Source organism: Ornithinimicrobium sp. F0845 (genome assembly GCF_023015765.1).
Classification (GTDB): domain Bacteria; phylum Actinomycetota; class Actinomycetes; order Actinomycetales; family Dermatophilaceae; genus Ornithinicoccus.
In genome coordinates, this window is record NZ_JALKAL010000002.1 from 1 (window position 1) to 454,543 (window position 454,543).

The window sequence follows — 454,543 nt, forward strand, 5'->3', positions numbered from 1 at the left end:
GCCGGGAAGGTTCCCGGCGGTGGGCGGACCGGCACCGGGCAGCACCTGTCGGCCGGGACCATCCGCCGGCTGGCCTGCGACGCGCAGATCATCCCGATCGTCCTCGGCGGGCCCTCCGAGGCCCTGGACGTGGGCGCCACCCGGCGATTGTTCACCCCCGCGCAACGCAAGGCCGTCCTGCTACGAGACAAGGGATGCTCCTTCCCAGGGTGCTCCGCTCCCGCGGGGTGGACCGACATCCACCACGTCATCCACTGGATCTTCGGCGGCGCGACAGACCTGTCCAACGCCGCCGCACTCTGCCGGAGACACCACGTCATCGTCCACCGCTACGGCTACACCGCCACCGTCACCCCCACCCAGGTGATCTGGCACGCACCCACCGACCCCACCACACCCCTGGACGACACCTAACCACCACGCCCCCGACCCCGCCACCACCACACGGCAGCGGGGTCACAGGCACGTGCGGGTCTATGGCTCCTGACTCCCGGCCGGGTGGGGCGTTCAGCGCAGGTGGTCGACAGCATTCAGCGTCATGACCTGCCGGTTGTGGACGAAGTCGTCCTCACGCAGGTGGGTGATGCCACCGCTGGTGGAGCGCCTCTTCAGTCCGGGCTGGTATCCCCTCCTCAGCCCGTCACTCCAGGATGGTGTCGGGCGGGCACTGCGGTCCGTCGAGGTGACGATCCCCCTCGAGCGGCAGCAAGGCGGACGCTCGTGCCCTCCCGAGATTCCACTCGAGCCAGTCGGTGTCCCGCTCCTCCTCGGTCACCGGCACGAGCACACACCCGGCAAGGCCGTCGACGATCGCGGGAGTCGCATCGGGACCCAGTGACGCCAGATAGTCCAGGTCGATCTTGCCGGTCTCGTAGTAGCGCTCGATGTTGCGCTGTGCCACCCAGCCCTCGGGGTTCGCGATGCCGAGCACGAGCAGGAAGACCGCGCCGGAGGCCAGGGCCGCCCGTGGCAGCCACGTGCCGGAGAGCCGGATGCCCGCGACCATCACCAGCACGACGAGCAGGCCGAGCCAGAGCTCGAAGGCGTCGACGAGCACCCGGAGGACGGTGTAGCCGTAGGCCTCCTGATAGAGGGACATCCGGTAGAGCGCCGAGCCGACCACGACGAGCGTCAGCAGACAGAGCGTGCCCAGCAGGAGCCGCAGCACCCGCCGCTGACCAGGGGCCTCGCGCGGCGCCTTACGTACGGCGACGGCGATGGTCACGAGGGTGAGCAGGGTCGCGACGACCAGCTGGCCGAAGCCCTGGTGGACGTACTCGGCATACGTCAGGCCGGTGGTCTGCTGCAGGTACTCGTGTCCGCCCCACATCGCCGTCGCCTGGGCGATCAGGAATGCGGCGAAGACCGCGATGACCACCCCGACCGGCACCTGCCATTCCCATGCGCGGGCGACCGGCCGCGCCTGCCCGAGCGAGACCATCTCGACGCGCGGGGGGTTGAGTGCCAGGTAGCACGCCGCCAGCACGATGCCACCGACCACGAACCAGGTGAAAGCGCGCAGGACCAGGGTGTCGGCGATCCGGATGTCGGGCAGTATGTCGCTCACCCAGGTCCCGAAGAGCGCGTCACCCGAGGCGAAGAGCCCGACGAAGACGACGAGCAGCACCAGCGAGAGGGCCGTGGTCCTGAGCACCGGCCACAGCACGGTGTGGCGGCTCGTCGCGGTGAGCGTGCGCCCGAGGAGCGGCAGGCCGCGCAGTCCGCTCAGCACCCAAGACGCGCCGCCGGCGATCATGGCCAGCGGACGACGGGCGTCGGTGAGCGCCGTGGCGACCAGCACACCGGCCGCCATCACCGCCAGCACGGCCACCCATTCGGCGGCGCGCAGCACGACCAGTGCGCCGAGGCAGAAGCACAGCACGGCGCAGACGATCGTCCACGTCCGCGAGCGGTGGACCGACAGCCGGAGGACCAGTGCACCAGCGGCCACGAGCACGAGGAAAGTCCCGAGGCCGAACATGCGGTCGGGCAGGATCAGCGCCCCGAGCAGGCCGATGGCGAGTGAGCCGAACAGCGCAGCGGGAGCCGTGCGCAGGGTGGCCCTCTCCGGCCAGAAGCTCCCGAACATCGAGGCGATCACCGACGTCGTCGACGCGTCCACCGTGGTGGTGGTCGACCCGGGTTGCGTCGTTAAACGAGACTCGGTGGCAGCCACGTCACGCGTGGACGGCGGTGGGGTGGCGGTGGACACGGAGGCCTCCTGAGGAGTGGTGTGGATGGTCGTGTGCGGCTGGGGGTCCGTCGGCAGGACGACCCGGATGCGGGCGCCAACCGAACCCTCCGGGCCACGGATCTCACGCTCAGCGGTCGGGACAGCGGTGATCGTGCCGCCGTGGAGCTCGCACACCCAGCGGGCGATGGCCAGGCCGAGTCCGGTGCCACCGCCGGTGGAGTCACCCGTGCCGAACCGGGCGAACAGCGACTCGGCGCGGTCCGGCGGGATGCCCGGACCCTGGTCGGCCACCTCCAGGGACCACCTACCCTCATCGAGCAGGGCGGCAGCGTGCACCCTGATGACTCCGTCGACCGGGCTGTGGCGGGAGGCGTTGTCGAGCAGGTTGGCCACTACCTGGTGCAGGCGCGCCTCGTCGGCCCGGACCTCCAGCTCCGGTGGCACCACCGAGATCTCGTAGCGGACCGGACGTCCACCGACCTCGGACTCCTCAACGGCGCGGCGCAGGAGGTCGGCCACGGTGACCTCCTCCAGCTGGAGGGGCACCGCTCCCCCGTCGACCCGGCTGACATCCAGCAGGTCCTCGACCAGACCGCTGAGGCGCTCGGACTGGGTGAGCGCGGCCTGCAGGGTCGCGTCGTCCGGGGTCACGACCCCGTCGACGAGGTTCTCGAGCAGGGCGCGCTGGCCGGCCAGCGGCGTGCGCAGCTCGTGCGAGACGGTCGCCACGAGCTGGCGCCGCTGCTGGTCGGCAGTGGCGAGGTCCTGCGCCATGGTGTTGAAGGCGCGACCCAGCTGGCCGACCTCGTCGGCCGACGTGGCGGTGACGCGGGCGCGGTAGTCGCCGCGCGCCATACTGCCGGCGGCGGTGGTCATCTCGCGCAGCGGGGCGGTCATGCCACGAGCCAGCCACTGGGTGACGCCCAGCGCTGCGGCGACGGTGACCGGCAGGGTCAGCCACGCGGGCACCCCGGACCTGTTTCCCACCTGGAGCACAAGGGCAGCAGCGAGGATGCTCAGGGCGACCAGCAGCCCGATCTTGACCTTGATGGAGCCCACCGGGTCGAGCGGGCGATCCGCCGCGAGTGAGTTGCGGTCAGTAGACGGCAAAGTGCTGTCTGTCGCGAGGGAGTTGCGGTCCGGCCGCGGGACCTGATCAGCGTCTGCCATCCCTCATGCCTCCAGCGCGTAGCCGACGCCATGCACCGTGCGGACCCGCTCGGCACCGATCTTGGCGCGCAGCGACTTGACGTGGCTGTCCAGGGTGCGGGTGCCGCGGGCGTCGGCCCAGCCCCACACCCCAGACATGAGGTCCTCACGCGTCTGCACGGCGCCGGGCTCGACGGCGAGCGCCGCCAGCAGGTCGAACTCCAGCGGCGTCAGGTGCACCTCGTCGGCGCCGATCCGCACCCGACGCGCACCGCGGTCCAGGTGCAGGTCGCCGACCGTCAACAGCGCCTCCGGAGTGTTCGCGAGCTCGGCGGCTCGCTCCACCCGGCGCAGCAGTGCCTGCACGCGGGCCACCACCTCACGCATCCGGAACGGCTTGGTGACGTAGTCGTCCGCGCCGACCCCCAGGCCGACCAGGACGTCGGTCTCCTCGACCCGCGCGGTCAGCATCATGACCGGGACTGGCCGCTCCGCCTGGATCCGGCGGCAGACCTCCAGCCCGTCATAGCCGGGGAGCATGACGTCGAGCAGCACCAGGTCCGGGCGGTGCTCGGTGAAGGCCGCGACAGCCCCGGGCCCATCGAAGGCACGGACGACCGCGAAGCCCTCGGCCACCAGGCGGTCCGAGAGCGCCTGGTTGATCGTCGGGTCGTCCTCGACGACGAGCAACGTGTGCTTCGAAGCGGGAGGGTCGAGCCGCTCCCGCGCGGACGTGTCGGTCATGGGATCGAGCCTAGGATCTGGGACCTGTCGCCAGGGGGTGCGACCTGTGAGGGACTTGTGAAGATTCCACCGGGCCACCTCATCCGGGCAGGGCGTCAGCCGCCGTCGGTGACGGTGCCCTCTGCCCGCGCCACGGCCTCGCGCTGCGCCTGGTTGAGATCCTGCGACTGCAGCCACCCGTCGGGCAGCGCCACGACGCGCGAGGACCCGGCCCGGCCCCGCTGGCCCTCGGCGGCGTCACCGGGCCACGGCATACTGCCGTCGAGCCCACCGATCAGGTCGTCCAGCGCAGCCAGGGAGTCGACCAGGGCCAGCTTGTTGCGGAAGGCGCCCCCGACCGGGAAGCCCTTGAAGTACCAGGCGATGTGCTTGCGGATGTCGCGGCAGCCCTTGCCCTCGTCCTGGTGGAAGTCGACGAGATACTCAGCGTGCCGGCGCAGGGTGGCACCGACCTCGCCGAGGGTCGGGGTGATCCGCAGGTCGGATCCCGCGAAGGCTGCTGCCAGGTCGGCGAACAGCCACGGTCGCCCGAGGCACCCGCGACCGACGACGACACCGTCGCAGCCGGTCTCCTCGACCATCCGGAGAGCGTCCTCCGCCGACCAGATGTCGCCATTGCCCAGCACCGGGACGGAGGTGACCGTGCGCTTGAGCTCGGCGATCCGGGACCAGTCGGCCTGGCCGGAGTAGGCCTGGCTCGCGGTGCGGGCGTGCAGCGCGACGGCCGCGGCACCCTCGCCCTCGGCGATCCTCCCGGCCTCGAGATAGGTGATGTGGTCCGCGTCGATCCCGACCCGCATCTTCACGGTGACGGGCACGTCATACGGCGCGGCGGCGCGCACCGCGGCGGAGACGACCCCACGGAACAGCTCGGTCTTCCACGGCAGGGCCGCACCGCCGCCCTTGCGCGTGACCTTGGGGACCGGGCAGCCGAAGTTGAGGTCGATGTGGTCGGTGCGGTCCTCGGAGACCAGCATGTCGACGGCGCGGCCGACGGTGGCCGGATCCACGCCGTAGAGCTGGATGGAGCGCGGCGCCTCCTCCGGGTCGTGCTCGATGAGCTTCATCGAGACCGGGGTCCGCTCCACGAGGGCCCGGGAGGTGATCATCTCGCTGACGTAGAGGGAGGTCGCCCCGCTGGCCGGCTGGCCCGCGGCGCCTGCCTCGCGGCAGAGCCGACGGAACGCCCGGTTGGTGATCCCGGCCATCGGCGCCAGGACCACCGGCGAGTCGATGGTGTGGCGCCCGATCTGCAGGGGCGGCAGCACGCGCCGCCCCGGCTCGGGGGCAGCGGTCTCGGGCAGCGTCGTGGTCGAGGTGGCACTCATGTCGGCACTGATTCTCCCACCGATGCCGTGGCTGACCTGAATCCGCGCGGCAACGCCCCGGCGCCGGGAGGGCACCGGGGCGTCTCGCGTGGGTCGGGTCAGGCGGTCTGGCGCTCGTGCCGGCCCTCGCCGATCTCCTCAACCAGCTTGGCGTTGAAAGCCGGCAGATCGTCCGGGGTCCGGCTGCTGACCAGGCCCTGGTCGACCACGACCTCCTCGTCCACCCACTCGGCACCGGCGTTGCGCAGGTCCGTCTTCAGACTGGGGTATGACGTGAGCGTGCGTCCGCGGACCACGTCCGCGTCGGTGAGGATCCAGCCGCCGTGGCAGATCACACCGACCGGCTTGCCGGCCTCGAAGAACGCCCTCGTGAAGGCGACCGCATCGTCGTCCATCCGCAGCTTGTCGCCGTTGACGACTCCGCCCGGAAGCATGAGGGCGTCGAACTGGCCAGCGTCGGCGTCCGCCACCTGCTGGTCGACGCTCGCCTCGTGTCCCTTCTTGCCGGTCAACGCGCCGGACTCGGGCGACACCAGGACGGCCTCGGCGCCCGCCTGCGTCACCGCGTCCCACGGCGAGGTCAACTCACTGTCCTCGAAGCCGTTCGTGAGCAGGAACGCGACCTTCTTGCCGTCGAGCGCAGCCATGATCTCTCCTTCTGGTTCGGGGTTGCTGGGTCACCTCCCACCATAGGTCGGATGTGCCGGACGAGCACTCCCAATGCCAACGTCTCGTCGCGCGGAGGGTGGACCGAACGGGGGCGGCGGCCAAGTCTTTCGCGATAGCGTCACCCAGACTGTCACCCACGTCGGGTTACACTGGACGGCATGTCGACCCAGGTCTCTCTTCGACTCAACGACGAGCTCGTCGCGCGTATCGACGAGCTCGTCCGGTCAGGCGCTGCCCGCAGCCGGGCCGAGATCGTCGAGTCCGCGCTCGAGCGAGAGCTCCGCCGCCGTCTCTATGAACGTGATGCCGAGATCTATCGCACCAGCGACTCCGATCCCGACCTGGATGCGCTCAACGCATGGATGCAGACCCGTCGCAGCTTCCCCGGCCTCGGCTGATGCGACCGATCCACGCGGTGCGACTCGACAAGGTCCGGCCAGCGCTCGTCCTCACCCGGGCCGAGGTGCGTCAGGCGCGGACGTCAGTCACCATCGCCGCGATCACCTCCGCGCGCCGGGGCCTCTCGGTCGAGCTCCCTGTCGGCCCTGCCAACGGTCTGGACCACGAGTCCGTCGTCAACCTCGACACGATCTACACGATTTCGGTCGACGATCTCGGCCCACAGATCGGCTCCCTACGCGAGGATCAGGAGCCCGCACTGGCCGCTGCCGTCTTCCATGCCTTCGGTCTGGAATGGTGACCCTGCACCCCCAGCCCCGTCGGCAGAGCCGTCCTACGTCCGCACCCTCACGTCGGCGCGCTCGGGCGTCCGGTCGGCCCCGAACAGCACACGCTCCTGGGCGGCCCACCGGTCCCAGTGCGGGGCGAAGGTTTCCCCGTCGCGCTCGATGCCCCGCTGGTGACGCACCTGCTCGTCGGCGTCGACCCAGACCCGCAGCGCGGCATACTCCCCCGCGCGCCCCACGCTGCTGCCGCACCCCTCGAGCACCAGCAGGTCGGTCGCCGGGAGCGTGGCGGTCCTCCCCCAGTCCCCGCGGGACCAGTCCCAGACCCGGTATGTCGTGTGCTCGCCTCGGCTCAGCGGCTCCAGCACCTGGTCGGTCACCAGGTCGACCGCGGCGGCGAGGCCGTCCCACCCGGGGCAGAAGTCGTCCATGTGCAGGACCGGGCAGCTCAGGTCGTGCGCGACGGCCTCGGCGAGCGTCGTCTTCCCCGACCCGCTGGGTCCGTCGATGGCGACGACCGTCGTGGAGCCCCCGGTGCTCGCGCTCCGAGCGGCGGCCACGATGCGGCCGACCGCGTCCTCGTCCACCGGGGCGTCGTCGACGACCGGGCCCTCCCGGTGCCGGTCCTGCAGGTCGAGGGCGACCCCGACCAGGCTCGCGCAGGGCAGGGTCGCCAGGTCGGCGAGGGGCACCCAGCGGACATCGTCGGTCGAACCGTCCGTCTCGGGACGCAGGTCACCGTCCGCGACCTCGGCGGAGTAGACCAGCTGCACCAGCATCATCGGCCGGTCCGTGTCCCTGGCCCGGTCTGGCGTCGCGATCATCGTCGTGCCGGTGCCGAGAAACCCGGTAAGACGCACGGCGTACCCGCTCTCCTCCGCCACCTCGCGGACCGCAGCCTGCTCGCACGTCTCGTGCGGTTCAAGTCCCCCGCCGGGGAGCATCCAGCACGGCCGGATGTGCCGCCCGTCGGCGCGGGTGTAGCCACCCCAGTGCACCAGCAGGACGTGTTCGTCCCGCTCGATCCACGCATAGCAGCCGACCCTCGTGTCGAAGTCCACCGACCAACCGTAGGTGAGAGCGAGCGACTGTGTCAGGCGACCCCCGCGTGCCACAACACGGTCGTGCGACCCCTGCCTGCGAGCTCGGTCAGCGCAACTGGTTGCCCAGGAGCTGCTCGAAGGGCGTCAGGGAGTCCTCCGAGATGCGGTCGACCTTGCCCACCTCGTCGACCGCGGGGGCGGTGAAGCCGGGGACCGACCCGGAGGTCGACACCAGCAGTGCACCCAACTCGCTAGCCGCCCGGGCGATGCGGCGATCCAGGCCGTCCTCGCCGTCGCGGCCGCCGTTGGAACCGAAGTCCTCGGTCGCCGCGAAGACGCCGGTGGGCACCACGACGGCGCGCAAGTAGGTGAACAGCGGCCGCAGGGCGTGGTCCAGCACCAGCGAGTGGCGCGGGGTGCCCGCGGTCGCCGCGATCAATACCGGCTTGCCGGTCAGCACATCCGGGTCAAGCAGGTCGATGAAGGACTTGAACAGACCGGAGTAGGAAGTAGTGAAGACCGGGGTGACCGCGACCACGGCGTCGGCGGACGAGACGGCGCTGAGCGCCTGCCGCAGGGCCGACGGTGGCATGCCGGAGACCAGATGGTCGGCGATCTCCCGGGCCAGGCCGCGCAGCTCGACGACCTCCACCTCGAGACTCTCGCCCCGGGCGGTGACCTCTCGCTGCACGGCACCGCTGATGCGGTCGGCGAGGATGCGGGTGGAGGACGGCACACTCAGTCCGGCCGAGATGACGACGAGCTTGCGAGCCATCAGTTGCTCCCTGCCTCGACGCGGCCGCGCGGGCCCATCGCGGCGTTGGCGTGGTCGTCGCCGGCCTCGATGAGGCTGGTGTGGGTGGGCGGGTCGGACGGGACGTCAGCCGGGCGACGGGCCTCGAACTCCTTGCGGAGCACCGGCACGACCTCGGACCCGAGGATCTCGATCTGCTCCAGCACCGTCTCCACCGGCAGGCCGGCGTGGTCCATGAGGAACATCTGGCGCTGGTAGTCGCCGACCGCGTCGGCGAAGCCGAGGGTGCGCTCGATGACCTGCTGGGGGCTGCCCACGGTCAGCGGCGTGGCCCGGGTGAACTCCTCCAGGCTCGGTCCGTGACCGTAGACGGGCGCGACGTCGAAGTAGGGGCGGAACTGCTTCACGGCCTCCTGGCTGTTCTTGGCCATGAACACCTGGCCGCCGAGGCCGACGATCGCCTGGTCGGCGCGGCCGTGGCCGTAGTGCTCGTAGCGGCGGCGGTAGAGGTCCACCATCCGTGCCGTGTGGTCCATCGTCCAGAAGATGTTGTTGTGGAAGAAGCCGTCGCCGTAGTAGGCGGCCTGCTCGGCGATCTCCGGGGACCGGATCGAGCCGTGCCAGACGAACGGCGGGACGCCGTCCAGCGGACGCGGCGTGGAGGTGAAGCCCTGCAGCGGGGTGCGGAACTTGCCCTCCCAGTCCACGACGTCCTCGCGCCACAGGCGGCGCAGCAGGTGGTAGTTCTCCACCGCGAGCGCGATGCCGTTGCGAATGTCCTGCCCGAACCAGGGGTAGACCGGGCCGGTATTGCCGCGGCCCATCATCAGGTCGACGCGGCCACCGGACAGGTGCTGCAGCATCGCGTAGTCCTCGGCGATCTTCACCGGGTCGTTGGTGGTGATCAGCGTGGTCGCGGTCGAGAGCTGCAGGGTCGTGGTCTGCGCGGCGATGTAGCCCAGGAAGGTCGTCGGCGAGGAGGCGAAGAACGGCGGGTTGTGGTGCTCGCCGGTCGCGAAGACGTCGAGCCCGACCTCCTCGGTCTTGAGCGCGATCCTGACCAGGTCCTGGATCCGCTGCCCCTCGGTGGGGGCGCGGCCCGTCGTCGGGTCGGTCGTGATGTCACTGACGCTGAAGATCCCGAACTGCATGACTGCGTTCCTTCCGCTGAACCGACCCTGTGCCGGCGAATTGATTGAATGCTCAACCTTCATAACGGAGGGCGGCCTCGATCCATTCCCCGGTCCTGGCACGGTCCTGCGCTCGGGCGCAACCTGCTCGTGGCGTTCATGCCGGGCCAGCCGCGCGCCTGGTCGCACGCCGGCCCGGGCTCCTCGTCAGTCGATCTTCAGCTCGCCCATCTCGTCCCAGCCGTCACCCTCGACCTGCCGCGAGACGATCTTGGGCGTCGCTGTGAGGTACTGCGGGAAGTCCCGCTGCATCTGGGCGAAGTGCTCGGACTGCACGTGCGGGCCGGCGCCGTCGTCGTCGAAGGCCTCGACGAGGACGTACTCGTTGGGGTCCTTGAGGCTGCGCGACCACTCGAACCACTTGTTGCCAGGCTCGGCCTCGGTCGCCTCGGTGTAGGCACGGACGAGCTCCGGCCACTGCTCGGCAAACTCCGGCTTGACGGGGAACTTGACGACGATGAAGTACATGACGGTCCTCTCGGTCGGGAATCGGTCCTGCCACCATCCAAGCCGCCCCTGCACCGCGGTGCGCGCGCGGTCCGGCGCTAGGATTCGCCATGACCACCTCACTGGCGATCTCGACCGCCACGCGCGACGACCTGGATACCATGGTCGAGTGGGCGGCGGCGGAGGGCTGGAACCCTGGCCTGGACGACGCCGGCGCCTTCTTCGCCGCCGACCCGGAGGGCTTCCTGGTCGGGCGCATCGACGGTGAACCCATCGGCTGCATCTCCGTCGTCGGCTACCCGCCCGCCTTCGGCTTCCTGGGGTTCTACATCGTCACCCCCCAGCACCGTGGCCAGGGGCACGGCCTGGCGCTCTGGCGGGCCGGCATGGAGCGCCTGCGCGGGCGGATCGTCGGCCTCGACGGGGTGGTCGACCAGCAGCCCAACTACCGCAGGTCCGGCTTCGTCCTGGCGCACCGCAACATCCGGTTCGGCGGTGCGGTGCGCGTCCCCGCGCCGCAGGACGGCCGACTGCGAGATCTCACCGCGGAGCTCGTCGAGGCCGTGCTGCAGTATGACGCGGGGTTCTTCCCCGCGGACCGCTCCTCCTTCGTGCGTGGCTGGCTGACGCCGGAACGGCGTCGTGCGCTCGTGCTCGTGGAGGACGGAGAGGTCCGGGGCTACGGCGTCGTGCGGACCTGCCGTCAGGGCGCGAAGATCGGGCCCCTGTTCGCCGACACCGACGAGGGAGCCGACCTGCTCTTCCGCTCCCTGGCGGCCCGGGCACCGGGCGAGGTCTTCCTGGACTGCCCCGAACCCAACGCTGCCGCGACGAACCTCGCCACGACATACTGCCTCTCACCCGTCTTCGAGACGGCCCGGATGTATCGCGGGCCGGCCCCGGAGCTTCCGCTGTCGCGCACCTACGGCATCACGACCTTCGAGCTCGGCTGACCGGAGCCGCCCAGTTCGCCCGGCCGTTCCTGAGCCGTCGCCCCGGCCCTGGGCTCAGCAGCCCACCAGTCGCTGCGCCAGGTAGCCCTCGACCTTGTCCAGGGAGACCCGCTCCTGGCTCATCGAGTCCCGCTCCCGGACGGTCACCGCGTCGTCCTCCAGTGTGTCGAAGTCGACGGTGAGGCAGAACGGGGTGCCGATCTCGTCCTGGCGGCGGTAGCGGCGGCCGATCGCTCCGGCGTCGTCGAAGTCGACCATCCAGTTCCTGCGCAGCTGGGCGGCCAGGTCCCGGGCCTTCGGCGTCAGGTCGGCGTTGCGGGACAGCGGCAGCACCGCCGCCTTGATCGGGGACAGGCGCGGGTCCAGGCGCAGCACGGTGCGCTTGTCCACGCCCCCCTTGGTGTTGGGCGCCTCGTCCTCGGAGTAGGCGTCGACCAGGAAGGTCATCAGCGAGCGGCCCAGGCCGGCCGCCGGCTCGATGACGTAGGGGGTGTAGCGCTCGCCCGTGGTCTGGTCGAAGTAGGTCAGGTCCGCCCCCGAGTGCTCGCTGTGGGTCTTGAGGTCGAAGTCGGTGCGGTTGGCGATGCCCTCCAGCTCGCCCCACTCGGAGCCGGCGAAGTTGAAGCGGTACTCGATGTCGACGGTGCGCTCGGAGTAGTGCGAGAGCTTCTCCTGCGGGTGCTCGTAGTGCCGCAGGTTGTCCCGCTTGATGCCGAGGTCGACATACCAGTTGGTGCGCTCGTCGATCCAGTACTGGTGCCACTCCCTGGCGGTGGAGGGCTCGACGAAGAACTCCATCTCCATCTGCTCGAACTCGCGGGTGCGGAAGATGAAGTTGCCCGGGGTGATCTCGTTGCGGAAGCTCTTGCCCGTCTGAGCGATGCCGAACGGCGGCTTCTTGCGGGCGGCGCCCATCACGTTGGCGAAGTTGATGAAGATGCCCTGGGCCGTCTCCGGGCGGAGGTAGTGCAGGCCGGTCTCGTCCTCGATGACGCCCAGGTAGGTCTTGAGCATCATGTTGAACTCGCGCGGCGTGGTCCAGGCACCCTTGGTGCCACAGTTGGGGCAGTTGACGTCAGCCAGGTCGACGTCGTCGGGGTTGACCTCCTGACCCTTCTTCGCCGCCTTGTCGGCCACGGCCTCCTGCAGGTGGTCGGCACGGAAGCGCTTGTGGCAGGACTGGCACTCGGTGAGCGGGTCGGAGAACGCCCCGACGTGGCCGGAGGCCACCCAGGTCTGGGTGGGCAGGATCACCGAGGAGTCCAGGCCCACCACGTCGTCACGGGTCTGCACGACCGAGCGCCACCACTGCCGCTTGATGTTGTCCTTCAGCGCCACGCCGAGCGGCCCGTAGTCCCAGGCCGACCGGGTGCCGCCATAGATCTCGCCGCACGGGAAGACGAACCCGCGGCGCTTGCAGAGACTGACGACGGTATCGACGGTAGAGGTGGGTGCCATGGCGCCGAGTTTAGGCGGTCCGCCGGTTAGGCTCGGACCGTGTCCAACCCGATCCACTCCGCCGACCCCCACTACCACTCGACCGGCGCCCGCGCGGCGATCGAGCGAGCGAGCCTGCCGACGCTCCGCCAGCTGGCCAAGCTCCCCACCTGGCTGCCCATGCTCGTCATGGCCGCGCTCATCCTCGTGGGGGCCTTCCTCGGTGGCGTCGTAGGGGCGGTCCTGGTCGGCGTCGCACTGCTCGCCCTGCTCTGGCTGCTCTACCTGAGCTGGCCCCACCTGACCCCGTCGCTGCGGATGATGCGCATCGCGGTCCTGGTGCTGCTGCTCGCGATCGTCGTGACCCAGTTCGTCTCGCCCTGACCAATTTTCGTAGCGGTTTTGCGGTCCGTGAGCAATTTTCGTAGTGGTTTTGCCGCTGGACTGCGCGGTTCTGTCGCTGGACTGCGGGCAGACTTGACAATGATTCTCATCGCAAGTGAGAATCATTGTCATGACCCGACCGACCCTCGCCGTGAGCGGCGCGCTGGCGACCGCACTGTTGCTGACCGCGTGCGGCAGCGACGGCGCGAGCGCAGGAGACGACGGTCGCCTGTCCGTGGTGACCGGCTTCTACCCCCTGGAGTATGCCGCGGAGCGCGTCGTCGGTGATGTCCCGGGCGTGACGGTCGAGACGCTGACCTCGCCGGGCACTGACGCCCACGACCTCGAGCTGAGCCCGCGGCAGGTCGGCGCGGTCCAGGACGCCGACCTGGTGATCTTCTCCGCGGGCATGCAGGCGGCGGTTGACGCCGCCGTCGCCGAGCAGGCACCGGACCGCAGTCTCGACGTGACGTCGGTCGTGGCGCTGGCGGAGACAGGCGACGACCACGAGGACCACGGGGACCACGACCACGAGGATCACGACGGGCACGACCACGAGGGGCACGACCACGAGGGCCACGACCACGACGGGCACGACCACGGCCCGCTGGACCCACACTTCTGGCTGGACCCCGAGCGCTACGCCGCCGCCGGCGCCGCCATCGCCGAGGAGCTGGCCGCCATCGACCCGGTCAACGCGGAGGACTACCTCGCCAACGCCGAGGCCTTCAGCCAGGACCTGGACGAGCTCGACGCCGAGTTCCGCGAGGGTCTCGCATCCTGCGAGCACGACACCATGGTGACCACCCACGAGGCGTTCGGCTACCTGGCCGACCGCTACGGCCTGCACCAGGTCGGCATCACCGGCATCACTCCCGAGGCCGAGGCCTCGCCGGCCCGGATGGCCGAGATCACCCGCGAGGTCGAGGCTCTCGCCGTCCCCGCGATCTACGCCCAGAGCACCCTCGGCGGCGACCTCGCGGAGGTCATCGGCCGCGAGACCGGCACGCAGGTCCTCGTCCTCGACCCGATCGAGGGACTGACGGACGCGTCGGCCGGCAACGACTACTTTCAGGTGATGCGCGCCAATCTCGAGGCCCTGCGACAGGGCCAGGTGTGCTCGTGACCGGCCCGGCAGCGGCCAGCGCCGCCCACCCAGCGGCCGTGCGGCTCGACCACGCCTCCTTCGGTTACGCCGGCCGTCCGTTCACCGAGGGCGTCACGCTGACCATCGCCCCCGGCGAGGTGGTGGCCCTGCTCGGCCCCAACGGCTCCGGCAAGTCCACCCTGGTGCGCGGCCTGCTCGGGCTGAACGACCACGTGGCCGGCCGGGTCGAGGTGCTCGGCACTCCCCTGGCGAGCCTCGCCGACCGCAGCCGGCTCGGCTACGTGCCCCAGCGGCATACTCTCTCGGCCTCGGTGCGCTCCACGGTGCGCGAGGTGATCGCCACCGGTCAGCTGGCCGGACGCCCCTGGTGGCGGCGGTCCACGGCCGCGGACCGCGCGACGGTCGTGAGGGCCGCGGAGACGGTCGGGCTGGCCGACCGGCTCGACGCCGACGTCGCCACGCTCTCCGGGGGGCAGCAGCGGCGCGTGCTCATCGCCCGCGCCCTGGCCGCCCGCCCCGAGGTCCTGATCATGGACGAGCCGACGGCCGGGGTCGACGCCGCCAACCAGGACGTCCTCGCCGCCGTGCTGCGCCGGCTCGCCGGGATGGGCGTCACCATGCTGGTGGTCACCCACGAGCTGGCGGCGCTGCGGGGCATCGTGGACCGGATCATCGAGATGGATGCCGGGCACGTCGCCTTCGACGGCACCCCGAGGCAGTATGCCGAGCACCGAGCCGCCATCTCGCGCGCCGCTGACGCGGGGCACGGTGACCATCACGGCTATGACCACCACGGCTACGACCACGAGGACGGGTCCGAGGGGGGCCTGCTCAGCGGAGCCGGTCCGATGGACGGACCTGTGGAGGAGGCGACGCCCTGATGCTGGAGATCCTCACCTACGACTTCATGCGTTATGCCCTGCTGGCCGCGCTGCTGGTGGGTGCCGTGGCACCCCTGGTCGGCATCTTCCTCGTGCAACGCCGACTGTCCCTCATCGGGGACGGTCTCGGGCACGTGGCGCTGGCCGGCGTGGCCGTCGGCCTCCTGATGGACGGGCAGCCGATCGTCACCGCACTGATCGCGGCCGTCCTCGCCGGGGTCGCTGTCGAGGTGATCCGGGCGCGCGGCCGCACCAGCGGTGACATCGCCCTGGCCGTCATGTTCTACGGCGGCATCGCGGCCGGTGTGGTCATCATCAACCGGGTCGACGGCAGCCAGAGCTCCAACCTCACCGGGTATCTGTTCGGTGCCATCACCACCACCTCGCCCGGCGACCTGGTCGTCTTCGCCGTGCTGTCCCTGGTGATCGTCGCGGTCACGGTCGTGCTGCGCCAGCGGCTGTTCCTCGCGGCGGGAGACGAGGAGTATGCCCGGGCCAGCGGCCTGCCCGTCATGGCCCTCAACATCACCCTGTCGGTGCTCACCGCCGTGACCGTCGTGGTGTCCATGCGGGTGGTCGGCCTGCTGCTGATCAGCGCCCTGATGATCGTGCCCAACGCCGCGGCCCAGCAGGTGGCCCGCAGCTTCCGCTCGGCAACGCTGTGGGCGGTGCTGTTCGGCGTGCTGTCCTCGGTCGGCGGCGTGATCACCTCCTTCTACGCCGACACCGCCGCCGGCGGCACGATCGTGCTCCTGGCGATCGCCCTCTTCCTGGTCGTCGCTGCCGTCGGTGCCCTGATCGCCGCACTCACCGCACGCAGGCACCGCATCGCCGAGCGGCACCCGCACGAGCACGGACCGGACTGCGGTCACGAGGCCGTGCCGCACGGTGACCACGTCGACTACCTCCACGGCGGCCACCGGCACGCCCCGCACGGAGCCCACTACGACGAGCACGCCGACCCCACGACATACTCTGGGAGCAGTGATCCCGCTGACCAGGAGCAGGTGACTCGATGACCTCCCCGACCCGGCGCCGCCCGACCCGGCAGCAGGCGGCGGTGACCGCCGCCCTGGCGGACGGCCAGGACTTCAGCTCAGCCCAGGAGCTGCACGCCCGGCTCCGCGCCGCCGGGGAGACGGTCGGGCTCGCGACGGTCTACCGCACCCTGACCGGCATGGCCGAGTCCGGCGAGGTCGACGTGCTGCGCACCGACGACGGTGAGGCCGTCTACCGGATGTGCAGCACCGGTCACCACCACCACCTGGTCTGCCGCGAGTGTGGCCGGGCCGTGGAGATCGAGGGTCCTTCCGCCGTCGAGCGGTGGACCGACCAGGTGGCCGAGAAGCACGGCTTCACGCAGGTCTCGCACACCCTGGAGATCTTCGGCACCTGCGCCGACTGCGCACGAGGCTGACCGCCGACATTACGTTTCAGTAACGAGTCCTCGCACCACCCTCACAGAGGCTGCTCGGAGCACTACATTCAGCACACCTCGGCCGACCCCTGCGGCCGGTGCCGTCAAGGGAGCAACGATGCTCGGAGTGCACAACCTCGAGGTGGTCTACGAGGACGTGATGCTCGCTGTTCGGGGTGCCAGCCTGTCCGTGGGACGCGACCGCATCGTGGCTCTCCTGGGCGCCAACGGCGCCGGCAAGACCAGCCTGCTGCGTGCCATGACCGGGTTGCTCGACGTGCACCGGGGCAAGATCACCCGGGGCGAGGTCACGGTCGAGGGTCGCCCGCTCGACACCGGCAGCGCCTCCTCGGTGGTCCGTGCCGGCGTCGGCCAGGTGATGGAGGGGCGCCGGGTCTTCGTCGAGTTCACGGTCGAGGAGAACCTCCGGGTCGGTGGGCACACGGCCGGGGCCAGGGGTATGCAGGAGAAGTTCGACCGGATCTACGGCATGTTCCCGGTGCTCGCCGACCGCCGGAACACGATGGCCGGCTACCTGTCCGGCGGCGAGCAGCAGATGCTGGCCATCGGGCGAGCCATGATGTCCGACCCGGACTACCTGCTCCTGGACGAGCCCAGTCTCGGACTGGCCCCCAAGATGGTCGAGCGGATCCGCGACCTCATCGTTGAGATCAACCAGTCCGGCACGGGCATCCTGCTCATCGAGCAGAACGCCGCCATGGCCCTGTCCATCGCCCACCACGGCTACGTCATGGAGAACGGGATCACCGTGATGGATGCCCCGGCCGAGAAGCTGCGGGCGGACGAGGACATCCAGGAGTTCTACCTCGGCATCGGGGCCGAGAGCACCTCGCTGCGCGACGTGAAGCACTACAAGCGCCGCAAGAGGTGGCTGTCGTGAGCGCTCCCCTCCTGCGTGCCGAAGGCGTCAGCCTCCGGTTCGGCGGCAACGTCGCGCTTGACGACGTCAGCTTCGAGGTCCGCCCCGGCGAGCTGTTCGCCATCATCGGCCCGAACGGCGCCGGCAAGACCTCGACCTTCAACTGCATCTCCGGTGTCTACCGCCCCCAGGCCGGCGAGATCACCTTCCGGGAGGAGTCCGTGCTCGGACAGCGTCCCGACCGGATCGCCTCCCGCGGCATCGCCCGCACCTTCCAGAACATCGAGCTGTTCGACAACCTGACCGTGCTGGAGAACCTGCTGCTGGGTCGGCACCACGTGATGAGGGCACCCTGGTGGAAGGCGATGGCCTGGCTGCCGGGCACCAGCCGGGAGGAGTATGCCGCGCGCCTGGAGATCGAGTACCTCATCGAGTTCCTCGACCTCACTGCTGTCCGCCGCCACCCCGTCGGGATCCTCCCCTACGGCATCAAGAAGCGGATCGAGCTCGGCCGGGCCCTGGCGATGCAGCCGGAGCTGCTGCTGCTCGACGAGCCGGTGGCGGGCATGAACGCCGAGGAGACCGAGGACATGGCCCGGTTCATCCTCGACATCCGCAGCGAGCTCGGGCTGGCGATGATCATGGTCGAGCACGACATGCGGCTGGTGATGGATCTCGCCGACCGGGTGATGGTGATCGACTTCGGGCGGCGCATCGCCCTCGGCACGCCGCAGGAGGTCCAGCGCGACCCGGCCGTCATCGCGGCCTACCTCGGTGGTGCCACCGACGACGTCCTGGAGTCGGTCCGGGAGGAGCTGTCGTGACCGAGGTCCAGCACCTGAGCCGGCAGCTGCGCGCCGCGGCGGCCGAGTCCCCGGACGCGGTCGCGCTCCGGGAGAAGCGCTACGGGCTCTGGCGGGACATCACCTGGGCTGACTACCTGCACAACACCGAGGCCATCGCCTTCGGGCTGGCGGCCCTGGGGGTCGGCGTCGGGGACCGCGTGGCCATCCAGTCCGAGAACCGGCCGGAGTGGCTGTATGCCGACCTGGCCGCCACCATGCTGCGTGCCGTGAGCGTCGGCTTCTACCCCACCAACCCGGTCGCCGAGATCCGCTACCTGCTCAGCGACTCCGGCGCCCGCGTCCTCGTCTCCGAGGACCAGGAGCAGGTCGACAAGGCGCTGGAGCTGATCGACGAGGTCGACACCCTCGAGTGGGTCGTCTATGTCGACGGCCGCGGCCTTGCCGACTACTCCCACGAGCGGCTGCTCTCCATCGACCAGCTCATCGAGAAGGGGCAGGCGCTGCGCGACCAGGACCCGGACGTGCTGACCCGGATCGACGGGGACCGCACCCCGGAGGACCTCGTCACGGTCATCTACACCTCGGGGACGACCGGCCCGCCGAAGGGGGCCATGCTCAACGCCCGCAACGTGGACTTCGGTGCCGCGACCTTCGCCCGGGCGCCCGGCATGTTCGGTGACCAGGGCCTGCGGCAGAGCGACGTGCTGGTCTCCTACCTGCCGCTCTCGCACGTCGTGGAGCGTGCGATCAGCACGTGGGGCGGGGTGCGCAACCGCAGCCTGGTCCACTTCGCCGAGTCGATCGACACGGTCGTCAGCGACCTGGCGGAGGTGCAACCCACGGTGCTCTTCGCCGTCCCGCGCATCTGGGAGAAGATCCAGGCGACGGTGTCCATCAAGATGGCCAACGCCTCCTGGGCCAAGCGCCAGGTCTTCGCCGTCGGCAACGCGCTCGGCACCCGGGCGGCCCGGCAGCAGCTGGCGGACGGACGCCCCAACGTGTTCTCCAGGGTCCTCTTCTTCCTCTCCTGGGTCCTCGTGCACCGCAAGGTGCGCCGGCACCTGGGCCTGGCCAAGGTGCGCCACGCGCTCTCGGGGGCCGCCCCCATCTCGCCGCAGGTGCTGGAGTTCTTCCTCAGCATGGGCGTGCTCATCCACGAGGCCTACGGCATGACCGAGAACACGGCCGTCGCGACCTGCAGCTATCCGGGCCGGGTGCGCTTCGGCACGGTGGGCCAGGCCCAGCCCGACATCGAGCTCGTGCTGGCCGAGGGCACCCACGAGGTGCTGACCCGGCACCCGGGCACCTTCGTGGGCTACTGGGGCAAGCCTGAGGCGACCGCGGAGGTCGTGGACGCCGACGGCTGGCTGCACACCGGCGACGTCGGCGAGTGGGTGGACGGGGACTACCTCAAGATCGTGGACCGCATCAAGGACATCATCATCACCGCCGGAGGCAAGAACATCTCCCCCAGCGAGCTCGAGAACGCGATGAAGGCCTCCCCCTACATCCGCGAGGCGGTCGTCATCGGGGACCAGCGCCCCTACCTCACCGCACTCATCGGGATCGAGTACGACACGGTGGCCGACTGGGCCTCGCGCGAGCGCATCGAGTACACCACCTACAAGGACCTCGCCACCCGGCCCGAGACCGTCGACCTGATCTCCGGGGTGATCCGCCAGGTCAACACCCAGGTCGCCAGGGTCGAGTCGGTGCGCAAGTTCCGCATGCTCCACAAGGAGCTGGACCACGAGGACGGCGAGCTGACCGCGACCCAGAAGCTGAAGCGCACGGCCTTCGCAGCGACCGTCCCCCACCTGGTCGACGACATGTACGCCAACGCCACCGAGCACGCCGGCGCCGACCTGGGCAGGAGCGGCTGATGGGCAACCTGGTCACCGCGGTGCTGGCGGGTCTGGGCGACGGCGCCGTCTACGCACTCATCGCGGTCAGCTTCGTGATCATCTTCCGGGCGACGGGCGTCCTCAACTTCGCCCAGCCGGGTCTACTCATCCTGGGCACCTTCTTCACCTCGGTGCTGGCCGTGGACCAGGGTCTCCCGTTCTGGGTCGCGGTCGCGCTGGCGATGCTGATCGTCGCGGTCATCTCGATGGGGATCGAGCGGGTGGCCATCCGACCGATGATCGGTCGACCGGTGTTCTCCACCGCGCTGGTCACCGTCGGCCTGTTCATCATGTTGTTGATCCTGGCCTTCCGGCTGTTCGCCGCCCGCGCCCGCACCATCAACGACCCCTGGCAGCTCGACCAGTGGTGCCTGGTCCAGGGCGAGGGGTCGTGCACCGTCGCCTTCTACCAGCACCACGCGGGCAAGATCGTCGTCGTGGCCGTGGTCCTGGCGGTGCTCGGGCTCTGGCTCAGCAGGTCCCGCACGGGCCTGGCGATGCGGGCCACCTCCCTCGACCAGGAGGCCGCCCTGGCGCAGGGCATCAACGTCGGGCGGATGTTCTCGCTGGCCTGGGGCATCGGCGGGGCACTGGCGGCGCTCGCCGGCATCCTCCTGGCCGCCAACGGCTCGGTCGTGCAGGCAAACGACGCGCTCTTCGCGCTGGTGGCCCTGCCCGCCCTAATCCTCGGCGGGATCGACTCGCTCCGCGGTGCGCTGGTCGGCGGGCTGGTGATGGGCATCGTCTCCGCCCTCGCGCGGACCTACCAACCGGTCCACGCCCCCTGGCTCGGCCCCAACTTCGAGAACGTCGCGCCCTACCTGGTGATGATCCTGGTGCTCCTGATCCGGCCCTACGGCCTGTTCGGCACCAAGGAGGTGCAGCGAGTATGACGACCAGCACCCCAGAGCGCGAGACCCCCGGCACGCCAGAGCGCGAGACGCCCGGCACGCCGGCCCGCGAGACGACCGACTCGGCCACCTCCCGGCTGACGGGCCAGTCCCGGTCGCTGCTGGCCGGTCCGGACCGCGGCAGGGTCAATCGCAACGCCCTTCGTGGGCGTCCCCGGCTCTACACCAGCTATGCCGGGGACTCCGCGCTGCTGAACACCCCGGCGAAGCGGTGGTGGACGCTCGCCGTCATACTCCTCGCCCTGGTCCTGCCGTTCTGGCTCACCCGCGACCTGAGCCACCTGCTCTCGGTGGCGATGGTGATGGCCATCGCGGGGATCGGGCTCAACCTGCTGACCGGCTACGCCGGGCAGATCTCCCTGGGCCACCCGTTCTTCATGGCCCTCGGCGCCTACACCGGAGCCGTGGTGGCCGGTGAGCCGGGCTCCATCGTCATCGGCTGGGAGCTCGACCTCGGGATCGCCCTCGTCCTCGCAGCAGTGGTCCCCGGCCTGGTCGGCCTCGTCGTGGCGCCGCTGGCCACCCGGGTGCGCGGGCTCTACCTCGCCGTGCTCACGCTCGGTCTCCTCATGCTCGGGGAGCAGGTCTTCAAGCAGTGGGCGAGCGTCACGGGTGGGTCGGGGGTGGGCCGTGCCGGTGCGCTCCCGGTCCTCTTCGGCAACGACCTCGAGCAGACGTATGCCGTGGGGCCGCTGCTCATCGAGCCGCACGTCTCCCTGTACCTGCTCTGCCTCGTCCTGCTCGTCGCGCTGGCCGTCGCCGCCCGCAACCTGGCCCGCAGCCGCACCGGACGGGCGTTCGCGGCGGTCCGCGACCGCGACATCGCCGCGGAGATCATGGGCGTCAACCTGCTGCGGACCAAGACCCTGGCGTTCGTGCTCTCCAGCGCCTACGCCGGCGTCGCGGGCTGCCTCTACGCCATCCTGATCGGGCGGGTGGCACCAGAGCAGTGGAACATCCTGTTCGCCATCAACCTCCTGGCGATCGTGGTCATCGGCGGCGTGGCCACGATCAGCGGCACCCTCATCGGCGCGGCCTTCGTCGTGCTGCTGCCGCGGCTGCTGGAGTGGCTCGCGCCGTGGCTGCCGTTCGTGTCCACCGGCAGCGGTGGCCTGATCACGATCTTCCAGCTCGAGTCGATCCTGTTCGGAGCACTCATCGTGCTCTTCCTCATCCTGGAGCCGCGGGGCCTGTTCGGCCTGTGGCACCGGATCCGCACGTACTTCACAACCTGGCCCTTCAGCTATTGATCCGCCCAACCCCGCACAAAGGAGTGCTCAACATGTCCCAGCGCACCACCCCACGACGGTTGCTCGCCGCAGTCGCGGCGACCGGCCTGATCCTCAGCGCCTGCACAGCGGTCGAGGAGGACCCCGAAACCACCGAGGAGGAGGCCCCGGCCCCCGAGGAGTCCGACGAGACGGACGCCCCCGCGGGCGAGGAGGCCGACGACACCGAGGCCCCGGAGGCCGGCGGCGAGGTCCAGATCGGTGACGGTGTCACCGAGGAGGCCTGCCCGGAGGCGGTCAACCCCGACAACGGCTGCATCTACCTCGGTGTCCTCTCCGACCTCACCGAGGGTCCCTTCGCGGCGTTGGCGGTGCCGATCACCGACGCACAGCGGGCCTACTGGGCCCAGGTCAACGAGGCCGGTGGCATCGCCGGCTTCGACGTGGACATCGACACCTACACCCGCGACACCAAGTACCAGCCGGCCGAGCACGCCGCGGCCTACCAGCAGATCGAGCCCAACATCCTGGCGATCGCCCAGAGCCTGGGCACGGTCAACACCGAGTCGGTGCTGGACGACATGGACGCCAACGACATCGTCGCGGTGCCCGCGTCCTGGTGGTCCGGTTACGCCTTCTCCGCGAACGACCACGGTCTGATCATGGAGACCGGCTACTCCTACTGCATCGAGGCGATGGTGGGCCTGGACTGGTTCAGCGAGAACCACGGCGAGGTCTCCTCGGTCGCCGCCGTCGGGTACCCCGGTGACTACGGTGGCGACTCCGCCGCCGGGGCCCAGCTGTGGGCCGAGGCCAACGGCGTGGACGACGTCACCGTCATCCCGACCGGTCCGAACCAGGTGACCGGTGGGCAGGACGCCGTCGTGTCCGCCGTCATGGCGGCCGAGCCGGACGTCGTGCTGCTGGCCGTCGGACCGGCCGAGAACGCCGAGATCGTCGGCAAGCTGGCCGGCGGCGGGTTCACCGGGCGTTTCCTGGGCTCGCTGCCCACCTGGAACCCGGCCCTGCTGGACAGCGCCGCCGCACCGGCCCTGGTCGGCCTCTACAACCACCTCGCGCCGACCGAGCAGTGGGACGGCACCAGTGCCGGCACCGAGGCGATGAAGGCCTCGCTGAACGGTGAGCTGCCCCCCAACGGCGGTTACATCATCGGTTGGGTCATGAGCTACCCGATGCACGCCCTGCTGGAGAAGGCCGCCGAGGGTGGCGACCTGACCAGGGCGGGGCTGCGGGCCGCGATGGACGGGCTGGAGGTTGACTTCGACGGCATGGCTGAGGCGATCACTTACGGCGGTGAGGGCGCGGACGTGGCGGTCAGCGGTCTGATCGTGGGCACGCCCAACGCCGAGGCTCCGCTCGGCATCGAGACGAGCAACGAGTTCTTCCACGGGCCGACCTTCGACCAGGTGGACTACGCGCAGGCCTGCTCCGCCAGCAGCTGAGGCAGCGCACCCCCGTTACCTCGACACGGGACGCCCGTCACGGTCACCGGCCGTGGCGGGCGTCCGCGTGTGACGGTGCGGCCCTGGGTGCGCCGGGTCAGTGACTGGGTGCGCCGGGTGTGCGGATGTGCCGGGATGGTCAGGCTTGGGCGTCGACGGCACCGCCGTAGCGCCGGTCGCGGGAGGCGTAGGTCTCGATGGCCTGCCACAGGTGCCGCCGGTCGTAGTCGGGCCACAACGTGTCCTGGAAGACCATCTCGGCATAGGCGCTCTGCCAGAGCAGGAAGTTGGAGGTGCGCTGCTCCCCCGAGCTGCGCACGAACAGGTCCACGTCGGGCACCTCCGGGTGGTAGAGGTAGCGCCCGATGGTCCGCTCGTCGATCCCCCGCGGGGACAGCCGCCCGTCACGCACGTCCTCCCCGATGCGCCGCACCGCGTCGGCGATCTCGGCGCGACCGCCGTAGTTGACGCAGAAGTTCAGCGTGATGACGTCGTTGTCGCGGGTGCGCTCCTGGGCGTGCTGCAGCTCGGAGATCACCGACTTCCACAACCTGGGTGTGCGGCCCGACCAGACCACCCGCACCCCCCAGCTGTCCAGCTCGTCGCGGCGTCGGTGGATCACGTCGCGGTTGAAGCCCATCAGGAAGCGCACCTCGTCGGGGCTGCGGCGCCAGTTCTCCGTCGAGAAGGCGTAGGCCGAGATGCACTTCACACCGATCTCTATCCCACCGGCGATGACGTCGAGCAGGCTCGCCTCCCCCGCCTCATGCCCCTGCGTCCGCTTCAGACCACGCTGGTTGGCCCACCGGCCGTTGCCGTCCATGACCAGCGCCACGTGCCGTGGGACGAGCTCAGGCAGTATGACGGGCGGCCGGGCGCCGCTGGGATGCGGAAAGGGGGCGACGGGCTGGCGACGCCGCGCCATCAGACCCGCTCCACCAGGCGCAGCGAGCGCACGCCACGCTCCAGGTGCCAGTGCACGTGTGCCGAGGCCAGCTTGCTGGCCTCCATGCGGTGGCGGGGCTCGCTGCCGTCGGCGACCTCCCAGTCGCCGGTGAGCAGCGCCGCCATCAGCTCCAGGGTCTGTGGCGCCGGCGCGGCGGACCCGGGCGGACGGCATACTGGACAGACGGCCCCGCCGGTGGCGACGTCGAAGGCCCGGTGCGGGCCCTCCGCGCCGCAGCGGGCACAGTCGTGGAAGCTGGCCGCCCAGCCGGCGATGGCCATGGCGCGCAGCAGGTAGGAGTCCAGCACCAGCCCCGGCTCGTGCACGCCGCCGGCCAAGGAGCTCAGTGCCCCGGCGAGCAGCACGAACTGCTGGACCGCGGGCTCCCCCTCCTCGGTCAGGCGGTCGCAGGTCTCGAGCATCGCGTTGGCCGCCGTCCACGACCCGTAGTCGCGGGCGATCGGCTCGCCGTAGGAGGCCAGCGACTCGGCCTGGGTGATGGTGTCCAGGTTGCGGCCCTCGTAGCACTGCAGGTCCACCACCATGCCCGGCTCGAGCCGCGCGCCGAACTTGGACTTGGTGCGGCGCACCCCCTTGGCGACCGCCCGGATCTTGCCGCGCCCGCGACTGAGCAGCGTGACGATGCGATCAGCCTCGCCCAGCTTGTGGGTGCGCAGGACGATCGCGGCGTCCCGATAGAGCGGCATGCCCCCAGTCTCCCACCCGCCACCGACGAACACCCCCACCGACCGCGCCGTGTTGCGCGCCACCCCACCGAGCACGCCGTGTCGCCGCGTCTTCGAGCGCCCTGGTGTTCCTCGGGCTGGCTACAGTCGGCCCGAGGAACCGGGAGGCGCCCGAAGACGTCGGGCGGGCGGAAGCCTTGCGATAGTGCAACACCTGTTCTACTCTCGAACACATGTCCGTCGCACTCCAAGGTTCCCTCCTCGACCAGATCGACGAGATCGGCCTCCGTACGTTGCGGGGCGCCGTCCAGCGCACCGAGCTCAGCGACGGCGCCTGGCTCGACGTCCGACCCGGGTGGGTGACTGGCTCCGACGAGCTCTTCACCCGGTTGGCGCTCGGCGGCTCGGCCGGGGTCGAGTGGCGCGGCGAACGGCGCGTGATGTGGGAGCAGGAGGTCAACACCCCTCGGCTACTCCGGTTCTATGCCGAGGACGAGCAGCTGCCGGATCCGGTGCTCACGCGGGCTCGCGAGGACCTCAGCGCCTACTACCGCCCCGAGCTGGGTGAGCCGTTCCGCACCGCCGGGATGTGTCTCTACCGCGACGGCCGCGACAGCGTCGCCTGGCACGGCGACCGGTTTGGCCGGGGGAGCACGCAGGACACGATGGTCGCGATCGTCTCGATCGGGGCACCCCGTGCGCTCCTGCTGCGCCCCAACGGTGGCGGCGCCGGGCGCACGGTCCGGAGGGTGATCGGCCACGGCGACCTGCTCGTGATGGGCGGGTCGTGCCAGCGCACCTGGGAGCACGCCGTGCCCAAGACAGCCAAGCCTGTCGGCCCGCGGATCAGCATCCAGTTCCGGCCCCGTGGCGTGCGTTGAGGGCACACCACCGCGGACGGTGTGCGACGGCCATCGAGCCAGCGGGCAGACCGATCGGCCATCAGCCGGGCCTCTCACTACGAGGCAAAATACCGGACGATTCAGACGGCGCGCGGACTCCGGGCACGCACCGTGGAGGCGCGCGGGCAGATCAGGCGTGCGTCAGGTCTGCAGCAGGGCGCGCACCTCAGCGGCAGACTCGGCCCGGAGTGCCCGGGCGGCCAGGTCCTGCAGGTCGACCAGGCGTGCTCGTCGCAGGACGTCCTTGACGGCAGGCACCGCCGCCGCTGCGGCGCTGAGCTCGGAGACACCGAGCCCCACGAGCAGCAGTGCGAGGTCGGGGTCGCTGGCCGCGTCGCCGCAGAGACAGACCTGGACCCCGTCGGCCACGCCGGTGACCGTGTCGTGGATCAGCTGCAGCACCGCGGGGTCGGCCGCATCGGCCAGGTCTCCCAGCGCAGGATTGCCCCGCTCGGCGGCCAGGGTGTACTGCACCAGGTCGTTGCTGCCCACGCTCACGAAGTCCAGCAGGGTCGTCAGGGCCTCCGGCCGCAGGGCCGCCGCCGGCACCTCGATCATGATGCCGACCTCGAGGCCGTCGGGCCGTCCGTCCGGCAGGCGGCCGGCAGCCTCATCCAGCCGGGCCAACGCCCAGTCCACCTCATCGACCGTGGCCACCATCGGGAACATCACCCGCACCGGCTGCTCGCGCGCCACGCGGCAGATCGCCTCCAGCTGGTCAACCAGCGGCCGGGGGTCGTCGCGGAAGGCCCGCAGACCCCGGACTCCGAGGAAGGGGTTGGCCTCAGGCTCCTGCGGGTGGAACGGCAGCGGCTTGTCACCGCCGACGTCCCAGGTCCGGATCGTGATCGTGCCACCGGCCAGTTGCTCGGCGATGCGCTCGAAGGCGGCCACCTGCTCCGCGACGGTCGGTGCGGTGGACCGGTCTCCGAAGAGTGCCTCGGTGCGGACCAACCCGGACCCGTCCGCGCCCGAGCGGGCCGCGAGGCTCGCATCGGCCACGCTGGCGACGTTGGCCTTGACCAGCACGTGGTGCCCGTCGAGGGTGATCGCTGGCTCTCCGGCCGCAGCCATCATCCGGTCCCGGGCCTCGGCCCGTTCGGCGAGGAGGGCCTCGAACTCAGAGCGCACACCAGGGTCCGGGTCGACCACGAGCCGCCCCGATCTCACGTCGAGGGCGACCAGGGTCCCCTCCTTCACGTCCCGCGCCGGCGCGGCACCGGTGAGCACCGGCAGGCCGCGTGCCCGGGCGAGCAGCACCCCGTGCGCCGTGGCAGCACCTCCCAGCGTGATGACACCGAGCGTCTCGCTCGGGTCGAGGAGCACCGCGGTGGCCGGGTCGAGCTCCCGCACGACGAGCACACCCGGCCCGTGCGCCCCGTCAGCCTCCGCCCCGCCGAGGGCTCGTAGCAGCCGCTCCCCCACGCTGGTGACGTCCTCACCCCGCGCCCGCTGATAGCTGTCGGCCAGCCCCTCGAACTGGGCCCGCAGCTCGGTGGTCCTCGTCAGGACTGCCTGTGGAGCGGCCTGACCAGCGAGTATGCCGTCACGCACCGGGTTCTGGAAGGCCGGGTCCTCAAGGATGGCCAGGTGGGCGTCGAAGACGCCCGCCTCGCCGGGCCCGAGTCGGGCCGTCGCCCGGTCAATGAGATCGGCCAGCTCGCCCCGGGAGCGGGTGACCGCCTCGTCCAGCGCCCGGAGCTCGGCCTCCACATCCCCGGCCCGGTAGTCCACCAGGGAAGCGGTGGCGTCCCCCCGGACCACGGGGCCCATGGCGGCTTCCAGCCCGAAGGTGGGTCCCTTCTCTGGCGGCCTGGAGATCTCACGGCTCCCAGATCGCGGCCCGGCCCCGGAGGTGGTCGCGCCGGAGGTGGCCGTGCCCGAGGTGGTCGCGCCGGAGGTGGCCGCTCCCGGCTGGGCCACGGCCAGTGCTGGGTCCGCCAGGTCTCCGAAGCCCGTGCCGGCGAGAGCACTCAGCTCCTGCAACAGGTCGGCCGCAGTTGCGCCCGCGGCGGTGACCTCGATCGTGTGCCCCTCCCGCGCGTCCAGGGTGGCCAGTCCCGTGAGGCTCCGTCCGTCGACCGGCCCCGACCCGGTGTCCAGGTTGCACACGCGCACCTCCACACCGTGGTGGGCGCCGACCGTCCGCACGAACCGCGCGGCCGGTCGTGCGTGCAGCCCGTGCGGTGCGGTCACCGCCAGCTCCACCACATGCTCGTCGTGGGTTCGCTCGCCGCCCACCGACTCTGGTCGTGGTTCCGCAGGAGCGCCGTCAGCGCCTTCCTCAGGGCCGCCCTTCCCAGTGCCCCCGTCGCCATGACCCAGGTGCTGGGTCTTGGCGGTCAGGCCTTGCTCGGCCTCGGCTGCGGCGCTCCCCAGGTCCGCCCCGGCACCGGCCGCGACCGCTGCCCCCACCAGACCCTCGACCAGGGGGGCGCTGGACAGCCGCACCCGTCCGGCCAGCTCGGGGTCGAGGAACTCCAGGGCCATCTCGGCAGACAGCACCGCGCTCCCCAGGTCGAGCAGTACGAGCACCCCGTCGCCGCTGTCCGCCTCGCTGATCGCCTCGGAGACAGCCGCGGCGTCCGTGCCGAAGGTCTTATCGTCCAGCCCGGCTGCCACCTTGATGACCGGTCGGTTCTCGGGGTCGGTCATCTCCGAGGCCAGGGCCACCGCGGCATCCGCCAGGGCACTGCTGTGGCTCACCACGACGATGCCGATCATGACCAGACCTCCTCAACGCACCGGGGTGCGAACCACGACGACACTGGGTGGGAGACCTGAACGTCAGGCGAGGGTGCGGGCGGCGGACTCGAGCAGCAACGTCGAGCTCGTCGCGCCCGGGTCGATGTGCCCACGGCTGCGCTCACCCAGATAGCTCGCGCGTCCCTTACGGGCGACCAGTCCCTCGGTCTCGTCCCGACCCTTGGCGGCGGCCTCGGCGGCCGCCGCGAGCGCACCCGCCAGGTCGGAGCCGGAACCGGCGGCTGTGTCGAACGCCTCCAGCGCAGGCGCCCACGCGTCATACATCGTCTTGTCGCCGACCTCGGCCTTGCCGCGGGCGAGGATGCCCTCGACCCCGGCCCGCAGCCCCTTCCCGACCTCCTCGACGCCGGCGTCCTCCACCTCGGCGAAGGCCCCAGCCATCCGCAGGAAGAAGGTGCCGTAGAGCGGGCCACTGGCCCCGCCGACGTTGCTCACCAGGATCATCCCGACCTTCTTGAGGTAGGTGTCGATCCCGGTGAACTCCTCGGCCCCGGCCAGCTCGGCCGCTCGGGTCATGCCGCGCCTCATGTTGCTGCCGTGGTCCGCGTCGCCGATCGCACGGTCGAGGTCGGTCAGGTAGTCGGCCTGCTCGGTGACCGTCGCGGCGTAGTCCGCGATCCACGAGGTGAAGGCCTGCAGGTTCGCCACCCTCACACCCCCCAGCGCAGGCCCGGGGTGTTCACGGGGGCGTCCCACAGCCCCACGAGGTCGTCGTCCGCCTTGAGCACGGTCACCGAGCAGCCGGCCATCTCCAGACTGGTGATGTAGTTGCCGACCAGACACCGGGCCACGGTGACGCCGGACTTCTCCAGGATCGCGGCGACCTCGGCATACATCAGGTAGAGCTCGATGAGTGGGGTGCCGCCCATCCCGTTCATCATGACGATCGCGCCGGCGTCGCCGGTGAAGTCCAGGTCTGCCAGGATCGGCTCCACGAGCATCGCGGCGACGTCCTTGGCCGGCGCCAGGGGCAGCCGTTGCCGGCCGGGCTCGCCGTGGATGCCGATGCCGACCTCCATCTCGTCCTCGGCGAGGTCGAAGGTCGGCTTGCCCGCAGCGGGCACCGTGCAGGAGGTCAGCGCCATGCCCATCGACCGGCCGTTGCCGTTGACCTTGTGGGCCAGCTCGGCGCACTCGGCGAGCGAGCGGCCCTCCTCGGCGGCCGCACCGACGATCTTCTCCAGGAGCACGGTCGTCCCGACCCCGCGTCGACCCGCGGTGTAGAGGGAGTCCTGGACGGCGACGTCGTCGTCGACCACCACGGACTGCACCTCGGTGCCCGCCTCGGCGGCCGCCATCTCCGCGGCCATCTCGAAGTTCATCACGTCGCCGGTGTAGTTCTTCACGATGTGGAGCACGCCTGCGCCGCCGTCGACCTCCTTGGTCGCAGCCATCATCTGGTCCGGCACGGGCGAGGTGAAGACCTCACCGGCGCAGGCCGCGTCGAGCATGCCGAGACCGACGAGGCCACCGTGCATGGGTTCGTGCCCGGACCCGCCACCGGAGATCAGCCCGACCTTGCCCTGCCTGATCGGGTCCTTGCGGTAGACGACCTTGTGCTCGAGGTCCACCCGGAGCCGGTCGGGGTGGGCTGCGGCCATTCCACGAAGCGCCTCGACGACGACGTCGGCGGGGTCGTTGATGAGTTTCTTCATGCGCACAGCCAACCACCGAACGCGCTGGCCCACCAGAGGAAACGCCCGTGAACTACTCCGACATGCCGGCGGTCAGCGGTGTCAGGGTGTAGCTCACCTGGTCGCCGTCCACCTCGGTGGCCTCGATCCTGAAGCGGTCGATCGCCTCGGCCTCGCCGGTGATGACCACCTCGCAGATCAGGATCGCGCCCACCTCGGGCGGCAGCCCGCCCGGGCAGTCGACCGACTCCAGCTCAAAGCCCTGGATCTCGGCCTGCTCCGCGATGCTGTCCTCGATGTCACCGGCAGAGACCTCCCGGCTGCACCCGCTGGCCAGCAGCACGACCGCCCCCAGGCTCGCCAGGACCATGCCCTTCCTGACCGTGCCCATCGCACACTCCCCTCCGTCGGTGTCCCTGTGTAGGAGCCAGGATAGCCGTGCGCGGGGTTCAGAAGCCGAGCCGCTGCAGCTGCTTGGGGTCCCGCTGCCAGTCCTTGGCGACCTTGACGTGCAGGTCCAGGAAGACCTTGTGGCCGATGATCCGCTCGATGCCGACCCGCGCCTGGGCGCCGACCTCGCGCAGCCGCGACCCGCCCCTGCCGATGATGATCGCCTTCTGGCTGGGCCGTTCGACGAAGATGTGCACCCGCACGTCGGTCAGCGGTCGGTCGATCGGCCGCTCCGCACGGGGCACGACCTCGTCGACGACGACCGCGAGGGAGTGCGGCAGCTCGTCACGCACTCCCTCGAGCGCGGCCTCGCGCACGAGCTCGGCGATCATGACGACCGTCGGCTCGTCGGTCAGGACGTCGTCGGGGTACAGCTTCGGGGAGGCCGGCAGGTAGGAGGCCAGCACCTCGGCGACCTCCTCGACCTGGTCGCCCCGGGCGGCCGAGCACGGCACGATCGCGTCCCAGGTGCCGAGCTGGTCGATCGCGATGAGGTGCTCGGCGAGCCGCTGCTTGTCGACCGTGTCCGACTTGGTCGCGAGCGCGACGACCGGCACCCGCTTGGCTCGCTGCAGGTCGGCCAGGTCGCGGGCGATGAAGGCGTCGCCCGGCCCCGGTCGCTGGTCGGACGGCAGGCAGAAGCCGATGACGTCGACGTCCAGCAGCGTCTCGCGCACCAGGTCGTTGAGGCGTTGTCCGAGCAGCGTGCGGGGCCGGTGCAGCCCGGGGGTGTCCACGAGGATCAGCTGGTAGTCCTCGGTCGTGCGGATCCCCCGGATGGCGTGGCGGGTGGTCTGCGGCCTGCTGGAGGTGATGGCGACCTTGGAGCCCACGAGGGCGTTGGTCAGGGTCGACTTGCCGGCGTTGGGGCGGCCGACGACACAGGCAAACCCCGCCCGGTATGCCGAGGGGCCGGTCGGTTGGACCACCTCACCTGAGCCGGGGTCGGGCTGGGCGCCTGCGGGCTGGGTCTGGCTCACTCGTCACCCTCCGGCTCTGCCTCGGTGCCCGGTGCGACGGGCTGCGCACCGGCGTCTTCGTCCTCGACCTCACTGACCAGGACCGTGGCCACCCGCCGTCGCCGGCCGGCCATGCGCTCGGCGGTCAGACGCAGCCCGGCCACCTCGGTCGAGGACCCGACGATCGGGACCATACCGATCGTGGCGGCCAGCAGGCCACCGACGGAGTCGACGTCCTCGGTCTCGATCTCGGTGCCGAACATCTCGGCCAGGTCGTCGACGGGCATGGTGGCGGGCACCCGCACGGTGCCGTCCTCCAGCGTCTCGATCTCGACGACGTCGCGGTCGTACTCGTCGGTGATCTCACCGACGATCTCCTCCACGATGTCCTCGATGGTGATCAACCCGGCGGTCCCGCCGTACTCGTCGATGACGATCGCGATGTGGTTGCGGTCCCGCTGCATATCGCGCAGCAGCCCGTCGACGGACTTGGACTCGGGGACCCGCTGGACCGCACGCATGAGCTCGGTGACCGGCTCCTGGCTGTTGTCCGCGTTGGCGTTGACGGCCCGGGCGACGTCCTTGAAGTAGAGGATGCCCAGGACGTCGTCGGTGCCCTCGCCGATCACCGGGACCCGACTGAAGCCGGAGCGCAGGAAGAGCGACATCGCCTGGCGCAGCACCTTGTCCTGCCGGATGGAGACCATGTCGGGTCGCGGGACCATGACCTCGCGTGCGACGGTGTCGCCCAGCTCGAAGATGGAGTGGATCATCTCCCGCTCCCCGGCCTCGATGACCGCGCTCTCCCCCGCGAGGTCGAGCAGGTCGCGCAGCTCGGACTCGCTGGCGAACGGCCCCTCGGCATACCCCCGCCCCGGGGTGACGGCGTTGCCGAAGAGGACGAGGAGCTGCGCCAGGGGCCCGAGCAGGATGCGCAGCACCCGGATGATCGGGGCCGCCATCAGCGCGACCTTCTCCACGTGCTGCCGCCCGAGGGTCCGCGGCGACACCCCGACGACGACGAAGGTGATGACGGTCATGATGCCGACGGCGATGAGCGCGGTGCGCCAGTGGCTGTCCGTCTGGGTGTCCACCGCCACGGTCACCACGACGGCGGCCACCGCCTCGGCCAGGGCCTTGGTGAAAGCCGCGACGGCCAGGTAGGGCGCCGGCCCGGAGACGATCCGCAACAGCGCGTCGGAGCCGCGCAGACCCTCCTCCTGCAACTGCTCGGCACGGTGCCGCGACACCCGCAGCAGTGCGGTCTCGCTCGCCGACAGGAGGAAGGCGACAAGGGTCGCCACGATGGCGACGATGATCAGGGTGGTCACGGTTCCCTCGTGCTCAGTGCTCGCCCCGGGCGTCCGGCGCCGCGGTGGTCGTGCGGCCCCGCTGGGCCAGGTAGGTCAGCAGCAGGGTGCGCTGCAGGTCGAACATCTCCCGCTCCTCGGCCGGCTCGGCGTGGTCGAAGCCGAGCAGGTGCAGGATCCCGTGTGTGGTCAGCAGCAGGATCTCGTCCTCGACGCTGTGCCCCGCGCCGGCCGCCTGCTTGCGGGCGACCGACGGGCACAGCACGACATCACCGAGCACGCCCTCGGGGGTCTCGGAGTCCGACCCCGGCCGCAGCTCGTCCATCGGGAAGCTCATGACGTCCGTCGGCCCCGGCAGGTCCATCCACTGGACGTGCAGGGCCGCCATCGCCTCCTCGTCGACCAGGGTGATGGCCAGCTCGGTGCGCGGGTGCACCCGCAGCTGGTCGAGCACGTGCCGCGCCAGGTCGTGCAGCTCCTGCTCGGCGACGGGCGAGGGCACCTCCCCGGACTCGTTGAGGACCTCGATGCTCACTGCTCACCAGCCGGAGTATGTCGGGTGGTCGCCTCGTCCGTGTCGTCCCGTCCGCGCCCGCCGAGCCGGTCGTGGGGCGTGTTGCGGTCGTGGGAGCCGGGCCGGTCACGGCGGCGGCGCGACTCGTCGTGCTTGCCGTAGGCCTCGACGATCGAGCTGACCAGCCGGTGCCGCACGACGTCGGCGGAGGTCAGCGTCGCGAAGTAGATGTCTTCCACGCCTGCCAGGATGTCCCGCACCACCCGAAGCCCCGAGCTGGTGCCGGTGGGCAGATCCACCTGGGTGACGTCGCCGGTGACCACCATCTTGGAGCCGAAACCGAGCCGGGTGAGGAACATCTTCATCTGCTCGGCCGAGGTGTTCTGCGCCTCGTCCAAGATGATGAACGCGTCGTTCAAGGTGTTGTGCGTGACCAGGAAGTCGTCAGTGACGTAGAGCGAGTCGTCGGCGGCGACCCGGATGCACACCGTCTCCTGAATGCCCACCGGTTCGATCCGATCGACGAAGCGCATCGGCCGCCCGCCGGTTCTGGCCTCATAGGTCTCGCGCTTGTGCGCCAGTCGGAACGGGGGTACCCCGGGAGGTAGGCGGATGTCGACCACGAACGCGTCGTGGCGATAGGGCACGGGCCTACCCTTGGCGCGCCCGGGTTGGCGCCCCTCCGCTGGACGGGTCCGGCAGTATGCCGTCCCCCCGAGTGAGCGCACGAGGAACACCACGTCATCGCGAAGGCGGGGCGAGACCGTCGCGTAGTGCACGCGACACGTGCGACCTGCTTGCGTGACCGGTCCTCCATCGGTGTCCAGGAGCCCCTGGAGGACGGCAAGTCGCACCGCGAAGGAGTTCACGAGGTACTCCTCAGGTACGAACTTCGTCTGGGACCGCGTGCCAGCAAGGCCGAGGTCGCGCAGCACCTCGGTGACGGGATTGGCGACGATCACGCCTCCGCGCCCACGCCCGGCACGGTTGAGCACATAGTCGCACCCGCCCTTGTGGCGCACCTCGATCCCGTCGATGACGTCCTCCAGCGCCTCAGCCAACTCTGGGGTCGTCGTGCTGAAGGTTGGCGTCGTCGTGGCCGTGATGCACGCGTCCCCAAGGAGGAGGCCGAGTGCGTAGGGGTCCAGCGGCACCGGCCGCGGAGTCAGCTCGGGGGGACTCATCATCGGCAGCTCAAAGCGCCGGCCGTAAACAGCTCGCAGGCGACCGTCCATGTCGCTGGTCTGCACCACGCGGGTGCGGCCGCGCCGCTTGTCGGACGCGGTCTCCACCCGCCAGAGGTGCTCACCGCACGCGAGGGTCGAGGCACCGTCCTGGGTCGAGACACGGTAGACCTCGCGCGGTCCCTGCGGGTAGACCCCCAGCACCGGGGTCGGGCCTCCGTCGGAGCCGATCACCAGGTCCCCGACCCGCAGGGATCCGATATCCCGGAACCCGTCCGGAGTGAGCACCTGCGCGTCGAGGGGCTGGGCCCGACCCCGCATGTAGGCCAACGGCGCGACCTCGACGGTGCCGGAGGCCATGAGGCGCGGGATCGAGTCGGGGTCGACCATGTCGTGCAGGGCGTCGTAGAGCGGGCGCAGGTAGGGGTCGATCTTGTCGTTGAGGGTGCCGGGCAGGAAGCCGAGCCGCTCCCCGGCCTCGACGGCTGGCCGGGTCAGGATGATGCGGTTGACCTGCTTGGCCTGCAGCGCGGCGACCGCCTTGGCCATCGCCAGGTAGGTCTTGCCGGTGCCCGCCGGGCCGATGCCGAAGACGATGGTGTGCTTGTCGATCGCATCGACGTAGTGCTTCTGGTGCAGCGTCTTGGGGCGGATCGTGCGACCGCGGTTGCTGATGATGTTCATCGTCAGCACGTCGGCCGGACGCTCCGCGGACGCGCTGCGCAGCATGCCGATGGAGCGCTCGACAGCATCGCGGTTGAGCGGTTGGCCCGCGGCGACGATCACCACGAGCTCGTCGATGAGGCGCTCGATGATCGCCACGTCCCCCGACGGTCCGGCGAGCCGGAACTCGTTGCCGCGCACCATGACGTCCACGTGCGGGAAGGAGCGCTCGACGGTCCGCAGCAGCTCGTCACGCGGCCCCAGCAGGGCGGCCATCGAGGTCTCGGGCGGGATCACCACCGTGTGCATCGGCGCGCGCGCTGCCCCCTCGCGCCCGGTGGTCTCGGTCAGGTCGGTGTCCTGGGGTTCCTCGGAGGACCCCGGATGGTCAGGCTCTGTCATCAGGTGGACGAGTCTAGCCGCGCCCGGCCGCGACCGGCCCGAGGTTTTGCCCACCCAGCACGTGGACGTGCACGTGGAAGACCTCTTGTCCGGCATCCGGCCCCACGTTGCTCACTACCCGGTAGCCGCTCTCGTCGATGCCCTCGAGGCGGGCGACCTCCCCGGCCGCCGTGAACAGCTCGGCCACGCTGTCCGCGTCCTCCGCGGACATCTGGGCCAGCGTGTCCTGGTGTGCCTTGGGGATCACCAGCACGTGCACGTTCGCTCGCGGGGTGATGTCCCGGAACGCCAGGACCGTGTCGGTCTCGTGGACCGTGTCGTTGGGGATCTCCCCCGCCACGATCTTGCAGAAGAGGCAGTCGCTCGCAGTCGCCATGAGGATCACGTTAGCGGCCTCTCACCGAGCCGCGCAGGCCCGACCCTCCTATCCTGGTGGTGTGGCATGGCTCCACGTCGTCATCGACGTCCCGGCACGGCTACACGCGCCGGGTGCCCGGTTCTGGTCCGCCGCCCTCGGCTGGTCTCCCGGTCCGCCCTGGGACGGGCACCCGGAGCTGAGCAGTCTGCAACCCTCCCGCGGCGACTCCTACGTCCACCTGCAGCAGATCCACGGTGCACCACGCATCCACGTCGACGTCGCGTCGAAGGATCCTGAGGCCACTGTCACCGCCGCCGTGGCCGCGGGGTCAGAGGTCCGCAACAGGTCGCAGACCTGGGTGTTCCTGTTCTCCCCCGGTGGTCTGCCTTTCTGCGTCGTCACCTCGCGTCCTCGTCGTGCCCCCGAGCCGACCACCTGGCCGGACGGACACCGCTCCCGCCTGGTCCAGGTGTGCATCGACTCGCCTGTCGCCAGGCACGAGGACGAGGTCGCCTTCTGGCGGGGTCTGCTGGGCGGTCGCTGGGTCCCTTCCTCCAGCCAGGAGTTTGCCGGGAAGTGGCACGATGACGCGGGCTCCCCGCTGCAGCTGCTCTTCCAGCGCCTGGACGAACCCGACGGGCCGGTGCGCGCGCACCTGGACCTCGGGACCGACGGGCAGCCCGAGGAGGTCCGGCGTCTCGTGGAGTTGGGCGCTGTCGACCTCGGCGCTGGCCACGGTGGCTGGCACGTGCTCCGGGATCCGGTCGGCCTGGAGTTCTGCGTCACCACGAACGCACCGGACCAGAGCCACCACCGCCATCTGGACTGACGACTGATCCATCTCGGGCGGACGCGACCCGACCCGGCAAGGCCACCGTCATCCGACCCGACCCGGCATGGCCACCGTCATCCGGCCGGACCGCGGCTCAGGCCGGACGGGACCGGGCCGACGTGGCCACCGCCGCCGTGCCCGCCAGCACCGAGGCCACGGCCACGGCGAGGAACGCACTCTGCTGCGACCCGGCATACAGGGCGGTGAAGACGGCGCCGACGGCGGCGAGCGCCACCGCCGAGGCGAGCGCCTCGCTGACCTGCAGGGAGGATGAGTTGCGACCCAGCACCTCGGGCGGGGACAGCCGCATGGTCAGCAGGGACGTGGTGGGGTAGGCCACGCCGACACCCGTCTGGGTGATGCCCCAGATCACCAGCACCGTCCAGCCGGGCCACGCGAGGGCGATCGCGGCGCACAGCAGACCGGTGCCCACCAGGATGATGCAGCAGCCGATGACCATCACGCGCACCCGATCGACCGTGTCACGGAGGCGACCCTGCAGCCACGAGCCGCCGGCCCAGGTCACGGCGCCGACGGCCAGGGCGGCCCCCGCCTCGGCGGGGCTGTAGCCGTGCAGGTCCTGCAGCAGGAGCGGCAGGTAGGCCTCGCTGGCCATGAACGACGCGCCGATCGCCCCACGGGCCGAGATCACCGACGGCAGCCCCCGGCCGAGGGTGAACGTGCCCGGTGGCAGCAGGCGCCAGGCGGCGACGGCCAGGGCGATGGCGAACGGCACGCCGATAAGGACGTCGCGGGCCGAGATCTGCTCGCCACCGAGGTTCAGCACCCCGACGCTCAGCGCAGCGACGACGGCCCACAGGATGGTCGCCACCCCGAGGTAGGGCGCGTCCTCACTGGGCTCGGTGCGGCCGAGTGCCGGCAGGAGCACCGCCATACTGACCAGGACGAGCGGGATGACGCTGAGGAACACCCAGCGCCAGCCCGCGTGCTCGACGAGGAAGCCGGTGAGCACCGGGCCCACGAGTCCGGGCACCACCCACGCGGCGGCGAGCAGCGAGAACATCCGGGGGCGGAGCTGGTCGGGGATGCCCTGGGCGATGACGACATAGATCGCGACGATGGCCATGCCGCTGCCGAGCCCCTGCAGACCCCGGGCCGCGACGAACAGCTCCATGGTGGTGCTGAGGCCTGCGCCGAGGAGACCCACGGCGAAGATCGTGGCCCCCGCGACCAGGACCGTTCGTGGCCCGGACCGGTCCGACCACCAGCCGCCGAGGATCATCCCGATGACGCTGGCCGCGATGGTCGCGCCGAAGGCGAGGGCATAGAGCCCCAGCCCGTCCAGGGCCCGGGCGACCGTGGGCATGGCGGTGCCGACGGCGATGTACTCGACCGCGAACAGCGAGATCAGGGCCGTCGTGCCGATGGAGACCGGACGGTGCTCCGGGGAGAGCAGCGTCGGTCCGGGCAGTTCGGTGGGAGCGGCGCTCAGGCCCATCGGGACCGGCCGCTGAGCAGGGCGATCGCGGCCGCTCCGGCGGTCGAGGTGCGCAGCACGGTGCCGCCCAGCCGGACGGTGCGGGCGCCGGCCTCCACGAACGCCTCGGTCTCCTCGGGGCTGATGCCGCCCTCCGGACCCACGATCAGGAGCACCTCACCGGTCTCGGGCAGGTCGACGGAGGCCAGTGGCTCGGTGGCCTCCTCGTGCAGCACGAGGGCCAAGTCCGCAGCGCGCACCCGCTCGACCACAGCGGCCCGGCCTGCGAGCTCAGCCACGGCGGGCACCCGTGCCCGGCGGGCCTGTTTGGTGGCGGCCTGCACGGTGCGCTCCCACTTGGCGTGGCCCTTGGCGGCACGCTCACCCCGCCACACCACGACGCTACGAGCAGCCGCCCACGGGACGACCTCGTCCACGCCGAGCTCCGTGCCGACCTCGATGGCCAGCAGGTCGCGGTCGCCCTTGGCCAGGGCCTGCACGAGGGTGAACCGGGGCTCCGGCTGCGGCTCGTCGGTGACCTGCTCGATCGTCACGTCCAGTGCACCGCGGCCCACCGAGCTGACCCTGCCCCTGGCCGTCCGGCCGGAGCCGTCCGCGACCATCAGCTCTTCGCCCGTGCCGAGCCGCGTGACGGTCGCGGCGTGGCGACCCTCTGGTCCGTCGAGGCGCACCTGGTCGCCGGTCGACACGGCGGCCAGGGTTCCGGCCGCGACGAAGAACAGCGGCGCGCTCACCTCGGTGAGAAGGCTTCCTTGAGCTTGCCGAACAGACCGGAGTTGGCCGGGGCCATCCGACCCTCCGGGCGCGACTCGCCACGAGACTCCGCGAACTGCGCCAGCAGCTCGCGCTGGCTCTCGTCGAGCTTGGTCGGCACCCGCACGTCCAGGTGGACGATCAGGTCGCCTCGCCCCGTGCCGCGCAGGTGCGTGACCCCCTGGCCCGCCAGGGTGATGGTGTCCTGTGGCTGGCTCCCCGGCCGCAGGTCGACCTCGGTGGGACCGTCGAAGGTCTCGACGGTGAGCGTCGCGCCGAGCGCGGCGGCGGTCATCGGCACCTGGACCGAGCAGTGCAGGTCGTCGCCGCGTCGCCGGAACGTCTCGTGGGGTCGCACCGCGATCTCGACGTAGAGGTCGCCGGGCGCTCCGCCACCCGGGCCGACCTCGCCCTCGCCGGAGAGCTGGATGCGGGTGCCGGAGTCGACACCACCGGGCACCTTGAGGGTCAGGTCGCGACGGGCGCGCACCCGACCCTCGCCGGCGCAGTCGACGCACGGCTGCTCGATCAGCTCGCCGTAGCCGCGGCACTCGGGGCACGGACGGGTCGTCATGACCTGGCCGAGGAAGGAGCGCTGCACGGACTGGATCTCGCCGCGGCCCGTGCAGGTGGGGCAGGTGCGCGTGCCGGTGCCCGGCTGGCTGCCCGACCCCGAGCACGTCGCGCAGCGGGTGGCGGTGTCGATGACCACCGTCTCCTGGCCCCCGAAGACCGCCGTGCGCAGATCGATGTCCAGGCGCACGAGCGCGTCCTGCCCCCGCTGGGTGCGTGACCGGGGTCCCCGGCCACCACCTGCGGCGGCGCCCCCGAAGAAGGCATCCATGATGTCGGTGAAGCTGAAACCCTGGCCGAAGCTCTGGGTCGCCCCGGCATACGGGTCCTGGCCGCGGTCATAGGCCGCGCGCTTGGTCGGGTCGGAGAGGACGTCGTAGGCCTGGCTCACCTTCTTGAACTGCGCCTCGGCCTCCGGGCCCGGGTTCACGTCAGGGTGCAGCTTGCGGGCCTGCTTGTGATAGGCCCGCTTGATGTCCTGCGGGGTCGCCTCACGGGACACACCCAGGTCACCGTAGTAGTCGTTCACTCAAAACCTCTCTAGCTGTCCAGGATCTCGGACACGTAGTGCGCGACCGCCCGCACCGACGCCATCGTCGTCGGGTAGTCCATCCGCGTCGGGCCGATCACGCCCATGCCGCCGGCACTGCCGTAGGTCGTGGCGACCACCGACGTGGAACGGAGACCCTCGTAGGGGTTCTCCGCACCGATGCTCACGGCCACGGAGTCCTCATCGAGGAAACCGCTCATGCTGGACATCAACTTCAACAGCACCACATGTTCTTCCAGTGCCTCCAGCACGGGCCCGATGGAGCGGGGGAAGTCGGTGACCACACGCGCGAGGTTGGCCGTCCCGGCCAGGACCACGCGCTCCTCAGTCTGCGCCAGGAGGGCGTCCCCGAGCGAATCGACCACGGCCGCCGCGACAGCCTGGTTGTCGGGCGTCATCCGGTCCATCGCGCTGTGGAGGAGCGCGGGCACGTCGGGCAGCGGCTGACCGGTGGCCTCGGCGTTGAGCATCGCGCGCACGTCCTGGAGCACCTGCTCCCCCGCCTGGTCCGTCATGTCGCGGCCAACGTCGACCACCCGCTGCTCGACGCGACCGGTGTTGACGATGAGCACGACCATCACGCGGCTGCCGCCCACGGACACCAGCTCGATGTGGCGGACCGTGGACCTGGTCAGGGAGGGGTACTGCATGACCGCGACCTGGTTGGTCAGCGAGGCCAGCAGCCGGACGGAGCGGCCGACGACGTCGTCCAGGTCGACGGCGCCGGCGAGGAACTCCTCGATCGCCCGGCGCTCGGCCCTGGTCATCGGCTTCATCGTGGCAAGACGATCGACGAACACCCGGTAGCCGGCATCGGTCGGCACCCGGCCCGCGCTGGTGTGGGGCGCGGCGATCAGTCCCTCCTCCTCGAGCTGGGACATGTCGTTGCGCACCGTCGCGGCGGACACTCCGAGCTGGTGCCGCTCGAGGAGCGCCTTGGAACCGACCGGCTCGGAGGTGCGGACATAGTCCTGGACGATCGCGCGCAGCACGTGGAGCCGTCGCTCGTCACCGCTCATGCCCGTCACTCTCCTTCACCGGCGTGGCACTCTCTGCACTCTGGCACTCTGCTGGGTCGAGTGCCAGTCTACGTCGTGTCGCCAGCACTTCGCCTGGGCAGGATCGTGCAGGCCCCGGGCGCACGCGGTGTCGCGAGCGGTGTGAACCTCAACTCCGCACGCGGTGTCGCGAAGCGGTGTGAGGTTCGCGACACGCCGCCTCCGGAGTTGGGTCCGGAGGCGGTGGTGCCGCTACAAATGATGTGGTTGCCCCTGCCTGGTATGAGCCTGCAGGGACCCCGGCTTGTGGAGAGCCGTCACAGATGAGGTGTGGGCCCCTCGCAAAGTATGAGTTTGCGAGGGGCCCACGGTGTGTCCGGCATGATGCTCCGAACGACCAGACAAGGAGTCGATGGCTCGCGCCACTGCATCACCAGTGGTGGTCACCGGGACGAACCCGGATCGCGAATCCACGACGAAGCCTTGCGGTCAGCTCCTCGTTTCCGAGGTGCGTAGGACAGTTCTAGCCCGGTTCGGTGACGAACACAAGGGGTCCGGGCAAAAAACTTCGGAAACTTCACCCGCCCCCGGCGTGTCGCGCCACGCACTGCCAAGAAGTGTGCCTCGAAGCTCCCCGCCCAGGGCCGACTCCCGCCGGGTCGGCGGGTCTCCCCGACCGTGACGGCACTCTTTCCTACCCTTGCCCGGTGAGCGACCGATACGGCACCGACGTCCTGTCCGGCGACTGGCGCGCCCCGCGCGGGGGGCGGGCCGTCCCGACCGAGGCCGAGACCGGCCTCGTGGTCGAGGACGTGCAGACGGGCTACGTCGGGGCGGTCACCGCCGTGGAGAAGGCCGGCGGGATGCAGGTCGTGCACCTGGAGGACCGGCACGGTCGACGCAGGGGATTCCCGCTCGGCCCGGGCTTCCTGGTCGACGGGCGCCCCGTCATACTGACTCCTCCGACTGCCGCAGCGCGGCAGGCACTGGCGCAGGCGCGCGCAGCAGCGTCCCGGACCGCCAGCGGCTCGCGCGCGGTCGCCGACGCACCGGCCAGGGTGGCGGCCGGGTCCCGGATCTTCGTGGAGGGCCGGCACGATGCCGAGCTGGTCGAGAAGATCTGGGGTGCTGACCTGCGGGTCGAGGGCGTGGTCGTCGAGCTGCTCGAGGGCGTGGACGACCTCTCTGCCGTAATCCGGGACTTCGCACCGTCGAAGGATCGTCGCATGGGCGTGCTCGTCGACCACCTGGTCCCCGGGACCAAGGAGGATCGGATCGTCCGCGCCGCCGAGCGGCTGCCCCAGTCGCGGTGGGTGCGGATCCTCGGCCACCCCTACGTCGATGTGTGGCAGTCCGTGCGCCCGGCCCGGCTGGGTCTGGCCGCCTGGCCGGTCATCGAGCGGGGGCGCCCGTGGAAGCAGTCAGTGCTGGCCGAGCTCGGCTGGGCCCATCGCACCCAGGCCGATGTTGCGAGAGGATGGAAACAGATCCTGGGTTCCGTGCGTTCCTACAGTGATCTCGAACCCTCGCTGCTGGCCAGCGTGGAGGAGCTGATCGACTTCGTCACCGTCCCCCAGGAGGACTGAAATGACCGACAACCCACAGTGGCAGCCGGGTCAGCCCCCACCGCCCCCGCCGGGCGAGTCCGGGCAGCAGCACCCCGGCCAGCAGTATGGCGGCCAGCCGGTTCAGTCCGCCGGTTCCACGCCGCAGGGTGGCTGGCAGGGACAGCCGCAGGACGGCTGGCAGAGCCAGCAGGCCTACCAGAGCCAGCAGGCGTACCAGAGCCAGCAGCCTGACGGTGACGAGCGCACCTGGATGGTCCTGGCGCACCTGTCGGCGCCGATCGCGCTCATCCTGAGCGCGGGCTGGCTCTCGATGGTCGGACCACTCATTGTGTGGTTGCTGAAGAAGGACACCAGCCCACGGGTCCGCCAGGCCGCCGCGGGCGCCTTCAACTTCAACATCTCCTTTTGGCTGATGGCCGTCGTCGGCTGGATCTGCTTCTTCACCATCATCCTGATCCCGGTCGCGATCATCCTCTGGATCATCGTCTTCATCGTGGCCGCCTACTCCCACCTACGGGGCGCCTGGCTGGCCTCCAAGGGCGAGGTCTACAACTACCCGTTCCAGGTCCGCGTCCTGAGCTGACCGCCTGGGACCAGGCATCGGCCCGCCGACCCCGTGTCGGCGGGCCGTCGCCGTCAGGTCTCGAGCAACCGATGGACGACGGTGTCGGCGAGCAGCCGCCCGCGCACGGTCAGCACCGCCCTGCCGCCCAGCGCCCCGCGACCGTCGATCAGACCATCGGCGATCAACCCGGCGACGGCGGCGCGCCCACGACCGTGCACCAGGGACAGGTCGAGCCCCTCGACCAGCCGGATCCCGAGCAGGACCTCCTCGTCGTGGCGCTGCTCGGCGGTGAGCACCTCGCGGCCCGCCCCCGGTGAGACACCCGAGGCGACGCGTTCGGCATACGGCGCGGGGTGTTTGACGTTCCACCACCGCACCCCGCCCACATGGCTGTGCGCGCCGGGCCCGATCCCCCACCAGTCGGCGCCGCGCCAGTAGTTCTCGTTGTGCCGGCAGCGGCCCTCGACCTCGCGGGACCAGTTGCTGATCTCGTACCAGCCGTAGCCCGCCCCACCCAGCACCCGCTCGGCCAGCTCGTATTTTTCGGCCTCGTCGTCGTCATCCGGCATCTGCACGCTGCCGCGCCGCACCTGCGCCGCGAGCTTGGTCCCGTCCTCCACGACGAGTGCGTAGGCGGAGACGTGGTCCGGCTCCAGGTCCAGAACGGCCTCCAGGCTGGCGCGCCAGTCCTCGAGCGACTCCCCCGGGGTGCCGTAGATCAGGTCGAGGCTCACCTGCAGCCCCGCGGCCTTCACCGCCTCCACCGCCGTCCGGATGTTGGCCGGGTCGTGGGTGCGCTCCAGGGTCGCCAGCACGTGCGGCACGACCGACTGCATGCCCAGGCTGACGCGCGTGAAACCGCCCGCCGCGAGACGGGCCGCGACCCCTGGCGTGATGGTGTCCGGGTTGGCCTCGGTCGTCACCTCGGCCCCGTCGACCAGCCCGAACTGCCCCCGTATGCCGTCCAGCACCCGGACCAGGTCCTGCGGGGGGAGCATGGTCGGCGTGCCGCCGCCGACGAACACGGTCTGCACCTTCGGAGCCCGTTCTCCCAGCACCTGTCGCGCGAGGCGGATCTCGGCGAGCGCGGCATCGGCGAAGGTGTCGACCGTCGCACCGTGCCCGCCCAGCTCCGGCACCGTGTAGGTGTTGAAGTCGCAGTAGCCGCACCGCACCCGGCAGAACGGCACGTGGACATATATCCCCAGCGGCTGCTCCCCCAGGCCGGCAAGTGCCTCCTCGGGCAGCCGGCCGTCCGCGGGCACGGGCTGACCCACGGGCTGTGCAGACGGCATACTCCCAGTGTCTCAGGCCCGGCCCGCTCGACCATGCTCGTGCCTCATCTCGCCAGCGGGCCCCCCGCCAGTGGCGCTATCAACCGGACAGGGCGTAACCCGCGAGCGCGAGCGCGGCGACGACCCAGGCCAGCGCACTCCACGTCGTCCACCGACGGGCCCGCACCTGGTCGCGGCGTGCGACGAAGGACAGCGCGAAGGCCCCGACCACCGAGGTCGGCACCAGCATCATCGACCCGAAGATCAACGTGTAGCCGTGCGGATCGATCCGTGCCTCGCCGAAGAGCGACCCCAGCACGGAGACGGCCAGGAACAGGGAGAGCGCTCCGGCAACCGTGGCCACCAGGATCGCCACCACCTGCCCGACCGTAGACACCGCCCCGCGCGCTTGCGTTCTACCTGTCATGAAGCCCTCCCTCTGATCAGCGAGGCGGGGTGCCTCATCGAGCACCACGTCCTTTCCCCAACAATAGTTTTGCGAACCTCCCTGCTTCTATGGTTCACTAGTCTAGTAATGAACCAGTGAGGAGCCCGTATGTTCGAGGGTCGAGACCCGATCTACCACCAGATCGCCGAGGCGATCCGTGGTGAGGTCCTCTCCGGCGCGCTCGAGGAGGAGGACCAGGTCATGTCCACGACGCAGTACGCCACGACGTACCGGATCAACCCGGCGACAGCCGCAAAAGCATTTGCGCAGCTCGTCGATGAGGGGGTTCTCTACAAGAGGCGGGGCGTGGGGATGTTCGTCGCCCCCGGAGCCGCCGAGCGCCTCCGCGCCGAGCGCCGCCAGGCCTTCTTCGCCGAGTGGCTCGACCCGGTGATCCGCGAGGCACGACTCCTCGGTCTCAGCATCACAGACCTCACCGACTACCTGACCACGCACGCCGACAGCACACCGGCGGCGACCACCGACACGGAGGAGGGACGATGACCGGCTACGCGGTCCACACCGAGGCCCTCGGCCTCAGCTACGGCCGGACCCCGGCGCTCACCGCCATCACGCTGGACCTTGCTCCCGGACGGATCCACGGACTCCTGGGCCGCAACGGCGCAGGCAAGACCACGCTGATGTCCGTGCTCGCGTCGCTGCGACGAGCCAGCGAGGGCACGGTGCGGGTCGACGGGCAGGACCCGTTCGAGAACGAGCCGGTGATGGAGAACGTCTGCCTGATCCGGGAGAGCGGCGACCTGCTCACGGACGAGAAGCTCACCACCAACCTGAACTTCCTCGAGGGCGCTCGCCCGCGCTTCGACCGGGCCTATGCCGAGTCGCTGATGGAGGACTTCCGCCTCAACCCGAGGAAGAAGCCCCAGGCGCTCTCCCGCGGTCAGTCGTCGGCCTTCGGCGCGATCGTGGGACTGGCCAGCCGGGCACCGCTGACGATGTTCGACGAGGTCCACCTGGGCATGGACGCTCCCTCACGACAGCGCTTCTACGACGAGCTGCTCAGGGAGTTCGCCGAGCACCCGCGCACGATCGTGCTCTCCAGCCACCTGATCAGCGAGATCGAGCACATGCTCGAGACCGTGACCATCCTGCACGAGGGCCGTCTGCTGCTCTCCGGCGAGGCCGACGACCTGCACTCCCGCGGCGCGACCCTCACCGGACCGACCGCGGTGGTCGACCGGCACGTCGCAGGCCTGCAGGTGGTGGGCACCCGCGACCTCGGGCCGACCCGCCAGGCCACGGTCTTCGGCGAGCTCGACGAGAGCGCCCTGGCAGCAGCCACGAGCGAGGGACTGCAGGTGGGCGCCGTGCCCCTGCAGGACCTGTTCATCCACCTGACCGACACGCAGACCGAGGAGGTCTCATGACCACCGTCACAGCTGCTCCCGCCACCCGCAGGAGCACCCGGCAGTGGACGAGTGCGCTCAGCTACCTGCTGTCCGGCTACGTCTACATGCTGACGCTCTGGTTCTGGGCGATCGCGCTGCCCGTCGTCGCGTTGATCATGTTCATCGTCGGCCAGAACGTGGACCAGGTGACCACCTCGGGCGTGGCCTTCACCCACCACGGCGCACTCTGGTTCCCGTTCAGCATCGCGATCATCCTCTCGGTCACCTACCTGCCGATCCACGTGGCCAACGGCATGACGCGCAGCTCGTTCACCAAGGCCGCCCTCGCGGTCAACTTCATCGTCGGTCTCCTCAACGCGGCCATCGCAACCGCTGCCCTGCTGGTGGAGCGCGAGATCTATGACGCGCTCGGCTGGGTGCACGGCGGCAACGACGGGTCCGGCATCCCGGTCTTCAACGGTGGGGTGCTGACCTACGCGTTGGGCCTGGCGATCCTGTTCCTGGCGGGCCAGGTCAGCGGTTCGCTCATCGGGATCAGCTACTACCGCCTCGGTGGTTGGAAGGGCACCTTCCTCCTCCCGCTGGGCCTGCTCCCCCTGGCCGCGGTCGGGCTCCTGGGGCTGGGTCAGGGCGTCCAGTGGAACCCGTGGAGCTGGACGGCCGACATCGCCCCCTGGGGCACGGTCGCCGCCGTCCTCACCCTCATCGCAGCGGGCGTGGCCTTCCACGTCCTCGTCCGCGACATCCCTATCGACAGCAAGGACTGATCATGAGCACCACACCCACCGCCAGTATGCCGTCAGTCACCGACTCCTCCCCCGCCACAGAACCGGTGGTCCGGGTGAGCGGCCTGCGCAAGACCTACGGCGACAAGGTCGCCGTCCAGGACGTCTCCTTCGAGGTGCGCCCCGGCGAGATCCTGGGCGTCCTCGGCCAGAACGGCGCCGGCAAGACCACCACGGTCGAGGCCGTCGCCGGCCTGCGGACGGCCGCTGCCGGCACCGTCTCGGTGCTGGGGCTCGACCCGCAGCGCGACCCCGCCCCCGTCCGTGAGGTCCTGGGCGTGCAGCTCCAGGAGTCCCGCCTGCCGGGCAAGCTGCGCGTCGAGGAGGCCCTGCGCCTCTACGCCTCGTTCTACGCCGACCCCCGGGACCCCGACGAGCTGATCACCCTCCTGGGCCTCCAGGAGAAGCGGCACACGGCCTACGACAAGCTCTCCGGTGGCCAGAAGCAACGTCTGTCGATCGCGCTGGCCCTGGTCGGCAATCCCCGGGTCGCGATCCTGGACGAGCTGACCACCGGGCTGGACCCGCAGGCCCGCCGGGAGACCTGGGACCTGATCGAGGCGGTCCGTGACAGCGGCGTCACGATCCTGCTGGTCACCCACTTCATGGACGAGGCCGAGAGGCTCTGCGACCGGGTGATCATCATCGACCAGGGAAGGATCGTCGCGGAGGGCACGCCGGCCGAGCTGGCCCGTCAGGGCCGCACGGGGGTGACCTTCCAGGTGAGCCTGGGCGACGCACTGGAGGATGTCGAGGTCCTCCGCCGCCTGCCGAGCGTCACGAGCGTGACCAGCACCGACGCCACCACCACGATCACGCCCGCGCAGCGCCGGACCGACTCGGGCACCCTGCTCGAGATCACCGGCGGCCCGACTGTGCTGCCCGACGTCATCATCGCGCTGCACTCCCAGGGCATCGTGCCCGACGAGGTGCAGACCATCAGCCCCAGCCTGGAGGACGCTTTCGTCGCCCTCGTGGGCCACCCGTCCGAGGAGGACCCGACATGACCACCGCCACCCTGACCCCACCACGAAGCCGCACCGGGACCCGCGGCCTCTCGGCACTCATCGGCGCCGAGGCCAAGCTCTTCCTGCGCGACCCCGGCAACCTGTTCTTCGTCGTGTTCTTCCCGACCGTCCTGCTCATCGGCATGGGCTACGCCATTCCCGGGATGCGCGAGCCGATCACCGACCTGCCCGAGCCCTGGCTCGGCCTGCGGGCGATCGACCTCTTCGCGCCCCTGATGCTCTGCGTGGCGGCCGCGACCGGAGGCCTGACCACCGTGGCGGCCTACCTGGCCGGCTACCGCGAGACCGGGGTTCTGCGCCGCATGGCCACGACCCCGATGCGACCACAGGGCGTCCTGTTCGCGCAGATTCTCGTGCAATTCGCCGGGGTCGCGGTCGGTGGCGCGCTCGCCCTGCTCATCGCCTCTGTCGTCTTCGGGACTCCCATGCCGCAGAACTCGCTGTTGGCCCTGGTGGTCTTCCTGCTGGCGGTCGCCGCGATGTTCAGCATCGGCGTGCTCATCGGTGGCCTGGCCCCCAAGGGCTCGACCGCCTCCGGCATCGGGATGCTGATCTACTTCCCGATGCTCTTCGTGGCCGGGCTGTGGACTCCCGGCCCGCTGATGCCGGACGCGGTCGAGAAGGTCGCCACCTACACCCCGCTCGGCGCCGCCTCGCAGGCGATGAACGACGCCTGGTTCGGACTCGGTATGCCGTGGCTCCAGCTGGTCGTCATGGCCGTCTGGGCCGTGGTGATGTTCGTCCTGGCGGCCCGCACGTTCACCTGGGAGACCTGACCCCACCCTGCACGTTTCGTCAAACCTGCGATGCGCCCACCCCGCACGTTTCGTCAAACCTGCGATGCGCTTGGCGTTCCGACGGTCCTGCCTCAGGGCCCACGCATCGCAGGTTGGGCGAAACGACGGGACTGAAGTCTCGAGCTGAACTGCCGGCCGAGCGCACGGGTGCCGGCTCCCAGAGCGCACGGGGTGGGACGGGTCCTACAGCAGGCCCCGTGCGCGCGCCAGGGCCCGCGCACGGGGTGGGGACGGGTCCTACAACAAGCCCCGTGCGCGCGCCAGGGCCGCGGCCTCGGTGCGGCCGGTCGCGCCGAGCTTGGCCAGGATGTTGCTCACGTGGACGCTGACGGTCTTGGTGCTGATGAACAGCTGCTTGCCGATCTGCCCGTTGGTCCGGCCCTGGGCTACCAGAGTGAGCACCTCCCGCTCGCGGGGCGTCAGGTCCGGCTCGCCGGCGACGGTCTCGGCGGGGGCGGCCGCGGACGGGTCGAGCTGCGAGAGCTCGGCCAGCAGCGGCAGGGCACCCAGATCCGTGGCTGTGCCGCGGGCGAGGGCGACCATCTCGTGGGCGGCCGCGGTGTCGCGCTGCGCACGCAGGACCGCCGCCAACCGAGCCCGTGAGCGGGCAATCTCGAACTCGTGGCCCAGAACGACGAAGGAGTCGATCGCCCGCTCCCACGCCGCCCGCAGCTCCCCTTCGTCAGGGGCGTCGATCCCGGTGAGCCAGCGCAGCCGGAGGAGCTCGGCCTGCACCCGGTGGTGCCAGGCCTGTCCCTCCGGACCCATCGGGCGCTGGGCATCCGCGCGCGAGGCCACCGTCTCGTCGGCGTCCGCACGGATCCGGTCGGCCCGCGCCACCAGTGCCTCCCGATCAGCCTGGGGCACCGAGGCGATGTTGGTGCCCATCTGCCCCAGCAGCAGGCCGGCCAGTCGCACCTGGCCGAAGAAGCGCGGCACGTTCCAGAGCGCACTGACGATGGACACGACCTCGTCGTAGACCTCGGCCGCGCGGTCCAGCTGGCCATCGTCACCATAGGCGTCGATCCCCGCACCGGCGGCCATGATGGCCACGAACCCCTCCTCAGACCACGAGGTGCGGGAGTGCTCGACGAGGTTGATGGTCGCCGGGTCCCCCCGGCCCGCAGCGACCATCAACCGCAGGGCGGCGAGCACCAGGCGGTGGGCCGGTGGCACCGTCTGCCCCTTGGTGCTGGCGGTGCGCTCGGCGCCCACCCAGTCGCCCAGCATGTAGGCCGTGATGCCGGCCAGCACCCGGGCGTCGAACCCGTAGGGCGCCCAGGCACGGCTTGTGCTCCGGGCCAGCGCGGTGGCCTCCTCGTAGGCGGCTCGGGCTGCGGTGACGTTGCCGACCTCCAGCTGCGCACCGCCGAGCTGGTGCAGCCCCCGCAGCAGCGCCGCGGGCTCGCCGCCCTCGCGGGCCTGCGCCACGATCTCGGTGAGCGCCTCGACCGAGGCCTCCGGGTCGCCGAGGAACTCCTGCAACCTGGCCAGGGTGGTCGCCGCGTCTACGGCGGTGCCCGGCAGGTTGAGCTCGTCGGCCAGGTCGAGGGCAGCCTGCGCGAACCGGACCGCGTCCGCGAACCGGTCCTTGCCGATGTGCGATCGTGCGTGCTGGGCCAACGCCGTGGCCCGGATCGCCCGGGTCTCGGGCCCGACGAGGTCGAGAGCCTCGGTGGTGGCGGCCACCGCGGTCTCAGGATCCTCCTCGCTCATCATCGCCGCGCGCGCGAAGCCGAGCAGCAGGGCGACGCGGTCGTCCCCACCGGCGGGTGCGTCAGCCCGTGCCAGGGCGGAGCGCAGGAGCGCCGTAGAGCGCTCGGTGTGACCCGACTCCAGCAGGGCCTCGCCGGTGCGCACGGTCAGGTGCACCCGGTCGACGTCGACCTGTGCGGCGACGGCCGGGTCCTCAAGCAGCTGCAGCGCCAGCTCGTAGTGCTCAGCCGCCTCGTCCGGCCCACCGACCTGCATCGCGTCGTCCCCCGCCTCGATGCTGGCGGTGACGGCGGTCGCCAGGTCGTGCGCCGCCCGGGCATGACGAGCCAGCTCGGCCGAGGAGCCGAGACCGTTGCCCGACCTGAGGGCAGCCACGTAGGCCCGGTGCAGGCGGCTGCGCTCCCCCGGCAGGAGGTCGTCATAGACGGCCTCGGCCAGCAGGGCGTGCCGGAATGCGTAGTGCGACCCGTCCGGCACCAGGACGTTCGCCTCGACCGCGGCCCGCAGTGCGGCGTCAAGCTCGCTGTCGGTCTGGTCGACGACGGCGGCCAGCAGGTCGTGGCCGACCCGGCGGCCGGCGACCGCTGCCGCTCGCACCATCGTCTGGGCCGCGTCGTCGAGCCGGTCGAGCCGCAGCAGCAGGAGATCGGCCAGATCGGCCGGCAAGGTTTCACGGTCCAGCTCGCTGGCGTCGAGCAGTTCCTCGGCGAAGAAGGCGTTGCCCTCGGCGCGTCGCACGATCTCACGCACCCGCTCCTCGGGCAGGTCCGTGCCCGTGGTCAGCGCCTCGTGCACGGACCTCACCAACCGGCGCACGTCGGCATCAGCGAGCGCATCCAGGTGGAGGCGCTCCACCCCCGGGATGCGTCCCCACTCGGTGACGGCACCGCGCAGCGGGTGTCGCCGGTGCAGGTCATCGCTGCGATAGGACACGACCACGCTCACCGGACTGCGGAACCCACGTCCGAACAGGAAGGAGATCATGTCGCGGGTCGAGCGGTCCGCCCAGTGCGCGTCCTCGACGACCACGAGTAGCGGAGCGTCGTCCCCGAGCTCCTCCAGCGTGCCGTGGACCGCCTCGAAGAGCTCTCCGCGCGCCATCCCCTCGTCCGGCTCGTCCCCGACCGGGCCCATGCCGCGCCCGGCCAGCCCTGGACCGCCCCCGACCGGCACCGCACCCCCGGCCGACCCCGCGCCGCCCCCGGCGGCCGAGCCGCCCCGTTCCCCCGGCATACTGCCGCTGCGCATGCGCCGGCCCGGCTGCAACCGGTTGATGGCCGGTCGTGACTCGGCCAGCACCGCGGAGCGCTCCGGGGCCGCGCTGGCCAGGCGCCCGAAGAGCTCGGTGAACGGCAGGTAGGGCAGGGAGCTGTCGCCGAAGTCCAGGCAGTGCCCCACGAGGACCGTCCACCCCGCCCGCTCCGCCCGCGCCCCCAGCTCGGAGAGCAGTCGCGTCTTGCCGACCCCGGCGTCCCCGCCGAGCACGACAGCAGCCGACACCGGGTCGCTCCCGATGCCGGCTGCCGCCGTCAGGTGGTCGATCTCGCGCGCTCGTCCGACGAGCGGGGTCTGCGTACGTGGGGTGGACACGTCCTCCATCATCGCTGGCCCCGGGGGTCAGCGCGCGATCGCCACGCGTGTGCTGCCCGGCGTGGTGGGCCGGACGACCTTGTGGCGCGGCCGCGCGGGCCGGCCCCAGGCACGCCGCAGCTCCTCGCGGCGGTACTCGATCTCGCTGCTCAGGTAGGGCGAGTGGGTGGTAAACATGGTGTTGCTCCGATCTGGTCAGGGGTCCAGGTGAACCCGATGTATCCAGAGTCGGTTGCTGAGGTAGGCCAGCACATCGGAGGAACTCCGTATCTCCACCGGCGCCACTACCTCAGACGGGGTGTTCGTGCAGGTCCCGGCTACCTCAGAGGGCCCTCAGAGGCGCCGATAGGCCAGATCGGTGATGCTCCGCCCGACGGCGGCCCCCTTGCGCTCGAACCGGGTGACCGGTCGCAGCGGTGCGCGCTCGGTGGAGACCAGCTCAAAGCCCTCGTGAGCGTCGAGCACCTTCCGCATGTGGGTGGCGTAGCCGTCGATGTCGGTCGCCAGCCGCCACAGCCCGCCGACCCGGAGCACGCGGCGCACCGTGTCGGCGAACTCGGGGCCGACGATCCGGCGGTGCTGCTGCTTGCGCTTGGGCCACGGGTCCGGGAAGTAGGTCCAGACCTCCTCGACCGAGCCCGGCATCAGCATGGTGGCCAGCGCGACCTCGGCGTCCGCCTCGACGAACCGGACGTTGGGCAGCGGATCCTCGATCATCCGGGACAGGCACTGGCCGATCCCGGGGCGCCACACCTCCAGCGCCAGGAAGTCGGTGTCCGGCCGTGCCCTCGCCCCCGCGATCAGCGCGTCGCCGGACCCGGGGCCGACCTCGACGACCAGCGGCGCCACCCGCCCGAAGGCGACGGCGGGGTCCAGGCAGTATGCCGGGGCAACAGTCGTCGAACCCCCCTCCCGGGGGACGTCGATCACGTAGCGCGGGGCGAGCTGGTCGTAGGCCTGCTGGTGCCGCGGGGGCATCCGCCCGCCGCGGCGGGTGAACGACCGGGTCCGGGACAGGTAGCCGGCGGGGGCGCCGCCCTCGGGTCCAGACGCCTCCCGGTCCGACCCGTCGGTCACTGCGCTCACTTCTTGGCCTTCTCGCCGGCACCGCCGTCCTGGGACAGGGCGGCGATGAACGCCTCCTGGGGCACCTCCACCGAGCCGACCATCTTCATCCGCTTCTTGCCCTCCTTCTGCTTCTCCAGCAGCTTGCGCTTGCGGCTGATGTCACCGCCGTAGCACTTGGCGAGCACGTCCTTGCGGATGGCGCGGATGTTCTCGCGCGCGATGATGCGGGCACCGATCGCGGCCTGGATCGGCACCTCGAACTGCTGGCGCGGGATCAGCTCCTTGAGCTTGCCGGCCATCATCACGCCGTAGGCGTAGGCCTTGTCGCGGTGCACGATCGCGCTGAACGCGTCGACCGCGTCGCCCTGCAGGAGGATGTCGACCTTGACCAGGTCGGCCTCCTGCTCGCCGTCGGGCTCGTAGTCCAGGGACGCGTAGCCCTTGGTGCGGGACTTCAGGGCGTCGAAGAAGTCGAAGACGATCTCGGCCAGGGGGAGGGTGTAGCGCATCTCGACGCGCTCCGGTGACAGGTAGTCCATCCCGCGCAGCGTGCCGCGCCGGCTCTGGCAGAGCTCCATGATGCTGCCGATGTACTCGCTGGGTGCCAGGATCGTGGCCCGCACGACCGGCTCGGTGATGGTGGCCACCTTGCCGCCGGGGAACTCGCTGGGGTTGGTCACCTCGATCTGCTTGCCGTCCTCCATGGTCACCTCGTAGACCACGTTGGGCAGGGTGGAGATGAGGTCCAGGTCGTTCTCCCGCTCCAGCCGCTCCCGGACGATCTCCAGGTGCAGCATCCCCAGGAAGCCGACCCGGAAACCGAAACCCAGGGCCGCCGAGGTCTCCGGCTCGTATACCAGCGCCGCATCGTTGAGCTTCAGCTTGTCCAGGGCGTCGCGCAGGATCGGATAGTCCGAGCCGTCGATCGGGTAGAGCCCCGAGAAGACCATCGGCTTCGGGTCCTTGTAGCCGCCCAGTGGCTCGGTCGCCGGCTTGACCGCGTTGGTGACGGTGTCACCCACGCGGGACTGGCGCACGTCCTTCACCCCGGTGATCAGGTAGCCCACTTCCCCGACCCCCAGGCCCTTGGAGGGCGCCGGCTCCGGAGAGCTGACGCCGATCTCGAGCAGCTCGTGGGCCGCCCGCGTCGACATCATCGAGATCTTCTCGCGCGGGGTGAGATTGCCGTCGACGACCCGGACGTAGGTCACCACGCCGCGGTAGGTGTCATAGACCGAGTCGAAGATCATCGCCCGAGCGGGGGCGTCGGCGTCCCCGACCGGCGGAGGCAGTTGCCGCACGATGGTGTCGAGCAGCTCGGTGACGCCCATGCCCGTCTTGCCCGACACCCGCAGGACGTCCTCGGGCTCGCACCCGATCAGCCCGGCCAGCTCCTCGGCATACTTCTCCGGCTGGGCCGCCGGCAGGTCGATCTTGTTGAGCACCGGGATGATCGTCAGGTCGTTCTCCATGGCCAGGTAGAGGTTGGCCAGGGTCTGCGCCTCGATGCCCTGCGCGGCGTCGACCAGCAGGACCGCGCCCTCGCACGCGGCCAGCGAGCGGCTCACCTCGTAGGTGAAGTCGACGTGGCCCGGGGTGTCGATCATGTTGAGGATGTGCGCCGTCTCGCGACCGTGCTCGTCGGTCACCGCCCAGGGCAGCCGCACGGCCTGGGACTTGATGGTGATGCCGCGCTCGCGCTCGATGTCCATCCGGTCGAGGTACTGCGCGCGCATCAGGCGCTGCTCGACGACGCCGGTCTCCTGGAGCATCCGGTCGGCCAGGGTCGACTTGCCGTGGTCGATGTGCGCGATGATGCAGAAGTTGCGGATCAGCTCCGGCGGCGTCGCATGAGGCTGCGGCGCGGAGTGGGCGATCGGTGACACGCTGGGAGAACCTCGGGGTCGTCGGGACAGTTGTCCTAGTCTCCCACGCTCGGGCACAGACCTTGGACTCCCGCAGGGCTGGCGGGCCTCCCGCGTGGTGTGGGACCTTCGTGGTCATGGGCGCGGCGTTGGAGTTGTGTCGGCGGTTCTACGGCGAGGTGGTGCGTGCACGGGTCGACGTGCCGCACAGTGCCGGTCTGCTGGGGCGGGGCTCGGAGGTGCTCGGTTATGACGACGCGATGTCCGCAGACCACAACTGTGAGGCGCGCGTGCTGGTGTTCGTGCCGCCGGGTGTGACGCTCGAGCCGGTCGTTCCAGACCGGTTCGAGGGACGGCCGACCCTGGTCGAGGTGCACACCATCGCGGAGTTCTTCGGCTCGCGGCTCGGGTTCGACCCTGAGGCGGAGCTCACGGTCGCGGACTGGCTCACCTTCCCGGAGGCCGGACTGCTGATGATGACCGCGGGCGACGTCTTCCACGACGACCTCGGACTGGTGGACGTCCGCGCGAGGTTGGCGTACTACCCCGACGACGTCTGGCGCTACCTGATGATCGCGGCCTGGTGGCGCGTGCACCCGGAGATGAACCTCGCCGGGCGGGCCGGCTACGTCGGGGACGAACTCGGCTCGTCGGTGATCGGCGCGCAGCTGGTGCAGGACCTGATGCAGCTGTGCTTCCTGATCGAGCGACGGTATGCGCCCTACTCCAAGTGGCTCGGGACGGCGTTCCACCAGCTGCCCTGCGGGCCGGCCCTGACCCCGTTGTTCGAGGAGGTCCTGGCCGCGTCGACCTGGCAGCAGCGCGAGGTGAAGCTGATCGAGGCCTACCGTGCCGTGGGAGAGCTGCACAACCAGCGGCGGATCACGGCGCACGTCGAGCTCGAGGTGGAGCAGCTGTGGGGCCGTCCGTTCCGGGTCCTCTGGGGAGACTTCCCCGGGGCGCTCGCCGCGACGATCCAGGACCCCGAGGTCCGGCGGATCGTGGACCGCTGGCCGGTCGGCGGGGTCGACCGGGTCCGCGACGTGCTGCATCGTGCGTCCGACCGGCGACTCCTGGTGCAGCTGCTTGACCTCCGGCTGGGCAAGGACGCCGCGAACTAGGGTGGGCGCATGCCGTCGATGCAGCGCTTCCTGGAGTCCGTGCTCAAGACCCTCCGCTCGGCCACCAGGACCGCGCAGCGGCGCACCACCGGGCGGACGCAGCAGTCGTCGCGGACAGGTGGGGATCGCTATGCCGGCGACTTCGAGGGGACTCCGCGGATCAGCTACGAGCCCGTGCAGGACGACCTGCCCGACCCGGGTGAGATCGTGTGGGCGTGGGTGCCCTACGAGGAGGACCACTCCCAGGGCAAGGACCGACCGGTCCTGGTGATCGGACGTGACGGCGACCTGCTGCTCGCGCTGCAGCTCAGCAGCCAGGACCACGACAAGGACGCCGCGGACGAGGCGCGGTGGGGGCGCTACTGGGTGGACGTCGGGGCGGGCGCGTGGGACCGGGAGCGGCGCCCCAGCGAGGCGCGCGTCGACCGCATCCTGCGGATCGACCCGGCGGCGGTGCGCCGCATCGGCGCCGTGCTGGACCGCGAGCGCTTCGATGAGGTGGCCGCGGGCGTGCGCCAGCACACCTGAGGCACACGACTGCGGGAGGTGAGTGGACTGGTCCTGAACCGGCGCACCAGCCTTGTCCCGGGTCTTGGCTCGGCCATCGTGTGCATGCTCTGGTTGCCGGCATGCACGGCCGTTTCATCCCCCGGCGATGCCGCGCCGACGGTTGCTGCGGAGTCAGTCGGCGCGACGGCCGCCGCTCAGGACACGGTCGTCTGGCAGGACGAACTGGATCGTCTGGCGGACCGCCTGGGTTTGGATCGTGCCTATCCCGTATCCGTGGTCCGAGAGGTCACTCCGGCCGAGAGTCGGGAGGCGCTGCTGGCGTGCCTCGGCGAGCGTGGCTGGGTTGCGGACGCAACCGGGGGCATATCGATCGCCCCTGGTCAGGAGGACTCGTATGCGACCGCGACCTACGAGTGCACAGCGGCCTATCCGGTCCAGGAGCGCTATCTCCGACCGTTGGCGCCGCAGGCCTGGGTCCTGATCTACGACCACTTCACCAGTGTGGCGGTTCCATGTCTTGAGGACGAGGGGCTGCCGGTCCCCGGGCTGCCCAGCCGTGAGGTCTTTCTCGCCGACCCAGAGACTCACTGGGCCGAGGCTGCCCCGCAGCGAGCCAACCTGAACGCTGCCATCGCTGCCACCGGCGACGATCCCGACGAGTTCCTCGCACGGGTCTGCCCGCTCACTCCTCCGGCAGAGTCGCTGTACCCAGAAGTGCCGGAGCCTGACTGACTGCCGTCCGCGGCTCCAGCTGCTCCTGGCACCAATCCGGCAGCAGCTCCTGCCGTCTCACGCCGAGCGCGCCGTCCGTCGCAGCCGGTCGACCCTGCCGGTCCAGTAGCCGACCCACACACTGCCGGCCAACCCGAGCACGCCGGCGACCAGGCAGGCCGCGGCAAGAGGCACGACGACAAGTAGTCCCGCCAGCCCCACGGGTCCACCCGTGACCCCGAGATCACCGGCGAAGCGCCACGCGCCGAGGAACTGGGCACGACCCAGCCGCGGCGAGGCGTCCGCCCCGAGCGTCATCACGATCCCCGCGCCGAGCCCGTTGCCCAGCGCCATCAGCAGGGCGACAGCAGTCACCCCGACGATGCCACCGGTGAGCGGCAGCAGCAGGGTCCCGAGCGCGACGGCCAGCACCACGGGCACCGCCACGAACTGCCGGCCACGATGATCCATCAACCATCCGGCCGGATAGAAGAGCACCATGTCCAGGGCCGCTGCGATGCCAAAGACCAAGGACGTCTCGGCCGGTGTCATGTGCACGTGCTCGGCCCACAACGGCAGCAGGGTGGTGCGCACGGCCCGGGAGGCTGAGATGACCACGACCACGCTGCCGAGGGTGACCAGCACCCGACGGTGCTCCTTCATCACCGACCACACCGACAGGTGGCCGCTGGCCGCTTGCTCGTGCCGGCTCGCAGCACCCGGGTCCGGCATCACCAGAGCGATGCCGGCCGCGACCACGGCGGCGAGCGCGGCCAGCCAGAAGACCCCGCGAATCCCCCACTGGTGCACGGCGAGAGCGCCGAGCAGCGGTCCGATGAACAGTCCCACCCGGTGCGATCCTCCAAGCATCGACAGCGCCCGCGCCCGGTAGTAGTCGGGCACCACCTCGATCATGAACTGCTGCCTGGCCAGCAGGAAGACGGTAAACATCATGCCGCTGGCCAGGACCGCGACACTCAGCCAGAGCACCGAACCGGACAGTCCGGCACCCACCATGGCGACGGCGTCCAGCAGGCCCGCCCCCACGAGCGCCCAGCGCTCACCGACCCGCGCGACCAGGGCACCGGCGGGCAGCGAGGCGATCAGCTGGCCGATCCCCAGCAGCGCCACCACGAACGCGGCGGTCCCCAGGTCCGCACCGAGCTCCCGGGCGCGCAGCGCAAGCATCGGCAGCACGGCGCCGTGCCCGATCGCGCTGACCACCGTCGGCCCGTAGGCCGTCAGGGCCACCTCGCGCAGCCGGAACTCGGGGGTGCTCACCGCCGCATCCTGTCACCCGTCTGTCACGATGAGGGCATGGCCACGGACAGGGAGACCCTCGAGCGCTGGGCGGACTTCGGTGGAGTATGGCGGGTGCTCGCCGCGGACGACCACGTCGCCACGGTCTCGATGTGCCGGTGCGACGGTGGCGAGGAGGTCCAACGGCTCACCACCCAGGACCCCGAACTGGTGGCCTGGCTCACCGAGCACCTCTCGTCGGAGCCCCCTGGCACCGCGCGGGCGTAACCGCTGGCCAACTCTCAGCGGTGGCGGTGCACCTCACGTTCTGTCCCCCGTCCGCGTCTACGGTGTGATGAGCATGCAGCAGCCCTTCGAGCACACCGTCACCGAGCACGGCCCCACGGTCCTGCGGGTCGTCCGGGCGGTCCTCGGGCCCGGCCCAGACGCCGACGACGCGTGGTCCGAGACGTTCCTGGCGGCGCTGCGTGCGTGGCCGGACCTGCCCGCCGACACCAACGTGCAGGCCTGGCTGGTCCGCGTCGCGCACCGCAAGGCGATCGACGTCACCCGTGGGGCGCGCCGCAGGGCGCAACCCACCGACATACTGCCCGAGCGACCGGCGACGACGGGGCTCCCCGAGACGTCCGCGCCGGACCTGTGGGCCGCGGTCGCGGCCCTTCCCGAGCGGCAGCGGCTGTCGCTCGCCTACCACTACCTCGGCGGGCTGCGGCACACCGAGACGGCGGAGCTGATCGGCGGCTCCCCCGAGGCGGTCAGACGGGCCGCCGCCGACGGCATCCGCGCACTGCGCCGCACCTACACCCCGGAAGGAGCACCCCGATGAACGACACCCCCGAGAACAACGTCCCCACGGACCGTGTCGGCACGGACGCCGTCGGCACCAAGAGCGTCGCCACGGACAGTGTTGGCATGGACAGTGGGGGCAGGGACGATGCGCTGCTTGAGCGGCTGGCACCGGCGACCGACGTGGCGGGCCTGCACCGCCTCCTCGAGCTGCGTGCGGAGCAGGACGGCCTGCTGGATGTCAGCTATCGCACCGTCGACTCCCCCGTCGGCGCGCTGCTGCTGGCGACAACGCCTGTCGGACTGGTCCGGGTGGCCTTCGACCGCGAGGGTTTCGACGCGGTGCTGGAGGCGCTGGCGACCCGTCTCGGGCCGCGCGTGCTCCGGGCGCCGGCGAAGCTGGACGAGGCGGCGCGACAGCTGGAGGAGTACTTCGCCGGCACCCGCACGGCCTTCGACCTGCCGCTGGACCGCGCGCTGAGCACCGGGTTCCGTGGGCAGGTGCACGTCTATCTCCCGCAGATCAGCTACGGCCACACCGCGTCGTACGGCGAGGTCGCCGCAGCCGTCGGCAGTCCTCGAGCCGTGCGGGCGGTCGGTTCGGCCTGCGCGACCAACCCGCTCCCGGTCGTGGTGCCGTGCCACCGGGTGCTGCGCAGCGACGGCTCCCTGGGTGGCTATCTCGGTGGCGCACAGGCGAAGAACGCGCTGCTCGCCCTGGAGCACGCGGCGTGACCGGGCACTGTCGGTGGCGGCTGCCACAATCGCGGGCATGATGACCACCGACTCCCCCGTGGTGCTGGGTGAGGACGGTCTGGCGCGCCCGCCGTGGGCCGCCGCCGACCCCCTGCTCCGGGACTACTACGACACCGAGTGGGGTCTGCCGATCCGGGACGAGCGGGGACTGTTCGAGCGGCTGAGCCTGGAGGCCTTCCAGTCCGGGCTGTCGTGGGCGACCATCCTGCGCAAGCGGCCGGCCTTCCGGGCGGCCTTCGACAACTTCGACCCCGACGTGGTGGCGGCCTACGGCGAGTCCGACGTCCAGCGGCTCATGGGTGATGCGGGGATCGTGCGCAACCTGGCCAAGATCCGCGCCACCATCACCAACGCGGCCGCCACCGTGCGGCTGCGTGAGCAGGGCGGCCTCGCGGAGTTCATCTGGTCCTTCCAGCCGGACCGCACGCCCGAGCCGCGCACCCCTGACGAGATCCCCACGACCTCCCCGGAGTCACTCGCGCTGGCCAAGGCACTGCGCCGGGAGGGCTTCGCCTTCGTCGGGCCCACCACGATGTTCGCGCTCATGGAGGCGGTCGGCATCGTGGACACCCACCTGGTCGGTTCTCACCGACGAGGCACCTCCGGCGTCTGGGCGTCCTGAGGCCGGCAGCGCGGCCAGGCGTCGGTGCGAGCAACACGCCGTCGGTGCGAGGTCCATGACGTCACACCGGTGCGGATTGGCTCGCACCGATCACGGATACTGCTGCAGCGGCAGCTCGCGCACCTAGTGCTTCTCGCCGGGCAGGGCGCTGGCCTGCTTGATCCAGGAGGTCAGCTGCTCCTCGTCGACCGGGTCGTCCTCGTGCAGATCCAGGTGACGCTGTTCCGGGTGCTTGGAGGCCTCGGGTGGCTCCGGGTCCAGTGACGTGCCCCGGAAGAAGGTGACCTTCACATACTTCGTGAAGCAGCGGAAGGTCAGGAACCAGCTGTCCGGGCCGTCGCCGTAGAACGGCTGGTTCCACTTCACCGCCTTGTGCACGTCGGGGACGGTGTCGACGATGAGTCGGTCCAGGCGCTCACCCAGCCCCCGCTTCCACCCGGGCATCGCGGCGATGTAGGCCTGCACGGGTTCGTCCCCGTCGCCCTTGGGGATCTGCGGGTTGCCTCCCGACAGCAGCTTCGGCTCGGTCGTTCGTGACTTCTTCGTGTTCGTCGTGTTCATGCCATACCTCCTCCAATGGCACCTTCGAGCATGTCACCGACCGCCGTGCGGTGCGACCAGGACGGGTGGGGCAACGATCAGGATCCGAGAAGCGTGATCACGTGGCCGAATCTAGGCTCAAGGCCATGGCTTCCATCGAATTCCTGACTATCGAGGCGGACGACCCGACGGCCGCCCAGCCCCTCTACACCGCCCTCGGCCTCGATCAGCACGTGCAGCTACGTGCGACAACCGAGCCGACCAGCGGCTTCCGGGGCTGGACCCTCTCGCTCGTCGCGGCCCAGCCGGCGAACGTCAACGCCCTGATGGTCTCCGCGACCGACGCCGGAGCCACCGTCCTCAAGCCGGCGACGAAGTCGCTGTGGGGTTATGGCGGCGCGCTCCGGGCCGCTGACGGGACCATCGTGACGCTGGCGTCCTCGTCCAAGAAGGACACCGGCCCCGCGACCCTGGAGTTCGACGAGGTCGTGCTGCAGCTGGGCGTCACGGACGTGGCGGCGACGAAGGCGTTCTACGTCGAGCATGGGCTGGAGGTGGGCAAGAGCTTCGGGCGCAAGTATGTCGAGTTCGCGATGTCCGGCCCCATCGCGTTGTCCCTCACCAAGCGTGGCGCCCTCGCCAAGGTCGCCGGCGTCGACCCGGACGGCACAGGCTCGCACCGGCTGGCCGTCGCCAGCGACGTGGGGCCGTTCACCGACCCCGACGGCATCGTCTGGGGGAGGCCTGACCGAGCCTCCGACGCAGGCTGACGCGGCGCGAGGTGTGGCCGGGCGGAGGGTAACCCGGCGCAGGTTGTGGCCGGGCACGACGAAGGCCCGGGTCGTCTGACCCGGGCCCTCGGTCCTGCTCGGTGGAGCTGAGGGGACTCGAACCCCTGACCCCCTCCATGCCATGGAGGTGCGCTACCAGCTGCGCCACAGCCCCTTGCGGAACCCCAGAAGTTTACCCATATCGCCCCCCGTTCCACCAAATCCGTCGGGCCGTTGCCGGTGCTCCCTGGACCGGGCTCAGCGGTCGCTGGTCGAGACCACCGAGTCGGTCACGCCGACGTTCCAGGTGAGCATCCGCCAGCCGGTCCGGTGCTCGGCCAGCTCCGCCCAGTGGCAGTTGCGCAGCCCGCCCATCGACAGCCAGGCCTGGTGCTGCGGCAGACCGATCAGGGCCGCGACCAGGGCCCGACCAGCCACGCCGTGGGTGGTCACCACGAGGGCGCCGTCGTCCGGCAGTGCCTCCAGCGCGTCCTGGGCACCAGCCATCACTCGCTCGGCCACGTGGGCCACGGACTCGCCGTGGTCGCCGCGCACGATGTCCTCGCCCCGGGACAGGGCGTCCACGGCCTCGGGGTACCGCTCGGCGACGTCGCCCTGGCTCATCCCCTGCCAGGTGCCGACGTGGATCTCCCGGAAGCGCACGTCATACTCCACGGGCAGTCCGGTCACCCCACCCAGCGCCGCCGCGGTGTGCGAGGCCCGGCGCAGGTCGCTGGAGACGATGCGGGTCGGGCCGAGGGCGGCGAGCGCGGTGGCCGCCGCCCTGGCCTGCTCGACCCCTCGGGACGACAGGTCGGTGTCGAGCTGGCCCTGCCAGATCCCGCTGGCGTTGTGCTCGGTCTCCCCGTGCCGCCAGACGACCAGGCGCCGCACCGGATCAGGCCTCGGGCAGGGTGACGACCGGGCAGTCCTTCCACAACCGCTCGAGGTCGTAGAACTCGCGCTCCTCGGTGTGCATGACGTGGACGACGATGTCACCGAAGTCCATCAGCACCCACCGGCCCTCGCGCTGCCCCTCCCTGCGCACCGTCTTGGCGCCCAGCTCCAGGAGGCGTTCCTCGATCGCGTCCACGATCGCGGCGACCTGGCGCTCGCCCGGGGCGGAGGCGATCACGAAGATGTCCGTGAGGGCCAACTGATCGCTGACGTCGAGGCCGATCACCTCCTCGGCCAGCTTGTCCTGCGCGGCGTGGGCCGCGGCACGTGCGAGATCCAGGGCGCGTTGTGTCGCGGCCACTCACTGCTCCTTGTAGAGGTGGTACTTGCCGATGTACTGCACGACGCCGTCGGGCACCAGGTACCAGACCGGCTCACCCTGCTCGGTGCGCTGGCGGCAGTCGGTCGAGCTGATCGCCATCGCGGGCACGTTGAGCAAGGTCACCCGGTCCACCGGCAGCCCGTCGTCGCTGAGCTCGTGCCCGGGCCGGGTGACGCCCACGAAGTGCGCCAACTCGAACATCTTGTCCGCGTCCTTCCAGGACAGGATCTCGGCCAGGGCGTCAGCGCCGGTGATGAAGAAGAGGTCGTCCTCGGGCCGTAGTGCCCGCAGGTCCCGGAGGGTGTCGTAGGTGTAGGTCGGACCCTGCCGGTCGATGTCGACGCGGGAGACGGTGAAGCGCGGGTTGGAGGCGGTCGCGATGACCGTCATGAGGTAGCGGTGCTCGGCCGGGCTGACCCTGCGGTCGTCCTTGCGATAGGGCTGCCCGGTCGGCACGAAGACGACCTCGTCGAGGTCGAGGAGGGCGGCCGCCTCGCTGGCGGCGACCAGGTGGCCGTGGTGGATGGGGTCGAACGTGCCACCCATCACGCCCAGACGCATCAGTGGTGGCTGCCGGGGCGCCCGTCAGGGGCGCCGGTGTCGAGGTCGTTGTGGTGGTGCTCGACCGGGTCGAGCGCGAGGCTGTTGCGGAAGGACCACAGGATCCCGAGGAGAGCCAGCGCGATCCCCAACGTGATCACGCCGTACCAGAACGGGTCGAACGGCAGTTCCTTACCGTGGTGACCGGACTCGACGGCCTGGAGCAGCACATGCGTCATGGGGTCAGACTACCGTGCCGCCTAGAGTTACCCCATGCACCCGGAGCTGACCGTTGTCATCCCCATGTATGACGAGGAGCAGGTCCTCCCCCTCCTCGTGTCCCGCCTGCGGCCGGTGCTCGAAGGTCTCCACACGTCATACGAGGTCATCGCCGTCGACGACGGCTCCCGGGACCAGACCCCCGTGCTGCTCCAGCGCTATCGCCGGGACTGGGACGAGCTGCGGGTGGTGCGGCTGCGGGCGAACGCCGGGCACCAGGCAGCCATCTCCGCCGGGCTCATGGCGGCCCGCGGGAGCTGGGTGGTCACCCTCGACGCCGACCTGCAGGACCCGCCGGAGGTGATCGCCGAGATGATGTCGGTGGCCCGGGAGGGCGACGTCGACGTCGTCTACGGGGTGCGCACCGACCGGCGCAGCGACTCGGTCTTCAAGCGTCTGACAGCCCGGCTGTTCTACTCCGGCATGCGTGCGGCGGGGGCCAAGGACCTGCCGGACAACGCCGGCGACTACCGCCTGATGTCGCGCGCCACCGTGGATGCCGTCAACGCCCTCCCCGAGCACCACCGGGTGCTGCGCCTCGTGATCCCCTCCCTCGGGTTCCCTTCCGCCAGCTTGGGATACACCCGCGAGGTGCGGGCCGCGGGTCGCTCGAAGTACCCCATCGCCAAGATGCTGAGGTTGTCCGTCGACAGCCTCACGGGCTTCTCCCTCACCCCCCTGCGGCTGGCCACCTGGTTCGGCCTCGGGGGCTTCCTGGCGGCCGTCGGGTTGCTGCTCTACGCACTGGTGGCCAAGATCACCGGCCTGACCGTCGCCGGTTGGACCTCCACCGTGGTCATCGTCGCCGCGGTGGGGGCGGTGCAGCTGCTCTGCCTGGGGATCATGGGCGAGTATGTCGGGCGGATCTACACGACGCTGCAGCGGCGCCCCACCTACTACGTGGCCTACGACTCCCTCACCGGCGCCGACGCGCCGTCACGAACAGGGACACACCCGGGGCGCGACTGACCGGCAGGTGCCGCTCCAGCCGGACGACCGAGGTCAGGGCGGCGTTGGTCAGCGGGTGCGGCCTGGTCAGGTCGCTGCCCTGGGAGCGCCGGCGGTGCCAGGCCACGGCTGGCCGCAGCAGCACCATCCACGAGCGTGCCTCCAGGACCTCCAGTCCCGCACCCTGCAGCAGCGCCATGAAGTCAGCGGCCGCGTAGCGGCGCTGGTGGCCCACCGCGACGTCGTGCTCTGACCACAGACGCTGGTCGACCGGGACCGCGGCGACCAGGATGCCTCCCGGACGCAGCACCCGGTGGATCTCGGCGGCAGCACCCTCGTCGTCGGGCAGGTGCTCCAGGACGTCGAGGGCCGTGATCAGGTCAAGGCTCTGGTCGTGCACGGGGAGACTCTGGGCATCGGCGCGGACCACCTGCAGGCCACGCTCCCGGGCGACCTCGGCACCCTCCGCCGTGAACTCCAGCGCCAGCACGTCCCAGCCGAGGGACTGCAGGACCCGGGTGTTCCCGCCGCCCGCGGCACCGATGTCCAGCGCCTGCCCCGGCGCCAGGTCGCGGACCCGCTGGCGCAGCAGGTGCCGACGCTCGCGATACCACCAGTGGTCGTCCTCGAGCGTCACCAGCTTGCGGATCTCGGTTCCCTCCATGCGCGCATCCTGCCAGGACGGGCGCACCCCGAACGAAGCCGACCCCTCGATCGTGAGCTCACGTGGTGCGCGACCAGTCCGTGCCGAACCGCGCCACGTAGTGCCACACCAGCTTGAGCAGCTGAGGAGGATGACGCCCCTGCCTGCGCGCCGCACCCAGCACCGCGGGGTCGAGCCAGCCGTCCGACGCGAGCCGGGCGGCCAGGCTCACGACCTGCGCGTCACGGAAGTCGGGGTGGTCGGCGATGGTGTCGACGTGGACCCGGAAACCCGGATGCCACTCCACGGGCACCCCGAGACGATGGGCCGCCCCCTCGGTGGCACTCCCCCGGTAGGCCGGGTCGAGGACCAGCGCCTCGACGTCGGAGTCGAGGTCGAGACCGCCGTGGACGTGCGCCTCGACATAGTCGTCGAGCAACCCGCCCTCGGCGCGCTCCGCAGCGTCGTCCCGCTCGACCGCCTCGAAGGCAGCCACCAGGGGCCAGAGCCCGAAACGCCGGGCCGTGGCGACCGCCGTCGGCTCGAAGACCGAGTCCGGGAAGCAGAACGTCGCGCGGTCGAGCACCGCCTCCGTCAGCCGCAGGTGCGCCGAGCCGAACCGCGGTGCCCCGCCCACGACCCGCCGTCGGTGGTTCAGCGCGCCGTACCGCGGCCGTGCGCTGACCGACGCCTCGTCATACTGCCCACGAAAGAGCCGGTGCTCCCACCGCCACCGATCGCCACCAGGTTGCGCGGTGAGCCCGCCGTTGCTGGTGCCGGTCTCGAACTGCGTGCGGTAGGTACGGTCCTGCGCCAGGTGCTCCAGGACCGTCCGTCCAGCAGCGATCGAGTCCGGGTGGAAGTGGACGTCGATGCGCAACGTCCGGTCGAGCGGTGGCCCCGAGACCCCTTCCTCGACCAGGTCGACGGCGCGCGGACGGTTCACCCGCCCACCGTAGAGCCCGCCGGGTCAGCCGCGGCGGGACCCGTGCTTGGCCTCGTGCTGCCGGTCCAGCTCGGAGAGCTCCTCCAGCGCGGCGGTCACCGTCGTGACATCACCGGACTCCAGCCGGTCGACGAGCTGGGAGATCCGCTGCGGGGAGATGCCCGCCCGCGCCGCGGCCCGCAGGTTGGCTCGGCTGTCCAGGTCCATGGCCAGCACGGCGTCGGCCTCGGCCTGCACCCGGGCGGTGAGGCTGGGGCGAGCCCCAGTCGGCACGGCCGCGGTGGACGCGGTGCCACTGCCCGGCCAGAACACCTCGGCATAGCCGATGTTCCCGGCCCGGTTCGGGTGGAAGGACTCCACGATCGGCCAGCTGAGCCCGTTGACCCACTCCACGTCATCGCAGACGGCATGGTTATCGAAGGCGGCCCGCGGGTCCACGAAGGTGTGTCCGGCACCAGTCGTCTTCTGCTGCACCAGCCTGTCCAACTCGTGCGTGGCCGCGTTGAGCCGGGACATCTCCGAGCCGCTGAAGAAGGTGAGGAGGTTGCAGTCCTCCCCGTTGAACAGCAGCGGGTAGCCGCCGATGCGCACGTCCGCATTGGGCGCGCCCGCGTCGATGGCCCCCAGCACCGCGTCATACCGCGCCGGCAGCTGGTTGCGCAGCACGGACAGCCCGCCGTTGATGGCCCCGGTGCAGTTGGACAGCCACCCCGGCAGGGCGCACTCGGTGATGACGTCGGCGAACCCGAGGTCGTTGCCGCCGATCGTCATGGTGACGAGGTCGGTCTCCGGGCTGAGGGTGCCCACCTGGTGGTTGAGCACGTCGGCGGTCGTGGCCCCGCTGCACGCCTGGTAGTCCAGGTCCAGCCCCTGTGCCCCCGCGATGAGTGCCGGGTAGCCGTAGGGCGAGCGGTAGCAGTCGTCGGTCGAGGCACGCGTGCCGGTGCCGGCCGAGAAGGAGTCCCCCAGCGCGACGTATGTCGTGTCGTCGGCCTGGGCGGACAGCCCGCCGGCCTGCGCGGGGAGGGTGGTCAGGGCCAGGGCGAGACCCCCGGAGGCGGCGACGAGAGCGGTGCGGGAGGTGCGGCGTGGTGTGTTCACCCTCGTGAGCATGGCGGGGCCGTGGCGCAGATCACAACCGGTGGGTAACAAAGTTGGGCCGTCCCCGATCAACTCTTTACCCGGAGCAGACTTTGGCCGGGCGACGCGATGCAGGACGGTGGCCCCCGAGGCGGACATGCGGTTTCGGGCACGACGGAGCCGCCCACGAGGTGCTCACCAACAGTGCTCACCAACAACTGCGGCTCCCTGCGCCCTCGAATGGGTGCGCCGGACCTCCTCAGCCGGTGAAGGGCACCGCCTGGCGCGCGCTCTCGCCCACGCTGCTGGCGGCCTCACGGACGCTGCGGCCGGCGTTCTTGGCGACGGCCTTCGTGCCCGACAGGAACGACTGGGTCGCCAGTGTGAGACCGGCGCCGACCAGCCAGACGTCCTTGGCGAGCGAGGTGCCGTCCTGCGTGGGGCGGATCCCGTCCTCACGCGTCATGCCCGGCGTCCGCAGATACATCCCGACGAGGCCGGCGCCGAAGCCGGCCAGGGCCGTCCCGGCAACGGCCGACGGCACCATCGGGGCGAGCAGTGCGCCACCGAGCGCGATCTCGCCGTAGGCCAGCAGCGCGGTGAAGCTCTTGGGGTCCAGGTCGCTGAGGAAGGGATACGCACCCGATGCCATCCCGTGCAGACCCTCGGCGGTCTGCTCGTCGGCGCCGAGCTTGCTCAGGCCGGAGTTGAGGATGTAGGCACCGGTCACGGCGCGGAGGGGCAGATGTGTGGGGTGCATGCCTTGATCATGCGTCCGTGACTGCCGGACTGCCACCCGAGGACACCCCCGGGCGTGGTCAGCGGGTCTGACCGTCACCCTCCACGACCCACTTGGTGGTGGTCAGTTCCGGCAGGGCCATCGGGCCGCGGGCGTGCAGCTTCTGGGTGGAGATGCCGATCTCGGCGCCGAAGCCGAACTCCCCGCCGTCGGTGAACCGGGTCGAGGCGTTGACCATGACCGCGGCCGCGTCGACCTCGTTGACCCAGCGCCGGGCCGCCGCCCGGTCCTCGGTGACGATGGCCTCGGTGTGACCGGAGGTGTACTGCTGGACGTGGGCCAGGGCACCGTCCAGGTCGTCGACCACGGCCACGCTCATCTCCAGGGCGAGGAACTCGGTGGCGAAGTGCTCCTGCGTGACCGTGTCGTGCGCGACCCCGGCCGCCTCGGCATACTGCCCCGCCCGCTCGTCGGTGTGCAGCACCACGCCGGCCCCGGCCAGCTCGGCCAGCGCCTTGGGCAGGAAGTCGGCGGCGACGTCCTGGTGGACCAGGAGCGACTCCGCGGCGTTGCACACGCTCGGCCGGTGGGTCTTGGAGTTGATGGTGATCGCCAGCGCCGTGCCCAGCTCGGCGCCCGCGTCGACATAGACGTGGCAGTTGCCGACCCCGGTCTCGATGACGGGGACCGTCGACTCGGTGACCACGGTCTGGATGAGGCTCGCACCGCCCCGCGGGATGACGAGGTCGACCAGCCCGCGGGCGGTCATCAGGGCGCGCCCGGCGTCTCGTCCGCCCTCGCTGAGCAGGTTGATCGCGTCGGCCGGGAGCCCCTGTGCCACCAGGGCGTCACGCAGGATGCCGACCAGCGTCTCGTTGGTGCGACCTGCCGCGGAGCCTCCCCGCAGGATGACGGCGTTGCCGGACTTCAACCCGAGGCCAGCAGCGTCCACCGTGACATTGGGACGGGCCTCGTAGATCATCCCGACCACGCCCATCGGCACCCGCACCTGCCGGATGGTGAGACCGTTGGCCAGCGTGGATCCGCGGACCACCTCGCCGACCGGGTCGGGCAGCGCGGCCACGTCCCGCAACGCCTGGGCCACGGCCCGGACCCGCTCGGGCGTGAGCGTCAGCCGGTCCAGGAGGCCCTCGGCCATCCCTCCGGCGCGCTCCCGGTCCAGGTCCTCCTGGTTGGCGGCCACCACCTGCGGCGCGGCCGCCTCCAGCGCCTCGGCCAGCGCGGTGAGAGCGGCGTCCTTCTGGGCGCGGGTCAGCAGCGCGAGCTCGCGCGAGGCGACCCGGGCGCGGCGGGCGATGTCGTGGACGTAGTCCACGACCTGGGTGTCGATGGCGGTCATGCTGCTCTCCTACCATTCCTGGGGAAGTTTTGTTCGGCCTGCGCTCAACGTTGGGGAGATTTGGTACGTCCCTACAGGACGACCAGATCGTCGCGACGGATCACGGTGCGGGGGGCCGGAGCCGACCCTCCTCGACTCCGGGCACTGGCCGTGGCGGCGTCGAGCCGACGGCCGACGACCCGGGCGAGCTCGGTCGAGTCGTAGCCCACGAGGCCACGGGCGACCACCTTGCCCTCGGGGTCGCACAGGTCGACCGTGTCCCCGGTGCGGAAGATCCCCTCCACGCTGGTGACGCCCACCGGCAGCAGCGACGTCTGTCGTTGGACGACGGCCTCGACCGCACCGGCGTCGAGCACCAGGCGACCGTTGACGTTGCTGGCGTGGGCCAGCCACCGGCTGCGCGCCCGGCGCTTGCGGCCCGTCGGGGTGAAGACCGTGCCGACGTCCTCCCCGGCGAGGGCCTGACCGACCTGCTCGGCCGAGGTGAGGAGCACCGTGATGCCCTCGGCCGTCGCCAGCTGGGCAGCGGCGACCTTCGTGACCATTCCTCCGGTGCCGACCGCCGAGCCGGTGGCCGAGATGTCCACCCCGGCGATCTGGTCCATCGAGGAGACCACCGGGATCCGGGACGTGCCCGGCTGACGGGGGTGCCCGTCATACAGCGCGTCGATGTCGGTGAGCAGGATCAGGGCGTCGGCGTCGACCAGGTGCGCCACCAGGGCTGCGAGCCGGTCGTTGTCGCCGAACCGGATCTCGTCGGTCGCGACCGTGTCGTTCTCGTTGATCAGCGGGACGATCTCGAGCTCGAGGAGCTTCTCCAGCGTGCGGCTGGCGTTGACGTAGTGCGAGCGCCGGTGCATGTCGTCGGCGGTCAGCAGGACCTGCCCGGTGTGCAGGCCGTGCAGCTGGAAGGCGTTGGTGTAGGCCGCGACGAGACCGCCCTGACCCGCGCTGGCAGCGGCCTGCTGGGTGGCCAGGTCCTTGGGCCGCCGGGTGAGCCCGAGCGGTGTCATGCCGGCGGCGATGGCGCCGGAGGAGACGAGGAGCACCTGGTCGCCCGCGAGCCAGCGCTTGGCGATGACTCCGGTCAGCGCCTGCAGGCGGTAGAAGTCGACGCCGCCCTGGGGCGCGGTGATGGACGACGAGCCGATCTTGACCACGATGCGCCGCGCACTCCTGATCGCGAGGCGGGACTCATCCATGACGGCATACTAATCCATCACACTGCATGTTCATGCAATCCCCTGGTCAGCGGCCGCCTACCGGCCGGGTCGACCCTGGTCAGGCCCACCGACCGGCCGGGACGGACCAACTATTCGTCGTCCGGGTCGGTCCAGACCCCGGCGCGCCGGTCGTCCTCGAGCTCTGCACGAGCTGCCGCGGCCGCGTCCATCTTGCCGTGGAAGGCCTCCCGCTTCTCGCTGCGCGTCGGGCGGGACCGGTCCTCCAGCCGGATGTCGGTGCCGCGCTGGCCGAGCAGCTCGGCACCGGCGGAGATGGTCGGCTGCCAGTCGAAGACGACGGCGTCGTCCTCCGGACCGATGAGGACCGTGGACCCGGCGACGGCGCCGGCCTTGAGTAGCTCGTCCTCGACCCCGAGCCGGTTGAGCCGCTCGGCGAGGTAGCCGACCGCCTCATCATTGCTGAAGTCGGTCTGCCGCACCCAGCGCGTGGGGCGGTCCCCGATGACCCGGAAGACCTCACCCTCGGGGGTGTTCTCGCGACGCACGAGGAACTCGCTGTCGTCGATCGCCTTGGGGCGCACCACGACCCGGGTCGGCTCGATGACGATCTGCCCCGAGCGGGCCTTGCTGACAGCCGCGGCCAGGGCGTAGGTCAGCTCCTTGAGCCCGGTGTGCGCCACGGCGGAGATGATGTGCACGTCCAGGCCGCGGGCCTCCAGGTCGGGCTTAACCATCTCGGCGAGCTCACGCGCCTCGGGGACGTCCGCCTTGTTGAGCACGACGATCCGGACGCGGTCGGCCAACGGGATGCCACCGAGGGAGGCGTCGGGGACGTACTCGGCCAGCTCGCGCTCGATGACGTCGAGGTCGGTCAGCGGGTCACGCCCCGGCTCGAGCGTCGCGCAGTCGATGACGTGCACCAGCACGTGGCAGCGCTCGACGTGCCGCAGGAAGCGTAGGCCCAGGCCCTTCCCCTCGGACGCGCCGGGGATCAGGCCCGGCACGTCAGCGACGGTGAACCGCTCTCCCCCGGCCGTCACCACGCCCAGGTTGGGGACCAGCGTCGTGAAGGGATAGTCGGCGATCTTGGGGCGCGCCGCGGACAGCACGGACACCAGGCTGGACTTGCCCGCCGACGGGAAGCCGATGAGGGCGACGTCGGCCAGCGTCTTCAGCTCCAGGACGACCTCCCGGCTCCCACCCGGCTCGCCCAGCAGCGCGAAGCCCGGCGCCTTGCGCCGTTTGCTCGCCAGCGCCTTGTTGCCGAGGCCGCCGCGCCCGCCCCGCGCCGCGACATACTCGGCACCAGCGCCGACCAGGTCGGCCAGCACCTCACCGTCGCGCGTGCTCACGACGGTCCCGTCGGGCACCGGGAGGATCAGGTCGGAGCCCTGGGCCCCGTTGCGCTCATCACCCTCGCCCGGCTTGCCGTTCGTCGCCTTCCGGTAGGGGCCGTGGTGGTACTCCAGCAACGTGGTGACCTGCGGGTCGACGCGCAGGATGATGTCGCCGCCGCGTCCCCCGTTGCCGCCGTCCGGCCCGCCCAACGGCTTGAACTTCTCGCGATGGACCGACGCCACGCCGTGCCCGCCGTTGCCGGCCTGCAGCTGCAGGACGACGCGATCGACGAAGGTAGCCATGCTTGATCCTCTCAGGTCCGGATGATCGGCCCAGGTGGCCGGAGTCCGGATAAGACAGAACGCCGGTGGTTGCCCTCAGGCAACGCACCGGCGTCCGGAGTATGTCGTGTGCTCGCCTCAGGCGGGCAGGTCGGCGGTCTGCTCCGCGGCGACGATGTTGACCACGCGACGGCCACCCTTGGCGCCGAACTCGACGGTGCCGGGGGTCAGCGCGAACAGCGTGTCGTCCTTGCCGCGGCCGACGCCCACGCCCGGGTGGAAGTGGGTGCCGCGCTGGCGGACGATGATCTCGCCGGCGCCGACGACCTGGCCGCCGAAGCGCTTGACGCCGAGGAACTGTGCGTTGGAGTCACGACCGTTGCGGGTCGAGGACGCACCCTTCTTGTGTGCCATGGCTGCTGCCTACCTTCTGCTTCTGTCTCGGTCCGGGCTCAGGCGTCGATCGCGGTGATCTTGACCTGGGTCAGCGGCTGGCGGTGGCCCTGTCGCTTCTTGTAGCCGGTCTTGTTCTTGTACTTCTGGATGACGATCTTGGGACCCTTGGCGGCCTTGACCACCTCAGCGGTCACCTTGACCTTGGCCAGGGCGTCACCATCGGTGGTCACCGTGGTGCCGTCGACAACCATCAGCGGAGTGAGCTCGACGGCATCGCCGGCCTCGCCGCTCACCTTGTCGATGATGAGGACGTCGCCGACGGAGACCTTCTCCTGGCGGCCGCCAGCGCGGACGATCGCGTACACGTTCAACTCACTTCCTGCAGATCTTGGCTGGGTCGGACCATTCCGGACCCGGGAGCGGGGTGACGCACCCCGATGGCGCCGACGCGGCGCACCGAGGAGTTAGCGTACCTCGTTCCCGGCCCCGGAGACAAACTCGCGGAGCCGGTCACCGGCTCTCGGGGCCGGACGGTGCGACCGCGGTCGGTTCGCTGCCCGTCGCGCCGCCGGGAGGACCTGCCGGGGCCACGACACGGCCGCGCCGACGACGCGGGCGGGCAGCCGGCAGCGGCTCCGCCACGACCGGCGGCGTCGAGGGCTCCGCCGCCCCGTCCTCGCCCGTCACAGCTTGGACCGGCTTCGTCACGGCTGGGTCCGGAGTCACAGCGACGTCCGGGGTCTCAGTGGCCTCCGTGGTGACAGGGGCGCCCGGGGTGGCAGCGACGTCTGTGGTCGCAGCGACGTCCGGGGTCGCACCGGACTCGGCGGCGGGCGCCTCCGGTGTCGTCCCCGAGGTGTCTGGGACCTCGTCCGTCGACGCGGTCTGCGCGGCGCCGGCGATCGCCGCAGCGTGCGCCGCCGCCGCGATCTGCGCGGGCGTCGGCCCGCCGGGCGCCGGCGTCGGCCGGGTCTGCGTCGGGGTGTCGCCGCCGGAGCCACCAGAACGTCCCCGGCCCCGGCGTCCACCCGAGCCGGAGCGGCCGTGGTCGTGCCCGTTGCCGTCGGACTTCTCGATCGGCTCGGCGTGGACCACGATGCCGCGACCGCTGCAGTGGACGCAGGGCTCGGAGAAGACCTCGATGAGGCCGGCCCCGACCCGCTTGCGCGTCATCTGCACCAGCCCGAGCGAGGTGACCTCGGCCACCTGGTGCTTGGTGCGGTCGCGACCCAGGCACTCCAGGAGTCGCCGGACCACCAGGTCACGGTTGCCCTCCAGCACCATGTCGATGAAGTCGATCACGATGATCCCGCCGATGTCGCGCAGGCGGAGCTGGCGGACGATCTCCTCGGCGGCCTCGATGTTGTTCTTGGTGACCGTCTCCTCCAGGTTGCCGCCGGAGCCGACGAACTTGCCGGTGTTGACGTCCACGACCGTCATGGCCTCGGTCCGGTCGATGACCAGGGACCCGCCGGAGGGGAGCCACACCTTGCGGTCCATCGCCTTGGCGAGCGCCTCGGTGACCCGGTAGTGGGTGAACACGTCCTGCGTCCCGGTCCACTTCTCGAGCCGGTCGGCCAGGTCCGGGGCGACCCCGTCGATGTAGTCGCTGACCTCGCTCCAGGCGCGCTCGCCGGAGACCACGACCTTGGCGAAGTCCTCGTTGAAGACGTCGCGGATCACCCGCACCGTCATGTCCGGCTCACCGTGCAGCAGGGCGGGGGCGTTGGCGCTCTTCTGCTTGCCCTCGATCCGCTGCCACATCCCCGTCAGCCGCTCGACATCGGCACGCAGCTCGGCCTCGCTGGCCCCCTCGGCGGCGGTGCGCACGATGACGCCGGCCCCCTCGGGGACGACCTCCTTGAGGATCTTCTTCAGCCGGGTGCGCTCGGTGTCGGGGAGCTTGCGGGAGATGCCGGTCATCGAGTTGCCCGGCACGAGCACCAGGTAGCGCCCGGGCAGGGAGACCTGGGACGTCAACCGGGCACCCTTGTGCCCGATGGGGTCCTTGGTGACCTGCACCAGGACGGAGTCGCCGGACTTCAGCGCGTTCTCGATGCGCTTGGGGGAGTTGCCGTCCAGCCCCGCCGCGTCCCAGTTGACCTCACCGGCGTACAGGACCGCGTTGCGGCCCTTGCCGATGTCGACGAACGCCGCCTCCATGCTGGGCAGCACGTTCTGGACACGGCCGAGATAGACATTGCCGACCATGGTCGTCTGGGTCTCGCGGGAGACGTAGTGCTCGACCAGGACGCCGTCCTCCAGGACGCCGATCTGGGTGCGGTCCTCCAGCCCGCGCACGACCATGGTGCGCTCGACGCTCTCCCGGCGGGCCAGGAACTCGGCCTCGGTGATGATCGTGCGCCGGCGCCCGGCCTCCCGGCCCTCGCGGCGCCGCTGGCGCTTGGCCTCGAGCCGGGTCGACCCGCGCACGCCGGTGACCTCCTCGCGGGCGCGCCGGGACTCACGTGCCTCGCCGTCCTCGCCCCGACGGTTGCTGCGGCGGCGCCGACGCACCGTGCCTCCCGTGCCGTCGCCGTCGCCGTCGTCCCCGGAGGTGCCGGGCTCGCCGGCGTCGTCCGGGCCGCGCTCGGCCGGGCTGCTCTCGTCGCTGGTGTCGCCGGCGTCTGCCCCGCGACCGCGGCGGCCCTTCCCCCCGCGCCGACGGCGGCGACGGCCCTGCCCGTCACCGTCATCCTCACCCGAGGCATCCTCACCCGAGGCGTCGGGGCCACCCTGGCGGGCGTCGTCCTTGACCCGGTCCTCCGAGCCCTCCCCCTGCCGGGCCCGCGCCGGTCCTCCGTCAGGACCCGACCCGCTGCGACCGGACCGCCGTCCACGCTGGCCACGCCCCGACTGGTCGGTGCTGTCCTGCTCGCCGGTCTCCTGATCGCCGGCCCCGTGTGCCGCGTTCTCCCCCTCGGCGTCGCCGGTCCGACCGGCACCCCTCTGCGACCCGCCGGCCCGCTCCGCGCCTGCCTCGTCGGACCCGGTCCTGCCGCGCCGGGCCGGGCGGGCCGGCACCGCGCTGAGGTCGGGCGCCTGGAAGATGAGACCGAACGGCGATGCCGCCTGGGGCGCAGCCTCCTCGGTCTCTTCCGCGTCATCCGTGGGGGCGTTGCTCTCGCTGGTGGGGTCCTGGGCACCGGTCGTCGTGTCAGCCGTGGCGGTCGCCGCGTCCTCCTGCGCAGCGGTCTGCTCGGTCTCGGTGCTGTCGGGGTCCACGTCGCCGGTGGACGACGAGGTGCTCCTGGCGGACTTGGCGGGCACGGACTTCTTGGTCGCGGACTTCTTGGCGGTCGTCTTCTTCGCGGTCGCCTTCTTGGCCGTGGTCTTCTTGGCGGTCGTCTTCCTGGCCGCCGGCTTCACGGGAGCCTCATCACCCTCCCCCGCGGTCGGAGAGGTCTCGTCGGCCTGCTCGTCGACCTGCTCGGCGGACTTCTTCGGCGTGCGCTTGGTGGGGGTCCTCTTCGCGGCCTTCGGCGGCGGCCCGGCGGGCACGCTCTCCTCGGCGTGGGAGAACAGCATCCCGTAGGCGGTCGCGCCGCCGGCGTTGTCGCCTGTTCCTGTGTTGTCGCCTGTTGCGGTCTCCGAGGGTGCGTCGGAGTTCGGGTCCATGGTGGCCATGGTGTCCTCTCGTGGCTCGCGAGGAGTCCACACCGAACCCTGAGGTCCACTCCCGCGAGGCGCGGGTTGCGTCGTCGGGCCGGCAGGCTGCCGGCCGGACGGAAGTCGTCCTGGTTACGCCGGGCGGCTCGCGCACTTCGCGCGTCACCGTGGCGGCGCCGTCCAGACCCGTGCACGGCCCTGGTCTCTTGCCCTGGTCGTGCACTCGCGTGCCGGCTCCGTGAGCCGCACAGCGGAAGTCTGTCGGGTTGGGCGGCTGGTGTGGCCGGTCGCACAACCACGGCCACTATCTCACAGGTGGGGCCCAACTCGGCCCATCCGGCTCGCCTACAGCAGCGGGTCGAGCACCGTGTGGCCCTCACCCAGCAGTCCCTGGGCCAGCCGGGCACTGGCGGGGCGGGGCAGGTCCTCGCCGCTGACCTCGCGCAGGGCCTCCCACAGCTCGGCCGGGCGCACCGTGGGGGTCGTATGCCGGACGGTCAGCAGGAGGACGGCCGCCGGTGCCGCGGTCGCTGTGCCGGCGAGGGGGCGGTCAGTCACCTCGGCCGCCAGGACCGGCTCGCGGACGTCGATGGCGCGGGGACCCTGCTTCATCATCCGGGTGACTTCGACGGTCGTCGTCCCGAGGAACGCGCTCACTGCGCGCTGCAGGTCGTTGACGGCCACGCCAGCGAAGACCAGCTGCCAGCGGCTGGCCACGAGCCGGTCGGCCAGTGCGCCCCCCGCCGCCTCGACAACGCGGACGATCTCCAGTCCGTCCGGCAGCGCCGCGCCCAGCGAGGAGGCGAGCTGCGGGGGGTCCACGCGGCGGGTCACCGACAGCTCGACATACTCCGCCTCCGAGGCGACACCCGTCGGGGCAGCGTTGGCATAGCTGATCTTCGGGTGCGGGTGGAACCCCGCGGAGTAGGCCATCGGGACCTGCGCCAGCCGGAGTGCCCGCTCGAGCGCGCGCTGGAAGTCGCGGCTGGAGGTGAACCGCATCCGGCCACGCTTGGCGTACTGGACGCGCAGCTTCTGCACTGGTGGGTCGGGAGTCGGTCCCTCCGGGACGCGCCGTGCTGACATGGCAGGCAGACTAACCAGAGTCCCCGCGCGGCCAGGTGTGGCGAACTCCATAGGGGAACATCTTGGGCACCTGGGGCGCATAGTCGTACAGTCGGCCGCAACACTATGTTGCTGCAGGCCGCACTCAACGAGGCGTTGCGACCGTTCCGCGACTGACCCCACCCACACGGAGGCCCCTCAGTGCGTGTCCACAACTTCGCCGCCGGTCCCGCCGCGCTGCCGCTCGAGGTGCTAGAGCGCGCGCAGGCCGAGCTCACCGACTTCAACGGTCTCGGAATGTCCGTCATGGAGATCAGCCACCGCAGCAAGGACTTCGTGCGTGTGGCGTCCGAGTCCGAGGCACTGCTGCGGGACCTCCTGGGTGTGCCGGACGGCTACACCGTGCTCTTCCTGCAGGGCGGGGCGACGGGCCAGTTCGCTGCCATCCCGCTCAACCTCACCGCCCCCGGCGCGCGGGTCGACTACGTCAACACCGGCTCCTGGTCCAAGAAGGCACTCACCGAGGCACGAAAGTATGCCGAGGTGACCGTCATCGCCGACGAGGCTGACTCCAACTACTCGACGGTGCCGGCGGAGGGGACGCTGCAGGTCAGTGACGGGGCGGCCTACCTGCACTACACCGCCAACGAGACCATCGGTGGTGTCGAGTTCGGCTACGTGCCGGAGGTCGACGTGCCCTTGGTCGCGGACTTCTCCTCCACGATCATGTCGCGCCCGATCGACGTCTCCCGGTTCGGCCTCATCTACGCCGGTGCCCAGAAGAACCTGGGACCCTCCGGCCTCACCGTGGTCATCGTCCGCGACGACCTGGTCGGCCACGCCCGGCCGGAGACCCCCTCGGTGCTCGACTACGCCGCCATGGCCGGTGCGGACTCGATGCTCAACACGCCGCCGACCTTCGGGTGGTATCTCCTGGGCCTGAACCTCGAGTGGATCCGCGACAACGGCGGGCTGCCCGGGATGGCCGAGCGCAACGAGCGCAAGGCCAGCACCCTCTACGGCGCGATCGACGGCTCGGACTTCTACTCCAACCCGGTCGACCCCGCCGCGCGTTCCTGGATGAACGTGCCGTTCCTGCTGGCCGACCCTGCCCTGGAGCAGGAGTTCCTGACCCAGGCAGAGGCCGCCCACCTGACCAACCTGACCGGACACCGCTCGGTCGGCGGCATGCGGGCCAGCATCTACAACGCCACCTCCCAGGAGTCGGTCCAGGCCCTGGTTGACTTCCTCAAGGAGTTCGAGCGCACCCATGGCTGAGACCTTCCGCATCCAGACCCTCAACGCGATCTCGCCGCTGGGGCTGCAGCGCCTGGACCGCGAGCGGTTCGACATCGGCACCGAGTTCACCGACCCGCGCGCGATCCTGCTGCGCTCGGCCGACCTGCACTCCTACGAGGTTCCTCCGAGCCTCTACGCGGTGGCGCGCGCGGGCGCTGGCACGAACAACATCCCGGTCGACGCGCTGGCGGCCCGGGGCATCCCGGTCTTCAACACCCCCGGCGCCAACGCCAACGCCGTCAAGGAGCTGGTGATCGCCGGGCTCCTGCTGGCCGCCCGCAACCTCTATCACGCGGCCGACTACACCAAGGACCTCGTGGCTGAGCACCAGCTCTCCGGCAAGGAGCTGGACAAGCAGGTTGAGGCGGGCAAGAAGCAGTTTGCCGGCTTCGAGCTGCCCGGTCGCACCCTGGGTGTGATCGGGCTCGGCGCCATCGGCGTCCTGGTCGCCAACGCCGCGCAGGCCATGGGCATGAGGGTCCTGGGCTACGACCCGGCTATCACGATCGAGCGGGCCTGGCAGCTCTCGCCCTCGGTCGAGCAGGTCACCAGCGTCGAGGAGCTGTTCGCCCGGTCCGACTTCATCACCCTCCACGTGCCGCTGATCGACGGCACCCGCGGCCTGGTCAACGCGGCGCGCATCGCCTCCATGCCGCAGGGTTCGGTCGTCCTGAACTTCGCGCGCGGCGGTGTCGTGGACGAGGACGCCGTGATCGCGGCGCTGGACTCGGGCCACCTGCACGCCTACGTCAACGACTTCCCGACTGAGGCGGGTGCGGTGCACCCGAAGGTGATCACCCTGCCCCACCTGGGCGCCTCCACCTCCGAGGCCGAGGACAACTGCGCCGTCATGGCGGTCGACCAGCTCTCCGACTTCCTGCTCCACGGCAACATCCGCAACTCGGTCAACTTCCCCGAGGTCGTGATGGCACGCTCCCCCGGCACCACCCGGCTCGGCATCTTCAACGAGAACAAGCCGAACATGATCGGACAGATCACCGGCGTCCTCGGCGACGCCGGCCTCAACGTCACCGAGTTCACCAACAAGGCCCGCGGCGACTACGCCTACACCCTGGTGGACGTCGAGGGCGACGTGGCTCCAGAGCTCAAGGAGCAGATCCTGGCGATCGACGGCATTGTCCGAGCTCGCAGGATCGAAGGCTGACAACCGGGCCCCGTCATGGCCCGGAGCGCCAATGGACGAGGACATTGAGCTCACCCCGTGGGTGACTGTCGGCGCGATAGCCTTGCCCCCATGACATTCCCCAGCGGCGAGGGTTGAGTCCCGCCTGAGCACAGCAGCATCCCGAGGCGCCACCGTGCCTTCGAGCGTCGGGTGCTGTTGTATCGCGCGTCGCGCGAGGCGATCCCGCTCTTCGCGCTCTACGCGCTGCTGTTCGCCGACCACGGCCTGACCACCTCCCAGATCGGCACGCTCCTGGCGGCCTGGTCGGTCAGCGCCTTCCTCCTGGAGGTTCCCTCCGGGGCGTGGGCGGACCTCATCGACCGGCGGCTGCTGCTGATCGCCTCCGGGCTGGTGTATGTCGTGGCGTTCGCCACGTGGTTGCTGTGGCCGTCGTACTGGGGATTTCTCGCCGGCTTTGTCCTGTGGTCACTCTCCGAGGCACTGCGGTCCGGGACCTACGAGGCCTACCTGTTCGACGAGCTGACGGCTGCCGGGCGGGCGGACCGGTACGGCCCGGTGAAGGCCCGTGCCGAGAGCCTCACGGTGATCGTGATGGCTGCAGCCATCGGGGTGGCCGGACCGCTGCACTCCCTGGGCGGCTACCCCCTGGTGGGCTGGGTGTCCGTCGGCGTCGCGCTGCTGCACACCCTCCTGGCGGTCGCCCTGCCGCGGGTCACACCGGTCGCCGACATCGAGGAGACGCCGGACCCCGAACCGGCCTCGATCGGTGCCTGGGCCACCACTGTCCGGGCCGGCGTGCGTGAGGCGGCCCGCAGCGGGGCCATCCGCAAGGTGCTGATGGCTTACGGCACCGTCGTCGCGCTCGTCGGGCTCGACGAGTTCTTCTCGCTGATCCTGGTCGAGGGTGGGACGTCCGTGGGCCTGATCGCCTGGATCCTGGCCGGCGTCACGCTGCTCGAGGCCGCGGCGACCTGGGCCGGCGCCGCTGTGGCACGGCTGGCCGGCATCCCCCACGCAGCGATCGTGGCCGGCGGGGGGCTGCTCCTGGCGGTCGGCGCATGGCTCACCGGGCCATGGTCCTACCTCGCGATCGCCGTGGGCTACGCCCTGGCCACGGCGTCCTACGTCAGCGGCGACATCCGGCTGCAGCACACCATCGCCGGCACCGCACGAGCCACCATCACCTCGGTCGCCGGGGTGGTCGCCGAGGTCGGCTTCCTGGTCACCCTCGGCCTCATCAGCCTGGCCACACTGCGCTTCGACCTGGCTCCGGTGGCGGCCGCCGTCGCGCTCATCCTCACCGTCCCTGCCACGGTGGCGGCCCACCGGGCACCTGCCGCCCGCAGCGTCCCTCGATGAGCGGCACCGGCTGGTCATCCAGACGCGGGAGAGTCCGCTGACCGGTCAGACCACCGTCAGCGGCAACAGCTTCTTGCCGGTCGGGCCGACCTGGATCTGGGTGTTCATCTGCGGGCAGACCCCGCAGTCGAAGCACGGGGTCCACCGGCAGTCGTCGACCTCACGGCCGTCAAGAGCGTCCTGCCAGTCGTCCCACAGCCACTCCTTATCGAGCCCGGAGTCGATGTGGTCCCAGGGCAGCACCTCGGTCTCACCACGCTCCCGGGTGGTGAACCAGGGGACATCCAGCCCGTGCGCCGCCAGCGCCGACTCCCCCGCGGCCATCCAGCGCTCGTAGGAGAAGTGCTCGCTCCAGCCGTCGAAGCGGCCACCGTCGCGCCATACCTGCTCGATGACCGCCCCGACCCGCCGGTCGCCGCGGGAGAGCAGTCCCTCGACGATGCCCGGCTGACCGTCGTGATAGCGAAAGCCGATGGCCGAGCCGTAGCGGCGGTCCGCCCGGATCGCCTCGCGCAGCTTGGCCAGCCGGGCGTCGGTCTCCTCGGCGCCGAGCTGGGCGGCCCACTGGAACGGTGTGTGCGGCTTGGGCACGAAGCCGCCGATCGAGACGGTGCAGCGGATGTCCTTGCGGCCACTGACCCGGCGCCCGGTGTCGATGACCTTCTTGGCCAGCTCGGCGATCTCGAGCACGTCCTCGTCGGTCTCGGTCGGCAGCCCGCACATGAAGTAGAGCTTCACCTGGCGCCACCCGGCGCCGTAGGCCGCGGCGACGGTGCGGATGAGGTCCTCCTCGCTGACCATCTTGTTGATCACCCTGCGCATCCGCTCGCTGCCACCCTCCGGGGCGAAGGTGAGGCCGGAGCGCCGGCCGTTGCGGGTCAGCTCGTTGGCCAGCTCGATGTTGAAGGCGTCGACCCGGGTCGACGGCAGCGACAGCGAGGTGTTGGTGCCCTCGTAGCGGTCGGCCAGCCCCTTGGCCACGTCGGCGATCTCGCTGTGGTCGGCCGAGGAGAGCGAGAGCAGACCCACCTCCTCGTAGCCGGTCGAGGCCAGTCCCTGCTGCACCATCGCACCGATCCCCTCGATGGAGCGCTCCCGCACCGGGCGGGTGATCATGCCGGCCTGGCAGAAGCGGCAGCCGCGGGTGCAGCCGCGGAAGATCTCCACGCTCATCCGCTCGTGCACCGACTCGGTCACGGGGACCAGCGGCGTCTTCGGGTAGGGCCAGGAGTCCAGGTCCATCACGGTGTGCTTGGAGACCCGCCACGGGATGCCCGGCCGGTTCGGCACCACCCGCTGGATCCGTCCGTCCGGGAGGTAGTCCACGTCGTAGAACGCCGGGACGTAGACCCCACCGGTCCGCGCCAGGCGCAGGAGCAGCTCCTCCCTGCCGCCCGGGCTGCCCTCGGACTTCCAGCCACCGATGAGCGCGGTCGCCGCCAGCACCGCCTCCTCGCCGTCGCCGACGATGGCGGCGTCCAGGAAGTCCGCGATCGGCTCGGGGTTGAACGCCGCGTGCCCGCCGGCGATCACGATCGGGTGCTCGTTGGTGCGGTCCGCGGCGTGCAGCGGGATGCCCGCCAGGTCCAGCGCCGTGAGCATGTTGGTGTAGCCCAGCTCGGTGGAGAAGGAGAGCCCGAGGACATCGAAGTCACCGACCGCCCGGTGACCGTCCACGGTGAACTGCGGGACCCCCTCGGCGCGCATCAGCTGCTCCAGGTCGGGCCACACCGAGTAGGTGCGCTCGGCCAGCGCCGCCGGCTGCTCGTTGAGGACCTCGTAGAGGATCATGACGCCCTGGTTGGGCAGGCCGATCTCGTAGGCGTCGGGATACATCAGCGCCCACCGGACGGTGAGCTCCTGGCCCTCCGGCCCGAACCCGGCCACGTGCCAGTCCTTGACCTGGGAGTTCAGCTCTCCCCCGACATACTGCACCGGCTTGCCGACCTGCTCGAGCAGCGGCTCGAGCGCCGGGAAGATGCTGTCGCCGCGCGGGTGCCCAGAGCGGGACACGCGGGTGTGGTCGGTGGCAGTCATGACCCCAGAGTATGCCGGGTGGCCCGGTCAACCGGTCGGCTCGTCAGGGCGTGGGTCGCCAGCCGGCCGCGGCGGCCGACTGCTGCGCGGCCCGGAACCGGTGCCCGCCCGTGGCGTGGTCGTGCAGCTGCATCGCCGCGGCCGCCACCTCCTGGAAGGACGGGATGTCCGACGGGCGGGCGTAGGTCAGGTCGTTGGTGGCCCAGCTGAACATCCGGTCCATCAGCGGCGCCTTGCCCTGCGGGAGCCTGGCGCTCGCCTCCGGGCGCAGGTCGAAGCGCAGGATCTCCGAGCGACCCAGGCCGGCCCCGCGGGTGAGCACGCTGAGGTCCTGCACGTCCGTCCACGGCACCCACAGGTGCTGGCCCTTGTGCAGCACGCGGAACTGCTGCCGCTGCAGCACCAGCGCAGGCTCGGCCTGCAGGTAGGTGCCGCGCTGCCACACGATGCTGAGCCCACCGAGGACGACGACCAGCACCGCGCCGATCGCCGCACCGATGCGGTAGCCCGGGTCCTCGGCCGCCACCGCGACCACGAGGCAGACGACGGCCACCAGACCGAGCGCCACCCCCGTGAACAGGAACCGGCGCTGATAGCGGGCGGTGTCCGGCCGGGTGACGATCTCGTCGGGCAGGGCGAGGGCAGGGTGCGGCGCAGCAGGCGGTGAAGGATTCCCCATGCCGCCCATTATCCACGGTTTCGGCCCCGGCAGGTCCTACGCTGCGTCCATGACCCTCGCCCGGGCGTGGCACCTGCTGACCCTGCTCACCGTGTCCGCTGCCCTCATCCTGCAGACCGTCCTGGTGATCAACGGGTCAGCGGTCCTCGACGAGACGGCCGTGGCTCCCCTCGGCACCCGCCTGTTCCAGATGTTCTGCTACTTCACCATCCAGTCCAACCTGCTGGTCCTGGTGATGGCGGCAGGACTGGTGGCCGATCCGCACCGCGACGGGCCGGTATGGCGGGTGGTCCAGACCGATGCCGTGCTCGGCATCACCCTCACCGGTGTGGTCCACTTCGTGCTGCTCCGGCCGCTGCTGGAGCTCACCGGGTGGTCGGCCGTCGCCGACACCCTGCTGCACCTCGTCGTGCCGGCGCTGGTCGTCCTCGGGTGGGTGCTGTTCGGGCCCCGCCGGCGGGTCGACGGGCGCACGGCCCGGTGGTCGCTGGCCTGGCCGATCGCCTGGCTGGTGGTCACGCTCGCGCTGGGCGAGCTCCGGGACTGGTATCCGTATCCCTTCCTGGACGTGGCCGAGCACGGCTACGCCCAGGTGCTGCTGACCAGCCTCGGCGTGACCGTGCTCTTCCTGGTGCTGGTCACCGCCCTGCGGCTGGCCGAACGGACCCTGCCCACCGCGCCCAGATCGAGGGAGCGGTCGGCCTAGAGCGCGTCGGGGCAGACCGGGTCAGTCGGTGTAGAGCGCGTCCAGCTGGTCGGAGTACTTCTTGGTGACGACCCGCCGCTTGAGCTTCATGCTGGGCGTGAGGTCTCCCTCCTCGATGGTCAGGTCGTGGTCGAGGATCACGAACTGCTTGACCTGCTCCCACCGGTTGAGCTGCACATTGAGCTCGTCGATGTAGCCCTGGACCATCTCCCGGCAGGCCGGGGAGCTGACGATCTCGGCATACTCCTTGCCGCCCAGGCCGTTCTGCTCGGCCCAGCCCGCGATGGCGTCGGGGTCGAGGGTGACCAGGGCGGAGACGAACTTGCGCCCGTCTCCCTCGATGACCAGCTGGCTGGCGTAGGGACAGATGCCCTTGAACATCGACTCGATCGCCGAGGGGGCGACATACTTGCCACCTGAGGTCTTGAAGAGGTCCTTCTTGCGGTCGGTGATGCTCAGGAAGCCGCGGTCGTCGATCTCGCCGATGTCTCCGGTGTGGAACCACCCGTCGGCCCCGAGGGCCTCCGCGGTGGCCTCCTCGTTCTGGTGGTAGCCGCTGGTCACACCCGGTCCGCGCACGAGGATCTCGCCGTCCTCGGCGATCCTGGCCTCGGTGCCGGGCAGCGCCCAGCCGACGCTGCCGAACTTGTAGCCGCCCGCGTGCGGGCGGTTGACGAAGGACGCCGCACTGGTCTCGGTCAGGCCGTAGCCCTCGATGATCCGCAGCCCGACCGCGTCGAACCACTCGGCGACGTCGCGGTTGAGCGCTGCGGAGCCGGAGATGAAGAAGCGCACCCGCCCCCCGAAGCGGGCCTGCACCTTCTTGAGCACCAGCTTGTCCGCCAGTCCGTGCTGCACCGCCAGGAGACCGGTGGGCTCCTTGCCCTGCTGGCGCAGCTCGCTGACCTTGCGGCCGACCCCGGTGGCCCAGTGGAAGAGCTTCTCCTTGATGCCGCCCTCCTCGGCCATCATCATGGTGATCCGGCCGTAGGCCTTCTCGAAGATGCGCGGCGCTGCTCCCATGAAGGTCGGCTGGACGATGGCGACGTTCTCGACGATCTTGTCGACGCGGCCGTCGACGGCCGTGGGGAAGCCGATCTGCAGGGGCAGCACCAGCAGCACCTTGCCGAAGACGTGTGCCAGCGGGAGCCAGAGGTACTGCAGGTCTGCCCCGGACAGGATGTTGACCGAGTCCACCGCCGCGGCCTCGTAGGTCCAGGCCGAGTGCGGCAGCCGGACCCCCTTGGGCCGGCCGGTGGTGCCGGAGGTGTAGATGATCGTGGCGAGGTGCTCGGGGGTGAGCTGGTCGATGCGCTCATCGACCACGCCGGGCTCGTTGGCCAGTCGCGCCTGGCCGCGCTCCTCCAGGTCGGACAGCGTGATCACCCAGTCGCCGTCGCCCTCCCCGTCGATCACCACGACGTGGCTGACCTCGGGGATCTCCGAACGGTGCGCCGCGAGCTTGGCGACCTGGGAGGCATCCTCGGCGATGACGACCTTGCTGCCCGAGTCGGCGACGATGTAGGCGACGTCACCGGAGAGCGTCGTCGGGTAGATCGTCGTCGTCGCGGCGCCCGCCGACATCACGGCGAGGTCGGACAGGACCCACTCCAGCCGCGTGGACGCACACAGCGCGACCCGCTCCTCGGGCCCCACCCCGAGGTCGACCAGACCGGCCGCCAGGGCGTTGGCGCGGGCGGCCGTCTCTGCCCAGGTGAGCGACTCCCAGGACTCGCCGACCGGGTAGCGGAAGGCCTCATCGGTCGGGGACGTGGCCACCCGTTCGCGGAACATGTGGCCGACACTCGTGGCCGGGTTGTCGATGGTGGCCTGGTCGAATTGTTCTTCACGGGCAGACAGCGCCATTACTCGTCCTTCGTTGGGCGGGTGTTGGGCCTGATCTTCTCAGGTCGGGGGGCGCTTTGGTAGTGCGACCCCGCAGATTCCCCAGAATGTTACCTGCCGGTACTCCAGGATGTTCCGGGCGTGGGTGCGCGGTCCGGCCGTTGGCAGGCCGCGACGAGTCCGATGGCCAGCCAGCAGGCAAACATCGAGGACCCGCCGTAGGACACGAAGGGCAGCGGCAGACCGGTCACCGGCATCAGACCGAGGTTCATGCCGACGTTCTCGAAGGTCTGGAAGAGCAGCCACCCGGCGACCCCCACCGCGACGAGCCGCGCGAACGGGTCGTCCGTGCGGACCGCCACCCAGAGCGCGCGGACGACCAGGAAGACCAGCAGTCCCACGATGCCCAGGGCACCGATGAGCCCGAGCTCCTCCCCCGCGATCGAGAAGACGAAGTCGGTGTGCTGGAAGGGGATGAACCCGCCCTGCGTCTGCGGCCCCTGCCCGAGCCCGGCACCGTCCCACCCCCCGGAGCCGATGGCCAGTCGGGCCTGCCGGGTCTGGTAGCCGATGCCCTGCGGGTCCCGGGACGGATCGACGAACGCGAGCAACCGGTCGAGCTGGTAGTCGTCCAGGAGCGGCACCCGGATGGCGGCGACGATCGCTGCGGCCGCGGCGACCACGGCCGCGACGGTCCACCGCACGGCGGCACCGGAGGCGGCGACCACACCCACCGTCATCGCCCCGAGCACCAGTGCGGTCCCCAGATCCGGCTGGAGCAGGATCAACCCGATCGGTATGCCGGCCAGCACCCAGGCGGTGAGCACCTCTCGCCAGGTGGGTGGACGGGTGGTCTCACGCCCCTCAGCGAGGATCATCGCCAGACCGATGCACAGGGCGATCTTGGACAGCTCGGCCGGCTGCAGGGAGAACCCTCCGGGCAGGTGGATCCACGACCGGGATCCGTTGACGGTGACCCCGAGCGGGCTGAGCACCAGCAGCAGACCCACCAGTCCGGCCAGGTAGACCCAGGGGGCGGCCGCCCGGACCCACCGCACGTCCAGTCGCAGCAGGAGCACCGCCATCGTCACGCCGATCCCGGTGTTGATGAGGTGGCGCACGGCCAGGGCCGGCCCCACCTGGTCGTGGGTGCCCGACCAGATGAGCAGCGCGCCGATCAGGCTCAGCCCGAGCGCCGCGACATACAGCCCCCAGTCGATGCGCAGCCAGGCCACCGGTCAGCCGAACAGGAGGGACCGGCTGACGTCGACGTCCTGACCGATCTGGGTGAGCATCTCCTCGATGGAGTCGAAGCGGACGTTGCCGCGCAGGTGCTGCACGAAGTCGACGCCGACCTGCTCGTGGTAGAGGTCGAGGTCCAGGCGGTCGAGCACGTGCGCCTCGACGACCCGGACCGGGACGTCGTCGAAGGTCGGGTTGGTCCCCACCGAGATCGCGGCGGGCAACCTGCGCTCCGGGTCCCCGTCCGGCAGATCCAGTCGCTCCAGCCAGCCGGCATAGACGCCGTCCGCGGGCACGAGGCCGGTCATGTCCGGCCCCAGGTTGGCGGTCGGGAAGCCGAGCTCGCGGCCGCGGTGGTGCCCGTGCACGACTTCGCCGCTGACCCGGTGGGGCCGTCCCAGGATGTCTGCCGCCTCCGCGACCCTCCCCTCCGCCAGGAGGAGACGCAGGTGGGTCGAGGACCACGTGCGGGCGCCCGCGGCCGTCTCCCCCACGGGAGCGAGCTCGACCACCGCGAAACCGTGACGCTGGCCCAGCTCGCGCATGGTGTCGATGTTGCCGGAGTTGTTGACGCCGAAGCGCGAGTCCGAGCCGAGCACGACCCCGCAGGCACCCAGCGACTCGACGAACACCTCCCGCACGAACTCCTCCGGCGTCATCGCCGCCAGCTCGCGGGTGAACTCCAGGACCAGGACCCCGTCCAGCCCGGTGCCGGCCATCAGCTCGATCCGGTGCCCCAGGCCGGCCAGCTGCACCGGGGCGCGCTCCGGGTGCAGCACCGCCAGCGGCGGGGGGTCGAAGGTGACGGCGATCGCCGACGCCCGGCGGTCCCGTGCTGTGCGGACCACGGCGTCCAGCAGGGCGCGGTGCCCGCGGTGCACCCCGTCGAAGTTGCCGAGGGTCACCACGCTGGGACCGAATCCGGACGGGATCTCCTCCAGGGCGTTCCAGCGCAGCACGGGGACCACTCTAGGGTGCCGGGAAGACGACATGGCTGCGCGCCACCTCCCCGGTCTCGTCGAGCATCGCCACCAACCGGCCGTCCGGTCCGATCGCCGCCACGGGGTCCGGTCGTCCGGACACCGCGGCGGGAAGGCGCTTACCGTGGCCGAGGTCCGTGGCCTCCTGCGCGCTGAGGTGTCGCACCGGGAAGGTGGCGGCGGCCGCCTCGGCGAGCGGGACAAGGTGCGCGGCCGCGCCGTCGGCCTCCAACTGCTCCAGCGTGGTGGCCGACGCCAGGTCCACGTCGCCCACCCGGGTGCGGCGCAGCGCCGTCAGGTGCCCGCCCACCCCCAGCTCGGCGCCCAGGTCCCGGGCGAGCGCGCGCACATACGTGCCGGAGCTGACCTCCACGACGACGTCCAGGTCGACGTGGGGCAGGACGCCGTTCCCGCCCGCGGGGCCGGACCCACCGGTCGCAGCGTCACCGCCGGCGGACCAGCGGGCCTCCAGCACGTCGAAGCGCCTCACGGTGACGGGGCGGGCGGCGAGCTCGACATCTTCGCCCGCCCGGACCCTGGCGTAGGAGCGCTTGCCGCCGACCTTGATCGCACTGACCGCGCTGGGCACCTGCTGGATGACTCCGGTCAGCCCGGAGACCGCCTCCGCGATCTGCTCCCGGGTCAGCGTCGAGACGTCGCGGGTGTCGGTGACCTCGCCCTCGGCGTCGTCGGTGACGGTGCTGACCCCGAGCCGGATCGTGGCGGAGTAGGCCTTGTCGGCCCCGACGAGGAAGGTCAGCAGCTTGGTGGCCCGGTTCACGCCGAGCACCAGCACGCCGGTGGCCATCGGGTCCAGCGTGCCGGCGTGCCCGACGCGTCGGGTCGCGCACAGCCGGCGGCAACGGCCGACCACGTCATGGCTGGTCCATCCGGCGGGCTTGTCGATCACGAGCAACCCGTCGCCCACCGGCTCGAGGCCGGTCTGCTGCGGCCGCGGTGGCTGCGGCTCAGTCCCGCCCGTCGGCATACTCACCCGTCGGGTCGTCGTCGTCCGGCTCGTCACCCAACGGAGCCGCCTCCCGCGGCTTGCGGTAGGGGTCCGCCTCGCCGGCGTAGCCCCCCGCAGCCCGGCCGGCCGCGAGCTCCGCGTCCCGTTCGTGGACCTGTCGGAAGATGTCCTCGAGGTGGGCGGCGTCCTCCGGGAGGGCATCCGGGACGAACTCCAGGGTCGGTGTGAGCCGGATACCCAGTCCCCTGCCCATGTGCGAGCGCAGGCGCCCGCGGTAGGTCTGCAGCACCTCGGCGGCGTCGGCGCGCTCCTGGTCACCGCCCAGGACCGTGTAGAAGACCGTGGCCTGCTGCAGGTCGCCGGTGACCCGGACGTCGGTGATCGTGACGAACCCCAGCCTGGGGTCCTTGACCAGCGTGTCGAGCCCCTGCGCCATCAGGACCTTGATGCGCTCGGCGACCTTGCGCGCGCGTGCGGGATCAGCCATGTCTCCTCCTCGGTCGGTGCGACACGCCAGTCTAGGTCGCCCGCGGCGGCCCCGATGACAGCGCGCTCGTCCAGCACCGGGTCGAGCACAGACCGCACCCCCCGAAACCTTCCCGACAGGCCGAGGGGCCGGCCCCACCCGCAGGTGGAGCCGGCCCCTCGACATACTGCCGGTCAGCTGCGCGGGATCTCGCGCATCTCGTAGGTGGTGATGAGGTCGTCCACCTGGACGTCGTTGAACGAGCCCAGGCTGATGCCGCACTCGAAGCCCTCACGGACCTCGGTGACGTCATCCTTGAAGCGCCGCAGGCCGGCGATCTCCAGACCCTCGGTGATGACCACGCCGTCGCGGGTGATCCGCGCCTTGGCGCCGCGGCGGATCTCTCCGCTGCGGACCAGGGAACCTGCCACGTTGCCGAACTTGGAGGAGCGGAAGATCTCGCGGATCTCCGCGGTACCGGTCTCGATCTCCTCGTACTCCGGCTTGAGCATGCCCTTCAGGGCGTTCTCAATGTCCTCGATGGCCTGGTAGATCACGCCGTAGTAGCGGATCTCCACGCCCTCGCGCTCGGCGACCTCGGCGTTCTGACCCTCGGCCCGGACGTTGTAGCCCAGGATGATGGCATCCGAGGCAGCCGCCAGGTTGATGTTGTTGAGAGTGATCGCGCCGACGCCCCGGTCGATGATCCGCAGGTCGACCTCGTCGCCGACATCGATCTGCAGGAGGGCGTCCTCCAGCGCCTCGACGGAACCGGACACGTCGCCCTTGAGGATCAGGTTGAGCGTGTCGACCTTGCCCGCCGCGAGGGCCTCGTTGAGGTCCTCCAGGCTGATCCGCTTGCGCGCCTTGGCCAGCGAAGCCTGCCGGTCGGCCGCCTCGCGCTTCTCGGCGATCTGCCGGGCGGTGCGGTCGTCGGGGGCCACCACGAAGGTGTCACCCGCCCGCGGGACCGACGCCAGGCCGAGCACCTGCACCGGACGCGACGGCGTCGCCGCCTCCACGTTGTTGCCGTGCTCGTCGAGCATGGCCCGCACGCGGCCGTGCGAGGACCCTGCGACGATCGCGTCACCGACCTTCAGCGTGCCCTGCTGCACCAGCACGGTGGCCACCGGGCCGCGGCCACGGTCGAGGTTGGCCTCGATCGCCACGCCGCGGGCGTCCTTGTCGGGGTTGGCCCGCAGGTCGAGGGCGGCGTCCGCCGTGAGCAGCACCGCCTCGAGCAGCGCGTCGATGTTCTGGTTGTTGCGTGCCGACACGTCGACGAACATCGTCTCGCCGCCGTACTCCTCGGCGATCAGGTTGTACTCGGTCAGCTGCTGCCGCACCTTGGCCGGGTTGGCACCGTCGACGTCGATCTTGTTGACCGCGACCACCACCGGCACGTCCGCCGCCTGGGCGTGGTTGAGCGCCTCGATGGTCTGGGGCATCACGCCGTCGTCGGCCGCGACCACGAGGATCGCGATGTCCGTCGACTTGGCACCACGGGCACGCATGGCGGTGAACGCCTCGTGACCCGGGGTGTCGATAAAGGTGATCGGACGGTCATCGCCCTCGTGGTCGGTGTGCACCTGGTAGGCACCGATGTGCTGGGTGATGCCACCGGTCTCGCTGGCGCCGACGTCGGCCTGACGGATGGCGTCGAGCAGCCGCGTCTTGCCGTGGTCGACGTGTCCCATGACGGTCACGACCGGCGGGCGGGGCAGCAGGTCCTCGTCGCTCTCGGCCTCGGCCTCGGCCTCCAGGTCGAGCCCGAAGGACTCGAACAGGGCCTTCTCCTCCTCCTCGGGGGAGACGACACGGATGTCGTAGCCCAGCTCGGACCCGAGCACCCCGAAGGTGTCCTCGTCCAGGGACTGGGTCGCCGTGGCCATCTCACCGAGGTGGAACAGCACGGTCACCAGCGATGCCGGGTCGACGTTGATCTTGTCGGCGAAGTCGGTGAGGGAGGCCCCCCGACGCACGGTGATGGTCTGGCCGTTGCCGCGCGGGATGCTGACGCCACCGATGGTGGGTGCCTGCATCTGCTCGAACTCGGCGCGCTTGGCCCTCTTGGACTTGCGTCCGCGAACCTTTCCACCGCCACGACCGAAGGCACCCTGGGTGCCGCCGCGGCCACGGGGACCGCCGCCGGGGCGACCGCCGGGACCACCGCGGAAACCTCCCGGACCGCCGCCGGGACCGCCACCGGGGCCACCACCGGGAGCGCCGGGACGACCACGGCCACCGGGGCCGCGCGCGGGGCGCTCACCCGGACGGGGCACGGCGGCCCGGTCCGGCATCATGCCCGGGTTGGGGCGGGGACCGCCGGGACGGGGACCACCCGGGCGCGGTCCACCGGCGCCGGCCTGGCCGCCGCGGGTCCCACCGGGACGCGGCATGCCCTGCGACGACGCGAACGGGTTGTTGCCCGGACGGGGCGTGCCCGTCCGCTCACCGCCACGGTCAGGCCGGGGGCGTTCCCGGCCCATGCCCTGGGACGGCGCGAACGGGTTGTTGCCGGGTCGCGGCCCGGGCTTGCCGCCCGGACGCGGGCCGGCGCCACCCTCGCGACCGCCGGTCGCCGGACGCTCCGGACCCGGACGCGGGCCGGGGCGGGCAGCGGGGCTCGCCTTCGCCGCCGGGGCGGCGGGGTCCGCGGTGCCGGGGGTCGGCTTCTCGGCCGGGGTAGCCGCCTGGTCGGCGGTCGTCTCAGCCGTCTCGGCGGCCGCCGCGGGGGCCGCCTCAGCAGCGGGCTCCTCGGTCGGCTTCGCCGGGCCGGGCTTCGCACCGGGCTTGGCGGCCGGCTTGGGAGCCGCGGTCTTGGCCGCCGCAGTCTTGCTGGCGGTCTTCTTGGCCGCAGCCGTCTTAGTGCCCTTGGGGGCGTCGTCGGTGGCCGCAGCGGTCTTCGCCGCGGCCGGGGGGTTCTCTCGAATCTTGCGGACCACGGGAGGCTCGATGGTCGACGATGCCGACCGGACGAACTCTCCCTGCTCCTTCAGGTGGGCGAGAAGCTCCTTGCTCTCGACCCCGAGCTCCTTTGCGAGCTCATAGACCCGAACCTTAGCCACAGTTCTCCTTCGTTGGGCGTCTCGGTCCGAGCCTTGTGCGGCGCGCGACCGGGACTATTGCTGGTGGGTGCTCATTGCTGAGTACTCATCGGGTGCTCATCAGCGTCAAACCCGCTTCCGGTTCCTCGATGACAGGGCCTCGCGGCCCCGCCTGGTGGCGGACGGACCCGGTGGTCCGCCCGTCTGGCGCCCGACCCGTCGTGGATCGGACGGTCCCGTTGTGCCGGGTCAGTCGTCCTGGCCCAGCAACGCCTCCAACGCCGTCGTGTCCGGTCGGCCGGCCCTCCTCAGGGCCCGCCCGAACGCGCCGCGCGTCGTGGCAGCCGTCACGCACTCCGGTGCGGGGTGCACGTAGGCACCTCGTCCCGGTCGGCGTCGCCGTGGGTCCGGGACCACGCTCCATCCCGGCACGGGATCGGTGTGGTCGCTGGCGACGACGCGCAACAGTGCAGTCTGCTCCGCCCTGCGCCGACAGCCCAGGCAGGTGCGCACCGGAGTGCGTCCCGACTGACCGCCGGACGGCGGAACAACCTGCACCACTCTACAGGGTCAGGCGCTGGGGGCCGCGCCCGACGGGGCCGCACCAGGGGCCTGACCGTCCGCGGTGTCGGGGCGGATGTCGATGCGCCAGCCGGTCAGCTTGTGAGCGAGCCGGGCGTTCTGGCCCTCGCGGCCGATGGCGAGGGACAGCTGGTAGTCCGGCACGACCACGCGCGCCTGACGAGCCCGGTCGTCGACGATCGTGACGGACTGCACCCGGGAGGGCGACAGCGCCGAGGCCACGAACTCCGCCGGGTCGTCGCTGTAGTCGACGATGTCGATCTTCTCGCCCTGCAGCTCGGTCATCACGGCGCGCACCCGCTGCCCCATCGGACCGATGCAGGCGCCCTTGGCATTGACGCCCGGCACCGTGGCGTGCACGGCGATCTTGGTGCGGTGACCGGCCTCCCGGGCCAGCGCCTCGATCCGGACCGTGCCGTCGGCGATCTCGGGCACCTCGAGGGCGAAGAGCCGACGCACCAGGTTGGGGTGGGTCCGCGACAGGGTGATCTGCGGGCCCCGCGGACCGCGCCTGACGCTGACCACGAAGCAGCGCAGCCGCTGCCCGTGCTCGTAGGTCTCGCCGGGGACCTGCTCGGACGTCGGCAGCTCGCCCTCGACCGTGCCGAAGTCGACCAGCACGTGCCGGGGGTCGTTGGACTGCTGGATGACCCCCGAGACGATGTCGCCCTCGCGCGCCCGGAAGTCACCCAGGATCGCGTCGTCCTCCAGCTCGCGCATCCGCTGCACGATCACCTGGCGGGCGGTGGCCGCCGCCACCCGCCCGAAGCCCTCCGGAGTGTCGACGAACTCTGGGCCTGGCTCGCCGCGCAGCCCGGTCTCCTCGTCCACCGGGCCGGCCTCGCGCGCCCAGACCGTCACGTGACCGGTCTTGCGGTCCAGCTCGACCCGGGCGTTGGGAAAGTGTCCCTCGACCCTCTCGTAAGCCATCAGCAGCGCCTGCTCGATGGCCTGCACGATGGTCTCGAACGGGATCTCGCGCTCCCGCTCCAGCTGCCGCAGCACGGCGATGTCGATGTCCATCAGTCGTCCTTCCCACCCGGTCGGGTGAACTCCACCTGCACCGTGGCCGCGGCGACGCGGTCGTAGGGCAGCAGATCGTCGGGAGCATCGGCCAGCCGTATGCCGTCCGGACCGGCCTCCAGGAGGCGCGCCTCGGTCTGCGCCCCGACCGACGGCTCGCCCTCCCGCGGTCCAGCGTCCCCGGGGGCCGTGTCTCTCAGTCGCAGGCGCAGCAGCCGCCCGACGTTGCGCCGGAACTGGGCGGGCGTGGTCAGCGGGTGGTCGACCCCGAGCGAGCTGACCTCCAGGGTGTAGGGGGCGTTGCCCATCGGCTCGGTGTCGTCCATCGCCGCACCCACGGCGCGACTGGCCTCCGCCACCTCGTCCAGGCTGAGCGGCTCCACCGGGCTGGTCAGGTCATCGGTGAGCAGGTCCGAGACGTCGCGCGCGACGCCGACACGGACCAGCCGCCGTTTGCCCGCCGGGTGAACGGCGACGTCCTCCACCACGACACCAGTGCCCACGAGTGCGGCGGCAGCCACCTCGCGGACCTGCTCGGCCTGTCCCATCCCGGGCGCCTCCCTCTTCTGATGTCGCGATCCTGCTCTGATCGTGCCGGTTTCGAGCCGGAACGACCACTCTAGCCGTTCCGGTGTGTCAGGATCGCCGTCATGGCCGCTGCGATCTCCCGTCGTTCCGCGCTGGCCGTCATGGGGGTGGGGCTCGGCGCCGTGCTCGTCGCCTGCGACGGGGCACCGGCGCCTGAGGACAACAGCACCGCGACACCCGGGCCCAACCTGCCCCCAGAGGCCACGCCGACCCCCTCGCAGGCGGCCGACTCGGGCGTGCTCCTGCTGGCACTGGCCCGGGCCCAGCACCTCGCGGCCAGCAGCAGGGCCATCACGGGAGCCGACGGGTGGCGGCGCAGTGCCCACCAGCAGATTCAGACCTCCCTCGACGAGCAGGTCCGGGTCCTGGAGGAGGTGCTGCGCGCAGGTGGCGTGCCGGTGCCCACCCTGAGCCCGACGACCGAGCCCGGGGGCACCACCACGACAGGCCCCACGGACGGCGACCTCACGACCGCCTCCCCGGCTCCGTCCGGCGACTCGGTCGGCGCGACAGGCTCGGACACCGCCGGCGACGGTGCCGCCACGAGCTCGGCGCCGGGCGATGCTGTCCAGAGCACGGGGGACGCGGCCGAGAACACGGCCGATGCGGCTGCGGCCCGGGCCGTCGCCCAGCTGCGTGACCTGGCCCAGGACTGCCTCCAGGACGTCAGCACAGAGGCGCTGACGGGACTGACCGAGGTCTCTGCCGCGAACCTGCCGATGCTCATCGCCATCGCAGGTCAGCGCGGCGCCACAGCCCGGATTCTCGGCGCGGACCTGGTGTGGGAGCCGCTGACGGGCCCCAGCGATGCCGCGGCCGCCGAGCTGCTGGACGCGTACCGCCCCGCGGTCTACGGCTTCGAGGTGCTGGCCGCACGGTCCCACGGGGACGAGCGGACGGCATACGAGCGGGTCCTGTCCCCGCTCCGACAGGTGACCCGGCAGCTCACCCAGCTCGCAGGGGAGGCCGCACCGCCGGCTCCGCTGGGCTACGGGCTGCCCGAGGCGCTCGACGGGCAGGCCTCGCGGGAGCGTCTGGCCGGCTCACTCATGGCGGCCCTGCCCCCGACGATCATGGCCCCGACGAAGGGCTTCGTCGGCGATGTGGCCGCCGTGACCGGGTCGGTGCACCTGCTGGCGGAGGCTGTGCGTCTCGGTCGTCCGTGGAACCCGATGACCGGCTTCCCCGGCATGCAGGTCCCCGGTGACTGAGGCCGGCGCAGCAGCCCTGCCCCGGGCCGTCACCGACCTGGTCCCGCAGGGTCTGCTCGACCACCTGTTCCGACACGTCCCGGCCCCGGGGCACGTCACCGGCCCGGAGTGGGTGACGACGGTCCCCCGGCTGGTGCGCGAGCTGTGCGACGCCTGGGCGTTGGTGGTGACAGGACCGGCCAGCCACGGCTATGCCGCTCTCGTCCTGCCGGTCGACGGGCCGGAGGGGCCGGCGGTGCTCAAGGTCGCCTGGCCGCACCCCGAGGCTCGGGACGAGCACCGGACGCTCGGGGTCTGGGGTGGGCACGGAGCGGTCCGGTTGCTGGCCGCGGACCCGGCCCGCTGGGCCGTGCTACTGGAACGGCTCGACCCGCGGGACCTGAACGGGCCCCCGGTCGGGGTCCTGGAGTCGTGCGAGGAGATCGGGCGGTTGGCCAGGCTCCTGGACCGCCCGGCGCCGCCGTGGACGAGCCTGCGTGCCAGCGACCACCTGGCCACGCTGGTCGCGGACGTCGACGCCGTGCGCGCGGGTGAGCACGCCGGTGCCCTCCCGCGACGGCTGCTGGAACGTGGCCGGGCGCTGGCCCAGGACCTGGCGGCCGAGCCCGGGGTCGACGCCCGACTGGTGCACGGCGACCTGCACCAGGAGAACGTCCTGTGGCGGCCCGACCCGGGCGAGTGGGTGGCTATCGATCCGCAGGCCATTGCGGCCGACCTGGCCTGGGTGGTCGCCCCGGCCCTGTGGAACCGGTGGCCCGAGGCCGTCGCGGCGCACGACACGAGGCTGCACCTGAACCTGCGCCTGGAGGTCCTCTGTGAGGCGGCGGGGCTCGATCCCGACCGTGCCCGGGCGTTCGCCGAGGTGCGGATGCTCCGCAACGCGATCTGGGACGTCCAGGAGCAGCCGGCCGACCTGGAGACCTCCCTGACCCGGCTCGTGACGATCATCAAGGCCCTGCAGCCGGCGTGAACACACCACCACCCCCCGTTGTGGGCCCGGGTGGGGTTACCTCGTCTCTGCCATGGTCGAGTAGCGCGCCCGGGCGAAGGAGTACAGCCCGTAGGTGGCCAGCCCCGCGGCGACGAGCAGCAGGAGGACCACCCCGAACGGTTGGTCCCGCAGGGTCTTCAGCGCCGCGTCCATCCCGGTCTGCTGGTCCGGGTCGGCCTGCAGCGCGGCGAGCCCGATCAGGAGACCCACGATCCCCAGCGCCGCGCCCTTGGCGACGTAGCCGGTCGTCCCGAGGATGGTGACCGCCCGGGTGACCTCACGGCCCCCGGTGCCCTGGAGGTCCTCGAGGAACTTCCGGGTGAGTCCCTTGTAGACGTGGTAGGCCCCCACGCCCAGCACGACCAGACCGAGCACCCCGACCAGGACCCGACCGGCCGGTGCCGTCATCAGCGTCGAGGTGGCCTCGGTCGAGGACTCCCCGCTGTCGGCTCCCTGTCCGGTGACCACACGGAAGGCGGTCCAGCCCAGTGCCCCGTAGACCACGGCCTTGCCCACGGCCTTGCCGCGGCCGAGCAGCTGGTCTTTCGCTGACTCGTGTCGGGGCAGCAGGGCCTCGACGAGGTGCCACACGGCCAGCGCCGCGAAGGCCCCCGCGATCCCCCAGAGCAGCACCCCGCCCACGGGAGTTCCCTTGAGCTGCTGCAGCGCACCGGTCTCGTCGGCCTCCCCCGAGCCGCCCAGCGCCACCTGGCCCGCGATCCAGGCGATCAGCAGGTGCACCAGGCCACTTCCGGCATACCCGATGCGGGCGAGGAGCTCCAGGGAGTCGCTGCGTCGGGCCCGCGCGGCCACGTGCTGGACATCGTCGGTCACCCCTCGATCCCACCAGATACGGGACCTCCCGGCGAACCGGGAGCCCCCCGCGTCAGTGAGATGGCGGAGACATCGACTGCCGCGTTGCATATTTGCAACATTCCCTTAAATTGGTCGCATGGACCTCGCAGAGCGCGTCTCGACCCTGCGTCGGGTGAATGCGCTGAGTGCCCGTCAACTCGCGGCGCTGGTCGACGTCGCCCCGACGACCGTCACTCGGATCGAGGGCGGCCAGGTCAGCCCGTCCTTTGATCTGGCACAGGAGATCCTGGCCGTCCTGGGTGAACCGATCGGGTTCACCGGGGCAGCGGATGTCAGCGCGATTGCCGCTGCGCGACTGGCAGTCCACCCTGCGCTCGACATTGCGATGACGCCTGGCGCGGAGGTCTGGCAGCAGCGGTGGGCGCGCATCGGACTGATCGACGCGCGGAGTCAGGTGGTGGCAGGTAAGGACGCCGACCTGCTGTTCCGGGCCGGCAGGGTTGCCCGTCTCACCCGACGTCCGGGTGCCGTCGAGTTCAAGGCAGGTCCGACGGCGTATGACGTCGCAGACGCACTCAGCAAGGCAAGCATCGACTACGCGGTGACCGGTGACACCGGCGTCAACCTCTACCGATCCAGCGCAGGTGAGGCATGGCCAGTCCTCTATGTCGAAGATGCCGAGCGAGCGGCTCAGGTCGCGGGCCTCATCCGCAAGGAACCCGGCTCGTTCGGAATGCGGGTCACGCTGATCCCGTTTGACGGCGTCAGCGAGGTAGGGCGGACGAGCATCAAAGGTGTTGCTGTGGCTGCCCGGGATCAGGTCGTCATCGATGCCTACGGCGGCATCGACCGCATGGCCGAGCAAGCCGACATCCTGGTGGGGCGGCGAGTCACATGACGGAGTTCGCCCCACCACGCACCGAGATCGAGCGGAGCCGCCGGGCCATCGTCAACGTGGTCGATGTGTTGGCGGCCCACGCCGAGTCGCTGACGTTGGTCGGCGCTCACGCCGTCTTGTTGCGGACGATGGATCTCGACGTGCCGAGGATGCCGACTGGCGACGGCGACCTCGGTGTCACGCCCGGCTTGGTCGGCGATCTGCCGAGCATCGAGACACTGCTCGCCGATGCCGGCTACGAGCACCGCACCACGGCACGACCGGGGTTGTGGGGGCGCGAGCCATTCGACGAGGTCGACGGCACGCGGTCGTACCGGGAGAAGATCGACCTCCTGGCACCACACGGGCTCTCGGGAACGGAGAGTCGCACCAAGCGGAGTGTTCCCGCGTTGCAGGCAGCGCACGGCAAGCTCGCTGTCGGCAACGCCCTTGGTCTAGAGCTCGCTGCCTTCAACCGATCAGTGCTGACAGTCACCGACTTCGCCGACCCACGCCTATCGACGGAGGTCTTCGTAGCCGAGATCCCCGCGTTGATCCTTGCGAAGGGGTCTAAGGTCGGGGAGCGGTCCCGACGTTCGCCAGAGTGCCGAGTGGACGGCTGGCGTCCTTCGGGATCCGGTGAGCGTGGAACGCGCCAGGGTGGCCTTCGACACCTTCGTCGACCCCGCCGAGATCGACCGCGTCTTCGACCTCTGGCGTGACGTGCTGTCCTGGGCTTCCGGTGAGTTTTCGAGGTGGCACCCGAGTCCCTCCTAGGGTGGACGAGTGGGGAGTCGCCGCCTGACCCCCCGAAACATGCCTCGTGGATTACTTGGGTCCCAACGACGCACGTGCTTGTGAGGAGTCAGAGAAATGGCCAACGGTCTCACCAATGCGACAAGCCCGTACCTGCTCCAACACGCGGAGAACCCGGTCGACTGGTGGGAGTGGGGCGACGAGGCGTTCGCGGAGGCACGCGCGACGAACCGGCCGGTGTTCCTGTCGGTCGGCTATGCGGCCTGCCACTGGTGCCACGTCATGGCGCACGAGTCGTTCGAGGACCGGGGTGTGGCCGACGTGCTCAACGCGGGATTCGTCCCGGTGAAGGTGGACCGTGAGGAGCGGCCCGACGTCGACGCCGTCTACATGGACGCCACGGTGGCGATGACGGGTCAGGGCGGGTGGCCGATGACCTGCCTGCTGACGCCCGAGGGAGACCCGTTCTGGTGCGGGACCTACCTCCCGCGGCCACAGCTGCTCCAGCTGCTGCAGGCCATCAGCACCGCCTGGGGCGATCGGGAGGCCGAGGTGCGGGCGAGCGGCGCGGCGGTCGTGGATGCGCTGACCCGGGCCCAGTCCGCGCCCGGAGGGTCGCTCCCGCTCGACACCGACCTACTCGGTGACGCCGTCGCCTCCCTGACCCGGTCCTTCGACCAGGAGCACGGCGGTTTCGGCACGGCGCCGAAGTTCCCACCGAGCATGGTCCTGGAGTTCCTGCTGCGACACCACGCACGCACGGGCAGCACGTCCGCCTGGCGCATGTTGAAGGAGACCGCGGTGGCCATGGCCAGAGGCGGCCTCTACGACCAGCTCGGGGGCGGGTTCGCACGGTATGCCGTGGATCGCGCCTGGGTGGTCCCCCACTTCGAGAAGATGCTCTACGACAACGCCCAGCTCCTGCGGGTCTATGCCCACGTATGGCAGGCGGCGGGCCAGCGCGCGTCCGCCGGCCACGACGGGGACACCGGCGAGGCCACGGCTCTGCGCGCCCTCGCCGAGCGCGTCGTGCGCGAGACCGCGCAGTTCCTGCTGACGGACCTGCGGACGACCGAGGGCGGCTTCGCCTCCTCCCTCGACGCCGACACCGACGGCGTCGAGGGCGCGACCTATGTCTGGACGCCCGAGCAACTGGTCGAGGTGCTGGGCCCGGATGACGGCGCACGGGCGGCCGACCTGCTCGCGGTGACGCCCGGGGGCACCTTCGAGCACGGCACGTCCACCCTGCAGCTGCTGAGCGACCCGGACGATCCGCAGTGGTGGGCCGGTGCCCGCAGCCACCTGCGGGCGGCACGGGCCGCGCGACCGCAACCGGACCTGGACGACAAGGTGGTCACGGCGTGGAACGGGCTGGCGATCGCGGCCCTGGCCGAGGCGGGCTGGCTGCTGGAGGAGCCGGACTGGGTCCGGGCGGCGACGCACGCCGCGACCCTCGTCGTCGGTACCCACCTCGTCGACGGGCGGCTGAGGCGCAGCTCGCGGGCCGGACGGGTCGGCTCCGCCGAGGCGGTCGCCGAGGACCACGGCGACCTCATCGAGGGGCTCGTCGTGCTGCACGCCGTCACCGCGGACCCCCAGTGGCTGCACGTCGCCGGCACCCTGCTCGACGACGCGGTCGCCCGGTTCGGCGACGACGCGACCCCGGCACCGGGTGAGGCCCTCGTCATCCACGACACGGCCTCCAACGCCGAGCGGCTGGTGCTGCGACCGCGGGCCCGCGGGGACAACGCCGAGCCGTGCGGCCAGTCGGCCATCGCGAGTGCGCTCCTGTCCTACGGCGCCGCGGCCGGCTCGGGCCGGCATCTGGAGCTCGGACGCCAGGCACTGGCTCCGATGGGCACCATCGCCGCCCGGGACCCGCGCTTCGCCGGGTGGGCGCTCGCTGCGGCCGAGGCCGCGACGGCCGGTCCGCTCCAGGTCGCGATCAGCGACGGCACGGGCCAGGAGGAGCTGCAGGCGGTCGCCCGCGAGGCAGCCCCCGCGGGCTCCCTCGTCGTCGCCGGTCGCGCCGGTCAGGTGCCGCTGCTGGAGGACCGGCCGGACGTGGACGGCCTCGCCGCCGCCTACGTCTGTCGAGGCACGGTCTGCGACCTTCCCGTGACGACCGCGGCGGCCCTGCGCGAGGCGCTGCGCCCCTGAGCCTGGACCGAGCCGCCGGTCGCGGCCGGGCCGGTGCGCCCAGACCGGCCGCGCTGGCACGGTAGACGCGACCACTCGCCATACAGTGAACCCATGCGTTCCCGTGCCCGCACCCCGCTTACCCGTGCCGTGGCGGCCTCCGCGGTCGTCCCGCTCCTGCTACTCACCGCGTGCGGCGGCGACGAGCCGGGGCTGACCCCGCCACCGGCCACCACCGCGAAGGCGACCCCCGACGCTGGCCAGGACGACGCCGCCGCCGGGACCAGCACCGGCGGCAACCCGGTGCAGGACGGGTTCAACTCAGCGGGCGGCGGCACGGATGCTGCCAGCGAAACCACGACCGAGCCGGAGGGGCCCAAGGAGATCACCATCGGCGCGGCCGGCGACCTCCTCCTGCACGCGCCGGTGATCCGCAACGCCGAGGCCAACGCGGGCGGTGAGGGCTACGACTTCACGCCGATGTTCAGCGACGTCACCGAGCTGCTCAGCGACAACGATCTCACCATCTGCCACATGGAGACCCCGGTGTCGGCGGACAACACCAACCTGACGGTGCCGCGGGTGCTCATCTTCAACAGCCCCCACGAGATCGTCGACGCCGTCGTGGACGCGGGCTTCGACGGGTGCGACTTCGCCTCCAACCACACCTGGGACCAGGGCCTCGACGGCCTGGCCGAGACCCGGCAGGTGATCGAGGACGCCGGGCTGCAGTATGCCGGGCCGGTCGCCGAGGAGGGCGAGGCGGGGCACTACGCGACCTACGAGGTCGACGACGTCACGGTCGCGCAGCTCGGCTACACCTACACGATCTACAACTCCGGCCAGCCGACCACGGACATACCGCCGGAGGCCCCGTGGCTAGGTGACTACCTGTGGCCGGTGATCGGCGCCGAGGGCATCATCGCCGACGCCGAGGCGGCCAGGGCCGAGGGCGCCGACTTCGTGGTGGTGAGCATGCACTGGGGCAACGAGTACTGGACCGACCCCACCGACCAGCAGCGCGAGCTCGCCGCCGAGCTGCTGGAGTCCGACGCGGTCGACCTGATCCTCGGCACACACGTCCACGTCATCCAGCCCTGCGAGAAGATCAACGACAAGTACGTCATCTACGGGCTCGGCAACTTCCTGTCCAACCAGTCACCGGACACCACCCGGGGCGGACTGCGCAAGGAGACCCAGGAGGGCATGATCGCCCGCTTCCACCTCGTGAAGGACCCGGACGGCACGGTGACCTCGCAGATGGAGTTCCAGCCCACCCGGGTGCAGATCGACAACCACGTGATCCGCCTGGCGACGCCCGAACAGAACGCCGAGACCTATGACCGGGTCGTCGAGACCATGGACCGGCTCGGGGAGAACGCCTGCGACGCCGAGCCGATGAGCTGACGGCCGAGGGTGCTGGCTCAGCCCTCCCTCAGCGCGTGGATCAGCCGGCGAACTGTGCCCAGGTGTCGTAACCGATCTTCACGATGAAGACCACCAACAGGATGACGAACACGGTCCGGACGAAGCCACTCCCCCGCGCCACTGCCGTGCGCGCGCCGAGGTAACCGCCCAGCATGTTGCACACCCCCATCAGCAGCCCGACCTTCCACATCACGGCGCCCATCGGGATGAAGACGCACAGCGCCGCCAGGTTGGTGGCCCAGTTGGCGATCTTGGCCTTGGCGCTGGCCTGCAGGAAGCCGTAGCCGAGCAGACCGACCATCGCGAAGACGAAGAAGGAGCCGGTCCCCGGGCCCAGCGCCCCGTCATACGTCCCGATGCCCAGACCGATGAGGGCGGCGACCACGTGGTGGGTGCGGCCGGAGAAGCGCAGCTGGGACAACTGCCCCATGCTCGGCTTGGCCAGGGTGTAGGCACCGACGGCGACCAGCACCACCAGGATGATCGGGTTGAACGCCTCCTTGGGGATCCGGCTGCCGATGAACGCCCCGCCGAGGGATCCCAGGAACGCGAAGCCAGCCAGCGGCAGGGCGGTGGACAGGTCGGGGCGCACCCGGCGCAGGTAGGTCAACGAGCTGGTCGTGGTGCCACAGATGGAGCCGAGCTTGTTGGTGGCCAGGATCTGCACGGGGCTGGCGCCAGGGAAGCCGAGCAGCAGCGCCGGCAGCTGGATCAGACCGCCGCCCCCGACCACCGCGTCGATCCAGCCGGCGGTGAGTCCGGCGAGGGCCATGAGCACCAGGACCCAGACGCTGGGGTCATCCACCGCCGTGCCGGTTCCACCCGTGGACGATCCCGGCGACCTCGGCCAGGGAGTGCGCGACCGCGTCCGGCTGTGCGTCGACCTCGACCCGTTGCGCGAGCGGGATGTCGCTGTGCGGCACCAGCACGGCCCGCATCCCGACCTGCTGGGGCCCGTGCACGTCCTCGAAGAGCCGGTCCCCGACGTAGACGCAGTCGGCCGGGTCGGTGTCGACGGCCACCGCCGCGGCCCGGAACGCCTCGGGGTGCGGCTTGGTCCACGGGATCTCGCTGCTGTAGACGTCGCCGTCGATCAGCGGGAGCACCCCGTCGCGGTCGAAGATCGCCCGGTGGTGCTCCCTCGACCAGATCGTGTTGGAGAGCACACCGACCCGGATCCCCTGCTGGCGCAGCGACTCCCACAACGGTCGCACGTGCGGGTCGGTGAGCGTGTGCGGCTCCCAGAACCGGTCATAGGCGCTGCGCGCCCGGGAGTATGCCGGGTGCCCGGCCCCGTAGCCCAGTTCCTCGAGCAGGTCCTCGACGCGGGCGCTGAGGTGGTCGGCGCGGGCCCGCTGCCAGGCCCGCTCCTCAGCGTCCAGGATGCGCTCGGACAACTCGGCCGCCTCCTGCTCCGAGGCGGTCACCTCGGCCGCGAAGGCGAGCCACTGGGCGGCGTAGTCGAACTGGTGCCAGGGCGTCAGGGTCCCGCCCCAGTCGAAGATGACCGCACGGACGGGCATCAGCACGGCTCCATCAGCACTGCTCCATCAGCACGGCTCCATCAGCCCGCGGCGCCCGGACGCACCTCGGCGACGATCTCGCGGGCCGCGTCGGCGACGGCGACGTCGCGACGCTCGCCGGTGCGCCGGTCCTTGACCTCGACGGTGCCCTGCTCCAGGCCCTTGCCGACCACCACGATCGTCGGCACGCCGATCAGCTCGGCGTCCTTGAACTTCACGCCCGGGGACACCTTGACCCGGTCGTCGTAGAGCACGGTCAGGCCCTGGGCCTCGAGCTCGGCGACCAGACCCTCGGCGTGGTCGAACACCGCCTGGTCCTTGCCGGTGGCGACCAGGTGGACGTCGGCCGGGCTGAGCTCGCGGGGCCAGCACAGGCCGATCTCATCCAGCGTGCCCTCGGCCACCGCCGCCACGGCGCGGCTGACGCCGATGCCGTAGGAGCCCATCGTCACCGTGGCGAGCTTGCCGGACTCGTCGAGGACCTGCAGACCCAGCGCCTCGGCATACAGGCGTCCCAGCTGGAAGATGTGCCCCATCTCGATGCCGCGGGCCAGGGTCAGCGTGCCGTTGCCGTCCGGGCTGGGGTCGCCCTCGCGGATGTCGGCCGCGTGGATCACGCCGTCGGCGGTGAAGTCGCGCCCGTGCACCAGGTTGAACACGTGCTTGCCGTGCTCGTCGGCACCGGTCACCCAGGCCGTGCCCTCCCCGATGGAGGCGTCGAGCAGGTAGCGAATGCCGGAGGGCTTGTCCGTGCCCAGGACGCCGGGGCCGATGTAGCCCTTGGCCAGCGCCGGGAACGCGGCGAAGTCCTTGTCCTCGAACGGGCCGGGCTCGGCGGGCGAGACCTGCGCCTCGAGCCGCTTGGCGTCGACCTCGCGGTCTCCGGGCACACCGACGGCCAGCGGCTCGCGGGTGCCGTCGGGGTGGGTGAGCATGACCAGCACGTTCTTGAGGGTGTCGGCGGCGGTCCACTCCCGGCCGTCCTCGCGCGGGTGGTTGGCGTTGGCCGAGGCGACCAGCGTCTCGATGGTGGGCGTGTCCGGGGTGTCGTGGACCCGGGCCGCGGGCACCCCGGACGCGTCCACGGGGGCCGGGGTGGGCACCTGCACCGCCTCGACGTTCGCGGCATACTCCCCCGTCGTGCTGCGCACGAACGTGTCCTCGCCGTGCGGGCTGACCGCGAGGAACTCCTCGCTGGCCGACCCACCCATCGCGCCGGAGTCGGCGTAGACGATGACGTAGTCGAAGCCGAGCCGGTCGAAGATCCTGACATAGGCCTCGCGGTGCCGCTGGTAGGCCGCCTCCAGCCCCTCGTCGTGCACGTCGAAGGAGTAGGAGTCCTTCATGATGAACTCGCGGCCGCGCAGCAGCCCCGCGCGCGGACGCGCCTCGTCGCGGTACTTGGTCTGGATCTGGTAGAGGCTGACCGGCAGATCCTTGTAGGAGGAGAACAGGTCCTTGACCGTGAGGGTGAACATCTCCTCGTGGGTCGGCCCGAGCAGCATGTCGTTGCCCTTGCGGTCCTGCAGCCGGAAGATGTTGGGACCGTACTCCTCCCACCGGTTGGTGGCCTGGTAGGGCTCCTTGGGCAGCAGCGCGGGGAAGCTCAGCTCCTGGGCGCCCATGGCGTCCATCTCCTCGCGGATGACCGCCTCGACCTTGCGCAGCACGCGCAGCCCCAGCGGCAGCCAGGAGTAGATCCCCGGGGCCGCACGACGGATGTAGCCCGCGCGGACCAGCAGCTTGTGGCCCGGCAGCTCAGCGTCCGCCGGGTCCTCGCGCAGGGTCCGCAGGAACAGGGTCGACATCCGCAGTGCCACGTGGGCTCCTTCATCTCGGGGAGGCCGACCGCCGGCTCGGGCGGTCGGGGTCACCGACCGAGGATATCTCCACCGGGCGCGTGGTCCTGCGCCCCCAGACCGACAGGGGCCGCCGGATCCTGCGTCCCGCAGGCTGACCGAGCCCAGCGCGCGGCGGCGGGTAGCCTCCGAGCGTGACCGTGACTCGACCTTCCCGGCCCGGACGGCTGCGCCGCTATCCCCGGCGCCGCCACGTCGTCGGCGACCTGCGCTACTGGCGCAACGTGCGCCTGCCCGGGCTCGACCGCCGCAGCGACATCTACGTGTGGCTCCCGCCCGGTTACCGGCGTGGCAGGGAGCGCTACCCGGTCGTCTACCTGCACGACGGTGGCAACCTCTTCGATGCCCGCACCTCCTTCGCGGGAGCGACCTGGCGGGCGGACGAGGCGTTCACCTGGCTGCACTCCCAGGGTGTCGACGCCATCGCCGTGGGGGTGCCGTGCTCGCCGGACCGCCGCATCGAGGAGTACACGCCCTACCTCGGTCAGGAGGTCCTCGCCGCACAGCCCGATCTCGGTGCGGCGGACGCTGACTCCTACGTCACCTTCCTCACCGACCACCTCAAACCGTGGGTCGACGCCACCGTGCGCACCCGCCCGGAGCGCGAGCACACGTTGACCGCTGGCTCCTCGATGGGCGGCGTCGTCAGCATGCACGCCTGGGTCCGCCGCCCCGACGTCTTCGGCGGGATCGGTGCCTTCTCGACCGCATTCTGGGTGCCTGGCGAGCAGCACCTGCTCGAGGTCGAGCAGGCGATCGCCGCGCCGCACCCGCCCACCAGGTTCTATCTGGACGTCGGCGGGCGGGAGACCCCGGACGACCCGACGCGGCAGCTCGCCTACCGCCACGACACAGAACGTGTCGTGGCGGCGCTGCAGGCCGCCGACGTCCCGGTGCGCTACACCTACGACTCGGCGGCCTACCACTTCGAGACCGCCTGGGCCGCACGACTGCCGGGCGCCCTGCGGTGGCTCCTGCAGGAGTATGCCGTGCGCCCGCCGGGGGCGGGATAGGTCCGGTCCGCGCAGGTCCGGCAGGGATCAGACGCCCAGGTAGGCCTGCACCACGCGCTCGTCGGCGAGCAGGTCGGCGGCGGGACCCTCGTGGGCGATCTCGCCGCTGGCCAGCACGTATCCGTGGTCTGCGGCCCGTAGGGCGCGGCGCGCGTTCTGCTCGATCAGGACGACCGTGGTGCCCGACGCGCGGATCTCCTCGATGACGCCGAAGACCTCGTCGACGATCTTGGGCGCCAGCCCCATGGACGGCTCGTCCAGCAGGATCAGCCGCGGACGCGCCACGAGGGCGCGACCGATGGCCAGCATCTGCTGCTCACCGCCGGACAGCGCCCCCGCCGGCAGGTCACGTCGCTCGGCGAGCACCGGGAACCGCTCGTAGACCTCCGTGATGGCCGCCGAGTCGTTGGTGTGCCAGCCGCCCAGCTGGAGGTTCTCGTGGATGGTCAGTGTGCCCAGGACCTGACGCCCCTCCGGGACCTGCACCAGGCCCTCACCGACCAGGCTGTGCGCCGGGGTCCTGGTGATGTCGCGACCCTCGAAGGTGATCGTGCCGGACCTGGGCCGCACGATGCCGGAGATGGCGTTGATGATGGAGGACTTGCCCGCGCCGTTGGCCCCGACCAGGGTGACCAGCGAGCCCTGGAGCACCTCGAAGGACACACCGCGCACCGCCTCGACCCGACCGTAGGTGACGACCAGGTCCTCGACCCGCAGGATCGGCTCCGCCGCAGGAGCGGTTGTCGCGTGGGTCTCGGTCATGATGCGTCCTCCGACTCGGAGCTGCCGAGATAGGCCTCGACCACAGCGGGGTTGTTGGCGATCTCCTCGGGCGTGCCGGTGGCGATGACCTCACCGAAGTTGAGCACCACGATGCGGCTGCAGGTCTTCATGACCATGCCGACGTTGTGCTCGATCAGCAGGATGGTCAGACCGTCCTGCGCCAGCGACCCGATGAGGTCGGAGAGGGCGTCGGCCTCGACGTGGTTCATGCCCGCCGCCGGCTCGTCCAGGATCAGCAGTGAGGGGTCCGAGGCCAGGGCCCGGGCGATCTCCAGGCGGCGCTGATCGCCGTAGGACAGCGCGGATGCCTTCACGCCCTCCTTGTCCGCGAGGCCGACCCGGTTGAGGCAGTGAGCGGCGTGGACCGCCAGCCGCCGCTCGTCGCGCCGTGCTGACGGCAGCCACAGCATCCGGCGCAGGAAGGTCGGCTTGCTCACCAGGTGCCCGCCGACCATGACGTTCTCCAGCGCCGAGAGCCGGGCAAAGAGCTTGGAGTGCTGGAAGGTGCGGCTCACGCCCGCAGCGGCGACCTTGTGCACCGCGACCCCGCCGGGGTCAAGACCCAGCACCTCGGCGGTGCCGGAGGTGGGCTTCGTCATGCCGCTGATCATGTTGACCAGGGTGGTCTTGCCCGCCCCGTTCGGTCCGATGAGACCGATGATCTCGCCGCCGGTGATATGCAGGTCGATGTCCCGGTTGGCGTGGACGCCGCCGTAGTCCTTGCCCAGGCCCTGCAGCTTGACCACGGTCTGTCCGTCGGTGGGATGGACCCGCTGGGAGAGTCTGCTCTCGACCTCGGCCCGCTCGTCGGCGCTGCCGGTGACCAGCCGGGCCGCACGGCGAGGCAGGAGACTGGCCAGGCCACCGGGCAGGAACAGGATCACCAGGAGCAGCAGCAGGCTGGCCAGGAACGGCCGGATCCAGCCGGCCTCGATCCCGATCGCGCGCTGCACCTCGGGCACCATCGTCAGGAAGACACTGCCCAGCAGCGGGCCGACGAAGGCGGTGGAGCCGCCGACCACGGCGGTGACCAGTCCGTCGATCGCCTGCGCGAAGCCGAAGTCCTCCGGGGCGATCAGCCGGACGTAGAAGGCCCACAGCACGCCGTAGAGACCGGCGATGGCGCCGGCCGCGATGAAGGCGGAGAGGCGGTGGTTGCCCACGTCGATGCCCATCGCCCGGGCGGCCAGCTCGTCCTCGCGGATGGCCTCGAGCGCGCGGCCGTAGCGCGTGGGGCCCTGCCGCCAGAACCAGTAGGCGACCAGCGCCAAGACGACCCAGGCCATCCACGGCTCCAGGATCTTGGGCACCGACATGCCCTGGGCACCACCGGTCCACTCCATGTTGATGATCAGGATGCGGACCGCCTCGGCGAAGGCCAGCGTGGCGATCGCCAGGAAGACGCCACGCAGCCGCATCGTCGGCAGCCCCAGGATGAGCGCGGCGGCGGCGCCCACCGCCATGCCGATGACGATGGCGATCAGCAGGGCGGGGAGGTCACCGACATCGCCCGGGTCGGGCGCCAGGCTGGCCGCGGTGAAGGCCGCCAGGGAGGCGAAGCCGGCCTGGCCCAGACTCAGCTGGCCCGCGACGAGGACGGCGTAGAAGGAGTAGGCGAAGATCGCGGTCAGCGCGATGAAGACGAAGGTCGACTCGGTGAACACTCAGACCTCACGCACCTTGCGAGCACCGAACAGACCCTGCGGACGCACCAGCAGGATCAGGAACAACAAGCCGAAGGCGACCATGTCGCGCCAGCTCGACCCGACATACTGCACCGCGAAGACCTCGGCGAGCCCGAGCAGGAGGCCACCCACGAGGGCACCGGGCAGCGAGCCCATGCCCCCCACGATGATGACCGCCAGGCCCTTGAGCTCGATCGCCGTGCCCATCCCGAGCTGGGCGCTGTTGACGTTCATCGCGAACAACGCTCCGGCGACCGCACCCAGGGCGGAGGAGATCGCGAAGGTCGTCATGGTCACCCGGTCGACGTTGATGCCGAGCACCCGCGCCGCCGTCGGGTTCTCGGCGATGGCACGCATCCCGCGTCCGAGCCTGGACCGTGCGACGAGCAGGCTGAGCCCGACCATGAGCAGCACTGAGATCACCAGGATGGCGACCTGCAGGAGCGTCACATGGGCGCCGAACACCGTGAACGTCGTGCTCGGGAAGGAGTCCACCGGGAAGCGCCGGGTGTTCGGCCCGTAGCGCCACTGCAGCAGCGCGATGAACATCCCGGCCAGCGCTATCGATGAGATCAACCCCGCGAAGTGGGCGTCGGGTCTGTCCTTCAGTGGTCGGAACGCGACGCGTTCGATGATCACACCGAGGAGACTGCCGACCACGAACACGATCGGCAGGGTGAGCCAGATCGACAGACCGGCGACCTCCACGAGCTCGATCCCGACGAAGGCGGACACGGCGAAGACCGCCGGGTGGGCCAGGTTCAGCCGGTCCAGCACTCCGAAGACCAGCGTGAAGCCGATCGCGAAGAGTGCGTAGATGGACCCGGTGAACAGTCCGTTGAGCAGTTGTTGCATGTCCGCCTCCGTCAGGGGTCAGGGCGTGGGAGCGCGATCAGTCGTCAGCGGCAACGCCTCAGGGCAGGACGGTGAAGCTGCCGCCCTCGACGACCTGGACGACCGCGTCGTGCTCGGCGTCCCGGTCCGCGTTGATGCTGATCGAGCCCAGCACGGTCGGCATGTCGGAGATGCCACCCAGGCCCTCCTTGATCGCGTCGCGCTCCGCGGAGCAGCCGCTGCGCACCGCCGCGTCGATGATGTGCAGGGCGGCGTAGGCCTGTGCGGCGAACTGGTCGGGCTGGCTGCCGAACTTCTCCTCGTAGTCCGCCAGGAACGCGGTGTTCTCGGCGTTGTCGGAGGCGGAGTTCCAGGCGGCACCGACCACGACGCCCTCGGCGGCCTCGCCCGCGTCGGCCATCAGCTGCGGGTTGTTGAAGCCGTTGCCGCCGATGATCGGCACCTCGATGCCGAGCTCGCGGGCCTGGGTGACCAGCGGGATGGCCGCCTCGATGAGACCGGAGACGAAGATGGCGTCCGGGTTGGCGTTCTTGGCCTCGGTCAGCAGCGCCCGGAAGTCCGTGTCGGACTTGGAGAAGGTCAGCGTGTCCGCGACGGTCACGTCGGACTCCTCGAGCGAGGAGGCCATGACCTCATAGCCCGACTCGGTGAAGGCGTCGTCGTTGGAGTACATGACGATGACACTCTGCAGGTCGTAGGTCTCGATGGCCTTGGCCACGGTCTGCGGGATGACCTGTGCCTCGGTCAGGCTGTTGCGGAAGATGTAGTCACCCTGCTCGGTGATGCCGGCGGCGGTGTTGGAGATCGCCAGCACCGGCACGCTCCCCTCCTGGGCGATGGGCTGGGCCTGGAACGCGGTGTTGGACAGCGTGGGGCCGATGATGATGCTGGTGCCGTCGTCGACGAAGCCCTCGAACACGCTGATCGCCTGACGGGGGTCGGTCTGGTCGTCCTCGATGGTCAGGGTGTAGGTGACGCCCTCCTTCTCGTTCAGGTCCTCGGCCGCGAGCTCCAGACCGTTCTTCTGCGACTCCCCGTAGGACGCCGCGGCGCCGGTGAGGGACAGCGCGGCACCGACGGCCACCTCGCCGTCGATGACGCAGTCGTCGCCGGTGCCCTCGCCGGCCAGGGCGCCGTCGGTCTCGCCGCCGCCGTCGTCGGATCCGCACGCGGTGAGCGCGAGGGCCAGCACGCCGGCCGCCGCGGTGAGCTTGAACAGGTTGGTGCGCATAGAACTTCCTCCAGGTTGAACGTCAGGGACTAGGGGTGGTGCGGGGACGTGGCGGCGCCGGCCGGGTGCAGCACGGCGTGGCCGGGGGTGAGTTGGTCGAGTGAGGTGACGCCGAGCAGCCGCATGGTTCGGTGGACCTGGGAGATGAGTATGTCGAGCGCCCGGGTGACGCCTGCCTCTCCCCCGGCCATCAGGCCGTAGAGGTAGGCGCGGCCGACCATCACGGCATCGGCACCGTTGGCGACGGCGGCCACGATGTCGCCGCCGTGCATGACGCCGGTGTCCAGGAGCACCGGGACCCGGCCCGCTGCCGCCCTGACGACCTCCGGCAGGACCTCCAGGGGCGTGACCGAGCGGTCCAGCTGACGGCCACCGTGGTTGGAGACCACCAGCCCGTCGGCTCCCAGGTCGATGAACTCCCGGGCGTCCTCGACGTTCTGGATGCCCTTGAGCACGATGGCCCCGGACCAGTTCTCCCGCAGCCACACCAGGTCGTTGGTGTTGAGGGTCGGGTCGAACATCCGGTTGACCAGCTGCTCGACGGTGCCGCCGGACTCACGCAGCGAGGCGAACTCCAGCGGCTCGGTGGTCAGCAGGTTCGCCCACCAGCGTGGGTGCAGTGCCATGTCGGCCAGCGTCCTGGGCGTCAGCTGCGGTGGGATGGTCATTCCGTTGCGGACGTCGCGGAGCCGCTGCCCCGCGATGGCGGTGTCCACCGTCAGCACGAGCGTGCCGAAGCCGGCCGCCTGAGCCCGGGCCATGAGCTCCAGCGAGGCGTCCCGGTCCTGCCAGAGATAGAGCTGGAACCAGCGCTGCAGGTCCGGCACCTCGGCCGCGAGGTCCTCGACCGAGACCGTGCCCATCGTGGACAGGGTGTAGGGCACCCCTGCGCGCGCGGCGGCCCGACCCACCGCACGCTCCCCCTCGTGCTGCATCATCCGGGTGAAGCCGGTGGGGGCCAGGACCAGCGGGATCGGGCTGGTCACGTCGAGGATCCGGACCGCACTCTCCACACGCGAGACGTCGCGCAGCACCCGGGGCCGGAACTCGACCCGGCCGAAGGCCGCGCGTGCCCGGGTCAGGCTCAGCTCGCTCTCGGCAGCTCCGTCGACGTAGTCGAAGGCCGAGCGCGGGGTCCGACGTCGACCGATCTGACGCAGGTCCTCGATCGTGGTGGCCCGTTCCACCGCGCGGCGGGTGCGATGCAGCGTGGGTCGCTCGACCTTGACGAGCGGACGCAACTCCTCGACCCTGGGGAGTCGACGGTGAACCCGTGCCATCGTGGGGCGGCCCTGCGCTTCCTGTGTGGCTGCATATCCATGCAGGCCTCTGAATAAGTCTTTGGGATCTTAGCCCTCGACGTCGGGCGATCCGAAGCGACCTGGCGGACTGTGGCCAGATCGTGACACGCACCGGCCCTGCGGCGCCTCACAGCCTCACCCACACCGCCAAGCGGCAGTTCGGCACCCGGGCACCGACGACGGCGTCGAGGGCGACCGAGGCGCTCAGAGCAGGACGGTCGCGAAGGTCCCCGTCTGCACGAAGCCCACGTGACGGTAGGTGGCGAGGGCCGGGGCGTTGAAGTCGTTGACGTAGAGCGTGGCCGTGGGCGCGATGTGTGCCAGGACATGCTCGACGACCGCGGCCATCGCGGGCACCGCCAACCCCCGTCCGCGCCACCGCGGGCTGACCCACACCCCCTGGATCTGCGCGACGTCGAGGGCAACGCTGCCCACATCGGCCTTGAAGATGACCTCCCCGCCCTCGATCCGCACCAGTGAGCGCCCGGAACGGACGAGAGACCCGACGGACAACCGGTAGGCACGATCCGATCCGCGGTACGGCGGGTAGCCGATCTCCTCGGTGAACATCGCCGCCGCCGCGGGGACGACCAGGTCGAGCTCCTCGACGGTGGCCGGCCGGACGGTGGGGTCACAGGGGATCCCTAGCTGGCTGGGCGGGGTGCGGGTCGTCATCACCGGCTGGTTGCGGCGGACCTCCCGAGCCGGCCCCCACGGCGAGGCCAGCAGGTCCCAGAGCGGGAGCACCTGGTCGACGGGCCCGAACAGGGAGGAGGCCCAGGCACGTCGCTTGACCACCTTGGCGGCGAGCGGCTCCACCATGTCGTCGTCCACCTCGACCGGCACGACGTTGGCCGAGGTCCAGCACAGGCCGGCCCGACCCCCGCGCTCGAACCCCAGGACCGAGTTGCGGCCGCCAGCCATGCCGCCCTCGAGGATCCGCGCCGCGACGAAGACGTTGGAGACCGGGTCGCGTCCGCAGATCTCCAGGGCCCGGGGCGCGTCGGAGAGCCCCAGCCCCCGAACCGGTGCCGGCATGCGCAGCATCCACCCAGCCTACCGACTCCTCGTGCGGCACCGTCGTGGCTGCCCGGTTGCGGAGCTCCGTCTGGGGGCGCGAAGATCAGAGCACGACCGTCACCGCTACGTCAGGAGACCCCGTGCAGCCACGCCCGTTGACCCCGCAGACCAGGCAGGCCGCGCTGGACGCGCTCGCCGACAGTGGCCGCGACGGCGGCGCCGAGATCGACGTCCTGGTGATCGGCGGTGGCGTGACGGGGGCAGGCACGGCCCTGGATGCCGCCACCCGCGGGTTGTCCACCGTGGTCGTGGAGGCCCAGGACTGGGCCTCGGGGACCTCCTCCCGGTCGACCAAGCTGGTCCACGGCGGGCTGCGCTACCTGCAGATGCTGGACTTCAAACTGGTCCACGAGGCCCTGACCGAACGGGGCCTGCTGCTGAGCAAGATCGCCCCGCACCTGGTCAAACCGATGTCCTTCCTGATCCCGCTGGAGCACCGGGTCTGGCAGCGTGCCTACTACGGCGCCGGGGTCACCCTGTATGACGTGCTGGCCAACCTGATGCCGGGGCGCCGGGCCCTGCCGATCCACCAGCACACCACGCGCAAGGGTCTGCACCAGCAGTTCCCGGACCTCAAGCACGAGACCGCGATCGGCGCGGTCAAGTACTGGGACGCCACGGTGGACGATGCCCGCCTGGTGGCCACCCTGATCCGCACCGCCACGACCTACGGTGCCCACGCGGCCAGTCGCACGCAGGTCGTCAAGCTCACCAAGGACGACCGGGGACGGGTGAACGGGGCCGTGCTGCGCGACCTGGAGACCGGCACCGAGATCACCGCCCGGGCCACGCACGTCATCAACGCCACCGGGGTGTGGACCGAGGACACCGAAATGCTCGCCGACACCAGCGGGGGTCTGCGGGTGCTGGCGTCCAAGGGCATCCACCTGACCATCCCCCGGGAGCGGATCAAGGGCACCTCCGGCCTGTTCCTGCAGACCGAGAAGTCCGTGCTGTTCTTCATCCCCTGGTCGCGCTACTGGATCCTCGGCACGACCGACACGCCGTGGCAGCTGGACCCCCAGCACCCGGTCCCCACCAGCCAGGACATCGACTACGTGCTGGACCACGCCAACGAGGTGCTCACCACCAAGCTCACCCGGGAGGACGTGATCGGGGCCTACGCCGGACTGCGCCCCCTGCTGCAGCCGGGCACCAAGGAGGGCACCGACTCGGCGAAGGTCAGCCGGGAGCACACCGTGGCCAGCCCCGTGCCGGGCCTGACGATCGTCGCCGGAGGCAAGCTCACGACATACCGGGTGATGGCCAAGGACGCAGTGGACTTCGCCCTCGGCGGCCAGGCCGTCGAGACCCCGAGCATCACCCACGAGATACCTCTGGTCGGTGCGGTCGGCGAGCAGGCGGTGCGCCGGCAGGCGGCGCACTGGCGGCAGGAGTTCGGGTGGACCGAGCAGATGGTCGACCACCTGCTGCACCGCTACGGCTCCTTGCTGACCGAGCTGGTCGAGATGATCCGCGAGGACGAGTCGCTCGGTCGTCCGCTGGAGGGTGCGCCGGCCTACCTGCGCGCCGAGATCGCCTATGCCGCCAGCCACGAGGGGGCGCTGCACCTGGAGGACATCATGTACCTCCGCACCCGGCTCAACTACGAGGTCGCCGACCGTGGCCTGGCAGCTGCCGAGGAGATCGCCGAGGTGGCTGGTGGGGTGCTCGGCTGGGACGACCAGCGACGCGAGCGGGAGCTGGCCTCCTACCGCGCCCAGGCCGCGGCCGAGGAGGCGGCGGCGCTGGCCCCGGACGACGAGTCGGCCGAGGCTGCCCGGGACCGCGCGCCCGACATCACCCCGATGATCCCGTTGGGGACGGCCGAGAACTGAATCGACCAGTGTGCCTGCACCGCGACGTGACCGAGGTCTGGCACTCTTTGCACGCATAGTTCCTACACACAGAATGGAGAGCCCCGAATGGGTGACATCTTCCTGTACGAGATCATGGGCACCGGCCTGCTCACCCTGCTTGGTTGCGGTGTGGTCGCCAACGTCGTGCTGCCCAAGACCAAGGGCAACAACGGCGGCTGGCTGCTCATCAACTTCGGCTGGGGCCTGGCGGTCTTCGCCGGTGTCTACGCCGCCTACAAGACCGGCGCCCACCTCAACCCCGCCGTCACCTTCGGCATCATGGCCAGTGGTGCGGAGTTCTACGACGGCGCCAACGCCGCCATCCCGGTGAACTTCGCCAACACGGTCGGATACCTGGCGGCCGAGATGATCGGTGCCTTCCTCGGTGCGGTCATCATGTGGGTCGCCTACAAGCAGCACTTCGACCAGGACGCCGAGCCGGCCACCAAGCTGGCGGTCTTCTCGACCGGGGCCGAGATCCGCAACCCGATGTGGAACACCCTGACCGAGATCGTCGGCACCTTCGTGCTGGTCTTCGTCATCCTCATGTTCGGCGCCACCCCGTCAGGCCTGGGCCCGTTGGCAGTGGCCCTCCTGGTGGTTGGTATCGGTAACAGCCTCGGTGGCCCCACCGGGTATGCCATCAACCCGGCCCGTGACCTCGGCCCCCGCATCGCGCACGCCGTCCTGCCCATCAGGGGCAAGGGCGGCAGCGACTGGGGTTACTCCTGGATCCCGGTCGTCGGCCCGATCATCGGAGGCGTGATCGCCGGCCTGGTCTACATGGGCCTCTACGCCTGACCCCTCCCGCAGTATGCCGGGTGCCCGCCACCCACGGCGCGCACCCGGCATACTGCCCCGCCACCTCACAACCCATCCCGTCCACAACGAAGTGAAGGAGTTCAGCAATGGCTGACTACGTACTCGCGATCGACCAGGGCACGACGAGCACCCGGGCGATCGTGTTCACCAAGTCCGGTGAGATCCACTCGGTGGGTCAGAAGGAGCACGAGCAGATCTTCCCGAAGGCGGGGTGGGTCGAGCACAACCCCACGGAGATCTGGGACAACACCCGCGAGGTGATCGGTCAGGCGATGGGCAAGTCGAACCTGGCCAACAGCGACCTGGCCGCCATCGGCATCACCAACCAGCGCGAGACGGCGGTGGTGTGGGACAAGAACACGGGCGAGCCGGTCTACAACGCGATCGTGTGGCAGGACACCCGCACCGACAAGATCGTCGCCGAGCTCGGCGGCGAGGAGGGCGCGGACAAGTACAAGTCGATCTGCGGCCTGCCGCTGGCGACCTACTTCTCCGGCCCCAAGATCAAGTGGATCCTGGACAACGTCCAGGGTGCCCGCGAGAAGGCCGAGGCCGGTGACCTGATCTTCGGCAACACCGACACCTGGACCCTGTGGAACCTCACCGGTGGCCCCGAGGGCGGGGTGCACGTCACCGACGTCACCAACGCCTCGCGCACCATGCTGATGGACCTGAAGACCCTCGCCTGGGACGAGGGCATCGCCGCTGACATGGGCATCCCGATGTCCATGCTGCCGGAGATCCGGTCCTCCTCGGAGGTCTACGGCGAGAGCACCAAGCTCGGGGTGCCGATCGCCGGCATCCTCGGCGACCAGCAGGCCGCGACCTTCGGGCAGGCCTGCTTTGAGAAGGGCATGTCCAAGAACACCTACGGCACGGGCAACTTCATGCTGCTCAACACCGGCACCGAGATCGTCCCCTCGGAGAACGGCCTGCTGACCACCGTCTGTTACAAGATCGGCGAGCAGGACGCGGTCTACGCCCTGGAGGGCTCGATCGCCGTCACCGGCTCCCTGGTGCAGTGGCTGCGCGACAACCTGGGGCTGATCAAGGACGCCCCGGAGGTCGAGACGCTGGCCAAGAAGGTCGACGACAACGGTGGCTGCTACATCGTGCCGGCCTTCTCCGGCCTGTTCGCCCCGTACTGGAAGGACGACGCCCGCGGCGCCATCGTGGGTCTGACCCGCTATGTCAACAAGAACCACATCGCGCGGGCGTCCTTGGAGGCCACGGCCTTCCAGACCCGCGAGGTGCTGGACGCCATGAACGCCGACTCCGGTGTGGACCTGTCCGAGCTCCGTGTGGACGGCGGCATGATCGCCAACGAGACCCTCATGCAGTTCCAGGCCGACATCCTCGGCGTCGACGTCGTGCGCCCGAAGGTTGCGGAGACCACCGCGCTCGGTGCCGCCTACGCCGCCGGCATCGCGGTCGGCTTCTGGTCCGGCGAGCAGGACGTCATCGACAACTGGGCCGAGGGTGCCCGCTGGAGCCCGAAGATGGCTGACGCGGAGCGCGATCGCCTCTACCGCCAGTGGAAGAAGGCCGTCACCAAGACCTTCGACTGGGTCGACGAGGACGCGGAGGCTGCCGAGGATGCCGTCGAGGAGGCGCAGGGCTAACCCATTTTCCGAGTGGTCTTGCACGTCCCTCCCGCATTTTCCGAGTGGTCTTGCACGTCCCCAACCATCCGAGTGGTCTTGCAGGCCCTCCACCAGTAGTAGGGAGGACCCGCCAGACCTAAGCCGACGAGAGGGAGATTCGGTCCGCACCGAGCGGCCGGGTCTCCCTCTCGTCGTGAGGAGGGGCCCGCACCCTCCCGCACCAGCCAGCCACGCGCCGCCGGCCACGTCCCCGCACGCCCGCCTCACGGCATACTGCCGGGGAGGGAGAACCTCAGGTCACGGCAGGTCGAGCCACTGGGGGTCCTCGGGATCGGGGTCGATGAGGACCGGGCGCTGCAGGTCAGCGTTGTCCAGGATCCACGTCGGTGGGTGCAGCCGCGCCTGCTGCAGATAGAGCCGCTGCCCACCGACGTACCGGGCATTCACCGGGTCGGCCGGGTCGTCGTGGCCCGCCAGGTGCGCCGAGCGCGCATTGCCCCGCGGCACGGAGACCGACAACGGGACCAACAGCATCAGCGTCGCATCCCAGACCGCCGCCAGCTCCGGCCTGCGCAGGAAGATGCCGTCGACGAGCAGCACCGCGTCCTCGGCCAGCTCGACCGGGTCCGGATACACGGCCTCGTCCGCCTCCGCGTCGTGCACCGCCGGCACGATCTCGCGGCCCGCCCGGAACGGCCGGACCACCCCCGCGAGGAAGGCCTCGTAGTCGAAGGAGTCCCGATAGAACGTCTCGGGTCCACTCCCCCGCGCATGTCGGAGTGCCCGAGGGTGGTGGAACCCGTCGATCGATACGCGGTGCACCTCACGGCCAGCAACGTGCGGCGCGAGAGCCACCAGCTCGCTGGCCAGCCGGGTCTTGCCCGCCCCGTCCACCCCGTCGATCGCGATGAGTGCCCGCTCACCGGGCCGGATCGCGAGCATCATCGCCAGCAGGTCGACCAGGACGAGCTGGCGCACGGGCAGGAATCCGGCAGTCACCCGAGCAGTATGCCGGGGCGCCGGCTCATCCTGGTCCCGTCACCACGCGTTCGGTCCCCCAGAACAGCGCAACTCGACGCGTCCGGTCGGAGGTTTGGGCTCTGCTCCGCACGTCCGGTCGGGGGGTTGGGCGCAACTCCGCACGCTCGGTTGGGGGTTTGGGCGCAGCTCCGCGCGTCCGGTCGGTGGGGGGCTCGTCAGCCGACGGTCACCGACGGTGTGCCGCCGGCCTGTCCATCCACGGGCTCGCCCATCTCCTCGGCGATCCGCATGGCCTCCTCGATGAGGGTCTCGACGATCTGGCTCTCGGGGACGGTCTTGATGACCTCGCCCTTGACGAAGATCTGGCCCTTGCCGTTGCCGGAGGCGACGCCGAGGTCCGCCTCACGGGCCTCACCCGGTCCGTTGACGACGCAGCCCATGACGGCGACGCGGAGCGGGACCTCCAGGCCCTCCAGCCCGGCGGTCACCTCGTCGGCCAGGGTGTAGACGTCGACCTGCGCGCGGCCGCACGACGGGCAGGAGACGATCTCCAGCTTCCGGGGCCGCAGGTTGAGGCTCTGCAGGATCTGGTTGCCGACCTTGACCTCCTCCACCGGGGGCGCCGACAGGGAGACCCGGATGGTGTCCCCGATGCCCTGGGAGAGCAGCGCACCGAAGGCCGTGGCGGACTTGATGGTGCCCTGGAAGGCCGGGCCCGCCTCGGTCACGCCGAGGTGCAGCGGCCAGTCGCCCCGCTCGGAGAGCAGCTCGTAGGCACGCACCATCACGACCGGGTCGTTGTGCTTGACGGAGATCTTGAAGTCGTGGAAGTCGTGCTCCTCGAACAGCGAGGCCTCCCAGACCGCGGACTCCACGAGCGCCTCGGGGGTGGCCTTGCCGTACTTCTCCATCACCCGCTTGTCCAGGGACCCCGCGTTGACACCGATCCGGATCGAGACGCCCGCGTCCTTGGCCGCCCTGGCGATCTCCTTGACCTGGTCGTCGAACTTGCGGATGTTGCCCGGGTTGACCCGCACGGCGGCGCACCCCGCGTCGATGGCGGCGAAGACGTACTTCGGCTGGAAGTGGATGTCGGCGATCACCGGGATCTGCGACTTGCGCGCGATGGCAGGTAGCGCCTCCGCGTCGTCCTGGCTCGGGCAGGCGACCCGCACGATGTCGCACCCGGTCGCGGTCAGCTCGGCGATCTGCTGCAGGGTCGAGTTGATGTCGGTCGTCGGTGTCGTCGTCATGGACTGCACCGAGATCGGCGCGTCACCGCCCACCTCGACCTTGCCGACCCGGATCTTGCGGGTCGGGCGTCGGGGGGCCAGGACCGGTGGGGGTGCGGCGGGCATGCCGAGGGCGATCGGGGTGCCTGTCATGTGTTCAGTATCTCCTTGGTCAAGCCGGACAGCATCATCCGGCGAGCCGGACGGGGTTGACGAGGTCGGCGTAGACGAGCAGCAGGGTCATGCCGATCAGGGCGACCGCGACGGTGTAGGCCACCGGCAGCGCCTTGGCGATGTCGACGGGGTGGGGCTCGGGCAGACCGCGCAGGCGCGCCCAGGTCTTCTTGACACCCTCCCACAGGGCCCCAGCGATGTGACCGCCGTCCAACGGCAGCAGCGGCACCATGTTGAAGACGAACAGGGCGATGTTCAGCGAGGCGAGCAGCGAGAGCAACATCACCGCCTTGCCCTCGACCGAGTCGGTCAGCACACCCAGCGACCCGTCGGTCACCTCACCGGCGACGCGGCCCACCCCGACCACGGACATGGGGCTCTCCACGTCCCGCTCCTGGTCGCCGAAGGCGGCGTTGTAGACGCCGACCAGCTTCTCCGGGAGCTTGAGGAAGATCCGGGCGGTGTCGACGACGGCACCACCGACGAAGGCGGGGGCCTCGGTGATCGGCTGCGCGACATACTCGACGGAGCCGCTGGCCCCGAAGAACCGGCGTGGCTCCAGGACCGGCTCCCCGGCGGCGTCCAGCTGCACGCTGCCGTCCGCGTTGAACACCGGCCGGTCCCGCTCCACCAGCGTCGCGGACAGCGGGACCTCCTGCCCGTCGCGGACGACCGTGAACTGGGCCTGCTCGGGCGAGTTCTGGATCTGGTAGGTCGCTTCGCTCCAGGTGGCGACGGGCACCCCGTTGACCTCGGTGATGACGTCCCCGACCTGCAGGCCGGCTGCCACGGCAGGGGAGGCCGGCTCGCCCGTGCAGTCGGTGACCGTCACGTCGGTGGGCGCGCACTCGCTGACCGCGGAGATCTTGGCCGTGCCGGTGGGCAGGCCCGCGATGACGAGTATGCCGGTGAGCAGCACCGCGGCGATCACCAGGTTCATCAGGGGGCCGCCGAACATGACGACGATGCGCTTCCACACCGGCAGCTTGTAGAAGACGCGGTTCTCGTCGCCGGGGCCGATCTCCTCCATCGACTCGGCACGCGCCTGGTCGGCCATCTGGCTGAACCGGCCCGTCGAGGAGGCGCGGAGCTTGCCCTCGTCCTGGGGACGCGGGGGGAACATGCCGATCATCCGGACGTAGCCGCCCAGGGGGATTGCCTTCAGGCCGTACTCGGTCTCCCCGCGGCGCCGGGACCAGACGGTGGGTCCGAAGCCGACCATGTACTGGGTCACCTTGACGCCGAACTTCTTGGCGGGCACGAGGTGGCCGATCTCGTGCAGCGCGATGGACAGAGCGACGCCCAGAGCCATCAGCAGCACCCCGAGCAGGTACATCATGGCTGGCTCACTTCCTCAGGCAACTGGTCGATCATCTCGCGCGCACGCGCTCTGGCCCACTGGTCGGCGGCCAACACGTCATCAACCGACAACACCGGGGATTCGTTCCCCTGGGCTCCTGATTCTACCGCCGCTCGACCCCTGGAACTGTCTCCGGCGCCGGAGTCGGCACCGTGCTGCGGCCCCTCCCCCGCCTCGTGGGCGCGCACCACGCGTGCCACCGTGTCCACGATGTCGAGGAACCCGATGGTGCCGTCGTGGAAGGCATCGACGCAGATCTCATTGGCCGCGTTGTAGACGGCGGGGTGGGTGCCGCCGGCCTCACCGACCGCACGGGCCAGACGCACCGCCGGGAACGCCTCATCGTCCAGCGGGTGGAACTCCCAGGTGCTGGTCGTGCTCCAGTCGCAGGGGGCGTCCACGTCGGCCAACCGGTCCGGCCAGGAGAGCCCCAGCGCGATGGGGACCAGCATCCGAGGGGGCCCGGCCTGGGCGATCGTGGAGCCGTCGTGGAACTCCACCATCGAGTGGATCTGCTGCTGCGGGTGGACCACGACCTCGATGCCCTCGAAGGGTATGCCGAAGAGCAGGTGAGCCTCGATAACCTCCAGTCCCTTGTTGACCAGGGTGGCCGAGTTGGTGGTCACGACCCTGCCCATGGCGAAGTTGGGGTGCTTGAGCGCCTGGGCGGGAGTGACCTCAGCCAGTTCTGCCCGCTGGCGGCCGCGAAACGGACCGCCGCTGGCCGTGAGCACCAGGCGTCGGACCTCCTCGGACCTCCCGGAGCGCAGGCACTGGGCGATCGCGCTGTGCTCGGAGTCGACAGGGACGATCTGCCCGGGTGCGGCCGCCGCGGTGACCACCGGCCCTCCGACGATGAGCGACTCCTTGTTGGCCAGCGCGAGGGTGCTGCCCGCGGCCAGCGCGGCGAGCGTGGGGCGCAGGCCGATGCTCCCGGTGATGCCGTTGAGCACCACGTCGGCACCGTTCCCGGCGACCTCCACGGCGGCCCCGGGGCCGGTGAGGATCTCCGGGACGCGCCCGCCGGGACCGACCAGGTCGACGATCGTCGACCGGAGTGTGTCCGCCACCTCGTCGCGGGCGATCGCCACCTGCTCGACCCCCAGCGCCACGGCCTGCCGGGCCAGCTGGGTCGGGTCGGTCCCCCCGGCGCTGATCGCGCGGACCGTGAACGCCCCCGGGTTGGCCAGGACGACCTGCTCGGCCTGGGTGCCGATCGAGCCGGTGGATCCGAGCAGGGTCAGGGTGCGGGGCGGGCTCACGCCCCCATTGTGGCCCGTCAGCCGCGGTCGATCTCACCCTGCCCCGCGTGCCGCCGGCCGCTGTAGACGCCACGGAGCCGGAAGCGCATGCCCGGTTCCTGCAGCTCTTCGATCGCGTGCGCCGCCCACCCGGCGGTGCGGGCGCAGGCGAACAGCACCGGCCCGGCGTGGCGCGGCACCCGGTGGGCCCGGACCAGTAGCGCGAGGGCGAGGTCGACGTTGAGCACCCACCCACGGCGCACGAGGAGCTCCTCCTCGACCAGTCGGAGCGCCGCCAGCTCCTGCGGTGGGACGTCCTCCCCGAGACGGTCCAGCAGCAACTGGGCCCGCGGGTCCTGGTCGGTGTAGACCAGGTGGCCGAAGCCCGGCGGGGGTTGCTCGCCCGCCAGGGCCACGTCGAGGGTCTCCTGCGGAGCGTGCACCGCCCGCTCCAGCCAGTCGACCGCACGCACCGGTGCCACCATGTGCTGCGGGCTGTCGGCGGCGGCCAGCCCGGCGAGCAGGGCGCTGTAGGCATCGGCCCCGGACGACACAGCCACCCGGACGGCGGTCGTCGACACCGCCAGGTCATGGTCGGCGAGCACCACGAGCACGGCATCCAGGAGTCCGGCCGGGCAGGGCTGCAGCGCCGTCGCGAGGGTGGCCGCCAGGGTAGGTGCGGCCTCCGGCGCGATCCGAGCACCGGGCAGCGTGAGCGCCATCAGCCAGGCCGAGCGGCGGCCGGCGTGCGCCACTGCGGACGGGCTCCGGTCGTGCCGGCCGACATCCGTCGCCGCACCGACCAGGACCGCGTGCTTGAACCTGTCGAGGGGGGCCGTCCCCACCGGGAGAGCGCCGACGAGACCCCGCAGCGCGTCCTGCTCCTCTGCGGTCGGGACCCCGTCACTACCAGCCTGGCCCGTGAGCAGCACCCGGACCTGCTCGAACGAGGCCGTCTCCGCCAGATCCAGCACGTCGTGACCCCGGTAGGCCAGGCCACCGGCGGACACCTCGGTGATCGTGGTGCGGACGTCGTCGCTCACCGTGGGCCTGCGCCGCCGCCCGGAGCGGCCGGAGCCGACCAGTGACTGGACGTCCTCGAGACGGAACAGGCTCCCGGTCCCGGCCTCTCGCCGGACCGGCGCGAGTACGCCGCGGCTGACGTAGGCATACACCGTCTGGATCTTGACGCCCAGGTAGTCCGCCACCGCAGCGGTGGTCAGTTCACCGGTCATCGCTCCCTACCTTGACGGAATCAACGTTGACACGCTGATCAATCCTAGGTCACGCTCGCAGCATGATCCAGACCCAGCAGACCATCGCCCCCGCGGGCCTGAAGGGCGTCGTGGTAGCAGACACCCGCACAGGCGACGTGCGCGGCCAGGAAGGCTTCTACCACTTCAGGGAGTACTCGGCCATCGAGCTCGCGCGCACCCGCACCTTCGAGGACGTCACCCACCTGATGCTGGAGGGCACCCTCCCCTCGCCGGAGCAGTCCGCAGCGCTGCAGCAGGACCTGGCTCGCGCCTCGGTGCTGCCGGACGAGCTCGTCGACGTCCTGCCCACCATCGCCCGCTCCGGTGCGGACCGGGCGGCCCTGACCCGCCTGCGCACCGCCATCTCCCACTTGGGGGCGCTGGAGGGGTTCGGCCCCGTCTACGCCGCCTCCCGCGCACAGGTGCGCGGCGACGTCGTGCGGCTGGTCGGGGCGCTGCCCGTCATCCAGGCGGCGTTGCACCGCCTCCGCTCCGGTGCCGACCCGGTGCCGGGCCGTCCGGAGCTGGGCGCGGCCGGGAACTGGCTGTGGATGGTGACCGGACGCGAGCCGGCACCCGAGCACCGGGCCGCTCTCGCGACATACCTCACCTCGACCATCGATCACGGGTTCAGCGCCTCGACCTTCGCGGCACGCGTGGTCACCTCTGCCGGCTCGGACGTCGCGTCCGCGTGCTGCGCCGCGATCGGCACCTTTGCCGGGCCGCTGCACGGCGGTGCCCCGGACCGGGCGCTGGACTCACTGGACGAGATCGGGTCGGCTGACCGGGCACGCGAGTGGGTCCGGGAGAAGGTCGCGCGCAGCGAGCGGATCATGGGGTTCGGCCACGCGGTCTACCGCACGATGGACCCGCGGGCAGCCATGCTGCGCGAGATCGCCCAGGATCTCGGCGGGCCGCTCGTCGACCTCGCCGTCCTGGTCGAGCAGGAGGTGATCGCCGCCCTGGCCGAGCTCAAGCCGGGCCGGGAACTGCACACCAACGTGGAGTACTACGCGGGCGTGGTCATGGAGCAGTGCGGTGTGCCGCGGGAGATGTTCACCCCGACCTTCGCCACCGCCCGGGTGGTCGGCTGGGGTGCCCACATCCTGGAGCAGTCGGGCGAGACCAGGATCTTCCGGCCGGCGGCCCGTTACGTCGGCCCTCCCGCCCCGGCGCCGCTGCCCTGAGGTGTCCATGGGCGGCCCGGCTCCCCCGCCAGGGCCCGCGCGAGCAGCTCGCTGATGGCCCGGTCGGGGTCGATCGGGTGGTAGGTGCGCGAGTCCTCCGACCAGAATGTGCCGCTCGGCCCCAGGGCGAGCATCAGCTGGACCGGATCCTGTTCCGAGGGCCCGCCGAACCAGGCACGGAGGAGAGCGACCTCGACGAGCACCGTGGGGTGCCCCAACTCGGCGAGCAGCCCGAGGACCGAGCCGCCCCCGAGCCCGTCAGCCGCAGCCTGGTCGCTCAGGGTGCGCACCCCGCCAGATCCCGCCACCGCGTCCTTCGGCCGGATGAAGTCGGCCACCGCCTCGGCGTAGCGGTCCGGAAAGACGGTCAGCAGGCCGTGCATCCCGTCCGGGGTCACGTCCTCGATCACCGCCACCTCGGCGTGCAGGTGCAGGTAGCGGACCGCGAGGGTTGACTCAGGCGGGCGGCCCGGCTGCTGCTCGGACTCCAGGGGTCCCAGGACGCGCTGGAGAACCACGACCACGGGCGCGAGAGCCCGCAGGCTGAGCGAGAGGCCCAGCGGCTCGGTGGCGTCCCAGGGGATGCCCTCACCGTCCTGGTCCACACCGGCCGACCCAGGACCGTGCGACCCCGGACCGGACGGCACGACGGGAGACCGCTGTCCGGAGTCGCCAGGAGTGATCAGCCCCCGGGCCATCAGGGTGCGGGTCGCCACCGTGCGCACCAGCTCCGCAGCGCCCTGGTCGGTCGGCACCTCGATACGGGAGGGCACGGCGCCGAGCTCGCCGTCGGTCAGGACGAGCAGTTCCTCCTCGGTCAGGACGAGCAGGGGCCGCAGCGGTGGCACCTCCGGATCGTGCTGGTGGTGGCCGGCGGCGCCTGGACCGCCCGCACGGTCGAGCTTGGTCGCCCCCTCGTCGTCGCTCACCGGAAGAGCCTGATCAGACGGGGCAGGACGATGCCCGCACCGACGACGCCGAGGGAGGGGGGCGGGATGGCGGGCAGCCGCGGACCCGCCTCGATGGGCGCCTGGACCAGCGGCATGAAGTGACCCCAGGGCGGCAGGTAGCGGGAGAGCTCCTCCAGCCGGGGCAGGTCCGAGAGCAGGTCGCGCGCGTTCGGCAGCAACGGGTACATCGGTCCCAGCGGCCCGAGCGGAAAGGCCTCGGTGGGCTGCAGGACCTTCCGTGCGACACGGATGATCTCGTGGCGACGCTCATAGACCTCCAGGCCGACCCGTGTCAGCAGCAGGCGGTGGTCGTAGAACGCGTAGCCGCCCTTCACGAGGTAGTACGCCCCGACAGTGACCGCCCCGATGCCGGCAACGACCGGGTGCGGGAGCACCATGGCCACGCTCCCCGGGATCGCCAACGCGGCGGTGACCCGCAGGGTGAAGCCGCGCCACCCCTCGTACCCACCGCCGTCGCGCACGTCGGGCCACGCGTCATGAATCACGACGAGGGGAACCACGAAACGGTAGGGCAGGCGCGTGAGCAGGAAGAAGATGGGAGTCTTGCGCACCACGGTCAGCAGCTTGGCGAGACGGGCCTCCAGGGCGAACCGGGCGAACGGGTCCAGGTCCCTGGCCAGTCTGACCGAGGCCAGCAGGACCCGGGTCCCGACAACGACCAGTCCACCGCCACGCCACACCGGAGCCACCTCGGAACCGGCACCGATCAGGTCTCCCAGCTCGTCCACCCCGACACCGAGCCAGGAGTCACGCAGCACCCGGTCCACGATGCGCCGGCCCTGCTCGAGACGCTCCTCGGCCCAGGCGATCGCGTCGTCGGCACGGCGGATCACACTCTCCAGAGCCATGATCCGCGCGCGGATCGCCGCCACCTCCCCGGGGTCGGTCACCACGTTGAGCAGCCCGATCTGGCGGAGCCGCTCGGCCGTGGCCTCGGCACGTTCGCGTTGTGCCGCGTGGACGATCGCGCGCTCCCGGTCCGCCTGCCCCGCGAGAGTGTCCAGCGCGGCCGCCGAGTCCCCCACGGGACCGCAGCGGTCGCGGACGGCCGCCACCACCCGCTGGGTGGCCATGCGGTGGCCCAGCGCCGCTGCCCCCTGCCAGGTGGTGGCGGTGACCGTGTCAGCGGTGACCAGCCGCGTCGCGAGCTCGCCCATCTCCTCCCGCGCGACCTGCAGCCTGCGCGCCGCGACCCGCAGGTCCTCGGGACGGGTCGCCAGGGCGGTCACGGGTGCACCACCGGGATGAACCGGCCACGGGCGGAGAACTCGACCAGGTCATACAGCAACGCAGCCTGCTCGGTGGCGCGGGACAGGGCCGCCCCCGCCTCGGCATACTGCTCCAAACCACCCGACCACATCCGCGCCGCCGCGGCTCCGCTGGACTCGAGCGCGGCGGAGCCTGCTGCGCTCCCCGCCAGGTGCAGCGCCCCACCGACCTGGTGCGCGAGGTGCCGCAGCTCCTCCGCGGTGGACCGGAACGTCGTGGCCGCGGTGTCAAGCGCCCGCGGGTCGACCTCGAACGTGCTCATCGCCCTCCCCTTGTCGTTGCCGTGCGGCACACGGTAGGTCGGAGGGCGTGCTCCGCGCCGGAGTTGTCCACAACCCCTCTGCGCGGCGCGCGGAGGTTACTCGGTCTGGCTCGTCTCCGGCCAGGTCGAGATGGCGCTCATGGGGGCCGTCACATCACGGCTGTGCGGGCCGAAGTTCACGGCATACGGCCGGCCGCGGGCGAAGTCGAGGTGCAGACGGCCCTCGGCCTCGTCATACAGCCGGCCCAGGAGCCGGTCATACTCTCGGGTGAATCCCTCCGAGCCTCCGGGCAGCGGCGTGATCTCGCCGAGCATCACCCCGTCGGGCACCTGATAGAGGTCGGCCCGCACGAACGGGACGGGCACCGCGGCGGAGAGCACCCGCGCCACATCGACCATGTGCGCCAGGTCCTTGGGCACCGCGATGTCCGGATCGTACTGGTGCTTCTGACGGACCTGCCCGAGGTCGGCGCCCTCGGCGTCCAGGAAGCGGAAGGACAGCGAGCTGATCTTTGCGTGCTCGGTGACCCGGCGGAGCATGACGAGAGCGACCTCGCCGTAGAAGGCGTAGATCTTGATGTCGTCGGGCAGGACCGCACCGGTGCCCGGCAGCACCTCCTCGACGAAGAAGGGGGCGCGCACGTTCGCGGTCGTCGCGTAGTGCTCGACGATCTCCTCGGAGGAGATCTCCCGCTCTGAGTCCAGGAACGCGAAGGTGTCGCCCTGCCGGCGCAGCGGCAGGACGCCCTTGCTGTTGTAGCCCCGGTTGCTCTTGATCACGAACCGCTCGGGCAGGTCCTCCCACGGGACGTCTGCGACGCTGGCCCACGAGCCGATGACCCTGGGGGTGGCCACGCCGTAGCTACGGGCCAACTCATAGTTGTGCAGCTTCTCGAGAAGCCGCCGGCGCGGGATCTCGGCCTGCCGGTCGGCGGGTGCTGTGAACCGGCCGACCCTGGCCTGCTCCATGATCCGCACGTGCCAGGACGGTTCCTTCGGTGAGTACTTCGGCGCGGGCTGACCGGGGCGCTGGGCGACGGCCTCACGGAGCTCGCGCGCCTCCTCCTCAAGGCGTCCCACCTCGCTGCGCAACGCCTGATTACGGTCGCGCAACTCCAACAGCCGGGCGTCCCTCCAGGCGATCGGGGGCAGGCGTCGCACGCTCGCGCGCAGTCCCATGTCTCTCCTCCATCGTGCCTCGCGGACCATCTCCCGATCCGCAGGTGGCTGGCCTGATGATCCTAAGGTGCCCGCGAGGGGATTCGAGCGCTTCCGCTCAGCGCGCCGCCCCGAAACCGGCGGTATCGATGGGCGCGCTCAGGTCACGGCTGTGCGGGCCGAAGACCATCGCGTGTGGCCGGCCACGCGCGAAGTCGAGGTTGAGCCGGGACTCGGCCTCGTCATACAACCTGCCCAGCAGACGGTCGTGCTCGACCGTGTAGGTCTCCGACGAACCCGGCAGGAAGGTCAGCTCGCCGAGCACCATGCCGTCCGGGACCTGATACAGGTCCACCCGGAGACACGGCACGGGCACCGCCGTGGAGAGCACCCGCGACACCTCGACCATCTGTCCAAGGTCCCGCGGCACCTCGATGCCTGGGTCGTGCCGGAGTCTCTCCTTGACCTGACCACGGTCCGTGCCTTCGGCGTCCAGGAACCGGTAGGAGAAGGAGGCTAGGTCAGCGTGCTTGGCGACCCGCCGGACCATCACGTCGGCCACCTCGCCGTAGAAGGCGAAGATCTTGATGTCGTCGGGCAGCACCGCGCCGGTGCCGGGGAGCAGCTCCTCCACGAAATAGGGACCGGTCACGTGCCGGGCCTGCCGGAAGCGGCTGACGATCTCGTCGACGCTGAGCTCGTCCTCGGAGTCGATCAGCCGGAACCGGTCCCCGTGCCGGCGCAGCGGCAGCACGCCGGTGCCGCTGTAGCCGCGGTCGCTCTTGACCACGAAGCTCTCGGGCAGCTCCTGCCAGGCCACCTCCTCGATCCGCGGCCAGGATCCGATCACCCGCGGGGTGGGGACGCCGTAGCTGCGGGCGAGCTCGTAGTTGTGCAGCTTCTCCTCCAGCCGGAACCGGGGATACTCCCGCTCGGTGTCCCTCCGGGCGGTGTAGCGCCCGACGCGGGTCTGCTCCGCGACACGCGTGTGCCAGGACGGCTCCCTCGGCGTGTACTTGGGATCGCGCAGTATGGCCTGCGCCCGGTCGCGCTCCCCGACCACCGTGGCAAGCTGGAGCTGGGCGCGCTTCAGCTCCAGGGCGAGGTCCCGACTGTCGCGCGACGCGCCATCCTGGAGCTCACGCAGCTGGCTGCGAAGGCTCCGCTCGCTCTGGCGCAGCTCCGCGAGACGGGCGTCCCGCCAGGCGATGGGCGGCAGTCGTCGGAACTGTCGGCGCAGCCCCATGTCCCTCCTCGGGTCGTTCGTCCCCACGCCCGGAGCGGGGCCGGGTCGGCTGACTGGCGAGCGTAACAAGTCCGGCGCAGCAGTCTCCCCCGGGCTAGGGTCGGAGCCATGCCCGAGTCTGCCGAGCACCGCAGCCGTGAGCACGACCGCGATCGGGAGGTGTCCTACTCCCGGCCGATGCGGACACCGATGCCGGGCCTCATCCATGAGATCGGGGACCTCGAGACGCTGGAGACCCTTCTCGAGGCCGGCGCGTCGCTGCAGGGCTCACGGTTGCAGGGTCTGGACCTGACGCAGGTCGAGGACGATCTGCTGGCCCGCGACGATCTGACCGGTCTCGTGGTCCTGGGCGGCGTGCTGACCCCTGCGCTCGACCGTCACTTGCGCACCGGGGGTGCCGTCATCTTCCCGGCCGATCCCGCAGCACCCGTGCGGCCCTATCGGGGCACGCTCTACACCGCGGCCGAGCTGTACGACGGGTTGGCCGAGCACGGCTACGAGCAGACCACGGACGCACGCGCCTATGCCTGGCTGCAGGACTCGACGATCCGCCACGACGCCTACGTCACGGTGCTCCGCGCGATCCACGACGACGCGATGACCGATGCCCTCGTGGACGCGGTCTCCGAGCGCCGGGTGGTCGGGGTGATGGGTGGGCACGCGCTGGCCCGCGGGACGGTGCCGTTCGCCGAGGCGGCGCACCTCGGCTTCGTCCTGGCGGAGGCCGGGTATGTCGTGGCGACCGGGGGTGGGCCAGGAGCCATGGAAGCCGCGAACCTGGGCGCGTGGTGCCGTGAGGAGGCTCAGCTCGCGCCTGCCCTGGCATCCCTCGGCACGGTGCCGCACTTTGCCGACGGGATCGGGCCGTGGGCCCAGGCCGCGATGGACGTGGTGATGCAGGCCCACGGGACGCTGCCGGCGCCCCGCCCGCTGCGGAGTCTGGGCATCCCGACCTGGCACTACGGCCACGAGCCGCCGAACGCCTTCGGCGACCTGATCGCCAAGTTCTTCAGCAACGCGCTCCGCGAGGACCTGCTGCTGCACCACAGCACCGAGGGACTGGTGGTGCTGCCGGGCGCGGCAGGGACCGTGCAGGAGGTCTTCCAGATGGCGACGCGGCAGTACTACGAGGTGGACGGCCGAGTGCCTCCCGTCGTGCTGGTCGGTCGGGAGCACTGGACCGACCATCTGCCGGTCTTCCCCCTGCTCCGGGCCCTGGCCGAGGGTCGCACCATGGCCGAGCGGGTGCACCTCGTCGACACCGTGGACGAGGCGGCGGCGGTGCTCCTCGGCTGACCGCCATTGCGCACCCGGGTGGGCGCGGAGCGCAACGCCGTCCTCGGCGGGGTGTGGAAGCGCAGCCGCCGCGCGCTCGGTCGACGCGGGCCGGGTCAGACGGTCGCGGCGAGCTGCCCGCACGCCCCGTCGATCTCGGAGCCCCGGGTGTCCCGGACCGTCGTCGGGATCCCGTGGGCGAGCAGCCGCTCGACGAACTGCTGCTCCACGCCGGGGCGTGAGGCCGTCCACTTCGAGCCGGGCGTCGGGTTGAGCGGGATCGGGTTGACGTGCACCCACCCGCGGCCCCTGGCGTTGAGCTTCTCCCCCAGCAGGTCCGCACGCCAGGCGTGGTCGTTGATGTCCCGGATCAGTGCGTACTCGATGCTGACCCGGCGGCCGGTCGTCTGGTAGTAGCGGAAGGCTGCGTCGAGCGCCTCGTCCACCTTCCAGCGGGTGTTGATCGGGACCAGCTCGTCACGCAGCTCGTCATCGGGCGCGTGCAACGACAGCGCCAGGGTGACCGGGATGCCCTCCCGGGCCAGCTTGTCGATCGCGGGCACCAGGCCGACGGTCGACATCGTGACGCCGCGCGCTGACATGCCCAGCCCCTCGGGCGAGGGGTCCACCAGCCGACGGATCGCGTCGACAGCCTTGCGGTAGTTGGCCAGCGCCTCGCCCATGCCCATGAAGACGACGTTGCTGACCCGCAGGGCCTCCTGGGTGGACCCGGCTCCGTCGTTGCCCCCCGCCAGGTCCCCGTGACGCAGGTAACGCGCCGCCGCCACCACCTGCTCGACGATCTCGGCCGTCGACAGGTTGCGCGTCAGCCCGGCCTGGCCGGTCGCGCAGAACGGGCAGTTCATCCCGCACCCGGCCTGGCTCGAGATGCACATCGTCACCCGACCGGGGTACCGCATCAGCACCGACTCGACCATCGCACCATCGTGCAGCCGGTGGACCTGCTTGACCGTCGCCCCGTCGTCGGTCGTCAGGGTGCGGACCGGCGTGAACAGCGTCGGCAGCACACTCGTGACGAACTCGGCGCGTCCCTCGGCGGGCAGGTCGGTCATCTGCTCCGGGTCGGCGACCAGGCGCTCGAAGTAGTGCCGGGAGAGCTGGTCGGCCCGGAACGGCTTGTGCCCGAGCTCGGCGAGCCAGGCACGCCGGCCGGCCATGTCGAGGTCGGCCAGGTGCGTCGGCGCCTTGCCGCGCCGCGGGGCGCTGAAGGTCAGCGTGCCAGGTGCCGGACGGGTGCTGGGCGTGGGCAGTTCGGTGGTCATCGCCCCCCAGTCTCCCAGCCCGGGCGCCGAAAGCCCACTTCGTGACGGTCAGGTCCGCCGGGCCAGCGGCACCAGCGTGAGCGAGACCAGGCCGAGTATGCCGTAGACCGCGGCGGCGTAGACGGCGCGGTCGGCCGGTGCCGCCATGATCCAGGCGAGGGCGGAGGCGGTGAGCGTCCCGGCCAGCGCGGTGGCGATCACCTCGGCCATCACGAGGGCCTGGGCCGCCTGGCTGGTGCCGATCCCGTCGGGCACCACCGGGGTGTCCAGTCCGCGGTTGAGGGTGTCCACGTAGCACAGCCCCATACCAACACCGCTGAGCGTCCACCCGGCGACGAGCAACGTCCAGGCCCCTGGGACACCGGGGAGGACGGCCGCCGCCATCAGGGCGGTGCCGCCGGCCAGCACCAGCGCGCCCAGCGTCACCCGGTTGACGTACCCGCCGGTGGTGCGGGCGGGCCACCGCCCGCAGATCATCCCGAGCACGGCCCAGCCGACCCCGCCGGCACCGAGCAGGACGGCCAGGGAGCCGGCGTCTCGGCCCAGCAGGTCGTGGGCGGTGATTGCCACGACGGCGTGGGCCCCGAAGTAGGCACCGCACAGCACCCCGATGAGCAGGATCAGCCGGCGCCGACCTCGCGCCAGGGTTAGGGTGCCCGTGGGCAGGATCCGGGTGGCCGCGGCCAGGACCACGACCACTCCCACGCCGGCCACCAGATTGCGCCCCCAGGTGGTCCCCGCGAGGGAGACCGCCGTGATCCCGGCGGCCAGCAGCGCCGCGGGCACCAGGGCCAGCCGCTCCCGGTCCCCCTGCTCGGCGCGATCCATCTCACGCAGCCGCAGGATGACCACGGCCCGCGCTGCCAGGAAGAGTGGCAGGTAGGCGACCAGCGCCCACCGCCAGCCGATCACGGCACTGGCCCACCCGGCATACACCGGCCCGACCAGGGAGGCGACCAGCCAGACGAGCGCGTAGCCCGCCAGGGTCATCCGTCGCCACGCCGGGGGCAGTGCGGTCGCCAGGGCCGACAGCGAGACGGTCATTAGGGCACCCGCGGCCAGTGCCGCCAGCACCCGCCCCGCGAGGAAGATCGTGAAGTCGGGAGCCACGGCGCTGATGGCACCCCCGAGCACGACGACGGGGGTGAGCCAGGCCAGCATCCGGGCTGCGGGCCAGCGCGACAACAGGGCGGCACCCAGCGGCATGGTCAGGAACATCGCGGCCTGGGTCACGGCCACCAGCAGTCCGTAGCCCTCCCGGGCGTCCAGGTCCTGCGCCATCAGCGGGGTGATCGTCGCCGTCAGGTAGGACTGGCAGGCCGCCACCAGCTCGACGAGCAGCAGTGCCACGGCCAGGACCGCGGCGGAGCGCTCGTGCGTGGACCGCGCTGTCGTCGTCGGCACGGGTACTGTCATGCCGCAATGCTAGCAAACTACTCGTGCGCAGTCGCTCGTCCCGCCCTCACCGAAACCCCTCGGGCTAGGCCACGGGGACGAGCACCCCCAGCAGCAGCCAGAGCAGCGGTGCGGTGATGAGCAAGGAGTCGAGCCGGTCCATCACGCCACCGTGGCCGGGCAGCAGGTTGCCCATGTCCTTGATGCCCAGGTCGCGCTTGATCGTGGACTCGGCGAGGTCGCCGACCGTGGCGAAGACCGCCACCGGGAGCCCGAGCAGGGCCCCGGCCCACCAGTGCCCACCGAGCAGCAGCGGGACGCTGATCGCGCCGGCCACCACGCTGAACAGGACCGATCCCCCAAACCCCTCCCACGACTTCTTCGGGCTGATCGAGGGCGCCATGGGGTGCTTGCCCTTCAGCACACCCATCGCGTAGCCGCCGGTGTCACTCATCGTGGTCACCAGGGCGAAGACGATGATCCGCTGACCACCGTCGGGCGCGGCGATCATCAGGGCGGCGAACGCAGCCAGCAGCGGGACGTAGGTGACGATCAGAACGCCGCCCGCGATGTCGCGGATCGCTCGCTCCGGCCCCTCGACCGCCCGCCACAGCAGGATCGCCAGGCAGACCAGGCCGTAGCCGAGGATCAGCATCGAGCTGCCATAGGCGTAGGCGACGGGCACGAGCGCGGCGCCGGCGATCACCGGCACCACGGGGACGTTGAATCGCCCGGCCCGCAGCGCGGTGACCATCTCCAGGGAGGCCAGCACGATGGCGACGGTCACCAGCGCGACGAACGACGGAGCCCACAGGAGCGCGGTCGCGATGACTGCACCGCCCAGGACCACCCCCACGCCGATGGCCGCGGGGAGGTTGCGGCCGGCCCGCGACGGCTTCTTTGCCGGGGGCGGCGCACCGGATCGCTGCAGCGCCCGGTAGGCGCGGCGCGACGAGGCCTCCATGTCCCTCCTCGGGGTGCGGGGTCTCGCTCAGACCTCCAGTAGCTCGGCTTCCTTGAGCTTCAGCGCCTCATCGATCTGGTCGACGAACTTCTTGGTGAGCCCCTCGATCTCCTTCTCGGACCGGGTGCCCTCGTCCTCGCCGATGTCGCCGTCCTTGACCGCCCTGGCGACGGTGTCCATGGTCGCCCGGCGGATGTTGCGCACGGAGACCTTGGCGTCCTCACCCTTGGTCCGGGCGAGCTTGATGTACTCCCGCCGCCGCTCCTCGGTGAGCTGCGGCATGACGATCCGGATCGCGTTGCCGTCGTTGCTGGGGTTGAGGCCCAGGTCGCCCTCCCGCAGGACCTTCTCGATGCTGGTCATCGCGCCCTTGTCGAACGGGGTGATCAGCACGGTGCGGGCGTCCTGGATGTGGAAGGACGCGAGCTGCTGCATCGGCGTCGGTGCGCCGTAGTAGTCGACGTTCAGCTTGCTGAACATGCTCGGGTGCGCCCGGCCGGTCCGGATCGAGGCCAGGTCGTCGCGGGCAACCTCGAGGGCCTTGCCCATCTTGTCCTCGGCCTCCATGACGGCCATCTCGATCATCTCGGACATCTGCGTGGTGCTCCTTCGTCGTGCGCCGGGGGGCGCGTGGCTGATCTCGTCTGGGCGGTCGGCGCCGTCAGCCGGCGGTGACCAGTGTTCCGATCTTCTCACCACGCAGGGCACGGGTGATGCTGTCCTCGCCGCCCATGCCGAAAACGAGCATGTCGAGGCCGTTCTCCATGCAGAGGCTGAAGGCTGCCGCATCCACGACCTTGAGGTTGCTGGTCAGCGCCTGGCTGTAGGTCAGTGTGTCGAGCTTGACCGCGTCAGGATCGGTGCGCGGGTCCGCGGTGTAGACGCCGTCCACACCGTGCTTGCTCATGAGCACCACGTCGCAGTGGATCTCCAGCGCCCGCTGCGCCGAGACGGTGTCCGTGGAGAAGTACGGCATCCCCGCGCCGGCGCCGAAGATCACCACGCGGCCCTTCTCCATGTGACGGATGGCGCGGCGCGGGATGTAGGGCTCGGCGACCTGGCCCATCGCGATCGCCGTCTGCACGCGGGTCGGCACGCCCTCCTTCTCCAGGAAGTCCTGCAGAGCCAGGCAGTTCATCACGGTGCCGAGCATGCCCATGTAGTCGGCGCGCGCCCGGTCCATGCCCCGCTGCTGCAGCTGGGCACCGCGGAAGAAGTTGCCACCACCGATGACGCAGGCGATCTGCACGCCCTCGCGGGCAGCGCGGGCGATCTGGTGGGCGATCCCCCGGACGACGTCGGGGTCGAGGCCGACGCTGCCCCCGCCGAACGCCTCGCCGGACAGCTTGAGCAGCACGCGTCGAGCCGGATCGGCCCCCTCGGGCGCGGTCACCGCCAGCGGCTCGGGGTCGGTCGACGGGAGCACTTCGTGGGTGGTGGTCAGGCTGTCTGGCACGAAGCCTCCTGCAGTTCCGGCGATGTCTGCGGTCGCTCGATCCTGCCACATCCGGGCGGGCACGGCCCATTCCGCCGCATCGACCGGCATCCGTGACAGGTGACCTCTGGACAGCAGTATGCCGTGAGGCCGGCTCCCGGAAGGGGAACCGGCCTCACGGCATACGAACCGCAGGGTGTGCTCAGACGCCGACCTTGAAGCGGGCGAAGGAGGTGACCTCCGCACCGCCCTCCGTGGCGACCTGCGCGACGGACTTCTTGGGGTCCTTGGCGAACGGCTGGTCCAGCAGCACGTTCTCCTTGAAGTAGCCGTTGACGCGACCCTCGACGATCTTGGGCAGCGCCTGCTCCGGCTTGCCCTCCTCCCGAGCGGTCTCCTCGGCGATGCGGCGCTCGTTGGCGACGGTCTCCTCGGCGACGTCCTCACGGGTCAGCACGGTCGGGCTGAAGGCCGCGACGTGCATCGCGATGTCGCGGGCGACCTGGGCGTCGCCGCCCTCGGTGGCCACCAGGACACCGATCTGCGCGGGCAGGTCGGGGCTGGTCTTGTGCAGGTAGGACACGACCTGGGCGCCCTCGAGACGGGCGACACGACGGATCTCGATCTTCTCGCCGATGGTGGCGTTGGCCTCGTCCAGGACGGCCTGGACGGTCTGGCCGTCCAGGTCGCTGGCCAGCAGCGCCTCGGCGTCGGCCGCGCCGGTGGCGACGGCCTGGGCCAGCACCCGCTCGGCCAGCTCGCCGAACTTCTCGCCCTTGGCGACGAAGTCGGTCTCGCAGTTGATCTCGACCAGGGTGCCGACGTTGCCGTCGACGTGAGCGGCGACCAAGCCGTTGGAGGCCGACCGGCCCTCACGCTTGGTGACGCCCTTCAGGCCCTTGACCCGCAGGATCTCGGTCGCCTTGGTGGTGTCGCCCTCGGCCTCGTCCAGGGCCTTCTTGACGTCCATCATGCCGGCGCCCGTCGCCTCGCGCAGGGCCTTGATGTCAGCGGCGGTGTAGTTCGCCATGGATCGGGTTCGCTCCTTCGTCAGGGAACTTCGGTGGATGTTCTGGGTATGCCGGGTGCTCAGGCCTGCTCGGCCGGCGCGGCCTGGTCCTCGGTCGACTCGGCGGCCGGAGTCTCGGCGGGGGTCTCGGTGACAGCCTCGGCCGGAGCCTCGGCGGGGGCCGCAGCCGGAGCCTCGGTCGCAGCCTCGGCGGGCGCCTCGGTCGCAGCCGCTGCCGGTGCCTCGGTCGCCTCGGTGCCGGCGAGGAGCTCGCGCTCCCACTCGGCCATCGGCTCAGCCTCGCCAGCGCCCTCCTCGGAGGAGCCGCCACCGGCACGGGCCATCAGGCCGTCGGCGACGGCGTCGGCGACCACGCGGGTCAGCAGGGTGACCGAGCGGATGGCGTCGTCGTTGCCCGGGACCTTGTAGTCGACCTCATCCGGGTCGCAGTTCGTGTCCAGGATCGCGATGACCGGGACGCCGAGCTTGCGCGCCTCGGTGACGGCCAGGTGCTCCTTCTTGGTGTCGACGACCCAGACCGCGGAGGGGACCTTGCCCATGTCGCGGATGCCGCCGAGCGCGCGCTCGAGCTTCTCGTGCTCGCGGCGCATCATCAGGAGCTCCTTCTTCGTGTGACCGGAACCGGCCACGTTGTCGAAGTCGATCTCCTCAAGCTCCTTGAGGCGGCTCAGCCGCTTGGAGACGGTCTGGAAGTTGGTGAGCATGCCGCCCAGCCAGCGGTGGTTCACGTAGGGCATGCCGACGCGGGTGGCCTGCTCGGCGATGGCCTCCTGGGCCTGCTTCTTGGTGCCGACGAACAGGATGGTGCCGCCGTGCGCGACGGTCTGCTTGACGAAGTCGTAGGCCTCGTTGAGGTAGGTCAGCGACTGCTGCAGGTCGATGATGTAGATGCCGTTGCGCTCGGTCATGATGAAGCGCTTCATCTTGGGGTTCCAACGACGGGTCTGGTGCCCGAAGTGGACGCCGCTCTCCAGGAGCTGGCGCATGGTGACGACGGCCATGCCGTGGTCTCGCTTTCTTCTAGGGTGCAGTTAGGTCCTGGCACGGGCGACGACCTCCACCCGGCCCCCGTTGAGGGGACGGGACCGCGGAGGTGCGTCCCGGCATACCTGGCCGTCGACCGAGAGGTCGGGGTGGTCCGCCGGTGGGCTCGTGCGCGAATTCGCGCGGCGCACCCGGCTCCGGGCACACCACACGTGCTGACCATCTTACGGCTACCGTGCAGGACATGCGAAATCCACTCGTCACGCGGATGACCGGCTTCGGGACCACCATCTTCGCCGAGATGACGCAGGCCGCCCTGCGCTATGACGCGGTGAACCTGGGGCAGGGCTTCCCGGACACCGACGGGCCGCAGGAACTGCTCGACATCGCGCGGGAGGCGATCGACTCCGGGCTCAACCAGTATCCGCCCGCCATCGGCCTGCCCGTGCTGCGCGGGGCGGTGGCGGAGCACCAGCGGCGGTTCTACGGGATGGACGTCGACCCCGACACCGAGGTGCTGGTCACCGTAGGTGCGACCGAGGCGATCGCGGCGGCGATCCTGGCGCTGGTCGAGCCGGGTGAGGAGGTGGTGACCTTCGAGCCGTTCTACGACTCGTATGCAGCCTCGATCGCGCTGGCCGGCGGGGTCCGCCGCACGGTGCCGCTGCACTTCCCGGACCTGGCGGTCGACGAGGCCGCTCTCCGCGCCGCGTTCGGGCCAAGGACCCGGGCGGTCCTGCTCAACACGCCGCACAACCCGACCGGCAAGGTGTTCACCCGGGCTGAGCTGGAGCTGGTGGCCGAGCTGGCCCAGGAGCACGACGCGGTGGTCGTCTCCGACGAGGTCTACGAGCACCTCACCTTCGACGGCACCGCGCACATCCCGATCGCCACGCTGCCGGGCATGGCCGAGCGGACCCTGACGATCAGCTCCGGCGGCAAGACGTTCTCACTGACCGGCTGGAAGGTGGGCTGGGTCCACGGCCCGGCCGAGCTGGTGGGCGCCGTGCGCGCGGTGAAGCAGTTCCTGACCTTCGTCGGCTCCGGTCCGTTCCAGCCGGCGATCGCCCACGGGTTGGGTCTGCCCGAGGAGTTCTTCACCGGGTTCGCGGCCGAGATGCAGGGCAAACGGGACATCCTGGTCGAGGCGCTGACCGGTGCGGGACTGCCGGTGATGCCCTGTCAGGGCACCTACTTCGTCATCGCGGACGCCGCTCCCCTGGGCGTCACCGACGCCGTCGAGTTCTGCCGTCGGATGCCGGAGGAGGTGGGTGTCGTGGGGGTGCCGGTCTCGGCCTTCTGTGACGACGTCGAGCCGGTGGCATCGCTCGTGCGCTTCGCCTTCTGCAAGCAGGAGGACGTGCTGCGCGAAGGGGCGCGGCGCCTCGCCGGCCTGCGCACACGATGACGAGATGGACGCGGTGACCGTCCTGGGGATCCCCGTGGCCTGCGACGACATCGAGCGCTGGCTGGGCTTCTATGCACCCGGGCGGCAGTCCTTCCGCACAAGAGGCCTGCCGGCTTCGGTTGTCGACTCGCTCCCGGACACCAGCTCCGAGTCCGTGACCGACGAGTTGAGGGACACCTTCTTCATGTATGGCGCAGGCCCCTGGGCATGGCTCTCCGAGGACGAGTTCGCCGAGCTCGAACCTGACGCCCGGGCGGCCCTGGTCACAGAGCGACGTGACCGCGTCCGTCCCAAGCCCGCCCCTGCCTGGCCCACGGACCCGATGATCGTCCCCAAGCTGGTCCGGTGGGTCGAAGCAGGCACCAGACCCAGCCTCCACGAGCTCGCGCGCGAGCAGCTGGGGCGTGCCTCGAGAGGGTCGCTGCCACGGGCTGGCGAGCTGGCCGGCAGGTTCCCCTCCGGGTCCGGCCCCAACTGCTTCGGCACCGTCATGGCGGCCGCGGGCGAGCCGGTGGAGAAGGACTGGGTTCAGCTCGACCAGTTTCAGCTCTGGCTCGACGCCCACACCACCCCCGCTGCGTCCCGCGACGATCCGCGGGACGCGGGCCAGGTCCTGGTGTGGCGCCATGACGGGGAGCTGGCTCACGCGGCTGTCACGATCGGTGAGGGGTGGGTTCTGCAGAAAGCATCCCAGTCCTGGTCGAGCCCGGTCGGGGTGTGGCTCACGGAAGAGGTCATCAACCAGTGGCGGACCCCCGGGGTGCGGCTGTCACGTCACAGGCTCGCGTGACACACCACGGCTGCGTCCCGCGAGCTCGACTGGTGGCCGTGCCGGAGGGGACCCTGGTCCGGTGCTCAGGTCAGGCGCGGGGGTGCGCCTGCCGGTAGGCGGCGCGCAGCCGGTCGACGGACACATGCGTGTAGATCTGAGTGGTGGCCAGGCTGGAGTGACCAAGGAGTTCCTGCACGGTCCGCAAGTCGGCGCCGCCCTCGAGCAGGTGGGTGGCCGCGCTGTGCCGGAGCCCGTGCGGACCGAGGTCCGCGGCGGCAGGCAGGTGCGACAGGAGATCATGGACGACCGTGCGCACCTGTCGTTGGTCGACGCGCTTGCCGCGACGCCCGAGGAAGAGTGCCGGCCCCGACTCGGCGGTCGCCAGGAGCGGTCTCCCCTGTCCCAACCACACCTCGAGTGACTCGGCCGCCGGGGCGCCGAACGGCACGGTGCGCTCCTTGGCGCCCTTGCCGAGCACCCTGGCGACCCGACCCGCCAGGTCCACGTCGTCAACGTCCAGCCCGGTGAGCTCACCCACCCGCATGCCGCTGGCGTAGAGCAGTTCGAGGATGGCCCGGTTGCGGAGGTGGATCGGGTCGGCGTCGTCGGCCCCCACCGCGGCGATATCCATCAGCTGGTCGGCCTCGGCCTGCTTGAGCACTCCGGGCAGGGAACGGCCTTTGCGCGGGGCACCCAGCCGCAGTGCGGGGTCAGTCTCGATCCTGCCCGTGCGTTTGGCCCACCGCAGGAAGGTCCGGGCGGCAGCCGATCGTCGGGCGATGGTCGAGGGCGCCGCTCCTGCAGCGGCCTGCTCTCCCAGCCAGGCACGCAGGTCGGCCAGCGTGATGTCCGCCAGGCTCGAGACCCCGGCGCCCGCGAGCGCATCGGCCATCGCGGTGATGTCGCCCACGTAGGCCCGGACCGTGTGCTCAGACCGGTTGCGCTCGGCCGCGAGGTGACGCCGGAACGACTCGAGCACGTCACCGGGCACGACCTGCGCCCGACTGGGCACGGCTCCCTCCGCGTGCTCGGCTGGCTGCTCCACCCCACTACGGTGCCACGCCACCGACGCCCACTCGGGGCGGCGCGCTGATCCGGGGCTCGGTTGAGGTAGGCGCGCTGATCACCGGGTTCGGCGGGGCCGCCTCTGAACCGGGGCTCGGGGCAAGACCCTGATCACCGGGGTTCGAGACACGCCGCCGGATGCCCAGTTCGCAGCGCAGCTATTCACTCCCCGTGCGGGAGGAGAGTGAGCTGCCACGACAGGAGGAACAACAACGGGTCGAGATAGTCCTCACCGCGCACCGCGCCCAGGTGCAGGCAGGCCCGGATCAGGCAGTGGCTGCCCCAGACGCCCAACAGGCCGAGTTGGTCACCGGCACGCACCTGCTCGCCCTCGTCGACCCGGTCGGTCACCGGTTGGTAGGTGCTCCGGACCCCGTCCGGGTGGGTGACCGAGACGATGCCCACCCCGGCGATGCTGCCGCTGTAGGTCACGGTGCCGTCGGCCACGGCGAGGACCGGCGAGTAGGTCTGCCCGACCAGGTCGATCCCGCGGTGTCCCGGGAGCCACCGCTCCTCGGGAGGATCGAAGGGCCGCACCACCTCAGGGCGTCCAGGGAGTGGCCACTGCCAACGCGCGCGGGGCTGAGGCTGCGCCGTCACGGTCGAGACTCCCTCCGCCAGTACAGACGCGACGGCAGTAAGGACCGCAGCGTCGTCGTCACGCTCGTCCTTCAGGGGCGCGCCCTCGCGGCTATCGGTGCGCAGCGACGGGGACCCAACCGGGACGGATGTCACCGGCCTCTGCCCGACCAGGTCGGATGTCACCGGCCTCTGCCCGACCAGGCCGGGTGCGACGATCGCGTGTCCGGCCTGGCCCGGAGTGACCATCACCTGCCCGCCCAGACCGGTCAGGGTCGTGAGCAGGGCGAGTAGACCAGCGCAGACCGCGCGCATCAGACCCTCCCCCAGCCGTCGAGCCGCAGCTCGGCCAGGCCCCGCCCCTGGAGCTCTCCCAGGGCGCCGAGCACCTCGGCAGCGGCCAACCCCGCCTGGACGGTGATCTCCTCGACCGTCTTGGAGCGGAACGGCGCGAGGGTCGACCACACGCGCAGCGGCAGGTCGTCCAGCTGGTCCTGCACCCGCTCCGGCCCGCGTTTGGCGGGGGCCAGGTCATCTCCTCCGATGTCGCCCAGCAGGTCGACCACCTCGGCGGCATCCGTCACGAGGACGGCACCCTCCTCCCGGACAGCCCGGTGACACCCGGCAGAGACCATCGAGGTCACCGGTCCGGGGACGACCGCCACCGGCCGGCCGATCGCCGCCGCCGCTCGGAGCGTGTTCAGGGAGCCAGAGCGCAGGCCCGCCTCGACGACCACCGTGCCCGTCGCGAGCGCGGCGATGATCCGGTTGCGGGCCAGGAACCGCGGCCGGGTCGGCGCCGACCCTGGCGGCACCTCGGTCAGCACACCGCCCGCGCGCGACACGGCAGCGATCAGGTCGGCGTGGGCGGCGGGATAGACCCGGTCCACGCCGCACGCGAGCACCGCGACGGTCGGCGCCTCGACCGAGAGCGCCCCGCGGTGGGCGGCCGCGTCGATCCCGAACGCTGCCCCGGAGACCACGGTGAACCCGCGGGCCCCGGTGCCGGCTCCGATCTCCGCGGCGACGTGGTTGCCGTAGGCCGTGCTCGTCCGCGCCCCCACGACAGCGACGCTGCGAGACGGCACCGCGGCAAGATCGACAGGTCCGCGCACCCACAGACACCACGGGGGGACCGCCAGGTCGTCCAACGCGGTCGGCCACTCGGGATCGCCGGGCAGGAGCTGGCGGGCCCCCAGGCGCTCGCAGATCTCCCGGTCGCGGTCGAGGTGCAGATCCTTCAGGCGGGCCGTGAAGCGGTCGACGACCTTGCCGTTCGGTGCGGTGCCGCCGCGCGCCGCGATGTGGAAGGCGTCGTGGAACCCGAACCGCTCGATGAGGGCGACCGCCACCGAGTCGGCGGGCTCGGAGAGCCGTGCCCAGGCCAGCCGTGCGCTGGCTTCGTCGGTGACTCCGTAGTTCATGCCGACACCTCCGAACTGGTGCGCAGCGCCAGGGCCCGCCACAGGTGCTGGGCGCCAGGCCGCTCGGCCCCGGCCAGATCGGCGAGGGTCCAGGCCACGCGCACACACCGGTCGTATCCGCGCAGGGTCAGCTCTCCGCGGTCCATCGCGGTCTCCAGCGGGGCGGTGACCTGCCTCGGCAGGCGCCACGCATCGCTGCGCAGGAGGCTGCCGGGCACCTCCGCGTTGACCACCCACGGTGTCCCCGACCACCGCGAGCGCTGACGCTCGCGGGCCGCCCGCACCCGCTCGGCCACCTCCACGGTCGGCTCGCCGGGCGGTCCGGCCAGGGCGCTGCGGTTGACGGGGAACAGGCTCACCCGCACGTCGATCCGGTCCAGCAGCGGGCCGCTCAGCTTGCCGAAGTAGGTGCGGCGGGCCAACGGCGTGCACTCGCACCGCTCACCCTTGCCGATCCCTTGCCCGCACGGGCACGGGTTGGCGGCGGCGACCAGCTGGAAGCGCGCGGGCAACCTGGTCTGCCGGTCGGCGCGGGCGATGACGACCTCACCGCTCTCCAACGGCTGTCGCAGCCCGTCGAGGACGTCTCGTCGAAACTCTGGGGTCTCGTCCAGGAAGAGCACGCCGCGGTGGGCGCGCGAGACCGCGCCCGGACGAACCCTGGTGCTGCCGCCGCCGATGACGGCGGCCATGGACGCTCCGTGGTGCGGCGCCACGAACGGGGCACGGTCCACCAGTGACCGGGTGTCATCGAGCGCTCCCAGGACGGAGTGCACCGCGGTGACCTCGAGCGCCTCGGTGCGCTCCAGGGGCGGCAGCAGGCCGGGGAGCCGCTCGGCGAGCATCGTCTTCCCGGCGCCTGGCGCACCCACCATGAGCATGTGGTGACGCCCGGCCGCCGCGACCTCCAGCGCCGCCCGTGCCTCCGGTTGTCCCACCACATCCTGCAGGTCCGGCACCGGGTCCCCGGGCGGGACGGGCTCGGGCAGGGTCAGGGCGGCGGGTGCGGCACCCCGGTGGACGGCCAGGTGAAGCTCGATGAGCTCACGCAGGGAGGCCACCCCGTAGACCCGGATGCCGGGCACCAGAGACGCCTCCTCCGCGTTGGCCCGTGGCACGATCACGGTGCCCATCCCCGCGGCGGCAGCGGCAGCCACCATCGGCAGCACGCCCGTGACCGGCCGCACGGCCCCGTCCAGCCCCAGCTCCCCGATGTGCACCACCGACTCCGCGACACGAGGGGGCAGCACCTTCGTCACGACCAGCTGGGCGACGGCAATGCCGACGTCGAACCCGCTGCCCGTCTTGGGCAGCCACGCCGGGGTCAGATTGATCGTCCACCGCCGCTGCGGGATGGTCAGCCCGCAGTCCTCCACAGCAGCCCGGATCCGGTTGGGAGCCCGGGAGCAGGCGGCGTCAGGCAGACCGCTCATCGTCATCGCCGGCAGTCCCTGCGCCATGTGCGCCTCGACCTGCACCAGGTGCCCCTCGACCCCGCTCAGCGCCACCGCGTAGGTGGACCCCAGCCCCATCAGGCCACGCCCTGCAGGTGCTCGATCTGCGCCGGACCACTGGCCGGGCGCAGCACCCCGATCACATCGACGCGCAGGTCCGGAGAGCGCAGCGCGTGCTCCCGCAGCCAGCTGACCGCGAGCTGGCGCAGCCTGGCGGCCTTGACCGGCGTGACCGCCTCCACCGGTGACCCGAAGGCCGTGCTGCGCCGCGTCTTCACCTCGCAGAAGACCAGGCAGGCCCCGTCCCGGGCCACGATGTCGAGCTCACCCTGATCACACCGCCAGTTGCGGTCCAGGACCTCGTAGCCGAGCCCGGTGAGGTACTCGCAGGCCAGCCGTTCGCCATACTCCCCGATCGCACTCGCGACCCGGTGGGACATCCCCATCTCCACCACCTCCGCGACCCACCATCGGGGTCAGCGGCCGTGACCGGGCAGCGCTCGTCAGGACCTGTGGGTGACGAGGTACCCCCGGGGGGTAGCTGTGGACCGCGGCAAGGTCAGTCTCGGTCGAGCTTGGTCAGGTCGAGGTCGCTCTTGGCCAGCTCCTCGACATTGACATCCTTGAAGGTGATGACCCGCACCTTCTTGACAAAGCGCGCCGGTCGGTAGACGTCCCACACCCAGGCGTCGTTCATCGTCACCTCGAACCAGGTCTCCCCGCCCCCGGTGCGCACCTGGACGTCCACCTCGTTGGCCAGGTAGAAGCGCCGCTCGGTCTCCACGACGTGGCTGAACAGGCTCACCACGTCGCGGTACTCGCGGTAGAGCTGCAGCTCCATGTCGGTCTCGTACTTCTCGAGGTCCTCGGCGCTCATGCTCGGTTCATCTCCCTCGCCTCGGGCGGGATGATGTCATCCCGCAGGGTGTTGCCGGTGATGTTCCAGCTCCGGCGGTGGTGGACGCACGGGCCCAGGGTGCGCAGGGCCTCCTGGTGCTCGGGCGCCGCATAGCCCTTGTTCAGCTCCCACGAGTATGCCGGGTGCTCGGGGGCGAGCTGGATCATGTGGGCGTCGCGGGTCACCTTGGCCAGGACGCTGGCCGCCGCCACGGACGAGCAGGTCATGTCGGCCTTGATCAGGGTGCGGACCGGGACCTGCGGCGGCGCGGACGGGTCGACCAGGGCCAGGAGCCCCTCCCGCGCGGGGTCGGAGAGCCAGTCGTGGTTGCCGTCGAGGACGACCAGGTCGGGCAGGACCGCGACCTGGGCCAGGGCACGCTGCCCCGCCAGTCGCAGCGCCGCCATGATGCCGATCGCGTCGATCTCCTCCGGCCAGGCGTGGCCGACCCCCCACCCCAGGGCCCACCGCTGGATCCGGGGCACGAGCCTTTCGCGCGCCTGCTGGGTGAGCAGCTTGGAGTCCTTGACGCCCTGCGGGGCCGTGCGGCAGGTCTCGTCGATCGCGACGACTCCGACCGACACCGGACCGGCCAGGGCGCCGCGCCCCACCTCGTCCATCCCGATCAGGACCCGGTGCCCCTCGCGGAACAGCGATCGCTCCAGCCGCAGGCTCGGTCGGGTGCTCCGCGGCGGTGTCCGCCGAGGACTCCCGGTCCGCGCAGCCGGGGTCACGGCGACTCCTCGTCGGGCACCGACCCGAAGACGTCGCCTGGGTTGGTGAACACCTCGAAGCGGTCCAGCGGCCACACCAGGGCGAACGCCTGGCCCACGACCCGGTCCGCCGGGATGGAGCCGGCCGTGCCCGAGCCGTCGTCGTGGGCGCGGGAGTCGCGGGAGTAGGACCGGTGGTCGCCCATCATCCAGTAGTGGTCCTCCGGCACGACGATGTCGAAGTTCTCCAGGCTCGGCTCGTCGCCGGCGTACAGGTAGGTCTCCTCCAGCGGCTCCCCGTTGACCGTGATGCGCATGTTGTCATCGCAGCACACCACGTGGTCCCCGCCCACCCCGATGACGCGCTTGATCAGGTGGTTGCTCTCTCCCTCGGGCGCCACGCCGACGAACTTGGCGACGCTCAGCAGCGTCTCCATGACCGGCCCACGGTCGCTCTCCGGCCCGTGCGGCAGCCAGCCGCCCGGGTCCTCGAAGACGATGATGTCGCCGCGCTCCACGGACATCGGGCCGGCCTGGATCTTGCTGACCAGCACCCGGTCGCCGTAGACGAGGGTCGACTCCATCGACCCGGACGGGATCCAGAACGCCTGCACGAGGAAGGTCTTGATCAGGAAGGAGATCACCAGGGCGGTGACACCGATGAGCAGCACCTCGCGGACGAAGTGCACCACGGGGTGCCGCTGCTTGGCGGACCTGCGCGCACGCACGGCCGTGGCCCCGGCTGGCTGCCCGGTCGCCTGCTCGCGCGCGGCCTGGCGGGCGGCGGTGCGCTCGCCGACCGACTCCTCGTCCACCGGGCTGCCCGGATCGGTCGGGGTGTCCCCCACGCGGTCCCAGTCGGGTCGCGGGTCTTGCGTCACAGGTGTTCCTTCTCTGCCGGGTGGGTCCTGCCGCTGGTGAGCGCAGTGCGGGCTCTCGCTCGCACCCTAGTACGCGGGGCTGGGCGCTCTGGTTCCCACACGCGGCGGGTGACCGGCACAGGCCCAGGTGAGTTCCGTCATACGAAAGCCGCCCCGGGCCGATGGGCTCGGGGCGGCTGCGGAGAGTATGCCGGGACGCGCCTCAGGCGGTCGGGGTCGTCTCGCGCTTCTCGCGGATCTTGGCGGCCTTGCCGCGCAGGTCGCGCAGGTAGTAGAGCTTGGCGCGACGGACGTCACCGCGGGTGACGACCTCGACCTTCTCGACGTTCGGGGAGTGCACCGGGAAGGTGCGCTCGACGCCGACGCCGAAGCTGATCTTGCGGACGGTGTAGGTCTCGCCGATGCCACCACCGTGGCGGCGGATGACCACGCCCTGGAAGATCTGGACACGGCTGCGCGTGCCCTCGATGACCTTCACGTGGACCTTGATGGTGTCGCCGGCGCGGAAGTCGGGGATGTCGTCGCGCAGGCTGCCTGCGTCCAGGTCGTCGAGCTTGTGCATGGTGCGTCGCTTTCTCGTCGGTGCCACAGGTCACCCACGGCGGTGTGCCGTCCTGGGTGGACGGTCGTGGTCAAGGGGTGTGTCTGCCCGTCCTGACCGCACTCTTCCCCCTGTGGCAGGGGCGCGGTGTCGCCGTCCGGGCGGACGCAGGGATCAAGTTTGCCACACCGGGACCCTCTCGAGCCAATCGACGGGGACGCGCGGGGAGACCCGGCCCCACGGCATACGAACCGTCAGTCGGAGAGCAGGTCCGGGCGACGCGCCGCGGTGCGCTGGAGGCGCTGCTCGTGACGCCACTCGGCAATCGCCCCGTGGTTGCCGGACAGCAGGATCTCGGGCACCTCGCGGCCGCGCCAGGTGGCTGGCTTGGTGTAGACGGGATACTCCAGCAGGCCGTCCTCGTGGGACTCCTCGACGAGTGACTGCTCGTTGCCGATCACGCCGGGGATGAGCCGGGCGATCGCCTCGACCATGGCCAGGACCGCGACCTCTCCCCCGTTGAGGACGTAGTCGCCGAGCGAGATCACCGAGACCGGCATCCGCGCGGCGGCCTCCTCGTAGACCCGCTCGTCGATCCCCTCATAGCGTCCGCAGGCGAAGGCCAGCCACGGCTCGGTGGCCAGGTCGCGGGCGGTCTGCTGGGTGAACGGGATGCCACCGGGGCCGGGGATGATCAGGTGCGGCACCTGGCCCTCAGCGCCGTTGCCGACCAACTCGTCGAGCGCCTCGCCCCACGGCTCGGGCTTCATCACCATGCCTGCGCCGCCGCCGTAGGGCGTGTCGTCCACGGTGCGGTGCCGGTCGTGGGCGTGCTCGCGCAGGTCGTGCACGTGCAGGTCGATCAGGCCGTCGCGCCGGGCCTTGCCGATGAGCGAGAGGTCCAGCGGCGCCAGGTAGTCCGGGAAGATCGTGATGACGTCCAGGCGCATGTCAGTCCCCCAGCTCCAGCAGGCCGGCCGGTGGGTCGATGGTGACTCTGCCGGTCTCGTCGTCGACCTCGGGCACGATCTCCTCCACGAAGGGCACGAGCAGTTCGCGTCCGTCGGCGCGGCGCACCTCGAGCAGGTCCTGGACCTCGCGAGTATGCAGTGCGCTCACCTCGCCCACGACGGTCCCGTCGGTGAGCACGACCGTGAGCCCGAGCAGGTCCTCCTCGCGCCAGGCATCGTCCTCCTCGGCCTCCTCCTCGTCGGCGAGCAGCAGCCTGGTGTTGCGCAGTGCCTCGGCCGCGGTGCGGTCGGTGATGCCCTCGAAGCCCAGCAGGTAGACCTGCTGGTGCACCCGCACCGTGCGCAGCGTCAACGGCCCGCGGTCGGGCTCGGTCGCGAACTCGGTGCCGACGGCAAAGCGCTCGTCCGGCGCGTCGGTGTGGACCTGGACGGTGACCTCACCGCGCAGGCCGTGCGGCTTGCCGATGCGGGCGACGACGAACATGCGGGCTCCTGTCCTGACGGTGTCACTCGATGGGGCTGGCCCGGCGGACCAACGGGTGAGAAACGAGACGGGAGGGGCATGACGGGCTGGTGCCGCGTCATACCCCTCCCGGGTCGTGCGTGGTCGGGCTCAGCGAGCCCGGTCGGTGTCGACGATGTCGACGCGGACCTTGTCGCCACCGGCCAGGGCACCCATGACGGTGCGCAGCGCGCTGGCGGTCCGGCCGCGGCGGCCGATCACCCGGCCGAGGTCCTCGGGGTGGACGCGCACCTCGAGGACCTCGCCGTGGCGGAGGTTCTTGGTGCGCACGGTCACGTCGCCGTCGTGGTCGACGATCCCCTTGACGAGGTGCTCCAGGGCCTCTTCGAGCATCCGGCTCAGCCCTCAGCCTTCTCGGCGTCGGCGGTCTCGGTGTCGGCGACGTCGGTGGCCTCAGCGACCTCGGTCGAGGGGCTCTCGGCGCCCTCGGCCTCGGCGGCGTTGCCGGCAGCGGGCGCCTCGGCGTCCGCGACAGCCTCGGCCGGGGACTCGGCGGCGACCTCAGCCTCGGCGGCGTCGGCTGCCTTCTCCTGGGCCTTCTTCTCGGCCTTGGCCTCGTCACTCTTGGAGGCGTCGGCCTTCTCCGCCTTGGCATCGGCCTTGGCGTCGGCCTTCTCCGCCTTGGCATCGGCCTTGGCGTCGGACTTCTTGGACCGCGCCGGCGTGTCGGCCGTGCTGGCCTCCTTGCCGTCGGCGGCGGCGAGCGCGGCCTCGTAGAGCGACTTCTTGTCCGGACGCGGCTCGGCGACCTTGAGGGTGCCCTCGGCGCCCTCCTCGCCCTTGAACTTCTGCCAGTCGCCGGTGACCTTCAACAGCGCGGCGACCTGCTCGGTCGGCTGGGCGCCGACGGACAGCCAGTACTGGGCACGATCGGAGTTGATCTCGATGACCGACGGCTCCTCGGAGGGCACGTAGCGACCGATCTCCTCGATCGCACGACCATCGCGCTTCTTGCGGCCGTCCATGACGACGACGCGGTAGAACGGTGCACGGATCTTGCCCATGCGCTTCAAGCGAATCTTGACAGCCACGAGTGGGGTGTCTCCTCATTCTTGGTCAGGGTGAGCAGCCGCTGGCCCACGTGGGGAAACACGCGCGGGGCGGACGCTCGGGAACACGCTGGAGTCGGAGAGAGGGGCCGACCCGCAGACGGGTACCGGCCTATTGTGCCAGATCCCGCGCCCCCCGACGAACCACGGCTACTCCACCCCAGCCACGCCCCACCTCCCACGCCGCACCCCCGCCACACGCCAGCCCCGCACCCCAGCCACGCCTGCCCCCGCACCATCACCACGCCCCCGCACCATCGCCACGATCGGTGCGAGCAACTCGCCGTTGGTGCGAGCCCTATGACATCGCATCGACGGCGAGTCGCTCGCATCAGTCGGAACGGCTCTTGAAATTCGGCCCAGGTGCGACCCCGACTGCAGGCTTCAGGCAGCCGCGAGCGCGAAGCCCTGCATGACCTTGGCGTGCACGAGCACTGGCTTGGCCAGGTCGGCCCAGGTGATCCGCACGACCGAGTAGCCCAACGCCCGGAGCGCATCCTCTCGCGCCTTCTCGCGGATCAGGTCCGACCGCTCGGCATACTTGGCGAGGCCGTCGAACTCCACGACGGTGTGCTGATCCTTGAAGAGGAAGTCGACGCGCCCCACGAACTCTCCGTCAGCATTGCGAATCTCTGCTTGTGGCACTGGTTCTGGGAGGCCAAGCAGGCTGAAGACCCACCGGGCCCGTGACTCACCCGCAGACTCGGACCGCCCATCGGCGAAGTCCTTGACGACGCGCACGGTCAGCGCGCCGCGGCCATAGCCACCCGCCGTTGCGGCATCGATCAGTTCATCATCGGTCGCGCCGGCTCGTAGGCACGCGTCGACGCTCACCACTCCTGACTCGACACCGCACAGCGCCGCGACCTGGAACGCCGCTCGCATCGGCGCAACTACACGGATGCCATCCACCGATTGCACCCACCTCGACGAGATCGCTGCGTGCGAGCAGACGAGGGCGTCAGAGCTGCTCCGCCGTCCGTCAGTGCGCACGAGGTGCACGCGGTCGTCAACACCGAAGAAGGGGATGCCATGGAGTGCAAGTGCGCTGTGGTGACTCAGCGCGACTGTGCTCTCGGGGGCACCAAGGGGGCCGTGCATGAGGCCTCGGGCGCGCAGGAGGTGGCGATCCCAGGAGGCCGCGTTCTGCCAGCGCTCCGCATCGATCAGCACACCTCGAGGGAGCCGCAGCACCTCCTCGCGGTTGATCGCAGCCTTCAGCGCCTGACGGGTCACCCCTGCGTGGTCGAGCTGCCGCACGTTGGCCACCCCGTCCTGGCGGTCCAGGAGTGCTTTGAGTGATGGTTCCATGGGCGCACTCTGCCGGGTGAGCCTGGGGTGGCGCAGGAGTTATCCACAGTGATGTTCGACTCCACAGTGATGTTCGACTCCACAGTGCCGTTCGACTCGACGGTGCCGTGCGACTCCACGGTGGCGATCGCGACGGTGGCGATCGTGTCGGGGTCGTGCTGCATGGCGGTCACATCGGTGGCCGGTGCCGCCGGGCGGGAGGTACCCGGACCGGCGTCCGCAGGATCCGTCGGTGCGAGCGACTCGCCGTCGGTGCGAGCCCCCTGACGTCACATCGACGGCGATTCGCTCGCACCGACCTGCGACGGCTCCCGGGAAGGTAGCGCTCGGCGGTGTCGGGCCGCACACTGCATTCACTGAGCGTGAGGCCGCGGCCCCCAATTCAGTGAGCGTGGTGGTGGCGGCCCTGGGACTCGTGCGCGTGGCCACGCAGGATGACACGGTGTGGGTCGGCCATCGTCCGCAGGTCATCACGGGGATCGTCGCGATAGACGACCAGGTCGGCCGACTCGCCCTCGGCGATGCCCGGACGGCCCAGCCACTCCCGCGCGGCCCAGGTCGCCGCACCGATCGCCTCGGGATTGCTCATCCCGGTCTTCGTGAGCGCCTCAACCTCGCGCGCCACGAGCCCGTGGGGCAGTTGACCGCCTGCGTCCGTGCCGACGTAGACCGGCACACCCGCCTCGTGGGCCTTGGCCACCGTGTCATAGCGCCGCTCGTAGAGATCCATCATGTGGTCGGCATAGTTGGGGAACTTGCCCCGCCCGGCCTCGGCGAACGACGGGAAGTTGGCGATGTTGACCAGCGTCGGCACGATCGCGATCTGCTGCTCGGCGAAAGCGTCGATGGTCTCGTCCACCAGACCGGTCGCGTGCTCGATGCAGTCGGTCCCGGCCGCGGCGAAGTCACGCAGCGACTGCTCGGCGAAGCAGTGAGCGGTCACCCGGGCACCCTCCTCGTGCGCGGCCGCGATCGCCTCGGTCAACACCTCGACCGGCCAGCAGACGTTGAGGTCACCGGTCTCCCGGTCGATCCAGTCCCCCACCAGCTTGACCCAGCCGTCGCCCCGCCGAGCCTCCTGACGGACGAACTCGACAAGGTCCTCGGGCTCGATCTCGTGCGCGAAGTTGCGGATGTAGCGCCTGGTCCGCGCGATGTGCCGACCCGCCCGGATCAGCCGCGGCAGGTCCTCCCGGTCGTGGATCCACGACGTGTCCAGGGGGCTGCCCGCGTCGCGCAGCAGCAGGGCGCCCGCGTCACGGTCGGCGAGCGCGTGCTCCTCAGCCCGCTCCGGCGGCACCCCGCCGGTGGCCTCCAGCCCCACGTGGCAGTGCGCATCGACCAGCCCCGGCAGCACCCAGCCCTCGATGGTCTCGACCTGACCGGCCTGCCCGGACGGTGGCGTCATACTGATGCGGCCGTCCACGACCCAGACCTCGTTGAGAGTCTCCTCGGGCCCGACCAGGACCTGACCGCGGACGTGCAGCACGGGCTTGCTCATGGACTCGGGCCTCCTGTCGACGTGGTGACCGCAGGCTACCGGCCCGGCTGTCCGCGTGCCTGCCGACTCCTAGACTCGGGCGCATGGCGCAGGACGCTCTCCCACCGGCACGACGGGACCTCGCGGCAACCCTGCGCGCGGCGGCAGCGGGAACGTTCCCCGCGGTCGACGGAGGCTACTCCCGTGCGCTGCCCTGGCGCGAAGGTGTGGAGGCGGCCCTGGCGTTCACCGGCCACGCCGTCCTGGCCGTCGGCGAGGACGTGACGGACGAGCGACTCCGTGACCTCGGGGTGCACGGTTTCGGTGGTGCCCACGACCCGCGCACCACCCTCGCTCTGGCCGGCGAGGGCGAGATCGGGATCCTTGATGTCTTGCTGGCCGGCCGGGGCACGGGTCCTCCCAGCGCGTTGGTCGAGCGCCCCGACCTGGCGCAGTCCGCGCGGGCGCGGCACGCCGACCACTGGCGTGACGACGTGGTCGTCCTCGGACTGCCTCAGCGGTCGCAGACCTCCCTGGCCACCCTGGGCCGGGGCATCGGCGGGCTGCCGGAGATCGGGCTCGAGGCCGAGGACGGCTCCGCCGACGCCCTGCTGGAGGGACTCCTGCGGCGCCTCCCGGCCGGAGAGGTCGTGCTCGCCTCGGTCACCCCGGGCAACGCCCGCTCGCTGCGCTTCTTCCTGCGGCACGGGTTCGCCCCGATCGCGAGCGTGCAGCAGTGGCGCCCGGAGCGGGACCTCAGCCGATGACGCCCGCAGCGCGCGCCGGCTCGGCGTAGGCCACCGCCAGCGAGGCGACCGTCTCGTGCGCGTTCAGCCCGCTCGGGTTGGGGACCACCCACAGCCTTGCCCCCTCGAGCCCGTCGATCTGCTCCCCCACTCGCGCACCGCGGACCCCGAACGCACTCCGGTATGCCGTGATGCCGGCGATCGCGACCACCTCCGGTCGGGTGTCCCTCACCGTGGCGAGCAAGCGTTCGCCGCCCTCCCGCAGCTCGGTCGCCGTCAGCTCGTCGGCCCGCGCCGTGGCGCGGCGCACCAGGTTGGTGATCCCGATCCCGCGAGCCCTCAGGTGGTCGCGGTCGTCGTCGGTCATGCCCGCGGACGGGTCGATCCGTCGCTGCACGATCCCGGCCTGCAGCAGGGCCGGGTAGAACCGGTTGCCAGGGTGGGCGAAGTGCGTCTGCGTGGCAGCGGTCCACAGGCCCGGGTTGATCCCGACGAACAGCAACCGCAGGTCCTGTCCGGGCGAGGGCAGCAGGTCCGGCACCTCGGCGTCCCGGAACGACTCCAGCTCGGCGCGGGTGAAACGTCGCTGGGGTGGGTTCGTCGACACGCCAGTACCGTAAGCCCATGAGACTTGACGCCGTCGTCATCGGGGCCGGTCACAACGGCCTGACCGCAGCCGCCTACCTGGCCAGGGCCGGCCGGTCGGTGCTGATCCTGGAGCGCTCGGACCACATCGGCGGGGCCGCCCGCTCGGACCGGGTGTTCCCCGCCCACGAGGCCCGCCTCTCGGCATACTCCTATCTGGTCAGCCTGCTGCCCGACCAGATCATCGAGGAGCTGGACCTGGACCTGCAGCTGATCCGGCGCCGGATCAGCTCCTACACCCCGGTCGGCGACGGCGGGATCCTCGTCGACAACGGCGACCCCGCCCGCACCGCCGCCGACCTCGGGGCCGACGCGCAGGCCTGGGACGACTTCTACGGGATGACCGGCGAGATCGCGCAGAAGCTCTTCCCCACCGTGACCGAGCCGCTGCGCTCGCGCGAGGACGTCCGCTCCCTGGTGGGTGAGGAAGCGTGGCGGGACGTCTTCGAGCGGCCACTGGGTGAGGCGATAGAGCGTCGTTTCACCTCCGACGTGGTCCGCGGCATCGTGCTGACGGACGGCCTGATCGGCACCTTCGGCCGACCCGGTGACGCCGAGCGCCTGGTCAACCGCTGCTTCCTCTATCACGTGATCGGCCGCGGGACCGGCGACTGGGACGTGCCGGTCGGCGGCATGGGCGCGGTCACCGACGGTCTGCTCCGCACCGCGCAGCAGTATGGCGCGCAGCTGCGGACCTCCGCCACCGTCACCTCGGTCTCCACGGACGGGAGCGAGGCCGTGGTCCGGACCGTGGACGGGCTGGAGGTCCGCGCCGGGCAGGTCTTCGCCAACCTCGCGCCGACCCTGCTCGACCAGTTGCTGGGTGAGGCGCCGAGCCGGCCCGAGCCCGAGGGCGCGCAGCTCAAGATCAACATGCTGCTCTCCCGGCTGCCGGCGCTGAAGGACGCCTCGACGACGCCGGAGCAGGCCTTCGCCGGGACCTTCCACATCAACGAGGGCTATGACCAGATCGACGCGGCCTACGCCCAGGCCGCGGCCGGTCGCATCCCCGACGTGCCGCCCTGCGAGGTCTACTGCCACAGCCTGTCGGACCCCTCGATCCTCGGTCCCGACCTGGTGGCAGCCGGGGCCCAGACGCTCACGCTGTTCGGGCTGCACATGCCGGCCCGGCTCTTCCGCGAGGACCCGGAGGGCGCCCGGGAGCGCGCGCTGGAGCTGACGCTGGCCTCGATCAACTCCGTGCTGGCCGAGCCCATCGAGGACTGCCTGCTCGCCCCGGACACCATCGACGTCCGGAGCCCGTTGGACATCGAGGCCTCGGTCGGGATGCCCGGTGGGCACATCTTCCACGGCGACCTGCAGTGGCCGTTCGCCGAGTCAGACGACGAGGTCGGCACGTGGGGCACCGAGACGCGGCACGCCAACATCTTCCTGTGCGGGTCCGGGGCGCGTCGCGGTGGTGCGGTGAGCGGCATCCCCGGGCGCGCGGCGGTTGCGGCGGCGCTCGGTGAGCAGGCGCTGTCGTGACCGGCTCTCCGTGGGACGGTGCCGACCTGTCCGGCCAGGTCATCCGGGAGGTCGACCTGTCCGGCGCCGACGTGCGCGGCGCGATGCTCGCCAACACCTCCATCGATGCCTACATCGTCGGGTTGCGCCTCAACGGCGTTGAGGTGGCTCCACTGGTCGAGGCCGAGCTGAACCGCCTCCACCCGGAGCGGGTCGAGCTGCGACCCACGGACGCCGACGGAGTGCGCCGGGCGGTCGAGGTCGTCGAGGAGATGTGGGCCCCGACCCTCACGCGGGCGCACGCTCTGGGCGAGCCGGCGGTGCACGAGTCGGTCGACGGCGAGTGGTCGTTCGCCCAGACCCTGCGGCACCTGGTGTTCGTCACCGACGGCTGGTTCGGCCACGCCGTGGCCCAGGACGCGGCCCCCTTCCACCCGCTCGGGCTGCCTGCCACCTTCGACACAGGCGCGGCGTCATACGGCATCGACGAGCAGGCGACCCCGTCGTATGCCGAGGTGCTCGACGCTCGCGACTCCCGACTGGACCGGTTGAGGAAGTTCGCCGCCGACCTGACCGACGAAGACCTCGGTCGCGAGTGCGGACCGAACGAGGCTCCCGGCTACCCGCCCGCGGCGGTGCGGACGGTCGGCTCGTGCCTGACGGTCGTCTTCGGCGAGGAGTGGGCGCACCACCAGTTCGCGGTGCGCGACCTGACGATCCTCGAGTCGGCTCGCGCAGCCCGGCCTGTGGACAGGGACTGAAGCACAGTCGCGATCCGTGCCACAGTCGACGCCATGGACAGGAGGGGGCACCATGGGACTCATGCCGACCCTGCCGCGGAGCGGACCACTGACCCTCGAGGATTTCGAGGCGATCCGTGAGGTCGATGACGGGCACCGCTACGAACTCATCGACGGGTCCCTCGTCGTGACGCCGTCGCCGGTCCCGCGGCACCAGACAGCGGTGGGTGAGCTGGCATTCCTCTTGCGCNCGACGTGCTCGTCGTGCCCAGCACCGCCGTCGGCGAGCGACGCATCGAGGGAGGCCCGTGCTGGCCGTCGAGGTCCTCTCCCCCAGCACCCGACACATCGACCTCGGGCTCAAACTCTCCCGCTACGAGGCCGCCAGCACCCCGGCCTACTGGGTCATCGACCCCGACGAACCCTCACTGCGCGCCTGGGAGCTGCGCGAGGGTCGCTATGAGCAGGTCGCCCGTGTCAGCGGTGAGACGGCAGCCACGCTGTCGTTCTCGTGGCCGTTGCGGATCGTGCCGGATCATCTGATCCGTCCTGACGACCGCCCCTCTGTGGACAGCTCCTGAGCGCCACACCCACGTTGTGGTTGCCCGTAGTGCCTCAAATGCAAGTGCCCGCGAACTGCCTGGACCGCATGATCGAGAGGGGGCACCATGGGACCCATGCCGACCATGCCACGGAGCCGGGCACTGACCCTCGAGGATTTCGAGGCGATCCGTGAGGTCGATGACGGGCACCGCTACGAACTCATCGACGGGTCCCTCGTCGTGACGCCGTCGCCGGTCCCGCGGCACCAGACAGCGGTGGGTGAGCTGGCATTCCTCTTGCGCCGGACCATCCCGCGCGGCCTCCGGGTCTTCGTGGCCCCGTTGGACATCCGCTTCGGGAAGGACACCGTGCTCCAACCCGACGTGCTCGTCGTGCCCAGCACCGCCGTCGGCGAGCGACGCATCGAGGGAGGCCCCGTGCTGGCCGTCGAGGTCCTCTCCCCCAGCACCCGACACATCGACCTCGGGCTCAAACTCTCCCGCTACGAGGCCGCCAGCACCCCGGCCTACTGGGTCATCGACCCCGACGAACCCTCGCTGCGCGCCTGGGAGCTGCGCGAGGGTCGCTACGAACAGACCGCTCACGTCGTCGGCGATCAGATAGCCAGGCTCAACCTGCCGTGGGCGGTCGAGATCGTGCCGAGCCACCTGGTCGACGACCTGCGCTGAGATCGGTGCGAGCAACTCGCCGTCGGTGTGAGCCACTCGCGCCGTCGGTGCGAGCAACTCGCCGTCGGTGTGAGCCATATGACCGCGCATCGAGGCCAAACTGCTCGCACCGATTCCTGCGACGCGGCGGTCGCGGTGAGTGATGAGGGACAGCGCTACTGGTCCTTGAGGAACTTGTCGAAGCCCGCGGGCAGCTTGAGGTTGGACAGGTCCTTCTCCGAGGGCTCCTCTGCACCGCTCGGCAGGCCGAAGACACTGCCCATCGCATTGCCCCGGGACTCCTCGGCCTTCTGCGCGGCGAGTCGCTCCTGCTCGGCCCGCTTGGCGGGGTTGCCGCTCTTGCCCTTCTTGCGCTGCTGCTTCCCTCTGCCCTTGGCTGACCCGGCGCCACCGCCCATGCCGGGCATCCCCGGCATCCCGGGCATGCCGCCACCACGCTTCATCTGGCGCATCATCTTCTGCGCCTGACCGAACCGCTCGAGCAGCTGGTTGACCTCGGACGTCGAGACACCCGATCCCTTGGCGATGCGGGCCCGGCGGGAGCCGTTGATCTGCTTGGGGTGGGAGCGCTCGAACGGGGTCATCGAGCGGACCATCGCCTCGACGCGGTCGAACTCCTTGTCGTCCAGGGCGTCGAGCTGGGCCCGCATCTGCTGCATCCCGGGCATCATGCCGAGCATCTGCTTCAGGGAACCCATCTTCTTGATGGCCTGCATCTGCTCGAGGAAGTCGGTGAAGGTGAAGTCCTCCTCCGAGAGGAACTTGCGCGCCATCTCGCGCTGCTGAGCCTGGTCGAAGGCCTTCTCGGCCTGCTCGATCAGGGTCAGCACGTCACCCATGTCCAGGATGCGGCTGGCCATCCGGTCCGGGTGGAAGGTCTCGAAGTCGGTGACCTTCTCACCGGTGGAGGCGAACAGGATCGGCTCGCCGGTGACCGTCGCGACGGACAGCGCGGCACCACCGCGGGCGTCACCGTCGAGCTTGGTCAGCACGGTGCCGGTGATGCCCACGCCGTCGGCGAACGCCTTGGCAGTCTCCACCGCGGCCTGACCGATCATCGCGTCGATGACGAACAGCACCTCGTCGGCGTTGGTCTCCATCCGGATGTCGTGCGCCTGGCGCATCAGGTCGACGTCGACGGCGAGCCGGCCGGCGGTGTCGATGATGACGACGTCATGTCCCTTGTTCCGGGCGTGGGCGACACCGTCCACCGCCACGTCGATCGGGTCGCCGAAGGACCTGGTGCCCTCACCGGACTCCAGCGCCGCGTCGTGTCCGAACACGTTGCCCCGCTCGGGCGCGAACACCGGCACCCCCGCCCGATCGCCGACCACCTCGAGCTGGGTGACGGCGTTGGGTCGCTGGAGGTCGGCCGCGACCAGCACCGGGGTGTGACCCTGGTCCTTGAGCCAGTGGCCGAGCTTGCCGGCCAGCGTGGTCTTACCCGAGCCCTGCAGACCCGCCAGCATGATCACGGTCGGCGGGTTCTTGGCCAGGTTGAGTCGCCTGGTCTGCCCGCCGAGGATGCTGACGAGCTCCTCGTTGACGATCTTGACGACCTGCTGGCCGGGGTTGAGGGCCTTGGACACCTCGGCCCCGAGCGCACGCTCGCGGATGCTGCTGGTGAACTGCTTCACGACCGGCAGCGCGACATCGGCATCGAGCAGGGCCATCCGGATGTCGCGGACGGTCTTGTTGACGTCGGTCTCGGACAGGGACCCCTTGCGCTTGAGGTTGCGGAAGGTGTCTGTCAGGCGGTCGGAAAGGCTGTTGAACACCCCCACAGGTTAACCGCTGGCCAGCGCCCGACCGTCCCCGACGGGAAAGCGGCGCAACAACCCTGCCTAGGCTGCATGATGGTCGTATGCCGATCCGTCGCCGACTGTCGTCTGCCCTCCGTGCGCGGGTGGCCGGGCCGGACGCCGACGAGCGTGCGGCCCGGATCTGGCTCGCGCCGGGCGAGCGTCGGTTCGCCCCGACCGACCCGATCTGCCGGGTGCACAACCACGCCGGGATGTATGCCGGAGGGTTGCGTGCCCTGCTCCTCCAGTCACTGCACCCGCTGGCCATGGCGGGGGTCGGCGAGCACTCCGGCTACCGCGGCGACCCGTGGGGCCGCCTGCAGCGCACCAGCGAGTTCATAGCGATGACCACGTTCGGTCCGGTCGAGGACGCCCAGCGGATGGTCGACCACATCAACCGGGTGCACGGGACCGTCTCCGGGACCGCTCCGGACGGGCGGGCGTACGACGCGCGGGACCCCCACCTGCTGACCTGGGTCCACGTCGGTGAGATCGACTCCTTCCTCACCGCCTACCAGCGCTACGCCAGGACCCCGCTGACGCCGGCCGAGGCCGACACCTACGTCGCCCAGACCGGCTGGGCGGCTGAGGAGCTCGGCGTGCCCGACCCGCCGCGGACGGTGACAGACCTGCAGAGCCGCCTGGCGGCATACTGGCCCGAGCTGGAGGTGACCGACGGTGCCCGGGACGCGGCCAGCTTCCTGCTGCGCGAACCTCCGCTGCCGTGGGCCGCCCGCCCGGGGTACTGGATGCTCGCCGCCGGGGCGGTCTCCATGCTGCCGGACCGTGCGCGGGACCTGCTGGGGCTGCGTCTGCCCGGCGTCATGGGCCCGGCCGCGGACCGGCTGGTGCTGGGGCCGCTGGGCAGGCTCGGCACGACCGCCGTCGCCTGGGCGCTCTCGGAGCCGACAGATCCGCGCAACTCCCTCGAGAGCTCGGCCGTCGACGCGTAGGTCAGCCGATGATCGCGTCGACGAAGGCCCCGGGATCGAACGGCGCCAGGTCGTCCGGCCCCTCGCCGAGACCGACCAGCTTGACCGGCACGCCGAGGCGGCGCTGCACGTTGACGACGATCCCGCCCTTGGCCGTGCCGTCCAACTTGCTCAGCACGATGCCGGTGATCTTGACGGCTTCACCGAAGACTTCTGCCTGACGCATGCCGTTCTGACCGGTGGTCGCGTCCAGGACGAGCAGCACCTCGTCGATCGGGCTCTGCTTCTCGATGACCCGCTTGACCTTGGACAGCTCGTCCATCAGCCCGGCCTTGTTGTGCAGGCGACCGGCGGTGTCGACGATCACGACGTCCGCTTCGTACTCCGTGGCGGACTTCACGGCGTCGAAGGCGACGGCGGCCGGGTCGGCGCCCTCCCGCGGGGAGCGGACGGTGGGCACACCCACCCGCTCGCCCCAGGTCTGCAGCTGGTCCGCCGCCGCGGCCCGGAAGGTGTCTGCCGCGCCGAGCACGACGTCCTTGTCCTCGGCCACGAGCACGCGCGCCAGCTTGCCGACCGTCGTGGTCTTGCCCGTGCCGTTGACCCCGACGACCAGGATCACGGCGGGACGGTCCCCCACCCGACTGGCCGCCACGCGGCGGTCCATGCTCGGGTCGACGAGCGCGAGAAGCTCCTCCCGGAGCCACCCCTTGACGACCTCGGGATCAGTCGCGCCGTCGACCTTGACCCGGGTGCGCAGGTTGGTGACCAGCTCGTCGGTGGCCTCGACCCCGAGGTCGGCCTGCAGGAGCGTGTCCTCGACGTCCTCCCAGGACTGCTCGTCCAGGCCGCCGCTGGACAGGAGCGACAGCAGCGCGTTGCCGATGGCGTTGTTGGAGCGTGCCAGGCGCGCGCGCAGCCGCGCCAGCCGGCCACGTGCCGAGGCAGGCTTCTCGATGGTCGGGGCGCTCGGCTCCGGCTCGACCTCGACGGCGACGCCACCACCGGTGTCCTCGACACCCTCCCCGGTCGGCCGCTCAGCAGGGTCACGTTCCTCGTCGACCTCGATCGGCGGCGCCGTCGGCGGCCGCTCGATGGTCTTGGTGCCGCCCTTGCCGCCACCGCGCACGAGGCCGACGATGACGCCCAGGCCCACCAGGGCGACGACGGTCGCTACTGCCAGGATCTCCCACAGACTGTCCACGCCGGACATTCTCACAGACGCCGGATGGTCACCCGGTCACCGCCGGGCCCAGCAGGAGCCGTTGGCACTGAGACCCGTGAACGATCAGCGGTTTTGGTCGCGTAGAAGACGTCGCATGCGACCAGATCTGCGCGACCATTTCCGCCCAGCGGACCCCCGCCTCGCCCCGACCGCCGCGTCGCCCCGACCGCCGCGTCGCCCCGACCGCCGCCCGGCTGACGCGTGGGTGCCGCCCTGCATGGTGCGCCCGGCGCGGTGGGCGCCCTGCGCGGGTGCGCCCGGCGCGGCAGACTCGCTCTACCTGCGGACGGCCTGGACCGTCTTGCGCGCCACCTGCTCGCCACGGTCCACCAGCGCCTCCTGCCGTCGGCGGGCACTGGCCAGGAGCTCCTCGCCCTCCGGCGTGAGGATCTCGCGCCCGTCACGGCGCGCCTGGACGGCGACATAGCCCACGACGAGTCCCCCCAGCGCCACGCACACGAGCATGGTCAGCACAAGTGCAATCATGGTCACAATCGTGCAACGATATGGACTCCTCGCCAAATCACCGCGCCGTCCGCCGGTGTGACTACTGTGACGGAAGTGACGACTCTCACGCTGGGACAGGCTCACCGGTGCATGATGGAGGGCGGGCTGACCGGGCGCGACGATGTGAGTCGCAACAGACCACGCAGGCTCCGCAGAGGAGGTGCATCGCCTAGGCCTCCGGCAGCATCAGCTCGCGAGAGGTGACTCGACCAGGTCAGGCAGACTGCGGCTGCACGTCGCGCAACCGCTGCGAGACAACGGTCGTTACACCGTCGCCCTTCATGGACACGCCGTACAGCGCGTCGGCGACCTCCATGGTCCGTTTCTGGTGGGTGATGACGATGAGCTGGCTGGAGTCCCGCAGCTCCTCGAAGAGTGTGATCAGCCGCCCGAGGTTGGTGTCGTCCAGGGCCGCCTCGACCTCGTCCATGATGTAGAACGGGCTCGGCCTCGCCTTGAAGATGGAGACCAGCAGCGCCACGGCGGTCAGCGATCGCTCCCCGCCGGAGAGCAGCGAGAGCCGCTTGATCTTCTTGCCCGGCGGGCGGGCCTCGACCTCGATGCCGGTGGTCAGCATGTCCTCGGGGTTGGTCAGCGTCAGCCGTCCCTCGCCGCCGGGGAAGAGCCGGGAGAAGACGCCAGCGAACTGCTCGGCCGTGTCCTCGAAGGCCTCCGCGAAGACGCGCTCGACCCGTTCGTCGACCTCCTTGACGATGTCGAGCAGGTCCTGCTTGGAGCGACGCAGGTCCTCGACCTGCTCGGTGAGGAACTTGTGCCGCTCCTCCAGCGCCGCGAACTCCTCGAGCGCCAGCGGGTTGACCTTGCCGAGCGCCGAGAGCTTGCGCTCGGCGCTGCGCAACCGCTTGTCCTGCGCCTCGCGCACGAACGGCGTGGGGTCGGGCAGGTCGTCCGGGTCGTCATCGGGTCCCGGGACGGCCGGGATGAGCTGGTGCGGGCCGAACTCCTCGACGAGGGCGTCGGGGTCGATGCCGAGCTCCTCGACGGCGCGCGTCTGCAGGGCCTCGATCCGCAGCCGCTGCTCCGCCCGGGCCACCTCGTCACGGTGCACCGAGTCGGTGAGGTCACGCAGCTCGTCGCCCAGGGTGCTGACCCTCCCCCGTGCCTCGGCCAACCTAGTGTCCCGCTCCGCTGCCTGGGCACGGGCCTGGTCGCGCACGGTGGCTGCCTCACCCACGAGCGCCCGCACCTCCTCCAGCACGTATGCCGATCCCTCGGCGACGGCGGTCGCGACCCGGGCGGCGTGGGCTCGCCGTTCGCGACGGGCCGCGGCGCGCTCCCGTGCCGCGATCTCCGACCGCGCGGCGGCCTCCAGCGACTCCGCGCGCCCCTGCAGCGCGCGGGCCCGCTCCTCCTGGGTGCGCAGCTGCAGGCGGACCTCGGTCTCCTTGGTCCGCCCCGCAGCGGCCACGGCGGCCAGGCGGTCCCGCTCGTCGGTGTTGGGCTCCTCCTCGCCGGGCTCGGCCTCAGCTTCAGCCAGGCGCTGTTCCAGCGTCGCCAGCTCCAGGCGCCCCGCCTCCAGCGCCTCCTCGGCGGCGGCCACCGACGCGGTGGTGCGCTCGTGCTCGGCCCGGGCGCCACGCACCGCGGAGCCGAGCTGCCCGAGCTTCTCGGCGACGGCAGCCATCTTGGCGTCGGAGTCGTGGAGCTCATCCATCGCCTGCTCCGCCGCGGCACTGTGCCGGTCCAGCTCCTGACGGGCCGCAGCCAGCGCAAAGGTGGCCTGCTCCCCCCTGGCGGTCGTGTCCGCTAGACCGGCCTGCGCCTCGTCCAGAGCGCTCTGGATCTCCAGCAGGCTCGGCGCCGCCGAGCTGCCTCCGCGGACCCAGCCCGCGGCATACACATCGCCGTCCCTGGTCACTGCGATGAGCTGGTGGGCGGCGATCAGCTCGGCGGCCACCGCATCGTCCTCGACGACCGCGACGCGGTGCAGCAGGGCCTCGACGGCCGGCGCGGCGCTGTCGGCGACCGTGACGACGTCACTCGCCCAGACCGCACCGCCGGTGAGCGCCGGCCACCCCGTCGTGTCGGTGGCGGGAGCGGTCTGCGGGACCAGCAGCGCGGCCCGGCCCTCGTCGTCGGCCCGCAGCGCGGCCACGGCACCCCGGGCGTGGTCCAGAGACTCCAGGACCAGCCCGTCACCGGCCCACCCGAGCGCCGCGGCGATGGCGGCCTCGTAGCCGCTGGTCACGGTGACCAGGCTGGTCACCGTCCCGATCACCCCACGGCCTTCCGGCGCGGCGAGCAGCGCGGCGGCGCCGTCCTTGCGGCGCAGGCTCAGCTGGAGCGCCTCGCACCGGGCGGTCAGGCTGGCCCTCTGCGAGTCGGCGCCGCGGACCTCCTCGGTGAGCCGCTCGACCTCGGCGGCAGCAGCGACCCGGGCGGCCTCGGCGGCCTCGTAGGCCTGGTCCAGGCCCTCCTCGCCCTCCTCGACGTCCAGGACGCGGCCCTCGAGCGCGGCGAACTCCTGCTCGGCGGTGGTGGCGCGCCCGGCGATGGACTCCAACGCGGACCGGAGCCGGCCGATCTCGGCCTCCCGGGCCTCCTGACGACTGCGCGCGGCGGCAACCTTGCCGGAGAGCCGGGCCAGGCCCTCGCGCCGGTCGGCGGCGGCGCGTGCCAGGCGGGTGAGGCGCTGCTGCTCCTCGTGGTGGGCGGCCTCGGCCTGCCGCCGGGACTCCTCGGCGACCTTCAGTGCCTCGCCGATGCCCGCGATCTCCTGCTCCAGCTGCTGCTCCTGCTCGCGCAGCGTCGCGGCCTGGGAGCGGAGCTTGTCGGGGTCCCGTCCCTCGCCGGACCCGCCGGGACCCTCCTCCTCGCTCTCGCTCGCCAGCAGCCGCACCCGCTCCCGGGCGAGGTCGGCGGTGGCGGAGGTGCGCTCGACGAGGGAGGACAGGGAGTACCACTGGTCCTGCGCGGCGGTGAGCGCCGGCGCAGCCTCAGCGGCCTCGGCCTCCAGCGCGGCCACGCTGGACTGCGCCGCCGTGAGCGCCTGCTCCACGGCGGTGCGCCGGTTGATCATCGCGGTCTCGTCGGCCAGCTCCTGCTCCAGGGTGCTGGTCAGCTGCACCAGGTCATCAGCCAGGATCCGCAGCCGGGCGTCGCGCACCTCGGCCTGGATCGACGCGGCGCGGCGCGCGGTCTCGGCCTGGCGACCCAGTGGGCCGAGCTGGCGCCGGATCTCGGAGGTCAGGTCGCCGAGCCGGGTGAGGTTGCCCTCCATCGTCTCCAGCTTGCGCAGCGCCTTCTCCTTGCGCTTGCGGTGCTTGAGGACCCCGGCGGCCTCCTCGATGAAGCCGCGTCGCTCCTCGGGCGTGGCGCGCAGGACCGCGTCGAGCTGCCCCTGCCCGACGATCACGTGCATCTCCCGGCCGATGCCAGAGTCGGAGAGCAGCTCCTGGATGTCCAGCAGCCGGCAGGACGTGCCGTTGATGGCGTAGTCGGAACCACCGTTGCGGAACATGGTCCGCGAGATCGTCACCTCGGAGTAGTCGATCGGGAGCGCACCGTCGGTGTTGTCGATGGTCATGGTGACCTCGGCCCGGCCCAGCGGAGCGCGCCCGGAGGTCCCGGCGAAGATGACGTCCTCCATCTTGCCGCCCCGCAGGCTCTTGGCGCCCTGCTCGCCCATCACCCACGCCAGGGCGTCGACCACGTTGGACTTGCCGGAACCGTTGGGGCCGACGATGCACGTGATGCCCGGCTCCAGCCGCAGCTTGGTCGCCGAGGCGAAAGACTTGAACCCCTTGAGGGTCAGGCTCTTGACATACACGCGGTGGCGGCTCCTGGTGCGGCGGACTTCCGGTCACTGTACCGGCGGGGAGCACCGATCCCCCGCACCTCGGGGCAGTATGCCGAAAGCCGGCGCCGCTCCCGCGCCCGGGCCTGCGACGCGACAGACGTCGGGAGCCCTCGCGCCCGGTCAGCGCTCCCGGAACCCGCCCAGGTCCAGGGCTGGCTCATGCCACTGGACGGTGACACCGGAGACGTGCCCCGGACGGCTCCGGGTCGAGACGTCCTCGCCGAGCAGGTCGATCAGGGCACGGACCGCATCCTCGGACCCCTGAGCGTTGACCTCCACCCGACCATCTGGCAGGTTGCGGGCGTGCCCCACGAGGCCGAGCTCGAGAGCGCGGGCCCGTGTCCACCACCGGAACCCGACCCCCTGCACCCGGCCTCGCACGAAGATCAGCGCCCGCACCATGACGTCAGTGTATTGAGGAAACCGACACCCGACCGTCTCAGCCTGCGAGGTAGGCCACGGGGCAACCGATCCACGGGCACCCCGTCGCGGACCTCCTTGGGACCACCACCCGCCCACCGGCATAGATGGTTGTGCGCACGGCTTCAAGATGCTATTTCGGCGGGCTCAGCCGTGGCGCGGGATCCTCGGCCGTGGCTGACAGCGCGGGCAGTAGTGCGAGGACCTGTTCATGAACGCCTCGCGCCGGATCGGCGTGCCGCAGCGGTCGCACGGCTCCCCCTCACGGCCGTAGGCGTGCAGCGACCGGTCGAAGTAGCCGCTCGCGCCGTTGACGTTGACATAGAGCGCATCGAAGCTCGTGCCGCCCTGGGCCAGTGCCTCGGTCATCACCATGGCGGCGTGGTCAAGCACCCGCCCCAGCACCGGCTTGGTCAGGGCCGAGGTCTCCCGCAGCGGGTGCACCCGCGCCCGCCACAACGCCTCGTCGGCATAGATGTTGCCGATGCCGCTGACCTTCGCCTGGTCGAGCAGTGCCCGTTTGACGGCAGTATGCCGTTGCTTCAGGGTGCGGACCAGCGCCTGGTGGTCGTAGGCCGGCTCGAGCGGGTCGGGGGCGATGTGGGACACCGGGACCGGCACCCCGTGCGCGTGGGCACCGCCCGGATGCGGGTCCGGCACGAGCGCGGTGAGCGCCAGGCCCCCGAAGGTGCGTTGGTCGACGAAGCGGAGTTGGGGCCCGTCGTCGACGAAGTCGAAGGAGGCGTGCAGGTGCTTCTCGCGAGGTGCGTCCGCCGGCTCCACGAGCAGCTGCCCGCTCATCCCGAGATGGATGACCAGGGCGTGCGGGTCGTCGCCGGGAGTCTGGACGACCAGCCAGAGGTACTTGCCGCGCCGGTCGGCGGCGAGGACCTCACCCTCGGTGAGGCGGTGGGCCAGGTCCAGTGGTCCGGCGTCGTGGCGACGGGCAACCCTCGTGCCGGTGATGGTGGCGTGGGAGATGCGGCGGCCGACGACGTGCTCGGCGAGTCCCCGGCGGACGACCTCGACCTCAGGCAGCTCCGGCACGGCTGGTCAGGCGGGCCCGGACGGGTCGGCCTCGGCGTCCTCGACGGCGGTGGCCCGTTCGGTGAGCACCTTCCAGGCCGCCTCGGCAGCCTTCTGCTCGGCCGCCTTCTTGCTGCGTCCCACGCCGGTGCCGAGGACCTCGTCCTCGATGATTGCGCTGGCGGTGAAGACCTTGTCGTGGTCGGGGCCGTCCTCGCTGATCTGGTAGCTCGGGCTCACCGGCGCGTCGACCGAGGCCAGCTCCTGCAGGCTGGTCTTCCAGTCCAGGGCGGCGCCGAGGTTGGCGGTGTGCGCCATCAGCGGGTCGAGCAGGTGGTGGACGAAGGTGCCCGCGGCCTCGAGGCCGACCGAGACGTAGACGCAGCCGATGACGGCCTCGGTGGTGTCCGCCAGGATCGAGGCCTTGTCACGGCCCCCCGTCGCCTCCTCGCCGCGCCCGAGCAGGACGTAGTCCCCGAGCCCGATCGTGCGCGCGACCTCGGCCAGCGCCCGGGAGTTGACGACCGCGGCGCGCAGCTTGGCCAGCTGCCCCTCGGGCAGGTCCGGGTTCCTCCGGTAGAGCGTGTCGGTGATCACCAGCCCCAGCACCGAGTCCCCCAGGAACTCCAGGCGCTCGTTGTGCGGCACGTTGCCGTTCTCGTAGGCGTAGGAACGGTGCGTGACGGCACGCCGGAGCAGCGCCTCGTCGCAGACCCCTCCGACCACCTCGGCGAGGTAGTCGGAGAGGTCCGAGAGGGGACGCTGCTCGGTGGTGGCGGAGCCAGCGCCGGCGGACCCTGGGTCAGCAGACCCAGCGGTCGCCGGACCGGTGCCGGCGCGGGAGCCGGAGCCCGACGTCATACTGACGAGGAACTCAGCCCTGGTGCTCGGTGCGCTCTGCGGCGTCGTAGTGACGACCCGCGTAGGTGCCGCAGGAGGGGCACGCCATGTGCGGCTGCTTGAGCGCCTTGCACTGCGGGCAGGTGCTCACGGCAACCGGCGAAGCCTTCCAGTTGGCGCGGCGGGAGCGGGTGTTGGAGCGGGACATCTTCCGCTTCGGGACAGCCACGTCAGTTCCTCTTCTTCTCGTCGTCGGTGCCCTGCTGGGCGAGGTCGGCGAGCGCCGACCACCGGGGGTCAATCACGTCATGGTGGTGGTCCGGATCGTCCGCCAGGCGCGCCCCGCACTCGGAGCACAGTCCCGGACAGTCGTCCCGGCACACCGGTTGGAACGGCAGGGCGGTCACCACTGCGTCCCGGATCAGCTCCTCGAGGTCCATCTGGTCGTCCTCGAGGACATAACCCTCGTCCTGCTCGTCCTCGTCGGCCGCCACCTCGTGGTGGTGGGCCGCGCGGTCGGGATAGGCGAACAGCTCCTGGAAGCGCACCTCGACCGGCAGGTCGAGGTCGTCCAGGCACCGCACGCACACCCCGGTCGCGGTGGCCCGGACCGATCCAGACGCCAGGACACCCTCCATCACGGACTCCATCCGCAGGTCGAGGTCGACGGTGTCGCCGGCCTTGACCGCGATGACGTCCGTGCCGATCTGGTCCGGAGCCGTCACGGTGCGCGAGGTCTCGGTCATGGCACCCGGCCGTCGGACGAGCTCCCGGGTGTCGAAGACCCAGGGGCTCGCGGCGTCCTGCGTTGCCATGTCGTCCCTCGCGTATCGTGTGGATCGGCCTGGACCCACAGGGACACAGACCGACACACTAGGTTAGCCGAGGGGTTGGCGGCCCAACAAATCAGCGGGACGTGCGCTCGGGCAAGCCGCCGGACGTCGTCAGGGCCGGGCCGGTAGGTTGGCCGCATGAGTCGCTGCCTCTGTCCCGGATCCTACGACCCGGTCACCAACGGCCACCTGGACATCATCGTCCGCGCTGCCGCACTGTATGACGAGGTGGTCGTCGGGGTGCTGCACAACCCGGCCAAGCGTGGGCGGTTTCCCGTGGAGCAACGCCTCGAGTTCATCACCCGGTCGCTGCCGGCGGACCTGCCTGTCCGCGTCGAGGCGTTCGGCGGCCGGCTGCTGGTCGACATCGCCAAGGAGCTCGGGGCCACCGCGATCGTCAAGGGGTTGCGGGGCGGCACCGACTTCGCCTACGAGCTGCCGATGGCCCTGATGAACCGGCACCTGACCGGCGTGGAGACCGTCTTCCTCCCGGGCGACCCTGCCCTGGAGCACGTGTCCAGCTCGCTGGTCACCGAGGTCTCGCAGTATGGCGGGGACGTCACGGGCCTCGTCCCCGACGTCGTGCGGGACGCCCTCGTTGCCCGCCGTGACTGACGCTGCCAGCGTGCGTGAGGCTGCCCCCATGGCTGGGGCTGCTGTGGCGGCCGGGCCGGCACCGATCACCGCCGTCCTCTTCGACCTGCACCAGACCCTGGTCCACGGCGGGGACGCCGCGGCCTGGCTGGCTGCCGGCTGGAGCCGGACGGGCCGGGCCGGCACCCCCGTCACCGCCCTGGGCGAGGCCGGCGCGGCCGCCGTGACCGACTTCCTGGACCGGATCTGGGAGCACGCACGCCCGATCGACCCCGACAGCACCCGGGATGAGAGCCAGGCGCGGCACCGGGAGGTGTTCCGCGGCACCGTCAAGCTGTGCCCCGGCATCGACCCGCCGCTGGCCGAGGCGCTCTATGAGGTGATGCCCGACCGGTGGGAGGCCTTCGAGGACAGCGTGCCGGTCCTGACCGCGCTGCGTGAGCGCGGCGTGCGGACGGCCGTCATCTCCAACATCGGCTTCGACCCCCGCCCCCTCCTGCATCGCACCGGCATCGTCACGGACGCCGTGGTGCTGTCCTACGAGGTGGGCAGCGTCAAGCCGGCGGCCAGCATCTTCAACCAAGCTCTCGACCTGCTCGGAGCCGACCCAGAGGAGTCCCTGATGGTCGGGGACAGCTGGCTGGACGACGCCGGCGCCGCGGCCCTCGGGATCCGCACGCTGCTGCTACCCCGGACCGACGGTCCGGTCCACGGCCTGGAGCTCGTGCTGCGGCTGGTCGGCTGAGCCAGCACGGCATGCTGACCCATCGCACAGCACTGCGTGGGATTGAGTCCCCCTGGTGGAAGGATTCCCACGCAGTGACAGCGCAGCAGCCGAGCCAGGCGTGTCCTGCACCGTCGACTCAGGGGTCGACACTCTCGTCCGGGGTCTCCCGTGCCACCACCTCGGCCAAGTGGACGGCCGTCTCGCCGTAGGTCCGCGACCGCAGCGGCGCGAGCCCGGCCGGCCAGGTCGGCTCCGGCGACCGGGCGGAGCGCTCCACCACCACCAGCGCGTCGGGGCCGAGCCACCCGCCGGTCACCAGCAGACCGAGGCTGGCGGTCAGCTCCGCCTCGCCGAGGGGGTAGGGCGGGTCCAGCAGGACGAGGTCGAACGCCTCGCCACCCGGCCCGCGCTGGAGGACGCGGTCCACCTTCTCCGCCTGGACCTGAGCGCGGTTCCGCACCCCCAGCGTCGCCACATTGGCCTCGACCACCCGCGCGGTCCGGCGGTCTGCCTCGACGAGCGCGACGAACCCGGCTCCACGGCTCAGCGCCTCCAGCCCAAGGGCGCCGGACCCGGCATACAGGTCCAGCACCCGCGCGCCGGCCAGCTCCATCAGCGACTCGATCCGGGAGAAGACCGCCTCGCGAACGCGGTCCGTGGTCGGCCTCGTGTCGGCTCCGTTCGGTGTGGCCAGGGTGCGCCCGCCGAACTCCCCGGCGATGATCCGGGTCATCAGCCACGCTCCAGGAAGGCGGCCCGCTCGGCGTCCAGCCGGGTCAGCTCGGCCCGCAGCTCAGGGTGCTCGGTCAGGTCGGGGTCGTCGCCGACCACCTGCCACGCCGCGTCGTGCGCGGCGGTGATCAGGTCCTCGTCCCGGGTCAGCCGCAGCAGGCGCAGGCTGCTGCGCGCACCGGACTGGGTCGCCCCCAGGACATCGCCCTCGCGACGCTGCGCCAGGTCGAGGCGGGCGAGCTCGAACCCGTCGGTCGTGGAGGCCACCGCGTCGAGCCGCTCCAGGCTCTGGCTCTCAGCCTCCTGGCTCATCAGCAGGCACAGCCCGGGCTTGGTCCCGCGACCGATCCGGCCGCGCAGCTGGTGCAGCTGGGAGATCCCGAACCGGTCGGCGTCGATCACCACCATCTGCGTCGCGTTGGGGACGTCGACCCCGACCTCGATCACGGTCGTGGCGACCAGCACGTCGACCTCGCCGACCGCGAAGGCACGCATGACGGCGTCCTTCTCCTCGGTCGGTTGCCGACCATGGAGTATGCCGAGGCGCAGGCCCGCGGTCGCCGGCAGCTCGCGCAGGGCTCGCTCGACCTGGAGCACGCCGTGCATCTGCGCCCTGCTCGCCCCCTCGTCGTCGGCGTCCCGAGCCCCCGCCGCACGGTGCCCATCGGTCTCGGCCACGATCGGGCCGCCCGGGCCGGTGCTCGCCCCGTCCGGCAGGTCGGGGTCGTCCTCCTGCCCGATCCGGGGGCACACGACATACACCTGGCCGCCCTGGGCGACCTCCTCGGCCACCCGCTCCCAGGTCCGCTTGACCCAGGTGGGCTGGTCTCCGCGGACCACGTGGGTGGTGATCGGTTGCCGGCCGCGGGGCACCTCGGTCATCGTCGATGTCTCCATGTCGCCGAAGACGGTCATGGCCACCGTGCGCGGGATCGGGGTCGCGGTCATCACCAGGGTGTGGGGCGAGGCACCGTCCACCTTGGCGCGCAGGGCGTCGCGCTGCTCCACACCGAAGCGGTGCTGCTCGTCCACCACGACGAGCCCGAGCTCGGCGAACTGCACGTGCTCCTGGATCAGGGCGTGCGTGCCGACGACGATGCCGGCCTCGCCACTGGCGGCCAGCAGGAGATTCTTCTTGCGCTCGGCCGCCGACTGGCTGCCGGTCAGCAGGGCCACCCGGGTGCCGTCGGCCGAACCACCGAGCAGCCCGGCCTCGGCCAGCGGACCGAGCATGGCGCTGATCGAGCGGTGGTGCTGCACGGCGAGGACCTCGGTCGGGGCCAGCAGCGCCGCCTGCGCCCCCGCGTCGATGACCGTGAGCATCGCCAGCAGGGCAACGACCGTCTTGCCGGAGCCGACCTCGCCCTGGAGCAGACGGTGCATCGGCAGCGTGCGGTCCAGGTCTCCGGTGATCTCGGCGAGCACCTGCTGCTGGCCCTCGGTCAGGTCGAACGGCAGCCGCTCGCGGAACTGATCGGCGAGCCCGCCCGGGACGGAGGACCGCCGCACGGCAGGCACGGCGTCCGAGGAGCGCCGCATCACGGCCAGCGCCGCCTGCAGGACGAAGGCCTCCTGGAACTTCATCCGCCACCGGGCTCTGCGCTGCTCCTGGGTGCTCCGTGGCTGGTGCATCATCGTGTAGGCGTTGCTCAGCGGGGGCAGCCCGTGCTTGGCCCGGACCTCCACCGGGATCGGGTCGGGGATCTCCTCCACCGCGTGGAGCACGAGGTCGACGGCCGCCGCGACCTTCATCGAGTTCATCTTCGGCACCTGGCCGTAGACCGGGATGGGCCCCTCCCCGAAGGTGCTGCTGGCCTGGGCCCCGGCGCCGAGCAGCTCATACTCCGGGTGGGTCAGCTGTCGCCGATCGCCGTAGTAGCTGACCGTCCCGCTCACCAGGACGCGCCGACCGGGCACCAGGGCGCTCTCGTGGCCCCACGCCGAGAAGAAGGTGAGTTCCAGCTCGTTGCCGGCCCCGTCCTTGATGGTTGCGATGAGCATGCTGCCGCGACGCTGCCGCATCTTGCGGGTCACAGCCGTGTGCACCTCGGTGAGCACCACGACATACTCCCCGTCGTGCAGCGTCGAGAAGTCGGTCGGACGGGTGGGGTCGAGGTAGGTGCGCGGCCAGAACTCCAGCAGGTCACGGGCCGTGACCAGCTCCTTCTTGGCCAGGTTGGTCGCCGCCTTGCCCACGAGCGTGCGCAGGTTGGTGTCCAGGCTCGGGCGTTCGCCGGCCATCACTCAGCACCCAGCAGCCAGGGGTAGGCCGGCTGCCCGCCCTCGACCCGGACCACCTCGACGCCCGGGTGGGCCTGCTCGATCGCGGCCACCACCTGCTCCATCCCGGCCCGCTGCGCCGGGTCCACCCCGGCACCGCTCACCACGGTGAGCAGCTCGGTCTGGTCGGTGACCAGCCGTGCCAGCAGCCTGGTGGCCGCCCGGGTCGCGTCGTCGTCGACCACCACGATCTGGCCGTCCAGCAGCCCGAGGGACTGCCCGGCGCGGCACGGACCGGCACTGGTCTGCGCGTCCCGGGAGGCGACGGTCAGTTCTGCGTGGACGGTCGCACCGGCCGCCTCCGCCATCGCTGGGACCGATTCCTCCAGAGGGGCCTGCGGGTCGAAGACGGCCAGCGCGGCCAGCCCCTGCACCGCGGCACGGCTGGGCACCACCTCCACGACCAGGCCCTCCTCGCGGGCGGCTGCGGCCGCTGCCTCGGCCGCCATCAGCACGTCCCCGTCGTTGGGCAGCACGACGACACTGCGGGCGGGCACCGCCCAGATCGCGTTGAGCAGCTGGCCGGTGGAGGCCCGTGCGCCGGCGGCGGAGCGCACCACCGTCGCGCCGGCCTGCTCGAACAGCTCGAGCAGGCCGTCTCCCCCGGCGCAGGCGACGATGCCCACTGCAACTCGTGGCTGCTCGACGGCGGTCGGTGCCGGACCGCCCGATCGGACCAGCTCCTCGATCCGGACCTGGTCGACGTGGCCGGCCATCGCGCCGGCCTCGACCGCGACCTGGGGCTCGTCGAGGTGCACGTGGACCCGCCAGTCCTCGGGGCCACCCACCACGAGGACCGAGTGCCCGACCTGTTCCAGGTGTGCGCGCAGGTGGGCGATCCGGAAGTCATCGGAGTCGCTCAGCACGTACATCACCTCGTAGGCACCCTCGCCGTCGTCGGCGCACTCCACGGGCGGCAGCACCGCACCGCCGCGGAACCAGGGGCTGTCACCGGCCTCGGCCTCGACGCGCCCGTCGGTGAGCACGCGCTGGAGCGCCTCGAGGACGATCACCAGACCGGCCCCGCCCGCGTCCACGACCCCCGCTCGGCGCAGCGCGGGCAGCTGGGACGGGGTGTGCTCCAGGGCCGTCCTCGCTGCGGTCAGAGCGGCCCCGCTGACGGTCGCGGGCGTGGCCCCCTCGGTCGCGGCGGCCTCGCGGGCAGCGGCCGCAGCCGCCCGGGACACGGACAGGATGGTGCCCTCGACCGGGGAGGACACGCCGGCCCAGGCCAGGTGGTCGGCGCGGCTGAAGGCCTCGGCCAGGATCTGGGCGTCGAGCTCGACCAACGACGCGCCGGCCCCGGCCTCGGCGGCGGCCTCGTGGAGGCCACGCGCCAGCTGGCTGAGGATCACACCGGAGTTGCCGCGCGCCGACAGCAGCATGCCGCGTGCCAGCAGCGCCAGCCCCTGGACGAGGCTGATCGGGGCGCCGTCGACCGTGTGGTGACCGCGCAGCACGTCCAGGGCACCGTCGAAGGTCAGGAACATGTTCGTGCCGGTGTCGCCGTCCGGGACCGGGAAGACGTTGAGCGCGTCGATCTGACTCCGCGCCTCCGCCAGTCCCGCGCGGGCCGCGAGGGCCCAGCGTCGGGCAGCCGCCAGGTCCAGGGGGACCGCTGTCCAGGTCGTCACCGGCTCACCTGCCTTGGTCTCGGGGTGCACCCGCACACTAGCGCCCGAGAAGGACACAGCCGGTGACCCGCTGTGGACAGTGCCTGCGGATGCGGGCGTCGAGCTCCGGTGACACGGTGAGGAGATGAGCGAGCAGAGTCCCGATGACACCGCCGGCCAGGAGCGCGACCCGGAGCCGAGGCAGGACTCCGAGCAGGCCTACGATCCCGAGCAGGATCCCGACGCCGACCCGCAGATGCTGACCTCCAAGCACCCGGCTCAGCAGGGTGAGAACGAGCGGGACCCGGCCGAGGGCCCGGACGACGAGTCAGCCACCGACGGCTGAGCACGGCGACTCCTCCCCCACAGCTGGCGGAGTGGGAGCGGCTTGCCCAGGCGTGAACGCGTGAGTTTGGCGCGGCACGGCGCGGTCGGCTACTCTTGACCGGTTCCCCGATGGAGTTTGTGGTCGCCCCCTGCGCTGCCACGGACGATCGGGGCCGCACCCAGATTCACCCATTCGACCTCAGGAGACACCGTGGCTGCCACTTGCGACGTCTGCGGCAAGGGACCGAGCTTCGGTCACAGCATCTCGCACTCCCACCGCCGCACCAAGCGCCGTTGGAACCCGAACATCCAGCGCGTGCGGGCCCTCGTCGGTCCCAAGGGCGTGACCCCCAAGCGCGTCAACGTGTGCACGTCGTGCCTCAAGGCCGGCAAGATCACCACTCGCTGACGCGCGGTCACCGACCGCACCCGACAGGCCGGACTCCCACTGGGAGGCCGGCCTTTGTCATGCCTGAGTTCGGTGAATTGACTCCATGACCCGGGCCACGAGGGCCTGGCGGCGTTCCTGACGTGCCTGGGGATCTCATGGGGAAGGCCAGGGTTGCCATCGTGCCCCCGGTCGACCCACGAGACTGCGGGATAGACAAGAAGCCACGGTGCAGGAGGAGCGGGATTCGACCTCGCCATGGCGGACTGCGCGCTAGCCGCCGAAGTGGTCCCAGCCGCCACCGGTTGCGCGCTCACCGCGCCACCACACCCCGGGACCCGCGGTGCCCGCCGCCACGGTCCGCCCGACGACCGTCCACCCGTCGGGGACCGCACCCGCCGGGAAGGTGGCCAGCAGTGAGTGCTCCTCCCCGCCGGCGAGCACACACTCCAGCGCCATCCGACCGCCGAGCACGGGCTCGTACGCAGCGGCCAACCGGGCCACCACCTGCTCGTCCAGCTCGAGGCGCACCCCGCTGGCAGCGGCGATCCGACCACCGTCGCGGACCAGCCCGTCGGAGACGTCGAGCATCGCGGTCGCTCCGCCCTCGGCCGCGCGCGGCCCCTGGGTCAGGTCCGGGTCGGGTCGGCAGTGGTAGGCCACCCAGCCCGCGGCCGTCCCGGCGTGCTCCGTGGAGGGCCACCATCCCACGTCACCCCGACGCAGGATCTCCAGCCCGGCGGCCGAGCGACCGAGCGAGCCGGAGACGGCCACCTCCTGTCCCGGCGCCGCACCGGACCGCAGCACCGGTGCACCGCCGGGCAGCGCACCGAGGGCCGTCACGGAGACGACCACGGCGCCGTCGGAGGAGGACAGGTCGCCACCGATCACCGGCACCCCGGTCGCCGCCGACACCTCCGCGATGCCTGCGGTGAGCTCGCGCGCCCACTGCGCAGGCAGGGATCCGGGAGCGACGAGCGTCACGAGCAGGCCGGTCCCGACCCCGCCCATCGCGGCGAGGTCGGCCAGGTTCTGCACGACCACCTTGGCGCCAACGTCGTGCGCCGAGGACCACTCGTCCAGCCAGTCGCGGCCGCGCACCATCGTGTCCGTGGTCGCCAGCACCGGACCCGAGGTGGCCAGCAGTGCGGTGTCGTCCCCGGGCCCCACGAGGACCGCGTCCGTGGTGGTGAGCGTGGCGAAGATGTCGCCGAGGATCCCTGCCTCGCCCAGGTCTCCCAGGGTCTGCTGACCCCCGGCACCGGTGTGTGCGGCACCCGACATGCCAGGCCTCCTCCCGCGTCGCGTTCCTGCACGGTAGCGTCTGGGCCAGGCGGTCCACACCACGGCCCGCACCAGAGCCACAGGAGGCGACATGGTCCAGGCGTACATCCTCATCCAGACCGAGGTCGGCAAGTCCGGTGTCGTCTCCCGGGCGGTGGGGGAGCTGGAGGGTGTGGTCACGTCCGAGGACGTCACCGGACCCTACGACGTCATCGCGCGGGTCGAGGCGCCCAGCGTGGACGACCTCGGGCGCCAGGTGATCTCGCAGATCCAGGAGGTGCCGCACATCACCCGGACCACGACCTGCACGGTGGTCCACCTCTGACCCGGCACGCCACGCTCTCCCGCCCCTCGCGGCCCGGCACCGGCCCACGGTCCCCGCGCGCCGGCATACTCGCCCTGCGCACGGCCATCCTCGCCCTGCTCGTGGGGCTCCTCGCGTCCTGCTCCTCCGCGGTGAAGGTGGCTCCGTTCGACGGCGCCGAGACCCCCGAGTGCCACGCCGTCGGCGCCCGCTGGCCGACGTCGGTGGGCTCGGCGCAGTGGCGCGAGACAGCCGTGGACTCCGTGACGGTGGCGGCGTGGGGCGACCCCGCGATCATCGCTCGTTGCGGCGCCGTCCCGCCGGGGCCGACCGAGGACGCCTGCCTGGACATCGGCGGCGTGGACTGGATCATGCGCGAGCTCGACGACGGGGTCGCGTTCACCACCTACGGCCGCAGCCCGGCGATCGAGGTGCTGGTCCCGGACGCCTATGCCACGCCCCCGCTGCTGCTGCCAGCCTTCGGGCCGGCCGCCGAGGTGGTGGAGCAGGGGCCCAACCGCTGTTCGTGAGTATGCCGGGGGCCGGGTCAGCGCAGACCGGTGCGGCGCTCCAGGGCGAGGGAGATGAGCTCGTCGATCAGCTCGGGGTAGCTGATGCCGGTCGCGGCCCAGACCTGGGGATACATCGAGAACGGGGTGAAGCCGGGCATCGTGTTGATCTCGTTGATCAGCACGTCGCCGGACTCGGTGAGGAAGCAGTCGACCCGGGAGATGCCCTCGCACCCGGCCGCCTCGAAGGCGACCCCGGCGATCCGCTGGATCTCCTCGCGCACCGCGTCGGGCACGTCGGCCGGGCAGGACAGGGCGACGTTGGCCTCGTCGAGGTACTTGGCCTCGAAGTCGTAGAAGACGTGCTCTCCCCCGACCACGATCTCGCCGATCTCGCTGACCCGCGGGGCGTCGGTGCCGTGGCCGCCCAGCACGCCGCACTCGAGCTCCCGCCCGGTGATGCCGGCCTCGACGACCACCTTGGGGTCGTGCCGCCGGGCCTCCTCGATGGCGGCCTCCAGCTGCGCGGGGTCCTCGACCCGGCTGATGCCCACCGAGGAGCCCGCGCGGGCCGGCTTGACGAAGACCGGGAAGCTGAGGGCGTGGACGGCGTCCATCGCGGCTGCCCGGTCTCGCCGCCACTGCAGATCGGTGATCACCGTGTAGGGCCCGACCGGCAGCCCGGCGTTGGCGAACAGCACTTTCATCACGTGCTTGTCCATCATCGCGGCCGAGGCCAGCACCCCGCAGCCCACGTAGCGGATGTTGGCCAGCTCCAGCAGTCCCTGGATGGTGCCGTCCTCCCCGAACGGGCCGTGGAGCAGGGGGAACACCACGTCCACCTCGGTGAGGGCGCGCGGCACCTGGCCGGGCTCGGTCACCGTGACCATGTTGCTGCCCGTGCCCAGCGGGAGCACGACGGTGCTCGTGCTCTCGGGCACCTCCGGCAGGCGTCCCTCGGTGATCTCCAACGGGGCCGGGTCGTCGGCCACCTGCACCCACCGACCGTCCCGGGTGATGCCGATCGGCACGACGTCGTAGCGGTCCCGGTCGATCGCCCGCAGCACGCTCGCCGCGGTGGCGCAGGAGATGGCGTGCTCCTCCGAGCGGCCACCGAAGACCAGGGCGACGGTCGTGCGCCGGGAGCTGGGCTGGGGTGCGTCGTGGGTGTCCATCGCCGGTGAGCCTAATCGCTGCGGGCCGTGGTGCGGTGGAGCGGCACCGTCAGTGTCGCTCGTGCTTGTGCGGCCGGGACATCAGCTGGTCACCCAGCTCACGCACGTCCATCGCGTGCTCGACCACGGCCGTCACGCCTGCACAGATCGGCATGTCGACCCCGTGCCGCGCCGCCAGGTCGACGATCGACCGGCAGGACTTCACCCCCTCGGCGGTCTGGCTGGTGATCGCCACCACCTCCTCGACCGACATCCCCCGGCCGAGGTTGAGACCGAAGGAGTGGTTGCGCGACAGCGGCGACATGCACGTGGCGATGAGGTCGCCGACGCCCGCCAGCCCCATCAGGGTGGCCGGGTCGGCCCCGAGTGCGGCGCCCAGCCGCGCTGTCTCGGCGAGCCCGCGGGTGATGACCGTCGCCTTGGTGTTGTCGCCGTAGCCGAGCCCCTCGGCCATGCCGACGGCCAGGGCGATGACGTTCTTGACCGCGCCACCCAGCTCGGCCCCGACCACGTCGGTCTGGGTATAGGGGCGGAAGTAGGCCGTCGCGCAGGCCCGGGCCACCTGCCCGGCGGTGGAGATGTCGCTGCTGGCCACGACCGCCGCCGCGGGCTGCTTCTCGGCGATCTCGCGCGAGAGGTTGGGCCCGGAGACGACCACCACCTGGTCGGTCGCGACGCCTCCGGCCTCGTGGATCACCTCGCTCATCCGCTGACCGGTGCCCAGCTCGATCCCCTTCATCAGGGACACGACCGGGACCCCGGCCGGAAGGTGCTGCCCCCACTCCCCCAGGTTGGTGCGCAGGGTCTGGGAGGGGATCGCGAGGACGACGAGGTCGGCCCCGGCCGCGGCAACGGCGGGGTCGTGCGTGGCGCTCACCGAGTCGGGCAGGTGCAGATCGGGCAGGTAGCCGGCGTTGACGTGGTCGGCGTTGATCGCCTCGGCCACCTCCCGGCGCCGGGCGTGCAGGGTGACCTCGCCGCCCGCGTCCGCCAGGATCGACGCGAAGGCGGTGCCCCAGGACCCGCTGCCGAAGACCGCCGCCCGGGTCACTTCCCCGACCTCTTCTTCTTGTCGCGCTTCCCGTCCCAGACGAAGGCCTCGGCCGGTGGCTCCTCCCCCCGGATCTCGGCGAGCAGCCCGGTCAGGTCCTTCATGATCCGGGCGGTGGCCTCGGCCGCGGCCGCCGAGTCCTCACGGCCGGCCAGGTCGGACAGATCGGTGGCGGGACCCGCCTTGACGTGCATGACGTGCCGCGAGAAGAGACCGGTGGGTCGACGGGCATACGGCGCCAGCAGGTTCTGGACCCCCCACTGGGCGATCGGGATCACCGGCGCCCCGGTCATCAGCGCGAGCCGCCCCACCCCGCTCTTTGCCTTCATCGGCCACAGCCGCGGGTCACGGGTCAGGGTGCCCTCGGGCATGATCACGACGCAGTCGCCGTTCTCGACCGCGGCAGCCGCGTCCCGGAGCGAGTCGGAGGCCTGGCGGGTCCCGCGATAGACCGGCACCTGCCCCAGACTGTGCAGTGCCCTGCCCAGGACCGGGATGTCGAAGAGGCCGGACTTGGCCAGGAACCGGGGCGCCCACCCGTGGTTGACCAGGTAGTGAGCGACCATGAACGGGTCGATCTCGGAGATGTGGTTGCCCGCGACGATGAAGCCGCCCGAGGTGGGCAGGTGCTCGCCCCCGCTCCACTCCTGGCGGGTCAGCCGCGCCAGCGGCGGCCGGAGGGTGGCGATCACCCCGCGGTAGGCCAGGGGGGTCTTCGTGCGAAGCGGCTTCGGTTCCACGCCCACATCTTGTCACCTGCGCGGCGTCCCGTGTGGCGGCCGCGGGCCGCCCGGCATACTGGAGCGGTGTCCGAGTCGTTCCGCTGGTCCCTGGTCGTCCCGGTCAAGCAGGCCCAGCAGGCCAAGACCCGACTGCGCGCACCGGCTCCCCTGTCCCGACCCGCCCTCGCCAGGGCGATCGCCCTGGACACCCTGGAGGCAGTATGTCGGGCGCTCCCGCCGGGCGATGTCGTCACCGTCACCTCGGACGAGGTGGTGGGTCCCGCGGCCGCTGCGCTGGGCGCCCGGGTGATCCCGGACCCCGGCGCGGGGCTCAACGCCGCGATCACGGCGGGGATCCAGGAGGCGGTTACCGCATCGCCCAACTCGTGGCCGACGGCATCGCGTTCGCACGCGCCGACCGCGGGTCCGGAGGCCCGGGGGATCGCCGTCCTCCTGGGGGACCTGCCCGCCCTGCGACCCGAGGACCTGGTCGCGGCGCTGCAGGACTGCGCCGACCACCGCCGCGCCGTCGTCCCGGACCACAGCGGGAGCGGCACGGTCCTGCTGACGGCGGCGCCCGGCATACTGCCTGAGCCCGGTTTCGGACCCGGGTCCGCGGCGCGCCACGGGGAGTCGGCCACCGTGCTGACGCCGGACCTGCCCAGGCTCCGGCGGGACGTGGACGACCTGGCCGACCTGCAGGCCGTGATCGAGCTGGGTGTCGGGCGGCACACTGCTGAGCTGCTCGCGATGGACGCCCGTCCCACGGCGACGGCGCACTAGGCTGATCGTCATGCAGGCCAGCCTCCACACCTTCGACCCGGGGACGACCGCCGGAAGCGTCATCCTGGACACCGGCAAGGTGGTGCCCTTCGCTGCGGAGGCCTTCGACGCCAGCGGCCTGCGGCACCTCCGGGTGGGACAGCGACTGAGCATCGAGCTCACCGGTGACCCGGAGGTCGAGGGCACCAGCGTTTCGCGGCTGTGGATCGTCGGCATCGGCGCCGACCAGACGATCCGCTGACCGGGGCTGCTGCGGCGACCGGGTCGTGCCCCTGCTCGCCCGTGTTGCGCGAGTTCCCGTGTCCCGTAATGTGAATCTGGTCCTGACCGTAGCGACGGATCGGAGCACCGGTGAACAAGGCAGAGTTGATCGATCGACTAAGCACCCGGTTGGGAAGTCGCCGGGAAGCCACCCTCGCCATCGAGGCCCTGGTGGATGTCGTGATTCGCGAGGTGGCCGCTGGCGGCACCGTCGGGATCACCGGCTTCGGCACGTTTGAGCGTGCTGAGCGAGCCCCCCGCACGGGGCGCAATCCGCGGACCGGGCAGAGCGTCCCGATCGCGGGGACCCGAACCCCGCGGTTCCGGCCGGGCACCTACTTCAAGGCGGTGGTCTCGGACCCCGACGAGTTGCCTCGTGAGGGGCTGGCCGGGGGCCGGGCGCCGGCCAGCGGCTCGACGCGCTCCCAGGAGCGCGGCGCCGGATAGGCGGCCGCACGGGCTGCCGCCCACGGATGCGAAACGGCCCCCACCTGCGATGCAGGTGGGGGCCGTTCTCACGTAGCCCCGACGGGATTCGAACCCGCGCTACCGCCTTGAGAGGGCGGCGTGCTAGGCCGCTACACAACGGGGCCGTGGGTGGTGGCTGCCAGGCAGCCGAGGAGAAACCTTACCAAAGGGCGGGGTTTCTGCCGAATCGTCCGAGAGGGACGAACAGCGCTGGGGTACCAGGACTCGAACCTAGACTAACTGAACCAGAATCAGTCGTGCTGCCAATTACACCATACCCCAAGGGGGTACCACCTGAGGGCTCCGGGAAGGAGTTCCTGGGGGTGGACCGAGCGCCTACCTTACCGGTGTGACGAGGGACTTCCCAAATCGTCCGCCCACGCAACAGGCGCCGGCCCCGGATCAGCCCGCACCAGCCGCCAGCTCGTCGCGGAGCCGGGTGAGGCGCGCCATGGTGGAGGCCTTGCCGAGCACCTCCATCGACTCGAACAGCGGCGGGGAGACGCGCTGCCCGGACACCGCGGTGCGCAGGGGCCCGAAGGCGAACCGGGGCTTGATCCCGAGCCCCTCGACCAGTGCCTCGCGGAGCGCCTGTTCGATCCGCTCGGTCCGCCACTCGGGCGTAGCGCCGAGGGTGTCGGGGATCGCGCCGTCGATCGGCTCCAGCGCTGCCAGCGCCGCCTCGAGCACGGCCCCGGCGTCGTCCTTGAGCTGGGCGCGGGCGTCGTCGGCGATCGGCAGATCCTCATCCGAGGTGTAGAACGGCGCGATCAGGGGTGCGGCGTCGGTGAGGGTGACGATGCGGGTCTGCACAAGGTCGGCGAGGGACTGCAGCCGGCCCAGCTCGGGGAGCGTCGGCTGGTCCGACAGGACGCCCGCGCTCTGCAGGTAGGGCAGCAGCCGACTAGCCAGCTCCCCTACCTCGAGCTGACGGATGTAGTGCCCGTTGAGGGAGTTGAGCTTGTCCAGGTTGAAGATCGGACCGACGGTGTTGACCTTGGTCCAGTCGAAGCCGGCGCTGAACTCGTCGAAGGTGAAGATCTCCCGCTCGGTGCCGTCCTCCTCGATGATCGGGGGGTAGCCGAGCAGCGCGAGGAAGTTGAGCAGTGCCTCGGGGACGTAGCCCTGCTCCTGAAACCAGGTGAGCCTGGCCCACGGGCTCTTCCGCTTGGAGATCTTGGCCTTCTTCTCGTCGCGCAGCAGCGGCATGTGGGCGAACTGCGGGACGGGCAGGTCCAGCCACTGGTAGAGCAGGACGTGCTTGGGGGTGCTGGAGATCCACTCCTCGCCGCGGACGACGTGGGTGATCCCCATCTCGTGGTCGTCGACGACGACGGCCAGGTGGTAGGTCGGGAAGCCGTCGGCCTTGACGATCACCTGGTCGTCGGGTCGCGGGGCGGACACCTCTCCCCGCACCAGGTCGGTGAACGTGAGTGGGGCGTCCTCCGGGATGAGCATCCGCACGACCGGGGTCTCACTGAACCCGGGGAGCTCGGCCCGCTCCTCACGCGTCCTGCCGTAGCAGAGCCGGTCGTAGCCGGTGGGCTGCTTGAGCTTCTGCTGCTTCTCGCGCATCTGCGCGAGCCGCTCGCCCGAGCACCAGCAGAGGTAGGCGTTGCCCTGCTCGAGGAGGCGGTCGGCATACGGCCGGTAGGTGTCCAGCCGCTCGGACTGCCGGTAGGGCTCGCACGGCCCGCCCTTGTCCGGCCCCTCGTCCCAGGTCAGCCCGAGCCAGGAGAGCGTGTCGTAGATCTGCTGCTCGCTGTCGGCCTGGAAGCGGGCCCGGTCGGTGTCCTCGATGCGCAGCAGGAAGCGACCTCCCTGCTGCCGAGCGAAGGCCAGGTCGAACATCGACATGTAGGCCGTGCCGACGTGCGGGTCGCCCGTGGGTGACGGCGCGACGCGCAGCCGGACAGCGCCGGGGAGCCCGTCGGCCGGGTCGCTCGTCGGCGCCCCGGCGGGATCGGTCGGCGGCTTTGTGCTCAAGGGCTCGGTGCTGGGACTGGATGCCTGGTCACTCACGGTGCAGAGCCTAGCCGCACGTCAGTGTCATCAGGTCGCAGGCGGAACCACCCGGTCGTCCGTTGCCGGCCCGCCTCGGTCGACCGGATGCAGCTGCAGCTCGGGTATCCACTCGAAGTCCCGTGGGTTGCAGGTGAACAGGGGCAGCCCGTGCGCGATGGCGGTCGCGGCGATCAGTGCGTCATAGGCCCGCGCGGCGGGTTTGCGCCCGGCACTCCGGAGGGCCGAGGCCACGCGTCCGAACGCCCGTGCCGCCGCCGCGTCGAACGGGAGGGCGTCGAAGTCGGCCTCAGCCTGCTGCAGATGCGTCTGGCGGGCGGCTCGCACCTGCTCGCTCTGAGCCACATGGGGGCCGACGGACAGCTCGGCCAGGGTGATCGCGGTGATCAGGGGCTCGGCCGGCAGCTGTGCCGCGCTCAGGTCGCCCAGCTCCAAGAGTGTGGAGGTGTCCAGCACGCCCCGCTCGACCGGGTGGTTCACAGCGCGGGGTCCAGCACGGCGTCGAGATCGGCACGCAGCGCCGTCGCGTCGACGGGAGGCAGGTTCCGGCGACGGTCGATCAGCTGCTGCACGCCGACGGGGCGACGCGGGACAGGCCGGACCGTCGCGACCGGCTCACCATCTCTAGTCACGAGTAACGACTCGCCGAGCGCCACGCGCGCCAGGACGTCGGCACTGCGGTTGCGCAGGTCTCTCACCGGGATCACGTCCACGACGCTAGTGTATCACCGGTGATACATCCGGTGGTGGTTGTCCACATGCCTCCTGTCCCTGCGGCTCACCGCAGCATGGCTGAGGTGAGCGACTCCTGCACCCAGGTCAGGAAGTCGTAGTAGGCCATCTGCTGGGCGGTGGCCGGGTCCATCTCGCCCTCTCCCTCGAGCGCGCGGGCGAACTCCGCGTGCAGACGCTCGGAGTCCTCCTCCGTGCGCATCCCCAGCCGCTCCCCCAGGATCAGCCGGATGTCGGTGAGGGCCATGGTGAGCGCCCTGGCCTGGTCCGCGTCGAGGGACAGCTTCACCGGTTCGTCGGGCTCGTGGTCACCACCCTCCGGCAGCGCCTCGCCGAGCGCCGCGATCGCGGTCGCCAGATTGGCCGCCTTGCGGGAGCGCAGCGTGTGCTCGGTGAGCCGCCGGAACTCCGCCGCCTGCTCGGCGTCGGTGCGGTGGGCCGCGGGCAGCAGCCTGCGCAGCGCCGGGTCGCTCGGCTCCTGCGGGTCGGGCTGGTCCCCGAGACCCGCGACCAGGTCCAGGAATGGGTCACCGGTCTCGTCACGCTCGGGCGCCACGAAGTCCCGGGTCAGGCGGAGCAGGTGGAGGACGACGGCGACCTCACCGGTGTCCCAGGTCGCGGTGAGGCGTCCCTTGCGGGAGCGGAAGGCGGTGGCCACTCAGTCGTCCTGCTGGAAGGTCGCCCACAGCCCGTAGCCGTGCATTGCCTCGGTGTCGGCCTCCATCTTCTCCCGCGTCCCGGAGGAGACCACGGCCCGACCCTCCTCGTGCACCTGCATCATCAGACGGTTGGCCTTTTCCTTGGGGTAGCCGAAGTGGGTCTGGAAGACCCAGGAGACATAGGACATGAGGTTGACCGGGTCGTTCCACACGAGGGTGATCCACGGGCGGGCGGTCTCCGGACGGTCCAGGACAGCGACCTGCCCTGCCTCCTGCGGGCCGGGCGCAGCCGGTCCGGTCGGCGAGGCGGACGAGGAGATGGACACGGCGCCACTCTACGGCGAGCGAGCTGGGCTCCGTGGAGAGACCCGGGGACGCCTCACGCGACCAGACTGCGCACCAGCAGGGTCATCGCCGACGCGGCACACACGATGAGCATCGCGGACCGGACCCTGACCGCAGACACTCGTCGACCGACTCGCCGGGACAGCCAGAGCCCGGCCAGCAGGAAGGGCACGAACAGCCCCGCCAGCCAGACCTCGCGGGCCTGCAACTCACCGCTGACCCCCAGCCCGATCAGGCTGAACACGGCGCCGAGGACGAAGTAGACCGCCAGCGTGCTCCGGATCTGCACCGGGGACCGGTGCTGATAGAGGATCGCGATCGGCGGGCCCCCGATCGAGGTGGCCGTGGACGTGATGCCGGAGATCACCCCCGCCCCCACCAGCGTGCTGGGGTCGATCGGCACCGTCACGGTGTGCCAGGTGAGCAGGACGGCGGCGAGCACCATCACCCCGACGGCCACGGACAGCTGGCGCTCGGTGAAAGCCGCGACGAGCCACACGCCGATCACCGTCCCCGGGATGCGTGCCGGCAGCGCCCAGGCCAGACCACGCCAGTCGATCTCCTCCCGGTGGGTGGCGAGCTGCAGCAGGGGCAGCAGGACCGCCGTGCTCAGCAGCAGGCCGGGCATCAGCTCGGGAGGGACCAGGGTGGCGATCGGGGCACCCACCAGACCGAGCCCCAAACCGACCAGTCCCTGGACCATCGTCCCCACCAGGAGCGCGAGTGCGATCACCGCCAACGCCCACAGCGGCACCCCGAGAATCACCGCCTCACCCTAGAGTGCTGCGGGTGACCGCACTGAACCGCCCACGCACATCGCTGCTGACCGACCACTACGAGCTGACCATGGTGCAGGCCGCGCTGGCCGGCGGCCACGCCGAACGCCGGTGCGTCTTCGAGGCCTTCGCCCGGCGGCTGCCCGAGGGCCGGCGCTACGGCGTCGTCGCCGGCACGGGTCGCTTCCTGGAGTCGCTGGCCGACTTCACCTTCGAGGAGGAGGAGATCACCTTCCTGCGCGACACCGGCGTGGTCAACGAGCAGACCCTCGAGTGGCTCGCGAGCTACCGCTTCACCGGCGACATCTGGGGGTACGCCGAGGGCGAGTGCTACTTCCCCGGCTCACCGCTGCTGATCGTGGAGTCAACTTTCGCCGAGGGCGTGATCCTGGAGACGCTGGCGCTCTCGATCCTCAACTACGACTCCGCGGTGGCGGCCGCGGCGTCCCGGATGACCGCGACCGCCGGTGAGCGGCCCTGCATCGAGATGGGCTCTCGGCGCACCCACGAGGGGTCAGCGGTGGCCGCCGCCCGCGCCGCCTACATCGCGGGCTTCGGCTCGACCTCCAACCTCGAAGCGGGCCGCACCCACGGGATCCCCACCCTGGGGACGGCCGCGCACTCCTTCACGCTGCTGCACGACTCCGAGCGCGAGGCCTTCGCCGCGCAGCTGACCGGGCTGGGACTGAACACCACCCTGCTGGTCGACACCTACGACGTGACCGCCGCCGTGGAGCTCGCCGTGGAGCTCGCGGGCCCCGAGCTGGGCGGGGTGCGGCTCGACTCAGGTGACCTGGTCTCGCAGGCGCACGAGGTCCGCGCGCAACTGGACGCCCTGGGCGCGACGGACACCAAGATCGTGGTCACCTCCGACCTGGACGAGTTCGCGATCGCCGCGCTCCAGGCGGCCCCGGTCGATGCGTATGGCGTGGGGACCCGGGTCGTGACCGGGTCCGGTGCCCCGGCGGCCGGCCTGGTCTACAAGCTGGTCGCGCGCGAGGGGGCGGACGGTGAGCTGGTGGGTGTGGCCAAGGAGAGCCAGGACAAGGGCTCGGTCGGTGGCCGCAAGCACGCGCTGCGCCGCCGCAATATCACCGGGGTCGCCCACGAGGAGCGGATCGGGATCGGCGTGGCCCCGCAGGACGACGGCGACGACCGCGACCTCCTCGTGCAGCTGGTCCGCGCCGGCGAGGTGATCGTGCCGACCGACGCGCGCACGGCCCGGGAGCACCACGTGCGGTCACGGACCGAGCTGCCGACCAAGGGCCTGCGACTGTCCCACGGCGACCCCGCGGTCCGCACCGTCTTCGAGGACGAGCAGAGCCGCACCGAGGTCGAGGAGGACTGAGGACCGGGCCGCAGTACCGTGGAGACATGGCCCGGGCACTTATCATCGTGGACGTCCAGCTCGACTTCTGTGAGGGCGGCTCGCTGGCCGTCGAGGGTGGCTCAGCCGTGGCCGCCGGGATCAGTGAACTCGTGGCGAGGCAGGGTCAGCAATATGCCGCGATCGTCGCCACCGCGGACTGGCACGTCGACCCGGGCGACCACTGGTCGGAGGAGCCGGACTTCGTGAACAGCTGGCCGGTCCACTGCGAGGCCGGGACCGCAGGGGCCGAGTTCCGGCCCGAGCTGGCCGGCGCCCTGGACCACGTGCAGGCCGTCTTCCGCAAGGGGCAGTATGCCGCGGCATACTCCGGCTTCGAGGGCAGCACCGAGCTGCACGGCGAGCAGGTCACGCTGGCCGACTGGCTGCGGGAGCGCGACGTCACCGAGGTCGACGTCGTCGGCATCGCCACCGACCACTGCGTGCGCGCGACCGCCCTCGATGCCCAGGCGCACGACCTGGACACCACCGTGCTGCTGGAGCTGACCGCCGGTGTCGCTCATGGATCGACCGAGTCGGCCATCGAGGAGATGCGAGCCGCCGGCGTCACGGTGCGAGAGACAGTCTGAGGTCCGTCGCAGCACCACTCAGCTGGGCTGCGGAGCGTCGCGCCTCATCGGCTCGAGGTCCACGAGGGACCCGCAGAGCTGCTGACCATGCTCGATCACAGCGGGGAGCAGGCCCATCTCCCGGGCCGCCGACAGGACGCGGACCGGGTCGCTCCGGTCAGCTCTCGCGCTTGAAGAGGGCGTAGAACGCGTAGAGGACCACCACCAGGATCACGATGAAGATGATGGAGTCGATCAGCGTGTTTCCCATGGCGTCCCTGTTCTCTGCGTGCGGTCCGGACCGTCCCCGATCCTAACCGCTGGTCAGGGACGCTTCTTCACCACGTTGGTCTTGGCGATCTTGTCGTTCAGGGACTGCTTGTACTTGTCCCACAACGGCCAGAGACCGTTGAGGATCCCGAACAGACCGGCGATAAAAGCCAGGGACTGGAAGCCGGACAGCAGGTTCGGGCCCTGCCAGACCACGGCCCGCACGGCGGCGGTCCCCCAGGAGAGGGGACCGTCCTGCTCCCGGAGGCGCACCCGCAGTCCCATGGCCAACTTGCCCAGGGTCGCGCTGAGCGTCTTGAGCAGCACTGTCTCGTAGACGAGGCCGAGCACGGCCAGCATCAGACCGAACTTCAGGAAGTCGCTGGCCAGCTCATCCGGCATGACGGTCGCGCGGCCCGCGGCGGCATCCTCGATGAAATGCATGTAGTTGGACATCAGGTCAGGCGTCACGAACTGGGCCAGGACCAGCCCGACCACGCCCACCAGGATGCCGTCGATGATCCGGGCCACGAAGCGTCGACCCCACCCGGCGAGCGGCTGACCGTCCGGCGTCGTCGGCCCGGCCATCGTCCCGGTGTAGCCGCCGCCCGGCATCGGCTGACCCCAGCCGCCCTGCTGCTGTCCGTACGGGTTGGTCTGCTGGCCCTGTGGCGCGCCGTACTGCCCAGGGGCGCCGTACTGACCCGGCTGCTGGCCCTGCTGGCCGTAGCCTGGCTGCCCCGGCGCGCCGTAGCCCTGCCCCGGCTGCCCATAGCCCTGGCCCTGCTGTCCGTAACCCTGCTGGCCGTAACCCTGCTGGCCCTGACCAGCATCCCCCGGCGCCCCGCCATACTGCCCCTGCTGTCCGGCACCGCCCGCCCCGGCCTGGTCCAGCCCCGGCTTCTGCTTCGGGCTGGTGTGCTCGGTCCAGGTCACGCCGTCCCAGTAACGCAGAAGGTTGGCGTCCTGCGGGTCGTCGTACCAGCCTGCCTCGCGAGTATTCATGCCCCTAGCCTGCCACGACCGAGGCTTGAGGAAGTCGCGCTGGCCGGAGTGTCCTTGGTGGACATTCAGCGACCGGCAGCGCAGTCAGCCCCGTGGCCCTGTGGACAACCCCGAGGGTCGGAGGCCGTGACGCGGCCTAGTAGCGGGCCACACCCGAGGCGACGCTCAGTCGCACAACGCACGCGACACTGTTGGCGGCCTACGCCGAAAGGGGGCAGCATGGAGGTCATGACCGACCTGATCCAGATGCCGCACGGCCGGGTGTTCACCGCTGCGGACCTGGAGGCGATGCCCGATGACGGCAACCGCTACGAGATCATCGACGGGGCACTCATCGTGACCCCATCTCCCGCCGTGCCGCACCAGCGCGTGGTCGGCAACATGTACCTGGCGCTGCGGTCTGCCGTACCGGACGACCTTGAGGTCATGCTCGCCCCGCTCGACGTGACGGTTAGCGACCTGACCGTCCTGCAGCCTGACCTGCTGGTGGCCACCCGCGAGGCACTCTCCGGCCGGACGATGGTGGGACTGCCCGTGCTCGCGATCGAGGTGCTCTCCCCCAGCACCCGGCTGATCGACCTCAACCTCAAGAAGGCTGCCTTCGCCGAGGCAGGGGTCGCCCACTACTGGGTCATCGACCCCGAGCACCCGTCATTGACTGCGTGGTGCCTGAGCGCCGCCGAGTTCACCGAAGTCGGCACGGCGACCGGGACACAGGAGTTCGCGGTCGACGAGCCGTTCCGGGTGCGGGTCTCCCCTGCCAGCCTGCTGCGGTAGGTCTCCACTGGTCAGCGGCGGCCGACGAACCACCGCCGGATCGTCTCGATCCGCGTGGTGACCTGGTCGCTGCTGGCCGTGGCGAGCTCCGGGCCGCCACAGGTGCGGCGCAGCTCGGCGTGCACGATCGCGTGGGCCTGACCCGACTTCTGCGCGTAGGCGGAGACGAGCTTGTTGAGCTCCTTGCGGTGCTCGGCGAGTGCACGGTGGGCGGACACCTGCTCGGCGGCCTTGCGGCCACCGCCGTTGCTGACCTGCTTGCGCTGCCGGTCCCGCAGCACGTGGGCCACCTGGTCCGGCTCCAGCAGTCCGGGCAGCCCGAGGTACTCCTCTTCCTCCTGGCTGCCCGGCACCGCACCCAGGCCGAACTGCTCGGCGTCGAAGAGCACGTGGTCGAAGAGGGCGTCGGACTCCAGCGCCTCGAAGGAGCCCTCCGAGTCCAGCACCGGCTCCTCGGCGTTGGCCTGCGCGAGCAGGTCCTCCTCCGGGCTCCAGTCCAGGTCGTCCTCGTCGGACCGCTTCTTGTTCAGCGCGTGGTCGCGCTGCAGCTCCATGGAGCCGGCGTGCTCCAGGATCAGCTGCACGCTCGGCAGGAACACGGAGGCGGTCTCTCCCCGACGACGCGCCCGGACGAAGCGCCCGATGGCCTGGGCGAAGTAGAGCGGGGTGGAGGTCGAGGTCGCGTAGACCCCGACGCAGAGGCGGGGCACGTCCACGCCCTCGGAGACCATCCGCACCGCCACCATCCAGCGCGAGTCCCCCTCGGCGAACTCCTCGATGCGCGCGGAGGCCCCGGTGTCGTCGGACAGGACGACGGTGGGCTTCTCGCCGGTGAGCTCGCCCAGCTGCTTGGCGTAGGCGCGCGCGGACCGCTGGTCGCTGGCGATCACCAGACCCCCGGCGTCGGGCACGCCACGGCGCACCTCGGTGAGCCGCTTGTCCGCGGCGGCCAGGACGGTGGGGATCCACTCCCCCGAGGGGTCCAGGGCAGTCCTCCAGGCCTGCTTGGTCAGGTCCTTGGTCAGCGCCTCCCCGAGCTGCGCGGAGATCTCGTCCCCTGCCCGGGTGCGCCACCGCATACTCCCGCCGTAGGCGAGGAAGAGAACCGGCCGGACGACACCGTCCCGCAGCGCCTCGGCGTAGCCGTAGGTGTAGTCGGCCTCCGAGCGCAGCACCCCGTCGCCGTCCATGGCGTAGCGCACGAACGGGATCGCGGCCGTGTCCGACCGGAACGGCGTGCCGGTCAGCGACAACCGCCGGGTCGCCGGCTCGAACGCGTCGCGGATCGCCTCGCCCCAGCTCAGGGCGTCGCCGCCGTGGTGGATCTCGTCGAGGATCACCAGCGTCGGGGCGGCCTCGGTCCGGGCGCGGTGCAGCAACGGCTTGCTCGCCACGCCGGCATAGGTGACCGCGACCCCGTCGAAGTCCCCGGCGTGCCGCCCGTGCGCGTTGGCGAAGCGCGGATCGATGTTGATGCCGACGCGCGCCGCGGCCTCCGCCCACTGCGTCTTGAGGTGCTCGGTCGGCGCGACGATGGTGACCCGCCTGATCACGCCGGCGTCGAGCAGCTCCGTGGCCACCTTGAGCGCGAAGGTCGTCTTGCCCGCACCCGGGGTCGCCACCGCGAGGTAGTCACGGGGCTCCTCGGCGAGGTAGCGGTCGAGCGCGGCCTGCTGCCAGGCACGCAGTTTGCTGGCGGTCCCCCAGGCCGCGCGTTCGGGATAGGCGGGAGAGAGATGGGAGGCGGCTGAGGTGGACATCGCGGATCAGGATACGAGTTGCCGGGGACAGTTCCCGCCCGCCCGGCAAAGGCGCTGGTCGTCCGGCGCGGTTCGGCTACTCGCCGCCGTCCTGGGGTGCCTTGAGACCCTCGTAGATCTCCTTGCACGTGGGGCAGACCGGGAACCTGTTGGGGTCGCGACCGGGCACCCAGATCTTGCCGCAGAGCGCGACGACGGGCTCGCCCGACAGGGCGCTCTCCATGATCTTCTCCTTGCGCACATAGTGCGCGAAGCGCTCGTGGTCGCCCGGCTCGCTCAGCCGGGGGTCGGTGCTGGTGTCCTCGCGCTCCAGCACGGCGGTCTGGGTGGAGGGCCCGCTGGGTGCCTCGGGGGCGTTCAGCGGCTCCTGCGACATGGTGAACGGGCGGCGCAACGACATGGCACGAAGTCTACTGCGCTGCCTGCCGCGCTCAGTTCTGTTCCGGGTGGGTGGTGTAGTTGGCCAGCATGGAGAGCGAGTTGCGCTGCCGCACCAGGACGTCGCGCCACAGGTCGGCAGACTCGTGGAACGGGTCCCTGGGCTCCCGCTCCACGACATACCAGGCACCCTCGATCAGCTCTGCCTCAAGCTGCCCGGCGCCCCACCCGGCATACCCCACGAAGATGCGGAGGCCGGCCAGCTCGGGCACCACCACCGGGGGCGGCGCGTCCAGGTCGACCAGCGCCAGGCCGCCGAACAGCATCGCGATGCCCAGCGCCTCGGTCTGCACGGCCTCACCGCCGGGCACGCTCACCAGACCCATCGCGGAGTCCGTCTGCACGGGCCCGCCCTGGAAGAGCACCCCGGGCGCGGTCACGTGCGGCTGCCACTCGGGCAGGACCGCGGAGACCTGTGCGCTCATCGGCTTGTTGAGGGTGATGCCGGTCGCGCCGTCCTCGTCGTGGTGCAGGATCAGCACCACCGAGCGGTGGAAGAACTCCCCCGTCACAGGCGTCGCGACCAGCAGTTGTCCGGCGAGGGAACCCGGGCCCTCGGGGCCGTTCACCGCCACACCCCGGCGTCGGCGGGCTCGCGCTCGGGCGACCGCTCCGGGACTCGACGGATCAGCGCGACGGCCAGCACCGCGAGCGCTATCCCGACCAGGTCGGCCACCGTGTCCCACACGTCCATCGAGCGGGTGGTGGTGAACACCTGCTGCAACGGCTCGCTGAGCAGGGCGTGCAGGAGTATGCCGAGCGCCACCCGTCGGGCGCGGAGCAGCAGGGCCAGCGCGAACGGGGCACCGAAGAGAAGGACGTGACCCACCTTGTCCTGGTGCGCGAAGTAGGGCTCCCCCTCCCCCGGCACCAGGAGGTAGAGCACCCACACCTGGGCGACCAGCATGACAACCAGCAGGAGCCAGCCCAGCCCCCGCCTCAGCTTCGGCACACCCTCAGGATCTTGCGTCAGCACGCTCTCGGGCGACCTTCTCGACGGCTTGCGCCACCGCCTTGCTGACCTTGGGGTTGAAGACGCTGGGGATGATGTAGGTGGGGTTTCGCTCCTCGGCACCGACGACGTCCGACAGGGCGAGCGCGGCCGCCAGCAGCATCTCGTCGTTGATGTGGTCCGTCTGCGCGTCCATCAGGCCGCGGAAGACCCCAGGGAAGACCAGCACGTTGTTGATCTGGTTGGCGAAGTCGCTCCGTCCGGTCGCGACCACCGTGGCGTGCTCGGCCGCATCGGCCGGATCCACCTCCGGCTGCGGGTTCGCCATGGCGAAGACGATCGCGTCCTGCGCCATCGTCGCGATGTCCGCGCCCGTGAGGATGCCGCCGGCCGAGACGCCGATGAACACGTCTGCGCCGGCGAGGGCGTCCTGCACGGTCCCCCGCAGACCGCCTCGGTTGGTCTGCGAGGCGATCCAGGCCATGTTGGCGTTGTCGCCGCGGGCGATGTCCGTGCGCTCCGCGTGCAGTATGCCGTGCACGTCGGAGACGACGACGTCTGTCGCGCCCGCCATCAGGAGCAGGCGCAGGATCGCTGAGCCGGCCGCGCCGGCCCCGGACAGCACGATCTTCACGGTGGCCAGTTCCTTGTCGACCACGCGCAGCGCGTTGTTGAGCGCGGCGAGCACGACGATGGCCGTGCCGTGCTGGTCATCGTGGAACACAGGAATGTCCAGCTCCTCGCGGAGCCGCCGCTCGATGTAGAAGCACCGGGGTGCGGAGATGTCCTCGAGGTTGATGCCGGCGAAGCCGGGTGAGATCGCCTTGACGATCCGCACGATCTCGTCGGCGTCCTTGGTGTCGAGCACGATCGGGAAGGCGTCGACATCGGCGAACCGCTTGAACAGGGCCGCCTTGCCCTCCATCACCGGCATCGCGGCGAGCGGGCCGATGTCCCCCATCCCCAGGACCGCCGTGCCGTCGGTGACGACGGCGACCGTGTTGCGCTTGATCGTCAGCCGCCTGGCGTCCTCGGGGTTGTCCACGATCGCCTGGCACACCCGGGCCACACCAGGGGTGTAGACCATGGACAGGTCGTCCCGGTTGCGGATCGGGTTCTTCGGCTCAACACTCAGCTTGCCGCCCAGGTGCATCAGGAAGGTGCGGTCGCTGACCTTGCCGATCTCCACCCCGCGCACCTTGCGCATGGCGTCCACGATCTGCTCGGCGTGCGCCTCGCCCCAGGTGGCGATCGTCAGGTCGGTCCGCAGCCGCTCCGCCCCGGACTCGGCGATGTCGACCGCAGTCACCATCCCGCCCTCCTTCTCGACGGCGGTGGTCAGCTCACCCACGGCGGTCGCCCTGGCGGGCAGCTCGAGACGAACGGTGATCGAGTTGGAGACCGAGGGTGCATATGCCATGGCCGCCATTGTTCCGCATCCCGAGCCGGGCGTGTCCGCAGGTCTGGCCTCCCGTGTCGCCCGTCCGGTGTGTGTCCCGGATGATCCGCGGAAACGGCTACGGGAATCAGTCCGACAGGTTCGACGTTGATCCCGGCATGAGCACCACGGAACTGACTCGCGAGAACCTGGACCAGACGCTGTCCGACAACGAGATCGTGCTGATCGACTGGTGGGCGGAGTGGTGCGGCCCGTGCCGCGCCTTCGCACCGGTCTATGAGCAGGTCTCCGAGAAGCACGACGACGTCGTCTTCGGCAAGGTCGACACCGACGCCCAGCAGGAGCTGGCCGCCGGGGCCCAGATCACCTCGATCCCGACGGTGATGGGTTTCCGCGACGGCATCCTGCTCTTCGCTCAGCCCGGCGTGCTGCCGGCCGCGGGCCTGGAGAGCCTGATCAGCCAGCTCAAGGGGCTGGACATGGACGACGTGCGAGCCAAGCTGGCGGCCGCCGAGTCGGAGATGGCCGGGGAGCCGGCACAGGGCTGACCCGGGGGACGCTCCGGCTGACAGTCATAGACTGAGCCGGAGACGTGAGCGAGGTGACCGTGGACGCGGACACGACCCGCATCAGCCCGGGCACCACAGGGAACTATCCCCCGCTGCTCACGCGCCGGCTCATCGCCCGCGCCATCGACTCCGCCATCGCCTTCGCGCTGGCCTGCGTCGTCGTGCTGCCCTTCACCGTGAACCAAGCGACCGACGCCCTCCTGGTCGGCGGCTTCGACTCCTTCAGCGAGTTCCTCACCGATTGGGACCCTGGCACCGTTCCCGGCGGCTCGGTCGGGGCCGCCCTGGAGCAGCTCCAACCGGTGGTCCTGAGCACCATCTACCTCCAGGCGCTCGTCATCTGGGCCTATGAGTGGGTCAGCCTCACGGTGACCAGCAGCAGCATCGGCAAGATGATCACCCGGGTGCGGGTGACCCGGCACCGCAACAGCTTCGAACCGACCGTCTCGCGCGAGCTTCGGTCCCGCGGGTCGTGGCTCGAGCGATTGCTGCGCATGGGTTTGCGCGCCGGTCTCGTCGTCGGGCCGCCGACCCTGGCGGCCGGGATGCTGCTCGCCGCGGCGTTCTCGGTGCCCGGCGCCGTCGACCTGGCGGAGCTGTTCATCGCGCTGACGATCGTCCTGCTCGTCGTGTGGCTGGCAGGCGGGGTGGGCCTTCACGGACTGGCCACCGGCACCCGTGTCGTCGGGTTCGAGTGGCAGGAGCTCAAGCAGGGGGTCGAGCACCAGCTTGAGTACCACACCGGTCACGCCGACGAGTATCTCCACAGGTTGCAGGAGGCGGCCCGAGCCCCCGGCGTCCAGCGGGCGGCGCGCGCGGCCGAGCAAGACCCGCGCGTCCGCTCCGTCATGGCGCAGGGGCGGACCGTGGCCCAGCAGGCTGAGCAGGCCCAGGAGCGTGGCCGCCGTGACTGGGACTCGATGATCGAGGGCTTGCGCTCCCGGAAGGACGCCAAGGACGCCACCACGGCGGCCGCCCGCCATCTCGGGGAGGTCTACCGCGAGGGCGGGCTGCGCGGCGTGCTGCAGTCGTTCACGCGGCGCTCTCAAGGCCCAGACGGGCAGTGACCGGGCTGGCAGACGTCGGCCTGGTCGGCCGCACGGCCCCCCTCCCGCGCGGTTGCGGCGTCACGCCCTGGGGCGCACGCTCGGGAGAGGCACAGAAGCGCTTGAGAGGAGGTCGCCATGAATGCGACCAATGACCCAGACCCGCAACGCCGCGACGACGCGGACGACCCGGACCGCGAAGAGAGCACACCCAAGAGTCCTGGGCCGCCACCCCATCACCCCGACCGTGACAACGAGTCGGCCGACTCCCCCGATGACCCGCCCAAGAGCCCTGGGCCACCTCCGGGCTCGGTGCCCGGGAACCGCTGATCACCGCGACGGGGTCAACTACTCGTCGATCGCGGGGTCTTCATCGGGATCTTCGGCCTGGCGCCGGTCCGCTCCCCGTCGGCTGGCGCCTTCTCTGCATCGCGTCCGGGTCGGTGCCAGGATCCTTGCGCGGGTCATAAGGTTGCCCGGACGCTACGTCCTGATCGGACGCTGGGATGAGCCGGTCGTCGCTGCCGTTCGGTGCGGAGTCTGAATCCGGATCAGGGTGCTCGGTCATAGCGCTCCTTCATCCACGATGGCGCCGACCCCCGCCGCCTGCGCGCTGACCGACGGGGTTGCTCAGGCGCTCACAAATTGGTGACCACCGGCGCTTCACCAGGAGGATCGTTTGTTCGTGCCGCCGACCCCCAACAACAACGGGCGAAGTCGTAACCTCACGACCACGGCATGTCTCGAGCCCGCCCAGACACACGAAACCCCAGATCCCTGGCAGGGCAGGCGTCTGGGGTGTCGTACGACAATGTGCGCACACGTGTGACGTGCCCACCGCGAGTGGTGGAGGTGGCGGGAATCGAACCCGCGTCCGCTGCCGGAAGACCAGGACTTCTCCGGGTGCAGTGCGCTGTGGAGTTTCTCGGCCCCAGGGCTCGCGCGCACACGTTCCCTGACAGGCCCAGTTGAGTAGAAGTCCCACGTGATCCCCCAACATGATCACGCAGCAAGTTTCCTAGCTGATGCCAGGCACTGAGGCGGAAACTAACTCAGGCTGACAGACTTCGGGCTCGCTCAGGCGGCGAGGGCGAAGTCGGTGCGCTTGGAATCGGCACCTATTGGTTTGCAAGGGACATTAACGAGTTGACCTTGCGTTCTCGACCCGCTTCTCCTGGAGTTGCGTACAACGTCGAAACCGATCACCCCCATGATGCGGGGGCACGTCACACTGTGCAGTTGTCAATGCCGATCACTTGCCACTGTCGGCAACTGTCCGGCGCTCCGCTCGCGCGGAAGGTCTAGCGTACCTTCCAACACCACGCCGGGCCACGGGATTCCCGGACGCCGCGGCAGGAGCCGCGGGCCGGCCGGGCCTGCTCGGCGGAGCCTACCCCCACGGGTAGAGTCCACGCCCGTGAAGCCCTCCAACGAACTTATGTCCATGCACATCCTCAGCGGTGCGTTCATCGGCGCAATCGCCATCATCGCCGTGGTCATGGTGCTCGTGGCGCCGGAGACCGTGGTGCCCGAACCGTGGGTCATCGCGGTGCTGCTGGGACTTGTGGCTACCAGCGCCCTGTTCTCGCTGATGCTCGTGCAGCAGATCCCGGCCGCGCAGCCGGGGAGCACGCTGTCGGACATGCTGGCTAAGGTCCGGGTGACCCACATGCTGCGGCTGGCGCTCGCCGAGGCACCGGTCATCCTCGCGATCGTGCTCATGTTTCTGGCCAGCGAGCCGTCGTGGGTCACCGTGGCCATCGCAGCCGTCCCGACCGTCATCGTCATGCTGCTGCTGATCTTCCCCACCGAGGGGGTGCTGCGGCGCTATCAGAAGTCGCTGGATGCGGCCGGAGTCAACACCCGGTTCGCAGACCGCATGCTGGGCCGCGCCTGACGCCCAGCACGCCCGGCCCGGCCATCAGTCCCGCCATAGGCCATCGTGACGACGTGGTGGATCTCGTCTGCACCGGCAGCGCACTGGACCCCGAGGCGCCTCAACTGTGCTGGCGCAGGTGCGCCGACAGCGCCTTCTGCACCTCGCGGGCGTCCTGCTTCTCCCGCAGGGCCTGCCGCTTGTCGTGCTCCTTCTTGCCCTTGGCCAGGGCGATCTCGACCTTGACCCGGCCGTCCTTGAAGTAGAGCGACAGCGGCACGATCGTGTGACCCGACTGGTTGGCCTTGGCGACCAGCTTGTCCAGCTCGTGCCGGTGCAGCAGCAGCTTGCGGCGCCGCCGGGCGGCATGGTTGGTCCAGTTGCCCTGGAGGTACTCCGGGATGTGCACGCCCTCCAGCCACAGCTCACCGTTGTAGTCGGTGGCGTAGCCGTCGACCAGGGACGCCCGCCCCATCCGCAGCGACTTGACCTCGGTGCCGGTCAGGACGAGACCCGCCTCGACCGTGTCCTCGATGAGGAAGTCGTGCCGGGCCTTCTTGTTGCTGGCGATGAGCTTGCGCCCGCTCTCCTTGGCCATGGCCGTGCCACCTCCTGCTGCGTGCTGTGAGTATGTCGTGCGGTCCGGTGCCGCACGACCTCCCAGGTTACCTGGTGGGCACCGCGGGACCGAGTGGTTAACCGGGCGCGCTCAGAGCCAGTTGCGTGGATTGACCGGGACGCCGTTCTCCCGGGTCTCGAAGTGCAGGTGGCAGCCCGTCGAGGTGCCTGTGGTGCCGACGTAGGCGATGACGTCACCTCGCGAGACCGACCCGCCGGTGCGCTCGAAGCCCGACAGGTGCAGGTAGCGCGTCGTCAGGTTGACGCCGTTCAGGACCCCGTGGTCGATGGTGATGATGTTGCCGCCGCCACGGCTGTAGCTCGTCCCGATGATGGTCCCTGCGGCGGGCGCCCGGACGGGCGTGCCGCAGGCGGCGCCGTAGTCCAGCCCGGCGTGGAGCCGGGCGTAGCCGAGCACCGGGTGCATCCGATAGCCGAACTCGCTGGTTGTCGGGGCATTGACCGGGTGGCTCAGCACCCCGTTGGACGGAGGTGCCGGGGGCTCCGGGGCCGGGGGCGGCGGTTCGGGCGCTGGCGCAGGGGCTGGTGCCGGCTCGGGCGCGGGGCGGGTGCCCCCATCCCGGCTGCCCGCGTCACGCTCCCGCTCCTCGGCGGCCGCACGGCGGGCCCTCTCGGCCGCCTCCTCCTTGCGTTTCGCCTCGGCTGCGGCCTCCGCGCGCGCCCTCTCCTCGGCCAGCCGCTTCTGGCGAGCCAGCTCGGCGAGCCGGGCCTCCTCGGCCTTCTCATCCTGCTTCAGGCCGTACTTCTCCTGGGCCAGCGTGGCCAGCTCCTGCTCGAGCTCCTCCGCCTCGGCCTGCTCCTGCGCCAGGTGCTTCTCCAGCTTGGCGACCTCGACCTCGAGAGCCGCCTTGTCCTCGGCCTGCTGGGCCTCGAGCGCCTCCAGCTCCTTCTTCAGCTGTTCGGCAGCGTCGCGCGCCTCACCCTTGCGGATCGTGGTGGCCTCGGCCTCGGCCAGCAGCAGCGCGATGTCTCGTCGCACCCCGACGAGCCGGTCCTCCTCCGCGGTCTCCTCCGCGAGCTGTGTGCTGAGCCGCTCGATGGTGTTGTCCTGCACGCGCATCACGGTGCGTGCCATCGACATCTCCTGGACGGCACCGACCTCTCCGACGAGGACCTCGAGGGTGAGAGTGAGCGTCCCCAGCCCCCCGGACTTGTAGGACTCGCGCGCGATGGTGCCGACCGCGCTGCGGGTCTCCTCCTGGGCCGCGGCGTTCTCGGCCAGGCTCGCCTCGATCTTCGCCTCGTTGGCGTAGGCGACCTCCAGCTCTCCCGCGATCCGCTCCTCCTCGGCCTCCGCCGCCGCCAGCTCGTCCTCGGCGATGGTGAGGTCGATCCTGGCCTGCTCCACCTTGGCGGTGGTCTCGCGCAGCTTCTTCTCGGCGGCCTGCAGCTCGGCGCTGGTCTCGTCCAGGTCGTGAGCCAGCTCGGCGGCACGCTCCTGCGAGGCCTGCTGGTCGGCCTCCTTCTGCTCCTCCTGCCGCTCGACCTCACGGATCCGGTCCCGGATGTCATCCAGACCGGCGAAGGCCGGGGCCGCGACGAGCACGGCAGCGGTGGTCAGGGCGACCACCCCACCCCAACGGCGTCGATGGGTCGATGTCGTCATCTCGGACTGCCTCTCAGACACGGACGTGTCGTCGTAGTGCCAACCAGGACGTGATCACGGCGAGCAGGACCGCGCCGCCGAGCAGGATAGGGATGATGGCCCACAGGTCGCGAGTCCCGATCAGGCCGATCATGCCGGTCTGACCAGCCAGCAGGTCGGTGAGGAACCCGCTGATGCCGTACTCGACCATGCCCCAGAGGAGGCCGATCGCCAGGGCGGCCCCCACGAGGGTGGCCAGCACGGTCTCCACCAGGAACGGGACGTGGATGGTGAACGCGGACGCCCCGACCAGCCGCATGATGTTGGTCTCCCGGCGCCGGCTCCAGGCGGTCAGCCGGATCGTCGTGCCGATCAGCAGCACGGCGCAGGCGACCATCGTCGCGGCCAGCCCCACCGCGGCGAGACTGACGGCGTTGAGGAAGGTGAACAGCTTGTCGACGACCTCGCGCTGGTCCTCCACGCTCTCCACCCCGGGCGCCCCCTCGAAGGCGCTCGCGACGACCTCGTACTTCGTCGGGTCGGCCAGCTGCACGCGGAAACTCTCCGGGATCGCCTCCTGCGGGATGGAGTCCAGCACCGGTGAGTTGCGGAACTGTTCCCGGAACCGTTCGTAGGCCTCCTCGTTCGACTCGAACCAGTACTCCTCCACCAGTCCGTCGAGCCGGTCGAGGTCACTGCGCAGCTGGTCGCGCTGCGCGTCGGTCACCCCGCCGCCGGCGCACGAGGCGACATCGGTGGCATCGGGCGTGCACAGGAAGATCGAGACCTGGACCTTGTCGTACCAGTACCCCTTGAGGGTGTCGACCTGGCGCTGGGCCAGCAGACCGCTGCCCAGGAAGAAGAGGGAGACCATCGTGACCAGCACGACGGCGACCACCATCGAGGTGTTGCGGCGCAGGCCGTTCCAGACCTCGCCGAGCAGGAAGCCCACCCTCATGCGAGCCCCTCCTCGACGGCGTCGTACTCGCCCTCGTCCTGGTCGCGCACGATCACGCCGTCGCGCAACTGGACCACGCGCTTGCGGAAGCGGTTGACGATGGTGGTGTCGTGCGTGGCCATCACCACGGTGGTCCCGGTCCGGTTGATCCGGTCCAGGATCGCCACGATCTCCTGGCTGGTGTCCGGGTCCAGGTTGCCCGTCGGCTCGTCGGCCAGCAGGATCGGAGGCTTGTTGACCATCGCGCGGGCGATCGCCACGCGCTGCTGCTCCCCGCCGGACAGCTCGTGCGGCAGCCGCTTGCCCTTGTCCTCCAGCCCGACCAGCTCCAAGGTCTCCGGGACGAGTTGCCTGATGGTGTGCCGCTTGGCTCCCAGGACTTGCAGGACGTAGGCGATGTTCTGGTTGACGGTCTTGCCCGAGAGCAACCGGAAGTCCTGGAAGACCGTGCCCACCTGGCGGCGGAGCGAGGGCACCTTGCGGCTCGGCAGCCGGGACAGGTCCTGCCCAGCCACCAGCACCCGGCCCTGGGTGGCGTGGTGCTCGAGGATGATGAGGCGCATCATCGTCGACTTGCCCGAGCCCGAGGCCCCGACGACGAAGACGAAGTCGCCCCGACCGATCTCGACATCGACGTCCGACAGCGCGGGCGCGTCGCCCTTGGCATAGCGCATCGTGACGTTCTCGAACGTGATCATGACGTGGGTACCGCGCCCTTCGCCGTGCGGGACCGACCGGCGATCTGGGCCACTGCCGGACGGCCTCCCGCGACACGGGGCTGTCGCGGGTACTTGCCACGTTACGGGTGTGACTGGTGTGATTGTGGTAACTCGCCCAGCCGGGCGTGGTGTGTCACGTCACACTCGTGCAACCTTGAGCGAGCCCTCACGCGTCAGGCTCACAAAGGGGAGCCGCTTCGGGGAAGGGAGTCGGGCCGTGAACCGACCGCACAGGAACTCAGGGAGCGCGCCGTCGCGCCCGCTCCGTCCGCCGTCGCGCCGCACCGTGGTGCGAGGTGCGGCCGCCACGCTCGCGGGCGGGGCCTTGACCCTGCTCGGAGCGCAGGGCAGTCAGGCCGCCTGGCCCACCTTCACGGTCGGGTCCTCAGGCGAGCACGTCACGGGGCTGCAACGCCTGCTCGCCGCGCGCGGGTACTGGTGCGGCAGGGCCGACGGCTACTTCGGCGAGCTGACGCAACAGGCTGTCTACGCGATCCAGAAGGCGGGCGGCCTGACCCGTGACGCGGTCGTGGGTCGCAACACCCTCAAGGCGCTGGCGGCCTGGGTGCTGCCCCCCGTCGTGGCGGAGGGCAGCGGGACGCGCGTGGCGATCGACCTGGAGCGGCAGCTCCTGACGGTCGCGCAGGACGGGGTGCTGCGACTCACGCTGAACACCTCGACCGGCAACGGCGAGCCCTATGACTGGTACGGCCGGACGCTCAACGCCCGCACCCCGCCCGGGGAGTTCGAGGTCTACTCCACCTACTCCACGGGCTGGCAGACCGGCCCCCTGGGCGAGCTCTACCGTCCGCAGTACTTCAACGGCGGCATCGCCGTGCACGGCTCGGAGTACATCCCGCCCTGGCCCGACTCGCACGGGTGCGCGCGGGTGTCGGTCGCCGCGATGGACATGCTGTGGGACGGCGTGATGTCAACCGGCACCCCGGTGCTCGTCGTCTAACCACTTCTTGGGGAAGTTTTGTGCGCCCCCCGCGCAACTTTGGGGAGGTTTTGTACGCCTCCGCGTGTCTCTGGGGGAGTTCGGTAAGCCCGGGCGCATCCGGGGAGGACGGCTACCCGCGCCTCAGGCGTTGGCCGCGTCCCGCTCCTGGCTGCGCTTCCAGCGGATCCCGGCCTCGATGAACGCGTCGAGGTCGCCGTCCAGGACCGCGGAGGTCGAGCCCACCTCGTGCTCGGTGCGCAGGTCCTTGACCATCTGGTAGGGGTGCAGGACATACGAGCGCATCTGGTCACCCCAGCTCGCCTTGATGTCCCCCGCCAGCTCCTTCTTGGCGGCGTCCTCCTCCTGCTTCTTCAGCAGGAGCAGCCGGGACTGCAGCACCCGCAGGGCGGCCGCGCGGTTCTGGATCTGGCTCTTCTCGTTCTGCATCGAGACGACCGTGCCGGTCGGGAGGTGCGTCATGCGGACCGCGGAGTCGGTGGTGTTGACCGACTGACCCCCCGGTCCGGAGGAACGGAAGACGTCGACCTTGAGCTCTGACTCGGGGATCTCGATGGTGTCGGTGGACTCGATCAGCGGGACGACCTCGACCGCCGCGAAGCTGGTCTGACGACGACCCTGGTTGTCGAACGGGCTGATTCGGACCAGGCGGTGGGTGCCCGCCTCGACGGCGAGCGTGCCGAAGGCGTAGGGCACCTTCACCTCGAAGGTGGCCGACTTCAGCCCGGCCTCCTCGGCGTAGGAGGTGTCCAGCACGGTGGTGGGATAGCCGTGCCGCTCGGCCCAGCGCAGGTACATCCGCATCAGCATCTCGGCGAAGTCCGCGGCGTCCACGCCCCCGGCGCCGGCGCGGATGGTCACGACCGCCTCGCGCTCGTCATACTCCCCGTTGAGCAGGGTGCGCACCTCGAGCTCCCCCACCGCCTTCTTCAAGGCGGTCAGCTCGGTCTCGGCCTCGGCCAGCGTGTCGGCGTCAGACTCCTCCTGCCCCAGCTCGACGAGAGCCTCGAGGTCGTCGATGCGTGCCTCCATGCCGGTGACCCGGTCGTGCTCGGCCTTCACCCGGGACAGCTGGCTGGTGACCTGCTGGGCATGCTCGACGTCGTCCCAGAGGTCGGGGGCGGAGGCCTGCGTCTCAAGGTCGGTGATCTGCGCCTCGAGCCTGTCGACGTCGCTCACCTCCCGGACCGACTTCACGGTCGTCCGGAGTGCCTTGATCTCGCTGTCGAAGTCCAGTGCCACAAAGAGACAGACTACGCGAGGCGCCGACCCGGAACCTCCGCCCCGTCGATCAGGTCCTGCACGGCGGACCGGAAGTTGGGGCAGGTGGTGATGTCGTGAGCCTGACACTCCAGCGCGTGCCGGGTCATCGCCCGGGACTGCTCCATGTCGCGCATCCGTCGCTCCAGGTCTGCCAGGTGCTCTTCCAGGACGGTATGCCGACCGGCCGCCTCGGAGTCCAGCAGCACCCTGATCTGGCCCAGGCTCATCCCGGCCGCCTTGTTGCGCACGATGATCGCGACCCGGGCGAGATCCTCGGACCCGTAGCGACGGCGCCCGCCACCGTCCCGGTCCGGCGTCAGCAGACCCTCGTCCTCCCAATAGCGCAGCACGTGGGTCGCCAGGCCGAAGCGCTCCGCCAGCTCCCCCACCGACCACACCGGGACCGCCGTCCCGTCCGCACGACTTGACTTCATGTCTACATGAACTCACATGCTGGCGACATCAGCAACCAACACCGTTCCACCAGAGAAAGCGAGAGCACCATGAGCATCTCACCCGCACCCCGCACCACCACCGGTCACCGTCCGGCGCCGGTCGACGTCGTCATCATCGGAGGGGGTCCGGCGGGCCTGCAGGCGGCCCTGACCCTGGGCCGGATGCACCGCCAGGTGCTCCTGCTCGACTCCGGCGACTACCGCAACGCCGCAGCGGGGCACCTGCACAACTTCGTCACCCTCGACGGGGTCCCTCCCGCGGAGTTCCGAGCCCGCGCCCGAGCCGACCTCGCGGTCTACGAGACCGTCACGATCCGCTCGGGTCGGGTCACCCGGATCGAGGGGACTGTCGGACAGTGGTCTGTTCGGACCGAGGACGAGTATGTCGTGCACGCGGCGGCCATCGTCCTGGCCACCGGGCTCCGCGACACCCTGCCGAGCACCCCCGGTCTGGCGTCGCTGTGGGGCGACGTCGTCGCCCACTGCCCCTACTGCCACGGTCACGAGTTCGCCGGCCAGCCGGTCGGGCTCCTCGGGGTCGGCCCCTCCACACTGCACCTGGTTGACCTCATGACGCCCATCGCCTCATCCCTGGTCGTCCTCGCCGATGGCGAGACCCCGGAGGAGGAGGTGCTCGAGCGGCTCCGGACGCGGGGCGTCGAGGTGCGCCGGGAGGCCGTCACCGGGGTCAGCCCCGGCAGGCTTGGCGCGGAGGTCTCGCTCGAGCAGGGCGGTTCCGTCGAGGTGGGTGGGCTGTTCGTCACCACGTCCCTGAGCCAGTCGGCGCCCTTCGCCGAGGATCTCGGTCTCACCGTGCTGCCCTCGGGTTGCATCGAGGTGGACGAGTTCGGTCGGACCAGTCGCGTGGGCGTCTACGCCGCGGGCGACCTGGCACACCGGGCGAGCCTGCCGATGCCCATGGCCTCGGTCCTGGGGGCGGCCAGCGCCGGGCAAGTCACCGCGGCGGGTCTCAACGTCGACCTGGCCACCGGTGCACTGGCGACCATCACCCCCGCCACCGGGCGACGGGCCGGCTGAGGCCAGTCGGCACGGAGGCCGACGACCCCGGAGACCGCTGGCACCCTCAGGCGACCTGGATCTGCAGACCCGCCGGCACCCTCAGGCGAACTGGATCTGCAGACCCGCCGGCACGCTCAGGCGAACTGGACCCGGCGAATCCGCGCGGACGGAACCCGGGCGATGAGCCACTCGACGGCCTGTCGCGCAGACCACCCCTCGACATACTCGAGGATGAGCTCGCGGGCGCCCGCGAGGTCCTGGCCGAGGGTGACCAGCCGCGTCTCGGCATACCCGTCCTTGCGCTCCTGGCCGAGGCCGATGTTGGCCATCAGCCCGTTGCACAGGCACTTGCGCCCCTCCGTGGCCGCCTCCTCACCGCCCTTCTTGAGATACATGTGCACGGGCTCGGACGCGCACCGGTAGCCGATCTCGCCGTCCTCCCGCTCGTAGGGCTGGCGCAGGTAGGACAGGTCACAGAGGCGGGGGCGGGCCTGGTAGGTCTCCTCCTCGCTGGCCGTGTCGGTCAGCGAGGCGACCTTGAACGGGAAACCGGTGGGGCTCGCTCGCGGGTCGTTGCGCACCTGCAGCGTGCCGTCGCGCAGCCGCTGGAGCAGGGAGCTGCGGGTGGCGGTGGTGATGCCGCTGTCGAGGGAGAGGGCGAAGAGGGTCCCGACCTGCACGCCCGCGGCACCGGCCGCCAGGGCCTCCTCGACCCGCTCGGGGCTGCCGTAGGCGCCGGCCAGCCAGAACGGGAGGCCGAGCTCGACCATCTTGGCCAGGTTGGCGTCGTCGCGCGGACCGTAGACGGGCTCACCGCTCTCGTCGAGCTGCATCTTGCCGCGGGGCGGGGCGCTGTGGCCGCCGGCGACCGGGCCCTCGACGACGAACCCGTCCGGGCGGATCTCGGGGTCGCGGTAGAGGTAGTTGGCCAGCGCGTCGACGGAGATAATGGCCAGGAAGTCGGGTCGGGTCATCGGCGGGAGGGAGTCGCCGAGCAGGTCCACCGGGTCGACCTCGATGTGCCGCGTGATGCGCCCCCCGAGCACGTCGGCGGTGATGCGACCGGGACGACCCGCCGAGATCTCGGTGAGCAGCCGCGGAATCTCGCGCGGGATGCCCGCGCCCATGAGGACGTAGTCGACGCCGGCGAGGACCGCTCCGAACAGGGCGGTCGGCGTGGCCATCTGGACCTTCTCGAGGCAGTTGATCCCGACGGCCCCGTCATGGCCCTCCTTGGCCAGCCACACCTCCGCGAAGTTGGCGACGACCGCCAGCTCCTGACCGGCTCGCGCCGTCTGGAGGGTCAGCTTGGGGATCGGCTTGTACGGGGTCCCGGGCCTGCGTCCGCCGGGCAGGAAGAACTTGTCCATGATGCGGGCCGCCATGTCGGCATCGGGGAAGGCCGCCATCGCACGGCGCATGTGGCCGCCCGGGTCCCCGTCCTGGAGGCGACGCGAGAGCACCGCGTCCATGGCGGTGCCGGACACCACGCCCATCTGGCCGGACATGGCCACCTCGCGGGCGAGCTGCCAGGAGGAGACGGCCACGCCCATGCCCCCCTGGATGACGACGGGCAGGGCAGTGGGAGCCATGAACGGCCTCCTGACGTGTGTGCGTCGAGACCTACGAGGACGTAGGTTTCGCTTGCGTAACCTACGGTAGCGTAGGAACGACCGGCGGCACCAGTCGAGCACCCGACACGGAGCGCACCGCGTTGAGACCGACGACCCCGCCGGAGCGCGTGGCGTGGCGACCCAACGCCCCACCCAGGCAGGTGGTGTCGCCGACCTACCCGCTCCGTCGCTCCCGGCACACGGCCAGGACGGCCATCTCCACGGCATACTCCGGGTCGCGGGCGACAGCCGTGCCGGTCCGCAACCCGCCCTTGACCTCCACGTCGGCCGCGGCCACCGCCTGGATCGCCCGTCCGAGTCGCACGCCGTCCCACCCCTGCGCGGTGCGGCGCGCCTGGTCGACCTGCCAGGGGGCCATCCCGAGATCCCTGGCCAGGGTTGCCGAACTCGCCCGACCGGCGCTGGCCACCTTGCCGACCTGACGCAGCTGCATGGCGAGGACGGCGACGATCGGCACGGGGTCGAGGCCGCCGGCGAGTGCGTGGCGCAGCAACCGGAGGGCCTCGGCCGTGTCCCCGCGCAGCGCCGCATCGGCCACCTTGAAGCCGGTGGTCTCGACCTTGTCGCCGTAGTAGGTCTCCACGTCGGTCGTGCTCACCCGTCCCGTGGTGTCGCGCACCAGCTGCGCGCACGCCGTCGCCAGCTCCGCGACGTCCCGCCCGACCGCCTGGACGAGCGCGGTGACTGCCGGCTCCTCGATCTGTCGTCTGGCGTCCCGGAACTCCTGCTGCACGAACGCGGCCTTGTCGCGGTCGGACTTCACCGCCGGGGCCGAGATCACCCGGCCGCTCTTCTTGAGGACGTCGAGCACGCGCTTACCGCGGTTGCCGCTCTTGTGCCGGACGATCAGGGTCACGCCCTCCGGCCGGTCCTGGGCCAGCGCGTGAGCGTCCTCGACGAGCGCGTCGTCGGCCTCGTCGAAGTCCTCGACCACGATGGCCGTCCAGCCACCGAACAGCGACGGGCTGGCGTGCACCCCCAGGGCGCCAGGCTCGTAGTCCGCGGCGGACAGCCGGACCACGTCGAGCTCGGGGTCGTGGGTGCGCAGGGCCACGAGCACGCCGTCCACCGCACGCTGGGCCAGGATCTGCTCGGGGCCGGAGACGAGGACCAGGTCCGGGACGTCGGGATCGCTCACAGGTCAAGCCTGCCATCGCCGACGAGCTGGAGGTCCAACTGGTTGAGTCGCGCGGTCACGGCATCCGGCGGCAGCTGGAGGTGGTCGGCCAGTTCGGTCAGCTCGATGCCCGCGTCGACAGCATCGCGCAGCTCCTCGTCCTGCTCCTCGGTCCAGGCGTGGCCTCCGGTGACGGCGGTGCGGGCACTGCGCGCGACCGGTGGTGGGTCGGCGACCGGACCGCGAGCGGCGACGGAGCCAGGTCCGCCACCCCTGGCCGCGCCAGACCCGGCGGCAGCGCCACCCGTGCCCCGCAGCACCGGATCGGCCACCGGCAACGGTTCGGGAGCGGTCTGGTCGAGCCGGCGCAGGGCGTCCAGCACCATCGCCCGGTTGGTCGTCGGCCAGAAGGGCGGCAGCGACTTCTGCAGGAAGCCGGCGTAGCGGGCCGAGACCATCCGGGAGTCCAGGAAGGCGACAACCCCTCGGTCCTGGCCGCGGCGGATGAGTCGGCCGGCGCCCTGCGCGAGCTTGAGCGCCGCGTGGGTGGCCGACACCTGCATGAAGCCGTTGCCGCCCATCCGGATGATCGCCTCCGAGCGCGCCGAGGCGAGCGGGTCGTCCGGCCGCGGGAACGGGATGCGGTCGATGATCACCAGCTGACAGGCCGAGCCAGGGACGTCGACCCCTTGCCACAGGGACATCGTGCCGAACAGACAGGTCGGCGCGTCACCGGCGAACTGCCGCACCAGCGTCGGGGTCTGGTCATCGCCCTGACAGAGCACCGTGATGTCGGTGTCAGCCAGCCTGGACCGCAGCTCCTCGGTGGCGGCCTCCGCCGCCCGGCGCGAGCTGAACAGCCCCAGCGTCCGCCCGCCGGCCGCGCGCACGAGGGCCTCGATCTCGTCGAAGATCTTGTCCGAGGTGCCGTCCCGTGCGGGAGGCGGCAGTGCCTTGGCGACATAGGCGATCGCCTGCTGCTTGTAGTCGAACGGGCTGCCGACGTCCAGCCCGTTCCAGGCCGGGCCGCCGCGCCCCGTCAGCCCGAGGGTCCCGGCCACGGAGTCGAAGGTGCCACCGAGCTCCAGCGTGGCGGACGTCAGCACGACGGTCCGCTCGGAGAAGAGCTTCTCCCGCAGCAGCATCGCCACACTCATCGGGGCCACCCGCAGGACAGCTCCGCGCATCCGGTCCTGGGTGATCCACGCGACGTCGAGCTCGCGCTCCTCCAGGACCCGCTCGGCGGTGTCGAAGATCTCCTCGACCGCGGCCCGCGCGACCTGGCGCGCCCCGTCGGCCTCCTCCTTGCCCGCGGGCTTGAGCTCGGTCTGCAGGGCACGTGCCGCGTCACGCACCGAGCCCAGCGCGAGCACGAGCCGGTCCGGCAACCCGGTCATCCGCCCCTCCGGCAGCGCGTCGAGGACCGCCTGCATCGCCGTCGCCGCCTCGGTGAGGTCACCGGTCTCCCCCATCCGTGCCGCTCGCTTAGCCGCCGCCGCGACCGTGCCCGAGGTCAGCTCGTCGGTGATCGTGGAGGTGACCCGGTCGGTCAGCTCGTGCGCCTCGTCGATGATCAGCAGGTCGTGGTCGGGCAGCATCTGCCGACCCTCGAACGCGTCGATCGCCATGAACGAGTGGTTGGTCACGATGACGTCGACCTGGTGCGCCGCGGCACGGGACAGCTCGACGAAGCACTCCCCCACCTGGGGGCAGCTCTGCCCCAGGCACTCCCGCGCCGAGACCGAGACCTGCCGCCAGGCCCGGTTGGTCACGCCGGGCACCAGCTCGTCGCGGTCGCCCGACTCGGTGATCTCGGCCCACTCGCGCAGCCGCAGCACCTCGTCCGCCAGCCGGGACCGCTCCCGGTCGACCTGCCCCATCGCCAGCAGCGCGTCCTCGTCGTCGTCGGGGAACCCGCCCTGCAGCTTGTGCTGGCACAGATAGTTGGACCGCCCCTTGACCAGGGCGAACGTCGGTCGCCGACCCAGCAACGGCTGCAGCGCATCGGCGATCCGAGGCAGGTCCCGGTCGATGATCTGGGCCTGCAGCGCCAGGGTGGCCGTGGCGATCACGACCGGCTTGCCCGTTGCCATGGCATGGGCGATCGCCGGCACGAGATAGGCCAGGGACTTGCCGGTGCCGGTCCCCGCCTGCACGAGGAGGTGCTCCTCGTGCTCGACCGCGGAGCGCACGGCGTGCGCCATCTGCACCTGCCCGGGTCGCTCGGTCCCGCCCACTCCGGTAACCGCCGCCTGCAGGAGGGCATCGAGATCGGCAGGCATGGCCCCAGAGTATGCCGAGGTGCCGACACATCTGGTTGGCCGTCGGTCAGGCTGTGGACAGGACGGCAAGCGATGGCCCATGGGGCTCGCTGCTCCTCGGACGTCGCGCCTCGGTCCGAGCGCAGGGAGGCGGCCAGGTCTGCGAGAAGCCAGCAGCACCACGCCGGGGGACTGCCTTGCGGGCCCACGGCCAGCGACCTGCTGGCCGATGGCCATGCCTTGGACCGGCACTCCGCCCAGCTTGACGCAGCAAACAGGCGTCCGGGCAGGCCCCACGGTCGTGACATACCGGATCTGCCGATGAGCGTGCGCGGCTTCCGGTCTTATGAGACTCGCGCGGACGCCAGACGTCCCGTTCGGCCGCCCGATGCTGTCAGCCAGCGATGTGGCCGACGACTTCGGGAATCTCGAAGAGGTTGCCGGTGTCGCCAGTGTGCAGGAAGGCGACGTTGCTGCCGGTTGGGATGCGGCCAGTGCAGGCGTGGTCCAGGAGGCCGGCTAGGCCTTTGCCGGTGTAGACGGGGCCGACGAAGACGCCCTCGGTGCGTGCGAGCTCGCGGATAGCGGCGGTGCTCTCGGGTGACGCGACGGCGTAGTCCTCGCCGATGAAGCGCTGGTCGATATCGAGTTCGGCACGGATGTCAGCCTCGTCGGGGACGGGTGCGCTGAGGCGTTTCAGGACGGCCTGGGTGCGTTCCACGATCATGGTGGGGTTGGACCAACTGTCCTCGTCGTACTCGGTGATGGAGATCGAGCGAAACTTGACCGGATGGTCGAGGCTGAGCTTGGCGGCGAGCATCCCTGGGAGCGCGGTGCCCGCGCCAATGGTGTGGTAGATGAAGTCGAGCTCGATTCCTGCCTCTGCGGATTGGGTGAGCATCTCAAGGAAGGTCTGAGCGTGGGCGACGAATCCGGCGGGGTGCGCGCCGCCGGACTCCACGACCACGACGGTGTGCCCTTGCTCCTCGAGGGCGGCTTTGCGCTCGGCGATGATGTCCCCGACACGGGTCGCGGCAGCCGCATCGGTCCAGATGTCGCCCTTCACGTCGATGACGCGGGTCTCCACACCCATCGTCTGGTTGAGCAGGTAGTTTCCGCGTGCCTCACCCATCCGGCCGTGCCGGGGCACGTTGCGGGTGAGAACAAGGATCGGGGTGATCCGGCGCTGAGGCAGGCCGCGGCGAACTGCAGCCCGGAGTTGGTCAGGTAGGCGCCCTTGGTGATCAGGTGGGGGGCGCCTTGTTCGAGTGCTCGGCCCAGGATGAACTCGGCCAGCCGGGTCTTGCTCCCGCTGACGGCGCTCGGGCCGGCGAGGTCCTCGCGCTTCATGAACAGGTTGATGCCGAGCTCGCGCGAGAGGTTCGGGAGCGCGTGGAATGGCGTCGGGTAGAAGCCCACCCGGTGCCGCGGCAGCCGGTCGAGGGCCACTCCCAGCGCCTCGGAAGTACTCAGGGGCGCCGGTGTGCTTGGTGCGGCAAGGTTGTCGGAGGTCATGTAACCAGCGTGGCGCCAGGCTCGCATCAGTGCAAGCGATGGTTTCTTATCAAATGATTAGTTAGACTCATGTCGTGAAGTGGCCGTTCGATCCCCGCCATCTGCGCACACTGGAGGCCGTCTCTCGGCTGCGGTCGTTCGCCGCGGCCGGCGAGGAGCTCGGGTTCACCCAGTCTGCGGTCTCCCAGCAGATCGCCGAGCTCGAGCGCCGTGTGGGCACCCCGGTCGTCACGCGTCGACCGGTCCGGCTGACCGAGGCCGGACAGGTGCTGCTCACCACGGAGACAGCCATAACTGTGTCCATGAGCGCGGCCGCGACTGAACTCGCCGCCCTGGCCGACGGGTCAGTCGGGCTGCTGCGACTCGGTGCCTTCATCTCAGCGGCGACCAGCCTCGTGCCACCTGCCCTGGCGCAGGTCCGGGCTGCCCACCCGGGTGTACGGCTGGTGCTGCGCGAGATGGAGCAGGGTGAGACGCACGCCGCATTGCTGCGCGGCGATCTCGACCTCGCCATCACCTTCGACTACACCCACGCCGTCCGCACCCCGCCCCGCGGGATTCGCGAGGATCACCTCATCGACGACCCGATCCTCATCGTCCTTCCCGAGGACCACCCACTCGCCACGCGCCACGAAGTCGGCCTTCACGACGTTCCGTCGCAGGAGTGGATCACCACCAACGTGAGCCTCGACCTCGGAGTGGCAGACCTTGACGTCCACGCCGAGCAGCCGGTCATCCCAGCAGCTCTCGACTTCGAGGGCCAGGACTTCCGCACCGCCCTCAGCCTGGTGGCCACCGGGCTCGGAGTCGCGCTGCTCCCGCGCTTGGCGCTGCACCACGCACCGCCCGGCGTCACTGCCCGCCCAGTCGCGCCGATCCCCATGGTTCGACGCATTCACACCGCACGACTTGATACCCGCAGGACACCGCGAGCCGTGCAGCACCTGCGAACGGCGCTGCAACAGGCGGCCTCCGCACTCGGGTAGAGATCCCACGACGCATCCAGATCTGCCGCGAGTCGCTCGGTCGTTGACCGGCTGGCGATGCGTCATTCCGCCGCGATCGGGCCACGGTCTTCGCGATGTGCACGCGGCTAAGGTCTCCTCATGGAGGCCATCCCGCTGACCTGTCTGCTGCCTGAGGGCTTCGATCCGACGCAGTACAAGGTTCACTTCGCCGTCTGGAACCGGATCAAGCATCCGATTGACGTTCTAGCGGCCAACCACGAGGAGTGGCAGGAGTGGAACTCGTGGCGAAGCGTCAAGAACGACTTCAATCGCGAGTTCATCTTCTCGATGGCTCAGGACAAGCACGACTCGACCCTCTGGCTCTTCGGCGGGATCTGGGAGGTCCTGGAGCGCAGGCCTGAGCAGCAGGCGCATTCGTACACGGTGGCGCTCCGTGAGGAGCTGATGGGCCCGTTCATCCGCCGCCTCTGGGTCCGCCACAAGAGGTCCGGTCGGAACATTCGTCAGAAGATGGAGTCGGTCCTACCCGCGATGACGGTCTCGTCGATCCTCGAGGAACCGTTCGCGGGTGACCCCTTCCCGGGGCACGATCGGATCAATCACAGCCTCGCCGATCTTCAGGCGGTGGTCAGCCAGGCTCGGGCTGACTGGCGGATCGCGTTGGAGAGCATGAAGGGCGTGTACGTCATCCACGACAAGGAGACGGGGCAGCGGTATGTCGGCTCCGCGTACGGCGACACAGGCATCTGGCAACGCTGGACGACCTATGCGACCACGCTGCACGGTGGCAACGCCGGGCTGAAGGCGCACCTCGAGGAGGTGGGCGATGAGTACTACCGGACCAACATGCGGTTCGCACTCCTCGAGTCCTGGTCGATGCGTACCGATGACGACCACATCCTGCAACGCGAGTCGTACTGGAAGGACGTGCTCCATGCGCGATCGTTAGGACACAACAGAAACTGACTGGCTGCTCACTCGGCACGACTCGAGTGACCTGACTCGGGTCTATGGACCAGTCAACCGAGCGACCCGCGTCAATCCGCCGCGAGTCGGGCGTCGTGGGTGGGGTGGTCCACATAGACCCATTAGCTAGTTGCGACCCGGCAGCGCGGCCTCGATGATGCGGGCGGCGGCGGCCGCGCCGTCTTCGCGCTCGTACTGCTCGCGCACCCTGGTCGCCGCGTTGCGGTAGGCCGGGTCGTCGAGGATCCGCCGCACGGCGGTCAGGAATGCCGGCTTCGACACGTGCTTGGGTGAGAATACGATCGCGTTGCCCTGTCGCTGGCAAACGCGCACGTTCCATGTCTGTTCAGGTTGCAGGCCCATCCCGACGAACGGGATGCCCGTCGCGCACGCGGTCTGCACGGTTCCCTGCCCACCGTGAAGCACGGCCGCGTCGACCAGTCCGCCGAGCAGGTGCGCGGGCAGCAGGTCGGTCACGTGGATGTTGGGTGGCACCACGTCGCCGGGCTCCAGATAGTGCCGGATGGGCGCGAGGACATTGATCGGCAGAGCCCCCAACTGGGTCGCGGCGGCCAGCGCCACCTCGCGCCGGGCCGACGAGCCCAGACCCAGGTAGACCAGCGGCTCGGGGGCGGCTGCCAGCGCGCGCACGAGTCCGGGCACCTCACCGCCGAGGTGCGCGAAGATCGGCCCCACGCGCTGGTAGTTCTCGGGTAGCGCGAAGTCGTCGAGCTCCCACGGCATGACCGTGACGAGGTTGACGTCGGCCTCCAGCAGCGAGGCGACCGTCCGCAGCGGCGCGACACCGTTGGTGTGAGCCACCGCCGACAGCGCGCGCGGCGCGAGTGGGGCCCGGGTGTAGACCCACCGGAACGCGGCGGTCGCGATGCGGTCAGCAGCGCCGGCGATCGGACCCTCACCAGCCACGAACCGGAATCGGCGCACCTGGCGGACCTGCGGGCCGGTCAGCGCGAACGGCACGGGGTAGTACAGCGGCACACCCTCGGCACGCGCCGAGATCATGGAAGTGACGTTGCTGCCGATCACGACCGCCGCAGCCCGGTGCTGGCGGATCATCCGTCTCTCGACCGCGACGCGCGCGGCGACCAGCTCGCGCGTGAAGGGACTGCGGATCGCCTTTCCCTGGTCGAAGTCAATCGCTCGCTGGCGCTCCTGTGCCGACCACGAGGGTGAGCACGGGTGGTACTCGAAGCCAGCGTCGCTGATCAAGTGCACGAAGTCGTCCTCGTAGCCCATGAACACCGCCCGATGGGCGGGGTCGAGTGCCCGGGCGACCTCGATCATGCGCGTGGTCTCCGCGAGGTTGAAGGTAACCGGGCAGAACAGCACACTGGCCACAGTTCCAGTCTATCAGGCTCCGGAAGCCGATGGACGCACCCCCGGGATGGGAGCAGCACGTGCTCGCCCAAGACCCCGGCGTGCGACGGCACGTGACGGGCAGCACGAAGCCGGGCCGGGGCCACCCGACAGGGGTCGACGGAAGCCTCTATACACCGCCCCAAGGACGAGGACCGGCTTTGCGTGCTTGACCCTGACCGGAGAACTGGCCCCGTGACCCCTTCCGCCGCGAGCGGACGCGGAGTCGGGCGGCGTAGCGTCGCTGGGGTCAGTGCCGCCTCGCGCTGGCGGCGGGCGTCGACAGTGGCCCTTCGAGGTCGCCGCCCCCCATGCTGAGAGGATCAGCGAATGAGCAGACTCGACCCCGAAGACATCTTTGCGGCAGTTCGCGCCATCCCGGCGGGCACGGTAATCACGTACGGCGACCTTGCCCAGCGTGTGGGCCTCACCCGTAATCACGCGCGCGCGGTCGGCAACGTGCTCGGGAACCGGCCCGACAATGACGCCTGGATGACCACCCCTGCCGAGGACCATGACATTCCTTGGTGGCGAGTCGTGAAGGCTGATGGCACGATGCTGGCCGATCAGGCCGACAACAGTCACCGGTGGGTTGAGTGGGCCAGGGCCGTGCTGGTCAGCGAGGGCGTGGCCTTCACCGACGACGGGCGGGTGGCCAGCCTCGCGACTACTCGCCGCCACCCGGGGGGCAGTGGTACGCGCAGTTCACAGTCGAAGCCGTACCGCGAGCCGGCGCCGTGCTGGAGGCACGAGACGATTCAGCACTCATGCCGTGATTGCGCGGCGAGCCGCTAACCCAGATTCGGGTAGGACACTCGGCCATACGCTTGGGCTCATGCTGGAACCAGTGCGGATCTTGGACCGACCTGCCGGGGACAAGAGGGTTGCCCCCGGCTGGGTCGCTGGGCTTCGTGCGGTCGACCCTGGGATCGACTTCAAGGTCGACGACTGCCTTGAGAGGGTGACCGCTGCCGGCCCATATTTGCCGGTCGAGGATGAGCCGAACTCGGTCCTCTGGCGCGCTTTCGAGTTGCCGCTCAGTCAGGTGCGCGTGCTGATCCTGGGACAGGATCCCTACCCAAGTGCAGCGCGCGCGATGGGGTTGAGCTTCTCCACTGGCCCAGCCGGCGACGTCCCGGACTCCTTGGCCAACATGTACGAGGAACTCCCGGCCCACTACCCGACGCCGGGAGTGGGTGACCTTTCTGCATGGACCGCGCAGGGCGTCATGTTGCTGAACCGCGCTCTGACCCTTCCCCGCGACAGGCATGCGCGGCCCAAACGGCATATTCGGTGGTGGCCGCCACTCGCGGTGGCCGCGATGAAAGCAATCCGAGGAGAAGCGGAAGCTCGGCCGATTGCTGCGTTGCTTTGGGGAGTCCCCTCCCACGGCATGCGTAAGTATCTGGAGCCAGAGGTGGCGGTCTTCGCCTCCAGCCACCCATCGCCGAGGTCTGTTCAGCGGACAGCAGGCACCGAACGCCCATTCCGCGGCTCGAACCCCTTCGGCGAGGTCAACCGCTGGTTCGAGAGCCGTTCCGTCAAGCCCATCGACTGGACAATCGTCAACTGACCTCATAACAACAACCCTGCCCCTACTGAAGCCATGCTCGGCGCCTTCGCGGCGTCGCGTTACGGGCGCGTGCGTAACGCGCACCCTGGACACGGTCTTTGGACATCCTGGGCGGACTTCCGCGCGCACCTGGCTGCCGCGCTGCGGTCCTACGACAACATGGACGAGTCCACGTTCAAGGGCGTCGCCTGGTTGGCGATGACGTTGGTTGGGACTGCTGCACCGGTAGGTGACATCGGATCTGTTGAGCTGCACCCTGCGTCCTTCCACCGCAACTGGGTGTCAGGTCGACCCTTCAGTCATGCGCGTCGACGACCCCATCATCGACGGGGGGCAGGCATCGATTGAGCCCGTGTCGAGGTCGCCACACGTGAGGACAGATTCATCACGACAAGCCCCCTTCGGTCTGCCACTGAGAACGTCTGCGTGGGTCACAGGTAGCAGTACCAGAGCGTCGTGTGGAACAACGATGCTGGCATCACCAGGGCCCACCACGACACGGTGTAGACCAGAGAGCCGCCCGCCTGACCACGACAGCGGGAGGTCGTGCCACGAAGGGCGCCGTCGCAGACCGAACTGCTCGGTACCTACCATGGATAATCGGATCAACCGACACGGGGTCAGGATGACTGCGAGCTCTTTGGTCAGGCCACGGCTGGGCGTCACCGTGTGCATCGCGGCAGCCGCCCTCGGACTGGCCGGCTGCGTCCAGAGCGCGGCACCGGATGTCGAGGTGCCCTCGACCGTGGTCACCGCGACGCCCCAGCCCACCGGGTCCGAGGAGACCGCCACCGCCTCGACCGGGCCCGACCCGGGCGCGACACCCGATCCGGGCGCGACAGCCGACCCGGCGTCGTCGCTGGCGGGCTCACTCGCGTTCGACCCGTGGCTGTCGCTCGGAGCACCCGGGGTCGGCTACATCTTCGGGCCCGAGTGGCTCATGGTCAGCTGGACGCTCAACAGCACGGCCGAGGAGCCCGTGCTGGTCGCCCGGGGCGTCCCGCGCCGCCCACAGTTCGAGGGCGTCGACCCCCACTCCATGGTGCTGCCGGATCAGCGTGACCAGGCGGTCTGGGCGTTCGGCACCCCGGAGGGCCGGGTTCGGCTCAGCCAGCAGACCTTCCCGGTGCTCGACGACGCGGACGGCGGCTCGTACGCAGTGGCCGCCACCGTCCTCGACCCGGGCCGCGGCCTGGGCGGCGGCGGTCAGGCGATCCTGCCGCTGGAGGCGGCCATCCCGGACCGCACGCTCTTCGCGGTCCCGGGCCCGGCTGACCTGCCGGAGCAGGCGACCGAGTGGGAGTTCTGCCTGCAGGTCGCGCCGCTCCCGGACGACTTCGACCCGGCGGCCCCCGTCATCACGCCAGACACTCCAGGCGCCGAGCTGCTCTGCTCCGAGCCCGCCAGTCTCCCCGCCGACTGGGCCACCCGGCCCGCGAACACTGCGCCGCCCACGGCACCCTCGTCGGGCAGCTGATGACCCCGGGCCACACCCTCAGCGGTTGGTGATGCCCTCCGGTGCACAGATGAAGTGCGCGACCATCGCGGTCCACCCGGTCTGGTGCGAGGCGCCGAGTCCGGTGCCGTCGTCGCCGTTGAAGTACTCGCTGAAGGTCGGGTGCTCGTCCCACAGCGGACCGCTCGGGTGGTGGATCGGGGTGCTCGGCCGCCGGCCGTCCGGACCGGGCCGGAACAACGAGACCAACCGCTGCTCCAGCTCGGTCGCGACCTGCGTCAGTGACCGCTCCTGACCCGACCCGGTCGGGAACTCCACCCGCAGGTCGACCCCGGCTCCCCGGCCGTAGATCCGCAGGGCATCGGTGAGCAGCGAGTTGACCGGGAACCAGATCGGCCCGCGCCAGTTGGAGTTGCCGCCGAACATCCCCGACCGGGACTCGGCCGGCTCATAGCTCAGTCCGAGCTCGTCCCCACCGACCCGCACCCTCAACCCGTCCCGGTGGGCCGCCGACAGCGACCGGATCCCGTGCGGCGCCAGGAACTCGTCCTCATCCACGAGATATCCCACCAGCGACGCGAGCTGCTCCTGGCTGACCATCGACAGGGTGCGGACCGAGTAGCCGCGGAAGTTGGTGTGCAGCAACGCATCCTGCAGCTCCGGTCGCCGCTCGGTCCATCCCCGCAGGAAGTCGGTGAGGTCGGGCAGCTCCTGCGCCACCCAGTTCGGCAGGATGGAGACCCCGGTCAGGGGGAGGAGACCGACCATCGAGCGGACCGGCATCCGGTGGGCCGTCCCATCGGCCTCCACCAGGACGTCCTGGAAGAAGCTCACCTCCGGGTCCCACAGCGAGGTGTCGTCGGTGCCGGTGTCCTCCATGACCTCGGCGATGGCCAGGAAGTGGACCAGGAACTTGGTGGCGACCTCGTCCCACGCGCGGTCCTCGCGGGCGAGCTCCACCGCCATCCGCAGCATCCGCAGGCAGAACATCCCCATCCAGGCCGTGGCGTCCGCCTGCTCCAGCCGGCCCCCACCGGGCAGCTCCTCGGAGCGATCGAAGAGCCCGACGTTGTCCATCCCGAGGAAGCCGCCCTCGAAGACGTTGGACCCGTCGGCGTCCTTGCGGTTCACCCACCACGGGAAGTTGAGCAGCATCTTGAGCACGATCCGCTGCAGGAAGTCCCGGTCCCGGTTGCCGTCGATGCTGTAGACCTGCCACGCCGCCCACGGGTGCACCGGCGGGTTGACGTCGGAGAAGTTCCACTCGTAGGCCGGCAGCTGACCATTGGGGTGCATCGCCCACTCGCGGCACATCAGCAGCAGCTGGAACTTGGCGAACGCCGGGTCGACGTGGGCCAGCGGCACGCAGTGGAAGGCCAGGTCCCAGGTCGCGAACCAGGGATACTCCCACTCGTCCGGCATCGAGATGACCTCGGCCAGGTTGACGTGCTGCCAGTGGGCGTTGCGGCCAGTATGCCGATCCGCCCGTCCGGGGGGTGGCGGCGGCTGGGCGGGGTCCCCGGCGAGCCAACGGGGCACGTCATACAGATAGAGCTGCTTGCCCCACTGCAGCCCGGCGAACGCCCGGCGCGCGATGTGGCGGTCCTCCTCGGCCGTGTCCTGCGGGATCACCGCGTCGTAGAAGGCGTCAGCCTCCAGGCCGCGCTGCGTGAGCACCTCCTCGGCTTCTCCCTTGGGCTCCCCGCCAGAGAGCTGGGTCAGGCGCACCCGCACCGTGACGCTCTCCCCCGGCGGCACGGCCTCGAAGCTCCACCACAGGGCGGCCTTGGTGCCGACGCGGTCCGGGTTGGTGGCCTCCTCGCCGTGGACGACGGTCTGGTTGATCGCGTCCTTGGGGTATGCCGTGTGGTCCGGCGGCGCCGCGTCCTCGCCGTAGAGGGAGGCCAGGTTGGTCTCGTTGTCGCAGAAGAGCACCCGCGGCGAACCGTCAGCGCTCAGGCGGACCCGGCCCAGCTCGTGGTGGCGTGCCTCCAGGACCACCTGCTCCCGGTGCGGGTCGCCGCTTCCCTGCTCCCCGGCATACTCCCCCGGCGCGGTGGCGACCACGATCTCCGGGCGACGGTCGTCCAGCCCCCAGGACCAGGTGTTGCGGAACCAGAGGTGCGGCAGCAGGTGCAGCGGCGCGGCGTCCGGCCCGTGGTTGGTCGCGGTGACCTCCGTGACGAGGTCGGTCGGCGACGCCTTGGCGTGCGTGACGACCACGTCGAAGAAGCGGTCCTGCTGCAGCACCCCGGTGTCGGTCAGCTCGAACTCGTCGTCCGCGAAGCCGCGGGCGGCGTTGCGCTCGACCAGCTCCCGGTAGGGAAAGGCGGCCTGCGGGTAGCGGTAGAGCCACCGGGCGTAGCTGTGCGTGGGCGTGCCGTCGAGCGCCCACCAGTACTCCTTGGCGTCCTCACCGTGGTTGCCCTGCGGGTTGGTGAGGCCGAAGAGCCGCTCCTTGAGCCGGTCGTCGCGCCCGTTCCACAGCGCCAGGCCGAGGTTGAGGTAGCCGTCGAGGTCGCAGATGCCCGCGAGCCCGTCCTCGCCCCAGCGGTAGGTGCGCTGGTGGGCGTGGTCGAAGGGAAAGTAGTCCCACGCGTTGCCGTCCGCGGAGTAGTCCTCCCGCACCGTGCCCCACTGGCGGGCCGAGACGTAGGGCCCCCAGGTCCGCCAGGGCGCGCGGGGGTCGTCGGACTCCTCGAGGCGTTGCTGCTCGGCGTTCACGCCACCGACCCTCCCACAATTTTGGTAGTGGTTCTGTCGGTCCGCCCCGCATTTTCGTAGTGGTTTTGTCGGTCCGGCCCGCCTTTTTTCAGGGCTTTCGTCGATCCCTCGCGCTCCGTTGGCGTTTCGGGAGTCCGCTCGGATCCGCTGGCGCGCACGTCCTGCCGCTCGAGCCCCGCGCCTCAGGCGGTGCGCCGGGCGGGCGGCGCCAGGTGCGAGTTGTGCCGCTCGGTGACGTCGGGGTGGGCGCGGACCCGGCTCTTGAGGGCGTTCGCGCCGTAGACACCGACGATCGGGTTGCTCTCGTCGAGCGTCACCCCGGGAGCCCGGGCGGCCAGCTCCGGGGGCAGCGTCAGCTTCGGGAAGACGGCGTCGAGGGCGGGGTTGTGGAAGTAGGGCACCGAGATGCGGTCGGTGCCCGGCTCGGGAGCCAGGACCCGGTGGTTGGTCGCCTTGAGGTAGCCGTCGGTGGCCCACTCGAGCATCTCGCCGATGTTGACGATGAGGGCACCCTCGATCGGCGGCGCGTCCAGCGGCACGCCGTTCCGCTCCACCTGGAGGCCCGCCTTGCCGGGCTCCACGAGCAGCAGGGTGAGCACGCCGGAGTCGTTGTGCCAGCCGACGCCCTGCGTGGTCCCGCCCTCGACGCGACCCGGGTAGCGCACGACCTTGGTGAGCGTGGCCGGCGTGTCCCTGAAGGTCTCGTCGAACACGTCGCGCGGCTGCCCGAGCGACTCGGCCCACTCGGCCAACAGCCTCGTGGACACCTCCGACAGGGTCTGGTTCCACGTCTCGACGACCTCGCGGACCCGCGGCAGGGCGCTGGGCCAGAGGTTCGGGCCCTGCAGGACCCAGTAGTCGGGGACGTCCGGTCCAGCGGGCACGGCCTCGCGCTCTGGCCCGATGTCGATCTGCTCGCGCCAGTCGACCTTCCCCTGGGTGCGCTCGCCACCGACGCGGGTGTAGCCGCGGTAGTGCGGGCTGAGGACGTTCTCGATTTCCAGCTTGTCGGCCTCGGGCAGGGCGAAGAACTCGCGGGAGACGCTGATGATCTCGCGGGTCAGGTCAGGGTCGATGCCGTGGCCGACGAGGTAGAAGAAGCCGTAGTCGTGCGTCGCCTCGCGCAGCTGCTCGCGGAACTGCGCGGCGGTGGCAGGGTCGTTGGCGAGGGACAGGTCGAGGACGGGCAGGTGGTCAGTCATGGGTCGGGTTCCTTCGGGGTATGTCGGTGGTCGGGTGCGGGGGGTCGGCTCACCGGCGACAGAGGTCGCTGGCCGTGCACCCGAGGTCGACGTGCAGGCGCCGCACGAGCATGACTAACACGCGCTTACTGTAAGCATCACTTGTGGTTCTCCCCCAATTTCGCAGGGGTTTTGCTGCTTCACCCCGCCCTTTCTCAGGGGTTTCGCTGGCGCACCCGCCGCGTCTCGTGGTTTTGCTGTCAGTGCCGCGCTCAGCTCGGGTCGCCCCAGGGCGGGGGCACCAGGCTGGGCTCGTCGCCGAAGTAGCTGCGCGGGACCTCGAAGACGTCGACCGTGAACGGCGACCACGCACACTCGATCCCCTCACGCTCTGGCGGGACGAGCGGGTCGAACCACACGGAGGAGCCGTCGCTCCACACGGTCCCTCGCTCCTGGCAGGCGTGGTAGCCACCCACGACGAGGACGCTCTCCTCGAGATCGACGCCGGCGAGGGCAGTCCGGTCGGGGCCGAGCGGTTCACTCGCCAGAAGCTGCTCCATCTCCGTCTCGGTGGTGACAAGCCAGGAACCCAGCCGGAACTCGGGGTTGTCCCGCAAGTCCGGGACGCTCCCCTCGTCCCAGGAGGCCAGCAGGGTGCCGATCCGGGCGGCCGGAGGGCCAGGGTCCAATGGCGGCGGCTCCCCAGAGGTGCAGCCGCCAAACCCGGCCATCCCGAGGACCATCGCGAGCAGCAATCCCAGCACCTGCGTCATACCTCTGTCCTCCCGGCACGGATGACGCGGTCGGCCACCCTCGATGCGGGTGGGACGCGACGGCGATCGCGCAGGTTCCGGGGTACGAAGCAGCTCCGAGGCGTGGCGGGACCAACAAAACCGCTACGAAAACCCGTGGGGGACCGACAAAACCCCTATATTTTTGGGGGTCAGACGGCGTACGAGCCCAGGACGCCGTGGAGGTCCTCGGAGACCTTGGCGGTGACCCGCGTGCCCTCGGCGGTGTGCTCCTCGGTGAGGACGTCGCCCTCGGCGTGCAGACGGCTGACCAGGTCGCCCCGGTCGTAGGGCACCAGCACGTCGACCTCGATCTCCGGCCGCGGCAGCGCGGCCTCGACCCGCGCGATCAGCGCCTCGACGCCCTGACCGGTGCGGGCCGAGACGATCGCGACGTCGGGGTAGGCGCGCTCCAGCCGGTCCAGCACCTCCGGGTCGGCCAGGTCGGCCTTGTTGACCGCGATGATCTCCCGGACATCGCCGGCGTCGACGTCGGCGAGCACCTCGTGCACCGCGACGATCTGGCCCTCCGGGTCCGGGTGCGCGCCGTCCACGACGTGGAGCAGCAGGTCGGCGTCGGCGGCCTCCTCAAGGGTGGACCGGAACGCCTCCACCAGCTGGTGCGGCAGCGCCCGCACGAAGCCGACGGTGTCGGTGAGGGTGTAGGGCCGTCCCTCGGACGTCTCCGCCCGGCGCACCGTGGTGTCCAGCGTCGCGAACAGCTGGTCCTGGACGAGGACACCGGCACCGGTGAGCCGGTTCAACAGCGAGGACTTGCCGGCGTTGGTGTAGCCGACGATCGCCACCGACGGGATGTGGTTGACCTTGCGCGAGGCGCGCTTGGTGTCGCGCGTGGTCTTCATGCTCATGATGTCACGGCGCAGCTTGGCGATCCGCTGGTTGATCCGTCGCCGGTCCAGCTCGATCTTGGTCTCACCGGGGCCGCGGGAGCCGATGCCCTCACCGCCGGCCACGCGTCCACCGGCCTGCCGGGACATCGACTCACCCCAACCACGCAGGCGCGGCAGGAGGTACTGCAGCTGGGCCAGCTCGACCTGCGCGCGGCCCTCCTTGGACTTGGCGTGCTGGGCGAAGATGTCCAGGATCAGCGCGGTCCGGTCGATCACCTTGACCTTGACCACGTCCTCGAGGGCACGGCGCTGCGACGGGCCGAGCTCACCGTCGACGACGACGGTGTCCGCCCCCTCGGCGATGACGATGTCGCGCAGCTCCTCCGCCTTGCCGGAGCCCAGGTAGGTCGCCGGGTCCGGGTTGGTGCGCCGCTGGATCAGTCCCTCAAGGACGGTCGAGCCCGCGGTCTCGGCGAGCGCGGCGAGCTCGCGCAGCGAGTTCTCGGCGTCGGTCTGCGTCCCGTCGGTCCAGATGCCGGCGAGGACGACCCGCTCGAGCCGCAGCTGGCGGTACTCGACCTCGGTGACGTCCTCGAGCTCGGTGGACAGCCCGGCGACGCGACGGAGCGCCTCGCGCTCCTCGCGGTCGAGCTGTTCGCCGTCGAAGGACTCCAGTCCCTCGTCGTATGTCGGATCCTCGGTCTCCCTGTGCAGCGCGGCGGCGCGCTGGTCGAGCAGGCCGGGTCGGTCGGGGTGCTGGGTGCGTGCGTCTGTCATGTTCTCCTCAGGATCTCACCGTTCAACGCGCGGAGCCACCGGTTTCGTCCCGTCTACACTTCCCGGGATGCCGCAGGACCACTATTTCTCCGCCGAACCCGCCTCGCCCGCCGAGCTGCGGGAGCGTGACGTGGTGCTCGCGGGCCGTCCCGTGACGGTGCAGACGGCGGCCGGGATCTTCTCCCCCGACGGCATCGACAAGGGCACCGCCGTGCTGCTCAAGCACGCCCCGGAGCCACCGGCGACCGGCACCTTCCTCGACCTGGGCAGCGGCTGGGGACCCATGGCGCTCACCCTGGCCCTGCACTCCCCCGCGGCGACCGTCCACGCGGTCGACGTCAACCAGCGGGCCCTCGACCTGGTGCGTCGCAACGCCGCCGTCCTCGGCTGCGCCGTCACCGCCCTGGCACCGGAGGACGTGCCCGAGCACACGGCATACGACCTGATCTGGTCCAACCCGCCGATCCGGGTCGGCAAGGCCGTGCTGCACGGGATGATGCGGACCTGGCTGCCCCGGCTGGCGGCCGGCGGTGAGGCCTGGCTGGTGGTCCAGAAGAACCTCGGGGCCGACTCGCTGCTGAGGTGGCTGACCACCGAGTTCCCCGACCTGGTCGTCGACCGGCCCGCCACGAGCGGCGGCTTCCGGCTCATCCGCGTGGCACGTCCCTGACCTGCCGCGACGTCAGCCACAGCCCGACCAGCGCCAGCAGCGCGCCGGCCCCCTCGACCACCGCGCTGAGGGTCTTCTCGGGATACCAGAGCGGGTCATACATCGGCGGGATCGGACCGATCGCGGGCAGGTCGACGAAGGCATAGGTCATCACCGCGCCGAAGACCGAGATCAGGACGACCGCCGCGACGAGGTAGGCGAGCCGGCTCCCCTTCCACAGCAGGTACACCGCGGCGAGCAGGGCCACGACCGCCTGGATCCGGAACAACCAGCCGCCACCGATCCCGCCCGGCGCCGCGAGCTGCATCTGGGGTGCGAGCCGCAGGTGGATCACCGCGTCGACGACGAGGGCCAGCACCACCAGGCCCCGGACCACCCGCTCGGCCACCGGACTCACCCCACCGTCAGGACCGACACCATCGCCGGGTGCGGGATGCAGTGGTAGGGGTAGTCCCCCGGCTCGTCCGGCGCGGTGAAGGTGACCGTCTCACCCGGGCCGACCGCGACGTCGAAGATGCCCTCCTCGTCTGAGGTCACGGTGTGCCCGACGCTGTCCTCGTTGGTCACCGTGATCGTCGCGCCGGGCTCGACGGCGCCGGTCAGGGTGTACTCGAAGTCGGTGATCGTGATCAGGGCTGCGCCGTCCTCGACGGTGGCGGCGGGCGACTCCGGCTCCTCCTCGCCGGAGCAGCCGGACAGCACGGCCGGGAGTATGCCGAGGGCCAGGATCGCGGTCGCCGCGCGGCGGGCGCTGGGCCGGCTCGGGCGACGGCTGCCGGTCGGGAGGGTGCTCGAGGTGTGGGTCCACAGGCTCATGCCGGATTGTACGGCGCCGCTCCGTCGGGGGATTGGACCAGGCCTCGTCCATGCCGTGGCGCCGCAGCTGGTCGCGCGGGGGGTCAGCGGGTCGAGGCTGCGCTCAGGACCGCCGCGAGGGCGCGCTCCACCAGGTCGCCCGCGTCGTGCTCGAGCCACGTGATGCGCGGGTCGGGTCGGAACCACGCCTCCTGGCGGCGCACCAGGCGGCGGGTGGCGGTGACCGTGGCCTCCCGCGCCGCCTGCTCGGTGACCTCACCGTCGAAGAACGCCAGGACCTGGGCGTAGCCGATCGCTCGGGAGGCGGTGCGCCCCTCCCGCAGACCCGCCTGCTCCAGGGCGCGCACCTCCGCCACCAGGTCCTGCTGCCACATCCGGTCCACCCGGCGTGCGATCCGCTCGTCCAGCACCGGACGCTCGGCGGTCAGGCCGAGCTGCACCGTCGGCACGGCATACTCCCGCCGCGGCAGCGTGGCGCTGAACGGGCGACCGGTCAGCTCGATCACCTCCAGCGCCCGGACGATCCGGCGACCGTTGCGCGGCTCGATGCGCTCGGCCGCCTCCGGGTCGACCCGGACCAGGTGCGCGTAGAGGGCGTCGACCCCCATCGCCTCCAGCTCGGTCTCCCACCGCTCCCGCACGACAGGATCGGTCGGGGGGATCTCCAGCAGGTCGAGCAGGGCTCGCACGTAGAGCCCGGAGCCGCCGACGACCACCGGGACGTGGCCACGCGCGCGGATCGCATCCAGATCGACCCGCGCGGCGGTCTGGTAGGCCGCGACGCTGGCCTCCCGCCTCACGTCGAGGACGTCCAGCTGGTGGTGAGTGACCCCCTGGCGCTCCGCAGTGGTCAGCTTGGCCGTGCCGATGTCCATGCCGCGGTAGAGCTGGGAGGCGTCGGCGTTGATGATCTCGCCGCCCAGCGCCTGGGCCAGGGCGACTCCCAGATCGGACTTGCCCGTGGCGGTCGCCCCGACGACGGCGACCACGGGCAGCTCGCTGGTCTCGATTCCGGCCACTGCGGCAGTCTGGCACGCGGGCAAGACCTCCCCCAAGGAGGCGCGAGAGGCGTTCAAAACCTCCCCAAAGAGACGCGAGAGGCGTGCAAAACCTCCCCAAAGAGGCGCGAGAGGCGTGCAGAACCTCCCCAAGAATTAGGGGCGACATACTGGGGCCCATGAATGGGCCGCCGCTGGAACTGCACGTCATCGCCGACTCGACCGGTGACACCGCTGCGCGCGTGGCGCGCGCCTCTGCGGCGCAGTATGCCGCCTACGACGTGCGGATCATCCGGCACCCGCGGATCACCTCGGCGGCCGGACTGCGGGCGGTGATCCGCACGCTGGACCCGGCCGAGCACCGCATGGCGGTCTTCTCCACCGTCGTCGACGACGAGCTGCGGGCGCTGGTCGCCGAGCTCTGCGCGGAGCGCGGCATCCCGCACGCCGACCTGCTGGAGCCCGCGCTGAGCGCCCTGCAGTCCGCGACCGGCGCCGCCCCCGAGCGCGTCATCCGGCCGGTCGGCGTGGGCGAGGACTACTTCAAGCGGATCCAGGCGATGGAGTTCGCCATCGCCAACGACGACGGGCACCTGACCAACCCGCTGACCCAGGCCGACATCGTGCTGATCGGGGTGTCGCGCTCGGGCAAGACGCCGCTGTCGATGTATCTGGGGTACCTGGGCTACCGCACCTCCAACATCCCGCTGGTGCGGGGGATCGCGCCGCCGGATGAGCTCTTCTCGGTCGACCGCTGGAAGATCGTGGGGCTGACCCTGGACCCCGAGCGGCTCAAGGAGATCCGGCAGAAGCGGGTCCGGGCGCTCGGCAGCCTGCGGCAGGGCGACGGCTACACCGAGCTGATACGGATCTATGAGGAGCTGGACGAGGTCGGCGCGATCCAGCGCCGGCTCGGCTGCCCCGTCATCGACACCACGGCCCTGGCCCTGGAGGAGGCCGCCGGCCGGGTGATCGAGATCGTGGAGCGGCGCCGCGAGGCCGCGACCGGCAGCTGACCGCGACGGGCAGCTGACCGCGGTCGCTGTCGTCAATCTCACGCGGCCGCCGACCCAGGGCGCCGTCGGGTGCCAGTAGTCTGCGCACATGGAGACGGTGCGGGCCGTCCCCCGAGCACACGACGTCACCGAGGAGACCCGATGAGCGACGACGCCCAGACCACCCGATACCTCTACGACCTGGCCGACGGCGATGCGTCGATGAAGGGACTGCTCGGCGGGAAGGGGGCCAACGTCGCGGAGATGATGCGCCTGGGCGTCCCGGTGCCGGACGGCTTCACCATCACCACGACCGCCTCCATCGACTCGATGAACGCCGGCGGTGAGTGGCCGAGCACCCTGTGGGCAGAGACGCAGGAGGCGCTCGAGCGGCTCGAGCAGCGCACCGGGCGCGTCCTCGGCTCGGCCGAGCGGCCGCTCCTGGTCTCGGTCCGCTCCGGCGCCGTCGTGTCGATGCCCGGCATGATGGACACGATCCTCAACCTCGGGATCGGGGACGACACCGTGGACGCACTCGGGGCGGAGGCGGACAACCCGCGCTTCGCGTGGGACTCCTACCGGCGGTTCATCCAGATGTACGGCGAGGTCGTCGAGGGTGTCCCGGCCCACGCCTTCGAGGACGAGCTGACCGCGCTCAAGCGGACCCGAGGGGCCGAGCAGGACACCGACCTGTCGGTCGAGGACCTCCAGGAACTCGTCGAGAAGTTCAAGGGCGTGGCCCGGGAGCACATGGGCGCCGAGTTCCCCGCCGACCCGCGCGAGCAGTTGCAGCGGGCCGTCGACGCGGTCTTCCGGTCCTGGATGAACCCGCGGGCCGGCGTCTACCGCAAGGCCCACGGCATCTCCGACTCCCTGGGCACCGCCGTCAACGTGATGCAGATGGTCTTCGGCAACCGCGGCGACACCTCGGCCACCGGCGTGTGCTTCACCCGCAACCCCTCCACCGGCGCCCAGGAGCTCTATGGCGAGTTCCTCGTCAACGCCCAGGGAGAGGACGTGGTCGCCGGCATCCGCACCCCACGCCCGCTCGCCGAGATGGAGTCGGTGCTGCCCGAGGCCTACGGCCAGCTGCTCGACACGATGAAGCGTCTGGAGGGCCACTACGGCGACATGCAGGACATCGAGTTCACCGTCGAGGAGGGCAAGCTCTACCTCCTGCAGACCCGCAACGGCAAGCGCACCGCCCCGGCCGCCTTCAAGGTGGCCCGCGACCTCGTCGAGGAGGGCACGATCACCCGCGAGCAGGCGCTGCGCCGCATCGAGGCCGCCCAGCTCGACCAGCTGCTGCACCCGGCCATCGACCCCGACCACGGCCAGAAGCCGATCACCAAGGGGCTCAACGCCTCCCCGGGCGCCGCCGTCGGTGAGATCGTCTTCGACTCCGACACTGCCGAGAGTCGCGGCAAGGCCGGCGACCAGGTCATCCTGGTGCGCTGGGAGACCACGCCGGACGACATCGCCGGCACCATCGCCGCCCAGGGTGTGCTCACGGCACACGGCGGCATGACCTCGCACGCAGCCGTCGTCGCCCGCGGCATGGGCAAGCCCTGCGTCGCCGGCGCGTCGGCCGCCAAGATCGACGCCGCCGCCAAGCAGGTCACCATCGGGGACACGGTCCTGCACGAGGGCGACACCATCACCCTGGACGGGTCCACCGGTGAGGTCTATGTCGGCGCTCTGGAGCTGGTCCCCCCGCAGATCAACGAGGACTTCTCGGCAGTGGTCGGCTGGGCCGACGAGGTGCGGCGCATGGACGTGCGCGCCAACGCCGACAACGGCGAGGACGCGGCACGGGCCCGCGAGTTCGGGGCCCAGGGCATCGGTTTGTGCCGCACCGAGCACATGTTCATGGCCGAGGACCGCCTCCCGGCCGTGCGCGAGATGATCCTGGCCGGCGACGAGGACGCCCGGGCCGCCGCCCTGGAGAAGATCCTGCCCATGCAGCAGGCCGACTTCGAGGCGATCTTCGAGGCGATGAGCGGCCTGCCGGTCACCATCCGGCTGCTCGACCCGCCCCTGCACGAGTTCCTCCCGGACCTGGTCGAGCAGGCGCTGCTCGTGCAGCGGCTCGAGCTGCAGGGCGGCTCCGAGGACGAGCTGCGTGCGGCCCGGGTGCTGCTCGCCCAGGTCAAGAAGCTCACCGAGATGAACCCCATGCTCGGCACCCGCGGCGTGCGCCTGGCGCTGCTCTACCCCGAGATCCCGGCCATGCAGGTCCGTGCCATCGCGCGAGCCGCCTTCGCGGTCCGCGAGCGCGGCGGCGAGCCCGTCGTGGAGATCATGGTCCCGCTGGTCGCCTTCGCCGAGGAGCTCAAGCGCATGCGCGAGCTGATCGAGGAGACCCTGGCCGAGGAGTTCGAGGCCAGCGGTCAGCAGTTCGACTACACGGTCGGCACGATGATCGAGCTGCCGCGCGCCGCCGTGGTCGCCGACCAGATCGCCGAGCACGCCGACTTCTTCTCCTTCGGCACCAACGACCTGACGCAGACCGGCATCGGCATCTCCCGCGACGACGCGGAGGGGTCATTCCTGGCGCCCTACGTCGACTCGGACATCGTCCCGGAGAACCCGTTCGCCTCGATCGACGTCGACGGCGTCGGCGGGCTGGTGCGGCTCGGCTCGGAGGGCGGTCGCCGGACCAAGGCCGACCTCAAGCTCGGGGTCTGCGGCGAGCACGGTGGCGATCCCGCCTCCATCGCGCTGTTCGAGTCCATCGGTCTCAACTACGTGTCCTGCTCACCGTTCCGGGTGCCGATCGCCCGTTTCTCCGCCGCCCGGGCGGTGCTGGACGCCCAGGACCAGCAGGACTGACGCGACGGCTCCTGCACTGACGTGACGGCTCGCACTGACGTGACGGCTCGCACTGACGTGACGGCTCCCGCACTGACGTGACGGCTCCGGACCGGGGGCCCGACGGCATACTCACCCCCGCGCAGCGCGCCGCCGAGCTCACCGAGCTCGGCGGCTTCGCCGTGTTCCAGGTCGGCACCGACGGACTGCTCAGCCTGTCGACGGCGCTGGACGCCGAGCACCTCGCCGAGCGCTTCGCCGCCACGCACGCCGGTCTGGCGGCAGGCACAGGCTTGCGGCGGGAGCAGGTGATGCCCAGGACCGCGGTCTCGGCCGCCCAGGTGGGCCTCGTGTCGCGGTTCTGGTCGATCGCCCTGGCCTCCGTGGCGCTGCACGACTGGGTCCCCGCGCTGACGACCGACCTGGTGCGTGTGGCCCCCGGCCACCGCAACCCCTCCCCCATCGCCCTCGGCGACCCCGACGCCGGCCAGAGGGTGGAGGAACTGAGCGAGACGGTCACGACCCTCGAGACCCTCGTTGTCCACGGCGCGGTCGCCGCCGTGACGCGGGCGTGCCAGGAGCATGGCCGCACCTCGGCCACCGTCCTGGTGAGCAACGCGGCCTCCAGCCTGGTCGCGGCCGCGCGGGTCGTGGGCGGCAAGGTGCCCGGGCGGGCCGGGTTCCTCGATGCGGTGACCCGCCACCTGCTGCAACGGCCCTGGCTGGCCGCGGGAGGCTCCTACCGGAGGGCCGAGGACGACGCCGGGGCTGGTGAGGCGTTCAAGCGCTCTGGCTGCTGCCTCTACTACCGCCTCCCCGGCCACGGCCTGTGCCCCGACTGCGTGCTCGTGCGCCCGGGACATCCTGCTGACGAGCACCACTGAGATGGTTCCGCTGGGACAAGGAGCGCCCGGGCACCCGGCCAGGCTCAGCTCTCGAGCGCACTGTTAGGTCAACCTAACCTGATGTTCTACGCTGCTTCCGTGCCGAAGAAGGACAAGAAGCGGGCGACACAGGCCGCGGGCCGCACGCCGAAGAAGAAGTGCTGCGCCAGCAAGCCCAAGTGCTCCCGCTGCCCCTTGCGGATGCTCGCGGAGGGCACACTCCCGGACGGCTACACCGTCAGGAAGCGCAAGCTCGTCAAGCTCGACGGCGCAAAGCAGAAGAAGGGCGCAGGACCGAAGAAGAAGAAGGACAAGCGCCCCACCGCCGCCTGAGCCACCGGCCGGCACCTGGGGGGCGGCCCAGGAGTCAGCCGTGGTCGGCCATCACCACCATCGACATCACGCAGTTGCCCTTGCCCTTGGGCCGATCGTAGGTGAAGCCGAGCCGCTCATACATGGTCCGGGTGCTGTTGTAGAGGAAGGACGCGGACGTCTTCCTGCCCTCGGGCAGGTCGTGCGGGTAGGACTCCACCGTGCCGCCACCGGCCCGCGCGATGAGCTCGAGGGCACCGCGCACCGCCACGGCGGCGACCCCGTCCCTGCGGACGTCGCGGTCCACGAACAGGCAGGTCAGTCGATAGTCGGGCACCCTCGTCACGCCCTTCTCCCACTCCTTGCGGTGGTGGATGTTGGGCAGCTCGGCCACCGTGCCGAACTGGCACCAGGCGATCGCCCGCTCACCGTCCAGCACCACGGCAGCGTGGGTGCGGCCCTCCCGGACGAACTTCTCCTTCAGCGCCCGGCCGCCGAGGGCACGCTCCTGCGGGTCCAGCGGCTGATGGAACCACAGGCACCAGCAGCCGCCCCAGACCCCGTTGTGCTTCTCGGCGAGGTCGGCGTAGGCCGGCCAGGTCTGGGGCGTCAGCGGCTCGATCCGGTAACCGTCGATGGTGATCGGTGTGCTCATGGCCTGAAGTTAGTGGTGGTTGCGGACGATCCGCGACCGCGAGCTGCCTGAGGTGATCAGCCTCTGCGCACCCCGTCGTGTCTCAGCGGGGCAGCACGACGCCCCTGCGCTCCTGCTCGTCATAGGTGTAGACCTCGCGGCCGTCGATCCAGACGCGCAGGGCACGGGACTGCAGGTCGAGCGGGTCCCCGGACCAGAGCACCAGGTCGGCGTCCTTCCCGACCGCGAGCGAGCCGACCCGGTCGGCGACGCCCATGACGGTGGCCGGGTTGATCGTCACCGAGCGCAGCGCGGCATCGCGGTCCATGCCTTCCTTCACCGCGAGCGCCACCTGGGTGATCAGGTGCTCGATCGGGACGACCGGGTGGTCGGTGATGATCGAGACCTGCACGCCGGCCCTGTCCAGTATGCCGGGGGCCGAGGGAGTGCGCTCGCGCACCTCCACCTTGGAGCGGCTGACGATGAGGGGGCCGTAAAGCACCGGCACGCCCTTCGCTGCCACCAGGTCGGCGATCAGGTAGCTCTCGGTCCCGTGGTCGAGGACCAGCTGGTAGCCGAACTCCTCGGCGATCCGGATCGCGGTGGCGATGTCGTCGGCGCGGTGGCAGTGCTGCCGCCACGGGATCTCCCGGTTGAGGACCTGAACGAGAGCCTGGTTGACCAGGTGACCCTCGGCATACTCCCCGTCCTTGGTGGCCTTGCTCGACTTCTCGGCGTAGTTGCGGGCCTCGGTGAAGGCCTTGCGCAGGATCAGCGCCACGCCGAGGCGGGTGGACGGCGTCTTTTTCTGGTCGCCGTAGACGCGCTTGGGGTTCTCGCCCAGCGCCGCCTTGAGGCCGGAGGGGCTACGCAGCACCATCTCGTCGACATAGCGGCCGTAGGTCTTCAGCGCGACGGTGAGGCCGCCGATCGGGTTGCCCGAGCCCGGGTTGACGTTGACCGAGGTGATGCCGCCCCCGAGGGCGTCGTCGAAGCCCTGCTCGCGCGGGTTGATCCCGTCGAGCGCCCGGGCGGCCGCCATCACCGGGTCGGTCATCTCGTTGGTGTCCTGGCCGGCCCAGCCCTCACCCTCCTCCCACACGCCGAGGTGCACGTGGGCGTCGATCAGTCCCGGCAGGACCCACTGGCCCGCGGCGTCCACGACCTCCGCACCGTCCGGCAGCGCGACGTCCGCGCCGAGTGCGGTGATCCGGCCGTCCTCCACGAGCACCGTCCCGTCGAAGGATTCACCCTCGACGGGCACGACGTGGGCATTGACGAGAGCAAGGGTCATGAGGGGTCCTCCACGTGGTCGGGGACACCACCGTGCGGCGGCACGGATGGTGGACACCCAGGGGTGTCGCTGCCCAGCCTAGAACGCGGCCTGCTTGCCTCTCGGGCCATGTGACCCATCCCTCAGTGTTTCGGAGAGGTTTCTCGGCGTTATCTCTTGTGTGCGGTTCAACTACCTGTGAGGATAGGAACGCTGTGCTCAGCGGCCCCGCTGGCGCAACACGAATGAGCAGTGCACAACGTAGTGCCCTGATGCGTGTGAGCGGCAAGCCCGATGATGGACTAGCGCCGACAATCACGCTACACCAGACATCGGGCGACGCGAAGTTGGGTCACCCGCACCACACCCGGGCCCTTCGCGAGGCGCGAACCCGGGGGAATGAACGAGGAGCACATAGATGGATTGGCGCAGTCGCGCTGCCTGCCTGGACGAGGACCCGGAGCTGTTCTTTCCGATCGGCAACACGGGTCCCGCCCTGCAGCAGATCGAGGAGGCCAAGGCCGTCTGCCGACGCTGCCCAGTGATGGACACCTGCCTGAAGTGGGCGCTTGAGACCGGCCAGGACGCAGGGGTCTGGGGCGGTCTCTCCGAGGACGAGCGCCGGGCGCTGAAGCGCCGCAAGGCACGCGCCCGCCGAGCGGGCTAACACATCGCAGACGCCTGTCACGCCTCGGCTGACAGCCCCCGGAGCCGCACGACGAACCGCACGACGGTTCCGTGCGGCTCCCGCGTTTCCCAGGTGATCTCCCCGCGCAGATCGCTGATGAGGGCCTGGACGATCTGCATTCCCAGCCCGGTGCCGGGCTGATGGTCCTCGGGCAGACCGCTCCCGTCATCGGTCACGGTCACCGTCAGCAGGTCCCCAGTGTCGTCATCGGCCTCTGCCCCGGTGGCCGAACCCCGCTGAGCCTCGATCACGACCGAGCCGACCGGCTCACCGTCCACCGTGGGGCGGCTGGTGTCGAAGGCGTGCTCCACCGCGTTGTGCACCAGCTCGGCGAGGATCATCGCCAGGGGTGTGGCGTCCTCGGCGCGCACGCGTCCGAACGACCCCCGGTGCCCTGCGCTGACCCGCGCGCTCCCCTGTGACGCCACCTCCACGGTGGCGCGGGCGATCCGCACTGCGATCTCGTCGAACAGCACGGTCTCGTCGAAGCCGTGGCTGAGTGTGTCGTGCACGAGGGCGACCGTGGAGACCCGTCGTCCCGCCTCCTGCAGCGCCTGCTTGGCACCCGGGTCGTCGAGCCGGCGGGACTGCAGCCGCAGCAGCGCCGAGACCGTCTGCAGGTTGTTCTTGACCCGGTGGTGGATCTCCCGGATGGTGGCGTCCTTGGTGAGCAGCTCCCGCTCGCGCCGACGCAGCTCGCTGACGTCCCGCACCAGCAGCATGGCGCCGTAGCGCGTGCCACCGTCGAGCAACGGGACGGCGCGCATCGTCAGGTTGATCCGTGTTGTCTCGATCTCCGTGCCCCACGGTGCTCGACCGGTCAGCACCAGGGGCATGGTCTCATCGAGCGTGGCGCCCGTCGGCAGGCGGCTGGTCACGATCTCCGAGAGATCTGTGCCGGTCACCTGGTCGGTGTAGCCCAGCCGGCGCAGCGCCGAGATCGCGTTGGGGCTGGCGTAGTCGATGTGTCCCTCCCCGTCGAGCCGCAGCACCCCGTCCCCCACGCGCGGGGTGCCGCGACCGATCCCCGTCGGCGCCAGCTCGCTGGGGAAGCTCCCCTGGCCCACCATCCGCAGCAACGCCTGGGCCAGTTGCAGGTAGTTGACCTCGAGGCCACCCTGCTGACGCATACTGTGCAGGTCAGTGTGCCGGACCAGGACGCCGACCGCACGACGGGCCCGGACCACGGGGACATACTGCTCCCGGATCGACTCCATCTCCGGTGGGTCGACAGAGCGGATCGTGCGCAGCACGTGCTCCAGCACCTCACGACGCTCTGTCTCGGCGGTCAACCCGACCACGTCGTCGTTGTAGAAGTTGGGCCCGGTGGTGGGCCGAGCGTGGGCCACGAGCACCCAGCCGTCCTCACCGTCGGCCGTGGGCACCCACAGCGTCAGGTCCGAGAAGGACAGGTCCGCCACCATCTGCCAGTCGCCCACGAGTCGCCGCAGCCAGTCGGCATCCGCCCGGGACAGGGATGCCCGGCCGATGACGTCGCGCAGGGTCGGCACCTCCGCAGACTAACGCGCCAGCGCGTGGGTCAGTTGCTCGCGCCCTGGCGCACCAGGCCGCGCAGCGCACGCAGCGCCACGGACAACGGCCCCATACCCGGGGTCTCCAGCCGGTTGACGTTGTTCAGCACCTGGCTCACGCGGGTGATCGCCTCGGCGTTGCTCTCGGCCCACTGCTCGAGCTGCGCGCGTTCGTCGGCACCTGAGTCCGCGGTGCTGCCGAGGACCGTGCGCGTCAGCGCCTTGAGCACGCCGTAGAGGTCGTCGCGCATCGCGCCCCGGGCCAGGGAGTCCCAGCGGTCGTGCCGGGGCAGCTCGGCCACACGGTTGAGCAGCGTGTCGATCCGGAAGCGTTCGGACACCCCGAAGTAGAGGGCCGCGGTCTCCTCGAGTGGGCGGTCGGTCTCCTGGGCCAGCTCGACGATGTCGAGGACGGAGAAGGAGTCCAGCAGACCCGCGTAGGTGATCGCCAGGTCTTCGGGAACCCCGCCACTGCGGGCCTCCTGCGCCTGCTGCTCGAAACGCTCCCGCTCCTCTGCCTGGAGGAACTGGGCCAGCAACGGACGCAGGGTGCTCACCGGGCCGGTGAACCGTTCGATCTCGCGGTCCATCTCCCCGGTCAGCGACTGGTTGTTGAGGAACCACCGGACGCTGCGGTCCATCAGGCGCCGGAACTCGAGGTAGAGCTTGGTCTGCAGCTGGGTAGGCACCACGTTGTCCAGTGCCTCGACCCGCTCCATGAAGCCGGCCATGTCGAAGACCTCCCGGCACACCACGAAGGCGCGGGCGATCTGGGGCATCGTCGCCCCGGTCTCCTCGACGCACCGGAAGGCGAAGGTGACCCCACCCCGGTTGACCATCGCGTTGGCCAGGTCGTTGACGATGATCTGCCGACGCAGGGGGTGATCGCCGAGACGGTCACCCAGCCTTTCCTGGAGGGGTTCTGGGAAGTAGCCCCGCAGTGCGTGCTCGAAGTACGGGGAGTCGGGCAGGTCGGACTCGCCGAGCTCCTCCTTCAGGTTCAGCTTGGAGTAGGCGACCAGCACGGAGAACTCCGGGGAGGTCAGTCCGGTGCCGTTCTCCTCGTGCTCGTGCATCGCACGGTCGTCCGGCAGGAACTCCAGCTCCCGGTCCAGCCCGGCCTGCGCGGAGAGGTGGTCCATGAGCCTGCGGTGCACGGGTGCCATGACCCCGCCCTGGTCACGCGAGTTGCCGATCAGGACGTTCTGCTCGTAGTTGGTCCGCAGGACCCGGTGGGCCACGTCGTCGGTCATCGAGGCCAGCAGCTCGTCGCGCTGTTCGAGGGACATCTCGCCGTCGGCGACGACCGGGGCCAGCGCGATCTTGATGTTGACCTCGTGGTCGGAGGTGTCGACACCGGCCGAGTTGTCGATCGCGTCGGTGTTGATGTGGATCCCGGCCCGGGCGGCCTCGATGCGACCGCGCTGGCTGAAGCCCAGGTTGCCGCCCTCGCCGACCACCTTGACCCGCAGGTCACCACCGTTGATGCGGATCGCGTCGTTGGCACGGTCACCGATGTCGCTGTCCGACTCCTGAGCGGACTTCACGTAGGTGCCGATGCCGCCGTTCCACAGCAGGTCGACCGGGGCCTTGAGCACCGCGGTGAGCAGCTCGTTGGGCGTCATCTTCGTCGTGCCCTCGTCGAGGCCGAGGACCTCGCGCACCTGGGGTGTGATGTCGATGGACTTGGCAGACCTCGGATAGACACCGCCGCCCTCGCTGATGAGCGACTCGTCGTAGTCGGCCCAGCTGGAGCCGGCCAGGTCGAACAGCCGCTGCCGCTCCGCGAAGGAGGTCGCCGCGTCCGGGTCGGGGTCGAGGAACACGTGCCGGTGGTCGAACGCGCCGACCAGCCGGATGTGCTCGGACAACAGCATGCCGTTGCCGAAGACGTCGCCGCTCATGTCACCGATGCCGACGGCCGTGAAGTCCTCGGACTGCGTGTCATGGCCGAGCTCGCGGAAGTGCCGCTTCACCGACTCCCAGGCGCCGCGGGCCGTGATGCCCATGCCCTTGTGGTCGTAGCCGGCCGACCCACCCGAGGCGAAGGCGTCGTCCAGCCAGAAGCCGTACTCACGCGAGACGCTGTTGGCGATGTCGCTGAACTTGGCGGTGCCCTTGTCCGCGGCCACGACCAGGTAGCTGTCGTCGCCGTCGCGCCGGACCACGTTCTCCGGGGGCACGATCTCCCCGCCCACCCGGTTGTCGGTGACGTCCAGCAGACCCTTGATGAAGATCCGATAGCACCCGATGCCCTCGTTGAGCCAGGCGTCCCGGTCACTGGGCGGCGGCAGCTGCTTGGCCACGAAGCCGCCCTTGGAACCGGTCGGCACGATCACAGCGTTCTTGACCATCTGCGCCTTGACCAGGCCCAGCACCTCGGTGCGGAAGTCCTCCCGACGGTCGCTCCACCGCAGTCCGCCGCGGGCGACAGGACCGAAGCGCAGGTGCACACCCTCGATGCGGGGCGCATAGACCCAGATCTCATAGGCCGGCCGAGGCTCGGGCAGCCCCTCGATGTCGCGTGGGCTGAGCTTGAGCGAGACGTGCGGCTTGGCTCGCCCATCCTCGTCCAACTGGTAGAAGTTGGTCCGCAGCGTGCCCTCCACGACCGAGATCAGCTGCCGGATGATCCGGTCCTGGTCCAGGCTGGCCACGTCGTTCAGTGCCTCGTGGATCTGCCCGATCACCGTGGCCGCGGCCTCATCACGCTGGTCGTTCCCGGCGCCGGTCGAGGGATCGAAGCGCGCGGCGAACAGGTCCACCACGAGCCGGGCGATGTGCGGGTTGGCGACCAGCGCCGACTCGAGGTACTCCAGGCTGAAGGACCCCACCTGGCGGACATACCGGACCAGGGTCCGCAGGATGACGACGTCGCGCCAGGACAGGTCCGCACCGAGCACGAGCGCGTTGAGGCTGTCGCTCTCACCCTGACGGCTCCACGCGACGGCGAAGGCTTCCTCGAACTCGGCGGCGACCTCCTCCTCGGAGCGCAGGTCGTTGCCCTCCCAGACCGTGGGGTCCTTGGCACGCAGACCGAAGTCGTAGATCCGCATGGCGATGTCGTCGGCGTCCTCCCCGACGACGTAGGGCCGCTCGTCGGTCACCTCCACGCCGAGGTGGCTGAAGATCGGCATCGCCTCGGTGAGCGTCATCGCCTCCTGGCGGTAGAGCTTGAGCCGGCGCTCCCCCTCGGGTGCACCCTCCTCGGCATAGAGGCGCAGCCGCATGTTGCGCTTCGGGTCGGAGACGACGGAGCGGATGCGCGCCAGGTCGGTGTAGCCCGTCGCCGGCTCGAAGTCCTCCTTGTACCCCTCGGGGAACGCCGCCGAGAAACTCGCGGCGGTGTCACCGACCGTCTCGTCCTCCTCGTGCTCCTGGATGACGTCGGTGAGCTTCTCCTGCCAGGTGCGCATCGCGTCCTGGACCCGCTCCTCCAGCGCAGTGGTGTCCACGTCCGGGATGTTCCCCCCCGGCTGCATCCGCAGCACGTAGTGGACCTGCGCCAGCGCTGCCTCCCCGACGCGTGTGGTGTAGTCAACCGTCTCTGCCCCGTAGGCCTCACGGAGGATCTGTTCGATCCGCACCCGCACCGCCGTGTTGAACCGGTCCCTGGGCATGAACACCAGGATGGAGACGAAGCGCCCGAACTCGTCCTTGCGCGCGAGCAACCGCGAGCCCCGCCGCTCCTGCAGGTGCAGCACCTCGTTGGCGCTGTCCGCCAGCCAGTCCGTGTCCGCCTGGAAGAGCTCGTCGCGGGGGTAGTTCTCCAGCACCCCCATGAGGTCCTTGCCGGAGTGGCTGTCGGGGGCGTAGCCGCTGCGCGCCAGGATGGTGCGCACCTTCTCCCCGATCACCGGCAACCGGGTGACCGACTCCGCATAGGCACTCTGGGTGAACAGGCCGAGGAAGCGCCGCTCACCGATCACGGCGCCGTCGGCATCGAACTTCCGGACACCGATGTAGTCGAGGTAGACCGGCCGGTGCACGGTCGCCCGCGAGTTGGCCTTGGTGATCGTCAGGAGCCGGGGCTCGCGGGCCGTGGCAGCGGCCTCGGGACGCAGGCGGCTGACCGACGGCGCCTGGCCCTCCGGCACGCGCAGCAGACCCAGGCCGGTCCCGGGCTTGGAGCGCAGCGCGTCGCTGCCGTCCTCCTGGACGAGTTCGTACTCGCGGTAGCCGAGGAAGGTGAAGTGGTTGTCCTCCAGCCAGGTGAGGAACTCGATCGTCGGTCCCACCGAGTCCTGGTCGACCGTGTCCGGCACCCCCTCCTCGAGCTCGAAGATCAGGTCGCGCGCCTGCTTGCGCATCGCCCGCCAGTCTGAGCAGGCCCGGCGCACGTCCTCGAGCACCTCGAGGAGCCGGGACTGGAGCGCCTCACGCGAGGACTCCTGGGGGATCCGGTCGATCTCCACGTGGATCCAGGACTCGACCCGGTCGTCGTGGCCGGCCTCACTGGTGTCGACGTCGACGACCTCGTGGGTCTCGGCGGAGCCGCGCACCACGATCTGCGGGTGCAGGAGCAGGTGCACGGACAGTCCGCGGGTGCTCAGCTCGCCCAGGACCGAGTCGACCAGGAACGGCATGTTGTCGGTGACGACCTGCACGACAGTATGCCGTGAGGTCCAGCCTTCCTGGGCGCGCGAGGGATTGAGCACCCGGACCTGGGTGGTGCCGGGTTCGCGCCGGCTCGACAGCTCCGCGACCTGCCCTGCGATGGCCTCACGGACGTCCGGTCCGCGCTCCAGCAGGTCCGTGTGGGAAGCGTGCCGGTAGAACCGGTCGAGCAGGGTGTCGTCGGACGACATGATCAGGCGTTCTCCTGTAGACGTGCCACGGCGGCGCACCCGGTCGTGCGCCGCCCCGAGCCTATCGCTCGCCACGGTGACCGGCAGGTCGGGCGGTGGTGGACAACCCCGGCCGAGTGTCCCCGCTCGACCGTAGGGTGTGCGACATGTCCGGGAACCCCTCATCGCTGCCGCTGCTCGGCCTGGCCGAGGAGCTCAGTGCCTGCGAGGTCCCCGTGGGTGACCCCGTGACCGAGGACGCGCTGCGGGCGATCCTCGACCGCGTCGTGGACGCCGTGGTCGACGTCAGTCTGGGCAGGTCCACACTCTCCCGCCCCCACCCGCCCGGCGCCGGGGTCGCACCTGGCTCCACCGCACCGACCGCCCAGCTCGACCCGGTCGCCTGTTCTGCGCTCGCCGCCCGCTGCCACCGCGCGGCTGCCCTGCTGACCGAGGTGGAGGACCAGCGGCTCGCGGGCGTCGTGGCCTCGTGCCTGACCACGATCGCGGACGGCCTGCAGCGGTTGACCCAGGACGCGAGCGACGCTCGCGTCCATCCACCAGCGGCCCAGCAACGGCTGCGGCGGAGCCTGGTCCGGGCCGGGGCGCTGTTGGACGCCGCAGCACCCTAAAGTGACCCCATGAGGATCCACGAGACCGTCGAGCACGCGGCGTCGCCGCAACAGGTGTTCGAGATGATCTGCTCCCCCGACTACCAGGAGCTGAAGTGCTCGCGCAGCGGCGCTATCGAGCACGAGGTCGCGATCGAGGTCGAGGAGGACGCACGCACGATCGTGACCCGCCGTCGGCTACCCACTGACGGTTTCCCTGACTTCGCCCGGAAGTTCGTCGGGGACTCCGTGGACGTCATCGAGACCACCGTGTGGGGCATGACCCCTGACGAGGACGGCGGCTACTCCGCCTCGCTCCACCTAGAGATCCCGCGGACGCCTGTCAGCATGTCCGGCAGCGTCGTGCTCGAGGCCACCGAGGCTGGCGGGACGCAGCACACGGTCGAGGGCGAGCTCAGGGCCAACGTCCCGTTCCTCGGGAGCAAGGTCGAGGCCGCCGTGGCCCCGGTGCTGGCCAAGGCGCTCCGGCTGGAGGGCCGGCTCTCCAGCGAGTGGTTCGAGGAGAACCCGGCCTGACTCCCTCTCAGCCCATGTGCGGATAGCGCCACTCGGTCGGCGCCACGAAGGTCTCCTTGATAGACCGGGCGCTGGTCCACCGCAGCAGGTTCTGCAGGGAGCCCGCCTTGTCGTTGGTGCCGGAGGCCCGCGCACCGCCGAACGGCTGCTGTCCCACGACGGCGCCGGTGGGCTTGTCGTTGATGTAGAAGTTGCCCGCTGCGAACCGCAGCTTCTCCGTGGCCAGGGCGATGGCTGCCCGGTCGCGGGCGATGATCGCGCCGGTCAGCGCGTAGTGGGCCACCGACTCCATCTGGGTGAGCGTCTGCTCGAACTGGTCGTCCGGGTAGACGTGCACGGCCAGGATCGGCCCGAAGTACTCGGTCGTGAACGAGTCGTGGGTCGGGTCGGTCACCTCCAGGACGGTCGGGCGCACGAAGTATCCGATCGAGTCGTCGTACGTGCCGCCCGCCACGACCGTGACCGCGTCGTCGGCCTTGGCGCGGTCCAGGACGTCCTTGTGCTTGGCGAAGGCCCGGTCGTCGATCACCGCGCCCATGAAGTTGCTGAAGTCGCGGACGTCACCGACCGGCAGTGCGTCGGTGATCGAGGCCAGGTCGTCGCGGATCTGGCTCCACAACGAGGCCGGGACGTAGGCGCGGGAGGCTGCCGAGCACTTCTGTCCCTGGAACTCGAAGGCACCGCGCACCATGGCGGTCCGCAGCACGTCCGGATCGGCCGACGGGTGGGCGACGATGAAGTCCTTGCCGCCGGTCTCGCCCACGATCCGCGGGTAGGAGCGGTAGTCAGCGATGTTGGCGCCGATCTTGCTCCAGAGCAGCTGGAAGACCCGGGTCGACCCGGTGAAGTGAATGCCCGCGAGGTCCGGGTGCTCGAGGGCGACGTCGGACACCTCGATGCCGTGCCCGGTGACCATGTTGATGACCCCGTCGGGCAGGCCCGCCTCCTGCAGGATCTCCATCACGACCGAGGCGGCCCGCTGCTGGGTGGTCGCCGGCTTCCACACGACGGTGTTGCCCATCAGGGCCGGTGCGGTAGGCAGGTTGCCGGAGATGGCGGTGAAGTTGAAGGGGGTGACCGCGTAGACGAAGCCCTCGAGCGGGCGCTGGTCGGTGCGGTTCCACACACCGGTGGCGTTTCGTATCGGCTGGTCGGCAAGGATCTGCCGACCGAAGTAGGCATTGAACCGCCAGAAGTCGATCAGCTCGCAGGCAGAGTCGATCTCGGCCTGGTAGGGAGTCTTCGACTGCCCCAGCATGGTCGCCGCGTTCAGTCGTGCGCGCCAGGGGCCGGAGAGCAGCTCGGCCGCCCGCAGCAGGATCGCGGCCCGGTCGTCGAAGTCCATCGCGGCCCAGCCCGGCGCGGCCTCGCGCGCCGCGTTGATCGCCGCCTCCGCATCAGCCGCCTGGGCGTTGCGCAGCGTCCCGAGGACCTCGGCGTGGGCGTGGGGCTGGACGACCTCGATCTCCTCGCCGCCGCCGGTCACCCGCTGGCCACCGATGACGTGGGGCAGGTCGACAGGGGTGTTGGCCATCTCGGCGATGGCTACCTCCAGCTCGGCCCTCTCGGGGCTGCCGGGTGCGTAGTCCCGCACCGGCTCGTTGATCGGCTCGGGAACACTCGTCACGGCATCCATCGGTCTGTTCCTCCAGTCGTTGGGGTGGTCTCGGCATTGAGCCCGGTCGTCATGGTCACAGCAACGCCCGCACGTCGGCAAGCTCGGTGGCGTCGTACCAGGAGAGCTCGATCACGTGCTCATCGTCCGAGACGGACGACACCTCACCCACTAGGTCGTCACCGGCGTGCAGGGAGGCGATCCTCGGGAGGGTGACGGATCCGCGGAGCAGGACCCGCGAACCGGTCGGGCCACTGTCATCGATGGTATCGCGGGCGACGTCAGCGGCCGCCACGAGCACCGGCTGCCCCTCCTGCAGGCAGTAGGCCGCTGCGTCCTGGAGCGCGGCGTACTCCCACGACTCCTCGTCACCGGAGGGGTCGGACCGGCGCACCGACTCGGTGACGACGAACGCGACCAGGTCACCCGGCATACTCCCGGTCTCGTGCAGGGTCTGCGCCAGGTCGGCGGTGAGGGGGAGGTAGCAGCGGACCTGTGGGGGGATGGGGGCCATCGTCTCTCCTGTCTCAGTCGTCACCGGCGACCAGCTCCGCGAGCGCCGAGTCGATGCACTCGGCGAGCACTTCCAGGTCGGTCATGGCGTCCCGGTCGGCGTTGAGGCCGAGGTGGACCTGACCGTCGTAGGACGTCAGACCGACCGCGAGAGCCTGGCCCTGGGCCAGGGGGATCACCGGGTAGCTCGCGATCAGGCGTGCGGGGCCGGCATACCTCGCCTCCTGGGGGCCCGGGACGTTGCTGATCACGAGGTTGAACATGCGACGGGACATCGCGCTCGCGGCCCGGGCCGCCATGGAGTGGAGCGTGGGCGCAGCAAAGCCGGCGAGCCCGGCCAGCCCCGCGGCGCCGATCGCCCGACCGTCGCTGAGCTGCTTGACCATCCGGAAGCTCACCTGCTGCAGGCGCATGGCCGGACTCGGCTCGCCGATGGGCAGGTCGACGAACGCCGCCACGACCGGTCCGCCGACGTGGGAGTCACCCGCGGCGTCCTCGACCGACAACGGCACCATGGCGCGCAGCGTGCTCGCCGCGCTGATCGGCTCGCCCCGGGTCATCAACCACTCGCGCAGCGCCCCCGTGAGCGTGGCCAGCACCACGTCGTTGACCGTGACGTGGCCGAGGTCCCCCGCCCCGAACTTGCGGCGGCGCACCGCCCGGAAGTCCTCCAGGTCGAGGTCGATCAGGCGGACCCGGCGGGCCGAGCCGACGAGCGCGTTGAGGGGGGTGTGCGGTGCGGGACTGGCGGCCGTGCGGACCAGGGCGGTGCCGGCCTGACGGCCGACCTCGGCCACCTTCGCGCCGGTGTGCCGCAGGTCGGTGAAGCCGCCCCGGACCCCGTCCCAGAGCCGACGCGGGGAGGTGACCGTGCTGATCGCCGAACGGGTGAGCAGCTCGACGTCGCTGGGCTCGGGTGCCGGTGTCCACGTCTGCACGATGGGGGCCACGTCCGTCGGGGAGGCGTCGAGGATGACCTGGCCCATGTCCAGCCCGTGGACACCGTCCACCATCGCCTGGTGGGTCTTGGTCACGATGGCGAACCGGTCGTCCTGCAGCCCCTCGACGAGGTAGACCTCCCAGAGCGGGCGCTCACGATCGAGCAACCTGGACTGGATGCGGGCGACGAACTCCGAGAGCTGCTCCATGGTGCCCGGCCGGGGCAGCCCGGACCGGCGCACGTGATAGGTCAGGTCGAAGTCAGCGTCGTCGACCCACACCGGACCCCCCAGCCCGGCGGGCACCTGGCGCACCCGCTGCCGGTAGCGGTGCACGTAGGCCATCCGGTTGGACACGAGGTCCAGCAGGGTCTCGTAGTCGAAGCCCTCCTCCGGGGTATCGAACACCAGCACCGAACCGACGTGCATGGCCGTGACCGGACCCTCGAGGTAGAGGAACGAGGAGTCCACCGGCGTCAGACGATCTAGCACGCCCCCATCGTGTCAGACCCGGGCGGTGGCCCGCCGCGTGCGCCCTCGACCACGTGGCGGGGCCAGCGTGCGACCGCCCACCCGGCCCGCCAGTTCCCGGATGCCGGTGCGTGCCGCGCTCCCGGGACGCGCCTCCCGCAGGGTGCGTCCCTCGAGTACTGCCGCGTCCACCGAAGCCTGGTCCTCCGTGACGAGGACGACGTCGTCGAGGCCGGCGAACCGGCGCAGCGCCCCGCGGACCCTGCTCCCCGGGTCCTTGCCCACGGCACCGGGCCGGACCCTGTTGACCGCAACCGTCAGGGGAGCCTCGGTCACCTCGCGCAGCTGGTCCAGGCCCCTGACCAGGCGCTGCAGCGCGACCGGGTCCGCGGAACCCACCACGAGCACATCGTCGGCGGCCTCCAGCGCGGCCAGCGCCGCACCGTTGCGTCGCGGGGCTGTGGTGTCGAAGCTCAGCTCCTCGTCCGACTCCAGACAGAACCCGACGTCCACGACGGTCACCGGCACCAGGGCGGAACACTCGGCCAGGATGTCCTGGACGGCGTGCTCGCGCAGCTCGGTCCAGCGGTCCGGTCGCGGCATGCCGGTCAGGACCCGCAATCCCGGGGTGACCTCCGGTGCCAGACGCAGGAGGGTCGCACGATCGAGGTTGCCCTGGTCCGCGGCCCGCGCCGCCGCCGCCACCCCGGGGGCCTCGTCGAGCACCGCCAGGACCTGGGCCACGGACGCACCGTAGGTGTCCAGGTCAGCCAGGATCACGGGCGTGTCGACCTCAGCCAGCTCGGCCGCGACGTTCACGGCCACGGTCGTGCGACCCGGTGACCCCACAGGCCCCCAGACCACGACGACCCTGCCCCTGTCAGGAGGGACGGACACCGCGTCACCGGACTCCTCGGGATCGACCGTTGCGTGTGCGCCACGGTGTCCCACGGAGCCGTCTGCGTCAGCAGTCTCTTCGGCCCCAGGCCCGGGCTTGTCAGCCGATGCCGACGGGGCCGTCGTCGGGTCCTGCCTGCTGGTCAGCTCAGCGAGTGCCGCGTCGAGCGTGGGCTGGTCCGCGTCTGCGGGCACCACGACGGCGACGCCCCACCGGCGCAGCATCCGTTCCCCCGCCTCGTCCCCCGGTCGGTGCACGCCGAGCACGAGCACTCCGTGGTCGAGGAGCTCGCGGATCGCTGCACCGTCGAGCCCGCGCAGGTCGGCCGAGACCACGGCGACGCGCCCGATCCCGGCCGCCACCGCTCCGAGCAGCTCGGCAAGGTCGGGGCAGCGTCGCACCACGTGGACCGCACCGCTCGTGCCGAGCTTGGTGGTCAGCCCGGCTTCGTACTGCGGGGTGACCGCGGTGAGCAGCGGCAGACTCACGAGGTCGATCCCGCCCCACCGGGCGAGGGCACCAGGGTGAGCTTGGCCCCCTGGTCGACGCTGGAGATCACCGCGCCGACCCGGTCGGCCGGGACCACGACCTGCACCGCGGCGCGGCCGATCCCCATCCCGAGGCCGTTGGAGCTCGTCGGGGTCGCGGCGACCACCGCCCGGCTCAACAGCAGCTCGGGATCCAGGTAGGCGGTCCCGACCTGGTCGGGATCCCGGCGGCTGACCCACATGTCGACGACGGTGCCGACCGTGAAGGTCTGCGCCGCTGCCGGGTCGATGGGGACGGTCACCGTCTTGTCGCGGGCCTGGCTGGCCGTGCCCAGCGAGCCGGCGGGCACCAGCTCACCCTCGGCGACCTGCCGTAGCGCGACGGTGCCCGGGGCCAGTGGTTGGGTGCCGTCCAGGTAGTGCGCCATCGGCGCATCCATCCGGACCCGCACCGGGACCAGGTCCTGCGCCTCGACCTCCTGACCCGGCAGGATCTCCCGTGCCGCGGCATACACGGGGGTGGTCTCGTCCAGGGATGAGGCGAGCCGGACACCACCCGCGACCGAGAGCATCACGAGGAGCAGCCCGACCAGCAGTCGGGTGTCGCGCCAGCCCGGAGCCCGCAACCGTCGGGCTCGTGGCGCCGTCGTCCGCTCCTCCCGCGTGATTGTGCTGCTGATGATGTCCCCCTCGGGTGGCTGTCGGTCGGCGGTCGCCATCGACCGTCGGTCGCTGCGTGCTGCGGCGGCCCCACGGTAGCGGTCCCGCCGGGCCGCGAACATCTTGTCCACAGGCCCGTCCGCCGGACCACCCGCGAGAAGTAAAATCCCCGTCAAGGTTCGCCACCCGGCGTCCCGGACACCGTAGGAGTTCCCCGTTGGAGAAGCGGTTCCTGACCCTGGCCGACGTCGCCGAGACCCTCAACATCACCATGGCCCAGACCAAGGCCCTGGTGCGCAGCGGGTCGCTGCCCGCTGTCAAGATCGGAGGACGCGGCATCTGGCGGGTCGAGGTCAGCATGCTCGAGGACTACATCGAGCGGATGTATGCCGAGACCCGGGAGACCATCGCCCGTCTGACCGACGAGGTGGACGGGTCCACGAGCAGCACGGGCGGGTCGAGCGACGAGTCCGGGTCAGCTGCGGACGACACAGACTAGCGACGCGTAGGGGATGGTCACCACGGAGTGGACGTCCCGGTTGCGCCGCGGGAGGTCGTCCGGGTGGGTGCTGAGGTCCAGGTGGTCGGCTCCGACCCGGTCGATGGTGCCCACGCTCCCGCCACCTTCGACGTCTCGGACCCGCACCAGCGCCCGGTCGCGGCTCAGCGCCCGCAGGGCGTGACGGAGATCGAGCGACCGCTGCACGCGGCTGCGCCGGCCCGGGTCTGACCGACCCGAGAGGCCCTGCACCGTCAGCAGGCTCGCCAGGACCACGAATGCCTCGCGCCCATGCTGCGCGTCGCCCTCTCGGATGAGCAGCCAGTCCTGCGCCACCTCATCGATCGTGCCCTCGACCGTGACACCGCCGCGCAGGCCCAGGCGGATCATTGCTCCGGTGTCGGCGATGAGGCGCTCGGTCAGACGCACCCGGCCCAGGCTCGCGCGGGTGTGCTCGGCCACCTCCCCCTGCAGCTCTGCCGCCTCCTGCGCAGCCAGTTGGGCCTCAAGGTCGTCGAAGAGATCGCTCCAGGGCATGAGCCCGATTGTGCCCGACCCGCGCCCGGCGGTGCCCTCATCCACAGGACGATCCACCCCTTGCCCCACGTCGGGTCGATGCGCTCTAATGGTCGAGAACACACGCAACTGAACGCAAGTGAACGCATCACGGACTGTGGAGGGGCCATGGACACACAGCGACTCGGCACGGGGCGAGGGGTTCGCCCACCCATGTCTGAGGCGGCGGTCGGCCTGGGCGCCGCAGTCCTGGGGGTGGCCGCCGCCGCGACCCTGTCGGTGCTGGCTCTGGCCTGTGGGCGCCACCTGCGACGGCAGTGGGAGACCGGGCTCCTCGACGACCCCCTGGTGGTCAGTCACGGTCTCGAGACGATCGCCGTCGCCGGCGCGGGGCTGGTTGCCGGCTGGTTGGCCGCGCTCCTGCTCGTCGGTGCGGTCGCGAGTCTCCCCGGGCGCTCCACAGCACCACTGCGATCCGGGGCGGCTCACCTGGCACCACGGCTCGCCCCGAGGGTGTCCGCCGTCCTGATCGCGGTTGCGGCAACGGCGCTCCCGGTGGGGTCCGCCCACGCGCAGCCGTCCGACTCCTCCCACGGGCCGAGGGTCGAGTTCGGCCACGTGCAGCCGTCCGACCCCTCCCACGGGCAGACCGTCGGGTCCGGCCAGCCGGGGGGCGCGCCCGCACCGGCACCTGATCCCGCACCCCGTGCGCCTGAGCCGGGCTGGCGCCCCACGACACCACCAGCCTCACCCGATCCGTCGGCGATCACCCTGGTCAGCCGAGGTGGCGCACAGCCCGACTCGGTCGTGGTGCGGGCCGGTGACACGCTGTGGGACATCGCGGCGCGCCACCTCGGTGACGACGCGGACGCCGGGGCTGTCGCCGCGGCCTGGCCCAGGTGGTATGCCGCCAACCGCGCGACGATCGGCGACGATCCGGACCACATCCTGCCCGGGACGCACCTGGTCCCCCCGGACCCTGCCGAGGTGACCCCGTGAGCGCGCAGCCAGCGGTGTGCTCAGCGCCCCGACCGGGCCGGGAAGGCACACGCCCCGGTCACCTGACGGTCCTGCCCATCCCCGACAACGAGCCGCCGCCGATCCCCCACGGTCACGTCCAGACGGCGCCCGACCCCCGCTTCATCCAGGGCGCCCTTGCAGTGGACTTCCGGCGGGAGGGTCACGACCAACTCTTCGGCCCGCAGTCGACGGGGCGCCGGGACCTCCCGGACCCGGAGGTCTGGGCACGTCGGTTGATCACCGCGATCATCGAGGCCATGGACGGCCTGCGACCGAGCAACCAGTTGAACCGCTGGGTCGATCCCGCCATCCGCGACCGCATCATGCGCTGCGGCATCCAGGCCCGCCAGCGCAACCAGCGCCCGGGTGGGGCGCTGGTCGTGCGAGCCATGCGGGTGTGCGAGCCGGTCGACGGCGTCGCCGAGGTCGCTGCGGTCATCGGCTACCGCTCCCGCGTGCGGGCACTGGCCCTGCGGATGAGCGGCGTCGACGGCCGCTGGCTGATCACCGCACTCGAGATCGGCTGACCGGCTGATCGGCTGGCTGATCGGCTGACCGGCTGATCGGCTGGCTGATCGGCTGACCGGCTGATCGGCTGGCTGATCGGCTGACCGGCTGATCGGCTCAGCCGATCACCTGCCCTTGCGGGCCTTGCGGCGCTCGGCGCGGTTGCCGGACTGCCCCTTCTTGGTCTCCGCGCGGGTCATCGTCGCGCCGTCCGCGGAGACCCTCCGTTGCTCCACGGACCCGTCCTCCGAGGGTGCACTGTAGGTCAGGGCCGCGGCGGGAGTCGGCTTGGCATCGACCAGTCCGGCCAAGGCAGCAGGGACGCTTAGCCCGCCGGAGGCGTCCGCCTCCTGCGACTCGGGCTTCTTGACCTCGAGGCGGAAAAGCGAGCTGACCGCGTCCTCCTTGATGGCCTCCATCATGGCCTGGAAGAGCTGGTAGCCCTCGCGCTGGTACTCCACGATGGGCTCACGCTGGGCCATCGAACGCAGCCCGATGCCTTCCTTGAGGTAGTCCATCTCATAGAGGTGCTCGCGCCACTTGCGGTCCAGCACCTGCATCACCACACGACGCTCGACATCTCGCATCTGCTCGGGCCCGACCAGCGCCTCCTTCTCGTCGTAGGCGTGCTGGGCGTCGGAGGTCAGCTGCTCGGCCAGCAGGTCGGGGGTCAGACCGCCGATGCCCCCCGCCATCTGCACGAGCTCCTCGGCGTCCAGGCTCACCGGGTAGACATTCCGGAGGTCCGTCAGCACCTGCTCCAGGCCCCGACCCTCCTTCTCAACCTCGTCTCCGACCAGCGACTGGGCGTAGTCGTCCACCACCTCGTTGACGAAGTCGCGAATCTGGTCCTCCATGTCCTGCCCCTCCAGGACCCGACGCCGCTCGTCATAGATCACGACGCGCTGGCGGTTCATCACGTCGTCGTACTTGAGCACGTTCTTGCGGGTCTCGAAGTGCTGCGCCTCGACCTGAGCCTGAGCGCTCTGGATCGACCGGCTGACCACCTTGGACTCGATCGGCACACTGTCGTCCATGCCGGTCGTCTGCATGACCCGATCGACGATGGCGGCGTTGAACATCCGCATCAGGTCGTCCTCCAGCGACAGGTAGAACCGGCTCTCGCCGGGGTCGCCCTGACGGCCGGAGCGTCCGCGCAACTGGTTGTCGATACGACGTGACTCGTGTCGCTCGGTGCCCAGGACATACAGGCCTCCGAGGTCGTGGACCTCCTGGTACTCCGACTGGACCGCGTCCTCGGCAGCCTTCAGCGTCTCGTCCCAGGCCGCTTCGTACTCCTCCGGCGTCTCCTCGGGGTCCAGACCCTGACGCTTGAGGTAGGCGACGGCCCGGAACTCCGGGTTGCCGCCGAGCATGATGTCGGTGCCTCGGCCAGCCATGTTGGTGGCCACGGTGACCGCTCCCTTGCGACCGGCCTCGGCGACGATGGAGGCTTCACGGGCGTGCTGCTTGGCGTTGAGCACCTCGTGCGGGATACCGCGCCGTCGGAGCTGCTCGGACAGCAGTTCGGACTTCTCCACCGAGGTGGTGCCGACCAGGACCGGCTGGCCCTTCTCGTGGCGTCCAGCGATGTCCTCCACCACGGCGTCGAACTTTGCCTTCTCGGTGCGGTAGATGAGGTCGGACTGGTCCTTGCGGATCATCGGCCGGTTCGTCGGGATCGAGACGACGCCGACCCCGTAGATCTGGTGCAACTCAGCGGCTTCGGTCTGGGCCGTGCCGGTCATGCCGGAGAGCTTGTCGTACATGCGGAAGTAGTTCTGCAGGGTCACCGTGGCCAGGGTCTGGTTCTCGTTCTTGATCTCGACCCCCTCCTTGGCCTCGATCGCCTGGTGCATACCCTCGTTGTAACGACGCCCGGCCAGCATGCGACCGGTGTGCTCGTCGACGATCATGATCTGACCATCGACGTTGACGTAGTCCTTGTCCCGCTTGAACAGCTCCTTCGCCTTGATCGCATTGTTCAGGTAGCCGATCAGGGGGGTGTTGGCGCTCTCATAGAGGTTGTCGATGCCGAGGTAGTCCTCGACCTTCTCGATGCCAGACTCCAGCACGCCGACGGTCCGCTTCTTCTCGTCGACCTCGTAGTCGCCCGTGCCGTCCGTCCCGCGCGTGAGGCGCTGGACCATCGTCGCGAACTCGGTGTACCAGCGGGCTGACCCGCCGGCCGGCCCGGAGATGATCAGCGGGGTGCGGGCTTCGTCGATGAGGATCGAGTCGACCTCGTCGACGATGGCAAAGTGGTGGCCGCGCTGGACGAGGTCCTTGGTGGCCCACGCCATGTTGTCGCGCAGGTAGTCGAAGCCGAACTCGTTGTTCGTGCCGTAGGTGATGTCCTTGGCGTACTCCGCACGCCGCTCGTCCGGGGTCATCTTCGAGAGGATGACCCCGACCTCGAGACCGAGGGTCCGGTGCACACGGCCCATGAGCTCGGCCTGGTACTCGGCCAGGTAGTCGTTGACGGTGACCACGTGGACGCCCTCGCCGGTCAGGGCGTTCAGGTAGGACGGGAGGGTGGCTACGAGGGTCTTTCCCTCACCGGTCTTCATCTCGGCCACGTTGCCCTGGTGCAGTGCCGCCCCACCCATCAGCTGCACGTCGAAATGGCGCTTGCCGATGGTGCGGACCGAGGCCTCCCGCACCGCCGCGAAGGCCTCCGGAAGCAGCTGGTCGAGCGTCTCGCCGTCCTTGAGGCGGGCGCGGAACTTGTCGGTCTCCTCGCGGAGCTCAGCGTCGGTCAACCCCTTGAAGTCCTCTTCGAGGGCATTCACCTGCTGCGCGATGACCTCCAGACGGCGCAGGGTCTTGCCCTCGCCTGCACGCAGCAACTTCTCGAAAAACTTGGGCACGGAGTCTCCTGACACGTCGTCGTGGCCACGTGAAACCGCACGCGGACCTCAAGGACAGGCTAATCGCCGACGGGGTTCCTTCGGAAACCGAGGTGGGGCGCCACCGGCTCAGCCGGTGACGCCCCACCCTCTAGGTCCTGCGCCTGCTACGGGAGGAACAGTGCCTCGATGGCGGTCTGGACCGCCTCCGCGATCGCCACCGTGCCACCGAACAGAGTCACCGTGCTGGGCTCGCGCTCCACCAGGGCGGTGCCCGTGACCTGCGGCAGCTCGTCCTGCTTGGTGAGCAGCAGCGGGCTTGACTCCAGCCCGGCCAGTGCCGCCCCGGAGAGCGCATCCGGGAAGACCTGGCCCGAGGCGACGAACACGGTCTCGGACGGAGCGATGCGCGAGGCGACTGCTGCGGCGGTGCCGTAGCGATCCTCGCCGTGGACCCGCTCGACGGTCGTGGCGTGACCCTCCAGCTCCGTCACGACATCGTCACTGATCGCGCCCGACCCACCCAGGACCACGATGTGGTCCGGGTTGAGCGCCTCGATCGCGGCGATCGTGGCGTTCGGCAGGTCACCTGGCTTGGTGAGAACGATCGGATCGTCCTCGAGACCGGCGAGCGGCCCTGCGGCCAGCGAGTCCGCGAACTCCAGGCCGGAGGCGACGTAGACAGTGTCGACGTCCGCTGCGGTGAAGCGCGCCTGAGCCAGTGCCGACGCCGTGGCGTACCGGTCCACCCCGGAGATCCGAACCACGGCGGCACCGGTGAGTGCCGCCGTCTCATCCAGCACGTCGTCGCTGACCGCCGCCTCCCCGCCGAGCACGAAGACCTGCTCCGGCTGGAGGGACTCCAGGGCCGCCGTGGCTGCGTTGGGCAGCCCGTTGGCCCTGGTGAGCAGCACCGGCGCTCCGTCACGGACCGCAGGAGCGGTGCCGGTCAGTGCGTCCGGGAACTGCTGACCGCTGGCCAGGTAGACCGTGCCGACGTCACCGAACTCAGCGGCGATGTTCGCCGAGGTCGCATAGCGATCGGCGCCCGCGAGGCGGTCCACGACCACCGGGTCAACCGTCCCGGCCAGGGCCAGCCCCACGAGGACCGGATCGTGGTCGGAGGACCGGAAGGCGTTCTCCTCGAACAGTGCGTCCTGCTCGTCGGGCTTGAACGTCATGTCGTAGTCCAGGACGCTCGGCTCGTCGGCGTTGATCTTCCACGCCTCCGTGCTGGTCACCTTGTCGGACAGCGCCTCGTTGGCCATTGCGTAGTCCAGGTAGCCCAACTGCCCGTCGAACACGTAGGAGTACTCGAGCTCGCCCTGGTGGTCCAGGAGCAGATCGGAGTAGCCCGCCTCCAGGAAGACGTTGATCGGGTCCTCCTTGTCGTAGGAGTTCAGGTCACCGATGATCAGCGTGTTCTCGGCACCGGTGCCGGTCGGGTCACCGGCCAGCCAGTCGACCATCGCCTCCGCGGCGTCGGTGCGCACCCCGTTGCAGTTGCCCGCCCACGGGTCCGTCGGGTCTCCCACGTCGAGGCAGTCTGAGCCCTTGGACTTCAGGTGGTTGACCGCCACCGTCACCTGCTCGCCGGTGGCGTTCTCCTCGAACGTCTGCGCCAGGGTCGGACGGTTCTTGTCGTCCAGGAAGCGCGGGTCGTCCACGGTCGTCAGGGTGGCGAAGTCGCCGACCGGGGTGACCGTGGACGGCTTGAAGATGAGGGCCGTCGTGATCTCGTCCGTCCCGATGGTCCCGGTCTCCAGGTAGTCGTAGGTGTCCGTGCCGATTGCCTCGTTGAGCGCGGCGGTCAGGGTCTGCACCGCGAGGTCGTTGTTGTTCTCGATCTCGATGAGACCCACGACGTCGGCGTCCAGCTCGGCCAGGGCGGCCACGATCTTGACCTCCTGACGATCAAACTCTGCCTGATCGTTCGCCCCACGGCTGTTGAACGTGGTGAAGTAGTTCAGCACGTTGAACGAGGCCACCGTCATGGTGCTGTCGCCCGTGTCCGGCACCGCCGTCGGGCGGGGATTGGCCTCGGTGAAGACGGCGTCCTCGGTGGGCTGAATACGGTAGAGATCGAACCGGTAGTCCATCACTCCGGTCAGGTCGGTGATGGTGTCACCGCCACGGAAGGTGTGCTCCAGGGTGAACTGTCCACCGGCGGGGTGGCGCAGGAAGGGCGGGTTCTGCGAGCTCAACCCGTCATCGATCGTGATCCCGTGTGTCGCGTTGTGGTCGCGGATCGCAATGGCCTCGGCGGAGGCCGGCGGGGCCAGCGCGGTGGGCTGGAACTGACGCGCAGTGTCCAACCCGGTGCCAACAACAACCTCGCCGAAGCGACCGTAGTTGAAGTACTCCAGGATCGACAGGTCAGCTGGGAAGGTGACGTACATGCCCTCGACGGCCTCCTTGTCGGCGTCCGTCATCGGGAACTCAAGGACGGTCGGCTCGGGGAGCTCGGCACCCACGGCGCAGACCTGGATCGTGGGCGACCCGCTGATCTGGGTCTGCCCCTCGAACTCGCCGGCGGTGCTGGTGACGCGGACCTGGTCGCCCACCGCGACGCCAGCGGCGCCGGGGGCGAAGACGAAGACGCCGTCGGAGGTCGCCGGGTTGCCGTCGCCACCGTCCTGCACGTAGAAGCCGTTGAACCCGCCGTCCTGGAAGTCACCCACGACAATGCCCTCGATGGTGACCGGCCCCGGCATCGGAGTGGCGTCACCCTCACCCTGGACCTCACCGATCAGCGTGGCGGGGTCGCCGCACTCACCGCCCGGCGGCAGGGGCTCCTCCTCGTAGACCTCGTTGGGCTCACCTGGGGTGTTCCAGGCCTGCCCCGGGACCGGCGTGCCCTCCCCGCCGATGCCCGCGAGGTTGAAGTCGTTGCGGACCCAGTCGGCAGTGGTGTCGGTGTCGGCACCGTCCGGGATGCGTGACGCACCGCCCGGGGCGAAGGCGGCCCCGTCGTAGGAGACTCCGAGGACCGTCTCGGAGTAGGTGGCGTCGCCCGCATCCCCGTCGTGCACTGAGACGGAGTCCAGCACAGTCAGCCCGGTGTCGTCGTCGAGGACACCGTCGTTGTCTGCGTCAAGATCTACCTGATCCGCGAAACCCTCAACCAGCAGCAGGGTCACGGTGCCGTTCTCGACCCGGTCTGACGGGAGGTTGAGAGACCAGAAACCTTGCGAATTGGTCGAACCCAACGGGTCAACGGTGTCGACGTTACCCAGCGCTGAACTGCTGTCCCCTTCCACCTGCAGGATGGCCAGGTGCGAGTAGTCGGTCTCCGGCTCGCCGTAGACCTCGTAGAACTCAACATCCACGCCAGTTGTGCTGATTGAGAACTCGTTGATGACCGGCGCCTGCGGCTCGACCGCCCCGCACTCCGCGTAGTGCAACCCGAGCCCGTTGAAGGTGTCCTGGGGGAACCCGGCCCACTCGACCGCCGGGTCGAAGTCATCATCGGTGATGGTGTCCCCGGTGCAGATCGTGGGGAGTCGACGGAGGGTTGCATCAACCGTAATCGTGGGCGGGGTCCCCCAGGACGAGCCTGGATCGAACTCGACCTCACCGAACGAGTCGACCACTGTGGCGGGTTCGCCCTTCACGAGCACGTACGTGTCGTCGCCATTGTGCGACAGGGCGCCCGAGGTCTGGTTGATCACCATGACCGGGATGAGAGTCTGGCCGGTGTTAGCGATGACGTGAACCCCACCGGCCTCGATGGTCCCGGTGAGGGGTATGGAGGTGAAGCTGGAGTTGCCGTTGGAGTAGAGCCGGAGGACATAGCCCCCGGCTTGCAGGTCGACGGCGGCATTCGTGCCGTTATAGATCTCGATGGCTTTGTTGTTGCTGGACCCCTCGACATACTCGCTGATGAACAGGTCCTCGGCGGCTGCGGGAGCAGCGGCCGCTGGGGTGGGGGCAGCAGGGACCCGAGTGGCCCCCGGAGTCAGCGCGGTGGCAGCGCCTGGGGCGAGCGCCCCGGCAATGGCGACGGACGCCGTCGCGGCAAGCACCGCGCGGGTCCGTCTGGTCAGTCGTGACATGTGTTGTCCTTCGCAGTTCCGACACGGGAAGAGCCACCGGATGATGGGGCCTGAGGCGGACCCTAGCCGCCAGCAGTGACACCTGGGAAGACCTTGAGCCGTGTCGTCGGTGAACGGTGGGTGCCCTCACGGTGGCGCACGGCCGGGCCACGGGGTGGGTCGTGGGTTCCCGCTCAGGCACGCTCGACGCGGTCCAGACCCAGCCAGGTCGCCAACTGACCCAGCTCCTCCCTCAGCTCGGCTTCCGCCCTCGGCGGCGCCCCGGACTCCAGGTGCGTCCGCCGGACCAGCAGCCGGCCGGCAGCCCGGTCAGCCTTGACGTCCACCCTCGCCACGAGTTCCTCCCCCAGCAGGAACGGCAGCACGTAGTAGCCGAAGACCCGCTTCGGCTCCGGCACATAGATCTCGATCCGGTAGTGGAAGTCGAAGAGCCGCTCGGTGCGGGCCCGCTCCCAGACCAGCGAGTCGAACGGACTCAGCAGGGCCCGCGCGCGGACCGACCGGGGCCGCCGCGCCGCGGCGTCGAGGTAGGCCGGTCGGTCCCAGCCCCGGACGGTCACCTCCTCTACCTCCCCCAGCCGGACCAGCTCCGCCAGGGCCGGACCGGCCATCGACTGCTTCACCCGGAAGTAGTCGCGCAGGTCCGCTGCGGTGCCGATGCCGTGCGCCCGGACCGAGCGTCGCAGCAGCTCGACACCAGACTCGAACTCGTCCGGCGCCCCCGGCTGCCCGGGAGCGCGAAGCAGCACGTCTGGGGGAAGGACCCAGGAGGGATCGGCATACCGCCGCTCGAACTGGCTGTTGCGCCCCGAGCTGACGATCTGGCCCCCCCAGAACAGGTGCTCCAGGCACTCCTTGACCAGCGACCAGTTCCAGCCCCAGTTCTCACGGGTGCGGACCTCGCCGTGCTCCACGAGGGCGTCCACCTCTCGGGCCGTCAGGGGTCCCTGCTCACGGACCACCTCGCGCACCGTCTCCAGGACCCCCGGGTGCTCCCGCGCCACGCGTCGGCTCCAGGAGTTGTCGTCCGCGGTGGCCATGCGGAACCCCAGGTAGGGCCAGGTCTCCGGCGGGACCAGGCTCGCGACGTGCGCCCACGTCTCGACCAGCCGGCGTGGAGCGCGCGAGCGCGGGCCGGTGCCGTCCCGCGCACGGTCCAGCAGCGCCGTGTCGTAGGGCCCGAGCCGAGAGAAGAAGGGGAGGTACTGGCTGCGCGTCACGACGTTGACGCTGTCGATCTGGATCACCTGCAGCCGGTCGATGACGCGCTGCACGTGCCGCATGGTGGGGACTGCGGGCCGCGGAACGGTGAAGCCCTGGGCCGCCAGGGCGATCCGTCGAGCCTGTCCGGCCGTCAGCTCAGCTCGCATACGCCGAACATAGACGAGGGCCCCGACACAGTCGGGACCCTCGCCTACACGTCAGTGCCGCAGGTCACCCCACAGCGGCGGTCTGCGCTTCCGCGGGCTCCTGCTCGGTGTCGGTGGACGGCGCCAGCCGCAGCACACCGTAGGACCAGCCGCGTCGGCGGTAGACGACGCTCGGCTGGTCGGTGTCGGCATCGTGGAAGAGGTAGAAGTCGTGGCCCACGAGCTCCATCTCGTTGAGGGCCTGTCCGGTGGACATCGGCTCGGAGGCATGCACCTTCTCGCGCAGCTCGATCGGGCTGTTCCCCTCGGTGCCCAGAGCCTGGGCCACTGCCTCCTCCGGGTCGTCGGGCACGCCGTTGACGGAGTCCTCGGACGGCAGGCTGGTGGGCAGCGGGTCGGTCGGGAGCCCGAACGTCGCCTCGGCGACGGAGGGCTTGCGGTGCTTGCCGGTGTGACTGATCCGGCGACGGTCGTTGGACCGGCGGAGGCGCTCCAGGAGTCGGGTCATCGCCAGGTCGAGGGCGGCATAGTCCTCGTCGGCGCAGGCCTCGGCGCGGACCACGGTCCGCTTGATGTAGCAGGTGATCTCCACGCGCTCGCTCTCCTTGGACTGCCGCGGGTTGCTCTCGTGCGTGAGCACCACATCGGTCCGGGAGACCCGCGGCGCGAGCTGCGGGATCTTGTCGAGCTTTTCCTCCAGGTGGCGGCGGAAGCGGTCGGACACCGTCTTCTTCCGGCCGGTCACGGTGATTTCCATAGGATCCTCCTCGAGCTGCTAAACAGTGCTGAACCGTGGGCTGTCTCGGCCCTCTACCCGTCCGGCACCACCTCCTCGCGGCGGCTCCCCAGTCGCCTCTCACAACGCTTGTGGTCACCTCGTGCGGTGACCGTCAGGCGCTGGGGGCTTCCCATAAACAGACACTAGCCCGGTTCCCTGCGGAAAGTAAGTCGGGGCTCCGTGTCGCCACCACCCAGCGGCGCGAACGTGGCCACACGCTGCTCCGGGCCGGTCAACGGGAACGGGGGAACACTGCCGAGACGATGGTCCTCGGCAGTCGCCACGACGGGAGAGGCGGGGCCAGTATGTCGTTGCGTCGCTGCCACCGTCGCCGCCAGGACGCCGGTGGCCCCCGCCGCGGACAGCGCGCGGGCAGCCTCCGTCAGGGTGGCCCCGGTGGTGATCACGTCGTCGACGACGACACAGCACCCGCCGCGAACCTGCTGGACGAACCGGGGCGCCACCGTCATCGCGCCCGCCAGGTTCCGTGCCCGGTCCTGGCTGTCCAGCCCGGCCTGGTCGGCCACCCGCCGCGCGAGGCGCAGGGCGGGCACGACCCGCGGCCGGTCCGCCGGCGGGAGGGCAGCAAGCGCCCGGCGGATCAGGGACTGCAGCGGGCGGTCGCCGCGCCGGCGGACGTTGGACCGGGCCGACGGGGTCGGGACGAGGACCACTGGCCTCCCGTCCGGGCACGCCAGCAGAGCCGCGAGCAGCGCCTCGGTCAGCGGCGGTGCCAGCACCCGCGCCAGGTCCCGGCGGCCGTTGTCTTTCCAGTTGACCAGGCCCGCCCGCACGGCACCCTGGTAGGCCAGGGCCGTCCACACCACGGGCAGCCCGGGTGGCGCCGGCGTGGGCATCCACCGGTGCGGGGCAGGCGCGCCCGCCAGCGCGCGCCCGCAGTCCGCGCACCAGGGCATTCCCTGCCGGTCGCACCCGCCGCAACGGGTGGGCAGCACCAGGTCGCCCGCCGCAGCGAGCAGTCCGTCACGCAGGCCGTTGAGAAGTCCACCTGGCATCCGTCCAGTCTCGCGGCGCGGGCCACCGCGTACGGTCTTCTCCCCCGAGCCTGTGGACGGCCACGCCCGCAGCGCACGGGCGGTGGACGGAGCTGACCGGCCACTCCGGAGAGGACGGGCGAGGCGCAATCGGCGCCAGCGAGCGAGCGCTCAGGTGCCGGGGAAAGGCGCTCGCGCAGCGCGCGTCTTCGAGCGCCCTCGCGTTCTTCGAGCCGACTGCAGTCGGCTCGGGGATACGGGGCACGCTCGAAGACGACCGCGAGGGGTCAGAATGCGCCCGAGCGCTCAGGTGCCGGGGATGATGACGTCGTCACCATTGCGTCCGATGCCCCAGTCGTTGCGGTCCTGGGTGTAGATGCGTCCCCGCTCGCTCAGCACGATCCGGGCGGCACCCTCGTCAGAGGGCACGGCGCGCACCTCGGTCGCCTGCGCGACCAGCCGCAGGGGCTGGAGCCACCCGCCGATGTGCACGACGAATGGCCGGTCCGAGGTGTCCGAGGCCTGCGTCCCGAGCACGAACAGCTCGGTCTGGGAGGACCAGACCGCCGAGCTGACGCTGGTCAGGGTCGGCGCGACCCAGTACGGCTCGGTCAGCGCCGTGGCCCTGCCGTCCTGGTCCCGCACGATGCCGGTGATGCCGATCTGCACCTCCTCGGTGTCCATGTCCTCCAGCACGATCAGGGCCCGGCGGTCGTCGGCTGCGGGGCGGAACTCGGTCACCTGCTGGTCCGGGTCCAACCACGGCGCCTCGAGCGGCCGGGCCACCGCCTGGCTCAGGCTCTCGCTGCGGGAGATCACCCAGACCCGGGGGCCGGTCGTGGACCGCCCCGCCACCCACAACCCGTCGGAGCGGTCGAAGGAGGGCGTGGTCAGCCCGGTGCCGACCCCCTCCATCTCGACGTCGACGTCGTTGCGCCACCGCCACAGCGTCTCGCGGTCCACCGACACTCCGGCGAACTCCTCGACGTTCTCGTCGGTCGCCAGCTGCTGCCAACGGATCGGCACGTCCGGCAGGTCATCCTCGATGCTGAGGTTGTCCTGCAGCTGGTAGTGGTGGGGCATGACCGGTGTGAGCTCCACGGAGATGCGCAGCAGTCCGTAGGGCACCGACCACTCCGCCGCCTCGAACCCGGTCGACGCCACGTCAGAGAGCGGGTTCTCCACGCCCTCGACCTCCAGCGGCCGCCCCGAGCTGCGCACCAGCACGTTGTTCACTCCCGGGGCCTGCCGCAGGGTCTGCGTGAACTGGGCCAGCAGCTCACGCTGCTGCATGGGCGAGCTGCCGATGGCCAGACCCCGGAGGTCGACCGTCGCCGTCTGTGTGGCCGGGTCGACCGGGACGGCGCTGGCGACCAGCTGCAGGTTCTCGGAGATCCCGGTGGTCGCGGCACCGTCCAGGTACTCCGGGACTCGGCCGATCTGGGCCGTGGCCAGGCTGGTGGCCAGCCCGTCGCCGCGGGGGAACCACCGCACGTCGGGGACGAACACGCCGGTGTCCGGCGTCACGTAGTTGATCGAGGCAGAGGTGTACTGCTGCTCGAACGCCGTCTCCGACAGCCACACCCCGTCGCCACCCTCGGGGAAGCCCGCGATGCGCCACTCGCCAGCCACCTGCTGCATGGTGAACCGGTGGGTCTGCTCCGTGCCGCGGGGCACCTCGACGAGGTAGCCGTCCTGGTCGACCGACCCACGCACGCTGACCTGGGCCGCCACGGTCTCGTCCTCCTCCGTGGCGGTCAGCTCCGGCTCCCCGTCGTAGATCAGCACGCTGCTCGTGGGACGCCACTGGCGCGCCAGATCACCGGTGAGGAAGGACCGCGCCACCTCGTGGTCGTCGGCGAAGCTGCTGCTGGCCCGGAGGAAGCTGTCCACGATCTGCTCGGGCGAGGCATCGGCCTCCGGTCCGACCGGGAGGGCCTGCACGTTCTGGACAGGGGCACCCTGGACGGGCAGGCCGGGGCGCACGGTGTCGCTGGTGGGCAGACCGGCACAGGCCGACAGCGCGAGCAGCACCGGCAGTATGACGACGAGCAGGCGGGTGCGTAGCGGCCGGCGGGCGCTCCTCTGGCGGGTCATCGACTGGCGGGTCATCGACTGGCGGGTCATCGACTGGCGGGTGATCAGCTGGCGGGCGCTCATGTCGAGGACTCCTTTCCGGCGCGGCCGCGTGCCGTCGCGGCCTTCTCCAGCGGTTCGGTGCGGGTCGCGGCCGCGTCGGTCCCGGCCGGGCCCGAGTCGGTGGGGCCCGAGTCGGTGGGGCCCGAGTCGGTGGGGCCCGAGTCGGTGAGGCCCGAGTCGGTGAGGCCCGAGTCGGTGAGGCCCGAGTCGGTGGGGACCGGGTCGGTCGGGAACGGGACCGGGCCGGGCTCGTCCGCGATGGGCGTGTCCTGTCTCCGGGGCAGCACGAGCCGGAAGGCGGCTCCCTCGCCCGGGGCCCCGGCCACCTGCAGGTAGCCTCCGTGCAGCTTGGCGTCCTCGAGCGAGATCGCTAGCCCCAGCCCGGTGCCGCCGGTCGTCCGGTTGCGCGCCGGGTCACTGCGCCAGAACCGGTCGAAGACCATGGCAGCCTCCTCCGCGGTGAGTCCGACGCCGTGGTCCCGGATGGTGACCGCCACCGAGTGCTCCCGTTCCTCCAGGATGACGTCCACCGGCTTGCCCTCCCCGTGGTCGAGCGCGTTGGCCATCACGTTGCGCAGGATGCGGCTGACCCGCCGCTGGTCCATCTCCACGAGGACGGGCTCGTCCGGCACCCGGACCCGCACCTCGGAGCCGGTGTGCGCGGACAGCGCCGTCAGCGCCTCGAGCACCTGGGTGACGACCCCGGCCAGGTCGACCCGGTCGATCTCCAGGTCGGCCGCGCCAGAGTCGTAGCGGCTGATCTCGAGCAGCTCGGTCAGCAGGTCCTCGAACCGGTCCAGCTCCTCGTAGAGGAGCTCGGCGGACCGGGCGACCGGGCTGGAGAAGTCATCCCGTGCGGAGTAGAGAACCTCCCCGGCCATCTGGATCGTGGTCAGCGGGGTGCGCAGCTCGTGGGACACGTCGGAGACGAACCGCTGCTGCAGCATCGACAGGGTCTCCAGCTGCCGGATCTGGCTCTGGATGCTGTCGGCCATCGTGTTGAACGCCATCGCGAGCTGGTCCAGCTCGTCCGAGCCGCGGACCGGGAGCCGTTCGTCCAGATGTCCTCGGGCCATCTGCTGGCTGACCCGGGCGGCCTGTCCGACGGGGCTGGCGACCATGCTGGAGGCGACCCACCCGACGGCTCCCATGAGGATCAGCAGAGCCAGTCCGCCAACGGCGAACCACTGCCGGATCAGGTCGAGTGTGGCCTGCTCCCGCTCCATCGGGTAGATCAGGTAAAGGTTGTGCGGCCCCGCCCGGGAGATGTCCACCCGGGCACCGACGATCACCGAGGCGACTGCCTGGTCGCTGGTGCTGAACTCGACATCGGTCACCATCACCTGCTGGTTGCGGGGGTCCTCCTCGAGCGCGCCGACCAGCTGCTCCGGGATCTCATCGGGCTCGACGTCGTCGGAGGCCAGGGTCGCGATCCGCGCGTCGCGGTCATTGCCGAGACTGCGGGTGAGCACGCTGCGGCGCTGCGCCTGGTCCGCCGAGGCGACCTGGCCCTTGATGATGTCGTTCGCCGTGGCGTTCAGGCTGCTGTCGTCACTGCGGCTCATCGCGTCGAACGACGCCTGGACGCTGCGGACCTCCTGCGCGGCGTCGGCCGTCGCGGCCGTCACGGCCTGCCGGACCAGCCCCTCGGCGACCTGTCCGAACAGAGCGGTGCCGACGAGGACCGTCACGACGGTGCCGAGCAGCATCGTGGTGATGATCACCCGCAGCCGGAGGGAGGAGCGCCACCAGGCGACCACTCCCCCGGCGCCCTGCGCGGGGGTGCTCATGTCCTCAGGCCGGCCCGGCCTTGTAACCGACCCCACGGACGGTCAGCACGATCTGGGGATTCTCCGGGTCCTTCTCGATCTTGGCCCGGAGCCGCTGGACGTGGACGTTGACCAGACGGGTGTCCCCGGCGTGGCGGTAGCCCCAGACCTTCTCCAGCAGCGACTCGCGGTCGAAGACGTGGTTGGGTCGGCTGGCCAGCGCGACGAGGAGGTCGAACTCGAGCGGCGTCAGCGGCAGCTCCACGCCCTCCCGCTTGACGGTGTGGCCCGCGACGTCGACGACCAGGTCGCCGACGCTGAGCTGGGACGGCTCGCGCCGGTCACTGCGCCGCAGGCGGGCCCGGATCCGGGCCAGCAGCTCCTGCGGCTTGAACGGCTTGACGACATAGTCGTCGGCTCCGGCCTCCAGGCCGGCGACGACGTCCTTGGTGTCGGTGCGTGCGGTGAGCATCACGATCGGGACGCCGGACTCCGCCCTCAGGTGACGGCATACTTCCACGCCGTTGAGAGTGGGCAGCATGACGTCGAGCAGGACCAGGTCGGGCCGGAACTCGCGGAAGAGCGCGACGGCCCGCCCACCGTCGGCGCAGTGCGCCACCTCGAGACCCTCCTTGCGGAGCACGATCCCGAGCATCTCGGCGAGGGCCTGGTCGTCATCGACCACCAAAACGCGTGCGTTCAACTTCTCACCTCAGTAGCGGTAGTGCTCCGGCTTGAACGGGCCGGAGACGTCCAGGCCGAGGTACTCAGCCTGCTTCTTGGTCAGCTCGGTCAGGTCCGCCCCCAGCGCGCCCAGGTGCAGGCGTGCCACCTCCTCGTCCAGCCGCTTGGGCAGGACGTGGACGCCCACGGGGTACTCATCGGGGCGGGTGAACAGCTCGATCTGGGCGAGCGTCTGGTTGGCGAAGGAGTTGGACATCACGAAGCTGGGGTGGCCCGTGGCGTTGCCCAGGTTGAGCAGGCGGCCCTCGGACAGCACGATGATCGACCGCTCGGCACGGGCCGGGGTCTCCCCGTCGGCCTCCTGCGCCGGGAGGGTCCACTCGTGCACCTGTGCCTTGATCTCGGTCTTGCGCACGCCCGGCACCCGGGACAGACCCACGAGGTCGATCTCGTTGTCGAAGTGGCCGATGTTGCCGACGATCGCCTTGTCCTTCATCGCGAGCATGTGCTCGGGGCGGATGACGTCGCAGCACCCGGTCGTGGTGACGAAGAAGTCGCCGATGCCGACGACGTCCTCCAGCTGGGCGACCTGATAGCCCTCCATGGCCGCCTGCAACGCACAGATCGGGTCGATCTCGGTGACGATGACCCGTGCGCCCTGGCCGGCCAGCGCCTCGGCGCAGCCCTTGCCGACGTCGCCGAAGCCGCAGACCACGGCAACCTTGCCGCCGATCAGCGTGTCGGTTGCGCGGTTGATGCCGTCGATGAGGCTGTGTCGGCAGCCGTACTTGTTGTCGAACTTGGACTTGGTGACCGAGTCGTTGACGTTGATCGCCGGGAACAGCAGGTCGCCGGTCTCGTGCAGCTGGTAGAGCCGGTGGACACCGGTGGTGGTCTCCTCCGTGACACCACGGATCCCCTCGGCGATCGTGGTCCACCGGGTCGGCTGGGACTCCAGCGTCGCCCGCACCGTGTTCAGGATGACGGCATACTCCTCGCTGTCCTCCTCGGTCGCCGTGGGTACGGCGCCGGCCCGCTCCCACTGGCGGCCCTTGAGGACCAGCAGCGTCGCGTCGCCGCCGTCGTCCAGGATCATGTTGGGGCCCTCGTCACCGGGCCAGTCGAGGATCTGGGTGGTGCACCACCAGTACTCCTCCAGCGTCTCGCCCTTCCAGGCGAACACCGGGACTCCCTGCGGGTCCTCCGGGGTGCCGGTCCCCACGACGACGGCCGCCGCGGCCTCGTCCTGCGTGGAGAAGATGTTGCAGGAGGCCCAGCGGACCTTGGCCCCGAGCGCGACGAGGGTCTCGATGAGCACCGCCGTCTGCACCGTCATGTGCAGCGACCCGGCGATCCGAGCACCGGCCAGCGGCTGGGTCGAGGCATAGCGCTCGCGCAGGGCCATCAGCCCGGGCATCTCGTGCTCCGCCAGACGGATCTGGTGCCGCCCCGCGGTCGCGAGGGACAGGTCCTTGACCTGAAAGTCGAACGTCATCGTCGGGTGCTCCGTCGGTCGGGGTCCGCGGCGCGGTCTGCCGCGTGGCTGGTCAACGGGGCCGGTCACGTTCCGGTTCCCCGCCTGCCCATCCTACGTTCTCTTGCGCCACAGACCGCTTTGTGCGCACCCAGGCTGCTCTCCCAGGCTTCTCGCCCCGGCACCCGGAGCAGCCACACATCGCACCTGAGCCCGTCTCACAACCCGAGCAGCGCGTTCTCCACGACCTCCGCGAGGGCCGGATGGATCCAGAACTGGTCCCGGGCCACCTCATGGGCCGGCTGCTCAAAGGCCATCGCGTGGATGACCGTCTGGATGAGGGTCGAGGCGTGCGGGCCCATGAAGTGTGCCCCCAGCACCAGACCCGTCGAGGCGTCCCCGATCAGCTTGACGACACCGGTCGTGTCCTCCATCGCCCAGCCGTAGGCGGTGTCCCCGTAGCGCTGCACCTTGACGGTGACGTCGTGGCCGGCCTCCCGGGCCTGCTCCTCGGTCAGGCCGACGGTGGCCACCTGCGGGTGGGTGAAGACGGCGGCCGGCACATTGGTGTGCACGAAGCTGCGCAGGTCCTCGGGGTGCACCAGGTTGTGGGCCACCACCCGCGCCTCGTGGTTGGCCAGGTGCTTGAGCTGCACCGGCGCGCTCACATCACCGAGCGCCCACACTCCAGGGGCGCTGGTCCGACCGTGCTCATCGGCGACCACCCGGCCGTCGGGGTGCAGAGTCACCCCTGCCACGTCCAGCCCCATGCCGTCGCTGTTGGGGACCCGGCCCGTGGCGACCAGGAGCACGTCGACGTCGAGCGGGCCGCCCTGGTTCAGCTCCAGGCGCACGCCGGAGTCGGTGCGGGTCGCTCCGGTCACCTCGGTGTTCAGCCGCAGGTCCCAGTGCTGCCGAGCCTGCTCGGTGAACAGGAGGCTGATCTCACGGTCCAGGCGGTGGTGCAGCAGCCGCTCGCTGCGCTGCAGGTGAGTGACCCGCACGCCGAGCGCGGAGAACACGTGCGCGAACTCGGCCCCGATCACGCCCCCGCCGACGATCGCCATGGACTCCGGCAGCTCCTCCATCCGCATGACCGTGTCAGAGGTGTGGAAGGGCACGCCGGACTCCTCGATCACCCCGGGGACCGTCGCCCTGCTGCCGGTTGCGATGACAACCTGCTCCCCGGTGATCCGGTGGCGCTCGCCGACGGTGTGCTTCCCGCCCGGCTGGGTGATCTCGACCTCGAGCTCGCGGTCGCCCACGAAGGTGGCGTGGCCCAGGTACGCGTCAGTGTTGGGGCCGTTGACCCGGTAGTCCCGGCCGCTGTCGGAGATCGGATCGATCCGACCGAAGACCCTGTCCCTGATGTCGGCCCAGCGGACGCCGTCCAGCGTGGCGTCCACGCCGTAACGATGCGCCTCGCGGATCGTCGTGGCGACCTCCGCCGCGTAGACGAACATCTTGGTGGGGATGCACCCCACGTTCAGACAGGTGCCACCGAAAACACCGCGCTCGACGACGGCCACCTTCTTGTCCGCGAAGTCCTCGGTGACCAGGGAGTTGCCGGAGCCGGTGCCGATGATGATGAGGTCATAGTCCGCCACGCCCACAGACTACGGTCCCGTCCCACCCAACCGTGCGCACGGTGAGGACCCACCAGCGCCACCCAGCGCGTGGCTGAGACGCGGAGCCGTGTGGACTCCGTGCCAGCCACGAACCCGAGCCCCCTCTGTCGACTCCGTGCCCGCGTGTGCACGAACCCGAGCTCCCTGTGTGGACTCCGTGCCCGCGTGTGGCCTTTGGTCCCTCTACGGGGTCAAAACCCACACACGGGAACAGAAGCCACACACAGGACCGTGCGCAGGCACGAACCCGAGCCTCCTGTGTGGACTCCGTGCCTGCGTGTGGCTTTTAGTCCCTCTACGGGGTCAAAACCCACACACGGGAACAGAAGCCACACACCGGACCGGCGGGGAACGACCTCGGGTCATGCGTCCGGCGCCAGGGCCCGCGCCCGGCGTCAGGTCATGCGTCCGGCGTCAGGGCAGCGTCTGGGGGTCAGGTCACGTTCCGGACTCAGGTCAGCTGCTGCCGGATCGCCTCCAGCCCGGTTGCCACCTCGGCAAAGCTCGTCGACAACGGAGCGAGCCCCAGCCGGAGTCCGTCGGGCGCGCGGAAGTCCGGGATGACACCCTCCTGCCACAGCCGCCCGTTGACCTCGCGGAAGTCAGGTCGTCGGATCGTGATGTGCCCGCCCCGCCGCTCGTGCTCCCGCGGCGAGGCGATGGTCACCCCGAGCGCAGCCGGCCAGGACTCGACGATCCGCCAGGCGAGGTCGGTCAGCGCGAGCGACTTGGTGCGCACGGCTCCGATGCCGGCCTCGGCCAGCTGCTCCACGGACAGTCGTAGCGGGACCATGCTGACCACCGGCGGGGTGCCGCTGACCAGGGAGCGGACGCCCGCCGCCGGCTGGTAGCCCGGCCCCATGAGGAACGGGTCGCGCCGGCCCATCCAGCCCTGGATCGGCTGCTGGAGTATGCCGTGGTGCCGGCTGGCCAGGTAGGCGAAGGCCGGCGACCCGGGACCGCCGTTGAGGTACTTGTAGGTGCAGCCGACCGCGCTGTCCACCTCCCACGCATCCAGCTCGATCGGCACCGAGCCGGCCGAGTGGCACAGGTCCCACAGGACCAGGCCGCCGCTCTCGTGCACGAGCCGGGTGATCGCCCGTGCATCGGCGAGGTAGCCCGAGCGATAGGCGACGTGGCTCAGCAGCACGACCGCGGTCCGCTCCCCCACCACCTCGGCCACCTGCTCGACGGTCACCCCGGAGGCCGGGTCCGACTCGATCCACACCAGCTCCAGGCCACGCTCGGCGGCCACTCCCTCGGCGACGTAGCGGTCGGTCGGGAAGTTGTCGGTGTCCACCACGATCTGGGTCCGCGCCGGATCGGCCGCTACCTGGCCGTCGGCGAGCGCCCGCAGCATCTTGTAGAGCATGACGGTGGTGGAGTCCGCCACGACGGTCTGCCCGGCGGCAGCCCCGAGAGCCGCTGCCGCCACCAGGTCACCGGTCTGCTCCGGCCACCGCATCCAGGCCTCGTCCCAGCCGCGGATCAGTCGGGTCCCCCATTCCTGCTCCACGAAGCGCGCCAGCTCCTGCGCGGTGCCGCGCACCGGACGCCCGAGGCTGTTGCCGTCGAAGTAGGCCCGCAGCCCCTCGGCCGGTTCGAAGCGCTCGGCGAAGGGGGCGAGCGGGTCCTGCGCGTCGAGGTCGGCGGCGACCGCGGACCAGTCCTCGGTCGTCACGGCACGCTCACTCATGGTGGTATCCCTCCGGGGTGACGTCCTGGATGCGGGACCGCACGGCATACAGCTCGGGAAAGAAGGTGAGGTCCAGCGCCCGCCGCAGGAAGGGCACCCCCGATGAGCCACCCGTCCCCCGTTTGGACCCGATGATCCGCTCCACCGTCTTCAGGTGCCGGAAGCGCCAGAACTGGAAGTTGTCCTCGACGTCGATGAGCTCCTCGCACAGCTCGTAGACGCCCCAGTGCTGCTCGGGGTCGGCGTAGATCTGCCCCAGCAGCTCGACGAGCCCCTCGTTCTGCTCGTGCGGCCGCGACCAGTCCCGGTCGAGGAGCTCGGCCGGCACGGCGTAGCCCTGCCGGGACAGCCAGGCCAGCACCTCGTCATACAGGCTGGGCTCGTGCAGCAGGGCCGACAGCTCGGCGTGCACCGCAGCGTCGTGCTCGAAGACGCGCAGCATCTCGGCGTTCTTGTTGCCGAGGATGAATTCGACGCAGCGGTACTGCCAGGACTGGAAGCCCGAACCGGTGGCCAGGAACGAACGGAACTGGGCGTACTCGCTGGGCGTCAGCGTCGCCAGCACGGTCCACTGCTCGGTCAGCACCGTCTGGATGTCCTTGACCCGGGCCAGTCGCTTCAGCGCCGGCCGCGGGTCGTCGGCCCGGATCAGGTCGCGGGCGGAGCGCAGCTCGTGGAGCATCAGCTTCAACCACAGCTCGGAGGTCTGGTGCTGGATGATGAACAGCATCTCGTCGTGCCGGGTGGGCACCGAGCGCGGGTGCTGCGCGGACAGCACCTTGCCCAGGTCGAGGTACTCCCCGTAGGAGAGGTTGCGGGCGAAGTCGCGCTCGATCCCCTCCTCGAGATCCCGCTGGGCAGTATGCCGTGGCTCCGGTTGGTCGGGGACCGTCCGGTCTGACCCGGGTTGGCCGGGCGCACTCTGGTGGGACACGCAAACCTCCTCGTCGGCGCGGGGTCCCAACGGTATCCTTCCCGGCCGGCTCCGCGCACGGGGCCTACAGTGACCAGCGTGAGCGATGGTCTGCAGCGGGCTGACGGTGGTGGCCGAGGACCTGCTGGCCATGGTCGAGCAGGTCGACCAGGAGACCCAGGACACGCACCGCCGGATCGCCCGCACCACGCTGGTGGCCCGAGTGCTCGCGGTGGCGGCGACCCTCATGGTGCTGGCCCTCCAGCAGGTGCTCTCCGGCTCCCTGGACCAGACCGCCACCTGGATCCCGCTGATCGACAGCACCATCGACACGGTAGTCTTCATCGGCATCGCGGTGCTCTTCCTGTGGGCCTTCCCGGAGCGCCGTGAGCGCAAGGGACTGCTGGCTCTCCTGCACGAGCTGCGGTCCCTGGCCCACGTGCTGGACATGCACCAGCTCACCAAGGAGCCGGGCCGGCTGCGGCCGGACTACACCCCGACGGCGCGGAGCCTGCCCAGCGACCTCACCGCGGGCCAGATGCAGGACTACCTGAGCTACTGCAACGAGCTGCTGTCGCTCATCGCCAAGACCGCTGCACTGTGCGCCGAGCGCACCTCGGACGGCACCGTGCTGGACACGGTCAGTGACGTCGAGACCCTCACCAGCGAGATCGCCACGAGGATCCACCAGAAGGTGGCGCTGCTGCAACCTCGGTCGTAGGCCCCGCCGCCCGCACCAGACCAGGGTCGCACCGCGCCCGACCACACATCAGGCCCGTGGTCCGACGCGCCGGGGGTCCGCTCTGCCGGACGCTAGAAGCATGCACTCATCTCCCTTCCCGTCACCCCTTCCCCCGTCGTCGGTCGGCTCGCCGTCCGTGCTCCCGTGGTCGGTCGGCTCGTCGTCCGCGAACCCGTCGGCCGTGCTCACCGCGCAGTCGGTGACGAAGTCGTACGGGCCGACCGTGGCCCTGGCCGGGGTGGCCCTCCAGATCGGGGCCGCCGAGTCGGTCGCCGTCATGGGCGCCTCGGGCTCGGGCAAGACCACCCTGCTGCACTGCCTCGCCGGGATCATCGCTCCCGATGCGGGCGCCATCACGCTGCTCGGCCCGGACGGTCCGCAACGGGTGGACACCCTCGGACCCGAGGGCCGCTCCCGGCTGCGCCGCCAGCACTACGGCTTCGTCTTCCAGCAAGGGCTGCTCCTGCCCGAGCTCACCGCGGTCGAGAACGTGGCCCTGCCGCTGCTGCTCGACGGCACGGACCGCCGCCGGGCGGAGGCCGAGGCCGCGCACTGGCTGGCCGTGCTCGGGCTCGCCGGCCTGGAGGCCCGCAGACCCGGACAGCTTTCCGGTGGCCAGCAACAGCGGGTCGCCGTGGCCCGCGCACAGGTCGGTGCACCGTCGGTCGTCTTCGCCGACGAGCCGACCGGCGCCCTGGACTCACGCACCTCCGAGCAGGTCATGACGGCCCTGCTGGAGACCACGACCGGGGCTGGCCGCAGCCTCGTCGTGGTCACGCACGACGAGCGGGTCGCCGCGTCGTGCGACCGCATCCTGGAACTGCGCGACGGGCTGGTCGTCCACGAGCGAGCCACCCTCCCCCAGCAGGATGCCCACGGCCAACAGGTGCTCGTCCGCGGGCAGCAGGTGGCCCGATGAGGACGGCGACCCGGCTGTCTTTCCTGCTGCTCCGGCGCGGCGGGGACGCGAGCCGGATGTCGCTGGCGCTGCCCGTCGTCGCCTTCGCGGTCGTGACCGCGCTGGCGCTGACCGTGCTGGGTGGGGCGCGGTTCTTCTTCACGATCGAGGGCATGGACGCCCCCATCTACCAGGCGCTCGCCGCGCTCGCGGTGACGCTCCTGCTCATCCCGCTGCTGACCCTGTGCGGGTCGGCGGCCCGGCTCTCCGCCCGGCGGCGTGACCAGCACCTGTCCACGCTGCGACTGCTCGGGGCGCCGACCCGGACGATCACCTCGATGACGGTCCTGGAGTCCACCGTGCTGGCTGCGGTCGGCACCGGCCTGGGGATCGTGGGTCATGTGGCCCTGGCTCCCCTCCTGGGGCTGCTCACCTTCCACGGCGAGCAACTCGGGGCCGGCAACATCCTGCTCGGGGTGGGCGGCACCCTGGCGTGCGCCGTCGGACTGCTCGTGATGGCCGCCGCCAGCGCGGTGATCGGGCTCCGCGGTGTGGTGGTATCCCCGCTCGGAGTACGCACCCGCTCCGAGGCCCCGCGCATGAGCTGGGCGCGCGCCGTGGCGGTCGTCGTGGCGCTGGGCGCCGGACTGCTGGCCTCGCAGGCGCTGCGCATCGACCAGGGCACCGTCGCCCTCGTGTCCGGGATCGTGGTGGCCTTCGGGCTCACCATGGCCGTCCTCAACCTCGTGGGGCCGTGGGTGCTCGGTCTGGTCGCGCGCGTCCAGGTCCGTCGGGCGGGAGGCCGGCTGGTGGCCGAGCGCCTGCTGGCCGCACGGACCGTGCTCGACGCGCCGAAGGCCGCCTGGCGGCAGGTCAGCGGCGTGGCCCTGACCTCCTTCGTCGCCGTCTTCGCCGGCGTCGGCGTGGCCGTCACGAACGTCATGGCCGCCGGTGCGGCGTCCACCGAGGAGGACCTCCTGCTGGTCGACCTGCGGACCGGCATCGTGCTGACCCTGGTCATCTCCTTCGTCACGGTGGCGGCCTCGGTCGCCGTCAACCAGGCCTCCGACATCCTGGACCGGCGCGAGCTGTTCACCAGTCTGGAGCGGATGGGCATGTCGCTGGAGAGCATGGACCGGGCGCGCCGCCGTGCCGTGCTCTCGCCACTGCGGGTGGTCGCGGTCGGCAGCGCCGCTGCCGCGGGCCTGCTAGTCCTGCCCCTGACCGGCATGGTCCTGCTCACGGACCCGCTGTCACTGGTCATCATCGTCGCGCTGCTCGCGGCCGGGATCGGTGTCGTGTGGCTCGCCCTGCGGGCCACCTCGCCGCTCCTGACGAGGGTGGCCTCCCGGGTCTGACCTGGCACACGGCATACTCACCCGTGTGGGGAAGGACGACCGGACCGACGGACCGGCGACCGATGCCGACGTGCCGGCGTGGGTCGCCGGCCTCGGGCTGCCCGGTCTGGCCGACATCCACGTGCACTTCCTGCCCCAGCCGGTGATGGACAAGGTCTGGGCCTATTTCGACGCGCACGGCTGGTCGGAGGGGGGCGACTGGACGATCCACTACCGCCTGCCCGAGGACGAGCGTCTGGCCGTCGTCCGGCACCTGGGCCTGCGCGCCGTCCCGGCCCTGACCTACGCCCACAAGCCCGGCATGGCCGCCTGGCTGAACGAGTGGTGCGCCGACTTCGCGCGCCGGGTCCCCGACGCGGTGCCCTGCGGGACCTTCTTCCCGGAACCGGAGGCGGCCCACTACGTGCCGGAGGCGCTGGAGCGGGGCGTCCGGCTGTTCAAGACGCACGTCACCGTCGGGGACTTCGACCCCACCGACCCGCTCCTGGACCCCGCGTGGGCGGCGGTGCAGGAGGCCGGGGTCCCGGTGGTACTCCACGCCGGCTCGGGGCCGCACCCCGGCCGGCACACCGGCCCAGCACCGGTGGCCGCGCTGCTGCGGCGCTTCCCACGGCTGGTGCTGGTCATCGCGCACCTGGGCATGCCCGAGCACCATGAGTTCGCCGACCTCGCCGAGCAGTATGCCGGGGTGCACCTGGACACCACCATGGCCGGGACCGACTACGTGCAGGCCCGTTCCCCCCTGCCGCCGGACTACCTGCCCAGGTTGCGGCACCTGCAGGACAAGGTGGTGCTCGGCGCGGACTTCCCCAACATCCCCTATCCCTACGCACACCAGCTGCAGGCGCTGGCGCGGTGGGACCTCGGCGACGACTGGTTGCGAGACGTGCTGTGGCACAACGGTGCCCGCCTGATGCGCCTGCCGCAGACTCGCCCGGAGCCCGCCCCTGCGCCAGCCCCTGACCCGGCACCAGGACCCGACCCGGCGGAAGGCGGCCGGTGAGGCGCTGGGGCGGCTGGATGGCCGGGGTCCTGCTGCTGCTCTCGCTCGGCCTGCCGTGGGTCCCCGCGCGCGGGCAGTACATCCCGGGCAGCGGACCGTCCTGCATCGCGGACCTGTCCGGCAGCGGCGGACTGATCTGCGACTACATCGGCACCGCGGCCATCAACACCCTGACCCCGGTGGCCAGCGGTGCCGACACGCCCTCCCGGTTCTTCCTCGTGCTGGCGCTAGTCCTGCTGGCCTGGCACCTGGCGTCGGGCCGGACGGCGCCCGCGCTGGCGTCCGCCGGCGCAGCCGTCGCCGGGGTGGCCCTGTCCCTGCCGCTGGTCCTCAGCGGTCAGGCCACCACCCTGCTGGCGGCGGTCCTGCTGGTCACGGTCGCACGGCCACCAGGTTCATCACCCGCTGGGACAGCACCACCTCGTCGTCCTGGTTCAGCAGCTCGCAGACCGTGACCACCAGACCGCGGTCGGGCTTGGAGCGGGACAATCTGGTCTCCAGAGTCTGGGCGTGCAGCCGCAGGGCGTCTCCCGGGCGCACCGGCCTCGGCCACCGGACCTCATCGACCCCCGGGGAGGCCAGCGACCCGCACCTGGTCAGGTAGTGGTCGGCGTACAGCCGCATGAAGACCCCGATGGTCTGGATCCCGCTCGCGATCAGCCCGGTAAACGGTCCGGTAGCCGCCCACTCCGGGTCGGTGTGCAGGCGTTGCGGATCATAGGTGCGGGCGAAGTCGACGATCTCCTCCTCGCTGAGCGTGATCGTGCCGTACTCACGCACGTCACCGACGGTGTAGTCCTCGAACCAGCGGTCGGTGCCCGGCGTCGGGAAGTCCTCACGCAGTGACCGGGTGGTGCTCCAGGAATCTGTCGACATGCCCCCATCCTTGCCGACACCTCGGGTCCGGTCCGACGGGACCACTCAGCGGGTGCGGTCGTTGAGATCGGCCACGTGCGGGGAGACCGACGGGTCGAGGCCCAGCCCCAGCGCCAGGTAGGTCGCCGTGAAGTCAGCGGTGGCGACGAGTTCCGCCAGCCTGGTCAGTGGCCGTCCCGGTTGGGCGATGACGTCCATCACCCGCACGCCGGCCTCCCGTGCCGTCACGAGCACCGCATCGGTCAGCGCCTCGACCTGCACCGACTCCTGCGTCGGCGGGTCGACCGGCGCGTCCCGCAGGGTCAGCAGACCGAGCTGCGGCAGGGACGGGCCGTCCAGGAAGGGGTCGGCGAAGATGTCCCGTCCACCCTCCCCGCGCGGGATCTCCGCGAGGTCGCCCTCCGGCTCGTCGAACAGGTGCGGCTCCCAGCCGCTGGTGTCGATGTCGCCGAGCTTGATCCGGCCCGCGTCATAGGTGCCGGGGCGCCGGCCCCCGATCGTCGTGTAGGGGCCGTCGAAGCAGGCCACGATCTGGCTCGCCGCGTCCGGGAGCTCCCCCCACGGAGCGGGGATGCGTGCGGTGCGCGCGAGCATCGAGGAGGCCCGGGCGGCCGCGACCCCGCTCAGCGGTGAGTCGCCCAGCACCATCGGCACGGTCTCGGCCAGCTGCAGCGCGAGGAGCTTGGCCGGGTTGACGAACGACTCTGATGCCGGGCGGTAGGCCTCGGCCGCCTCGTCCAGCCGCTCGGCGACCTCACTCATCCCCTCCGCTGGGGCGTCGACGAGACCGACGGCGTCCGCGCCGAGTAGCACCGGCACCAGGAGGCTCCACAGTGCGGTCCGGGAACTGGTCCGCGAGCGGCCCACGCCGATGTGCACCCCCCGGGCGCGTCGGCATACGTCCGCCAGTGGTGAGTCGTCGGCACCGACGGTGAGGAGGGAGGACCCCCGCCGGGCCGCCTCCGCCGCGATCGCCAGCGGTCCCGGGGCCCGGCCCGAGAGGGAGACAGCCACCACGAGATCGAGCGGGCCGACCCACCCGGGCAGCGGCAGGTTGCGGCGGGCCTGCACCGGCACCGGTGAGCCCGGCTCGGCCAGCAGCTCGAGGACGTCCGCGACCAGGGCCGAGCCCCCAAGTGCGGCGACCAGGACCGACCTGGGCCGGTCGAGCCGCGCCAGTCGGTCGATGCCGGCCTCCTGGGCCAGCGTGACCGACTCGCGGACCTGGGCACCCGCTGTCGCCAAGGCGCGCAGCGTCTGCCGACTGTCCTTGCGCAGCAGCTCCTCGGAGTCGTCGAGCAGTGCGTCGTCGATGTGCGGTGCCATGTGGGCTCCTCAGCGCGTGACGGTCGCGGCGTCGCTCTCGAGGAGGACGGGGATGCCGTCGGTGATGGGGTACTGACGGCGCTGTCCGGGTCCCCCACAGTCCTCGGCGCACTCCAGGACTGGATCCCCCGCCTCGTTGGTCGCGTCGACCAGCTCGTGGCGCCCGACCGGGCAGCGCAGGATCTCCCGCACCCAGGGCTCGATCGCGTCGGTCATGCTCGCACCATCCTCAGGACTTCGTCACGGACCTTGCTCATGGTCGCCTCGTCGGAGGCCTCCACGTTGAGCCGCAGCAGCGGCTCGGTGTTGCTGGGCCGAAGCGAGACGGCCCAGTAGGCCCCGTCGGGACCGCTCGACATACTCAACCCGTCGAGCAGGTCGACAGTAGCGCCCCGCTCATCCCCCCACGCACGCACTCTCGCGGTCGCTGCTGCCACGTCCTCGACGCGGCTGTTGATCTCGCCCGAGCCGGTGTAGCGCTCGTAGGGTGCGACCAACTCGGAGAGCGGGCCGGTCTGCTCCCCGAGCGCGGCCAGCACGTGCATCGCGGCCAGCATGCCGGTGTCGGCGAACCAGAAGTCGCGGAAGTAGTAGTGCGCCGAGTGCTCCCCGCCGAAGACCGCGGCGTGCTCGGCCATCTGCGCCTTGATGAAGGAGTGTCCGACGCGGGTGCGCACCGGGCGGGCCCCCGCCTCCAGGATCGTCTCCGGCACGGCGCGGGAGCAGATGACGTTGTGGACCACGGCGACGTCGCCGGGGTCGACCCCGGCCGCCACCTCGCGGGCGATCTCTCGGGCGGCGACCAACGCCGTGATGGCGCTGGGGGTCACCGGGGTGCCTCGTTCGTCGACGACGAAGCAGCGGTCGGCGTCACCGTCGAAGGCGAGGCCAAGGTCGGCGTCGTGGGCCAGGACGGCCGCCTGCAGGTCGCGCAGGTTCTCCGGCTCCAGCGGGTTGGCCTCGTGGTTGGGGAAGGTGCCGTCCAGCTCGAAGTAGAGCGGGACCACCTCCAGCGGCAGGGCCGTGCGCTGCAGGACGGCCGGCACGGTGTGCCCGGCCATGCCGTTGCCCGCATCGACGACCACCGTGAGGGGACGTCCCCGGGAGAGGTCGACGAGGGAGTGCAGGAAGTCGGCGTAGTCCACGAGCAGGTCGGCCTCGGCGATGCTGCCAGTCCGACTGCCTGACGGGAGGTCGTGGTGCGCGCCCCGGTCCAGGAGCCACTGGGCCAGGTCCCGCACCTCGGCCAGGCCGCTGTCCAGGCCGACCGGCCGGGCGCCCGAACGGCACAGCTTGATGCCGTTGTAGCCCGCGGGGTTATGACTGGCGGTGAACATCGCCCCCGGCACGCCACGAGCGCCGCTGGCGTAGTAGAGGCCGTCGGTGGAGCAGAGCCCGATCATCGTCACGTCCACGCCGTGAGCCGCGGCTCCGGCGGCGAAGGCCCGGGACAGCTCGGGAGAGGAGGGCCGCATGTCGTGGCCGATGACCAGGTCGGTTGCACCCCCGGGGATCACGACGACCTGGGCGAAGGCGGAGCCGAGCGCGCTCGCGACGGCCGCGTTGAGCTGCTGCGGCACGAGTCCACGCACGTCGTAGGCCTTGATGAAGTCCTGGAGGCGCGGTGCGGTCACGCGGGTGAGCCTATCGGTCGCGCAGCAGGCGCAGGTGACCGCGGCGACCGATCTCGGTCACGCTGGCCTCCGCCGGACGCAGCGGTGCCGCACCGGCGTCATCCCCCCGGACGGCCTTGTGCTCCCGCACCGCCTCGGCCAGGGCCACCAGGTCATCCGGCGGCTCCTCCCCCATGGCCAGGCGCACGACGTCCCAGCCACGCGGGGCCGTCAGCCGGCGCGCGTGGTTGTCGCAGAGGTCGTAGGAGTGCGGCTCGGCGTAGGTGGCCAGGGGACCCAGGACCGCGGTCTGCTCCGCATAGACATAGGTCAGCGTGGCGAGTGCCTGGTGGGCACACGCGGTCTTGGAGCACTGCCGGGAGATAGCCACGATCCAAGACTGTATGCCGTTCCTCGCCTCCCGCGTCGCAACCACGCCGAGACGGGACGCGCCCGCTCCCTGCCGGGTGTCCCGCCCCCCGGCCTGAGGGTGTTGGATGGAGTCCATGCCAGGACCGCAGGGAGTGCCGCGACGTCCCCGCCGGCGCGACCGGCGCGGCAGGGGCCCGCGCGGCCCGCTCGCCTGGCCGCCCGTCCCGGTCATGACCAGCCGGTCTGCCCGCTTCGACGACCTGGTGCTCGACGCCGTGCAGCTGATCGAGCAGCGTCTGGGACGCGAGCTGACCGGGCTTGAGGTGGCAGTGGAGGATGTGCCACCGACCGATCCGGCTCCCTGGGAGTCCGGGATCGCGCTGGGCCGGCTCTTCCCCGCCGAGGGTGCCCTGCCCGCGCGGGTCGTGGTCTACCGGCGGCCCGTGGAGTCACGAGCACGGGATGACGAGCTGGCCACACTCGTGCACGAGGTCCTCGTCGAGCAGGTCGCTTCGATGCTGGGAATGGACCCCGAAGACCTCCTCTGACACCGGTCGGGGCCTTCGAGTCACGGCAACCACGGGGCGACGGGTCCTCGCGTCCCGGCAACCAGGGGGCGACGGGTCCCCGCGTCACGGCAACCAGGCGGCGACGGGCCAGCGCGTCACGGCAACCAGGGGGCGACGGAGCGGACCTGGTGCGTGACGGGCGCCTCGGGCAGCACCGTCCCGGCGACCAGGACGCCCAGGTCGTCCTCCGCGGCCGTGAGCAGCGCAGAGGCCGCGGAGCCCTCGACGGCCCGGACCCAGACGCTCTCGGTGGCCGGGTCCAACTCGATGGTGACGCTCCCGGCGGCGGGGACCTCCTCGGTGCGCACCTCGGTGCTGCCCTGGACGAGCGTGACGACCTCGACTCGGGCCCCTTCGGTGGAGGCCACGGACAGTTCCCGCGGCAACGGGTCAGCGTCGCGGTGCGCCAGGGGCAGGCCGACCAGACCGGTCGAGGGCGTGACCGCGGGGACCCAGGCGAACTCGCCCACCCCGTCCGCCTCCGCACGGAGGACGATCTGTGCCGCGGCCACGACGGGGGCGTCGGCCACGACCTCGATCGCGTGCGTCCCCTCGGGCAGGTCGGACACGTCGATGTCGGCGACCGCGCCGGCGTCGACGGTGGTCACCGCGTTGGCGACCCGCACCGGCCCCTCCGCCGTCAGCGCGCGCACCTGCACCACGGCCTGCTCGGTGCCGGGGACCCCCACCCGCACGGAGGATGAGTCGGCCGACTCGGCCCCGGGTCCGGGCACCGCCGGGATCACCTGGGCCGTGGCGGGTGCAGCAGTGGCGGTGGTGAGCTCGGTGCCCCGGTCGAGCGTCCCCTCGAGCCACCTGTCACCGACCGCGGCGAGCACCGGACCGCCGGTGGTCGTCAGGTGGATGACGGGACGCTGCTCCCCGGGAGCCAGCGCATCGACGAGGACCACGTGGCGCCCTCCCGGAGCGATGACGATCCCGCGGCCGCCCACGACCGCGACCGGTCCACCCGCACCCAGCACCTCGACGTCGGCGGTCACGGGGTTGCCCGTGGGATTGGCCAGGATGAGCCGCTCGGCTCGGCCCGGTTCGGCCCCACCCGCGATGTACCAGGCCTCGTCCATCGCCTGCGTGCACGGCGCCATGCTGAGGCCGCGCTGCTGTTCCTCCTGGTCGAGCGCGAGCTGTGAGCCGGCGAAGCCTGCTGCGAGTGAGCCGGTGGCGGTGCCGCGGACCCAGTTGGCGCCGGACACCTGCAGTCGTGCCACGTCGCTGCGCGCGGCCGACCGTTCCGTCGCACCGTCCGGGGTCACGGCCAGCTGGAGCTGTCCGGTGCCCGTGGGGTCGATCCCCTCTCCGAGTGCCTCCATGGGCGCACTGCCCGCCGAGACCGACACTGTCTGGTCGGGCTCGGTCACCGTGGGGTCGTCGAGACCGACGAGGTCGGGGCCCACGCAGCCGATCGAGCTCTCGGTGACCACCGCGAGTCCGGCCTGCTGCCCATCCGGGACGGACGCGGACGCGCTTCGGTCCAGCGCGGCGGCCAGGTCCACACCGCTGATCCGACCCGAGCCAGCACCGTAGACCAGGGCGCCCGCGATCCCGACGAGAGCCACTGCCCTCGCCCACCGCCCGACGGCGGCGCGCCGACCGCGGCCCGTGCCACCGGTCGACGCCGGCCCGCCGTCGTCGCCCCCCGAGTCGTCGCCCTCCCAACCCTCGGGGCTCGAGGCCTCCGCGTCCCTGTCGCCGTCACTGTCCGGTGCCGCGTCATCGCTGCTCGCGAGGTCCGCACCGTCCCTGTCCGGCGCCGCGCCGTCACCACCCGGCGCCGCGCCGTCACCACCCGGCGACGCGTCGTCGCTGGTCCCTGAGTCCACGTCGACGGTCGCCGAGTCGGCGCTGGCGGAGGCTGTCGCCTCGGCACCTGCGGCCTGCCCATCCGGGCGGCCGTCGTCCTCCGGCACGCTGGCCGTCAACGGCGTCTGATCGGACTCCGGGTCCGGGTTGTCGTAGAAGAGGTCGTCGACGCGCGGCCGGTCCGGGCCGGAGCGCCTGGTGTAGTCCGCCATCAGGTCACCCTCCTGCGTCGTGAGCCGAACGGGAGCGCGAGGAAGAGCACCAGCACGGCGACCGCCACGGTGATCAGGCGCCAGGTCCCGTCCTGTCGGGGTAGCTCGATCTGGAGCTGGTCCGCCGCGCCCTGGGACACCTCGTAGCGCAGCGGCCACTCGCCGTCGACGGACTCGAGGAGCTCGCCGCTGGCCCGGACCTGCGCGACGGTGGCCCACCCCGCCTCCTCCGAGATCACCAGGGCCGCGGTGTCCGCGGGTGGGTCGGTGCTGGCGCGCAGCGTGCTGCGTGGACCGTCGACGGGCACCACCGTCAGGGGCACGCCTGCCTCGTCGACGAGGCGGACCCGGGCGGGCGGGACCAGTGCGTCGTCAGGGCCGGCGCCCCCGACACGCCACAGCAGCAGGTCGTCGGTGGAGTTCACCCGCGACAGCGACGCCGTGGCGTCGAGCGTCGCTACGAGCGGGTCACCCTCCGGCGCCCGGAGACCGACGTAGCCGACGGCGAGATCGAGGAGTGCGTCGTGCTCCGCGGTGGAGTCACTGGCGTCTCCGGCGTCAGTGAGGTCAGCCACCGCGTCAGCCAGCGCCTCGCGCCCTGGCTCGGCGGTCGCTTCGTCCTCGCCCCTGCGGTCCCGGTCGCTCTGCGTCACGACCTCGGCGACCTGGTCCCGGACCCACAGGCCCGGCTCGCGCCCGGCGAGTCGGTAGGTGACGGTGTCGTCCTCGACGGTGAGGTCCAGGATGCGCAGGGCCTCGGGGCCCTGCGCCTGCGCCGTGACCACGGCCGGGTAGGCCCGGGAGGCCTGGCTGATCTGCGGGCCCACGCCGGACCAGACGCTCCAGGCCAGGGTGCCCAGGCCCGCCACGGCGACCACCCCGGTGAGCACGGCGACCAGGGGCCGGTGCCAGGGCGCCCGCCCCCGGGCGGGCGGGAGCTCGATCGTCTGCGCGGCGGCCAGGAGCAGGCAGGCCGCGGCGACGCTCACGAAGAGCCCGGGCCAGGGGGTGACCACCGCACCGGCCTCACTGTGTCCGGTGGGCACGACGCCGACGTGCAGGAGCGGCGCCGCGAGCGCAGCCGCGAGGCCGAGCAGGGCGCCCACGAGCAGCGCGGAGGCGCGCCGCCCCCGGTGCCCCCTGGGCACAGCCGCCCCCACCGCGAGAACGAGCAGCGGCAGGGTCCACCAGAGCGTCGGGGACAGCCCTCCGCCGGGATGCAGCAACAGGGTCTGCCAGGACTCGACCTGCGCGGGACCCGCGGCCGCGGCCCCCGCTCCGCCGAGCAGCACCCGGGGGTCCTCGACGACCGTCCGCAGCAAGGGACCGAGCAGCACCCAGGGCAGGACCACCAGGAGCAGCCCGCGCAGCCGGCCCCATCCCGGTGCACAGAGCAGCACGAGCACACCGGCGATGCTGCCCAGGATCAGGAGGGCAGGCGTGAACAGCCCGACGAGCACGAGCAGCAGCACCGTCGCGAAGGTCGCCGAGGTGCGCTGGGCACCCTGCCTGCGCGACCCGGCCACGACCACCCCTGCCACGAGGAGCGGCATGGCCACGTGTGCGACCACCGGCCCCAGCCGGCCCTCGTCGACCGCCGCCGACAGGGGCGCCAGACCCGCCCAGATCAGGCCGGCGACAGCGCGCACCCAGCGGGACCGCACTCCCACGCGCGTCGCGACGTAGCCGGTCAGCACCGACAACGGGATCGCCGCGAAGAGGATCCAGGTGAGCGTGACGGCCGCGGGCGAGCGGGACGCATCGACCCACGGCAACTGCTCCACGACCCAGGTGAACCCGGTCATCGGGAGCAGCCACGGGGCCGGGTCGTCGCCGCTGCCCAGGCCGCCCCCGGTCCACGGATCCGCCCACGAGTGCCACAGGTCGGACCATCCGGCCAGCACGGGATACACCGCGCCACCACGCACGCCGTAGCCGCTGCCGGACAGACTCGGCAGCAGCTCCCGCCAGCGCACCAGTGCGGCCACGATCGCCACGAGCAGGGTGATCACCAGGGGCCAGCTCCACAGCGACCGGATCCGGCTGGGCGCTGACTCCAGGGACTCGGCATCCTCCGAGACCGGTCCGGTCTCCAGTGCCGCGGCCCCACCTCCGGCGCCGGGCTCGGCGAGCGTGCCGGGCACGGTGTCGGTGGTGCCGTGCCAGGTGCTGGCCGTCGCGGCGAAGAGACCGGACAGGTCACGACGGCGCACCCGGGTCCGGCCGCGGAACCGCCAGCGGGCGCCCAGCCCGCGCCAGGGCGCCAGGACCGCCGTCAGGTCGGCGAACTCCGCCGCGGCCTGACCCGGTCGTTTCACCAGCAGCAGGCCGAGACCGGCCAGCACCGAGGTCAGCAGTATGCCGATCGCGCGCCAGGGCGCCGACCACAGGGACCCGCGGGCGAGGGCCAGCTGGCGGACCCTGCGGCGGGTGGTCAGCGAAGGGGCCGGGTGGCCGACCCCTCCCTGGCGCACCACGGCGTCGGTCGCGACGACGACCCGGTGACCCGCCAGATGACTGCGCCAGCTGAGGTCGAGCCCCTCGGCGCCGTGGTCGAAGGCACGCTCCACGCCCCCGATCTCGGCCAGGACGTCGCTGCGCACGAGCATTCCCGGGAGCGGGACCCCGATCACATCGAGCCGCTCGTCGTGCTGGCCCTGGTCCAGCTCCCGCGCCACCCCGGCGTCGGCCACCCGCCCACCGCGGGTGAGCTGGTGCCCGACCGAGATCAGGCGCCGTGGGTCGTCGACGCGGACCAGCTTCGGGCCGACGACACCGACCCCGCTCGAGCGCTGGGTGGCCTCGATCAGCTCGGCGAGCGCGTCGGGCTCGGGCACGGAGTCGTCGTGAAGGACCCAGATCCAGTGCCGGGGCCGCGGGGGCAGGTCGGCTCGTGCGTCCTCGACCACACGCCATACCGGCGGCTCGCCATCCGGGTCCGGCAGGCGTTCGCGGACCACCAGATCAACCCCCCGGTCGGCGATCAGGGTGTGCGCGCGGGCGTCACGGACCTCCGCGTCCTGGGCGTCGAGACCGGTCACCACGATGCGGTCGGGCAGTCGCTCCTGCTGGAGGAGGGCGTCGAGTGACTGCAGGACGACCGGGCCGCCGGGGTGCGTCAGGAGGAGGACCGTCAGGTCCTCCACCGGAACGCGCGGTCGATCGCGCACCCGGCTCGCGGGTGTGGCGGGCACGATGAGGGCGGCCGCCTAGACGGCGCGCTTCTTCAACTTGCGCCGCTCCCGCTCGGACAGGCCGCCCCAGATGCCGAAGCGCTCGTCGTGTGCCAGGGCATACTCCAGGCACTCGGCGCGCACCTCGCACCCGACGCAGACCTTCTTGGCCTCGCGGGTCGAGCCACCCTTCTCCGGAAAAAAGGCCTCGGGGTCAGTCTGTGCGCACAACGCACGCTCCTGCCACGAGGCCTCCTCCGAGTCCGTGTCGGTGCTCGTCAGAAATGTCATGATCTCCAGCTCGTGCACGGTTCCTCCAACCCTCACCCAGCACAAGTAACAACAAGAGAATTACACGCGTGTCATCCTCTCACGTCAAGCCCTGATCTGCTATCGGGCGCTGACCTCCCACGTTGCGGCGCCCGTGGGAGCCTCCACCGTCGGACCGCAAGCAGCTCTGGCCGGTGACCGGAGTCGGGCCCGGCACCCTCCGGGTGCGAGGATCAACGCATGAGGACGAGGACATGAGGATCGCAGCGCTGGCCGGCGGTGTCGGCGGGGCACGTTTCGTGCGAGGACTGCTGCACGAGCTCCGCGAGGTGCGCGGTGACCGCGACACCGAGGTCACGGTGATCGGCAACACCGGCGACGACATCACGCTCTTCGGGCTGCGGATCTGCCCGGACCTCGACACGCTGCTCTACACCCTCGGCGGTGGGGTCAACGAGAGCCAGGGGTGGGGCCGCGCGGACGACACGCACACGGTGCAGGGTGAGCTCGCTGCACTGGGTGCGGTGCCGCAGTGGTTCGGGCTCGGCGACGCCGACTTCGCCACCCACATCGCCCGGAGCCAGTGGCTCGGACAGGGCCAGACGCTGAGCCAGGTGACCGCGCGACTCGCCGAACGCTGGGGCCTGCCCGACCAGGGCGTCCGGCTGCTCCCCGCCACCGACACCCCGATCGAGACGCACGTCGTCCTCGACGACGGCGAGGCCGGCGAGCGTGCCGTCCACTTCCAGCAGTGGTGGGTCCAGCTGCAGGCGGCGGTGCCGGCCCGGAGGTTCACCGTCGCCGGTCTGGCGCAGGCGGTGCCGGCGCCCGGCGTCCTCGACGCCCTCCGCGGCGCCGACGTGATCCTGCTCCCCCCGAGTAACCCGGTCGTGTCCATCGGCATCATCCTCGGGGTGCCCGGCGTGCGCGACGCCCTGCGCGGGTCCCGCGCCCCCGTGGTCGGGGTGAGCCCGATCATCGGCGGCGCCCCGGTGCGGGGACACGCCGACGCCTGCCTGGCCACCCTTGACGTCGAGGTCAGCGCGGCCGGGGTCGCCGGGCTGTACGCCGACTTCCTGGACGGGTGGCTCGTCGACGATGCGGACGCGGCCGGCACCCGGGGTTCACGCCCGCGGGTGCGCTCCCTCGACCTGCGGATGCGGGACGTCGCGGGCGCGGCGCGCATCGCCGGCGCCGCGCTCGACCTCGCGGCGGACCTCGCCACCCGGCCCGGCGCCGACGTCGCACCGGGAACCACCGCATGACGGGAGCACCTCCTGACGGCACGGTCACGGTCCACCCGTTGCCCGGCATACCCGAGGTTGTCGCCGGTGACCACCTCGGCAGGCTGCTGCGTGATGCGCTGACCCGCGCCGGGCTGACCCTCGCGGACGGCGACGTGCTCGCGGTCTCCAGCAAGATCGTCTCGAAAGCGCGCGGCCTGCGGGAGGTGGCCGACGGGCGCGGCGAGTCGGTGCTCCGGCAGAGCCGGCGGATCGTCGCGGAGCGGCGCACGCCCACCGGCACGACCCGGGTCGTCGAGGCGGTGGCCGGGCCCGTGATGGCCGGGGCCGGGATCGACGGGTCCAACACCGGTGCCGACAACCGGCTGCTGATCCTGCCCGGTGACCCCGACGCAGCCGCGCGGGAGCTCTATGCCGAGCTGCTGATGGCCTACGCCCCGCAGCCGCTCCCGCGCCTGGGGATCGTGGTCACCGACACGGCGGGCCGTCCGTGGCGTGCGGGACAGACCGACTTCGCCCTGGGCGCCTGTGGCGTCGCTGTCCTGGAGGACCTGCGCGGCGCCGAGGACGCCGACGGCCGGCTCCTGGCCGTCACCGCACGCGCCGTCGCGGACGAGATCGCCGCGGCCGCGGACCTGGTCAAGGGCAAGGCGGCCGGGGTCCCCGCGGCCCTGGTCCGAGGGCTCCCCGGCGGCACGGTCACCGACCCCGGCGCGGCAGGCGCCCGGACGCTGGTCCGCACCGGGCCGGGCGACTGGTTCGCGCTGGGCGCCACCGAGGCGGTGCGCGCCGCGCTGGGGGCTGCCCCGGGGTCGCCGGCCGCCGATCGCGTGGGCGTCGCCTCCGTCGTGCCCGAGGAGTATGCCGACCGCCTGGCTCGCGCGGTCCGGCTCGCCCTGCTCGGGGAGGACGGGGCCGAGGTCATGGAGGGAGCGGGCGGTCACCTCCTGGTCAACGCCGGGACACCGTTCGTGGCGGGGCGGGTCTGCGCGCGGCTGGAGGTCGCGCTGGCGAGCGAGGCGATCGCGGACGTCACCGTCAGGTGGACCGGCGACGACTGACGAGTCCCCGGCCCGCCCGATGAGCACCGGGAGGCGAACGAGACCACTACAGACGTTGCGTGGGGAGGTGACGGCGCGGGGCCATCCGCGGTCCTCGTCGGGGTCGCATCATGCCCGCCAGTTCCAGGAGTCGCTGCACCCGGTAGCGGTGGCCGCGGTAGGGCTCGAGCAGCTCGGCCAGCCCGTCGTCGTCGACCTCCTCCCCCGTCAGCGCCCACCCGATGTTCTTCGCCACGTGGTAGTCGCCGAAGCTCACCGCGTCGGCGTCTCCCAGGGCTCGCTGGGCCGTCTCCGCCGCCGTCCAGACACCGACCCCCGGCACCGCGCGCAGCCGCCGGTGCGCCTGGGCCAGCGGCAGGTCGACCACGTCCGCCAACCGGTCGGCGACCCGCACCACGCGCATCACCGTGTCGGCGCGCTGTGGGCTCACCCCCATCCGCAGCCACTCCCAGGACGCCACCCGGCGCAGCTGCTCCGGCGCCGGCGGGACGGACAGTCCCAGCTCGGCCCCGGGCCCGGGAGCGGTCTGGCCGAGGCGGCGCACGAGGCGGCGGTAGCCGGCAAAGGCCTCCTGGCCCGTCACCTTCTGCTCGATGATCGCCGGCACGAGTGACTCCAGCACGAGACCGGTCCGCGGCACGCGCCAGCCGGCACCGCGGTGCTCCAGGGCCGCCGCCACCGGCGGGTGGTGCGCGACAAAACCTGACGGGTCGTCGTCCTCGCCGAGCATCGACGGGAGGCGGTCCAGCAGCCAGGTCGCGGCGTCGGCAGCGCCCCAGGCGTGGCCGACGACCCGAGCCTCCGAGTGCCGTGTGGACACCCGCAGGGTCACCGCACCGAGCGGTGTGAGCACGCCGCGCCACAGCACCCCGCCGGAAGACTTCCACGTGGGGTCACCGGCACCGCGACGCAGCGTCCCCCACGTCGCGGCGACGTTCACCGGTCGTCCCGGGGCCCACGACCGGACGAGCGGTCGAGGAACGGTGATGGTCACGGGACACAGGATGACATCACCAGCAGGACGGCACCCGTGCGCCCCCGGACCGCGCCGTCCGGGACTTCGCGACCCGTCCGTCATTCCCGTGGACCGGCCCTCTCGGCTAGCGTGACCCCGTGCTCACCCCCCACCAGGCGCTCACCGACCTCGTGCACGACGACGCGACGCGGCCCGCCATCACGTTCTACGACGACACACCCGGCCCGACCCAGGGCGAGCGCATCGAGATCTCCCGGCGCGTGCTGGACAACTGGGTCGCCAAGGCCGCCAACGCCCTCCAGGAGGGACTGGACGTGCAGCGCGGATCCGTCGTCCTGCTGGACCTGCCGTCCCCGCACTGGCGCACCTGCTACTGGGCGCTCGCCGTGTGGGCGGTCGGCGCGACGTTGACCCTGGATGCCCACGAGGGCGCGGACGTGCTGGTCACCACCGACCCCGACTCCGGCACCGCCGAGGATGCCGACGAGGTTGTCGCGGTCACCCTCGCCGCGCTGGCCAGGGAGTATGCCGGGGACCTCCGGTCCGGCGTCATGGACGAGGCCAAGGAGATGTCGAGCTTCGGCGACGGGTTCACACCCTGGGACGAGCCGGAGGAGGACGACGACGCCCTGGTCCACGACGGCGACCGGACCACCTACGGCGAGCTGTTCGGTGGACCAGCGTCCGACGACCCCGGGTGGCCGGCCGGCTCACGGGTCCTGGTGACCAGCGACACGGCATACGACCTGATCCGGCACCTGCTCCGGGCCCTGGCGACCGGCTCGTCGCTGGTCCTGGTCCGGGGGTCGGGGCCCGCCGACGAGGACCGACTGGCGAGCGAGGGTGTGACCCTGCGCACATAGGTGTGCCCGGCCACCGCGGCGTCGTGGGCCGCAGGTAGGGTCTCGCCCATGGACAAGGTCGTGAGCAGCGCAGCAGAAGCCGTCGAGGGCATCGAGGACGGCATGACCCTCGCCGTGGGCGGGTTCGGGATCTCCGGCATCCCCAGCGTCCTCATCGACGCCGTGCTCGCCAAGGGCAGCACCAACCTGGAGGTCGTCTCCAACAACTGCGGCGTGGACGGTGCTGGCCTCGGTGTGCTCCTCGCAGCGCACCGCGTCGGCCGGGTCATCGCCTCCTACGTCGGTGAGAACAAGGAGTTCGCCCGCCAGTACCTCTCGGGCGAGCTCGAGGTCGAGCTCACGCCGCAGGGCACCCTCGCCGAGAAGCTCCGCTCCGCCGGTGCCGGCATCCCGGCGTTCTGGACGCCCACGGGGGTCGGCTCGCTGGTCAGCGAGGGTGGGATGCCGTGGCGCTACGACTCCGAGGGCAACGTCATCAAGGCCTCCCCGGCGAAGGAGAAGCGCGAGTACACCGTGCGCGGACACACCCGCGAGTACGTCCTGGAGAGCTCGATCTTCGCCGACTTCGGTCTGGTCCGCGCCGCCAAGGCCGACCGGCACGGCAACCTGGTCTTCAACAAGTCGGCCCGCAACTTCAACCCGCTCTGCGCGATGTCCGCCGGCGTGGCCGTCGCCGAGGTCGAGGAGCTCGTCGAGCCCGGTGAGATCCGCCCCGACGAGGTGCACCTACCGGGCATCTACGTCCAGCGCGTCCTGGTGCTGACCCCCGAGCAGGTGGCCGCCAAGGACATCGAGAAGAGGACCACCCGTCCCCGACCGGATGCCACCACCACCATCACCACCGACGAGGAGGCCTGAGCCATGGCACTGACCCGCGAGCAGATGGCGGCCCGCGCCGCGCAGGAGCTGCAGGACGGCGACTACGTCAACCTCGGCATCGGGATGCCCACCCTGGTGCCCAACTACGTGCCCGACGATGTCGAGCTGGTGCTGCAGTCCGAGAACGGCATCCTCGGTGTGGGCCCCTACCCCTACGAGGGTGAGGAGGATCCCGACCTGATCAACGCCGGCAAGGAGACGGTGACCCTGCGGGCCGGCGCCTCGATCTTCGACTCGGCCACCAGCTTCGGCATGATCCGGGGCGGCAAGGTCGACGCGGCCATCCTCGGCGCGATGCAGGTGTCCGCCGCCGGCGACATCGCCAACTGGATGATCCCGGGCAAGATGATCAAGGGGATGGGTGGCGCGATGGACCTGGTCCTGGGCGCCAAGAAGGTCATTGTGCTGATGGACCACGTGGCCAAGGACGGCACCCACAAGATCGTGCAGGAGTGTTCGCTGCCGATCACCGGTCTGGCCGTCGTGGAGCGCATCATCACCGACATCGCGGTGATCGACGTGACTCCCGAGGGCCTCGTGCTCCGCGAGGTCGTCGAGGGCGTCACGCCCGAGGAGGTCCAGGACAAGACCGGCGCGCAGCTCGTCGTCGACCTGATCTGAGCTGACCTGGCCGGTCTGGCCCGGCACGTAGCCCCGGCCGGCACCTACTCCCCGTCGACACCGCGGAGGAAGCCGGCACCCCACGACAGGTGCATGGTCGTCAGGACGGCCGGCATCCGGGCCGCGACCCGCGCGCCGTGCTTGGCCCCGATCGCGAGGCCACCGACGGTGACCAGCGCGGCATACCCCAGCGGCAGCGCGAGCAGGGGGCGCCAGGCCAGACCGCCGACCGCGCCGCCGGCCACGAGCAGCAGCGCCGTCGGGGGCGCGAGATACCGCGCGCTCACCGACTCAGGGTGCTGCTGCACGAGTCGGCGCCGCCACCGGCCGGTCCGGAAGTACTGTCGCGCCAGTGCCTGCAGGTCGGGCCGGGGGCGATAGGTGACGGTCAGCTCCGGTGTGAACCAGACCGTCCCGCCCTCCTGCCGGATCCGCCAGTTCATCTCCCAGTCCTGCGCGCGGGCGTAGGTCGGGTCGTAGCCGCCCACCCGCCGCAGCCAGTCGCGCTGGAAGACCCCCAGGAAGACCGTCTTGCTCGGGCCCGGCTGACCGCCGACGTGGAAGCGGGCGGCCCCCAGGCCCAGGCGTGAGCCCATCGCGACCGCCACGGCCCGCTCGAAGTCGGTCTGCCCCTCGGCCAGCATGACGCCGCCGACGTTGGCGGCACCGGTCTCCTGCAGCACCCGGACGGCGGTGTCGATGTAGCCCGCCGACAGCTCCCCGTGACCGTCCATGCGCACGATGACCTCGTGGCGTGCCGCGGCCAGCGCGGCGTTGAGCCCGTCCGGGGTCCGTCCCGAGGGATTGTCGACCAGGGTGACCCGGGAGTCGGCGGCCGCCAGCTCCTCGGCCACCTCCTGCGTGCGGTCCCTGCTCGGGCCGATGGCGACCACGACCTCCAGCTCCCCGGCATACTCCTGGGCCAGGACCGAGCGGACCGCCTCACCCAGGTGCCGTTCCTCGTTGAGGATGGGCATGATCACGGACACGGGAGGGCGGTCGTCGGTCACGACGACGAGGCTACCTTCCCCAATCGACCGGCGTGGGCGCAGCGTTCCCCCAGCCTCACCGCCTACCCTGGCGGGCGTGCCAACCCACTCCGAGGACGACTGGACCCGCCCGATGCCGCGCACCCCCGGCACCGGTGGGCGCTCGCGCAGGTCCCGTGACGACGACTACGACCCGCACTCCTCCGGAGAGCAGTTCACCGACGACACGGCCTACGACGACACGGCCTATGACGACGGGTTCTACGACGACCGGACCCGGGAGCTGCCGGTCGGCCGGCGGGCGACCGCGGCCGACTACGGCTACGACGAGGACGAGTTCTCCGACGAGCGCTGGGTCGAGCAGGAGTATGCCGAGGAGCCGTCCCCGCGGCCGGGTCCCCCCAGGCGTCCGCCGGGCGGGCCGGGTGGCCGGCCGCCGCGCCGCCGGCCACGCCGTCGCTACACGCTGCGTCGCGTCCTGGCCGTCCTCCTGCTGCTCGTCCTGGCCTACGTCGGCTCGATGATCTGGGCCGTGACCAGCATCTGGAACTCCATCGACCGGGTGGACGCCACCCCCACGAGCAGCACGCGGCCGGCTGCCGGCTCGGGCACCAACTTCCTGCTGGTGGGGACGGACAGCCGGGAGAACCTGAGCCGGGAGGAGCGCAACGACCTGGTGACCGGGCACGCGGAGGGGTCGCGGGCCGACACGATCATGTTGCTCCACCTGCCCGACTCCGGTGGGCCGACCCTGATATCGATCCCCCGCGACTCCTACGTGGAGATCCCGGGCTACGGCGCCAACAAGATCAACGCCGCCTACGCCAACGGCGGCCCGGCACTGCTGGCCGACACGGTGGAGCAGTCCACGGGTCTGCGCGTCGAGGGCTACCTCGAGATCGGGTTCGGCGGCTTCGTCGAGGTCGTGGCGACCGTCGGCGGTGTCGAGATGTGCCTGGACGAGCCCGTCCAGGACGAGAAGACGCGCCTCGACCTCCCGGCAGGCTGTCAGGTGCTCGAGGGCGCCGAGGCCCTCAACTACGTGCGGATGCGCTACGGCGATCCGCGCGGCGACCTGGGCCGCGTGGAGCGCCAGCGGGAGTTCCTGGCGGCGCTCACCCACGAGATGGCCACCCCAGGCACGGTGCTGGTCCCCTGGCGGCTGCACGACGTCGGGACGGCCGCCGGATCGGCGATGGCGATCGGCGAGGACACCTCCATGTGGGAGACCGTCCGGATGGCGCTCGGCATGCGGTCGATCTCCAACGGCGAGGGCCAGTCCCTCACCGTCCCGGTCGCCGACGCCAACTACGTGACCAACGCCGGCTCCAGCGTCCTGTGGGACGAGGAGAAGGCGGGCGCCATGTTCGAGGCGTTGCGCAACGGCGAGCCGCTGTCGATCGAGCCGTGACCCCTCGCGTGCTGGACCGCTGGTGGCTCAAGGCCGCGGCCCAGGGGGTGCTCGCCGCGGCACCCGGCGCCGCCGTCCTTGACGACCGGCTCCGCCGACGGGTGCGGGCACCGCGGCTGACGACCAGTTACTTCCGGTCCAAGTGGCAGCACGTCGAGGCGCACCTGCGGGCCACCGGCCGCGAGGCGGGCACCGGGCTGCCCGACAGCCGGGTCGTGGAGCTGGGGACCGGATGGTTCCCGATCGTGCCGCTCGGGCTGGCGCTGCACGGCGCCACGGTGGTCACCATCGACCGGACTGCGCACCTGGACCCGGCCCGGGTGCGCCTCACGATGCAGGTCCTCAGCGATCTCGAGGCCTCCGGGCAGATCCGCTGCGCAGCACCCGAGCGGCTGGCCCAACTCCGAGAGCTGCTCGGCGACCCCGGCGCCAGAACCGCCAGACAGCTGCTCGAGCCACTGGCCGTCACCCCGGTGGTCGCGGACGCACAGGCTCTCTCCGGCGTGCCCGAGACCCACGGCGCCGACCTCTTCGTCTCCAACAACACCCTCGAGCACATCCCGGCCGACGTCCTGGGCCGCATCTTCGCCGAGTTTCTGCGCATCGGCTCGCCTCGCGCGCGGATGAGCCACTACATCGACCTGGCCGACCACTACGCCGGCTTCGACCCCCGGATCAACGAGTTCCACTTCCTCACCCTGACCCCGGCCCGGTGGCGACTGGCCAACAACCGGCTCGGCTACCAGAACCGTCTGCGGCTCAGCGACTACCACCGCCTGCTGCGGGAGGCCGGCTGGCGGGTGTCCGGCCAGCGGCTCACCTCGCGCAGTGTCCGCCAGCTCGAGGGCCTGGAGCTGGTCTCCCCGTTCGACGCGATGTCGGCCGAGGACCTCCTGGTCGTCAAGGCCCACGTCGTCACCGACCGCCGGGCCTGATCCACCTGACCGGCCGTGGACCATCTTTGGGTGGTCACGGAGGCGTGTGTCCGACAGGATGGGTCAAGGTCGAGCACGAGGAGTCGAGATGAATGACCTGGATGCCCGCCCGGTGGTCGTCGGCTTCGACGGCTCCGAGCGCGCGGGCACGGCGGTCACCTGGGCGGCGCACGTGGCGGCGAGCCAGGAGGCACCCCTCGCGGTGCTGCACGCGGCGGAACGCCTGCGCTACGTCCAGGACGCCGGGACGGCGATCTGGGACCCCGAGGAGGTCCACCGGGACGCCACGGCGGTTGCGGAGCGGGGCGCCGACCTGGCCCGGGCGGTGCAGCCCGAGGTCAGGGTCACCACCCGCTCCTCGCTCGCCAGCGGCGCAGCGGCCCTCGAGGAGGTCTCTCCGAGCGCACGACTGATCGTGGTGGGCAACAGCGGGCGAGGCCGGGTCACCGGCATCCTGCTCGGCTCCACGGCCTTTCACGTAGCCAGCCGCGCCCGCTGCCCGGTGGTGGTCGTGCCGCGGGGCGAGCTCCCCGTGCCGGGCCCGGACCACGCGGTGTGTGTCGCCACCGATGGCTCTCCGAGCGGCGAGAAGGCGGTGCAGCGGGCGGCTGACATCGCCAGCCGCTTCGGCGCGCCCCTGGAGATCGTCACCGCCTGGGAGCGACCACCGCAGGACCGGTATGTCGCGGCCCCGCCCGCCGGTCAGGGTTCCTTCGCGGACCTGGAAGCCGCGCTCAGGGGCGCCGTCGAGAACATCGCCGGCGACGCCGGGCGGGCAGCCCTCGACAGACACCCGGGGCTGCGCGTGTCGACCGTGACGCCCGAGGGCCGTCCCCACGATGTGATTGCCCGCACGGCTGCGGACGCCGCCCTCGTGGTCGTGGGTGCCCGAGGTCGCGGCGATCTCACGAGCCTGCTCCTCGGATCGACCAGCCGCGCCGTGCTGCACCTGGCCACGTGTCCCGTGCAGATCGTCCGGTGAACGACCCGCGGAGGCGGATCCCGCGGACAGACCAGCTCCTGGCCGACCCCCGCCTGACTCGCGCGGGCCGTGGGCTGCGACGCGACGCCATACTGCCGGCCATCCACCAGGCGCAGGAACGGGCCCGGGCCGGCCTCATCGCGCCGGAGGACGTCCTGGAGGAGGCGATCTCTGCTCTCCCCGACGTCAGCACCGTGCGGGCGGTCCTCAACGCCACCGGGGTCGTGGTGCACACCAATCTCGGCCGGGCACCCCTGTCGGACAGCGCGATCGCGGCCGTCGTGCGTGCCGCGGCCTACACGGACCTGGAGTTCGACGTGGACACCGGGCGACGGGGTCCACGTGGCGCTGGGGTGATCGGCGCCCTGCTCGACCAGCTCCCCGAGGGCACCGACGCGATGGTGGTCAACAACGGTGCCGCGGCCCTGCTGCTGGCCATCACCGCCCTGGCCGGCGGCGGCGACGAGGTCGTGGTCAGCCGGGGGGAGCTGGTGGAGATCGGTGACGGCTTCCGGCTGCCTGACCTGATGGTGTCGACGGGCGCCCGGTTGCGCGAGGTGGGCACGACCAACCGCACCCGCCGGGCCGACTACACCGCGGCGATCGGCCCGCGGACGGCCGCGATCGTCAAGATCCATCCGAGCAACTTCCGGGTGGAGGGGTTCACCGGGGGCGTCAGCGTGCCCGACCTGACGGATCTGGGGGTGCCCGTCGTCGTGGACATCGGCTCGGGCCTGCTGGCTCCCGACCCCGCGCTGCCCGACGAGCCTGACGCCGCCAGCGCGCTGCGGGCCGGGGCCGCGCTCGTGACCGCGAGCGGCGACAAGCTGCTCGGCGGGCCCCAGGCCGGTCTCCTGCTCGGAGAACCGCCGCTGGTGCAGCGGCTCCGACGGCACCCGATGGCCCGGGCGTTGCGGGTCGACAAGCTGACCCTGGCGGCCCTCGGGGCCACGCTGCGCGGTGGGTCGACCCCGGTCACCACCTACCGCGGTGCCGACCCGGAGGCCCTGCGGCGCCGGACCGAGGTCCTTGCAGAGCAGGTCGGCGGCCGGGTGCGCCGCCACGACGGGGTGGTTGGAGGTGGCGGGGCACCCGGTGTCCGGCTGCCCGGGTGGGCAGTCGCGCTCCCCGAGGGGCTGGCCCGGCCGCTGCGGACCGGCACGCCGTGTGTGGTGGGGCACGTCGAGGGGGGCGAGCTGTTGCTGGACCTGCGGTGCGTCCCGGAGGAAGCCGACGTCGAGCTGGCCGCTGCCGTGCTGGCCGCCATCGCCGCAGGGGGGCCCTGACCTCGCGCCGCCCGGGGTCGACGGTCAGCCGAGCTCGGCGACGGCCAGGAAGGTCCCCCTGTCGTCGCCCTCGCTGACCTCGTCCGAGGTGACCAGGGCGACGCGACGCGTCTCCGACTGGTCTCCCCACAGCAGGTCCGAGGACTCCACGTCATCGCGCTCGACCAGGGCGGCGCTGACCACGTCGAGCTCAAGGGTGACCCCGTCGCCGAAGACCACGACGACCCGGTCACCCTCAGTGAGCGAGGTGACCCCGGCGAACGGTGTCGGGTCCCCGTCCGCGTCGGCCGTGCTGCCGACGATGACGGCCGTCCCGAGCTCACCGGGGGTCACCCGGTCGTGCCCGGTGTACCACACCGCCTCTCCGGCGGGCGGATCGATCACACCGCGTCCGTCGACCCCCGCGGGCGACAGGTGCACGGCGCTGCCGCCGACCGGCACGGCCAGCCTGACCGGGTCGTCGGCGGCCAGGGCCACGGGAGCAGGGGTGGCCTCGGCGGGTGTCGCGAGCTGGGAGATGAACGCGGTCACGGCCTGGACGGCCAGGACCAGTAGCACGGTCAGGACCAGCACCAGGACCGCAGCCACGATCCGCCGGCGGCGATAGACGGCGCGCTGACGCGCAGAGACGGGGCGACGCACCGGGGTCGGCTCGGTCACCGCTTGCGCCAGGGAGGGCTCGGTCACCGGTTGCGCCGGGGACGGCTCCTCCGTCCGCAAGACCTGCCCCACGGGCTCGCCAAGGGACTCCTCGACGAGCGGTGTCTCGGGCAGAGCCGACAAGTCCCGGTCCCTCCAGTCTCATTGATCACTCTGGTCACACGTGCAGTGACCAGCATGGGCAACGAATCCCCGAAAGGGAACCGTCTGGACCGGTGTGTCGGCAGATGCCTTGGCGCGGCCGCGCCGGCCAGCCCTACCTGTCCGCGGCCTCGACGAGCATCTCCAGCACGTCCGGGAGCCCAGGAACGTCCTCCCAGTCAACATTCGCCAACAGCACCAGCGTGGTGTCGGTGGCGGGATTGAACCGTGCGAACGCCGCGACGCCGGGGTCCCCACCGTCCTTGCAGAACACCCCGTCGTCCCGCACCTCCAGGCCGTAACCGGGAGCCCACCGATCCTCGGCCGGCATGCGCGGGGTGAGGACGTCCTCGGGGGTGACGCCACGCCATACTCCCCCGCGGTGCACGGCGCGCAGGAAGACGTCGAGGTCGCCCGCCGTGGTGACCGCTCCCCCGTCCCCGCCCCCGACGGCCGGGACCGAGAAGATGTTGGTGCGCCACGGGCCGCCGGGCGTGAGCGGCGGCAGGTAGCCGGTGGCCACGTCGGGGTGGACCTCGTCCATCGCCGGGTAGCCGCTGGCCGACATCCCGGCCGGGGCGAACACGCGGGTCTCGACCGCCTCGGTGAACGGGAGCCCGGACACGTGGGCGAGGAGGATGCCGAGCAGCACGTAGCCCGCGTTGCTGTAGTGGTGGGCGGTCCCCGGCGGGCAGACGGGAGGGAGATCGGCGAAGAGCGGCAGCAACGTGGCGTAGTCACGGACCGTGTAGGTCGGAAGACTCTCCCAGAGTGCGCCGTAGTCCTCCCGGTAGCCGGGCAGGTCCTCGTCCTCCTCGAAGTAGTCGGCGATCCCGGACGTGTGCGACAGCAGGTGGTGCACGGTCACGTCGTCCCGCAGCGTCGAGGGTCGCCGGTCGGGCGGGAGGACGTCGACGACCGCGTCGGGCAGGCCGACCTCGCCCCGACCCACCGCGTCGAGCACCCCCACCGCCGTGAACATCTTGCTCAGCGAGGCGGTGGCGAAACGGGTGGTCGGGCGCACCGGTATGCCGTCAGCCCGGTTGGCCATGCCGTGGCAGGACTCGAACAGCACACGGTCCCCCCGGGTGAGTCGCAGAATCCCCGAAAAGTTCTCCTCGGCCTCGAGTTGGGCGGCACGGTCCGCCAGGGATGTCCAGTCAGTTTCGTCCATGCGCCGAGGATGTCATCTCGTGGGCGCGGGGCACCTCCCGTTTTTCCGGACCTCAGCCCTTCAGGAGCTGCCGCGCCATGACGATGCGCTGGACCTGGTTGGTGCCCTCGTAGATCTGGGTGATCTTGGCGTCGCGCATCATCCGCTCGACCGGGAAGTCCTTGGTGTAGCCGTAGCCACCGAGCAACTGGACAGCATCGGTGGTGATCTCCATCGCCACATCGGAGGCGAAGCACTTGGCGGCCGCACCGAAGAACGGCAGATCAGGGTCATTGCGCTCGGACTTGGCCGCCGCGACGTAGACCATCTGGCGCGCGGCCTCGAGCTTCATGCCCATGTCGGCCAGCATGAACTGCAGGCCCTGGAAATCGGCGATGCGCTTGCCGAACTGCTGCCGCTCCTTCACATAGCCGAGTGCGAAGTCCAGAGCGCCCTGCGCGATGCCGACGGCCTGGGCGCCGATCGTGACGCGGGTGTGGTCGAGAGTGCGCAGGGCGATCTTCAGACCCTCACCCGGTGCACCCACCATCCGGTCGCCGGGGATCGAGCAGTTCTCGAAGAGCAGCTCCCGCGTCGGGGATCCCTTGATGCCGAGCTTCTTCTCCGGCTCGCCGAAGGTGAACCCCTCGTCCGACTTCTCCACGACGAAGGCCGTGACGTTGCGGCCCCGCTCCCCCTCTGGGTCGGTGACCGCGAGGACGGTGTAGAACTCCGAGACCCCGGCGTTGGTGATCCACGACTTCTGGCCGTTGAGCAGGAAGGTGCCGTCGGGCTGCTCGATGGCCTTGCACTTCATGCCGGCGGTGTCGCTCCCGGCGCCGGCCTCGGACAGTCCGTAGGAGAACATCGCCTCACCGCGGGCGACCGGGGGGAGGTACCTGCTCTTGATCTCGTCGCTGGCACCGAGGATGAGCGGCATCGTGCCCAGCTTGTTGACCGCCGGGATCAGTGAGGACGAGGCGCAGACCCGGGCGACCTCCTCGATGACGATGCAGGTGGCGAGCGCATCGGCGCCCACCCCGTCATACTCCTCGGCGATGTGCGGTGCGTGGAAGTCGGTCGACGTCAGGGCGTCGAGCGCCTCCTGCGGGAACCTGCTCTCCTCGTCGACCGCCGCGGCGTGGGGTGCGATCTTGTTGTCGCACACCTCCCGCACGGCCTCACGCAGTGCCTCGTGGTCCTCGGAGATGCGGAAGAGGTCGAAGTCGCTCATGGGCGAAGACTACCCACCCGCAGGTTGTGGACAGGAACCGCCGGGTCCAGCCAGTTCCGGAGATGGTTGCGGGCATGTCTCGGAGGGGGAAGCATGATGAGTATGCCGACGCTCACCGACCGCGCACACGAGCACCGGGTGTCCCGGGCCGAGTTCGAGGCCTTCCGCGAGGAGCGCGAGAAGCGTCAGGACGGCGCGCGCTACGAGCTGCTCGACGGTGAGATCCTGATGACTCCCTCACCGGGCGGCCTCCACCAATTGATCGCCACCCGGTTGGTGCTCCTGATCAGCGCTGCACTGCCCGCTGGTCGGGAGGTCGTGACTGCTCCGCTGGACGTCGAGCTGCAGGCGGGTAAGGGTGACACGACGCTCCAGCCCGATGTCCTGGTGACGGACCGGGCTGACCTCACCGGAGGCGGTCTCCAGGCGACGCCGGTTCTCGTGATCGAGATCCTGTCTCCCTCGACGTGGCGACGGGACCTCGGGGTCAAGCGGGACGCCTACGCCACGGCCGGGGTCGAGCACTACTGGGTGGTGGCACCCGACACGCCCTCCATCACCGCCTACCGGCTCGGTCCCGACGGCGCCTACCGCGAGGAGTGCCACGTCACCGGCGAGGAGCAGTGGACCGCCGCCGCCCCCGTCGAGATCACTCTCTGCCCGGCTGAACTGACACGCTGACCCGGGCGGCCCGCTGACCAGCGAGATCTGGCGCGTCCTGAACGCCCTGGAGCCCGAGCAGCGACCCTCGCTCATGACGTCACCGGAGTGCGGGGATGACCTGCTGCTCGAACAGCTCGACGCCCGAGGTGTCCCAGGCGGTCTCGGCGAAGTAGTGGATGGCGTAGCCCAGCCCGGCGTCCCGCAGCGCGCCCATCTTCTCGATGACCTGCTCGGGGGTGCCGACGGCCGGCTGCCGGCGCATGCTGACGATCGCGTTGTCTGCCTTGTCCTCGCTGTGCCCGGTCTTCACCAGGTGTCCGCGCAGCCACTGCAGGCGCTCCTCCACCTCGGCCTCATCCCGGCCGACCACCGTGTTGAAGTTGGAGCTCCGCACGATGCTGTCGAAGTCACGGCCGATGTCCTTGCAGTGCCCGGCGAGCACCTCGGACTTGTGCTTGAAGCCCTCGAGGTCGCCGAAGAAGTTGGTGTAGTCGGCATACTCCGCCGCGATCCGCAGCGTCTTCTGCTCACCGCCGCCGGCGACCCACATCGGGATGCCGTTGGCCTCCGAGCCCGGCAGGCTTGTCCCCTGAAGCGGTCGGGGATGCACCAGCGCACCATCCACCTGGTAGTGCTTGCCGTCCAGCGTGGCACTGCCGGTGGTCCACGCCTGGCGGAGGATCTCCACGCCCTCACGCAGCATGGCCAGACGCACGCCCGCCCGCGGGAAGCCGTAGCCGTAGGCCCGCCACTCGTGCTCGTACCACCCCGCGCCGATACCCATCTCGACCCGACCGCCGGAGACGACGTCCACGGTCGCTGCGACCTTCGCCAGGTAGGCCGGGTTGCGGTAGCTCATGCACGTGCACATCTGACCGAGCCGCACCCGGGAGGTGGCGGCGGCGAAGGCGGCCATGAGGGTCCAGGCCTCGTGGGTCGGGTCCTCCGTGGGCTCGGGGGTGGTGTGGAAGTGGTCGTAGACCCAGAGTGACTCCCACTCCTCGTGCTGGTCGGCACGGACCGCCAGGTCCCGCATCACCCGCCACTGGTCCGCGGTGTCGATGCCGTGCAGATCCATTCGCCAGCCCTGGGGCACAAAGATTCCGAAGCGCATGGGGTCAAACGTATGTCGTGTCCTCCGGTCGGCGCACACCGCACCCGCACGGGCTGGCGCACAGTCCTCAGCAGGAGGCGCGATAATGGTGCCCATGACCGAGACACGTCGCCTGCACCGCAATGACGACACCGTCATCACCCGGCTGCTGCACACGACGGCCACCTGGGCGGTCGTGGGTCTGTCGGCCAACACCTCGCGCAGCGCCTACGGCGTCGCCCGGTTCCTCCAGGAGACCCTCGGGCACCAGGTGATCCCCGTGCACCCGCGCGCGGAGCACACCCTGGGGGAGGCTGGCTACGCCTCCCTGAGTGCCATCCCGGACGGCACCACCGTCGACGTCGTCGACTGCTTCGTCAACTCCGCGCGCGTCGGCGCGGTCGTCGATGAGGCCATCGACCAGGCCGAGCGGCTCGGGATCAAGGCGATCTGGCTGCAGCTCGGTGTCGTCGACCAGGACGCCGCGCAGCGCGCCAAGGAGGCCGGCCTGAGCGTGGTGATGGACACCTGCCCCAAGATCGAGTACAGCACCCCCAGCGGGTTCTGACTCGTCTTCTCAGGTGCCTGCCGGTTCGTCGCCGCGCCGGATGCCGAGGGTGGCCAGCATGTCCTCGTGGAGCTGGATCCACACAATGTTGATGGAGGCCACCTCCGGAGCGTCGACCCACTGACGCTCGCCGTTCAGCGCCCGCTCAAGGGCCGTGGTGAGCCTCGGCTGGTGGACTCCGAACCGCGGCAGGGCGGACTCCAGACCGTGCGTGACCTCCCCCAGTTGGTCGACCAGGCGTGCGAGCTCACGCAGGATCCGGTCGTCATACCTCAGGTCTGTGTGGTCGTTGAAGGCCAGCGCGTCGTCGGGGGTCGGCCTCAGCTGCCAGCGGGTCATCAGCGGACCCAGCCGTCGGTTCAGCGGCAGGAAGCTCCGGTGCAGGGCACTGATCTCCTCGCGCACACCCAGGACGTCGAGTTCTGCGGCCAGCAGCTCCTCCTCATGGTGGCGGCCCAGCTCGGTCATCGACCAGTTGCTGCCCGGCAGATAGGCCTCGCGTCTGACCTGACCGCGCGCCTCCGCGTCCAGGAGGTGCTCCTCGACCGGTGCGTGGTCGAGCCCATAGAGTGCAGCGACGGCCCGGCTGGTGGCGTGGCCCAGCACGCGCACGCCGTGCAGCGCCAGGAGAGCGGAGTCGGTCACGAGGTCAGGGTATGCGCGGGGTGACGAGCGAGGGCGTCCACCCGGCCGGGTGGACGCCCTCGCGTCAGGTCCTGCGGTGCCTCAGAGGGAGGCAGCCTTCTTGGCCATCGCCGACTTCTTGTTGGCGGCCTGGTTCTTGTGGATGACGCCCTTGGAGACGGCCTTGTCCAACTTTTTGGAGGCGGTCTGCAGCGCGGCCTGGGTGGCCTCGGCGTCGCCGGAGGCAGCAGCCTCGCGGAACTTGCGGATCCAGGTGCGCAGCTCGGCCTTGTGAGCGCGGTTGCGCTCGGTCGCCTTGGCGTTGGTCTTGACGCGCTTGATCTGGGACTTGATGTTTGCCACGAAAGTCTTCCTGCTTGGTCGGATTGTGTCGTTGAGGGCGACACACGAGCCTCGGGACCGGGCGTGGGGCACCCTTGCTTGAGCCTCGTGAGGGTTGTGCTGCATGCGCGCACGACCTGTAGCGCGCACGCAAGGAGCAAATCTACCAGCCTGACGACACCACCGACAAACCGCTGGCGCCGGCCACGGACGGATCAGCCCAGGTCGGACCGCGCCCTGGACTCCACGGTGATGGAGACACCACCGCCTAAGGACTCCAGGACGCGGCTCACCACCGGGATCGTCGCCCGACCCTGGAGCCGGACCACGGCAGTGCGCGCGTCAGGGGTGCCCGTGCCTGCGGCGATGCCCCAGCCAGCGATGCGATCGGGCACTGGCTGTTGCGCCAGGTGCTCGCTGGCTGCGGACCACACCCCCTCGGAGGTCAGCGGGATGCCCTCACCCAGCCCCACGTCATACACCGCGTCCTCGTCCACCGTGTCGGCTGCGGCGAGTGCTGCGGCGTCCGCCGCGTCGAGAAGGTGGATCCGGCTGAGCTGGACCGACGTGGCACCGACGACGCCGAGGATGAGCAGGAGGACGAGCGCGACCATGCCGACGAGCAGGATGCTGATCTGCCCGCTCTCGGGGTCGCCGCACCGCCCCTGCTCACTGCTCACGGTAGGCCTCCACGGGTGAGACGTGGCTGGAGGTGAGTGTCACCGAGGTGGGCACGACACCGGACATGAAGTCCGGGATGAGCGGAAGCGCCACCTGGAGTGTGGCGTTGATGCGCACGGTGCTCCCGGGCGTGAGGCAGGGATCGGCGGTGCACACCAGGGCCACCCCGCCGTCGTCGGAACCGAAGCCGTGAGCGTCCATCACCAGCCAGGCCGCTGTGGTCGCCGCCGCCTGGCCGGACGCCTCGTCCGGGCTCGCCACGAAGGTCCGGCCGGCCTCACGTGCGGCGGCAGACACCGCATAGGCCCCTGCCTGCAGCCGGCCGAGCGTGCCCACCAGGTAGAACAGGGGAAGCATGACGAGGACGAGGAGGAACACAGCCTCGATCAGCATCGACCCCCGCTCCCCATCCGAGGCCCGCAACCTGCGCCATATGGTCACTGGTCCTCCGCGTAGGCCTGGCCGGTCACCGTCATGGTTCCCGGGATGCCGAGCGGTCCGACGACCGGGAGCGGGATGTCCGCGGACACGCGGACGACTTCGACGCCACCCGCCGAGACCCGTTCGCCGGTGACCGTGGTTCCGTAGCTGCCGGGCACAGTCGTCGCGAGGAGCTCGGTGGCCCGGGCCACACCATCCGCCGGCGTGTTGTCCGCGCGGGCTCCGATGCGGGCACCTTCGATCACGTGGGCGGTGGCGGTGTTGCGGACGTGGAGGGCATAGCCGACCTGGATGGCAGCCAGGAACACCAGGACGACCAGTGCCGAGATCAGGGTGAACTCAACGGTCGCCGCTCCCCGGTCAACGGTCGCCGCTCCGCGGTCAGGGTGGCGCAGGAGAGCTGGACGGCCAGGGGCCGCCGCGCTGCTCCAGGGTCGGCCGCGTGCGAGGACGGGCCGGGGACGGGTCACGGCCCGCTGACGCCCGAGACCGCCGACACGAAGAGGTCGGAGAGCAGCGGCTCGGCCACGAGCCAGAGCGCCGCCACCAGCCCAGCGGTCATGATGGTGATCAGGACCCAGCCGGGCACGTCGCCGCGCTCGGGCTGCCGGCGCCAGTCAGCCAGGCGAGCCGCGTAGCGTGCGGTGGCGGCGCCAAGTCGGCTCCGGAGGCGGAGTAGTTCCTGCATGGTGTTCTCCTCTGTCGGTTCTTCCTGAATGGTGCGGTGCGTGGTCAGACGGTGATGCGGAGCAACGAGACGCCTGGGTAGACGGCGAACAGGACGGTCACGGGAAGGACGAGGAAGACCACCGGCACCATCATGAGAATCTCCCTGCGCCCGCCCTCCTCGATGAGCTCCTGTCGCGCGGACTCGCGGGCATCCTGGGCCTGGGCCCGCAGGACCTCACCCAGCGGGGTGCCCCGTTCGATCGCGACGACCAGGCCGTCCACGAAGCGGATGATGGGGCCGAGCCCCGTGCGGGTGCCCATGCCCTCGAGTGCCTCCGCCATCGTCGCTCCGGTCCGGGCCTGCGCCAGGCACACTTCCAGCTCGGCGGCGAGTTCCCCCTTTGACAGGCGGGCCACCCGGTCAAGCGCCTGTGTGGTGCCCTGCCCCGCCGTGACCGAGAGCGCAAGCAACTCGGCGACCGCCGGGAACTCAGCCATGATCCGGCGCTCGCGCCTGGTCGCGGCACGACTGAGCAGCTGGTCCCGGAGCAGCATCCCGCCGAGAGCTGCCGACAGGGCCACCACGACGAGCGCCGGCAGACTCACGCCGCGGGTCCACATCGCCAGGGAGCCCAGGAGTGAGACGACGACCACGGCGGTGGCACCCCACAGGACCTGCTGGATGCGGAAGCCTTCGACGTCCGCGGCCAGCCCGGCCCGCTGCAGGCGAGAGGCGACCGACTCCGTGCCGCCCAGCCAGCGGTCCACGGCACGCCCGGCGCGCCTCACCAACCGGTGAACCGTATCGGTGAGGCTCCACGGCTCGCTGGTCCGTGACCGTGGTGCGGCGTGGCCCGGAACCCTGTCCAGGTAGGGCTCGATGCGGGCCACGAGATCGGTCTGACCAGGCCACGGGATCGCCACGAGGACCAGCCAGACGCCCACCGCGAGGGCACCGCCGAGCAGTCCTCCGAGCAGAACGGGCACCGTCACCGCAGCACCCGCTGTTCCTCGGGCAGGCGGCCGATCCGCACCATCACCTGGTAGGCGAGGACGGACAGCACGGCGCCCACGATCAAGATGACGACGCCGGTCGGCTCCCGGTAGGCCTGCAGGGCCGTGCCCCGGGTTGCCATGAGGAGCAGCACGATCCACGGTGCGACCATCGCCAGGCGGGCCGCGTTGACCGTCCACGACTGTCGAGCCTCAAGCTCGGCACGGGACCGTGCGTCCTCGCGCAGGAAGGTGGAGAGTGCGCGCAGCACGCGACCCAAGTCGCTGCCGCCGACCTCGCGCGCCAGTCGCACAGCCTCCACGAGCCGGTCGCCCACCGGGTCTGCCAGGCGCTCCTTCAGCCGGTCCAGAGAGTCGGTGAACCGACCGCTGGCGCGGTAGTCGTGCCCGAATGCCTCGAAGGCTGGTCGCAGCTCGACGGGTCCACGATGGCCGAGCTGGATCAGCGCCTCGGGCAACGACAGACCGGCACGGACGCCGGAGGCGATGTGGTCCACCGCGTCGGGCCACACGTCCCGGAGCCGCGAGCGCTGCCTCCTGGCGCGTGACCGCACGACGGCCAGGGGCGACCAGGCCGCCATGACCGCGAAGGCCAGGCTGACGGCGGGCACGCGGGTGAGCGCCAGCGCGAGCACCAGGACGACCGACCCCGCGACGAGGCAGCTGGCCAGCAGTCCCGGCCAGCGGAAGGACTTCACACCCGCGAGGACGAGGTCGTCGTCGAGTTGGGTGAGGAAGGCGTTGGCCCGCCGCGGCTGCTCGCGCTCGGGCTGCGGCCAGAAGGACCACCAGATGCAGGCCAGACCGAGCCCGAGGCCAAGCCCGAGCAACGCGCCGTTCATCTCGGTCCACCCACGGCGAGCAGCGAGGCGAGGTTGTGCCCGGCCCGTTCGAAACGCTCGGCGTGCGGCGGGAAACCCTCGGCACGCACGAGCTCACCGTGGCGCGTGACGAAGATGTCCGCGATCTCCACGACGTCCGCCTCCACGCGCCCGGGGAGGCCAACAATCTCCTGCACCCGACGCCTGCCGTCAGCGTGGAGGGCCAGGTGGACCACCAGATCGATGGAGCTTGCCACGGTCGGCACGACGAAGCCACTCGCCACATTGGTGCCGGCCAGCAGGGGCAGCGTGCACATCTTGGTCACTGCCTCGCGGGCACTGTTCGCGTGCACGGTACACATTCCCGGAAGACCGCTGTTGAGTGCGATCAGCAGGTCCAGGCTCTCCTCCTGCCGCACCTCCCCGACCAGGATCCGGGAGGGCCTCATCCGGAGCGCCTCCTTGACGAGGCGCCGGAGCGGGACCTCTCCGGTCCCCTCCAGGCTCGCCTGCCGGCACTGGAGCGATGCGACGTCACGCAGCGGCACCTTGAGCTCGAAGACCTCTTCGCAGGTCACGACGCGCTCCGTCGGCGGGATCGCCGCGGCCAGACAGTTCAGCATCGTGGTCTTGCCTGCCTGCGTCCCCCCGGCGACCAGGATGTTCAGCCCGCTCTCGACCGCGGCGGCCAGGAACGTTGCCGCGGCAGAGGTCACGGTGTCCAGCCGCACGAGGTCTCCCAGCTCGTCGGCGGCCACGACGAACTTGCGGATATTGACCGCCCAGTGCCGCCGCGTGATGTCAGGAATGACGACGTGGAGCCGTGAGCCGTCCGGGAGCGCGGCGTCCACGAACGGGCTGCTCAGGTCGACCCGTCGCCCCGAGCTGCGCAGCATCCGCTCGACGAGGTCCCGAACCTGCTGCTCTGTGAGCAGGGTCGGGGTCAGCTCCGACCGGCCGCGACGCGCCACGAACACCTTGCCAGGTTCGTTGATCCAGATCTCCTCCACGTGCGGGTCGTCGAGGTACTGCTGAAGCGGCCCCAGACCGGCCACCGACTCCAGCACGAGCCGCCCGGCCTCCTCCGGGTCGGTCAGCGGCCGGATCCCGCCGTTCAGTGCGCGCTCGTCAAACTCCTCCACGACCTCCCGCACCAGGGTGCGCAGCGCCACGTCGTCGGTGGCAGGGTCCAGACGGCGGGCCCTGATCAGCTCCCTGACCTCGTGTTCCAGGGACTGCAACGTCGTGGCGTGCACGGGTCCCCCACTTTCCGCTGTGCGTCGGCATGATGACCGGCCCGTGTCCGGGCATTTACCGGACCCGAGTCCGGGACCAGATAACCTGCTGGCGACAAAGAGGTAAACACATTTGACAGAACCTTTACGGGGCTCAGATCAAATCTGTGGATAACTCCCGGGCACTCCGCCCGGGCCTCGTGCGCGACCCGCCTGTGGATAAGGAGCCCGCGCCGGGTGCGCCTTCCTGCACCATGGGTCCGGTGCTCCTGCGACTGTCCTACTCCGACGGGCACCGGCTGCGCACCGTCAGCATCCGGGCTCCACGTCATACGTCGTGGGCCGCTGTCGCCGCACGGCTCGGCATGCCGTCGACCACAGGGTTCGCTGCGGAGTATGCCGGGACAACCGTCCCGCTGACGCCTCACCTGGTCCTGGGGTCACCACCCCTGGTGCACGGAGCCGTCGTCGCCCGCGGGGCAGCGGGTTCGAGCCCCGAGCTCCGCGCCCCGGTCTCGCTCCGCGTGACCTCCGGGCCGGATGTCGGCGGGTGCTACGCCCTCCGGCCCGGCCACCGTCTCATCGTCGGCCGCGGCCAGTGGTGCGATGTCGTCATCGACGACGCCGGCCTGTCCCGTCACCATCTGAGAATCACGACCACGCGGGACGGGATCGTGGTCGAGGATGCCTCGTCGACGAACGGGACGATGCTCGGTGGGTCGACCATCGATGGGCCGACCGTGTGGCCGCCAGGTGTCCCGCTGCGGGCCGGTGGCACTACCCTCGATCTCGCCCCGGACGCGGGACACCTCGGGCGTGGCCGACCGGACGGCAGCGGCGGGATCGTGGTGGTCCCCAGACAGCGCCCGCCGACCGCCGTGGAGCCGCTGGCACTGCCCCTGCCAGAACCCTCGACGCCCTCGGCCCCGGTGCCACCGTCCGTGCTGGGGTGGTTGCTCCCGCTCGTGGTCTCCGTCGTGCTGGCCGTCATCCTGTCTATGCCTGCGCTGATGCTCTTCGGACTGATGGCTCCGGCGATGTCGCTGGGCGGCTACGCCGGGGAACGACGTCGCTTCCGTCGTGCCAGCGCCGAGGCGACGCGAAGCCATCGCGAGGCGGTGACCGCCACGCGGGCCGCGGCTCAGGAGGCCGTCGCCCAGGAGGTGCGGCGTCGCCACGACCGGGCTCCGGACCTGGCGCACCTCATCCAGGACGCGCAGACAACTGGCGAGCTGCTGTGGAGCCGGGCGGGTGAGGCGCCGATCGCCCGCCTCGGGCTCGGCCGCGTGACCACGGCCGTCGCGGTCGACGGCGTCGCCGAGACGGTCGACCGTGCACCGATCGAGATCGACCTCACCGGCGGGCTCGTCGTGGCCGGGCCACCGGACCTGGCCAGGGCGGTCGCGCGCAGCGTGCTTCTCCAGGTGGCGGTCCTGCACCCCCCGGGCGAGCTCGGGATCACCCTGGCGGGATCCGCTCACGGACAGGACTCCTCGGCCGCCCCGGTGGGTCCGGCCTCACCGTGGGACTGGCTGGCGTGGCTTCCGCACGCTGCGGCAGGGGACGTCATCCGAGCGGATTCGGTGCTGATGGTGCACGACCTGACCGACGACTCCGCGGCGGCGCGCGACCTGACCGACCACTCGATGACGGCCCACGGCCTGCGCCCCGACTCCGCCAGTCCCCACGCGCCCGCTGCAGGCCTCACCCCGGACGTCGGAGGAGCCGGCAGGACCGAGCGGGCGACCACCCCGATTCCGGTCATCCTGTGCCGGAGCCTGTCGCAGGCCCCGGACGTCGGGACCACGGTGATCCTCCGGGGCGCGGTCGCCGAGGTCCGGACCCAGGGTCATGGCCAGGTGGTCGTCCCCGACCGCCTGTCCGTCCACCGGGCGAGCCGCGTGGCCCGTGCCATGGCACCGCTCCGGGACGGCGGCGGACACAGCGACAGCGCGTCCCTGCCGGAGTCGGTCAGCTATGCCTCGATCAGCCCGGTCGCGCTCGAGGCCCACGCCCTGGCCAGGAGCTGGCGCGACAGGCCACGGAGCACCGGGTTCGTCCTCGGCCGCGGCACGGGCGGAGACCTGCGGCTCGACCTGGCGACGGACGGACCGCACGCCCTGGTCGCCGGCACCACAGGGTCGGGCAAGTCCGAGCTGCTCCGGACGCTGGTCACCTCCCTCGCGCTCGGCAACCGACCGGACGAGCTCGTGATGGTGCTGGTCGACTACAAGGGTGGCTCTGCCTTCGCCGAGGCCGCGGCGCTGCCCCACGTGGTTGGGCTCATCACCGACCTCGACCCTCATCTGGCCGACCGGGCGCTGACCTCCCTGACGGCCGAGCTCAAGCGTCGCGAGCGGGTCCTGGCCGACGCCGGCGTCCCCGACCTTCCTGCGCACCAGGGACTCACCGGCCGCGCACCCCTGCCACGGCTCGTCATCGTCATCGACGAGTTCCGGGCCCTCGCCGAGGAACTGCCGGGCTTCCTGGACGGGCTGGTGCGCATCGCCGCACTGGGCCGGTCCCTCGGCGTCCACCTGGTGCTGGCGACCCAGCGCCCCGGAGGCGTGGTCTCCGCCGACGTCCGGGCCAACGTCAACCTCCGGATCGCGCTGCGGGTCAGGGACGGCTCGGACTCCTACGACGTGATCGACTCCCCGGCGGCCGCAGACCTCCCCGAGGGGCTCCCGGGCCGTGCGCTGATCCGCACCGGCGCCTCCCCGCCGCGCGAGGTGCAGGTCGCCACGACCTCGACGAGCCACGCCACCGGAGGGGAGGGGTCCGCGGACGGGCTCAGCATCGTGACCGTGACCGACCTGTGGGGGCCGGACACTCACGGGGCACAGCCGCACGACACCGCTGACAGCGGACAGGAGTCCACCCTCGCCCGGGCCGTGGCCGCGGCCACGGGGGCCGCGGAGCTCGTTGGTGCCGTGCCACCAGCCTCACCGTGGCTCCCCGCCCTGCCGCGCCTCGTCCCGCTGGCCGGCCTGCCGGAGCCCGACGAAGCCACTCCCGAGGACACCATCGGCGAGCCGACGACCGTCGAGTGGACAACGACCGAGCCGACGACCGAGCGGACGAAGACACCGGGCACAGCGACGACGTTGACGACGGCCCCGGGTGAGCGCACGGCATACTCCGTGCCGCTCCTGCTCACCGACCTGCCCGCGCAGCAGTGCCAGCCCGTCCACCATTGGCGACCGCTCAGCGAGGGCCACCTCGGCGTGGTCGGTGCGGGCCGGACTGGGCGGAGCACCGTGGCCCGCACGGTCCTGGCCGGGCTGCTCTCCGGGCACCCGGACGACGTGCACTGCTATGTCTTCGACCTCGCGGGCGGGGTGGGCCCGGTCGGCGACGCGCCCCACGTCGGAGCGGTGCTGGGCGCGGCCGACGTCGCGCTGGGGTGTCGCGTCATCGCGCACCTCGTGCGGCTGGTGGCGGACCGGCAGCGCGAGCTCGCCGCCGCCGGGCACACCTCGCTCGCCGAGCAGCGCGCGACCGGCGAGCGCCCGTGGCCCCTCGTGGTCCTGGTGATCGACGGATGGCCGCGGTTCGTCGAGCTCTTCGGCGAGGCCGATCGCGGTCGCCCGCTCGAGCAGGTCCTGCAGGTCCTGCGCGAGGGTGTCGGCGCCGGCGTGGTGGCGGTCGTCACCGGCGACCGGTCGCTCCTGAGCGGGAGGATCGCGTCGCTGCTCCCCGAGATGTGGTCGCTGCGCCTCACCGACCCCTCGGACCTGCTGATGGCCGGGCTGACCAGGGCCCAGGTCCCGGTGAGTATGCCGCCGGGCCGGGTCATCCGGCTGCGCGACGGCGTGGTGGGCCAGGTCGCGGTGGTGGGGGCCTCCGGTGAGGGCGCCGCACAGATCAGCGCGCTGACCGAGGTGGTCCGCGCCAGCACCCGCAGGGAGTCGGCGAACGGTCACCCGACCGACGGTCACCCGACCGACGGTCACCCGACCGACGGTCCACCGACGGACGGCCCAGCCGTGTTCACCCGGCTGCCCCGGACCGTCGCCCTCGGCCGGGTGACCGCTCCGCCGAGCGGGCTCCTGCTCGGCCTGGGCGGCGACTCGGCCAGCCCGGTCGCGCTGCCCCTAGATCCGCACGGGGTGACGGTGGCCGGCGTCCTGGGGCCACCGGGCAGCGGACGGTCGACGACGCTGCGCACCCTGGCGGTCTCGGCCCGCTCCCAGGGGTGGTCCGTGCTGCACGTCACCGCGGAACACCTCCGGGACGCTTCCTGCCTCGACCCGGTGCTGGCGGACCGCTCGGCCACGGGCGTGCTGGTCACCGTCGACGGGCTCGACCAGGTCGCCCAGACGTCGGTCGAGGACGCGCTGCTCGGCTGGCTCGACGAGGCGGCGCGGGCCAGCGGGTCCGGACCGCGCGTGCTCATCGTGGCGGGCGCGCCGGAGGACTTCGGGGGCTTCCGTGGGCTCGGGGCACGGGTCCAGCGCGAGCGCACCGGCATCGTGCTGCAGCCGACCAGCCCCGCCGACGGCAGCGGGCTCGGCGTCGCCGTCCCGACCGGAGACGAACCGCTTCCCGGACGGGGAGTGCTCGTCCTGCGCGGCGCCTGCACCGCGGTGCAGGTCGCGCATGCGGACGAGCGGCCTGAGTGACGTCTGTCGCTCAGGCCGCTCGTCGCGATGGCGCTACTCCAGGGTGCGGAGCTGGTCCGCTACCGCCTCGGAGACGACCCCGGCGCCACCCATCACGAACACGGTCTCGGGGTCGAGCCGGTCCAGCTCGTCCCAGGTCACGTTGGGCACCTGGTTCTGCTTGACCAGCAGCAGCGGGGCCTCCCAGCGCCCGGCCAGAGCCGATGCGGTGACCGCGTCCGGCCAGGCCATCCCGTTGGCGACGAACGCGTGCTGCGCGGTCGGGTAGTCGCCGGAGATGAGCGCGGCGGTCGCGTACCGGTCGGCACCCACGATGCGCTCCACGGTGCCGTAGGCGCCGAGCGCGGCGACCACGTCGTCCGAGATGGCTGTGTCACCGCCCAGCACCCGAATCGTGGTGGGCGCCAGCCGCTGCAGCTCACCGATCGTCGCGCTCGGCACCGAGCCGTGGCGGACCAGCAGCACCGGGGCGTCCAGGGCACCGGCCCTGGCCGATCCGGCGAGGGCGTCCGGGAAGCCCTGACCCGTCGCGACGTACACCACGTCGGCGCTCGCAAAGTGCCCGGAGACCACCGCGGCGGTGCGGTAGCGGTCGCTTCCCGACCATCTCTCGACGGTGGCGCCGGTGGCGACCTGCACCTCCTGCAGCACGTCGCCGGAGATCGCGCTCGACCCGCCGAGCACCACGACCCGCGACGGCCGCAGCCTGCGCAGCTCGGCCTCGGTGGCCTGCGGCAGCCGATCCGGCTTGGTCAGCAGGACCGGGGACTCCAGGCTGCCGGCCACCGCGGACCCGGTCAGGGCGTCCGGGAAGGCCGCGCCGGTGGCCAGGAAGACCGTGTCCAGCCCCGGCTCGTAGTGCGAGGACACCGCGACCGCTGTCTGGTAGCGGTCCGCGCCGGAGAGTCGCAGCACGTCCGGGTGGACCGGAACCGGTCCCCCGCACTCCGCGTCGAGGAGGTCGAAGTCCTGCACGGTGACCAGGCCCCGCGGGATCGACCTGACCACGGACTCCGGGAAGAAGCCCGCCAGGAAGGCGGTGATCTCCAGCTCCCCGACCCGCGTGTCGATCCACCGGGCGTACTGGCCGTCCCCGTCGGTCGTCAGGTACCACCTCGACTCCCCGCCGTCGGTGGGCACCAGGGTGACCGCTGCCCCCGGCAGGGGGCTGGGCACACCCTCGCAGGACTCCCCGCTGACCGTGCCCATGATCTTGCCCCAGGCGTTCGGCGGGAGGACCTCCATCGTCACCGGGACCACCGGGTCGGTGCCCGGCAGGCCGCCGACGACGCTGATGCCGGCGGTGTAGGTGCCCGGCTGCGGCACCGCACCGTCGGTGGTGACCTGGACGGTCCAGGACTCACCGGGGTCGAGGACCGTCATGGTCTCCGACAGGGACAGCCAGTCGACGTCCGCACCGTCAGCGCCGCAGTCGTCGAAGCCGGGCAGGTACTCCACCGCGTCCGTCGGCGCCCAGCCGCCCAGATCGCCACCGATCCGGACGAAGCCGCAGGCGGCCGCGCCACGATAGGTCGGGGTATTCGGGTTGGGCAGGTCGGTCCAGCTGTCGGTGCTCGGGTCATAGCCCAGTGCCTCGTTGGAGACCTCACCGTTGATGATGCCTCCGGTGACCACCAGCATCCCGTTCGCCACGGCATACGAGCTGCCCCACCAGGGTGCTGGCGCCTCCGCCACCTCGGACCAGGAGTCGGTGGCCGGGTCGTAGGAGTAGGTCGCCGACACATCGGCGGACTCGCCGGTGCCGCCGGTGCACACGACCTGCCCGTCGAGCGCGCCACAGGACGCGAACGCGGCCGCGACCGGGTAGTCCGCCAGCTCCAGCCACTGGTCGGCAGCGGCGTCGTAGGCCGTCACGGCCGAGCTCATCGGCACGCAGTCGCCCGTGGAGCAGCCGCCGATCGAGTAGAGCAGCCCGTCGGCCACCGCCTGACCAGCCGCCGAGACGGCGCTCGGGTTGTCCGCGACCTGTGACCAGGAGTCGGCAGCGGGGTCGTAGGCGTAGGTCGCTCCGCTGGTGTTGCCGTCGGGCCGCCAGCCGCCGCTGACGACGATCTGCCCGCCGACCACACCCGCGGTCGTCGCCCAGGCGGCCTCCGGCAGCGCTGCCACGGTGCCCCACGACATACTCTCTGCGTCGTAACGGAAGACGTCAGCAAAGCCCTCGAAGCCGTCCGTGCCGCCGATCGAGTACCACTCTCCGTCGAGGTTGACGGCCCGGTTGTCGATCACCGGCAGGGGCAGGGACGTCAGGTCGGTCCACGGTTCCTCCGCGGGGCCGGCGGGCTGGCGCTCCGCGGGTTCTGCTGCCGTCTCGGCCGCTCCGGACAGGGCGCTGGTGGAGGCCTCGACCTCGACGGTCCGCAACGGGGCACCGGCACCGAGCCGGCTGGTGTCGAGCCGGGTCCCGTCGGCCCGGAGCATCTCGAATCCGCCGCGGACCTCCCGGAGCTCCACCTCCGCGGCCGCGTCGCCGCTGTTGGTGACGGTCAGGTCGACGGTGGCCTCCTCGCCCAGCACGACCTCGGTGCCGATCTGCTCCGGGTCCACCTCCAGCAACCCGCTGCCGAGCTCGAAGTCGGCCCGCACGGCGCCACTGTCCGGGACGTCCACGTCCTGGGTCTCGGTGCTCATCCGCCGTGCGGTCGCCTCGAACGGGGTGGTGCCGGTGAGCGTGCTGAACAGCCAGTAGAACCCGTCGTCCAGGTTCTCGTCCGCGGGGGTGTCCACGCTGATCGCCCGGTCCTGCGGAGCGTTCACGCTGGTCACGATCGCACCGCGCACAGGGTCGCCGGTCGTGCTGGAGTAGACGTTGCCCACGACGTAACCGCCCGGCTGGTCGGGCAGGCAGCTGTACTCACCGACGAAGACGTCATCCACCTGCCACAGGAGTGCCCAGAAGGCGTCGTAGTAGTGGAACCGGACCCGCACGTCCGACATGTCGTCGGCCACCGGGACCTCCAGGATCTCCTGCACACCCTCGGCCTGACCCGCGGTGAGGATCGTCTGCCAGGTCGCGCCGCCGTCGTGGCTGACGTCCACGTCGGCCCGTTCACCGAACGGCAGGTAGAAGTGGCGGAAGCTCAGGGTCGGGTTGGCCACGCCGGTCAGGTCGACGGACGGGCTCACCAGTGAGGTGTCCTGCTGACCCTCCGGCCCGTAGTTGTCGCTGTCGACGACGGCGAAGCCGCCCTCGCCGCCGGTCTGGTTGCCCCAGAGACCGAGGTCCTCGAAGACCCAGACCTGGCCGTTGCCGAGGTTGTCCTCGACGGTCCAGCCCGGTGGCGCGGTCGGCCCGTCAAAAGTCTCTGTCAGACCCACGGTGTGCTGTGTGTAGCCATTGGCGACGCAGGACAGGACGTCGACCTCCAGGGCGAAGTCCTCGACGCTGTCCCCGCTGAGCTGGACCTCCCGGAAGCCCTGGGTGTACCCCGGGTACTGCGCATCCACGATGATCTGGGCATAGGTGTCCAACGGGAGGTCGAGGCTGTAGGTGCCGTCGACGGGGTCGGTGTAGGTGAACAGGGTCGTCCCCGCCACGCTCACCCGGGCGTACAGCGGGAAGCCGTGGCCGGACCCGTCGGTCACCGTGCCGGACAGCGTGCCCGTGGGGGCGGCGTCCAGCCCGATGTCCAGCACCACCGTGCCCTCGACGGGCACGGTCACGGTCGTCGTCTCGGTGATCCAGCCGAACTTGCTCGCGGTCACGGTGAAGTCGCCGGCCAGCAGCCGGGCCCGGAACGCGCCGTCGGCGCCGGAGGTCAGGGTGCGGCTCTGCGGACCCGTCAGCGTCAGCCGCACCCCGGGGATCGGGTCGCCGGTCGCCGCGTCGGTGACGGTGCCCTCGAGCGTCCCGACGTCACCGACGGGCGCCGCCAGCACCAGCTCGTAGGCGTCCAGCCGGCCCTCACCGTAGACGTTGTTGTCATCGTCGGTGCCCCCGCACTGCAGGTCGGGGGCATCGGACGCGGTCTCGTCCAGCAGGTCCTTGGTGCCCGCGACGTCACCGATCATCGCCGGCGAGGCCGACCACATCAGCGCGATCGCGCCCGTCAGGTGCGGAGCGGCCATCGAGGTGCCGTCGAAGACGGCATAGTCGTTGCCCGGCACGGACGACCGGACGCCCTCGCCGGGGGCGGCGATGTTGGGCTTGGTCTCCCCGTTCTCCCCGGGGCCGCGGCTGGAGAAGGAGCTGATCTCCCGAGCCGCGTCGTAGGCACCCGTGGCGTAGGTCGTCTGCATCCGGGGCGGGGTCCGCAGGGTCTCACACGTCGGACCCTCGTTCCCAGCGGCCCAGACGCCGAACATGCCCGAGGCCTCCCAGGCCGCCAGGATGTCCGGCATGAACGGGTCGGTGCTGTCCGGCACGCCCCAGGAGTTGTTGATGATGTGCGGACGCATCGCCGGGTCCGGGTTCCCACCCGACAGGTCGGTCGGGGCCAGGAACCACTCGCCCGCGGCGAACAGGGACGCGTCGCTCCAGTCGGTGCCGGCCGCGATCCACCGCGCGCCGGGGGCGACTCCGATCTGGTTGTTCCCGCCGTCGTCGCCAGCCATCGTGCCGGCGGTGTGGGTCCCGTGCCCGTCGTAGTCGGCCGGCTCGTCCGGCGAGAACGCGGCACCGTCGAACCAGTTGTAGTCGTGGGTGAACGTGCCGTCCCCGTTGTTGCCGCGGTAGCTGTTGACCAGGGCGGGGTGGTCGAACTGGACACCGGTGTCGAGGTTGGCCACCACGATGTCCTCCCCCAGCACGCCGATCTCGGACCACACCTGATCGGCACGGATGTCCGTGACGCCCCACTCCACGGCCAGCGGTCCGACCGCGGTCAGCTCACCGGGTCGGTGGTCCGGCGGCTCGTAGTCGCGGGTTGGGTAGATGCCCTCGACCCCCGGCAGCGCGGCAGCGCTGTGCAGGGAGGCCTCGTCACCGGCGTGGACCAGGACCGCGTTGGTGATCACGTATGACGTGTAACGCGTCCCGGCCGCGTCGAGGTCGGCACGCAGTTGCGCCTGGCTCTCCTCGGCGGTGCTGGCGAGCGCGTCGTAGACCGCCTGACCCCGCTGGTCCCAGTCGCTGATCTGCTGCATCGGGGACAGGTCCGGGCGCTCCGCGAAGCGGACCCAGTAGTCGGCCCGCCCCCGCTCCTCGAGGTCAGCCAGCACGTCCGCGCTGACCACCGTCTCGTCCGGTGGCGGTGTGGGGGCGGCCGGCAGTCCGCCGCTCGCTCCTGCCGCGCCACTACCCATGGTGGTGACCAGCAGCGCGAACCCCGCGGCTGCGGCCGACCACCCCCTGACGACCGTCGACCTGACCATGATGGCTCCTCTCCCCAACCCGAGCCAGACAGCCCGGATGAGCCGCAACCTAGGCCCGGTCGGACACCCCCCGCAACGAGTTCACTGGGGCAGTTGTGGGGCAGTTGCGGGCGTGCTCCACCCGGACCCTGTCGCGACCCGCAGCCCCCGGCCCCGGACCGACTCGATCTGCAGGTCGGCACCGGCCGCGAGCAGTTTGCGACGGAGCCGCTTGAGCACCGCACGGACCTGGCTGCCGTCGCCGACGAAGGAGGTCCCCCAGACCCTTTCGCTGAGAGCCAGCAGGCTCCACACCGAGCCGGGCGGCGAGAGCAGGCACTGCAACATGGCGTGCTCGAGCGGGGTGAGGCTGACCTCCGTCTCGGCCACCAGCGCACCGTCCGGCAGCAGACGCATCCCCGTCGCCGACTCGATCCCGAGCGGGCCGTTCGACGACTGCAGCAGGCCGAGGGCCTGCTCACCGGTGGCGGCCAGGTGCACTGCGACACCAGCGGGAAGGCAGCGCCTCAGACGCTCGCGTTCCCCGGGATGCGGGGAGACGATGAGCACGACCGTCTCCGACACGGCGGGAGACCGCGGTTGGGAGTCCACGACACGATTCTGGCGGTCGCGGACGCCTGGGTCCAGAGCTAGTCGAGACGACCCATCAGGAAGGTCGACGCGATCGTGGCCACGGCACCCACGAGCACCGCTCCGGCCAGCCAGGGTGAGGCGAACTGGAACATCGCGATCCCCAGGGGCACGAGCAGGAAGTTGAACGCGATCGCCGGCGCCTGGGCCCGTGGGTGGCGGTGCCAGAGCCCGACCGTGGCATAACCCAGCCCGACGACAAAGACCACCATCGTCAGCACCGACGTGAGCACGATCATCGGGTCGCTGCCCTCGCCGAGGATGAGCTCGACCAGGTAGAAGAGCGCGAACCCGGCGATCGCCAGCACCTCAAGACCGAGGAGTGCGGCGGCGACCCGGCCGAGCAGCAGTTCCCGGTCGGTGGGCGGTGCGGTAGGTGCCGGCATGGGCGCAAGGGTAATGCTGATGCACCTGCCTCGCCGCGTCGCCCGTCCGGACTGGTGAGAGGACTCGCAGGAACCCGCCCTTCAGCTGGTGGCCAGCAGGCGGATGACGGCGCGCTCCAGCTTGGCGCGCACGCGCGGGCGGTCCAGGTTGTCTGACCCGACACGGTCGATGGCCGCCCCGATGGTCCGCCCCTTCTCCTGGGCGGTCACCACGCGCGGGTCGACGTAGGACCCGCGCGCCACGGCCGGGGTGTTGCCCAGGTCGTCGGCGACCCGGCTCATCACCTCGCGCAGGATGCGGCGCCGCTCGGTGTCGCTGGCCGACTCCTGCGCTCCCGCGAGGTAGAGGGCGGCGCGCACGGTGGCCTGCCAGGTGCGCAGGTCCTTGACCGAGCACTCCTCCCCCGCGAGCTCCTTGAAGCGTGCGTTGATGTCCTCCGCGTGCACCTCACGCCAGTCCCCGCCCGCGGCCGGTCGGTAGCAGAACAGCCGGTCCGAGCCGGTGCGGGCCCGCCGGAGGGCCTTGACCAGCTCTGACAGGTCCTTGTCGTGCAGGGTGACGTCTCGCTCGAGACCACCCTTGGCCACGAAGGTGAACCTGACCGCCTGCTTGCGCACCGCCACGTGGCTGCGCAGCAGGGTGGCGACGCCGTGGGTCTCGTGCTCCTCGGCATACTCCTCGCCGCCGGTGCGGAACGCGCCGCTGTCCAGCATCCGCAGCGCCCCGGCCAGCACCCGGTCGGAGGTGAGCCCGTCGGCACGCAGGTCCTTGGTGATCTGGGCCCGCACCTTGGGCAGGCGGCGGGCCATCGCCACGACACGGTCGTGCTTGGCGTCGGCCTGCTGCTGCGACCACTGGGAGTGGTAGAGGTACTGCCGCCGGCCAGCGTCGTCGGTGCCGATCGCCTGGATGTGCCCCAGCTCGTCCGGGCAGATCCAGACGTCCTGCCACGCGGGCGGGATCACCAGCTTCTCAACCCGCTCCCGGTCCGCAGCGCTGATCCTGCGTCCCGTGGGTCCGGTATAGCTGAAACCCCGGCCACGCCGGCGCCGGGTGATGCCAGGGGCATCGGGGTCGGCGCGTCGCAGCCGGGGCACCGTCCTGGCCGCTCTAGAAGACGGGTTTTCCGCCGGTCACGCCCAGCACCGTCCCCGAGACATAGCTCGCGTCCTTGGGCGAGGCCAGGAAGACGAAGGCTGGGGCGACCTCGGAGGGCTGCCCGGCCCGACCCAGCGGGGTGTCCGCGCCGAAGCTCTCGATGCTCTCCGCGGGCTTGGTGGCCGGCTGCAGGGGCGTCCAGATCGGGCCGGGGGCCACCGCATTGACGCGGATCCCGCGCTTCCCCACCTCGGAGGCCAGGTTGACGGTGAAGTTGTTGATCGCCGCCTTGGTCGCCGCGTAGTCCAGCAGGGTCGGTGACGGCTCGTAGGCCTGGATCGAGCTGACGTTGATGATGCTCGCCCCCTTGCCCAGGTGCGGCAGCGCCGCCCTGGTCAGCCAGAGCAGGGCATAGAGGTTGGTCTTGAAGGTGCGGTCGATGCGTTCGGAGCTCATCTCCTCCAGGCCGTCGTCCCGGGCCCCCTGGACCCCCGCGTTGTTGACCAGGATGTCCAGCCCGCCGAGCTCCCTGACCGCGGCGTCGATCACCTCCTGGCAGACCTGCTCCTGGGTGATGTCACCAGGACACAGCACGGCGGTGCGGCCGGCCTTGCGGACCCACTCGGCGGTGTCCTCGGCGTCCTCCTGCTCCTCCTCCATGTAGGACAGGACCACGTCTGCGCCCTCCCGGGCGAAGGCGATGGCGACGGCCCGGCCGATCCCGGAGTCGCCACCGGTGACCACCGCCCGGAGCCCCTCGAGCTTGCCGTTGCCCTCGTAGGTGTCCTCGCCGTGGTCGGGCACCGGGTCCATCGCTGTCGTGCTGCCCGGGAGCTCCTGCCGCTGCGCGGGGAAGCCACCCTTCTCGGCCGTGGGCATCTGCGCCGCCTGCTGGGCCACGGGTGCTTCGGTCATGATCCTGCCCTCCTCGTGCCGGGTCGGTCGGTTCGCTGTCCACGCTAGGTGCGGCGTCCTGGTCGCGCACGCCCGGAGCACCCCTGTCCCGCTTGACTCTCCACCAGGGTGAGGGCTCACAGTGGTCGAGTGACCGACGACCACCGCCTCCTGCCCATCGGCGAGCTCTCCCGCGCCAGCGGCCTGACCGTGAGCGCCCTGCGGTTCTACGACCGTCAGGGGGTGCTGACGCCCGCCGCCGTCGATCCGGCGACCGGCTACCGCCGCTACTCCCCCGCGCACGTGCACGACGCGCGCCTGATCGCGGGGATGCGCAGGATCGGGTTGCCCCTGGCCGAGATGACCGCGGTGCAGGAGTCGCTGCCGGACACGGCCGCCGCCGAGGACCTGCTCACCGCCCACCTGCGCCGGCTCGAGGACGGTCTGTCCGACGCTCGGCGCGAGGTGGCCCGGCTGACCGGGCTGCTGGCCGGCCCGCGCCACGCGCCGGTCGAGATCCGCGTCGGGGCGGCCGCGCTGGCAAGGGCTCTCGACGGCGTCCGGTATGCCGCGTCCTCCGACCCCGACTACCCGATGCTCTGCGCGGTCCTGCTCGAGCCGCACCCCGACGGCGTTCGGCTGGTGGCCACGGACCGCTACCGCCTGGCGGTCGCCGAGGTCGAGGGCGCCCCGGGCGGTCACGACGAGGGCAGTATGTCGCTGCTCCCGACCGCGCTGGCCGACCAGGTCCGCAGGGCACTCTGGGAGACGCCACGGACGACCGGGGAAGAACGCACGGTGCACGTGACCCTGCGGATCTCCCCCGCGCGGTTCTCGGCGACCCTCCCCGGCGGCGCCGTGGTCGACGGAGACTGCCTGGACTTGGACTTCCCCGACTACCGCAGGTTGCTGCACGACCCGGGCTCCACCCGGGTGACGTCCACGCAGGTCCCGGTGGCCGACATACTGGCTGGTCTGTCCGGACGTGCGGAGCGGCACGTGCACCTGGACCGCACGGGGGTGACCGACGCGACGGGCCTGCTGCTCGACCGTGCCTTCCTCTGGGAGGCGGCCAGCACGCTCGGGGAGGGGTATGCCGTGCTGCCGGCGGAGGGCGAGATCGCCCCGCTGGCGCTGCGCGACCTCGACGGCCAGCTCGTGTCCCTCCTCATGCCGGTCCAGCCGGACGTCGCACCGTGAGCGTCCTGCTGCACGTCTGCCGCACCTGCCGGCACCGTGAGGTGTCCCACCAGGGCGGGGACCGCGGCTACTCCGCCTGCCCCTGCTGCCGCGGTGCGGGCGACATCGACCCCGAGCCGCTGCTGGTCCCCACGTGGGCGTTCCCACGCTGGGAGGCCGAGCCGCTCTACCGGCCGGGGAGCCAGTGGAACGCCGGGACCACCCACCGGCTCGAGCTCTGCGCCTGCGCCCGCTGCTTCGAGCGCTATCGCCTGGGAGACGACACCGGACTTGCCGACGCGTCTTCGAGCGCCCAAGCGTTCCTCGGGCCGACTGCAACCGGCTCGATGAACAGCGAGGCGCTCGAAGACGGGTCCGAGACCCGCTGACCCCCCCTTTGTTGGCTGACCACCACCCTTGTGGAGCGGTTTCGTCCGCCCAAGACAGTCAAACCTGTTGGCCACTGCACCCGCTCCTGCCAGGCTGGGTCGGGATGAGAGTTGTCACCTGGGGTGCTCCGCCGCACGAGGCCCGCGCCGTCCGCCGCCCCGACGGTCAGTGGTCCCTGCGGCTGCCGGAGGATCCTGCGACATGGGCCAGCCTGGTCGCCACGCTGCCCGACGGTGTCGCCCCGGCGCTGCTCTCCCTCGACGAGGGGCCTGCTGGTGCACTCCTGTCGGGACTGGGCTTCGAGGCGCACCGCACCGAGCAGTTGTGGGAGGTCCCGGTCGGTGGTCTGCGCAGCACTATCCGGAGCGCCCACCACGACCTGGTGCCGGTCACGGAGTGCGACCTGGCCAGGGTCACGGCGCTGGACAACGCCATCCGAGCCCAGATCCCCGGCACGGGGGCGTGGTGGGGCACGGTGACCGAGCTGCGGGACTCCCTGGACGACGACGAGTTCGACCCCGAGCTCTACCTCGTCGCAGTGGACGGCGGCACCGGTTCCTACGACGGGTTGATCCGGGTGTGGAACCGCCGGCCTCTGCCGAGGCTCGGCTGCGTCGGCGTGCGACCGGAGTGGCGCCGGACCCGACTCGGACCAGCGCTGCTGGGAGCCGCGGCGACGACGCTGGCTCAGCGTGGCGTGACCCACGTGGTGACCGAGACCGACGTGACCAATCGTGACTCGCATCCGCTCGCTGCCCGCCACGGGGCGGTGCCGCGCGGCCGGACGGTGGAGTGGGTCCTCCGCGCTCATCCGGGCCAGGCGGGAGCCGACAGCCTGGACTGATGCGCCTCGCGCAACAGGCTCACCAGCGCCTCGACGCCGACCCGGCGCTGGACCCGGTGGCCGACGTCGTTGACCTGGACCGCCCCGCGGGCCTGCTCCTCCGGGCCGATCACGGCGAACAGGGCGTCCCGCCTGATGCGGGAGGCACGGATCCGCCCACCCAGGGTCCCCTCGTGGTCGACCCGCACGCGCAGGCCGGCAACCCTCGCCCGATCCGCCAGGTCGCGGGCGGCCCCGTCCTGGCCCGGGCCGAGCGGCAGGACGGCGAGCTGGACCGGGGCCAGCCAGAACGGCAGCCGTCCCTGGTGGTGCTCCAGCAGCGCGGCGACGACCCGCTCCATCGACCCGACGGTGCCACGGTGGATCATCACGACACGCACCTGGCTCCCGTCGCTGGTGGCATAGGTCAGGTCGAAGCGCTCGGGCAGGGTGAAGTCGAGCTGGACGGTGGCGATGGTCTCCTCGTGGCCTCGCCCGTCACGGACCTGCAGGTCGAGCTTGGGGCCGTAGAACGCGGCCTCGCCAACGCCGATCTCCAGCGCGAGGCCCTCGCTCAACACCTCCTCGGCCGCACCACGCAGCGCCCGCTCCGCGGCGGCCCACTGCTCGGCCCCGCCCAGCCAGCCCGGACCGTCGTCCCGCACGGAGAGCCGCACGTAGTCGATGTCGAGCCCCAGGGTGCGCTGGGCACGGATGGCCGACCGCAGGGCCCGGGACACCTCCTCGGCCACCTGGTCCGGACGACAGAAGACGTGGGTGTCGTCAAGGTTGATCTGCCGCACCCTGCTCAGCCCGGACAGCACACCGGAGCGCTCGGCCCGGAACATCGGCGCCAGCTCGTTGAGCCGGAGCGGGAGCTCGCGGTAGGACCGCTGGGTGCTGGCATAGATGAGCGCATGGTGCGGACAGTTCGCCGGCCGCAGCACGAGCCCGTCCTCCCCCACGTCCATCACGGGGAACATGTCGTCGGCGAACTTCGCCAGGTGCCCGGAGCGCTCGAACAGCTCCGGTTTGGCCAGCACCGGGCTGTGCACGTCGACGCACCCGTCCGCGTGCGCGATGTCCTTGGCCAGGCGGTGCAGCTCGTCGCGGATCGCGGCACCGTTCGGGAGCCAGAGCGGCAGCCCGGACCCGATCATCGGATCGGTGGCGAAGATCTGCAGGTCTGCGTTGAGGTCACGGTGATCGAGGTTCACGGTCAGCTCCTTCGGGGAGGGGAGCCGCTTCGGGAGACATAAAAGCCCCGGAGCGTGCTCCGGGGCTTGTGTAACGGTGACAGCGGTCAGGCCATCGCGGCGCCGGAGGGATCCGGCGTCGTGGTGACCTGGGGCATCTGATGCACAGTTCGACGGTAGCACCGCGAGCCAGCCGCCCACCAGGCAAAGTTGCCCGGGCGGCGACGATCACGACGTCCCGCGCCTCGGGCAGCGACGATGACGACGTCCCGCGCCTCGGGCAGCGATCACGACGTCCCGCGCCCAGACCGCTCCTCCGGTGAGCGCCGGACCGGCACGAAGTCCCGGGTGTGGAAGTGGTGGTGGGTCGTGTAGCCCAGTGAGCGGTAGAGCCCGATCGCAGCGAGGTTGTCGCTGAACACGCCGAGGGTGCAGACACCGTGCTGTCGCAGCGCCGCCCTGGTCAGGTCGACCGTGAGCAACCGGCCGAGGCCACGCCCGCGTTGATCCTGGTGGACGACCAGACCCGAGAGGTGGGGCAGCCCGGTGTCCAGCTCGTGCAGCGCTCCGATGGCCAGCAGGTCTCCCTGTGCGTCGACGACCGTGCGCCACCGCAGACTGAAGCCGTGCCCCGGAAAGCCCTCGAAGCCGTCGTTGTGAGTCGTGCCGAAGGCCTGCAGACGTTCCGCGTCCGTGGCGTCGTCGAGGGTCACCAGATCCAGACCCTCGGGCAGCGGGAGCGGCGACGGGGCCGTCCTCGTGCTGAGGAAGTCCCAACGGCCCGCCCCGGTGGGCTCGAACCCGGCGGGCAGGCGCAGGTCCCGCCCCTCAGCGGTGGAGAACCACTCGAGCGGGAAGTCCGGTGCGGTCTCCAGCAGCGCCGCCAGGGCCGTGGACTCGGCGTCATCCGGCGCCCCCGGACGGACCACGGCGAGACCGCCCCAGTGGCCCGTGGGGCGCCACCGGTGCATCGCGGCCCACCCGTGCTCTCCCACCACCCCGACGGTCACCGGACCGCACGTCATCCTCACGTACGGGTCGTCCCCGGAGATCCGCACCAGCTCCGCGTGGCCGACCTCGCGCCAGGTCACGATCGATCGCCTCCCTGCCGGCACCTCGCCATCGAGCGACGCTAACACCACCCTGGCAGGACGAGTTGTGGCCGGCTTGTCACAGCAGGACCCCGCGCGGCGTCCCATGGGTATCCGACGAGAACCCACAGGAGGAAACGACATGAGCACCACGAGGATCCCGCCGGCAGAGGTCACGGGCATGTTCGGACGTTTTGTCAAGATCATGACCCAGCGGATGTTCGGCACGACGCCGGAATCCATCGGCGTGATGTGGCACCACAAGCAGGTCTTCAAGGACGGGATGGGCTTCGGCCGCAAGGTCGAGGCCTGGGACAAGCTGGACCCCAACCTGGCGACCTACGCCTCGATGGCAGCCTCAGCCGCGGTCGGCTGCAGCTTCTGCCTCGACCTGGGCTACTACATGTCCCACCACAAGGGGCTGGACGAGGTCAAGGCGCGCGAGGTGCCGCAGTGGCGTGAGTCCACCGTGTTCACCCCGCTCGAGCGGCGGGTCATGGAGTATGCCGAGGCCATGTGCACGGCCCCGGTCACCGTCACCGACGAGCTGGCCGCGGCGCTCCTGGACGACCTCGGGCCGGCGGGACTGGTCGAGCTGACCGCTCGGGCCGGGTTCGCGAACTACAGCGCCCGCAGCAACATCGCCCTGGGGATCCGCTCGGAGGAGTTCGCCGAGGCCTGCGGCCTGCCCCCGCTGTCCGGACGCCCCGCCGAGGCGACCCCGGTACCGTCCAGCGCATGAGCGCTGACACCAGCGTCGACCCGTTCGCCGACCACCGCAACCTGCTCTTCACCGTCGCCTATGAGCTGCTCGGCTCTGCCGCCGACGCCGAGGACGTCGTGCAGGACGCCTGGCTGAAGTGGGACGCGGTCGACCAGGAGGAGGTCCACAACCCGCGCGCCTACCTGGTGCGGATCGTCACCCGGACGGCGCTGGACCACCTCCGGTCAGTCAGCCGCAGACGCGAGGAGTATGTCGGGCCGTGGCTGCCCGAGCCGCTGGTCACCACCCGCGACGTCGCGGAGGATGTCGAGCTCGCCGAGAGCGTCTCGATGGCCATGCTCCTCGTGCTCGAGACGCTCTCTCCGACCGAACGGGCGGTCTTCGTGCTGCGTGAGGTGTTCGGCCTGGAGTATGACGAGCTCGCCGTCGCAGTGGACAAGAGCCAGGACGCGGTGCGCCAGATCGCGCACAGGGCACGCTCGCACGTCACCTCGCGCCGACCCCGCGCCGACGTCTCCCGCGCCGAGGCGGAGGACGCCGTCGTGGCCTTCCGCCGCGCGCTGGAGACCGGGGACCTGCAGGCTCTGGCCGACACCCTCGCTCCCGACGTCGTCGCGCTCGCCGACGGCGGCGGCATCAAGCAGGCCCTGCCGCAACCGGTCCAGGGAGCGGACAAGGTGGCCAAGCTCTACCTTGCCGGGCTGACCCGGTTCGGCGACCGGCTCACCTTCGAGACGTTGGAGCTCAACGGGTGGCCGGCGCTCCTCGCCCGGCTCGACGGCGAGGTCGACAGCGTGCTGGCCTTCGCCGTGCTGGACGGCCGGATCACCGGGCTCTACGGGGTCCGCAACCCCGAGAAGCTGTCCAGGCTCACCGGGGAGACTTCGCTCAGCCGGTGAGCGTCCGGATCAGGAGACTGCGCGGGGAGCGTCAGGAGACCGCGCGGGGAGCGTCAGGAGACCGCGCATGGAGCGGAGGCGATCTGCGGCGTCGCGGGCTTCCCGATGCCGGGGATCCCGAGGCTGACGGCGGGACGACCCGAGCCGGGCTTGTCCTGCAGTGCCTCCCAGGCGTCGCCGCCCCGGGTGCGGCGCACGGCATACTGCCCGCCCTGGACACCGGAGTCGGCGACCAGGTGGTGGGGCGCGCCGTAGGTGACCGCCACGGTCACCATGTCGCCGGGGCGAGGCACCTCGGCACCCTCCGGCACGGCGAAGTGGACGAGCCGGTTGTCGCGGGCACGACCGGACAGACGCTGGGTCTCGGCGTCCTTGCGGCCCTCGCCCGGCGCGACGAGGACCTCGACCTCGCGACCCTCGATCTCACGGTTGCCGGCCCAGGAGACCTCCTCCTGCACCGCGATCAGCCGGTCGAACCGGTCCTGCACAACGGCCTTGGGCACCTGTCCGTCCATCTCGGCGGCGGGGGTCCCGGGGCGGATGGAGTACTGGAAGGTGAAGGCCGAGGAGAAGCGAGAGGCGCGGACCATCCGCAGGGTCTCCTGGAAGTCCTCCTCGGTCTCGCCGGGGAAGCCGATGATCAGGTCGGTCGTGATGGCAGCGTCCGGGACCTGCTCCCGCACCCGGTCCAGGATGCCCAGGAACCTGGTGCTGCGGTAGGAGCGCCGCATGTCCTTGAGGACCTTGTCCGAGCCGGACTGCAGCGGCATGTGCAGGCTGGGCATGACGTTCGGCGTCTGCGCCATGGCGGTGATCACGTCGTCGGTGAACGCCGCCGGGTGCGGGCTGGTGAAGCGGACCCGCTCCAGGCCCTCGATCTCACCGCAGGCGCGCAGCAGCTTGCCGAACGCGAGCCGGTCGCCGAACTCCACCCCGTAGGTGTTGACGTTCTGCCCGAGCAGGGTCACCTCGACGACACCCTGGGCGACCAGGGCCTTGATCTCGGCGAGCACCTCGCCCGGGCGACGGTCCTTCTCCTTGCCGCGCAGGCTGGGGACGATGCAGAAGGTGCAGGTGTTGTTGCAGCCGACCGAGATGGACACCCAGGCTGAGTATGCCGAGTCACGCCGGGTGGGCAGGGTCGAGGGGAAGGTCTCGAGGGACTCGAGGATCTCGACCTCCGCCTCCTTGTTGTGCCGGGCCCGGTCCAGCAGGGCCGGCAGCGACCCGATGTTGTGGGTGCCGAAGACGACGTCCACCCAGGGTGCCTTCTCCACGATGGTGCTGCGGTCCTTCTGCGCCAGGCACCCGCCGACGGCGATCTGCATGTCGGGGTTCCTGAGCTTGGCGGGGCGCAGCTGCCCCAGGTTGCCGTAGAGCTTGTTGGCGGCGTTCTCCCGCACGGCGCAGGTGTTGAAGACGACGACGTCGGCGACGTCGGGGCGCTGCTCGGCGGGCAGGCTCTCCAGCTCGACATAGCCGGCGGTCTCCAGCAGGCCGGAGAGGCGCTCGGAGTCGTGCACGTTCATCTGGCACCCGTGGGTGCGCACGTCGTAGGTCTTCACAGCGGTGTCCATGGCACTGAACAGGGTAACCGGGAAGCCGCTCGGATCAGGCCCCGGCGACGACGACCATCACGAGCGCATCGCCGTCGCCAGGAATACCTGGTAGGACGCGCCCTCCTTGAAGATCGTGGTGCAGTCCTCGACGCGGACCTCAGCGAAACCCGCAGCGCGCAGCGCCTCGCTCAAGTCTGTGCGGTCGAAGCCGTGGTGCCCGTCGAAGTCATGCTGGTGGAAGGAGCCGTCCTCCCGGTCGAGGTCGGCGATGCACAGGTGCCCGCCCGGGCGCAGCAGGGCCGCGAACCCGCTCAGGACGGTCGGCAGGTCACGGACGTGGTGCAGCACCAGCGCGGTGACCACGAGGTCGAACTGCTCGTCCGGGACGGGGTGGCGCTCCAGGTCGAGGTTCCACACGACTGCGTCAGGGAGGAGCCCCGCGGCGATCTTCTCCTCGATGACCTGCCGCATCCCCGCCGAGTTGTCCGCCAGCACCACCTGGCCCACGCGGTCGCGGAGAGCCTGGGTCACCAGCCCCGTGCCCGCGCCATACTCCAGCAGCCTGGTCCCAGGAGCCAGGGGCACGGACTCGGCGACCGCCGCCCCGATCTCCTGCGCCCTGCTGACCTTGGCCGGGTCCTTGTCCCAGTCGGCGGCCTTGCTGTCGAAGTGCTCTGTGCCCATGGAAGGCAGACTGCCATGCCCGGGTCTAGGCTCGTCAGGAACGGAAGGAGTGACCGCATGAGTGATCAGCCCAATCGGGAGAACCTCGACGGTGAGTACGGCACCTACAGCCTGGACGACGAGGACCAGCTCCAGCCGGAAGACACCCTGGTCGGTGACCGCGACCCGCTCGACGTCGGCTACCAGACGCCCGACCGGCTGCACGGCTCCCTCGCCTTCGGCACGACGGCCGAGGAGCAGCAGTCGGAGGAGACGATCGACCAGCGCATCATGCAGGAGGTGCCGGACCCGCACTCCGCCTACGGCGCCCCGGACAACGAGAGCGGCCTGGACGCCGACCCGCGGGTCGGCGGCGACGACCCGGACTCGATCGATGCGGAGCGGGACTGGTATGGCGAGTCCAGCGAGCGTGCGGATCGCCTCGTGGCCCCGGACGAGGGTCAGGGCCAGGACACCGAGAAGGACATGGTCGCTCGGTCCACCGGCAACCCGGATGGCTCTCCGGAGGGGTCCGCGATGCACTACGTCTCTGACGACGAGGACCTCGAGGACTGACGCCTCGCTGGGCCCGATGGTCGGCCGGGGCCGGTGGTCCATCGGTCCCGGTTGGTCAGCCGGGCCTGGTGGTCAGCCGGACCCGCCGGACCGCTCCCCGGACCACCCGCTGAGCGCCACGACGCGCAGGACCAGCAGGTGCGAGAACGGCCGGTCGTGATACTGCACGTAGCTGGCGGCGAGCAGTTCCTCAAGCCTCTGTGTGACCCTGTCGGGGGGATCTGACTCCCGGTGCAGGGAGGCCCTCACCCACCACAGGGCGGACCAGTCCGCCGGGTCCCAGTGCTCGATGAGCAGCGTGGCGCGCGGGTCGGCTTGCAGGTTGCGCTCACGCTGCAGGGTCGTGCCGGTCTTGGGCTTCACCCGGTCGACGGGGATCCCGACCAGATCCTCGTCCACGGCGTAGATCACCGGCACGGCGTCCACACCGCGCTCGGGGTGCACGGTGGCGAGGACCCCGTGGTCGTGGGTGACCAGGAGCGCACGGGCCCTCTCAGGTGTGATCCGCATTACACTACGATGCCGCCATGTCCGTGACCGTGCACCTTCTCCTGACGATCGTCACGCCGCTGATGAAAGTCAGCCTCGGCGCTCGCGGCGCGGGCCGATGAACGTCGCGACGTGGCTGGACCGCAACGCCCGCCAGCTCCCCGACCACGCGGCGATCGCCGACGGGGCGCGGGTCCACGCGACCTGGCGTGACTGGGCCGCCCGCTCGGCTGCGCTGTCCACCGGGCTGCGCGAGCTGCTGGGCCTGTCGACCGGCGACCGGGTCGCGATCATCATGCGCAACCGGCCGGAGTATCTGGAGGCGCAGTTCGCGATCTGGCGGGCAGGGCTGGTGGCGGTGCCGGTCAACGCGCGTCTCCACCGGGACGAGATCGCCTTCGTGCTCAGCCACAGCGGGACATCGGTGGTGGTGGCCGACGAGGAGCACGCCGAGGACATCTCCTCCCTGGTCGGGGAGGTCCCCTCGCTCCGCACCGTGGTCGTCGCCCCCGGCGAGGACTGGCAGCGGCTGCTGGCCTCCGCCGCTGGCCCGCTCGTCGACCGCGCACCCGGCGACGCGGCCTGGCTGTTCTACACCAGCGGCACGACGGGCCGGCCCAAAGGGGCCACACTCACCTTCCGCAACCTGCTGATGGCCTCGCTGAGCTACTTCGCCGACGTCGACAGCGTGACCCCGCGGGACAGCATCCTGCAGTCCGCGCCCCTGTCGCACGGCGCCGGCCTGTACGGGCTGCCCCACGTCGCCAAGGGCGCGACCAGCGTCATCCCGATCTCCGGTGGTGTCGACGGTGAGGAGATCGCGTGGCTGCTTGACAGGTGGTCCGGGATGTCCCTCTTCGCGGCGCCCACCATGGTGCGCCGCCTGGCCACCGACCCCCACGTGGTCAACGCGAACCTGGATCATGCGCGCACGATCATCTACGGCGGCGCGCCGATGTACCTCGCCGACCTGCAGTACGCCCTGGACGTGATCGGCCCCAAGTTCGCGCAGATCTACGGGCAGGGCGAGGCGCCCATGACCATCACCGGGCTGTCCAAGGCCGACCACGCCGCCCGGGACCATCCCCGCTTCGAGCAGCACCTGCAGAGCGTCGGTGTGCCCCGCACCGACGTGGAGGTCCGCGTGGTGGACGAGCAGGACGTCGACGTGCCGGTCGGCGAGCTCGGGGAGGTGCTGGTCCGGGGCGAGGTGGTGATGCCCGGCTACTGGGAGGAGCCGGAAGCGACCGCGGAGACGCTGCGGGGCGGCTGGCTGCACACCGGCGACATCGGCGCCTTCGACGAGGACGGCTACCTGACCCTGCACGACCGGTCCAAGGACCTGGTGATCAGCGGGGGCATGAACATCTATCCCCGCGAGGTGGAGGAGGCGCTGCTGCACCACCCTGCGGTGGAGGCGGTCGCCGTCACGGGCCGCCCGGACGCGGAGTGGGGGGAGGCGCTGGTCGCCTTCGTCGTCCCCAGCGACGGGACCAAGCCACCCAGCCCGGCGGAGCTCGACGCAGCGTGCCTGGACCGCCTCGCCCGCTACAAGCGGCCCAAGGAGTACCGCTTCCTCGACGCCCTGCCCACCAACAACTACGGCAAGGTCGTCAAGCGCGAGCTTCGCGACCAGCTGCAGGCTGAGGCCCACACCGGGTCGGCCCCAGGCACTACGCAGGAGCCGCCCGTCTAGTCCGCACCACCCGTGATACCCCAACCCCACAAGGAGACCCGCAATGAAGCTCGCTCTCTACCTGCCCAACTTCCGTGACAAGGTGACCGTCCAGGAACTGGAGGACCTGACCAACCTCGCCGAGGAGCTGGACTTCGACTCGGTCTGGACCCTGGACCGCATCGTCGTCCCGGAGGCCTCCGACCGGGGTGAGCTGCAGTACGCCTTCGGCATGATGGAAGGTTTCCCGACGCAGCTGCCGGTCTCCTCCCGTGGCGAGTGGCTGCAGGGCTGGCCCCTCCTGCCGTGGCTTGCGGCGAAGACGACCAAGCTGCGGATCGGGATGAGCATCACCGACACCCCCTACCGGGCACCCGGTGTCCTGGCCACCGAGCTCGCCACGATCGACCAGCTCTCCGGCGGCCGGCTCAACGTCGGCGTCGGCTCGGGGTGGATGCCGGAGGAGTTCGCCGCGGCCAGCGCCTCCCACCTGTTCCCCCGGCGCCACGCCCACGTGCGCGAGACGCTGGAGATCATGCAGGGCATCTGGACCAACGACGTGTTCGAGTACCACGGCGAGTTCGCCGACTTCGACCGGTGCGGGTTCGGCGCCAAGCCGGTGCAGAAGCCGTACCCGCCGATCTTCTTCAGCGGGCTGAAGGACCCGGCCCGGTCCGCCAAGCGGGTCGCGAAGTATGACCTCTCCGGCTGGATCGGGATCCAGGACTCACCGGAGGCCATGGGGACGTGGCGCGCTGCCATCGCCGAGGAGCTGGACAAGCTCGACACCGAGCGGTCGGTGGACGACCTGGAGATGTCCAGCATGATCTGGTTCGTGATCACGGACGAGGACGTGGACCAGTCCGACCAGGGCAAGCTCAGCAACCTGCTGGTCGGCAGCGCCCGGCAGATCACCGACCAGCTCAAGAGGTACAAGGAGGCCGGCATGACCATGCCGATGCTGTGGCCGCCGTTCCAGGACGTGCCGGTCTCCAAGACCCTCGACGACCTCAAGCAGCTGAAAAACGAGATCATGCCGCAGGTCGATGACATGTGACGAGCGCGGCGCGGGACCGTGCCCGCACGGAACGCTGACCCCGACCCGGGGCCGTCGCGCACGGCCCCGGGTCAGTCGCGCTGGTGCTCGGGCAGCTCGTCGAGTGCCTCGCGGATCACCCGGTAGGCGACGCTGCTGTCGTAGCCCTTGCGGGCCAGGAAACCGGCCAGCCGTCGAGTCTGGACCTGCCGATCGAGACCACGCATGGTGCGCAGGCGCTTCTCGACCAGTTGGCGTGCCCGGTCGGCGTCGTCGTCGGGGTCTACGTCGGCCAGAGCGTCCTCGATGACCTCGTCGGCGACCCCCTTGCGGCGCAGCTCCTGGGTCAAGGCCCGGGGTGCCAGGCCGCGCGTCTCCTGCCTGCTCCGCACGAGCATCCGCGCGTAGGCCTCGTCGTCGACGAGGCCGACCTCGGTCAGACGGTCGAGGACGGACCGGGCCACGCCGTCGTCGCAGCCGCGCTGCCTGAGCTTGTCCTCGAGCTGCTTCCGGCTGCGAGGGGCCAGCTCGAGCTGGCGCAGCGCGATCTTCCGCGCCACGTCGTGGGGGTCGGGCTCGTCGTCCGACCGTGCCTGCTCCCGCACGTCCCGGTCGCGGGCCGCCGCATCGGCCCCGACCAGCGTCGTGCCGGCCTCGGCCGACTCCAGTGCCTGGCGGGCCCGGGCCAAGCGCTCGCTCGCCCCGGACCTGCCTGCTGGACCGTCCGTCATACTGATCAGAAGTTGACCGAGACCTCGCCGGTCCGCGGGTCGACCCCGGCCGGGACGTCGCGGTCACCGCCCACGGCCGACAGCTCGGCGTCGATGGCGTCCTCACCCTCGGGCCGCGGACCCACGCCCAGCTTGGCCTTGACCTTGCGCTCGATCTCGTCGGCCAGGTCAGGGTTGTCCTTGAGGAACTGGCGGGCGTTCTCCTTGCCCTGACCGAGCTGGTCGCCCTCGTAGGTGTACCAGGCGCCCGACTTGCGCACGAAGCCGTGCTCCACGCCCATGTCGATGAGGCCTCCCTCACGGGAGATCCCCTGGCCGTAGAGGATGTCGAACTCGGCCTGCTTGAACGGCGGGCTGACCTTGTTCTTCACGACCTTGACGCGGGTCCGGTTGCCGACAGCGTCGGTGCCGTCCTTGAGCGTCTCGATGCGCCGGACGTCCAGCCGGACGGAGGCGTAGAACTTCAGCGCCTTGCCTCCCGTGGTCGTCTCAGGACTTCCGAACATGACCCCGATTTTTTCACGGAGCTGGTTAATAAATATCGCCGTCGTGCCGGTCGTGCTCAGCGCACCGGTGATCTTGCGCAGCGCCTGTGACATCAGGCGGGCCTGAAGGCCGACGTGGCTGTCGCCCATCTCTCCCTCGATCTCGGCCCGCGGGACCAGAGCCGCCACCGAGTCGATAACGATGATGTCCAGCGCGCCGGAGCGGATCAGCATGTCCGCGATCTCCAGCGCCTGCTCGCCGGTGTCGGGCTGGCTGACGAGCAACGCGTCGGTGTCGACCCCGAGCTTCTTCGCATACTCCGGGTCGAGCGCGTGCTCGGCGTCGATGAAGGCGGCGATCCCGCCGGCCTTCTGGGCGTTGGCGACCGCGTGCAGCGCCACGGTTGTCTTTCCACTGCTCTCCGGTCCGTACACCTCCACCACGCGGCCGCGCGGGAGGCCGCCGACCCCGAGCGCCACATCAAGGGCGATGGAGCCGGTCGGGATGACCTTGATCGGCGGGCGGATGTCGTCGCCCAGGCGCATCACGGCGCCCTTGCCATACTGCTTCTCCACCTGCGCGAGGACCGAGTCAAGCGCCTTGTTCTTGTCCCCCTGGATCTGCTGCACCGTCGTGTTGGGCCTGCTGGGTCGTGCTGCCATGTCCTGCTCCTTCGCACTCGTGGGTGGGCGCGCCTACCGGCGACCGACCGCGGCGTGCCCGACCCCACTGGGTCGCGTGCTCATCCGTGTCCTGTCAGACGCTAGATGCCCCCACCGACACTCCCCCGACCCAGGACGAGCCTGTGGACGGACGAGGTGTCCTGCAGGCACCTGTGGACCACAATAATCGAAAGTGTGTGCGACTCGCGGCGACACGCCCGGGCAGGCCGGGGATTCTGAGCTGAGGTGGTGTGCCGTGTGCTCGGTGGGTGGGGGGACTCAGCCCACCGTCTCCAGCAGGTAGTCCTTGTCGATGTCGCTCCAGTCGAGGGTGATGACGCCTTCTGTGGCGGCCGCCCGGCTGAACTGCAGGAACGAGCGGTAACCCAGCTTCTTCTCCGAGAAGCCTGGCTCCTTGCGGCGGAGCTGGTCCTTCAACCCGGACAGGGGCACGCTCTCCTGCCCCTTGGAGAGCTCGTCGACCACCGAGCGCAGCAGTGCGAAGGCCTCCTCCTTGTCCCCGGCCTCGGGCAGCAGGATCTCGGGGTCACCCTTGGCGGGACCCTCCGAGAGCTCGATGACGTTGCGGTCCGCCAGGTGACGCAACAGCTCGCCAAAGGCCCGGAAGCCGTAGTCGGCCTCGCTGAACGTGGGGTCCTTGCGCACCAGCGTCCTCTTCAGGACGGACGCGGTGACCTCGCCCGCCAGACTGCTCTGCAGGCCGCTGACCGTCTGGGCGACGAGCACCGCGAGGTCCGGGGCCGCGGACTCGTCCGTGGCCTCGTCCGTGGCGTCGCCAGGGTCAGCTGTCTCCGCCGCTGTCTCCGCCGGTGCCTCCGCCGGTGGCGAGGTCCGGGACCCCTCCTCCGCGGTGCTCTTGCGTGACCTTCCGGACTTCTTGCCCGGGCCGTTCGCGGCCGACTCCTTGGTCGGCACGGGCTCGACGCCCTCGAGGTTGTCGTAATAGAGGAACTCGTCACAGGCCGGCGGCAGCATCTTCGAGGTCGAGTCGCGCACGCCGAAGCCGATGACGCGCTTGTCCAGCTCGCGCAGCTTCAGCACCAGCGGCGTGAAGTCGCTGTCCCCAGTGCAGATCACGAAGGTCGAGATGTAGTCCTTGGAGAAGGCCATCTCGATGGCGTCCACCGCCATCTTGATGTCTGCGGCGTTCTTGCGCGAGGCACCCATCCGCTGGGTCATCTCGATCAGCTCCACCTGGGCGCGGGTCAGCATCCGCCGGTCCTCGTCGAAGTAGGACCAGTCGGCATACGCCCGGCGCACGACGACGCGTCCCCGTTCGGCCAGGGCATCCATCACCGGCTTCAGCTCGAAGTCACCCCCCAGGTGGTCTCGCGCGCCCAGCGCGAGGTTCTCGTAGTCCAGAAACAGGGCGATGCGCTCTTCGTTGGCCACGTCCCCCAACCTACTGGTCAGGCCACGCGGCGAGCGCAACAACCGGCAACCTCACGGCCTCCAGTCGTCCAGTCGTAGACTGACCTGCACTGACGACGGTGTCAGCCCCTCGTCATACTCTCTGCCCACGGAAGTTCCCCTATGGCTCTGCTCGTCCAAAAGTTCGGCGGCTCATCGGTCTCCGACGTCGATGCGATCCGTCGCGTCGCCCAGCGGGTCGTCGCCGCCCGCCGGGCCGGCGACGACGTCGCCGTCGTCGTGTCCGCGATGGGCGACACCACCGACGACCTGCTCGACCTGGCCACCCAGGTCAGCCCCAAGGGCCCGCCGGAGCGCGAGCTCGACATGCTGCTCACCGCCGGCGAGCGCATCTCCATGGCCCTGCTCGCCATGGCGATCCAAGACCTCGGCACCCCGGCCCGCTCGTTCACCGGGCAGCAGGCAGGCATGCGCACCGACAGCTCCCACGGACGGGCCAGGCTGCTGGACGTCACCCCGTCGCGCGTGGCCGCCACCCTCGCTCGCGGCGAGGTCGCGATCGTCGCGGGCTTCCAGGGCGTGTCGGAGGACGAGGACGTCACCACGCTCGGCCGCGGGGGCTCGGACACCACAGCCGTGGCGCTGGCCGCGGCGCTCAACGCCGACGTGTGCGAGATCTACACCGACGTCGACGGCCTCTACACCGCCGACCCACGCATCGTGCCCTCCGCCAGCCGCGTCACCCGGATCACCATCGAGGAGACCCTGGAGATGGCGGCGCACGGCGCCAAGATCCTGCACCTGCGGGCCGTGGAGTACGCCCGCCGCTTCGGCGTCCCGCTGCACGTCCGCTCCAGCTTCTCCGACCAGGAGGGCACCTGGATCCTGGTCGACCGACCGCTGACCGGCACCCTCCATCCCGACGGGACCGCCCGTCATACTGCCCCCTCCCCCACGAGCGAGGACCCCATGGAAGACCCCCTGATCTCCGGCATCGCCCACGACAAGTCGCTGGCCAAGATCACCGTCGTCGGCGTGCCCGACCGGCCCGGCGCCGCCGCCAAGGTGATCGGCGCCGTGTCCACCGCGGGCGTGAGCATCGACATGATCGTGCAGAACGTCTCGACCTCCCCCGACGGCCTGTCCGACATCTCCTTCACCCTCCCGGAGGTCGACGGGACGGTGGCGGTGGCCGCGGTGCGCGAGCTGCAGCACGAGCTCGGGATCGCCGACGTCCTCTACACGAGCCATGTCGGCAAGCTCTCGCTCATCGGTGCGGGCCTGCGCTCCAACCCGGCCGTGGCCCAGCGCATGTTCGGTGCCCTGGCCGAGGCCGGCATCAACATCGAGATGATCTCGACCTCCGAGATCCGGATCTCCGTGATCACCGACCAGGAGGCGCTCGAGGCGGCGGTCCGAGCGGTGCACAGCGCGTTCCGGCTGGATGCCGAGGCCGAGGCCGTGGTCTACGGCGGGACGGGACGGTGAGCAGTATGCCGACAGCTCAGTCAGGGGTGAACCTCGCCCTGGTGGGTGCGACCGGACAGGTGGGTGCCGTGCTGCGGCGGCTGCTCGCCGAGCGCGGCTTCCCCGTGGCCACCGTCCGCTACTTCGCCTCCGCCCGGTCCGCCGGTCGTGAGCTGCCCTGGGAGGGCTGGTGGGCCGGTGCGCCCGCCGACACCCGGCAGATCGTCGTCGAGGACGTCGCCACGGCCGACCTGTCCGGCATCGACATCGCACTGTTCTCCGCCGGCGGTGGTGCCTCGAAGGAGCACGCCCCGCGTTTCGCCGGGGCCGGTGCCGTGGTTATCGACAACTCCTCCGCGTGGCGGATGGACGACGGTGTACCGCTGGTCGTCAGCGAGGTCAACCCCGAGGCGTTGGACGCCGCCGTCGCGGACGGCGGACGGCGGATCGTGGCCAACCCGAACTGCACGACCATGGCCGCGATGCCGGTGCTGAAGGCGCTGCACGACGCCGCCGACCTGCAGCGTCTGGTGGCCACGACCTACCAGGCCGTCTCCGGCAGCGGGGTCGCCGGCGTCGCCGAGCTGGCCGGTCAGGTCCGCGCTGGGGCCGATCAGGAGCTGGAGGGCCTGGCCCTGGACGGCACCGCGGTCGACCTGCCCGAGCCGGCCACTTATGTGGCACCGATCGCCTTCAATGTGGTGCCCCTGGCGGGTGACATCGTCGATGACGGCTCCGGTGAGACCAACGAGGAGCAGAAGCTGCGCAACGAGTCGCGCAAGATCCTCGGCATCCCCGACCTGCCGGTCGCGGGCACCTGCGTGCGGGTGCCGGTCTTCACCGGGCACTCGCTGGCCATCCACGCGGAGTTCGGTCGCCCGATCACGCCGGAGGAGGCCCACGAGGTCCTCGCGACCGCGCCCGGCGTGGCCCTGGCGGACGTGCCGACCCCGTTGGCCGCGGCCGGCCGGGACGCGTCCTACGTCGGCCGGATCCGCACGGACCAGTCGGTGCCCGACGGTCGGGGGCTGGTGCTCTTCGTCAGCAACGACAACCTGCGCAAGGGCGCGGCGCTTAACACGGTCCAGCTCGCCGAGGTCGTGCTCGCGCGCGGTCTGGTCTAGCGGTTCGAGCGCACTGGGTGGGTGCTGCGCACTCAGGTGCGGGGCTCCCGGCCGACCGGCTGCCGTGGCTCCGGCAGCATCGGCTCCGGGTCCCGCAGCGTCACCGTCACCGGGGCGTCCGCCCGCAACTCGTACCGCTCCCCGTCCACCAGCACCGGCAGCGGACCCGGGCCGTCCAGGAGGGTGAGGATCGTCCCCTCGCGGGTGGTCTCCACCTCGAGGAGGCACCCACGCCACCGCAGCCGGTAGGCCGTGCGGGTGAGCGCGGCCGGCAGCGCCGGGGCGATCTCCAGGTCCTCGTGGTCCAGGCGCACGCCACCCAGCCCCGCCACGAGCGCCAACCAGGACCCGGCCGCCGCGGCCATGTGCAGTCCGTCCACGGTGTCGCCCTGCACGTCTCGCAGGTCCACGAGCGCGCTCTCCCTGAGGTAGCGCAGGGCCAGATCCAGGTGGCCCGCCTGCGCGCACACCACCGCCTGGACCGCTGCGGACAGGGACGAGTCGCGCACCGTCCTGGCCTCGTAGTAATCCAGGTCCCGGGCCACCTGCTCGGGGGTGAAGTCGTCACGGCACCACCACAGGGCCTGGACGAGGTCCGCCTGCTTGAGCACCTGCCGGCGATAGATCTTGGCGTAGTGGTGGTGCTCCTGGATGGGGTAGTCGTCCTGACGCTCCTCGAAGCGCCACTCCCGGTAGCCGGTGAAGTTGTCGTTCATCGGGTGCACGCCCAACGTCTCGTCGAACGGCACGCAGGCCGAGTCAGCGGCGGCCTCCCACGACTCGACCTCCTCGTCCGTGACCCCAAGTTGCGCAGCCCGGTCCGGCGCGACCCGGACCATCGCGGCCGCCCGCCGCAAGTTGCCCCGGGCCATCAGGTTGGTGAAGACGTTGTCGTCCACGACGCCCGTGTACTCATCGGGGCCGGTCATCCCATACAGGTGCCACGTGCCCTGATGGTCCTGCCGACCCACCGACATCCACAGGCGGGCGGTCTCGACCATGACCGGGAGGGAGCCGACCCCGTCCGGCGGTTCGCCGGTCACGTTGCCGTAGAGCCAGAAGGCCAAGGCGATGTCGGCGTTGACGTGCATCGCGGCGGTGCTCGCCGGCCAGTACGGGGAGCACTCGTGCCCGTCGATGGTGCGCCAGGCAAAACTCGCTCCTTGCAGGCCGAGGACGCCTGCCCGGTGACGTGCCTCGTCGAGCGTCGAGGAACGCCAGTGCAGCAGCCGCGCGGCCGCCTCGGGCCGCAGCAGCGTCAGCACCGGCAGCACGAAGCCCTCGATGTCCCAGAAGGTGTGGCCGTCGTAGCCGAGACCGGTCAACCCCTTGGCGCCCACCGGGGCGTCCGAGATGCACGCCGCGGCGCAGAACACCTGGAACAGGTCGTAGCGCAACGCCTGCTGAAGCTCCGGATCACCCTCCACCTCGACATCGGCGTCGTGCCAGAACCCGTCCAGCACCTCACGCTGCGCGTCGGCCAGACCGTCCCAGCCCCGGTCCTGGGCGGACTGCACCGCGGCGCTCGCCAGCCCCAGCAGGGACTCGGCGGAGGACTCTCGCGCCCACGCGTAGCCGACCACCTTCGTCACGGTCAGCGACTGCCCCTCAGCCAGTTCCGCGACGATGGTCGTGGACACCGTGTGCCCACCGCCGTCGGAGGTCATGCTCGCCGCGCCCTCGACCTCGTGTCCGACCGCGGCCGCCACCCCGATGCCGGACTGGCGGGTCCGGCAGGACAGGACGCCACCTGAGTCAGTATGCCGTCGCACCAGGACCTCGAGCGGGTCACCGAGGGCATCAGCCACCCTGGGATCACCCTTCTCGACCGTGGGTCGGCCGACGACCGCCGCCAGGTCGGATCGGACGACGACGTGCGCGCGCCCGTCCACTGCCCGAACCGTGTAGCGCACCGCCAGCACCCCGCGCTCTGCCAGGGAGACGAGTCGAGCGCTTCTGACCTCCAGGATGGTCCCGGAGGGTGCCCGCCAGCGGACCTGGCGCTCGAGGACCCCGGCGCGCAGATCCAGGGTTCGCTGATGCAGCTGTGTCCCGGCAGCCCGGATGTCCAACGACGCTCCGTCGACGAGTAGCTGGATCTGGGTCCCGTCGGGCACCGACACCATCGCCTGGCCGTGGGACGGGTCTCCGTAGCCCGCCTCGGGATAGGACAGCGGATAGTGCTCGAAGACGCCCGACAGGAACGTGCCGTGGACCTCGCACGGCTCCGCCTCATCGAGCGTGCCGCGAACGCCCAGGAACCCGTTGGACAGGCTGAACACCGTCTCGGACACCGGGATGGCGGCTGGATCCACCGACGGCTCGTGCACCAGCCACGGATCGACCTGGAAGCGCGGCGCAGTCATGGGCCCTGTCCTACCCGGTCCGGACGGCGCACGCGACCGGGACGATCACCCCGGTGCGGTGCCCCCGGTGACGGAAACCGACTCGCCGGGAGTTATCCACAGTCGGCGATTCGGGGCTCGGCGTGTCGCCGCCCGGACGCTTATCGTGAAGCCCATGTCCCCCGCAGACCTCGAGCGCAAGGTGCGTCAGCACGACAACGACATCTCCGCGATCTATGCGCTGATCGGCGACGTCCAGAACACGCAGGTTCGTCACACAACCCGGTTCGACGAGCTCACTCAGGATGTCGCCGGTCTGGGCGAGCGCCTCGGGTCCGTGGAGACGCGGATGACTTCGCTGGAAGGCAAGGTCGACCACCTCGACACCAAGGTCGACCACATCGCGGCTACCGTCGATGACCTTCAGGGCTCGGTCAACCAGGTTCTGGACCTGCTGCAGCAAGGGCGAGACGGGTGAAGTTTCGACCTGCTCAGCGCGTGCGGCGTGGCCTGACCTCCTGGGGCAACCACCGCTCCTCGGGCACCCCCATGTGGCGACAGAACTCGACCCAGACCTGCTTGACCGGCATGCCTGCCTCGATGGCCTCGACGGGCGTGCGCTCCCCGAGGGCGCTCAGCACCTGGCTGGCGGCCTGGTGCCGACCGTAGGGTCCGCCGAACTCGTCCTCCACGGCCCGCCAGAACTCACTCACGCGCATGCGTCGCTGCTGCTTCCTGTCCTCATGTGCGCACAGGGTATGCGGTGCGCCTGACAGTCCTCGCGTGCGGGTGGGCACCGGGACACTCCTGCGTCCAGGCGACGCGGTGACGCTCCGACCCTTGAGCGCACGAGACCGGGCGAGATGAGATGATGAGCCCAGGAACGGCTTGACCCACGCGAGACGGAGGACCCGGTGGCACGACCTGAGCAGACCTTTGCGTGGTGGCAGAAGTTGCTGATCAAGGCCAAGCTCTGGCAGCCGCCACACCTCACGATGCACCACGTGGTGCGCGACATGGAGCGCCCCGTCCCGCCGCCGGTGACCGGTGCCTACGGCAACGAGGTCGTGACCGCGACCCGGCCGCGCCTGGTCCCCCAGCGCGGCGATCAGAAGCAGGGCTGAGCCCACGGCCGAGTGCCTTTGCGGTCGGCTCTCCACGGTGTTGCTCCCGCACAGCCGGCACAGGTTGTCTGAGTGTCGGTCCGTCCTCCCTGAGTGTCAGTCCGGCGTGACAGGCTGACCGCGATGAGCGCTTCCCCGACCGCGGACGTGCTGGACCAGTTCTCCCCGGCGACCCGGGAGTGGTTCCGCGCGTCGTTCGCCGCGCCCACGCAGGCCCAGGAGGGCGCCTGGAGCGCGATCAGCCGCGGGCAGCACACGCTCGTCGTGGCGCCCACCGGGTCGGGCAAGACCTTGTCTGCCTTCCTGTGGGCTCTCGACCGGATCTCGGCATCTCCCCGGGATCCCGAGCGAGCCAGGTGCCGGGTCCTCTACATCTCCCCGCTGAAGGCGCTGGCCGTCGACGTCGAGCGCAACCTGCGCTCGCCGCTGGTCGGCATCGGGCATGCCGCGGCCCGGCTGGGTCTCCCCGCGCCCGAGGTCACTGTCGCCGTCCGCTCCGGCGACACCCCTGCGGCCGACCGGCGGCGCTTCGCCCGCGCCGGTGCCGACGTCCTCATCACCACGCCAGAGTCGCTCTTCCTGCTGATGACCTCTGCCGCCCGTGCGGCCCTGTCCGGCGTCGAGACCGTGATCGTCGACGAGGTCCACGCCGTCTTCGGCACCAAGCGGGGGGCTCACCTGGCGGTGACCCTGGACCGCCTCGATGCGCTGCTGCCCCAGCCGGCGCAGCGGATCGGGCTGTCCGCCACGGTGCGGCCGGTCGAGGAGGTCGCGCGGTTCCTCACCGGCGGGCGGCCGGTGACCACGGTCCAACCGCCCTCGACCAAGCAGTGGGACCTGCGCGTCGTCGTGCCCGTGCCGGATATGACCGACCCCGGGGCAACGGCCGGCACCGAACCAGCCGCCCCCGACCAACCCGCAACCGACCAGGACGCCGCCACCGACCAGCAAGCCGCCACCGACCAGGACGCCGCCCCGGCCCCGGGCACCGGCAGTGTGCCGGATCCCTGGGACACGGGTCCGCGCGTCGACCCCACGGCAGGCGGTGACCGTGCCGACGACCTGCCTGACCTTGAGGACATCGACTGGGTGATGCCGGCGCAGGACCCGACCGAGCGTGCCTCGGTGTGGCCGCACATCGAGCGCCGGGTCGTCGATCTGGTGGCCCGCCAGACCTCGACCCTGGTCTTCGCCAACTCCCGCCGCCTCGCCGAGCGGCTCACGAGTCGGCTCAACGAGATCTGGGACGAGCAGGACGACTCCCCGCGCGAGGGGGGCAACGGTGGCGCCCCCGGGACCGGCGACGGAGACGCGCCACGTCGACCGCCGGCCCAGGTCATGGCACAGTCCGGCAGCTCCGCCGGAGCGCCTCCCGTGCTCGCGCGTGCCCACCACGGGTCGGTGAGCCGGGAGCAACGGGCCGACATCGAGGACTCCCTCAAGACGGGTCGTCTGCCTGCGGTCGTCGCGACCAGCTCGCTCGAGCTCGGCATCGACATGGGCGCGGTGGACCTCGTCGTGCAGGTGGAGAGCCCGCCGAGCGTGGCCAGCGGGCTGCAACGGGTCGGCCGCGCCGGTCACCAGGTCGGGGCCGTCTCGCACGGGGTCCTGTTCCCCAAGCACCGCGGCGACCTGCTGCAGACCGCGGTCGTCGTCGACCGGATGCGCCAGGGGCTGATCGAGGCGCAGCGGGTGCCGGCCAACCCGCTCGACGTGCTCGCCCAGCAGGTCGTGGCCATGGTCGCCATGGACGAGTGGGGCGTCGACGACCTGTTCGATCTGGTCCGCCGCAGCGCCCCGTTCGCCTCGCTCCCGCGCGGGCTGTTCGAGGCGACGCTGGACATGCTGGCCGGTCGCTACCCCAGCGAGGACTTCGTCGACCTGCGCCCGCGAATCGTGTGGGACCGCATCGGCAAGACGCTCAGTCCGCGACGCGGCGCCCAGCACCTGGCGGTCATGAGCGGCGGCACCATCCCCGACCGGGGGCTGTATGCCGTGATGCTGGCCACCGGCGACGGTCCCGGACGCAGGGTGGGCGAGCTCGACGAGGAGATGGTCTACGAGTCCCGCGTCGGTGACGTCTTCACCCTGGGTACGACGTCGTGGCGGATCGAGGACATCACCCACGACCGGGTGCTCGTGACTCCCGCTCCGGGCCAGCTCGGGCGGCTCCCGTTCTGGAAGGGCGACGCCCTCGGCCGCCCCGCCGAGCTCGGTGCAGCGGTCGGCTCCTTCGTCCGTGACGTGGTCAGCTCCCCCGACCACGCCCGGTCCCGACTGACCGACCTCGGGCTCGATGAGTATGCCGTGGGCAACCTCCTCGACCACGTCACCGGACAGGTCGAGGCGACCGGACAGGTGCCCGACGACCGCACCGTGCTGGTGGAACGATTCCGGGACGAGATCGGCGACTGGCGCGTGATCATCCACAGCCCGTTCGGCACCCCGCTCCATGCTCCGTGGGCGCTGTGCATCGGAGCGCGGATGCGAGAGCGCTACGGCGCCGACGTGCAGGCAATGGCGGCCGACGACGGGATCGTGCTGCGGCTGCCCGAGCTGGCCGACGTCGAGCAGCTCGACCGGGATCTGGCCGACGTGCTCGTGCTCGACCCCGACGAGGTGCACGACCTGGTCACCGCGGAGATCGGCGGGTCGGCACTGTTCGCCGCCCGGTTCCGGGAGTGCGCCGCCCGTGCCCTGCTGCTCCCGCGGCGGCGACCCGACCGGCGCCAACCCTTGTGGCAGCAACGGCAGAGGTCGGCGCAACTGCTCGAGGTGGCCGCACAGTTCCCCTCCTTCCCGATCGTGCTGGAGGCCGTGCGGGAGTGCGTCCAGGACGTCTACGACGTCGAAGCACTCGTCGGCCTGATGCGCGATGTCGCGGCCCGCCGCGTCCGGGTCGTGACCGTCGAGACACGCGAGGCCTCGCCCTTTGCCCGCTCCCTGCTGATGGGCTACGTCGCACAGTTCCTCTACGAGGGCGACTCCCCCCTGGCGGAGCGGCGGGCGGCCGCTCTGTCCCTGGACCCCACGCTCCTGGCCGAGCTCCTCGGCCGCGGCGAGGGCGCAGCCCTGCGGGACCTGCTCGACCCGGAGGTCGTGGCGCGGACCGAGGCCGAGCTGCAGCGACTGACCCCCGAGCGTCACGCACGGGACGCCGAGGACGTCCTCGACCTCCTGCGCACCCTGGGTCCGCAGTCGCTCGAGGAGATCAGACAGCGGACGGTCGAGGAGGCCCGCGACCAGGTCGCGCCCTGGCTGGAGGGCCTTGCGACGCAGCGCCAGGTGATCGCGGCCCGGATCGCCGGCGACGACCGCTGGGCCGACGCACAGGACGCGGCCCGGCTACGCGACGCCCTCGGTGTCGCCGTGCCCCCGGGTCTGCCTGCCACCTTCCTGGACCCGGTCCCCGACCCGCTGGGCGACCTGGTCGTGCGCTGGTCACGCACCCACACGCCATACCGCCTCGCCGACCTGGCCCACCGCCTGGGTCTGGGGCGGGCGGTGCTCGCCGACTCCGTCCGGCGGCTCGTGGCCGACGGGCGACTCGTGGAGGGGGCACTCCGGCCGCTGACCACGAGCTCGGAGCCACCCGATGACCACCCCGACCTCTGCGACGCCGACGTGCTCCGGCTGCTGCGGCGGCGGTCCCTGGCCGCCCTGCGCCAAGAGGTCGAGCCGGTCACCCAGGAGACCTACACGCGGTTCCTGCCGGTCTGGCAGTCCGTGGGCCAGCTGCGCGGTGTGGACGGCGTGCACCGGGTGGTCGAGCAGCTCGCGGGGGCGCGGCTGCCCGCCAGCGGACTGGAGTCGCTGGTCCTGCCGGCGAGGGTGCGCGACTATGCCCCCGCGATGCTCGATGAGCTGATGTCGAGCGGTGAGGTGCTCTGGCAGGGGCACGGTCCGCTGCCCGGCGACGACGGGTGGATCTCACTGCACCTGGCGGACGGCGCGCACCTGACGATGGCCCCGCCCGACGAGAGCGACGCGAACAGCACAGGGGACCTGCTTGCCCTGATGGGGCAGGGCGGTGCCTTCTTCTTCCGGGCGCTCGCGGACAATCTCGGACGCACCGACGACGCCCTGCTGCTCGAGGAGCTGTGGGGCCAGGTCTGGTCGGGCCGGGTCACCGGCGACACCCTCGCTCCGGTCCGGGCCCTGGTCTCCGGCGGCCGTGGGGCCCACCGGAGCAGGCCGTCCGGTGCGCGGTCGACGCGCTGGTCTCGGGGCACCGCCCTAACCTCTCGCGCCGGTCGTCCTGCCGCCCCCACCCGATCCGGACCTGCCACCGGCGTGGGTCGCTGGTCGGTCCTGCCCAGCGTCGAGACCGACCCGACCGCCCGGGCCATCGCGACGGCCGAGCAGCTGCTCGACCGCTACGGCGTGCTCACCCGGGGCAGCGTGGTGGCGGAGTCCGTGCCAGGTGGGTTCGCCGGCGTCTACCGGGTGCTGGCCACCGCCGAGGAGGCAGGGCGGGTGCGTCGGGGCTACTTCGTGGAGCATCTGGGCGCCTCGCAGTTCGGCTCCACGGGTGCGGTTGACCGACTGCGCGCCCAGGACGGGGGTGACGGCACCGCCCTGGTGCTGGCCGCGACCGACCCTGCCAGCCCATTCGGCGCGGCGGTCCCGTGGCCGGAGCGGCCAAGCGCCGAGGTCGTGGGTCCCGCGCTCGCGGCAGCGCGGGGAGACGCACGCACCGAAGAGTCTCCGCACACCGCCGGGGACAGCCTCACGGCCCGTCACCGGCCGGGGCGCAAGGCCGGCTCGCTCGTGGTGACGGTCGACGGCGAGCTCGTGGTCTATCTCGAGCGGGGTGGACGCACGGCGCTGACCTACACCGACGACCCGGAGTCCGCGGCCGCGACAGCGGCCGCCCTGGCGGCCCGGGTGCGCAGCGGCCATCTCGGCGCCCTGACTGTGGCCAGGATCGACGGCGTCAACGCGCTGGGCTCGCCGCACCCGCTCGCTGCCGCCCTGCAGCAGGCCGGTTTCCACACCGCCCCGCAGGGTCTGCGGCTGCGCCGGTGAAACCGGTCGGAGGGAGAGGCCGCTGTGCCCGAGGGTGACGCCGTCTGGCGCACCGCCCGGAGACTGCACGAGGCGCTGGCCGGCCAGGTGCTCGTCGGCTCCGACCTGCGCGTCCCGGCACTGGCCACGAGCGACCTGGCCAGACGGCATACCCTCGAGGTCGTCCCGCGCGGCAAGCACCTGCTGCACCGGCTCGAGGACGGAGTCACGCTGCACAGCCACCTGCGCATGGACGGGTCCTGGCACGTCCTGCGTCGGACGACGACCGCGGGTGACCGTCCCCGCTCGCCGCGCACCGAACGGCACACCGTCCGGGCCCTGGTGTGGACCGAGTCGGTCGTGGCCGTCGGCGACAGCCTGGGGATGCTCGACCTGGTGGAGACAGCCCACGAGGCACGGGTCGTCGGGCACCTCGGGCCGGACCTGCTCGACCGCGACTTCGACCGCGGTCTGGCGCTGGCCAACCTCATGCGCGATCCGATTGTCGAGGTAGGCCACGCGCTGCTCGACCAGCGCAACCTCGCCGGGATCGGCACGATCTACGCCACCGAGCCGCTGTTCGAACACCGGGTCAGCCCGTGGACGCCGGTCGGCCGCCTCTCGCAGGAGGCACTCGGGGCCGTGGTCGACACGGCACGCCTGTGGATGGTCCGATCGTGCCGGCTCGGCCCGGTGCCCCCAGCGGCAGGGCGCGGTGCGTCGCTCCGCTCGCTCCCGTCCGACGGCTGGCTGCCCTGGGCCTATCGGATCTTCGGTCGGGAGGGGCGGCCGTGTCCGCGGTGCGGCACCACCCTGCGCGCCGACTCCATCGGACAACAGCCCCGCGCACGCCAGATCACCCACTGTCCCCGGTGCCAGATCCGTCCGTCACCCGCCGCCCCGTAGGTGATCCTGTCCCCGGCAGCGGAGCCGGCTCACCGGTTGTCCCGCGGCAGGTCGGACCGCAGACTCGAGGGATGGCAGCCTTCGATCGCAGCACCGTCCGACCGCTCCTCGCCGGAGTCCTGACCGCCAACAGCCTCGGGCACCTGGCCACGGCCGCCGCAGGCAAGGAACACCTCACACCCCTGGCCGGAAGACACTCCGGGCCGATCGTGAACGCCGTCTGGGGCGGGGCCAACCTGCTCGGCGGACTCGTGCTGGCCCGGGCGGCCGCCTCGCCCGGGCGCCGGTGGGGTCGGGAGATCAACGCCTTCGCGGCAGGGGCCACAGGTTTCGCCGCGTGGATGTTTCTGAGTGAGCTGGCCTGGCCCGTGAACACCGGCGAGCAGGCCGCGGCGGTCACCATCGACCCCGAGTGACCCGGGGCCGCGGGTCACGACCGGGGCGCCAGCACCTCGACCCGGTTGCCGAACCCGTCGCGGCAGTGGAAGCGCTCATAGCCCTCGAACGTGAACCGTTCGTCCCAGGACACGTCAAAGCCGTGCTGCGAAATCTGCTGCGCCAGCGCCTCCAGCTCGGTCGTGTCGTCGACGACGACGGCCGGGTGAGCCTTGCGCGCGGGCACGAAGGGGTCCTCGACGCCGACGTGGATCTCGACGGTCACCAGATCGCCCTCGTAGGCCCGGAACCAGCAGCCCCCGCGGCCAGCGAGGTCCGGCGGCTTAGGCACCTCGGTCAGACCGAGCGCGTCGCCGTAGAAGGCGCGGGCTCCGGCCTCCTGACCGCGCGGCATCGAGATCTGGACGTGATGCAGTCGCATGCAACCTCCTCGTTTATCTTGATGTCAAGATAATACCCGTCTCTTGCGCTACCGACCGGCCGGACGCGGACACCCTCATCGCAGTCCCCGACGACTGGCCCGCGCAGCAGGTGGTGGACATCGTCGGCGCAACACTGGCGATGAACGGCATCGACGAGATCCCGCACTGAACCGCGCCAGCGTGAACTGCTGCGAGCGCCACACCATGGGCCCGGTCGGAGGTGGGACGCCCGGTCAGATGCTGAGGGGTGCTGCGGTGGTGCCCGCTGCTCAGGCCGCGGAGCTGATCAGGCGGCGCTTGGTCGACACGACGGTGTCGGGGTGCCGGATCGGCTTGGCCAGACCCTCGGCCAGCATGGAGGTGAGCTGCTGCTCGGCCGTCTCGGCCAGGCTCACCCGGTCTGCGACGTCGGTCAGCATCCGGGACATCGGCAGGTCGAGGGCCTTGCAGATGGAGGCCAGCAGCTCGCTGGAGGCCTCCTTCTCGCCGCGCTCGACCTCACTCAGGTAGCCGAGGGAGACCGAGGCCGAGGCCGAGACCTCACGCAGGGTCCGGCCCTGGTGCTGACGCTCCTCCCGGAGCACGTCGCCCAACTCGCGTCGCAAGAGAACCATGGCCAAACCTCCTCATCCGTCTCCGTCGCTACCTCAACCGTACAACGCCGGGCCGACAGAATACCTCTCGGAGGCGAACCGCCCCCTCACTCCGGTCCCGACAGGGCCTCGATCACCAGCTCCAGGGCGCTCTCCACGGCCTGGCGCCGGACCTGCTCACGCGACCCGTGGAAGGTGAACACCCGGACCAGCCGCACAGATTCCCGGGTCACGGCCACGAAGACCTCTCCGACCGGCTTGCCCTCCGTCGGATCCGGCCCGGCGACCCCCGTGGTCGCCACCCCGACGTCCGCCCCGGCCACCCGGCGCGCCCCGTCGGCCATGTGCAGGGCGGTCTGCTCGGCCACCGTCCCGTGCTCGGCGATCACGTCGGCGGGCACACCCAGGACGCGGATCTTGAGGTCGCTGGAGTATGACGCGATGCCGCCGAACACGACCGAGCTGGCTCCCGGCACCGACGTGAGGGCCGCGCAGACCAGCCCGCCGGTCAGCGACTCGGCGGTGGCGATCGAGGCACCGGCCCTCCGCAGCTCCTCGACGGCCCGTGCCGCACGGGGGTCCACCCGGGCGGCATCCGGCGCGTCCAGCTCGGTCGGGTCCGGCGCACGACCCACGCACGGGTCCTGGCCACCCTGGGCCGTCACGACCCACCACCGGTGGCCCGGCGCAGGCGCAACGCCTGGAAGACGTAGTCGATGCCGGTCACGACGGTGACGACGACGGCGGCGTACATGATCCACAGGCCCAGCGAGTGCAACAACCCGGTCAGCGGCAGGATCAGCAGCAGCAGACCGATCGCCTGGAGCATCGTCTTGAGCTTGCCGCCCTTGCTCGCGGCGATCACGCCCCGACGGATGACCCAGAAGCGCAGCCCGGTGATGCCCAGCTCGCGGACGAGGATGACGACGGTCACCCACCAGGGGAGCTCGCCGAGCGAGGAGAGCCCGATGAGGGCGGACCCCATGAGCGCCTTGTCGGCGATCGGGTCGGCGACCTTGCCGAAGTTGGTGACCAGCTCCCTGCGGCGGGCGAGCTCTCCGTCGAGCCAGTCCGTGAGACTGGCGACCGCGAAGACCACCGCGGCCCACCACCGGTGCGGCTCGGAGTCGCCGGACTGGGTGAGCAGCAGCCACAGGAACAGCGGGACCATGATGATCCGCAGCACGGTCAGGCCGTTGGGCACGTTCCATGCGCTGGCGGTGGGGGCGACCGGCGACGCTGCCGGGTCCGGGCTGGTCACGGTGTCAGACCTCCACCCGTGCGATCAGGTCGACACCCTCGGTGCCCACGACCTCGGCCCGGACGATGTCACCGACGCGCGGGGCCCGGCCGGCGGGCCACCCCACCAGCACGGTCGAGCCGTCGACGTCTGGCCCCTGCTGCTCGGCGCGGCCGGTGACGACGACGTCGGCGTCATCTCCCTCGGGCTCGTCGATCTCCTCGACGAGCACACTGACCCGCTCCCCCACGCGATCCAGCGCCCGCTGGGCGGTCAGCTGCTCGACCAGCCCGGTCACCAGGGCCACCCGCTCGTTGATGACCTCAGGGGCCAACTTGCCGTCATAGGTCTCGGCCTCGGTGCCGTCCTCGTCGCTGTAGCCGAAGACCCCGACCACGTCGAGCTCGGCCTCCTCCAGGAAGGAGGTCAGCTCGGCCAGGTCTTCCTCGGTCTCGCCGGGAAAGCCGACGATGACGTTGGAGCGGATGCCGGCCTGCGGCAGGCGTTGCCGGACCGTCCGGAGCAGGGACAGGAAGGACTGCCGGTCGCCGAACCGGCGCATCCGGCGCAGCAGTGGCCCGGAGGCGTGCTGGAAGGAGATGTCGAAGTATGGCGTCACGCCAGGGGTCTGTGCCATCACCTCGAGCAGCTCGGGCCGGATCTCGGCCGGTTGCAGGTAGGAGACCCGGACCCGGTCGATGCCCTCGACCGCAGCGAGCTCGGGCAGCAGCTGCTCCAGGAGCCGGAGGTCGCCCAGGTCCTTGCCGTAGGACGTGGTGTTCTCACTGACCAGGAAGACCTCGCGGACCCCGCGCTCGCCCAGCCAGCGAGCCTCGTCGAGGATCTCGTGCGGGCGGCGGGAGACGAACGAGCCGCGGAACATCGGGATCGCGCAGAAGGCGCAGCGGCGGTCACAGCCCGAGGCGATCTTCAGTGGTGCCCACGGTCGACCGTCCAGGCGCGCCCGCACCACGGGTGGTCCGGACGGGGTGGCCAGGGCGTCCGTGCCCTGGGAGTTGGTGCTGATGAAGTCGGTCGGAGCGATCTGCTGGTGTCCGGGCAGAGCGACACCGGCGCTGCCGTCCTGGCGCGCGGCGGGAGCGATCGGCAGCAGGGTGCGCCGGTCCCGCGGGGTGTGGGAGACCGGCTTGTGACCATCCAGGATGGCCTGCAGCTGGCTCGACATGTCCCGGTAGGAGTCGAACCCGAGCACGGCGTCGGCCTCGGGCAGCTGGTCGGCCAGCTGCTCGCCGTAGCGCTCGGCCAGGCACCCCACCGCCACGACGGCCCGGGTGCGGCCGGTCTGCTTGAGATCACCCGCCTCGAGCAGCGCGTCGATGGAGTCCTTCTTGGCCTGCGCGACGAAGCCGCAGGTGTTGACGACGGCCACGTCCGCCTCGGCGGCGTCCTCGACGAGGGACCAGCCGCCGGCGGTGAGCCGACCGGCCAGCTCCTCGGAGTCGACCTCGTTGCGCGAGCAGCCCAGGGTCACCATCGCCACCGTCCGGTGCGGCGAGGCCTGGTGGGGAGACGGGTCGCCCGTGCCCCGGGTGGCCACGCCGCTCACGCTCATGAACCCAACCTTATGCGAGGGCGGATCCGCGGCTGCTCCACCACGCCTTGCCTGCCGGCATCGGCACGCCGCCCGCGGCCTCACCAGTGCCCGGTGAGCCGCATCAGCAGCAGGCTGCTCACCGCCACCAGCACCCAGAGGAGCCCACCGAGCGCGAGGGGCCGCCAGCCCGCCTCGCGCACGGCACGCACCGGCGTGCCCAGTCCGATCGCCGTCAGGGCGACCGTGGTCAGGTAGGCAGCGAGCTGTCGCACCGGGTCGCTCCACCCCTCGGGGACCAGCCCCGCGGAGTTGACCGCCGCGGCGACGAGGAAGAGGACCAGGAACGGGGGGATGAGCTGTGTCCATCGCGGGCGCCCGTGCGTCGAGCCCTCCCGCCGGGCACGCGCGACCGAGTGCCCCACCGCGATCGGGATGATCATGAGGGTCCGGGTGAGCTTGACGACCACGGCGGTCGAGGTCGCCACGGCACCGTAGACCGTGGCTGCCGCGACCACCGAGGAGGTGTCGTTGATCGCCGTGCCGGCCCAGAGCCCGAAGCCTTCCTGGGACAGCCCCAACGCGTGACCGGCCAGCGGGAAGATGAGCACCGCGAGGGCGTTGTAGGCGAAGATCACGGCGACCGACACGGCCACGGCCACCCCTGTGGCGCCGGTGACCGCGCTGACCGTCGCGATCGCCGATGCCCCGCAGATGCCGGTGCCGACGGTGACCAGCGTGCGGATCTGCTCGGGCACGCCCAGCCACCGCCCGATGACTGCCCCCGCGATGAGCGCCAGGGCCAGGGTGCCGAGCATCACCGGCAGCGTCTCCCACCCGATCCTGGCGACCTGCCCGAGGGAGAGCCGGAGACCGAGCAGCACCACCGCGGCCTGCAGCACCTTCTTGGCCGCGAAGGCGGTGCCGGGGGCCAGGGCGGGCCGCTCGCCGAGGGCGGCGCCCGCCACGACGCCGAGGAGTATGCCGAACACCGGGCCGCCCACGACCGGCACCTGGGCACCGAGCAGGTGGGCGATGAGGCCGAGACCGGCCGCGACCGACAGGCCGGGGACGAGACCTGCCCTCCTCACCGGTCCACGGAGCCGGCCGGGCGGCCGGGTCACTTGCGGAACTTGACCAGGGTCAGGCCCAGCAGGCGTGCCACGACCAGCGCGATGTAGTTGAGCCCGGCCAGCATCTGGAGCATCAGCACCGAGCGCGCCTGGTTGGCCTCCGGCCCCGGGGTGATGTCGGACAGTCCGGTGTTGGTCAGCGTGGTGAAGGAGAGGAACAGCAGGTCCATCCAGCTCAGCGGACCGTCGTGGCCCGCGTGGAGGTAGGAGTCGGGCCAGATGATCTGCACCACACCGTGGGTGTAGGCGAAGGCCCAGGCCAGCACCGTGAAGCAGGCCCCGGTGGCAAACAGCTCGTCGCGGCTGACCCAGGCGTCGGCGAACATGTAGCGCAGGAGCGAGACCGCTGTGTAGAAGTAGAAGATCGCGTGGAAGATGTAGCTGATCAGATGGATCGTGGTGTTGTCGGGGAAGATCGCCTCGAGCACGGTGAGCACGAAGACGGGTGCACCCAGGGCGATCGCGACCCTCCTGGTGCTGGGGGTCCGGTTGACGGCAGCGACGGCGATCGCCAGGATCACCAGGCCGAAGGCCGACAGCAACGTCCGCCCCAGTCCCCCGGCGTCGGTGAACGGGAAGAGCAGCACGCCGAGCAGCTGCGCGGCGAGCAGCACGCCGGAGGGGTGCTCACGCAGCGCCGTGAGCCAGCGCTGCCACCTGGTCTGGCCCGCGGCCCCTGCGTAGGTGAACACGAGCGGTGACTCTACTCCCGCCCGGTCAGCGCCCAGGCGTCCTCGGAGTCTTCCTCAGCGAGGTCGTAGTCCGCGTCGTCGTCGTCCTCAGCGAGCGGGTCGGCATACTGCTGGCCCCGTGGCGCGGCGGGTGCCCCACCCTCATCCTGGCCGTCCTCGTCGTAGCCGGGGTCCTCGGCATACTCCCGCGGGTCGTCCTCCGCAGACTCCTCGACCTGCTCCGGGGGCTCCTGCCCCTGGAGCAGCGCCAGGGTGACCTCGAGGTCCTCGGGCCTGACGAGGACCTCGCGGGCCTTGCTGCCCTCCGACGGCCCGACGATGCCGCGCGACTCCATCAGGTCCATCAGCCGGCCGGCCTTGGCGAAGCCGACGCGCAGCTTGCGCTGCAGCATCGAGGTCGAGCCGAACTGCGTCGTGATGACCTGCTCGGCGGCCTGGAGCAGCAGATCGAGGTCGTCGCCGATGTCCTCATCGACCTGCTTCTTGGCGGGGGCGGCGGCCACGTCCTCGCGGTAGACGGGCTTGAGCTGTCCGGTGACGTGCTTGACCACGCCCTCGATCTCGGACTCGGCGACCCAGGCGCCCTGCACGCGCATCGGCTTGGACGCCCCCATCGGCAGGAACAGCGCGTCACCCTGGCCGATGAGCTTCTCGGCACCGGGCTGGTCCAGCACCACCCGGCTGTCGGTGACCGAGGAGGTGGCGAAGGCCATGCGGGAGGGCACGTTGGCCTTGATCAGGCCGGTGACCACGTCGACAGAGGGGCGCTGGGTGGCCAGCACCAGGTGGATGCCCGCGGCCCGGGCCAGCTGGGTGATCCGGACGACCGACTCCTCGACGTCCCGGGGGGCGACCATCATCAGGTCGGCCAGTTCGTCGACGACGACCAGCAGGTAGGGGTAGGGCTGCAGCACCCGCTCCGAGCCGGGCGGCGGAGTGGCCTTGCCAGCGCGGACCGCCTTGTTGAAGTCGTCGACGTGCTTGAACCCGAAGGCCGACAGGTCGTCGTAGCGGGTGTCCATCTCCTTGACCACCCAGGCCAGCGCCTCGGCGGCCTTCTTCGGGTTGGTGATGATCGGGGTGATCAGGTGCGGGATGCCCTCGTAGGCCGTGAGCTCGACCCGCTTGGGGTCGACCAGGACCATGCGCACCTCATCGGGGGTGGCGCGCATCAGGACCGAGGTGATCATCGAGTTGATGAAGCTGGACTTGCCCGAGCCCGTGGCACCGGCCACGAGCATGTGCGGCATCTTCGCCAGGTTGGCGATGACGTAGCCGCCCTCGACGTCCTTGCCGACGCCCATCACCATGGGGTGGGTGTTGTTGCGGGCCGCGTTCGAGCGGAGCACGTCACCGAGCGAGACGTTCTCGCGGTCGGTGTTGGGGATCTCGACACCGACCGCGGACTTGCCGGGGATCGGGGAGAGGATGCGCACGTCGGCGGACGCCACGGCGTAGGCGATGTTCTTGGACAGCGCGGTGATCCGCTCGACCTTCACGCCGGGGCCGAGCTCGACCTCGTAGCGGGTCACCGTCGGGCCCCGCATGAAACCGGTGACCTGGGCGTCGACGCCGAAGTCGTCCAGCACCCCGGTGAGGGAGTCGACCACCTGGTCGTTGGCCGCCGACCGTGACTTGTGCGGTGCACCCTCGGTCAGCAGGCCGTTGTCCGGAAGGGTGTAGGTGACGTCACCGGCCAGCATCAGCTGCTCCACCCGCTGGGGCAGCGGCGTGGTCGGCGGGGCCTCCAGGGTCTCCTTGTGCGGGACCGTGCCGGGCTCCGGCCGCTTCTGGCCCGGCCGCAGGATCGGCTGTGTTTCGTTGGGATCGCCGGTCCCCTTCGGAGTTCGGTCCGCGGACCGGCCCGAGGATCCCTTGTCCGTCGCGCCGGCGTCCGCCTCCTCACGCTGCTTGCGTGCGTAGGCCCGGGCGCGCAGGGACTTGGCCGAACCGGGCTGCACCTCGGCGGCCTGCTCGAAGGCCTCGTCCCCCTCCCGGTCCCCCGGCACCTCGCCGCGGCGGCGGCGAGCAGGGCGCGGCCCGGTCTGGTCTGCGTCCTCCTCCTGGTGGGTCTCGAACAGGGCGGCCTCGAAGGCCCGGAGCCGCTGCGGGATCCGGTGCACGGGAGTGGCCGTGATGACGAGCACGCCGAAGAATGCGAGCAGGCTCAGCAGGGCGATGGTGCCGTAGCTGGTGAGAGCGGCGGTGATGGGGCTGGCCACGATGAAGCCGACGATGCCGCCGGCGTTCTGCAGGGCCTCCTGGCCCTCGCTGTAGTCGGGTGCCCCGAGCGCCACGTGGGTCAGGCCGGTGGCCGCCAGGCCCAGGGCCAGGGTGCCGACGGCCATCCGGTTGTTGGACGCGGTGCTCGCCGGGGCCCGCAGCAGTCGGATCGCAAAGAGGAACAGCACGATCGGCAGGGCCAGACCCACCCGCCCGAAGGTGCCGGCCACGACCGCGTGGATCACGTCGCCGAGGGTGCCCTGCAGGTTCCACCACTCACGGATGGCCACGATCACGGCCAGGGCCAGGAGCAGGAAACCCATGCCGTCGCGCCGGTGGCCCTGGTCGGTGTCCTCAGTGCTGGAGCCCATGCTGCGTACCGCTCCTCCGGTCATCGTCGCCATCCCCATCCAGGTCCCTCGAGCCATCCGCCAGGGCAACGGTGGCTGCCCGCTCCGGGGCTTGCGGGTCGAGTTCCTCGAGGCACTCCCGGCCCTGGATCGGCCGGAGCCACCCGTGCCGGCCCGGCCCCGCCCTGGGCTGTTCCGCCCAGCGCTGCCACTGCGACCAGAGGCCTTGGACCCCGAGCGGCCGGCCCCGGCGGACCGGGCGGTCGTGGTGCGCGGACGCGATGAGGACCGCGCACCGGCGGCCTTGCCACCGGATGAGCGTCGGGTCGTCGCACTAGTCGCCACCCTGGCACGGTACTTGACTTTCCCTTGCGTATCACGCGTCACACGCGATGAGGAGCAGATCTTCGTGGTGACCGGTGCGTTCAGCGCAGACGTGCCCACACCGCCCGGTGATCGCTGCCCGTGAGGTCGGCCACCCCGGCATCCTGCACCGCGAAGCCGCGCGCCAGCACGTGGTCCAGCTGGATGAACGGGGGCACGGGCGAGCCCATCGGCCAGGTCCGCACCCAGCCCGCACCCGCCTCCCGGTGCGCGTCGACCATCCCGTCGGACAGTGCGCGGAAAGCGGGGTGCCCCTGGGACGCGTTGAAGTCCCCGGCCAGGACCAGGCGGCCCTCGCGGTGCCCCTCGACCCACGCCTGGAGCGCGGCCAGGTCGTCCCGCCAGCGGTCGGAGGTCGTCAGGAGAGGAGGGGCGGGGTGGACTGCCACCAGTGTCCAGTCCGCGTCCCCGCCGGCACCCTGGACCCGGACCGCGACCTGGGTGAACGTGCCCGCGGGCGGGTCCGGCAGCTCGACGTGCGGTTCTGCGGTCAGCACCAGCGTGCCGCCCGCGTCCTCGCGGACCTGCCCGGAGACGTGCGGGAGCAGGTCGCTCAGCGACCCGTGCGCCACCTGGTCCCCGGTGCGAGCCGTGGCCTCGAGGAGGACGAGGGCGTCGACGTCATACTGCCTGACGAGGGCGACGATCTCGGCCATGCTGCCCTGGCCGTACTCCAGGTTGGCCGCGAGCACGACCGTGTCGGCGGCCGACGGGGGCGGGACCTGCCGCGGCCACAGCCAGGGGAGCGCCCACGCGGCACCGATGACCACGATGGCACCCGAGACCACGGCCAGCACGGGACGTCTGCCCAGGAGGCTGAGCGCGAGGAGCAGGGTCAGGCTCCCCACCGCCAGCGGCAGGACCGACTGCACCGCCGGGACCGGACCGGTCAGGTCGAGGAAGCGCAGGATGATGAGCGCCACGACACTCCCGCACCAGGCCCAGCCGACGACCCCCGCCCACGCGCGCACGCCGCCAGCCTAGTCGTCTACGTCATCAGTTGATCTGGCCTAGTAGCAAGATAATGGATTGCTTTTTGTCCATATCAAGAGAATGGCTTGCTCCCTTGCGCATCTCCCCTAGACTTGACCCATGACCCACCCGGCGGGCGACCGACCGCTCGCGGCACTGCTCGGCGACGTGATCGGCTCCCGCACGGCCGAGGACCGCAAGGCACTGCACGACGCACTCACCACCGCCCTGACGACCGTGAGCGCCGAGGTCACCTCGGTGGATGACCTTCAGGTCACCGCGGGAGACGAGTTCCAGGGCACCTTCGCGACAGTGGGTGAGGCGTTGTATGCCGCGCTCCTGCTCCGGCTGCGCCTCGATCCCGACATCGACATCCGGGTCGGCGTCGGCTGGGGAGGGGTGACCGTGCTGGATGCCGACAACGGCACGCAGGACGGCCCGGCGTGGTGGGCCGCCCGGGCCGCGATCGAGTGGGTTGAGCAGAAGCAGTCGACGACGGGGTTCGAGAGCGTGCGCACGGCCTACCGCCCGGCCCAGGCGACCCCCGACGCCCCCTCGCCTGATGCCTCCGGCCCGACCCCCGGCCCGTCGGCCGAGGCTGTCAACGCCGCGCTGCTCTGTCAGGACCACCTGCTTGGCTTGTTGGATACGCGGTCGAGGCACATCCTGGAGGGGCTCATGCACGGACGGACGCAGGCGAAGCTGGCGGAGGAGCTGGGGCTGACCCGGCAGGCGGTGAACCAGCGCCGCAAGCACGACGGGCTCGCCATCGCCGTCACCTCGGCGGAGAGCCTCCGGAAGGTCACGTGAGCGCCCTCGCGCTCCTGCTCATCGCCGTCGGCCTGGCCGACCTGCTCTCCGCCCGTGACTGGGCCGACACCGGGCTCGGGCAGCGCGTGGGCACGACCCTGGGACTAGCCTCGATCGCTGCCCTGGCCATCCTGGCCGACCTGGACACCTGGGGTGACCTGCTCCTGCTGGCCATCGCCGGCGCCACCACCGGGACCTGGGTCGTGCTGACCCGACGTGCAGTCGAGACCGATCGTGGGGAGGGACTGGCGCTGGGTGCCCTCTCGCTCGGCGTCGCGCTGACGCTCCTGCTCAGCGGGTGGTCCTCGGAGGCTGGTGGGGCGCTCTCCCGGTGGCTGGACTGGACCGGTCTGGGCCCGCTCACGACGGCCGACCCGACCCGGTTCCTGCTCCTGGCCGGGCTCGTGCTGATCCAGCTGTCGACCGGCAACATCGTGGTCCGGCTGGTGCTCGCCCACACCGGCGCGCTGAACCCGCTGGGCGAGCCACAGCCCTCCGACCGGCTCCGCGGGGGGCGACTCCTCGGGCCGATGGAGCGGGTGTTCATCCTCGGTCTGGGGCTCGCCGGTCAGGTGACGGCCGCCAGCATCGTCATCGCCGCCAAGGGCCTGATCCGTTGGCCCGAGCTGCAGCGCGCGAGTCGTGACAGCGAGCGCTGGGAGGCCGCGCACAGCGACACCACGGGCCGGGAGACGACGGGCAGCGACACCGCGGGCCGGGAGACGACGGGCAGCGCGCAGGATCCCGCCACGCAGCGGGCGGCACGCATCGACCAGGTGACCGAGTACTTCCTCATCGGCAGTTTCGTGAGCTGGCTGATCGCGCTCGCCGCGCTGGCCGTGTCCCGCCTCGCCTGAGCAGGGAGACAGGACCGGCCCCACGGCATACCGGAACCAGGCCGGTGGTGCGGGGGTCGGACCGGGCGAGATCAGATCAGGCGTCGATGACGATCGGGATGATCATCGGGCGGCGGCGTAGCTTGCTACCGACGAACGACCCGACGGTGCGGCGGATGACCTGCTGGAGCTGGTGGGTGTCGGTCACCCCGTTCTGGCGGGCCTCCTCCAGGGCCGTCTCGAGGCGCGGCCGGACCTTGTCGAAGACCGCGGCGTCCTCGGCGAACCCGCGGGTCTGGATCTCCGGGCCGGCGGCGACCTTGCCCGTGGAGGCGTCGCGCACCACGATGATCGTCACGAAGCCCTCGTCGCGCAGGATCCGGCGGTCCTTCAGCAGACCCTCCGTGGTGCCGCCGACCGAGGAGCCGTCGACGTAGATGTAGCCGACGTCCACGGCCCCGGCGATGCGCGCTCGCCCGTCGACCAGGTCGACCACGACGCCGTCCTCGGCGAGGATCACGTTCTCGGCAGGCACCCCCGTCGCCACCGCCAGGTCACCGTTGGCCACCAGGTGACGCCACTCGCCGTGCACCGGCATGACGTTCTTGGGGCGGACGATGTTGTAGCAGTAGAGCAGCTCCCCCGCACTCGCGTGCCCGGACACGTGGACCAGTGCGTTGCCCTTGTGCACGACATTGGCGCCGAGCCGGGTCAGGCCGTTGATCACCCGGTAGACGGCGTTCTCGTTGCCGGGGATCAGGGAGGAGGCCATCAGGACGGTGTCCCCGCCGCCGACCTCGATCTTGTGGTCCCGGTTGGCCATCCGGGACAGGGCCGCCATCGGCTCACCCTGCGACCCGGTGCAGATCAGGACCTGCTGGTGATCGGGCAGCTGGGCCAGCCGCCCCAGGTCGACCAGCACCCCGTCCGGCACGCGCAGATAGCCCAGCTCGGCGGCGATGCCCATGTTGCGCAGCATCGAGCGGCCCACCATCGCCACCTTGCGACCGGCCTCCTCGGCGGCGTCGAGGACCTGCTGCACCCGGTGCACGTGGGAGGAGAAGCAGGCCACGATGATGCGGCGCTCGGCGTGGTTGAAGACCCGCTGGATCGCCGGGGTGATGTTGCGCTCCGGGGTGGTGAAGCCCGGCACGTCCGCGTTCGTGGAGTCGGTAAGGAACAGGTCGACTCCCTCCTCGCCGAGCCTTGCGAAGGCGCGCAGGTCGGTGATCCGGTTGTCCAGCGGGACCTGGTCCATCTTGAAGTCACCGGTGTGCAGCAGGTTGCCGCCGGAGGTGCGCACGAAGACCGCGAGCGCGTCGGGGATGGAGTGGTTGACGGCGATGAACTCGCAGTCGAACGGACCGAGGACCTCCCGGTCCCCCTCGCGCACGCCCAGGGTGTAGGGCGTGATCCGGTGTTCCTTGAGCTTGGCCTCGACGAGCGCGAGGGTGAGTTGTGAGCCGACCAGCGGGATGTCCTGCCGGCGCCGCAGCAGGAAGGGCACGGCACCGATGTGGTCCTCGTGGCCGTGGGTCAGCACGATGGCGACGATGTCGTCCCAGCGGTCCTCGAGATACTCGAAGTCGGGGAGGATCAGGTCGACACCCGGGTGCTCGTCCTCGGGGAAGAGCACGCCGCAGTCGATGATCAGCAGCTTGCCGGCGTGCTCCACCACCGCCATGTTGCGGCCGATCTCACCGAGTCCGCCGAGGGCGACGACTCGCACGCCGTTCGCGGGCAGCGGTCCGGGAGAGGCGAGGTCAGGATGCGGGTGGCTCATGCGGCAAGGTTACGGCCCCACGGTTTGGGCCGCTTGGCCCGCCTCGCACTCCCCCCGTGGAGGTGATCGCGCCGCCACCCGCTCGGGGGGTCCGGGTAGCGGCGCGATCGGTGACTACTCTGGCCCAGACCGATTGAAGAAACCATACCGGTGGGCTGTGATTTGGGTCACCCCGTCGGTCACCTGCCCGTTCGTCCGCCCTTTGCTCTGGCCCGCATGGCGCTCCTCGCCCCTGACGGTGTCCGCAACTAGAGTTCGGCTCATGCGCCAGTACCTCGACCTCCTGCACCGCGTCCGCACCGACGGCGTCCGCAAGGAGGATCGCACCGGCACGGGCACGCTGTCGGTGTTCGGGCACCAGATGCGCTTCGACCTGTCCGCGGGCTTCCCGGTGCTGACCACCAAGAAGCTTCATCTCCGGTCCATCACGGGCGAGCTGCTGTGGTTCCTGCGTGGCGACACCAACGTCAGGTGGCTCCACGAGCGCAAGATCAGCATCTGGGACGAGTGGGCCGACGAGAACGGCGACCTCGGGCCGGTCTACGGTCACCAGTGGCGCTCCTGGCCCACGCCGAGCGGTGAGACGGTGGACCAGATCGCCCGGGTCATCGAGTCGATCCGCACCAACCCCGACTCGCGCCGGCACATCGTCTCGGCGTGGAACGTCGCCGATGTCGACGAGATGGCGCTCCCGCCGTGCCACACCATGTTCCAGTTCTATGTCGCACCCGGCGTGGACGGTGGCCGGGGCCGGCTCTCCTGCCAGCTCTACCAGCGCAGCGCCGACATCTTCCTCGGCGTGCCGTTCAACATCGCCAGCTATGCCCTGCTGACCCACATGGTCGCCCAGGTCACCGACCTCGAGGTCGGCGAGTTCGTGCACACCCTCGGCGACGCTCATCTCTACGCCAACCACCTCGAGCAGGCCGACGAGCAGCTGACCCGCGAGCCGGGGCCGCTGCCGACGCTCTGGCTCAACCCCGACATCCGGGGGATCGACGAGTTCGAGCTCGAGGACATCGAGGTGTGCGACTACGTCGCGGCACCCACCATCAAGGCACCGATCGCGGTCTGATCGCCCCTGAGCTGCGGTCCACACCGATGACCCGCTTCTCCGTCGTCCCGGCGGCCTACCTCGTACTGACCCGCCAGGGACCCTCCGGCCCCGAGGTGCTGCTGCAACTGCGTGGTGCCACCGGCTACATGGAGGGCTGGTGGGCCTGTGCGGCCGCCGGTCACGTGGAGGCGGGCGAGCCCGCCGACCGGGCAGTATGCCGCGAGGCCGCCGAGGAGATCGGCCTCACCATCGAGCCGGGACAGGTCTCCCTGGCCGCCGTGCTGCAGCGCGGTTGCGTGCTCGGCGGCCCGGTCGAGCAGCGGATCGACCTCTTCTTCACCGCCTCCGACGTCACGGGAGATCCCACCATCACCGAGCCAGACAAGGCGCTGGACCTGCGCTGGTGGCCGCTGGCCGACCTGCCGCAGCGCGTCGTCCCGCACGAGCGCCAGGTGCTCGAGCACCTCCGCAACCAGGGCGGCGACCTGGGTGACCCGGCCACCGGGGACACGGCATACTCCCCCGCACGCCGGCCCAGCCTCCTCACCCGGGGCTTCGACCAGACGCTCACCCTGGTCGCTGCCGTCGGCCGCAACGGCGTGATCGGCGACGGCGCCTCGATGCCGTGGCACCTGCCGGAGGACCTCGCGTTCTTCAAGCGCACCACCATCGGCGGAGTCTTGGTGATGGGTCGCGGCACCTGGGACTCGATCGGGCGAGCGCTCCCGGGCCGGCGCACCATCGTGGTCACCCGCGACCGGACCTGGACGGCGCCCGGCGCGGAGGTCGCGCACTCGCTGCCGGAGGCTCTGCTGATGGCCGGCGACACGGAGGTTTTCATCGCCGGTGGCGGCCAAGTCTACGAACAGACCATCGGGGCGGCCTCTCGGTTGGTCATCACCCATGTCGAGCAGGAGCCCCAGGGCTCGGTCACCTTCCCCGCCATCGACCCGGCCCTGTGGGGCGAGGACAGCCGCGACGTGCAGGACGGCTTTACCTGGGTGGAGTATCTCCGCCGCTGACCACGGTGAGCCGGGCCACCGGGGACAGCCGCTGAGACCGTACGGACAGGCGCGGCGGTCACCCCCTGCGCTTCAGGCGTCGTAGTCGAGCACGACCTCGTCGGTGACCGGATGCGACTGGCAGGTCAGCACAATGCCGGCGTCGACCTCCTCCGGCTCCAGGGCGTAGTTGCGGTCCATCCGGACCTCGCCCTCCACCACCCGCGCCCGACAGGTGCCGCAGACGCCGTTGGTGCAGCTGAACGGGGCGTCCGGACGCTCGCGGAGGGTTGCCGCGAGGATCGACTCGGCCTGGCTCTTGACCGGCACGTTCGTCGTGCGGCCGTCCAGCGTCACGGTGACCATGGCCAGCGGCTTCGCGTCCGGCGGGGGCGGCGGCGCGACGGGCGCCGCACCCTCGACGTGGAAGATCTCGTGGTGCACGTGGTGGCCGTCGACGCCGTGGTCCGCGAGCGCCTCCTGGGCCGTCTCCACCAGGCCGAGCGGGCCGCACAGGTACCACTCGTCGACGTCGTCGACCGGGACGAACGCCTCGAAGAACCTCTCGAGCCGGTCCCTGTCCAGCCTGCCGCTGAACAGCTCGACGTCCTGGGCCTCGCGGGAGAGCACGTGGAACAGGGTGAACCGGTCGGGGAACCGGTTCTTCAGGTCCATCAGCTCCTCCAGGAACATGATCGTGTCGGTGCGACGGTTGGCGAAGATCAGCGTGGCCCGGGACTCCGGCTCCTCCTCCAGCGCCGTGGTGAGCAGCGAGATCACGGGGGTGATGCCGGAGCCGCCGGCGATCGCGACGTGGTGGCGGGCCGCGGACGGGTCGGTCGCGCAGGTGAACCCGCCGATCGGGGTCATCACCTGGAGCTGCTCACCGGTCTCGGCGTTCTCGTGCAACCAGGTGGACATCAGGCCTCCTGGCACGACTGCTGTGGCGACGCGCAGCTCACCCGTGGCCAGTGCTCGACGCCGGGACACACAGATGGAGTAGGAGCGCCGGATGTCCTCCCCGCCGACGGTGGCGCGCAGCGTCAGGTGCTGGCCGGGCTCGAAGGAGTACTCATCACGCAGGGTGGGCGGCACCGTGAAGCTGATCGCGATGGCCTCGTCGGTGAGCTGCTCGACCGTGCTGATGGTGAGGGTGTGGAAGACGGCACGGTGCCGCACGGGCTTGGTCGTGGTCAGGTGCATCAGATGGCCTTGAACTCCTCGAACGGCTCACGGCAGGAGCGGCAGCGCCGCAGCGCCTTGCACGCCGTCGACCCGAAACGGGAGAGCTCCTCGGTGTCGTCCGACCCGCACGAGGGGCAGCTCACCTGCCGCACGGAGAGCCCCACCGGCACCGGCCCCGCCTCGCGCACCGGGCCGGCACCGCTCGGCGGGGCGATCCCGAAGCGGCGCAGGGACTCCCGCCCGCGCTCGCTCATCCAGTCGGTGGTCCAGGCCGGCGACAGCGTGGTGACCACCTCGGCCCGCAGCCCGTGCTGCCGCACGGTCCAGTCGATCTGGTCGGTGATCGCCTGCACCGCAGGACAGCCGGAGTAGGTCGGGGTGATGGTCACGCGGACCACCTCACCCTCGACCTCGATCGAGCGCACGATGCCGAGGTCGTCGATCGAGATGACCGGGATCTCCGGGTCGGGGATGTCGCGGATGGTCTGTGCCAGCTCGGCAGCCTGCACCGCGGTCAGCGCCGTCATCACGCTCACCACGTCGCCCCGGGGTGGCTGCGGTGGATGTGTTGCATCTCGGCCAGCAGGTAGCCCATCGCCTCGGAGTGGACCCCCTCGCGACCGCCGCGGGACCGCCAACGGGGCTCGTCCGGCATACTCAGCGTCGCCTGGGCGACCACCGCCCGGACGTGCGCCGCCGTGCCCTCGACCAGGGCCGACGGCAGGATGCCGACACCCGCCTCGGCCGCGGCGACGCTCGCCCGGTCATCGTCCCCCAGCTCCGCGACGTAGGGCGCCACGGCCGCCAGCCCCGCCTGCATCCGGTCGTGGGATACCTCGGTGCCGTCGCCCAGCCGCACCACCCACTGGCCGGCATGGTCGCGGTGGTAGGCAACCTCCTTGATGGCCTTGGCAGCGACCGCGGCGAGCACCTGGTCGGTGGAGTCGAGCAGCGCGGAGTAGAGCTCGTGCTGGTAGGAGGCGAACCACAGCATCCGGGCCATCTCGTGGCCGAAGTCCCCGCGCGGCTGCTCGACCAGGTGGACGTTGCGGAACTCGCGCTCGTCACGCAGGTAGGCCAGGTCGTCCTCGTCGCGGCCCGCGCCCTCGAGCTCGCCGGCGCGGGTCAGCAGGGACCGTGCCTGACCGAGCAGATCCAGCCCCACGTTGCCCAGCGCCATGTCCTCCTCGATCTGGGGCGCGCGGGTGAGCCACTCCCCCAGCCGATGGGCATAGATCAGGGCGTCGTCGGCCAGCCCCAGGAGGTATGCCGTGTAGTCGCCGGTCGGCGCGTTCGATGGGACCTCGGTCGTGGTGGGGTCGCTCACAGGTACTCCACGTCCTCGGGCACCTCGTAGAACGAGGCGTGCCGGTAGACCTTGTCCCCCGCCGGGTCGAAGAAGCTGTCGCGCTCGTCCGGGCTGCTCGCCGTGATGTCCTCGGACCGGATCACCCAGATGGACACGCCCTCCTGGCGGCGGGTGTAGAGGTCGCGCGCGTTGCGTAGCGCCAGGGTGGCGTCAGGGGCGTGCAGCGACCCGGAGTGCACGTGGGACAGACCGCGCTTGGCGCGGACGAAGACCTCCCACAGCGGCCAGTTGTCGCGCGAGGTCGAGGGGCCGGCGTCGGTCATGCGACCTCCTGCACGGTGTTGTTGTGGGGGGCGTGCTTGGCGGCGTAGGCGTTGGCGGCCTCGCGCACCCACGCGCCCTCCTCGTGGGCGCGGCGGCGGTGGGTGATCCGCTGCTCGTTGCACGGCCCGTCGCCCTTGAGCACCCGCCAGAACTCGTCCCAGTCGATCTCACCGAAGTCCCAGTGGCCGCGCTCCTCGTTCCACCGCAGGTCGGGGTCGGGCAGGGTGAGCCCGAGCTTCTGCGCCTGCGGCACGGTCATGTCGACGAACTTCTGGCGCAGGTCGTCGTTGCTGAACCGCTTGATGCCCCAGGCCATGTTCTGCGCGGTGTGGCCACCCTGGGCCGCCTCGCCGGTGTCGGGCGGGCCGAACATCATCAGCGAGGGCCACCACCACCGGTTGGCCGCGTCCTGCGCCATCGCCTGCTGCTCCGGTGTGCCCTGGCTCAGCGTCCACAGGATCTCGAAGCCCTGACGCTGGTGGAAGGACTCCTCCTTGCACACACGGATCATCGCGCGGGCGTAGGGGCCGTAGGAGCAGCGGCACAGCGGCACCTGGTTCATGATCGCGGCACCGTCGACGAGCCAGCCGATCGCGCCGGCATCGGCCCAGGTCAGCGTCGGGTAGTTGAAGATCGAGGAGTACTTCTGCTGACCGTTGTGCAGCTTGTCGAGCAGCTCCTCGCGGTCCACCCCGAGCGTCTCGGCCGCGGAGTAGAGGTAAAGACCGTGGCCGGCCTCGTCCTGCACCTTGGCCATCAGGATCGCCTTGCGGCGCAGGCTCGGCGCGCGGGTGATCCAGTTGCCCTCCGGCTGCATCCCGATGATCTCGGAGTGCGCGTGCTGGGCGATCTGCCGGATCAGCGTCTTGCGGTAGCCCTCGGGCATGGCGTCGCGCGGCTCGATCCGCTTGTCCGCGTCGATCAGCCCGTCGAAGTACTCCTGGACCGCGTCGGCGTAGTCGGCCGTCTCCGCCGCGTTCAGTGGCTCACCGAAGTCGTTGCCATACATGCTTCCAGTATGCCGCAAGACCGGGGACTTTGTGACAGTCGCCTCGTCGTTCGGCGGGCAGAGTGTCATATCGGTGCCCGGCCTGCGCCTGAGCTGCGGGGCCGAGGGTCACGCCTACGTCCCCGGGTTGACGTGCCCGTCGCGGATATGGGCAGAACTACCCATTTCGCCGGGCCACCCGCGGCTCTAGCGTCGAAGTGTGCCGCACCCGGACTCCGGCACGCCACATCGCACGACAGGCACTGAGACAGAGGGACTGACATGGACGACACCAGCAACACAGGAAAGGCCGCCGGCACCGCGGGCGGCTCGGACAAGGACGAGTTCCGCGCTCCCGCGCGCAACAAGTCCGTGCACACCGCCCTGATCTCGGGCAACACCTTCCGCGCCAAGGCCGTGCAGTACACCGTGATCGATGGCGACGCGATCTTCGAGGGCGACATCCTGCTCGGCACCCACGAGGAGGTTCAGCACAGCAGCGCCCAGCTGGCCGCCGAGGCCCGCGGCGACCTCGGGACGGCGGGTGTGCTGATCAGCGGTGACCAGTTCCGCTGGCCGAACTGCGTCGTGCCCTACGACATCGACGCCGACCTGCCCGACCAGCAGCGGGTCACCGACGCCATCAACCACTGGCAGCGCAACACCCGCTTCACCTTCGTGCTGCGCACCACGGCCAACGCGGGCGACTACCCGGACTGGGTGCGCTTCCAGCCCGGCGGCGGGTGCTCGGCGCACGTCGGGCGTCGCGGCGGCATGCAGAACGTCAACCTGGCAGCCGGGTGCACCCTCGGCAACACGATCCACGAGATCGGGCACGCCGTCGGCTTCTGGCACGAGCAGTCCCGCGAGGACCGCGACGCGTTCGTGACGATCAACTGGGCGAACATCCAGGCCGGCACGGAGCACAACTTCAACCAGCACATCTCCGACGGTGAGGACGTCGGTGCCTACGACTACGGCTCGATCATGCACTACCCGCGCAACGCGTTCGGCCGGAGCGGCGCCGAGACCATCACGCCGACAGACCCCACAGCGGTGATCGGTCAGCGCAACGGCCTGAGCGCCGGCGACATCGCCGCGGCCAACTCGATGTGCCCGGACCCCGGCACCGGGGTCGAGACCGTCAAGGAGCAGATCGAGACCATCAAGGAGCAGTCCCCGGAGACCATCAAGGAGCAGTCGCCGGAGACGATCAAGGAGCGCTACCCCGAGACCGTGAAGGAGCACTTCCCGGAGACCATCAAGGAGCGCTACCCCGAAACGGTCAAGGAACAGTCGCCGGAGACCATCAAGGAGCGCTACCCCGAGACCATCAAGGAACGCATCCCCGAGACGATCAAGGAGCGCATCGAGACCATCGTCGAGGGCATCGGCCTCCCCGGCCCCGGGCCTGTCGTCCAACCCGGCCTCCAGCCGCGGGCGGGCGACCAGGTGCCGTTCGCCGTGGCCACGCCCCACGCGGGAGCAGCTGGCGCCCAGCCCGGCTGGTCGGGCGAGGAGGACCTGGCCGCCCGCGTCGCCCAGCTCGAGGCCATCGTCAGCGAGCTGGTGGCCGCCCACGACGCGGGTGCGCAGGGCATGTCGTGATCGTCGTCATCTCCCACCCCGCGGACCTGCACGCGCAGCGCGTCACCGACGCGCTGCGTGCGCGGGGTCGGGAGAACTTCCTGCTCGACCTGGCCGACCTGCCCGCCTCGGCGACCCTGAGCATCGACCCGGCGGGGCCGGGGAAGGTGACCCTCCGTCATACGAGCGGGGTGGTCGACCTGTCCTCGGCCACCGCCGTCTGGTGGCGCCGGCCCCAGCACGTGGTGCTCGACGCCATCGGCGACGCGGACGCGCGCGGGTTCGCCTACGGCGAGTGGCACGAGGCGATCCACGGTGCCTACCAGCTGATGCCGTGCCCGTGGATGAACCCGCTGCACGCCGACGAGATCGCCTCGCACAAGGCGCTGCAGCTCACCGTCGCACCCCAGGTGGGGCTCCGGGTGCCCGAGACGCTGATGACCTCCGACGCGGACGCGGCACGGGAGTTCATCGCGCGGCAGGAGGCGCAGGGGCGCCGAGCCGTCTACAAGATCTTCGCCGCCACCCACCAGGTCTGGCGGGAGACCCGGCTGGTGGGTGCGGCCGACCTGGCGCACCTGCCGAGCCTGCACCTGGCACCGGTGATCTTCCAGGAGTATGTGCCGGCCGTCGCGGACATCAGGGTCACCCTCGTCGGGGAGCGGGTCTTCGCGATGTCGATCTCCGGCGGACCCGAGGTCGACTTCCGGCTGGGCCTCGGGCAGGCACGGACCGGCCCGTTCGACCTGCCCGAGCCGGTGGTCGCGGCTCTGCGGGCGCTGATGACGCGCTTCGGCCTGGTCTACGGCGCGGTCGACCTGCGGCTCACCGCCGAGGGCGAGCTGGTCTTCCTCGAGGTCAACCCGGCCGGGGAGTTCCTCTTCGTGGAGTCGGGCGCGGGTCATCCGGTGACCGACGCCGTGGCGGACTGGCTCAGCGACCCGGTGACGGCAGCTCTCGGCACGCGGGCGGGCGAGGGCCTCGCCGCACGCGTCCCGGCGGCTGGCTCCGTCGGCTGACCGGGCCGGTCAGACCGGCACGACCTCGACCAGCACCGTCTCCGACTGCAGCGGGTAGGCCTGGACCGTGATCCAGTCGCCGGCGGTGACGTGCTCATGGTCACCGGTCGCCACCCGCGCCCAGACGGTCAGCCCGCGCGGGTCGACATCGTCGGGCACGGTGAGGTCGACCGAGGCGATGACCTGGCGACCCGGGACGTCCCCTTGTGTCGCAGGCGCTGTCCCCGAGCCGGTCACCGTCCTCGCCGTGGAGACGGTTGTGGAGGCCACATCCAGCAGCGAGGTGTCCCGGATCTCCACGACGACGGGGGTGCCGGCCGGGGGCTCGTCCGGACCGGCGGCGGCGACCAGCACGTTCACGTCCATGACCCGACGATAAACCTGTGGGCCGGGCCGTGGAGGCCGGGCGGGCACGGCTCCCCGGTTGGCCATGTTGGACACTGGGGTGGTGACCACACACCACCACGAGCCCGGACCCCTCGCCGACGCCAGTGTCCGCACCGGACGCGTCAGCGACGCGCCGGCGGTGGGTCTCGTGCAGGCGACCGTCTGGCGCGACGCCTTTGCGGACGCCGTCCCGCCCGAGGTCCTCGAGACCTTCGAGGGACCTGCCTTCGCCTCGGTCTGGCGGCGGTCGCTGCAGGACCCGCCGACCCCGTTGCACCGGCTGCTGGTCGCGTGCGCAGGGCCTCAGGTCGTCGGCTTCGCCGCGATCGGCCCGGCCGAGGTCACCGACGAGTCCGTGACGGCCACCGACGGCGAGCTCTTCGTGCTCGCGGTGCACCCCGACGCGCGCCGCGACGGACACGGGTCGCGACTGCTCAACGCCGCCGCAGACACGCTCCGGGCGGGAGACCGCTCCGGGCTGCTCACCTGGCTCCCGGCAGGCGACGAGGACTCGCGGGCCTTCACCGACGCCGCCGGCCTGGCACCGGACGGCGCCTGGCGCGAGCGCGTGGTCGGCCCGGGGGGCGAGACGGTCCGCGAGATCCGCGTGCGGGCCGACCTGTGACGGGAGAGCCGACGCACCACACCGACCCGGACCCTGCGCGCCACGCGGCGGGCCGCATCCCCGGGGACACGGCCGTCATCCGCAAGTCCCTCGGGGTGGCCGTCGCCACCGGTCTCTACGGGGTGACCGCGGGCGCGCTCGCCGTGGCCGCAGGACTGTCCGTGCTCCAGGCCATGGCGCTGTCCCTGCTGCTGTTCAGCGGCGGCTCCCAGTTCGCCTTCTTCGGTGTGATCGGCGCCGGCGGGAGCCCCGTCGCCGCCGTGGCCAGCTCGACGCTGCTCGGCGTCCGCAACGGCTTCTACGGGCTGCAGGTCTCCCAGCTCCTTGACGTGCACCGATGGGCCCGACCGGTGGCCGCGCACTTCACGATCGACGAGAGCACCGCGGTGGCGATCACCCAGGTCAAGCCGCGACAGCAGCGGATCGGCTTCTGGCTGACCGGGATCGGGATCTTCGTGATCTGGAACCTGATGACCCTCCTCGGCGCCGTCGCGGGCGAGGCCATGGGCGACCCCAGGACCTACGGCCTGGACGCCGCCGCTGCGGCGGCGTTCGTCGGCCTCCTGTGGCCCCGGCTGCGAGGCCGCGACCCGCTCGCCGTGGCCGCCCTGGCCGTCATCATCACGGTCGTGACGGCCCCGCTCGTGCCGGCGGGAGTCCCCGTGCTGGCCGCGGTCCTGGCGGCCCTCCTCGTGGGGCTGCCCCGCCGTCGCACGAGCCCGGAGGAGGTGGCCGCCCCGTGACCATGTGGCTCGCCGTCCTCGCGGCGTGCGCCCTGGCCTACGCGCTCAAGCTCGCGGGATACCTGGTGCCCCAGCACGTCCTCGACATCCCGTGGGTGCACCGGGTGACACCGCTGCTGCCGGTCGCCCTGCTCTCGGCCCTCATCGTGACCCAGGCGGTACTCACGGACGAGGGGCGCCTCGTCGTGGACGCTCGCGCCGCGGGGGTCGGCGTGGCCGTCCTGCTGCTCATCCTGCGCGCACCCTTCCTCGTCGTCGTCGCGGCGGCCGCGGTGACGGCGGCCCTGGTCCGCGCCCTGGTCTGAGCCGCCTCCGCGGCAGACGGGCCAGCCCGTGCGAGGATCGGTGCCCGTGGGACGCATCGTCGGCATCGACCTGGCCCGGTGCCTGGCGCTGCTCGGCATGATCACCGCGCACCTCGTGCAGGGCAGCGACGGTCCCGGCGGCGTCGGGACCGTCTTCCAGGTAGTGGCCGGACGCTCGGCCGCACTCTTCGCGGTGCTGGCCGGTGTCTCCATCGCCCTCACGACCCGCGCCAGGCCCGACCGGACGACCGCCGACAGCCGACGGGGTCTGGCGGCACGCGCCATACTCATCGCGCTGATGGGGCTGTTCCTGGGCGTGCTCGACTCGGGACTGGCCGTCATCCTCACCTTCTACGGCGCCCTGTTCCTCCTGGCCATCCCGGTCATCACCTGGTCGGCCCGGCGGCTGACCATCCTCGCCCTCTGCTGGGGCCTACTCTCCCCCGTGGTCAGTCTCGCGGTGCGGCCTCACCTGCCCGGTCCAGGGTTCGTGGTGCCGCAACCAGGTGACCTCACCGACCCCGTCATGCTGCTGACCGAGCTCACGATCACCGGCTACTACCCCGTCCTGACGTGGGGCACCTACCTCTTCGCCGGGATGGCGATCGGTCGGCTCGACCTGCGTTCTGCCACGGTCCGCCGGTGGCTGGTCGTCCTCGGCGCCTGGCTGGCAGTGCTCGCCCTGGCGATGGCCCGCCTGATGACCAGCAGTGACGCGGCGAGGGAGGAGCTGGTGAGCACCTACGACCGGTTCGGCGGCGTGGAGAGCTGGGCCGAACTGGACCACAGCCTGCGCATCGGCCTCTACGGCACCACGCCGACCGGCTCGTGGTCGTGGTTGTGGGTGTGGTCGCCACACAGCGGATCGATCGTCGACCTGGCGCACACGGTCGGCACCTCGATGGTGGTGATCGGCCTGTCACTGATCGCGGTGCAGGTCGCGGGCCGCGGCGAGCGGTGGGTCCGCGTGGCCGCGGGCGCCGGTGCGATGACCTTGACCCTGTATGCCGTGCACGTCGCCGTCGTCGCCGCCGGGCGCAGCGACGCGCTGTCGGCGGAGGCCCCGTGGGTCCTGGACGTGCGACTGCACCTCATCGGCGTCCTCGTCGTCGGTGCCGCGTTCGCGCTGGCCCGGACGCGGGGGCCACTCGAACGGCTCGTGTCCGAGGTGAGTGGAGCCGTGCGCGACTCTCCGGGCGTCCGTCGCTAGGGCTGGTCCTCCGTGTCCTCGCAGTCCAGGTCGATCGGCCGATCAAACGGGTCGATGGCGTCGGACAGCGCCTGGGCAGACTGCTGGCGGGCCGCGGCCTCCTCGTCGTGATGCGCCTGCAGGTGCTCCTGGACCGCCTGGGTCAGGGCCTCGGTCCCGCACGCGGTCAGGTCGAACCGATAGCGGGTCGTCCCGTTGTAGGTGCGCATCCTCCGCCGATGGTCCTGCTCGTGCGGCCCGAGCACCTCGCGCAGGAAGGTCCTGACCCGACGCTGCTGGCACTCCGAGAGGCCGCCGGGCATGTCCGGCATGGTGATCTGCACATCCACCCGGTAGCGGATCCTCAGGGTCCCGGTCGCGCGCAGACACGGAGTCTCGTCAGGGCAGTCGCAGTCCTTGGCCCGGCGCACCCGCCGCCCGACCACGTCACTCGTGCCACCGTCATAGGTGCCGTTGGTCTCCCCGTGCAGGACGATGCTGCCTGCGTGCCCGTTGGCGGCCTGCGACGGTGCGACCCGGGCGGTCCCCGGGGTGCGGTTCCCGCCCCAGGTGGCTATCAGGGCCGAGACGGCCCGGTTGCCGGCGAGCCGTTGCAGAGCCTGGACCCGGGTCGCGAGCGTCCCGGCCGTGGTGTCCCCGAGACCCTCCGGCGGCCGGGTCCTGACACGCCCTCGCCCCAGGGAGGGAGCGCGCGCGAGGGTCGTCACCACGGGGCAACCCCGGCAACCCACACGTCCCTGCCGTGACGTCCGCGCATGACCTCCTCCACCGCTCGGCGGACTTCCACCCTCGCAGGCGGCAGCAGCTCCTGGAGGGCACGAATGTGCGGCCGCCCGGGCAGATGACGTTGCACGGAAGGGCATGCCTACGGTGCCCGTCCAGGCATGAGGTGAGCCGCTCAGCCGGGCGCGCTCCCCGAGCCGGGCGGCTGACGTCTTCTCCTTCATGACGACTTGGGATAGTGTGGGTGAACAGAAGGTAAACGAAAGGTAACGTCCATGGTTAGGGTGCATCACATCCCCCGAAGAGGTCAGCACCGCTCGTGACATGGGTTCCCGTGACGGACGTCAACGGCCGCACCCACCTGGAGATGCGGTGGCACGTCGGCGGGGCGAGCCTCCCCAACACGGCTCGCCGCACCCCGCGCAGCGCCGCCTGACCTCCCCCACTCACCTCAGGCCGCCCCACCCTGGGGCGGCCTGAGGTTGTCGTTGGCACATTGTTGCCGTTGACACATCGATATTCGATAGGTATGTTTATCGATAACATCGTTTGTCGATAAGGGGAGTCTCAAATGTCCACACGCCTGCGTCGGATCTCCGGGTGGGACCGGCCAAGTCAACTGATCCTCGAGGGCCTGCTGCTGGCGGTCATGGTGGTCGCTGCAGGACTCACCGCGTTCGGCCTCGTCGACCTGGTGTCCGACCGTGAGGTCGTGGTGGCCGTCAGCCTCGACGAGCAGTCAGTGGCGTCGGCGCCGGGAGCCAGCCTGGTCACGACGCACGGCGAGCTCACCCTCACCGAGGCCACCACCGGCCAGCTCCTCCTGGTGGCTGCCCCGCTGGTGCTCGGCGCTGCGGTGGTGATCGGCGCGGCCTACTTCCTCCTCCAGGTCGTCCGATCCCTGCGGACCGGCACGCCCTTCCACCGTCGCAACGCACGACGGCTCTTGGCTGCGGCGCTGATCGTGCTGTTCGGGGGTGCCGTGACGGGCATGACCGACGCCCTGGCCACCATGGCGCTGGCGATGAACGGTCAGGAGATTCTCGGGGAGGGCAGTCCCCTCGTCCCCCGCGGGATATTCCCACTCGCCTTCATCGGCATCGGGCTGCTGCTGTTGTGCCTGGCCGAGTTCTTCCGCCGGGGCGCCCTCCTGGCCGAGGACGTCGAGGGGCTGGTCTGATGCCTCCGGCCGACATCGAGAACGCCGACGGCCACCGGATCGTCTCGCACCTGGATGAGCTCCTCGCCGACCGGGGGATGACGCTGACCGAGCTGGCCGAGCGGGTGGGCGTGACGATCGTGAATCTGTCGGTCCTGAAGAACAACCGCGCCAAGGCGGTGCGCTTCTCGACGCTCACGGCGATCTGCGACGTGCTCGAGTGCGAGCCGGGTGACGTGCTTGGGCTGCGGCCCCACTGACTGCGGGCGCACCGCCGGGCCGGTGACTCGTGGGTCAACCCAGAGCCCTCCAGCGACCCTCGGCTTCCCCACGAGACCCAGGACCTGCGGAGGGGGTCGGCGACTGGCACGAACACCAGTGGCCGGGACCCCGAGGGGACCCGGCCACTGGTGTGTGCGGGGAGGCGGTCAGACCCTGCGAGGGTCAGCCCGCCAGCGGATCACTCCTCGGAGTTGCCCGCGTCGTTGCCACCGGAGTCGTTGCCGCCGCGACCACGGCCACCGCGACGGCGGCGGTTGCGACGCGGCCGGTCCCGACCCTCGGAGTCATCCTCGCCAGCCTCAGCGGCACCGCCGTCGGCGGGAGCCTCAGCGCCCTCGGGGGCGGCCGGCACGTGCGCCGGAGCCTCCGGGGTGGTCACGGCCTCGTCGATGGCAGGAGCCTCGGCGGCAACGGTGTCGCCGCCGTCGCCTGCCGCGTCGTCACCGTTGTCGGCGACGACCGCAGCCAGGGAGAGCTTGCCGCGCGGGTCGATCTCCTTGAGCTCGACCTGGACCTTCTGGCCGACACCCAGCACGTCCTCGACAGCGTCGATGCGCTTGCCGCCGACGAGCTTGCGGATCTCGGAGATGTGCAGCAGCCCGTCCTTGCCCGGGAGCAGGGAGATGAACGCACCGAAGGTCGTCGTCTTCACGACCGTGCCCAGGAAGCGCTCACCGATCTCCGGCATCTGCGGGTTGGCGATCGCGTTGACCGCCGCGCGGGCCGCCTCGGCCGACGGGCCGTCGGTCGCACCGATGTAGACGGTGCCGTCGTCCTCGATCGAGATGTCGGCTCCGGTGTCCTCCTGGATCTGGTTGATCATCTTGCCCTTCGGGCCGATGACCTCACCGATCTTGTCCACCGGGACCTTGACCGCGATGACGCGAGGAGCGTAGGGGCTCATCTCGTCGGGAGCGTCGATCGCCTCGTTCATCACGTCCAGGATGTGCAGCCGGGCATCGTGGGCCTGCGTCAGCGCACCGGCCAGCACCGAGGCGGGAATGCCGTCCAGCTTGGTGTCCAGCTGGATCGCGGTGACGAACTCGCGGGTGCCGGCGACCTTGAAGTCCATGTCACCGAAGGCGTCCTCGGCCCCGAGGATGTCGGTCAGCGCGGCATACTGCGTCTCACCATCCACGTCCACCGAGACCAGACCCATCGCGATGCCCGCGACCGGCGCACGCAGCGGCACACCCGCGTTGAGCAGCGACATGGTGGACGCGCAGACCGAGCCCATCGAGGTCGAGCCGTTGGAGCCCAGCGCCTCGGAGACCTGGCGGATCGCGTAGGGGAACTCCTCGCGGGTCGGCAGCACCGGCATGAGCGCACGCTCGGCGAGCGCACCGTGGCCGATCTCGCGACGCTTCGGGGAGCCCACGCGACCGGTCTCACCGGTGCTGTAGGGCGGGAAGTTGTAGTTGTGCATGTAGCGCTTGCGGGTCACCGGCGAGAGGGTGTCCAGCTGCTGCTCCATGCGCAGCATGTTGAGCGTGGTGACGCCCATGATCTGGGTCTCGCCACGCTCGAAGATTGCCGAGCCGTGGGCGCGCGGGATGACCTCGACCTCGGCGCTCAGCGCGCGGATGTCGGCCAGGCCACGGCCGTCGATGCGGACCTTGTCCTTGATGATCCGCTCGCGGATCAGCTTCTTCTGCACGGCGCGGTAGGCCGCGTCGAGCTCCTTGTCGCGGCCCGCGAACGGGGCGTCCGCCTCGACGTCGGAGTCACCGGCAGCGTCCCAGTGCAGACCGAGCAGCGCACCCTTCATCGCCGTCTTGATCTCGGAGATGCGGTCCTCGCGCTCCTGCTTGCCGGCGATCTGCAGCGCGGAGGTCAGGTCGGTGAGGACCTCTCCCTCGACGGCGGCGTAGGCATCGTCCTCAAAGTCGAGGAAGCGCGGAAACTCCTGCACCTCCTTGGCCGCGTTGGCGGCCAGCTCGGACTGCGCCTGGCACAGCGTGGCGATGAAGCCCTTGGCGGCCTCCAGGCCCTGGGCGACGATCTCCTCGGTCGGAGCGGTCTTGTTCAGGGTCTTGACCAGGTCCCAGGTGGCCTCGGTGGACTCGGCCTCGACCATCATGATCGCGACGTCGTCGCCCACGACACGACCGGCGACAACCATGTCGAAGGTCGAGCGCGCGGCGTCGCTGAAGTTGGGGAAGGCGACCCACTGGTCGTCGATCAGGGAGACACGGACACCACCGATCGGGCCGCCGAACGGCAGGCCCGAGATCTGGGTGGACAGCGACGCGGCGTTGATCGCCAGGACGTCGTACTGGTGGTCCGGGTTCAGGGACAGCACGGTGATGACGACCTGGACCTCGTTGCGCAGGCCCTTGGCGAAGGTCGGGCGCAGCGGCCGGTCGATGAGCCGGCAGGTCAGGATGGCGTCGGTCGAGGGGCGGCCCTCGCGGCGGAAGAAGCTGCCCGGGATCTTGCCCGCGGCATACATCCTCTCCTCGACGTCCACGGTGAGGGGGAAGAAGTCGAAGTGATCCTTCGGGTGCTTGCTGGCCGTGGTGGTGGACAGCAGCATGGTGTCGTCATCGAGGTATGCGGTGACGGATCCGCCGGCCTGCTTGGCCAGACGCCCGGTCTCGAACCGGACGGTGCGGGTGCCGAACGAGCCGTTGTCGATAACGGCCTCGGCGAAGGTGATCTCTGGACCCTCCATCGGGTCCTCCTTTTCTCTCATCCAGCAGCACGGGGCATCGTCGTTGTGCCCGGCTGTTTCGTGCGCGGCGGGAGCGGTGCCCCCACCGGCGGTGGGACGGACCCACCTGACGGGACGTGCCCGTCATACGCAAAAGAGCGGCTCCCGGGGTCCGGGAGCCGCTCCCCTGCGAAACTTCAGCGGCGCAGGCCGAGGCGCTTGATCAGCGCGCGGTAGCGCTCGACGTCGGTGTCCTCGAGGTAGCGCAGCAGGCGCTTGCGACGGCCGACGAGCAGCAGCAGGCCACGACGGCTGTGGTGGTCGTGCTTGTGCTGCCGCGAGTGCTCGGTGAGGTCCTTGATGCGCTGCGTGAGCATCGCGACCTGCACCTCGGGGGACCCGGTGTCACCCTCGACGGTGGCGTACTCCTCCATGATCTGCTTCTTCACAGCAGTGTCCAGCCCCATGGGCGACTCCTTTTGATCGTTGCGCGGCGCACCTGGGCTTGTCCACCAGGGCTCTCTGGATCCGCGGCCGGTCTGACGGCAACGACAAGAGTATCAGCGCGCCGACCTCCGGCGTTAATCGCCGAGTGCTGCGGTCGGGGCGGGCGCCCCGCTCAGTCCATGCCCAGGACGATCAGCAGCGCAGCTTCGACGGCACGAAGCTCGGCGGCGTCCAGCCTGCCGGCATACTCCCCCAAACGGACCTCCGGGTCGATCACCGTGAGTTGCTCGACCAGAACCCGCGTGCGCCGGCCGTCGATCTCGATCTCGGGCCGGAAGCTGGCCTCGCGCCTGCCGGTGGACGTGGGAGCAATGAGCCACGTCGACAGTGGAAGGTCGTCAGACTGCAACACGACTGCGAAGCGCTCGCCAGCCTGCTCGTGGCCTCGGGGTCCCTTCGGCGCTCGGAGCCTGTAGAGGTCACCACGCACGGATGGCGTCCATCTCCTCTGCCAGCTGACGCGAGGCCGCCACGTCCTCAGGATCGTTGCGTAGCGACTCCGCCTCGGCACGGAGCCGTGCCCGGCGCTGGGCCCGGGCGGCCTCGAGGATCGCGGTCCGGGCGACCTCGGACCGCGACCTGCCCTCGCTGGTCAGTGACGTCAGCGCGCGTTCCACGTCCGGGTCCGTGCGAATTGTCAGCGTACTCATACCACGAAGTGTATTACAAGCTGTCGTGCTGACGACTGAGATCTCCCCGCCGGGCACCTCGGCACGACATGCGACAGACTCCAGGTATGACGCTCGCCGAGTTCCCCGATGACTGGCAGTCCGCGCTGTGCGTGGTCGCTCACCCCGACGACCTGGAGTACGGCACCGCCGCGGCCGTGGCCGGGTGGACCGCCTCCGGGAAGTCGGTCAGCTATCTGCTGGCCACGCGCGGTGAGGCCGGGATCGACGGCATGCCACCCGAGGAGGCGGCGCCGGCCCGCGCCCAGGAGGAGCGGGACGGCGCGGCCGAGGTCGGCGTCGACCGGGTCGACTTCCTCGACTTCACCGACGGCGTCGTGGAGTACGGCCTGCCCCTCCGCAAGGCCATCGCGACCCACATCCGTCGCGTCCGCCCCGAGTTGCTGGTGACGGCCACGTTCGAGGAGTTCTTCCCCGGCGGGTTCGTGAACCAGGCCGACCACCGCGCCGTCGGTCTGGCGGCCCTGGACGCGGTGGCCGACGCGGGCAACCGCTGGATCTTCCGTGAGCTCCTCGATGAGGGGCTCGAACCGTGGGCGGGGATCCGCTACGTGGCAATCGCGGCCTCGACCCAGCCGACGCACTTCATCGACGTCACGGCGACCTTCGAGGCGGGCGTGGCCTCCCTCGAGGCGCACCATCTCTACAACGAGGGTCTTGGCCCGGACTTCCCCCCGCCCCGCGAGCTGCTGAACCAGATCCTGGGGATGGAGCACCTCCGGGACTACGGCGAGAAGGTCTGGGCCGCACAGGTGATCGACCGTCGCTGACCCATTCTTGGGAAGATAGGTACGCCCTGCGCGCATTCTTGGGAACGTTGTGCACGCCGGAGCCGATCACGTGCGGCGCTGGCAGTTGCCGCACCAGAACATGTTCCGACCGGCCACGACGCTGTGCCGCACCCGTGACCCGCACCGCAGGCACGGCTCACCCGTGCGCTGATAGACCGAGAAGTCACGCGGCACGTCCAGGGTCCGGGGCGCCTCGCCCGCAGCCACCGCGTCCGCAACGTCCTGCAGCACCTCGTCGCGCGTGATGATCCGCCCGGTGCGCACGCCCCACGGCATGAGCGCCGAGAGGTCCTCCCAGATGGTCTGCCACGTCGCCCGCTTGACCCGCACGCCAGGCGTGGACGGCTTGATCCGGTGCCGCCACAGCACCTCGCAGCGATAGATGTTGCCCACGCCGGCCAGCACGGTCTGGTCCATGAGCAGCTCGGCGATAGACCGGCGGGAGGCATGGATCTTGGCCCACGCCCGGTCCGGGTCCGACTCGGGCCGCAGCGGGTCCGGCCCCTGGCGCTCCACCAGTGCGGCGGCCTCCTCGGGGGTCAGCACCTCGCATGCCATCGGGCCACGGAGATCGGCGACGGTCCGCTCGTCCAGCAGCCGCAGCCGCACGACGCCGGTGACGGGCGGGTCCGGCTGACCCTCCACCGAGGACAGGACGAACGTGCCGATCAGCCCCAGGTGGACATAGAGGATCCGCTCCCCCTCGAAGTGCAGGAACAGCAGCTTGCCCCACGCGGACCCGCGCTCCACCACCCGGCCGTCCAGCAGCGCGGCACCCTCGGCAAAGCGCCCCTGGGGGCTGGTCACCGACGGCGACCCCCCGGCATACGCCTCCTGCAGGTCACCGGCCAGCCGGTGCAGTGTGTGTCCCTCGGGCATGACGACATCGTCACAGATGGCGTGGGCTGCGCGATCGGCGGTGCCCCTGAGGGATACTGCCGCCCATGACGACCACGGAGGCGACGCACGCCGACGCCCCGACGGCCGAGCAGACGCCGTGGCTCCTGCGCGACCCGATCCGCACCGGGTTCCTGGCGATCCTGCTGCTGATGGTCGCCGTCCGTTACAACATCCTGCGCGACAGCTTCTTCATCACCGACGACTTCATGCTGCAGAGCCGGGCGATGGAGCACCCGCTCGGCTGGGACTACCTCACCCGGGTGCACACCGGCCACTTCGAGCCCGTCGGCTTCGGCTTCATGTGGGTCCTCACCCACCTGGCGCCGTGGAACTGGAGCGCCGCCGTGCTCTGCATGCTGGTCGCCCAGGTGCTCGTCGCTGTTCTCGTATGGCGAATGCTCACCGAGCTCTTCACCCGGCGGGCGCTGATCCTGGTCCCGTTCGCGTTCTACTGCCTGACGCCCCTGACCATGCCCGCCTTCACCTGGCTGTCGGCGGCGATCATCTGGCTGCCGCTGACCGCGGCGCTGGCCGGCGCGGTCGCCAACCACGTCGTCTACCTGCGGTCGGGGAGGTGGGAGGACGCGGTCTGGGCGATCTTCTGGTACTGCTTCGGCCTGGCCAGCTTCGAGAAGATCGTCATCTACCTGCCGTTCATCGCGGTGCTGTCGCTGGCCGTCTCGCCCACCGTGCGGCTGACCGTGCGCGACATCTGGTCGCTGGCGCGCAGGACCTGGCTGGTCTGGGCCGGCTACGCGCTGGCCAGCGTCGTCTACCTGATCATCTACCTGGACGGGTCCTCCCGTGCCGAGGCGACGGCCGACCTCGTCGTCCCCACCGCCGAGCAGGTCACCGACTTCGTCTACCTCAGTGTCTTCCGGACGATGATCCCCGGCGCGCTGGGCGGTCCGTGGGACTGGCAGCCGGTCAGCTACGCCGGCGCGATGGTCGACTCACCCCGGTTCTTCGACTGGGCCTGCTGGATCATCGCCGCGGCCATCGTGGTGGTCTCACTCCTGACCAGGCGTCGGATCGGCAGGGCGTGGATGGCGCTCCTGGTCTATCTCGGGGGCTCGATCGCGGCCCTGGCGCTGGGCCGGGTCGCGATGAGCGGCTCGATGGCCGCGCTGGAGACCCGCTACCTCGCGGACACCGTGGTGCCCCTGGTGATCGTGATCGGCATGTGCCTGATGGCCCTGGACGAGGAGAAGGACGCCTGGCTGCCGCAGGGGCGGGTGTGGCTGGCTGCGATCCCCCGGCAGACCCGGCTCTGGGCCAGCGGCGTGGCCTGCGCGATCTGGCTCGCCCTGGCGCTGCACAGCGCCAACGGCTACGCCATCTTCAGCGCCGCCAACCCCTACCAGAGCTTCGTCGAGACGACCGAGGAGTCGGTGCGCGATCTGCCCGAGGGCACGCAGGTCTTCGACACCCAGCTCCCGGTCAGCATCCTCGGTCCGATCTTCGGGGAGTACAACCTGGTCAGCCGGTTCATCGCGCCGATCGCCCCGCCCGAGCTGCGCCAGGACATGGCGACGCGCGAGGCCTTCACGAACCCGGTGATCCTGGGCACCGACGGCACCTTCGTCCCGATGGGCATCGAGGGCTTCGCCTCTCCCCCACCCCTGGAAGGACTCTGCGGCTGGCAACCGGTCGACGGTCGGATCGCGGTCCCGCTGACCGACACGGCCTTCCCCTGGGACTGGGCCGTGCGGATCGGCTACCTCTCCGGCGGTGAGACCACCGGCACCCTGCGCCTGGGCAACGCCGCCCAGGAGGTCGAGTTCCACAAGGGCCTCGGCGAGGTGGTCGTGCACCTGGTCGGCGGCGGCTCGGAGATCGTCGTCGACGGCCTCGACCCTGGCGTCAACGTCTGCATCGGCGACGCCCAGGTCGGCAACCCTGTGCCCAAGCCGGCCGCGACGGAGTAGGGAAGCGCGGTCGACCCACGCGGCACGACCGACTCCACAGCTCCACGCCGTGATCCTCTTGACAGTGCGCCCGGCCGGGATGAACAGTGAACCGTGGCCCAGAGAGTCTTCCCCATCATCAACTGTGCCGACCTGCCGCGGACGCGACAGTGGTACGAGCGCGTCCTGTCCGGTGTCGTCGAGTACCAGTTCCCCGAGTCCGGGGAGCCGCAGTACCTCACGCTCCGCATCGGCGACGGACAGGTCGCACTCGGCAACGGCACCGCGCCGGCCCTGTACGGCGAGACTCCCCTGCCCGCGAGCGGTCACGCCGTCGACATCTGTGTCTACGTGCCCGACCTCGACGCGGTGACGTCGGAAGCGGACGCCGACGTGGTCATCCCTCCGGCCGACATGCCCTGGGGAGAACGCGTCAGCTATCTCCGGGACCCCGAGGGCACGATGCTGCTCGTGATCCAGGAGACGGACAGCAGCTCCTGACCACGGGGGACACGTCGGTCAGCCGGTGTTGCGTAGTCCGGCCGCGACGCCGTTGACGGTGATCAGCAGCGCCCGCTGCAGCTGGTCCTCCTCCTCGCTGCCCGCCTCGGGCTCGCGCAGCCGCCGCAGCAGCTCGACCTGCAGGTAGGAGATCGGGTCGAGGTACTGGTCCCGCACCGCCAGCGACCGCTTGAGCACCGGCTGGTCGTCGAGCAGGTCCTCCTCCCCCGTCAGCGCCCGCAGTTCGGTCACCGTCAGCTCGAACTCCTCCCGGATCGCGTCGAAGAGGTGGCGCAGCTCCTGCGGGACGAGCGTCTCGACATACAGCGCGGCGATGTCCAGGTCGGTCTTGGCGATGGTCATCTCGACGTTGGAGACCACGGCACGGAAGAAGTGCCAGTGCTCCATCATCTCCCGCAGCGTCTCCCCGTGCCCCGCCTCCCGCGCGGCCCGCAGACCCGACCCCACGCCATACCACCCGGGGATGATCTGCCGGGTCTGCGTCCAGCCGAAGACCCACGGGATCGCCCGCAGGCCGTCCAGTCCCTTGCCCGCATCGGGTCGCTTGCTGGGCCGGGACCCGATGTTCAGCGCCCCGAGCTGGTCGACGGGAGTGGCCGCCACGAAGTATGCCGGGAGGTCGGGGTGGTCGGTCAGCCGCCGGTAGGTCTGGTAGGCCGCCTCGGAGGCGTGGTCCATCACCGCACCCCATCGCTGCAGCTGGTCGGCGGTCGAGCGGGCGTCCCGGTGCAGGGCCGACGCGCGCAGCACCGCGGCCACGGAGAGCTCGAGGTTCTCCTTGGCCAGGGCCGGCAGAGAGTACTTGTCCGAGATGACCTCGCCCTGCTCGGTGAACTTGATCTCGCCCTCGAGCACCCCGCGGGGCTGGGCCAGGATCGCCTCGTAGGTCGGGCCGCCGCCCCGGCCGACCGACCCGCCGCGTCCGTGGAACAGCCGCAACCGGACATCGTGTTTGGCGGCCACGTCCCGCAGCGCACGCTGCGCCTGGTGGATGCTCCACTGGCTGGTCAGCACGCCGGCCTGCTTGTTGGAGTCGGAGTAGCCGAGCATCACCTCCTGCACGTCACCGCGCAGCCGGACCAGTTGCCGGTAGGCCGGGGCGCTGAGCAGGGCGTCGACCAGGCCGGCGGCGCCGCGGAGCTCGTCGACGGTCTCCAACAGCGGCGCGAAGCCGATGTGCGCGAAGGCGTCCTGCCCCTCGGAGGCGCCGTGCACGTCCAGCAGGCCGGCCTCCCTGGCCAGCACGGCCGCCGCGAGGATGTCGTCCGGTCCCTGGGTCATCGAGACGATGTAGGTCTCGATGACCTCCGGGCCGTAGGTCGCGACGGCGGTGCGGATCTCGTCGAAGACGGCCAGGGTCTTCGGTCGCGGCGCTGCCGGCGTGAGGAGGGGACGCGGGGAGGCCAGCTCAGCGGCGAGAATGGCCAGGCGCTCACCCTGGCCCAGCTCGGCATACGGCTTGTACAGCCCGCCCACCGCGTCCAGCATCTCCCCCACGGCCGCGTGGTGGTGCTCGGCGTGCTCCCGGACGTCGAGGGTCGCCAGGTGCAGACCGGTGCCGGCCAGGGTCTGGCTCACCCGGGCCAGGGCGCCGTCGGCCACGAGCCCGCCGCCGTGCTGCCGCAGGGAGTCCGCGACCAGGTCGAGGTCGTCGAGCAGCTCGCTGGTGCGGGCGTAGTCGCGGCCCGGCTCGTGCGGCGTCCCTCCGAGCACACGCCGCTGCGTGTTGAGCAGCTTGGCCTTGATGCAGGTGAGCTTGAGCCGGTAGGGCTCGGCCGCGTTGAGCTCCTTGACCCGCGGGTCCAGACCGGGCAGGTTGTCCAGGTCCTTGGCCAGGGAGGCCTCCAGCTCCGGCTCGACGTCCACGATCACCGTCGAGCTGGACAGCCGCGAGACGAGCACGTCGACCATGCCCAGCGCCAGCTTGATCGCGTGCTGGTGCTGGAGCCGGAGCACCTCGGCCGTGGTCTGCGGCGTGACATAGGGGTTGCCGTCCCGGTCCCCGCCGATCCAGGACCCGAAGCGCACGGGTGGCCGGCGGCGGTCGACCGGGACCTCGTGCTGGGCGAGGAGGTCGCCGAGGTCGCCGAGCAGGTCGGGGACGGTCTCGGCGAGCACCTCGTCCAGGTAGTACATCGCGTTGCGCGCCTCGTCCATCGGCGTCGGCCGGTTCTGCCGCAGCTCGTCGGTCTGCCAGATCAGGTCGACCAGCTCGGCCAGCCGCCGGTCCTGTCGGCGCCGCGCGACGGTCTCCGGCTCGGTCGTGGCGGCCAGTTCGTCGCTGAGCCGGCGGATCTTGGTGAGCACCGAGCGACGGCTCGCCTCGGTCGGGTGCGCGGTGAACACGGGTCGGACGTCGAGCTCCCCCATGGTGTCTCGGAGCAACTCGGCGCCACCGGCCGCCGCGATGTCGGCGACCGCCGTCTCCAGCCAGCCCTCCCCCTCGGGGCGGTCCGTCAGCGAGCGCACCCGGTGCACCTGCTCGGCGGCGTTGGCCAGATGGAAGTATGCGGCGAACGCGCGCACCAGATCCGTCGCCACGTCCAGGGGCAGGCTGCCGAGCAGGTCCCGGACCTCGGCCGCCGCCCCGGGATCGCCGGCCTGGCCGGCCTTGGTCTGCAGCCGCACCTGCTCCACGCGGTCCAGCAGCTCCTGCCCGTGGTGTCGCACCAGCGACTGGCCGAGCAGGGTGGAGACACGGCGCACGTCCGCGCGCAGTTCAGGGCTGATCGGGTCCTGGCTCACACGCCGAGCCTAACGACCCGAGGTTTCAGGCCGAATAAGCGCACGACCATGAGAGATCTTTCATGAGAATGCCTCTCACTTTGGCCTGCCACGATGCTGCCATGAGGAACTCACAGCGACTGACCATGACCACCGCTCTGGCCCTCACCATGACCCTCGGTCTGGTGGCTTGCGGCGAGAGCGAGCCCGACACCGAGACCCCCGGGGACGCACCCTCGGCCAGCGCGCCGGCAGAGACCGGCGCCGAGGACACGACCACGGATGACGCGGCCGGCGACACCAGCGCCGACGACGCGTCCGGCGCCACCGACGATGCCGCGGACGCGACGGGTGGCACCACCGGTGACCTGACCGCCACGGGGCTCGCCGCGATCGACACGGCCGAGGCAGAGACCGGCGGCACGGCATACGAGATCGACGACCTGGACGACGACGGCACCTGGGAGGTCGATGTGCGCGTCGACGACCACTCCGTCGAGGTCAAGGTCAGCGCGGACGGCGCCGAGGTCCTCCAGACCGAGCAGGACGACCTGGACGATGACGACCGCGCGGCGCTCGAGGCAGCGACGATCACCCTGCAGGACGCCATTGAGCTGGCCGTCTCCGAGGTCGGCGGCGTGCTCGACGACGCCGAGCTCGAGGGCGAGGGCAACGGCAACCCCCACCACTGGGAGGTGAGCGTCGACACCGACGAGCGTGACGACATCGAGGTGCTGATCAGCGTGACCGGCGAGGTCCTCGGCACCGACGGCTGAGCCGGCGCCCCACCAGCGACCGCGCGAGCCGCTCCAGCGCGAGGGCGCTATGTCCGGCAGTTCCAGGGTTCTGACCCTGCCACTGCCGGACATAGTGCACCGTGGCGGGTTCAGTCCTCGTGGGAGCGCGCGAAGGTCAGCGTCTCGCCCCGGGCCCCGCCCATCCACACGTCCTGGCAGGCGGCGGCCATCTCCGCCAGCCCTTCAGTGATCTCGCCGAAGACGTTGCCCGGCACCCACCCCTGGTCGCCGTTGATCAGCAGGTTGTTGCGGCCATAGAAGATCGCGAGGTCGATGATGCCGGTGGCGGCCCGGTGCTCCTCCTCGGTCTCATAGCCGTAGGCCGGGTTGCCCAGGTCGTCCCCGGAGAAGGTGAACCAGCAGACATCACCGGGGATCGGGGTGATGGTGGTGTTCTCCCGGCCCGGGTCGCGCTCGGCGAACGGCTCGTAGAGCCCGTAGATCTCGTTGCGCGCGTACTTGCCGTGGAAGACCGGCGCCGACAGCGGCAGCGCGTCCCAGACCGCCGACGCGGTCCGCGGAGCGGCCTCGTCCAGCAGCCGCGCCGTGCAGCTCACGCCGCGCTGCTCGAGGGTGATGGTGATGTAGCGGGCCATGGGAACCTCCGTGAGTGGGTGTGGCTACGTGCGAGGCTGGGGGCGGGTGGGGGGCGCCGGGGCGGTGAGCGCCGGCATCCGGCGGTATGCCGTCACGCCAGCAGGGTGGGCACCTCGCGGTGCCAGTGGGTCGCCCGTTCGTAGGCCCGACCGGCCCGCAGCGTCAGGGCGTCGGCGTGCCGTGGCCCGACGATCTGCAGCCCGATGGGTCTGCGGTCGGACGTGAGACCGCAGGGCAGCGACAGCGCGGGCTGCTGGGTCATGTTGAACGGGTAGGTGTAGGGCGTCCACGAGGTCCACAGCGTCGAGGGCCAGCCGTCCGGGGCGTCCTGACCCACCGGGAACGCCACGATCGGCATGGTCGGGGTCAGCAACAGGTCGAACTCCTCGTGGAAGGCGCCCATGCGCACGCCCAGGTCCATGCGCACCGCGGTCGCGTCCAGGTAGTCCGAGGCCGACACGTCGGTCCCCAGCTCGAGGATGGCCTGCCGCAGGCGGGGGTCGATCTGCTCGAGGGCGCCCTCACCGTAGTGCTCGACGACCTTGGCCGCACCGGTGAACCACAGCACGTGGAAGGCGTCCACACAGTCGGTGATCCCGGGGTCGACGTGCTCGACGTGGGCGCCCAGCTCGGCGAAGAGCTGCACGGCGGCACCGACCGCCGCCTCGACCTCCGGGTCGTTCGTGCCGTAGCCCAGCGTCGGCGAGTACGCGATGCGCAGCCCCGCGACGCCGTCCTCGATGCCGGCCAGGTAGGAGCCGGTCGGGCGGTCCAGTGCCGCCCAGTCCCGGGAGTCCGGCTGGGCGATGACGTCGAGCAGGAGCGCGGCATCGCGCACCGTGCGGGCCATCGGGCCCGCGTGGGAGAGCGTGCCGTAGGGACTGGGCGGGAAGAGCGGGATCCGCCCGAAGGTCGGCTTCAGGGCGACGGTGCCGGTGAACGAGGCGGGGATCCGGACCGACCCACCGCCGTCGGTGCCGACCGACCAGGCGCCCATGCCCAGCCCGACCGCCGTGGCGGCCCCGCCGCTGGAGCCCCCGCCGGTCAGCCCGGCGCCCCACGGGTTGCCCGTGGCCCCCTCGCGGATCGAGTCGGTGACACCCTTCCAGCCGAACTCCGGCGTGGTGTTCTTGCCCAGCAGGACGGCACCGGCCTCGCGCAGCCGCGCGACGCAGGGCGCGTCGGCGTGCCAGGGACCGTCCTGGTCGGTGAGGGTGCTGCCGCGCAGCGTCGGCCACCCCCGGGTCGGCAGCAGGTCCTTGATGGTCGTGGGCACGCCGTCGCTCGCGCTCTGCGGCGTGCCCTGCGCCCACCGCCGGGTCGACTCCCGCGCCGCAGCCAAGGCACCGTGCTCGTCGACCAGGACCATCGCGTTGACCGCGTCGTTGTGGGTCGCGATCGCGGCGAGCGCCGCACGGGTCGCGTCCTCCGGGGTGAAGTCACCGGCTCGGTACCCGGTGACCAGCTCCTCGGCCGAGGCCAGGGACAGGTCCCGACCCTCCGGCATACTGACCGCTCCGTTCACGAGGCACCTCCTGGCACGTAGCCCAACTGCTTGTCCACGACGTTCTCCAGCGGCTCGCCGGCCAGCCAGCGCTCGGCGTTGGCGACGAACTGGCGGGCTAGCGTGTCGCGCCAGCCGACGACGTCCCCGGACATGTGCGCGCTGATCACGCAGCCCGGCGCGTCCCACAGCGGGGAGTCCTGGGGCAGCGGCTCGGTCTCGAAGACGTCCAGCGACGCCCCCGCGATGAGGCCTCCGGCGAGCGCGGCGGCCAGGTCGGACTCGACGACGCTCGCGCCGCGGCCGATGTTGACCAGGTGCGCGGTCGGCCGCATCGCGCGCAGGACTGCGGCGTCGACGAGGCCGGTGGTGGCGGGGGTCAGCGGTGCGGCGTTGACCAGGTGGTCGCACCAGCCCACCTCGGCCGCCAGGGCGCCGCTGGCCACGACGGTCCCGAAGTCCGGGTCCCCCTCGCGGGCGGTGCGGCCGGCGCCCCGGACCTCCATCCCGACCGCGCGCAGCAGGCGGGCGATCTCGCGCCCGATGGCACCGGTCCCGACGACCAGGGCGCGCGAGCCGACCAGGGTGTGTGTCTCGCGGTGCCGCCAGAGCCGCTGCTGCTGCAGGCGGTGGCTCTCGTGGACGAGCTTGGCGTGGGCCAGGATGCTGGCCAGGACGAACTCGGCGATGGGGCGGTCGAAGGTGCCACGCGCGTTGGTGACCGTCACGTCCGAGTCGCGCAGCTCGTCGAAGAGAAGGCTGTCCACCCCGGCGGCCGCGACGTGGATCCACTCCAGGTCCTCGCAGTGCTCCCAGGCGCTGCGGACGGCGGTAGAGAAGAAGTCCCAGAGGAAGAGCCCCCGTGCCCCGCGCACCGCCCCGGCGAGGCCGTCGGCGTCGGTGAACCGGAGGTCGACCCGGCCCTCGAGGGGCTCCAGGTGGGGCGGACGGTCGTTGGCGTGCTCCCCCAGGACGACGATGAGCGGACGGGACCCTGACACGCGGCCAATGTAGCCGAAAAGCGTGTCCGATTGTCAACAATGTGCACTAGCGTGCACCATGTGGACATGAGCACGATGGCAGGTGGCCCCGGAGAGGGCCTGGAGGCGGCGCCAGTGGGCACCGTCGGCGTGGGGGTGATCGTCCCCTACGACTTCGCCCTGGACCGGGAGCTGTGGCGCTGGGTCCCGGACAACGTGACCCTGCGCCTGACCCGGACCCCCCATGCCCCGCTGCCGGTCTCGCTCGAGCAGGCCACCGTCGTGGGCGACCCCGAGGTCGTAGCCCGGTGCACCCAGGACCTGCTCGCGGTGCAGCCGGACGTCGTGGCCTACGCCTGCACGTCCGGCAGCTTCATCAACCTGCACGCCGGCGAGCGCGCCCTGGTCGCCGCCATGGAGGTGGCCGGCGCCTCGCAGGCCGTGACCACGAGCGGATCGCTGGTCCGGGCCCTGCAGCAGCTGGGCGTCTCACGCGTCGCCCTGGCCACGCCCTATGACGCCGCCATCAGCCAGGGCCTGAGCGCCTTCCTGGAGGAGGCCGGGGTCACGGTCACCGCGATGCGTCACCTGGGGCTCGTCGGGCGGATCTGGACGGTGCCCTACGAGGTGACCGCGGACATCGCGCGGCGCTGCTTCACGCCCGACTGCGACGCGGTCTTCATCTCCTGCACCAACCTGCCGACCTACGACATCATCGCCGACCTGGAGGCGGAGCTGGGCGTCCCCGTCCTGACCGCCAACCAGGTGACGTTGTGGGCCGCGCTGCACTCCGTCGGGATCGCGGCCGTGGGTCCCGGTCAGCGGCTGCTCGAGCCACCGTCCCACGGGGCCGGGGTGAGCAGCCCGGGACCGTCACTGCTGGGGGGCCGAGCGTGACCACGACGAGCAGACGCCCGCCGGCCCGGCGCAACCCGACGGTCCCGCCGGAGATCATCCGCCCCTTCACGCTGCGCGAGTTCAAGGACCGCCTGCAGCGGGTGCAGGCGGTGATGGCCGAGCGGGACTACGAGGCGCTGGTGGTGGCCGACCCGGCCAACCTCTACTACCTGACCGGCTACAACGCGTGGTCCTTCTACACGCCGCAGGTCCTCGTCGTCCCGGTGCAGGGGGTGCCGCACCTGTTCGCGCGGGCGATGGACGCCCAGGGGGCTCACTACACGGCAGCGTTGGGGCCGCACCACATCCACGGCTATCCCGAACAGCTGGTCCACCGTCCCGACGCGCACCCGATGGAGTGGGTGACCAAGGAGGCCATCGGTGTCGGGGTGCTGCCGTCGGGGCCAGGTGTGCGCATCGCCGCCGAGCTCGACTCGCACTTCTTCTCCGCACGCGGCTACCTGGCCCTGCGCGACGGGCTGGGCGGAGCGGAGATCGTCGACAGCCAGGAGCTGGTCAACTGGGTCCGGCTGGTCAAGTCCCCGGCCGAGCAGGAGTGCCTGCAGTATGCCGGGCAGATCGCCGAGCACGTCATGCTCACCGCCCTCGGGGCGATCGAGCCGGGTCGTCGGCAGTGCGACATCGTCGCCGACATCCAGCACGCCCAGACCGCGGGCCTGGACCGGCTGGGCGGCGACTACCCGGCCATCGTGCCGATGCTGCCCACCGGAGCGACCGCGGGGACCCCACACCTGACCTGGAGCGACCGGGTGATGCGCTACGGCGAGGCCGCCACGATCGAGCTCGCCGGGGTGCACCAGCGCTACCACGCGCCGCTGGCGCGCACGGTGAGCCTGGGCAAGCCCCCGCAGTACCTGGCCGACTGCGCCTCCGCCGTGAGCGAGGGCTGGCTGGCGCTGGCTGAGGAGCTGCGCCCGGGTCGCACCAGCCACGACGTGCACAGCGCCTTCACCCGGGCCATCGCCAAGCACGGCCTGACCAAGGAGTCGCGGATCGGCTACTCGATCGGCATCGGCTATCCCCCGGACTGGGGCGAGCGGACGGTCAGCCTGCGCGAGGGGTCCGAGACCGTGCTCCAGGCCGGCATGGCCTTCCACGTCATCCTCGGCATGTGGATGGGAGGCTGGGGCTATGAGACCTCAGAGCCGGTCCTGATCACCGAGCAGGGCGTGCACCGACTGACCAGCGTCCCCGGAGGGCTGACCATCAAGACCTGACACACACCACGAGCTCCCTGGCGTGGCCCGAGCCTGCCCCGGGAGTGGCCAGAGCGCGGGCAGAACTTCCCCAAGAATGCGTGGAGCCCGTGCAGAACCTCCCCAAGAATTGGGGTGAGAACGGACGGAAGGCGACATGACTACCCAGCCCCAGACCCTGCCCCTCGCGGAGCGGGCCACCGGCCTCGTCGGATCGGTGATCGACTCCAGCACCTCGCTGCTCGCGAGCCAGACCCACGACATCGTCCGGTTCGCGATGGGCAGTCCGGCCGCCGAGGCCATCCCGACGCAGGTGCTGGCCGAGATCGGCACCGAGGCCATCGGACCGACGGCGGCCGACGCCTTCGACTACGCCGCAACCGAGGGCGACCCGGCGCTGCGCGAGGCGCTCCTGGGCATCCTGGACGGCACCGGGGACGCCACGACCGCCGACCGGCTGACCATCACCTCGGGCGGGATGCAGGGTCTGGACCTGGCCTGCAAGCTCTTCGTCGATCCCGGTGACCTGGTCGTCGTGGAGTCGCCGACCTACACCAACGGCAGCGCCACGGCACTGTCCTACCAGGCCGAGCTCCTCGAGATCCCGGTGGATCACGAGGGCATGAGCATCGACGCCCTGCAGGAGGGTGTCGAGCGCGCAGGGCGCGCCCCGAAGGCCATCTACACCGTCCCCACCTTCCAGAACCCCTCCGGGGCCTCGATGACACTGGAGCGCCGGCACCGTCTGCTCGACCTGGCGCGCGGCTGGGGCAGCGTGGTCATCGACGACGACCCCTACGGGATGCTGCGCTTCGCTGGCCAGCCGCTGCCCTCGCTGCGGGAGCTCGGTGCCGGTGACCCGCTGGTCTTCTCGGTGCGGACCTTCTCCAAGATCGTCGCCCCCGGGCTGCGGGTCGGCTGGGTCGACGCCGCGCCCGAGCTCCAGCAACTCTTGATCAACGCCAAGCAGGCGATGGACACGTGCACCAACCTGCCGGCCCAGCGACTGGTCGCCGGGTTCCTGGCCGGCGGGCACCTCACCGAGCACCTGGAGGTGCAGCGGGCGGAGTACCGGCGTCGCAAGGTGGCCATGCAGGAGGCGCTCACCGAGCACTTCGGGGACATCGCGCACTGGACCGATCCCGAGGGCGGCTTCTTCCTGTGGGTCAGCTTCGACCGGCCGGTCGTCACCGAGGACCTCTTCCCGGTGGCCCTGGCCGAGGGCGTGGCCTACATCCCCGGCAACGCCTTCTCCCCCAGCCAGGCCTTCCCGCACGACCTGCGCCTGTGCTTCGCCTCGACGCCACCGGACCGGATCCGCGAGGGAGTCGCCCGGCTCCGCCGCGCCGTGGACCGCCTCGCCGCGACCACGTGACCACCACGGAGACCGAGCGCCGCGTGCTCGAGCTCATCGACGCGGCAGCGGTCGTCACGCTGACGCAGGATCTCGTCCGGGCACGGGGCCACAACCCCCCGGGTGAGGAGGCCGCGACCGCCGAGGTGCTCGGCGCCGCCTGCCGGGACCGCGGCCTGGACGTGACCGTCGACGACGTGGCGCCCGGCCGTCCCAACGTCTCGGCCACCCTGCCGGGCGGGACAGGACCCGGCCTCCTGCTGCTCGGTCACACCGACGTGGTCCCGCCCGGTGACGGGTGGACTGCCGACCCCTTCGAGGGTGGCCTGCGCGACGGACGCGTCTACGGCCGCGGCACAGCGGACATGAAGGGCGGTCTGGCCGCCTGCGTCGTGGCGATGGATGCGCTGCGCCGCGCCGGGGTGACGCTCTCCGGGCCGGTCGAGCTGGCGGCGCTGGTCGACGAGGAGGAGACCGGACTCGGCATCCGCCACTACATGCGTCAGGACCGGAGCCGGTTCCTCGGGTGCGTCGTGGCGGAGCCGACCGACCTGCAGACGATCATCGCCGCCCGCGGCGACTCCTACGTCGAGATCTCGGTGCACGGGGTGGCCGCCCACTCCGGGCGTCCCGACGACGGCCGCAACGCCATCTACGGCGCCGCCCGCGTCATCGAGGAGGTGCGCCGCTGGCACGGCGAGCTGGCCGCGGACGCCCACCCGCTCGTCGGCCCGTCGACCTGGAGCGTCGGGCTGATCGACGGCGGGCAGGGCACCTCGACGGTGCCGGCGCACGCGCACCTCAGTGCCGACCGGCGCCTGCTGCCCGGTGAGGACGCCGACGCGGTGCTCGCGGCCGTCCGCGCGCGGATCGAGTGCCTCGACCTCGCCGCGGACGACCTTAGCGTCGACGTGAGCATGCCGATGTCGATGCCCGGTTTCGAGACACCCGCCGACCACCCGTTCGTCGTGCTGACCGACGCGGCGCTGCAGCAGTCCGGCGGACCGGGCAGAGAGCTGGCCGGGTGGACGGCCGCCTGCGACGGTGGATTCGTCGCCCGGGACGCGGGCGTGCCCACCCTCGTCCTGGGGCCCGGCTCGGTCAACGACCAGGCGCACCGGCCGGACGAGTCGGTCTCGGTCGAGGAGCTGCTCGTCGCCTCCCGCACCTACGCCCTGGTGGCCCTGCGCATGCTCGGTTGATCTGGCGACGCTAGGTTCGGGCCCATGACCGCGACGGGTGTCGGCCGGGAGCAGGCGGTGGAGGCCCTGAGACGTGCCGTGGGCCGCAGCCGCACCGCGCGCGTCCGGTTCTTCGCCGGGTCGCTGCTCCTCGTGGCTGTGCTCCACGTCGGGTGGATCGTCCTCGACGGCCTCACTCCCGCCCGGCTGGTCGGGGCGGCCGTCTGGCTGGCACTCTTCGGGGCGACCTTTCTCTGGTGGTCCACCCCGCACAGCGAGTACGCCCGACGCCCACGACCCGGCACTCCTGGAACGGACCCTGGCCGGGCACAGCCTCAGCGCCGGCGAGGTGGTCAGGGTCGGGTCCGGGCACCGGCTGACCGTCCGCACCGAGGAGTTCGGCGAGCTGGTCTGGACCACCACACCCGAGGTGGCCGCGGTGCGGGAGGGCGACCATGTGTGGCTCAGCACGCCCGCCCGGCGGGGGCAGAACATCATCGCGATCGCCTCGCGTCCCGGGTCAGCGCCGGTCGTGCTCTGGCCGCTGGGCGCGGCGTGGACCCCGGGACGCTGGGACTGAGAACACCCCGACCCGTCCCGCTGCCGGGCCCGCCGGCTACAGCCCCTCGGCCAGCAGCTCGGCGAGGTGCCGGGCGCGGCGCGGGGTGCCCTGGGCGATCTGGGTGCGGCAGCTGAAGCCGTCGGCGAGGATCTGCGTGTCCGGCCCCGCCTCCCGGACGGCCGGCAGGATCGTGCGCTCCCCCACGGCCTGGGACAGCTCATAGTGCCCCTGCTCGAAGCCGAAGTTGCCGGCCAGTCCGCAGCACCCCTGCTCCGGCTCCACGACGGCGACGCCGGCCGCCCGCATCAGGGCCCGCTCGGCGTCGAACCCCATCACGGCATGCTGGTGGCAGTGCACCTGCACCAGTGCCTCGCCGCCGATCTGCGGCGGCACCCAGTCCGGGGCCCGCTCGGCCAGCACCTCGGCCAGGGTCCGCACCGCTGACGGCAGCCGGTCCACCAGGGGGTGGCCGTGCAGCAGGTGCGCGGCGTCGTGCCGCAGCATCGCGGTGCAGCTCGGCTCCAGCCCCACGACCGGAGTGCCCGCCCCGACCTCCGGCGCGATCACCTCCAGCGAGCGGCGCAGCACCCGCCGGGCCGTCGGCAGCTGCCCCGTCGAGGCCCAGGTGAGCCCGCAGCACACCGGCCCCTCGGGCAGCACGACCTCGAAGCCCGCCACCTCCAGCACGGCCATCGCGGAGGTCCCCACCCCGGGGGTCAGGTAGTTGGTGAATGTGTCCGGCCAGAGCAGCACGCGGCCGCGTGAGCTGGCCTCCACGCCCCGGACCTTGCCGGTGCCGGTGGCAGTATGCCGTGCGCCCAGCTGGCGGCGCAGGCTGCGGGGGGCGAACTGGGGGAGGTCGCGCTCGGGTGCGATGCCGCCGATGCGCTTGATCACCGGGGCGAGCCGGGAGCCCAGCACCGCGTTGGCCACCGTCGGCAGGGCGGTCGCGGCGCGGGCCGACAGCGGCAACCACCCCATCGACCAGTGCGAGCGCGGCCGGGCCCAGGGCCGGCGTCGGTAGTGCTGGTAGGTGAACTCGGTCTTGTAGGTCGCCATGTCGACGTTGACCGGGCAGTCGGTGAGGCAGCCCTTGCAGGACAGGCACAGGTCGAGCGCGTCGCGGACCTCCTCCGAGCGCCACCCATCGGTGATCACGTCGCCCTCGAGCATCTCCCACAGCAGGTGGGCGCGACCGCGCGTCGAGTCCTTCTCCTCGCCCGTCGCGCGATAGCTCGGGCACATGACTCCGCCGGTGGACTGCAGGCACTTGCCGACGCCGACGCAGCGCCGCTGGGCACCGACGAAGCCGTCGCCGTCCTGCGGGAAGGCGGTCAGCGTCAGGACGGTGCGACCGGCCGCCGCGCCGGCGTGGCGCAGGTCGCGGTCCACCGGGAGCGGGTCGACGATCACGTGGGGGTTGAGGGCCCCGCCTGGGTCCCAGGCCCGCTTGACCTGCGTGAACAGGGCATGTGCCTCGGGACCGTACATGCGTCGGACCAGCTCGGAGCGGGCCCTCCCGTCGCCGTGCTCCCCGGAGACAGAGCCACCGAGCGAGACGACCAGGTCGGTGGCCTGCTCGACGAACGCGCGGTACGCCGCGATGCCCTCGGTCGAGACGAGGTCGAAGTCGATCCGGATGTGCATGCAGCCCTCGCCGAAGTGGCCGTAGGAGGAGCCGGAGTAGCCGAAGCGGGCCAGTAGGACGTCGAGCTCGCGCAGGTAGGTCCCCAGCTGGGCGGGCGGCACCGCCGCGTCCTCCCAGCCACCCCAGGCCTCCGCTCCGTCGGCACGGCGGGTCGCCAGGCCGGTGCCGTCGCGACGACACCGCCACAGGACGGCCTGGGCGGCAGGGTCCACGACGACCGAGGCGGTGGCCCCGAGGCCGGCGTCACGCACCAGCACCCCGACCTCCTCGGCCGAGCGGCTGGCTGTCTGCAGGTCCTCGCCGCCGATCTCGACCAGCAGCCACACCCGCCCCTCCGGCAGACCCGCGCCCACCGCCGCCCGGCGCACCTCCTCAGGGAGCCGGTCGACCAGCGTCGCGTTGATCGACTCCATCGTCAGCGGGCCGTAGGGACGCAGGTGCGGGACGCTGTCCGCGGCCGAGGCGCTGTCCGGGAACCCCAGCGCGAGCAGGACCCGCGCCGCGGGTGGCCGCACCAGGGCGACGGTGGCGCGCAGCGTCGTGGCCAGTGTGCCCTCGCTCCCGGACAGCAGGCGCGCCAGGTCGATCCCCTGGTCGGGCAGCAGCCGCTGCAGGGCGTAGCCCGAGATCTGCCGGGTGAAGGTGCCGAACTGCCGCTCGATCAGCCGCTGGTGCTCCCGGCCGAGCGCGCCCAGGGCGCGGTGCAGGTCGCCGGCGACTCCCGGCATACTGCCGATCTCGGTGTCGCGGGACTCCGGTGACCAGCCGGGCGCAGGCGTGCTCAGCTCCAGGCGATCGCCCGCGCCGGTGACCACCTCCAGCGCCCGCACGTTGTCGGCGGTGGTGCCCCAGGCCAGGGAGTGGGCGCCGCAGGCGTTGTTGGCGATCATCCCGCCGAGCGTGGCGCGGCTGGCCGAGGACGGGTCGGCCCCGAAGGTCAGGCCGTGCGGCGCGGCGGCCGCCATGAGGTCGGTGAGCACCACCCCGGGCTGGACCAGCGCGGTCCCGCTGGCCGGATCGAGGTCCAGGATGGCGTTCAGGTGCCGGGCGACGTCCACCACGACGGTCCCGATGGCATTGCCCGCCATGGAGGTGCCGGCCCCGCGCAGGGTCACCGGCGCACCGGCCTCTCGGCACAGGGCGAGGGTCGCCTCCAGGTCGTCCTCGGTGCGGGGCCGCACCACCGCATCGGGCACGACCCGGTAGTTCGAGGCGTCCGCGGCGTAGAGGGCCCGTGCCTGGGGGCCGGTGAGGACCTCCCCCTCCAGCCCGGCACGGAGCCCGGCCACCAGCGCGGAATCGGGTTCCGGCATGGGCGAGAGTCTAATAGTATTGTCGACAATCGCACGACTGCTCGCGAAGGAGGGGACATGCCCACGATCGGCCTGCTCTATCCGGGCCACAGCGCGGAGGATGACTACCCCGCGCTGGAGGTCCGCCTCGACTCCGACCTGCGGCTGCCGCTGGTGCACACCTCGGTGGGCGAGGACGCGCACCGGGTCGACGCCCTGCTCGATCTCGGCGGGGCAGCACGGCTGGCCGAGGGCGCCCGGGCGCTGGTCGAGGCGCACTCCCCCGACTCCGTGATGTGGGCCTGCACCTCGGGGTCCTTCGTCTTCGGCTGGGACGGGGCCCACGAGCAGGTCGCACAGCTGCAGGAGGTCACCGGCCTGCCGACCTCGTCGACGTCGCTGGCGTTCGTGGCGGCCTGCCGCGCACTGGGTCTGACCAGGGTCAGCGTGGCCGCGTCCTACCCGCAGGACGTCGCCGAGCACTTCGTCGCCTTCCTCGGGGCCGGCGGCATCGAGGTGACCGCGATGGGCAGCCACGGCATCGTCACCGCCGCCGAGGTGGGCACGCTGGGTGAGCCGGAGGTGGAGGCCATCGTGCGCGGGGCCGACCTCAGCGGGGGCGCACAGGCCGTGCTGGTGCCGGACACGGCGATGCACACCCTGCAGTGGATATCATCCCTGGAGCGGGCGGCCGGAGTGCCGGTCCTGACCGCCAACCAGGTGACGATCTGGCAGGGGCTGAACCTCCTCGGTGAGGTCCCCGAGATCCAGGACCTGGGCACCCTCTTCACCAGGAGCGGAGACTGATCCGATGGCCACGAAGGCAGCAGAGCGTCGGCTCGCGCCCCGGCATGACACCGCCCGTGGCGCCATGGAGCCGCTGGTGCAGGAGTCGACCCCCAGCATGATCGCCGGGCGGGTGCGCGAGGCCATCGCCTCGGGCCTGATCCCACCCGGGTCCCAGCTGGGCGAGGCCAACCTGGCCCGTGAGCTCGGGGTCAGCCGGGGCCCGCTGCGCGAGGGCCTGCAGCGGCTGACCGCGGAGGGCCTGCTGATCTCGATCCGCAACCGTGGACTGTTCGTCATCGAGATGACCCCCGAGAGGGTGCGGGACATGTACCTCGCGCGGCAGGCCGTCGAGCGGGCCGCCGCCGAGCAGATCCACCAGCGCGACCCGGTCTCTGCCGGCGCGGCGCTGGCCAAGGTCATCGACGTCATGGCCTCGGCCCGCGACCAGCACGCCGAGAGCGCCGCGGACGTGTCCTTCCACGAGCTGCTCGTGTCACTGGCGGCCAGCCCGCGGCTGTCCCGGATGCACGAGATCCTGATCACCGAGACCCGGATGTGCATCCACGCGCTGTCCGACCTGTACCTCCCCGGTGAGGCGGTGCGCGTCGAGGAGCACCGGGCCATCGCCCAGTCGTTCACCGGCAGCGATCCGGCCCTGACCGACGAGCTCCTGGTGGCGCACATGTCCGACGCGGTGCGGCGCCTCACCGACGGGCGGCTCGAGCCCGCCTGACCCGTCACCCGTCGGGTCGACGGTGCTGAGACGGGCTCAGCTCTCAGCGCGACCTGTGCGCCAGTAGCCCATAAACGACACGGACCCGCGGTCGACGCCGAGCTCGCCGACCAGGTGACGGCGCAGCGTCCTGATGACGCCGGCCTCGCCGGCGAACCAGGCGTAGAGCTCCCCGGTGGTCGACTCCCCCGGCACCTCCCAGAGGATCTCCTCGTCCACGTCGACGTCCTCGAGCTCGACGGCCGCGGGCGCGACCCCGCGGGTCTGCGCGGTCAGGGAGCTCGCAGCACCCTGCACCGCCGGCACGAGCAGGGCGCCGTGCGGTTGGGTGCCGCGCGCCAGCCAGGTGACGGTGACCCCGGCCGGGGCCACCAGGTCAAGCCGGTCCGCCTCGTCGGGCACCTCCAGGAAGGCCGCGCCGGTGGAGGATGCCGGGAGCTGGCTCAGGATGACCGCGATGGCCGGCGCCGCGGTCTCGTCGCCGGCGAGCAGCACCGGACGGTCGGCGGCGGGAAGTCGGAACTCCACCCCGCCGTGCGGCCCGTCCGCGACCGCGTTGGGGCCCATGAGCACGGCGGCGTCGCCGACCTGCACGCGGTTGGCCCAGCGCGAGGCCGGTCCGGCGTCGCCGTGCAGCACCACGTCCACGTCGACCTCGCTCACCTCGGGACGCACCGCCCGCGTGGTGTAGGTCCGGATCGGGTTGCGGTGCTCCTCCGGGAGTCCGCGCCACTGCTGGAACCAGTCCTCGCCGCGCGGCAGGTGGGCGTGGCCGCCCTCGGGCGACGGCAGCACCAGCTTCATCCGGGCGTCCAGGCCCAGGTCGGCATACTCGTGCAGGTCCTCCCCGGTGAAGGTCACGCGCAGGAAACTGGGGCTCAGCTGCTCCAGTCGCGCCACGGTGACGTCGAAGAAGCGCCAGGTGGCGACGGCGGTGGCCACGGTCATAGGTGGGTTCCTCCTCAGGTGTCGCTGCCGCGGCTGCGCCACAGCAGGTAGATGAAGTACGGCGTGCCCAGCAGCGCGGTGCCCACGCCCGCCGGGATCTGGATGGGGGCCAGCGCGAACCGGCCGATGGTGTCGGCACCGGAGACGAGGATCGCCCCGAGCAGGATCGCGACCGGGATGACCCTGGTGTGCCGGGCACCGACCAGCGCGCGGGCCGCGTGCGGAGCCACCAGGCCGACGAAGGCGACCACGCCGACCGCGCATACCGCGGCAGCGGTCAGCAGCGCGGCCGCCCCGAGCAGCACCACCCGGGACCGGTCCAGGGCGATGCCCAGGATGCGCGGGGTGTCCTCGTCGAGGGACACCACGTCCAGGTCGCGGCGCAGGGTCACCGCGAGGGGGGTGATGAGCAGCAGGGCGATCGTCACCGGCACCAGGTGGTCCACGGTCCGTCCGTAGGTGGACCCGGCCAGCCAGGTGAGCGCCAGGTTCACGTCCCAGGGCGCGACGACCACGATGACCAGCGTGATGAGGGCGAAGAGACCGGTCTGCACCCCGACCCCGATGAGCACCAGGCGGGTGGAGCTGAGACCGCCACGGTGGGCCAGCAGGAAGACCAGCGCGGTGACCGCGATGGCCCCGGCGAACGCGGCCCCCGACATCGCCCAGACGCCCACGCCCGGCACGAGCAGGATCATGACCACGGCACCCAGGCCGGCACCGGCGGTGACCCCCAGCAACCCCGGCTCGGCGAGCGGGTTACGGCATACTGCCTGGACGATCGTGCCCGCCAGCGCGAGTGCGGCGCCGGCCAGCAACGCGGCCAGCACGCGGGGCATCCGGCGGCCCATCTCCAGGGTGACCTCCCGGCCGGAGACCCCGTTCAGCCAGTTCGCGACGTCCCCCATCAGGATCAGCCGGTCGCCGAGCAGCACGGCCAGGACCGTGGCGCCGACCAGGACCAGGGACGCCACGGCGAGGACGGAGACGACGACGCGCCGGGTCCGGGGGCGGCCCAGGTGCTCGCTCGTGGTCGACAGGGCCGGGCCGGTGTCGGGCAGGCGGCGGGCGAACCACACGAGCAGGGCGGCGCCGAGCACCGAGGTGACCACGCCCGTCGGCACCGCGGCCGTCATCGTGGGCGGGACCAGGCTGCGCAGCAGGACGTCCGCGCCGAGGGTGACGACCACGCCCATCAGGCCGGCGAACGGGAGCAGCACGACGTGCTTGCCGAGCCCGGGGACCCTGCGGGCCAGGAGCCGCGCGAGCAGGGGTGCGGCGAGGCCGACGAAGCCGATGGGACCGGCGACAGCGACCGCGACCGCGGCCAGCAGGACCGCCACCAGGACCGCCGTGACGCGGCTGCTGCGCACCGACACCCCGAGGACCGCGGCGGCGTCGTCACCGAGTGCCAGCAGGTCCATGCGGCGTGCCATGAGCACCGCCGCCAGCATGCCGAGCAGCACCACCGGCAGGGCCAGGGCGACGGTGCGGTTGCCGGACTGGGTGATCGAGCCGGCGCCCCAGGCGAACAGCCCCATCGACTCCTGCTCGTTGAGGATCAGCAACAGGGTGACCACGGAGTTCAGCGCCATGGAGATAGCGGCACCGGCCAGGATCAGCCGGCTCGGCCCGGCGGCGCCACCCCGGGCCAGGGCGAGCACGAGCGCCGCTGCCACCAGCCCGCCGACGAAGGTCAGGCCGATCTGACCGTAGAACGGCGCGGCGATCCCGAGCACCGCCACCAGGACCACGGTGAGGTAGGCGCCGGCGTTGACGGCGAGGGTGTCCGGTGAGGCCAGCGGGTTCCGGGCGATCGACTGCAGCAGGGTCCCGGAGAAGCCGAGGGCCACACCCACCAGGACGCCGGCCAGCAGGCGCGGCACCCGGGAGGCGATCAGGACGGCCGCGGTCTGGTCCATCCCCTCCCCGCCCGTCGCCCAGTGCCACAGCTCGGCGGCGCCGACCGGGGAGGTCCCCTGGGTCAGGTGGACGGCCGCGATCAGCAGGCCGAGCAGGGTGACGGCCAGGAAGGCGCCGGCGATGCTCGCCGGAGCTGACCGGGTGCCTGGGGCGCCGCCCCCCTCTGCGCGGCGCCCCAGGGACCGGCCCGCCCGGCGTGCGGGCCTCTCCGGGGTGCGCGCACCGCCCCGACCTGCCTCCAGGACGGGGTCGGCGCTCGCGCGGGTGTGCGTGTCGGTCACCTCACTGCGTCAGCGCGTCGACGGCCGCGTCGATGAAGGCCGCGCCGGACTCCGGGCCACCGAACATCCAGATACCGTCCGGGAGACGGTGCACGGTGCCGGAGGTGACAAACGGGAGCTGCTCCCAGATCGCGTTGCCCTCCACGCCCGCGGTGAACGGGTCGTCCTCGCCCGATGCGTCGTTCGCGACGTACATGAACTGCACGTCCTCCAGCGCGGTGAGTCCCTCGATGTCGGTCTGCGCCAGGCCATAGTCCGGGTCGCCGCCCTCCGGCCAGGCGTTGACCATGCCGAGCTCCTCGCCGATGGCGCCGAAGTAGGAGCCTGGGGTGTACATCCGGACGGACACCACGCCGTTGACGATCCAGCCGTCGGCCATGGTGAACTCCGCACCGTCCAGGCCCGCCTCGGCGATCGCGGCCCGCCCCTCGGCCAGCTTCTCGTCGAAGGTGTTGAGCGCCTCCTCGGCCTCGGCCTCCCGGCCCGTGGCGGCGCCCAGCAGCTCGACCGTCTCACGCATGTAGCCCAGCGGGTCCTCGGCGTCCGAGCCCCGCACGGTCAGCACCGGCGCGATGTCCTCGAGCTGGGCGATGACGTTCTCCGGGATGTCCGTGGTCGTGACGATGAGGTCGGGGTCCAGGGCGGTGATGTCGCTCATGCTGGGCTCACCACGGGTGCCGACGTCGGTGGTGGCCTCGGGGTCCAGCGGCACCACGGTCGCCCAGGTGTTGTAGCCCTCGACGTCGGCCTGCCCGACCGGCACGATCCCCAGGGTCAGCAAGTTCTCGGTCAGGCCCCACTCGAGTGACACCACATCCTCGACGCGACCATCGAGCGTGTGCTCCCCGCGCTCGTCGGTCAGGGTCACCGGCCCTCCGCCCCCCGCGTCCTGGGTGTCGCCGTCGTCGGTCGCGGCGTCCTCGGTGGTGCCGCAGGCGGTGAGGGTGAGTGCCGCAGCGACGGCAAGGCTCGCGACGTGGACTGGGCGGGGCAGATGCATGCTGGGGTGCCTTCCTGAGTATGCCGTCCACCGGGCTCGGTGGACGTGCTGCGGTGCGTTCCGTGGTGGGACGCGTGGTGGGTCGGGCGTCAGCCGGCGGCCAGAGCGCCGACGGGATCGACGGTCGCGACCTGGGCGCCCTGCGCCGACGACGCGGCCGGGCTCGCGTGCCGGCTACGCGGCTCGCAGACGGGGCGCCCGTTCAGCGGGTGCAGGTGGACGTCGACGTGGAGGCCGTAGACCTCGCTGAGCAGCTGGGAGGTGAGCACGTCACCGGGCTCACCGCTCGCGCGGACCTCGCCGTGGTGCAGCAGCACGACGGTGTCGGCCACCAGCGCGGCCTGGTTGAGGTCGTGCAGGACGACGCCGACGGCGACACCGTGCTCGGTGGCCAGGTCACGCACCAGGTCGAGCAGCTCCACCTGATAGCGCAGGTCGAGGTGGTTGGTCGGCTCGTCCAGGAGCAGGACGCCGGTGTCCTGGGCCAGACAGGTGGCCAGCCAGACCCGCTGCAGCTCACCGCCGGACAGCTCGTCGACCCCACGCTCGGACATCTCGTCGACTCCGGTGAGGGCCATGGCCCGCTCGACCGCGGCGTTGCCGTCGGGGTCGTTGGCGCGGAACCGCCCGCGGTAGGGGTGTCGCCCGAACCCGACGACGTCCCGGACCGTGACGCCGCCCGGGGTGGGCCGGCTCTGCGAGAGCATCGTGACACGCCGCGCGAAGTCCTTGGCGTGGAGCGCCTGGATGTCTGCCACATCGGACAGGGACACCGTGCCCCCGTCCGGGCGGTGCAGCCGGGCGAGCGAGCGCAGCACCGTCGACTTGCCTGACCCGTTGGGGCCGATCAACGCGGTCACGTGACCGTGCCGCAGCCGTAGGTCGGCGCCGTGGACCACCTCGTGGCCGCTGTAGGACAGCCGCAGGCCAGCACCAGCCAGGGCGTGAGGGACGGTGTCGCCGGAAATCATTAGGTAAGGCTAACCGAACCTAGATACGTCCCGCCACCTTGCCGTTAATAGCCCACCAATTTTCGTAGTGGTTTCGCTGCTCGACCCCGCATTCTTGCAGGGCTTTTGCAGGCGGCCCCACCTGCATGACCGCTACCAAAATGCGGGCGGCAGCAGCAAAACCCCTGAGAAAATGGGGTCAGGCGAGGGCGATGCCGATGTACTTGGTCTCCAGGAACTCCTCGATGCCGGTGTCGCCGCCCTCGCGGCCCAGGCCGGACTCCTTGACTCCCCCGAACGGCGCCGCCGGGTTGGAGACCACGCCCTGGTTGAGGCCGACCATGCCGGTCTCCAGCGCCTCGGCCACCCGCAGCGAGCGGCGCAGGTCGTTGGTGAAGACATAGGCGACCAGACCGTATGGCGTGTCGTTGGCGGCGGCGATGACCTCCTCCTCGGTGGAGAACGGCGTGATCGCCGCGACCGGTCCGAAGATCTCCTCGCTTCCCATCCGTGCCTCCCGCGAGACGTCGGTGAGCACCGTGGGGGTGAAGAAGTAGCCCTCGCCCTCCGGGGCGGACCCGCCGGTGACCACCCGCGCCCCGCGGTCCACTGCGTCGGCGACCAGCTCGGTGACCTTGTCCTGGGCCGCCTGGTCGATGAGCGGGCCGACCCGGACGCCGTCCTCGGTGCCGCGACCCACCGGCATACCGCCCATCTGCTCGGCCAGCTTCTGGCCGAACTCCTCGGCGACCGACTCGTGGACGTAGATCCGGTTGGCCGCGGTGCAGGCCTCACCCATGTTGCGCATCTTGGCGGCGAGCGCACCGGAGACCGCCTCGTCCAGGTCGGCGTCCTCGAAGACGATGAAGGGTGCGTTGCCGCCCAGCTCCATCGAGGTGCGCAGCACCTTGTCCGCGCACTGCTCCAGCAGGATCTTGCCCACCTTGGTCGAGCCGGTGAAGGAGAGCTTGCGGGCGCGGCCGGAGCGGATCAGCGGCTCCATCACCTCGCCGGAGCGCTGGGCGGTCACGATGTTGACCACGCCCTCGGGAAGCCCCGCCTCGATGAGGATCTGGCCGAGGGCCAGCATGGACAGCGGCGTCTGGTGGGCGGGCTTGATGACGCTGGTGCAGCCCGCCGCGATCGCCGGGCCGATCTTGCGGGTGCCCATCGCCATGGGGAAGTTCCAGGGCGTGATGAGCAGGCAGGGGCCGACCGGCTGCTTGGCGATGAGGAAGCGGGCGCCGCCGGCGGGGGCGGTCTGGTAGCCACCGCTGATCCGGGTCGCCTCCCCGGCGAAGTGCCGGAAGAACTCCGCGGCGTAGGTGATCTCGCCCTTGGCCTCGGCGAGCGGCTTGCCCATCTCGAGGGTCATCAGCAGGGCGAGGTCGTCAATCCGCTCGTGCAGCAGCTCGAACGCCCGGGTGAGGATGTCGGAGCGCTCCCGGGGCGGCATGGCGGCGAAGTCGGCCTGGGCGGCGACCGCCGCGTCGAGTGCCGCGACACCGTCGGCGGGGCTGGCGTCGGCCACCGTGCACAGGACCCGGCCGGTGGACGGGTCGATCACCTCGAACGTGGCCCCGGCCTCGGCGTCGCGCCACTCACCGCCGACGAGCAGCTGGGTGGGCACCGCCTCCAGCACCGCTGCCTCCCGATCCACCTCGTGGGCACTCATCCAGGACTCCTTCCGGGGGGTGTGACTGGGCGACTCCCAGGCTACGGGGGCCTGGTCCCAGGCATGCGATACGCTGATTGTCGACAATCTAACACGCTCTCCCGGTCCCGCTCGGCGCCGTGGAGGAGCAATCCGAGGAGGACTCATGGCTGAACTGTCACCTGTGCTCAAGCAGGCCACGCCCGTCGTCGCGACGCGGGGCGAGGGCGTCTACCTGTATGACGCGGACGATCGCCGATACCTTGACTTCACCGCTGGCATCGGGGTCACAAGCACCGGCCACTGCCACCCCAAGGTCGTCGCCGCCGCGCAGGAGCAGGTCGGAAAACTGATCCACGGGCAGTACACCACCGTCATGCACGAGCCGCTCCTCAAGCTGGTCGACCGCTTAGGTGAGGTCCTCCCCGAGGGGCTGGACCGGATGTTCTTCGCCAACTCCGGCTCCGAGGCCGTCGAGGCAGCGCTCCGCCTGGCCCGGCAGGCGACCGGCCGACCCAACATCGTCGTCTTCCACGGTGGCTTCCACGGCCGTACGGTGGCCGCAGCCTCCCTGACCACGTCAGGCACCAAGTTCCGCTCCGGGTTCTCCCCCCTGATGGCCGGCGTCCAGGTCTCCCCTTTCCCCGACCCCGGCCACTTCGGCTGGTCCCAGGAGGAGACCACGGAGTTCGCCCTGAAGCAGCTCGACTACACGCTGCAGACCCTCACCTCCCCCCAGGACACGGCCGCCTTCCTCGTCGAGCCGGTGCTCGGCGAGGGCGGCTACGTCCCGGCCAACACCGAGTTCTTCGCGGGCCTGCGGGAGCGCGCGGACAAGCACGGCATCCTGCTCGTCGTCGACGAGGTGCAGACCGGATGGGGCCGGACCGGCAAGTTCTGGGGCGGCGACCACTTCGATGCCCGCGCCGACATCCTGATCACCGCCAAGGGGCTGGCCTCCGGGTTCCCGCTCTCGGGGATCGCCGCCTCCAACGTCCTGATGGAGAAGGCCTGGCCGGGCTCCCAGGGTGGGACCTACGGCGCCAACGCCGTCGCCTGCGCCGCGGCCCTGGCCACCCTGGACGTCATCCAGGAGGAGGGCCTGGTCGAGAACAGCGCTACGCGCGGCAAGCAGCTCAGGGCCGCACTGGACGAGGTCGCGGCGCGGCACCCCCAGATCACCGACGTGCGGGGGCTCGGTCTTATGATCGCCAACGAGTTTCGGGACGAGCACGGCGCACCCGACGGCGCGACCTCCGCTGCTGTGCAGCAGGAGGCCGCCAAGCGCGGACTCCTCCTGCTCAACAACGGTGCCTGGGGCCAGTGCGTGCGCTTCATCCCGGCCCTCGTGGTCGGCGAGCAGGACGTCGCAGAGGCCGCGGGCATCTGGGGCGAGGCCGTCGCGGCCGTGCTTGACGGCCGCTGACCCCGCAGCTGCCTCCCCGTGTTCGCAGCCTGACGGGCGTGATGTGCCCTACTGCCCCGCGATGGCGTCCCAGATCCGCCGGGCCGCAGGCGCGGCGATGTCCCCGCCGATCCCGCCCTGCTCGATGACCACCACCACGGCATACTGCGGGTCGGTGGTCGGGCCGTAAGAGGCATACCAGGCCGTCGACCGCTCCCCGAACGACTCGGCAGAGCCCGTCTTGCCGGCCACCGGGTAGGCCTCCAGGTCGAAGGTCGCGAAGGCCGGCACACCGGTGCCGTTGGTGTTGACCCCCGCGAGGCCGGATCGCACGATCTCCAGGACCTCCGGCTCCAGCCCGACCTCGCCGGAGGCCACGGGGGCGAGGTCATCCACCAGCTCACCGGCCGGCGTGCGGACCTCGTCCACCACCTGGGGCTCCCAGAGGGTGCCGCCGTTGGCGATCGCGGCGTAGACCACGGCCAGCTGCAGCGGTGTGACGGCCACGTCCCCCTGGCCGATCGAGAAGTTCACCGCGTCCCCCGGGCGGTACTGCCAGCCGTCGGCGCAGTTCTCGCGGGCCAGCTGCTCGAGGAACTCCCGTCGTTCCTGGTCGGTCTCCTCGGGGTAGCCGGTCTCGGCACGGGCACAGCTGTCCTCGCGCGTCGCCTCCCAGTAGGCACGCTTCCACTCGCGACCGGGCACCACCCCGGAGGTCTCCCCCGGCAGGTCCACCCCGGTGCGCTGCCCCAGCCCGAACTGCTCGGAGGTGATCACCCAGGGATCGGTGAGGTCGCTCTCCTGGGCCAGCCCGCCCTGGGCCCGCCACTCGTCGTAGGCCCATCCGTAGAACACCGTGTCGCAGGAGACCTCCATGATCCGTTGCAGGCTGAGCGGCCCGTGCGCCCGCGACTCGTAGTTCGTGAAGCGTCGGCCCCCGATGTCCACCGCGCCGGGGCAGGCGTACTCCTGGTCCGGGTCGACCCCTGTGGCCAGGGCGGCGGGCAGCGAGATCACCTTGAACGTCGAGGCGGGCGGGAAGGTCTCCGACACGACCCGGTTGACCAGCGGCTGCCCGGAGGCGTCGCTGGTGAGGGCGTCATACTGCGCCTGGGTCACCCCGGTGGTCCAGATCGAGGGATCGTATGTCGGGTGGCTGGCGGCGGCGACCACCCCACCGGTGCGCACGTCGAGCACCACCGCGGCGGCGGACTCCGCCGGCCATCCCTGGGCCCGGGAGATGCGCACCGTGCCGGCCAGGGTCCGCTCCACCTCGGCCTGCAGGTCGGCGTCGAGGTGGGTCACCAGGTCGTGACCGCTCACCGGGTCGGAGTGGTCCAGCTGACCGGTGACGACGCCGCGCGGGTCGATGGTGACGGTGGTCCGGCCGGAGGTGCCGCGCAGCTGGGCGTCGTAGGTCGCCTCGAGCCCGGCCCGACCGAGCAGGTCCTCCGCTGCGAGGTCGTCCCGGGCACTGACCTCCTCCTGGGTGGGCCGCCCGAGGTAGCCCAGCAGGTGGGCGGCGTTCACCGAGGTCTCGGGGTACGTGCGCACCGGCCGGGTGTCGATGGCGATGCCGGGGAAACGCTCGGGGCGCTCCAGGACGGCCAGGGCCGCCACCGGGTCGACGTCGAAGGCGATCGGGATCGGCTGGTAGGGCGAGCCGGAGAAGCAGGACGGGACAGGCGGGGCACCCTCCGTCCCGCAGAGCCGGGTCCGTCCCCACAGCGACTCGACCGGGAGGTCGAGCTCGAGGGCCACCTGCTCGATGAGGGCACGGCCCTCGTCGTCGGACTCCAGCAGGACACGCGGGTCGACGGTCACGACCGTCGTCGGTGCGTTGGCCACCAGCAGGGTGCCGTCGGCGGCGAGGATCCGCCCGCGCAGCGCCGGCTCGGTCACCACGCGGGTGCTCACGTCGGCCGCCTGGACGGCGAGCTGCTCGTGGTTGACCACCTGCAGGTCGAACAGCCGCCCGGCCAGCACCGTGCCCAGCAGCAGCGCGACGGCCAGCAGCCCCCACAGCGGGCGCACGGACCGGTGCCGCCGGGCCGCCGGCGGGCTGGTCTGCGGGCGCGGCACCCGGACCTGGGTCCGCCCGGTGCGCCGACTCATGCGCACCGACCGACCCGGCTCACGCCCACCCGCCCGACCCGGCTCATGCCCACCCGGCCGACCCGGCTCATGCCCATCCCCGGCTCAGCAGGAAGCGCTCGACGCCGATCAGCACGGGGAGCACCAGCAGCGCGAAGAGGGCGGTGGCCGCGACCGACCAGAGGAGGTCGACGGGGTGCGCGACACCGACGCCCGCCGCCGCGGTGAGGCCGCGCACCAGCTGGATCACCACGGCCCCGCCCACGGCGGCGATCCACGGCACCAGCGGTGAGGCAGGTGCCCACCTCCGGGCGGCACCCACGAGCGCCCCGGCGAGCGCGTAGCTCAGGGCCCCTGCACCCAGCGGTTCGCCACCGGGCGGGACCAGGTCGACCAGCCAGCCACCGGCCAGCCCGACCAGGGCACCGGTCACGGGTCCGTGCATCAGGGCGGCCGCCGCCACGACGAGCACGACCAGGTCCGGGCGGCCGGGCATCCCGCTGGGGAACAGGGTCGGGGCGAGCACGGCCACGAGCAGCAGCACCGTGCGGGCGCCGATCACGGGGAGCGTGGCGATCATCGGACCTCCTCCCCGAGCAGGACCACCGCGACGAGGTCGAGGGAGTCCCCGTCCACGAACGGCTCGACGACGGCGGTCCTGCCCAACTGGCCCCGGTCGGGGTCGACGGAGGTGACGGTCCCGAGCGGGATCCCGGCGACATAGGGGATGGAGTCCGGGCTGCCGAGCGTGGTGACGGGGTCTCCCACCGAGATCATGCTGTCGCCCACGGCCGTCAGGGTGAGCTGGCCGGAGGCGCGGGCCGGGAGCCCCGGAGCGGGTCGACCGTCGACGGAGCCGAGGGCTCCCTCGTCGCCGAAGCGCACCCCGACGACCACGTCCGAGCCCCCGAGCAGCACCACGTCGGCGCTGGTGGGCGCGGTGCGGACCACCCGCCCGACCAGACCGTCGGAGCTGACCACCGTCTGGTCAGTCCGGACGCCGTCGAGCTCACCGGCGTCGATCGTGACGGTGCGGCCACCGACCGGTGTGCTGCCGGAGGAGAAGCCGACCACGCGGGCCGGGAGCAGCTCGTGACCGCCCCAGCCCGCCGCGGCCCGCTCCAGCTCGGTGAGCTGCCCGGACGTGCGCAGCTCGGCCTCCAGCTCCTTAACCCGGGCGTCGAGCGCGTCCCGCTCGCGGGTGACCTCGGTGAGCCGGTCGTCGGTCCACCCGGTCATCGCGGCCTGGACCGGGGCGAACACCGTGGCTGCGCTCCGGCGCACCGGTGCGGTCACGGCCGGGCGGGCCAGGTCCACCAGGAGCACACAGACAGTGAGCCCGACGAGAGCGGTGAGGAGGACCTGCGTGGCCCGCGCGCCGCTGAGTCGCGGCAGGAGGCGGCGGCGCGTCATCGGCTCAGGCCCGACGCGGGGTGACCAGGACCCGCTCGAGGGCGGTGAAGTCGTCGACGCAGGCCCCCGCTCCGCGGATGACCGCACGGGCCGGCTCGTCGGCGACCAGGACCTTCACACCGAGCTCACGGTGCAACCGCTCGTCGACGCCGCGGAGCAGCGCGCCCCCGCCAGCGAGCACGACGCCGTGGTCGAGCACGTCGCCGGACAGCTCCGGCGGGCAGACGTCGAGCACGGCCTTGACCACGTCGACGATCTGCAGCACCGCCGGCTCGATCATCCGCCGGACCTCGGTGGAGGTCAGCGTCACCGTCCTGGGCAGGCCGGTGGTGACGTCCCGGCCGCGGACCCGCTTCTCCAGCTCCTCGGACAACGGGTACGCCGAGCCGATGCTCACCTTGATGTCCTGCGCCGAGCGCTCCCCCAGGAGCAGATCGTGGGCCTCGCGGACGCCGGTGACGATCGCCTCGTCCACCTGGTCGCCCCCGACCCGCAGGCTGCGGGCGTTGACGATGCCGCCGAGGCTGATCACGGCGACCTCTGTCGTCCCGGCGCCGATGTCGACGATCATGCTGGCCGTCGCGTCGTGCACGGGCAGGCCGGCGCCGATCGCGGCGGCCATCGACTCCTCGAGCACGAACACCCGGCGGGCCCCGGAGTGCAGGGCCGCGTCCTCCAGCGCACGGCGCTCCACGGGCGTGACGTTGCTCGGCACGCAGACGACCACGCGTGGTCGCACCAGGCGGGAGATCCGCAGCTGCTGCAGGAAGTGGCCCAGCATCGACTCGGTGAGGTCGCCATCAGTCACCACGCCATCGACGACGGGCCGCACCGTGACCACCTTCGCGGGTGTGCGGCCGAGCATCTCGACGGCGTCCTGCCCCGCGGCGACCAGGCTGCCGGACGCCGAGTCCACCGCGACCAGCGAGGCCTCGTCGAGCACGACGCCCCTGCCCTGCTGGTGGATCAGGGTGGTGCTCGAGCCGAGGTCGAGGGCCAGATCACGCCCCAGCAGACCCCGACCCATGCTCACACGACCGATCCTACGCAGGGAGTCAGGAGATTCCGGGGCGACTGGGCGCACCGTGTTGTGTTCTCAGACCCAGCGAGCGCTAGGGGCGTCGCTCCCGGGGCCACCGAGCGCTCGGGGCGTCGCTCCCGGGGCCGCCGAGCCCTCGGAGTGTCGCTCCAGTGCCGGTGACCGGCTCCACGCGTCGGGCTCCCGCCGCACGGTGTTGTCGGGACGTGGTGTGTGGAGAAAGTTCCAGCGTGTGGCTTTTGAGCCCCCTGGAGGACCAAAAGCCACACGCAGGCACAAAGTCCACACATCGGCGCGGGTGCCTTGCCGCACGTGATCGACATGCTCGACGACCACAGGCTGCCTCGCGTCGACGGCCTCCCATGGCGGGACGCCCGCGGGCAGCTGCACCTGGACCACCATGAGCGCTCCGAGATTCAGGAGCCGGAGGCCCGCGGTCGGGAGACTCAGGAGCCGGAAGTCCGCGGTCGCGAGGCTCAGGAGCCGGAGGCCCGCGGTCGGGAGACTCAGGACCGAGAGGCTCGCGCGTGCGAGGCCCGGGCGCGGGATCCCAGCGCAGGCCGGCCCCAACGATCAGTAGAGGAACATCGGCTTCCCGCGCACGTGGCGCACGGTCGGCCGGTAGTTCGGCGCGTCATACAGCTCGTCGACGTCCACGCGCTTGACACCCTCGCCGGTGACCGAGATCGGCACGCTGCTGTAGGAGCCGTTGCGCAGTGCGACCATCCGGCCCGTCGAGCCGTCGAGGGCCAGGTCGGCCGCCATCACCGCATAGTTCGTGGCCACCATCAGGTCCAGCGAGTCGGGCGAGCCGGACCGCATCAGGTAGCCCACCTGCTGGTAGACGATGCCCTCGCCGGTCCGCTCCTTGATCAGCTCCCCGGTGAGCTGACCGATGCCGCCGAGCTTGCGGTGACCGTAGGCGTCGGCCTCGCCCGAGAGCATCATCTCCCCGCCGGCCAGGGTCGCCCCCTCCGAGATCGTCACCATCGCGTAGTTCGACGGGTTCTTGGCCTTGTCCGCCATGAGCAGCTCGCAGACCCGGTCGATGTCGAAGGGCACCTCGGGGATCAGCGCCCGGTCCACCCCCGCCAGGTAGGCCGTGATCAGCGACGTCTCCCCCGAGTAGCGGCCGAACAGCTCGACGACCGCGATCCGCTCGTGCGACCCGGTGGAGGTGCGCAGGTTGTGGATGAACTGCACGCCGCGCGTCACCGCCGTGGAGAACCCGATGCAGTAGTCGGTGCCGTTGACGTCGTTGTCCATCGTCTTGGGGATGGCGATCGTCGGCACGCCCTCCTGGTGCATGCGCAGCCCGTAGGAGAGCGTGTCGTCGCCGCCGATCGGGATCAGCACGTCGATGCCCGCGTGCTCGATCACCCTGAGCGCGTGCGCGGTGAGGTCGTGCGGCCCGTCGCCGCTGACCGAGTCGGCCAGGAAGTCCGGCACGTCGGAGGCCTTGACCTTGCCGGGGTTGGTGCGCGAGCTGTGCAGGAAGGTGCCGCCGCTGCGGTCCACCGTGCGCACCGTCACCGGGTCCAGCGGCAGCAGGTTGCGGGCCACGGACTCGGGGTCGTCGGGGTTGGTGCCGAGCAGGCCGCCCCAGCCGCGACGGATGCCGACGACCTCGTGGCCCTCCTCGTGAACCCGGTTGACGACCGCCTTGATGCACGGGTTCAGTCCGGGGACGTCTCCCCCGCCGGTGAGTATGCCGATCCGCACGGTGCTCTGCCTCCTGGCCTTGCGTGGGTGGCCGAGTCGGCCCTGTCACAGCGAGCCTAGCCAGCGAGGGGCTGCGTGAGCCACGCGTGCTCCCACAAACCTCTTGCGCAGAAACGCACGGTCGTGCTTTTATGGGTGTCGTGAGCAAGGGTGAGCAGACGCGCGAGCTGGCGCTGCGCGAGGCGCTGGCGCAGTCCAGCAACGTCGGGCTGCAGGGCATCACCATCGGGGCCCTCGCCGACTCGCTCGGCATGTCCAAGAGCGGACTGTTCGCCCACTTCCGGTCCAAGGAACAGCTGCAGCTCGACGTGCTCGACTTCGCCGGCCGGATGTTCGTCGCCCGCGTGTTCACCCCTGCCCTGGACGTGTCCAGTGGCGAACCACGCCTGACGTTCATCGTCGACCGCTGGCTCGGCTGGGCCGGCTTCGCCGACTACGCGCTGCCGGGCGGCTGCGTCTTCGTCACCGCGGCCCGCGAGTTCGACGACGAGCCGGACGGGCCGGTGCGCGACCTGCTCGTCACCCAGCAGCAGGAGTGGCTCGACACCCTGGCCCAGGTGGTCCGCGGAGGGGTCCGCGAGGGCCACTTCCGCGAGGACGCCGACGTCGACCAGGTCGCCTACGACATCCTCGCGCTGATGCTCGGCTACCACTTCGCGGTGCGCCTGCTCCGGGACGAGCGCGCCGACTCGCGGACCCGGCGCGCCTTCGAGCGACTGCTCGACGACCTGCGCCCGACCAGCTGAACCCCGAAGCACATCGAAGGAGCACTCAATGGCTACCCATAAAAGCACGATCGTTCGTGCTGAACTCCACGCGGCCGTCCCTCCCGGGACACCCACGCCCCGGCCTCCGCGGGCTCCCGCGCTGGTCCGGGCCTTCTTGCGGGTCACCGACCCGGTGGCGCCCGGCCTGTCGGCCCGGGTCGCCGAGGCCCTGTGGTTCCGGCTGTCGCCGACTCCGCGCGGGATCCGGCACCTCGGCACACCTGCGGGCGGGACGCCCTTCACCACCCGGGGCGACGGGCTCGCCGTGCACGGCCGCACCTACGGACCGGAGGGTGCGCCCACGGCCTACCTCGTCCACGGCTGGGCCGGCTGGTGGCAGCAGCTCGCCGCACTGGTCCAGCCGCTCGTGGACGCCGGCTTCCGGGTCGTGGCCTACGACGCACCCAGCCACGGCGACTCCGCCGCCGGCGCCTACGGCCCTCGGTCCAGCCGGGTGATGGAGATGGCCGACGCGTACGCCCTCGTGGTGCGCGACCATGGCCCCGCCGATCTGGTGGTGGCCCACTCCATCGGGGCGATGGCCACCATGTGGGCCGCCGCCCGCGGCACGGGGGCCGGTGCCTACGCCTTCGTGGCCGCGGCCGCCTCGGTGGAGCCGATGCTCCACACGTTCGGCCACACCCTCCACCTGGGTCACCGGACGCGCCGCCGGATGGCCGCCCGCATCGAGCGACGGATCGGCCACCCCTTCGCGGCCTTCGACGTGCCGGACCTGGCGCGGTCTGTCGCCGGCGCCCAGGCTGCACCCAGGCTCCTGGCGGTGCACGACCGGGACGACCGCATGACCCCGGTCAGCGGCTCGGTCGCCATCACGAGGGCCTGGCCAGGTAGCGAGCTGCGGCTCACCGACGGTCTCGGTCACCGCCGGATCCTGAGCCATCCCGAGACCATCGCGCGGGTCGCCTCGTTCGGGTCACACCGGCCGCAGCGGACAGGTGCCCGGACCGGAACGGGCACCCCACTCTCACCGTCGACGGCGCCAGAGCAGCCCCGCCACGCCGAGCCCTGTCGCGCCCAGGACCGCTAGGCGGGCCCAGCGCCGAGAACCGTCCTCCGGGTGCACGTGCGCGACGCCTGGCTCCTGCACGGCGCCGACCGGCGGCAGGTCGAGCTCCACATCGGCGACCAGGGTCAGGTGCGGATCGTCCCCGGCGCCCGGCACGACGCGACCGGCCAGCCAGACGGCGCGCAGGTCCTCACCCTCGATGTCCAGCACGGCGACGTTGTTGTCGAACCACGGTCCTGCCAGGCCGTGCCAGCGCAGGGACGGGTCGGGCACCCGCACCGACCGGGCGAGCAGTGCGCCGACCGGGCGGGCGACGCCGTGCGCGAAGACGGCGAAGACGGCACGCAGCAACCGCGGCATCGGGTTGCGGATCGGCGAGCAGACCAGCTGCAGGATGCGTGAGGCTCCCACCCGCTCGACCTCGGTGACGTAGGAGTGGTGCACGTCGCCGGAGAGGAAGAGCACCGACGCCGGCGCGGCGCCACGCCGCCCGTCGGCCACCTCGGTGACCATCGCCGCGACCCGCTCAAAGGAGTCGTTGAAAGCAGCCCAGTGCTCCAGGTCGAACTCCTGCCGCAGCCACTCCCCGGGTCGCCGCCACCGGGATCCCCAGGCGCCGGCCACCACGGCCTCGTTCCACGCCTCGAGGTGGTGGATCCCGGGCGGTAGCAGGTAGGGCAGGGAGGTCGCCACCACCAGGTGCTCCACGTCGCCGGTGAGCTGCTCGTCGAGCCAGGCCATCTCGGAGGTGTCGAGCATCGCGCGGCGTCCCGGGTCGAGCTGGCGCGCGGCGCGCGAGTCGACGACCACGAGTCGCGAGGCGCCCAGTGGGTGGGTGTAGGACCAGCGGTAGGACAGCGGGTCCCGGTCCGCCCGGTCCGCGAAGTCGTCGACCGCGTCGGTGAGGTCCACCTCCTCCTGCGGCCGCGAAGCCCGACGCCGCTGCAGCTCGACCCAGAGCGGGTCCCGGGCACGAGCCTGCACGGAGAGGTTGCCCAGGTGCTGGTAGACCCAGTAGGACCCCAGCCCGGCGACCACGCGCCCGTGCCACCAGCTCGTCCGGGCCATCTCCTCACGCCAGGCCAACGAGGTATTCCAGTCGTCCCGGATGTCGTGGTCGTCGAAGATCATCAGGCTCGGCAGCCAGGAGAACAGCCAGCGCAGGGCCGGCTCGCTCCAGGCCAGTCGATACAGATGGGCATACTCCTCGAAGTCCGCCAGCTCCTCGCCCGGCCCCTCCTCGAGGCTGCGTCGTGAGGCGATGAACTCGCGCATCGCCGCGCTCGTGGCGTCCGCGTAGACCTGGTCACCCAGGAGCACCAGCAGGTCCGGGGGCACACCGGGAGGCCCGGGGTCCCCGGCCGCGAGCGCCAGACCGTAGGTGCGCAGCGCGTCCACCCCGTGGGTCAGGTGGTGGACCGTGTCGTGCGGCACGCTGGTGCGGCAGGAGCCGAACGCGACCCGCAGCGGCCCCGCGGGCGGCGTGGTCGCCAGCACCGGCGGCGGGAAGGGATCGTCCTCCACCGGCCAGACCACCACGTCGTCGACCAACACCTCGTATGACGCGCGCTCACCCGGCCGCAGGCCGGTCACCTCGACCAGGGCGTAGTGGTGACCGTGGACGCAGAAGGTGGGCGCACGCCATACTGCCTGGCCGTCCCGCCCCGGCAGCCGGACGGCCACCTCGCCGGCCCGGGCGGTCTCCACCCACAGCGCGGCACTGGTCGCCTCGACGTGCCGCACCATCGGCCCCAGGATGAGGGAGGGCTCCACGGGCCCCAGTCTGGTGGGCGAGACCGGTCAGGGCCAACCCCGCTGCCGATAGGATGCGTGCGCCCAGGCCCGGGAGGGAGCATGATGACCGCACCCACGGTATACACCATGACCGCCGAGCACCGCCGGGTCTTCATCGGCCTGATGCTCGGCATGTTCGTCGCCTCGATCAGCCAGACGATCGTCGGGCCCGCAATGCCCCGCATCGTGGCCGAGCTCGGCGGGATGGCCCACTACGCCTGGGTCGCGACCGCGGCCATGTTGGTCTCGGCCATCGTGGTGCCGATCGTCGGCAAGCTCTCCGACATGTTCGGGCGGCGCGAGTTCTATCTGGGCGGCCTGGTCATCTTCATGATCGGCTCGGTCATCTCCGGACTGGCGCCCAACTTCTGGACGCTCGTCGCCGGGCGGGCCGTGCAGGGACTCGGGATGGGCACCCTGATGCCGTTGTCGCAGACGATCATCGGCGACATCATCCCGGCGCGACAGCGCGGCAAGTACCAGGGCCTGATGGGCGCGGTCTTCGGCGTCACCTCCGTGGCCGGGCCGATCGCCGGCGGCTTCATCACCGACGCGTGGGGCTGGCGGTGGCTGTTCTTCGCGGCGCTGCCGCTCGGCGTCGTCGCGGTCTTCATCATCGGGCGGTTCCTTCAGCTCGACCACGAGCCGACCCGGGGCCGCATCGACGTGCTGGGCATCGTGACCCTCACGCCCGCCCTGGTCGCGGTCCTGCTGGCGACCTCGTGGGGCGGCTCGACCTACCCGTGGGGCTCACCGGTCATCGTCGGCCTGCTGGCGGTCGGCGCGGTCCTGCTGGTGGCCTTCGCAGTGGTCGAGACGCGGGCGGAGAACCCCCTGCTTCCGCTGGGCATGTTCCGCAACAGCATCGTCACCTGGTCCAACATCGCGGCGTTCGGCCTGGCGATGGTCATGTTCGGCTCCATCATCTACGTGCCGGTCTTCGCGCAGGGCGTGCTGGGGGTCAATGCCACCGAGTCCGGCCTGATCCTGATGCCGATGATGCTGGGCCTCATCGTCTTCGGCATCGTGGCGGGCTTCCTGATCACCAAAACCGGCCGCTACAAGGAGTTCATGCTGCTCGGCACGGGGCTCGTCGCGGTCGGGCTGTGGATGCTGACCCGGCTGGGGGTCGAGTCCTCGGAGTGGGAGCTGACCGCGGCCATCGCGGTCATGGGCGTCGGCCTCGGCCTGGCCATGCAGCAGTACACCCTGGTCGTGCAGAACGCCGTGCCCCGCGCGGCCCTCGGGGTCACCACGGCGACCCTGCAGTTCTTCCGCAACGTGGGCAACACGGTCGGCATCGCCATCTTCGGGTCGGTGATGACCGCCGGGCTGGCCGGAGCGATCGCCTCGCACCTGCCCGCCGACGTCGTCGACGACCTGGGCGGCGAGCTCGAGGGCATCGACGCCGGGGCCGCGCTGGACCCCGCCGCCACGGCTGGCCTGCCGCCGGAGGTGCTCGCCGCGATCCGCGCGGGCCTGTCCGACCAGCTGCACGACGTCTTCCTGCTGGGGCTGCCGATCATGGTGGTGGTCTTCCTGGCCACCCTCGGCATCCGGCCGATCCCGCTGCGGGACACCGTGCACACCGTGGAGGAGGCCCAGCGGGAGTACCTCGACACCATGGCGCACGGCGCCCCGGCCGAGACCTATGTGCCCGGGCTGCGCCACGAGGACGTCGGGGCCCGGACGCGCGAGCGGGTGCTCGGGATCGAGCTCGCACTGCTGTCCCGGCAGGCCGGGCAGGAGGACCGTCCGTTCCTGACCAGGGCGGTCGCCGAGCTGGGTGAGGGTGATCTGGAGCGCGGTCGCCAGATGCTGCACCGCGCGGCGCTGATGCTCACCAGCGACGACGAGCAGGAGGCCGCCCGGGCCGAGCAGTTCGCGGTCGAGCTGTGCCGCCGGGCAGCCGCCTCAGGAGGTCTGCTGAGCCCGGAGCTTCGCCAGGACCTGGCCGTGCGGGCCGCCGAGCGCAGCCGCGAGGAGGTGCTCTCGATGATCGAGCCCACCGTGGCCGAACGGCACACTGCCGTCGACATCGCCCAGGTGCGTCAGGCCGCCAGCGAACTGGCGACCGCACTCCTGGTCGATCTGGCGCCGGAGCCCGAGGACTGACCGGTCTTTCCGTCAGGCCAGCTCGGGGAACCAGATGCCGATCTCGCGTGTGGCGGACTCCGCGGAGTCCGAGCCGTGCACGATGTTCTGCTGGACCTTCAGGCCCCAGTCGCGCCCCAGGTCGCCACGGATCGTGCCGGGCAGCGCGGCGGTCGGGTCGGTGGCACCGGCCAGCGCCCGGAACCCGGCGATGCAGCCGTGACCCTCGATGACTGCCGCGGTCACGGGGCCGGAGGACATGAACTCGACCAGCGGCTCGTAGAACGGCTTGCCCTCGTGCTCGGCATAGTGGGTCGCCAGCTGCTCGGCTGTCGGGGTGGTCACCGCCAGCGCGACCAGGGTGTAGCCCTTGGCCTCGATCCGGCGCAGCACCTCCCCGCTGAGACCGCGACGGTAGCCGTCGGGCTTGACCAGGACCAGGGACCGTTCGATCTGCTCGCTCACGGCGCCCACCCTACCTATCCATCTCCGCTGACCGGGCGCGCGGTCTCGCGTTCACCAGCGGCACCGGGGGCACGGCGGGGCGACCACCGGCCCCACTGGACGCGCGTCGTGTGGCAGGACCGCCCGGCACACTGCCTGAGCACGCGCCTGGTCAGGCCACGAGCACACCGGTGCCCAGCAGCGCGAACAGCACGAGCGCGAGCACGATGCGGTAGATCACGAACGGCGTGAAGTTGTGCGTGCTGATGTAGCGCATGAACCAGGCGATGATCGCCAGCGCGACGACGAAGGCGATGGCCGTCGCGACCCAGGTGGGCCCCCACGCCGTCTTCACGCCCTCCTCGGACAGCTTGGCCACCTGGAACAGCCCCGACCCGATGACCGCTGGGATGGCGAGCAGAAAGCTGTAGCGCGCCGCGGTCTCCCGCTTGTAGCCCATGAACAGACCGGCCGCGATCGTCCCGCCGGAGCGGGAGACGCCCGGGACCAGGGCCAGGGACTGCGCGAGCCCATACAGTATGCCGTCGCGCCAGCTGATCTCCCGCAGCCCCTTGGGGTGCTTCACCCGGGCCGCGACCCGGTCGGCGGCGTAGATCACCAGGGCGAAGACCAGCAGCATCGTCGCGGTGAGCCACAGGCTGCGCAGGTCGGTCTCGATGTAGTCCTGCAGGGTGTAGCCGAGGACCCCGATCGGGATCGAGCCGATGATGACCAGCCAGCCCATCCGGGCGTCGGGGTCGTCCCGGGGCACGCGGCCGACCAGGGACTGGGCCCAGTGGCTGATGATCCGCACGATGTCGCGCCAGAAGAAGACGAGGACGGCGGCCTCGGTGCCCAGCTGGCTGATCGCCGTGAAGCCCGCGCCCGGATCGCCCCACCCGAAGAGCTGGCCGACGATCGAGATGTGCGCGCTGGAGCTGATCGGTAGGAACTCGGTGAGCCCCTGGACCAGCCCGAGGACGATCGCCTCGAGATATCCCATCAGGTGGTGTCCTCACGGTCGGTGCGCTCGGTGGGGTGGGGGTCGCGGTCGTCGGGGTGCACGTCGCCGTGCTCGGCGATCCAGTCCCGGGTCATCTGCTCCATACTGGGGCCCTGCACCAGCGCGAGCAGCCACAACGCGCCGAAGAGGACCGCCACGATCGCCATCGGGGTCAACCAGATGGTGCTCAGTGCGGTGAGGCCCAGCACGACCCAGCCGAGGGTCAGTCCCCACGGACGGCGCAGGGAGCCGGCCGCGACGACGGCCAGCAGCGACAGCACGATGCCGCCCACGAACAGCCAGTTGGCCCGGGTCGGGTCACCGCCGTGCGCGAGCTCGAGCTGGCGCCCGACGAGCCCGCCGAAGAACAGGGCGAGCGCCAGCCCGCCGAGGACGATCGAGGCCAGGCGCCGGGTCGCCTGGCCGGCGACGCCGGAGAACCGGAGGTGTCGCAGCCAGCTCACGACGGCCGGTCACCCCGTTGGTCGGCGCCCAGCAGCATCCGGACGTCGGCGACGGTGGTGATCGAACCGGTGGCCAGGACCGCCCCGGACACCCCGCCCTCGTCCGCGAGGCCGGCGGCGAGGTCGAGCGCGTCGGGCAGGTTCGGCACGACCGTGACCCGGTCCTCACCGAACAGCTCGACCGCCATCTCGCCCAGCCGCTCCGGTCGGATCGAGCGCGGAGAGGTGCTGCGGGAGACCACGATGTGGTCCAGCAGGGGCTCCAGGACCTCGAGCATCGATGAGGCGTCCTTCTCCTGGAGCACGGCGACGACGCCGACCAGCCGGTGGAAGGTGAACGATTCGCGGATGGCGTCGGCCATCGCCGCCACCCCGGCCGGGTTGTGCGCGGCGTCGACGATGACCGTGGGGCTGCGCCGCACGATCTCCAGCCGGCCCGGCGAGGTGACGTCGGCGAACGCCGCACGCACCACGTCGGCGTCCAGCGGCTGCTCCCCTCCCCCGACGAACGCCTCGACCGCGGCGACCGCCATCGCCGCGTTGTGCACCTGGTGGGCGCCGAACAGCGGCAGGAAGACGTCGGTGTAGTCACCGGCCAGCCCGCGCAACGACACCAGCTGGCCGCCGACCGCGACCTCGCGCTCCAGCACGCCGTAAGCCAGCCCCTCGACCTGCGCGGCGGCCCCCACCTCGTCGCAGCGCTCCAGCAGCAGCTGCATGACCTCGTCCTCCTGGACGCCGAGCACGGCGATCGCGTCGGACTTGATGATGCCGGCCTTCTCGGTGGCGATGTCGATGATGTTGTCACCGAGCAACCGGGTGTGGTCGATGGCGACCGGCGCGACCACGGCCACCTGACCGTCGGCGACGTTGGTCGCGTCCCACACGCCACCCAGGCCGACCTCGACGACGGCCACGTCGACGGGGGCGTCGGAGAACACGGCGTAGGCCACGATCACCAGCAGCTCGAAGTAGGTGATCCGCGGACCACCCGCGGCCAGGGAGGCCTCGTCGACCATCTGGACGTAGGGCAGCACGTCGTCGTAGGCCGCCAGGAAGCGCTCCTCGTCGATCGGCTCACCGCCGATCGCGATCCGCTCCCGCAGGTCGTGCAGGTGCGGGCTCGTGAACCGGCCGGTCGTCAGCCCCAGCTCGCGCAGCAGGCGCTCGACCATCCGGGTCGTGGAGGTCTTGCCGTTGGTGCCGGTGATGTGCACGAGCCCGAAGGTGTGCTGCGGCTGGCCGAGCAGGTCCATCACCTGAGCGACCCGGTCGAGCGTCGGCTCGACGACGTTCTCCGGCGACCGGGACAGGATCTCCTCGGTCACATGCGCCATCCGCGCCGCGACCTCCGGGTCCACCGCGCGCTTCTTGCTCATCGGGCGTCCACCTTGGTGATGAGCAGCTCGACCTTCCGGCCGCCGTCCAGCTCGGCCGCCGTCGCGTATGACGTGATGCGGGGTTGCGTGCCGCCGTCCGGGTCGGTGCCACCACCGAGGTTGTGTTTCGGCCCCTTGGGCAGCGGCGTGCCCGCCCCGGCCGCGCCGAACTGCACGGCGAGGGTCTCGTCCATCACCAGCTTCTGGTGCTGGGTCGCCGCCTCCCACACGTCGTCGTCGCCGACGACCGTCAGGCTGATCCGGTCGGTGATCTGCAGTCCGGCGTCCTTGCGGGCGCCCTGCACCGCACGCACCAGGTCACGGGCCAGACCCTCGCGGGCCAGGTCCTCGGTCACCTCGGTGTTGAGCACCACGAAGCCACCACCCTGACCGCGCAGCATCGCCGTCGACTGCGACGTGCCGTCGGGAGCCTGCGCGACCACGGTCTCCAGGGAGTACTCCCCCTCGACCAGCTCCAGGCCACCGGCGGTCACCGTGCCGTCCTCGGCCACCGACCAGTCACCGGACTTGGAGCCCTTGATCGCGGTCTGCACGTCCCGGCCCAGGCGCGGCCCTGCCGCGCGCGCGTTGACGGTCAGCTTCTGCTCCACACCGAAGTCTGCCGCCGACGCCTCCGCCAGGTCCAGCACCACCACCTCTCGCACGTTGACCTCGTCACGCACGATGTCAGTCAGTACCGACAGTCCCTGGGGGTGCGCGGTCGCGACGGTCAGCGTGGACAGCGGCAACCGCACCCGCAGGCTCTCGGCCTTGCGCAGACCCAGCGTCACCGAGCACACCTCGCGCGCGGTGTCCATGGCGGCGACCAGGTCGTCGTCGGCGGGCAGGTCCGCGACGTCGGGCCAGTCGGTCAGGTGCACCGACTCACCGCCGGTGAGCCCACGCCATACCTCCTCGGTGGTCAGCGGCAGCAGCGGCGCGGCGACCCGGCAGGTCACCTCGAGCACCGTGTAGAGGGTGTTGAACGCGCCCTGGTCCTCGGCCCAGAAGCGGTTGCGGGAGCCGCGGATGTACCAGTTGGTGAGCACGTCCACGAAGGAGCGCACCGCCTCGCACGCGGTGGCGATGTGGAAGGCGTCCTGGGCCTCCTGCACCTCGGTCACGAAGTCGCGGGTCTTGGCCAGGATGTAACGGTCCATCTCGTGCGTCGACGCCGTCGACCACGTCGCCTCGCGGCCCGCGGCGTTGGCGTAGAGCCCGAAGAAGTAGTAGGCGTTCCACAGCGGGATCAGCACCTGGCGCACCCCGTCGCGGATGCCCTGCTCGGTGACGATCAGGTTGCCGCCGCGCAGGATCGGGCTGGCCATCAGGAACCAGCGCATCGCGTCGGCACCGTCGCGGTTGAAGACCTCCCGCACGTCCGGGTAGTTCTTCAGCGACTTGGACATCTTCTGCCCGTCGCTGCCCAGGACGATGCCGTGGCTGATGCACGTCTCGAAGGCCGGGCGGTCGAACAGCGCGGCGGCCAGGATGTGCATGGTGTAGAACCAGCCGCGGGTCTGCCCGATATACTCCACGATGAAGTCCGCCGGGTAGTGCTGCTCGAACCACTCCGTGTTGTCGAACGGGAAGTGCCACTGCGCGAAGGGCATCGACCCGGAGTCGAACCAGACGTCCAGCACGTCCTCCACGCGGCGCATCGTCGACCGGCCGGTCGGGTCATCGGGGTTGGGCCGGGTCAGCTCGTCGACGAACGGCCGGTGCAGGTCGACGTCGCCCTCGCGGTTGCGCGGCAGCTCGCCGAAGTCGGCCTCGATCTCGGCGAGCGAGCCGTAGACGTCGATCCGTGGGTAGGCCTCGTTGTCCGACTTCCAGACCGGGATCGGGCTGCCCCAGAAGCGGTTGCGCGAGATCGACCAGTCGCGGGCGTTGGCCAGCCACTTGCCGAACTGGCCGTGCTTGACGTGGTCGGGCACCCAGGTGATGTCCTCGTTGGTGCGCAGCATCGTGTCCTTGAACTTCGTCACCTCGACGAACCAGGAGGACACGCCCTTGTAGATCAGGGGTTCGCGGCAGCGCCAGCAGTGCGGGTAGGAGTGGTCGTAGGCCTCGCGCCGCAGCAGCACCGTGCCCTCGGTGACCGAGCCGGTGTCCAGGTCCTCGCCGGCACGGGCCGGGTCCTGCACCCGGGTGGCAGCCTTCAGGTGGTCGATGATCGGCGCGTTGGCGTCGAAGACCAGCATCCCGGCATACTCGTTGACCGGCGCGGTGAAGGCGCCGTCCGCGCCGACCGGCATGACCGCCTCGATGCCCTCGCGGTCGGTGACCACCTTGTCGTCCTCACCGAAGGCACCGGCGGTGTGCACCAGGCCGGAGCCGTCTGTCGTGGTGACGAACTCGGCGACGACCAACCGGTGCGCCCGCTCCCAGCCCACGTAGTAACTGAACGGCGGCGCGTAGGAGCGCCCCGCCAGCTCGGCGCCGGTGTAATGAGCAAGGACCGTCGGGTCTGTGCCTTCGCGCCCCAGCTCGTTCTTGTATGCCGTGAGGCGGGCCTCGGCGAGCAGGTACCGCTCGGTGCGGCCCGTGTGGTCGCTCTCCACCACCACGTAGTCGATGTCCTCGCCGACCATGATCGCCAGGTTGGAGGGCAGCGTCCACGGGGTCGTCGTCCAGACCAGCGCCAGCGCGCCGGTGAGGACGTCGTCGCCCCCGCCCGACGACATACTGCCCTCGCTGGTCTCCTCGGGCAGGATGCGCAGGCCCACCGTCACAGCCGGGTCGCGGCGGACCTGGTAGACCTCCTCGTCCATCCGCAGCTCGTGGTTGGACAGCGGCGTCTGGTCGTTCCAGCAGTAGGGCAGCACGCGGAAACCCTCATAGGCCAGCCCCTTGTCGTAGAGCTGCTTGAACGCCCAGATCACCGACTCCATGTACTCGGTGTTGAGGGTCTTGTAGTCGTTCTCGAAGTCGACCCAGCGAGCCTGACGGGTGACGTACTCGCGCCACTCGTCGGTGTACTGCAGCACCGAGGCACGGCAGGCGGCGTTGAACGTCTCGATGCCGAGCTCGAGGATCTCGTCCTTGGTCTTGATGCCCAGCTGGCTCATAGCCTCCAGCTCGGCCGGCAGCCCGTGGGTGTCCCAGCCGAAGCGGCGCTCGACCCGGCGGCCCCGCATCGTCTGGTAGCGCGGGACGACGTCCTTGACGTAGCCGGTGAGCAGGTGGCCGTAGTGCGGCAGCCCGTTGGCGAAGGGCGGGCCGTCGTTGAAGACGAACTCGTTGGCGCCGTCCTCCCCCGCGTCCCGCTGCTCGACGCTCTTGACGAAGGTGTCGTTCTCCTCCCAGTACGCCAGCACGGCCTGCTCGAGGCTGGGGAAGTCTGGGGCAGGGGTCAGCCCCTGCTTGGCGGTGTCGACCTTGGGGTAGGTCATCTCGGGCGGCTCCTGCTCGGTCGTCAACTCGGCTCCTGCACGAGGACGACGATTGCGCGCCGCGGTACCACCTCGCTTGCCGCGTGCATGCACGCGACCGCTCTGGTCCAGGCTGTGTCGGGCCCACCCGTCCGGTTCTAGTGAGGCACCACGGGGGTATGCCGTGGGGCCTGTTCTTCCGGAGGCTCGCCGGTGATGACGGCTCAGACGCCACCGTCCATGCTAGCCCCATTCTTGGGGAGGTTTTGCACGCCCGAAACCCATTTTCGGGGAGATTCTGCACGCGCGGCTCCCCAGCAGCCAGGGACACCTTCAGGCTGGACGGGAAAGGTACCCGAATACCATGTCCGGTACCATGGGTAGATGGCGATCAACATCAAGAACCCGCACGTGGTCGAGCTGGTGCGCCGCGCCGCACACGCCAGCGGCCGGTCCCAGGTGTCGGTCCTGGAGGAGGCGCTGGAGCGCTATCTGCGCGACCTGGAGCCTCGGGCGAGCAGATCCCCAGACAGGATCGGTGAGATCCTGGCCACCCTCGATGCCGCCATCACCCCGGCCGATGCCGAGGCGATTCGGCTGACCATTGACAGCCTCTACGACGACGAGGGCCTGCCCGCATGATCGTCGACTCCTCCGCCATCGTGGCCGTGTTGCTCGACGAGCCGGAGCGCGGCGCGTTCCTGGAAGCGATCCGCTCAGCACCTCAGGCCGCCATGTCGGCCGTGTCGTGCACAGAGGTCGGTGTGGTGCTCGACGGTCGCCGCAACGGAGTGCTCTCGCGGCAGTATGACGTCCTGCTGGAGGAGCTCGGGGTCACCGTCCTCGATGTCACCGCCGGGCAGGCCCGGGTCGCACGCGAGGCCTACCGCGACTTCGGGCGGGGGTCGGGCCACCCCGCGCGCCTGAACTTCGGCGACTGCTTCAGCTATGCCCTTGCGGCCGAGCGAGACGAGCCGCTCCTGTTCAAGGGCGACGACTTCGGTCACACCGACGTGCGGCGCGCGGTCTGACCCGACGCGGCCTCCGTGGCACAGTGGCCGTATGCCGTCACTCCCCGCGCGCCTGACCGACCGGCTGGTCGCCGACCCGGACGTGGCCCGCACCTACGGCGTCGACCACAGCCCGGGCGCTGTGGCGCCGGAGGACTTCACCGTGGTCCGGGCGCGGGACCGCGCCGACGTCGTCGAGGTGCTGCGGTATGCCGCAGCGCACCGGATCCCCGTCGTGCCCCAGGGTGCGCGGACCGCCACGACCGGGGCCGCCATGGCGATCCAGGGCGGGATCGCACTCAACACCGAGGCCATCGACCACGTCGAGATCGACTCGGTCGAGCGGATCGCGGTGGTGGGCCCGGGAGTGGTGAACGCCGACCTCAAGACCCAGCTCACGGCATACTCCCTGGCCTATCCCCCCGACCCGGCGAGCTCGGACTCCTGCACGATCGGCGGCAACATCGCCACCAACGCGGGCGGGCTGTGCTGCGTGAAGTACGGCGTGACCGCCGACTATGTCCGCGGCCTGGAGGTGGTGCTGCCCGGCGGCGAGGTGATGCGGACGGGTCGCCGGACCGCCAAGGGGGTCACCGGCTATGACCTGACCGGGCTGTTTGTCGGCTCGGAGGGGACGCTCGGCGTGGTGACCGAGGCGGTGCTGCGGCTGATCCCCGCCCCCGACCCGGCGCTGACCGTGCTCGCCGTCTTCGACACCCTCGAGGCGACGATGGCGGGCGTCGCGGCGCTGCGCGAGCAGCGGCACACGCCCAGCCTGGTCGAGCTCCTGGACGGGCCGAGCATCGCCGCGATCCAGGAGTTCGGCGACTACGGCTTCCCCGCCGATGCCGGGGGTGTCCTGCTGGTCCAGTCCGACCGGATCGGTCACGCCCACGACGACGTCCTGCAGTATGCCGAGGCGCTGGCCTCCGCGGGTGCGTCCGACGTCGCGGTGGCTGACGACGCGGTCGAGGCGGACCTGCTGCTGCAGGGGCGGCGCGCGCTGAACCCGGCCCTGGAAGCGCGAGGGTCCAGGGTGATCGAGGACGTGTGTGTCCCGGTCGGGCGGCTCGGCGACCTGGTGCGCAGGGTGCACGAGATCGCCGACCACCACGGGCTCGAGGCCGTCTGCAGCGGCCACGCCGGCGACGGCAATCTGCACCCGTGCTTCTTCTTCGACAAGGACGACCCGGCTCAGGTTGCGGGCGCCCAGGCAGCGTTCGGTGAGACGGTCGAGGCGGCGTGGGCCCTGGGCGGCACGCTCACCGGTGAGCACGGCGTCGGCACGCTGAAGGCTCCCTGGCTGGAGGGCGAGCTCGGCGCGGCGGAGGTCGCCCGGCAGCGTGCCGTCAAGGCGCTGTTCGACCCGCTGGGGATCATGAACCCCGGACGCATCTTCGCCTGAGCACCCATGTAGCACGGTGCTACCCTAGATTCATGACGAGGACTAGCCAGCCCACGCGCCTCCCCGCCGATGTGTATGAGTCAGCGGTCGCGGCGGCAGCCGTCTCCTCGCGCACGGTGCCTCAACAGATCGCGCACTGGGCTCGCATCGGCCGCCAGCTGGAGATGTCTCCGGGGACCAACCAGCGAGCGATCGCCCAGGTCCTTGCGGGAGCAGCGTCCTATGACGCGCTGGACGAGGAGGAACAGGCTGTCGTCCGCCAGGCGTGGACCGATCGCATGACGGCACTGCGGGAGGCGTTGAACTACAAGGACCAGTTCGTCGCCGCCGGCGAGTCCTACTCCGAGGCGGATGAGGACGGCAACGTCATCATCCACCCAGCGCGCCACTGATGCCGCAGCTGCACCTCCTGGCCGGACCGAACGGCGCAGGCAAGTCGAGTTATGTCCGCGACGTTCTCGCACCGGCGACAGGTTTACCGTTCGTCAACGCCGATGAGATCGCGGCCGCTCGGTGGGCCGGCGCCCAGGCGGAGCACTCCTACGAAGCCGCCAGGATCGCCGAGGCGCAGCGCCGGGAGCACATCGCCGGGGGGACTTCGTTCATATCCGAGACGGTGTTCTCGCACCCGAGCAAGGTCCAACTCGTGGCGGACGCCATCGAGGCCGGCTATCTGGTGCACCTGCACGTGATCATCATTCCCGTCGAGCTCGCAGTACAGCGTGTCCTCGAACGAGAGCGACGGGGCGGCCACTCAGTGCCGGAACGCAAGATCCGTGAGCGACACGAGCGCTTGTGGGCGCACGTCGACGCCGCGATCCAGCTCGCCGACCTCACCGACGTCTTCGACAACAGCAGCGCACGCACACCCTTTCGACGGTGCGCGACGTTCGCACAAGGCACCCTCATCGGCACTCCAGCATGGCCCCGATGGACGCCTGCTGTCCTGCGGCAGGGCCCATCGGGCAGGCACCAGACCGACGACTGATCAGCTGTCTCATTCATGAACTGCCTGTGTCGGTCGATCCCGGCCGTCCTCGTGCGTCACGTGGTGAGGTCGCGACCGCGGCCGCCACATCCCGAGAGGACCCAGATGAGCCGCTACCTGATCCTGCTGCCCGCGCCCGAGGCCGAGTGGGCAGAGCTCCCGGCCGAGGCCCACGAGCACGGGCAGGCCTCCCACGGGCAGTTCCACCAGGACCCGCCCGCCGGCGGGCACGAGATTCTGGTCACCGGCCCGCTCGAGCCCTCGGCCGACGCCACCTCGATGCGACCGGACGGCAGCGGCGGCACCCTGGTCACCGACGGTCCGTTCACCGAGTCGGTCGAGCAGATCGTCGGCGTCTATCTCATCAAGAGCGACGACGAGGCCGACCTGCGCGACATCTGCGCGCGCTCCTCCTCGCGGGGCGAGCTCATCGAGTTCCGCAAGATGGCCGAGTAAGAGCCCAGCGCGGCCCGCCCACCAGCAGGCCGTGGCGACCACACGGCATACGGAGAAACCTGGTTCGGTCCCACCCTGCCGGGATGGGAGAATGCCGCCCATGACCACTGACGCCATACGCACCACGAACCTCACCCCGGTGTCCCTGCCGGAGAAGCCGTCCGTCGACGGGCTGGAGGAGAAGTGGGCGGCCGTATGGCAGGAGCAGGACACCTACGCGTTCGACCGGGAGGCCGCGCTGGCCGCCGACCGCAGCCAGATCTTCGCGATCGACACTCCCCCGCCGACCGCGAGCGGCAGCCTGCACGTCGGTCACGTCTTCGGCTACACCCAGGCCGACTGCCTGGCCCGCTACCACCGGATGACCGGCAAGCACGTCTTCTACCCGATCGGCTGGGACGACAACGGCCTGCCCACCGAGCGTCGCGTGCAGAACTACTACGGCGTCCGGGGCGACGCGACGCTGCCCCACGACCCCGACTTCACCCCGCCGCAGCAGGGCGGTGACACCAAGTCCAGCAAGGCGGCCAACCAGGTGCCGATCGGGCGCGCCAACTTCATCGAGCTCTGCGAGGAGCTCACCGTCCTGGACGAGAAGACCTTCGAGGAGACCTTCCGCCGGCTCGGGCTGAGCATCGACTGGAACGTGCAGTACCGCACCATTGACGACCGCTCCCGGGCCGTCGCCCAACAGGCCTTCCTGCGCAATCTGGCCCGCGGCGAGGCCTACCAGTCCGAGGCCCCCGGCCTGTGGGACATCACCTTCCAGACCGCGGTCGCCCAGGCCGAGCTCGAGGCCCGCGACTACCCGGGGCACTACCACCGGGTCGCGTTCCACGGAGCTGACGGACCGACATACATCGAGACCACCCGACCCGAGCTGATCCCCTCGGTGGTCGCGCTCATCGCCCACCCCGACGACGAGCGCTACCAACACCTCTTCGGCAGCAGCGTCACCTCGCCCCTGTTCGGGGTCGAGGTGCCGGTGCTGGCCCACCCGCTGGCCGAGATCGACAAGGGCTCGGGCATCCTCATGTGCTGCACCTTCGGCGACCTCACCGACGTCATCTGGTGGCGCGAGCTCTCGCTGCCGACCCGCTCGGTCATCACCCGCAACGGCCGGCTCCAGGGTGAGACTCCCGAGTGGGTGGTCGGCGGCCCCGGCGAGCAGCTGTATGCCGAGGAGCTGGCTGGCAAGACCACGTTCAGTGCGCGCAAGGCAGTGGTCGAGGCCCTGCAGGCCTCGGGTGACCTGGACGGTGAGCCGAAGGCCACCCAGCGCAAGGCCAACTTCTTCGAGAAGGGCGACAAGCCGCTGGAGATCGTCACCAGCCGGCAGTGGTACATCCGCAACGGCGGCAAGGACGCCGGCCTGCGCGCCGACCTCATCGGGCGCGGCGAGCAGATCGACTTCCACCCGGCGTTCATGCGCTCGCGCTACCGGAACTGGGTCGAGGGTCTCAACGGGGACTGGCTGATCAGCCGGCAGCGCTTCTTCGGCGTGCAGTTCCCGGTCTGGTACGCCGTGGACGCGGACGGCGAGACCGACTACGACACGGTGCTGACCCCGGACGAGGCTCGGCTGCCGATCGACCCGACGTCCGACGTGCCGGAGGGCTACACCGAGGACCAGCGCGACCAGCCCGGCGGCTTCACCGGCGACCCGGACGTCATGGACACCTGGGCGACCTCATCGCTGTCCCCGCAGATCGCGGCCGGGTGGCCGCTGGCCGGTCGCGCCGACGGTGAGCTGGGCAACGACAGCGCGCTGTTCGCCAAGATCTTCCCGTTCGACATGCGTCCGCAGGGACACGACATCATCCGCACCTGGCTCTTCGCGACGGCGGTCAGGGCGCACTTCGAGCACGACTCCGTGCCCTGGACCAACGCCTACATCAACGGGTGGATCCTCGACCCCGACCGCAAGAAGATGTCCAAGTCCAAGGGCAACGCCACGACACCGTTGGGCACCCTGGAGCAGAACGGCACCGACGCGGTCCGCTACTGGGCCGCCGCCGCCCGCCCGGGTGTCGACACCGTCGACGACGCCTCGCAGATGAAGGTCGGGCGCCGCCTGGCGATCAAGATCCTCAACGCCAGCAAGTTCGCCCTGGGAATGGGTCTGCACGAGGTGCCCGAGGGCGCGCAGCCGCCGCTGCCGGATGACCTGCCAACACTGGTGGGGCGCGTCACCGTCCCGCTGGACCGCGCCATGCTCGCTGGACTGCTGCACGTGGTCAGGCAGGCGACCGAGGCCTACCAGAACTACGACTACTCCAAGGCCCTGGATGTCACCGAGTCCTTCTTCTGGACGTTCTGCGACGACTACCTGGAGCTGGTCAAGGAGCGGGCCTACGGCTCGGACGCCACCCTCGACCGGGCCGCCGTGGAGTCGGCCCGCGCCGCGCTGCAGGTCGCGCTGGACGTGTTGCTGCGGCTGCTGGCCCCGGTCATCTCCTTCGCGACGGAGGAGGTCTGGTCCTGGTGGCACGCCGACTCGGTGCACACCCAGCCGTGGCCCACGGTCGAGGAGATCGCCGGCGGCGCCGAGGGCGCTGACCCGCGGATGCTCGAGGTCGTCCGGCAGGCCCTGGCCGGGGTCCGTCGGGCCAAGTCCGAGGCCAGGGTGGGCATGCGCACGGAGGTCTCGGCGACCACCGTCAGCGGCACCGACGCCGACCTGGACCTGGTGCGAGCTGCCGAGTCCGACCTGCGGGCAGCCGGCAAGGTGGTGGGTGAGGTGTCCTACGCCTCTGCCGAGGTGCTCACCGTCTCCGGCACCGAGCTCATCACTGCCTGAGCCCGCACACCCCACCTCGACATTCCCCGTCCCACGCCCCCGACGCGGTCAGCACGCCTCGTGGGTCAACCCAGTGCGCCCTGACGACCACCGGTTTCCCCACTGAGAGCCGCCCGGGGACTGAACCGGCCGACCGTGTCGAGGTTCGGTGATCGAACGGCAGCACACGTAAGGTCGGGGCATGCACAGGGGCAAGGTGATCGCGGCGGCCGCCGTCGCCGCGGTCGTGCTGATCCTGCTCACCTGGGGCAGCGGTTCGGGCACCTCGGTCCTGTCCCCGCCCTCCGGTGAGGTCGGGATCGACACGCCGACCCAGGAGGCCCCGCAGAACGACGATGTGCAGATCACGACCACCGCCCCCGAGCTGCCGGTCGAGGGGACCGCGCCCGCGCTCGACTGGCTCATGGTGTTCTTCGCCCTCGTCATCCTGGCCATCGCGGTCAAGTTCCTCCAGTGGCTGCTGCGCCGCGACTGGGACCGGGACGAGCCACCGGTCGACGAGCTTGACGACGACCTGGGTCTGCTGCTGACGGCGACCTCGGAGGAGGCACGCCGGGCCGCCCTGGCCGAGGGCGAGCCGCGCAACGTCGTCGTGCGGTGCTGGGTCGCGCTCGAGGACGCCGCCTCCGCCTCCGGCCTGGCCCGCGACCCGGCAGAGACCGCCGCCGAGTTCACCCGCCGCTTCCTGGGGGTCTGGGACGTCGACGAGGCCTCCACCCAGGAGCTCGCCGAGCTCTACCGGGAGGCCCGGTTCTCCCGGCACCCGGTCGCCCAGGCCACCGGCGATCGCGCCGTCACCCTGGTCGGGAGCATCCACGACCAACTCGCCGCAACCAAGGCACGCGCGGCCGCGGAGGACACCCGCACCCCGGCCGCGGAGGACGCCACCACTACCACGGACGGTGGGCACCCGTGATTCCCGCGGGAGGTGGCCAGGGCACCCGACTCGTCGCCCGCAGGTCCAGCACGCGGCGGGACCGGTTCACGCGGGCGATCGCGTCGTTCCTGGCGACAGCAGTCGTTGGCGCCGTCCTCTGGTACATCAACGTCCTCCGCTTCGACCTCACCGTCGCAGTGGTCATCGCGCTCCTGGTCGGCGCGGTCGTGACCCTGCTGAGCTGGGTGATGTCCGAGGAGTCGGTGCGCCTCAAGCCGGCCTACTGGTTCGCCTCGATGCGCGAGGAGTCGGTCCGGCCCGCGGCGCTGGACTACCGGATGCTGCGGCTGCGCCGCGACCTGCGGGACGCGACGGAGCGCAGCGACCGCACCGACGAGATCTACTCGGTCATCAGGTCACTGGCCGCCGAGCGGCTGATGGCCAACCACGGCATCGACCTCGACGCGGACCCGGACGGCGCGGCCGCGATGATGCACGCCGACCTGATCAAGTACCTGTCCAAGCCCCCGACCGGCACCGCCAAGCGCAGCAAGCGCGACATCGCCCGAGCACTCGACCGAATCGAGGAACTGTGACCACCCAGCCCACCCCCTCCCTGATCATCGCCCAGGTCTCCGACCGGGTCGCCAGCGTGCTCGACCAGGTCGAGACGGCCGTCGTCGGCAAGCGGGCGGCCCTCACCCTGGTGCTGTGCGGCATACTCGCCCGGGGTCACGTGCTGCTGGAGGACTTCCCCGGGCTGGGCAAGACGCTGGCCGCCCGCTCCTTCGCGCAGAGCCTCGGACTAGAGTTCACCCGCGCCCAGTTCACCCCGGACCTGCTGCCCGCCGACCTGACCGGTGCGTTCGTCTACGACCAGAAGGCCGGCGAGTTCGAGTTCCGCAAGGGACCCCTGTTCACCGGGCTGCTGCTGGCCGACGAGATCAACCGCACACCACCCAAGACCCAGTCCGCGCTGCTCGAGGCGATGCAAGAGCACCAGGTCACCGTCGAGGGTGAGACCTTCCCGCTGGCCCAGCCCTTCCACGTGCTCGCCACCGCCAACCCGGTCGAGTACGAAGGCACCTACCCCCTCCCGGAGGCCCAGCTGGACCGGTTCCTGCTGCGGATCTCCTTCGGCTACCCCACCGAGGAGGAGGAGTATGACGTGCTGCGGCGCCGCGTCGCCCGTCAGCAGGAGGACCAGCACCTGGCGCCGGTCACCGACGCGGCCGGGCTGCTGCAGATGCAGCAGGTCATCGAGACGGTCCCGGTCGAGGAGGACATCGCGCGCTACTGCGTGGCGCTGGCATCCGCGACCCGGCAGCACCGGGCGGTGCAGGTCGGCGCCTCACCCCGCGGCTCGCTGGCGCTGATGCTGACCGCGCGGGCGCACGCCGTGGTCGACGGTCGCGACTACATCACGCCCGAGGACGTCAAGGCGGTCGCCCACGCGGTGCTGGACCACCGGATCTCGATCAAGCCCGAGCTGTGGATGTCCGACCTGGGCGGCGCCGGGGTGGTGGAGGCCGTGCTCGCCGACGTCCCGGTGCCCTCGGCCCGCCAGTCGACCGGGGCCACCCAGAGCGTCTGAGGCAGACCGCATGAGTTTGGGCACCCCGTCCGCGCGGACCCACCCGGACAACCGGTGGGCGGTCACGCACGCCCACGCCCGGGCCGTCCTGGTCTTCGCGCTCGCCGCCCTGGGCGCGGTGCTGACCCAGCGCCCCGACATACTCCTGCTCGGTGCCCCCCTGGGGATGGTGGCCCTCTGGTCGGCGATGACCCGGCCACGCACGGTCCCGGAGACGCGCCTGGTCATCCCGGCTTCCCACCTGCGGGAGGGCCAGTGGAACCGTGCCGTGGTCGGCGTCACCACGACCGATCATGCTGAGCTGACGTCGTCGTCGCTGATCGGTGGCCCGCACGTCGAGCTGGACCCGGACCGAGGTGCGCGGACGCACCAGGTCACGGCCGCCGACCGCGAGCGCGGGGAGGTGCACCTGATCTCCCGGGTCCGGGCCGACCGCTGGGGGCTGCGCCGGATCGGTCCGGCCCTGGTCGGCGCGACCAGCCCGTGGGGCGCCTTCCGGTGGGGGCCGGTGCCGCTGGAGCACCAGGTCATCAAGGTCCTGCCGGACCCTGCGGTGTTCGACACGGCCGCGCCCGCCCCGCACCCGCAGGGTCTCGTCGGGCAGCACCGGTCGCGGCGTCCCGGGGACGGCAGCGAGTTCAACACGATCCGGCCCTTCCAGTGGGGCGACCGCCTGAAGCGCATCCACTGGTCCCGGTCGCTGCGCACCAACGAGCTGCACGTCACCTCCAGCTACGCCGACCAGGACACGCACGTGGCGATCCTGGTCGACGCGCACTACGACCTGGGCCGTTCGGTCGCCAAGGAGGGTGCCTCGAGCTCGCTGGACTACTCGGTGCGTGCCGCCGCCGCGGTCGCCGAGCACTTCCTCCACCAGGGCGACCGGGTGAGCCTGCAGGTCCTCTCCGCGCGCACGCCGCTCACGCTTCCCCCCGGCACCGGGCGCCGGCACAGCCAGCGGGTGCTGGAGACCCTCTCGCTCGTGCAGGCCCAACCCCAGGACCAGATCGACCCGCGCCGGATCCGGCGGGGCATCGGACCCGGCTCCCTGGTGGTGATGATCTCCGCGCTCGTCGCGCCCGCCCCCCTGGCCCAGGCCGCGCTGCTCAGCCGCAGCGGCCTGCAGGTCGTGGTCATCGACGCCCTCGTCGACGATGTGCAACCACCCGGGGAGCAGGACGACATCGCCCGGCTCGGCTGGCGGATCCGCCTCCTGGAGCGCGAGGCCGAGCTGCGGCGCGTCCAGGCCAGCGGGGTCCCGGTCGTGCCGTGGCGCGGGCCGGGCAGCCTCGACCAGGTCCTGCGCAGCCTGGCCCGCCACCGGCAGGGGGCCGCCCGATGAACCCGATGAAGGACCTCATCGAGGACCTGCGCTCCCTCAGCCCCCAACAGGTGCTGCTGCGCTTCGTCATCATGGCCTCGCTGCTGGGCTTCACCACGGTGCTGCTGATCGCCGGTGAGTCCTCGATGTATGCCCTCATCGTGCTCGGACTCCTCGGCGCGCTCTGCGTGCTCAACCCGCACACCGTGCTTCCCGGCGCCGTCCTGGTCTACTGCCTGGCCGTGTGGTGGGCCGGCGTCCCCGAGCCGATGGTCCCGTTGGCCGCCCCCGCCGGCGTGTGCCTGCTCCTGCTCCACACGGCGTGTGCCCTGAGCGCCGCGGCCCCCGCGCAGGCCCAGCTCCCGGCGACCTGGTTCGGGCAGTATGCCGTGCGCCTCGCCTGGGTCGTCGGCGCCACCCTCGCCCTCTCGCTGGTCGCCTACGCCCACGAGGCGTGGGGTTACGGCGGCGGCCTGACCGCCGTGATCGCCGCGCTGCTGGCGCTCGGGCTGGGGATCGGCGTGCACTACTGGGTCGTCACGACCAAGCAGGACACCCCGAGCTCCTGATCACCGGGCGTCCCCGTGCCCGGCGGCACCGCGTTGCGAGAGCCGCGGAGCACCCGGCTCGGGTCAGGCGGACTCCTTGCGGGCGGCGCGCTTGCGGCTGGTGGGCTGCTTGCGGACGATCGTGGGGTTGACGTTGTCCAGGACGACCTCGCGGGTGACCTCGACGCGGGTGATCTCGTCGTCGCTGGGGACGTCGAACATCACCGGCATCAGCACCTCCTCGAGGATCGCCCGCAGGCCGCGCGCGCCGGTGGCCCGCAGCAGGGCCTGCTCGGCGACCGCGTCGATGGCGTCGTCGGTGAACTCCAGCTCGACACCGTCGATCTCGAACATCCGCTTGTACTGCTTGATGAGGGCGTTGCGCGGCTCGGTGAGGATGTTGGACAGGGCGGCGCCGTCCAGCGGGGAGACGGTGGTGATGACCGGGAGCCGGCCGATGAACTCCGGGATCAGCCCGAACTTCATGAGGTCCTCGGGGAGCACGTCCTCGTAGCGCTCGCCGGAGTCCTTGGCCGAGTGCAGCTCGGCACCGAAACCGAGGCCCTGCTTGCCGGCGCGGGCCTCGATGATCTTCTCGAGCCCGGCGAAGGCCCCACCGACGATGAACAGCACGTTGGAGGTGTCGATCTGGATGAACTCCTGGTGCGGGTGCTTGCGGCCGCCCTGCGGGGGCACCGAGGCCGTGGTGCCCTCCAGGATCTTCAGCAGCGCCTGCTGCACGCCCTCGCCGGAGACGTCACGGGTGATCGAGGGGTTCTCGGACTTGCGGGAGATCTTGTCGATCTCGTCGATGTAGATGATGCCGCTCTCGGCCTTCTTCACGTCGAAGTCGGCGGCCTGGATGAGCTTGAGCAGGATGTTCTCGACGTCCTCGCCGACGTAGCCGGCCTCGGTCAGGGCCGTGGCGTCGGCGATCGCGAACGGGACGTTGAGCATCCGCGCCAGGGTCTGGGCCAGATAGGTCTTGCCGCACCCGGTCGGACCGATCAGCAGGATGTTGGACTTGGCGATCTCGACGGCGTCCTCGCCCTTGCGCCCCTGCCCGGCCTGGACCCGCTTGTAGTGGTTGTACACGGCCACGGACAGGGCGCGCTTGGCGGTGTCCTGGCCCACGACATACTGCTCGAGGAAGTCGAAAATCTCACGCGGCTTGGGCAGCGTCCCCAGCCCGAGGTCGCCGGACTCGGCCAGCTCCTCCTCCATGATCTCGTTGCACAGGTCGATGCACTCGTCACAGATATAGACCCCCGGGCCCGCGATCAGCTTGATGACCTGCTTCTGGCTCTTCCCGCAGAAAGAACACTTCAGCACGTCGCTGCTCTCTCCCATGCGAGCCACAGCGCTTCCCTTCGGTCGACTACCAGCACCCGGGGCGGTGCCTTGTGACGACGCTACCCCGATCCCTCCCCGGAGCGCAGTTCATATCGCGACGGTGGGCGTGTTTCGCGGGACTGTCCGCTGATAGCGCAACCCCGGCCGGTGGGATCCGGCCGGGGTTGTCGCAGGCGTTGAGAGCAGTCCGAAGACCTCAGATCACCGCCTGCAGGAACTTCTGGGTGCGCTCGTGGTCGGGGTCGGAGAAGATCTTGTCCGGGTGCCCCTCCTCGATGATGTGCCCGCTGTCGAACATCATCACCCGGTCCGAGACGTCCCGGGCGAACTGCATCTCGTGGGTGACGATCAGCATCGTGATGTCGGTGCTGGCCGCCACGTCCTTGAGCACGGCCAGCACGTCGCCGACCAGCTCGGGGTCGAGCGCCGAGGTGACCTCGTCGAGCAGCAGGATCTCGGGGTCCATCGCCATGGCCCGGGCGATCGCCACCCGCTGCTGCTGCCCGCCGGACAGCTGCGAGGGGTGGGCGTCGACCCGGTGGCTCAGCCCGACCTTGTCCAGCAGCGACAGGGCGTTCTCCCTGGCCTGCTCCTTGCTCTGGCCGAGCACGTGGATCGGCGCCTCGATGACGTTGTCCACGACGGTCATGTTGGGGAACAGGTTGAACTGCTGGAAGACCATGCCGATGCGCTTGCGCACCTGGGCGATCTGCTTGGACCTCAGCTCGACCCGCTTGCCGTCCTGCCGCGCGTGGGTGAGCGGGTCCCCGTCGACCCAGATGTAGCCGTCGGTGAGGTGCTCCAGGGTCATCAGCAACCGCAGGATCGTGGTCTTGCCCGAGCCGGAGGGCCCGATGAGAGTCACCCGCTCGCCGTGGCCCACCGTGAAGTTGAGGTTGTCCAGCACCGTGGTGCTGCCGAACCGCTTGACGACGTCCTCGAACTGGACGCGCGGGACGCCACCGTTGCCCTGGGCGGGCGTGTCTGGGGTCTGGTCAGTAGGCAAGTTTCTTCTCCAGCTTTCGCATCAGGACGGCGGTGGGATAACTGGCCACCAGGAACAGCACACCGGCGACGGTCATCGACTCGACGTAGGAGAAGTTCTGACCGCCGAACTCGCGGGCCTTGGTGACCATCTCCGGCACCGAGATGAAGATCAGGAAGGGGGTGTCCTTGAACATGGCGATGGCCCAGTTGCCCAGGGAGGGCAGGGTGTTGCGGATCGCCTGCGGCAGTATGACGGCGCGCCAGGTCCTGCTCGCCGGCAGGGAGAGCGCTGTGGCGGCCTCCCACTGGCCCTTGCGGATCGACTCGATACCGGCCCGGTAGGACTCGGCCATGTAGGTCGAGTAGTGCACGCCGAAGACCAGCACCCCGACGGTCATCGCGCTGAGGTTGTTGAACGCGTAGTAGATCACGAGGAGGTGCACCGGTAGCGGGGTCATCCGGATGAAGTCGAGGACGAACCGCAGCGGTGCGGCGGCCCACCCGGGCAGCTCCCGCAGCCCGATCGCCCAGACCAGGCCGAGGAGTGCCGCCAGGATGGACGACAGCACCGTGACCACGAGGGTGATCTTGAGGAACGCCTCGAGCAGGATCGGGATGGACTCCAGGAAGAGCTGGTTGTCCCACATCAGGAATCACCCTCCCCTGACGCTGACGCCGACCCTGAACCTGAACCTGACCCCGAGCCGGACCCGGACCCTGACCCTGACCCGCCGGAGGCGACAGCACCGGAGAGCGCCTGGTCGGCGTCCTTGCGTGCCTGGGCGATCTCGAAGTCGCCGAGGCCCAGCTTGCGCTGGGCGCGGCGCTCCATGACCCGCATGATCGTGGAGACCGCCAGGGCGATGACGTAGTAGATGAGCATGGCGCCGATGAAGGCGGGCCAGGTGCCCACCTGACGGCGCAGCTGCTCCGCCTCGAACGTCAGGTCCGCGAGCAGGACCAGCCCCACGACCGCGGTGCCCTTGACAAGCATGACCATGAGGTTGTTGAAGCCGGGCAGCATCAGGGCCCAGGCCTGGGGCCAGATCACCCGCCGCATCTTCGTCATCCACGGCATGGACAGCGCCGTGGTGGTCTCCCACTGGCCGGAGGGCACCGCGTTGAGGGAGCCGCGGACCACCTCGGCGCCGTAGGCCCCGTAGTTCAGCCCGAGGGCCACGATCGCGGTCCAGGTGGACCCGAGGTCAAAGCCGGTGAAGGTGGGGATGACGTAGAAGATGAAGAAGAGTTGAACGACCAGCGAGGTTCCGCGGAAGAGCTCCACGATGAACCGCGCGATCACCTGCAGCCAGCCTGGCCCCTGGTGCTCGGCCAGGCCGAGCAGGACCGCGACGATGACCATCAGCACGGCCCCACCCACGAAGGCCACGAGGGTGGCCGTGAGGCCATCCTGGACCAGTCGGAGCAGGACCGTGCCGAGGTCGCTGAAGAACTCGGTCACCGGGTCGCGATCAGTTGCCGGCCTGGTCCGCGGCCTCGTTGGCCGCCTCCAGGTCGCCGTCGCAGAGCATCTGGGCGGTCAGGCCCTCCGGGGGACGCTCGGCGTCGGTGAACCCGAACTCGCCGACGAGCTCGAGGAACCGGTCCTCGTCGCCGACGATCTTGGCCAGCTCCTCGTTGTAGGCGGCGAGCAGGTCGGTGTCGCCATCGCGGAAGACGGTCGAACCGGCGCTGATCTGGGCGAGGTCGTCGACCACGGCCACGAAGCCTCCGGTGGTCTCCACCCCGGCATCGGGGTTCTCCTCGGCCATGATCCCCAGCGTGATGTTCGTCAGGGCGAACGCGTCGGCCCGGCCGTTGACGACGGCATCCATGCCGTCCTGGGCCGAGTTCACGGTCATCGTGTTCTCCAGGCCGAGGTCGTCGGCGTAGCCCTGCTCGATCGCGCCGGACTGCACGGCCAGGGTCAGGTCGGATCCCTCGAAGCTGCTGAAGTCGGCCAGCCCCTCGGGGTTGCCCTCCGGCACCATGAGCGTGCTGGTGTACATGAGGGTGGGCTCAGCGAAGGCAGCCTTCTCGCACCGGTCCGGCAGGATCGACATACCGGAGGAGACCGCGTCGTACTCACCCTTGTTCAGGCCGGGGATCTGGGCGTCCCACTCGACGAGCTGGCCCTCGACGTTGTCGATGCCGAGCTCGGCGAAGATCGCCTTGTCGATGGCGTAGGCAGCACCCGTGAGCTCACCGCTGTCGTCCTGGTAGCTGTAGGGGATCTCGCCGGCGTAGGCGATCTTGATGGTGCCCTCTTCCTGCGCCCGCTCGAGGGTGTTGCCCTCTTCGGAGTCGCTACCGCAGGCGGTCAGCACCAGAGCGCCGACGGTCAGGGTCACGGCCAGCGCGCTCCTGCGGGTCTGTGACGTGGTCATAGATGGTCCTTTCGGTTGGACGAGGCTGTCGCCTTCGCTGCCGCGTGCGTGGCTGCACGGTGAGACGTCGCCCCTCGGGGACTATGAATCGCAGTCCAACGTAGGGAAGGGTTCACGGGACCACAACCGGGCGCGCCCAGCCGCAGTCGCTCTCAGGGCGTGGATTCGGCGCGACGACGCGCCGTTGACCTGCGGAAACGTCACGGCGTTGGGCCGGCGTCGGATTGTAAACAATTGGTCAATTGTTATCGAGCCGCAACCTGCACGGTGTCGCCGGTCACACCCGAGCCGGCTGCAGCTCAGACCAGGAGCAGCCCGAGACCAGCACTGACGACCCCGATCGTGAGGCTCAGGGCGCCCAGCCAGACCAGTCCGACAACGCGGTTGGGGCGCTGCGGCTCGCGACCGATGACCGACAGGAAGAAGCCTGCGGGCATCAGGATCGCGGCGAGCAGGATGCCGTTCGTGAGGGTCGACCAGGGACTCGCCACCCCCGCGAGGTCGACGTAGAGGGTCGCGACGAGGCCCAGGATCACCAGCACCCCGGCATGGGCGTGGCCGGCCCGGAAGAAGGACTTCTGCAGGTCGTTGCTGGGCACCCCGCCCGTGACGACCCGGAGCAGGAAGGTGCCGCCGAAGGCGATCGCGACGACGGTCAGCAGGACGATGCCACCGGTCTGGGCAGTGCTGGCGCTCAACATGGTGCGTCTCCTCGGTAGGGCACGGTGTGCCTGCCGCTGCGGAGGAGCAGTCGGTGGCACGAGACGTGACCCTGAGTCTTGGCACTGAATCTTTCCACTGGAAAGACTACTCGCCTCCGCCGGAAATTGCCAGCGGTAAGATGACCGGGTGCACTATCACCATGGAGACCTCCGTCGGGCCATGCTCGAGGCCGCGACCACCGCCATCGCCAGCGACGGCGTGGACCGGCTGAGCATCCGCGGCCTGGCCCGGGCCACCGAGGTCAGCCACACCGCCTTTCGCCATCACTTCGGCGATCGGCGGGGGCTGCTGTCCGCCCTGGCTGCGGAGGGGTATGCCGGGATGGCGCTGGCTCTGGGGGCGGTCGACCGCACCGGGCCGGAGGGCTTCCTGGAGACGGGCGTCGCCTACATCGAGTGGGCTCTGGAGCACCCCGCGCACTTCCAGGTGATGTTCCGTCCCGAGCTCGTGGACATGGCTGACCCGTCACTCCGGCAGGCCCTGGACGGCCTCGGTGCCGCCCTGATGATCGGTGCGGCAGACTTCGCCGGCCGCGACCAGGCCGGCGACCCGCGCACCAACCCGCTGGCGCTGGCCGCATGGAGCCTGACCCACGGCTTCGCCGCGCTCGCCCTGGCCGGCAACCTGCCGACCGACGGCCGGCCGGTCGGGGACCTGGCCCGGGACGTGCTGCGCCACCTCGCTCTCCCCACATCGCCTGGGCACGGCTAGCGGCCCAACTTCGGGAGGGCACTCAGGTCTCAGCGGGCGTCGCGGCCGAGCCTGGCGAGCACCCGGACCTGTCGGGACTCGTCGTCGGCCACCTCGACGGGCTGGGCGCAGATGCCAGGACCGTAGAGCTGCTCCCCGAAGCCCGGAATCGCGGCCTCGATCTCGTCCAGCTCGCCAGGGCTCAGCTCCTCGTCCGCCCCGAGGGCCCGGGCCAGGTCCCAGCGATGCACGATCAGGTCCCAGCCGTAGAAGCCCGCCATGGTGGCACCGATCGTCGTCCGGCCGAAGTGGCCGTCATACTCACGGGGTCCGATGTCCGGGTCCTCGAGGAGGTCGATGACGGCCTCCACGTGCTGTCGCCAGAGCTCGCGGGGGCTCTGGTCGGTCGCCCGGTCGATCGTCAGGTCCCGCGCCGTCAGGAAGCTGCGCTGCGTGTCGATGAGGTGGTCGACCAGGTCGCGCACCGCCCACCCCTCGCACGGGGTGGGGCGGTCCCAGTCCCCCTCGGTCGCAGGGTCGAGCAGTGCGGAGATCGCGGCGGCCTTGGTGCGGTAGTCGGCCGCAGGCCCGGTGGCCAGACGGTCGTGTGTCTGCTGTGCGTTCATGACACCAGCCTCGTCCATCGACGGGCCGGGGTCTTGCGATAATCCGACAGATGTCAGCAGCGCATCCCATCGACCGGGCGCGACTGACCGAGCGCGCCGACGCGGCACCACCGGTGCACCGCTACGGCCCGCCCGCCGAGCTACGGGAGGTCGTGCGTCACTACTGGGTGCCGGTGTGGGATCTCGGGGCCGGCATCACCCGCACCGAGCAGGTCCTGCAGTACCCGACCTGCCTGATCGTGGTCTCCGGGACCTACGCGCGGTTCTACGGCGTGGCACGTGGCCTGTCCACCGTTGAGCTCGCGGAGTCCGGGTGGGCAGTCGGTGTCATGCTGCAACCGGGGGCCGGTCAGGCCGTGGCCGGCCAGGCGGTCTCCCATCTCGTGGACACCTACGCCGACCTGGGCGAGTTCCCCCGGTTGGCCGCCTTGGTGCCGCGCGTCCGGGAGGTCATGGCGCCCGACCCCTCAGATACTGAGGCTCACGTCGCCGCGATCCGTCAGGTGGAGACGAGGCTGGTGCGGAGCGTGGGCGCCGAGGGCCTCCGGCTCAACGCGGTCGTCGAGGCCGTGGAGTCCGATCCCGACCTGCTGACGGTTGGCCACCTGGCCCAACGGGTCGGGCTGGGTGACCGGGCGCTGCAGCGTCTCACCGTCGGCCTGCTGGGGCTGACCCCCAAGTGGCTCATCCAGCGGCGTCGCCTCCACGACGCCGCGGACCAGCTCAAGCACGGGCAGGTCAGCCTGGCCGACCTCGCCTCGGATCTCGGCTACACCGACCAGGCCCACTTCACTCGGGACTTCCGCGCCGTGACCGGCTACACGCCCGGGGAGTTCGCCCGGGTGCTGGGACGCGACGCCCGCCGGTGACGGGCCCGGCGGAGACACGACAGAGCGGGCCAGTCCCGGTGGACTGACCCGCTCCGGACCTGCCGTCCGTGTGTGCAGGTAACGCGCCTGCCGTCCGTGTGTGCAGGTAACGGGCGAACCCGCGCACCGCGCCTGGCCTCAGAGGGCGGTGGACGCCTTGCGGGACTCCAGCACCTCATCGACCAGGCCGTAGGCCTTGGCCTCGGCCGCGGTCAGGATCTTGTCGCGCTCAATGTCCTTCTTGACCTGCTCGGGGCTCTTGCCCGAGTGCTTGGCCCAGGTCTCCTCCAGCCAGGTGCGCATCCGCAGCACCTCGTTGGCCTGGATCTCGATGTCCGAGGCCTGGCCGTAGTCACCACCGGCGAGCGCCGGCTGGTGGATGAGGACCCGGGCGTTGGGCAGCGCGAAGCGCTTGCCCGGCGCACCGGCCGCCAGCAGCACGGCGGCCGCCGAGGCCGCCTGGCCGATGACGAACGTCTGCACGTCGGGCTTGATGTACTGCATCGTGTCGTAGATCGCGGTCAGCGCGGTGAACGAGCCGCCCGGGGAGTTGATGTACATCAGGATGTCTCGGTCGGGGTCCTGGCTCTCCAGCACGATCAGCTGGGCGATGATGTCGTCCGCGGACGCGTCGTCCACCTGGACCCCCAGGAAGATGATGCGGTCCTCGAACAGCTTGGTGTAGGGGTCCTGACGCTTGGTGCCGTAGGAGGTGCGCTCCTCGAACTGCGGCAGGATGTAGCGGCTGGAGGGACCTGCCCAGGCGGCCCCGGCATAGGGGCCCTGCGGCGTCCCGGCGAACTGGTGCGAAGTCATGTCTGCTCTTCTCTCTCGTCGGGTCAGGCCTTGGCGCCCGCGTCGTCGGAGTGCTCGTAGACGTGGTCGACGAAGCCGTACTCCTTGGCCTCCTGGGCGGTGAACCAGCGGTCGCGGTCGGAGTCCGCCTCGATCTGCTCGACCGTCTGCCCGGTGTGCTGGGCGATCAGCGCCGCCATCTCCCGCTTGGTGTGCAGCATCTGCTCCGCCTGGATCTTGATGTCGCTGGCCGTGCCGCCGATGCCGCCGGACGGCTGGTGCATCATCACCTTGGCGTGCGGGGTCGCGTAGCGCTTGCCCGGCGCACCGGCCGAGAGCAGGAACTGGCCCATAGAGGCCGCCAGGCCCATCGCAACAGTCGCCACGTCGTTGGGCACCCACTGCATGGTGTCGTAGATCGCCATCCCGGCGCTGACCGAGCCGCCCGGGGAGTTGATGTAGAGCCAGATGTCCTTCTCGGCGTCCTCAGCGGCCAGGAGCAGCAGCTGGGCACAGATCGCGTTGGCGTTGTCATCGCGCACGTCCGAGCCGAGGAAGATGATCCGCTCCTTCAGGAGGCGGTTGTAGATCTGGTCGTCCAGTCCGGCCACCGGTCGTTCGCTGGCCGCGACGGTCTCGCTGTTGCTCACCATCTGCTCCATCTCATCGCTGGGGGGTCGCGGCGGGCCGCGCCCTTCGTCAGTGACCCTAACGCCAGGATTCGCTGGGGCACTCCCGCATTCGGTCCGTGTTCGCCCTGAGCGCAGCCACCCCTCCCCGACAGGGTGGTGAGATTCTGCCCACCGGACGCGTGGTCCTGCGGGAATAGCCCTCGACCACCGATGGTTTTACGACCTCGATCTTCGACGTGAGGGGACCCGTGACCAGCGACGAGCAGGCCCTGGACAACGCGATCCGCGACGAGCAGACCTATCTCGACGGGCTCTACTCCCGGGTCGATGAGCTGCGCGGGGAGGTGGACCGAGACCTGACCACGGTCCCCGTCGGTCACGGCGGCAGCGCACAGGACCTGGTCGACCGGGACGCCCGGATGGCAGCGCTGGCCGCGCGGCGCTCCGACCTGGAGCGGGCCGAGAACGGCCTCTACTTCGGGCGCCTCGACCGCACCGACGGTGAGCGCCTGCACATCGGCCGGATGGGTCTGCGCGACGCAGACCTGACGCCGCTGCTCGTGGACTGGCGCGCCCCCGCCGCGGCCACCTTCTACACCGCGACCGCCGGCTCCGGGTCGGGCATCCGGCGCCGCCGGCACATCCGCACCGAGCGCCGCGTCGTGACCGGGGTCAACGACGAGCTGCTCGACCTCGCGCACCCTGGCGCACGCGGTGCGGTGGATACCTTCGTCGGCGAGGGTGCGCTCATGGAGGCACTCACGGCGCACCGCACGGGTCGCATGAGCGACATCGTGGCGACCCTCCAGGGCGAGCAGGACCGCATCATCCGCTCGGCCGCCGAAGGCATTCTCGTGGTCCAGGGCGGGCCGGGCACGGGCAAGACCGCGGTGGCCCTGCACCGGGCCGCCTACCTGCTGTACACCTATCCGCGGATCGCCGAGAGCGGGGTGCTGGTGGTCGGGCCCAACGCGGCCTTCCTGTCCTACATCGAGCAGGTCCTCCCCTCACTCGGTGAGACCCAGGCCGTGCTGATGACGCCTGGCACGCTGCTCCCGGGGATCGAGCCGACGCGTTCCGAGCCACCTGAGGTGGCGGCCCTCAAGGGACAGTCGGCGATGGCCGCGGTGATCGCGGCAGCGGTCGCCCAACGGCAGGCGCCCGCACGGGCCGCCGAGATCGTCTTCGACGGCGACACCTTCCGTCTCGACTCCACGGTCATCAACGCCGCCCGGGAGCGCGCGAGCCACGGGCGCCCCGGCCACAACCGGGCCGGCAGGGCGTTCCGCGAGGAGATGTGGAGCCTTCTCACCGACCTGGTCGTGGCCCACGGCGAGCAGCTGCTCACCGACGTCGAGCGCGGCTTCGAGGCGGAGGTCCGGCGGTTGGACGCCTCGTTCGATCGGGACACCGACCAGCTGCCCGGCCACGTGGGGGGCTCCGGCACCGAGGTCAGCGGCACGGTGGCCGCCCACGAACACGAACGGCTGCGCGCCGAGCTCGCGGCCGATCCGACTGTGCGGGCCACCATCGAGGACCTCTGGCCGGTGCTCACACCCGAGCAGTTCCTCGATGACCTGCTGTCCGACCGGGACCGCCTGCAGGCTGCTCTGGCCGCATCCGGTGCGGACCTCGGCCGGGAGACCGGCGACGCCGCAGACCTGTTGCACCGCTCCCGCGGCAGCGGCTGGGGCCTGGCGGACATCGCCCTGCTCGACGAGGCCGCCGAGTTGCTCGGCGTCGACGACTCGGACGCGACGGCCGCTGCCCGCGCCGCTCGCGAGCGCGACCTGGCCTACGCCCGACGGGTCCTGGCCGGGAGCGGCACCCGCGGCGTCTCCGCCGAGGCGATGGCCGACCGGTTCGCCGAGAGCGACACTCGCGTGCTGGCCGAGCGGGCGGCGGCGGACCGCACGTGGGCCTACGGCCACGCGGTCGTCGACGAGGCCCAGGAACTGAGCGCGATGCAGTGGCGGATGCTGCTGCGCCGCGTGCCCTCCGGGTCGCTGACCGTCGTCGGCGACATCAACCAGACCTCCTCTGCCGGGGGCAGCACCTCCTGGAGCTCGCTCGCGGCGCAGCACCCGCGTCGGCGCTGGACGGTGGTCGAGCTGACCGTCAACTACCGCACGCCCCAGGAGGTGATGGACGCCGCGCTCCCGGTGCTGCGGGTGCTCAACCCCGCGGCGACCGAGCCCGTCTCCGCGCGAACCGGCCCCCACCGGCCCTGGCGGCTGGAGGTCGCCGACGACCTGGTCGCGGTGACCGCGCGGCTGGCCGCACAGGAGCACGCCGCCCTCGAGGGTGGCCACCTGGCGGTCATCGCACCACCGGCCCTCGTGCCGGCCCTCGCCTCCGCCGTCGCCGCGGCGGTGCCGGGCGCCTCGTCCGGGGCGGACCTCGACCTCGGCTCACGGTGCGTGGTGATCGATCCGACCCAGGCCAAGGGGCTGGAGTTCGACGGGGTCCTGGTCGCCGACGTGGAAGGTCTCCTGGCGGCACCGCGCGGCCACAGCGACCTCTACGTCGCGATGACGCGGACCACCTCCAGGTTGGGGCTGCTGCACACGGGGCCGGCGCCGGCGGCCATCACGCAGGTGCCCACCCGGCCGGCGAGCTGACCCCCGACCCGGGAGCGCACGGCAAACTGCCCACCGCCACGACCCGGGAGCACACGACATACTGCCCACCGTCCCGGGTCGCCCGGACGCGGCTCCCCAGGAGACGACGACGCGGGCCGGTGGATCGCTCCGGCAGTCCGCGTCGGGGTGGTGTGCGGGGGTCGGTCAGGCCTTCTCGGACGCCTCGTCGGCGGCCTCGACATCAGCCAGCGCGGCCTCGACGTCGGAGACCTCGTCGGCCTCCTCGTCCGGGCTGTCGACGGAATCCACGCTGTCCACCGAGTCGGGACTGTCCACCGAGTCAACGCTGTCCACCGAGTCAACGCTGTCTACTGAGTCGGGGCTGTCCACCGAGTCCACGCTGTCGACGGGGTCAACGCTGTCGGCCGAGTCCCCGGCCCCGGCGCTTTCCTCGTCCTCGTCACCGGGGTCGATCTCGTTGAGGTCGACGACGTTGCCGTCGGTGTCCTTGACCGTGACGCTCTCCAGGACCGCGGCCAGGGCCTTGCGGCGTCCGACCTCGGCGACCATGCCGGGCACCTGGTTCTGGTTGTCGAGCTGCTGGGCGAACTCGTTGGGGTTCATGCCGTACTGCTGCGCGGTCATGATGAGGTACTCGACCAGCTCGTTCTGGCCGACCTCGATCTCGTCCCGCTCGACGAGGGCGTCCAGCAGGAGCTGGGTGCGGACGGCCTTGGTCGTGCTTTCGGTGACCTCGGCGCGGTGCACGTCGTCCTCGAGACGGCCCTCGTTCTCCAGGTGGCTGTGCACCTCGGCCTCGACGACCGAGTCGGGCACGGGGATCTCGACGATCTCGAGCATCTGCTCCAGGACCTTGTCGCGGGCCTGGACGCCCTGCTCGAACTTCGCACCCTGCTCGGACTGCTTGCGCAGGTCCTCCATGAGCTCCTCGAAGGTGTCGAACTCGGAGGCGAGCTGGGCGAAGTCGTCATCCGCGTCAGGCAGCTGACGCTCCTTGACCGACTGCAGGACCAGGGTGATGTCGGCGTCCTGGCCGGCCTTGTCGCCACCGGCCAGCGGTGCCGTGAACTCGATGGTCTCGCCGGCGGTGTGGCCGATCAGCGCCTCGTCCATGCCGGCGAGCATGGTGCCGGAGCCGATCTCGTAGGAGATGCCCTCGGCGGTGTCGACCTCCTCGCCGCCGGCGGTCGCCGTGATGTCGACGGAGGTGAAGTCACCATCCTGGGCGGCGCGGTCCACGCCGACGAGGGTGCCGAAGCGGGCGCGGAGGTTGTCCAGGCGGGTCTGCACGTCGTCCTCGTCGGCAGTGACCGGGTCGACCTCGACGGTGATGGTGCTGAAGTCGGGCAGCTCGAACTCGGGCACGACGTCGACCTCGGCCTCGAACTTCAGCTCCTGGCCGTCCTCCAGCGGCAACTCGGTCATGTTGACCTCGGGCTGCCCCAGCGGCTTGACGTTGTGCTCGGCCAGCGCCTGGGCGTAG

Annotated in this window: 423 protein-coding genes, 3 tRNA genes, 1 other RNA gene and 5 pseudogenes (1 of these 432 cut by a window edge); 165 read left to right on the forward strand and 267 right to left on the reverse strand. The window is 71.0% G+C overall.

From position 1 onward, the window contains the following. A partial coding sequence (locus MWU75_RS03220; RefSeq protein ID WP_247088132.1) for an HNH endonuclease signature motif containing protein occupies window positions 1-414 on the forward strand: 414 nt, incomplete at its 5' end. A 226-nt stretch (window positions 415-640) separates the two neighbouring features. Here the strand turns inward: MWU75_RS03220 and MWU75_RS03225 are convergent. The 4 genes from MWU75_RS03225 to MWU75_RS03240 form a co-directional block, all read right to left on the reverse strand. Then, the gene (locus MWU75_RS03225; protein WP_247088133.1) at window positions 641-3,364 is read right to left on the reverse strand and encodes a DUF4153 domain-containing protein; all 2,724 of its coding nucleotides are present in this window, start codon (window positions 3,362-3,364) and stop codon (window positions 641-643) included. Between the two features lie 3 nt (window positions 3,365-3,367). Next, on the reverse strand, window positions 3,368-4,087 hold the full coding sequence (locus MWU75_RS03230; protein ID WP_247088134.1) for a response regulator transcription factor: 720 nt from the start codon (window positions 4,085-4,087) through the stop codon (window positions 3,368-3,370). Between the two features lie 95 nt (window positions 4,088-4,182). Then, entirely contained in the window at window positions 4,183-5,415 is a 1,233-nt protein-coding gene (gene dusB / locus MWU75_RS03235) for a tRNA dihydrouridine synthase DusB (protein WP_247088135.1), read from the reverse strand. Window positions 5,416-5,513: 98 nt separating this feature from the next. Then, the gene (locus MWU75_RS03240) at window positions 5,514-6,062 is read right to left on the reverse strand and encodes a type 1 glutamine amidotransferase domain-containing protein (RefSeq protein ID WP_247088136.1); all 549 of its coding nucleotides are present in this window, start codon (window positions 6,060-6,062) and stop codon (window positions 5,514-5,516) included. A 180-nt stretch (window positions 6,063-6,242) separates the two neighbouring features. Between MWU75_RS03240 and MWU75_RS03245 the strand changes: the two genes are divergently transcribed. Both MWU75_RS03245 and MWU75_RS03250 read left to right on the forward strand, forming a co-directional pair. Further along, window positions 6,243-6,482, forward strand: coding sequence for a ribbon-helix-helix domain-containing protein (locus tag MWU75_RS03245; RefSeq protein ID WP_281496789.1), 240 nt, complete (start codon window positions 6,243-6,245; stop codon window positions 6,480-6,482). Further along, entirely contained in the window at window positions 6,482-6,784 is a 303-nt protein-coding gene (locus MWU75_RS03250) for a type II toxin-antitoxin system PemK/MazF family toxin (RefSeq protein ID WP_247088137.1), read from the forward strand. The genes MWU75_RS03245 and MWU75_RS03250 overlap by 1 nt, the downstream gene beginning before the upstream one ends. Window positions 6,785-6,817: 33 nt before the next feature. Here MWU75_RS03250 and MWU75_RS03255 read toward each other — a convergent pair whose 3' ends face one another. From MWU75_RS03255 to MWU75_RS03270, 4 genes are all read right to left on the reverse strand, one after another. Then, a complete protein-coding gene (locus MWU75_RS03255; protein WP_247088138.1) occupies window positions 6,818-7,831 on the reverse strand; it encodes an NUDIX domain-containing protein in 1,014 nt (337 codons plus the stop codon). Window positions 7,832-7,919: 88 nt separating this feature from the next. Next, window positions 7,920-8,588 carry an FMN reductase gene (locus tag MWU75_RS03260; protein WP_247088139.1) on the reverse strand — a complete coding sequence of 223 codons (669 nt, stop codon included), beginning with the start codon at window positions 8,586-8,588 and terminating at the stop codon, window positions 7,920-7,922. After that, entirely contained in the window at window positions 8,588-9,718 is a 1,131-nt protein-coding gene (locus MWU75_RS03265) for an LLM class flavin-dependent oxidoreductase (protein ID WP_247088140.1), read from the reverse strand. The genes MWU75_RS03260 and MWU75_RS03265 overlap by 1 nt, the downstream gene beginning before the upstream one ends. Window positions 9,719-9,904: 186 nt before the next feature. Continuing rightward, entirely contained in the window at window positions 9,905-10,225 is a 321-nt protein-coding gene (locus MWU75_RS03270; protein ID WP_247088141.1) for a putative quinol monooxygenase, read from the reverse strand. An 89-nt stretch (window positions 10,226-10,314) separates the two neighbouring features. On the opposite strand from MWU75_RS03270, the gene MWU75_RS03275 reads away from it, so the two are divergent. Then, window positions 10,315-11,157 carry a GNAT family N-acetyltransferase gene (locus MWU75_RS03275; protein WP_247088142.1) on the forward strand — a complete coding sequence of 281 codons (843 nt, stop codon included), beginning with the start codon at window positions 10,315-10,317 and terminating at the stop codon, window positions 11,155-11,157. A gap of 54 nt (window positions 11,158-11,211) precedes the next feature. Here the strand turns inward: MWU75_RS03275 and MWU75_RS03280 are convergent, their stop codons facing one another. Next, the gene (locus tag MWU75_RS03280) at window positions 11,212-12,615 is read right to left on the reverse strand and encodes a glycine--tRNA ligase (RefSeq protein ID WP_247088143.1); all 1,404 of its coding nucleotides are present in this window, start codon (window positions 12,613-12,615) and stop codon (window positions 11,212-11,214) included. A gap of 39 nt (window positions 12,616-12,654) precedes the next feature. Between MWU75_RS03280 and MWU75_RS03285 the strand changes: the two genes are divergently transcribed. The 11 genes from MWU75_RS03285 (at window position 12,655) to MWU75_RS03335 (ending at window position 23,577) form a co-directional block, all read left to right on the forward strand. After that, a complete protein-coding gene (locus MWU75_RS03285) occupies window positions 12,655-12,978 on the forward strand; it encodes a DUF6703 family protein (protein WP_247088144.1) in 324 nt (107 codons plus the stop codon). Window positions 12,979-13,108: 130 nt separating this feature from the next. Continuing rightward, complete coding sequence (locus MWU75_RS03290; RefSeq protein WP_247088146.1) at window positions 13,109-14,104, forward strand: metal ABC transporter substrate-binding protein; 996 nt, start codon at window positions 13,109-13,111, stop codon at window positions 14,102-14,104. Beyond that, the gene (locus MWU75_RS03295) at window positions 14,101-14,967 is read left to right on the forward strand and encodes a metal ABC transporter ATP-binding protein (protein ID WP_247088148.1); all 867 of its coding nucleotides are present in this window, start codon (window positions 14,101-14,103) and stop codon (window positions 14,965-14,967) included. The genes MWU75_RS03290 and MWU75_RS03295 overlap by 4 nt, the downstream gene beginning before the upstream one ends. Continuing rightward, complete coding sequence (locus tag MWU75_RS03300; protein WP_247088149.1) at window positions 14,967-15,986, forward strand: metal ABC transporter permease; 1,020 nt, start codon at window positions 14,967-14,969, stop codon at window positions 15,984-15,986. The genes MWU75_RS03295 and MWU75_RS03300 overlap by 1 nt, the downstream gene beginning before the upstream one ends. Continuing rightward, window positions 15,983-16,384, forward strand: a complete 402-nt coding sequence (locus MWU75_RS03305; RefSeq protein ID WP_247088151.1) for a Fur family transcriptional regulator — start codon at window positions 15,983-15,985, stop codon at window positions 16,382-16,384. The genes MWU75_RS03300 and MWU75_RS03305 overlap by 4 nt, the downstream gene beginning before the upstream one ends. A 118-nt stretch (window positions 16,385-16,502) precedes the next feature. After that, complete coding sequence (locus MWU75_RS03310) at window positions 16,503-17,285, forward strand: ABC transporter ATP-binding protein (protein WP_247088153.1); 783 nt, start codon at window positions 16,503-16,505, stop codon at window positions 17,283-17,285. After that, the gene (locus MWU75_RS03315; RefSeq protein ID WP_247088155.1) at window positions 17,282-18,088 is read left to right on the forward strand and encodes an ABC transporter ATP-binding protein; all 807 of its coding nucleotides are present in this window, start codon (window positions 17,282-17,284) and stop codon (window positions 18,086-18,088) included. Before MWU75_RS03310 ends, MWU75_RS03315 begins: the two co-directional genes overlap by 4 nt. Continuing rightward, window positions 18,085-19,953: an AMP-binding protein gene (locus MWU75_RS03320; RefSeq protein ID WP_247088157.1), complete on the forward strand. Its 1,869-nt coding sequence runs from the start codon at window positions 18,085-18,087 to the stop codon at window positions 19,951-19,953. The genes MWU75_RS03315 and MWU75_RS03320 overlap by 4 nt, the downstream gene beginning before the upstream one ends. After that, window positions 19,953-20,867: a branched-chain amino acid ABC transporter permease gene (locus MWU75_RS03325; protein WP_247088158.1), complete on the forward strand. Its 915-nt coding sequence runs from the start codon at window positions 19,953-19,955 to the stop codon at window positions 20,865-20,867. Before MWU75_RS03320 ends, MWU75_RS03325 begins: the two co-directional genes overlap by 1 nt. Further along, a complete protein-coding gene (locus MWU75_RS03330) occupies window positions 20,864-22,135 on the forward strand; it encodes a branched-chain amino acid ABC transporter permease (protein ID WP_247088160.1) in 1,272 nt (423 codons plus the stop codon). The genes MWU75_RS03325 and MWU75_RS03330 overlap by 4 nt, the downstream gene beginning before the upstream one ends. A gap of 32 nt (window positions 22,136-22,167) precedes the next feature. Continuing rightward, window positions 22,168-23,577, forward strand: coding sequence for an ABC transporter substrate-binding protein (locus tag MWU75_RS03335; protein WP_247088162.1), 1,410 nt, complete (start codon window positions 22,168-22,170; stop codon window positions 23,575-23,577). 139 nt (window positions 23,578-23,716) lie between these two features. On the opposite strand, the gene MWU75_RS03340 is transcribed toward MWU75_RS03335, so the two are convergent. Next, entirely contained in the window at window positions 23,717-24,502 is a 786-nt protein-coding gene (locus tag MWU75_RS03340) for an isoprenyl transferase (protein ID WP_247088164.1), read from the reverse strand. Further along, window positions 24,502-25,230, reverse strand: coding sequence for a DNA repair protein RecO (gene recO, locus MWU75_RS03345; RefSeq protein WP_247088165.1), 729 nt, complete (start codon window positions 25,228-25,230; stop codon window positions 24,502-24,504). The genes MWU75_RS03340 and recO overlap by 1 nt, the downstream gene beginning before the upstream one ends. Window positions 25,231-25,442: 212 nt before the next feature. Here recO and MWU75_RS03350 point away from each other — a divergent pair, with 212 nt between their 5' ends. After that, on the forward strand, window positions 25,443-26,090 hold the full coding sequence (locus MWU75_RS03350; RefSeq protein WP_247088167.1) for an alpha-ketoglutarate-dependent dioxygenase AlkB: 648 nt from the start codon (window positions 25,443-25,445) through the stop codon (window positions 26,088-26,090). 162 nt (window positions 26,091-26,252) lie between these two features. Here MWU75_RS03350 and ptsP read toward each other — a convergent pair whose 3' ends face one another. The 11 genes and pseudogenes from ptsP to MWU75_RS03405 all read right to left on the reverse strand — a co-directional run bounded on the left by ptsP (window position 26,253) and on the right by MWU75_RS03405 (window position 36,369). Further along, on the reverse strand, window positions 26,253-28,835 hold the full coding sequence (ptsP, locus tag MWU75_RS03355; RefSeq protein ID WP_247088169.1) for a phosphoenolpyruvate--protein phosphotransferase: 2,583 nt from the start codon (window positions 28,833-28,835) through the stop codon (window positions 26,253-26,255). Window positions 28,836-28,898: 63 nt separating this feature from the next. Beyond that, window positions 28,899-29,525, reverse strand: coding sequence for a dihydroxyacetone kinase subunit DhaL (dhaL, locus tag MWU75_RS03360; RefSeq protein ID WP_247088170.1), 627 nt, complete (start codon window positions 29,523-29,525; stop codon window positions 28,899-28,901). Between the two features lie 2 nt (window positions 29,526-29,527). Continuing rightward, window positions 29,528-30,532, reverse strand: a complete 1,005-nt coding sequence (gene dhaK / locus MWU75_RS03365) for a dihydroxyacetone kinase subunit DhaK (RefSeq protein ID WP_247088172.1) — start codon at window positions 30,530-30,532, stop codon at window positions 29,528-29,530. A 52-nt stretch (window positions 30,533-30,584) separates the two neighbouring features. Continuing rightward, complete coding sequence (locus MWU75_RS03370) at window positions 30,585-30,902, reverse strand: DUF4333 domain-containing protein (RefSeq protein ID WP_247088173.1); 318 nt, start codon at window positions 30,900-30,902, stop codon at window positions 30,585-30,587. Window positions 30,903-30,960: 58 nt separating this feature from the next. Next, window positions 30,961-31,890 carry a GTPase Era gene (gene era, locus MWU75_RS03375; protein ID WP_247088846.1) on the reverse strand — a complete coding sequence of 310 codons (930 nt, stop codon included), beginning with the start codon at window positions 31,888-31,890 and terminating at the stop codon, window positions 30,961-30,963. 47 nt (window positions 31,891-31,937) lie between these two features. After that, window positions 31,938-33,251, reverse strand: a complete 1,314-nt coding sequence (locus MWU75_RS03380) for a hemolysin family protein (RefSeq protein WP_247088174.1) — start codon at window positions 33,249-33,251, stop codon at window positions 31,938-31,940. 13 nt (window positions 33,252-33,264) lie between these two features. After that, the gene (gene ybeY, locus MWU75_RS03385; protein ID WP_247088175.1) at window positions 33,265-33,765 is read right to left on the reverse strand and encodes an rRNA maturation RNase YbeY; all 501 of its coding nucleotides are present in this window, start codon (window positions 33,763-33,765) and stop codon (window positions 33,265-33,267) included. Beyond that, window positions 33,762-34,166: pseudogene (locus MWU75_RS03390) on the reverse strand (PhoH family protein); the annotation flags it as partial. The pseudogene MWU75_RS03390 and the gene ybeY, both read right to left, overlap by 4 nt. A 267-nt stretch (window positions 34,167-34,433) precedes the next feature. Beyond that, window positions 34,434-35,249, reverse strand: a pseudogene (locus MWU75_RS20185) (LAGLIDADG family homing endonuclease); the annotation flags it as partial. After that, window positions 35,238-35,900, reverse strand: a pseudogene (locus MWU75_RS03400) (PhoH family protein); the annotation flags it as partial. The pseudogenes MWU75_RS20185 and MWU75_RS03400, both read right to left, overlap by 12 nt. Before the next feature lie 106 nt (window positions 35,901-36,006). Further along, window positions 36,007-36,369, reverse strand: a complete 363-nt coding sequence (locus tag MWU75_RS03405; protein WP_247088176.1) for a histidine triad nucleotide-binding protein — start codon at window positions 36,367-36,369, stop codon at window positions 36,007-36,009. Between the two features lie 61 nt (window positions 36,370-36,430). On the opposite strand from MWU75_RS03405, the gene MWU75_RS03410 reads away from it, so the two are divergent. Continuing rightward, the gene (locus MWU75_RS03410) at window positions 36,431-37,180 is read left to right on the forward strand and encodes a VOC family protein (RefSeq protein ID WP_247088177.1); all 750 of its coding nucleotides are present in this window, start codon (window positions 36,431-36,433) and stop codon (window positions 37,178-37,180) included. A 97-nt stretch (window positions 37,181-37,277) separates the two neighbouring features. Here the strand turns inward: MWU75_RS03410 and MWU75_RS03415 are convergent, their stop codons facing one another. The 4 genes from MWU75_RS03415 to hrcA are packed head-to-tail and all read right to left on the reverse strand — an operon-like array spanning window position 37,278 to window position 41,537. Continuing rightward, window positions 37,278-38,642: an MFS transporter gene (locus tag MWU75_RS03415; RefSeq protein WP_247088178.1), complete on the reverse strand. Its 1,365-nt coding sequence runs from the start codon at window positions 38,640-38,642 to the stop codon at window positions 37,278-37,280. Next, complete coding sequence (locus tag MWU75_RS03420) at window positions 38,633-39,376, reverse strand: 16S rRNA (uracil(1498)-N(3))-methyltransferase (protein ID WP_247088180.1); 744 nt, start codon at window positions 39,374-39,376, stop codon at window positions 38,633-38,635. Before MWU75_RS03420 ends, MWU75_RS03415 begins: the two co-directional genes overlap by 10 nt. After that, window positions 39,373-40,497 (reverse strand): molecular chaperone DnaJ, encoded by a 1,125-nt coding sequence (gene dnaJ, locus MWU75_RS03425; protein WP_247088181.1) that lies wholly within the window; start codon window positions 40,495-40,497, stop codon window positions 39,373-39,375. Before dnaJ ends, MWU75_RS03420 begins: the two co-directional genes overlap by 4 nt. 11 nt (window positions 40,498-40,508) lie before the next feature. Further along, window positions 40,509-41,537, reverse strand: a complete 1,029-nt coding sequence (gene hrcA, locus MWU75_RS03430) for a heat-inducible transcriptional repressor HrcA (protein ID WP_247088183.1) — start codon at window positions 41,535-41,537, stop codon at window positions 40,509-40,511. A 686-nt stretch (window positions 41,538-42,223) separates the two neighbouring features. On the opposite strand from hrcA, the gene MWU75_RS03435 reads away from it, so the two are divergent. Both MWU75_RS03435 and MWU75_RS03440 read left to right on the forward strand, forming a co-directional pair. Next, window positions 42,224-43,102 (forward strand): DUF3097 family protein, encoded by an 879-nt coding sequence (locus MWU75_RS03435; protein ID WP_247088184.1) that lies wholly within the window; start codon window positions 42,224-42,226, stop codon window positions 43,100-43,102. A gap of 1 nt (window position 43,103) precedes the next feature. Next, the gene (locus tag MWU75_RS03440) at window positions 43,104-43,667 is read left to right on the forward strand and encodes a DUF4870 domain-containing protein (protein ID WP_247088185.1); all 564 of its coding nucleotides are present in this window, start codon (window positions 43,104-43,106) and stop codon (window positions 43,665-43,667) included. 53 nt (window positions 43,668-43,720) lie between these two features. Here MWU75_RS03440 and hemW read toward each other — a convergent pair whose 3' ends face one another. Both hemW and MWU75_RS03450 read right to left on the reverse strand, forming a co-directional pair. Then, entirely contained in the window at window positions 43,721-44,944 is a 1,224-nt protein-coding gene (gene hemW / locus MWU75_RS03445) for a radical SAM family heme chaperone HemW (protein WP_247088187.1), read from the reverse strand. 79 nt (window positions 44,945-45,023) lie between these two features. Continuing rightward, window positions 45,024-45,302, reverse strand: a complete 279-nt coding sequence (locus tag MWU75_RS03450) for a hypothetical protein (protein WP_247088189.1) — start codon at window positions 45,300-45,302, stop codon at window positions 45,024-45,026. A 177-nt stretch (window positions 45,303-45,479) separates the two neighbouring features. Here MWU75_RS03450 and MWU75_RS03455 point away from each other — a divergent pair, with 177 nt between their 5' ends. Genes MWU75_RS03455 through MWU75_RS03475 form a run of 5 tightly spaced genes read left to right on the forward strand, consistent with a single transcriptional unit; the run spans window position 45,480 to window position 49,330 of the window. Beyond that, complete coding sequence (locus MWU75_RS03455; RefSeq protein ID WP_247088190.1) at window positions 45,480-45,875, forward strand: GntR family transcriptional regulator; 396 nt, start codon at window positions 45,480-45,482, stop codon at window positions 45,873-45,875. Beyond that, the gene (locus MWU75_RS03460; RefSeq protein WP_247088191.1) at window positions 45,872-46,759 is read left to right on the forward strand and encodes an ABC transporter ATP-binding protein; all 888 of its coding nucleotides are present in this window, start codon (window positions 45,872-45,874) and stop codon (window positions 46,757-46,759) included. Before MWU75_RS03455 ends, MWU75_RS03460 begins: the two co-directional genes overlap by 4 nt. Further along, window positions 46,756-47,508, forward strand: coding sequence for a hypothetical protein (locus MWU75_RS03465; protein WP_247088192.1), 753 nt, complete (start codon window positions 46,756-46,758; stop codon window positions 47,506-47,508). Before MWU75_RS03460 ends, MWU75_RS03465 begins: the two co-directional genes overlap by 4 nt. 2 nt (window positions 47,509-47,510) lie before the next feature. Further along, window positions 47,511-48,533: an ABC transporter ATP-binding protein gene (locus MWU75_RS03470; RefSeq protein ID WP_247088193.1), complete on the forward strand. Its 1,023-nt coding sequence runs from the start codon at window positions 47,511-47,513 to the stop codon at window positions 48,531-48,533. Then, window positions 48,530-49,330, forward strand: a complete 801-nt coding sequence (locus MWU75_RS03475; RefSeq protein ID WP_247088194.1) for an ABC transporter permease — start codon at window positions 48,530-48,532, stop codon at window positions 49,328-49,330. The genes MWU75_RS03470 and MWU75_RS03475 overlap by 4 nt, the downstream gene beginning before the upstream one ends. Window positions 49,331-49,588: 258 nt before the next feature. Here the strand turns inward: MWU75_RS03475 and MWU75_RS19785 are convergent, their stop codons facing one another. The 4 genes from MWU75_RS19785 to lepA all read right to left on the reverse strand — a co-directional run bounded on the left by MWU75_RS19785 (window position 49,589) and on the right by lepA (window position 55,611). Beyond that, window positions 49,589-52,657 carry an AAA family ATPase gene (locus MWU75_RS19785; protein ID WP_348647728.1) on the reverse strand — a complete coding sequence of 1,023 codons (3,069 nt, stop codon included), beginning with the start codon at window positions 52,655-52,657 and terminating at the stop codon, window positions 49,589-49,591. A 27-nt stretch (window positions 52,658-52,684) separates the two neighbouring features. After that, entirely contained in the window at window positions 52,685-52,834 is a 150-nt protein-coding gene (locus MWU75_RS03490) for a hypothetical protein (RefSeq protein ID WP_247088195.1), read from the reverse strand. Window positions 52,835-52,990: 156 nt separating this feature from the next. Beyond that, complete coding sequence (gene trmB, locus MWU75_RS03495) at window positions 52,991-53,743, reverse strand: tRNA (guanosine(46)-N7)-methyltransferase TrmB (protein WP_247088196.1); 753 nt, start codon at window positions 53,741-53,743, stop codon at window positions 52,991-52,993. After that, complete coding sequence (gene lepA, locus MWU75_RS03500; protein ID WP_247088198.1) at window positions 53,740-55,611, reverse strand: translation elongation factor 4; 1,872 nt, start codon at window positions 55,609-55,611, stop codon at window positions 53,740-53,742. Before lepA ends, trmB begins: the two co-directional genes overlap by 4 nt. Window positions 55,612-55,727: 116 nt before the next feature. Between lepA and MWU75_RS03505 the strand changes: the two genes are divergently transcribed. From MWU75_RS03505 to MWU75_RS03515, 3 genes are all read left to right on the forward strand, one after another. Then, on the forward strand, window positions 55,728-56,711 hold the full coding sequence (locus MWU75_RS03505; RefSeq protein WP_247088200.1) for a DUF4037 domain-containing protein: 984 nt from the start codon (window positions 55,728-55,730) through the stop codon (window positions 56,709-56,711). 9 nt (window positions 56,712-56,720) lie between these two features. Continuing rightward, on the forward strand, window positions 56,721-57,239 hold the full coding sequence (locus MWU75_RS03510) for a type II toxin-antitoxin system PemK/MazF family toxin (protein ID WP_247088202.1): 519 nt from the start codon (window positions 56,721-56,723) through the stop codon (window positions 57,237-57,239). Between the two features lie 255 nt (window positions 57,240-57,494). Continuing rightward, window positions 57,495-57,953, forward strand: coding sequence for a hypothetical protein (locus MWU75_RS03515; protein WP_247088204.1), 459 nt, complete (start codon window positions 57,495-57,497; stop codon window positions 57,951-57,953). 57 nt (window positions 57,954-58,010) lie between these two features. Here MWU75_RS03515 and MWU75_RS03520 read toward each other — a convergent pair whose 3' ends face one another. Further along, window positions 58,011-59,213 carry an MFS transporter gene (locus tag MWU75_RS03520; RefSeq protein WP_247088206.1) on the reverse strand — a complete coding sequence of 401 codons (1,203 nt, stop codon included), beginning with the start codon at window positions 59,211-59,213 and terminating at the stop codon, window positions 58,011-58,013. A gap of 36 nt (window positions 59,214-59,249) precedes the next feature. Between MWU75_RS03520 and MWU75_RS03525 the strand changes: the two genes are divergently transcribed. From MWU75_RS03525 to MWU75_RS03540, 4 genes are all read left to right on the forward strand, one after another. Continuing rightward, window positions 59,250-59,459, forward strand: coding sequence for a hypothetical protein (locus tag MWU75_RS03525; RefSeq protein WP_247088208.1), 210 nt, complete (start codon window positions 59,250-59,252; stop codon window positions 59,457-59,459). A 73-nt stretch (window positions 59,460-59,532) separates the two neighbouring features. After that, on the forward strand, window positions 59,533-60,018 hold the full coding sequence (locus MWU75_RS03530; protein ID WP_247088848.1) for a sigma-70 family RNA polymerase sigma factor: 486 nt from the start codon (window positions 59,533-59,535) through the stop codon (window positions 60,016-60,018). A gap of 86 nt (window positions 60,019-60,104) precedes the next feature. After that, on the forward strand, window positions 60,105-60,713 hold the full coding sequence (locus MWU75_RS03535; protein ID WP_247088849.1) for a methylated-DNA--[protein]-cysteine S-methyltransferase: 609 nt from the start codon (window positions 60,105-60,107) through the stop codon (window positions 60,711-60,713). Window positions 60,714-60,753: 40 nt separating this feature from the next. After that, window positions 60,754-61,356 carry a DNA-3-methyladenine glycosylase I gene (locus MWU75_RS03540; protein ID WP_247088850.1) on the forward strand — a complete coding sequence of 201 codons (603 nt, stop codon included), beginning with the start codon at window positions 60,754-60,756 and terminating at the stop codon, window positions 61,354-61,356. 123 nt (window positions 61,357-61,479) lie between these two features. Here the strand turns inward: MWU75_RS03540 and MWU75_RS03545 are convergent, their stop codons facing one another. After that, window positions 61,480-61,917: a DUF1801 domain-containing protein gene (locus MWU75_RS03545; protein WP_247088210.1), complete on the reverse strand. Its 438-nt coding sequence runs from the start codon at window positions 61,915-61,917 to the stop codon at window positions 61,480-61,482. A 125-nt stretch (window positions 61,918-62,042) separates the two neighbouring features. Between MWU75_RS03545 and MWU75_RS03550 the strand changes: the two genes are divergently transcribed. After that, complete coding sequence (locus MWU75_RS03550; RefSeq protein ID WP_247088211.1) at window positions 62,043-62,666, forward strand: glyoxalase; 624 nt, start codon at window positions 62,043-62,045, stop codon at window positions 62,664-62,666. Between the two features lie 102 nt (window positions 62,667-62,768). Here MWU75_RS03550 and MWU75_RS03555 read toward each other — a convergent pair. From MWU75_RS03555 to MWU75_RS03575, 5 genes are all read right to left on the reverse strand, one after another. After that, window positions 62,769-62,841 (reverse strand) — tRNA-Ala (locus MWU75_RS03555). An 83-nt stretch (window positions 62,842-62,924) separates the two neighbouring features. Then, window positions 62,925-63,560 (reverse strand): histidine phosphatase family protein, encoded by a 636-nt coding sequence (locus MWU75_RS03560; RefSeq protein ID WP_247088213.1) that lies wholly within the window; start codon window positions 63,558-63,560, stop codon window positions 62,925-62,927. Window positions 63,561-63,564: 4 nt separating this feature from the next. Then, window positions 63,565-63,924 (reverse strand): ribosome silencing factor, encoded by a 360-nt coding sequence (gene rsfS, locus MWU75_RS03565; RefSeq protein ID WP_247088215.1) that lies wholly within the window; start codon window positions 63,922-63,924, stop codon window positions 63,565-63,567. Beyond that, on the reverse strand, window positions 63,925-64,506 hold the full coding sequence (gene nadD / locus MWU75_RS03570; RefSeq protein WP_281496791.1) for a nicotinate-nucleotide adenylyltransferase: 582 nt from the start codon (window positions 64,504-64,506) through the stop codon (window positions 63,925-63,927). It lies immediately after the preceding gene. Beyond that, entirely contained in the window at window positions 64,506-64,724 is a 219-nt protein-coding gene (locus MWU75_RS03575) for a hypothetical protein (RefSeq protein WP_247088217.1), read from the reverse strand. The genes nadD and MWU75_RS03575 overlap by 1 nt, the downstream gene beginning before the upstream one ends. 34 nt (window positions 64,725-64,758) lie before the next feature. On the opposite strand from MWU75_RS03575, the gene MWU75_RS03580 reads away from it, so the two are divergent. After that, complete coding sequence (locus MWU75_RS03580) at window positions 64,759-65,733, forward strand: glycosyltransferase family 2 protein (protein WP_247088219.1); 975 nt, start codon at window positions 64,759-64,761, stop codon at window positions 65,731-65,733. Here the strand turns inward: MWU75_RS03580 and MWU75_RS03585 are convergent. The 11 genes from MWU75_RS03585 to MWU75_RS03635 all read right to left on the reverse strand — a co-directional run bounded on the left by MWU75_RS03585 (window position 65,681) and on the right by MWU75_RS03635 (window position 78,374). Beyond that, window positions 65,681-66,376, reverse strand: coding sequence for a class I SAM-dependent methyltransferase (locus tag MWU75_RS03585; RefSeq protein WP_247088221.1), 696 nt, complete (start codon window positions 66,374-66,376; stop codon window positions 65,681-65,683). The two genes, MWU75_RS03580 and MWU75_RS03585, sit on opposite strands and share 53 nt — an antisense overlap. 58 nt (window positions 66,377-66,434) lie before the next feature. Further along, entirely contained in the window at window positions 66,435-67,301 is an 867-nt protein-coding gene (locus tag MWU75_RS03590) for a DUF3626 domain-containing protein (protein WP_247088223.1), read from the reverse strand. Window positions 67,302-67,325: 24 nt separating this feature from the next. Further along, entirely contained in the window at window positions 67,326-68,402 is a 1,077-nt protein-coding gene (locus MWU75_RS03595; RefSeq protein ID WP_247088225.1) for an SGNH/GDSL hydrolase family protein, read from the reverse strand. 238 nt (window positions 68,403-68,640) lie between these two features. Further along, on the reverse strand, window positions 68,641-69,141 hold the full coding sequence (locus MWU75_RS03600; RefSeq protein ID WP_247088227.1) for a hypothetical protein: 501 nt from the start codon (window positions 69,139-69,141) through the stop codon (window positions 68,641-68,643). 58 nt (window positions 69,142-69,199) lie between these two features. Continuing rightward, on the reverse strand, window positions 69,200-70,480 hold the full coding sequence (locus MWU75_RS03605) for a glutamate-5-semialdehyde dehydrogenase (protein WP_247088229.1): 1,281 nt from the start codon (window positions 70,478-70,480) through the stop codon (window positions 69,200-69,202). Window positions 70,481-70,551: 71 nt separating this feature from the next. Beyond that, window positions 70,552-71,682, reverse strand: a complete 1,131-nt coding sequence (gene proB / locus MWU75_RS03610; RefSeq protein ID WP_247088231.1) for a glutamate 5-kinase — start codon at window positions 71,680-71,682, stop codon at window positions 70,552-70,554. Between the two features lie 110 nt (window positions 71,683-71,792). Next, a complete protein-coding gene (obgE, locus tag MWU75_RS03615; protein WP_247088233.1) occupies window positions 71,793-73,304 on the reverse strand; it encodes a GTPase ObgE in 1,512 nt (503 codons plus the stop codon). A 117-nt stretch (window positions 73,305-73,421) separates the two neighbouring features. Beyond that, a complete protein-coding gene (gene rpmA, locus MWU75_RS03620) occupies window positions 73,422-73,697 on the reverse strand; it encodes a 50S ribosomal protein L27 (RefSeq protein ID WP_247088234.1) in 276 nt (91 codons plus the stop codon). A 38-nt stretch (window positions 73,698-73,735) separates the two neighbouring features. Beyond that, on the reverse strand, window positions 73,736-74,044 hold the full coding sequence (gene rplU, locus MWU75_RS03625) for a 50S ribosomal protein L21 (RefSeq protein ID WP_247088852.1): 309 nt from the start codon (window positions 74,042-74,044) through the stop codon (window positions 73,736-73,738). A 145-nt stretch (window positions 74,045-74,189) separates the two neighbouring features. Further along, window positions 74,190-77,297: an Rne/Rng family ribonuclease gene (locus MWU75_RS03630; protein ID WP_247088235.1), complete on the reverse strand. Its 3,108-nt coding sequence runs from the start codon at window positions 77,295-77,297 to the stop codon at window positions 74,190-74,192. A 336-nt stretch (window positions 77,298-77,633) separates the two neighbouring features. Further along, entirely contained in the window at window positions 77,634-78,374 is a 741-nt protein-coding gene (locus MWU75_RS03635; RefSeq protein WP_247088237.1) for a TIGR03936 family radical SAM-associated protein, read from the reverse strand. Window positions 78,375-78,554: 180 nt separating this feature from the next. On the opposite strand from MWU75_RS03635, the gene serC reads away from it, so the two are divergent. The 3 genes from serC (at window position 78,555) to MWU75_RS03650 (ending at window position 82,158) form a co-directional block, all read left to right on the forward strand. After that, window positions 78,555-79,631, forward strand: coding sequence for a 3-phosphoserine/phosphohydroxythreonine transaminase (gene serC / locus MWU75_RS03640; RefSeq protein ID WP_247088239.1), 1,077 nt, complete (start codon window positions 78,555-78,557; stop codon window positions 79,629-79,631). Then, window positions 79,624-80,817 carry a phosphoglycerate dehydrogenase gene (locus tag MWU75_RS03645; protein ID WP_247088240.1) on the forward strand — a complete coding sequence of 398 codons (1,194 nt, stop codon included), beginning with the start codon at window positions 79,624-79,626 and terminating at the stop codon, window positions 80,815-80,817. The genes serC and MWU75_RS03645 overlap by 8 nt, the downstream gene beginning before the upstream one ends. 171 nt (window positions 80,818-80,988) lie before the next feature. After that, complete coding sequence (locus MWU75_RS03650) at window positions 80,989-82,158, forward strand: MFS transporter (protein WP_247088242.1); 1,170 nt, start codon at window positions 80,989-80,991, stop codon at window positions 82,156-82,158. Between the two features lie 45 nt (window positions 82,159-82,203). On the opposite strand, the gene MWU75_RS03655 is transcribed toward MWU75_RS03650, so the two are convergent. After that, window positions 82,204-84,195 (reverse strand): TIGR03960 family B12-binding radical SAM protein, encoded by a 1,992-nt coding sequence (locus MWU75_RS03655; RefSeq protein ID WP_247088244.1) that lies wholly within the window; start codon window positions 84,193-84,195, stop codon window positions 82,204-82,206. 43 nt (window positions 84,196-84,238) lie between these two features. Continuing rightward, entirely contained in the window at window positions 84,239-84,874 is a 636-nt protein-coding gene (locus MWU75_RS03660; protein WP_247088246.1) for a hypothetical protein, read from the reverse strand. 49 nt (window positions 84,875-84,923) lie between these two features. Between MWU75_RS03660 and MWU75_RS03665 the strand changes: the two genes are divergently transcribed. Next, window positions 84,924-85,580 (forward strand): Pr6Pr family membrane protein, encoded by a 657-nt coding sequence (locus MWU75_RS03665; protein ID WP_247088248.1) that lies wholly within the window; start codon window positions 84,924-84,926, stop codon window positions 85,578-85,580. 21 nt (window positions 85,581-85,601) lie between these two features. Here MWU75_RS03665 and MWU75_RS03670 read toward each other — a convergent pair whose 3' ends face one another. The 9 genes from MWU75_RS03670 to MWU75_RS03710 form a co-directional block, all read right to left on the reverse strand. After that, window positions 85,602-87,446, reverse strand: a complete 1,845-nt coding sequence (locus MWU75_RS03670) for a long-chain fatty acid--CoA ligase (RefSeq protein ID WP_247088250.1) — start codon at window positions 87,444-87,446, stop codon at window positions 85,602-85,604. Between the two features lie 89 nt (window positions 87,447-87,535). Continuing rightward, window positions 87,536-88,660: a rod shape-determining protein RodA gene (rodA, locus tag MWU75_RS03675; RefSeq protein ID WP_247088251.1), complete on the reverse strand. Its 1,125-nt coding sequence runs from the start codon at window positions 88,658-88,660 to the stop codon at window positions 87,536-87,538. A gap of 3 nt (window positions 88,661-88,663) precedes the next feature. Further along, window positions 88,664-89,626, reverse strand: coding sequence for a bifunctional riboflavin kinase/FAD synthetase (locus tag MWU75_RS03680; protein ID WP_247088252.1), 963 nt, complete (start codon window positions 89,624-89,626; stop codon window positions 88,664-88,666). A gap of 10 nt (window positions 89,627-89,636) precedes the next feature. After that, window positions 89,637-90,635 (reverse strand): tRNA pseudouridine(55) synthase TruB, encoded by a 999-nt coding sequence (truB, locus tag MWU75_RS03685; RefSeq protein ID WP_247088853.1) that lies wholly within the window; start codon window positions 90,633-90,635, stop codon window positions 89,637-89,639. Then, window positions 90,616-91,104: a 30S ribosome-binding factor RbfA gene (gene rbfA, locus MWU75_RS03690; protein WP_247088253.1), complete on the reverse strand. Its 489-nt coding sequence runs from the start codon at window positions 91,102-91,104 to the stop codon at window positions 90,616-90,618. The genes truB and rbfA overlap by 20 nt, the downstream gene beginning before the upstream one ends. Window positions 91,105-91,277: 173 nt before the next feature. Beyond that, window positions 91,278-94,151 carry a translation initiation factor IF-2 gene (infB, locus tag MWU75_RS03695; RefSeq protein ID WP_247088254.1) on the reverse strand — a complete coding sequence of 958 codons (2,874 nt, stop codon included), beginning with the start codon at window positions 94,149-94,151 and terminating at the stop codon, window positions 91,278-91,280. Between the two features lie 228 nt (window positions 94,152-94,379). Next, window positions 94,380-94,691 carry a YlxR family protein gene (locus tag MWU75_RS03700; RefSeq protein WP_348647729.1) on the reverse strand — a complete coding sequence of 104 codons (312 nt, stop codon included), beginning with the start codon at window positions 94,689-94,691 and terminating at the stop codon, window positions 94,380-94,382. 9 nt (window positions 94,692-94,700) lie between these two features. Further along, window positions 94,701-95,735, reverse strand: a complete 1,035-nt coding sequence (gene nusA / locus MWU75_RS03705) for a transcription termination factor NusA (protein ID WP_247088256.1) — start codon at window positions 95,733-95,735, stop codon at window positions 94,701-94,703. Beyond that, a complete protein-coding gene (locus tag MWU75_RS03710; protein WP_247088258.1) occupies window positions 95,735-96,283 on the reverse strand; it encodes a ribosome maturation factor RimP in 549 nt (182 codons plus the stop codon). The genes nusA and MWU75_RS03710 overlap by 1 nt, the downstream gene beginning before the upstream one ends. Window positions 96,284-96,385: 102 nt before the next feature. Between MWU75_RS03710 and MWU75_RS03715 the strand changes: the two genes are divergently transcribed. Both MWU75_RS03715 and MWU75_RS03720 read left to right on the forward strand, forming a co-directional pair. Beyond that, a complete protein-coding gene (locus tag MWU75_RS03715; protein ID WP_247088260.1) occupies window positions 96,386-97,534 on the forward strand; it encodes a DUF4439 domain-containing protein in 1,149 nt (382 codons plus the stop codon). Then, window positions 97,527-98,504 carry an aminoglycoside phosphotransferase family protein gene (locus tag MWU75_RS03720; RefSeq protein WP_247088261.1) on the forward strand — a complete coding sequence of 326 codons (978 nt, stop codon included), beginning with the start codon at window positions 97,527-97,529 and terminating at the stop codon, window positions 98,502-98,504. The genes MWU75_RS03715 and MWU75_RS03720 overlap by 8 nt, the downstream gene beginning before the upstream one ends. A 36-nt stretch (window positions 98,505-98,540) precedes the next feature. On the opposite strand, the gene MWU75_RS03725 is transcribed toward MWU75_RS03720, so the two are convergent. Further along, the gene (locus MWU75_RS03725) at window positions 98,541-99,359 is read right to left on the reverse strand and encodes a DUF1206 domain-containing protein (protein ID WP_247088262.1); all 819 of its coding nucleotides are present in this window, start codon (window positions 99,357-99,359) and stop codon (window positions 98,541-98,543) included. A 118-nt stretch (window positions 99,360-99,477) separates the two neighbouring features. Between MWU75_RS03725 and MWU75_RS03730 the strand changes: the two genes are divergently transcribed. From MWU75_RS03730 to MWU75_RS03745, 4 genes are all read left to right on the forward strand, one after another. Next, window positions 99,478-100,239, forward strand: a complete 762-nt coding sequence (locus MWU75_RS03730; protein WP_247088263.1) for a helix-turn-helix transcriptional regulator — start codon at window positions 99,478-99,480, stop codon at window positions 100,237-100,239. Then, entirely contained in the window at window positions 100,236-100,940 is a 705-nt protein-coding gene (locus tag MWU75_RS03735; protein WP_247088264.1) for a hypothetical protein, read from the forward strand. The genes MWU75_RS03730 and MWU75_RS03735 overlap by 4 nt, the downstream gene beginning before the upstream one ends. Window positions 100,941-101,091: 151 nt before the next feature. Then, a complete protein-coding gene (locus MWU75_RS03740) occupies window positions 101,092-103,134 on the forward strand; it encodes a thioredoxin domain-containing protein (protein WP_247088265.1) in 2,043 nt (680 codons plus the stop codon). A gap of 93 nt (window positions 103,135-103,227) precedes the next feature. Beyond that, entirely contained in the window at window positions 103,228-104,520 is a 1,293-nt protein-coding gene (locus MWU75_RS03745) for a CapA family protein (RefSeq protein ID WP_247088266.1), read from the forward strand. Window positions 104,521-104,560: 40 nt separating this feature from the next. Here the strand turns inward: MWU75_RS03745 and MWU75_RS03750 are convergent, their stop codons facing one another. The 3 genes from MWU75_RS03750 to MWU75_RS03760 are packed head-to-tail and all read right to left on the reverse strand — an operon-like array spanning window position 104,561 to window position 107,884. After that, complete coding sequence (locus MWU75_RS03750) at window positions 104,561-105,346, reverse strand: TSUP family transporter (protein WP_247088267.1); 786 nt, start codon at window positions 105,344-105,346, stop codon at window positions 104,561-104,563. Next, window positions 105,339-106,064: an HAD family hydrolase gene (locus tag MWU75_RS03755; protein WP_247088268.1), complete on the reverse strand. Its 726-nt coding sequence runs from the start codon at window positions 106,062-106,064 to the stop codon at window positions 105,339-105,341. Before MWU75_RS03755 ends, MWU75_RS03750 begins: the two co-directional genes overlap by 8 nt. Before the next feature lie 41 nt (window positions 106,065-106,105). Then, on the reverse strand, window positions 106,106-107,884 hold the full coding sequence (locus tag MWU75_RS03760) for a proline--tRNA ligase (RefSeq protein ID WP_247088270.1): 1,779 nt from the start codon (window positions 107,882-107,884) through the stop codon (window positions 106,106-106,108). 173 nt (window positions 107,885-108,057) lie between these two features. On the opposite strand from MWU75_RS03760, the gene MWU75_RS03765 reads away from it, so the two are divergent. After that, on the forward strand, window positions 108,058-108,936 hold the full coding sequence (locus tag MWU75_RS03765) for an alpha/beta hydrolase-fold protein (protein ID WP_247088272.1): 879 nt from the start codon (window positions 108,058-108,060) through the stop codon (window positions 108,934-108,936). 27 nt (window positions 108,937-108,963) lie between these two features. Here the strand turns inward: MWU75_RS03765 and MWU75_RS03770 are convergent, their stop codons facing one another. The 6 genes from MWU75_RS03770 to MWU75_RS03795 all read right to left on the reverse strand — a co-directional run bounded on the left by MWU75_RS03770 (window position 108,964) and on the right by MWU75_RS03795 (window position 115,838). Further along, window positions 108,964-109,698 carry an ABC transporter ATP-binding protein gene (locus MWU75_RS03770; RefSeq protein ID WP_247088274.1) on the reverse strand — a complete coding sequence of 245 codons (735 nt, stop codon included), beginning with the start codon at window positions 109,696-109,698 and terminating at the stop codon, window positions 108,964-108,966. Further along, window positions 109,695-111,383: a branched-chain amino acid ABC transporter ATP-binding protein/permease gene (locus tag MWU75_RS20190; RefSeq protein WP_247088276.1), complete on the reverse strand. Its 1,689-nt coding sequence runs from the start codon at window positions 111,381-111,383 to the stop codon at window positions 109,695-109,697. The genes MWU75_RS03770 and MWU75_RS20190 overlap by 4 nt, the downstream gene beginning before the upstream one ends. Then, window positions 111,384-112,259 carry a branched-chain amino acid ABC transporter permease gene (locus tag MWU75_RS03780; protein ID WP_247088278.1) on the reverse strand — a complete coding sequence of 292 codons (876 nt, stop codon included), beginning with the start codon at window positions 112,257-112,259 and terminating at the stop codon, window positions 111,384-111,386. 58 nt (window positions 112,260-112,317) lie between these two features. Next, window positions 112,318-113,490, reverse strand: a complete 1,173-nt coding sequence (locus MWU75_RS03785) for an ABC transporter substrate-binding protein (protein WP_247088280.1) — start codon at window positions 113,488-113,490, stop codon at window positions 112,318-112,320. 29 nt (window positions 113,491-113,519) lie between these two features. Continuing rightward, on the reverse strand, window positions 113,520-114,731 hold the full coding sequence (locus tag MWU75_RS03790) for an alpha-hydroxy acid oxidase (RefSeq protein WP_247088281.1): 1,212 nt from the start codon (window positions 114,729-114,731) through the stop codon (window positions 113,520-113,522). Between the two features lie 264 nt (window positions 114,732-114,995). Next, the gene (locus MWU75_RS03795) at window positions 114,996-115,838 is read right to left on the reverse strand and encodes a GNAT family N-acetyltransferase (RefSeq protein ID WP_247088283.1); all 843 of its coding nucleotides are present in this window, start codon (window positions 115,836-115,838) and stop codon (window positions 114,996-114,998) included. A 113-nt stretch (window positions 115,839-115,951) separates the two neighbouring features. Between MWU75_RS03795 and MWU75_RS03800 the strand changes: the two genes are divergently transcribed. From MWU75_RS03800 to glpK, 3 genes are all read left to right on the forward strand, one after another. Then, window positions 115,952-117,709, forward strand: coding sequence for a glycerol-3-phosphate dehydrogenase/oxidase (locus tag MWU75_RS03800; RefSeq protein ID WP_247088285.1), 1,758 nt, complete (start codon window positions 115,952-115,954; stop codon window positions 117,707-117,709). Window positions 117,710-117,796: 87 nt separating this feature from the next. Next, on the forward strand, window positions 117,797-118,531 hold the full coding sequence (locus MWU75_RS03805) for an MIP/aquaporin family protein (protein ID WP_247088286.1): 735 nt from the start codon (window positions 117,797-117,799) through the stop codon (window positions 118,529-118,531). A 107-nt stretch (window positions 118,532-118,638) separates the two neighbouring features. Continuing rightward, window positions 118,639-120,174 carry a glycerol kinase GlpK gene (gene glpK, locus MWU75_RS03810; protein WP_247088288.1) on the forward strand — a complete coding sequence of 512 codons (1,536 nt, stop codon included), beginning with the start codon at window positions 118,639-118,641 and terminating at the stop codon, window positions 120,172-120,174. Between the two features lie 279 nt (window positions 120,175-120,453). Here glpK and MWU75_RS03815 read toward each other — a convergent pair whose 3' ends face one another. The 5 genes from MWU75_RS03815 to MWU75_RS03835 form a co-directional block, all read right to left on the reverse strand. Further along, window positions 120,454-121,155, reverse strand: coding sequence for a uridine kinase (locus MWU75_RS03815; RefSeq protein WP_247088289.1), 702 nt, complete (start codon window positions 121,153-121,155; stop codon window positions 120,454-120,456). Between the two features lie 197 nt (window positions 121,156-121,352). Next, a complete protein-coding gene (gene ispG, locus MWU75_RS03820) occupies window positions 121,353-122,522 on the reverse strand; it encodes a flavodoxin-dependent (E)-4-hydroxy-3-methylbut-2-enyl-diphosphate synthase (protein WP_247088290.1) in 1,170 nt (389 codons plus the stop codon). A 34-nt stretch (window positions 122,523-122,556) separates the two neighbouring features. Continuing rightward, the gene (locus tag MWU75_RS03825) at window positions 122,557-123,882 is read right to left on the reverse strand and encodes a site-2 protease family protein (protein WP_247088291.1); all 1,326 of its coding nucleotides are present in this window, start codon (window positions 123,880-123,882) and stop codon (window positions 122,557-122,559) included. Beyond that, entirely contained in the window at window positions 123,879-125,165 is a 1,287-nt protein-coding gene (dxr, locus tag MWU75_RS03830; protein WP_247088292.1) for a 1-deoxy-D-xylulose-5-phosphate reductoisomerase, read from the reverse strand. The genes MWU75_RS03825 and dxr overlap by 4 nt, the downstream gene beginning before the upstream one ends. A gap of 17 nt (window positions 125,166-125,182) precedes the next feature. Beyond that, window positions 125,183-126,379 (reverse strand): citrate/2-methylcitrate synthase, encoded by a 1,197-nt coding sequence (locus MWU75_RS03835; RefSeq protein ID WP_247088293.1) that lies wholly within the window; start codon window positions 126,377-126,379, stop codon window positions 125,183-125,185. Window positions 126,380-126,441: 62 nt separating this feature from the next. On the opposite strand from MWU75_RS03835, the gene MWU75_RS03840 reads away from it, so the two are divergent. Then, window positions 126,442-127,587 carry a citrate/2-methylcitrate synthase gene (locus tag MWU75_RS03840; RefSeq protein WP_247088294.1) on the forward strand — a complete coding sequence of 382 codons (1,146 nt, stop codon included), beginning with the start codon at window positions 126,442-126,444 and terminating at the stop codon, window positions 127,585-127,587. Here the strand turns inward: MWU75_RS03840 and MWU75_RS03845 are convergent. The 5 genes from MWU75_RS03845 to MWU75_RS03865 form a co-directional block, all read right to left on the reverse strand. Next, window positions 127,551-128,516, reverse strand: a complete 966-nt coding sequence (locus tag MWU75_RS03845) for a hypothetical protein (protein WP_247088296.1) — start codon at window positions 128,514-128,516, stop codon at window positions 127,551-127,553. The genes MWU75_RS03840 and MWU75_RS03845 overlap by 37 nt on opposite strands. Continuing rightward, window positions 128,513-129,787 carry a hypothetical protein gene (locus tag MWU75_RS03850; RefSeq protein ID WP_247088297.1) on the reverse strand — a complete coding sequence of 425 codons (1,275 nt, stop codon included), beginning with the start codon at window positions 129,785-129,787 and terminating at the stop codon, window positions 128,513-128,515. Before MWU75_RS03850 ends, MWU75_RS03845 begins: the two co-directional genes overlap by 4 nt. Next, a complete protein-coding gene (locus MWU75_RS03855; RefSeq protein WP_247088299.1) occupies window positions 129,784-130,089 on the reverse strand; it encodes a hypothetical protein in 306 nt (101 codons plus the stop codon). Before MWU75_RS03855 ends, MWU75_RS03850 begins: the two co-directional genes overlap by 4 nt. 96 nt (window positions 130,090-130,185) lie before the next feature. Further along, window positions 130,186-131,268: an ATP-grasp fold amidoligase family protein gene (locus MWU75_RS03860; protein WP_247088301.1), complete on the reverse strand. Its 1,083-nt coding sequence runs from the start codon at window positions 131,266-131,268 to the stop codon at window positions 130,186-130,188. A gap of 97 nt (window positions 131,269-131,365) precedes the next feature. After that, window positions 131,366-132,493, reverse strand: coding sequence for an ATP-grasp fold amidoligase family protein (locus MWU75_RS03865; protein ID WP_247088303.1), 1,128 nt, complete (start codon window positions 132,491-132,493; stop codon window positions 131,366-131,368). A 108-nt stretch (window positions 132,494-132,601) separates the two neighbouring features. Between MWU75_RS03865 and MWU75_RS03870 the strand changes: the two genes are divergently transcribed. Then, entirely contained in the window at window positions 132,602-133,789 is a 1,188-nt protein-coding gene (locus MWU75_RS03870; protein ID WP_247088304.1) for an LOG family protein, read from the forward strand. Window positions 133,790-133,884: 95 nt separating this feature from the next. Here MWU75_RS03870 and rlmN read toward each other — a convergent pair whose 3' ends face one another. From rlmN to rpsB, 7 genes are all read right to left on the reverse strand, one after another. After that, window positions 133,885-135,051 carry a 23S rRNA (adenine(2503)-C(2))-methyltransferase RlmN gene (gene rlmN / locus MWU75_RS03875; protein ID WP_247088306.1) on the reverse strand — a complete coding sequence of 389 codons (1,167 nt, stop codon included), beginning with the start codon at window positions 135,049-135,051 and terminating at the stop codon, window positions 133,885-133,887. A 48-nt stretch (window positions 135,052-135,099) separates the two neighbouring features. Next, a complete protein-coding gene (locus tag MWU75_RS03880; RefSeq protein ID WP_247088308.1) occupies window positions 135,100-136,467 on the reverse strand; it encodes an MFS transporter in 1,368 nt (455 codons plus the stop codon). 64 nt (window positions 136,468-136,531) lie between these two features. After that, window positions 136,532-137,410: a phosphatidate cytidylyltransferase gene (locus MWU75_RS03885; protein ID WP_247088310.1), complete on the reverse strand. Its 879-nt coding sequence runs from the start codon at window positions 137,408-137,410 to the stop codon at window positions 136,532-136,534. A 27-nt stretch (window positions 137,411-137,437) separates the two neighbouring features. Then, window positions 137,438-137,995: a ribosome recycling factor gene (gene frr / locus MWU75_RS03890; RefSeq protein WP_247088854.1), complete on the reverse strand. Its 558-nt coding sequence runs from the start codon at window positions 137,993-137,995 to the stop codon at window positions 137,438-137,440. 76 nt (window positions 137,996-138,071) lie between these two features. Next, window positions 138,072-138,803 carry a UMP kinase gene (gene pyrH, locus MWU75_RS03895; RefSeq protein WP_247088855.1) on the reverse strand — a complete coding sequence of 244 codons (732 nt, stop codon included), beginning with the start codon at window positions 138,801-138,803 and terminating at the stop codon, window positions 138,072-138,074. Window positions 138,804-139,047: 244 nt separating this feature from the next. Beyond that, window positions 139,048-139,875 (reverse strand): translation elongation factor Ts, encoded by an 828-nt coding sequence (gene tsf / locus MWU75_RS03900; protein WP_247088312.1) that lies wholly within the window; start codon window positions 139,873-139,875, stop codon window positions 139,048-139,050. A gap of 59 nt (window positions 139,876-139,934) precedes the next feature. After that, window positions 139,935-140,876, reverse strand: coding sequence for a 30S ribosomal protein S2 (rpsB, locus tag MWU75_RS03905; protein ID WP_247088314.1), 942 nt, complete (start codon window positions 140,874-140,876; stop codon window positions 139,935-139,937). A 227-nt stretch (window positions 140,877-141,103) separates the two neighbouring features. On the opposite strand from rpsB, the gene MWU75_RS03910 reads away from it, so the two are divergent. After that, window positions 141,104-142,267 carry a pyridoxal phosphate-dependent aminotransferase gene (locus tag MWU75_RS03910; protein ID WP_247088316.1) on the forward strand — a complete coding sequence of 388 codons (1,164 nt, stop codon included), beginning with the start codon at window positions 141,104-141,106 and terminating at the stop codon, window positions 142,265-142,267. A 4-nt stretch (window positions 142,268-142,271) separates the two neighbouring features. Then, window positions 142,272-143,057 carry a hypothetical protein gene (locus tag MWU75_RS03915; RefSeq protein ID WP_247088317.1) on the forward strand — a complete coding sequence of 262 codons (786 nt, stop codon included), beginning with the start codon at window positions 142,272-142,274 and terminating at the stop codon, window positions 143,055-143,057. A 70-nt stretch (window positions 143,058-143,127) separates the two neighbouring features. On the opposite strand, the gene MWU75_RS03920 is transcribed toward MWU75_RS03915, so the two are convergent. From MWU75_RS03920 to MWU75_RS03990, 15 genes and pseudogenes are all read right to left on the reverse strand, one after another. Next, complete coding sequence (locus MWU75_RS03920) at window positions 143,128-144,051, reverse strand: tyrosine recombinase XerC (protein WP_247088856.1); 924 nt, start codon at window positions 144,049-144,051, stop codon at window positions 143,128-143,130. 215 nt (window positions 144,052-144,266) lie between these two features. Further along, on the reverse strand, window positions 144,267-144,641 hold the full coding sequence (locus MWU75_RS03925; RefSeq protein ID WP_247088319.1) for a M23 family metallopeptidase: 375 nt from the start codon (window positions 144,639-144,641) through the stop codon (window positions 144,267-144,269). A gap of 356 nt (window positions 144,642-144,997) precedes the next feature. Next, complete coding sequence (gene dprA / locus MWU75_RS03930) at window positions 144,998-146,107, reverse strand: DNA-processing protein DprA (RefSeq protein WP_247088321.1); 1,110 nt, start codon at window positions 146,105-146,107, stop codon at window positions 144,998-145,000. After that, window positions 146,104-147,639, reverse strand: a complete 1,536-nt coding sequence (locus tag MWU75_RS03935) for a YifB family Mg chelatase-like AAA ATPase (protein ID WP_247088324.1) — start codon at window positions 147,637-147,639, stop codon at window positions 146,104-146,106. Before MWU75_RS03935 ends, dprA begins: the two co-directional genes overlap by 4 nt. After that, window positions 147,639-148,007 (reverse strand): YraN family protein, encoded by a 369-nt coding sequence (locus MWU75_RS03940; protein ID WP_247088326.1) that lies wholly within the window; start codon window positions 148,005-148,007, stop codon window positions 147,639-147,641. Before MWU75_RS03940 ends, MWU75_RS03935 begins: the two co-directional genes overlap by 1 nt. A gap of 113 nt (window positions 148,008-148,120) precedes the next feature. Continuing rightward, on the reverse strand, window positions 148,121-148,438 hold the full coding sequence (locus tag MWU75_RS03945; RefSeq protein WP_247088328.1) for a DUF2469 domain-containing protein: 318 nt from the start codon (window positions 148,436-148,438) through the stop codon (window positions 148,121-148,123). Beyond that, the gene (locus MWU75_RS03950) at window positions 148,435-149,193 is read right to left on the reverse strand and encodes a ribonuclease HII (RefSeq protein WP_247088329.1); all 759 of its coding nucleotides are present in this window, start codon (window positions 149,191-149,193) and stop codon (window positions 148,435-148,437) included. Before MWU75_RS03950 ends, MWU75_RS03945 begins: the two co-directional genes overlap by 4 nt. Further along, window positions 149,190-150,053 (reverse strand): signal peptidase I, encoded by an 864-nt coding sequence (gene lepB, locus MWU75_RS03955; RefSeq protein WP_247088330.1) that lies wholly within the window; start codon window positions 150,051-150,053, stop codon window positions 149,190-149,192. The genes MWU75_RS03950 and lepB overlap by 4 nt, the downstream gene beginning before the upstream one ends. Window positions 150,054-150,255: 202 nt before the next feature. Continuing rightward, window positions 150,256-150,615, reverse strand: coding sequence for a 50S ribosomal protein L19 (gene rplS / locus MWU75_RS03960; protein ID WP_247088331.1), 360 nt, complete (start codon window positions 150,613-150,615; stop codon window positions 150,256-150,258). Between the two features lie 242 nt (window positions 150,616-150,857). Next, window positions 150,858-151,544: pseudogene (gene trmD / locus MWU75_RS03965) on the reverse strand (tRNA (guanosine(37)-N1)-methyltransferase TrmD); the annotation flags it as partial. Between the two features lies 1 nt (window position 151,545). Continuing rightward, entirely contained in the window at window positions 151,546-152,049 is a 504-nt protein-coding gene (rimM, locus tag MWU75_RS03970; RefSeq protein WP_247088332.1) for a ribosome maturation factor RimM, read from the reverse strand. A 129-nt stretch (window positions 152,050-152,178) separates the two neighbouring features. Then, window positions 152,179-152,421, reverse strand: a complete 243-nt coding sequence (locus tag MWU75_RS03975; RefSeq protein WP_247088333.1) for an RNA-binding protein — start codon at window positions 152,419-152,421, stop codon at window positions 152,179-152,181. 167 nt (window positions 152,422-152,588) lie between these two features. Next, window positions 152,589-153,119: pseudogene (rpsP, locus tag MWU75_RS03980) on the reverse strand (30S ribosomal protein S16); the annotation flags it as partial. A gap of 402 nt (window positions 153,120-153,521) precedes the next feature. Then, entirely contained in the window at window positions 153,522-154,373 is an 852-nt protein-coding gene (locus tag MWU75_RS03985) for an endonuclease domain-containing protein (RefSeq protein WP_247088334.1), read from the reverse strand. Between the two features lie 457 nt (window positions 154,374-154,830). Next, window positions 154,831-155,949, reverse strand: coding sequence for an amidohydrolase family protein (locus tag MWU75_RS03990; RefSeq protein WP_247088336.1), 1,119 nt, complete (start codon window positions 155,947-155,949; stop codon window positions 154,831-154,833). An 83-nt stretch (window positions 155,950-156,032) separates the two neighbouring features. Here MWU75_RS03990 and MWU75_RS03995 point away from each other — a divergent pair, with 83 nt between their 5' ends. Continuing rightward, on the forward strand, window positions 156,033-156,695 hold the full coding sequence (locus MWU75_RS03995) for an N-acetyltransferase (RefSeq protein WP_247088338.1): 663 nt from the start codon (window positions 156,033-156,035) through the stop codon (window positions 156,693-156,695). Here MWU75_RS03995 and MWU75_RS04000 read toward each other — a convergent pair. Beyond that, the gene (locus MWU75_RS04000; protein WP_247088340.1) at window positions 156,685-157,281 is read right to left on the reverse strand and encodes a mismatch-specific DNA-glycosylase; all 597 of its coding nucleotides are present in this window, start codon (window positions 157,279-157,281) and stop codon (window positions 156,685-156,687) included. The genes MWU75_RS03995 and MWU75_RS04000 overlap by 11 nt on opposite strands. A gap of 17 nt (window positions 157,282-157,298) precedes the next feature. Between MWU75_RS04000 and MWU75_RS04005 the strand changes: the two genes are divergently transcribed. From MWU75_RS04005 to MWU75_RS04020, 4 genes are all read left to right on the forward strand, one after another. Then, complete coding sequence (locus MWU75_RS04005) at window positions 157,299-158,807, forward strand: NAD(P)/FAD-dependent oxidoreductase (RefSeq protein ID WP_247088341.1); 1,509 nt, start codon at window positions 157,299-157,301, stop codon at window positions 158,805-158,807. Further along, entirely contained in the window at window positions 158,804-159,547 is a 744-nt protein-coding gene (locus tag MWU75_RS04010; protein ID WP_247088344.1) for a DinB family protein, read from the forward strand. The genes MWU75_RS04005 and MWU75_RS04010 overlap by 4 nt, the downstream gene beginning before the upstream one ends. Window positions 159,548-159,753: 206 nt before the next feature. Further along, window positions 159,754-160,107 carry a Uma2 family endonuclease gene (locus tag MWU75_RS19800; protein WP_348647730.1) on the forward strand — a complete coding sequence of 118 codons (354 nt, stop codon included), beginning with the start codon at window positions 159,754-159,756 and terminating at the stop codon, window positions 160,105-160,107. 96 nt (window positions 160,108-160,203) lie between these two features. Then, complete coding sequence (locus MWU75_RS04020; RefSeq protein WP_247088346.1) at window positions 160,204-160,758, forward strand: Uma2 family endonuclease; 555 nt, start codon at window positions 160,204-160,206, stop codon at window positions 160,756-160,758. Between the two features lie 155 nt (window positions 160,759-160,913). Here MWU75_RS04020 and ffh read toward each other — a convergent pair whose 3' ends face one another. Next, window positions 160,914-162,536 carry a signal recognition particle protein gene (gene ffh / locus MWU75_RS04025; protein WP_247088348.1) on the reverse strand — a complete coding sequence of 541 codons (1,623 nt, stop codon included), beginning with the start codon at window positions 162,534-162,536 and terminating at the stop codon, window positions 160,914-160,916. Window positions 162,537-162,622: 86 nt separating this feature from the next. Between ffh and MWU75_RS04030 the strand changes: the two genes are divergently transcribed. After that, window positions 162,623-163,513, forward strand: a complete 891-nt coding sequence (locus tag MWU75_RS04030; protein ID WP_247088350.1) for an oxygenase MpaB family protein — start codon at window positions 162,623-162,625, stop codon at window positions 163,511-163,513. A gap of 1 nt (window position 163,514) precedes the next feature. Here MWU75_RS04030 and ftsY read toward each other — a convergent pair whose 3' ends face one another. The 8 genes from ftsY to MWU75_RS04070 form a co-directional block, all read right to left on the reverse strand. After that, a complete protein-coding gene (ftsY, locus tag MWU75_RS04035) occupies window positions 163,515-164,705 on the reverse strand; it encodes a signal recognition particle-docking protein FtsY (RefSeq protein WP_247088857.1) in 1,191 nt (396 codons plus the stop codon). A 288-nt stretch (window positions 164,706-164,993) separates the two neighbouring features. Next, window positions 164,994-165,203, reverse strand: a complete 210-nt coding sequence (locus tag MWU75_RS04040) for a hypothetical protein (RefSeq protein WP_247088352.1) — start codon at window positions 165,201-165,203, stop codon at window positions 164,994-164,996. 235 nt (window positions 165,204-165,438) lie between these two features. Continuing rightward, window positions 165,439-169,014: a chromosome segregation protein SMC gene (gene smc / locus MWU75_RS04045; RefSeq protein WP_247088354.1), complete on the reverse strand. Its 3,576-nt coding sequence runs from the start codon at window positions 169,012-169,014 to the stop codon at window positions 165,439-165,441. Between the two features lie 150 nt (window positions 169,015-169,164). After that, window positions 169,165-169,446, reverse strand: coding sequence for an acylphosphatase (locus MWU75_RS04050; RefSeq protein ID WP_247088355.1), 282 nt, complete (start codon window positions 169,444-169,446; stop codon window positions 169,165-169,167). 165 nt (window positions 169,447-169,611) lie between these two features. Next, window positions 169,612-170,511: a bifunctional DNA-formamidopyrimidine glycosylase/DNA-(apurinic or apyrimidinic site) lyase gene (gene mutM / locus MWU75_RS04055; RefSeq protein ID WP_247088356.1), complete on the reverse strand. Its 900-nt coding sequence runs from the start codon at window positions 170,509-170,511 to the stop codon at window positions 169,612-169,614. Window positions 170,512-170,517: 6 nt separating this feature from the next. Next, the gene (gene rnc / locus MWU75_RS04060; protein ID WP_247088357.1) at window positions 170,518-171,351 is read right to left on the reverse strand and encodes a ribonuclease III; all 834 of its coding nucleotides are present in this window, start codon (window positions 171,349-171,351) and stop codon (window positions 170,518-170,520) included. Window positions 171,352-171,364: 13 nt separating this feature from the next. Next, window positions 171,365-171,559 (reverse strand): 50S ribosomal protein L32, encoded by a 195-nt coding sequence (rpmF, locus tag MWU75_RS04065; RefSeq protein WP_109474759.1) that lies wholly within the window; start codon window positions 171,557-171,559, stop codon window positions 171,365-171,367. Between the two features lies 1 nt (window position 171,560). After that, window positions 171,561-172,145: a DUF177 domain-containing protein gene (locus tag MWU75_RS04070; RefSeq protein ID WP_247088358.1), complete on the reverse strand. Its 585-nt coding sequence runs from the start codon at window positions 172,143-172,145 to the stop codon at window positions 171,561-171,563. A 156-nt stretch (window positions 172,146-172,301) separates the two neighbouring features. Between MWU75_RS04070 and coaD the strand changes: the two genes are divergently transcribed. Together coaD and MWU75_RS04080 are read left to right on the forward strand one after the other, a co-directional pair. Then, window positions 172,302-172,778 carry a pantetheine-phosphate adenylyltransferase gene (coaD, locus tag MWU75_RS04075; RefSeq protein ID WP_247088359.1) on the forward strand — a complete coding sequence of 159 codons (477 nt, stop codon included), beginning with the start codon at window positions 172,302-172,304 and terminating at the stop codon, window positions 172,776-172,778. Window positions 172,779-172,806: 28 nt separating this feature from the next. Continuing rightward, on the forward strand, window positions 172,807-173,502 hold the full coding sequence (locus MWU75_RS04080) for an HAD-IA family hydrolase (protein WP_247088360.1): 696 nt from the start codon (window positions 172,807-172,809) through the stop codon (window positions 173,500-173,502). Between the two features lie 118 nt (window positions 173,503-173,620). Here MWU75_RS04080 and rsmD read toward each other — a convergent pair whose 3' ends face one another. Genes rsmD through MWU75_RS04095 form a run of 3 tightly spaced genes read right to left on the reverse strand, consistent with a single transcriptional unit; the run spans window position 173,621 to window position 178,130 of the window. Beyond that, window positions 173,621-174,217 (reverse strand): 16S rRNA (guanine(966)-N(2))-methyltransferase RsmD, encoded by a 597-nt coding sequence (gene rsmD, locus MWU75_RS04085; protein ID WP_247088361.1) that lies wholly within the window; start codon window positions 174,215-174,217, stop codon window positions 173,621-173,623. Further along, entirely contained in the window at window positions 174,217-176,457 is a 2,241-nt protein-coding gene (locus tag MWU75_RS04090; RefSeq protein WP_247088363.1) for an ATP-dependent DNA helicase RecG, read from the reverse strand. Before MWU75_RS04090 ends, rsmD begins: the two co-directional genes overlap by 1 nt. Next, window positions 176,457-178,130, reverse strand: coding sequence for a DAK2 domain-containing protein (locus MWU75_RS04095; RefSeq protein ID WP_247088364.1), 1,674 nt, complete (start codon window positions 178,128-178,130; stop codon window positions 176,457-176,459). The genes MWU75_RS04090 and MWU75_RS04095 overlap by 1 nt, the downstream gene beginning before the upstream one ends. A gap of 124 nt (window positions 178,131-178,254) precedes the next feature. On the opposite strand from MWU75_RS04095, the gene MWU75_RS04100 reads away from it, so the two are divergent. Then, complete coding sequence (locus MWU75_RS04100; RefSeq protein ID WP_247088365.1) at window positions 178,255-178,455, forward strand: hypothetical protein; 201 nt, start codon at window positions 178,255-178,257, stop codon at window positions 178,453-178,455. Window positions 178,456-178,647: 192 nt separating this feature from the next. Further along, window positions 178,648-178,845 (forward strand): 50S ribosomal protein L28, encoded by a 198-nt coding sequence (gene rpmB / locus MWU75_RS04105; protein WP_109474765.1) that lies wholly within the window; start codon window positions 178,648-178,650, stop codon window positions 178,843-178,845. A 252-nt stretch (window positions 178,846-179,097) separates the two neighbouring features. On the opposite strand, the gene thiL is transcribed toward rpmB, so the two are convergent. Beyond that, window positions 179,098-180,108 (reverse strand): thiamine-phosphate kinase, encoded by a 1,011-nt coding sequence (gene thiL / locus MWU75_RS04110; protein WP_247088366.1) that lies wholly within the window; start codon window positions 180,106-180,108, stop codon window positions 179,098-179,100. Window positions 180,109-180,199: 91 nt separating this feature from the next. On the opposite strand from thiL, the gene MWU75_RS04115 reads away from it, so the two are divergent. Both MWU75_RS04115 and MWU75_RS04120 read left to right on the forward strand, forming a co-directional pair. After that, window positions 180,200-180,433, forward strand: coding sequence for an Lrp/AsnC ligand binding domain-containing protein (locus MWU75_RS04115; protein WP_247088367.1), 234 nt, complete (start codon window positions 180,200-180,202; stop codon window positions 180,431-180,433). Window positions 180,434-180,534: 101 nt separating this feature from the next. Continuing rightward, window positions 180,535-180,942, forward strand: coding sequence for a DUF3515 family protein (locus MWU75_RS04120; protein ID WP_247088368.1), 408 nt, complete (start codon window positions 180,535-180,537; stop codon window positions 180,940-180,942). Between the two features lie 17 nt (window positions 180,943-180,959). On the opposite strand, the gene MWU75_RS04125 is transcribed toward MWU75_RS04120, so the two are convergent. The 3 genes from MWU75_RS04125 to MWU75_RS04135 are packed head-to-tail and all read right to left on the reverse strand — an operon-like array spanning window position 180,960 to window position 183,887. After that, complete coding sequence (locus tag MWU75_RS04125; RefSeq protein WP_247088369.1) at window positions 180,960-182,096, reverse strand: D-alanine--D-alanine ligase family protein; 1,137 nt, start codon at window positions 182,094-182,096, stop codon at window positions 180,960-180,962. A gap of 49 nt (window positions 182,097-182,145) precedes the next feature. After that, window positions 182,146-183,147: an NAD(P)H-dependent glycerol-3-phosphate dehydrogenase gene (locus tag MWU75_RS04130; protein ID WP_247088371.1), complete on the reverse strand. Its 1,002-nt coding sequence runs from the start codon at window positions 183,145-183,147 to the stop codon at window positions 182,146-182,148. Then, window positions 183,144-183,887 carry a lysophospholipid acyltransferase family protein gene (locus tag MWU75_RS04135; protein WP_247088373.1) on the reverse strand — a complete coding sequence of 248 codons (744 nt, stop codon included), beginning with the start codon at window positions 183,885-183,887 and terminating at the stop codon, window positions 183,144-183,146. Before MWU75_RS04135 ends, MWU75_RS04130 begins: the two co-directional genes overlap by 4 nt. 66 nt (window positions 183,888-183,953) lie before the next feature. Between MWU75_RS04135 and cofC the strand changes: the two genes are divergently transcribed. The 3 genes from cofC to MWU75_RS04150 all read left to right on the forward strand — a co-directional run bounded on the left by cofC (window position 183,954) and on the right by MWU75_RS04150 (window position 185,360). Beyond that, a complete protein-coding gene (cofC, locus tag MWU75_RS04140) occupies window positions 183,954-184,652 on the forward strand; it encodes a 2-phospho-L-lactate guanylyltransferase (RefSeq protein WP_247088375.1) in 699 nt (232 codons plus the stop codon). A 10-nt stretch (window positions 184,653-184,662) separates the two neighbouring features. Next, window positions 184,663-184,893, forward strand: coding sequence for a hypothetical protein (locus MWU75_RS04145; RefSeq protein WP_247088377.1), 231 nt, complete (start codon window positions 184,663-184,665; stop codon window positions 184,891-184,893). A 110-nt stretch (window positions 184,894-185,003) separates the two neighbouring features. Further along, the gene (locus MWU75_RS04150; protein WP_348647731.1) at window positions 185,004-185,360 is read left to right on the forward strand and encodes an HU family DNA-binding protein; all 357 of its coding nucleotides are present in this window, start codon (window positions 185,004-185,006) and stop codon (window positions 185,358-185,360) included. Window positions 185,361-185,433: 73 nt separating this feature from the next. Here MWU75_RS04150 and MWU75_RS04155 read toward each other — a convergent pair. The 8 genes from MWU75_RS04155 to MWU75_RS04190 all read right to left on the reverse strand — a co-directional run bounded on the left by MWU75_RS04155 (window position 185,434) and on the right by MWU75_RS04190 (window position 189,905). Further along, window positions 185,434-185,506 (reverse strand) — tRNA-Glu (locus MWU75_RS04155). Window positions 185,507-185,591: 85 nt separating this feature from the next. Further along, window positions 185,592-185,663: transfer RNA gene (locus MWU75_RS04160), tRNA-Gln, on the reverse strand. A 120-nt stretch (window positions 185,664-185,783) separates the two neighbouring features. Continuing rightward, on the reverse strand, window positions 185,784-187,289 hold the full coding sequence (gltX, locus tag MWU75_RS04165; RefSeq protein WP_281496839.1) for a glutamate--tRNA ligase: 1,506 nt from the start codon (window positions 187,287-187,289) through the stop codon (window positions 185,784-185,786). Window positions 187,290-187,433: 144 nt separating this feature from the next. After that, the gene (locus tag MWU75_RS04170) at window positions 187,434-187,883 is read right to left on the reverse strand and encodes a type II toxin-antitoxin system VapC family toxin (RefSeq protein ID WP_247088381.1); all 450 of its coding nucleotides are present in this window, start codon (window positions 187,881-187,883) and stop codon (window positions 187,434-187,436) included. After that, entirely contained in the window at window positions 187,880-188,116 is a 237-nt protein-coding gene (locus tag MWU75_RS04175; RefSeq protein ID WP_247088383.1) for a type II toxin-antitoxin system prevent-host-death family antitoxin, read from the reverse strand. Before MWU75_RS04175 ends, MWU75_RS04170 begins: the two co-directional genes overlap by 4 nt. 65 nt (window positions 188,117-188,181) lie before the next feature. After that, the gene (locus tag MWU75_RS04180; protein WP_247088385.1) at window positions 188,182-188,793 is read right to left on the reverse strand and encodes a DUF2017 family protein; all 612 of its coding nucleotides are present in this window, start codon (window positions 188,791-188,793) and stop codon (window positions 188,182-188,184) included. Beyond that, on the reverse strand, window positions 188,794-189,045 hold the full coding sequence (gene clpS, locus MWU75_RS04185) for an ATP-dependent Clp protease adapter ClpS (RefSeq protein WP_247088859.1): 252 nt from the start codon (window positions 189,043-189,045) through the stop codon (window positions 188,794-188,796). A gap of 128 nt (window positions 189,046-189,173) precedes the next feature. After that, entirely contained in the window at window positions 189,174-189,905 is a 732-nt protein-coding gene (locus tag MWU75_RS04190) for a sulfite exporter TauE/SafE family protein (RefSeq protein WP_247088387.1), read from the reverse strand. Window positions 189,906-189,919: 14 nt separating this feature from the next. Here MWU75_RS04190 and MWU75_RS04195 point away from each other — a divergent pair, with 14 nt between their 5' ends. Together MWU75_RS04195 and MWU75_RS04200 are read left to right on the forward strand one after the other, a co-directional pair. After that, window positions 189,920-191,263, forward strand: a complete 1,344-nt coding sequence (locus MWU75_RS04195; RefSeq protein ID WP_348647732.1) for a nicotinate phosphoribosyltransferase — start codon at window positions 189,920-189,922, stop codon at window positions 191,261-191,263. A gap of 26 nt (window positions 191,264-191,289) precedes the next feature. After that, a complete protein-coding gene (locus MWU75_RS04200; RefSeq protein ID WP_247088389.1) occupies window positions 191,290-191,871 on the forward strand; it encodes an isochorismatase family protein in 582 nt (193 codons plus the stop codon). A 303-nt stretch (window positions 191,872-192,174) separates the two neighbouring features. Here the strand turns inward: MWU75_RS04200 and MWU75_RS04205 are convergent, their stop codons facing one another. Further along, window positions 192,175-193,125, reverse strand: a complete 951-nt coding sequence (locus MWU75_RS04205) for an RDD family protein (protein ID WP_247088391.1) — start codon at window positions 193,123-193,125, stop codon at window positions 192,175-192,177. 228 nt (window positions 193,126-193,353) lie between these two features. Between MWU75_RS04205 and MWU75_RS04210 the strand changes: the two genes are divergently transcribed. Next, window positions 193,354-193,902, forward strand: coding sequence for a Uma2 family endonuclease (locus tag MWU75_RS04210; protein WP_247088393.1), 549 nt, complete (start codon window positions 193,354-193,356; stop codon window positions 193,900-193,902). Between the two features lie 11 nt (window positions 193,903-193,913). Here the strand turns inward: MWU75_RS04210 and MWU75_RS04215 are convergent, their stop codons facing one another. From MWU75_RS04215 to MWU75_RS04235, 5 genes are all read right to left on the reverse strand, one after another. Beyond that, window positions 193,914-195,662, reverse strand: a complete 1,749-nt coding sequence (locus MWU75_RS04215; protein WP_247088395.1) for a DEAD/DEAH box helicase — start codon at window positions 195,660-195,662, stop codon at window positions 193,914-193,916. Between the two features lie 76 nt (window positions 195,663-195,738). Continuing rightward, window positions 195,739-196,062 carry a DUF3039 domain-containing protein gene (locus tag MWU75_RS04220; protein ID WP_247088396.1) on the reverse strand — a complete coding sequence of 108 codons (324 nt, stop codon included), beginning with the start codon at window positions 196,060-196,062 and terminating at the stop codon, window positions 195,739-195,741. Between the two features lie 31 nt (window positions 196,063-196,093). After that, complete coding sequence (locus tag MWU75_RS04225; RefSeq protein ID WP_247088398.1) at window positions 196,094-196,669, reverse strand: YqgE/AlgH family protein; 576 nt, start codon at window positions 196,667-196,669, stop codon at window positions 196,094-196,096. Further along, window positions 196,666-197,052 (reverse strand): VanZ family protein, encoded by a 387-nt coding sequence (locus MWU75_RS04230; RefSeq protein WP_247088400.1) that lies wholly within the window; start codon window positions 197,050-197,052, stop codon window positions 196,666-196,668. The genes MWU75_RS04225 and MWU75_RS04230 overlap by 4 nt, the downstream gene beginning before the upstream one ends. Window positions 197,053-197,056: 4 nt before the next feature. Next, window positions 197,057-198,472 (reverse strand): NAD-dependent malic enzyme, encoded by a 1,416-nt coding sequence (locus MWU75_RS04235; protein ID WP_247088402.1) that lies wholly within the window; start codon window positions 198,470-198,472, stop codon window positions 197,057-197,059. Window positions 198,473-198,609: 137 nt separating this feature from the next. Here MWU75_RS04235 and trxA point away from each other — a divergent pair, with 137 nt between their 5' ends. Together trxA and MWU75_RS04245 are read left to right on the forward strand one after the other, a co-directional pair. Next, on the forward strand, window positions 198,610-198,999 hold the full coding sequence (trxA, locus tag MWU75_RS04240; protein WP_247088404.1) for a thioredoxin: 390 nt from the start codon (window positions 198,610-198,612) through the stop codon (window positions 198,997-198,999). A gap of 44 nt (window positions 199,000-199,043) precedes the next feature. After that, window positions 199,044-200,087, forward strand: coding sequence for an RDD family protein (locus tag MWU75_RS04245; protein WP_247088406.1), 1,044 nt, complete (start codon window positions 199,044-199,046; stop codon window positions 200,085-200,087). Window positions 200,088-200,910: 823 nt separating this feature from the next. Here MWU75_RS04245 and ssrA read toward each other — a convergent pair. Then, window positions 200,911-201,276, reverse strand: a transfer-messenger RNA (tmRNA) gene (gene ssrA, locus MWU75_RS04250). Window positions 201,277-201,483: 207 nt separating this feature from the next. On the opposite strand from ssrA, the gene MWU75_RS04255 reads away from it, so the two are divergent. Continuing rightward, window positions 201,484-201,963 carry a hypothetical protein gene (locus MWU75_RS04255; protein WP_247088407.1) on the forward strand — a complete coding sequence of 160 codons (480 nt, stop codon included), beginning with the start codon at window positions 201,484-201,486 and terminating at the stop codon, window positions 201,961-201,963. Window positions 201,964-202,063: 100 nt separating this feature from the next. Here the strand turns inward: MWU75_RS04255 and smpB are convergent, their stop codons facing one another. The 4 genes from smpB to ftsE form a co-directional block, all read right to left on the reverse strand. Further along, window positions 202,064-202,540 carry an SsrA-binding protein SmpB gene (smpB, locus tag MWU75_RS04260; RefSeq protein WP_247088409.1) on the reverse strand — a complete coding sequence of 159 codons (477 nt, stop codon included), beginning with the start codon at window positions 202,538-202,540 and terminating at the stop codon, window positions 202,064-202,066. Between the two features lie 111 nt (window positions 202,541-202,651). After that, a complete protein-coding gene (locus MWU75_RS04265) occupies window positions 202,652-204,187 on the reverse strand; it encodes a M23 family metallopeptidase (RefSeq protein ID WP_247088411.1) in 1,536 nt (511 codons plus the stop codon). Between the two features lie 13 nt (window positions 204,188-204,200). After that, entirely contained in the window at window positions 204,201-205,124 is a 924-nt protein-coding gene (ftsX, locus tag MWU75_RS04270) for a permease-like cell division protein FtsX (RefSeq protein WP_247088413.1), read from the reverse strand. Continuing rightward, entirely contained in the window at window positions 205,121-205,822 is a 702-nt protein-coding gene (gene ftsE / locus MWU75_RS04275; RefSeq protein ID WP_247088415.1) for a cell division ATP-binding protein FtsE, read from the reverse strand. The genes ftsX and ftsE overlap by 4 nt, the downstream gene beginning before the upstream one ends. Before the next feature lie 346 nt (window positions 205,823-206,168). On the opposite strand from ftsE, the gene MWU75_RS04280 reads away from it, so the two are divergent. Continuing rightward, window positions 206,169-206,804, forward strand: a complete 636-nt coding sequence (locus MWU75_RS04280; protein ID WP_247088417.1) for a L,D-transpeptidase family protein — start codon at window positions 206,169-206,171, stop codon at window positions 206,802-206,804. A gap of 123 nt (window positions 206,805-206,927) precedes the next feature. On the opposite strand, the gene prfB is transcribed toward MWU75_RS04280, so the two are convergent. Both prfB and MWU75_RS04290 read right to left on the reverse strand, forming a co-directional pair. Beyond that, the gene (prfB, locus tag MWU75_RS04285) at window positions 206,928-208,046 is read right to left on the reverse strand and encodes a peptide chain release factor 2 (protein ID WP_247088418.1); all 1,119 of its coding nucleotides are present in this window, start codon (window positions 208,044-208,046) and stop codon (window positions 206,928-206,930) included. Window positions 208,047-208,057: 11 nt separating this feature from the next. Further along, entirely contained in the window at window positions 208,058-208,501 is a 444-nt protein-coding gene (locus MWU75_RS04290) for a MerR family transcriptional regulator (RefSeq protein WP_247088419.1), read from the reverse strand. A 69-nt stretch (window positions 208,502-208,570) separates the two neighbouring features. Between MWU75_RS04290 and MWU75_RS04295 the strand changes: the two genes are divergently transcribed. Continuing rightward, window positions 208,571-209,560: an NAD(P)/FAD-dependent oxidoreductase gene (locus MWU75_RS04295; protein WP_247088420.1), complete on the forward strand. Its 990-nt coding sequence runs from the start codon at window positions 208,571-208,573 to the stop codon at window positions 209,558-209,560. A 116-nt stretch (window positions 209,561-209,676) separates the two neighbouring features. Here MWU75_RS04295 and MWU75_RS04300 read toward each other — a convergent pair whose 3' ends face one another. The 5 genes from MWU75_RS04300 to MWU75_RS19810 all read right to left on the reverse strand — a co-directional run bounded on the left by MWU75_RS04300 (window position 209,677) and on the right by MWU75_RS19810 (window position 216,069). Next, window positions 209,677-211,134: a nitronate monooxygenase gene (locus MWU75_RS04300; RefSeq protein ID WP_247088421.1), complete on the reverse strand. Its 1,458-nt coding sequence runs from the start codon at window positions 211,132-211,134 to the stop codon at window positions 209,677-209,679. Between the two features lie 196 nt (window positions 211,135-211,330). Continuing rightward, window positions 211,331-212,314 carry a DNA polymerase III subunit delta gene (gene holA / locus MWU75_RS04305; RefSeq protein ID WP_247088422.1) on the reverse strand — a complete coding sequence of 328 codons (984 nt, stop codon included), beginning with the start codon at window positions 212,312-212,314 and terminating at the stop codon, window positions 211,331-211,333. Beyond that, entirely contained in the window at window positions 212,311-214,575 is a 2,265-nt protein-coding gene (locus tag MWU75_RS04310; RefSeq protein ID WP_247088423.1) for an ATP-dependent DNA helicase, read from the reverse strand. The genes holA and MWU75_RS04310 overlap by 4 nt, the downstream gene beginning before the upstream one ends. A gap of 373 nt (window positions 214,576-214,948) precedes the next feature. Further along, complete coding sequence (locus tag MWU75_RS19805; RefSeq protein ID WP_348647733.1) at window positions 214,949-215,686, reverse strand: pyridoxal-phosphate dependent enzyme; 738 nt, start codon at window positions 215,684-215,686, stop codon at window positions 214,949-214,951. After that, entirely contained in the window at window positions 215,617-216,069 is a 453-nt protein-coding gene (locus MWU75_RS19810; protein ID WP_281496796.1) for a pyridoxal-phosphate dependent enzyme, read from the reverse strand. The genes MWU75_RS19805 and MWU75_RS19810 overlap by 70 nt, the downstream gene beginning before the upstream one ends. A 74-nt stretch (window positions 216,070-216,143) precedes the next feature. Here MWU75_RS19810 and MWU75_RS04320 point away from each other — a divergent pair, with 74 nt between their 5' ends. Both MWU75_RS04320 and MWU75_RS04325 read left to right on the forward strand, forming a co-directional pair. Continuing rightward, window positions 216,144-217,055, forward strand: a complete 912-nt coding sequence (locus MWU75_RS04320) for a LysR family transcriptional regulator (RefSeq protein ID WP_247088425.1) — start codon at window positions 216,144-216,146, stop codon at window positions 217,053-217,055. A 120-nt stretch (window positions 217,056-217,175) separates the two neighbouring features. Then, complete coding sequence (locus MWU75_RS04325) at window positions 217,176-218,003, forward strand: GIY-YIG nuclease family protein (protein ID WP_247088427.1); 828 nt, start codon at window positions 217,176-217,178, stop codon at window positions 218,001-218,003. Window positions 218,004-218,129: 126 nt separating this feature from the next. On the opposite strand, the gene MWU75_RS20195 is transcribed toward MWU75_RS04325, so the two are convergent. Continuing rightward, window positions 218,130-219,362: a nucleotide disphospho-sugar-binding domain-containing protein gene (locus MWU75_RS20195; RefSeq protein WP_247088429.1), complete on the reverse strand. Its 1,233-nt coding sequence runs from the start codon at window positions 219,360-219,362 to the stop codon at window positions 218,130-218,132. Between the two features lie 348 nt (window positions 219,363-219,710). On the opposite strand from MWU75_RS20195, the gene MWU75_RS04335 reads away from it, so the two are divergent. From MWU75_RS04335 to MWU75_RS04345, 3 genes are all read left to right on the forward strand, one after another. Then, window positions 219,711-220,175, forward strand: coding sequence for an MGMT family protein (locus MWU75_RS04335; protein WP_247088431.1), 465 nt, complete (start codon window positions 219,711-219,713; stop codon window positions 220,173-220,175). Window positions 220,176-220,215: 40 nt separating this feature from the next. Then, a complete protein-coding gene (locus MWU75_RS04340) occupies window positions 220,216-220,953 on the forward strand; it encodes a uracil-DNA glycosylase (RefSeq protein ID WP_247088433.1) in 738 nt (245 codons plus the stop codon). A 625-nt stretch (window positions 220,954-221,578) separates the two neighbouring features. Continuing rightward, a complete protein-coding gene (locus MWU75_RS04345; RefSeq protein WP_247088435.1) occupies window positions 221,579-222,430 on the forward strand; it encodes a hypothetical protein in 852 nt (283 codons plus the stop codon). A gap of 18 nt (window positions 222,431-222,448) precedes the next feature. On the opposite strand, the gene MWU75_RS04350 is transcribed toward MWU75_RS04345, so the two are convergent. From MWU75_RS04350 to hflX, 4 genes are all read right to left on the reverse strand, one after another. Next, window positions 222,449-225,133: a glucosidase gene (locus tag MWU75_RS04350; RefSeq protein ID WP_247088437.1), complete on the reverse strand. Its 2,685-nt coding sequence runs from the start codon at window positions 225,131-225,133 to the stop codon at window positions 222,449-222,451. 182 nt (window positions 225,134-225,315) lie between these two features. Then, entirely contained in the window at window positions 225,316-226,335 is a 1,020-nt protein-coding gene (locus MWU75_RS04355; protein WP_247088439.1) for a 2-oxoglutarate and iron-dependent oxygenase domain-containing protein, read from the reverse strand. A 251-nt stretch (window positions 226,336-226,586) separates the two neighbouring features. After that, window positions 226,587-227,087: a hypothetical protein gene (locus tag MWU75_RS04360; RefSeq protein ID WP_247088441.1), complete on the reverse strand. Its 501-nt coding sequence runs from the start codon at window positions 227,085-227,087 to the stop codon at window positions 226,587-226,589. Between the two features lie 170 nt (window positions 227,088-227,257). Beyond that, a complete protein-coding gene (hflX, locus tag MWU75_RS04365) occupies window positions 227,258-228,733 on the reverse strand; it encodes a GTPase HflX (RefSeq protein ID WP_247088443.1) in 1,476 nt (491 codons plus the stop codon). A 67-nt stretch (window positions 228,734-228,800) separates the two neighbouring features. Here hflX and MWU75_RS04370 point away from each other — a divergent pair, with 67 nt between their 5' ends. Then, window positions 228,801-229,403: a methyltransferase gene (locus MWU75_RS04370; RefSeq protein ID WP_247088445.1), complete on the forward strand. Its 603-nt coding sequence runs from the start codon at window positions 228,801-228,803 to the stop codon at window positions 229,401-229,403. Here MWU75_RS04370 and MWU75_RS04375 read toward each other — a convergent pair. The 3 genes from MWU75_RS04375 to miaA all read right to left on the reverse strand — a co-directional run bounded on the left by MWU75_RS04375 (window position 229,381) and on the right by miaA (window position 231,238). Further along, window positions 229,381-229,791: a hypothetical protein gene (locus MWU75_RS04375; protein ID WP_247088447.1), complete on the reverse strand. Its 411-nt coding sequence runs from the start codon at window positions 229,789-229,791 to the stop codon at window positions 229,381-229,383. The genes MWU75_RS04370 and MWU75_RS04375 overlap by 23 nt on opposite strands. Window positions 229,792-229,796: 5 nt before the next feature. Next, window positions 229,797-230,219 carry a plastocyanin/azurin family copper-binding protein gene (locus MWU75_RS04380; RefSeq protein WP_247088449.1) on the reverse strand — a complete coding sequence of 141 codons (423 nt, stop codon included), beginning with the start codon at window positions 230,217-230,219 and terminating at the stop codon, window positions 229,797-229,799. A gap of 83 nt (window positions 230,220-230,302) precedes the next feature. Continuing rightward, on the reverse strand, window positions 230,303-231,238 hold the full coding sequence (miaA, locus tag MWU75_RS04385) for a tRNA (adenosine(37)-N6)-dimethylallyltransferase MiaA (RefSeq protein WP_247088451.1): 936 nt from the start codon (window positions 231,236-231,238) through the stop codon (window positions 230,303-230,305). 158 nt (window positions 231,239-231,396) lie between these two features. Between miaA and MWU75_RS04390 the strand changes: the two genes are divergently transcribed. The 4 genes from MWU75_RS04390 (at window position 231,397) to MWU75_RS04405 (ending at window position 236,240) form a co-directional block, all read left to right on the forward strand. After that, a complete protein-coding gene (locus MWU75_RS04390; RefSeq protein ID WP_247088453.1) occupies window positions 231,397-232,233 on the forward strand; it encodes a pyruvate, water dikinase regulatory protein in 837 nt (278 codons plus the stop codon). Between the two features lie 141 nt (window positions 232,234-232,374). After that, window positions 232,375-235,044 (forward strand): pyruvate, phosphate dikinase, encoded by a 2,670-nt coding sequence (gene ppdK / locus MWU75_RS04395; protein WP_247088454.1) that lies wholly within the window; start codon window positions 232,375-232,377, stop codon window positions 235,042-235,044. A gap of 77 nt (window positions 235,045-235,121) precedes the next feature. Continuing rightward, window positions 235,122-235,907, forward strand: a complete 786-nt coding sequence (locus MWU75_RS04400; RefSeq protein ID WP_247088456.1) for a (2Fe-2S)-binding protein — start codon at window positions 235,122-235,124, stop codon at window positions 235,905-235,907. Between the two features lie 99 nt (window positions 235,908-236,006). Next, window positions 236,007-236,240 (forward strand): hypothetical protein, encoded by a 234-nt coding sequence (locus MWU75_RS04405; RefSeq protein ID WP_247088458.1) that lies wholly within the window; start codon window positions 236,007-236,009, stop codon window positions 236,238-236,240. Window positions 236,241-236,274: 34 nt separating this feature from the next. On the opposite strand, the gene MWU75_RS04410 is transcribed toward MWU75_RS04405, so the two are convergent. Together MWU75_RS04410 and MWU75_RS04415 are read right to left on the reverse strand one after the other, a co-directional pair. Then, the gene (locus MWU75_RS04410; protein ID WP_247088460.1) at window positions 236,275-236,874 is read right to left on the reverse strand and encodes a GNAT family N-acetyltransferase; all 600 of its coding nucleotides are present in this window, start codon (window positions 236,872-236,874) and stop codon (window positions 236,275-236,277) included. An 82-nt stretch (window positions 236,875-236,956) separates the two neighbouring features. Continuing rightward, window positions 236,957-238,147: an amidohydrolase gene (locus MWU75_RS04415; RefSeq protein WP_247088461.1), complete on the reverse strand. Its 1,191-nt coding sequence runs from the start codon at window positions 238,145-238,147 to the stop codon at window positions 236,957-236,959. 397 nt (window positions 238,148-238,544) lie between these two features. On the opposite strand from MWU75_RS04415, the gene MWU75_RS04420 reads away from it, so the two are divergent. Beyond that, a complete protein-coding gene (locus tag MWU75_RS04420; protein WP_247088463.1) occupies window positions 238,545-238,793 on the forward strand; it encodes a WhiB family transcriptional regulator in 249 nt (82 codons plus the stop codon). Between the two features lie 17 nt (window positions 238,794-238,810). On the opposite strand, the gene MWU75_RS04425 is transcribed toward MWU75_RS04420, so the two are convergent. Continuing rightward, complete coding sequence (locus MWU75_RS04425; RefSeq protein ID WP_247088465.1) at window positions 238,811-240,325, reverse strand: sensor histidine kinase; 1,515 nt, start codon at window positions 240,323-240,325, stop codon at window positions 238,811-238,813. Between the two features lie 29 nt (window positions 240,326-240,354). After that, window positions 240,355-245,154, reverse strand: a complete 4,800-nt coding sequence (locus MWU75_RS04430) for an NAD-glutamate dehydrogenase (protein ID WP_247088467.1) — start codon at window positions 245,152-245,154, stop codon at window positions 240,355-240,357. A 146-nt stretch (window positions 245,155-245,300) separates the two neighbouring features. Here MWU75_RS04430 and MWU75_RS04435 point away from each other — a divergent pair, with 146 nt between their 5' ends. Both MWU75_RS04435 and MWU75_RS04440 read left to right on the forward strand, forming a co-directional pair. Further along, window positions 245,301-245,765, forward strand: a complete 465-nt coding sequence (locus tag MWU75_RS04435) for a hypothetical protein (RefSeq protein ID WP_247088468.1) — start codon at window positions 245,301-245,303, stop codon at window positions 245,763-245,765. Between the two features lie 9 nt (window positions 245,766-245,774). Continuing rightward, window positions 245,775-246,281: a DUF2505 domain-containing protein gene (locus MWU75_RS04440; protein WP_247088470.1), complete on the forward strand. Its 507-nt coding sequence runs from the start codon at window positions 245,775-245,777 to the stop codon at window positions 246,279-246,281. A 7-nt stretch (window positions 246,282-246,288) separates the two neighbouring features. Here MWU75_RS04440 and pruA read toward each other — a convergent pair whose 3' ends face one another. The 5 genes from pruA to MWU75_RS04465 are packed head-to-tail and all read right to left on the reverse strand — an operon-like array spanning window position 246,289 to window position 251,995. Continuing rightward, window positions 246,289-247,917 carry an L-glutamate gamma-semialdehyde dehydrogenase gene (pruA, locus tag MWU75_RS04445; protein WP_247088472.1) on the reverse strand — a complete coding sequence of 543 codons (1,629 nt, stop codon included), beginning with the start codon at window positions 247,915-247,917 and terminating at the stop codon, window positions 246,289-246,291. 55 nt (window positions 247,918-247,972) lie between these two features. Next, the gene (locus MWU75_RS04450; RefSeq protein WP_247088474.1) at window positions 247,973-248,410 is read right to left on the reverse strand and encodes a hypothetical protein; all 438 of its coding nucleotides are present in this window, start codon (window positions 248,408-248,410) and stop codon (window positions 247,973-247,975) included. A 13-nt stretch (window positions 248,411-248,423) separates the two neighbouring features. Next, window positions 248,424-249,839 carry a wax ester/triacylglycerol synthase family O-acyltransferase gene (locus MWU75_RS04455; RefSeq protein WP_247088476.1) on the reverse strand — a complete coding sequence of 472 codons (1,416 nt, stop codon included), beginning with the start codon at window positions 249,837-249,839 and terminating at the stop codon, window positions 248,424-248,426. Between the two features lie 12 nt (window positions 249,840-249,851). Beyond that, window positions 249,852-251,204: a hypothetical protein gene (locus MWU75_RS04460; protein ID WP_247088478.1), complete on the reverse strand. Its 1,353-nt coding sequence runs from the start codon at window positions 251,202-251,204 to the stop codon at window positions 249,852-249,854. Next, window positions 251,201-251,995, reverse strand: coding sequence for an SAF domain-containing protein (locus MWU75_RS04465; protein ID WP_247088480.1), 795 nt, complete (start codon window positions 251,993-251,995; stop codon window positions 251,201-251,203). The genes MWU75_RS04460 and MWU75_RS04465 overlap by 4 nt, the downstream gene beginning before the upstream one ends. Before the next feature lie 86 nt (window positions 251,996-252,081). Here MWU75_RS04465 and MWU75_RS04470 point away from each other — a divergent pair, with 86 nt between their 5' ends. Next, window positions 252,082-252,363: a helix-turn-helix domain-containing protein gene (locus MWU75_RS04470; protein WP_247088482.1), complete on the forward strand. Its 282-nt coding sequence runs from the start codon at window positions 252,082-252,084 to the stop codon at window positions 252,361-252,363. On the opposite strand, the gene MWU75_RS04475 is transcribed toward MWU75_RS04470, so the two are convergent. Beyond that, window positions 252,340-252,900 (reverse strand): hypothetical protein, encoded by a 561-nt coding sequence (locus tag MWU75_RS04475; protein ID WP_247088483.1) that lies wholly within the window; start codon window positions 252,898-252,900, stop codon window positions 252,340-252,342. The genes MWU75_RS04470 and MWU75_RS04475 overlap by 24 nt on opposite strands. A 192-nt stretch (window positions 252,901-253,092) precedes the next feature. Here MWU75_RS04475 and MWU75_RS04480 point away from each other — a divergent pair, with 192 nt between their 5' ends. Both MWU75_RS04480 and MWU75_RS04485 read left to right on the forward strand, forming a co-directional pair. Beyond that, window positions 253,093-253,878, forward strand: a complete 786-nt coding sequence (locus MWU75_RS04480; RefSeq protein ID WP_247088485.1) for a LysM domain-containing protein — start codon at window positions 253,093-253,095, stop codon at window positions 253,876-253,878. Beyond that, window positions 253,875-254,426 (forward strand): Rv3235 family protein, encoded by a 552-nt coding sequence (locus MWU75_RS04485; RefSeq protein WP_247088487.1) that lies wholly within the window; start codon window positions 253,875-253,877, stop codon window positions 254,424-254,426. Before MWU75_RS04480 ends, MWU75_RS04485 begins: the two co-directional genes overlap by 4 nt. Before the next feature lie 105 nt (window positions 254,427-254,531). On the opposite strand, the gene secA is transcribed toward MWU75_RS04485, so the two are convergent. The 12 genes from secA to kynA all read right to left on the reverse strand — a co-directional run bounded on the left by secA (window position 254,532) and on the right by kynA (window position 274,678). Further along, window positions 254,532-257,276 carry a preprotein translocase subunit SecA gene (secA, locus tag MWU75_RS04490; protein ID WP_247088488.1) on the reverse strand — a complete coding sequence of 915 codons (2,745 nt, stop codon included), beginning with the start codon at window positions 257,274-257,276 and terminating at the stop codon, window positions 254,532-254,534. 146 nt (window positions 257,277-257,422) lie between these two features. Further along, window positions 257,423-261,310 (reverse strand): ExeM/NucH family extracellular endonuclease, encoded by a 3,888-nt coding sequence (locus tag MWU75_RS04495; protein ID WP_247088490.1) that lies wholly within the window; start codon window positions 261,308-261,310, stop codon window positions 257,423-257,425. A gap of 173 nt (window positions 261,311-261,483) precedes the next feature. Then, window positions 261,484-262,680 (reverse strand): crosslink repair DNA glycosylase YcaQ family protein, encoded by a 1,197-nt coding sequence (locus MWU75_RS04500; RefSeq protein ID WP_247088491.1) that lies wholly within the window; start codon window positions 262,678-262,680, stop codon window positions 261,484-261,486. 64 nt (window positions 262,681-262,744) lie between these two features. Then, complete coding sequence (raiA, locus tag MWU75_RS04505; RefSeq protein WP_247088493.1) at window positions 262,745-263,437, reverse strand: ribosome-associated translation inhibitor RaiA; 693 nt, start codon at window positions 263,435-263,437, stop codon at window positions 262,745-262,747. 164 nt (window positions 263,438-263,601) lie between these two features. After that, entirely contained in the window at window positions 263,602-264,474 is an 873-nt protein-coding gene (locus tag MWU75_RS04510) for a phosphoribosyltransferase family protein (protein WP_247088495.1), read from the reverse strand. Between the two features lie 285 nt (window positions 264,475-264,759). Further along, a complete protein-coding gene (locus MWU75_RS04515) occupies window positions 264,760-266,613 on the reverse strand; it encodes an LpqB family beta-propeller domain-containing protein (protein WP_247088497.1) in 1,854 nt (617 codons plus the stop codon). Continuing rightward, window positions 266,610-268,382, reverse strand: a complete 1,773-nt coding sequence (gene mtrB / locus MWU75_RS04520) for an MtrAB system histidine kinase MtrB (RefSeq protein WP_247088499.1) — start codon at window positions 268,380-268,382, stop codon at window positions 266,610-266,612. Before mtrB ends, MWU75_RS04515 begins: the two co-directional genes overlap by 4 nt. A gap of 4 nt (window positions 268,383-268,386) precedes the next feature. Continuing rightward, complete coding sequence (mtrA, locus tag MWU75_RS04525; RefSeq protein ID WP_281496798.1) at window positions 268,387-269,064, reverse strand: MtrAB system response regulator MtrA; 678 nt, start codon at window positions 269,062-269,064, stop codon at window positions 268,387-268,389. A 9-nt stretch (window positions 269,065-269,073) separates the two neighbouring features. Next, entirely contained in the window at window positions 269,074-270,540 is a 1,467-nt protein-coding gene (gene ahcY / locus MWU75_RS04530) for an adenosylhomocysteinase (protein ID WP_247088500.1), read from the reverse strand. A 197-nt stretch (window positions 270,541-270,737) separates the two neighbouring features. Next, a complete protein-coding gene (locus MWU75_RS04535) occupies window positions 270,738-272,126 on the reverse strand; it encodes a mycothione reductase (protein WP_247088501.1) in 1,389 nt (462 codons plus the stop codon). A gap of 472 nt (window positions 272,127-272,598) precedes the next feature. Continuing rightward, window positions 272,599-273,843, reverse strand: a complete 1,245-nt coding sequence (locus tag MWU75_RS04540; RefSeq protein WP_247088502.1) for an aminotransferase class V-fold PLP-dependent enzyme — start codon at window positions 273,841-273,843, stop codon at window positions 272,599-272,601. Further along, window positions 273,836-274,678 (reverse strand): tryptophan 2,3-dioxygenase, encoded by an 843-nt coding sequence (gene kynA, locus MWU75_RS04545; protein ID WP_247088862.1) that lies wholly within the window; start codon window positions 274,676-274,678, stop codon window positions 273,836-273,838. Before kynA ends, MWU75_RS04540 begins: the two co-directional genes overlap by 8 nt. Window positions 274,679-274,862: 184 nt before the next feature. Here kynA and MWU75_RS04550 point away from each other — a divergent pair, with 184 nt between their 5' ends. The 5 genes from MWU75_RS04550 to MWU75_RS04570 all read left to right on the forward strand — a co-directional run bounded on the left by MWU75_RS04550 (window position 274,863) and on the right by MWU75_RS04570 (window position 279,212). Further along, on the forward strand, window positions 274,863-275,477 hold the full coding sequence (locus MWU75_RS04550; protein ID WP_247088503.1) for a hypothetical protein: 615 nt from the start codon (window positions 274,863-274,865) through the stop codon (window positions 275,475-275,477). A 100-nt stretch (window positions 275,478-275,577) separates the two neighbouring features. After that, the gene (locus tag MWU75_RS04555; protein WP_247088504.1) at window positions 275,578-276,417 is read left to right on the forward strand and encodes an ABC transporter ATP-binding protein; all 840 of its coding nucleotides are present in this window, start codon (window positions 275,578-275,580) and stop codon (window positions 276,415-276,417) included. Then, entirely contained in the window at window positions 276,414-277,754 is a 1,341-nt protein-coding gene (locus MWU75_RS04560) for an FtsX-like permease family protein (protein WP_247088505.1), read from the forward strand. Before MWU75_RS04555 ends, MWU75_RS04560 begins: the two co-directional genes overlap by 4 nt. Window positions 277,755-277,779: 25 nt before the next feature. Then, on the forward strand, window positions 277,780-278,757 hold the full coding sequence (locus MWU75_RS04565) for an amidohydrolase family protein (protein ID WP_247088506.1): 978 nt from the start codon (window positions 277,780-277,782) through the stop codon (window positions 278,755-278,757). After that, window positions 278,754-279,212 carry a hypothetical protein gene (locus MWU75_RS04570; RefSeq protein ID WP_247088508.1) on the forward strand — a complete coding sequence of 153 codons (459 nt, stop codon included), beginning with the start codon at window positions 278,754-278,756 and terminating at the stop codon, window positions 279,210-279,212. Before MWU75_RS04565 ends, MWU75_RS04570 begins: the two co-directional genes overlap by 4 nt. Here MWU75_RS04570 and MWU75_RS04575 read toward each other — a convergent pair. From MWU75_RS04575 to MWU75_RS04595, 5 genes are read right to left on the reverse strand one after another with little or no spacing between them, the layout of a single operon-like run. Beyond that, window positions 279,130-279,633 carry a MaoC family dehydratase gene (locus tag MWU75_RS04575; RefSeq protein WP_247088510.1) on the reverse strand — a complete coding sequence of 168 codons (504 nt, stop codon included), beginning with the start codon at window positions 279,631-279,633 and terminating at the stop codon, window positions 279,130-279,132. The genes MWU75_RS04570 and MWU75_RS04575 overlap by 83 nt on opposite strands. A 45-nt stretch (window positions 279,634-279,678) precedes the next feature. Further along, window positions 279,679-280,959 (reverse strand): SIS domain-containing protein, encoded by a 1,281-nt coding sequence (locus tag MWU75_RS04580; RefSeq protein WP_247088511.1) that lies wholly within the window; start codon window positions 280,957-280,959, stop codon window positions 279,679-279,681. A 9-nt stretch (window positions 280,960-280,968) separates the two neighbouring features. After that, entirely contained in the window at window positions 280,969-281,175 is a 207-nt protein-coding gene (locus tag MWU75_RS04585) for a hypothetical protein (RefSeq protein ID WP_247088512.1), read from the reverse strand. Beyond that, window positions 281,172-282,593, reverse strand: coding sequence for a phosphomannomutase/phosphoglucomutase (locus tag MWU75_RS04590; protein WP_247088513.1), 1,422 nt, complete (start codon window positions 282,591-282,593; stop codon window positions 281,172-281,174). The genes MWU75_RS04585 and MWU75_RS04590 overlap by 4 nt, the downstream gene beginning before the upstream one ends. A gap of 10 nt (window positions 282,594-282,603) precedes the next feature. Continuing rightward, a complete protein-coding gene (locus tag MWU75_RS04595) occupies window positions 282,604-282,963 on the reverse strand; it encodes a DUF3499 domain-containing protein (protein WP_247088515.1) in 360 nt (119 codons plus the stop codon). A 106-nt stretch (window positions 282,964-283,069) separates the two neighbouring features. On the opposite strand from MWU75_RS04595, the gene MWU75_RS04600 reads away from it, so the two are divergent. Further along, on the forward strand, window positions 283,070-283,492 hold the full coding sequence (locus MWU75_RS04600) for a metallopeptidase family protein (protein ID WP_247088517.1): 423 nt from the start codon (window positions 283,070-283,072) through the stop codon (window positions 283,490-283,492). 116 nt (window positions 283,493-283,608) lie between these two features. Here the strand turns inward: MWU75_RS04600 and MWU75_RS04605 are convergent, their stop codons facing one another. From MWU75_RS04605 to MWU75_RS04615, 3 genes are read right to left on the reverse strand one after another with little or no spacing between them, the layout of a single operon-like run. Beyond that, window positions 283,609-285,546, reverse strand: a complete 1,938-nt coding sequence (locus MWU75_RS04605; RefSeq protein WP_247088519.1) for a DUF5719 family protein — start codon at window positions 285,544-285,546, stop codon at window positions 283,609-283,611. Further along, window positions 285,546-288,740 carry a glycosyltransferase gene (locus tag MWU75_RS04610; protein WP_247088521.1) on the reverse strand — a complete coding sequence of 1,065 codons (3,195 nt, stop codon included), beginning with the start codon at window positions 288,738-288,740 and terminating at the stop codon, window positions 285,546-285,548. Before MWU75_RS04610 ends, MWU75_RS04605 begins: the two co-directional genes overlap by 1 nt. A gap of 15 nt (window positions 288,741-288,755) precedes the next feature. After that, window positions 288,756-289,010 (reverse strand): WhiB family transcriptional regulator, encoded by a 255-nt coding sequence (locus MWU75_RS04615; protein ID WP_247088523.1) that lies wholly within the window; start codon window positions 289,008-289,010, stop codon window positions 288,756-288,758. A 233-nt stretch (window positions 289,011-289,243) separates the two neighbouring features. On the opposite strand from MWU75_RS04615, the gene cofD reads away from it, so the two are divergent. After that, the gene (gene cofD, locus MWU75_RS04620) at window positions 289,244-290,254 is read left to right on the forward strand and encodes a 2-phospho-L-lactate transferase (RefSeq protein ID WP_247088525.1); all 1,011 of its coding nucleotides are present in this window, start codon (window positions 289,244-289,246) and stop codon (window positions 290,252-290,254) included. Continuing rightward, window positions 290,251-291,294, forward strand: coding sequence for a coenzyme F420-0:L-glutamate ligase (locus MWU75_RS04625; RefSeq protein WP_247088527.1), 1,044 nt, complete (start codon window positions 290,251-290,253; stop codon window positions 291,292-291,294). The genes cofD and MWU75_RS04625 overlap by 4 nt, the downstream gene beginning before the upstream one ends. 46 nt (window positions 291,295-291,340) lie before the next feature. Here MWU75_RS04625 and MWU75_RS04630 read toward each other — a convergent pair whose 3' ends face one another. Next, entirely contained in the window at window positions 291,341-292,288 is a 948-nt protein-coding gene (locus MWU75_RS04630; protein WP_247088530.1) for a DNA-3-methyladenine glycosylase 2 family protein, read from the reverse strand. A 119-nt stretch (window positions 292,289-292,407) separates the two neighbouring features. Between MWU75_RS04630 and MWU75_RS04635 the strand changes: the two genes are divergently transcribed. Genes MWU75_RS04635 through MWU75_RS04645 form a run of 3 tightly spaced genes read left to right on the forward strand, consistent with a single transcriptional unit; the run spans window position 292,408 to window position 294,633 of the window. Then, a complete protein-coding gene (locus MWU75_RS04635; RefSeq protein ID WP_247088531.1) occupies window positions 292,408-293,133 on the forward strand; it encodes a TIGR03089 family protein in 726 nt (241 codons plus the stop codon). Window positions 293,134-293,181: 48 nt separating this feature from the next. Then, window positions 293,182-293,991: a CoA transferase subunit A gene (locus MWU75_RS04640; RefSeq protein ID WP_247088533.1), complete on the forward strand. Its 810-nt coding sequence runs from the start codon at window positions 293,182-293,184 to the stop codon at window positions 293,989-293,991. A 3-nt stretch (window positions 293,992-293,994) separates the two neighbouring features. After that, window positions 293,995-294,633, forward strand: coding sequence for a CoA transferase subunit B (locus tag MWU75_RS04645; RefSeq protein ID WP_247088535.1), 639 nt, complete (start codon window positions 293,995-293,997; stop codon window positions 294,631-294,633). A gap of 44 nt (window positions 294,634-294,677) precedes the next feature. On the opposite strand, the gene MWU75_RS04650 is transcribed toward MWU75_RS04645, so the two are convergent. Further along, window positions 294,678-295,643, reverse strand: a complete 966-nt coding sequence (locus tag MWU75_RS04650) for a glycosyltransferase family 2 protein (protein ID WP_348647734.1) — start codon at window positions 295,641-295,643, stop codon at window positions 294,678-294,680. Between the two features lie 76 nt (window positions 295,644-295,719). Between MWU75_RS04650 and MWU75_RS04655 the strand changes: the two genes are divergently transcribed. From MWU75_RS04655 to selA, 4 genes are all read left to right on the forward strand, one after another. Beyond that, entirely contained in the window at window positions 295,720-297,033 is a 1,314-nt protein-coding gene (locus tag MWU75_RS04655; RefSeq protein WP_247088537.1) for an LCP family protein, read from the forward strand. Beyond that, a complete protein-coding gene (locus MWU75_RS04660) occupies window positions 297,030-297,968 on the forward strand; it encodes a class I SAM-dependent methyltransferase (RefSeq protein WP_247088539.1) in 939 nt (312 codons plus the stop codon). The genes MWU75_RS04655 and MWU75_RS04660 overlap by 4 nt, the downstream gene beginning before the upstream one ends. An 88-nt stretch (window positions 297,969-298,056) precedes the next feature. Further along, window positions 298,057-298,950, forward strand: a complete 894-nt coding sequence (locus MWU75_RS04665) for a universal stress protein (RefSeq protein WP_247088540.1) — start codon at window positions 298,057-298,059, stop codon at window positions 298,948-298,950. Next, entirely contained in the window at window positions 298,947-300,236 is a 1,290-nt protein-coding gene (gene selA / locus MWU75_RS04670) for an L-seryl-tRNA(Sec) selenium transferase (RefSeq protein WP_247088542.1), read from the forward strand. Before MWU75_RS04665 ends, selA begins: the two co-directional genes overlap by 4 nt. Before the next feature lie 24 nt (window positions 300,237-300,260). On the opposite strand, the gene MWU75_RS04675 is transcribed toward selA, so the two are convergent. From MWU75_RS04675 to MWU75_RS04685, 3 genes are all read right to left on the reverse strand, one after another. Beyond that, complete coding sequence (locus MWU75_RS04675) at window positions 300,261-301,019, reverse strand: class F sortase (RefSeq protein ID WP_247088544.1); 759 nt, start codon at window positions 301,017-301,019, stop codon at window positions 300,261-300,263. A 133-nt stretch (window positions 301,020-301,152) separates the two neighbouring features. Beyond that, on the reverse strand, window positions 301,153-302,211 hold the full coding sequence (locus MWU75_RS04680) for a serine hydrolase domain-containing protein (RefSeq protein ID WP_247088546.1): 1,059 nt from the start codon (window positions 302,209-302,211) through the stop codon (window positions 301,153-301,155). Between the two features lie 52 nt (window positions 302,212-302,263). Then, on the reverse strand, window positions 302,264-303,424 hold the full coding sequence (locus MWU75_RS04685) for an acyl-CoA dehydrogenase family protein (protein WP_247088547.1): 1,161 nt from the start codon (window positions 303,422-303,424) through the stop codon (window positions 302,264-302,266). A 102-nt stretch (window positions 303,425-303,526) separates the two neighbouring features. On the opposite strand from MWU75_RS04685, the gene MWU75_RS04690 reads away from it, so the two are divergent. After that, window positions 303,527-304,105 (forward strand): Uma2 family endonuclease, encoded by a 579-nt coding sequence (locus tag MWU75_RS04690; RefSeq protein WP_247088548.1) that lies wholly within the window; start codon window positions 303,527-303,529, stop codon window positions 304,103-304,105. A 79-nt stretch (window positions 304,106-304,184) separates the two neighbouring features. Here MWU75_RS04690 and MWU75_RS04695 read toward each other — a convergent pair whose 3' ends face one another. Then, window positions 304,185-305,201 carry an LLM class F420-dependent oxidoreductase gene (locus MWU75_RS04695; protein WP_247088550.1) on the reverse strand — a complete coding sequence of 339 codons (1,017 nt, stop codon included), beginning with the start codon at window positions 305,199-305,201 and terminating at the stop codon, window positions 304,185-304,187. A 94-nt stretch (window positions 305,202-305,295) separates the two neighbouring features. Here MWU75_RS04695 and MWU75_RS04700 point away from each other — a divergent pair, with 94 nt between their 5' ends. Then, entirely contained in the window at window positions 305,296-305,748 is a 453-nt protein-coding gene (locus tag MWU75_RS04700; protein ID WP_247088552.1) for a CoA-binding protein, read from the forward strand. A 9-nt stretch (window positions 305,749-305,757) separates the two neighbouring features. On the opposite strand, the gene MWU75_RS04705 is transcribed toward MWU75_RS04700, so the two are convergent. The 9 genes from MWU75_RS04705 to MWU75_RS04745 form a co-directional block, all read right to left on the reverse strand. Further along, the gene (locus MWU75_RS04705) at window positions 305,758-306,393 is read right to left on the reverse strand and encodes a transcriptional regulator (protein ID WP_247088554.1); all 636 of its coding nucleotides are present in this window, start codon (window positions 306,391-306,393) and stop codon (window positions 305,758-305,760) included. Window positions 306,394-306,474: 81 nt separating this feature from the next. Then, on the reverse strand, window positions 306,475-306,735 hold the full coding sequence (rpsT, locus tag MWU75_RS04710; RefSeq protein WP_247088555.1) for a 30S ribosomal protein S20: 261 nt from the start codon (window positions 306,733-306,735) through the stop codon (window positions 306,475-306,477). Window positions 306,736-306,929: 194 nt separating this feature from the next. Continuing rightward, a complete protein-coding gene (locus MWU75_RS04715) occupies window positions 306,930-307,394 on the reverse strand; it encodes a pilus assembly protein TadG-related protein (RefSeq protein ID WP_247088556.1) in 465 nt (154 codons plus the stop codon). Beyond that, the gene (locus MWU75_RS04720) at window positions 307,384-307,788 is read right to left on the reverse strand and encodes a pilus assembly protein (protein ID WP_247088557.1); all 405 of its coding nucleotides are present in this window, start codon (window positions 307,786-307,788) and stop codon (window positions 307,384-307,386) included. Before MWU75_RS04720 ends, MWU75_RS04715 begins: the two co-directional genes overlap by 11 nt. 44 nt (window positions 307,789-307,832) lie before the next feature. Beyond that, the gene (locus MWU75_RS04725) at window positions 307,833-308,306 is read right to left on the reverse strand and encodes a TadE/TadG family type IV pilus assembly protein (RefSeq protein ID WP_247088558.1); all 474 of its coding nucleotides are present in this window, start codon (window positions 308,304-308,306) and stop codon (window positions 307,833-307,835) included. Beyond that, window positions 308,303-308,524, reverse strand: coding sequence for a hypothetical protein (locus MWU75_RS04730; RefSeq protein ID WP_247088559.1), 222 nt, complete (start codon window positions 308,522-308,524; stop codon window positions 308,303-308,305). Before MWU75_RS04730 ends, MWU75_RS04725 begins: the two co-directional genes overlap by 4 nt. A 44-nt stretch (window positions 308,525-308,568) precedes the next feature. After that, complete coding sequence (locus MWU75_RS04735; RefSeq protein WP_247088560.1) at window positions 308,569-309,498, reverse strand: type II secretion system F family protein; 930 nt, start codon at window positions 309,496-309,498, stop codon at window positions 308,569-308,571. Next, on the reverse strand, window positions 309,495-310,361 hold the full coding sequence (locus MWU75_RS04740; protein ID WP_247088561.1) for a type II secretion system F family protein: 867 nt from the start codon (window positions 310,359-310,361) through the stop codon (window positions 309,495-309,497). Before MWU75_RS04740 ends, MWU75_RS04735 begins: the two co-directional genes overlap by 4 nt. Further along, a complete protein-coding gene (locus MWU75_RS04745) occupies window positions 310,358-311,596 on the reverse strand; it encodes an ATPase, T2SS/T4P/T4SS family (RefSeq protein WP_247088563.1) in 1,239 nt (412 codons plus the stop codon). The genes MWU75_RS04740 and MWU75_RS04745 overlap by 4 nt, the downstream gene beginning before the upstream one ends. 242 nt (window positions 311,597-311,838) lie before the next feature. Between MWU75_RS04745 and MWU75_RS04750 the strand changes: the two genes are divergently transcribed. After that, complete coding sequence (locus MWU75_RS04750; protein WP_348647735.1) at window positions 311,839-316,200, forward strand: FtsK/SpoIIIE domain-containing protein; 4,362 nt, start codon at window positions 311,839-311,841, stop codon at window positions 316,198-316,200. Between the two features lie 33 nt (window positions 316,201-316,233). Here MWU75_RS04750 and MWU75_RS04755 read toward each other — a convergent pair whose 3' ends face one another. The 5 genes from MWU75_RS04755 to MWU75_RS04775 form a co-directional block, all read right to left on the reverse strand. After that, window positions 316,234-321,534: a cell wall-binding repeat-containing protein gene (locus MWU75_RS04755; RefSeq protein ID WP_247088565.1), complete on the reverse strand. Its 5,301-nt coding sequence runs from the start codon at window positions 321,532-321,534 to the stop codon at window positions 316,234-316,236. Between the two features lie 81 nt (window positions 321,535-321,615). Continuing rightward, window positions 321,616-322,125, reverse strand: a complete 510-nt coding sequence (locus MWU75_RS20200; RefSeq protein ID WP_247088567.1) for a winged helix-turn-helix domain-containing protein — start codon at window positions 322,123-322,125, stop codon at window positions 321,616-321,618. Between the two features lie 38 nt (window positions 322,126-322,163). Beyond that, complete coding sequence (locus MWU75_RS04765) at window positions 322,164-322,550, reverse strand: hypothetical protein (RefSeq protein ID WP_247088569.1); 387 nt, start codon at window positions 322,548-322,550, stop codon at window positions 322,164-322,166. Window positions 322,551-322,631: 81 nt separating this feature from the next. Further along, window positions 322,632-323,648 carry a DNA topoisomerase IB gene (locus MWU75_RS04770; RefSeq protein ID WP_247088571.1) on the reverse strand — a complete coding sequence of 339 codons (1,017 nt, stop codon included), beginning with the start codon at window positions 323,646-323,648 and terminating at the stop codon, window positions 322,632-322,634. Between the two features lie 13 nt (window positions 323,649-323,661). After that, window positions 323,662-324,564: an SDR family oxidoreductase gene (locus MWU75_RS04775; protein WP_247088573.1), complete on the reverse strand. Its 903-nt coding sequence runs from the start codon at window positions 324,562-324,564 to the stop codon at window positions 323,662-323,664. Between the two features lie 129 nt (window positions 324,565-324,693). On the opposite strand from MWU75_RS04775, the gene MWU75_RS04780 reads away from it, so the two are divergent. The 3 genes from MWU75_RS04780 to MWU75_RS04790 all read left to right on the forward strand — a co-directional run bounded on the left by MWU75_RS04780 (window position 324,694) and on the right by MWU75_RS04790 (window position 326,956). Beyond that, complete coding sequence (locus MWU75_RS04780) at window positions 324,694-325,743, forward strand: MerR family transcriptional regulator (protein WP_247088575.1); 1,050 nt, start codon at window positions 324,694-324,696, stop codon at window positions 325,741-325,743. Continuing rightward, complete coding sequence (locus MWU75_RS04785; protein WP_247088576.1) at window positions 325,740-326,111, forward strand: hypothetical protein; 372 nt, start codon at window positions 325,740-325,742, stop codon at window positions 326,109-326,111. The genes MWU75_RS04780 and MWU75_RS04785 overlap by 4 nt, the downstream gene beginning before the upstream one ends. Window positions 326,112-326,215: 104 nt before the next feature. After that, the gene (locus MWU75_RS04790) at window positions 326,216-326,956 is read left to right on the forward strand and encodes a GNAT family N-acetyltransferase (RefSeq protein WP_247088577.1); all 741 of its coding nucleotides are present in this window, start codon (window positions 326,216-326,218) and stop codon (window positions 326,954-326,956) included. On the opposite strand, the gene thrS is transcribed toward MWU75_RS04790, so the two are convergent. Both thrS and MWU75_RS04800 read right to left on the reverse strand, forming a co-directional pair. Further along, on the reverse strand, window positions 326,920-328,152 hold the full coding sequence (thrS, locus tag MWU75_RS04795; RefSeq protein ID WP_247088578.1) for a threonine--tRNA ligase: 1,233 nt from the start codon (window positions 328,150-328,152) through the stop codon (window positions 326,920-326,922). The genes MWU75_RS04790 and thrS overlap by 37 nt on opposite strands. 266 nt (window positions 328,153-328,418) lie before the next feature. Beyond that, complete coding sequence (locus MWU75_RS04800; RefSeq protein WP_247088579.1) at window positions 328,419-329,222, reverse strand: GNAT family N-acetyltransferase; 804 nt, start codon at window positions 329,220-329,222, stop codon at window positions 328,419-328,421. 142 nt (window positions 329,223-329,364) lie between these two features. On the opposite strand from MWU75_RS04800, the gene MWU75_RS04805 reads away from it, so the two are divergent. After that, window positions 329,365-329,964: a carboxymuconolactone decarboxylase family protein gene (locus MWU75_RS04805; protein ID WP_247088580.1), complete on the forward strand. Its 600-nt coding sequence runs from the start codon at window positions 329,365-329,367 to the stop codon at window positions 329,962-329,964. Continuing rightward, the gene (locus MWU75_RS04810; RefSeq protein ID WP_247088581.1) at window positions 329,961-330,845 is read left to right on the forward strand and encodes an RNA polymerase sigma-70 factor; all 885 of its coding nucleotides are present in this window, start codon (window positions 329,961-329,963) and stop codon (window positions 330,843-330,845) included. Before MWU75_RS04805 ends, MWU75_RS04810 begins: the two co-directional genes overlap by 4 nt. A gap of 53 nt (window positions 330,846-330,898) precedes the next feature. Here the strand turns inward: MWU75_RS04810 and miaB are convergent, their stop codons facing one another. Continuing rightward, the gene (gene miaB, locus MWU75_RS04815) at window positions 330,899-332,422 is read right to left on the reverse strand and encodes a tRNA (N6-isopentenyl adenosine(37)-C2)-methylthiotransferase MiaB (protein ID WP_247088583.1); all 1,524 of its coding nucleotides are present in this window, start codon (window positions 332,420-332,422) and stop codon (window positions 330,899-330,901) included. 57 nt (window positions 332,423-332,479) lie between these two features. Next, a complete protein-coding gene (locus MWU75_RS04820) occupies window positions 332,480-333,088 on the reverse strand; it encodes a methyltransferase domain-containing protein (RefSeq protein ID WP_247088584.1) in 609 nt (202 codons plus the stop codon). A gap of 57 nt (window positions 333,089-333,145) precedes the next feature. On the opposite strand from MWU75_RS04820, the gene MWU75_RS04825 reads away from it, so the two are divergent. Further along, complete coding sequence (locus MWU75_RS04825; protein ID WP_247088586.1) at window positions 333,146-333,643, forward strand: DUF5709 domain-containing protein; 498 nt, start codon at window positions 333,146-333,148, stop codon at window positions 333,641-333,643. Between the two features lie 72 nt (window positions 333,644-333,715). Here the strand turns inward: MWU75_RS04825 and MWU75_RS04830 are convergent, their stop codons facing one another. After that, a complete protein-coding gene (locus tag MWU75_RS04830; RefSeq protein WP_247088588.1) occupies window positions 333,716-334,153 on the reverse strand; it encodes a pyridoxamine 5'-phosphate oxidase family protein in 438 nt (145 codons plus the stop codon). Window positions 334,154-334,250: 97 nt separating this feature from the next. Between MWU75_RS04830 and MWU75_RS04835 the strand changes: the two genes are divergently transcribed. Together MWU75_RS04835 and MWU75_RS04840 are read left to right on the forward strand one after the other, a co-directional pair. Beyond that, window positions 334,251-335,828: an AMP-binding protein gene (locus MWU75_RS04835; protein WP_247088590.1), complete on the forward strand. Its 1,578-nt coding sequence runs from the start codon at window positions 334,251-334,253 to the stop codon at window positions 335,826-335,828. 43 nt (window positions 335,829-335,871) lie between these two features. Continuing rightward, the gene (locus MWU75_RS04840) at window positions 335,872-336,864 is read left to right on the forward strand and encodes an LLM class flavin-dependent oxidoreductase (protein ID WP_247088592.1); all 993 of its coding nucleotides are present in this window, start codon (window positions 335,872-335,874) and stop codon (window positions 336,862-336,864) included. Between the two features lie 71 nt (window positions 336,865-336,935). Here MWU75_RS04840 and MWU75_RS04845 read toward each other — a convergent pair whose 3' ends face one another. The 3 genes from MWU75_RS04845 to MWU75_RS04855 form a co-directional block, all read right to left on the reverse strand. Then, window positions 336,936-337,574 carry a regulatory protein RecX gene (locus MWU75_RS04845; protein WP_247088594.1) on the reverse strand — a complete coding sequence of 213 codons (639 nt, stop codon included), beginning with the start codon at window positions 337,572-337,574 and terminating at the stop codon, window positions 336,936-336,938. Between the two features lie 5 nt (window positions 337,575-337,579). Next, window positions 337,580-338,722 carry a recombinase RecA gene (gene recA / locus MWU75_RS04850; protein ID WP_247088596.1) on the reverse strand — a complete coding sequence of 381 codons (1,143 nt, stop codon included), beginning with the start codon at window positions 338,720-338,722 and terminating at the stop codon, window positions 337,580-337,582. A 279-nt stretch (window positions 338,723-339,001) separates the two neighbouring features. Further along, window positions 339,002-340,135, reverse strand: coding sequence for a PIN domain-containing protein (locus tag MWU75_RS04855; RefSeq protein ID WP_247088598.1), 1,134 nt, complete (start codon window positions 340,133-340,135; stop codon window positions 339,002-339,004). Between the two features lie 141 nt (window positions 340,136-340,276). On the opposite strand from MWU75_RS04855, the gene MWU75_RS04860 reads away from it, so the two are divergent. Both MWU75_RS04860 and MWU75_RS04865 read left to right on the forward strand, forming a co-directional pair. Beyond that, a complete protein-coding gene (locus MWU75_RS04860) occupies window positions 340,277-341,602 on the forward strand; it encodes an aspartate kinase (protein WP_247088600.1) in 1,326 nt (441 codons plus the stop codon). Window positions 341,603-341,607: 5 nt separating this feature from the next. After that, on the forward strand, window positions 341,608-342,705 hold the full coding sequence (locus tag MWU75_RS04865) for an aspartate-semialdehyde dehydrogenase (protein ID WP_247088602.1): 1,098 nt from the start codon (window positions 341,608-341,610) through the stop codon (window positions 342,703-342,705). A gap of 32 nt (window positions 342,706-342,737) precedes the next feature. Here MWU75_RS04865 and MWU75_RS04870 read toward each other — a convergent pair whose 3' ends face one another. Then, a complete protein-coding gene (locus tag MWU75_RS04870; protein WP_247088604.1) occupies window positions 342,738-345,071 on the reverse strand; it encodes a glycosyl hydrolase family 65 protein in 2,334 nt (777 codons plus the stop codon). A gap of 154 nt (window positions 345,072-345,225) precedes the next feature. Between MWU75_RS04870 and MWU75_RS04875 the strand changes: the two genes are divergently transcribed. Further along, on the forward strand, window positions 345,226-345,528 hold the full coding sequence (locus MWU75_RS04875) for a hypothetical protein (RefSeq protein WP_247088606.1): 303 nt from the start codon (window positions 345,226-345,228) through the stop codon (window positions 345,526-345,528). A 13-nt stretch (window positions 345,529-345,541) separates the two neighbouring features. Here MWU75_RS04875 and MWU75_RS04880 read toward each other — a convergent pair whose 3' ends face one another. Next, window positions 345,542-345,769: a DUF3046 domain-containing protein gene (locus MWU75_RS04880; protein ID WP_247088608.1), complete on the reverse strand. Its 228-nt coding sequence runs from the start codon at window positions 345,767-345,769 to the stop codon at window positions 345,542-345,544. A 195-nt stretch (window positions 345,770-345,964) separates the two neighbouring features. Here MWU75_RS04880 and MWU75_RS04885 point away from each other — a divergent pair, with 195 nt between their 5' ends. From MWU75_RS04885 to MWU75_RS04900, 4 genes are all read left to right on the forward strand, one after another. Then, on the forward strand, window positions 345,965-346,174 hold the full coding sequence (locus MWU75_RS04885; protein WP_247088610.1) for a hypothetical protein: 210 nt from the start codon (window positions 345,965-345,967) through the stop codon (window positions 346,172-346,174). A gap of 123 nt (window positions 346,175-346,297) precedes the next feature. Beyond that, entirely contained in the window at window positions 346,298-351,202 is a 4,905-nt protein-coding gene (locus MWU75_RS04890) for a DEAD/DEAH box helicase (protein ID WP_247088612.1), read from the forward strand. A 24-nt stretch (window positions 351,203-351,226) separates the two neighbouring features. Then, window positions 351,227-352,087, forward strand: a complete 861-nt coding sequence (locus tag MWU75_RS20205; protein ID WP_247088614.1) for a DNA-formamidopyrimidine glycosylase family protein — start codon at window positions 351,227-351,229, stop codon at window positions 352,085-352,087. Window positions 352,088-352,158: 71 nt separating this feature from the next. Continuing rightward, the gene (locus MWU75_RS04900) at window positions 352,159-352,503 is read left to right on the forward strand and encodes a hypothetical protein (RefSeq protein WP_247088616.1); all 345 of its coding nucleotides are present in this window, start codon (window positions 352,159-352,161) and stop codon (window positions 352,501-352,503) included. Between the two features lie 14 nt (window positions 352,504-352,517). Here MWU75_RS04900 and MWU75_RS04905 read toward each other — a convergent pair whose 3' ends face one another. From MWU75_RS04905 to MWU75_RS04945, 9 genes are all read right to left on the reverse strand, one after another. Continuing rightward, window positions 352,518-352,904: a VOC family protein gene (locus MWU75_RS04905; protein ID WP_247088617.1), complete on the reverse strand. Its 387-nt coding sequence runs from the start codon at window positions 352,902-352,904 to the stop codon at window positions 352,518-352,520. A 270-nt stretch (window positions 352,905-353,174) separates the two neighbouring features. Beyond that, complete coding sequence (locus MWU75_RS04910; RefSeq protein ID WP_281496799.1) at window positions 353,175-353,519, reverse strand: helix-turn-helix transcriptional regulator; 345 nt, start codon at window positions 353,517-353,519, stop codon at window positions 353,175-353,177. Window positions 353,520-353,605: 86 nt separating this feature from the next. Then, on the reverse strand, window positions 353,606-354,133 hold the full coding sequence (locus tag MWU75_RS04915; RefSeq protein WP_247088618.1) for a nicotinamide-nucleotide amidohydrolase family protein: 528 nt from the start codon (window positions 354,131-354,133) through the stop codon (window positions 353,606-353,608). A 26-nt stretch (window positions 354,134-354,159) separates the two neighbouring features. Then, window positions 354,160-354,759 carry a CDP-diacylglycerol--glycerol-3-phosphate 3-phosphatidyltransferase gene (gene pgsA / locus MWU75_RS04920; RefSeq protein WP_247088619.1) on the reverse strand — a complete coding sequence of 200 codons (600 nt, stop codon included), beginning with the start codon at window positions 354,757-354,759 and terminating at the stop codon, window positions 354,160-354,162. Window positions 354,760-354,763: 4 nt separating this feature from the next. Then, window positions 354,764-356,233 (reverse strand): 30S ribosomal protein S12 methylthiotransferase RimO, encoded by a 1,470-nt coding sequence (gene rimO, locus MWU75_RS04925; RefSeq protein ID WP_247088864.1) that lies wholly within the window; start codon window positions 356,231-356,233, stop codon window positions 354,764-354,766. Window positions 356,234-356,391: 158 nt separating this feature from the next. Beyond that, the gene (locus MWU75_RS04930; RefSeq protein ID WP_247088620.1) at window positions 356,392-357,381 is read right to left on the reverse strand and encodes a putative sulfate exporter family transporter; all 990 of its coding nucleotides are present in this window, start codon (window positions 357,379-357,381) and stop codon (window positions 356,392-356,394) included. Between the two features lie 29 nt (window positions 357,382-357,410). Then, entirely contained in the window at window positions 357,411-358,115 is a 705-nt protein-coding gene (locus tag MWU75_RS04935) for an ion channel (protein WP_247088621.1), read from the reverse strand. 11 nt (window positions 358,116-358,126) lie between these two features. Further along, the gene (locus MWU75_RS04940) at window positions 358,127-360,709 is read right to left on the reverse strand and encodes a DNA translocase FtsK (RefSeq protein WP_247088622.1); all 2,583 of its coding nucleotides are present in this window, start codon (window positions 360,707-360,709) and stop codon (window positions 358,127-358,129) included. 404 nt (window positions 360,710-361,113) lie between these two features. Further along, window positions 361,114-362,043 carry an endonuclease/exonuclease/phosphatase family protein gene (locus MWU75_RS04945; RefSeq protein ID WP_247088624.1) on the reverse strand — a complete coding sequence of 310 codons (930 nt, stop codon included), beginning with the start codon at window positions 362,041-362,043 and terminating at the stop codon, window positions 361,114-361,116. Between the two features lie 121 nt (window positions 362,044-362,164). Between MWU75_RS04945 and MWU75_RS04950 the strand changes: the two genes are divergently transcribed. Both MWU75_RS04950 and MWU75_RS04955 read left to right on the forward strand, forming a co-directional pair. Next, the gene (locus MWU75_RS04950; RefSeq protein ID WP_247088626.1) at window positions 362,165-362,854 is read left to right on the forward strand and encodes a SatD family protein; all 690 of its coding nucleotides are present in this window, start codon (window positions 362,165-362,167) and stop codon (window positions 362,852-362,854) included. Next, window positions 362,851-363,711, forward strand: a complete 861-nt coding sequence (locus tag MWU75_RS04955) for a hypothetical protein (RefSeq protein WP_247088628.1) — start codon at window positions 362,851-362,853, stop codon at window positions 363,709-363,711. The genes MWU75_RS04950 and MWU75_RS04955 overlap by 4 nt, the downstream gene beginning before the upstream one ends. Window positions 363,712-363,787: 76 nt before the next feature. Here the strand turns inward: MWU75_RS04955 and MWU75_RS04960 are convergent, their stop codons facing one another. Then, window positions 363,788-365,473, reverse strand: a complete 1,686-nt coding sequence (locus MWU75_RS04960) for a ribonuclease J (RefSeq protein ID WP_247088630.1) — start codon at window positions 365,471-365,473, stop codon at window positions 363,788-363,790. A 262-nt stretch (window positions 365,474-365,735) separates the two neighbouring features. On the opposite strand from MWU75_RS04960, the gene MWU75_RS04965 reads away from it, so the two are divergent. Together MWU75_RS04965 and MWU75_RS04970 are read left to right on the forward strand one after the other, a co-directional pair. Continuing rightward, window positions 365,736-366,548, forward strand: coding sequence for a thymidylate synthase (locus tag MWU75_RS04965; RefSeq protein ID WP_247088631.1), 813 nt, complete (start codon window positions 365,736-365,738; stop codon window positions 366,546-366,548). 26 nt (window positions 366,549-366,574) lie between these two features. After that, entirely contained in the window at window positions 366,575-367,552 is a 978-nt protein-coding gene (locus tag MWU75_RS04970; protein ID WP_247088633.1) for a dihydrofolate reductase, read from the forward strand. A 72-nt stretch (window positions 367,553-367,624) separates the two neighbouring features. Here MWU75_RS04970 and paaE read toward each other — a convergent pair whose 3' ends face one another. Genes paaE through paaA form a run of 5 tightly spaced genes read right to left on the reverse strand, consistent with a single transcriptional unit; the run spans window position 367,625 to window position 371,358 of the window. After that, on the reverse strand, window positions 367,625-368,734 hold the full coding sequence (gene paaE / locus MWU75_RS04975; protein WP_247088634.1) for a 1,2-phenylacetyl-CoA epoxidase subunit PaaE: 1,110 nt from the start codon (window positions 368,732-368,734) through the stop codon (window positions 367,625-367,627). Further along, complete coding sequence (gene paaD / locus MWU75_RS04980) at window positions 368,734-369,243, reverse strand: 1,2-phenylacetyl-CoA epoxidase subunit PaaD (protein WP_247088865.1); 510 nt, start codon at window positions 369,241-369,243, stop codon at window positions 368,734-368,736. Before paaD ends, paaE begins: the two co-directional genes overlap by 1 nt. A gap of 5 nt (window positions 369,244-369,248) precedes the next feature. Next, window positions 369,249-370,043: a 1,2-phenylacetyl-CoA epoxidase subunit PaaC gene (paaC, locus tag MWU75_RS04985; protein ID WP_247088637.1), complete on the reverse strand. Its 795-nt coding sequence runs from the start codon at window positions 370,041-370,043 to the stop codon at window positions 369,249-369,251. After that, on the reverse strand, window positions 370,040-370,348 hold the full coding sequence (paaB, locus tag MWU75_RS04990; RefSeq protein WP_247088639.1) for a 1,2-phenylacetyl-CoA epoxidase subunit PaaB: 309 nt from the start codon (window positions 370,346-370,348) through the stop codon (window positions 370,040-370,042). Before paaB ends, paaC begins: the two co-directional genes overlap by 4 nt. After that, on the reverse strand, window positions 370,345-371,358 hold the full coding sequence (gene paaA / locus MWU75_RS04995; protein WP_247088640.1) for a 1,2-phenylacetyl-CoA epoxidase subunit PaaA: 1,014 nt from the start codon (window positions 371,356-371,358) through the stop codon (window positions 370,345-370,347). Before paaA ends, paaB begins: the two co-directional genes overlap by 4 nt. 261 nt (window positions 371,359-371,619) lie before the next feature. Here paaA and legP point away from each other — a divergent pair, with 261 nt between their 5' ends. Then, window positions 371,620-372,945: a Dot/Icm T4SS effector Zinc-dependent metalloprotease LegP gene (gene legP / locus MWU75_RS05000; protein WP_247088641.1), complete on the forward strand. Its 1,326-nt coding sequence runs from the start codon at window positions 371,620-371,622 to the stop codon at window positions 372,943-372,945. Continuing rightward, window positions 372,942-373,943 carry an MvdC/MvdD family ATP grasp protein gene (locus MWU75_RS05005; protein ID WP_247088642.1) on the forward strand — a complete coding sequence of 334 codons (1,002 nt, stop codon included), beginning with the start codon at window positions 372,942-372,944 and terminating at the stop codon, window positions 373,941-373,943. Before legP ends, MWU75_RS05005 begins: the two co-directional genes overlap by 4 nt. 9 nt (window positions 373,944-373,952) lie before the next feature. Here the strand turns inward: MWU75_RS05005 and MWU75_RS05010 are convergent, their stop codons facing one another. Beyond that, on the reverse strand, window positions 373,953-374,309 hold the full coding sequence (locus MWU75_RS05010) for a hypothetical protein (RefSeq protein WP_247088643.1): 357 nt from the start codon (window positions 374,307-374,309) through the stop codon (window positions 373,953-373,955). A gap of 82 nt (window positions 374,310-374,391) precedes the next feature. On the opposite strand from MWU75_RS05010, the gene MWU75_RS05015 reads away from it, so the two are divergent. Genes MWU75_RS05015 through MWU75_RS05030 form a run of 4 tightly spaced genes read left to right on the forward strand, consistent with a single transcriptional unit; the run spans window position 374,392 to window position 377,213 of the window. Further along, entirely contained in the window at window positions 374,392-374,955 is a 564-nt protein-coding gene (locus MWU75_RS05015; protein WP_247088644.1) for a GNAT family N-acetyltransferase, read from the forward strand. Further along, entirely contained in the window at window positions 374,952-375,698 is a 747-nt protein-coding gene (locus MWU75_RS05020) for an AzlC family ABC transporter permease (protein WP_348647736.1), read from the forward strand. The genes MWU75_RS05015 and MWU75_RS05020 overlap by 4 nt, the downstream gene beginning before the upstream one ends. 2 nt (window positions 375,699-375,700) lie before the next feature. Further along, entirely contained in the window at window positions 375,701-376,003 is a 303-nt protein-coding gene (locus MWU75_RS05025; RefSeq protein ID WP_281496879.1) for an AzlD domain-containing protein, read from the forward strand. 46 nt (window positions 376,004-376,049) lie between these two features. Next, a complete protein-coding gene (locus tag MWU75_RS05030) occupies window positions 376,050-377,213 on the forward strand; it encodes a heparan-alpha-glucosaminide N-acetyltransferase domain-containing protein (RefSeq protein ID WP_247088646.1) in 1,164 nt (387 codons plus the stop codon). Here MWU75_RS05030 and MWU75_RS05035 read toward each other — a convergent pair. Then, window positions 377,210-377,923 carry a hypothetical protein gene (locus tag MWU75_RS05035; RefSeq protein ID WP_247088648.1) on the reverse strand — a complete coding sequence of 238 codons (714 nt, stop codon included), beginning with the start codon at window positions 377,921-377,923 and terminating at the stop codon, window positions 377,210-377,212. The two genes, MWU75_RS05030 and MWU75_RS05035, sit on opposite strands and share 4 nt — an antisense overlap. A 584-nt stretch (window positions 377,924-378,507) precedes the next feature. Between MWU75_RS05035 and MWU75_RS05040 the strand changes: the two genes are divergently transcribed. Both MWU75_RS05040 and MWU75_RS05045 read left to right on the forward strand, forming a co-directional pair. Beyond that, window positions 378,508-379,116 carry a DUF2975 domain-containing protein gene (locus MWU75_RS05040; protein WP_247088650.1) on the forward strand — a complete coding sequence of 203 codons (609 nt, stop codon included), beginning with the start codon at window positions 378,508-378,510 and terminating at the stop codon, window positions 379,114-379,116. Continuing rightward, window positions 379,116-379,355, forward strand: coding sequence for a helix-turn-helix transcriptional regulator (locus tag MWU75_RS05045; RefSeq protein WP_247088652.1), 240 nt, complete (start codon window positions 379,116-379,118; stop codon window positions 379,353-379,355). Before MWU75_RS05040 ends, MWU75_RS05045 begins: the two co-directional genes overlap by 1 nt. Before the next feature lie 200 nt (window positions 379,356-379,555). On the opposite strand, the gene MWU75_RS05050 is transcribed toward MWU75_RS05045, so the two are convergent. The 4 genes from MWU75_RS05050 to MWU75_RS05065 all read right to left on the reverse strand — a co-directional run bounded on the left by MWU75_RS05050 (window position 379,556) and on the right by MWU75_RS05065 (window position 383,187). Continuing rightward, window positions 379,556-382,051 (reverse strand): polyribonucleotide nucleotidyltransferase, encoded by a 2,496-nt coding sequence (locus MWU75_RS05050; RefSeq protein ID WP_247088654.1) that lies wholly within the window; start codon window positions 382,049-382,051, stop codon window positions 379,556-379,558. Window positions 382,052-382,227: 176 nt separating this feature from the next. Further along, window positions 382,228-382,497: a 30S ribosomal protein S15 gene (gene rpsO, locus MWU75_RS05055; RefSeq protein ID WP_247088656.1), complete on the reverse strand. Its 270-nt coding sequence runs from the start codon at window positions 382,495-382,497 to the stop codon at window positions 382,228-382,230. 152 nt (window positions 382,498-382,649) lie between these two features. Continuing rightward, window positions 382,650-383,048 carry a type II toxin-antitoxin system PemK/MazF family toxin gene (locus tag MWU75_RS05060; protein ID WP_348647737.1) on the reverse strand — a complete coding sequence of 133 codons (399 nt, stop codon included), beginning with the start codon at window positions 383,046-383,048 and terminating at the stop codon, window positions 382,650-382,652. Continuing rightward, window positions 382,957-383,187 (reverse strand): hypothetical protein, encoded by a 231-nt coding sequence (locus MWU75_RS05065; protein WP_247088660.1) that lies wholly within the window; start codon window positions 383,185-383,187, stop codon window positions 382,957-382,959. The genes MWU75_RS05060 and MWU75_RS05065 overlap by 92 nt, the downstream gene beginning before the upstream one ends. Window positions 383,188-383,273: 86 nt before the next feature. Between MWU75_RS05065 and MWU75_RS05070 the strand changes: the two genes are divergently transcribed. Then, the gene (locus MWU75_RS05070; RefSeq protein WP_247088662.1) at window positions 383,274-383,996 is read left to right on the forward strand and encodes a PIG-L deacetylase family protein; all 723 of its coding nucleotides are present in this window, start codon (window positions 383,274-383,276) and stop codon (window positions 383,994-383,996) included. Between the two features lie 66 nt (window positions 383,997-384,062). Here the strand turns inward: MWU75_RS05070 and MWU75_RS05075 are convergent, their stop codons facing one another. Then, window positions 384,063-384,896 (reverse strand): DNA-formamidopyrimidine glycosylase family protein, encoded by an 834-nt coding sequence (locus MWU75_RS05075; RefSeq protein WP_247088664.1) that lies wholly within the window; start codon window positions 384,894-384,896, stop codon window positions 384,063-384,065. Window positions 384,897-384,961: 65 nt separating this feature from the next. Between MWU75_RS05075 and MWU75_RS05080 the strand changes: the two genes are divergently transcribed. Together MWU75_RS05080 and MWU75_RS05085 are read left to right on the forward strand one after the other, a co-directional pair. Then, entirely contained in the window at window positions 384,962-386,845 is a 1,884-nt protein-coding gene (locus tag MWU75_RS05080; protein ID WP_247088666.1) for a hypothetical protein, read from the forward strand. Between the two features lie 93 nt (window positions 386,846-386,938). Beyond that, window positions 386,939-387,325 (forward strand): VOC family protein, encoded by a 387-nt coding sequence (locus MWU75_RS05085; protein WP_247088668.1) that lies wholly within the window; start codon window positions 386,939-386,941, stop codon window positions 387,323-387,325. An 18-nt stretch (window positions 387,326-387,343) separates the two neighbouring features. Here the strand turns inward: MWU75_RS05085 and ppc are convergent, their stop codons facing one another. Further along, window positions 387,344-390,091, reverse strand: a complete 2,748-nt coding sequence (gene ppc, locus MWU75_RS05090; protein ID WP_247088670.1) for a phosphoenolpyruvate carboxylase — start codon at window positions 390,089-390,091, stop codon at window positions 387,344-387,346. Window positions 390,092-390,192: 101 nt separating this feature from the next. Here ppc and MWU75_RS05095 point away from each other — a divergent pair, with 101 nt between their 5' ends. Further along, entirely contained in the window at window positions 390,193-390,846 is a 654-nt protein-coding gene (locus tag MWU75_RS05095) for a PepSY domain-containing protein (RefSeq protein WP_247088672.1), read from the forward strand. Window positions 390,847-390,956: 110 nt separating this feature from the next. Here the strand turns inward: MWU75_RS05095 and MWU75_RS05100 are convergent, their stop codons facing one another. The 3 genes from MWU75_RS05100 to MWU75_RS05110 form a co-directional block, all read right to left on the reverse strand. Further along, entirely contained in the window at window positions 390,957-391,463 is a 507-nt protein-coding gene (locus tag MWU75_RS05100; protein WP_247088674.1) for a DUF3830 family protein, read from the reverse strand. 92 nt (window positions 391,464-391,555) lie between these two features. Then, on the reverse strand, window positions 391,556-392,989 hold the full coding sequence (locus MWU75_RS05105) for an amidase (protein ID WP_247088675.1): 1,434 nt from the start codon (window positions 392,987-392,989) through the stop codon (window positions 391,556-391,558). After that, the gene (locus tag MWU75_RS05110) at window positions 392,986-393,969 is read right to left on the reverse strand and encodes a D-2-hydroxyacid dehydrogenase (RefSeq protein ID WP_247088676.1); all 984 of its coding nucleotides are present in this window, start codon (window positions 393,967-393,969) and stop codon (window positions 392,986-392,988) included. The genes MWU75_RS05105 and MWU75_RS05110 overlap by 4 nt, the downstream gene beginning before the upstream one ends. Before the next feature lie 66 nt (window positions 393,970-394,035). Here MWU75_RS05110 and MWU75_RS05115 point away from each other — a divergent pair, with 66 nt between their 5' ends. From MWU75_RS05115 to MWU75_RS05135, 5 genes are all read left to right on the forward strand, one after another. After that, window positions 394,036-394,845: an Asp/Glu racemase gene (locus tag MWU75_RS05115; RefSeq protein WP_247088677.1), complete on the forward strand. Its 810-nt coding sequence runs from the start codon at window positions 394,036-394,038 to the stop codon at window positions 394,843-394,845. Beyond that, window positions 394,842-396,083: a M24 family metallopeptidase gene (locus MWU75_RS05120; RefSeq protein ID WP_247088678.1), complete on the forward strand. Its 1,242-nt coding sequence runs from the start codon at window positions 394,842-394,844 to the stop codon at window positions 396,081-396,083. The genes MWU75_RS05115 and MWU75_RS05120 overlap by 4 nt, the downstream gene beginning before the upstream one ends. Window positions 396,084-396,219: 136 nt before the next feature. Beyond that, a complete protein-coding gene (locus MWU75_RS05125; RefSeq protein ID WP_247088679.1) occupies window positions 396,220-397,437 on the forward strand; it encodes a PLP-dependent aminotransferase family protein in 1,218 nt (405 codons plus the stop codon). Beyond that, window positions 397,434-398,618 carry a M20 family metallopeptidase gene (locus MWU75_RS05130; RefSeq protein ID WP_247088680.1) on the forward strand — a complete coding sequence of 395 codons (1,185 nt, stop codon included), beginning with the start codon at window positions 397,434-397,436 and terminating at the stop codon, window positions 398,616-398,618. The genes MWU75_RS05125 and MWU75_RS05130 overlap by 4 nt, the downstream gene beginning before the upstream one ends. 328 nt (window positions 398,619-398,946) lie before the next feature. Continuing rightward, complete coding sequence (locus MWU75_RS05135) at window positions 398,947-399,177, forward strand: hypothetical protein (RefSeq protein ID WP_247088681.1); 231 nt, start codon at window positions 398,947-398,949, stop codon at window positions 399,175-399,177. Between the two features lie 36 nt (window positions 399,178-399,213). On the opposite strand, the gene MWU75_RS05140 is transcribed toward MWU75_RS05135, so the two are convergent. Further along, complete coding sequence (locus MWU75_RS05140; protein ID WP_247088682.1) at window positions 399,214-402,120, reverse strand: FAD-binding and (Fe-S)-binding domain-containing protein; 2,907 nt, start codon at window positions 402,118-402,120, stop codon at window positions 399,214-399,216. A 57-nt stretch (window positions 402,121-402,177) separates the two neighbouring features. Here MWU75_RS05140 and MWU75_RS05145 point away from each other — a divergent pair, with 57 nt between their 5' ends. Continuing rightward, on the forward strand, window positions 402,178-402,906 hold the full coding sequence (locus MWU75_RS05145) for a maleate cis-trans isomerase (RefSeq protein ID WP_247088684.1): 729 nt from the start codon (window positions 402,178-402,180) through the stop codon (window positions 402,904-402,906). Between the two features lie 4 nt (window positions 402,907-402,910). Beyond that, window positions 402,911-403,621, forward strand: coding sequence for a GntR family transcriptional regulator (locus MWU75_RS05150; protein WP_247088686.1), 711 nt, complete (start codon window positions 402,911-402,913; stop codon window positions 403,619-403,621). Between the two features lie 36 nt (window positions 403,622-403,657). Here MWU75_RS05150 and MWU75_RS05155 read toward each other — a convergent pair whose 3' ends face one another. The 5 genes from MWU75_RS05155 to MWU75_RS05175 all read right to left on the reverse strand — a co-directional run bounded on the left by MWU75_RS05155 (window position 403,658) and on the right by MWU75_RS05175 (window position 410,398). Further along, window positions 403,658-404,569, reverse strand: a complete 912-nt coding sequence (locus MWU75_RS05155) for a siderophore-interacting protein (protein WP_247088688.1) — start codon at window positions 404,567-404,569, stop codon at window positions 403,658-403,660. Between the two features lie 14 nt (window positions 404,570-404,583). Continuing rightward, window positions 404,584-406,773 carry an iron ABC transporter permease gene (locus MWU75_RS05160; RefSeq protein ID WP_247088690.1) on the reverse strand — a complete coding sequence of 730 codons (2,190 nt, stop codon included), beginning with the start codon at window positions 406,771-406,773 and terminating at the stop codon, window positions 404,584-404,586. Window position 406,774: 1 nt separating this feature from the next. After that, window positions 406,775-407,773: an iron-siderophore ABC transporter substrate-binding protein gene (locus tag MWU75_RS05165; RefSeq protein ID WP_247088692.1), complete on the reverse strand. Its 999-nt coding sequence runs from the start codon at window positions 407,771-407,773 to the stop codon at window positions 406,775-406,777. Between the two features lie 89 nt (window positions 407,774-407,862). Then, window positions 407,863-408,744 (reverse strand): ABC transporter ATP-binding protein, encoded by an 882-nt coding sequence (locus tag MWU75_RS05170; RefSeq protein WP_247088693.1) that lies wholly within the window; start codon window positions 408,742-408,744, stop codon window positions 407,863-407,865. A 178-nt stretch (window positions 408,745-408,922) separates the two neighbouring features. Continuing rightward, the gene (locus MWU75_RS05175) at window positions 408,923-410,398 is read right to left on the reverse strand and encodes an NAD-dependent succinate-semialdehyde dehydrogenase (RefSeq protein ID WP_247088696.1); all 1,476 of its coding nucleotides are present in this window, start codon (window positions 410,396-410,398) and stop codon (window positions 408,923-408,925) included. A gap of 145 nt (window positions 410,399-410,543) precedes the next feature. Here MWU75_RS05175 and MWU75_RS05180 point away from each other — a divergent pair, with 145 nt between their 5' ends. Further along, entirely contained in the window at window positions 410,544-411,803 is a 1,260-nt protein-coding gene (locus MWU75_RS05180) for an aminotransferase class III-fold pyridoxal phosphate-dependent enzyme (RefSeq protein WP_247088698.1), read from the forward strand. A gap of 48 nt (window positions 411,804-411,851) precedes the next feature. On the opposite strand, the gene mrdA is transcribed toward MWU75_RS05180, so the two are convergent. The 5 genes from mrdA to MWU75_RS05205 all read right to left on the reverse strand — a co-directional run bounded on the left by mrdA (window position 411,852) and on the right by MWU75_RS05205 (window position 418,050). After that, window positions 411,852-413,897, reverse strand: a complete 2,046-nt coding sequence (gene mrdA / locus MWU75_RS05185; RefSeq protein ID WP_247088700.1) for a penicillin-binding protein 2 — start codon at window positions 413,895-413,897, stop codon at window positions 411,852-411,854. A gap of 67 nt (window positions 413,898-413,964) precedes the next feature. Then, a complete protein-coding gene (gene mreD, locus MWU75_RS05190; protein WP_247088702.1) occupies window positions 413,965-414,456 on the reverse strand; it encodes a rod shape-determining protein MreD in 492 nt (163 codons plus the stop codon). After that, window positions 414,453-415,289, reverse strand: coding sequence for a rod shape-determining protein MreC (gene mreC / locus MWU75_RS05195; protein ID WP_247088704.1), 837 nt, complete (start codon window positions 415,287-415,289; stop codon window positions 414,453-414,455). The genes mreD and mreC overlap by 4 nt, the downstream gene beginning before the upstream one ends. Window positions 415,290-415,293: 4 nt before the next feature. Beyond that, entirely contained in the window at window positions 415,294-416,316 is a 1,023-nt protein-coding gene (locus tag MWU75_RS05200; protein ID WP_247088867.1) for a rod shape-determining protein, read from the reverse strand. Between the two features lie 585 nt (window positions 416,317-416,901). After that, window positions 416,902-418,050, reverse strand: a complete 1,149-nt coding sequence (locus MWU75_RS05205) for a 6-phosphofructokinase (protein WP_247088706.1) — start codon at window positions 418,048-418,050, stop codon at window positions 416,902-416,904. Window positions 418,051-418,190: 140 nt separating this feature from the next. Between MWU75_RS05205 and MWU75_RS05210 the strand changes: the two genes are divergently transcribed. Both MWU75_RS05210 and MWU75_RS05215 read left to right on the forward strand, forming a co-directional pair. Further along, the gene (locus MWU75_RS05210; RefSeq protein ID WP_247088708.1) at window positions 418,191-418,796 is read left to right on the forward strand and encodes a TetR/AcrR family transcriptional regulator; all 606 of its coding nucleotides are present in this window, start codon (window positions 418,191-418,193) and stop codon (window positions 418,794-418,796) included. Window positions 418,797-418,824: 28 nt separating this feature from the next. Beyond that, window positions 418,825-419,865 (forward strand): alpha/beta hydrolase, encoded by a 1,041-nt coding sequence (locus MWU75_RS05215; RefSeq protein ID WP_247088711.1) that lies wholly within the window; start codon window positions 418,825-418,827, stop codon window positions 419,863-419,865. On the opposite strand, the gene MWU75_RS05220 is transcribed toward MWU75_RS05215, so the two are convergent. Continuing rightward, entirely contained in the window at window positions 419,803-421,617 is a 1,815-nt protein-coding gene (locus MWU75_RS05220) for an alkaline phosphatase D family protein (RefSeq protein WP_348647738.1), read from the reverse strand. The two genes, MWU75_RS05215 and MWU75_RS05220, sit on opposite strands and share 63 nt — an antisense overlap. 108 nt (window positions 421,618-421,725) lie before the next feature. Here MWU75_RS05220 and MWU75_RS05225 point away from each other — a divergent pair, with 108 nt between their 5' ends. Continuing rightward, window positions 421,726-423,753 carry an MDR family MFS transporter gene (locus MWU75_RS05225; RefSeq protein WP_247088713.1) on the forward strand — a complete coding sequence of 676 codons (2,028 nt, stop codon included), beginning with the start codon at window positions 421,726-421,728 and terminating at the stop codon, window positions 423,751-423,753. Between the two features lie 12 nt (window positions 423,754-423,765). On the opposite strand, the gene ndk is transcribed toward MWU75_RS05225, so the two are convergent. The 5 genes from ndk to ileS all read right to left on the reverse strand — a co-directional run bounded on the left by ndk (window position 423,766) and on the right by ileS (window position 430,417). Further along, window positions 423,766-424,197 carry a nucleoside-diphosphate kinase gene (ndk, locus tag MWU75_RS05230; protein WP_247088715.1) on the reverse strand — a complete coding sequence of 144 codons (432 nt, stop codon included), beginning with the start codon at window positions 424,195-424,197 and terminating at the stop codon, window positions 423,766-423,768. Window positions 424,198-424,348: 151 nt separating this feature from the next. Then, a complete protein-coding gene (locus MWU75_RS05235) occupies window positions 424,349-425,179 on the reverse strand; it encodes an undecaprenyl-diphosphate phosphatase (RefSeq protein ID WP_247088717.1) in 831 nt (276 codons plus the stop codon). Further along, window positions 425,179-425,643 (reverse strand): DUF4233 domain-containing protein, encoded by a 465-nt coding sequence (locus MWU75_RS05240; RefSeq protein ID WP_247088719.1) that lies wholly within the window; start codon window positions 425,641-425,643, stop codon window positions 425,179-425,181. The genes MWU75_RS05235 and MWU75_RS05240 overlap by 1 nt, the downstream gene beginning before the upstream one ends. Next, the gene (locus MWU75_RS05245; protein ID WP_247088721.1) at window positions 425,640-427,022 is read right to left on the reverse strand and encodes a folylpolyglutamate synthase/dihydrofolate synthase family protein; all 1,383 of its coding nucleotides are present in this window, start codon (window positions 427,020-427,022) and stop codon (window positions 425,640-425,642) included. Before MWU75_RS05245 ends, MWU75_RS05240 begins: the two co-directional genes overlap by 4 nt. After that, entirely contained in the window at window positions 427,019-430,417 is a 3,399-nt protein-coding gene (gene ileS, locus MWU75_RS05250) for an isoleucine--tRNA ligase (protein WP_247088869.1), read from the reverse strand. The genes MWU75_RS05245 and ileS overlap by 4 nt, the downstream gene beginning before the upstream one ends. A gap of 363 nt (window positions 430,418-430,780) precedes the next feature. Here ileS and MWU75_RS05255 point away from each other — a divergent pair, with 363 nt between their 5' ends. The 12 genes from MWU75_RS05255 (at window position 430,781) to MWU75_RS05310 (ending at window position 441,416) form a co-directional block, all read left to right on the forward strand. After that, entirely contained in the window at window positions 430,781-431,038 is a 258-nt protein-coding gene (locus MWU75_RS05255; RefSeq protein ID WP_247088723.1) for a type II toxin-antitoxin system VapB family antitoxin, read from the forward strand. Continuing rightward, window positions 431,035-431,427: a type II toxin-antitoxin system VapC family toxin gene (locus tag MWU75_RS05260; protein ID WP_247088724.1), complete on the forward strand. Its 393-nt coding sequence runs from the start codon at window positions 431,035-431,037 to the stop codon at window positions 431,425-431,427. The genes MWU75_RS05255 and MWU75_RS05260 overlap by 4 nt, the downstream gene beginning before the upstream one ends. A 31-nt stretch (window positions 431,428-431,458) precedes the next feature. Then, a complete protein-coding gene (locus MWU75_RS05265; protein ID WP_247088725.1) occupies window positions 431,459-432,811 on the forward strand; it encodes an FAD-linked oxidase C-terminal domain-containing protein in 1,353 nt (450 codons plus the stop codon). A 32-nt stretch (window positions 432,812-432,843) separates the two neighbouring features. Next, window positions 432,844-433,203, forward strand: coding sequence for a ParD-like family protein (locus MWU75_RS05270; RefSeq protein WP_247088726.1), 360 nt, complete (start codon window positions 432,844-432,846; stop codon window positions 433,201-433,203). Then, window positions 433,203-433,799, forward strand: a complete 597-nt coding sequence (locus MWU75_RS05275; RefSeq protein WP_247088727.1) for a zeta toxin family protein — start codon at window positions 433,203-433,205, stop codon at window positions 433,797-433,799. The genes MWU75_RS05270 and MWU75_RS05275 overlap by 1 nt, the downstream gene beginning before the upstream one ends. A 105-nt stretch (window positions 433,800-433,904) precedes the next feature. Continuing rightward, complete coding sequence (locus MWU75_RS05280; protein ID WP_247088728.1) at window positions 433,905-434,255, forward strand: YciI family protein; 351 nt, start codon at window positions 433,905-433,907, stop codon at window positions 434,253-434,255. A gap of 100 nt (window positions 434,256-434,355) precedes the next feature. After that, a complete protein-coding gene (gene valS, locus MWU75_RS05285; RefSeq protein WP_247088729.1) occupies window positions 434,356-437,055 on the forward strand; it encodes a valine--tRNA ligase in 2,700 nt (899 codons plus the stop codon). 181 nt (window positions 437,056-437,236) lie between these two features. After that, on the forward strand, window positions 437,237-437,971 hold the full coding sequence (locus MWU75_RS05290) for a DUF4129 domain-containing protein (protein ID WP_247088730.1): 735 nt from the start codon (window positions 437,237-437,239) through the stop codon (window positions 437,969-437,971). Further along, the gene (locus MWU75_RS05295) at window positions 437,968-438,528 is read left to right on the forward strand and encodes a hypothetical protein (RefSeq protein ID WP_247088731.1); all 561 of its coding nucleotides are present in this window, start codon (window positions 437,968-437,970) and stop codon (window positions 438,526-438,528) included. The genes MWU75_RS05290 and MWU75_RS05295 overlap by 4 nt, the downstream gene beginning before the upstream one ends. Continuing rightward, window positions 438,525-439,526, forward strand: a complete 1,002-nt coding sequence (locus MWU75_RS05300) for a MoxR family ATPase (RefSeq protein ID WP_247088732.1) — start codon at window positions 438,525-438,527, stop codon at window positions 439,524-439,526. Before MWU75_RS05295 ends, MWU75_RS05300 begins: the two co-directional genes overlap by 4 nt. 10 nt (window positions 439,527-439,536) lie before the next feature. Next, window positions 439,537-440,868, forward strand: coding sequence for a DUF58 domain-containing protein (locus tag MWU75_RS05305; protein WP_247088733.1), 1,332 nt, complete (start codon window positions 439,537-439,539; stop codon window positions 440,866-440,868). Beyond that, window positions 440,865-441,416 (forward strand): hypothetical protein, encoded by a 552-nt coding sequence (locus MWU75_RS05310; protein WP_247088734.1) that lies wholly within the window; start codon window positions 440,865-440,867, stop codon window positions 441,414-441,416. The genes MWU75_RS05305 and MWU75_RS05310 overlap by 4 nt, the downstream gene beginning before the upstream one ends. A gap of 63 nt (window positions 441,417-441,479) precedes the next feature. On the opposite strand, the gene clpX is transcribed toward MWU75_RS05310, so the two are convergent. The 6 genes from clpX to MWU75_RS05340 form a co-directional block, all read right to left on the reverse strand. Continuing rightward, window positions 441,480-442,754: an ATP-dependent Clp protease ATP-binding subunit ClpX gene (clpX, locus tag MWU75_RS05315; protein ID WP_348647739.1), complete on the reverse strand. Its 1,275-nt coding sequence runs from the start codon at window positions 442,752-442,754 to the stop codon at window positions 441,480-441,482. A gap of 190 nt (window positions 442,755-442,944) precedes the next feature. Then, window positions 442,945-443,754 (reverse strand): ectoine/hydroxyectoine ABC transporter ATP-binding protein EhuA, encoded by an 810-nt coding sequence (gene ehuA, locus MWU75_RS05320; RefSeq protein WP_247088736.1) that lies wholly within the window; start codon window positions 443,752-443,754, stop codon window positions 442,945-442,947. Beyond that, on the reverse strand, window positions 443,744-444,382 hold the full coding sequence (locus tag MWU75_RS05325; RefSeq protein WP_247088737.1) for an ABC transporter permease subunit: 639 nt from the start codon (window positions 444,380-444,382) through the stop codon (window positions 443,744-443,746). Before MWU75_RS05325 ends, ehuA begins: the two co-directional genes overlap by 11 nt. Then, window positions 444,382-445,197, reverse strand: coding sequence for an amino acid ABC transporter permease (locus MWU75_RS05330; protein ID WP_247088738.1), 816 nt, complete (start codon window positions 445,195-445,197; stop codon window positions 444,382-444,384). Before MWU75_RS05330 ends, MWU75_RS05325 begins: the two co-directional genes overlap by 1 nt. A gap of 10 nt (window positions 445,198-445,207) precedes the next feature. Continuing rightward, window positions 445,208-446,122 carry a transporter substrate-binding domain-containing protein gene (locus MWU75_RS05335; RefSeq protein ID WP_247088739.1) on the reverse strand — a complete coding sequence of 305 codons (915 nt, stop codon included), beginning with the start codon at window positions 446,120-446,122 and terminating at the stop codon, window positions 445,208-445,210. A 299-nt stretch (window positions 446,123-446,421) separates the two neighbouring features. After that, on the reverse strand, window positions 446,422-446,823 hold the full coding sequence (locus MWU75_RS05340; protein ID WP_247088740.1) for a hypothetical protein: 402 nt from the start codon (window positions 446,821-446,823) through the stop codon (window positions 446,422-446,424). A 148-nt stretch (window positions 446,824-446,971) separates the two neighbouring features. Here MWU75_RS05340 and MWU75_RS05345 point away from each other — a divergent pair, with 148 nt between their 5' ends. Next, complete coding sequence (locus tag MWU75_RS05345) at window positions 446,972-447,556, forward strand: TetR/AcrR family transcriptional regulator (protein WP_247088741.1); 585 nt, start codon at window positions 446,972-446,974, stop codon at window positions 447,554-447,556. A 29-nt stretch (window positions 447,557-447,585) separates the two neighbouring features. On the opposite strand, the gene MWU75_RS05350 is transcribed toward MWU75_RS05345, so the two are convergent. Then, window positions 447,586-448,161, reverse strand: coding sequence for a TIGR03086 family metal-binding protein (locus MWU75_RS05350; protein WP_247088742.1), 576 nt, complete (start codon window positions 448,159-448,161; stop codon window positions 447,586-447,588). Between the two features lie 50 nt (window positions 448,162-448,211). On the opposite strand from MWU75_RS05350, the gene MWU75_RS05355 reads away from it, so the two are divergent. Next, window positions 448,212-449,030 carry an AraC family transcriptional regulator gene (locus MWU75_RS05355; protein ID WP_247088743.1) on the forward strand — a complete coding sequence of 273 codons (819 nt, stop codon included), beginning with the start codon at window positions 448,212-448,214 and terminating at the stop codon, window positions 449,028-449,030. A 138-nt stretch (window positions 449,031-449,168) separates the two neighbouring features. Here the strand turns inward: MWU75_RS05355 and MWU75_RS05360 are convergent, their stop codons facing one another. Then, window positions 449,169-449,846 carry an ATP-dependent Clp protease proteolytic subunit gene (locus MWU75_RS05360; protein ID WP_247088744.1) on the reverse strand — a complete coding sequence of 226 codons (678 nt, stop codon included), beginning with the start codon at window positions 449,844-449,846 and terminating at the stop codon, window positions 449,169-449,171. Window positions 449,847-449,869: 23 nt separating this feature from the next. After that, entirely contained in the window at window positions 449,870-450,478 is a 609-nt protein-coding gene (locus tag MWU75_RS05365) for an ATP-dependent Clp protease proteolytic subunit (RefSeq protein ID WP_247088745.1), read from the reverse strand. A gap of 227 nt (window positions 450,479-450,705) precedes the next feature. On the opposite strand from MWU75_RS05365, the gene MWU75_RS20210 reads away from it, so the two are divergent. Beyond that, window positions 450,706-453,078 carry an AAA family ATPase gene (locus MWU75_RS20210; RefSeq protein ID WP_247088746.1) on the forward strand — a complete coding sequence of 791 codons (2,373 nt, stop codon included), beginning with the start codon at window positions 450,706-450,708 and terminating at the stop codon, window positions 453,076-453,078. A 165-nt stretch (window positions 453,079-453,243) separates the two neighbouring features. On the opposite strand, the gene tig is transcribed toward MWU75_RS20210, so the two are convergent. Beyond that, window positions 453,244-454,543: the 3' portion of a trigger factor gene (gene tig / locus MWU75_RS05375; protein ID WP_247088747.1), read on the reverse strand. The gene runs 353 nt beyond the window's last position; the window shows 1,300 of its 1,653 coding nt (coding positions 354-1,653); its start codon lies off the right edge, out of view; it ends in the stop codon at window positions 453,244-453,246.

Bases quoted from the DNA above. Each gene is read 5' to 3' on its own strand.
- MWU75_RS03225 (WP_247088133.1), bottom strand. From the start codon at position 3,364: ATGGCAGACGCTGATCAGGTCCCGCGGCCGGACCGCAACTCCCTCGCG.
- MWU75_RS03230 (WP_247088134.1), bottom strand. From the start codon at position 4,087: ATGACCGACACGTCCGCGCGGGAGCGGCTCGACCCTCCCGCTTCGAAG.
- dusB (WP_247088135.1), bottom strand. From the start codon at position 5,415: ATGAGTGCCACCTCGACCACGACGCTGCCCGAGACCGCTGCCCCCGAG.
- MWU75_RS03240 (WP_247088136.1), bottom strand. From the start codon at position 6,062: ATGGCTGCGCTCGACGGCAAGAAGGTCGCGTTCCTGCTCACGAACGGC.
- MWU75_RS03245 (WP_281496789.1), top strand. From the start codon at position 6,243: ATGTCGACCCAGGTCTCTCTTCGACTCAACGACGAGCTCGTCGCGCGT.
- MWU75_RS03250 (WP_247088137.1), top strand. From the start codon at position 6,482: ATGCGACCGATCCACGCGGTGCGACTCGACAAGGTCCGGCCAGCGCTC.
- MWU75_RS03260 (WP_247088139.1), bottom strand. From the start codon at position 8,588: ATGGCTCGCAAGCTCGTCGTCATCTCGGCCGGACTGAGTGTGCCGTCC.
- MWU75_RS03265 (WP_247088140.1), bottom strand. From the start codon at position 9,718: ATGCAGTTCGGGATCTTCAGCGTCAGTGACATCACGACCGACCCGACG.
- MWU75_RS03270 (WP_247088141.1), bottom strand. From the start codon at position 10,225: ATGTACTTCATCGTCGTCAAGTTCCCCGTCAAGCCGGAGTTTGCCGAG.
- MWU75_RS03275 (WP_247088142.1), top strand. From the start codon at position 10,315: ATGACCACCTCACTGGCGATCTCGACCGCCACGCGCGACGACCTGGAT.
- MWU75_RS03280 (WP_247088143.1), bottom strand. From the start codon at position 12,615: ATGGCACCCACCTCTACCGTCGATACCGTCGTCAGTCTCTGCAAGCGC.
- MWU75_RS03290 (WP_247088146.1), top strand. From the start codon at position 13,109: ATGACCCGACCGACCCTCGCCGTGAGCGGCGCGCTGGCGACCGCACTG.
- MWU75_RS03300 (WP_247088149.1), top strand. From the start codon at position 14,967: ATGCTGGAGATCCTCACCTACGACTTCATGCGTTATGCCCTGCTGGCC.
- MWU75_RS03305 (WP_247088151.1), top strand. From the start codon at position 15,983: ATGACCTCCCCGACCCGGCGCCGCCCGACCCGGCAGCAGGCGGCGGTG.
- MWU75_RS03310 (WP_247088153.1), top strand. From the start codon at position 16,503: ATGCTCGGAGTGCACAACCTCGAGGTGGTCTACGAGGACGTGATGCTC.
- MWU75_RS03325 (WP_247088158.1), top strand. From the start codon at position 19,953: ATGGGCAACCTGGTCACCGCGGTGCTGGCGGGTCTGGGCGACGGCGCC.
- MWU75_RS03330 (WP_247088160.1), top strand. From the start codon at position 20,864: ATGACGACCAGCACCCCAGAGCGCGAGACCCCCGGCACGCCAGAGCGC.
- MWU75_RS03335 (WP_247088162.1), top strand. From the start codon at position 22,168: ATGTCCCAGCGCACCACCCCACGACGGTTGCTCGCCGCAGTCGCGGCG.
- MWU75_RS03340 (WP_247088164.1), bottom strand. From the start codon at position 24,502: ATGGCGCGGCGTCGCCAGCCCGTCGCCCCCTTTCCGCATCCCAGCGGC.
- recO (WP_247088165.1), bottom strand. From the start codon at position 25,230: ATGCCGCTCTATCGGGACGCCGCGATCGTCCTGCGCACCCACAAGCTG.
- MWU75_RS03350 (WP_247088167.1), top strand. From the start codon at position 25,443: ATGTCCGTCGCACTCCAAGGTTCCCTCCTCGACCAGATCGACGAGATC.
- ptsP (WP_247088169.1), bottom strand. From the start codon at position 28,835: ATGATCGGCATCGTCGTGGTGAGCCACAGCAGTGCCCTGGCGGATGCC.
- dhaK (WP_247088172.1), bottom strand. From the start codon at position 30,532: ATGAAGAAACTCATCAACGACCCCGCCGACGTCGTCGTCGAGGCGCTT.
- MWU75_RS03370 (WP_247088173.1), bottom strand. From the start codon at position 30,902: ATGGGCACGGTCAGGAAGGGCATGGTCCTGGCGAGCCTGGGGGCGGTC.
- MWU75_RS03405 (WP_247088176.1), bottom strand. From the start codon at position 36,369: ATGGCGACTGCGAGCGACTGCCTCTTCTGCAAGATCGTGGCGGGGGAG.
- MWU75_RS03415 (WP_247088178.1), bottom strand. From the start codon at position 38,642: ATGGGCCTGAGCGCCGCTCCCACCGAACTGCCCGGACCGACGCTGCTC.
- hrcA (WP_247088183.1), bottom strand. From the start codon at position 41,537: ATGAGCGGTGACGAGCGACGGCTCCACGTGCTGCGCGCGATCGTCCAG.
- MWU75_RS03440 (WP_247088185.1), top strand. From the start codon at position 43,104: ATGACCGACAACCCACAGTGGCAGCCGGGTCAGCCCCCACCGCCCCCG.
- hemW (WP_247088187.1), bottom strand. From the start codon at position 44,944: ATGCCGTCTGCACAGCCCGTGGGTCAGCCCGTGCCCGCGGACGGCCGG.
- MWU75_RS03455 (WP_247088190.1), top strand. From the start codon at position 45,480: ATGTTCGAGGGTCGAGACCCGATCTACCACCAGATCGCCGAGGCGATC.
- MWU75_RS03460 (WP_247088191.1), top strand. From the start codon at position 45,872: ATGACCGGCTACGCGGTCCACACCGAGGCCCTCGGCCTCAGCTACGGC.
- MWU75_RS03465 (WP_247088192.1), top strand. From the start codon at position 46,756: ATGACCACCGTCACAGCTGCTCCCGCCACCCGCAGGAGCACCCGGCAG.
- MWU75_RS03470 (WP_247088193.1), top strand. From the start codon at position 47,511: ATGAGCACCACACCCACCGCCAGTATGCCGTCAGTCACCGACTCCTCC.
- MWU75_RS03475 (WP_247088194.1), top strand. From the start codon at position 48,530: ATGACCACCGCCACCCTGACCCCACCACGAAGCCGCACCGGGACCCGC.
- MWU75_RS03490 (WP_247088195.1), bottom strand. From the start codon at position 52,834: ATGTTTACCACCCACTCGCCCTACCTGAGCAGCGAGATCGAGTACCGC.
- MWU75_RS03505 (WP_247088200.1), top strand. From the start codon at position 55,728: ATGGGCGCGGCGTTGGAGTTGTGTCGGCGGTTCTACGGCGAGGTGGTG.
- MWU75_RS03510 (WP_247088202.1), top strand. From the start codon at position 56,721: ATGCCGTCGATGCAGCGCTTCCTGGAGTCCGTGCTCAAGACCCTCCGC.
- MWU75_RS03525 (WP_247088208.1), top strand. From the start codon at position 59,250: ATGGCCACGGACAGGGAGACCCTCGAGCGCTGGGCGGACTTCGGTGGA.
- MWU75_RS03530 (WP_247088848.1), top strand. From the start codon at position 59,533: ATGCAGCAGCCCTTCGAGCACACCGTCACCGAGCACGGCCCCACGGTC.
- MWU75_RS03535 (WP_247088849.1), top strand. From the start codon at position 60,105: ATGGACAGTGGGGGCAGGGACGATGCGCTGCTTGAGCGGCTGGCACCG.
- MWU75_RS03540 (WP_247088850.1), top strand. From the start codon at position 60,754: ATGACCACCGACTCCCCCGTGGTGCTGGGTGAGGACGGTCTGGCGCGC.
- MWU75_RS03545 (WP_247088210.1), bottom strand. From the start codon at position 61,917: ATGAACACGACGAACACGAAGAAGTCACGAACGACCGAGCCGAAGCTG.
- MWU75_RS03550 (WP_247088211.1), top strand. From the start codon at position 62,043: ATGGCTTCCATCGAATTCCTGACTATCGAGGCGGACGACCCGACGGCC.
- nadD (WP_281496791.1), bottom strand. From the start codon at position 64,506: ATGCGTCTGGGCGTGATGGGTGGCACGTTCGACCCCATCCACCACGGC.
- MWU75_RS03575 (WP_247088217.1), bottom strand. From the start codon at position 64,724: ATGACGCATGTGCTGCTCCAGGCCGTCGAGTCCGGTCACCACGGTAAG.
- MWU75_RS03580 (WP_247088219.1), top strand. From the start codon at position 64,759: ATGCACCCGGAGCTGACCGTTGTCATCCCCATGTATGACGAGGAGCAG.
- MWU75_RS03585 (WP_247088221.1), bottom strand. From the start codon at position 66,376: ATGGAGGGAACCGAGATCCGCAAGCTGGTGACGCTCGAGGACGACCAC.
- MWU75_RS03600 (WP_247088227.1), bottom strand. From the start codon at position 69,141: ATGCACCCCACACATCTGCCCCTCCGCGCCGTGACCGGTGCCTACATC.
- MWU75_RS03605 (WP_247088229.1), bottom strand. From the start codon at position 70,480: ATGACCGCCATCGACACCCAGGTCGTGGACTACGTCCACGACATCGCC.
- proB (WP_247088231.1), bottom strand. From the start codon at position 71,682: ATGGATGAGTCCCGCCTCGCGATCAGGAGTGCGCGGCGCATCGTGGTC.
- obgE (WP_247088233.1), bottom strand. From the start codon at position 73,304: ATGGCTACCTTCGTCGATCGCGTCGTCCTGCAGCTGCAGGCCGGCAAC.
- rpmA (WP_247088234.1), bottom strand. From the start codon at position 73,697: ATGGCACACAAGAAGGGTGCGTCCTCGACCCGCAACGGTCGTGACTCC.
- MWU75_RS03630 (WP_247088235.1), bottom strand. From the start codon at position 77,297: ATGGACCCGAACTCCGACGCACCCTCGGAGACCGCAACAGGCGACAAC.
- MWU75_RS03635 (WP_247088237.1), bottom strand. From the start codon at position 78,374: ATGTCAGCACGGCGCGTCCCGGAGGGACCGACTCCCGACCCACCAGTG.
- MWU75_RS03645 (WP_247088240.1), top strand. From the start codon at position 79,624: ATGGCTGAGACCTTCCGCATCCAGACCCTCAACGCGATCTCGCCGCTG.
- MWU75_RS03655 (WP_247088244.1), bottom strand. From the start codon at position 84,195: ATGACTGCCACCGACCACACCCGCGTGTCCCGCTCTGGGCACCCGCGC.
- MWU75_RS03660 (WP_247088246.1), bottom strand. From the start codon at position 84,874: ATGGGGAATCCTTCACCGCCTGCTGCGCCGCACCCTGCCCTCGCCCTG.
- MWU75_RS03665 (WP_247088248.1), top strand. From the start codon at position 84,924: ATGACCCTCGCCCGGGCGTGGCACCTGCTGACCCTGCTCACCGTGTCC.
- MWU75_RS03670 (WP_247088250.1), bottom strand. From the start codon at position 87,446: ATGGCGCTGTCTGCCCGTGAAGAACAATTCGACCAGGCCACCATCGAC.
- truB (WP_247088853.1), bottom strand. From the start codon at position 90,635: ATGCCGACGGGCGGGACTGAGCCGCAGCCACCGCGGCCGCAGCAGACC.
- rbfA (WP_247088253.1), bottom strand. From the start codon at position 91,104: ATGGCTGATCCCGCACGCGCGCGCAAGGTCGCCGAGCGCATCAAGGTC.
- nusA (WP_247088256.1), bottom strand. From the start codon at position 95,735: ATGGACATCGACATCGCCGTGCTGCGGCAGCTGGAGCGGGAGCGCGAG.
- MWU75_RS03710 (WP_247088258.1), bottom strand. From the start codon at position 96,283: ATGGGACAGGCCGAGCAGGTCCGCGAGGTGGCTGCCGCCGCACTCGTG.
- MWU75_RS03715 (WP_247088260.1), top strand. From the start codon at position 96,386: ATGGCCGCTGCGATCTCCCGTCGTTCCGCGCTGGCCGTCATGGGGGTG.
- MWU75_RS03730 (WP_247088263.1), top strand. From the start codon at position 99,478: ATGGACCTCGCAGAGCGCGTCTCGACCCTGCGTCGGGTGAATGCGCTG.
- MWU75_RS03735 (WP_247088264.1), top strand. From the start codon at position 100,236: ATGACGGAGTTCGCCCCACCACGCACCGAGATCGAGCGGAGCCGCCGG.
- MWU75_RS03740 (WP_247088265.1), top strand. From the start codon at position 101,092: ATGGCCAACGGTCTCACCAATGCGACAAGCCCGTACCTGCTCCAACAC.
- MWU75_RS03745 (WP_247088266.1), top strand. From the start codon at position 103,228: ATGCGTTCCCGTGCCCGCACCCCGCTTACCCGTGCCGTGGCGGCCTCC.
- MWU75_RS03755 (WP_247088268.1), bottom strand. From the start codon at position 106,064: ATGCCCGTCCGTGCGGTCATCTTCGACTGGGGCGGGACCCTGACGCCC.
- MWU75_RS03770 (WP_247088274.1), bottom strand. From the start codon at position 109,698: ATGACCGAGACCCACGCGACAACCGCTCCTGCGGCGGAGCCGATCCTG.
- MWU75_RS03780 (WP_247088278.1), bottom strand. From the start codon at position 112,259: ATGCAACAACTGCTCAACGGACTGTTCACCGGGTCCATCTACGCACTC.
- MWU75_RS03785 (WP_247088280.1), bottom strand. From the start codon at position 113,490: ATGCGCACCAACCTGTTCAAGCTCACCGCGGCGGCCGGCGTGCTGGCC.
- MWU75_RS03795 (WP_247088283.1), bottom strand. From the start codon at position 115,838: ATGCTGCGCATGCCGGCACCGGTTCGGGGGCTGGGGCTCTCCGACGCG.
- MWU75_RS03805 (WP_247088286.1), top strand. From the start codon at position 117,797: ATGGGTGACATCTTCCTGTACGAGATCATGGGCACCGGCCTGCTCACC.
- glpK (WP_247088288.1), top strand. From the start codon at position 118,639: ATGGCTGACTACGTACTCGCGATCGACCAGGGCACGACGAGCACCCGG.
- ispG (WP_247088290.1), bottom strand. From the start codon at position 122,522: ATGACAGGCACCCCGATCGCCCTCGGCATGCCCGCCGCACCCCCACCG.
- MWU75_RS03825 (WP_247088291.1), bottom strand. From the start codon at position 123,882: ATGATGTACCTGCTCGGGGTGCTGCTGATGGCTCTGGGCGTCGCTCTG.
- MWU75_RS03835 (WP_247088293.1), bottom strand. From the start codon at position 126,379: ATGACCGGTGAACTGACCACCGCTGCGGTGGCGGACTACCTGGGCGTC.
- MWU75_RS03840 (WP_247088294.1), top strand. From the start codon at position 126,442: ATGATCCAGACCCAGCAGACCATCGCCCCCGCGGGCCTGAAGGGCGTC.
- MWU75_RS03855 (WP_247088299.1), bottom strand. From the start codon at position 130,089: ATGAGCACGTTCGAGGTCGACCCGCGGGCGCTTGACACCGCGGCCACG.
- MWU75_RS03860 (WP_247088301.1), bottom strand. From the start codon at position 131,268: ATGGGACTGCGCGCGAGCGTGCGACGCCTGCCCCCGATCGCCTGGAGG.
- MWU75_RS03865 (WP_247088303.1), bottom strand. From the start codon at position 132,493: ATGGGGCTGCGCCGACAGTTCCGACGACTGCCGCCCATCGCCTGGCGG.
- MWU75_RS03870 (WP_247088304.1), top strand. From the start codon at position 132,602: ATGCCCGAGTCTGCCGAGCACCGCAGCCGTGAGCACGACCGCGATCGG.
- rlmN (WP_247088306.1), bottom strand. From the start codon at position 135,051: ATGACCACCGAACTGCCCACGCCCAGCACCCGTCCGGCACCTGGCACG.
- MWU75_RS03880 (WP_247088308.1), bottom strand. From the start codon at position 136,467: ATGACAGTACCCGTGCCGACGACGACAGCGCGGTCCACGCACGAGCGC.
- MWU75_RS03885 (WP_247088310.1), bottom strand. From the start codon at position 137,410: ATGGAGGCCTCGTCGCGCCGCGCCTACCGGGCGCTGCAGCGATCCGGT.
- frr (WP_247088854.1), bottom strand. From the start codon at position 137,995: ATGATCGAGATGGCCGTCATGGAGGCCGAGGACAAGATGGGCAAGGCC.
- tsf (WP_247088312.1), bottom strand. From the start codon at position 139,875: ATGGCGAACTACACCGCCGCTGACATCAAGGCCCTGCGCGAGGCGACG.
- rpsB (WP_247088314.1), bottom strand. From the start codon at position 140,876: ATGGCCGTCGTCACCATGCGCCAGCTCCTGGAGAGCGGCGTCCACTTC.
- MWU75_RS03910 (WP_247088316.1), top strand. From the start codon at position 141,104: ATGCGAAATCCACTCGTCACGCGGATGACCGGCTTCGGGACCACCATC.
- MWU75_RS03915 (WP_247088317.1), top strand. From the start codon at position 142,272: ATGGACGCGGTGACCGTCCTGGGGATCCCCGTGGCCTGCGACGACATC.
- dprA (WP_247088321.1), bottom strand. From the start codon at position 146,107: ATGAACTACGGAGTCACCGACGAAGCCAGCGCACGGCTGGCCTGGGCA.
- MWU75_RS03935 (WP_247088324.1), bottom strand. From the start codon at position 147,639: ATGGGGCTGGGGTCCACCTACGCGGTGGCGCTGAGCGGGGTCGAGGGG.
- MWU75_RS03940 (WP_247088326.1), bottom strand. From the start codon at position 148,007: ATGGGGATGTCCCACCGGGTCGCGAGTGCGATCGGGGAGTATGGCGAA.
- MWU75_RS03945 (WP_247088328.1), bottom strand. From the start codon at position 148,438: ATGAGCGCCGAGGACCTCGAGAAGTACGAGACCGACATGGAGCTGCAG.
- rplS (WP_247088331.1), bottom strand. From the start codon at position 150,615: ATGCACAAGCTCGACGACCTGGACGCAGGCAGCCTGCGCGACGACATC.
- rimM (WP_247088332.1), bottom strand. From the start codon at position 152,049: ATGTTCGTCGTCGCCCGCATCGGCAAGCCGCACGGCCTGCGCGGTGAG.
- MWU75_RS03975 (WP_247088333.1), bottom strand. From the start codon at position 152,421: ATGCTCGAAGAGGCCCTGGAGCACCTCGTCAAGGGGATCGTCGACCAC.
- MWU75_RS03990 (WP_247088336.1), bottom strand. From the start codon at position 155,949: ATGAGCAAGCCCGTGCTGCACGTCCGCGGTCAGGTCCTGGTCGGGCCC.
- MWU75_RS03995 (WP_247088338.1), top strand. From the start codon at position 156,033: ATGGCGCAGGACGCTCTCCCACCGGCACGACGGGACCTCGCGGCAACC.
- MWU75_RS04005 (WP_247088341.1), top strand. From the start codon at position 157,299: ATGAGACTTGACGCCGTCGTCATCGGGGCCGGTCACAACGGCCTGACC.
- MWU75_RS04020 (WP_247088346.1), top strand. From the start codon at position 160,204: ATGCCGACCATGCCACGGAGCCGGGCACTGACCCTCGAGGATTTCGAG.
- MWU75_RS04030 (WP_247088350.1), top strand. From the start codon at position 162,623: ATGCCGATCCGTCGCCGACTGTCGTCTGCCCTCCGTGCGCGGGTGGCC.
- ftsY (WP_247088857.1), bottom strand. From the start codon at position 164,705: ATGTCCGGCGTGGACAGTCTGTGGGAGATCCTGGCAGTAGCGACCGTC.
- MWU75_RS04040 (WP_247088352.1), bottom strand. From the start codon at position 165,203: ATGATTGCACTTGTGCTGACCATGCTCGTGTGCGTGGCGCTGGGGGGA.
- MWU75_RS04050 (WP_247088355.1), bottom strand. From the start codon at position 169,446: ATGGTGCGGGCGCTGATCTTCGTGCGAGGCCGGGTGCAGGGGGTCGGG.
- rnc (WP_247088357.1), bottom strand. From the start codon at position 171,351: ATGACGTCGGGCTCCGGCTCCCGCGCCGGCACCGGTCCGGCGACCGCT.
- MWU75_RS04070 (WP_247088358.1), bottom strand. From the start codon at position 172,145: ATGGCAACGCAGGACGCCGCGAGCCCCTGGGTCTTCGACACCCGGGAG.
- coaD (WP_247088359.1), top strand. From the start codon at position 172,302: ATGAGTCGCTGCCTCTGTCCCGGATCCTACGACCCGGTCACCAACGGC.
- MWU75_RS04080 (WP_247088360.1), top strand. From the start codon at position 172,807: ATGGCTGGGGCTGCTGTGGCGGCCGGGCCGGCACCGATCACCGCCGTC.
- rsmD (WP_247088361.1), bottom strand. From the start codon at position 174,217: ATGACCCGGATCATCGCCGGGGAGTTCGGCGGGCGCACCCTGGCCACA.
- MWU75_RS04090 (WP_247088363.1), bottom strand. From the start codon at position 176,457: ATGGCCGGCGAACGCCCGAGCCTGGACACCAACCTGCGCACGCTCGTG.
- MWU75_RS04100 (WP_247088365.1), top strand. From the start codon at position 178,255: ATGAGCGAGCAGAGTCCCGATGACACCGCCGGCCAGGAGCGCGACCCG.
- thiL (WP_247088366.1), bottom strand. From the start codon at position 180,108: ATGTCGGGTGCCGCACACACCGGTGCCGGGGGTCAGCAGACCCTGGGA.
- MWU75_RS04115 (WP_247088367.1), top strand. From the start codon at position 180,200: ATGGTCCAGGCGTACATCCTCATCCAGACCGAGGTCGGCAAGTCCGGT.
- MWU75_RS04125 (WP_247088369.1), bottom strand. From the start codon at position 182,096: ATGGACACCCACGACGCACCCCAGCCCAGCTCCCGGCGCACGACCGTC.
- MWU75_RS04145 (WP_247088377.1), top strand. From the start codon at position 184,663: ATGCAGGCCAGCCTCCACACCTTCGACCCGGGGACGACCGCCGGAAGC.
- MWU75_RS04200 (WP_247088389.1), top strand. From the start codon at position 191,290: ATGGCCCGGGCACTTATCATCGTGGACGTCCAGCTCGACTTCTGTGAG.
- MWU75_RS04205 (WP_247088391.1), bottom strand. From the start codon at position 193,125: ATGAATACTCGCGAGGCAGGCTGGTACGACGACCCGCAGGACGCCAAC.
- MWU75_RS04210 (WP_247088393.1), top strand. From the start codon at position 193,354: ATGACCGACCTGATCCAGATGCCGCACGGCCGGGTGTTCACCGCTGCG.
- MWU75_RS04215 (WP_247088395.1), bottom strand. From the start codon at position 195,662: ATGTCCACCTCAGCCGCCTCCCATCTCTCTCCCGCCTATCCCGAACGC.
- MWU75_RS04220 (WP_247088396.1), bottom strand. From the start codon at position 196,062: ATGTCGTTGCGCCGCCCGTTCACCATGTCGCAGGAGCCGCTGAACGCC.
- MWU75_RS04235 (WP_247088402.1), bottom strand. From the start codon at position 198,472: ATGGCATATGCACCCTCGGTCTCCAACTCGATCACCGTTCGTCTCGAG.
- trxA (WP_247088404.1), top strand. From the start codon at position 198,610: ATGAGCACCACGGAACTGACTCGCGAGAACCTGGACCAGACGCTGTCC.
- smpB (WP_247088409.1), bottom strand. From the start codon at position 202,540: ATGGCCAAGGAGAGCGGGCGCAAGCTCATCGCCAGCAACAAGAAGGCC.
- MWU75_RS04265 (WP_247088411.1), bottom strand. From the start codon at position 204,187: ATGACGACATCGACCCATCGACGCCGTTGGGGTGGGGTGGTCGCCCTG.
- ftsX (WP_247088413.1), bottom strand. From the start codon at position 205,124: ATGAGGGTGGGCTTCCTGCTCGGCGAGGTCTGGAACGGCCTGCGCCGC.
- ftsE (WP_247088415.1), bottom strand. From the start codon at position 205,822: ATGATCACGTTCGAGAACGTCACGATGCGCTATGCCAAGGGCGACGCG.
- MWU75_RS04290 (WP_247088419.1), bottom strand. From the start codon at position 208,501: ATGAAGTCAAGTCGTGCGGACGGGACGGCGGTCCCGGTGTGGTCGGTG.
- MWU75_RS04295 (WP_247088420.1), top strand. From the start codon at position 208,571: ATGAGCATCTCACCCGCACCCCGCACCACCACCGGTCACCGTCCGGCG.
- MWU75_RS04300 (WP_247088421.1), bottom strand. From the start codon at position 211,134: ATGGCTCCCACTGCCCTGCCCGTCGTCATCCAGGGGGGCATGGGCGTG.
- MWU75_RS04310 (WP_247088423.1), bottom strand. From the start codon at position 214,575: ATGCCTGCCGATCTCGATGCCCTCCTGCAGGCGGCGGTTACCGGAGTG.
- MWU75_RS19805 (WP_348647733.1), bottom strand. From the start codon at position 215,686: ATGGGTGAGGCACGCGGAAACTACCTGCTCAACCAGACGATGGGTGTG.
- MWU75_RS19810 (WP_281496796.1), bottom strand. From the start codon at position 216,069: ATGACCTCCGACAACCTTGCCGCACCAAGCACACCGGCGCCCCTGAGT.
- MWU75_RS04325 (WP_247088427.1), top strand. From the start codon at position 217,176: ATGGAGGCCATCCCGCTGACCTGTCTGCTGCCTGAGGGCTTCGATCCG.
- MWU75_RS04335 (WP_247088431.1), top strand. From the start codon at position 219,711: ATGAGCAGACTCGACCCCGAAGACATCTTTGCGGCAGTTCGCGCCATC.
- MWU75_RS04340 (WP_247088433.1), top strand. From the start codon at position 220,216: ATGCTGGAACCAGTGCGGATCTTGGACCGACCTGCCGGGGACAAGAGG.
- MWU75_RS04345 (WP_247088435.1), top strand. From the start codon at position 221,579: ATGACTGCGAGCTCTTTGGTCAGGCCACGGCTGGGCGTCACCGTGTGC.
- MWU75_RS04355 (WP_247088439.1), bottom strand. From the start codon at position 226,335: ATGACTGACCACCTGCCCGTCCTCGACCTGTCCCTCGCCAACGACCCT.
- MWU75_RS04360 (WP_247088441.1), bottom strand. From the start codon at position 227,087: ATGACGCAGGTGCTGGGATTGCTGCTCGCGATGGTCCTCGGGATGGCC.
- hflX (WP_247088443.1), bottom strand. From the start codon at position 228,733: ATGACAGACGCACGCACCCAGCACCCCGACCGACCCGGCCTGCTCGAC.
- MWU75_RS04370 (WP_247088445.1), top strand. From the start codon at position 228,801: ATGCCGCAGGACCACTATTTCTCCGCCGAACCCGCCTCGCCCGCCGAG.
- MWU75_RS04380 (WP_247088449.1), bottom strand. From the start codon at position 230,219: ATGAGCCTGTGGACCCACACCTCGAGCACCCTCCCGACCGGCAGCCGT.
- MWU75_RS04390 (WP_247088453.1), top strand. From the start codon at position 231,397: ATGAATGGGCCGCCGCTGGAACTGCACGTCATCGCCGACTCGACCGGT.
- ppdK (WP_247088454.1), top strand. From the start codon at position 232,375: ATGAGCGACGACGCCCAGACCACCCGATACCTCTACGACCTGGCCGAC.
- MWU75_RS04410 (WP_247088460.1), bottom strand. From the start codon at position 236,874: ATGAGCACACCGATCACCATCGACGGTTACCGGATCGAGCCGCTGACG.
- MWU75_RS04415 (WP_247088461.1), bottom strand. From the start codon at position 238,147: ATGACCCTTGCTCTCGTCAATGCCCACGTCGTGCCCGTCGAGGGTGAA.
- MWU75_RS04420 (WP_247088463.1), top strand. From the start codon at position 238,545: ATGGATTGGCGCAGTCGCGCTGCCTGCCTGGACGAGGACCCGGAGCTG.
- MWU75_RS04430 (WP_247088467.1), bottom strand. From the start codon at position 245,154: ATGTCGTCCGACGACACCCTGCTCGACCGGTTCTACCGGCACGCTTCC.
- MWU75_RS04435 (WP_247088468.1), top strand. From the start codon at position 245,301: ATGTCCGGGAACCCCTCATCGCTGCCGCTGCTCGGCCTGGCCGAGGAG.
- MWU75_RS04440 (WP_247088470.1), top strand. From the start codon at position 245,775: ATGAGGATCCACGAGACCGTCGAGCACGCGGCGTCGCCGCAACAGGTG.
- pruA (WP_247088472.1), bottom strand. From the start codon at position 247,917: ATGGATGCCGTGACGAGTGTTCCCGAGCCGATCAACGAGCCGGTGCGG.
- MWU75_RS04450 (WP_247088474.1), bottom strand. From the start codon at position 248,410: ATGGCCCCCATCCCCCCACAGGTCCGCTGCTACCTCCCCCTCACCGCC.
- MWU75_RS04475 (WP_247088483.1), bottom strand. From the start codon at position 252,900: ATGCCCTGGAGCGATCTCTTCGACGACCTTGAGGCCCAACTGGCTGCG.
- MWU75_RS04480 (WP_247088485.1), top strand. From the start codon at position 253,093: ATGTCTGAGGCGGCGGTCGGCCTGGGCGCCGCAGTCCTGGGGGTGGCC.
- MWU75_RS04495 (WP_247088490.1), bottom strand. From the start codon at position 261,310: ATGTCACGACTGACCAGACGGACCCGCGCGGTGCTTGCCGCGACGGCG.
- MWU75_RS04500 (WP_247088491.1), bottom strand. From the start codon at position 262,680: ATGCGAGCTGAGCTGACGGCCGGACAGGCTCGACGGATCGCCCTGGCG.
- raiA (WP_247088493.1), bottom strand. From the start codon at position 263,437: ATGGAAATCACCGTGACCGGCCGGAAGAAGACGGTGTCCGACCGCTTC.
- MWU75_RS04510 (WP_247088495.1), bottom strand. From the start codon at position 264,474: ATGCCAGGTGGACTTCTCAACGGCCTGCGTGACGGACTGCTCGCTGCG.
- MWU75_RS04515 (WP_247088497.1), bottom strand. From the start codon at position 266,613: ATGAGCGCCCGCCAGCTGATCACCCGCCAGTCGATGACCCGCCAGTCG.
- mtrB (WP_247088499.1), bottom strand. From the start codon at position 268,382: ATGAGCACCCCCGCGCAGGGCGCCGGGGGAGTGGTCGCCTGGTGGCGC.
- ahcY (WP_247088500.1), bottom strand. From the start codon at position 270,540: ATGACGTTCGACTTTCAGGTCAAGGACCTGTCCCTCGCGACCGCGGGG.
- MWU75_RS04540 (WP_247088502.1), bottom strand. From the start codon at position 273,843: ATGAGTGAGCGTGCCGTGACGACCGAGGACTGGTCCGCGGTCGCCGCC.
- MWU75_RS04550 (WP_247088503.1), top strand. From the start codon at position 274,863: ATGGTCTGCAGCGGGCTGACGGTGGTGGCCGAGGACCTGCTGGCCATG.
- MWU75_RS04555 (WP_247088504.1), top strand. From the start codon at position 275,578: ATGCACTCATCTCCCTTCCCGTCACCCCTTCCCCCGTCGTCGGTCGGC.
- MWU75_RS04560 (WP_247088505.1), top strand. From the start codon at position 276,414: ATGAGGACGGCGACCCGGCTGTCTTTCCTGCTGCTCCGGCGCGGCGGG.
- MWU75_RS04575 (WP_247088510.1), bottom strand. From the start codon at position 279,633: ATGTCGACAGATTCCTGGAGCACCACCCGGTCACTGCGTGAGGACTTC.
- MWU75_RS04580 (WP_247088511.1), bottom strand. From the start codon at position 280,959: ATGGCACCGCACATCGACGACGCACTGCTCGACGACTCCGAGGAGCTG.
- MWU75_RS04585 (WP_247088512.1), bottom strand. From the start codon at position 281,175: ATGACCGACGCGATCGAGCCCTGGGTGCGGGAGATCCTGCGCTGCCCG.
- MWU75_RS04600 (WP_247088517.1), top strand. From the start codon at position 283,070: ATGGAGTCCATGCCAGGACCGCAGGGAGTGCCGCGACGTCCCCGCCGG.
- MWU75_RS04605 (WP_247088519.1), bottom strand. From the start codon at position 285,546: ATGGCGGACTACACCAGGCGCTCCGGCCCGGACCGGCCGCGCGTCGAC.
- MWU75_RS04615 (WP_247088523.1), bottom strand. From the start codon at position 289,010: ATGACATTTCTGACGAGCACCGACACGGACTCGGAGGAGGCCTCGTGG.
- cofD (WP_247088525.1), top strand. From the start codon at position 289,244: ATGAGGATCGCAGCGCTGGCCGGCGGTGTCGGCGGGGCACGTTTCGTG.
- MWU75_RS04625 (WP_247088527.1), top strand. From the start codon at position 290,251: ATGACGGGAGCACCTCCTGACGGCACGGTCACGGTCCACCCGTTGCCC.
- MWU75_RS04640 (WP_247088533.1), top strand. From the start codon at position 293,182: ATGGACAAGGTCGTGAGCAGCGCAGCAGAAGCCGTCGAGGGCATCGAG.
- MWU75_RS04645 (WP_247088535.1), top strand. From the start codon at position 293,995: ATGGCACTGACCCGCGAGCAGATGGCGGCCCGCGCCGCGCAGGAGCTG.
- MWU75_RS04665 (WP_247088540.1), top strand. From the start codon at position 298,057: ATGAATGACCTGGATGCCCGCCCGGTGGTCGTCGGCTTCGACGGCTCC.
- MWU75_RS04680 (WP_247088546.1), bottom strand. From the start codon at position 302,211: ATGGACGAAACTGACTGGACATCCCTGGCGGACCGTGCCGCCCAACTC.
- MWU75_RS04685 (WP_247088547.1), bottom strand. From the start codon at position 303,424: ATGAGCGACTTCGACCTCTTCCGCATCTCCGAGGACCACGAGGCACTG.
- MWU75_RS04690 (WP_247088548.1), top strand. From the start codon at position 303,527: ATGCCGACGCTCACCGACCGCGCACACGAGCACCGGGTGTCCCGGGCC.
- MWU75_RS04695 (WP_247088550.1), bottom strand. From the start codon at position 305,201: ATGCGCTTCGGAATCTTTGTGCCCCAGGGCTGGCGAATGGATCTGCAC.
- MWU75_RS04700 (WP_247088552.1), top strand. From the start codon at position 305,296: ATGACCGAGACACGTCGCCTGCACCGCAATGACGACACCGTCATCACC.
- MWU75_RS04720 (WP_247088557.1), bottom strand. From the start codon at position 307,788: ATGCTGATCGAGGCTGTGTTCCTCCTCGTCCTCGTCATGCTTCCCCTG.
- MWU75_RS04730 (WP_247088559.1), bottom strand. From the start codon at position 308,524: ATGCAGGAACTACTCCGCCTCCGGAGCCGACTTGGCGCCGCCACCGCA.
- MWU75_RS04740 (WP_247088561.1), bottom strand. From the start codon at position 310,361: ATGAACGGCGCGTTGCTCGGGCTTGGCCTCGGGCTCGGTCTGGCCTGC.
- MWU75_RS04755 (WP_247088565.1), bottom strand. From the start codon at position 321,534: ATGGTCAGGTCGACGGTCGTCAGGGGGTGGTCGGCCGCAGCCGCGGGG.
- MWU75_RS04765 (WP_247088569.1), bottom strand. From the start codon at position 322,550: ATGCCGGCACCTACCGCACCGCCCACCGACCGGGAACTGCTGCTCGGC.
- MWU75_RS04775 (WP_247088573.1), bottom strand. From the start codon at position 324,564: ATGACCGAAGCACCCGTGGCCCAGCAGGCGGCGCAGATGCCCACGGCC.
- MWU75_RS04790 (WP_247088577.1), top strand. From the start codon at position 326,216: ATGAGAGTTGTCACCTGGGGTGCTCCGCCGCACGAGGCCCGCGCCGTC.
- MWU75_RS04805 (WP_247088580.1), top strand. From the start codon at position 329,365: ATGAGCACCACGAGGATCCCGCCGGCAGAGGTCACGGGCATGTTCGGA.
- MWU75_RS04810 (WP_247088581.1), top strand. From the start codon at position 329,961: ATGAGCGCTGACACCAGCGTCGACCCGTTCGCCGACCACCGCAACCTG.
- miaB (WP_247088583.1), bottom strand. From the start codon at position 332,422: ATGGACACCGCTGTGAAGACCTACGACGTGCGCACCCACGGGTGCCAG.
- MWU75_RS04820 (WP_247088584.1), bottom strand. From the start codon at position 333,088: ATGGGCACAGAGCACTTCGACAGCAAGGCCGCCGACTGGGACAAGGAC.
- MWU75_RS04825 (WP_247088586.1), top strand. From the start codon at position 333,146: ATGAGTGATCAGCCCAATCGGGAGAACCTCGACGGTGAGTACGGCACC.
- MWU75_RS04830 (WP_247088588.1), bottom strand. From the start codon at position 334,153: ATGCGGATCACACCTGAGAGGGCCCGTGCGCTCCTGGTCACCCACGAC.
- MWU75_RS04835 (WP_247088590.1), top strand. From the start codon at position 334,251: ATGAACGTCGCGACGTGGCTGGACCGCAACGCCCGCCAGCTCCCCGAC.
- MWU75_RS04840 (WP_247088592.1), top strand. From the start codon at position 335,872: ATGAAGCTCGCTCTCTACCTGCCCAACTTCCGTGACAAGGTGACCGTC.
- MWU75_RS04845 (WP_247088594.1), bottom strand. From the start codon at position 337,574: ATGACGGACGGTCCAGCAGGCAGGTCCGGGGCGAGCGAGCGCTTGGCC.
- recA (WP_247088596.1), bottom strand. From the start codon at position 338,722: ATGGCAGCACGACCCAGCAGGCCCAACACGACGGTGCAGCAGATCCAG.
- MWU75_RS04860 (WP_247088600.1), top strand. From the start codon at position 340,277: ATGGCTCTGCTCGTCCAAAAGTTCGGCGGCTCATCGGTCTCCGACGTC.
- MWU75_RS04865 (WP_247088602.1), top strand. From the start codon at position 341,608: ATGCCGACAGCTCAGTCAGGGGTGAACCTCGCCCTGGTGGGTGCGACC.
- MWU75_RS04870 (WP_247088604.1), bottom strand. From the start codon at position 345,071: ATGACTGCGCCGCGCTTCCAGGTCGATCCGTGGCTGGTGCACGAGCCG.
- MWU75_RS04875 (WP_247088606.1), top strand. From the start codon at position 345,226: ATGTCCCCCGCAGACCTCGAGCGCAAGGTGCGTCAGCACGACAACGAC.
- MWU75_RS04880 (WP_247088608.1), bottom strand. From the start codon at position 345,769: ATGCGCGTGAGTGAGTTCTGGCGGGCCGTGGAGGACGAGTTCGGCGGA.
- MWU75_RS04890 (WP_247088612.1), top strand. From the start codon at position 346,298: ATGAGCGCTTCCCCGACCGCGGACGTGCTGGACCAGTTCTCCCCGGCG.
- MWU75_RS04900 (WP_247088616.1), top strand. From the start codon at position 352,159: ATGGCAGCCTTCGATCGCAGCACCGTCCGACCGCTCCTCGCCGGAGTC.
- MWU75_RS04905 (WP_247088617.1), bottom strand. From the start codon at position 352,904: ATGCGACTGCATCACGTCCAGATCTCGATGCCGCGCGGTCAGGAGGCC.
- MWU75_RS04910 (WP_281496799.1), bottom strand. From the start codon at position 353,519: ATGGTTCTCTTGCGACGCGAGTTGGGCGACGTGCTCCGGGAGGAGCGT.
- rimO (WP_247088864.1), bottom strand. From the start codon at position 356,233: ATGGTGACCCTGGGCTGCTCGCGCAACGAGGTCGACTCCGAGGAGCTG.
- MWU75_RS04940 (WP_247088622.1), bottom strand. From the start codon at position 360,709: ATGGGCTCCAGCACTGAGGACACCGACCAGGGCCACCGGCGCGACGGC.
- MWU75_RS04950 (WP_247088626.1), top strand. From the start codon at position 362,165: ATGACCCACCCGGCGGGCGACCGACCGCTCGCGGCACTGCTCGGCGAC.
- MWU75_RS04960 (WP_247088630.1), bottom strand. From the start codon at position 365,473: ATGAGCCACCCGCATCCTGACCTCGCCTCTCCCGGACCGCTGCCCGCG.
- MWU75_RS04965 (WP_247088631.1), top strand. From the start codon at position 365,736: ATGCGCCAGTACCTCGACCTCCTGCACCGCGTCCGCACCGACGGCGTC.
- MWU75_RS04970 (WP_247088633.1), top strand. From the start codon at position 366,575: ATGACCCGCTTCTCCGTCGTCCCGGCGGCCTACCTCGTACTGACCCGC.
- paaE (WP_247088634.1), bottom strand. From the start codon at position 368,734: ATGCACCTGACCACGACCAAGCCCGTGCGGCACCGTGCCGTCTTCCAC.
- paaD (WP_247088865.1), bottom strand. From the start codon at position 369,243: ATGACGGCGCTGACCGCGGTGCAGGCTGCCGAGCTGGCACAGACCATC.
- paaB (WP_247088639.1), bottom strand. From the start codon at position 370,348: ATGACCGACGCCGGCCCCTCGACCTCGCGCGACAACTGGCCGCTGTGG.
- paaA (WP_247088640.1), bottom strand. From the start codon at position 371,358: ATGTATGGCAACGACTTCGGTGAGCCACTGAACGCGGCGGAGACGGCC.
- legP (WP_247088641.1), top strand. From the start codon at position 371,620: ATGGACGACACCAGCAACACAGGAAAGGCCGCCGGCACCGCGGGCGGC.
- MWU75_RS05010 (WP_247088643.1), bottom strand. From the start codon at position 374,309: ATGGACGTGAACGTGCTGGTCGCCGCCGCCGGTCCGGACGAGCCCCCG.
- MWU75_RS05025 (WP_281496879.1), top strand. From the start codon at position 375,701: ATGTGGCTCGCCGTCCTCGCGGCGTGCGCCCTGGCCTACGCGCTCAAG.
- MWU75_RS05040 (WP_247088650.1), top strand. From the start codon at position 378,508: ATGTCCACACGCCTGCGTCGGATCTCCGGGTGGGACCGGCCAAGTCAA.
- MWU75_RS05045 (WP_247088652.1), top strand. From the start codon at position 379,116: ATGCCTCCGGCCGACATCGAGAACGCCGACGGCCACCGGATCGTCTCG.
- MWU75_RS05050 (WP_247088654.1), bottom strand. From the start codon at position 382,051: ATGGAGGGTCCAGAGATCACCTTCGCCGAGGCCGTTATCGACAACGGC.
- rpsO (WP_247088656.1), bottom strand. From the start codon at position 382,497: ATGGGGCTGGACACTGCTGTGAAGAAGCAGATCATGGAGGAGTACGCC.
- MWU75_RS05065 (WP_247088660.1), bottom strand. From the start codon at position 383,187: ATGAGTACGCTGACAATTCGCACGGACCCGGACGTGGAACGCGCGCTG.
- MWU75_RS05070 (WP_247088662.1), top strand. From the start codon at position 383,274: ATGACGCTCGCCGAGTTCCCCGATGACTGGCAGTCCGCGCTGTGCGTG.
- MWU75_RS05075 (WP_247088664.1), bottom strand. From the start codon at position 384,896: ATGCCCGAGGGACACACACTGCACCGGCTGGCCGGTGACCTGCAGGAG.
- MWU75_RS05080 (WP_247088666.1), top strand. From the start codon at position 384,962: ATGACGACCACGGAGGCGACGCACGCCGACGCCCCGACGGCCGAGCAG.
- MWU75_RS05095 (WP_247088672.1), top strand. From the start codon at position 390,193: ATGAGGAACTCACAGCGACTGACCATGACCACCGCTCTGGCCCTCACC.
- MWU75_RS05100 (WP_247088674.1), bottom strand. From the start codon at position 391,463: ATGGCCCGCTACATCACCATCACCCTCGAGCAGCGCGGCGTGAGCTGC.
- MWU75_RS05115 (WP_247088677.1), top strand. From the start codon at position 394,036: ATGAGCACGATGGCAGGTGGCCCCGGAGAGGGCCTGGAGGCGGCGCCA.
- MWU75_RS05125 (WP_247088679.1), top strand. From the start codon at position 396,220: ATGACTACCCAGCCCCAGACCCTGCCCCTCGCGGAGCGGGCCACCGGC.
- MWU75_RS05140 (WP_247088682.1), bottom strand. From the start codon at position 402,120: ATGCCGGAACCCGATTCCGCGCTGGTGGCCGGGCTCCGTGCCGGGCTG.
- MWU75_RS05145 (WP_247088684.1), top strand. From the start codon at position 402,178: ATGCCCACGATCGGCCTGCTCTATCCGGGCCACAGCGCGGAGGATGAC.
- MWU75_RS05150 (WP_247088686.1), top strand. From the start codon at position 402,911: ATGGCCACGAAGGCAGCAGAGCGTCGGCTCGCGCCCCGGCATGACACC.
- MWU75_RS05155 (WP_247088688.1), bottom strand. From the start codon at position 404,569: ATGACCGTGGCCACCGCCGTCGCCACCTGGCGCTTCTTCGACGTCACC.
- MWU75_RS05165 (WP_247088692.1), bottom strand. From the start codon at position 407,773: ATGCATCTGCCCCGCCCAGTCCACGTCGCGAGCCTTGCCGTCGCTGCG.
- MWU75_RS05170 (WP_247088693.1), bottom strand. From the start codon at position 408,744: ATGATTTCCGGCGACACCGTCCCTCACGCCCTGGCTGGTGCTGGCCTG.
- MWU75_RS05175 (WP_247088696.1), bottom strand. From the start codon at position 410,398: ATGAGTGCCCACGAGGTGGATCGGGAGGCAGCGGTGCTGGAGGCGGTG.
- MWU75_RS05180 (WP_247088698.1), top strand. From the start codon at position 410,544: ATGGCTGAACTGTCACCTGTGCTCAAGCAGGCCACGCCCGTCGTCGCG.
- mrdA (WP_247088700.1), bottom strand. From the start codon at position 413,897: ATGAGTCGGCGCACCGGGCGGACCCAGGTCCGGGTGCCGCGCCCGCAG.
- mreD (WP_247088702.1), bottom strand. From the start codon at position 414,456: ATGATCGCCACGCTCCCCGTGATCGGCGCCCGCACGGTGCTGCTGCTC.
- mreC (WP_247088704.1), bottom strand. From the start codon at position 415,289: ATGACGCGCCGCCGCCTCCTGCCGCGACTCAGCGGCGCGCGGGCCACG.
- MWU75_RS05200 (WP_247088867.1), bottom strand. From the start codon at position 416,316: ATGGGTCGGGGTCTGCTGGGGCGTGATCTGGCCCTCGACCTCGGCTCG.
- MWU75_RS05215 (WP_247088711.1), top strand. From the start codon at position 418,825: ATGGCTACCCATAAAAGCACGATCGTTCGTGCTGAACTCCACGCGGCC.
- MWU75_RS05225 (WP_247088713.1), top strand. From the start codon at position 421,726: ATGACCGCCGAGCACCGCCGGGTCTTCATCGGCCTGATGCTCGGCATG.
- MWU75_RS05235 (WP_247088717.1), bottom strand. From the start codon at position 425,179: ATGGGATATCTCGAGGCGATCGTCCTCGGGCTGGTCCAGGGGCTCACC.
- MWU75_RS05245 (WP_247088721.1), bottom strand. From the start codon at position 427,022: ATGAGCAAGAAGCGCGCGGTGGACCCGGAGGTCGCGGCGCGGATGGCG.
- ileS (WP_247088869.1), bottom strand. From the start codon at position 430,417: ATGACCTACCCCAAGGTCGACACCGCCAAGCAGGGGCTGACCCCTGCC.
- MWU75_RS05255 (WP_247088723.1), top strand. From the start codon at position 430,781: ATGGCGATCAACATCAAGAACCCGCACGTGGTCGAGCTGGTGCGCCGC.
- MWU75_RS05260 (WP_247088724.1), top strand. From the start codon at position 431,035: ATGATCGTCGACTCCTCCGCCATCGTGGCCGTGTTGCTCGACGAGCCG.
- MWU75_RS05265 (WP_247088725.1), top strand. From the start codon at position 431,459: ATGCCGTCACTCCCCGCGCGCCTGACCGACCGGCTGGTCGCCGACCCG.
- MWU75_RS05270 (WP_247088726.1), top strand. From the start codon at position 432,844: ATGACGAGGACTAGCCAGCCCACGCGCCTCCCCGCCGATGTGTATGAG.
- MWU75_RS05275 (WP_247088727.1), top strand. From the start codon at position 433,203: ATGCCGCAGCTGCACCTCCTGGCCGGACCGAACGGCGCAGGCAAGTCG.
- MWU75_RS05280 (WP_247088728.1), top strand. From the start codon at position 433,905: ATGAGCCGCTACCTGATCCTGCTGCCCGCGCCCGAGGCCGAGTGGGCA.
- valS (WP_247088729.1), top strand. From the start codon at position 434,356: ATGACCACTGACGCCATACGCACCACGAACCTCACCCCGGTGTCCCTG.
- MWU75_RS05290 (WP_247088730.1), top strand. From the start codon at position 437,237: ATGCACAGGGGCAAGGTGATCGCGGCGGCCGCCGTCGCCGCGGTCGTG.
- MWU75_RS05305 (WP_247088733.1), top strand. From the start codon at position 439,537: ATGAGTTTGGGCACCCCGTCCGCGCGGACCCACCCGGACAACCGGTGG.
- MWU75_RS05310 (WP_247088734.1), top strand. From the start codon at position 440,865: ATGAACCCGATGAAGGACCTCATCGAGGACCTGCGCTCCCTCAGCCCC.
- MWU75_RS05325 (WP_247088737.1), bottom strand. From the start codon at position 444,382: ATGTGGGACAACCAGCTCTTCCTGGAGTCCATCCCGATCCTGCTCGAG.
- MWU75_RS05335 (WP_247088739.1), bottom strand. From the start codon at position 446,122: ATGACCACGTCACAGACCCGCAGGAGCGCGCTGGCCGTGACCCTGACC.
- MWU75_RS05340 (WP_247088740.1), bottom strand. From the start codon at position 446,823: ATGTTGAGCGCCAGCACTGCCCAGACCGGTGGCATCGTCCTGCTGACC.
- MWU75_RS05350 (WP_247088742.1), bottom strand. From the start codon at position 448,161: ATGAACGCACAGCAGACACACGACCGTCTGGCCACCGGGCCTGCGGCC.
- MWU75_RS05355 (WP_247088743.1), top strand. From the start codon at position 448,212: ATGTCAGCAGCGCATCCCATCGACCGGGCGCGACTGACCGAGCGCGCC.
- MWU75_RS05360 (WP_247088744.1), bottom strand. From the start codon at position 449,846: ATGACTTCGCACCAGTTCGCCGGGACGCCGCAGGGCCCCTATGCCGGG.
- MWU75_RS05365 (WP_247088745.1), bottom strand. From the start codon at position 450,478: ATGGTGAGCAACAGCGAGACCGTCGCGGCCAGCGAACGACCGGTGGCC.